This is a genomic window from Pseudomonas sp. HS-18 (assembly GCF_020401845.1).
GTDB classification, from domain to species: Bacteria; Pseudomonadota; Gammaproteobacteria; order Pseudomonadales; family Pseudomonadaceae; genus Pseudomonas; species Pseudomonas nitroreducens.
This window is the reverse complement of record NZ_CP084413.1, coordinates 3,461,507-3,911,545: the sequence shown is the minus strand read 5'-3', so window position 1 is coordinate 3,911,545 and position 450,039 is coordinate 3,461,507. Positions and strand designations below refer to the sequence as shown.

General features: G+C 65.0%; 410 protein-coding genes, 4 tRNA genes, 5 pseudogenes and 1 riboswitch (2 of these 420 only partly in view). Of the genes and pseudogenes, 183 read left to right on the top strand and 236 right to left on the bottom strand.

The genetic code is table 11. The features are described 5' to 3' along the window. Positions 1-119 carry the 3' end of an isochorismate family cysteine hydrolase YcaC gene (gene ycaC / locus LDJ84_RS18125; protein WP_024765864.1) on the top strand. Its footprint begins 511 nt before the window's first position, so 119 of the gene's 630 nt are visible here — the last part of the coding sequence; its start codon lies off the left edge, out of view; the stop codon is at positions 117-119. A gap of 235 nt (positions 120-354) precedes the next feature. Here the strand turns inward: ycaC and yghU are convergent, their stop codons facing one another. Next, the gene (gene yghU / locus LDJ84_RS18120) at positions 355-1,191 is read right to left on the bottom strand and encodes a glutathione-dependent disulfide-bond oxidoreductase (RefSeq protein ID WP_024765863.1); all 837 of its coding nucleotides are present in this window, start codon (positions 1,189-1,191) and stop codon (positions 355-357) included. Positions 1,192-1,445: 254 nt separating this feature from the next. Here yghU and LDJ84_RS18115 point away from each other — a divergent pair, with 254 nt between their 5' ends. The 7 genes from LDJ84_RS18115 to LDJ84_RS18085 all read left to right on the top strand — a co-directional run bounded on the left by LDJ84_RS18115 (position 1,446) and on the right by LDJ84_RS18085 (position 10,424). After that, positions 1,446-2,984 (top strand): sugar ABC transporter ATP-binding protein, encoded by a 1,539-nt coding sequence (locus LDJ84_RS18115; protein WP_226045178.1) that lies wholly within the window; start codon positions 1,446-1,448, stop codon positions 2,982-2,984. Beyond that, positions 2,977-3,999, top strand: coding sequence for an ABC transporter permease (locus LDJ84_RS18110; protein WP_226045177.1), 1,023 nt, complete (start codon positions 2,977-2,979; stop codon positions 3,997-3,999). The genes LDJ84_RS18115 and LDJ84_RS18110 overlap by 8 nt, the downstream gene beginning before the upstream one ends. A 27-nt stretch (positions 4,000-4,026) precedes the next feature. Next, a complete protein-coding gene (locus LDJ84_RS18105; RefSeq protein WP_065327432.1) occupies positions 4,027-5,082 on the top strand; it encodes a substrate-binding domain-containing protein in 1,056 nt (351 codons plus the stop codon). An 11-nt stretch (positions 5,083-5,093) separates the two neighbouring features. Beyond that, the gene (locus LDJ84_RS18100) at positions 5,094-5,777 is read left to right on the top strand and encodes a molybdopterin-dependent oxidoreductase (RefSeq protein ID WP_226045176.1); all 684 of its coding nucleotides are present in this window, start codon (positions 5,094-5,096) and stop codon (positions 5,775-5,777) included. A gap of 370 nt (positions 5,778-6,147) precedes the next feature. Then, positions 6,148-8,529 (top strand): TonB-dependent receptor plug domain-containing protein, encoded by a 2,382-nt coding sequence (locus LDJ84_RS18095; RefSeq protein WP_226045175.1) that lies wholly within the window; start codon positions 6,148-6,150, stop codon positions 8,527-8,529. 60 nt (positions 8,530-8,589) lie between these two features. After that, entirely contained in the window at positions 8,590-9,966 is a 1,377-nt protein-coding gene (locus tag LDJ84_RS18090) for an APC family permease (protein WP_038803643.1), read from the top strand. After that, positions 9,966-10,424 carry a DUF3574 domain-containing protein gene (locus tag LDJ84_RS18085; RefSeq protein WP_024767499.1) on the top strand — a complete coding sequence of 153 codons (459 nt, stop codon included), beginning with the start codon at positions 9,966-9,968 and terminating at the stop codon, positions 10,422-10,424. The genes LDJ84_RS18090 and LDJ84_RS18085 overlap by 1 nt, the downstream gene beginning before the upstream one ends. On the opposite strand, the gene speE is transcribed toward LDJ84_RS18085, so the two are convergent. Both speE and LDJ84_RS18075 read right to left on the bottom strand, forming a co-directional pair. Further along, positions 10,409-11,275: a polyamine aminopropyltransferase gene (gene speE, locus LDJ84_RS18080; RefSeq protein ID WP_193453114.1), complete on the bottom strand. Its 867-nt coding sequence runs from the start codon at positions 11,273-11,275 to the stop codon at positions 10,409-10,411. The genes LDJ84_RS18085 and speE overlap by 16 nt on opposite strands. Further along, the gene (locus tag LDJ84_RS18075) at positions 11,275-11,733 is read right to left on the bottom strand and encodes a DUF3574 domain-containing protein (protein WP_024767501.1); all 459 of its coding nucleotides are present in this window, start codon (positions 11,731-11,733) and stop codon (positions 11,275-11,277) included. Before LDJ84_RS18075 ends, speE begins: the two co-directional genes overlap by 1 nt. A 438-nt stretch (positions 11,734-12,171) precedes the next feature. On the opposite strand from LDJ84_RS18075, the gene LDJ84_RS18070 reads away from it, so the two are divergent. Further along, entirely contained in the window at positions 12,172-12,687 is a 516-nt protein-coding gene (locus tag LDJ84_RS18070; RefSeq protein WP_226045174.1) for a hypothetical protein, read from the top strand. Between the two features lie 67 nt (positions 12,688-12,754). Here LDJ84_RS18070 and LDJ84_RS18065 read toward each other — a convergent pair whose 3' ends face one another. From LDJ84_RS18065 to LDJ84_RS18030, 8 genes are all read right to left on the bottom strand, one after another. Further along, positions 12,755-13,351 (bottom strand): helix-turn-helix domain-containing protein, encoded by a 597-nt coding sequence (locus LDJ84_RS18065; RefSeq protein ID WP_089285735.1) that lies wholly within the window; start codon positions 13,349-13,351, stop codon positions 12,755-12,757. 35 nt (positions 13,352-13,386) lie between these two features. Beyond that, positions 13,387-13,548 (bottom strand): hypothetical protein, encoded by a 162-nt coding sequence (locus LDJ84_RS18060; protein ID WP_089285704.1) that lies wholly within the window; start codon positions 13,546-13,548, stop codon positions 13,387-13,389. A gap of 105 nt (positions 13,549-13,653) precedes the next feature. Continuing rightward, positions 13,654-14,400, bottom strand: coding sequence for a UTRA domain-containing protein (locus LDJ84_RS18055; RefSeq protein WP_024763740.1), 747 nt, complete (start codon positions 14,398-14,400; stop codon positions 13,654-13,656). 8 nt (positions 14,401-14,408) lie between these two features. Then, entirely contained in the window at positions 14,409-15,002 is a 594-nt protein-coding gene (gene pnuC, locus LDJ84_RS18050; RefSeq protein ID WP_024763741.1) for a nicotinamide riboside transporter PnuC, read from the bottom strand. A gap of 11 nt (positions 15,003-15,013) precedes the next feature. Continuing rightward, the gene (locus tag LDJ84_RS18045) at positions 15,014-17,185 is read right to left on the bottom strand and encodes a TonB-dependent siderophore receptor (protein WP_226045173.1); all 2,172 of its coding nucleotides are present in this window, start codon (positions 17,183-17,185) and stop codon (positions 15,014-15,016) included. Positions 17,186-17,297: 112 nt separating this feature from the next. Then, positions 17,298-18,173: a sulfurtransferase gene (locus tag LDJ84_RS18040; RefSeq protein WP_226045172.1), complete on the bottom strand. Its 876-nt coding sequence runs from the start codon at positions 18,171-18,173 to the stop codon at positions 17,298-17,300. A gap of 1 nt (position 18,174) precedes the next feature. After that, positions 18,175-19,320 carry a phosphotransferase enzyme family protein gene (locus LDJ84_RS18035; RefSeq protein WP_226045171.1) on the bottom strand — a complete coding sequence of 382 codons (1,146 nt, stop codon included), beginning with the start codon at positions 19,318-19,320 and terminating at the stop codon, positions 18,175-18,177. Beyond that, a complete protein-coding gene (locus tag LDJ84_RS18030; RefSeq protein WP_226045170.1) occupies positions 19,317-20,237 on the bottom strand; it encodes an ABC transporter substrate-binding protein in 921 nt (306 codons plus the stop codon). Before LDJ84_RS18030 ends, LDJ84_RS18035 begins: the two co-directional genes overlap by 4 nt. A gap of 288 nt (positions 20,238-20,525) precedes the next feature. Between LDJ84_RS18030 and LDJ84_RS18025 the strand changes: the two genes are divergently transcribed. After that, positions 20,526-21,152 (top strand): methylthioribulose 1-phosphate dehydratase, encoded by a 627-nt coding sequence (locus LDJ84_RS18025; protein WP_226045169.1) that lies wholly within the window; start codon positions 20,526-20,528, stop codon positions 21,150-21,152. On the opposite strand, the gene LDJ84_RS18020 is transcribed toward LDJ84_RS18025, so the two are convergent. Together LDJ84_RS18020 and LDJ84_RS30965 are read right to left on the bottom strand one after the other, a co-directional pair. Further along, entirely contained in the window at positions 21,149-22,618 is a 1,470-nt protein-coding gene (locus LDJ84_RS18020; RefSeq protein ID WP_024763745.1) for a sensor domain-containing diguanylate cyclase, read from the bottom strand. The two genes, LDJ84_RS18025 and LDJ84_RS18020, sit on opposite strands and share 4 nt — an antisense overlap. Before the next feature lie 199 nt (positions 22,619-22,817). Further along, positions 22,818-22,952, bottom strand: coding sequence for an alkyl sulfatase C-terminal domain-containing protein (locus LDJ84_RS30965; RefSeq protein WP_193453183.1), 135 nt, complete (start codon positions 22,950-22,952; stop codon positions 22,818-22,820). 1,080 nt (positions 22,953-24,032) lie between these two features. Between LDJ84_RS30965 and LDJ84_RS18005 the strand changes: the two genes are divergently transcribed. Further along, entirely contained in the window at positions 24,033-24,920 is an 888-nt protein-coding gene (locus tag LDJ84_RS18005) for a LysR substrate-binding domain-containing protein (RefSeq protein ID WP_024763748.1), read from the top strand. Positions 24,921-25,138: 218 nt separating this feature from the next. Next, positions 25,139-26,254 carry an agmatine deiminase gene (gene aguA / locus LDJ84_RS18000; protein ID WP_024763749.1) on the top strand — a complete coding sequence of 372 codons (1,116 nt, stop codon included), beginning with the start codon at positions 25,139-25,141 and terminating at the stop codon, positions 26,252-26,254. A 67-nt stretch (positions 26,255-26,321) separates the two neighbouring features. Here aguA and LDJ84_RS17995 read toward each other — a convergent pair whose 3' ends face one another. Continuing rightward, positions 26,322-27,503, bottom strand: a complete 1,182-nt coding sequence (locus LDJ84_RS17995; protein ID WP_226045168.1) for a GGDEF domain-containing protein — start codon at positions 27,501-27,503, stop codon at positions 26,322-26,324. Between the two features lie 216 nt (positions 27,504-27,719). On the opposite strand from LDJ84_RS17995, the gene LDJ84_RS17990 reads away from it, so the two are divergent. Both LDJ84_RS17990 and hemN read left to right on the top strand, forming a co-directional pair. Continuing rightward, positions 27,720-27,983 (top strand): hypothetical protein, encoded by a 264-nt coding sequence (locus LDJ84_RS17990; protein WP_037015552.1) that lies wholly within the window; start codon positions 27,720-27,722, stop codon positions 27,981-27,983. A gap of 155 nt (positions 27,984-28,138) precedes the next feature. Continuing rightward, positions 28,139-29,536 (top strand): oxygen-independent coproporphyrinogen III oxidase, encoded by a 1,398-nt coding sequence (hemN, locus tag LDJ84_RS17985; protein ID WP_024763752.1) that lies wholly within the window; start codon positions 28,139-28,141, stop codon positions 29,534-29,536. A gap of 62 nt (positions 29,537-29,598) precedes the next feature. Here hemN and LDJ84_RS17980 read toward each other — a convergent pair whose 3' ends face one another. Both LDJ84_RS17980 and LDJ84_RS17975 read right to left on the bottom strand, forming a co-directional pair. After that, the gene (locus tag LDJ84_RS17980; RefSeq protein ID WP_024763753.1) at positions 29,599-31,116 is read right to left on the bottom strand and encodes a hypothetical protein; all 1,518 of its coding nucleotides are present in this window, start codon (positions 31,114-31,116) and stop codon (positions 29,599-29,601) included. A 234-nt stretch (positions 31,117-31,350) separates the two neighbouring features. Beyond that, positions 31,351-32,127 carry an AraC family transcriptional regulator gene (locus LDJ84_RS17975; protein WP_024763754.1) on the bottom strand — a complete coding sequence of 259 codons (777 nt, stop codon included), beginning with the start codon at positions 32,125-32,127 and terminating at the stop codon, positions 31,351-31,353. A 143-nt stretch (positions 32,128-32,270) separates the two neighbouring features. Between LDJ84_RS17975 and LDJ84_RS17970 the strand changes: the two genes are divergently transcribed. Next, positions 32,271-32,624 (top strand): VOC family protein, encoded by a 354-nt coding sequence (locus tag LDJ84_RS17970; RefSeq protein WP_024763755.1) that lies wholly within the window; start codon positions 32,271-32,273, stop codon positions 32,622-32,624. On the opposite strand, the gene LDJ84_RS17965 is transcribed toward LDJ84_RS17970, so the two are convergent. Further along, positions 32,594-33,484 (bottom strand): LysR family transcriptional regulator, encoded by an 891-nt coding sequence (locus LDJ84_RS17965; protein ID WP_226045167.1) that lies wholly within the window; start codon positions 33,482-33,484, stop codon positions 32,594-32,596. The genes LDJ84_RS17970 and LDJ84_RS17965 overlap by 31 nt on opposite strands. A gap of 138 nt (positions 33,485-33,622) precedes the next feature. Between LDJ84_RS17965 and LDJ84_RS17960 the strand changes: the two genes are divergently transcribed. Together LDJ84_RS17960 and LDJ84_RS17955 are read left to right on the top strand one after the other, a co-directional pair. After that, positions 33,623-35,155 (top strand): MFS transporter, encoded by a 1,533-nt coding sequence (locus LDJ84_RS17960; RefSeq protein ID WP_226045166.1) that lies wholly within the window; start codon positions 33,623-33,625, stop codon positions 35,153-35,155. A 153-nt stretch (positions 35,156-35,308) separates the two neighbouring features. After that, positions 35,309-35,563 carry a hypothetical protein gene (locus LDJ84_RS17955; protein WP_196912943.1) on the top strand — a complete coding sequence of 85 codons (255 nt, stop codon included), beginning with the start codon at positions 35,309-35,311 and terminating at the stop codon, positions 35,561-35,563. A 29-nt stretch (positions 35,564-35,592) separates the two neighbouring features. Here LDJ84_RS17955 and LDJ84_RS30805 read toward each other — a convergent pair whose 3' ends face one another. Continuing rightward, positions 35,593-36,138, bottom strand: coding sequence for a sugar O-acetyltransferase (locus LDJ84_RS30805; RefSeq protein WP_318784707.1), 546 nt, complete (start codon positions 36,136-36,138; stop codon positions 35,593-35,595). Positions 36,139-36,337: 199 nt separating this feature from the next. Between LDJ84_RS30805 and LDJ84_RS17940 the strand changes: the two genes are divergently transcribed. The 7 genes from LDJ84_RS17940 (at position 36,338) to LDJ84_RS17910 (ending at position 43,533) form a co-directional block, all read left to right on the top strand. Next, a complete protein-coding gene (locus LDJ84_RS17940; RefSeq protein ID WP_024763759.1) occupies positions 36,338-37,195 on the top strand; it encodes a MurR/RpiR family transcriptional regulator in 858 nt (285 codons plus the stop codon). Positions 37,196-37,197: 2 nt separating this feature from the next. Continuing rightward, the gene (locus tag LDJ84_RS17935; RefSeq protein WP_065085639.1) at positions 37,198-37,839 is read left to right on the top strand and encodes an isochorismatase family cysteine hydrolase; all 642 of its coding nucleotides are present in this window, start codon (positions 37,198-37,200) and stop codon (positions 37,837-37,839) included. A 15-nt stretch (positions 37,840-37,854) separates the two neighbouring features. Next, positions 37,855-39,195 carry a glutamine synthetase family protein gene (locus LDJ84_RS17930; RefSeq protein ID WP_226045165.1) on the top strand — a complete coding sequence of 447 codons (1,341 nt, stop codon included), beginning with the start codon at positions 37,855-37,857 and terminating at the stop codon, positions 39,193-39,195. Further along, on the top strand, positions 39,179-39,922 hold the full coding sequence (locus LDJ84_RS17925) for an N-formylglutamate amidohydrolase (protein ID WP_226045164.1): 744 nt from the start codon (positions 39,179-39,181) through the stop codon (positions 39,920-39,922). Before LDJ84_RS17930 ends, LDJ84_RS17925 begins: the two co-directional genes overlap by 17 nt. Before the next feature lie 256 nt (positions 39,923-40,178). After that, entirely contained in the window at positions 40,179-41,522 is a 1,344-nt protein-coding gene (locus tag LDJ84_RS17920) for an APC family permease (protein ID WP_037011583.1), read from the top strand. A 156-nt stretch (positions 41,523-41,678) separates the two neighbouring features. Then, on the top strand, positions 41,679-42,161 hold the full coding sequence (locus LDJ84_RS17915; protein WP_024763763.1) for an Lrp/AsnC family transcriptional regulator: 483 nt from the start codon (positions 41,679-41,681) through the stop codon (positions 42,159-42,161). Between the two features lie 310 nt (positions 42,162-42,471). Beyond that, complete coding sequence (locus LDJ84_RS17910) at positions 42,472-43,533, top strand: ornithine cyclodeaminase (RefSeq protein ID WP_024763764.1); 1,062 nt, start codon at positions 42,472-42,474, stop codon at positions 43,531-43,533. A gap of 3 nt (positions 43,534-43,536) precedes the next feature. Here LDJ84_RS17910 and LDJ84_RS17905 read toward each other — a convergent pair whose 3' ends face one another. Next, positions 43,537-44,475, bottom strand: a complete 939-nt coding sequence (locus LDJ84_RS17905) for a LysR substrate-binding domain-containing protein (protein WP_037011581.1) — start codon at positions 44,473-44,475, stop codon at positions 43,537-43,539. A 130-nt stretch (positions 44,476-44,605) separates the two neighbouring features. Here LDJ84_RS17905 and LDJ84_RS17900 point away from each other — a divergent pair, with 130 nt between their 5' ends. Continuing rightward, a complete protein-coding gene (locus tag LDJ84_RS17900) occupies positions 44,606-46,189 on the top strand; it encodes an amidohydrolase (protein WP_226045163.1) in 1,584 nt (527 codons plus the stop codon). A 169-nt stretch (positions 46,190-46,358) separates the two neighbouring features. Here LDJ84_RS17900 and LDJ84_RS17895 read toward each other — a convergent pair whose 3' ends face one another. The 5 genes from LDJ84_RS17895 to LDJ84_RS17875 all read right to left on the bottom strand — a co-directional run bounded on the left by LDJ84_RS17895 (position 46,359) and on the right by LDJ84_RS17875 (position 51,412). Next, the gene (locus LDJ84_RS17895) at positions 46,359-46,574 is read right to left on the bottom strand and encodes a hypothetical protein (protein ID WP_024763766.1); all 216 of its coding nucleotides are present in this window, start codon (positions 46,572-46,574) and stop codon (positions 46,359-46,361) included. A gap of 14 nt (positions 46,575-46,588) precedes the next feature. Then, positions 46,589-48,625 carry a pyridoxamine 5'-phosphate oxidase family protein gene (locus LDJ84_RS17890; RefSeq protein WP_226045162.1) on the bottom strand — a complete coding sequence of 679 codons (2,037 nt, stop codon included), beginning with the start codon at positions 48,623-48,625 and terminating at the stop codon, positions 46,589-46,591. A gap of 52 nt (positions 48,626-48,677) precedes the next feature. After that, complete coding sequence (locus LDJ84_RS17885; RefSeq protein WP_037011579.1) at positions 48,678-49,301, bottom strand: glutathione S-transferase family protein; 624 nt, start codon at positions 49,299-49,301, stop codon at positions 48,678-48,680. A gap of 300 nt (positions 49,302-49,601) precedes the next feature. Further along, the gene (locus LDJ84_RS17880; protein WP_065085645.1) at positions 49,602-50,504 is read right to left on the bottom strand and encodes a LysR family transcriptional regulator; all 903 of its coding nucleotides are present in this window, start codon (positions 50,502-50,504) and stop codon (positions 49,602-49,604) included. Continuing rightward, a complete protein-coding gene (locus LDJ84_RS17875) occupies positions 50,501-51,412 on the bottom strand; it encodes a LysR family transcriptional regulator (RefSeq protein WP_024763770.1) in 912 nt (303 codons plus the stop codon). Before LDJ84_RS17875 ends, LDJ84_RS17880 begins: the two co-directional genes overlap by 4 nt. Before the next feature lie 190 nt (positions 51,413-51,602). On the opposite strand from LDJ84_RS17875, the gene LDJ84_RS17870 reads away from it, so the two are divergent. Beyond that, positions 51,603-52,487, top strand: coding sequence for a DMT family transporter (locus LDJ84_RS17870; RefSeq protein WP_226045161.1), 885 nt, complete (start codon positions 51,603-51,605; stop codon positions 52,485-52,487). A 90-nt stretch (positions 52,488-52,577) separates the two neighbouring features. Here LDJ84_RS17870 and LDJ84_RS17865 read toward each other — a convergent pair whose 3' ends face one another. Continuing rightward, complete coding sequence (locus tag LDJ84_RS17865; protein ID WP_164488274.1) at positions 52,578-52,748, bottom strand: hypothetical protein; 171 nt, start codon at positions 52,746-52,748, stop codon at positions 52,578-52,580. Positions 52,749-53,030: 282 nt separating this feature from the next. On the opposite strand from LDJ84_RS17865, the gene LDJ84_RS17860 reads away from it, so the two are divergent. Further along, positions 53,031-53,258 carry a cold-shock protein gene (locus LDJ84_RS17860; RefSeq protein WP_226045160.1) on the top strand — a complete coding sequence of 76 codons (228 nt, stop codon included), beginning with the start codon at positions 53,031-53,033 and terminating at the stop codon, positions 53,256-53,258. Positions 53,259-53,340: 82 nt separating this feature from the next. Here the strand turns inward: LDJ84_RS17860 and LDJ84_RS17855 are convergent, their stop codons facing one another. Beyond that, positions 53,341-53,730, bottom strand: a complete 390-nt coding sequence (locus LDJ84_RS17855; protein ID WP_226045159.1) for a response regulator — start codon at positions 53,728-53,730, stop codon at positions 53,341-53,343. Positions 53,731-53,946: 216 nt separating this feature from the next. Between LDJ84_RS17855 and LDJ84_RS17850 the strand changes: the two are divergent. Further along, positions 53,947-54,564 (top strand): annotated as a pseudogene (locus tag LDJ84_RS17850) (LysE family transporter). A 141-nt stretch (positions 54,565-54,705) separates the two neighbouring features. Further along, the gene (locus tag LDJ84_RS17845; RefSeq protein WP_038803654.1) at positions 54,706-55,650 is read left to right on the top strand and encodes a Dyp-type peroxidase; all 945 of its coding nucleotides are present in this window, start codon (positions 54,706-54,708) and stop codon (positions 55,648-55,650) included. Between the two features lie 4 nt (positions 55,651-55,654). Here LDJ84_RS17845 and LDJ84_RS17840 read toward each other — a convergent pair whose 3' ends face one another. Next, the gene (locus LDJ84_RS17840) at positions 55,655-56,560 is read right to left on the bottom strand and encodes a LysR family transcriptional regulator (RefSeq protein WP_226045158.1); all 906 of its coding nucleotides are present in this window, start codon (positions 56,558-56,560) and stop codon (positions 55,655-55,657) included. Between the two features lie 175 nt (positions 56,561-56,735). On the opposite strand from LDJ84_RS17840, the gene LDJ84_RS17835 reads away from it, so the two are divergent. Continuing rightward, positions 56,736-57,485, top strand: coding sequence for an SDR family NAD(P)-dependent oxidoreductase (locus tag LDJ84_RS17835; RefSeq protein ID WP_226045157.1), 750 nt, complete (start codon positions 56,736-56,738; stop codon positions 57,483-57,485). Between the two features lie 118 nt (positions 57,486-57,603). Beyond that, positions 57,604-58,362, top strand: a complete 759-nt coding sequence (locus tag LDJ84_RS17830; RefSeq protein WP_024763777.1) for a class I SAM-dependent methyltransferase — start codon at positions 57,604-57,606, stop codon at positions 58,360-58,362. 12 nt (positions 58,363-58,374) lie between these two features. Here the strand turns inward: LDJ84_RS17830 and LDJ84_RS17825 are convergent, their stop codons facing one another. Further along, positions 58,375-59,073 (bottom strand): phytanoyl-CoA dioxygenase family protein, encoded by a 699-nt coding sequence (locus LDJ84_RS17825; RefSeq protein ID WP_226046599.1) that lies wholly within the window; start codon positions 59,071-59,073, stop codon positions 58,375-58,377. A gap of 185 nt (positions 59,074-59,258) precedes the next feature. Between LDJ84_RS17825 and LDJ84_RS17820 the strand changes: the two genes are divergently transcribed. From LDJ84_RS17820 to LDJ84_RS17775, 10 genes are all read left to right on the top strand, one after another. Continuing rightward, complete coding sequence (locus LDJ84_RS17820) at positions 59,259-60,038, top strand: efflux RND transporter periplasmic adaptor subunit (RefSeq protein WP_226045156.1); 780 nt, start codon at positions 59,259-59,261, stop codon at positions 60,036-60,038. Continuing rightward, positions 60,035-61,354 carry an efflux RND transporter periplasmic adaptor subunit gene (locus LDJ84_RS17815; protein ID WP_226045155.1) on the top strand — a complete coding sequence of 440 codons (1,320 nt, stop codon included), beginning with the start codon at positions 60,035-60,037 and terminating at the stop codon, positions 61,352-61,354. Before LDJ84_RS17820 ends, LDJ84_RS17815 begins: the two co-directional genes overlap by 4 nt. Then, the gene (locus tag LDJ84_RS17810; protein WP_226045154.1) at positions 61,355-63,448 is read left to right on the top strand and encodes an HlyD family efflux transporter periplasmic adaptor subunit; all 2,094 of its coding nucleotides are present in this window, start codon (positions 61,355-61,357) and stop codon (positions 63,446-63,448) included. Further along, the gene (locus LDJ84_RS17805; protein ID WP_226045153.1) at positions 63,432-64,247 is read left to right on the top strand and encodes an aspartyl/asparaginyl beta-hydroxylase domain-containing protein; all 816 of its coding nucleotides are present in this window, start codon (positions 63,432-63,434) and stop codon (positions 64,245-64,247) included. Before LDJ84_RS17810 ends, LDJ84_RS17805 begins: the two co-directional genes overlap by 17 nt. After that, positions 64,247-65,209, top strand: a complete 963-nt coding sequence (locus LDJ84_RS17800; protein WP_226045152.1) for a sulfotransferase family protein — start codon at positions 64,247-64,249, stop codon at positions 65,207-65,209. The genes LDJ84_RS17805 and LDJ84_RS17800 overlap by 1 nt, the downstream gene beginning before the upstream one ends. Before the next feature lie 197 nt (positions 65,210-65,406). Continuing rightward, positions 65,407-65,922, top strand: a complete 516-nt coding sequence (locus LDJ84_RS17795; protein ID WP_024763783.1) for a GNAT family N-acetyltransferase — start codon at positions 65,407-65,409, stop codon at positions 65,920-65,922. An 11-nt stretch (positions 65,923-65,933) separates the two neighbouring features. Continuing rightward, positions 65,934-66,242, top strand: a complete 309-nt coding sequence (locus LDJ84_RS17790) for a DUF6916 family protein (protein WP_024763784.1) — start codon at positions 65,934-65,936, stop codon at positions 66,240-66,242. 67 nt (positions 66,243-66,309) lie between these two features. Then, positions 66,310-66,918, top strand: a complete 609-nt coding sequence (locus LDJ84_RS17785; protein WP_024763785.1) for a phage tail protein — start codon at positions 66,310-66,312, stop codon at positions 66,916-66,918. 80 nt (positions 66,919-66,998) lie between these two features. Next, positions 66,999-74,120 carry a DUF4347 domain-containing protein gene (locus tag LDJ84_RS17780; protein WP_226045151.1) on the top strand — a complete coding sequence of 2,374 codons (7,122 nt, stop codon included), beginning with the start codon at positions 66,999-67,001 and terminating at the stop codon, positions 74,118-74,120. 62 nt (positions 74,121-74,182) lie between these two features. After that, positions 74,183-75,670 carry a TolC family protein gene (locus LDJ84_RS17775; protein ID WP_037006866.1) on the top strand — a complete coding sequence of 496 codons (1,488 nt, stop codon included), beginning with the start codon at positions 74,183-74,185 and terminating at the stop codon, positions 75,668-75,670. Positions 75,671-75,758: 88 nt separating this feature from the next. On the opposite strand, the gene LDJ84_RS17770 is transcribed toward LDJ84_RS17775, so the two are convergent. Further along, on the bottom strand, positions 75,759-76,733 hold the full coding sequence (locus LDJ84_RS17770) for a DMT family transporter (RefSeq protein WP_024763788.1): 975 nt from the start codon (positions 76,731-76,733) through the stop codon (positions 75,759-75,761). A 105-nt stretch (positions 76,734-76,838) separates the two neighbouring features. Between LDJ84_RS17770 and LDJ84_RS17765 the strand changes: the two genes are divergently transcribed. Next, positions 76,839-77,738 (top strand): LysR family transcriptional regulator, encoded by a 900-nt coding sequence (locus LDJ84_RS17765; protein WP_024763789.1) that lies wholly within the window; start codon positions 76,839-76,841, stop codon positions 77,736-77,738. 191 nt (positions 77,739-77,929) lie between these two features. Beyond that, positions 77,930-78,856, top strand: a complete 927-nt coding sequence (locus tag LDJ84_RS17760; protein WP_226045150.1) for a cation diffusion facilitator family transporter — start codon at positions 77,930-77,932, stop codon at positions 78,854-78,856. Between the two features lie 46 nt (positions 78,857-78,902). Here the strand turns inward: LDJ84_RS17760 and LDJ84_RS17755 are convergent, their stop codons facing one another. From LDJ84_RS17755 to LDJ84_RS17720, 8 genes are all read right to left on the bottom strand, one after another. Continuing rightward, complete coding sequence (locus LDJ84_RS17755; RefSeq protein ID WP_226045149.1) at positions 78,903-79,379, bottom strand: hypothetical protein; 477 nt, start codon at positions 79,377-79,379, stop codon at positions 78,903-78,905. A gap of 112 nt (positions 79,380-79,491) precedes the next feature. After that, on the bottom strand, positions 79,492-80,010 hold the full coding sequence (locus LDJ84_RS17750; RefSeq protein WP_226045148.1) for a hypothetical protein: 519 nt from the start codon (positions 80,008-80,010) through the stop codon (positions 79,492-79,494). Between the two features lie 94 nt (positions 80,011-80,104). Further along, positions 80,105-80,404, bottom strand: a complete 300-nt coding sequence (locus LDJ84_RS17745; protein ID WP_226045147.1) for a hypothetical protein — start codon at positions 80,402-80,404, stop codon at positions 80,105-80,107. 34 nt (positions 80,405-80,438) lie between these two features. Then, on the bottom strand, positions 80,439-80,834 hold the full coding sequence (locus LDJ84_RS17740; protein WP_024763794.1) for a hypothetical protein: 396 nt from the start codon (positions 80,832-80,834) through the stop codon (positions 80,439-80,441). Next, positions 80,831-81,418 carry a hypothetical protein gene (locus tag LDJ84_RS17735; protein ID WP_037008977.1) on the bottom strand — a complete coding sequence of 196 codons (588 nt, stop codon included), beginning with the start codon at positions 81,416-81,418 and terminating at the stop codon, positions 80,831-80,833. Before LDJ84_RS17735 ends, LDJ84_RS17740 begins: the two co-directional genes overlap by 4 nt. 225 nt (positions 81,419-81,643) lie before the next feature. Then, entirely contained in the window at positions 81,644-82,552 is a 909-nt protein-coding gene (locus LDJ84_RS17730) for an alpha/beta fold hydrolase (protein WP_226045146.1), read from the bottom strand. A 372-nt stretch (positions 82,553-82,924) separates the two neighbouring features. After that, positions 82,925-83,767 (bottom strand): diheme cytochrome c, encoded by an 843-nt coding sequence (locus LDJ84_RS17725; protein WP_226045145.1) that lies wholly within the window; start codon positions 83,765-83,767, stop codon positions 82,925-82,927. 14 nt (positions 83,768-83,781) lie between these two features. Further along, the gene (locus LDJ84_RS17720) at positions 83,782-84,195 is read right to left on the bottom strand and encodes a DUF1924 domain-containing protein (RefSeq protein ID WP_226045144.1); all 414 of its coding nucleotides are present in this window, start codon (positions 84,193-84,195) and stop codon (positions 83,782-83,784) included. Between the two features lie 137 nt (positions 84,196-84,332). Between LDJ84_RS17720 and LDJ84_RS17715 the strand changes: the two genes are divergently transcribed. From LDJ84_RS17715 to LDJ84_RS30730, 4 genes and pseudogenes are all read left to right on the top strand, one after another. Then, entirely contained in the window at positions 84,333-85,844 is a 1,512-nt protein-coding gene (locus LDJ84_RS17715; RefSeq protein WP_226045143.1) for a 2Fe-2S iron-sulfur cluster-binding protein, read from the top strand. Positions 85,845-85,987: 143 nt separating this feature from the next. After that, a pseudogene (locus LDJ84_RS17710) lies at positions 85,988-86,769 on the top strand (GlxA family transcriptional regulator); the annotation flags it as partial. 119 nt (positions 86,770-86,888) lie between these two features. Beyond that, complete coding sequence (locus tag LDJ84_RS17705; RefSeq protein WP_084357158.1) at positions 86,889-87,812, top strand: 2-hydroxyacid dehydrogenase; 924 nt, start codon at positions 86,889-86,891, stop codon at positions 87,810-87,812. A gap of 100 nt (positions 87,813-87,912) precedes the next feature. Further along, positions 87,913-88,038, top strand: a complete 126-nt coding sequence (locus LDJ84_RS30730) for a hypothetical protein (RefSeq protein WP_255302883.1) — start codon at positions 87,913-87,915, stop codon at positions 88,036-88,038. Positions 88,039-88,041: 3 nt separating this feature from the next. Here the strand turns inward: LDJ84_RS30730 and LDJ84_RS17700 are convergent, their stop codons facing one another. Then, the gene (locus LDJ84_RS17700) at positions 88,042-88,884 is read right to left on the bottom strand and encodes a LysR family transcriptional regulator (protein ID WP_226045142.1); all 843 of its coding nucleotides are present in this window, start codon (positions 88,882-88,884) and stop codon (positions 88,042-88,044) included. A 106-nt stretch (positions 88,885-88,990) separates the two neighbouring features. Here LDJ84_RS17700 and LDJ84_RS17695 point away from each other — a divergent pair, with 106 nt between their 5' ends. Continuing rightward, complete coding sequence (locus LDJ84_RS17695; RefSeq protein WP_084357156.1) at positions 88,991-89,482, top strand: DinB family protein; 492 nt, start codon at positions 88,991-88,993, stop codon at positions 89,480-89,482. Positions 89,483-89,518: 36 nt separating this feature from the next. On the opposite strand, the gene LDJ84_RS17690 is transcribed toward LDJ84_RS17695, so the two are convergent. Further along, the gene (locus LDJ84_RS17690; protein ID WP_065085655.1) at positions 89,519-90,730 is read right to left on the bottom strand and encodes an MFS transporter; all 1,212 of its coding nucleotides are present in this window, start codon (positions 90,728-90,730) and stop codon (positions 89,519-89,521) included. A gap of 277 nt (positions 90,731-91,007) precedes the next feature. Between LDJ84_RS17690 and LDJ84_RS17685 the strand changes: the two genes are divergently transcribed. Both LDJ84_RS17685 and LDJ84_RS17680 read left to right on the top strand, forming a co-directional pair. After that, a complete protein-coding gene (locus LDJ84_RS17685) occupies positions 91,008-91,400 on the top strand; it encodes a GFA family protein (protein ID WP_024763804.1) in 393 nt (130 codons plus the stop codon). Between the two features lie 138 nt (positions 91,401-91,538). Further along, positions 91,539-93,461 (top strand): tyrosine-protein phosphatase, encoded by a 1,923-nt coding sequence (locus LDJ84_RS17680; protein WP_226045141.1) that lies wholly within the window; start codon positions 91,539-91,541, stop codon positions 93,459-93,461. A gap of 204 nt (positions 93,462-93,665) precedes the next feature. On the opposite strand, the gene LDJ84_RS17675 is transcribed toward LDJ84_RS17680, so the two are convergent. Then, a complete protein-coding gene (locus LDJ84_RS17675; protein WP_226045140.1) occupies positions 93,666-94,655 on the bottom strand; it encodes an AraC family transcriptional regulator in 990 nt (329 codons plus the stop codon). A gap of 104 nt (positions 94,656-94,759) precedes the next feature. Next, a complete protein-coding gene (locus LDJ84_RS17670; protein ID WP_226045139.1) occupies positions 94,760-96,268 on the bottom strand; it encodes a winged helix-turn-helix domain-containing tetratricopeptide repeat protein in 1,509 nt (502 codons plus the stop codon). Positions 96,269-96,367: 99 nt separating this feature from the next. Between LDJ84_RS17670 and LDJ84_RS17665 the strand changes: the two genes are divergently transcribed. Then, positions 96,368-96,583 carry a DUF1127 domain-containing protein gene (locus tag LDJ84_RS17665; protein ID WP_226045138.1) on the top strand — a complete coding sequence of 72 codons (216 nt, stop codon included), beginning with the start codon at positions 96,368-96,370 and terminating at the stop codon, positions 96,581-96,583. Positions 96,584-96,586: 3 nt separating this feature from the next. Here LDJ84_RS17665 and LDJ84_RS17660 read toward each other — a convergent pair whose 3' ends face one another. Next, positions 96,587-97,072, bottom strand: coding sequence for a GFA family protein (locus LDJ84_RS17660; RefSeq protein ID WP_084357150.1), 486 nt, complete (start codon positions 97,070-97,072; stop codon positions 96,587-96,589). A 130-nt stretch (positions 97,073-97,202) separates the two neighbouring features. Here LDJ84_RS17660 and LDJ84_RS17655 point away from each other — a divergent pair, with 130 nt between their 5' ends. Beyond that, positions 97,203-98,102 carry a LysR family transcriptional regulator gene (locus tag LDJ84_RS17655; protein ID WP_037008992.1) on the top strand — a complete coding sequence of 300 codons (900 nt, stop codon included), beginning with the start codon at positions 97,203-97,205 and terminating at the stop codon, positions 98,100-98,102. Between the two features lie 3 nt (positions 98,103-98,105). On the opposite strand, the gene LDJ84_RS17650 is transcribed toward LDJ84_RS17655, so the two are convergent. From LDJ84_RS17650 to LDJ84_RS17640, 3 genes are all read right to left on the bottom strand, one after another. After that, complete coding sequence (locus LDJ84_RS17650) at positions 98,106-99,287, bottom strand: iron-containing alcohol dehydrogenase (RefSeq protein ID WP_226045137.1); 1,182 nt, start codon at positions 99,285-99,287, stop codon at positions 98,106-98,108. 117 nt (positions 99,288-99,404) lie between these two features. Then, a complete protein-coding gene (locus tag LDJ84_RS17645) occupies positions 99,405-100,910 on the bottom strand; it encodes an APC family permease (protein WP_196913371.1) in 1,506 nt (501 codons plus the stop codon). Between the two features lie 390 nt (positions 100,911-101,300). Beyond that, complete coding sequence (locus tag LDJ84_RS17640; RefSeq protein ID WP_226045136.1) at positions 101,301-101,516, bottom strand: hypothetical protein; 216 nt, start codon at positions 101,514-101,516, stop codon at positions 101,301-101,303. Positions 101,517-101,597: 81 nt separating this feature from the next. Between LDJ84_RS17640 and LDJ84_RS17635 the strand changes: the two genes are divergently transcribed. Beyond that, a complete protein-coding gene (locus LDJ84_RS17635; RefSeq protein ID WP_159457336.1) occupies positions 101,598-101,762 on the top strand; it encodes a hypothetical protein in 165 nt (54 codons plus the stop codon). Positions 101,763-102,227: 465 nt separating this feature from the next. On the opposite strand, the gene LDJ84_RS17630 is transcribed toward LDJ84_RS17635, so the two are convergent. Continuing rightward, entirely contained in the window at positions 102,228-102,563 is a 336-nt protein-coding gene (locus tag LDJ84_RS17630; RefSeq protein WP_037008997.1) for a hypothetical protein, read from the bottom strand. 116 nt (positions 102,564-102,679) lie between these two features. Between LDJ84_RS17630 and LDJ84_RS17625 the strand changes: the two genes are divergently transcribed. Beyond that, positions 102,680-103,324, top strand: a complete 645-nt coding sequence (locus tag LDJ84_RS17625; protein WP_226045135.1) for a TetR/AcrR family transcriptional regulator — start codon at positions 102,680-102,682, stop codon at positions 103,322-103,324. Positions 103,325-103,337: 13 nt separating this feature from the next. On the opposite strand, the gene LDJ84_RS17620 is transcribed toward LDJ84_RS17625, so the two are convergent. The 7 genes from LDJ84_RS17620 to LDJ84_RS17590 form a co-directional block, all read right to left on the bottom strand. After that, the gene (locus LDJ84_RS17620; RefSeq protein ID WP_024763816.1) at positions 103,338-103,652 is read right to left on the bottom strand and encodes an AzlD domain-containing protein; all 315 of its coding nucleotides are present in this window, start codon (positions 103,650-103,652) and stop codon (positions 103,338-103,340) included. Beyond that, positions 103,649-104,347 carry an AzlC family ABC transporter permease gene (locus LDJ84_RS17615; RefSeq protein ID WP_037009000.1) on the bottom strand — a complete coding sequence of 233 codons (699 nt, stop codon included), beginning with the start codon at positions 104,345-104,347 and terminating at the stop codon, positions 103,649-103,651. The genes LDJ84_RS17620 and LDJ84_RS17615 overlap by 4 nt, the downstream gene beginning before the upstream one ends. Before the next feature lie 81 nt (positions 104,348-104,428). Next, complete coding sequence (locus LDJ84_RS17610; protein WP_024763818.1) at positions 104,429-106,813, bottom strand: response regulator; 2,385 nt, start codon at positions 106,811-106,813, stop codon at positions 104,429-104,431. A 10-nt stretch (positions 106,814-106,823) separates the two neighbouring features. After that, positions 106,824-107,285, bottom strand: coding sequence for a response regulator (locus LDJ84_RS17605; protein WP_024763819.1), 462 nt, complete (start codon positions 107,283-107,285; stop codon positions 106,824-106,826). A gap of 18 nt (positions 107,286-107,303) precedes the next feature. Further along, positions 107,304-109,523 carry an ATP-binding protein gene (locus LDJ84_RS17600; protein WP_226046598.1) on the bottom strand — a complete coding sequence of 740 codons (2,220 nt, stop codon included), beginning with the start codon at positions 109,521-109,523 and terminating at the stop codon, positions 107,304-107,306. A 212-nt stretch (positions 109,524-109,735) separates the two neighbouring features. Then, the gene (locus LDJ84_RS17595; RefSeq protein WP_024763821.1) at positions 109,736-110,752 is read right to left on the bottom strand and encodes a DNA topoisomerase IB; all 1,017 of its coding nucleotides are present in this window, start codon (positions 110,750-110,752) and stop codon (positions 109,736-109,738) included. A gap of 88 nt (positions 110,753-110,840) precedes the next feature. Then, positions 110,841-112,073: an oxygenase MpaB family protein gene (locus LDJ84_RS17590; RefSeq protein ID WP_226045134.1), complete on the bottom strand. Its 1,233-nt coding sequence runs from the start codon at positions 112,071-112,073 to the stop codon at positions 110,841-110,843. A gap of 103 nt (positions 112,074-112,176) precedes the next feature. On the opposite strand from LDJ84_RS17590, the gene LDJ84_RS17585 reads away from it, so the two are divergent. Further along, positions 112,177-112,785, top strand: a complete 609-nt coding sequence (locus LDJ84_RS17585; RefSeq protein ID WP_024763822.1) for a TetR/AcrR family transcriptional regulator — start codon at positions 112,177-112,179, stop codon at positions 112,783-112,785. 106 nt (positions 112,786-112,891) lie between these two features. Here LDJ84_RS17585 and LDJ84_RS17580 read toward each other — a convergent pair whose 3' ends face one another. Then, positions 112,892-114,094 carry an NAD(P)/FAD-dependent oxidoreductase gene (locus LDJ84_RS17580; RefSeq protein WP_226045133.1) on the bottom strand — a complete coding sequence of 401 codons (1,203 nt, stop codon included), beginning with the start codon at positions 114,092-114,094 and terminating at the stop codon, positions 112,892-112,894. A gap of 321 nt (positions 114,095-114,415) precedes the next feature. Here LDJ84_RS17580 and LDJ84_RS17575 point away from each other — a divergent pair, with 321 nt between their 5' ends. Then, positions 114,416-114,937, top strand: a complete 522-nt coding sequence (locus LDJ84_RS17575) for an RrF2 family transcriptional regulator (protein WP_054907116.1) — start codon at positions 114,416-114,418, stop codon at positions 114,935-114,937. Here the strand turns inward: LDJ84_RS17575 and LDJ84_RS17570 are convergent. Together LDJ84_RS17570 and LDJ84_RS17565 are read right to left on the bottom strand one after the other, a co-directional pair. Then, on the bottom strand, positions 114,934-115,560 hold the full coding sequence (locus LDJ84_RS17570; RefSeq protein WP_226045132.1) for a cell wall hydrolase: 627 nt from the start codon (positions 115,558-115,560) through the stop codon (positions 114,934-114,936). The two genes, LDJ84_RS17575 and LDJ84_RS17570, sit on opposite strands and share 4 nt — an antisense overlap. A 172-nt stretch (positions 115,561-115,732) precedes the next feature. Beyond that, positions 115,733-116,554 carry an alpha/beta fold hydrolase gene (locus LDJ84_RS17565; protein WP_226045131.1) on the bottom strand — a complete coding sequence of 274 codons (822 nt, stop codon included), beginning with the start codon at positions 116,552-116,554 and terminating at the stop codon, positions 115,733-115,735. Positions 116,555-116,976: 422 nt separating this feature from the next. Here LDJ84_RS17565 and LDJ84_RS17560 point away from each other — a divergent pair, with 422 nt between their 5' ends. Beyond that, on the top strand, positions 116,977-117,681 hold the full coding sequence (locus LDJ84_RS17560) for an MgtC/SapB family protein (protein ID WP_024763827.1): 705 nt from the start codon (positions 116,977-116,979) through the stop codon (positions 117,679-117,681). Positions 117,682-117,798: 117 nt separating this feature from the next. On the opposite strand, the gene LDJ84_RS17555 is transcribed toward LDJ84_RS17560, so the two are convergent. The 3 genes from LDJ84_RS17555 to LDJ84_RS17545 form a co-directional block, all read right to left on the bottom strand. Then, positions 117,799-118,884 (bottom strand): MBL fold metallo-hydrolase, encoded by a 1,086-nt coding sequence (locus LDJ84_RS17555; RefSeq protein WP_226045130.1) that lies wholly within the window; start codon positions 118,882-118,884, stop codon positions 117,799-117,801. A 217-nt stretch (positions 118,885-119,101) separates the two neighbouring features. Further along, positions 119,102-120,244 (bottom strand): class C beta-lactamase, encoded by a 1,143-nt coding sequence (gene ampC / locus LDJ84_RS17550; protein ID WP_024763829.1) that lies wholly within the window; start codon positions 120,242-120,244, stop codon positions 119,102-119,104. Positions 120,245-120,340: 96 nt separating this feature from the next. After that, entirely contained in the window at positions 120,341-120,781 is a 441-nt protein-coding gene (locus tag LDJ84_RS17545) for a hypothetical protein (protein ID WP_024763830.1), read from the bottom strand. Between the two features lie 206 nt (positions 120,782-120,987). On the opposite strand from LDJ84_RS17545, the gene LDJ84_RS17540 reads away from it, so the two are divergent. From LDJ84_RS17540 to LDJ84_RS17520, 5 genes and pseudogenes are all read left to right on the top strand, one after another. Continuing rightward, on the top strand, positions 120,988-122,004 hold the full coding sequence (locus LDJ84_RS17540) for an RNA methyltransferase (RefSeq protein ID WP_038803652.1): 1,017 nt from the start codon (positions 120,988-120,990) through the stop codon (positions 122,002-122,004). 375 nt (positions 122,005-122,379) lie between these two features. Next, on the top strand, positions 122,380-123,267 hold the full coding sequence (locus LDJ84_RS17535) for a hypothetical protein (RefSeq protein ID WP_024763832.1): 888 nt from the start codon (positions 122,380-122,382) through the stop codon (positions 123,265-123,267). 417 nt (positions 123,268-123,684) lie between these two features. After that, a pseudogene (locus tag LDJ84_RS30960) lies at positions 123,685-123,861 on the top strand (ESPR domain-containing protein); the annotation flags it as partial. Positions 123,862-123,915: 54 nt separating this feature from the next. Then, positions 123,916-129,099: a YadA-like family protein gene (locus LDJ84_RS17525; protein WP_226046597.1), complete on the top strand. Its 5,184-nt coding sequence runs from the start codon at positions 123,916-123,918 to the stop codon at positions 129,097-129,099. A gap of 301 nt (positions 129,100-129,400) precedes the next feature. After that, on the top strand, positions 129,401-130,201 hold the full coding sequence (locus tag LDJ84_RS17520) for a helix-turn-helix domain-containing protein (protein ID WP_226045129.1): 801 nt from the start codon (positions 129,401-129,403) through the stop codon (positions 130,199-130,201). 124 nt (positions 130,202-130,325) lie between these two features. Here LDJ84_RS17520 and LDJ84_RS17515 read toward each other — a convergent pair whose 3' ends face one another. From LDJ84_RS17515 to LDJ84_RS17500, 4 genes are all read right to left on the bottom strand, one after another. Then, positions 130,326-131,621, bottom strand: coding sequence for an NAD(P)/FAD-dependent oxidoreductase (locus tag LDJ84_RS17515; RefSeq protein ID WP_024767286.1), 1,296 nt, complete (start codon positions 131,619-131,621; stop codon positions 130,326-130,328). Positions 131,622-131,635: 14 nt separating this feature from the next. Next, on the bottom strand, positions 131,636-132,721 hold the full coding sequence (locus tag LDJ84_RS17510; protein ID WP_226045128.1) for a polyamine ABC transporter substrate-binding protein: 1,086 nt from the start codon (positions 132,719-132,721) through the stop codon (positions 131,636-131,638). Positions 132,722-132,762: 41 nt separating this feature from the next. After that, positions 132,763-134,121: a glutamine synthetase family protein gene (locus LDJ84_RS17505; RefSeq protein ID WP_024767284.1), complete on the bottom strand. Its 1,359-nt coding sequence runs from the start codon at positions 134,119-134,121 to the stop codon at positions 132,763-132,765. A 205-nt stretch (positions 134,122-134,326) separates the two neighbouring features. After that, the gene (locus tag LDJ84_RS17500; RefSeq protein WP_226045127.1) at positions 134,327-135,421 is read right to left on the bottom strand and encodes a polyamine ABC transporter substrate-binding protein; all 1,095 of its coding nucleotides are present in this window, start codon (positions 135,419-135,421) and stop codon (positions 134,327-134,329) included. 221 nt (positions 135,422-135,642) lie between these two features. Between LDJ84_RS17500 and LDJ84_RS17495 the strand changes: the two genes are divergently transcribed. Then, entirely contained in the window at positions 135,643-136,416 is a 774-nt protein-coding gene (locus LDJ84_RS17495) for an AraC family transcriptional regulator (RefSeq protein ID WP_084359674.1), read from the top strand. 23 nt (positions 136,417-136,439) lie between these two features. Here LDJ84_RS17495 and LDJ84_RS17490 read toward each other — a convergent pair whose 3' ends face one another. The 4 genes from LDJ84_RS17490 to LDJ84_RS17475 all read right to left on the bottom strand — a co-directional run bounded on the left by LDJ84_RS17490 (position 136,440) and on the right by LDJ84_RS17475 (position 139,950). Beyond that, positions 136,440-137,726 (bottom strand): NAD(P)/FAD-dependent oxidoreductase, encoded by a 1,287-nt coding sequence (locus tag LDJ84_RS17490; protein WP_226045126.1) that lies wholly within the window; start codon positions 137,724-137,726, stop codon positions 136,440-136,442. Next, positions 137,723-138,466: an amino acid ABC transporter ATP-binding protein gene (locus LDJ84_RS17485; protein WP_024767240.1), complete on the bottom strand. Its 744-nt coding sequence runs from the start codon at positions 138,464-138,466 to the stop codon at positions 137,723-137,725. The genes LDJ84_RS17490 and LDJ84_RS17485 overlap by 4 nt, the downstream gene beginning before the upstream one ends. After that, entirely contained in the window at positions 138,463-139,119 is a 657-nt protein-coding gene (locus LDJ84_RS17480; RefSeq protein WP_038803618.1) for an amino acid ABC transporter permease, read from the bottom strand. The genes LDJ84_RS17485 and LDJ84_RS17480 overlap by 4 nt, the downstream gene beginning before the upstream one ends. 72 nt (positions 139,120-139,191) lie before the next feature. Further along, the gene (locus LDJ84_RS17475) at positions 139,192-139,950 is read right to left on the bottom strand and encodes an ABC transporter substrate-binding protein (protein WP_054907100.1); all 759 of its coding nucleotides are present in this window, start codon (positions 139,948-139,950) and stop codon (positions 139,192-139,194) included. A 177-nt stretch (positions 139,951-140,127) separates the two neighbouring features. Between LDJ84_RS17475 and LDJ84_RS17470 the strand changes: the two genes are divergently transcribed. Continuing rightward, positions 140,128-140,904, top strand: coding sequence for an IclR family transcriptional regulator (locus LDJ84_RS17470; RefSeq protein WP_226045125.1), 777 nt, complete (start codon positions 140,128-140,130; stop codon positions 140,902-140,904). Positions 140,905-140,910: 6 nt separating this feature from the next. Here LDJ84_RS17470 and LDJ84_RS17465 read toward each other — a convergent pair whose 3' ends face one another. The 4 genes from LDJ84_RS17465 to LDJ84_RS17450 all read right to left on the bottom strand — a co-directional run bounded on the left by LDJ84_RS17465 (position 140,911) and on the right by LDJ84_RS17450 (position 145,774). Beyond that, positions 140,911-141,477 carry a cysteine dioxygenase family protein gene (locus LDJ84_RS17465; RefSeq protein WP_226045124.1) on the bottom strand — a complete coding sequence of 189 codons (567 nt, stop codon included), beginning with the start codon at positions 141,475-141,477 and terminating at the stop codon, positions 140,911-140,913. A gap of 121 nt (positions 141,478-141,598) precedes the next feature. Further along, a complete protein-coding gene (cobF, locus tag LDJ84_RS17460; protein WP_226045123.1) occupies positions 141,599-142,363 on the bottom strand; it encodes a precorrin-6A synthase (deacetylating) in 765 nt (254 codons plus the stop codon). A 179-nt stretch (positions 142,364-142,542) separates the two neighbouring features. Then, complete coding sequence (gene metE / locus LDJ84_RS17455; RefSeq protein WP_226045122.1) at positions 142,543-144,870, bottom strand: 5-methyltetrahydropteroyltriglutamate--homocysteine S-methyltransferase; 2,328 nt, start codon at positions 144,868-144,870, stop codon at positions 142,543-142,545. Positions 144,871-144,979: 109 nt separating this feature from the next. Continuing rightward, positions 144,980-145,774: an AraC family transcriptional regulator gene (locus LDJ84_RS17450; RefSeq protein ID WP_024767246.1), complete on the bottom strand. Its 795-nt coding sequence runs from the start codon at positions 145,772-145,774 to the stop codon at positions 144,980-144,982. An 86-nt stretch (positions 145,775-145,860) separates the two neighbouring features. On the opposite strand from LDJ84_RS17450, the gene panB reads away from it, so the two are divergent. Continuing rightward, a complete protein-coding gene (gene panB, locus LDJ84_RS17445; RefSeq protein ID WP_196912450.1) occupies positions 145,861-146,685 on the top strand; it encodes a 3-methyl-2-oxobutanoate hydroxymethyltransferase in 825 nt (274 codons plus the stop codon). A 72-nt stretch (positions 146,686-146,757) separates the two neighbouring features. Here the strand turns inward: panB and LDJ84_RS17440 are convergent, their stop codons facing one another. The 5 genes from LDJ84_RS17440 to LDJ84_RS17420 are packed head-to-tail and all read right to left on the bottom strand — an operon-like array spanning position 146,758 to position 163,116. Then, complete coding sequence (locus tag LDJ84_RS17440) at positions 146,758-148,857, bottom strand: HlyD family efflux transporter periplasmic adaptor subunit (RefSeq protein ID WP_170859455.1); 2,100 nt, start codon at positions 148,855-148,857, stop codon at positions 146,758-146,760. 5 nt (positions 148,858-148,862) lie between these two features. Further along, positions 148,863-150,203, bottom strand: coding sequence for an efflux RND transporter periplasmic adaptor subunit (locus tag LDJ84_RS17435; RefSeq protein ID WP_065084371.1), 1,341 nt, complete (start codon positions 150,201-150,203; stop codon positions 148,863-148,865). Beyond that, positions 150,196-150,981 carry an efflux RND transporter periplasmic adaptor subunit gene (locus LDJ84_RS17430; RefSeq protein ID WP_065084372.1) on the bottom strand — a complete coding sequence of 262 codons (786 nt, stop codon included), beginning with the start codon at positions 150,979-150,981 and terminating at the stop codon, positions 150,196-150,198. The genes LDJ84_RS17435 and LDJ84_RS17430 overlap by 8 nt, the downstream gene beginning before the upstream one ends. Continuing rightward, positions 150,962-152,512 carry a TolC family protein gene (locus LDJ84_RS17425; protein WP_024764709.1) on the bottom strand — a complete coding sequence of 517 codons (1,551 nt, stop codon included), beginning with the start codon at positions 152,510-152,512 and terminating at the stop codon, positions 150,962-150,964. The genes LDJ84_RS17430 and LDJ84_RS17425 overlap by 20 nt, the downstream gene beginning before the upstream one ends. A gap of 38 nt (positions 152,513-152,550) precedes the next feature. Further along, on the bottom strand, positions 152,551-163,116 hold the full coding sequence (locus LDJ84_RS17420; RefSeq protein WP_226045121.1) for a VCBS domain-containing protein: 10,566 nt from the start codon (positions 163,114-163,116) through the stop codon (positions 152,551-152,553). A gap of 377 nt (positions 163,117-163,493) precedes the next feature. On the opposite strand from LDJ84_RS17420, the gene LDJ84_RS17415 reads away from it, so the two are divergent. Beyond that, positions 163,494-165,047, top strand: a complete 1,554-nt coding sequence (locus LDJ84_RS17415) for a mechanosensitive ion channel family protein (protein WP_052239104.1) — start codon at positions 163,494-163,496, stop codon at positions 165,045-165,047. A 96-nt stretch (positions 165,048-165,143) separates the two neighbouring features. Next, positions 165,144-165,932: an SDR family NAD(P)-dependent oxidoreductase gene (locus LDJ84_RS17410; protein ID WP_226045120.1), complete on the top strand. Its 789-nt coding sequence runs from the start codon at positions 165,144-165,146 to the stop codon at positions 165,930-165,932. Position 165,933: 1 nt separating this feature from the next. On the opposite strand, the gene LDJ84_RS17405 is transcribed toward LDJ84_RS17410, so the two are convergent. Continuing rightward, complete coding sequence (locus LDJ84_RS17405; RefSeq protein ID WP_024764711.1) at positions 165,934-166,224, bottom strand: putative quinol monooxygenase; 291 nt, start codon at positions 166,222-166,224, stop codon at positions 165,934-165,936. Between the two features lie 474 nt (positions 166,225-166,698). Further along, positions 166,699-168,132: a PLP-dependent aminotransferase family protein gene (locus LDJ84_RS17400; protein WP_226045119.1), complete on the bottom strand. Its 1,434-nt coding sequence runs from the start codon at positions 168,130-168,132 to the stop codon at positions 166,699-166,701. Positions 168,133-168,279: 147 nt separating this feature from the next. Here LDJ84_RS17400 and LDJ84_RS17395 point away from each other — a divergent pair, with 147 nt between their 5' ends. Next, positions 168,280-168,720, top strand: a complete 441-nt coding sequence (locus LDJ84_RS17395) for a carboxymuconolactone decarboxylase family protein (RefSeq protein ID WP_226045118.1) — start codon at positions 168,280-168,282, stop codon at positions 168,718-168,720. A gap of 57 nt (positions 168,721-168,777) precedes the next feature. Here LDJ84_RS17395 and LDJ84_RS17390 read toward each other — a convergent pair whose 3' ends face one another. Together LDJ84_RS17390 and LDJ84_RS17385 are read right to left on the bottom strand one after the other, a co-directional pair. Next, positions 168,778-169,968 carry a YbfB/YjiJ family MFS transporter gene (locus tag LDJ84_RS17390; RefSeq protein ID WP_226045117.1) on the bottom strand — a complete coding sequence of 397 codons (1,191 nt, stop codon included), beginning with the start codon at positions 169,966-169,968 and terminating at the stop codon, positions 168,778-168,780. Then, on the bottom strand, positions 169,965-170,837 hold the full coding sequence (locus LDJ84_RS17385; protein WP_037010613.1) for a LysR substrate-binding domain-containing protein: 873 nt from the start codon (positions 170,835-170,837) through the stop codon (positions 169,965-169,967). The genes LDJ84_RS17390 and LDJ84_RS17385 overlap by 4 nt, the downstream gene beginning before the upstream one ends. 114 nt (positions 170,838-170,951) lie before the next feature. Here LDJ84_RS17385 and LDJ84_RS17380 point away from each other — a divergent pair, with 114 nt between their 5' ends. Next, on the top strand, positions 170,952-172,004 hold the full coding sequence (locus LDJ84_RS17380) for an NAD(P)H-dependent flavin oxidoreductase (protein ID WP_065084376.1): 1,053 nt from the start codon (positions 170,952-170,954) through the stop codon (positions 172,002-172,004). Between the two features lies 1 nt (position 172,005). Here LDJ84_RS17380 and LDJ84_RS17375 read toward each other — a convergent pair whose 3' ends face one another. Continuing rightward, positions 172,006-172,899 (bottom strand): DMT family transporter, encoded by an 894-nt coding sequence (locus LDJ84_RS17375; RefSeq protein WP_037018628.1) that lies wholly within the window; start codon positions 172,897-172,899, stop codon positions 172,006-172,008. Between the two features lie 93 nt (positions 172,900-172,992). Between LDJ84_RS17375 and LDJ84_RS17370 the strand changes: the two genes are divergently transcribed. Then, complete coding sequence (locus LDJ84_RS17370) at positions 172,993-173,793, top strand: AraC family transcriptional regulator (protein ID WP_024764716.1); 801 nt, start codon at positions 172,993-172,995, stop codon at positions 173,791-173,793. Positions 173,794-173,796: 3 nt separating this feature from the next. On the opposite strand, the gene LDJ84_RS17365 is transcribed toward LDJ84_RS17370, so the two are convergent. Continuing rightward, positions 173,797-174,333 (bottom strand): RNA polymerase factor sigma-70, encoded by a 537-nt coding sequence (locus tag LDJ84_RS17365; RefSeq protein WP_065084377.1) that lies wholly within the window; start codon positions 174,331-174,333, stop codon positions 173,797-173,799. A gap of 348 nt (positions 174,334-174,681) precedes the next feature. On the opposite strand from LDJ84_RS17365, the gene LDJ84_RS17360 reads away from it, so the two are divergent. The 6 genes from LDJ84_RS17360 (at position 174,682) to LDJ84_RS17335 (ending at position 198,496) form a co-directional block, all read left to right on the top strand. Beyond that, the gene (locus LDJ84_RS17360; protein WP_024764718.1) at positions 174,682-174,900 is read left to right on the top strand and encodes an MbtH family protein; all 219 of its coding nucleotides are present in this window, start codon (positions 174,682-174,684) and stop codon (positions 174,898-174,900) included. Between the two features lie 45 nt (positions 174,901-174,945). Next, positions 174,946-175,626: a thioesterase II family protein gene (locus tag LDJ84_RS17355; RefSeq protein WP_263987033.1), complete on the top strand. Its 681-nt coding sequence runs from the start codon at positions 174,946-174,948 to the stop codon at positions 175,624-175,626. Positions 175,627-175,648: 22 nt separating this feature from the next. Continuing rightward, positions 175,649-176,623: a TauD/TfdA family dioxygenase gene (locus LDJ84_RS17350; RefSeq protein ID WP_226045115.1), complete on the top strand. Its 975-nt coding sequence runs from the start codon at positions 175,649-175,651 to the stop codon at positions 176,621-176,623. Positions 176,624-176,802: 179 nt separating this feature from the next. After that, positions 176,803-189,594, top strand: a complete 12,792-nt coding sequence (locus tag LDJ84_RS17345; protein WP_226045114.1) for a non-ribosomal peptide synthase/polyketide synthase — start codon at positions 176,803-176,805, stop codon at positions 189,592-189,594. Beyond that, positions 189,594-197,525 (top strand): non-ribosomal peptide synthetase, encoded by a 7,932-nt coding sequence (locus LDJ84_RS17340; RefSeq protein WP_226045113.1) that lies wholly within the window; start codon positions 189,594-189,596, stop codon positions 197,523-197,525. Before LDJ84_RS17345 ends, LDJ84_RS17340 begins: the two co-directional genes overlap by 1 nt. Then, the gene (locus LDJ84_RS17335; RefSeq protein ID WP_024764721.1) at positions 197,522-198,496 is read left to right on the top strand and encodes an alpha/beta hydrolase; all 975 of its coding nucleotides are present in this window, start codon (positions 197,522-197,524) and stop codon (positions 198,494-198,496) included. The genes LDJ84_RS17340 and LDJ84_RS17335 overlap by 4 nt, the downstream gene beginning before the upstream one ends. A 108-nt stretch (positions 198,497-198,604) precedes the next feature. Here LDJ84_RS17335 and LDJ84_RS17330 read toward each other — a convergent pair whose 3' ends face one another. After that, the gene (locus LDJ84_RS17330) at positions 198,605-199,666 is read right to left on the bottom strand and encodes an ABC transporter substrate-binding protein (RefSeq protein ID WP_226045112.1); all 1,062 of its coding nucleotides are present in this window, start codon (positions 199,664-199,666) and stop codon (positions 198,605-198,607) included. A 257-nt stretch (positions 199,667-199,923) separates the two neighbouring features. On the opposite strand from LDJ84_RS17330, the gene LDJ84_RS17325 reads away from it, so the two are divergent. The 3 genes from LDJ84_RS17325 (at position 199,924) to LDJ84_RS17315 (ending at position 204,123) form a co-directional block, all read left to right on the top strand. Then, positions 199,924-201,525: an ABC transporter permease gene (locus LDJ84_RS17325; RefSeq protein WP_226045111.1), complete on the top strand. Its 1,602-nt coding sequence runs from the start codon at positions 199,924-199,926 to the stop codon at positions 201,523-201,525. Then, a complete protein-coding gene (locus tag LDJ84_RS17320; protein ID WP_226045110.1) occupies positions 201,522-202,349 on the top strand; it encodes an ABC transporter ATP-binding protein in 828 nt (275 codons plus the stop codon). The genes LDJ84_RS17325 and LDJ84_RS17320 overlap by 4 nt, the downstream gene beginning before the upstream one ends. Positions 202,350-202,512: 163 nt before the next feature. Then, the gene (locus LDJ84_RS17315) at positions 202,513-204,123 is read left to right on the top strand and encodes an arylsulfatase (protein WP_226045109.1); all 1,611 of its coding nucleotides are present in this window, start codon (positions 202,513-202,515) and stop codon (positions 204,121-204,123) included. 167 nt (positions 204,124-204,290) lie between these two features. Here LDJ84_RS17315 and LDJ84_RS17310 read toward each other — a convergent pair whose 3' ends face one another. Both LDJ84_RS17310 and LDJ84_RS17305 read right to left on the bottom strand, forming a co-directional pair. Further along, entirely contained in the window at positions 204,291-204,449 is a 159-nt protein-coding gene (locus LDJ84_RS17310) for a hypothetical protein (protein ID WP_169887156.1), read from the bottom strand. After that, positions 204,446-204,823: a DUF3509 domain-containing protein gene (locus LDJ84_RS17305; RefSeq protein WP_054907067.1), complete on the bottom strand. Its 378-nt coding sequence runs from the start codon at positions 204,821-204,823 to the stop codon at positions 204,446-204,448. Before LDJ84_RS17305 ends, LDJ84_RS17310 begins: the two co-directional genes overlap by 4 nt. Before the next feature lie 401 nt (positions 204,824-205,224). Here LDJ84_RS17305 and LDJ84_RS17300 point away from each other — a divergent pair, with 401 nt between their 5' ends. Then, positions 205,225-205,455, top strand: coding sequence for a hypothetical protein (locus LDJ84_RS17300; protein WP_024764727.1), 231 nt, complete (start codon positions 205,225-205,227; stop codon positions 205,453-205,455). Positions 205,456-205,529: 74 nt separating this feature from the next. On the opposite strand, the gene LDJ84_RS17295 is transcribed toward LDJ84_RS17300, so the two are convergent. Continuing rightward, positions 205,530-205,847, bottom strand: a complete 318-nt coding sequence (locus LDJ84_RS17295) for a hypothetical protein (protein WP_226045108.1) — start codon at positions 205,845-205,847, stop codon at positions 205,530-205,532. Between the two features lie 380 nt (positions 205,848-206,227). Between LDJ84_RS17295 and LDJ84_RS17290 the strand changes: the two genes are divergently transcribed. Then, positions 206,228-206,674, top strand: a complete 447-nt coding sequence (locus tag LDJ84_RS17290) for an N-acetyltransferase (RefSeq protein ID WP_024764729.1) — start codon at positions 206,228-206,230, stop codon at positions 206,672-206,674. 21 nt (positions 206,675-206,695) lie between these two features. Here LDJ84_RS17290 and LDJ84_RS17285 read toward each other — a convergent pair whose 3' ends face one another. Together LDJ84_RS17285 and gstA are read right to left on the bottom strand one after the other, a co-directional pair. After that, positions 206,696-207,100 carry a hypothetical protein gene (locus LDJ84_RS17285; protein ID WP_024764730.1) on the bottom strand — a complete coding sequence of 135 codons (405 nt, stop codon included), beginning with the start codon at positions 207,098-207,100 and terminating at the stop codon, positions 206,696-206,698. Between the two features lie 131 nt (positions 207,101-207,231). Then, positions 207,232-207,849: a glutathione transferase GstA gene (gene gstA, locus LDJ84_RS17280; protein WP_084359687.1), complete on the bottom strand. Its 618-nt coding sequence runs from the start codon at positions 207,847-207,849 to the stop codon at positions 207,232-207,234. Between the two features lie 110 nt (positions 207,850-207,959). Between gstA and LDJ84_RS17275 the strand changes: the two genes are divergently transcribed. Both LDJ84_RS17275 and putA read left to right on the top strand, forming a co-directional pair. Then, entirely contained in the window at positions 207,960-208,295 is a 336-nt protein-coding gene (locus LDJ84_RS17275; RefSeq protein WP_024764732.1) for a winged helix-turn-helix transcriptional regulator, read from the top strand. 299 nt (positions 208,296-208,594) lie between these two features. Next, positions 208,595-212,530: a trifunctional transcriptional regulator/proline dehydrogenase/L-glutamate gamma-semialdehyde dehydrogenase gene (gene putA, locus LDJ84_RS17270; protein ID WP_226045107.1), complete on the top strand. Its 3,936-nt coding sequence runs from the start codon at positions 208,595-208,597 to the stop codon at positions 212,528-212,530. Between the two features lie 200 nt (positions 212,531-212,730). On the opposite strand, the gene LDJ84_RS17265 is transcribed toward putA, so the two are convergent. The 15 genes from LDJ84_RS17265 to LDJ84_RS17195 form a co-directional block, all read right to left on the bottom strand. Then, positions 212,731-213,576 carry an ABC transporter ATP-binding protein gene (locus LDJ84_RS17265; RefSeq protein ID WP_024764734.1) on the bottom strand — a complete coding sequence of 282 codons (846 nt, stop codon included), beginning with the start codon at positions 213,574-213,576 and terminating at the stop codon, positions 212,731-212,733. A 5-nt stretch (positions 213,577-213,581) separates the two neighbouring features. After that, entirely contained in the window at positions 213,582-214,412 is an 831-nt protein-coding gene (locus tag LDJ84_RS17260; protein WP_024764735.1) for an ABC transporter permease, read from the bottom strand. After that, positions 214,409-215,176, bottom strand: a complete 768-nt coding sequence (locus LDJ84_RS17255) for a hypothetical protein (RefSeq protein WP_037007157.1) — start codon at positions 215,174-215,176, stop codon at positions 214,409-214,411. Before LDJ84_RS17255 ends, LDJ84_RS17260 begins: the two co-directional genes overlap by 4 nt. Next, positions 215,164-215,775, bottom strand: coding sequence for a cysteine hydrolase family protein (locus LDJ84_RS17250; RefSeq protein ID WP_170859484.1), 612 nt, complete (start codon positions 215,773-215,775; stop codon positions 215,164-215,166). Before LDJ84_RS17250 ends, LDJ84_RS17255 begins: the two co-directional genes overlap by 13 nt. Before the next feature lie 23 nt (positions 215,776-215,798). Further along, on the bottom strand, positions 215,799-216,563 hold the full coding sequence (locus tag LDJ84_RS17245) for a creatininase (protein WP_024764738.1): 765 nt from the start codon (positions 216,561-216,563) through the stop codon (positions 215,799-215,801). Next, positions 216,560-217,435 carry a DMT family transporter gene (locus LDJ84_RS17240; protein ID WP_226045105.1) on the bottom strand — a complete coding sequence of 292 codons (876 nt, stop codon included), beginning with the start codon at positions 217,433-217,435 and terminating at the stop codon, positions 216,560-216,562. The genes LDJ84_RS17245 and LDJ84_RS17240 overlap by 4 nt, the downstream gene beginning before the upstream one ends. After that, positions 217,435-218,184, bottom strand: a complete 750-nt coding sequence (locus tag LDJ84_RS17235) for an SDR family NAD(P)-dependent oxidoreductase (protein ID WP_024764740.1) — start codon at positions 218,182-218,184, stop codon at positions 217,435-217,437. Before LDJ84_RS17235 ends, LDJ84_RS17240 begins: the two co-directional genes overlap by 1 nt. Further along, positions 218,184-218,957: an SDR family NAD(P)-dependent oxidoreductase gene (locus LDJ84_RS17230; RefSeq protein ID WP_226045104.1), complete on the bottom strand. Its 774-nt coding sequence runs from the start codon at positions 218,955-218,957 to the stop codon at positions 218,184-218,186. The genes LDJ84_RS17235 and LDJ84_RS17230 overlap by 1 nt, the downstream gene beginning before the upstream one ends. A gap of 2 nt (positions 218,958-218,959) precedes the next feature. Further along, complete coding sequence (locus tag LDJ84_RS17225; RefSeq protein ID WP_226045103.1) at positions 218,960-219,982, bottom strand: fatty acid desaturase family protein; 1,023 nt, start codon at positions 219,980-219,982, stop codon at positions 218,960-218,962. A gap of 53 nt (positions 219,983-220,035) precedes the next feature. After that, the gene (locus tag LDJ84_RS17220) at positions 220,036-221,043 is read right to left on the bottom strand and encodes an ABC transporter substrate-binding protein (protein ID WP_226045102.1); all 1,008 of its coding nucleotides are present in this window, start codon (positions 221,041-221,043) and stop codon (positions 220,036-220,038) included. A gap of 44 nt (positions 221,044-221,087) precedes the next feature. Next, positions 221,088-221,190, bottom strand: a riboswitch (guanidine-I (ykkC/yxkD leader). 223 nt (positions 221,191-221,413) lie between these two features. Then, positions 221,414-222,583 (bottom strand): MFS transporter, encoded by a 1,170-nt coding sequence (locus LDJ84_RS17215; RefSeq protein WP_024764743.1) that lies wholly within the window; start codon positions 222,581-222,583, stop codon positions 221,414-221,416. 124 nt (positions 222,584-222,707) lie between these two features. Next, the gene (locus tag LDJ84_RS17210; protein ID WP_226045101.1) at positions 222,708-222,848 is read right to left on the bottom strand and encodes a hypothetical protein; all 141 of its coding nucleotides are present in this window, start codon (positions 222,846-222,848) and stop codon (positions 222,708-222,710) included. A gap of 192 nt (positions 222,849-223,040) precedes the next feature. Beyond that, positions 223,041-224,834, bottom strand: a complete 1,794-nt coding sequence (locus LDJ84_RS17205; protein WP_226045100.1) for an N-acyl-D-amino-acid deacylase family protein — start codon at positions 224,832-224,834, stop codon at positions 223,041-223,043. After that, positions 224,831-225,574, bottom strand: a complete 744-nt coding sequence (locus tag LDJ84_RS17200; RefSeq protein WP_226045099.1) for a sulfite exporter TauE/SafE family protein — start codon at positions 225,572-225,574, stop codon at positions 224,831-224,833. The genes LDJ84_RS17205 and LDJ84_RS17200 overlap by 4 nt, the downstream gene beginning before the upstream one ends. Continuing rightward, positions 225,571-226,482, bottom strand: a complete 912-nt coding sequence (locus LDJ84_RS17195; protein WP_084359693.1) for a bile acid:sodium symporter family protein — start codon at positions 226,480-226,482, stop codon at positions 225,571-225,573. Before LDJ84_RS17195 ends, LDJ84_RS17200 begins: the two co-directional genes overlap by 4 nt. Before the next feature lie 190 nt (positions 226,483-226,672). Between LDJ84_RS17195 and LDJ84_RS17190 the strand changes: the two genes are divergently transcribed. Beyond that, positions 226,673-227,629: an AraC family transcriptional regulator gene (locus tag LDJ84_RS17190; protein ID WP_024764747.1), complete on the top strand. Its 957-nt coding sequence runs from the start codon at positions 226,673-226,675 to the stop codon at positions 227,627-227,629. 5 nt (positions 227,630-227,634) lie between these two features. Here LDJ84_RS17190 and LDJ84_RS17185 read toward each other — a convergent pair whose 3' ends face one another. Both LDJ84_RS17185 and LDJ84_RS17180 read right to left on the bottom strand, forming a co-directional pair. Then, positions 227,635-227,874, bottom strand: coding sequence for a hypothetical protein (locus LDJ84_RS17185; RefSeq protein WP_024764748.1), 240 nt, complete (start codon positions 227,872-227,874; stop codon positions 227,635-227,637). Positions 227,875-228,058: 184 nt separating this feature from the next. Next, entirely contained in the window at positions 228,059-229,210 is a 1,152-nt protein-coding gene (locus tag LDJ84_RS17180) for a murein transglycosylase A (RefSeq protein ID WP_413247428.1), read from the bottom strand. Positions 229,211-229,361: 151 nt separating this feature from the next. On the opposite strand from LDJ84_RS17180, the gene LDJ84_RS17175 reads away from it, so the two are divergent. After that, a complete protein-coding gene (locus tag LDJ84_RS17175; RefSeq protein WP_226045098.1) occupies positions 229,362-231,722 on the top strand; it encodes a DNA polymerase II in 2,361 nt (786 codons plus the stop codon). A gap of 60 nt (positions 231,723-231,782) precedes the next feature. On the opposite strand, the gene queD is transcribed toward LDJ84_RS17175, so the two are convergent. Continuing rightward, a complete protein-coding gene (queD, locus tag LDJ84_RS17170) occupies positions 231,783-232,139 on the bottom strand; it encodes a 6-carboxytetrahydropterin synthase QueD (protein ID WP_089285886.1) in 357 nt (118 codons plus the stop codon). A gap of 383 nt (positions 232,140-232,522) precedes the next feature. On the opposite strand from queD, the gene LDJ84_RS17165 reads away from it, so the two are divergent. Together LDJ84_RS17165 and LDJ84_RS17160 are read left to right on the top strand one after the other, a co-directional pair. Continuing rightward, positions 232,523-243,157 carry an Ig-like domain-containing protein gene (locus tag LDJ84_RS17165; protein ID WP_226045097.1) on the top strand — a complete coding sequence of 3,545 codons (10,635 nt, stop codon included), beginning with the start codon at positions 232,523-232,525 and terminating at the stop codon, positions 243,155-243,157. A gap of 97 nt (positions 243,158-243,254) precedes the next feature. After that, positions 243,255-244,151, top strand: coding sequence for an OmpA family protein (locus LDJ84_RS17160; protein ID WP_024767213.1), 897 nt, complete (start codon positions 243,255-243,257; stop codon positions 244,149-244,151). Positions 244,152-244,268: 117 nt separating this feature from the next. Here LDJ84_RS17160 and norR read toward each other — a convergent pair whose 3' ends face one another. Continuing rightward, positions 244,269-245,828 carry a nitric oxide reductase transcriptional regulator NorR gene (gene norR / locus LDJ84_RS17155; RefSeq protein WP_024767212.1) on the bottom strand — a complete coding sequence of 520 codons (1,560 nt, stop codon included), beginning with the start codon at positions 245,826-245,828 and terminating at the stop codon, positions 244,269-244,271. A gap of 171 nt (positions 245,829-245,999) precedes the next feature. Here norR and hmpA point away from each other — a divergent pair, with 171 nt between their 5' ends. From hmpA to LDJ84_RS17140, 3 genes are read left to right on the top strand one after another with little or no spacing between them, the layout of a single operon-like run. Next, positions 246,000-247,181, top strand: coding sequence for an NO-inducible flavohemoprotein (gene hmpA, locus LDJ84_RS17150; RefSeq protein WP_024767211.1), 1,182 nt, complete (start codon positions 246,000-246,002; stop codon positions 247,179-247,181). Between the two features lie 47 nt (positions 247,182-247,228). After that, a complete protein-coding gene (locus LDJ84_RS17145; RefSeq protein ID WP_024767210.1) occupies positions 247,229-247,486 on the top strand; it encodes a hypothetical protein in 258 nt (85 codons plus the stop codon). Then, the gene (locus LDJ84_RS17140; protein ID WP_226045096.1) at positions 247,473-248,663 is read left to right on the top strand and encodes an NnrS family protein; all 1,191 of its coding nucleotides are present in this window, start codon (positions 247,473-247,475) and stop codon (positions 248,661-248,663) included. The genes LDJ84_RS17145 and LDJ84_RS17140 overlap by 14 nt, the downstream gene beginning before the upstream one ends. 153 nt (positions 248,664-248,816) lie before the next feature. Here the strand turns inward: LDJ84_RS17140 and LDJ84_RS17135 are convergent, their stop codons facing one another. Then, positions 248,817-249,896: a patatin-like phospholipase family protein gene (locus LDJ84_RS17135; protein ID WP_084359849.1), complete on the bottom strand. Its 1,080-nt coding sequence runs from the start codon at positions 249,894-249,896 to the stop codon at positions 248,817-248,819. Between the two features lie 147 nt (positions 249,897-250,043). Here LDJ84_RS17135 and LDJ84_RS17130 point away from each other — a divergent pair, with 147 nt between their 5' ends. The 4 genes from LDJ84_RS17130 to LDJ84_RS17115 are packed head-to-tail and all read left to right on the top strand — an operon-like array spanning position 250,044 to position 252,656. Next, positions 250,044-250,352 carry a PepSY domain-containing protein gene (locus LDJ84_RS17130; protein ID WP_024767207.1) on the top strand — a complete coding sequence of 103 codons (309 nt, stop codon included), beginning with the start codon at positions 250,044-250,046 and terminating at the stop codon, positions 250,350-250,352. 23 nt (positions 250,353-250,375) lie between these two features. Beyond that, a complete protein-coding gene (locus LDJ84_RS17125; protein WP_413247463.1) occupies positions 250,376-250,666 on the top strand; it encodes a PepSY domain-containing protein in 291 nt (96 codons plus the stop codon). After that, on the top strand, positions 250,666-251,340 hold the full coding sequence (locus tag LDJ84_RS17120) for a response regulator transcription factor (protein WP_226045095.1): 675 nt from the start codon (positions 250,666-250,668) through the stop codon (positions 251,338-251,340). Before LDJ84_RS17125 ends, LDJ84_RS17120 begins: the two co-directional genes overlap by 1 nt. Then, on the top strand, positions 251,337-252,656 hold the full coding sequence (locus tag LDJ84_RS17115) for a sensor histidine kinase (RefSeq protein WP_038803611.1): 1,320 nt from the start codon (positions 251,337-251,339) through the stop codon (positions 252,654-252,656). Before LDJ84_RS17120 ends, LDJ84_RS17115 begins: the two co-directional genes overlap by 4 nt. Positions 252,657-253,058: 402 nt before the next feature. On the opposite strand, the pseudogene LDJ84_RS30955 reads toward LDJ84_RS17115, so the two are convergent. Together LDJ84_RS30955 and LDJ84_RS30950 are read right to left on the bottom strand one after the other, a co-directional pair. Further along, positions 253,059-253,571 (bottom strand): annotated as a pseudogene (locus LDJ84_RS30955) (methyl-accepting chemotaxis protein); the annotation flags it as partial. A gap of 393 nt (positions 253,572-253,964) precedes the next feature. Next, positions 253,965-254,984 (bottom strand): annotated as a pseudogene (locus LDJ84_RS30950) (chemotaxis protein); the annotation flags it as partial. A gap of 511 nt (positions 254,985-255,495) precedes the next feature. Here LDJ84_RS30950 and LDJ84_RS17105 point away from each other — a divergent pair. Together LDJ84_RS17105 and LDJ84_RS17100 are read left to right on the top strand one after the other, a co-directional pair. After that, a complete protein-coding gene (locus tag LDJ84_RS17105) occupies positions 255,496-256,815 on the top strand; it encodes a Na+/H+ antiporter family protein (RefSeq protein ID WP_226045094.1) in 1,320 nt (439 codons plus the stop codon). Between the two features lie 106 nt (positions 256,816-256,921). Next, positions 256,922-257,989, top strand: a complete 1,068-nt coding sequence (locus LDJ84_RS17100) for an AI-2E family transporter (protein WP_226045093.1) — start codon at positions 256,922-256,924, stop codon at positions 257,987-257,989. Between the two features lie 152 nt (positions 257,990-258,141). On the opposite strand, the gene nuoN is transcribed toward LDJ84_RS17100, so the two are convergent. The 24 genes from nuoN to LDJ84_RS16980 form a co-directional block, all read right to left on the bottom strand. Beyond that, the gene (nuoN, locus tag LDJ84_RS17095; RefSeq protein ID WP_024765119.1) at positions 258,142-259,605 is read right to left on the bottom strand and encodes an NADH-quinone oxidoreductase subunit NuoN; all 1,464 of its coding nucleotides are present in this window, start codon (positions 259,603-259,605) and stop codon (positions 258,142-258,144) included. A gap of 7 nt (positions 259,606-259,612) precedes the next feature. After that, complete coding sequence (nuoM, locus tag LDJ84_RS17090) at positions 259,613-261,142, bottom strand: NADH-quinone oxidoreductase subunit M (protein ID WP_037012466.1); 1,530 nt, start codon at positions 261,140-261,142, stop codon at positions 259,613-259,615. 28 nt (positions 261,143-261,170) lie between these two features. Beyond that, positions 261,171-263,018 carry an NADH-quinone oxidoreductase subunit L gene (gene nuoL / locus LDJ84_RS17085; protein WP_054909447.1) on the bottom strand — a complete coding sequence of 616 codons (1,848 nt, stop codon included), beginning with the start codon at positions 263,016-263,018 and terminating at the stop codon, positions 261,171-261,173. Next, positions 263,015-263,323 (bottom strand): NADH-quinone oxidoreductase subunit NuoK, encoded by a 309-nt coding sequence (nuoK, locus tag LDJ84_RS17080; protein ID WP_024765121.1) that lies wholly within the window; start codon positions 263,321-263,323, stop codon positions 263,015-263,017. The genes nuoL and nuoK overlap by 4 nt, the downstream gene beginning before the upstream one ends. A gap of 4 nt (positions 263,324-263,327) precedes the next feature. Then, positions 263,328-263,828 (bottom strand): NADH-quinone oxidoreductase subunit J, encoded by a 501-nt coding sequence (nuoJ, locus tag LDJ84_RS17075; protein ID WP_024765122.1) that lies wholly within the window; start codon positions 263,826-263,828, stop codon positions 263,328-263,330. 11 nt (positions 263,829-263,839) lie between these two features. Beyond that, positions 263,840-264,388 carry an NADH-quinone oxidoreductase subunit NuoI gene (nuoI, locus tag LDJ84_RS17070; protein ID WP_024765123.1) on the bottom strand — a complete coding sequence of 183 codons (549 nt, stop codon included), beginning with the start codon at positions 264,386-264,388 and terminating at the stop codon, positions 263,840-263,842. Positions 264,389-264,399: 11 nt separating this feature from the next. Next, a complete protein-coding gene (gene nuoH, locus LDJ84_RS17065; protein WP_024765124.1) occupies positions 264,400-265,389 on the bottom strand; it encodes an NADH-quinone oxidoreductase subunit NuoH in 990 nt (329 codons plus the stop codon). After that, positions 265,386-268,100: an NADH-quinone oxidoreductase subunit NuoG gene (nuoG, locus tag LDJ84_RS17060; RefSeq protein ID WP_226045092.1), complete on the bottom strand. Its 2,715-nt coding sequence runs from the start codon at positions 268,098-268,100 to the stop codon at positions 265,386-265,388. Before nuoG ends, nuoH begins: the two co-directional genes overlap by 4 nt. 128 nt (positions 268,101-268,228) lie before the next feature. Beyond that, a complete protein-coding gene (nuoF, locus tag LDJ84_RS17055; RefSeq protein WP_169938593.1) occupies positions 268,229-269,578 on the bottom strand; it encodes an NADH-quinone oxidoreductase subunit NuoF in 1,350 nt (449 codons plus the stop codon). Beyond that, complete coding sequence (gene nuoE / locus LDJ84_RS17050; RefSeq protein WP_169887231.1) at positions 269,575-270,075, bottom strand: NADH-quinone oxidoreductase subunit NuoE; 501 nt, start codon at positions 270,073-270,075, stop codon at positions 269,575-269,577. Before nuoE ends, nuoF begins: the two co-directional genes overlap by 4 nt. Continuing rightward, positions 270,072-271,853, bottom strand: coding sequence for an NADH-quinone oxidoreductase subunit C/D (nuoC, locus tag LDJ84_RS17045; RefSeq protein WP_084359190.1), 1,782 nt, complete (start codon positions 271,851-271,853; stop codon positions 270,072-270,074). Before nuoC ends, nuoE begins: the two co-directional genes overlap by 4 nt. Before the next feature lie 59 nt (positions 271,854-271,912). Next, positions 271,913-272,590, bottom strand: coding sequence for a NuoB/complex I 20 kDa subunit family protein (locus LDJ84_RS17040; RefSeq protein WP_017517109.1), 678 nt, complete (start codon positions 272,588-272,590; stop codon positions 271,913-271,915). 10 nt (positions 272,591-272,600) lie between these two features. Further along, positions 272,601-273,014 carry an NADH-quinone oxidoreductase subunit A gene (ndhC, locus tag LDJ84_RS17035; RefSeq protein ID WP_015477476.1) on the bottom strand — a complete coding sequence of 138 codons (414 nt, stop codon included), beginning with the start codon at positions 273,012-273,014 and terminating at the stop codon, positions 272,601-272,603. A gap of 441 nt (positions 273,015-273,455) precedes the next feature. Continuing rightward, positions 273,456-273,947, bottom strand: a complete 492-nt coding sequence (locus LDJ84_RS17030; RefSeq protein WP_083196161.1) for a DUF4442 domain-containing protein — start codon at positions 273,945-273,947, stop codon at positions 273,456-273,458. A gap of 172 nt (positions 273,948-274,119) precedes the next feature. After that, entirely contained in the window at positions 274,120-275,715 is a 1,596-nt protein-coding gene (locus tag LDJ84_RS17025; RefSeq protein ID WP_024765130.1) for an isocitrate lyase, read from the bottom strand. A gap of 510 nt (positions 275,716-276,225) precedes the next feature. Beyond that, a complete protein-coding gene (locus LDJ84_RS17020; protein WP_226046595.1) occupies positions 276,226-277,017 on the bottom strand; it encodes a secretin N-terminal domain-containing protein in 792 nt (263 codons plus the stop codon). A gap of 20 nt (positions 277,018-277,037) precedes the next feature. Beyond that, on the bottom strand, positions 277,038-277,664 hold the full coding sequence (locus LDJ84_RS17015; RefSeq protein WP_226045091.1) for a histone acetyltransferase HPA2: 627 nt from the start codon (positions 277,662-277,664) through the stop codon (positions 277,038-277,040). 37 nt (positions 277,665-277,701) lie between these two features. Continuing rightward, positions 277,702-278,130, bottom strand: a complete 429-nt coding sequence (locus LDJ84_RS17010) for a GNAT family N-acetyltransferase (RefSeq protein ID WP_226045090.1) — start codon at positions 278,128-278,130, stop codon at positions 277,702-277,704. After that, positions 278,123-279,298 (bottom strand): cupin domain-containing protein, encoded by a 1,176-nt coding sequence (locus tag LDJ84_RS17005; RefSeq protein ID WP_024765134.1) that lies wholly within the window; start codon positions 279,296-279,298, stop codon positions 278,123-278,125. The genes LDJ84_RS17010 and LDJ84_RS17005 overlap by 8 nt, the downstream gene beginning before the upstream one ends. A 60-nt stretch (positions 279,299-279,358) precedes the next feature. Continuing rightward, complete coding sequence (purB, locus tag LDJ84_RS17000) at positions 279,359-280,729, bottom strand: adenylosuccinate lyase (RefSeq protein WP_024765135.1); 1,371 nt, start codon at positions 280,727-280,729, stop codon at positions 279,359-279,361. 96 nt (positions 280,730-280,825) lie between these two features. Next, positions 280,826-281,446 carry a high frequency lysogenization protein HflD gene (hflD, locus tag LDJ84_RS16995; protein WP_024765136.1) on the bottom strand — a complete coding sequence of 207 codons (621 nt, stop codon included), beginning with the start codon at positions 281,444-281,446 and terminating at the stop codon, positions 280,826-280,828. Beyond that, complete coding sequence (gene mnmA / locus LDJ84_RS16990; protein WP_162484005.1) at positions 281,443-282,570, bottom strand: tRNA 2-thiouridine(34) synthase MnmA; 1,128 nt, start codon at positions 282,568-282,570, stop codon at positions 281,443-281,445. The genes hflD and mnmA overlap by 4 nt, the downstream gene beginning before the upstream one ends. 71 nt (positions 282,571-282,641) lie before the next feature. Further along, a complete protein-coding gene (locus LDJ84_RS16985; RefSeq protein ID WP_024765137.1) occupies positions 282,642-283,085 on the bottom strand; it encodes an NUDIX hydrolase in 444 nt (147 codons plus the stop codon). A gap of 102 nt (positions 283,086-283,187) precedes the next feature. After that, positions 283,188-285,410 carry an NADP-dependent isocitrate dehydrogenase gene (locus tag LDJ84_RS16980; RefSeq protein ID WP_024765138.1) on the bottom strand — a complete coding sequence of 741 codons (2,223 nt, stop codon included), beginning with the start codon at positions 285,408-285,410 and terminating at the stop codon, positions 283,188-283,190. A 357-nt stretch (positions 285,411-285,767) separates the two neighbouring features. Between LDJ84_RS16980 and icd the strand changes: the two genes are divergently transcribed. After that, entirely contained in the window at positions 285,768-287,021 is a 1,254-nt protein-coding gene (gene icd, locus LDJ84_RS16975) for an NADP-dependent isocitrate dehydrogenase (protein WP_065085302.1), read from the top strand. Positions 287,022-287,094: 73 nt separating this feature from the next. Here the strand turns inward: icd and cspD are convergent, their stop codons facing one another. Beyond that, positions 287,095-287,370 carry a cold shock domain-containing protein CspD gene (gene cspD, locus LDJ84_RS16970; RefSeq protein ID WP_024765140.1) on the bottom strand — a complete coding sequence of 92 codons (276 nt, stop codon included), beginning with the start codon at positions 287,368-287,370 and terminating at the stop codon, positions 287,095-287,097. Between the two features lie 228 nt (positions 287,371-287,598). Between cspD and clpS the strand changes: the two genes are divergently transcribed. Both clpS and clpA read left to right on the top strand, forming a co-directional pair. Next, positions 287,599-287,961 carry an ATP-dependent Clp protease adapter ClpS gene (gene clpS / locus LDJ84_RS16965; RefSeq protein ID WP_037012443.1) on the top strand — a complete coding sequence of 121 codons (363 nt, stop codon included), beginning with the start codon at positions 287,599-287,601 and terminating at the stop codon, positions 287,959-287,961. Positions 287,962-287,989: 28 nt separating this feature from the next. Next, positions 287,990-290,263, top strand: coding sequence for an ATP-dependent Clp protease ATP-binding subunit ClpA (gene clpA, locus LDJ84_RS16960; protein WP_038803607.1), 2,274 nt, complete (start codon positions 287,990-287,992; stop codon positions 290,261-290,263). An 85-nt stretch (positions 290,264-290,348) separates the two neighbouring features. On the opposite strand, the gene infA is transcribed toward clpA, so the two are convergent. From infA to trxB, 4 genes are all read right to left on the bottom strand, one after another. Further along, the gene (infA, locus tag LDJ84_RS16955; RefSeq protein ID WP_002553999.1) at positions 290,349-290,567 is read right to left on the bottom strand and encodes a translation initiation factor IF-1; all 219 of its coding nucleotides are present in this window, start codon (positions 290,565-290,567) and stop codon (positions 290,349-290,351) included. 106 nt (positions 290,568-290,673) lie between these two features. Beyond that, complete coding sequence (locus LDJ84_RS16950) at positions 290,674-291,381, bottom strand: arginyltransferase (protein ID WP_024765142.1); 708 nt, start codon at positions 291,379-291,381, stop codon at positions 290,674-290,676. Positions 291,382-291,412: 31 nt separating this feature from the next. Continuing rightward, entirely contained in the window at positions 291,413-292,117 is a 705-nt protein-coding gene (gene aat / locus LDJ84_RS16945; RefSeq protein WP_024765143.1) for a leucyl/phenylalanyl-tRNA--protein transferase, read from the bottom strand. Positions 292,118-292,153: 36 nt separating this feature from the next. Continuing rightward, positions 292,154-293,104 (bottom strand): thioredoxin-disulfide reductase, encoded by a 951-nt coding sequence (gene trxB / locus LDJ84_RS16940; RefSeq protein ID WP_226045089.1) that lies wholly within the window; start codon positions 293,102-293,104, stop codon positions 292,154-292,156. Positions 293,105-293,325: 221 nt separating this feature from the next. Between trxB and ftsK the strand changes: the two genes are divergently transcribed. Genes ftsK through LDJ84_RS16910 form a run of 6 tightly spaced genes read left to right on the top strand, consistent with a single transcriptional unit; the run spans position 293,326 to position 300,805 of the window. After that, the gene (gene ftsK, locus LDJ84_RS16935; protein ID WP_226045088.1) at positions 293,326-295,743 is read left to right on the top strand and encodes a DNA translocase FtsK; all 2,418 of its coding nucleotides are present in this window, start codon (positions 293,326-293,328) and stop codon (positions 295,741-295,743) included. A 19-nt stretch (positions 295,744-295,762) separates the two neighbouring features. Then, on the top strand, positions 295,763-296,386 hold the full coding sequence (lolA, locus tag LDJ84_RS16930; RefSeq protein WP_054909431.1) for an outer membrane lipoprotein chaperone LolA: 624 nt from the start codon (positions 295,763-295,765) through the stop codon (positions 296,384-296,386). Between the two features lie 35 nt (positions 296,387-296,421). After that, positions 296,422-297,747, top strand: coding sequence for a replication-associated recombination protein A (locus LDJ84_RS16925; protein ID WP_193453158.1), 1,326 nt, complete (start codon positions 296,422-296,424; stop codon positions 297,745-297,747). Positions 297,748-297,793: 46 nt separating this feature from the next. Continuing rightward, positions 297,794-299,074, top strand: coding sequence for a serine--tRNA ligase (serS, locus tag LDJ84_RS16920; RefSeq protein WP_226045087.1), 1,281 nt, complete (start codon positions 297,794-297,796; stop codon positions 299,072-299,074). Between the two features lies 1 nt (position 299,075). Next, the gene (gene cysG, locus LDJ84_RS16915; RefSeq protein WP_084359209.1) at positions 299,076-300,461 is read left to right on the top strand and encodes a siroheme synthase CysG; all 1,386 of its coding nucleotides are present in this window, start codon (positions 299,076-299,078) and stop codon (positions 300,459-300,461) included. Between the two features lie 41 nt (positions 300,462-300,502). After that, entirely contained in the window at positions 300,503-300,805 is a 303-nt protein-coding gene (locus LDJ84_RS16910; protein WP_037007284.1) for a lysozyme inhibitor LprI family protein, read from the top strand. Positions 300,806-300,928: 123 nt separating this feature from the next. On the opposite strand, the gene LDJ84_RS16905 is transcribed toward LDJ84_RS16910, so the two are convergent. The 7 genes from LDJ84_RS16905 to LDJ84_RS16875 form a co-directional block, all read right to left on the bottom strand. Further along, a complete protein-coding gene (locus LDJ84_RS16905) occupies positions 300,929-301,930 on the bottom strand; it encodes a glutathione S-transferase family protein (RefSeq protein WP_084359211.1) in 1,002 nt (333 codons plus the stop codon). Positions 301,931-302,018: 88 nt separating this feature from the next. Further along, the gene (locus LDJ84_RS16900) at positions 302,019-303,017 is read right to left on the bottom strand and encodes a glycosyl transferase family protein (protein WP_084359213.1); all 999 of its coding nucleotides are present in this window, start codon (positions 303,015-303,017) and stop codon (positions 302,019-302,021) included. Then, positions 303,014-303,349 (bottom strand): TusE/DsrC/DsvC family sulfur relay protein, encoded by a 336-nt coding sequence (locus LDJ84_RS16895; protein WP_226045086.1) that lies wholly within the window; start codon positions 303,347-303,349, stop codon positions 303,014-303,016. The genes LDJ84_RS16900 and LDJ84_RS16895 overlap by 4 nt, the downstream gene beginning before the upstream one ends. Further along, entirely contained in the window at positions 303,346-303,648 is a 303-nt protein-coding gene (gene tusB / locus LDJ84_RS16890) for a sulfurtransferase complex subunit TusB (protein WP_169887179.1), read from the bottom strand. The genes LDJ84_RS16895 and tusB overlap by 4 nt, the downstream gene beginning before the upstream one ends. Then, on the bottom strand, positions 303,648-304,007 hold the full coding sequence (tusC, locus tag LDJ84_RS16885) for a sulfurtransferase complex subunit TusC (protein WP_193453161.1): 360 nt from the start codon (positions 304,005-304,007) through the stop codon (positions 303,648-303,650). The genes tusB and tusC overlap by 1 nt, the downstream gene beginning before the upstream one ends. Beyond that, entirely contained in the window at positions 304,007-304,399 is a 393-nt protein-coding gene (gene tusD, locus LDJ84_RS16880; RefSeq protein WP_065085202.1) for a sulfurtransferase complex subunit TusD, read from the bottom strand. The genes tusC and tusD overlap by 1 nt, the downstream gene beginning before the upstream one ends. A 115-nt stretch (positions 304,400-304,514) precedes the next feature. Continuing rightward, complete coding sequence (locus tag LDJ84_RS16875; protein WP_024765156.1) at positions 304,515-305,180, bottom strand: Bax inhibitor-1/YccA family protein; 666 nt, start codon at positions 305,178-305,180, stop codon at positions 304,515-304,517. Between the two features lie 134 nt (positions 305,181-305,314). Here LDJ84_RS16875 and LDJ84_RS16870 point away from each other — a divergent pair. The 8 genes from LDJ84_RS16870 to LDJ84_RS16835 all read left to right on the top strand — a co-directional run bounded on the left by LDJ84_RS16870 (position 305,315) and on the right by LDJ84_RS16835 (position 309,759). Beyond that, positions 305,315-305,402 (top strand) — tRNA-Ser (locus LDJ84_RS16870). Between the two features lie 193 nt (positions 305,403-305,595). After that, complete coding sequence (locus tag LDJ84_RS16865; RefSeq protein WP_226045085.1) at positions 305,596-305,859, top strand: hypothetical protein; 264 nt, start codon at positions 305,596-305,598, stop codon at positions 305,857-305,859. 337 nt (positions 305,860-306,196) lie between these two features. Then, on the top strand, positions 306,197-306,841 hold the full coding sequence (gene uvrY / locus LDJ84_RS16860; RefSeq protein ID WP_017517075.1) for a UvrY/SirA/GacA family response regulator transcription factor: 645 nt from the start codon (positions 306,197-306,199) through the stop codon (positions 306,839-306,841). Positions 306,842-306,843: 2 nt separating this feature from the next. Next, on the top strand, positions 306,844-308,670 hold the full coding sequence (gene uvrC / locus LDJ84_RS16855) for an excinuclease ABC subunit UvrC (protein ID WP_065085203.1): 1,827 nt from the start codon (positions 306,844-306,846) through the stop codon (positions 308,668-308,670). Positions 308,671-308,703: 33 nt separating this feature from the next. After that, complete coding sequence (gene pgsA / locus LDJ84_RS16850) at positions 308,704-309,264, top strand: CDP-diacylglycerol--glycerol-3-phosphate 3-phosphatidyltransferase (protein WP_024767418.1); 561 nt, start codon at positions 308,704-308,706, stop codon at positions 309,262-309,264. Positions 309,265-309,332: 68 nt separating this feature from the next. After that, a tRNA-Gly gene (locus tag LDJ84_RS16845) sits at positions 309,333-309,408 on the top strand. A gap of 36 nt (positions 309,409-309,444) precedes the next feature. Next, positions 309,445-309,518: transfer RNA gene (locus tag LDJ84_RS16840), tRNA-Cys, on the top strand. Positions 309,519-309,673: 155 nt separating this feature from the next. After that, positions 309,674-309,759: transfer RNA gene (locus LDJ84_RS16835), tRNA-Leu, on the top strand. A 100-nt stretch (positions 309,760-309,859) separates the two neighbouring features. On the opposite strand, the gene LDJ84_RS16830 is transcribed toward LDJ84_RS16835, so the two are convergent. Together LDJ84_RS16830 and LDJ84_RS16825 are read right to left on the bottom strand one after the other, a co-directional pair. Next, positions 309,860-310,225 (bottom strand): DUF3509 domain-containing protein, encoded by a 366-nt coding sequence (locus LDJ84_RS16830; protein WP_024767164.1) that lies wholly within the window; start codon positions 310,223-310,225, stop codon positions 309,860-309,862. A gap of 177 nt (positions 310,226-310,402) precedes the next feature. Next, positions 310,403-310,567, bottom strand: a complete 165-nt coding sequence (locus LDJ84_RS16825) for a hypothetical protein (protein WP_099051257.1) — start codon at positions 310,565-310,567, stop codon at positions 310,403-310,405. 155 nt (positions 310,568-310,722) lie between these two features. On the opposite strand from LDJ84_RS16825, the gene LDJ84_RS16820 reads away from it, so the two are divergent. Beyond that, a complete protein-coding gene (locus LDJ84_RS16820; protein WP_226045084.1) occupies positions 310,723-311,094 on the top strand; it encodes a LexA family protein in 372 nt (123 codons plus the stop codon). A gap of 203 nt (positions 311,095-311,297) precedes the next feature. Continuing rightward, positions 311,298-312,137: a UTP--glucose-1-phosphate uridylyltransferase GalU gene (gene galU, locus LDJ84_RS16815; RefSeq protein ID WP_024767166.1), complete on the top strand. Its 840-nt coding sequence runs from the start codon at positions 311,298-311,300 to the stop codon at positions 312,135-312,137. Positions 312,138-312,203: 66 nt separating this feature from the next. On the opposite strand, the gene LDJ84_RS16810 is transcribed toward galU, so the two are convergent. Beyond that, on the bottom strand, positions 312,204-312,635 hold the full coding sequence (locus LDJ84_RS16810) for a VOC family protein (protein WP_226045083.1): 432 nt from the start codon (positions 312,633-312,635) through the stop codon (positions 312,204-312,206). An 88-nt stretch (positions 312,636-312,723) separates the two neighbouring features. On the opposite strand from LDJ84_RS16810, the gene gorA reads away from it, so the two are divergent. Further along, on the top strand, positions 312,724-314,082 hold the full coding sequence (gene gorA, locus LDJ84_RS16805) for a glutathione-disulfide reductase (RefSeq protein ID WP_226045082.1): 1,359 nt from the start codon (positions 312,724-312,726) through the stop codon (positions 314,080-314,082). Positions 314,083-314,145: 63 nt separating this feature from the next. On the opposite strand, the gene LDJ84_RS16800 is transcribed toward gorA, so the two are convergent. Continuing rightward, on the bottom strand, positions 314,146-315,144 hold the full coding sequence (locus LDJ84_RS16800; protein ID WP_065085207.1) for a bile acid:sodium symporter family protein: 999 nt from the start codon (positions 315,142-315,144) through the stop codon (positions 314,146-314,148). A gap of 98 nt (positions 315,145-315,242) precedes the next feature. Further along, positions 315,243-315,497: a hypothetical protein gene (locus LDJ84_RS16795; RefSeq protein ID WP_226045081.1), complete on the bottom strand. Its 255-nt coding sequence runs from the start codon at positions 315,495-315,497 to the stop codon at positions 315,243-315,245. Between the two features lie 213 nt (positions 315,498-315,710). Here LDJ84_RS16795 and LDJ84_RS16790 point away from each other — a divergent pair, with 213 nt between their 5' ends. Continuing rightward, the gene (locus tag LDJ84_RS16790; protein ID WP_037009888.1) at positions 315,711-316,184 is read left to right on the top strand and encodes an Lrp/AsnC family transcriptional regulator; all 474 of its coding nucleotides are present in this window, start codon (positions 315,711-315,713) and stop codon (positions 316,182-316,184) included. Positions 316,185-316,215: 31 nt separating this feature from the next. Here the strand turns inward: LDJ84_RS16790 and LDJ84_RS16785 are convergent, their stop codons facing one another. Both LDJ84_RS16785 and LDJ84_RS16780 read right to left on the bottom strand, forming a co-directional pair. After that, complete coding sequence (locus tag LDJ84_RS16785) at positions 316,216-316,722, bottom strand: DUF1993 family protein (RefSeq protein ID WP_024767171.1); 507 nt, start codon at positions 316,720-316,722, stop codon at positions 316,216-316,218. A gap of 88 nt (positions 316,723-316,810) precedes the next feature. Then, complete coding sequence (locus LDJ84_RS16780) at positions 316,811-317,524, bottom strand: endonuclease (protein WP_037009886.1); 714 nt, start codon at positions 317,522-317,524, stop codon at positions 316,811-316,813. A gap of 444 nt (positions 317,525-317,968) precedes the next feature. Between LDJ84_RS16780 and LDJ84_RS16775 the strand changes: the two genes are divergently transcribed. Next, positions 317,969-318,340, top strand: a complete 372-nt coding sequence (locus LDJ84_RS16775; protein ID WP_226045080.1) for a hypothetical protein — start codon at positions 317,969-317,971, stop codon at positions 318,338-318,340. Between the two features lie 6 nt (positions 318,341-318,346). Here LDJ84_RS16775 and LDJ84_RS16770 read toward each other — a convergent pair whose 3' ends face one another. Both LDJ84_RS16770 and LDJ84_RS16765 read right to left on the bottom strand, forming a co-directional pair. After that, complete coding sequence (locus tag LDJ84_RS16770) at positions 318,347-318,529, bottom strand: hypothetical protein (protein ID WP_024767173.1); 183 nt, start codon at positions 318,527-318,529, stop codon at positions 318,347-318,349. Positions 318,530-318,641: 112 nt separating this feature from the next. After that, positions 318,642-318,956: a hypothetical protein gene (locus LDJ84_RS16765; RefSeq protein ID WP_024767174.1), complete on the bottom strand. Its 315-nt coding sequence runs from the start codon at positions 318,954-318,956 to the stop codon at positions 318,642-318,644. Positions 318,957-319,178: 222 nt separating this feature from the next. Between LDJ84_RS16765 and LDJ84_RS16760 the strand changes: the two genes are divergently transcribed. Both LDJ84_RS16760 and LDJ84_RS16755 read left to right on the top strand, forming a co-directional pair. After that, positions 319,179-319,559 carry a hypothetical protein gene (locus LDJ84_RS16760; protein ID WP_196912179.1) on the top strand — a complete coding sequence of 127 codons (381 nt, stop codon included), beginning with the start codon at positions 319,179-319,181 and terminating at the stop codon, positions 319,557-319,559. A gap of 224 nt (positions 319,560-319,783) precedes the next feature. Beyond that, the gene (locus LDJ84_RS16755) at positions 319,784-321,169 is read left to right on the top strand and encodes a CoA transferase (protein WP_226045079.1); all 1,386 of its coding nucleotides are present in this window, start codon (positions 319,784-319,786) and stop codon (positions 321,167-321,169) included. Here the strand turns inward: LDJ84_RS16755 and LDJ84_RS16750 are convergent. The 4 genes from LDJ84_RS16750 to LDJ84_RS16735 all read right to left on the bottom strand — a co-directional run bounded on the left by LDJ84_RS16750 (position 321,156) and on the right by LDJ84_RS16735 (position 325,354). Further along, positions 321,156-321,722, bottom strand: coding sequence for a flavin reductase family protein (locus LDJ84_RS16750; protein ID WP_169887184.1), 567 nt, complete (start codon positions 321,720-321,722; stop codon positions 321,156-321,158). The two genes, LDJ84_RS16755 and LDJ84_RS16750, sit on opposite strands and share 14 nt — an antisense overlap. A 21-nt stretch (positions 321,723-321,743) precedes the next feature. Next, entirely contained in the window at positions 321,744-322,661 is a 918-nt protein-coding gene (locus LDJ84_RS16745; RefSeq protein ID WP_226045078.1) for a bestrophin family protein, read from the bottom strand. A 170-nt stretch (positions 322,662-322,831) separates the two neighbouring features. Next, positions 322,832-323,707, bottom strand: a complete 876-nt coding sequence (mmsB, locus tag LDJ84_RS16740) for a 3-hydroxyisobutyrate dehydrogenase (protein ID WP_024764400.1) — start codon at positions 323,705-323,707, stop codon at positions 322,832-322,834. A gap of 138 nt (positions 323,708-323,845) precedes the next feature. Next, positions 323,846-325,354: a CoA-acylating methylmalonate-semialdehyde dehydrogenase gene (locus LDJ84_RS16735; RefSeq protein ID WP_037010572.1), complete on the bottom strand. Its 1,509-nt coding sequence runs from the start codon at positions 325,352-325,354 to the stop codon at positions 323,846-323,848. Between the two features lie 133 nt (positions 325,355-325,487). Here LDJ84_RS16735 and LDJ84_RS16730 point away from each other — a divergent pair, with 133 nt between their 5' ends. Next, on the top strand, positions 325,488-326,384 hold the full coding sequence (locus tag LDJ84_RS16730; protein WP_024764402.1) for a LysR family transcriptional regulator: 897 nt from the start codon (positions 325,488-325,490) through the stop codon (positions 326,382-326,384). Between the two features lie 126 nt (positions 326,385-326,510). Here the strand turns inward: LDJ84_RS16730 and LDJ84_RS16725 are convergent, their stop codons facing one another. The 4 genes from LDJ84_RS16725 to LDJ84_RS16710 all read right to left on the bottom strand — a co-directional run bounded on the left by LDJ84_RS16725 (position 326,511) and on the right by LDJ84_RS16710 (position 329,988). Next, positions 326,511-327,212, bottom strand: a complete 702-nt coding sequence (locus LDJ84_RS16725; protein ID WP_226045077.1) for a YebC/PmpR family DNA-binding transcriptional regulator — start codon at positions 327,210-327,212, stop codon at positions 326,511-326,513. A gap of 87 nt (positions 327,213-327,299) precedes the next feature. Then, complete coding sequence (locus LDJ84_RS16720; protein ID WP_226045076.1) at positions 327,300-327,725, bottom strand: PaaI family thioesterase; 426 nt, start codon at positions 327,723-327,725, stop codon at positions 327,300-327,302. After that, positions 327,722-328,522: an RNA polymerase sigma factor gene (locus LDJ84_RS16715; protein ID WP_226045075.1), complete on the bottom strand. Its 801-nt coding sequence runs from the start codon at positions 328,520-328,522 to the stop codon at positions 327,722-327,724. Before LDJ84_RS16715 ends, LDJ84_RS16720 begins: the two co-directional genes overlap by 4 nt. A 77-nt stretch (positions 328,523-328,599) precedes the next feature. Then, positions 328,600-329,988, bottom strand: a complete 1,389-nt coding sequence (locus LDJ84_RS16710; RefSeq protein ID WP_065085214.1) for a PLP-dependent aminotransferase family protein — start codon at positions 329,986-329,988, stop codon at positions 328,600-328,602. A gap of 172 nt (positions 329,989-330,160) precedes the next feature. Here LDJ84_RS16710 and LDJ84_RS16705 point away from each other — a divergent pair, with 172 nt between their 5' ends. Continuing rightward, a complete protein-coding gene (locus LDJ84_RS16705) occupies positions 330,161-330,934 on the top strand; it encodes a class II aldolase/adducin family protein (protein WP_024764407.1) in 774 nt (257 codons plus the stop codon). Between the two features lie 82 nt (positions 330,935-331,016). Further along, a complete protein-coding gene (locus LDJ84_RS16700; RefSeq protein WP_037010567.1) occupies positions 331,017-332,045 on the top strand; it encodes an ABC transporter substrate-binding protein in 1,029 nt (342 codons plus the stop codon). A gap of 165 nt (positions 332,046-332,210) precedes the next feature. Here the strand turns inward: LDJ84_RS16700 and LDJ84_RS16695 are convergent, their stop codons facing one another. After that, positions 332,211-332,837 carry a class I SAM-dependent methyltransferase gene (locus tag LDJ84_RS16695; RefSeq protein ID WP_024764409.1) on the bottom strand — a complete coding sequence of 209 codons (627 nt, stop codon included), beginning with the start codon at positions 332,835-332,837 and terminating at the stop codon, positions 332,211-332,213. Positions 332,838-332,968: 131 nt separating this feature from the next. On the opposite strand from LDJ84_RS16695, the gene LDJ84_RS16690 reads away from it, so the two are divergent. After that, positions 332,969-333,688, top strand: a complete 720-nt coding sequence (locus LDJ84_RS16690; protein ID WP_024764410.1) for a 2OG-Fe(II) oxygenase — start codon at positions 332,969-332,971, stop codon at positions 333,686-333,688. A gap of 39 nt (positions 333,689-333,727) precedes the next feature. Beyond that, complete coding sequence (locus tag LDJ84_RS16685) at positions 333,728-334,081, top strand: SH3 domain-containing protein (RefSeq protein WP_024764411.1); 354 nt, start codon at positions 333,728-333,730, stop codon at positions 334,079-334,081. A gap of 12 nt (positions 334,082-334,093) precedes the next feature. Here the strand turns inward: LDJ84_RS16685 and LDJ84_RS16680 are convergent, their stop codons facing one another. From LDJ84_RS16680 to LDJ84_RS16635, 10 genes are all read right to left on the bottom strand, one after another. Then, on the bottom strand, positions 334,094-335,554 hold the full coding sequence (locus LDJ84_RS16680) for a mechanosensitive ion channel domain-containing protein (protein WP_226045074.1): 1,461 nt from the start codon (positions 335,552-335,554) through the stop codon (positions 334,094-334,096). A gap of 61 nt (positions 335,555-335,615) precedes the next feature. Next, positions 335,616-336,233 carry a hypothetical protein gene (locus tag LDJ84_RS16675; protein ID WP_084359245.1) on the bottom strand — a complete coding sequence of 206 codons (618 nt, stop codon included), beginning with the start codon at positions 336,231-336,233 and terminating at the stop codon, positions 335,616-335,618. Positions 336,234-336,368: 135 nt separating this feature from the next. Then, positions 336,369-337,328, bottom strand: a complete 960-nt coding sequence (locus LDJ84_RS16670) for an HlyD family secretion protein (protein ID WP_084359247.1) — start codon at positions 337,326-337,328, stop codon at positions 336,369-336,371. Next, positions 337,329-337,535 carry a DUF1656 domain-containing protein gene (locus LDJ84_RS16665; protein ID WP_037010560.1) on the bottom strand — a complete coding sequence of 69 codons (207 nt, stop codon included), beginning with the start codon at positions 337,533-337,535 and terminating at the stop codon, positions 337,329-337,331. Then, on the bottom strand, positions 337,525-339,690 hold the full coding sequence (locus LDJ84_RS16660; protein ID WP_084359249.1) for an FUSC family protein: 2,166 nt from the start codon (positions 339,688-339,690) through the stop codon (positions 337,525-337,527). The genes LDJ84_RS16665 and LDJ84_RS16660 overlap by 11 nt, the downstream gene beginning before the upstream one ends. A gap of 101 nt (positions 339,691-339,791) precedes the next feature. Further along, positions 339,792-340,697: a LysR family transcriptional regulator gene (locus LDJ84_RS16655; protein ID WP_024764416.1), complete on the bottom strand. Its 906-nt coding sequence runs from the start codon at positions 340,695-340,697 to the stop codon at positions 339,792-339,794. Positions 340,698-340,784: 87 nt separating this feature from the next. Continuing rightward, positions 340,785-341,567 carry an SDR family oxidoreductase gene (locus LDJ84_RS16650; protein WP_226045073.1) on the bottom strand — a complete coding sequence of 261 codons (783 nt, stop codon included), beginning with the start codon at positions 341,565-341,567 and terminating at the stop codon, positions 340,785-340,787. Between the two features lie 92 nt (positions 341,568-341,659). Next, positions 341,660-342,664 (bottom strand): zinc-binding dehydrogenase, encoded by a 1,005-nt coding sequence (locus tag LDJ84_RS16645; protein WP_226046594.1) that lies wholly within the window; start codon positions 342,662-342,664, stop codon positions 341,660-341,662. Between the two features lie 69 nt (positions 342,665-342,733). Then, complete coding sequence (gene dkgB / locus LDJ84_RS16640; protein ID WP_226045072.1) at positions 342,734-343,537, bottom strand: 2,5-didehydrogluconate reductase DkgB; 804 nt, start codon at positions 343,535-343,537, stop codon at positions 342,734-342,736. A gap of 21 nt (positions 343,538-343,558) precedes the next feature. Continuing rightward, on the bottom strand, positions 343,559-344,758 hold the full coding sequence (locus LDJ84_RS16635; RefSeq protein WP_226045071.1) for an MFS transporter: 1,200 nt from the start codon (positions 344,756-344,758) through the stop codon (positions 343,559-343,561). Between the two features lie 166 nt (positions 344,759-344,924). Here LDJ84_RS16635 and LDJ84_RS16630 point away from each other — a divergent pair, with 166 nt between their 5' ends. Beyond that, entirely contained in the window at positions 344,925-345,290 is a 366-nt protein-coding gene (locus LDJ84_RS16630) for a GFA family protein (protein WP_037010547.1), read from the top strand. Positions 345,291-345,403: 113 nt separating this feature from the next. Here the strand turns inward: LDJ84_RS16630 and paaZ are convergent, their stop codons facing one another. The 13 genes from paaZ to paaF form a co-directional block, all read right to left on the bottom strand. Beyond that, positions 345,404-347,455, bottom strand: coding sequence for a phenylacetic acid degradation bifunctional protein PaaZ (gene paaZ, locus LDJ84_RS16625; protein WP_226045070.1), 2,052 nt, complete (start codon positions 347,453-347,455; stop codon positions 345,404-345,406). A 180-nt stretch (positions 347,456-347,635) separates the two neighbouring features. After that, entirely contained in the window at positions 347,636-348,712 is a 1,077-nt protein-coding gene (gene paaE, locus LDJ84_RS16620) for a 1,2-phenylacetyl-CoA epoxidase subunit PaaE (protein ID WP_037010545.1), read from the bottom strand. Between the two features lie 167 nt (positions 348,713-348,879). Continuing rightward, positions 348,880-349,413 (bottom strand): 1,2-phenylacetyl-CoA epoxidase subunit PaaD, encoded by a 534-nt coding sequence (gene paaD, locus LDJ84_RS16615; RefSeq protein ID WP_226045069.1) that lies wholly within the window; start codon positions 349,411-349,413, stop codon positions 348,880-348,882. Beyond that, positions 349,400-350,161: a 1,2-phenylacetyl-CoA epoxidase subunit PaaC gene (gene paaC, locus LDJ84_RS16610; protein WP_065085225.1), complete on the bottom strand. Its 762-nt coding sequence runs from the start codon at positions 350,159-350,161 to the stop codon at positions 349,400-349,402. Before paaC ends, paaD begins: the two co-directional genes overlap by 14 nt. Before the next feature lie 11 nt (positions 350,162-350,172). After that, on the bottom strand, positions 350,173-350,454 hold the full coding sequence (paaB, locus tag LDJ84_RS16605; protein ID WP_024764426.1) for a 1,2-phenylacetyl-CoA epoxidase subunit PaaB: 282 nt from the start codon (positions 350,452-350,454) through the stop codon (positions 350,173-350,175). 20 nt (positions 350,455-350,474) lie between these two features. Next, the gene (gene paaA, locus LDJ84_RS16600) at positions 350,475-351,467 is read right to left on the bottom strand and encodes a 1,2-phenylacetyl-CoA epoxidase subunit PaaA (protein ID WP_024764427.1); all 993 of its coding nucleotides are present in this window, start codon (positions 351,465-351,467) and stop codon (positions 350,475-350,477) included. Between the two features lie 453 nt (positions 351,468-351,920). Continuing rightward, entirely contained in the window at positions 351,921-352,274 is a 354-nt protein-coding gene (locus tag LDJ84_RS16595) for a DUF1428 domain-containing protein (protein ID WP_226045068.1), read from the bottom strand. 346 nt (positions 352,275-352,620) lie between these two features. After that, positions 352,621-353,940, bottom strand: coding sequence for a phenylacetate--CoA ligase PaaK (paaK, locus tag LDJ84_RS16590; RefSeq protein WP_226045067.1), 1,320 nt, complete (start codon positions 353,938-353,940; stop codon positions 352,621-352,623). A gap of 173 nt (positions 353,941-354,113) precedes the next feature. Continuing rightward, entirely contained in the window at positions 354,114-355,328 is a 1,215-nt protein-coding gene (pcaF, locus tag LDJ84_RS16585) for a 3-oxoadipyl-CoA thiolase (RefSeq protein WP_024764430.1), read from the bottom strand. Beyond that, entirely contained in the window at positions 355,325-355,765 is a 441-nt protein-coding gene (paaI, locus tag LDJ84_RS16580) for a hydroxyphenylacetyl-CoA thioesterase PaaI (protein WP_024764431.1), read from the bottom strand. Before paaI ends, pcaF begins: the two co-directional genes overlap by 4 nt. Then, the gene (paaH, locus tag LDJ84_RS16575) at positions 355,758-357,275 is read right to left on the bottom strand and encodes a 3-hydroxyacyl-CoA dehydrogenase PaaH (protein WP_024764432.1); all 1,518 of its coding nucleotides are present in this window, start codon (positions 357,273-357,275) and stop codon (positions 355,758-355,760) included. Before paaH ends, paaI begins: the two co-directional genes overlap by 8 nt. 3 nt (positions 357,276-357,278) lie before the next feature. Further along, complete coding sequence (gene paaG / locus LDJ84_RS16570; RefSeq protein WP_024764433.1) at positions 357,279-358,070, bottom strand: 2-(1,2-epoxy-1,2-dihydrophenyl)acetyl-CoA isomerase PaaG; 792 nt, start codon at positions 358,068-358,070, stop codon at positions 357,279-357,281. Positions 358,071-358,111: 41 nt separating this feature from the next. Beyond that, the gene (paaF, locus tag LDJ84_RS16565) at positions 358,112-358,885 is read right to left on the bottom strand and encodes a 2,3-dehydroadipyl-CoA hydratase PaaF (RefSeq protein WP_226045066.1); all 774 of its coding nucleotides are present in this window, start codon (positions 358,883-358,885) and stop codon (positions 358,112-358,114) included. Positions 358,886-359,250: 365 nt separating this feature from the next. Between paaF and paaY the strand changes: the two genes are divergently transcribed. The 5 genes from paaY (at position 359,251) to LDJ84_RS16540 (ending at position 364,151) form a co-directional block, all read left to right on the top strand. Beyond that, entirely contained in the window at positions 359,251-359,856 is a 606-nt protein-coding gene (gene paaY, locus LDJ84_RS16560) for a phenylacetic acid degradation protein PaaY (protein ID WP_024764435.1), read from the top strand. Between the two features lie 77 nt (positions 359,857-359,933). Beyond that, the gene (gene paaX / locus LDJ84_RS16555; RefSeq protein WP_024764436.1) at positions 359,934-360,857 is read left to right on the top strand and encodes a phenylacetic acid degradation operon negative regulatory protein PaaX; all 924 of its coding nucleotides are present in this window, start codon (positions 359,934-359,936) and stop codon (positions 360,855-360,857) included. A gap of 164 nt (positions 360,858-361,021) precedes the next feature. After that, on the top strand, positions 361,022-361,939 hold the full coding sequence (gene feaR, locus LDJ84_RS16550; protein WP_024764437.1) for a transcriptional regulator FeaR: 918 nt from the start codon (positions 361,022-361,024) through the stop codon (positions 361,937-361,939). Between the two features lie 300 nt (positions 361,940-362,239). Continuing rightward, positions 362,240-362,644, top strand: a complete 405-nt coding sequence (locus tag LDJ84_RS16545) for a c-type cytochrome (RefSeq protein WP_024764438.1) — start codon at positions 362,240-362,242, stop codon at positions 362,642-362,644. A 16-nt stretch (positions 362,645-362,660) separates the two neighbouring features. Next, positions 362,661-364,151, top strand: a complete 1,491-nt coding sequence (locus tag LDJ84_RS16540; RefSeq protein WP_084359277.1) for an aldehyde dehydrogenase family protein — start codon at positions 362,661-362,663, stop codon at positions 364,149-364,151. A gap of 281 nt (positions 364,152-364,432) precedes the next feature. On the opposite strand, the gene fahA is transcribed toward LDJ84_RS16540, so the two are convergent. After that, positions 364,433-365,737 (bottom strand): fumarylacetoacetase, encoded by a 1,305-nt coding sequence (fahA, locus tag LDJ84_RS16535; protein ID WP_024764440.1) that lies wholly within the window; start codon positions 365,735-365,737, stop codon positions 364,433-364,435. A gap of 1 nt (position 365,738) precedes the next feature. After that, positions 365,739-367,031 (bottom strand): homogentisate 1,2-dioxygenase, encoded by a 1,293-nt coding sequence (hmgA, locus tag LDJ84_RS16530; RefSeq protein ID WP_024764441.1) that lies wholly within the window; start codon positions 367,029-367,031, stop codon positions 365,739-365,741. A gap of 99 nt (positions 367,032-367,130) precedes the next feature. Here hmgA and LDJ84_RS16525 point away from each other — a divergent pair, with 99 nt between their 5' ends. After that, positions 367,131-367,862: an IclR family transcriptional regulator gene (locus LDJ84_RS16525; RefSeq protein WP_193452619.1), complete on the top strand. Its 732-nt coding sequence runs from the start codon at positions 367,131-367,133 to the stop codon at positions 367,860-367,862. Positions 367,863-368,006: 144 nt separating this feature from the next. On the opposite strand, the gene LDJ84_RS16520 is transcribed toward LDJ84_RS16525, so the two are convergent. Continuing rightward, positions 368,007-368,909, bottom strand: coding sequence for a LysR family transcriptional regulator (locus LDJ84_RS16520; RefSeq protein ID WP_024764443.1), 903 nt, complete (start codon positions 368,907-368,909; stop codon positions 368,007-368,009). Between the two features lie 122 nt (positions 368,910-369,031). On the opposite strand from LDJ84_RS16520, the gene LDJ84_RS16515 reads away from it, so the two are divergent. The 4 genes from LDJ84_RS16515 (at position 369,032) to LDJ84_RS16500 (ending at position 373,388) form a co-directional block, all read left to right on the top strand. After that, positions 369,032-369,730 carry a CoA transferase subunit A gene (locus LDJ84_RS16515; protein ID WP_024764444.1) on the top strand — a complete coding sequence of 233 codons (699 nt, stop codon included), beginning with the start codon at positions 369,032-369,034 and terminating at the stop codon, positions 369,728-369,730. 26 nt (positions 369,731-369,756) lie between these two features. After that, the gene (locus LDJ84_RS16510; protein ID WP_065085236.1) at positions 369,757-370,413 is read left to right on the top strand and encodes a CoA transferase subunit B; all 657 of its coding nucleotides are present in this window, start codon (positions 369,757-369,759) and stop codon (positions 370,411-370,413) included. A gap of 97 nt (positions 370,414-370,510) precedes the next feature. After that, positions 370,511-371,692, top strand: a complete 1,182-nt coding sequence (locus LDJ84_RS16505; RefSeq protein WP_226045065.1) for an acetyl-CoA C-acetyltransferase — start codon at positions 370,511-370,513, stop codon at positions 371,690-371,692. A 256-nt stretch (positions 371,693-371,948) separates the two neighbouring features. Next, positions 371,949-373,388, top strand: a complete 1,440-nt coding sequence (locus tag LDJ84_RS16500; protein ID WP_037013670.1) for a short-chain fatty acid transporter — start codon at positions 371,949-371,951, stop codon at positions 373,386-373,388. 63 nt (positions 373,389-373,451) lie between these two features. Here the strand turns inward: LDJ84_RS16500 and LDJ84_RS16495 are convergent, their stop codons facing one another. Then, a complete protein-coding gene (locus LDJ84_RS16495; RefSeq protein ID WP_024764447.1) occupies positions 373,452-374,372 on the bottom strand; it encodes a LysR family transcriptional regulator in 921 nt (306 codons plus the stop codon). Positions 374,373-374,391: 19 nt separating this feature from the next. Next, positions 374,392-374,919 carry a cysteine hydrolase family protein gene (locus LDJ84_RS16490; protein ID WP_226045064.1) on the bottom strand — a complete coding sequence of 176 codons (528 nt, stop codon included), beginning with the start codon at positions 374,917-374,919 and terminating at the stop codon, positions 374,392-374,394. Between the two features lie 150 nt (positions 374,920-375,069). Between LDJ84_RS16490 and pqqF the strand changes: the two genes are divergently transcribed. The 5 genes from pqqF (at position 375,070) to nahK (ending at position 383,618) form a co-directional block, all read left to right on the top strand. Continuing rightward, positions 375,070-377,361: a pyrroloquinoline quinone biosynthesis protein PqqF gene (pqqF, locus tag LDJ84_RS16485; protein ID WP_226045063.1), complete on the top strand. Its 2,292-nt coding sequence runs from the start codon at positions 375,070-375,072 to the stop codon at positions 377,359-377,361. 304 nt (positions 377,362-377,665) lie between these two features. Next, positions 377,666-378,868, top strand: a complete 1,203-nt coding sequence (locus LDJ84_RS16480; RefSeq protein ID WP_024764449.1) for a porin — start codon at positions 377,666-377,668, stop codon at positions 378,866-378,868. A gap of 83 nt (positions 378,869-378,951) precedes the next feature. After that, a complete protein-coding gene (locus tag LDJ84_RS16475) occupies positions 378,952-379,344 on the top strand; it encodes a hypothetical protein (RefSeq protein ID WP_226045062.1) in 393 nt (130 codons plus the stop codon). A gap of 559 nt (positions 379,345-379,903) precedes the next feature. Beyond that, complete coding sequence (gene nosP / locus LDJ84_RS16470) at positions 379,904-381,061, top strand: nitric oxide-sensing protein NosP (protein ID WP_024764451.1); 1,158 nt, start codon at positions 379,904-379,906, stop codon at positions 381,059-381,061. After that, on the top strand, positions 380,991-383,618 hold the full coding sequence (gene nahK, locus LDJ84_RS16465; RefSeq protein WP_081754004.1) for a hybrid sensor histidine kinase/response regulator NahK/ErcS': 2,628 nt from the start codon (positions 380,991-380,993) through the stop codon (positions 383,616-383,618). Before nosP ends, nahK begins: the two co-directional genes overlap by 71 nt. A gap of 260 nt (positions 383,619-383,878) precedes the next feature. Here nahK and LDJ84_RS16460 read toward each other — a convergent pair whose 3' ends face one another. The 7 genes from LDJ84_RS16460 to LDJ84_RS16430 all read right to left on the bottom strand — a co-directional run bounded on the left by LDJ84_RS16460 (position 383,879) and on the right by LDJ84_RS16430 (position 389,910). Beyond that, positions 383,879-384,739 carry a DMT family transporter gene (locus LDJ84_RS16460; protein ID WP_024764453.1) on the bottom strand — a complete coding sequence of 287 codons (861 nt, stop codon included), beginning with the start codon at positions 384,737-384,739 and terminating at the stop codon, positions 383,879-383,881. 45 nt (positions 384,740-384,784) lie between these two features. Beyond that, a complete protein-coding gene (gene agmR / locus LDJ84_RS16455) occupies positions 384,785-385,450 on the bottom strand; it encodes a response regulator AgmR (RefSeq protein WP_024764454.1) in 666 nt (221 codons plus the stop codon). Between the two features lie 42 nt (positions 385,451-385,492). Beyond that, a complete protein-coding gene (locus LDJ84_RS16450) occupies positions 385,493-386,062 on the bottom strand; it encodes a PQQ-dependent catabolism-associated CXXCW motif protein (RefSeq protein ID WP_226045061.1) in 570 nt (189 codons plus the stop codon). A 106-nt stretch (positions 386,063-386,168) separates the two neighbouring features. Beyond that, positions 386,169-386,987: an ABC transporter permease gene (locus LDJ84_RS16445; protein WP_024764456.1), complete on the bottom strand. Its 819-nt coding sequence runs from the start codon at positions 386,985-386,987 to the stop codon at positions 386,169-386,171. Then, complete coding sequence (locus LDJ84_RS16440; protein ID WP_024764457.1) at positions 386,984-387,715, bottom strand: ABC transporter ATP-binding protein; 732 nt, start codon at positions 387,713-387,715, stop codon at positions 386,984-386,986. Before LDJ84_RS16440 ends, LDJ84_RS16445 begins: the two co-directional genes overlap by 4 nt. After that, a complete protein-coding gene (locus tag LDJ84_RS16435; RefSeq protein WP_024764458.1) occupies positions 387,712-388,680 on the bottom strand; it encodes a YVTN family beta-propeller repeat protein in 969 nt (322 codons plus the stop codon). Before LDJ84_RS16435 ends, LDJ84_RS16440 begins: the two co-directional genes overlap by 4 nt. 27 nt (positions 388,681-388,707) lie before the next feature. Then, positions 388,708-389,910, bottom strand: a complete 1,203-nt coding sequence (locus LDJ84_RS16430) for an ABC transporter substrate-binding protein (protein WP_226045060.1) — start codon at positions 389,908-389,910, stop codon at positions 388,708-388,710. Positions 389,911-390,078: 168 nt separating this feature from the next. Between LDJ84_RS16430 and LDJ84_RS16425 the strand changes: the two genes are divergently transcribed. From LDJ84_RS16425 to LDJ84_RS16415, 3 genes are read left to right on the top strand one after another with little or no spacing between them, the layout of a single operon-like run. Further along, positions 390,079-390,237 (top strand): hypothetical protein, encoded by a 159-nt coding sequence (locus tag LDJ84_RS16425; RefSeq protein WP_164488258.1) that lies wholly within the window; start codon positions 390,079-390,081, stop codon positions 390,235-390,237. Beyond that, positions 390,238-391,506: a sensor histidine kinase gene (locus tag LDJ84_RS16420; RefSeq protein WP_226045059.1), complete on the top strand. Its 1,269-nt coding sequence runs from the start codon at positions 390,238-390,240 to the stop codon at positions 391,504-391,506. Beyond that, positions 391,503-392,159, top strand: coding sequence for a response regulator (locus LDJ84_RS16415; protein WP_084359295.1), 657 nt, complete (start codon positions 391,503-391,505; stop codon positions 392,157-392,159). The genes LDJ84_RS16420 and LDJ84_RS16415 overlap by 4 nt, the downstream gene beginning before the upstream one ends. A 2-nt stretch (positions 392,160-392,161) precedes the next feature. Here the strand turns inward: LDJ84_RS16415 and LDJ84_RS16410 are convergent, their stop codons facing one another. Continuing rightward, positions 392,162-393,256 (bottom strand): GNAT family N-acetyltransferase/peptidase C39 family protein, encoded by a 1,095-nt coding sequence (locus LDJ84_RS16410; RefSeq protein WP_169938805.1) that lies wholly within the window; start codon positions 393,254-393,256, stop codon positions 392,162-392,164. A gap of 139 nt (positions 393,257-393,395) precedes the next feature. Between LDJ84_RS16410 and LDJ84_RS16405 the strand changes: the two genes are divergently transcribed. Both LDJ84_RS16405 and LDJ84_RS16400 read left to right on the top strand, forming a co-directional pair. Further along, entirely contained in the window at positions 393,396-394,886 is a 1,491-nt protein-coding gene (locus tag LDJ84_RS16405) for a RimK family protein (RefSeq protein ID WP_226045058.1), read from the top strand. A gap of 131 nt (positions 394,887-395,017) precedes the next feature. Beyond that, on the top strand, positions 395,018-396,352 hold the full coding sequence (locus LDJ84_RS16400; RefSeq protein ID WP_024764464.1) for a sigma-54 dependent transcriptional regulator: 1,335 nt from the start codon (positions 395,018-395,020) through the stop codon (positions 396,350-396,352). A 56-nt stretch (positions 396,353-396,408) separates the two neighbouring features. Here LDJ84_RS16400 and LDJ84_RS16395 read toward each other — a convergent pair whose 3' ends face one another. The 6 genes from LDJ84_RS16395 to LDJ84_RS16370 all read right to left on the bottom strand — a co-directional run bounded on the left by LDJ84_RS16395 (position 396,409) and on the right by LDJ84_RS16370 (position 401,504). Beyond that, positions 396,409-397,707, bottom strand: a complete 1,299-nt coding sequence (locus LDJ84_RS16395) for a transporter (RefSeq protein ID WP_024764465.1) — start codon at positions 397,705-397,707, stop codon at positions 396,409-396,411. Positions 397,708-397,798: 91 nt separating this feature from the next. Beyond that, positions 397,799-398,557: a hypothetical protein gene (locus LDJ84_RS16390; RefSeq protein ID WP_037013686.1), complete on the bottom strand. Its 759-nt coding sequence runs from the start codon at positions 398,555-398,557 to the stop codon at positions 397,799-397,801. A gap of 35 nt (positions 398,558-398,592) precedes the next feature. Further along, positions 398,593-399,273: a C39 family peptidase gene (locus LDJ84_RS16385; RefSeq protein WP_038803665.1), complete on the bottom strand. Its 681-nt coding sequence runs from the start codon at positions 399,271-399,273 to the stop codon at positions 398,593-398,595. A gap of 59 nt (positions 399,274-399,332) precedes the next feature. Further along, positions 399,333-400,376: a hypothetical protein gene (locus LDJ84_RS16380; protein WP_024764467.1), complete on the bottom strand. Its 1,044-nt coding sequence runs from the start codon at positions 400,374-400,376 to the stop codon at positions 399,333-399,335. Between the two features lie 50 nt (positions 400,377-400,426). Continuing rightward, complete coding sequence (locus tag LDJ84_RS16375) at positions 400,427-401,014, bottom strand: hypothetical protein (protein ID WP_037007072.1); 588 nt, start codon at positions 401,012-401,014, stop codon at positions 400,427-400,429. A 1-nt stretch (position 401,015) separates the two neighbouring features. Continuing rightward, a complete protein-coding gene (locus tag LDJ84_RS16370; protein WP_024764469.1) occupies positions 401,016-401,504 on the bottom strand; it encodes a hypothetical protein in 489 nt (162 codons plus the stop codon). 624 nt (positions 401,505-402,128) lie between these two features. On the opposite strand from LDJ84_RS16370, the gene LDJ84_RS16365 reads away from it, so the two are divergent. After that, on the top strand, positions 402,129-402,959 hold the full coding sequence (locus LDJ84_RS16365; protein WP_084359299.1) for an undecaprenyl-diphosphate phosphatase: 831 nt from the start codon (positions 402,129-402,131) through the stop codon (positions 402,957-402,959). Positions 402,960-402,976: 17 nt separating this feature from the next. After that, complete coding sequence (locus tag LDJ84_RS16360; RefSeq protein ID WP_024764471.1) at positions 402,977-403,687, top strand: DUF1294 domain-containing protein; 711 nt, start codon at positions 402,977-402,979, stop codon at positions 403,685-403,687. Positions 403,688-403,696: 9 nt separating this feature from the next. Here LDJ84_RS16360 and LDJ84_RS16355 read toward each other — a convergent pair whose 3' ends face one another. Continuing rightward, positions 403,697-404,602 (bottom strand): LysR substrate-binding domain-containing protein, encoded by a 906-nt coding sequence (locus tag LDJ84_RS16355; RefSeq protein ID WP_024764472.1) that lies wholly within the window; start codon positions 404,600-404,602, stop codon positions 403,697-403,699. Positions 404,603-404,733: 131 nt separating this feature from the next. Here LDJ84_RS16355 and LDJ84_RS16350 point away from each other — a divergent pair, with 131 nt between their 5' ends. Both LDJ84_RS16350 and LDJ84_RS16345 read left to right on the top strand, forming a co-directional pair. After that, positions 404,734-405,342, top strand: coding sequence for an FMN-dependent NADH-azoreductase (locus tag LDJ84_RS16350; RefSeq protein ID WP_038803664.1), 609 nt, complete (start codon positions 404,734-404,736; stop codon positions 405,340-405,342). Between the two features lie 185 nt (positions 405,343-405,527). Further along, positions 405,528-406,553, top strand: coding sequence for an alpha/beta hydrolase family protein (locus LDJ84_RS16345; protein ID WP_024764473.1), 1,026 nt, complete (start codon positions 405,528-405,530; stop codon positions 406,551-406,553). Between the two features lie 79 nt (positions 406,554-406,632). Here LDJ84_RS16345 and LDJ84_RS16340 read toward each other — a convergent pair whose 3' ends face one another. The 27 genes from LDJ84_RS16340 to LDJ84_RS16210 form a co-directional block, all read right to left on the bottom strand. Continuing rightward, complete coding sequence (locus LDJ84_RS16340; protein WP_226045057.1) at positions 406,633-408,222, bottom strand: ABC-F family ATPase; 1,590 nt, start codon at positions 408,220-408,222, stop codon at positions 406,633-406,635. A gap of 35 nt (positions 408,223-408,257) precedes the next feature. After that, positions 408,258-409,433: a site-specific integrase gene (locus LDJ84_RS16335; protein ID WP_226045056.1), complete on the bottom strand. Its 1,176-nt coding sequence runs from the start codon at positions 409,431-409,433 to the stop codon at positions 408,258-408,260. A 178-nt stretch (positions 409,434-409,611) separates the two neighbouring features. Next, on the bottom strand, positions 409,612-409,863 hold the full coding sequence (locus LDJ84_RS16330) for a hypothetical protein (RefSeq protein WP_226045055.1): 252 nt from the start codon (positions 409,861-409,863) through the stop codon (positions 409,612-409,614). A gap of 47 nt (positions 409,864-409,910) precedes the next feature. Beyond that, positions 409,911-410,087 (bottom strand): DUF551 domain-containing protein, encoded by a 177-nt coding sequence (locus LDJ84_RS16325; protein ID WP_226045054.1) that lies wholly within the window; start codon positions 410,085-410,087, stop codon positions 409,911-409,913. After that, the gene (locus LDJ84_RS16320) at positions 410,084-410,671 is read right to left on the bottom strand and encodes a hypothetical protein (protein ID WP_226045053.1); all 588 of its coding nucleotides are present in this window, start codon (positions 410,669-410,671) and stop codon (positions 410,084-410,086) included. The genes LDJ84_RS16325 and LDJ84_RS16320 overlap by 4 nt, the downstream gene beginning before the upstream one ends. Next, complete coding sequence (locus LDJ84_RS16315; protein ID WP_226045052.1) at positions 410,668-410,892, bottom strand: hypothetical protein; 225 nt, start codon at positions 410,890-410,892, stop codon at positions 410,668-410,670. The genes LDJ84_RS16320 and LDJ84_RS16315 overlap by 4 nt, the downstream gene beginning before the upstream one ends. Further along, positions 410,893-411,171, bottom strand: a complete 279-nt coding sequence (locus tag LDJ84_RS16310) for a hypothetical protein (RefSeq protein WP_226045051.1) — start codon at positions 411,169-411,171, stop codon at positions 410,893-410,895. Further along, on the bottom strand, positions 411,164-411,607 hold the full coding sequence (locus LDJ84_RS16305; RefSeq protein ID WP_226045050.1) for a hypothetical protein: 444 nt from the start codon (positions 411,605-411,607) through the stop codon (positions 411,164-411,166). The genes LDJ84_RS16310 and LDJ84_RS16305 overlap by 8 nt, the downstream gene beginning before the upstream one ends. A 71-nt stretch (positions 411,608-411,678) precedes the next feature. Then, positions 411,679-411,939, bottom strand: coding sequence for a hypothetical protein (locus LDJ84_RS16300; RefSeq protein WP_226045049.1), 261 nt, complete (start codon positions 411,937-411,939; stop codon positions 411,679-411,681). Beyond that, positions 411,932-412,192 (bottom strand): hypothetical protein, encoded by a 261-nt coding sequence (locus LDJ84_RS16295; RefSeq protein WP_226045048.1) that lies wholly within the window; start codon positions 412,190-412,192, stop codon positions 411,932-411,934. The genes LDJ84_RS16300 and LDJ84_RS16295 overlap by 8 nt, the downstream gene beginning before the upstream one ends. 120 nt (positions 412,193-412,312) lie before the next feature. Further along, positions 412,313-413,341, bottom strand: coding sequence for a hypothetical protein (locus LDJ84_RS16290; protein ID WP_226045047.1), 1,029 nt, complete (start codon positions 413,339-413,341; stop codon positions 412,313-412,315). Next, entirely contained in the window at positions 413,338-413,562 is a 225-nt protein-coding gene (locus LDJ84_RS16285) for a hypothetical protein (RefSeq protein ID WP_226045046.1), read from the bottom strand. The genes LDJ84_RS16290 and LDJ84_RS16285 overlap by 4 nt, the downstream gene beginning before the upstream one ends. A gap of 66 nt (positions 413,563-413,628) precedes the next feature. Beyond that, positions 413,629-414,225, bottom strand: coding sequence for a hypothetical protein (locus tag LDJ84_RS16280; RefSeq protein ID WP_226045045.1), 597 nt, complete (start codon positions 414,223-414,225; stop codon positions 413,629-413,631). 300 nt (positions 414,226-414,525) lie between these two features. Further along, on the bottom strand, positions 414,526-415,578 hold the full coding sequence (locus tag LDJ84_RS16275) for a DNA cytosine methyltransferase (RefSeq protein ID WP_226045044.1): 1,053 nt from the start codon (positions 415,576-415,578) through the stop codon (positions 414,526-414,528). A gap of 28 nt (positions 415,579-415,606) precedes the next feature. Beyond that, complete coding sequence (locus LDJ84_RS16270; RefSeq protein WP_226045043.1) at positions 415,607-415,969, bottom strand: hypothetical protein; 363 nt, start codon at positions 415,967-415,969, stop codon at positions 415,607-415,609. 376 nt (positions 415,970-416,345) lie between these two features. Next, a complete protein-coding gene (locus LDJ84_RS16265; protein WP_226045042.1) occupies positions 416,346-418,013 on the bottom strand; it encodes a DEAD/DEAH box helicase in 1,668 nt (555 codons plus the stop codon). Next, a complete protein-coding gene (locus LDJ84_RS16260; RefSeq protein WP_226045041.1) occupies positions 418,010-419,053 on the bottom strand; it encodes a hypothetical protein in 1,044 nt (347 codons plus the stop codon). Before LDJ84_RS16260 ends, LDJ84_RS16265 begins: the two co-directional genes overlap by 4 nt. A gap of 8 nt (positions 419,054-419,061) precedes the next feature. Further along, positions 419,062-419,556, bottom strand: a complete 495-nt coding sequence (locus LDJ84_RS16255; protein WP_226045040.1) for a DUF669 domain-containing protein — start codon at positions 419,554-419,556, stop codon at positions 419,062-419,064. Positions 419,557-419,570: 14 nt separating this feature from the next. After that, the gene (locus LDJ84_RS16250) at positions 419,571-420,353 is read right to left on the bottom strand and encodes an ATP-binding protein (protein ID WP_226045039.1); all 783 of its coding nucleotides are present in this window, start codon (positions 420,351-420,353) and stop codon (positions 419,571-419,573) included. Position 420,354: 1 nt separating this feature from the next. Next, the gene (locus LDJ84_RS16245; protein WP_226045038.1) at positions 420,355-420,735 is read right to left on the bottom strand and encodes a hypothetical protein; all 381 of its coding nucleotides are present in this window, start codon (positions 420,733-420,735) and stop codon (positions 420,355-420,357) included. Further along, positions 420,719-420,922 (bottom strand): hypothetical protein, encoded by a 204-nt coding sequence (locus LDJ84_RS16240; RefSeq protein ID WP_226045037.1) that lies wholly within the window; start codon positions 420,920-420,922, stop codon positions 420,719-420,721. The genes LDJ84_RS16245 and LDJ84_RS16240 overlap by 17 nt, the downstream gene beginning before the upstream one ends. Next, positions 420,919-421,104 (bottom strand): hypothetical protein, encoded by a 186-nt coding sequence (locus tag LDJ84_RS16235; protein ID WP_226045036.1) that lies wholly within the window; start codon positions 421,102-421,104, stop codon positions 420,919-420,921. The genes LDJ84_RS16240 and LDJ84_RS16235 overlap by 4 nt, the downstream gene beginning before the upstream one ends. Positions 421,105-421,119: 15 nt before the next feature. Next, positions 421,120-422,229 carry a hypothetical protein gene (locus tag LDJ84_RS16230; protein ID WP_226045035.1) on the bottom strand — a complete coding sequence of 370 codons (1,110 nt, stop codon included), beginning with the start codon at positions 422,227-422,229 and terminating at the stop codon, positions 421,120-421,122. A 280-nt stretch (positions 422,230-422,509) separates the two neighbouring features. After that, positions 422,510-422,785, bottom strand: coding sequence for a hypothetical protein (locus tag LDJ84_RS16225; protein ID WP_226045034.1), 276 nt, complete (start codon positions 422,783-422,785; stop codon positions 422,510-422,512). Positions 422,786-422,818: 33 nt separating this feature from the next. Then, positions 422,819-423,631: a hypothetical protein gene (locus LDJ84_RS16220; RefSeq protein WP_226045033.1), complete on the bottom strand. Its 813-nt coding sequence runs from the start codon at positions 423,629-423,631 to the stop codon at positions 422,819-422,821. A 162-nt stretch (positions 423,632-423,793) separates the two neighbouring features. Further along, on the bottom strand, positions 423,794-423,973 hold the full coding sequence (locus LDJ84_RS16215) for a hypothetical protein (RefSeq protein ID WP_226045032.1): 180 nt from the start codon (positions 423,971-423,973) through the stop codon (positions 423,794-423,796). A gap of 445 nt (positions 423,974-424,418) precedes the next feature. Beyond that, positions 424,419-425,087, bottom strand: coding sequence for a helix-turn-helix domain-containing protein (locus LDJ84_RS16210; RefSeq protein WP_226045031.1), 669 nt, complete (start codon positions 425,085-425,087; stop codon positions 424,419-424,421). A 118-nt stretch (positions 425,088-425,205) separates the two neighbouring features. On the opposite strand from LDJ84_RS16210, the gene LDJ84_RS16205 reads away from it, so the two are divergent. Further along, complete coding sequence (locus LDJ84_RS16205; RefSeq protein ID WP_226045030.1) at positions 425,206-425,427, top strand: hypothetical protein; 222 nt, start codon at positions 425,206-425,208, stop codon at positions 425,425-425,427. A gap of 90 nt (positions 425,428-425,517) precedes the next feature. Here the strand turns inward: LDJ84_RS16205 and LDJ84_RS30945 are convergent, their stop codons facing one another. Beyond that, positions 425,518-425,757: an IS1 family transposase gene (locus tag LDJ84_RS30945; RefSeq protein WP_226045029.1), complete on the bottom strand. Its 240-nt coding sequence runs from the start codon at positions 425,755-425,757 to the stop codon at positions 425,518-425,520. Positions 425,758-425,877: 120 nt separating this feature from the next. Between LDJ84_RS30945 and LDJ84_RS16195 the strand changes: the two genes are divergently transcribed. The 30 genes from LDJ84_RS16195 to LDJ84_RS16055 all read left to right on the top strand — a co-directional run bounded on the left by LDJ84_RS16195 (position 425,878) and on the right by LDJ84_RS16055 (position 448,788). Further along, complete coding sequence (locus tag LDJ84_RS16195; RefSeq protein ID WP_226045028.1) at positions 425,878-426,075, top strand: hypothetical protein; 198 nt, start codon at positions 425,878-425,880, stop codon at positions 426,073-426,075. Positions 426,076-426,094: 19 nt separating this feature from the next. After that, positions 426,095-426,307: a hypothetical protein gene (locus LDJ84_RS16190; RefSeq protein WP_226045027.1), complete on the top strand. Its 213-nt coding sequence runs from the start codon at positions 426,095-426,097 to the stop codon at positions 426,305-426,307. Positions 426,308-426,334: 27 nt separating this feature from the next. Then, positions 426,335-428,584: a bifunctional DNA primase/polymerase gene (locus LDJ84_RS16185; RefSeq protein ID WP_226045026.1), complete on the top strand. Its 2,250-nt coding sequence runs from the start codon at positions 426,335-426,337 to the stop codon at positions 428,582-428,584. A 266-nt stretch (positions 428,585-428,850) separates the two neighbouring features. Then, on the top strand, positions 428,851-430,230 hold the full coding sequence (locus LDJ84_RS16180) for an ATP-dependent DNA helicase (RefSeq protein ID WP_226045025.1): 1,380 nt from the start codon (positions 428,851-428,853) through the stop codon (positions 430,228-430,230). Between the two features lie 84 nt (positions 430,231-430,314). Beyond that, positions 430,315-430,737, top strand: coding sequence for a VRR-NUC domain-containing protein (locus tag LDJ84_RS16175; protein WP_226045024.1), 423 nt, complete (start codon positions 430,315-430,317; stop codon positions 430,735-430,737). Continuing rightward, positions 430,734-431,324: a hypothetical protein gene (locus LDJ84_RS16170; RefSeq protein WP_226045023.1), complete on the top strand. Its 591-nt coding sequence runs from the start codon at positions 430,734-430,736 to the stop codon at positions 431,322-431,324. The genes LDJ84_RS16175 and LDJ84_RS16170 overlap by 4 nt, the downstream gene beginning before the upstream one ends. A gap of 122 nt (positions 431,325-431,446) precedes the next feature. Beyond that, positions 431,447-431,755, top strand: coding sequence for a peptidase M48, Ste24p (locus LDJ84_RS16165; protein ID WP_226045022.1), 309 nt, complete (start codon positions 431,447-431,449; stop codon positions 431,753-431,755). A gap of 2 nt (positions 431,756-431,757) precedes the next feature. Next, the gene (locus tag LDJ84_RS16160) at positions 431,758-432,057 is read left to right on the top strand and encodes a hypothetical protein (RefSeq protein WP_226045021.1); all 300 of its coding nucleotides are present in this window, start codon (positions 431,758-431,760) and stop codon (positions 432,055-432,057) included. A 3-nt stretch (positions 432,058-432,060) separates the two neighbouring features. Then, positions 432,061-432,672: a hypothetical protein gene (locus LDJ84_RS16155; protein ID WP_226045020.1), complete on the top strand. Its 612-nt coding sequence runs from the start codon at positions 432,061-432,063 to the stop codon at positions 432,670-432,672. Beyond that, positions 432,650-434,068, top strand: coding sequence for a PBSX family phage terminase large subunit (locus LDJ84_RS16150; protein WP_226045019.1), 1,419 nt, complete (start codon positions 432,650-432,652; stop codon positions 434,066-434,068). The genes LDJ84_RS16155 and LDJ84_RS16150 overlap by 23 nt, the downstream gene beginning before the upstream one ends. A gap of 80 nt (positions 434,069-434,148) precedes the next feature. Then, the gene (locus LDJ84_RS16145; protein ID WP_226045018.1) at positions 434,149-435,570 is read left to right on the top strand and encodes a DUF1073 domain-containing protein; all 1,422 of its coding nucleotides are present in this window, start codon (positions 434,149-434,151) and stop codon (positions 435,568-435,570) included. Beyond that, positions 435,506-436,306 carry a phage minor head protein gene (locus LDJ84_RS16140; RefSeq protein WP_226045017.1) on the top strand — a complete coding sequence of 267 codons (801 nt, stop codon included), beginning with the start codon at positions 435,506-435,508 and terminating at the stop codon, positions 436,304-436,306. Before LDJ84_RS16145 ends, LDJ84_RS16140 begins: the two co-directional genes overlap by 65 nt. 145 nt (positions 436,307-436,451) lie before the next feature. Continuing rightward, positions 436,452-437,693, top strand: coding sequence for a DUF2213 domain-containing protein (locus tag LDJ84_RS16135; RefSeq protein WP_226045016.1), 1,242 nt, complete (start codon positions 436,452-436,454; stop codon positions 437,691-437,693). Positions 437,694-437,697: 4 nt separating this feature from the next. Further along, positions 437,698-438,177: a hypothetical protein gene (locus LDJ84_RS16130; RefSeq protein WP_226045015.1), complete on the top strand. Its 480-nt coding sequence runs from the start codon at positions 437,698-437,700 to the stop codon at positions 438,175-438,177. Positions 438,178-438,179: 2 nt separating this feature from the next. Continuing rightward, on the top strand, positions 438,180-439,217 hold the full coding sequence (locus tag LDJ84_RS16125; protein ID WP_226045014.1) for a DUF2184 domain-containing protein: 1,038 nt from the start codon (positions 438,180-438,182) through the stop codon (positions 439,215-439,217). Positions 439,218-439,220: 3 nt separating this feature from the next. Beyond that, entirely contained in the window at positions 439,221-439,547 is a 327-nt protein-coding gene (locus LDJ84_RS16120; RefSeq protein ID WP_226045013.1) for a hypothetical protein, read from the top strand. A 3-nt stretch (positions 439,548-439,550) separates the two neighbouring features. Next, on the top strand, positions 439,551-439,985 hold the full coding sequence (locus tag LDJ84_RS16115; protein WP_226045012.1) for a DUF4054 domain-containing protein: 435 nt from the start codon (positions 439,551-439,553) through the stop codon (positions 439,983-439,985). Then, a complete protein-coding gene (locus LDJ84_RS16110; protein WP_226045011.1) occupies positions 439,973-440,548 on the top strand; it encodes a hypothetical protein in 576 nt (191 codons plus the stop codon). The genes LDJ84_RS16115 and LDJ84_RS16110 overlap by 13 nt, the downstream gene beginning before the upstream one ends. Further along, the gene (locus LDJ84_RS16105) at positions 440,526-440,906 is read left to right on the top strand and encodes a hypothetical protein (RefSeq protein WP_226045010.1); all 381 of its coding nucleotides are present in this window, start codon (positions 440,526-440,528) and stop codon (positions 440,904-440,906) included. The genes LDJ84_RS16110 and LDJ84_RS16105 overlap by 23 nt, the downstream gene beginning before the upstream one ends. After that, on the top strand, positions 440,885-441,415 hold the full coding sequence (locus LDJ84_RS16100; protein WP_226045009.1) for an LIC_12616 family protein: 531 nt from the start codon (positions 440,885-440,887) through the stop codon (positions 441,413-441,415). The genes LDJ84_RS16105 and LDJ84_RS16100 overlap by 22 nt, the downstream gene beginning before the upstream one ends. Next, entirely contained in the window at positions 441,415-442,896 is a 1,482-nt protein-coding gene (locus LDJ84_RS16095) for a DUF3383 domain-containing protein (RefSeq protein WP_226045008.1), read from the top strand. The genes LDJ84_RS16100 and LDJ84_RS16095 overlap by 1 nt, the downstream gene beginning before the upstream one ends. A gap of 12 nt (positions 442,897-442,908) precedes the next feature. After that, positions 442,909-443,340: a phage tail fiber protein gene (locus tag LDJ84_RS16090; protein ID WP_226045007.1), complete on the top strand. Its 432-nt coding sequence runs from the start codon at positions 442,909-442,911 to the stop codon at positions 443,338-443,340. Continuing rightward, the gene (locus LDJ84_RS16085) at positions 443,340-443,768 is read left to right on the top strand and encodes a hypothetical protein (protein WP_226045006.1); all 429 of its coding nucleotides are present in this window, start codon (positions 443,340-443,342) and stop codon (positions 443,766-443,768) included. The genes LDJ84_RS16090 and LDJ84_RS16085 overlap by 1 nt, the downstream gene beginning before the upstream one ends. Before the next feature lie 50 nt (positions 443,769-443,818). Beyond that, positions 443,819-443,944, top strand: a complete 126-nt coding sequence (locus LDJ84_RS30720) for a hypothetical protein (RefSeq protein WP_263987016.1) — start codon at positions 443,819-443,821, stop codon at positions 443,942-443,944. Between the two features lie 3 nt (positions 443,945-443,947). Then, positions 443,948-445,945, top strand: coding sequence for a phage tail tip lysozyme (locus LDJ84_RS16080; RefSeq protein WP_226045005.1), 1,998 nt, complete (start codon positions 443,948-443,950; stop codon positions 445,943-445,945). Further along, complete coding sequence (locus LDJ84_RS16075; protein ID WP_226045004.1) at positions 445,945-446,592, top strand: phage baseplate protein; 648 nt, start codon at positions 445,945-445,947, stop codon at positions 446,590-446,592. Before LDJ84_RS16080 ends, LDJ84_RS16075 begins: the two co-directional genes overlap by 1 nt. Positions 446,593-446,600: 8 nt before the next feature. Beyond that, a complete protein-coding gene (locus LDJ84_RS16070) occupies positions 446,601-446,900 on the top strand; it encodes a hypothetical protein (RefSeq protein ID WP_226045003.1) in 300 nt (99 codons plus the stop codon). A 13-nt stretch (positions 446,901-446,913) separates the two neighbouring features. Beyond that, positions 446,914-447,255 (top strand): hypothetical protein, encoded by a 342-nt coding sequence (locus LDJ84_RS16065; protein ID WP_226045002.1) that lies wholly within the window; start codon positions 446,914-446,916, stop codon positions 447,253-447,255. A gap of 8 nt (positions 447,256-447,263) precedes the next feature. Then, a complete protein-coding gene (locus tag LDJ84_RS16060; protein WP_226045001.1) occupies positions 447,264-448,145 on the top strand; it encodes a baseplate hub protein in 882 nt (293 codons plus the stop codon). Further along, positions 448,129-448,788: a hypothetical protein gene (locus LDJ84_RS16055; RefSeq protein WP_226045000.1), complete on the top strand. Its 660-nt coding sequence runs from the start codon at positions 448,129-448,131 to the stop codon at positions 448,786-448,788. The genes LDJ84_RS16060 and LDJ84_RS16055 overlap by 17 nt, the downstream gene beginning before the upstream one ends. Here the strand turns inward: LDJ84_RS16055 and LDJ84_RS16050 are convergent. Next, entirely contained in the window at positions 448,749-449,372 is a 624-nt protein-coding gene (locus LDJ84_RS16050; RefSeq protein ID WP_226044999.1) for a hypothetical protein, read from the bottom strand. The two genes, LDJ84_RS16055 and LDJ84_RS16050, sit on opposite strands and share 40 nt — an antisense overlap. A gap of 12 nt (positions 449,373-449,384) precedes the next feature. On the opposite strand from LDJ84_RS16050, the gene LDJ84_RS16045 reads away from it, so the two are divergent. Together LDJ84_RS16045 and LDJ84_RS16040 are read left to right on the top strand one after the other, a co-directional pair. Next, positions 449,385-449,738, top strand: coding sequence for a hypothetical protein (locus tag LDJ84_RS16045; RefSeq protein ID WP_226044998.1), 354 nt, complete (start codon positions 449,385-449,387; stop codon positions 449,736-449,738). Beyond that, positions 449,738-450,039, top strand: the 5' end (the start) of a protein-coding gene (locus LDJ84_RS16040) for a baseplate J/gp47 family protein (RefSeq protein ID WP_226044997.1). It continues 913 nt past the right edge of the window; only the first 302 of its 1,215 coding nucleotides appear in the window; it begins with the start codon at positions 449,738-449,740; its stop codon lies beyond the right edge, outside the window. The genes LDJ84_RS16045 and LDJ84_RS16040 overlap by 1 nt, the downstream gene beginning before the upstream one ends.

The following is a 450,039-nucleotide window of genomic DNA, read 5'->3' as shown; positions in this document are numbered from 1 at the left end:
GTGAGCTGCACCGCGACTGGCGCAACGATATCGAAGGGCTGGCGGCGCTGTGCTCCAACCACATTCCGGATTATCGGAACCTGATCACTGCCTACAGCACGCTGACTGCTGGCAAATAACCTTCCCCGCAATAAAAAAGCGGAGCCTCCAGCGAGGCTCCGCTTTTGCTTTTCTTAGGAGCGGAGCTTCTCCGCGATGCGCCGATAAGGCCGGCGCTGGGGGGCGAGCAAGCTCGCTCCTACAAGAGCATCGGGCTGCACACGAGCAGATTCTGCCAACGATCTCCATCCGACTGCAGATGAGCAGCGGAATACCGCAGAAGCAGGCTTCGTTGCCGTTGGCAGCGGCCGCCCGTTACCGCTTGAAATCCTCCGCACTGTGCCGCTCCGGCAACGCATCATCGCCCCAGGTACGGTTCACTCGGCGCCCGCGTTGCACCGCCGGGCGGGCGGCGATTTCGTCGGTCCAGCGGCGCACGTGGGTGTAGCTTTCCACGTCGAGGAATTCGGCGGCTTCGTACACCTGGTTGTTCAGCAGCGCGCCGTACCAGGGCCAGATCGCCATGTCGGCAATGCTGTATTCGTCGCCGGCGATGTAGCGGTTTTCGGCCAGTTGCCGGTCGAGCACGTCGAGCTGGCGCTTGACCTCCATGGCGTAGCGGTTGATCGGGTACTCGTACTTCTCCGGCGCGTAGGCGTAGAAGTGGCCGAAGCCGCCGCCGAGGAAGGGCGCGCTGCCCATCTGCCAGAACAGCCAGTTCAGCGTCTCGGTGCGCTTGGCCAGGTCCCTGGGCAGGAAGTGGCCGAACTTCTCCGCGAGGTAGACCAGGATCGAACCGGATTCGAAGATGCGCAGTTCCGGATCGACGCTGGTGTCCAGCAGGGCGGGGATCTTCGAGTTCGGGTTGATCTCGACGAAGCCGCTGCCGAACTGGTCGCCGTCGCTGATCCTGATCGGCCAGGCGTCGTACTCGGCTTCGGTCACGCCCAGTTCCAGCAGCTCCTCGAGCAGGATGGTGACCTTCACGCCGTTGGGCGTGGCCAGCGAATACAGCTGCAGCGGGTGCTTGCCGCGCGGCAACTGCTTGTCGTGCGTCGGGCCGGCGACGGGCCGGTTGATGCTGGCGAAGGCGCCGCCGTTGCTCTTGTCCCAGGTCCAGACGCGGGGGGGAGTGTAGGTATCGTTCGCCATCTCGAGTGCTCACCTTGTGGGTTGAATGCGTGGATGCTACCCGCCCGATCTGCGTCGCGTCAGCCGTTTTTCTCGGGCTGTTGTTGCTGGGCGAACAATGCGCGGCGCCTCGCTCGGGCGGTTGTTAGCATATGCATAAACGATATTAAAAATAAGTTGATGCATGATTTGAGATTATAAAAGAATCGCCGCTCAGTCCAACGGCGAAGCTCTGAAATGACGCTCTCGCTCTTTCGCGTCCTATCGAGAGTCCCATGTCTGCCCAGCCCGCTTGCGCTGCATTCTTCCGCCTCGAAGGCGTCGGCAAGTCCTTTGTCGAGAACCGCGTGCTGGTCGACCTGGACCTGGAAATTCGTCCCGGCGAGGTGCTTGCCCTGCTCGGTGCCAACGGCGCGGGCAAGTCGACGCTGGTGAAGATTCTTGCCGGTTCCCACAGCCACGATGCCGGACACTTGCTGATCGATGGCGAGCCGGTTCGTTTCACCTCGCCCCAGGACGCCCGCCGCCACGGCATAGTCGCGGTGCACCAGCAGGTGGAACAGGGCGTGGTGCCCGGCCTGAGCGTCGCGGAGAATCTCCTGCTGGACGAACTCTGCGGCGCCACCGGATCGTTCCTTTTCCGCCCAGACGAAGCGTTGAAGCGCGCCGCTGAAATTGCTGCCGCGCTGGAGCTGCGCCTGCCGCTGCAGGCGCCCATCGAAACCCTGGGCACTGCCGAGCGGCAGCTGGTGATCCTGTCCCGTGCGCTGGCGCGAAATCCACGCTTGCTGATCCTCGATGAGCCCACCGCATCCTTGTCGACCTTCGAGGCCGAGCGTCTGTTCCATCTCATCGACAACTTGCGCGAACGCGGCGTGGCGATCCTCTACATCTCTCATCGGCTGTCGGACTTGCAACGCGTGGCGGACCGCGCGCTGGTGCTGCGTGATGGGCGCCTGGTAGGCGAATTCGAGTCGCCGCTGGACCTCGCCGCGGCAGTCGAATCCATGCTCGGCGCCGCACTGGGCGAGGTCCAGTTGCAGCCTTTGCAGCGCGGCGCGAAGGTGCTGTCCCTGCGCGACTGGCAGCTTGATGCGCACAGCGCGGTATTCGACCTGGACCTGCACGAAGGCGAGGTGGTCGCCCTGACCGGCCTGCTCGGCGCGGGCAAGAGCGAGATCGCCGAAGTGCTGTTCGGCCTGCGTCGGCAGCACGCTGGATCGATCCGGATCGATGGCCGTGACTGGCAACCGCGTTCGCCACGGGAAGCCATCGCCGCCGGGGTGTTCTTCGCTGCCGAAGACCGCGCTCGCAACTCGCGGGTGCCGGGCTTCTCGGTGCGCGCCAGCATGACATTGCCGTTCCTGCGCCGCTTCTCGCGCTGCGCTTTCATCGACCGCAACGCCGAGCGCGCCGAGGTTGCCGGGCAGATAGAAGCGCTCGGCATCAAGGGGCCGGGCCCGGAACATCCCCTGGAGCTGCTTTCCGGCGGCAACCAGCAGAAGGTCATTCTTGCCCGTTGGCTGCTGGGGCAGGGCCGGGTGCTGATCCTCGACGAACCCTTCCAGGGCGTCGACGTGCGCGCTCGCCGCGACATTGGCCAACGTATCCGCGCCAGTGCCGCCGGCCGCGCCACGCTGGTGATCTGCAGCGACCCGGACGAAGCCCTGGAAATTGCCGACCGCATCCTTGTCGTGCGCGATGGCGCGGTGGTCGCCGAACTGCCCCGGCAGGACCTGCAACGCAGCGAGATCGTCGCCCACCTGGCCCCAGCCCAATTCCACCCTTCACGCCAAGGAGCCGCGCGTGTCTAGAACTGCAGTGGGCAGCCCGGCGACGTCCTCCGTCGCACGCCTGCTCGACTTCCTCATCCACTACGCGCTGCTCCTGTTGCTGGCTGCGCTGGTGCTGGTATTCGCGCTGCTGGAGCCGGCGTTCCTGCGGGTCGGCAATCTGTTCCTGGTGTTGCAGTCGGTGTCCATCGTCGCGCTGCTCGCCCTGGGCGTGACCCTGAGCATGGCCGTGGGCGGGTTGGACCTGTCCATCGGTGCCGTCGCCGCACTGAGCCTGATGACTGCCAGCTACGTGATGGTGGTGCTGGACTGGGGGCCGCTGGCGGCAATCCTCATCAGCCTCGGCCTCGGCACCCTGGTCGGGTTGCTCAACGGCTGGCTGATCGTGCGCATGCGCGTGCCGGACATCCTCGCCACCCTGGGCAGCATGTTCCTGGTGGTCGGTGTGCAACTGATCCCCACCGGCGGCCGCTCCATCGCCGTCGGCATGACCCTGCCCAACGGCGACGAAGCGCCGGGCGCCTTCGCCAGCTGGTTCCTTGCACTCGGCCGCGCGCAGTTGTGGGACCGCGTGCCGGTGCCCGTGGTGGTGATGCTCGGCTGTGCGCTGCTGGTCTGGCTGTTCCTCGAACGCACGCGGCCGGGCCGGCTGTTCTACGCCATCGGCGGCAACGAGCAGGCGGCGCGCCTCGCCGGTGCGCCGGTGGAGCGCTACAAGCTGCTCGCCTATGTGCTCTCGGCGCTGCTCGCGTCCCTGGGTGGGTTGCTCTTGGCAGCGCGACTCGGACGCGGCGATGTCAGCTCCGGCAACGGGCTGGTGCTCGATGCCCTGGGCGCCGCGTTGATCGGTTTCGCGGTGCTCGACGCGCAGAAGCCCAATGCCTTCGGGACACTGGTGGGCGCGGTACTGGTGGCGACCCTGCTCAACGGCCTGACCATGCTCAACGCGCCTTACTACGCCCAGGACTTCGTCAAGGGTGCGGTCCTCGTTTCGGCCTTGATGTTCACCTTCGGTCTGGCCCGGCGCGGGCGCTGATCACTTACCTTTTCGGAGATTCAACGGATGAAGTTCACCCCCGCCAAATCCCTGCGCGCGCTGTTCGCCGCCGGGCTGTTGTTGTCCGGCGCAGCGACCGCCGAAGCGGCTGGCCTGCCCGGCGCGCCGGCACCTTTCGACAAGGGCGGTGTGCAGATCGCGCTGGTCGGTTACCTGTTCTCCGGTGATTTCCCGGAAGCCTACCTGCGCGGCGTGGAGAAGCAGGCCAACGCGCTGGACGTGAAGTTGCGCGTGTTCGATGCCCGCCAGCAGGCGGCCACCCAGCGCGAGATGCTGGAGCAGGCCATCGACCTGGGCGTGGACGGCATCATCGTTCAGCTCGGCCTCGCCGAGACGCTCAAGGATTCCATCGACAAGGCGCTGGCCAAGGGCATCAAGGTGGTCACCTTCGACGTCGACGTGAACGACCCGCGCATCACCCGCGTCGAGCAGGACCACCGCGAGCTGGCACGCCTGGCGCTCAAGCAGGTGCTGCAGGACAACGGCAAGGCCTTCGAGGCCGGCTACGTGTACATCGACGGCTTCACCCCCATGGAGCGCCGCGACGAAATCTGGCGCCAGGTGAAGGCCGAGAACCCCGGCATCGTCGAGAAGGCGCGCTTCGGTACGCTGAATGCGCCGATTGCCAACTCGGTGGCCGATCAGGCCAGCGCAGTGCTGCGCGCCAACCCTGGCATCAGCGTGTTCTTCGCGCCCTTCGACGAGTTCGCCAAGGGTGTGAAGATCGCCGTGGACGAAGCCGGCCTGGGCAAGCAGGTGAAGATCTACAGCGCCGATATTTCCACCGCCGACATCCAGATCATGAAGGAAGAGGGGAGTGCCTGGAGCGCCACTGCCGCGGTCAACCCGGAAGTGGCCGGGGCCATCAGTGTGCGCAGCCTGGCCCTGCGCATCGCCGGGGAAAATCCGGGCGAGCAGGTGCTGGTGCCGCCGACCCTGATCACCCGCCAGCAACTGCTCGACCTGGACGTGAAGAACGTCCGCGACCTGGCACGCAAGGTACCGGCCTTCGGCGAGGCGCAGAAGGTCGCGCAGGCGCCGTGGATTCCGTTGGCAAACTGAGGGCATCGGGGATGCACGACAAGGCCAGGCGCCTGCAGAAGGCACGCTCGCCGGCGGGCGACCCGCGTTACGGCGAACGCCTGCCGCCGGGGCAGGTGCTGACCGAGCGCTTCCCGATTCTCCATGAAGGCGAGGTGCCGGAGTACGAGCGTGAAACCTGGCGCCTGCGGCTCACCGGTGCGTTGTCTGGGAAAAATCCTGGGTCGCAATCGCTGGAGCTGAGCCTCGACGACCTGCTGGCGCTGCCGCAGCGCGAGCTGGTCTGCGATATCCATTGCGTCACGCGCTGGTCGAAGTTCGACACCTCATGGCGAGGCGTGCATCTCGCCGACCTGCTCGATCATTACGGCGTGCGGCCGGCCGGGCAATTCGTCATGGCCCATGCCGACCACGACTACGAGACCAACCTGCCGCTGGCAGAACTGTTGCGTCCGGACAGCCTGCTCGCCACGCACTACGCCGGCGAACCCTTGACCCCGGTGCATGGCTGGCCGCTGCGGCTGGTGATCGCCGGGCGCTATTTCTGGAAGAGCGCGAAGTGGTTGCGCGAGCTGGAATTCAGCGATACCGACCGGCCCGGATTCTGGGAGCGCAACGGCTTCCACAACGAGGCTGACCCGTTCCGCGAGGAGCGATTCTCCGGCGCGGCGCTGGATATTCCCGAGGACGAATGGACGCGAAAAGCCTTCGACTGAAGGCATGCACTGTTGCCCTCGCAACACCGGCCGATGTTGCTTGGCGAACATGGTAACTAGTTATAACCAAAGCATTTTTTATTCGTTTAAAAGCATTCTGCCACTAGCTAGGATGACGCCTTCCCCATCGGGTCAGGGATGACCCGCGATACCGAGAGCCGCGCCTTTTCGCTCATCACGAAGAGAGACCGGCCGTGACACCTGGAGCGCTTTCCCGAGCACTGTTTTTCCACCTGAGGGGAACAGTCGCTCGCGGTTTCCGGACTTCCGACACCAACCGCTCGAGCCAATCAGAAAAACACATCAGCGGAGTTCCGGACTCGCCGCCAACGGCGAGTGGCGCTCTTTAAGCGAGACAGGAGTATTTCGCGTGTTATCCCGTTCCCTTATTGCCGTTGCGGTGGCCTCGGTCATCGCCCAGGCCTCCGCGCATGCCGACGAAAGTTCGTCGACCCCCGAGGCCACCACCAAGCTTGCGACCGTGCTGGTCACCGGCGCCCGCGGAAACAACCGCACCCTGCTGGATTCCCCCGTACCGGTGGACGTGCTCACGGCGCAGGACCTGCAATCGACCGGCGCCGTCGGCGGCGAACTGGGCCAGGCCCTGGCGACGCTGCTGCCGTCCTTCAACTTCCCGCGCCAGTCCAACTCCGGTGGCGCCGACCACGTGCGCGCCGCCCAGTTGCGCGGCATGAGCCCGGACCAGGTGCTGGTCCTGATCAACGGCAAGCGCCAGCACACCTCGGCGCTGGTCAACGACTCCTCGAAGATCGGCCGAGGCACCGCGCCGGTAGACTTCAACTCGATCCCCATCAGCGCCATCAAACGCATCGAAGTACTGCGCGACGGCGCCGGGGCGCAGTACGGCTCCGACGCCATCGCCGGGGTGATCAACATCATCCTCGACGATGCCCCCGAAGGCGGCGAGGTAACCACCAGCTACGGCGCCTACCACACCCACCAGGACGCCATCGGCAAGACCACCACCGACGGGCAGAACTCCTATACCGCGGCCAAGGCCAGCACCCGCCTGGGCGAAGACGGCTTCATCCGTGGCGGCGCCGAGTTCATCAACCGCGAGCCGACCAACCGCGCCGGCTACGACGGCTTCGCCGACACCCCCGGCCAGCGCAACTACGTGATGGGTGATGGCCTGGCGCGTGACGTCAACGCCTGGTTCAACGGCGACCTCGCCCTGGGCAGCGGCAAGCTCTATTCCTTCGGCCTGTACAACGAGCGCCACACCACCGGCGCGGAGTTCTACCGCTACCCGGACGAGCACCCGGAGATCTACCCCAACGGCTACCTGCCGCAGTCCCTGGGCGACAACACCGACCTGTCCGCGACAGTCGGCTACAAGGGCCTGCTCGCCGATACCTGGGACTACGACGCCAGCGTCACCCACGGCCGCAACCGCTTCGAATCCTCGACCCGGCGCACCCTCAACGCATCGCTCGGCGAGGACACGCCGACCCGCTTCGACACCGGCGACTACGAACTGCGCCAGAGCGTCGCCAACCTCGACCTCAGCCGCGAGCTAAGCCTTGCCGGGCGGCCGTTCGTGCTCGCGCTCGGTGGCGAGTACCGCTACGAAAACTACATCACCACCGCCGGCGACGCGGCCTCGTACTACGGCGTCGGGGCGGATGGCGCAGCGGGCCTGCGTCCCAGCGAAGAGTCGGACATCGACCGCAACGTCTTCGGCACTTACATCGACCTGTCGGGCGACCTCACCGACCAGTTCTTCGTCGATGCCGCTGCGCGCTGGGAGCGCTACGACGACGCCGGCAGCAAGCTCACCGGCAAGCTCAGCGGGCGCTACCAGTTGACCCCGGTGCTGGCCCTGCGCGGCGCGGCGTCCACCAACTTCCGCGCGCCGTCGCTGGCCCAGGTCGGCTTCCAGAACACCACCAGCAACTTCGGCGACGGCGGCACGCTGACCGACATCCGCGTGCTCTCGGTGAACGACCCGATCGCCCGCGCGCTGGGCGCCGAGAAGCTCGACCCGGAGACCTCGAAGAACTTCAGCCTGGGCCTGACCGCGCAGCTCAACGAGCGCTTCGACCTGTCCTTCGACGTGTTCCGCATCGACGTCGACGACCGCATCACCCTGTCCCAGCGCATCGGCAGCGATGCCATGGAGCAGTTCATCCAGGACAACTTCGGCGTGGCCGGCGTGCATGACGTGAACTTCTTCACCAACGCCGCCGACACCCGTACCGATGGCGCCGAGCTGGTACTCAACTACCACCAGCCCTTCGTCGGCGGCCAGCTGGGCGTGACCACCGCATACACCTACAACCACACCAAGGTGCGCAGCACCAAGGCCACTCCGCAGCAGCTCTCCAACCTGGGTATCGGCGAGGACGCACTGGTGGGCGTGGAGGAACGCAACACCCTGACCGACGCTGCGCCCCGGGATCGCTTCATCCTCACCACCACCTGGAGCGATGCGCAGTGGAACCTGCTCGGCCGCCTGACGCGGCAGGGCGAGACCACTCGCGTGTTCGACTTCGGCGATGGTTACCACCCGGAGCAGACCTACGGCGCGGTGTGGCAGCTGGATGCCGAGGTGGCCTACAAGTTCACCCCGCAGTTCAGCCTGGCGGTGGGCGGCAACAACCTCACCGACAACTACCCGGAGCGCTCCAGCTCGGAGATCAACTATGGCGGCAACCTGCCGTACGACGTGCTCTCGCCGATCGGCTCCAACGGCGCGTACTACTACGCCCGCGCGAGCTATTCGTTCTGATCTGCGCTGTTGAAAATCCAGGGGCCGCAACGCGGCCCTTACTACTTCCGGAGCCGATTCATGGCTGACAACTTCGCCGCTGACAAGCCAGCCGGCCCGCGCCGGCACCTGGGCGCCGCCCACGCGCTGCTGCTGACGCTGGGCATGGTGATCACCAGCGACATCCTCAAGACCGCGCCCACCGTGGCGCTCAACGTCGGCCAGGAGCACTTCTACCTGGTGTGGATTCTCGGCGGCCTGCTGTCGATGGTCGGCGCCCTGTGCTACGTGGAGATGGCCTCGGCCTTCGCCCATCCCGGTGGCGACTACCACTTCCTTGAACGCGCTTACGGCCAGCGGGTGGGCTTCCTGTTCGCCTGGTCGCGCTTCGCCATCCTGCATACCGGCTGGATCGCGCTGATGGCGTTCCTCTTCGCCGATCACTTCAGCGCCTTGCTCGGCCTCGGGCAACTGGGCAACGTGCTGTTGGCCGGTGGATTGGTCGCCGCGCTGGTGGCGTTGAATCTCATCGGCTGGCGGGTGAGCTTCGGCACCCAGGCCGGCCTGGTGGTGCTGGTTGCTGCCGGCTTCCTGGGGATCGTCGGCGCCGGCCTGTGGCTGCAGTGGCGCGGCTTCGTTCCATCACCCGTGGCGCCTGTGGAGCCGGAGCAGGTCGGTGTCGCCGGGTTCTCCGCCGCGCTGATCTACGTCTTCCTCGCCTTCGGTGGCTGGAGCGATGCGGCCACGCTGTCGGCAGAACTGCGCGACAACCGCCGCGGCATCTTCACTGCCATGCTCGGCGCGCTGGCGGCCCTGCTGCTGATCTATCTGGCGCTGAACTGGGCGTTCATTCGCGGCCTGGGTTTCGATGGCCTCGCCGCCAGCGGTGCGCCGGCGCTGGAGCTGCTCGGGCTGGCCTTCGGCGCGCCGGGTATCGGCCTGATCATGGCAGTGGTGGTGGTGTCCGCCGTCGCCAGCATCAACTCCACGCTGATCGTCGGCAGCCGCACCACCTACGCCGCCGCCAGCGATGTGCCGGCGCTGCGCGTGCTCGGCCGCTGGGACGTGCGCCACGGCGTACCGCGCGCCGCACTGCTGGCCGAGGGGCTGGTGGCGCTGCTGCTGATCGCGGTCGGCGGCTGGAGCGGCCACGGCTTCAACACCATGGTGGAGTACATGACACCGGTGTACTGGCTGTTCCTCAGTCTGAGCAGCGTGGCGCTGATCGTCCTGCGCCGCCGTCACCCGGAAGTGCCCCGGCCGATCCGGGTGCCGCTCTACCCATGGCTGCCGCTGGGCTTCCTCGCGGTGTGCCTGTACATGCTGTATTCCAGCGTCGCCTTTGTCGGCTGGGGCGCGCTGCTCGGCGTGGGTGTACTGGCGCTGGGCGCGGTGCTGCAACTGCTGCTGCGTTCGCGCACGGCGTCGTCTGCCAACTGGCAGGAGGAGGGCGCCTGATGCGCAGGAAACGTTTGTGGCGCAATGGCGCCATCGTCGTGCTGCTGGCGGCGTTGATCGGTCTGTGGCTGAACGAGCCGGCAGCCAATAGCGCCAGCGGTGGCGAAGCCAGCGGCCGGCGCATGCTGCGCACCGAGCTGTACCTGGAGGCGGTGGAACTGTCGCAGTGGGAGGATTTCCTCGCCCGCGAGGTGACGCCGCGTTTCCCCGATGGCCTCAGCTGGCTCGACCTGCACGGCCAGTGGCGCGGCCCCAGCGGCGGGCCGGAGAAGCTGCCGTCGCGGATGCTGATCCTCATCCACGCCGACAACCCCTACACCCGCCAGGCCCTGGCGCAGATCGGTGCCGACTTCAAGCAGCGCTTCGGCACCGCGGTGCTGCAGGTCAGCAGCCCGGTGCGCGCCCGCGACCCGGACTGGACGCCGCAGCGCCTGGACAACCCTCAGCTGTCGCGCTGAAGCCCGGCCTCGATCAGGTCGAGCATGTAGCGCGGCAGGGCGAATGCCGCCTGGTGTACCTCGGGGGTGTAGTAGCGGGTCACCAGGCCGCTTTTCGCAAAGCGCTGGCGCAGGGTTTCCAGGTCGGTGCGGCGGACCTTCTCGCTGTTCGACGCCCAGCCGAAGGCCATGCTGCCGCCGATGTAGGTCGGCACCGCGGCATGGAAGAAACCCCAGTCGGCGAAGTTGTCCGCCAGCCGCCGCGCCGTGCCGCCCAGCTCTTCGGGCTGGAGGAAGGGCACGCCATTCTGCGTGGCAAGGATGCCGCTGGCGCCGAGGCGTTGCTGGCAGTTGCGGTAGAACGCCGAGGTGAACAGGCTCGCCGCGGGGCCGCCCGGATCAGTCGAATCGCAGAGGATCAGGTCGAAACTCTCCCGGCTCTGCGCGAGGTATTCCAGGCCGTCGGCGTAGATCAATCGCAGGCGCGGGTCGTCCAGCGCACCGGCCGAATGATTCGGCAGCAGCTCGCGGCACAGTTCGACCACCTGCGGGTCGATCTCCACCGCGACGATTTCCTCGATGCCGGCATGCCGCACGATCTCCCGCAGGATCCCGCCATCGCCCACGCCGATCACCAGCACGCGGCGCACTGCGCCATGGGCGAGGATCGGCACATGGGCGAGCATCTCGTGGTAGACGAACTCGTCGGCCTCTGTGGTCTGCACCACGCCATCCAGCGTCAGCACGCGGCCGAAGAGTCGATTGCGGAATACCTGCACGGCCTGTTGGCCAGTGTTGCCCTGGTAGATCGGCTCATCGACGCTCAGCGCCTGCGCGTAACCCTCGTACAGCGTTTCGCGGAATTCGCTCATCAGAAGGACACCTGAGCCGGTTGCGACAGGCGCAGCACGGAAAGGTCGCCGGTGATGCGCTTCCACGCCAGGCGGATCGCCTCGATGTCCTGGCCGCGCGCCGCGCTGTCTTCATGCAGGATCACGATCACCTTGGTGCTCAAGCGCTCCGGCGCCGGCGCGCCATGGTCACGCCACTGGCCGTAGGCGTCATAGGCGGTGAAGCCGTCCGGGAAGCGCGGCGTCACCTCCCGGTCGAGGAACTGCCGCCAGCGCTGCTCGCTGATCTTCTCCTTGCCGTCCTCCTGGCCCAGCGCGAAATACAACTCGGTGCGCAGCCACTGCGCCTGCGCCGGCCGCGTGGGGTCGCCCTGCAGTGTGGAGGTGGAAGGGTTGGTGGTATGGACGGAAGGAGCGGGCGCGGTGGCGCAGCCGAACAGCGCCAGGGAGAGGCTGGCGGCGAGCAGGTGGCGGAGCATGGGACTTCCTTGCGATGGGATGACAGTTGGATCAAACCGCCACTATAGAAGCTCGTCTGTTATTTCCTTAAATATTAAAAACGCATTCTCATATGCCGGAATTCGAGACTCATGGATTGCCATGGAAGCGCTCTAGGACGCGGATAGCCGCCCGAAGCGAAGTTTTTGCGAGCTGGTTAGATTCAATATTCACTACGGTTCTTTGCTAAGCACTGGAGGGGATATCCATGTTGCTGAAATTCACGTCGAGGATTCTTTTAAAGTCGTTATAACGTCGAAATTGAAACCATGACGAACAGCGCCGCCATCATCGAACCAGAACCGCGAGAAAGCACGCCAGAAACCTCCGTTTCCCCGCCATCTTGTCCCGTCGCCGCGCCTTTCTAGAATCGGCCCCATTCGCAGCACTTCATTCCAATCGATTCAGGGAGCTCCACCATGATGAACGCCATGCAGATGCCGATGAACACCAACGCCATGATGCCGATGATGGGCATGCCGATGATGATGGCGACCATGGAGTGCGAGATGCTCAATGACGGCATGATGTGCAAGATGAAGCCGGCCATGGGCATGGAAATGGCCATGTTCCGCAACAGCGCCGAGATGATGGCGATGATGATGAACTGCGGCATGCCGATGATGATGCACTGCGGCAACCTGATGATGATGGGCATGTCCCAGCCCGCCATGGCCATGATGCCGATGATGGGCATGATGAACCCGATGATGTCCATGCCGATGATGGGCATGAACGTGGGCATGCCGACCATGAAGTGCATGATGGAGTGCTCCATGCAGGGCGACATGATGATGTGCAAGATGATGCCGATGCAGGGCATGAGCATGGACATGCTGAAGAACTGCTGCATGCTGATGAACAAGATGATGGAGTGCGGCATGCCGATGATGATGAGCTGCAACGGCATGCCGATGATGTGCTGCACCTGCTGATTGCGGAGAGCTGAATGAGAAAGGCCCGGCGGGTTGTCCGCCGGGCCTTTTGCTTTTGCCTGGCGAATCAGTCCAGCCGTTCGGCGTAGGTGGTGACGAGGTAGGCGACGGCCTCGCTATCCGCCGGATTCCGGTAGCTGTGCGGCTGGTCGGCGTAGAACAGGATGGAGTCGCCGGTGCCGAGGAGGAAGCGTTCTTCGTTGACGCTGATTTCCAGCACGCCCTGGGCGACTACCAGGTTTTCCTGGGTGCCCGGCGCATGGCCGGTGGAGTGTTCGATGGCCAGGCCCTTCAGGCGCAGTTCGTAGAATTCCACCTGGCGCGAGACGTCGAAGGGGAACAGTGCGCGGCTGACGAAGGCGCCGTCGCCGCTGACCAGGCGTTTGCTGTCGCGCGCGGGCAGCACGGCCACGCCGTCGAAGGCGCGGTCGTCGAGGAAGGCGGCAACCGAGACTTTCAGGCCCTGGGCGATCTTGCACAGTACCTTGATCGACGGGACGCTGCGGCCGGACTCGATCTGCGCGAGCATGGTGCGGCTCACGCCGCAAAGGCGGGCCAGACCATCGAGGGAGAGGTTGCGCTTGGCGCGCAGGCGCAGCAGGTTGCTGGCGACCCGCTCGCCGATGGGGTCTTCGGTGGTGCCGGGCGTGGCGTCGAACTCCACGGCCGGCAGCTCCGTGGAAAGCGACAGGCCCACGATCAGGCCTCGCGGCGGCCGCTGTCGCGGCTCTGCTGGACGATCTGCAAGGCGTCGTAGCCGGCCCGTTGGGCATACAGCATCCACATCAGCTCGGCCTGGCGGCGTGCCTGACGGCGCGTGCGGTGGCGGGCGAGGTCGATGATGTTGTCGGTGCGGTCCATGGCGGCTCCAGAAGGCTTTGGGACAAGCCGTTAGTGGTGAGTTGGAGCTAGCCTAGCGTTGATCCTGTTAGAACCAGAAATACTGAATTAGCATTTGTTAATTACTTATTCGGCTATAAGCGGTCGTGACGGAAAATCCGCCTGGACCGCCACGGACACCGCATCCGGCCGCCAGAATTCCTGGTCGAATTCCACCAGCAGGCCGTCCTCGGCGTAGTTCAGGCGTTCCAGCACCAGGTTGCTGGCGCCGGAGGCCAGTTGCAGCAGTTCGGCGTGATCGTCGTTGACCGTGCCCAGGCGCAGGTTCAGCGTGCAGCGCGTCTGCACCTTGCCGAAGCGCTCGCGTAGCAAGGTGGTCAGCGAGCGGTCCAGGCGCGCGTCGAGCAGGTCGGGACACCAGCTGGCGAGCAGGGTGTTGATCTCCACCAGCACCGGGCGGCCGTCGATCAGCCGGCGGCGGTGCAGGCGGAAGACGGGCTCGTCCGGCGAGGGGAGGTTCATCCGCGCGGCCAGCCAGGCGCCGGCGCGGCGGCGTTCGGCGCTCAGGCATTCGGTCATCGGCTCACGGCCTTGCAGGCGCACGTAGTCCATGAAGCTGACCAGCCGCGTCGGGTCGTAGTCGATGCGTGGCGGGCTGAGGTACCAGCCACGGCGGTTCTCGCGGTAGATCAGACCCTCGGTTTCCAGCTGTTGCAGGGCCTGGCGCAGGGTCACGCGGGTGCATTCGAAGCGCTCGGCGAGGTCGCGCTCGGGCGGCAGCTTCTGCCCGGCGAGGAAGCGCCCCTGGGCGATGTCCGCGGCCAACTGGTCGCGGATACGCGCGTAGTGCGGCGGGATGGCCTGGTAGAGCATGGCGGTCCTCAGGAGTTGCCGGCCAGTGCCGGAGCGCTGGGCGGTTCGTCGTGCAGCTCGCGTTGCCAGGCCAGCAGGCCGTAGATCGCCAGCACCACGAAGCCGGCGTAGAGCCCGGCGGTGAGGTACAGCGCCTTGTACAGGAAGACCCCGGTGTAGAGCACGTCCAGGATGATCCACAGCCACCAGCTGGCGACGTATTTGCGCGCCGCCCAGAAGCTCGCCACCAGGCTGAAGGCGGTCAGCGCGGCGTCCATCCAGGGCAGGGCGGCGTCGGTGTGGGTGTGCATCGCCCAGCCCAGGGCGAAGGCGCCCACGGCACCGGCCAGGCAGCTGGTGATAGCGGTGGAGGGGGGCAGGCGTTCGACGCGCACCTTGCCGTGGTCGCTGCCACCCTTGCTCCACTGCCACCAGCCGTAGAACTGCAGGACCACGAAGACCAGTTGCAGGAGCATGTCGGAGTAGAGCTTCACGCTGAAGAAGATCCAGGCGTAGAGCAGCACCGCCACCACGTTCACCGGCCAGCACCAGCGGATGCGCCTTGCGGTGAGCCAGACCCCGAGCACGTTGACGATCACCGCGATGATTTCCAGAGCAGACATTCGCGCTTACCTCAGAAGTTGACGCTCGCCGTCAGGCGAGCCGTGCGCGGCGCACCCTGGAACAGGTAGCCGTCGCCGAAATATTCACCGACATCGCGCCAGTAGCGCTTGTCGAACAGGTTGTCGACGCTCAGCCGCAGCACGGTCGGGTAGTCGCCGATGCGGGTGCTGAAGCGTGCGCCGGCGTCATACACGGTGTAGCCGCCGACTTCTACTGCGCCATCGCGGTCAGCATATTTGGCGCCGCTGTAGCGCGCCGCGCCCAGCAGCGAAAGCCCCGGCACTTCGGCCAGCGCGTAGTCCGCCTGCAGGCTCGCGCGCAGGCGCGGGACATTGATCGCCTGGTGGCCTTCGTAATCGTCCGTGCCGCTGTTCACCACCCGCGAACGGATCGCCGCGAGGCTGCCGCTCAATTGCAGCGCGGAGGTTACCCGGCCACTGGCGGACAACTCCAGCCCGCTGTTCTTCTGCTGGCCCTGCTGCACGTAGGTGAAGCTGCCGTCGCCGTTGGGCCGGGCGAACTGGTAGGCCTGGTGGATCTGGAACAGCGCGGCGCTCCAGTCGAAGCCGGCCAGCTCCTGCTTGATGCCCAATTCCACCTGGCGCGAGGAGGTGGGCGCCAGGGTGTCGCCGGCGTTGCTGGCAAACCAGGGTGCCTCGCCGCCCAGGGACAGGCCCTTGCTGTAGCTGCCGTAGATGGAGATGTCCGCACGCGGCTTGAAGATCACCGCGCCGTTGGGCAGGAACTCCGCGCGGCGGGTATGCCGGGTGGTGTCGCCCTCGCTGTCGAAGGTGCGCTCGTCCAGGCGCACCTGGCGCCCGCCCAGCACGACCTGCCATTGGTCATTGAAGGAGAGGCGGTCGCTGGCGAACAGGCCGTACTGGCGGCTGTCGAGGTGGCGGTAGCTGTGGCCGGGCTCGCCGTCGAAAGGCTCCACGGCGCCGATGCCGGTATAGATGTTGCCGGTGCCGACCCACTCGTTGAGCTCCGGGCGGCTGTCCAGCACACGGCGGAAGGCCGAGGTGCCGACGGTCAGCTCGTGGCGCAGCCAGCCGGTGGCGAACTGGCCGTGCAGGGCGGCTTCCAGTTCGTCGTTGCGGCGGGTGTCGTCGGGGCTGCGGAAGTCGTAGAGGTCGTAGTCGCCTTCTGGGCTGAAGTAGTTCGGCACGGCGGAATCGGCGCAGCTGGCCGCGCCGTAGCAGCCCCAGGGGAAGGCGCTGTAGTCGTCGATCACCACGCGGCTGCGCGAGGCGCTTAAGGTGCCGGTCCAGGCGTCGTCGAAGCGGTACTCGAAGCGCGTATTGAGGTTCAGCGATTCGATGCGCACCGGGTCGGCCCAGCTCTGGTAGCCGATGCGGTCGTGCGGGTCGATGTCGTGGGGCAGCTGCGTACCGCCGAGCAACTGGTAGCCGGGTGCCGAGGGCTGGCGACGGTTCTGGTATTCGGCGTCGAATTGCCAGAGGGCGTTGGGCGAGAGGTTCCAGTCCAGTGCCAGGGAGGCGAAGTCGCGCTGGCCGTCGGTGTGGTCGATGTAGGAGCGCAGGTCGTCGTGGGCGAGGTTGACCCGCACGCCGACGGTCTGTTCGTCATCCAGCCAGGCGCCGACGTCGGTGGCGATGTAGCGGCCACCCTCATCGTCGGTGCCCAGCGTCACCGAGCCCACGTCCTGCGGGCGCTTGGTGACGTAGTTGATCACCCCGCCGGGCTCTGACACGCCGCTCTGCAGGCCGGACAAGCCCTTGAGCACTTCGACCTGCTCCTTGTTCTCCAGCGCCACGTTCTGCTCGCCGGTGATGGTGCGGCCGTTGATCTTGTAGCTGCTGGCGGCGTTGAGCGAGTAGCCGCGGATCTCGAAGTTCTCGTAGTAGCCCACCGGTGCGTAGGCCTCGCCGGTGGAGGCGTCGTTCTTCAGCACATCGCTGAGCAGGCGTGCCTGCTGGTCCTTGAGCAGCGCCTGGTTGAACACCGAGATGGAGGCGGGCGTATCGAGCAACGGTGCCTCGCCGAAGCCGCCGACCGACGCGCGGCCGCTGGCGTAGCTCTCGGTGTCGTGGCCGATCACCGTCACGGTGTCCAGGGTCGTGGCGTCTTCGGCGTGGCCGGGGCCGCTGGCCAGCAGCACGGCCAGGGTCAGCAGGCTGAGGGGAAATCGCGTGCGCGCTGGGCGCGGCAGGTACTGCATGGAACGCTCCTGAAAATCGCCGGGGCGTGCGCCGGGAATGCACGGGGCCGAGCCCCTCCCGTGCGAAACGGATGGCCTTGGATATGAAACGTGAGTGCCCGCGAACGGGCGGTCAGGCCGGAGCTGCTCCGGTGGTCAATGGCAGCGAGGGCTCTGCGGCCCACTCCTGCAGCGAGCCGTCGTAGATCGCGACCCGTGTTTCCCCGGCGAGCGTCAGCGCCAGGGCGAGGGCGGCGGCGGAGATGCCCCCGCCGCAGTACAGCAGCAAGGGTGGTTCGGCCTGGCGCAGCCCGGCGAGCGCCTCCCTCAGCGCCGCGCCGCGCCGGTAGCGGCCGTCGTCGTCGAACAGGCTGCGCGCGGGCAGGTTGCTGCTGCCGGGGATGTTCCCACGGCGCGCGTAACGGGTGACGGCGCTGCCGTCGAAGAGGGCGGCGGACAGGGCGCAGACCAGTGTGCCAGGAGACTCTCCCGCGACGACTTTCTCGACGTCGTGGCGGTCGATCCAGAAGCCGTCCCGGTACTGCGCCGGGGCCGACAGCATCCCGTTTCCCGTCTGGGAAGATTCGCCTTGCTCCAGCGAATATCCGGCGGCGATCCAGGCGCGTAGGCCCCCATCCAGCACGGCTGCATCAATGCCCAGGCTGCGCAACATCCACCACAGGCGCGCAGCCCAGAAACCGTCGCTGCGGTCATAGATCACCACCAGCGAGTCGTCGCCGACCCCGAGTGCCTGCAGGGCGTCCTGCGCCACTTGTGGATCGGGCAGGGCGAAGCTGCAGGAGGCTTGCGGATCGGCCAGCTCGTTCAGCAGGTCGGCATGGCGTGCGCCGCGGATGTGCCCGGCGAGCCAGCCGTCGTGGCCGTTCTTTACGCGGTAGTCGCCATCGAATTCGGGGGCCGCCAGTTCCACGCTGGCGTCCAGCAGGCACAGGCGAGGGTTGTCCAGCGCGGCGGCCAGCCAGTGCGCGGTGACCAGAGGTTCGCTCATCTCATTTCACCTTCGCGGCCAGTTGGCGGATATGGTTCTGCAAGCGCTGGCCTTCGGCGTCGAGGAACCAGCGGGTATGGCCGATCAGGTAGTTGTCGTAGGCCAGCGAAGCGCTCTCGGCCGAGCCGAGGATGCCGTGGAAGTAGATGACCTCGGACAGCGCGAAATCCGCGTGCACCAGCGGCAGCAGCGCGGCCAGGGCGAGCAGGTCATCGCGACCGAGCGGGCGCACGCTGGCGTAGCCCTGCAGCAGGGCGTCCAGTGCATCGAGGTCGGCGACGGCGGCGCGGCCCTGGTCCAGCTCCAGCCAGGGCACCAGATTGCGCTCGATGGCGGTGGCCAGGTCGAACAGCGCGAAGCTGCGGTCGCTCAGGCCGAAATCCAGCACCGAGACCACCTGCGCCTGCGGGCTATCCTCGCTCCACAACAGGTTGGAGGCATGCCAGTCGTTATGCGTCCAGAGTGCCGGCTGGCGTTGCAGGTAGGGCAGTAGTTCCCGTTGCCGCGGAAGGTGCAGTTCGCTGAGCGTTTCCCTCCAGGGGCGTGCTTGCAGGTACTCGGCGAGGGCGGGTGCCTGGGCGAAGGTCGCTTCGATGGCGGCCAATGGGTCCGGCGCGCCGAACAGGTTGAGGTTGCTGACCAGTACGCTGGCGCTGCGCGAAGGCGCATTGAAACCTTCCGCAGCGCGGTGCAGTTTCGCCAGTGCGGCGCCGGCCGCAAAGGCGTGGGCATTGTGCTGGAACGGCGTCCAGGACAATGCGTCGCGGTACAGGTCGAGGCCTTCCGCCTTCTGGTGGACTTCATAGGTCCAGCCGTCCCGTTCGATGGCGCTGCGGCCGTGGCTATCCCGCAATACCTGCGCGACCGGCGCGCCGTGGCGGGCCAGGTGATCGAGGAGCGCGTGCTCCTCCTCAAGCCAGTCAGCCGTGCGCACGCTCGGGTGATGGCGCTTGACGAACAGCGGGCCGTTGGCGTTTTCCACCAATGCGGCGGCGGAGAACGGTCGCGGGCTGTGCCAGGTCAGGCGGACTTCGCCACCGGCCTGCGGGAAGTCTTGCAGCAGTGCGGCGACCTCCGCTTCGGTCAGCGCCGGCCAGTCGGCTTCCACCGGTTCCAGGCCCATGCCGTGGCTCAGGCGTTTCGTCATGCTGGGGTCTCCACTTGCCAGGCATTGCTGGTGGCGCCGCGCCAGGCTTCTGGGTCGCGCAGCACGCCGTATTCATGCAGCCACTGGGCGTAGGGCTGCAGCAGTTCTTCGCGCTGTTCGCCCCAGTGGCCCTGATGCAGCCAGCTGGGCGCGATGCGCCGCAGGGATTCTGCCAGCATTGCGTGGGGAAAGTAGGGAATGGTGCGTTCGTAGACTGGTAATGCGGCCTCTGGCTCCGCTGCTGCGGCGAGAAAACCGCGTGCGGTGACAGCGAGGAAACGCCGCGCGATGTCGGGGTTGGCATCGAGCCAGTCCTCGCGCGCACCCAGCAGATAGCTGTGGTAGGGCGGGGCGCCGATCTCGTCCACCGGCAGCACCACGCGGCGCTCATCGGCGATGGGGCTTGGCAGCAGCGCTTCCCAGGCCCAGTAGCCGCCGAAGCTGGCATCGGCCAGGCCGGCGTCCAGATCTTCGGGGCGCAGCTCGCGAAAGCCGGCGTCCACCAGTTCCACCGCATCGGGGTCGCCGCCGTCCTGGCTCACCAGGTGGCGCACCATGGCCAGGCCGCGCGGCGTCGGGTTGAGCGCCAGGCGCTTGCCCTGCAGGTCACGAGGGCGACGGATGCCGCTGTCGGTGAGGGTCTGGATCGATTCCAGGCCGCGATGGTTGATCGCCGCCACGCCGATCAGTGGCTGGCCGAGTTCACGGCGCACCAGCAGGCGATTGCTGGGGAACACGCCGAACGCGGCGGCGCCGCGCATCAGGTGGTCGAGGGTGTCGCCGTGGTAGGGGTCGTGCACCACCAGTTCCACGTCCAGCCCCGCCTCGCGGTACCAGCCGCGTTCGCGGGCGAGGTAGAAGCCGGCCGAATTGGGCCAGGGGTGGAAGTATTCGAGCATGACCCTCAGGGCGAACATGAAGCCTTTCTCCAAAACGGCCAGCGGCCGATGACTGCGATGGGGCGTATTGCAAGGCAGAACAATTGGTATATACCAATATGAATTTCACAGGTTTTTATAACCTTAGCGAATAATAAATCCCTGGCAGCGGGCGGCGAGCAGATAGCTGTACTCCAAGTGCCGTCGCTGCGATGGATCGCTCTGGCGCGGGCGTGCGCGAGTTATGACCTCATGCGATTAAGGTATTTCTAGCCGCAGGTGAGCATGGCTAGAGTGGCGGCCTCTTCCAACAGCACCGGCGTTCGCATGACCCACACCCGCCAGCAACTCACCCGGCAGATCATCGACGCCGGCCGCTTCCTCTACGGTCGTGGCTGGTCGCCGGCTACCAGCAGCAATTACTCGGCGCGCCTGGCCGCCGACCGTGCGCTGCTGACCGTTTCGGGTAAGCACAAGGGCCAGCTCGGCGAGGACGATGTGCTGGAGACCGATCTGGACGGCAACAGTCTCGAACCGGGCAAGAAGCCCTCGGCGGAAACCCTGCTGCACACGCAGCTCTATGCCTGGCGCCCGGAGATCGGCGCGGTGCTGCACACCCACTCGGTGAACGCTACCGTGCTGTCGCGCCTGACCGCGGGCGACCGCCTGGAGCTGGAAGGCTACGAATTGCAGAAGGCCTTTTCCGGGGTTACCACCCACGAAGGCCGAGTCATCGTGCCCATCTTCGACAACGACCAGGACATCGCCCGCCTGGCGGCCAAGGTGCAACCCTGGCTGGATGCGCACCCGGATTGCCCCGGCTACCTGATTCGCGGGCATGGCCTGTACACCTGGGGCGCACGCATGAGCGATGCGCTGCGCCAGGTGGAGGCGTTCGAGTTCCTGTTCGAGTGCGAGCTGAAGGTGCTGAGCCTGCGTGGCGCCCGCAGCTAGGAGGATTCGACCTCGACGGGACGGAAGCCCACCACACGGTTGCGCCCGCCATTCTTTGCCTGGTACAGCGCGCTGTCGGCAGATTGCAGCAGTTCGGCCCAGTTGACCGGGCTGAAGCGCGAGGTGCTGGCGACGCCGATGCTCAGGGTGAGTACTCCTAGCGGGCCGTGCTCGTGCAAAACGGCGAGCTCCTGCAGGCTGGCGCGGATGTGTTCGGCCAGCGCCAACGCGTCGGCTTCGTCGCTGTCGCCCAGCAATATGACGAACTCCTCACCACCGAAGCGCGCCGCGCAATCGCTCGGGCGCCGGGTCCACTCGGCGATCACCTGGGCCACGGTCCTGAGCGCCGCATCGCCGGCGGGGTGGCCGTAGTGGTCGTTGTAGGCCTTGAACTTGTCGATATCCATGAGCATTACCGATAGCGCCGCACCGCTGCGCTGGTAACGCGACCACTCGTGGCTGGCGCGCAGGTCGAAGGCGCGGCGGTTGTTCAGACCGGTCAGCGGATCGGTGCTGGCCGCCATCTGCAGCTCGGCTTCCTTCCGGTCGCGCTGGCGCATCTGGCGCAGGGCGACCAGTGCCAGGCCGATCACCGTGCCATCCAGCGCGAGACCCAGCACGGCGATCAATCCGCCGCGCCAGTACCAGTCCTCGTAGATTTCCGCCGACGGCAGGGCGACGCTGAACACCAGTGGGTAGCCTTCCACCGGGCGGAAGTCATGCCAGCGTGTTTCGCCGTCGCTACCGACATCGAAGAAGGTTTCCTCGCCGCTGGCCAGGTAGCGTTCGAAGGCTCCGGCCAGTGTTCCGGCAGGCGGCGAATCGGGCCAGCGCGCCAGCAGGGTGCCGTCGCGCATGTGCAGGCTGACGGTGCCGCCTTCGCCCAGGTTCAGCCCGCTGAACAGTTCGCGGAAGTAGTTCAGCTCCAGGTTGGCGCCGACCACTCCGGCGAAGCTGCCGTCCTCGCGCTCCAGTCGGCGGCTCAGTGCGATGCTGCTGCGGGCGTTGCTGGAGTAGGGAATGTAAGGGTGGCCGATGTACAGCTGGTTGCCTTTGGCCTCGCGCTGCGCCTGGAAGTATTCGCGCCCGGAGAGATCGATGCGCCCCGGAATCTCCTTGCCGAAATTGAAGGTGGCCACGCCCTGGGCGTTGGTGATGAATACCGAGCCCATGCCATGGGTCGGTGCGGTGTAGTCCTTGAGCAGCGACTCGCGCACTTCGCCGGAGAGCGCACGCACTTCGGGCTGGGCATGGGCGTGGACCACTGCCATCAAAGTCATGTCGTAGAGGTCCAGGTTGCGCTGGATGTCGCGCTGCACCAGCAGGGCGATGTTATGGCCATTGGCACTGGCGACTTCCAGCGCATCGTGGCGCATCTCCAGGATGGCCCAGAGCGACAGGGCGCTGATGGCGGCCGTCAGGCCCAGGCTACTGGCCAGGAGGGTGCTGGAGCGGTGGATCGGCATGCCGGTATCCATACGAAGGCGCAAGAAGAGTGGCCGCGCCGCAGCGCGTGCCTCAAGGCATATAGCAGCTAACGGGCGGATTGTCCGGCGGTAGCGGATCGGTTTGTGTCGCCGGATCAGCGCGATGGCCCAGTCCTGCAGGTTTGGCCATGGAAGAAAGGCCAGCGGGGTTGCCGCTGGCCTGTGGGTTACCGCCAGGTCACGGCGTGACGATGTTGAACCAGAAGTCGAAGCTGTCCATGTAGCCCATCAGCTCGTCCAGCTTGCCCTGGTCGCCCTGCACCTTGAGTTCGCCCGAGCCTTCCGCGTCCTTCAGCGTGGTCTGCTTGAGCATCAGCTTGTTCAAGGTGTCGCGGGTCAGGGTGATGGTGGCGCACTTCCTTGTTGCCCCAGATCGGCCAGTGGTGCATGGCGTACATCACCTGGACGTCGTCGCCCCACATTTTCAGCGCCTCGTTGAGGTACTTGGACCAGGGCAGCGGCTCACGGATTTTCGCGCCGCGCAGTGAGTAGGTGTTGTGCAGGGTGTGGGGGGAGTCCTCGGCGGTGTTGAGCGCCTTCTTCTCCTTGATGTAGTACATCATCTCGGCCGGCGCCTCGCTGCCCGGCGCGTAGAGGAACTCGTAGGTGAGGCCGTCGATGACGCGCTTCACGCCGGTCTTGGAGATGATGTCGGTCGGCGGGATCAGAGTCACGGTGCCGGCCGCGGTGGTGGTGCCCAGGCCGGCGCCGAGCTGGCCGGCTTCGGCTGTTCGGCAGCTCAGGCCTGGGTGGTCATGGAAATGGCCGCAGCCAACAGGAACGACGAGCTGAATTTCCACAGCCTGGCAGCTCCCTGGCCATCCATTGCAGTCGAAGATTGCGCGATCAGTTTCATTTCAAGCTCCTTCTTGCTTGATGCGCTGTACCTTTCGGGGTAACTGCCAGCGAGTTTGGGGTGTTCACTGCATCGGGTTTCGGGGTCTCATGTGCGCTGCATGGCCTGCGCTGGGGCAGGGGGGGCGTCGGGTCGCTCATCAGCATGCCGGGGCGTTGGCCAGGCACGCGCATTCGTTGCGAATCCGGCCTGGAGACAGCTGGCCCTAGTCCCGTGCAGGATCCGTGCGTGCAGATGAGCCTAGATAGCGATACGGGATATGCAACCGGTTTTTTGCTGCGAGACGCGATCAATGTGCCCTGCACGACACAACAGCGGGCACGAAGCGTATCCAATCTGCATGTTGCAACGGGCTGCGGTCGCGGCGTTGACGACGTTTCGCGGAATGCAGCGAGCTTTCGCAGAGTGGCGGCCGTCATGAATTGAATCACTCCCGCCGCGGGTGGCGTTTCGCGAGGTGTCGGCAGGATCTGCCTTGCATCTGGCCCGGCGTGTCGGTCAGCATGCCGGCCGCCTTTTCGAAAAGATGCTCCGCCCATGCGCCGCCTGCCTTCGCTTACCGCCCTGCGTACCTTCGAGTCCGCTGCCCGCCACGCGCACTTCGGCCGCGCCGCCGCCGAACTGTGCGTCACCGACAGTGCGGTCAGCCACCAGATTCGCCAGCTGGAAGAGCAGCTGGGGGCGACGCTGTTCGAGCGCCGGGGTCGCCAGGTGCAGCCCACTCCCCAGGCGCGACGCCTGCTGCACAGCCTGCAACAGGCCTTCGAGCTGATCGGCACGGCGTGCGACGAGCTGCGCGATCCCGGGTCCCAGGCCCAGCTGCATGTGGCGGTGACGGTCGAGCTGGCGCAGAAGTGGCTGGTGGGCAGGCTGGCGGATTTCGCCGAACGCTACCCGGAGATCGTCCTGCACCTGCACGAACAGCCGCTGGAGGCAGCGGGGCCAGCCGCGGAGATCGACCTGGCGATCACCTACGGTACCGGCCCGGCAGACGCGAGCAGCTATTTCGTGCGGCCGTTGCCTACCCTGCAGTTCTTCCCGGTGTGCAGCCCCAGCCTGTTCAACCAGTCGCCGCTCAAGCATCCGCGTGACCTGGCGCGGCATTGCCTGCTGCACGACGACCAGGACGGCAAATCCTGGACTGCCTGGCTGACCACCCATGCCAGCGACATCCGCCCCAGCCGGCACGTCTACCTCGGCCACGCCGGGCTGACCATGGAGGCGGCGGTGCGCGGGCAGGGCGTGGCCATCGGCGACAACCTCACCAGCGCCGAGGACCTGGCCAGCGGCCGGCTGGTCCGGCCCTTCGCCGCGCAGATCACCTCCCTGGGGCAGTACGCCCTGGTCTGCGAGCGTTTGCGTCTGGAAAAGCCGGCGGTGGCGGACTTCATCGAGTGGTTTACCGATCAACTGGTTGATAGCTGATGCGGGTGGGGATCGCGTAGGGGCGGACGCTGTCTGCGATTCGGCGTGAAGCGTGGCCGGTCGCGGACGAAGTCCACTCCCACGTCGCATGGAAATTCATCGTTTGTGGAGATGAATGATGAATCCAGTTCAGGTATTCCGCGAAATTCATCAATGGTGTCCGCCGTTCCGGGCCGGCAACCTTGGGCCATTCCCCTCCCTGACTCCGGAGCGTCACGATGTCCCGTACCCACTCGACAATGCCCAAGGCAGACGGCTTCCGCCTGCCCGGTGAATTCGAACCCAAGGCCCGCTGCTGGCTGGGCTGGCCGGAGCGGCCGGACGTCTGGCGCAACGGCGGCAAGCCGGCGCAGAAGATCTGGGTCGAGGTGGTGACGGCCATCGCCAGCAGCGAGCCGGTCACCGTCTGCGCTTCCGCCGCGCAATACGCCAACGCCCGGCGCATGCTGCCCGAGCAGGTGCGGGTGGTGGAAATGACCTGCAACGACACCTGGTTCCGCGACAGCGGTCCGGCCTTCCTGGTGAATGACGAAACCGGCGAGATGCGTGGCGTGGACTTCCAGTTCAACGCCTACGGTGGTCTCGACGGCGGCCTCTACTACCCCTGGGACAAGGACGACCAGATCGCGCAGAAGATCCTCGAGATCGAAGGCTTCGACCGTTATCGCGCGTCGATCATCGCCGAGATGGGCAGCATCCGCAGTGACGGTCAGGGCACCCTGCTGACCACCGAGCAGTGCTTGCTCAACCGCAACCGCAATGCCCACCTGGGCAAGGAGGAAGTCACCCGCCGTCTCTGCGACTACCTCGGCGCCGAGCAGGTGATCTGGCTGCCCCGCGGCTGCAAGTTCGACGAAACCGACGGCCACGTCGACGATCTTGCCTGCTTCGTGCGGCCCGGCGTGGTGGTGATGCAGTGGACCGACGACCGCGACGACCCGCAATGGGAGATTTATCAGGAGGCCTACGACGTGCTGCGCAGTGCGCGCGATGCCCGCGGCAATGCGCTGGAGGTGCACAAGCTGCCGCAGCCGCGGGTGCTGGAGTGGACCGCTGCCGAAGCCGAGGGGCTGGACCAGGTCGATGGCAGTTTTGATCGCCAGGAAGGCACGAAGATCTGCGCCTCCTACATCAACTTCTATACCGGCAATTCCGCCATCGTCATGCCGTTCTTCAATGACCCCAACGACCGCATTGCCCAGGGCGTGCTGGCCGAGCTGTTCCCGGAGAAGCGTGTGATCGGCATCGACAACTCGCGGGAAATCCTCCTGGGCGGCGGCAACATCGGCTGCATCACCATGCCCCAGTACGCGGCGCTGGCGCGTCGCAGCTGAGTCGTTTCAGGGGAACGCCACAGTGCTTGCGCAGCGGTGGCGCTAGGGGCTCATCCTGCTCCGAACATCAGCCCAGCCGCAGCGGATCGCCGCCAGCCAGGGTGCGGTCCATCAGGCGGATGCTGTCGCGGCCGCCGCGCTTGGATTCATAGAGCGCGGCGTCGCCTTGCTCGATCAGCGCGGCGAGGCTGGCCGGCGGCTGGTCGAACAGGTTGGCGCCGATGCTCAGGGTGACCGCCTGGGGCGTGGCAAAATTCTGCGTGGCAGTGGCCCGGAACTGTTCGCGCAGCTTGTTGGCCAGCGCCATGGCCTGCTCGCCGCCGACATTGCTCAGCAGAATGACGAACTCGTCGCCACCCAGGCGCGCCGCCACGGCCCGCTCGGGCAGTGCCGCGCGGATCATCTCGCTGAGCGCCACCAGCAGGCGATCGCCGGCGGTGTGCCCGTGCAGGTCGTTGACCTGCTTGAAGTTGTCGATGTCGATCAGCAGCAGCGCGCCGGGGCGTTCGGGGGAGATCTCCTCGAACACGCGGGGCGCGCGCATTTCCAGGGCACGGCGGTTGTACAGGGCGGTCAGCGGGTCACGCGCGGCGAGGCGGGCGATGCGCTTTTCGCGGCGGTAGCGTTCGGTGCCGGTCATCGACAGGGCGATCAGCATGATCGCCATGGCGCCCTCGACCAGGGATATCTGGATGATCTCGCCACGGAAGGCGGCGAGGTCGATCAGCGTGCCGGGGATGATCACGGTCGCGCCCTTGGCCAGGTAGAAGGCGCCATGCACCAGCATCACGTAGCGCAGCTGCACCGCGCCCACGCTCAGGGACTTGCCGTGGGGCCGCAACAGGTAGCTGGCGCGCAGGGAGAGCAGGGCGACCAGCCAGGAGTTGGCCAGCAGCATGAGCTTGGACCACAGCGGGCCGCCATCGGGCAGCGCCAGCAGCGCTATCCAGGTCAGTGGGACAAGCAGCCAGCCCCATGACAGCCGTGCCTCGGTGAACTTCGCCACCCCGCTGAGGAAGAACCAGTGCGCCAGCACCAGCAGACCGTTGGCGAACCAGATGCCGACCAGCAGATAGCCGCTCATGCGCAGCAGCGCGAGGGTGGAACCGAGGGTGATGGTGGCGAAACCGGCGCTCCAGTAGAGCAGCGAGCGTTCGCGCACGCTGCGCCATTCGATGGCCAGATACAGCGCTGCGGCCGCCGCTAGGGCGACCGAAATAGTCAACATGGTGGGTGGATCGAGCTCCATTTCCTGAACCGTACTGCACTTGCGGTAAAAAACGTGATTGTAAGCGCCCTTGCTGGTTCTCCGGTACGTCGGCCGGGTGCTTCCGGTCGGGTTTGCAACCGTTCTGTCGCGTCTGGAAAGCGCTTCTTCCGCTTTTGTCTGATTGCCGAAGCGGCCACTGGCCATCAGACTGTGCGGATTCGTGAGTATTCGCTGTGGGGCTGGAGGCCCGAAACCATGGAAAAGCCGACACGCCGGCGCTGGAGTCCGCTCTGGTTCCTGATCGTCGCCGCCAGCTACCTGATTGCGATCCTGTTCACCGTGGCCCTGGCGGGGCTGGGATGGATCCTCTTCTCCGGCGGGCTGGACATGACGGTGGTGAAGGAGCGCCGCTACCTGCTGCTGGGCAGTGGCGGGTTGATGCTGGTGGTGTCGGCCTACATCCTGCTGATGTCGATTCCCACGAGCTTTCTCTCGACCATCCGCCGCGACGGCTCCTGATTCTGCGCCAGCGGTCGGATACTGGCGTGAGATTGCTGCGATATGCCTGACTGGATGGAAGTCTTGATCCTGCGCAGGGAGCGCTCCCGCGGGCAGGTGTAAGGTTGCCGCGCGACTCGCAGCGTCAGACTGCCAGCGCCTCAGGAGCCCGTGTCATGCCCGAATCGATGAGTTTCAACCGCGCGCTGGTGGAGAAGTACGACCGTCCCGGCCCGCGCTATACCTCCTATCCCACCGCGCCGCAGTTCCATGGCGCCTTCGCCGCCGACGACTACCGGGCGGCCGCCCAGCGCAGCAACCAGCGCGGCAACGAGAGCGCGGCCAAGCCGCTCTCGGTGTACATCCACATCCCGTTCTGCAAGAGCCTCTGCTACTACTGCGCCTGCAACAAGATCATCACCCAGAAGACCCACCGCGCCGTGGAGTACCTGGAGTATCTCAAGCGCGAGATCGCCCTGCAGGCGGCGCTGTTCGACGGGTCGCGCAAGCTCACCCAGCTGCATCTGGGCGGCGGCACGCCGACCTACCTGACCAGCGAGCAGCTGGGCGAGGTGATGGACAGCCTGCGCGAGCATTTCAATCTCGACGAGAGCGATGCCCACGAGTTCTCCATCGAAGTCGACCCGCGCACCATCAGCCGCGAACGCATCGCCGAGCTGCGCGCCCAGGGCTTCAACCGCCTGAGTTTCGGCGTGCAGGATTTCGACGAGCAGGTGCAGGAAGCGGTCAACCGCGTACAGAGCGAGCAGCAGGTCTTCGACCTGGTACAGGCGGCCCGCCAGGCGCGTTTCAAGTCGGTGTCGGTGGACCTGATCTACGGCCTGCCGCTGCAAACGGTGGAGAGTTTCGACACCACGCTGAGCAAGATCATCGCCCTGCGCCCGGACCGCATCGCCGCCTACAGCTATGCCCATCTCCCGGAGCGGGTGCGCGCGCAACGGCTGATCCGCCGCGAGGACATGCCGCCACCCGAGCGCAAGCTGGAGTTGCTGGAACTGACCATCCAGCGGCTGACCGAGGCGGGCTACGTCTATATCGGCATGGACCACTTTGCCCTGCCGGACGACGAGCTCACGGTCGCACGCAACAACGGCACCCTGCAGCGCAACTTCCAGGGTTACTCGACCCACGCCGACTGTGACCTCATCGCCCTGGGCGTGTCGTCCATCAGCAAGGTCGGCGATACCTACGGGCAGAACGTGAAGGAGCTGTCGCAGTATTACGCGCGGCTCGACCAGGGCCTGCTGCCGGTGCACAAGGGCTACCGCCTGACTGACGACGACTGCCTGCGCCGCGAGGTGATCAGCGCGCTGATGTGCCACGGCAGGGTGGATTACGCGCCGCTGGAGGAGAGCCATGGCATTCGTTTTGACGAGTACTTCGAAGGCGCGTTGCGGCAGTTGCAGGAGCAGGTTGGCGACGGCCTGGTCGAACTGCACGACGATGCGCTGGTGCTGCTGCCCCAGGGACAACTGATGATGCGCAGCGTGGCCATGGCCTTCGATGCCTACCTGGGCGGTGGGCAGCAGGCGCGCTTCTCGCGCACCATCTGACTCATCCGCCCGTTCGCTGCAGCTGTTCCGCCAGGCGGCGGAACAGTGGGCGTGACGGAAAGCTAGGGCTGAGCGCCGGCTGCTGCATCCTTCTTGTAGGTGAGCTGGACCAGGTCCATCGGGACGTCGTAGTACCAGATCATCTGCACCGAATCGCCGGAGGTGCGGAGCAGGGCGATGCGATCTCCCTGGGGGACCACCTGCAGCCTCGGAGGCCGGGAGTTCCCGGTGTCATAGAGTCGGTTGTAGCCCGGTAGGCGGTCGGCGAGCCGGCGGGTATTGAGCGGGGTGCCGTCGCCCGCCAGGAACAGCAGGCCTCCCTCGGAAGTCCAGGCTGCGAATCGGTCAGCCTGCTCGTCGTAAGCGAGGGCATTGATGTCTATATTGTCCAGCGAGCGGAAGTCCTGCCAGCGCCCCTCGTCGACAGCGTAGCGGTACAGGTAGCCCTCGCCGCCCAGCGAAGCGAGGACCACCAGGTGGCGCTTGCTGTCGTAGGTCACGTCCGTGGGCCACGACAGGCGCGGAAAATTGTCGGGCAGCTCCAGCGGCGTCACCTTGCCGGTGGCCGGCTCCACGATCTCGAAAGCGTGGCTGGCGATCCGGTAGATACGCCCGTCCCCGGGCACCAGAATGGCGCCCTGCGAGGCCAGGGGGGCTGCTGGCGCGGTGCCGACGGGGCCTCCGAGAGACCAGGGAACCTTGGCGAAAGTCTTGTCGCTGAGCTGGAACTCCATGCTCTTCAGCGGCGCCTGGGGTTGCTCGCCCTGCAGGGTGAGATCGCTCTGCGGCGGATCCGGCTGATCGATGACGACCCGTTCGGGCAGTGAATACTGTCCGCGGAACGCGTCGACCTTTTCCACGCCGAACAGCGATTTCAAACCCTTCAGCAGGGCGACAAAGGTGCCGCTGTCCTTTTCGTAGCTATAGGGAAGTTTGGTCTGGTACACCGGAGCGGTCAGTGGCGTTTCCACTCGGGGGCGATCGTAGCCCGACACGAGAATCGCCCTGACCTGCGTAGCCTCGCTGGCACTGACCTGCCACACGATCCTTTCGTAACTGGCGAGAACCAGCAGCACCGACTTGCCGGGGCGGTCGATGCTGACCTGAACTGCCGTGCCCTGACGCGCCTTGCCTTCCGCCTCGTAGCCTGAAACCACCATCACTTCGGCGCCTTCGGCCAGGCTGGCCGGCGGCCGTGCGCTGCTCATGGGGGCCGGCGGCCGCTCGTCCAGGCTGGCCGCTGCAATCGCCGCAGGCGGATTGCGGATCGGCTCCGCGGGTTTCACCTCCCGCTGGCTCAGCAGCACGCGGTTCAGGCGCAGCTCCTGGAAGAGCAGGGAGCCCAGCAGCGCTGTCGAGATGGCCAGCAGGACGCACGTCGCCAGCAGTGTCCAATGCCAGACATCCAGCCGGCTGCTTGCCGCGGCAGGGTTGACGGGCGCCTGCGCCGGGGGCGAGTCGGCCAGTCGCCGGGCTGCTTCGACCTTGGCGTAGATGGCCCCGCACTGGGGGCAGGCATCGCTGGGCAGTGCATCGTTGAACTGATGCTGATGCCCGCACTTCAGGCAGGTTCGTTCCATCGCACATCCTTGTGTTCGAGGTGGGGGCCGCTAGCGTGGTGTCATCCCCTGGACGCCATGCCGGCCGGCCGGCGCACTGAGCATAGCGTGCCGGGCCGCGTCCAGTGTCTCAGTCGGCACGGGTATCCGATCTATCCAGCGCGCCGCCGGCGAATCCTCCCTTGCCGCATGAGCCGCCCCACGGATGACTCCGATCTGCCCCCCTGCGGCGCGGGGGCCGTCACGTCGGCGGTCCTAGGCGCTGTCCGCGGCGGCCTGGTAACTGCTGGGCGCCACCCCGAGGCTGCGGCGGAACATGCTGGAAAAGGCACTCGGGCTGTCGTAGCCCAGCTCCAGGGCCACGCGCGTAACCGGCGTGCCCGCGGAGAGGCGGGTGACGGCGGCGAGCAGGCAGGCCTGTTGGCGCCAGGCGCCGAAGGAGAGGCCCGTCTGCTGGCGGAACAGGCGGCTGAAGGTGCGCGTGCTGCAGTGCAGTTCGGCGGCCCAGGCGTCCGCCGTAACGCCAATGTGCGGCGCCCGCAGGAAGTCGCGGCACAGCTCGGCCAGGCGTGGGTGAGCCGGCAGCGGGGCGAACAGCGGCAGGCTCGGAGCCTGGCGCAGTTCATGGAGCAGCAAGCGCAGGAGGTCGCCATCGCGGCCATCCTCGTCGTGCAGCGCCGGCACCTCGACACTGGCCAGCAGCAACTCGTGCAGCAGCGGCGAAACGGTCAGCGCCTGGCACAGCAGCGTGTCGCGCACCGGCACCCGCGGGTCGATGTACAGGCTGCGGGTGCTGACCCCGCGCATCAGCACCCGGTGGCGCTTGCCGGCGGGAATCCACACACCGCTGTAGGGCGGGATTACCCAGGCGCCGTCCTCGGTCTCCACCTCCATCAGGCCGCTCATGCCATAGAGGAACTGCGCGCGCCGATGGGAGTGCGGCTGGAGCAGGGTGCCAAGCGGGTAGTCGGTACCGATGGCGAGTACGGCGCGGTCGACATCGTCGACGCTGGCGAGGGGAATGTTGAGCATGGTGACGGGTTTGGCTGGGTTGCGATGATTATTCGTCAATCCGCGCAAAATGGCCAACGACGCTGCGGCTGACTGGCGCAACCTGCTCTGCATTATGGAGTTTGCCGTAGGATCAGGCGGTCATGACTTGCCAGGAGGCGACTATGGGTATCCGTGGAAACGACCGTCAGATCGACAACATCGAGTTCAACGTCAGCGATATCGGGCGCAGCAAGGCCTTCTACGGCAGCGCCTTCGGCTGGACCTTCACCGACTACGGCCCGACCTACAGCGAATTCAGCGACGGACGTCTCACCGGCGGCTTCACCAGCGGTGAGCCGGTGCGCCCCGGCGGCCCGCTGGTCATTCTCTACGCCGATGACCTGGTGCAGGCCCAGGCCCGCCTGGAGGCCGCCGGCGCCACCATCAGCCGCGCCACGTTTGCGTTCCCTGGTGGCCGGCGCTTCCATTTCATCGACCCGGACGGCTACGAGCTGGCGGTCTGGTCGGCGGACTGAGCCCGGACCTGCTCGATGTAGCGTCGGGCCACTGGTGATTTCTCGAAACGCCGGTGCAGCAGCGACAACCACGAGCGAGGCTGGCAATCGGCGAGAGCGCGGTAGTTGACCCGTGGCAGCTGCACGCGGCGCACCACCGACTCGGGGACGATGGCGATGCCGCGGCCGAGCGAGACCAGCGCAATCACCGCGACCAGGCTGCCGGGCTGCTGGCCGAGGCGCGGAGAGAAGCCTCCGGCGCTGGCGACCTCCAGGGTGCCGGAGATCTGTTCGGGCAGGATGAAGGTTTCGTCGCTCAGGCGGGCGGCGCGAATCTCCGGCAGTTCGTTGAGGCGCGAGGCGGCGGGCAGGGCGAGGACGAAGTTTTCCTCCAGCAGCGCGACGGATTCCAGCTCCTCTGGCAGGTTCATCGGCGAGCGTACGTAGGCGAGGTCGAGGACCCCGTCGTGTAGTTGCGCCGGCAATTGCGCCATGGGCGCTTCGCTGATGTCGAGATCCACGCCCGGCGAGGTACGGGTGAACTGCTCGACATGCTGCTGCAGTACGCCGGAATAGGCCGCCGAGGCCACGTAGCCCACGCGCAGATGCCCGGTTTCACCCCGGCCGGCGCGCTGCGCGCCGAGTTGCGCCGCATCGAACTGGAGCACCGCCAGTTCGGCTTCACCCAGCAGCGCCTCGCCCGCAGCGGTCATGCGCACCTCGCGTTGGCTGCGCTGGAACAGCAGCACGCCCAGTTCCTTCTCCATGTCCTGGATCTGTCGGCTGAGGGTTGGCGGGGCGATGCCCAGCTGTTCGGCCGCACGGGTGAAGTGGCCGTGGCGGGCGACACTGAGGAAGTAGCGGAAATGGCGGATTTCCATGTTCGTTAGTCGCAGGCTAATGACGAAGGCCGCCATGGCTAACAAGCCCGGCGCGCGTGGGCGTTACCGTGGGGCAACACTACAAGGCCGCAAGCGTCAGAGCAAAGAGCGGGTGCGGCCGCCGCCGGAAGCCTTGCCATGTCTGAACGTCCCTCCGCTCGCTTCACCCTGCTGACCGCCTCGGCAGTGTGCTCGCTGATCATCCTCGACACCAACATCGTTGCCGTCTCGCTGCCCAGTATCGCCCGCGACCTGTCGGGTTCTTTTGCCGACATCGAGTGGGTGGTCAGCGCCTACCTGCTGGCCTTCGCCGCCTGCCTGCTGCCGGCCGGCAGCCTGGCCGACCGCTTCGGCCGGCGGCGCATGCTGCTGCTCGGGCTGGTGCTGTTCGGCGCGGCCTCGCTGGCCTGCGGGGCCGCGCCGAGCCTGCTGCTCCTGGACATTGCCCGTGCCGCCAAGGGCGTTGGCGCGGCCCTGTTGCTGACGTCGGCGCTGGCCGCCATCGGCCACCGCTTCCACGAGCCCGAAGAGCGCCTGCGGGCCTGGGCCTTCTGGGGCGCATGCATGGGCGCCACCATCACCTTCGCGCCGCTGCTGGGCGGGGTGATTTCCGCCACCCTGGGCTGGCGCTGGATCTTCTACCTGAACCTGCCGCTGGTAGCACTGCTCGGGGGCATGGCGCTGCGCAGCATCGAGGAATCCCGCGACAGTGCCGCCGCGCGCCTCGACCCGCTCGGTAGCCTGACCTTTGCCGGTGGCCTGGGTTACCTGATCTGGGCGTTGATCGACGCCAACCGCATCGGTTGGGACAGCCCGCCGACCCTCGCGCGCCTGCTGCTCAGCGCCGGCCTGCTGGGCCTGTTCGTGATGGTGGAGCGCAGCCAGGCGCGGCCGATGATCGATCTGCGGCTGATGCGCAGCGGGCGCTTCATCGGCGCCTTGCTCGGCATGTTCGCCTATGCCGCTTGCGCCCAGGTGATGATGACGCTGCTGCCGCTGTACCTGCAGAACGGCCTGCAGCTCTCCGCTGTCGCGGCCGGTGCCGGGATGCTGCCCTTCGCCGTCGCCATGCTGCTGACCCCGCGCCTGGGCATGCGCCTGAACAGCCGCTTCAGTCCGGCGCAGGTCTTCGCCCTGGGCCTGCTGCTGGTCGGCGCGGGCAACCTGCTTTGCGCACTGGCGGCCGGGCAGGGGGAGTACTTGCCGTTCGCCCTGGCCAGCCTGGTGCTGGGGGCCGGCGCCGGGCTGCTCAACGGTGATACGCAGAAGAACATCATGGCCTGCGTGCCCCGTGAGCGCACCGGCATGGCCTCGGGCCTGAGCACTACGACGCGCTTCGCCGCCATCGTGCTGGCCATCGGCATTCTCGGTGGCGTGCTGTCCGCACGCAGCGCCCAGTTGCTGCGAGATGTGCTGGCAACGGTGGCGCCCGCGCAACTGGACAAGGCCGCCGAGATGGCGATCCGTGCGGCGGCTGGCGATTTCAGTGCTGCGCTTTCGGTGGTTGACCCGGCACTGCGCGATGCGTTGGCACCCGCTGTGCGCCAGGCCTTCATCGGCGGGTTCGAGAGTGTGCTGCTGGTGGCGGGCATCGCGGCGCTGGTGTTTGCCGTGATGGTTGGCACGTTGCTCGGTCGGCCGATGCCGGTCCACGAGCCGGTGCCCGCTTGAAACGGCCGTTTGTCCGCTGGCGGGGATGAGGACGGTGGTTGCCGGAACTGTGGTTCGCCCGGCCGGGTCAGGAATCAGGGAGAGTGCGCGTTGTGCGCCTCGTCTCCGCCACTCAGCGCAGAACGGGCCATCCGTGGCCCAGGGGAGAACCGCATGCAGCAGTCAGTCGAACCGGAATTCATGGCACCCAGTGAATACCTGACTTCCACGGGCGTCGCCGTGTTGATGTCGCCGCGCTACATTGCCCCCGGCAAGGTGGGCGAAGTGCTGCTGTCGTTGGCGAAGGTTCCCGCTGGCGTCTCGCCGCTGGACGTGGTGGTCGGCCCGTGGGAATCCCACGAAGAGGCGTTCCAGGCGTCCCACGATGCGGCAGAGCGCTGGGTCGAGCGCCTCGACCCCGACGCCTGAGGGAGCGCCGCGCACCCTGGCTGTCGCCGTCAGCGGTAGCGCTGGCGGTCGGCCTCGGTGATCGGGCGAATCACGCGCGCCGGATTGCCGGCCGCCAGCACGCCTTCGGGAATGTCGCGCACCACCACGGCGCCAGCGCCGATCACGCTGTTCGCGCCGATCCACACGTTGTCGCCAATGCTCACCGGGTGCGCGTACTCCAGGCCCTGGTTGCGCCGCTCGGCGTCCAGCGGGTGGCCGGCGGTGTAGATGCCGACGTTGGGCGCAATGAACACGTCATTGCCGATGCTGACCTTCGCGCCATCGAGGATCACCAGGTTGACGTTGGCGTAGAAGCGCGCGCCGATCTCGATGTTGAAGCCGTAGTCGCAGTGCAACGGGCCTTCGATGACGAAGCCTTCGCCAATGCTGCCAAACAGCCCTGTGAGAATCGCCTCGCGACGCTCGCGGTCATCCGGGTGGCTGTGGTTGAAGTCGAAGAGTTTCGCCTTGGCCTCGGCACGCTGGCGTAGCACCTGCGAGTCGTGATTGGCGTCGTAGAGTAACCCGGCGGCAGCTTTTTCCAGCTCGTTCATCAAGGTTGATTCCTGGCGGCTTTGAAGGCGTTCGACGTCCTGGCGAACGCAGCGGTTCCCTTTGCGGAAAATGGCAGGCGCGGCTCTGCGTCGAGCAGTCGAAGGGCGTGTCCAGATTTGGTAGTGAATACTACAGAAAATAGATATTGAAAGTTTCTGGAGCGCATTATACAAATTAGCCACAACAAGAGGCGCCCCCATGCTCACACTCAAAGACCGCCTGAACACCCCGGAAGTCGAACTCACCAAGGCCGAGCGCAAAGTCCTGCGCGCCTTGCTCGACGACTACCCGCGCAGCGGCCTCGGACCGATGTCGCGCCTCGCGCGCCAGGCCGGCGTCAGCGATCCGAGCATCCTGCGGCTGGTGAAGAAGCTCGGCTTCAGTGGCTACAGCGACTTCCAGAATGCCCTGATGGCCGAGGTGGATGACCGCCTGCGTTCACCGCGCACCCTGCTCGCCGGGCGCCGCGAAGGCATGAGCCGCGATGACGTCTGGTCCAATTACCTGAGCGATGCCGGCGAAGGCATCCAGCGCACCCTGGCCCTGACCCAGGCCGACGACGTGCGCCTGCTCGCTGACTGGCTGCTCGATCCCAAGCTGCGCGTCTTCTGCCACGGCGGGCGCTTCAGCCGCTTCGTCGCCGGCTACCTGGTGGCGCACCTGCGCATGCTGCGCAGCGGCTGCCTGCTGCTGGACGACGGCGCCGCGCTGCCCGACCAGTTGGGCGATATCGACCGCCAGGCGCTGGTGGTGGTGTTCGACTACCGCCGCTACCAGGCCCAGGCGCTGGGCGTGACCCGTGCGGCCAAGGCCCGCGGCGCGCGGGTGGTGCTGTTCACCGACATCTACGACTCGCCGTTGCGCGAGTTCGCCGACCTGATCATCAGCGCCCCGGTGGAGTCCCCGTCGCCCTTCGACACCCTGGTGCCGACCATGGCCCAGGTCGAAGCGCTGATCGCCAGCCTGGTAGCGCGCATGGACGGCCAGCTCGACGAACGCCTGGAAGGCATCGACCACCTGAGAGCTGCCTTCGGCAGCCACATCCTTGAGGAATGACCGTGTTCAGCTTGCCCCACCACTCGCCCCGTGACCTGCCGTTCACCCCCGGCCAGACCGCCATCCTGTTCGTCGACATGCAGAACGCCTGGGTCATTCCCGGCCGCGATGCCCATGTCGATCCGCAGACGCACCGCTACTTCTACGACCGCGTCGAGGCGAGCGTGATACCCAACCAGCAGCGCCTGCTGGCGGCCATGCGTGAGGTCGGCGGGGAAGTGCTGCACACCATCATCGAAAGCCTCACCGCCGATGGCCGCGACCGCTCGCTGGACCACAAGCTCTCCGACATGCACCTGCCCAAGGGCAGCCCGGACGCCCAGGTGATCGATGCCCTGGCGCCGCGGGAAAACGAGATCGTCCTGCCGAAGACATCCTCGGGCGTCTTCAACTCCACCGCCATCGACTACGTGCTGCGCAACCTGAACACCCGTCACCTGATCATCTGCGGCGTGGTCACCGACCAGTGTGTGGACATGGCCGTGCGCGACGCCGCCGACCGGGGCTACCTCGTCACCCTGGTGGAAGACGCCTGCGCCACCCACACCGCCGAACGCCACCAGGCCTGCCTGGAAGCGATCAAGGGTTACTGCTGGATCGCCGACACCGACAGCGTGCTGGCCCGCATCGCCGCGCTGGCCTGAGGCCGGGAGAACGTCATGAGTCAGAACAATAACAATCCCGCTCCGATGCGCCTGACCAGCTTCGTCACCACCGACCTCTGCGGCATCACCCGCGGCCGCTCGCTTCCCGAATCGGAAGTCGCCGAGCAACTGGCCACCGGCTGTGGCTGGGTGCCCGCCAACAGCGCGCTGACGCCGCAGGACATCATTGCCGACGACAACCCCTGGGGCAGCCATGGCGACCTGCGCCTGCTGCCCGACCCGAGCAGCCGGGTGCGCCTGGAAAACGGCCCCGATTCCCAGGCCGCGCCGCTGGATTACCTGCACGGCGACCTGGTGACGACCACTGGCGCGCCGTGGCCGGTCTGCCCGCGTACGCTGCTGCGCGACGAGATCGCCCGCTACCGCGAACTGGGCCTGCAGGTCACCGCCGCCTTCGAACACGAATTCAACCTGCTCGGCCTGCCGGACGAGCGTGCCGCCGCCTTCTCCCTGCAGGCGCAGCGGCAGACCGGCAACTTCGGCGGCTGGCTGATGAGCGCGCTGGAGCAGATCGGCGCCGAGCCGGAAATGTTCCTGCCCGAGTACGGCCGCAACCAGTACGAGGTCACCTGCCGGCCGACCCAGGGCGTTGCTGCTGCGGACCGCGCGGTGAACGTCCGCGAAGTCACCCGCGAGATCGCCCGCCAGTTCGGCTGGCGCAGCAGCTTCACGCCGCTGCTGGCGCCCGGCGCCGTGACCAACGGTGTGCACCTGCACCTGAGCCTGCAACGCCTGGATGGCACTCCGGTGTTCTACGACGAGGCCGCGCCGACCAACCTGTCCACGCTCGCCGAACACTGGGCCGCCGGCGTGCTGCGCCACCTGCCGGCACTGTGCGCGCTGACCGCGCCGACGGCGGTGTCCTACCTTCGGCTGAAACCGCACCACTGGAGCGCCGCCTACGCCTGCCTGGGCCTGCGCAACCGCGAAGCGGCGCTGCGCATCTGCCCGGTGGTGGAGATTGGCGGCAAGTCCAAGGCGCGCCAGTTCAACCTGGAATTCCGCCCCATGGACGCCACCGCCAGCCCGCACCTGGCCATGGCCGCGGTGCTGATCGCCGGGCGCCTGGGCATGCAGCAGGAGCTGCCGCTGTCGGCGGTCACCGATGTCGATCCGCACAGCCTCAGCGATGCGCAGCGCGAGGAGTTGGGCATCAAGTCCCTGCCCGGTTCGCTGGAGGAGGCCCAGCGCCTGCTGCTGGCCGATAGCGAACTCTGCGCGCAGCTGCCGCCGGCCCTGCTGCAGACCTACGTCGCCATGAAGCGCCAGGAACTGGCCCTGACCCGTGAACTCAGCGAAGAACAACTCTGTGAATCCTATGCAAAGTTCTACTGAATCCGGCCTTTACCGGCGCCCGCCGTTCGAGATCGTCAACCCGCAGGGCAAGAGCCCGGTGCTGCTGGTCTGCGAACACGCCAGCCGCTACATCCCCGACGAGCTGGCGCAACTGGGCCTGGACGACACGGCGGCCGCCGAGCACATCGCCTGGGACATCGGCGCGCTGGACCTGGCCCGCGAGCTGTCGGCGCGCCTGGATGCCACGCTGCTGGTGGCCAACTACTCGCGCCTGCTGATCGACCTCAACCGGCCGCTGTCCGCTCCGGATGCGATTCCCGAGCACAGCGAGATCTACCCGATTCCCGGCAACTGCAACCTGAGCGCAGCGGCCCGGCAGGAGAGGGTGGCGCGCCTGTTCGAGCCGTTCCACCAGCAACTGACCGCGCTGCTCGACGAGCGCCTGGCTGCTGGCCGGCCGACTCGTCTGGTGGGCGTGCACAGCTTCACTCCGAGCTATCGCGGCGAGCCTCGCCCGTGGGTCGCCGGGGTGCTCTACGCCAAGGCCGAAGCCTACGCCCAGCGCATGGTGGCGGGGCTGCGGGAGAGCGACGAGGAGATCGGCGTCAACCAGCCCTATGTGATCGACCCGTTGGAGGACATGACCGTCCCGGTACATGGCGACGAACGCGGCGTGGACGCCGTGCTGATCGAAATCCGCAATGACGGACTGCGGACCCCGCAAGGGGTGGAAGCCTGGGCAGTACGCCTGGCTCCCTGGCTCTGAGAGCCTGTTTACGACCTGCTGCGCGTCGGCCGCAGGGCGTTGAAAAGCGCCCTCAGATGCTCATTTACGGCTCGTAAACTCCGCTCTTCGGGCGCTTTTCGCCTACTACGGCTCTAGCTCGCGAGGTCGTAAGCAGGCTCTGAGGACCCCAACCCGGCTGGCCCCGTTCGACTGGCCGGGCAGGTTCTGAAAACAACAACAATTCAGCGCATGAGCGCCGAACCCTTACAGCTGCCGTTCCCAGAGGAAGTGCCCCGTGGCTATCGAACAGTTCGGATACAAGCAACAACTCCGCCGCAGCCTGACGCTCGGCGACCTGGTGATCTACGGGATGATCTTCATGATCCCGATCGCGCCCTTCGGCGTTTACGGCTGGGTCCACGCGGACGCCCACGGCATGGTGCCGATGGCGTATCTGGTGGGCATGGTGGCGATGCTCTTCACCGCGCTGAGCTATGGCGCGATGTCCCGCGCCTTTCCCATTGCCGGCTCGGTGTACTCCTACGCCCAGCGCGGCATCCACCCCAACGTCGGCTTCATCGCCGGCTGGGTCCTGCTGCTGGACTACCTGCTGATCCCGCCGCTGCTCTACGTGTTCAGCGCGCTGGCGCTGAACCACCTGTTCCCGGCGATTCCCAAGCTGGCGTTCATGCTGATCTTCCTGGTGTCCGCCACGCTCATCAACCTGCGCGGCATCACCCTGGCTGCGCGCTTCAACCTGCTGTTCCTGATCGCCGAACTGGTGGTCCTGGCGATCTTCCTGGTCGTTGGCTACCAGGCGCTGCAGGGTGGCATGGGCAATGGTCGGCTGACCCTGGAACCGCTGCTGCAACCGGAGCATTTCAACCTCGGCCTGGTGATGAAGGCGGTGTCCATCGCGGTGCTGTCGTTCCTCGGTTTCGACGCGATTTCCACTCTCGCCGAAGAGGTCAAGGGCGACCCGGCCAAGCAGATCGGCCGCGCCTCGCTGATCGCGCTGTTCGTCATGGGCGCCATCTTCATCGTACAGACCTGGCTGGCCACTGACCTTGCCGCCGGCATGACCTTCAAGTCGGCGGACACCGCCTTCTACGAGATCGCCGAAGCGGCCGGCGGCAGTTGGCTGTCCACGCTGACCGCAGTGGCCACTGCGCTGGCCTGGGGCGTGACCGTCTCCATCACTTCGCAGGCTGCGGTTTCCCGTCTGCTGTACTCCATGGCCCGCGACGGCAAGCTGCCGCGCGTGCTGGCCAAGGTGCATCCGAAGTACCAGACCCCGCACATCAGCCTGTACCTGGTGGGTGTGTTGTCGCTGGGCATCGGCATCTACTTCCTCGACTCGCCGGACGTGCTCACCTCGCTGGTCAACTTCGGCGCGCTGACCGGCTTCTGCCTGCTGCACATCGCGGTGATCAACCACTACTTCATCCGCCAGAAGAGCGGCCGGGTGCTGCGCCACCTGGTGTTCCCGCTGGTGGGGCTGGTGATCATCGCCTACGTGCTGTTCAGCATGAGCCGTGAAGCGCAGGAGCTGGGGGTGGGCTGGATCGCCATCGGCCTGGTGTACCTCGCGGTGCTCAGCCGACGTGGCAACGGCAGCGAGCTGGCGCGGGAAATCTGACCGGGTGCGCCGTGCTGTTGCAGACGGCACGGCGCACTTTGACAGACGGCGGGGCGTGCCCCATAAAGATCCGGGTCGGTGGCGGACAGTGTTTCCACCGACTGCTTTCGCCGGGGCAGGGAAGCCGGCACGACTGACGAATCATCGCGAAGCATCATGAGCAGGAAAGATCAGGACAGCCCCTTCACCCTGGACCGCATCGACGAGGAGATCATCCGCATCCTCCGTCACCAGGGCCGCATCACCTACGGCAAGCTGTCCGCCCTCGTGCACCTCACCCCGCGCCCCTGCCAGGAGCGCGTCCGCAAGCTGGAACGACACGGCATCATCCGTGGCTACGGCGCGGTCATCGACGAGCAGAAGATTTCCGCCGGGCTCTCGCTGCTGGTACTGGTCGCACTCTCGAACCAGAGCGGCCGCAGCGCCCAGAAGGCCTTCGAGGCCCGCGTCATCGCCTGCCCGGAAGTGCTGCACTGCCAGCTGATCAGCGGGACCTTCGACTACAGCGTGCGCATGCGCTGCCGGGACATGGAGCACTACCGCGCGCTGACCGAAACCTGGCTGAACGACGAGAGCCTGCACATCGACAAGCTGGTTGCCCATCCCGAGCTGACGACCATCAAGGAATCCGCCAGCTAGCCTTTCGACGCCCCATTCGGCGGCGCCAGTTCCTTGGGTTTCCCGCCTGCAATATCGGCCTGTCGAGGGCTGCTATAAGCACAGCCGAATCGGCTGTTGCCGCTCGCCAATACAGCCGGATCGGCCGGCGCGGGCCCGTATTACAGCCGGGATTTCACCACGGCGAGTGGGAAAATCGTCTTGCCCCTCTCTGACGTGCAGACCTGTTCCAGGGCCTCTGCGACCTTGTTGTGCCCGCTGTTCGAGACACGGCGGAGGCGGGCTGCAGTCCAATCAGAAGACGCCAATCACAACAATCGGAGGTCCCACCATGACCCGCTTCGTCGACGTCCCCACGATGTCCCAACTGGTCCAGCAGATCGGTGTCGCCCGCTTCATCGGCGAACTCGCCGACACCATCGCTCAGGACTTCGTGCGCTGGGAGTCCTTCGACAAATCCGCCCGCGTCGCCAACCATTCCGAGATCGGTGTCATCGAACTGATGCCGGTGTCCGACACCGCCCGCTATGCCTTCAAGTATGTCAATGGCCACCCGCAGAACACCCAGCGCGGGCTGTTCACCGTCATGGCCTTCGGCGTGCTGGCCGATGTCGAGACAGGCTATCCGGTGCTGCTCTCCGAACTCACCGTGGCCACCGCGCTGCGCACCTGCGCTACCTCGCTGATGGCTGCCCGCGCCCTGGCGCGTCCGGACTCGCGACGCATGGCGCTGATCGGCAACGGCGCGCAGAGCGAGTTCCAGGCGCTGGCCTTCCACCACCACCTGGGCATCGAGGAAATCGCCGTCTACGACATCGATCCGCAGGCCACTGAAAAACTGATCCGCAACCTCTCGGAATTCCCCAACCTGAAGATCATCCGCGCCGGCTCCACCGCCGAAGCGGTGCGCGGCGCCGACATCGTCACCACGGTGACCGCCGACAAGGCCTACGCGACCATCCTCACCCCGGAAATGATCGAGCCGGGCATGCACATCAACGGCGTGGGTGGTGACTGCCCAGGCAAGACCGAGCTGCATGCCGACGTCCTGCGCGCCGGCAAGGTGTTCGTCGAGTACGAGCCGCAATCGCGCGTCGAGGGCGAGATCCAGCAGATGCCGGCGGACTTCCCGGTAACCGATCTGTGGCGGGTACTGGCCGGCCAGGTCGGCGGGCGTGACAGCGCCGAGCAGGTGACCATCTTCGACTCGGTCGGCTTCGCGCTCGAAGACTACTCGGCACTGCGCTACGTGAACGAACAGGCCAGCCGCCTGGACCTCGGCGAGCGCATCGACCTGGTGCCGTGGAGCGAGGACGAGGACAACGATCCCAAGGACCTGTTCCGCTACACCCGCTCCGGCAAGGCGCGCAAAGGGCTGCGCCGCATCGCCTGACGCTCAGCGCGCTTCTTCGGGGATCGCCAGCGGCGGGCGGCTGAGGTCGCTGGCGTTCTGCGTGGTGGCGGCGACACGGGCCTTGAGCCATTGGCTGAAGGCCTTCACCACCGGGCGCTCGGCCTTCACCGGGTCGGTCACCAGGAAATAGCCCCGGCTGGACTGGATGGTGATGTCGAACGGGCGCACCAGCAGGCCGCGCGCCAGGGCATCGCCACTGAGCAGGTTGTCGCCGATGGCCACGCCCTGGGCGGCAATGCAGGCGGCGATGGTGCAGGGCGCGTCGGCGAACAGCACGCCGGAGCGGTGGTCGATGGCACTCGCGCCCACGGCGCCCAGCCACAGGCGCCAATCGGCGAAATCGTTCATGTGCAGCAGCGTGTAGTGGGCCAGGTCCGCCGGCTGCGTCAGGCCGCCGCGCGAGTGGATCAGGCGCGGGCTGCACACCGGGAAGAAGTGCAGGGCCACCAGTTGCTCCACCGTCTGGTTCGGCCAGTCGCCGCTGCCGTAGGCGATGAACAGGTCGGCATCGCTGGCGCTGGTGTCCTGCGGCACGCGCGGCGTCACCACGTGCAACTGCACCTGCGGGTATTGCGCGAGGAAATCCCCCAGGTGCTGGCATAACCAGTAGGTGGCGAAGCCGGGGTTGCAACTCACGCACAGCGGCCCGCTGACCTGCTGCTCGTCGAAGCTGCTGCCGGCCAGCTGCACCTCCGCGAGGATGCGCTGCACGTCGCGCGCATACCTCTCGCCCCGATAGGTCAGGCGGATGCCGCGCCCGGTGCGCTCGGTCAGGGCGAAGCCCAGGCGTTCCTCCAGCGTGGCGATGCGGTGGCTGACCGCGCTGCGGGTGAGGTTCAGCTCCGTGGCGGCGGCGGACACGCTGCCCAGCCGGGCCACGGCATCCAGCGCGCGCAGGGCGGTCATCGAAGGAAAGTGCATGGGCGGTCCAATTCTCGACTGGTGAAACTAACCGGACATGGGGTGGCGAAATCCTGCGCTTGTTGCGAATTCCGCTTCACCAATACTAGGCCACACGACAACAACAACAGGCAATGATGAGGAAGCCGCCATGTCGAAATTCAAGGCCTACGTCCAGCAGTGGATCGACGAGCACCGCCAGCAGCTGTCCGACTGGCACCAGGTGATCTGGCATTTCGCCGAGCCGGCCTTCCGCGAGTACAAGTCCTGCGCCTGGTACGTGGAATTGCTGCGCCGCGAAGGCTTCACGGTGGAAGAGGGCAGTGGCGGCATGCCCACCGCCTTCGTCGCCACCTTCAGCAACGGCGAAGGGCCCATCCTCGCCACCTATGCCGAATACGACGCGGTGCCGGGCAACTGCCAGGCGGCGGCGACCAAACCAATGCCGCGCGAGGGCCTGTCGAAATACGCGCCGGGCCACACCGACCCGCATTCCGCGCTGGGCATCAGTGCCCTGGGCGGCGTGCTGGCGGCCAAGGCGGCGATGCTGGAATTCGGCATCGCCGGCACCATCAGGTTCTTCGGCGAGCCGGCGGAAAAGCTGCGCGCCTCCAAGCCCGTGCACGCCGCCAAGGGCTACTACGACGACCTCGACGCCGCCGTCAGCTTCCACCCCACCTACATGCTGCCGCTGACCAACACCACCACCTGGGACACGCACTGCGGCATCGCTTACTCGTATATCTACACCTTCACCTGCGAAGACCCGCAGAGCTGGATTGCCGCCGACCGCTACAGCCCGATCCCGCAGAACCACCTCGCGGCTCGCGCGCCGGGCGCCAATGATGCGCTGGTGCACTTCTACACGCTGAACGAAAGCCTGCGCCGCTCGACGCTGCCGTTTACCGGCCTGTGGAGCTTCAACGAGGCCATCCTCACCGCCGGCCAGGCCACCGCCGACAACCTGCCGCCGCACATCTCGCAGATCCAGTACCTGCTGCGTTGCGACTCCATCGAGCAGGCCGAGACCATCTCCACGGTGATGGACAACAACGCCGCCGCCGCGGCCATGGCCACCGGCTGCCAATGGAAGAAGACCTGGGTCTGCAAGTCCCGTGGCGGGTTGGCCAACCACGCACTGGCGCAGGCTTGCTACGACAACCTCGCCGCTATCGGCGCGCCGACCTGGGGCGAAAAGGCCATCGCCGTGGCGCGGGAAATCCAGGCGAACCTCGGCCTCGACCCCATGGACGAGCCCTTCCTGCCGGCCACCCAGGCGCTGATCGAGCCGCAGGAATGCGAGCGGCAGATGCGTCTGCAGATGCCGGCGTGGCAGAAGTACCTGACCTCCGACGATTACCCCGAATACACCTGGCACTGCCCGACCGTGCGCCTCTACGTGGCCCGGCCGATGCTCAGCGCACCCGTGGGCTTCACCTATCCGGACTGGGTATCCAACGCCCTGGGCGGCATCCGCGAGACCATCGACCCGATGATCGACGTGGCGTCGAAGACCATCGGCAGCACACTGATCGAGCTGTTCACCGATGCCGATCTGCTGGCCGAGGCGACCCGCGAGTTCAACCAGCGTACCGGCGGCGGCATCGGTGGCGAGCAGTGGCAGGCGCCGTTGCTGCCGAAGGACTTCAAGGTCCCGCACCGCTTCCGCTGGCCGGAATACATCCGCACGGTGCGCGGCGAGGAGTGGTGGATTCCGGCGCGGGAGGACGAGTGATCCATGGCTTCCCGTGCTTCGTCGTGATTGGGTCGCAGCCGTCGCGCAACGGCGTTGTACCGACCCAATCCGTGCCTGGGCCTTTCCCTCACCCCAGCCCTCTCCCAGTGGGAGAGGGCTGAGCCGAGCGCGAAGCAATGGGGCAGGGGGGCAGGTTTGCGAATGGCGCCTACAAGGCGCGCTTGAACCAGCGCACCAGTGCTGCGCCGATCTCCACGGTGCGCGAGCGTGAAGGGCAACCCGGCGTCGAGATCAATTGCGGCAGGAGGAAGCCAACCTCGGCTTCATTCGGACCGCAGAGCACCGGGGCCGGTGCTTCGACGAACTCTTCGTCCCAGCGCGGGAAGCGTTGGCTTGCGCTGTCGTATGCATGCCGTGCGTTCATGGTCGAATCCCTCCCTAAAGGTCCAGCACCAGCGGTTGCACGCCGCTCTCGTCCTGCGCCGGGATGGCGCAGCAGATCAGTACGCTGCCGGCTTCGGGCAGCTCCGCCGGCGGGTTGGGGTAGTGCACCAGGCCGCTGACGACCTTGGTCCGGCAGGTGCCGCAGGAGCCGCCGCGGCAGCTGAAGTCGGGTGACAAACCGCGAGCTTCGGCCAGCTCCAGCAGCGTGCCGCTCTCGGGTTTCCAGCGTGCTTCCTTGGCCGAGCCGGCGAAGTACACGGGCACTGGCTCGGTAGCGGCGGGCGGCTGCACCAGCGCCGGCGCCAGACCGTCGCCCTGGCGCTTGAGCGTCGATGGGCCGAAGGTTTCGGCGTGGATGCGTGCGTCGGCAATATTCAGTCCGCGCAGGCCGTCGTAGATCGCCTGGGTGAATTCGCCGGGGCCGCAGACATAGAAGTCGTAATCGTCCAGTGGCAGCCGGGCCTTGATCGCCGCGATGTCCAGCCGGCCGGTCTGCTCGAAATCGCGTCCGGGCAGTGCTTCCGGCTCAGGACGACTGAGCGCGCGATGGACCTGCAACTGCTGGGCGCGTTGGCGGAGCTCGGTGATTTCACGCTGGAACGGCAATTGGCGCAGGCTGCGCGCGGACTGGAACAGATGAATGCTCCGGGTCGACGCGGCCACCGATTCGCGCAGCATCGACAGCAGTGGGGTGATGCCCACACCCGCGCCGATCAGCACGACCGGCCGCGCGGTGTCGTTTTTCAGCGTGAAACTGCCCATGGGCGCGCGGACCTGCAGGCTATCGCCCACCTGCAGTTGTTCGTGCAGGTGGCGGGACGCCGGGCCCTGGGCCTTCACGCTGATGCGCAGCTCGCCGTCCGACGGCGCGCTGGACAGGCTGTAGGTGCGGATCAGTGCCTGCTCGCCGATTGCCAGGCGTACAGGCAGATGCTGGCCTGGCGCGAGACTCACGGCGGTGCCGGCCGGCGGTTGCAGGTAGAAGGAGCGGATGTCCTCGCTCTCCTGCTCCACGCGCAGCACCTGCCAGTCCTGCCATTGCTGGCGCTGCTCGCGTTCCTGCAGTCTGGCGTCGGCCTCGGCCCAGGTGCCGGTCATCAGGCTGGTGGGCGAGTATTCGCGCAAGCTCCAGCGCAGCGCCAGGGCGCTGCGGCGCAGGACAGCGTGCTGCACATCCAGGGTCCACAGGCGTTCGGCGCCTTCGAAGGCGGCGAGCAACGGGCTGTCGAAAAGAATCTCGGTGCAGCCATGGACTTGCAGTACGTCGCCGCTGGCGAAGTCCACGAACAGCAGCCCCGCTTGCGGATTGGCCTGCAGGTTGCCCAGGGTGTTGAAGTGCAGGTTGCCGGCATAATCGGGGATGACCAGGCGATTGCCGTCGACCTTGACGAAGCCGGGACGCCCACCACGGTGGGAGACGTCCACCGAGCGCTCGCCATCCTCGTGCTGCACGTAACTGGCGACGAAGAAGGTGTCGGCGTCGCGGATGATTGCCGCCAATTCCTCGTTCAGCGCGGCGAAGTCCTCGCGCGGGGCACGCTGGTTGTAGCGCTGCTCGTCGCGGCTCCACTCGCGTTTCTGGATGTACTGCGGGCAGTTGCCGAAAGAGTGCTCCACGGCCACGGTCAGCAGTCCAGCCTCGGCTTCGCGGAGGACGCCATTCATGCGGTTGCGCCGCCGGGTGTGCAGCTCGATGCCCAGCAGGCCGACGGCGCTACCGGCTTGCAGGCCGCTGGCGGCGGGGTCCTGATGGTCGGCCACGCTGTCCAGCAGCAGGCTTTTCGGGTCGGGGGAGGTTATGAAACCTTCCGCGCCTTCGAGCAGGGTCGCCCAGGGCCGGCCCTGCTGATCCACGGCGCCGACGATGATGAAGGGCAACTGCTGGTAGAACTCGCGGTGCTGGTCGGGCATGTAGTCGCGGATGACCTTCTGGCCATGGACCTCCATGCGGTCGGCCACGCCGACGCGTTCCTGGATCGCCTTCTCGCCGGCGTGCCACGGGGAGGTACGGTGTTTGGGCAACTGGAACATGACGAGCACCTCGCAGTAGGCGCCGCCGGGTCGCCCGGCGGCGGGGGTTGCATCAGGCTTGCAGGCCGATGGCGGTGCGCTGCATCGGTACGAAGCCGGGCAGGGCTTCCACGCGAGCCAGCCAGGCGCGCAGGCTCGGGTACTCCTGCAGGGAGACGTTGCCCTCCGGTGCATGGGAAATGTAGGAGTAATTGGCGACGTCGGCGATGGTCGCTTCGTTGCCGGCCAGGAAAGGCTTCTTCGCCAGCTCGCCCTCCATCACCTGGAACAGGGCATGGGCGCGGGTAGCGACTTCCTCGGCGTTGAATTTTGCACCGAACACGGTGATCAGCCGTGCCGCAGCAGGACCGAAGGCGACCTGCCCGGCGGCCACCGACAACCAGCGCTGCACGCGGGCGGCGCCTTGCGGGTCTTCCGGCAGCCAGCGGCCGTTGCCGTATTTCTTCGCCAGGTAGACCAGAATGGCGTTGGAGTCGGCGACGATCACGCCTTCGTCATCGATCACCGGCACCTGGCCGAAGCTGTTCAGGGCGAGGAAGTCCGGGTGCTTGTGTGCGCCCTTGGCGAGGTCGACGTCGATCAGTTCGGCGGGCAGTTGCAGCAGCGAGAGCATCAGCTCGGCGCGGTGCGCGTGGCCGGACAGCGGGTGGCGAAAGAGCTTGATGGTGTGGGACATGACGGTGACTCCGTTGGCTTGAGTGGGTAGGCAGCGCGAGTCGGTCCGTGGTGGGTTGCTCGAGCTGATGGGTGAATGCTGCGCTCGATGGCCGGCGCGCAGAATCCCCAGTACGGGCAATCCAGCGTTTCAGAATGCGGAAGAATGGGGCGCAGGGTTGCCAGCGGGCGCAGCCGTTCCCAAGCCTGCAGGGGGGCGCCAACAAGCTCGCTCTTACAGAGAAGCTGCGCAGGAGCGAGCTTGCTCGCGAACTGCCCTGAGCTCAGAAGAGGGATGGGGCGCTTCTGGATACGGCGTGCCTCACCCGCGCAACGCGGGATGCGCACGCAAACGCGGCACCACGAAATCGAGGAAGGTGCGCACGCGCGCCGCGGCACGACGGCCTTCGCGGTAGATCAGCTGCACCGGCAACCCTGGCGCCGCATAGTCCTGCAAGACCACCTGCAGGCGCCCATCGCTGAGGTCGGCATGGGCCTCGTGGCTCATGCAGCGGGTCAGTCCGAGGCCCAGTCCGGCGGCGCGGATTGCCGCATGGGTGGTGCTGCACGCCAGGCGCGGGGTCAGGCGCACCGAACGCGGGGCGTCCTGGTGGCGGAAGCGCCACTCGCTGACCGCACCCTGGCCGCCGGCAACGATGATGCGATGCGCCTTGAGGTCCTCCGGTGCTTGCGGTACGCCATGGCGGGCCAGGTACTCGGGCGATGCGCAGATCACCGGCCGCACCGTGCCCACCGGCAGGGCGAAGCCGGAAGAGTCGGGCAGGGCGCCAATGACCAGAGCGACGTCGATGCCATCTTCCAACAGGCGCGGCAGGTCTTCGCGGTGTCGGCTGAGCAGCCGCACCTCGGGAAAGGCGGCCAGGTAGTCCAGGGCGATGGGCGCGAAAATCCGGTCGGCCATCAGCAGCGGCAGGCAAAGGTTCAACTGCCCGGCCGGGTGCGCCTGCAGTCCGCTGAGCGAGCCTTCAGCCTCCTCGATACCTTGCAGAATCTGCCTGCAACTGGCGGCGAAGGCCTCGCCGCTGGGGCTCAGTTCGGCTCCGCGCGGACCACGCAGCAGCAGCTCGCAGTGCAGACGCGACTCCAATCCGGCTACCAGGCGCATCACCGTGGCGGGGGACAGCTGCAGCCGCCGCGCGCCCGCGGCAAGGCTACCGGAGCGCGCCACGGCGTCGAATGCCTGCATTTCCCGGAAGCGGTTCACGGCTTGGCAGCTTGCAGGTAGGGGTCGGCGCGCAGGCGCTCGGCGCAGTGACTGACGAAGCTGCGCACCTTCGCCGGTAGCCGTGCGCCGTCCTGGTAGAGCAGGTGGATCGGCAGCGGCGCCGTGGAAAAGTCGGCCAGAACGATTTCCAGCTCGCCGCGCGCGGCGGCTTCGGCCGCCTGGTACGACAGAACGCGGGTGAAGCCGCCGCCCAGGCGCGCGGCATGGAGAGCCGCGTTGTTCGAACTGACCACGAAGCGCGACGGCGGGCGCAGGGTCAGCGGGCCCTCCGGGGTGATGAACTGCCAGTCGGTGAGCAGCACGCTGGTGGCGGCCATCACCACCGGCGCATCGAGCAATTCATTGGGGTGCTGCGGACGACCGTAGCGGTCGAGGAACGAGGGGGCGGCACAGATCACCGGGCGGATTTCACCGACCTTGAGCGCCGTCAGGCTGCCCTCGGGCAACTGGCCAATGCGCACGGCGACATCGATGCCCTCGTCGAGCATGTTCACCACGCGGTCCACCAGCAGTGCGTTGACCGTCACCTCGGCATGGGCCTCCAGGTAGCTGGCGATCAGCGGGATCAGGTACAGCTCGCCGAACAGTACCGGGGCGGTCACCGTGAGGTTGCCACGCGGGCGCAAGGCGCTGCCGGAGGCCAGCTCCTCGGCATCCTCCAGTTCCTGCAGGATGCGCCGGCAGTCCTCGACATAGCGCTGGCCGGCCTCGGTCAGCCGCACGCTGCGCGTACTGCGGGCCAGCAGCAGGGTGCCCAGGCGCTGCTCCAGCGCGGCGATGGCGCGGGTCACGCTGGGCGGCGAAAGGCCCAGTTGCCGGGCGCCGGCGGCAAGGCTGCCGGCTTCGGCCACGGCCAGCAGCACTGTCATTTCCTGAAACCTGTCCATGGATCACCGTTGTCGCCTTGAGCGGGTCGCCAGACTGTAGAGGGAAGCCGCGCGGGATTGAAGTGCCGGTGGCCTGCGGGCGACATCGGCGTGCTTGCCAGCGCCGCCTGGCTTGACCGCGCCCCGGCCGCTCCGGCACAAGCGCTGGAGGCGCCCGCAGCGAGGCGCCACCGCCTGCGAGCCTTCCCCCATGACCAGCAAGACCACAGCCACTGCGCTGGCCGCTACCAGCAACCCGCGCCTGGGTATCGGCCTGTGCCTGCTGTCGATGCTCATCTTTGCCTGTCAGGACGGCATCACCAAGGTGCTCGTCCGCCACCTGCCGGTGAGCGAGCTGGTGATGGTGCGTTACTGGGTTTTCGTGCTGTTCGCGCTCATCGTCTGCCGTTCGCAGGGCGGCGTGCGCCAGGCTGCCCGCAGCGCCAGCCCCTGGCAGCAGGTGGTGCGCGCGTTGCTGGGGGTGGGTGAGATCGCGCTGTTCGGCCTGGCCTTGCGCTACCTCGGTTTGGCCGAGACCCACGCGCTCTATGCGGTCTTCCCACTGATGACGCTGGGCCTGGCGCGGTTGCTGCTCGGCGAGCGGCTGGTCGGCCGGCAATGGCTGGCGGCGGCTGTCGGGTTCGGCGGCACGCTGCTGATCCTGCGTCCCGGCATGGGCGTGTTCGAGCCCGCGGCGCTGATTCCGCTGGCGGCGGCGCTGACCTTTGCCTTCTTCAACATCCTCTCGCGGCGCATCAGCCAGACCGACTCCTTTGCCACCACCACGCTATATATGGCAGTTGCCGGAGCTGTATCGGTAAGCGCGGTTGGCCTGCCGGCCTGGGTCACGCCAACGCCTCACGAAGTCATGCTGATGTCGATCGTCGCCGTCTCCGGGGTCGTCGCGCAGTTACTGCTGATCCAGGCGCTGAAGTACGCCCAGGCCTCGACGCTGCAGCCGTTCAACTATTCGCTGCTGGCCTTCGCCACGCTGATCGGGCTCATCGTCTTCGGCGAGGTGCCGACCGCCTGGACGATCACCGGCGCACTGCTGATCCTGCTCGCGGGGTTGTTCTCGATCAGGCCGGCGGCCTAGTTCCGAGGCGGTGGGCCAGCCCGAACCTGGCGCACAAATAACAAGGCCGTATCGAGGGATACGGCCTTTTCTGTGCTGCCCGCGGATCAATCAGGCGTCAGGCTTCCTGGGCTTGGCGAGGGTGAATTCGGCGCGCTTGTAGGGCTCGGTCCGGCCATGCTTGCCCGCAGGGATTTCCTGGATCTCGCCGCCTTTTGAAAGAAATGCTGAGATTTTCTTATCCAGCTCCGATCGTTTGCTTTTCGTCTCTGACTCGGACATTCGGTCACCTGAGGTGATGAGCCACCTGGCTGGCGGCTAGCGGACACTATACCCACCTCGACCGATGAATACCGACCGCCCGGCCGATTTAAGCATTTTCATGCGAAATCGCTACTTATTCCCTGCCAGGTCTGTATGCTGGGCCTCTGCCTGCTCGGTTTAGCGGCACCGTCCGATGTTTTGTCTTCTTGATTCTCCATCTCTGCGGCCCCCTCTTCACTTCGCATACAGTCACGCCAGGCATGTCGCATGGCCTGATTTCCTTTTGATTGGAGATTCATCATGGCAACTCGCCAAACCGGTACCGTTAAATGGTTCAACGCCGAGAAGGGCTTCGGCTTCATCACCCCGGAAAGCGGCGCGGACGTCTTCGTCCACTTCCGTGCCATCGAAGGCACCGGCTATAAGTCGCTCGACGAAGGCCAGGTCGTGACCTTCAACGTCACTGCCGGCGCCAAAGGCCCGCAGGCCGAGCAAGTGCAAGTGCAAGTGCAAGTGCAAGTGATCTGACCGATCGTTCGCTGAAAAAGCCCCGCTGATGCGGGGCTTTTTTGTTTCTGCCGCCAGGTGCGCTGCGCCGGGCGCTGCCGATTCAATGGCGTGTTCCCAGCGCCTCGTCGACGAGGCCGGTCAGCGTCGGAAGGTCGAATGGCTTGTCCAGGAAACGGCAGGCGGGATAGTCGTCGCTCCATGCGCCGCCGGACATGATGATGATCGGAATGGTCGGAAACCGTCGGGCGACCTGCCGCGCCAGTTCGGCGCCATCGATGCTGCCGGGCATGGAGATATCGGTCAGCAGCAGTGCCAGTTGCCCGGGGTTGCCGTTGATCCAGGCGAGCCCGTCGTCGGCATTGCCCAGGACCACGGCCTCGATCCCGTGATCTTCCATGGCCATGCCCAGCATCCTGGCCAGGTTCGAGTCGTCATCGAGAATGAGCGCATAGCCGGTTGGTGCGGCGGGTGGGCTTCCGAGCTTGTCCATGCGATCTCTTCCTGCGGGGGATGTGCTGCGGTAGAGGGCCTTGCCGGCAATGCGTTCAGATTACCTGAGCAGACGGTTGGCCCGCTGACCGAAGGCTCTGCGGCGGGGAGCGCGAAGGCTGGCAGTGGTCGCTCTTTCGGCGCAGCTCAAAACCCTTGGAAGCGGGTGATAGACTCGGCGCTCAACCCAGTCTTGACCTGCCCAGGAGCCTTCCCCATGTTCGGAGTGACCGATTACGGCGCCTTCCTGATCGCCTTCGTGGTGCTCCTGGCCATTCCCGGTCCCGGCAACTTCGCCTTGATCACAGCGACTGGCAAGGGCGGCGTGAGGGCAGGGTTGGCGGCCACCTGCGGGGTGATCCTGGGCGACCAGGTGCTGCTCTGGATGGCGGTGGCGGGCGTGGCGACGCTGCTTGCCACTTACCCATCGGCCTTCCAGGCGGTACAGTGGCTGGGGGCGGGCTACCTGGCCTGGCTGGGCCTGCGCATGCTGATGAGCAAGCCCGGGGCCGCTTCGCGGTAGAGCCGCATGGACAACGGTCACTACCTGCGCCAGACCATGCTGATCACCTTGCTCAACCCGAAGGCCATCGTGTTCTACATGGCCTTCCTGCCGTTGTTCATCGACCCGGTGAAGCATCAGGGGCTGGTGACCTTCGCCTTCATGGCAGTGACGGTTGCGGTAGTGACCTTCCTATATGGGCTGGTAGCCGTGCTGCTGACCCATCGGCTGGCCGAGCGCATGCGCGCGAATCCGCGTGTCGCCAATCTGCTGGAGCGGCTGGCCGGGGCGTGCCTGCTCGGTTTCGGCATCAAGCTGGCGGCGATGCGCTAAGCCGCAGCGGAGCATCCGCTGTCCCGAAGGGAGGGCTCGAAAGACCGGCCCTTCGTCATGCGCCGCCCGCATTGTCAGCGAGGTAGGCGACCTGCTTTGATAACCCCATCTTCCCAACCCTGATGGCGGCGAATGGAAACCATGCTCAACGAATCCCCCGTACCCCAGACAGTCGACAGCCCGATCACCCGCAGCGCGATCTTCCTCGTTGCGACGTTGACGCCGGGTAAGGACTGGAGCCCGGTTCGAGCCCTCTGCGAGGACGTGGCGGCGCTGGTGCGCTCGGTCGGCAAGCGCGTGCCGGCGGGCAACCTGTCCTGCGTGGTGGGCTTTGGTTCGGCGGCCTGGGATGCACTGTTCGGCACCCCGCGTCCGGCGTCCCTGCATGCCTTCCGCCAGATCGGCACAGGCGAGCGGGTCGCCGTCTCCACGCCGGGCGATCTGTTGCTGCACATCCGCGCCGAGCAGATGGACCTCTGTTTCGAACTGGCGTCGCAACTGGTCGCGCGCCTGGGCGATGCGATCACGGTGGTCGATGAAGTCCAGGGTTTCCGCTATTTCGACATGCGCAGCATCATCGGTTTCGTCGATGGCACCGAGAACCCGGAAGGGCGCGAGATTCCGCACTTCACCCTGATCGGCGAGGAAGACGCGGCGTTCGCCGGCGGCAGCTACGTCCTGGTGCAGAAGTACCTGCATGACATGGCCGGCTGGAACCAGCTTCCCACTGAAACCCAGGAGCGCATCATCGGCCGCACCAAGCTGGCCGATATCGAACTGGGCGACGACGTGAAACCGAGCTGCTCGCACAGTTCGCTGACCACCCTGGAGAAGGACGGCCAGGAAGTGAAGATCCTGCGCGACAACATGCCGTTCGGCAGGCCCGGGGCAGGGGAGTTCGGCACCTACTTCATCGGCTACGCCCGCTCGCCGGCGCCGGTGGAGGAAATGCTGGAGAACATGTTCATCGGCCGCCCGGCCGGCAACTACGATCGCCTGCTGGACTACAGCAAGGCGGTGACGGGCAGCCTGTTCTTCGTGCCCTCGGCCGACCTGCTCGAAGCGCTGGCAGACAGGGCGCCCTGAGCGCTCAACCGGCAACCCGCGCCGGGAAGCACTCCACCAGCCAGTCGATGAACACTCGCAAACGGTGGGTGACGTAGCGGTTCTGCGGGTAGACGACGTGGAAGGGGTAGGGCGGTGGGCGCCATTCCTCGAGGATTTCCACCAGCGTGCCGTCGCGCAGGGCGGCGCCGGCGGCGTAGGAGAAGGTCTGGATGATGCCCAGGCCGGCGACGCAGGCAGCCAGGTGCGCGTTGCTTTCATTGACGCCGATGCGGTACTCGATTTTCAGCTCGCTGCGTTCGCCATCGCGCTCGAAGCGGAAGGGTACCGCGCGACCATTCTGCGGTGACAGGTAGCTGACCAGCCGGTGGCCGTTGCGCAGTTCCTCGGGGTAGGCGGGGATGCCGTTGTGGCGCAGGTATTCGGGCGAGGCGCAAGTAACCATGGTCGCCTGGCCGATGCCGCGCGCCACCAGCGACGAGGCGTCCAGCGCGCCGCCGCGGATCACGCAGTCGACGTTGTCGCCGATCAGGTCCACCGAGCGGTCGGACACGCCCAGATCGATGCATATGTCCGGGTAGCGCGCCAGGAAGTCCGGCAGCAGCGGTATCAGTACGTCCCGCGCGGTCGAGCCGCCGACATCGATGCGCAGATGGCCGCGTGGCTTGCTGCGGGCAATGTTGAAGGACGAGTCGATGTCTTCCAGGTCACGCAATACGCGGCTGGCCTTGGCGTAGTAGTCCTGGCCTTCGGGCGTCACCATGACGCGTCTTGTGGTGCGTTGCAGCAGGCGGACGCCCAGGTGCGCCTCCAGCTCCTGAACCAGCTTGCTCAGGGTGGCGTTGGGCATGTCCAGCGAGTCGGCGGCGCGGGTGAAGTTGCCGGCTTCCACCACGCGGGCGAAGGCACGGATGGCCTGGAGCTGGTCCATGGGAACTCCTCTGAGGGGATCGCCTGATTATCCATGGGCATGGATAGTCATTCCATTGTATGCGCTTTTTCCATCAATGGCCGGGCCCTAGAGTAGCGCCATGCCTCACCGCGAAGCCGCGCCAGATGCCGGCCAGGGGGCAGAACCCTCAACTCGCAAAGCTCAGGAGCTCATCATGAACAAGTCCCTCACTGGTAAAGTTGCACTGGTCACCGGCGGCAGCACCGGCATCGGCCTCGGCGCCGCACAGGAACTCGCCGCGCAAGGCGCCCGCGTCTTCATCACCGGCCGCCGCCAGGCTGAACTGGACGCCGCCGTCGAAGCCATCGGCCCGGCCGCCACGGCCATTCGTGCCGACGCCTCGGTGCTCGCCGATCTCGATGCGGTGTACGCACAGATCGCGAAAGCTGCCGGCCGACTGGATATCCTCTTTGCCAACGCCGGCGGCGGCGACATGCTCCCGCTGGGCGCGATCACCGAGGAACACTTCGACCGAATCTTCGGCACCAACGTGCGCGGCGTGCTGTTCACCGTGCAGAAGGCATTGCCCCTGCTGGTCGATGGCGCGTCGGTGATCCTCACCTCGTCCACCACCTCGATCCAGGGCACTGCCAACTTCAGCGTGTACAGTGCGAGCAAGGCCGCCGTGCGCAACTTCGCCCGCTCCTGGGCGCTGGATCTGAAGGACCGGGGCATTCGCGTCAATGTCGTCAGCCCCGGCCCGGTCCGCACTCCCGGCCTCGGCGACCTGGTGCCCGAGGACGCGCGCCAGGGCCTGTTCGATGCGCTGGCCAGCCAGGTACCGCTGGGCCGGCTGGGCGAACCTCGCGAAATTGGCAAGGCAGTGGCCTTCCTGGCTTCGGAGTCGGCCAGCTTCATCAACGGCATCGAACTGTTCGTCGATGGCGGCATGGCACAGGTCTGACCATTCCATGGGCCGGGCAGGGCGTGCATCCTGCTGCGGCCTGTGTGGCTCTGGTGTGCTGGCCCGTTTGCCCTTTACAGTCGCGGCAAGCCAGTTTTCAAGAGAGGAGCCGCCAGCCATGAATGACACGTCAACCGACCTGCGAAACTGGTTCGACCAGGGCGGCCAGGCCTACGCGCGCTTCCGCCCCGAGTACCCGGCGGAGCTTGCCTCCTGCCTGGCCTCGCTGGCTCCCGACCGGGCGCTGGCAGTCGACGTGGGGTGCGGTAGCGGCCAGCTGACCCGGCAATTGGCCGAGCATTTCAGTTCGGTTGTCGGCTTCGATCCCAGCGCGGAGCAGATTGCCCATGCCGCGCCCCGCGCGAACCTGAGCTACGCCTGCGCCCAGGCCGAAGAACTCCCGCTGGCTGACCGCAGCGCCAGCCTGATCACGGCGGCACAGGCCGCGCACTGGTTCGACCTGCCCAAGTTCTACGCCGAGGTCCGGCGAATCGCCGAGCCCGACGCGGTCCTGGCGCTGATCAGCTACGGCGTGCTGCACCTGGACGGCGATCCGGGCAAGCGCTTCGAGACTTTCTACTGGCAGGAGATCGGCCCCTACTGGCCCGCCGAGCGTAAGCTGGTGGACAGCGGCTACGCGACCCTTGATTTCCCCTTCGCCGAGTTTCCGGGGCCGGAGATCGCCATCCGCCTGGAATGGACCCTCCACGAGTTCCTCGGCTACGTCTCCACCTGGTCGGCAGTGCGCAGCGCCCGGGAAGCCGGGCGCGAAGACCTGCTGCAGCACTTCGCCGCCGACCTGGCCGAGCGCTGGGGCGACCCTGCCGCGCGGCTTGCGGTCAGATGGCCGATCAACATGAGGATTGGGCGGGTGTGAACCCCCCCTCATTCATCGGGGTGTGCATGACCTTGCAGTGCTTCGTTCGGCGATTGAGGGATCGAAGCGCTCGCTGGTGTCCATACGGACATTGCGCAGGGCCAGCGTCTCCAGATGCGCTGCGTGGAGGAGTTCCGAACGGTAGCTGATCAGGATCGTGCGGCGGCGGGCACCGTTGATGTTCAGGCTGCCCGCGTGCACCAGGTCGACGTCGAAGACCAGGATGTCACCGGCCCGCCCGCTCAGATGCACGGCAGCGGACTCGTCCAGGAAGTCGAGCGGCGCCGCTGCGGAAGCAGGTCGATGGCTGCGGGGAACGATCCGGGTGGCGCCATTTCCCTGAGCGAAGTCATCGAGAAAGGCGAGGGCGCTGACCATGTCGCCCGGGCGCCGGGCCGACAGATCGCGATGCAGTTGTTGATGACCGCCGCCGGGCAAGGGCTCGCGCCCTTCGACCTGGGCGAGGAAGAAGCGCTCGCCGATCAGCATGCCCGCTGCCGACAGCAGTTGCGGCAGGCGACACGCCGCCTGTACGGCCGGCTCCAGGTCCATCTGCGCATGGCGCCAATCCATTCCGCGGGGCACCGGCCATTGATCCGATGGCAGGACATTGGCCTCGAAAGCCGCACGCAGCTCTTCGAGCATCGCGTGCGGGATCACCTGGCGCAGCAGCGCGTAGCCCTCCCGGTGAAGTTCTGCCTGATCCAGCATGGCTTGATCCATTTCCCTCTCGTCCATGATCGCGGCCCCAAGGGCCAGTCCAGAGCGTCTGCTGCTTGAGGTCGGCAGGTCATCGGTGCCGGCCGGCTGCCTAGCGTACGAAGGATTTCTGCTACGGCCAATATCCGGCGCTTGCGGAGTACCGTAGACTCCCGCGATCTGCCGGGGAGACCACTATGCATAAAGGGATTTGGCTAGGTTTGGGGTTGTCGTTGTGCGCATCGGGGGCAGCCCACGCGGCGCAGCCCGGCCAGGACGACCCGCTGCTGTCGAGCCCGTCGACATCCAGCGGGGCCGGCGATGTCCGGGGCATCCTGCGCGCGCGTGACCAGGCGATGCTGTCCAGCGAGTTGGCCGGGCGCATCCTGGAGATGCCCTTCGCCGAGGGGCAATCCTTCCGCAAGGGCGACGTACTGGTCCGTTTCGATTGCTCCGCGTATCAGGCCCAACTGAACGCCGCGCAGGCCGGTGCCAAGGCGGCCGGCGAGCAACTGGCGCACAACCGCCAGCTGGCGGCGCTCAACTCGGTAGGGCGCTTCGAGGTCGCGCTGGCCGAGGCCAAGCTTGCCGAAGCCCAGGCCCAGGCCCAGGTCTACCAGGTCCAGGTGCGCCGCTGTGCGCTCACCGCGCCCTACGACGGCCAGGTCGTGCAGCGCAAGGCGCAGCCTTTCGAAAGCGTCAGTGGTGGTGCGCCGCTGCTGGAAATCGTCGACAACCGCAGCCTGGAAATCCGCCTGCTGGTGCCCTCGCGCTGGGTCGCAAGGCTCAAGGCGGGGCAGTCCTTCACCTTCGTTCCCGATGAAACCGGCGAGCCGCTGCAGGCCGAGGTGAAACGCCTGGGTGCGCGGATCGACGAGGGCAGCCAGATGTTGCCGCTGATCGCCACCCTGCCGGCCGAGACCAAGGGCCTGCTGGCCGGCATGAGCGGGACGGCACGCTTCGCGGAGACGCCATGAACGCACCGCAGGTCGGCCTGGCCGAGCGGCTCTTCGCCCAGTTCCTCGAGCTGGAGCGCCAGGCCCGCGCAGCAGGAACGGTCGAGCAACTGGCTTATCACATCGTCAACGACGGGCAGGCGCTGTTCGGCTACCGCCACGCGGCGCTGCTGATCGCGGGCAAGGTGCAGGCGCTGACCGGCATCAGCGTCGTCGAACCCAATGCGCCCTTCGTCGCCTTCGTCGAGCAGGCCTGCGCCCAACTGCAGAGGCGCGGTGCCCTGGACAAGCCGCAGCGCGTCGACTTCCAGGCCCTGGGCGCGCAGCAGCAGGCTGATTGGCAGGCGCTCTCCGCCGGAGACGTCTTCTGGCTGCCGCTGGCGGACCAGCAGGGGGCTGCCTTTGGCGGCCTCTGGCTGGCCCGCGAGCAACCGTGGAGCGAAGCGGAGCAGGCGCTGCTGGTGCAACTGGGCGATGCCTACGCCCATGCCTGGAAAGCCCTGCAGCCGCGCAAGCCCTGGCGAGCGCGTTGGCCGAAGAAGAAGTTGTCGATGATTGCCGCCGGGCTGTGCCTGTTGCTGCTCGTACCCGTGCGCCAGTCGGTGCTGGCGCCGGCTGAGGTCGTCCCGCTGGACGGCCAGGTCATCGCCGCCCCGCTGGACGGAGTGATCCAGCAGGTGCTGGTCAAGCCCAACCAGACGGTCAGGGCCGGTGACCTGCTGGTGCGTTTCGACGCCACCACCCTGCAAGCGCAGGCGGACGTGGCCGAGCGGTCCCTCGGCGTGGCCGAGGCCGAACTCAAGGCCAACTCGCAACGCGCTTTCTCCGACGCCGAATCAGGCGCCAGGGTCGATCTGCTGGCGGCGCGAGTGGAGCAGAAGCGCGCCGAGCGCGACTACGCCCGGGACCTGCTGGCACGCGCCGAGGTGCGGGCGCCACGCGACGGCATCGCGGTATTCGCCGACGCCGAGCGCTGGACCGGCAAGCCGGTGCAGACCGGCGAGCGCCTGATGGAGCTGGCCGATCCTCGCCAGGCCGAGCTGCGCATCGACCTGTCGGTGGCCAATGCCATCCGCCTGGCGCCAGAGGCGGAGGTCCAGCTATTCCTCGACAGCGATCCGCTGAACCGCCATGCCGCCCGCCTGTCACGCAGCGCTTATGAGGCCCAGCCGGTCGCCGGCGGGCAACTGGCCTACCGTCTGGACGCGCGCTTCGACGCCGCGCCGCCGCGGATCGGTCTGCGCGGTACCGCCAAACTCTATGGCGAGCGAGCGCCCATCCTGCTCTACGTGTTGCGTCGTCCCCTGGCGGCGCTTCGTCAGACGGTGGGCTTCTAGATGGTATTGCCGGCGCTGCGCGCCGACTTGCAGCTATCGCCGGGCGCCCCGGCGCTGGATGGTTCGCCGCAATGGACACTGGCCGACCCGCTGCGCGGGCGCTACTTCAAGCTTGGCGTGGCGGCGATGCGCCTGTTGCGCCACTGGGCGCTGGGTGATCCGCAACGGGTGCTGCGAGCGGCCAACAGCGAAGGTGGGGATCTGCTGGGCGAACAGGAGTTGCAGCAGTTGCTCACATTCCTCCGCCAGCAGGACCTGATCAGCTCGGCCGACGGCGAGCAGCGCAGCAGCTACGGGCAGAAGGCCGCGTTGCAGCGCCACGGGCTGTGGAAATCGCTGTTGCACCAGTACTTGTTCTTCCGAATTCCGTTGTGGCGGCCGGATGCCTTCCTCAACCGCGCCTGGCCCTGGTTGGCCCGCCACGGCGGGCCGCTGCTGCGGATCGGCCTTCCGTTGACCCTTGGCCTGGGCCTGTTGCTGGTGGCGCGTGACTGGGATCGTTTCCTCGCGACCTTCCCGCACCTGTTCAGCTTTGGCGGTGCCCTGGCCTTCGGTGTCGCGTTGCTGTTTGCCAAACTGTGCCACGAGTTCGGCCATGCGTTCATGGCCAAGCGCGCCGGCTGCCGGGTGCAGAGCATGGGCGTGGCGTTCATGGTGATGTTGCCGTTGTTCTATACCGACGTCAGTGACGCCTGGCGCGTCAACGACCGGCGCTCGCGGCTGCTGATCGGAGCGGGAGGCGTGTTGGCCGAGCTGACGCTGGCCTGCGTCGCGCTACTGGCCTGGTCGCTTCTGCCGGACGGGCCTCTGCGTACGTCAGCCTTCATGCTTGCCAGTGCGACCTGGGTCACTACCCTGTTGGTCAACCTCAATCCGTTCATGCGTTTCGACGGCTACTTCCTGCTCAGCGATCTGCTGGGCGTCGAGAATCTTCAGGGACGAGCCTTCGCCTTGTGCCGCTGGCGTTTGCGCGAGGCACTGTTCGACTACGGCGATCCGATGCCCGAGCCCTGGCCTGATGGACTGCGCTGGCGCCTTCTACTGTGGGGATACGGCTCCTGGCTATGGCGCGCGGCGCTGTTCCTGGGGATCGCGCTGACGGTCTATCACCTGTTCTTCAAGGTGTTGGGCATCTTCCTGATGCTGGTGGAGCTGGTGTGGTTCATCGGCCTGCCGATCTGGCGCGAATTGCGCGAGTGGTGGCAGCGGCGCGGCCAGGCCCAGCCTGGACGCCTGTTTCTGGGCGCCGCCGGGCTGGCGGCGCTGCTGCTGGTACTGCTGGTGCCCTGGCGTGGCAGTGTGGAAATTCCCGCGGTGCTGGAGGCTACGCGCGCGTCGGCGCTCCACGCGCCGCTGGCGGCCATGCTGAAGCGGATCGTGGTAAGCGACGGACAGAGTGTGGCCGCTGGCGAATTGCTGCTCGAACTGGAGTCCCCCGATCTCGCCGCGCGGCAGAGCATTACCCGTCGGGAAATTGAAATCACCCAGCTGCAATTGCGGCGCCAGGCCGGCCGAAGCGAGACAGCTGCCGATATCGGCGTGCTGGAGCAGCGCCTGGCCGAAGCGGTGGCCGAGTACCGCGGCCTGGCTGCGCAACGCGAGCGTCTGGAAATCCGCGCGCCTCATGCCGGAGTGGTACGAGACCTGCTGCCTGAACTGGTTCCCGGTCTCTGGTTGTCCCCGCGCCAGGTACTGGCGCGAGTCGTGGAGCCGAGTGTGCGCCTGCGCGGTTACGTCGCCGAGCAGGCGGTGTGGCGGGTCGAACCTGGAGCGGTGGGCCGCTTCGTTGCTGACGATCCATCGCGCCCGGCGCTCCCGGTGCGCCTGGAGTCGGTGGATGCTACCGGTACTTCGCACCTCGACCTGGAAGCCCTGGCTTCCGACCGCCAGGGACCCCTCGCCGTCCAGCGCGACGGCGAGGGGCGCGCACAGCCGGTTCAGGGGCAATATGCCGTGCGGCTGAGTGCGGACCAGGCAGTCGAGCTGACGCAGCCGGTGCGCGGAGAGGTGGTGCTGGACGCCAACGGCGAGTCGCCGCTCAGCGCCATCTGGCGAAGGTTGGCGGCCCTGGGAGTGCGTGAAAGTGGCTTCTGACTTCCGCCTGCCGGCCTGCGCCCGGCTGCCGTTGCGTTTCTCGACTCAGGGGCTGGAGGTCGCCTTGGCTGCGTTGCCGGCCAGCGCCTGGGTCACTCATTTCAACACTGCGTACCATACCGGAGGCTGGAGCGGCATCAGCCTGCTGGCCCCGGAGGATTCGAACCACGCGCTGTCGGCGGGGCAGGGTAGTGGCACGCAGCCGCCCTGCGCGACACGCTGGTACGGCCCGCCCTGGCAGGAGCTGTTGCGGCGCATCGAGATGCCCGTGCGTTGCGCCCGCCTGCTGCGCCTGGAAGCGGGTAGCAGCATCCGTGAACACTGCGACCCGGACCTGGGCGACCCCGAGGGGGATGTGCGCTTGCACCTTCCCATTTTCAGTGGGCCAGGAGTCGAGTTCCTGCTCGAGGGGCAGGTGGTGCCGATGGCGCCGGGAGAATGCTGGTTCCTCGACCTGGCACGGCCGCATCGGGTGGAGAATGTCGGCGAACAGGCGCGGGTGCACCTGGTGGTCGACGCCCGGCGAAACGACTGGCTGCGCCGGCAGATCACCCGCGGATTGCAGGATACCCCCGCGTGCCGGCCGGCACGTTCGACCCTGGCGTTCGCCGAATTCCGCCGCCAGCTGGAGCGCCGCGCGGACCTTGCCGCGGCGCTGCGGGACCTTCAGGACCCCCGAGACTTCTGCGAGCGCGCAGTGGCGCTCGGAGCCGGGCTCGGGCTGCGCTTCCAGGATGACGATGTCCGTGCGGCCATGCGCCAAGGACGTCAGGCCTGGCTGGATCAACGGAGTTACTGATGGATGGGTGCGATGACTGGAAAGGCTGGCTGCCAATTCGGGTGTTCGCTGCGGGAGACGACTGGCGGGTCGACTGGTGCTGGTTCGGCTCCACGCCGTTAAGCGAGCCATTCTTCAGCGACAGTGTGCGCCGGGCACTGCGGTTGCCGTTCAACCAGGCGATGCGTCGGGAAAGCTCGCTGGACGCCATGCGTCAATGGCGCGAAGCAAGTCCCGGTGTGGCGCCGAGCCTGTTCATCCATCATGCCTCGCGATGTGGCTCGACCCTGCTGGCGCAACTGCTTGCCAGCGACGAGAAGAACATCGTGGTCTCCGAGGCTCCGGCGTTGGACACGCTGCTGCGCGCTGGGCTGCAGGCTCCGGAGCTTGCAGCCGAAGCGGGCGAGGGCGTACGTGGGTTGCTCAGCGCCTATGGTCAGCGGCGCCTCGGCACGGAGCAGGCCCTGGTGGTGAAGCTCGATGCCTGGAATGTTTTCCAGGCATCGAGCCTGCACCAGCTGTATCCCATGACGCCGAGCCTGTTCGTCTATCGCGATCCGCTGGAAATCGTCGTCTCGCACCTGCGCCAGCCCGGCATGCACATGGTGCCGGGACTTCTGGGCGCGATCTCTCTGGACTCGTCCGGGGCCCTGAATGGGGTCGACAGAGTGGCCCGGCACATTGGGCAGATTCTGCACGGCGGCCTGCGGCTCTGCCGTGAGTCGGGGGCCGTGCCGGTGAACTACAGCGAACTGCCGGGTGCGGCCTGGCACCGGCTGGCGGCTCTGTTGCGCGTTGAGGCGGGGGACAGGGAGCGCCTGCAGGCGGTAGCAGCCTCGGACGCCAAGCAGCCCGGCATGGCCTTCAGCCCGGACAGCGAGCGCAAGCGTGCGGCTGCAGACGAGGTGGTGCGAGCGGCGGTGGAACGCTGGGCGAGGGCGCCCTACGTGGCCCTTGAGGCCCTGCGCCTGCAGGAGGCGTAAGGGCGTTGTCGTAGGGGAAATAGTCAGGCTGATCGAATTCAGACAATAGTTTGCGAAAAGACTGGTTAGTTGTGTTGGAATCAGGTGGCAACTTGCCTTCAGCATCATGTAGTCTTGCGGAAAAATGCGTGCGCGATTAAATAACAATAGGGTGTAGGTAGCTTCCCAGGCTGCCGTATGAAAGGACTCACAGCACCATGACTTCACTCGCGTTGAGGTTCCGCCCCGCTGTGGACGCTGACTTGGCGTTCCTGCGCGCCCTCTATGCGAGCACCCGTTCCGCTGAGCTGGCCCAGGTAGCCTGGGAGCCCGCCGCCATCGGTGCCTTTCTCACCCAGCAGTTCGACGCCCAGCACCACTACTACCAGGCGCATTTTCCCGACGCCGAGTACCTGCTGATCGAGGCGGACGCCCAGTCCGTCGGCCGCGTCTACCTCCACTGGGGCGCCACCCATCTACAGATCATCGACCTTGCCCTGCTGCCCAGCCATTGCGGCCTGGGGATCGGGACCCGTGTGCTCGTGCAGTTGCTCGAATGCGCCGATGCCCGGGGCCTGAGTGTCGGCTTGCACGTAGAGAACTACAACCCGGCCCAGCGCCTGTATGCCCGCCTGGGTTTCGTCGTGGCCGGCGAAAACGGCGTCTATCACAAGCTGCGCCGGTTGCCCCGCGCCGTGCCACGGGCGATCGCGCCTGCCGCCGTCTTGTCGTGAAGGAAAACTCCATGTACCCGATGCCCACCCAGCATGGCCTGCAGCAGGCGCAAGGTTCGCGCTTCCAGTTGTGGATTGCCCCGGATCAGGCCCTGGACGTTGAACTGATCGAGGTGCTTGTCGGTAATCCAATGAGTGCTGAGTACGAGAGCTTCAGCGCCGCCTTCGCCTTGCCCGAGCAGTGGGACCTGCCCCAGGCGCTTTACCGCCTGTCCCCACCTGGTGAGGAGGGGTGGTTGCTGCTGTTGACCCCTGTGCAGCCTGCTGCCGATCGCCGCGCGGTGCTCCAGGCGGTCTTCCATACCCGCAAGGCGGCGTAGCGACCCATTCCGGCGGCTGCGAGCCTGGCCGTCATTTCCAGCGATTGGTACCAAGGAGAGGCAATACGTGGAACCCTTTATCGGTGAGATCAAGATGTTCGGTGGCAACTTCGCACCGCGTGGCTACGCATTCTGCCAGGGGCAGCTCATGTCGATCGCGCAGAACTCGGCATTGTTCTCGCTGCTGGGCACGACGTACGGCGGCGATGGTCAGGTCACGTTCGGCCTGCCCGACATGCGCGGCCGCAGCCCCGTCGGCCAGGGGCTAGCCCCCGGTCTCGGGCCGATCAACCTGGGCCAGGTCGGTGGTGTCGAGAACACCACGCTGACTACCAACCAGATGCCGCAGCATACGCACACTGTGACATTCGGTTCGCCGCTGACCGCCACTGGCCAGGCCGCGATCCCCGCTGCGTCGGCCAGCACGGCGACCCAGGCAGCTCCGGCTGCGACCACGGTACTCGGGCCGATCGCCGCAGGCGGCCGCCCGGGCACGCTGTACTCCACCACGGCGGCGGATACTACCCTGCAGCCCTTCACCATCACCTGCAGCGGTAACGTACCGAACGGGACTGCCAGCATTGCTGGCGGTAGCCAGCCTTTCTCTGTGCGCAACCCCTACCTGGGCATCAATTTCATCATTGCGTTGGAAGGGGTCTTCCCGTCGCGCAACTGATCGCTCGTTTTCGACCGTAAAAGCAGTAAACAGTGGAGCGGGGCGCACCCGCTCCCGACCAAGAGCAGTGGAGGTGGGTCATGTGGTGGAACAAGGCGAAGCGTGCAGTACCGGTCAAGGCACCGGTGATGCCGGCCCTGGCGATGGCGCTGGAACCGCGCATGCTGTTCGACGGTGCCGTGGCCGCCACCATGGCCGAGGCCGCTGATGCCAAACCGACCGCCGACACCGCCGCGAAGGTCGCCCAGGCCCACCCGTCGCAGGACAACAGTGTCCACGAGGCGAGCAAGGACAACCTCTCTGCCGTACCCGCCGGCACCTCCGACCACCGCCAGGAAGTGGTGTTCGTCGACGCCAGTGTGAAGGGCTACCAGCAGTTGGTGGCCGGCCTCAAGCCGGGTACCGAAGTGGTGGTGCTCGACGCGAACAAGGACGGCCTGCAGCAGATTGCGGATTACCTACAGGGGCGTTCCGGCATCGATTCGATCCATATTCTCAGCCACGGCGACGTGGGCAAGGTCCAACTGGGCAATACCTGGCTGGACGGTTCGAGCATCGCCCTGCGCAGTGACCTGCTCACCAGCATCGGCCAGGCGCTGGACAAGAATGGCGACATCCTCCTGTACGGCTGCCAGGTGGGCGCCGACGGTGCGGGCCGTTCCTTCGTCGATCAACTGGCCGATGCCACCGGCGCCGACGTCGCCGCCTCAAACGACATGACCGGCGCCACCGCGCTGGGCGGCAACTGGGTGCTGGAAGTCAGCCACGGCGCCGTCGAGGCGGCGGCGCTCGACGTGGGCGACTTCCGCGGCCTGCTGGTGAGCTTCAATGACGACTTCAGCACCAATACAGGGGTGAGCAGCAGCTTTACCCGAGTACTGGGCGGTGTCAGCTACACCTATACCTTCACCAGCGCCGGGGACGGTGGCGACACGGCCTGGGAGAGCGCCAATGGCGAGGCCAACGGCGCATCGATCAACCTGCAGTCCACCACGTTCGACGTTACCAAGACCGAGGTGTTCACCATCGCTCGCACCGATGGCGCCGATTTCACCTTCACCAGCATCTACCTGAACAACACCGCCGGCGACACCATCACCGTCGCGGGCTACCGCGATGGCGTACTGGTCGGGACGGCCCAGACCGTCTTCATGGGGCAGCAGAGGACCCTGAGCTTTGGTGGTATCCGCGTCGACGAAGTGCGCATCAGTGGCAACGATTTCTTCAACACCAACATCGACAGTTTTGCCGGCGACCCTGTTCCGCCGAGCACTGCCCCGACGGTGACCGCCACCGCCAGCAACCCCAGCTTCACCGAGAACGGCACCGCCGTGGACCTGTTCAGTGGCGTGGTCGCCGCGAGCAACGATGCCGGCGAGACCTTCACCGGAATGACGCTGCGGGTGACCAACGTCAGCAATGGTGCCAGCGAGTTCCTGAACATCGGTGGCGTCGACATCGCGTTGAGCAACGGCAGCAGCGGCACAATTGCCGGCATTGGCAGCTATAGCGTGAGCCTTTCCGGTGGTACGGCACTGATCACCCTGAGCAGCCTGTCGCGCGATAACACGCAGATGGCGCAGCTGATCGACGGCATTACCTACCGCAACAGCAGCGATAACCCAGGCAGCACCACCCGTGCCGTCACCGTCGTGACGGTGACGGACAGCGGGCCGAACAACAACAGCGCTTCGCCGAACCTCACCTCGAGCGTTGCCGTCAGCCCGGTGAATGATGCCCCGACGCTGAATCCCGCCAACAATTCGGTGAGTTACACCGAGGGTGGCAGCTCTGCTGTGCTGGTGGGCAGCCTGGTACTGGCCGATGCCGACAGCACGACCTTCCAGGGAGCCACGGTCATCATCAGCGATTTCCGCTCGGGTGACGTGCTGTCGGTGAGCGTTTCCGGTGGCTTCTCGGCGACCTACAACGGCACGACCGGCGTGATGCAGATCAGCGGCAGCGGCTCGCTGGCCTCGTTGCAGGCCGTGCTGCGTTCGGTGAGCTATTCGTCTTCTTCGGACGACCCCACCTTCGGCGGTACCGACATTACTCGCCAGGTCAACTTCACCGTGACCGACGCCGAGGGCGGCACTTCCAACCTGGCCACTGCGCAGGTAACGGTGACCGCCGTGAACGACGCTCCGACATTGTCCGGTGGACCCTACGCGTGGGCCGGCACCAGCGAAGACGCCACGTCGAGCGCGGTCAGCGTGTCCTCGCTGTTGTCCGGCGTCAGCTACGCCGATGGCGATGGCCCGAACAGCGGCATTGCCATCATCGCCAGCACCGGCAGTGGCGACTGGCAATACTCCACCGATGAGGTGACCTGGACCCAGGTGGGCAGCGTCAGCGGCACCAGCGCCCTGATGCTGTCGGCCACCACCCAGTTGCGCTACGTGCCCAACGGGCAGAATGGCGAGACGGCGGCGCTGTCGTTCCGTGCCTGGGACGGGAGTGTCGGCATCGCTTCCACTAACGGTGTGCGCAGCACGAGCGACACCAGCACCAATGGTGGGACTACCGCGTTCTCCAGCGGCACGGCTCAGGCGATGCTTATCGTCAGCAGCGAAAACGATGCGCCCGTGTTGACGCCGACGGCGCCCACGCTCACTGGGCTGACCGATTCCGACATCAACAACGTCGGCCAGGCTGTCTCCAGCTTCCTCGGCAGTGTCAGCGACGTCGACAACGGGGCGCTGACGGGCATTGCCATCACCGGCCTGAACGCCGGTAACGGCACCTGGCAATACAGCGTGAATGGCGGTGCCAGCTGGCAGAACGTCGGAGTGGTCTCTCTCAATTCGGCGCTGCTGCTGCGCAGCAGCGACCGCGTGCGCTTCGTGCCGGACGGCATCAATGGCACCAGCGCAAGCATCACCTACAGAGCCTGGGACCAGACTGACATCACAGCCGGCCTGCAAGGCACCAAGGCCAATGCAACCGGCGCAGGTGGCGGCTCGCCGTACTCCATTGGCAGCGACACGGCATCCATCACCGTTACAGCGATCAACGATGCGCCGCTGGTGACCAGCAGCGGCGGCAGTGCGGCCTTCGTCGAGGGCGCGGACGTGGCCTCAACGCCCGTGCAAGTCGATAGCGGCCTCACGGTATCGGACAGCGATTCTCCGCTGCTCTACAGCGCCACCGTGAGTATCACCGGCAACTTCCAGGGCATGGAGGATACGCTCGGCTTCACCAGTAACCCGGCCACCATGGGTGACATCGTCGGCAGCTACGACAGCAGCACCGGCAAGCTGATGCTCAGCTCTGCCGCCGGCGCCAGCGTTGCACAGTGGCAGGCGGCGTTGCGCTCGGTGACCTACAGCAACAGCTCGGACACCCCGAACACCTCAACCCGGAGCATCAGCTTCAGCGTGAGCGACGGCACGCTCGACAGTGCCGCGGCCACGCGCACGGTGACCGTGACGGCTGCCAACGACTCTCCGCAGCTCAGCCTGCCCTCGGTGATCAACCTCCTTGAAGATAGCGCTGGCGGTATCACCGGCATCAGCGTTTCCGACGTCGATGCGGGCACCGGCAACGTCCAGGTCACCTTCACTTTGCCTGCCGGCTACGGCACCCTGAACGCGGCGGTCAGTGGCACCATCGCCGTCGGCACGGCGATGTACAGCGTGATCCTTACCGGCCGCGTCGCCGACATCAACGCCTACCTTGCCGGCAACAACCTGACCTACATGCCGTCGCCGAACTACTTCGGTGACGTCAGCCTCGACGTTCGCGTGAGTGACCTGGGCAACAGCGGTGGCCCGGCGCAGACCAGCAGCGGCAGCCTGACGCTGCACGTCGAAGGGGTGAACGATGTCCCGAACCTCCCCGTGGTGCCGTCGTCCCCAGTGAGCGGCAGCGAGGACGTGCCCCTGGTGCTGACCGGCATCAGCTTCAGCGATGTCGACGCCGGCTCCGGACAGGTCGAGGCAAGTTTCAGCGTACTGCCCGGCAGCGGCACCTTCAGCGCGTTGGCGGCAGGCGGCGTGACGCTGACGGGCTCGGGCAGCAACCACCTGGTGCTCAGCGGCACACTGAGCGATATCAATGCTTTCATCGCCAGCGGCGCAGTGAGCTACCTTTCGGCGGCCAATGCATCGGGCACTGTTACCGTGACGGTCAGGCTCGATGACCTTGGTAATACCGGTATGGGCGGCAACATGTATGCGTCGAGCACCTTCAACCTGGCCATCAGCCCGGTGAACGACGCCCCGGTGAACAGCGTACCGGGAACCCAGTCGGTGCTTGGTGGCCAGACGCTGTTCTTCGGCGTCGGCACCGGCAACCCGATTTCCATTTCGGACGTGGATGTGGGTAGCGGAACCATGCGGGTGACGCTCACCGCCGTCAACGGGACGATCACCCTGGGCAGCGTCACCGGTCTGACGTTCAGCGTCGGCAGTGGTTCCGCTGACAGCACCGTCACCTTCGATGGAAGCCTCGCCGATATCAACCATGCTCTGGCCGGCATGAGCTTCAGCCCCACGGCCGGCTACAACGGCCCGGCCTCTCTGCAGATCGTCAGCAACGACCTGGGGCAGTCCGGAAGCGGCGGCAGCCAGACCGACAGTGACTTCATCCTGATCACGGTGGAGCAGCCCAACCCGCGTATCGTCAGTGTCAGCGCCGGCAATCCGGATGGCACCTACAAGGTGGGCGACCTGATTGTGGTACAGGTCCAGTTCGACCGGTCGGTGTTCGTCAACACCAGTGGTGGCGTCCCCAGCCTGTTGCTGGAAACCGGCCTGGTCGATCGCGAGGCGGTCTATATCAGCGGCTCGGGCAGCAACATCCTGACGTTCCAGTACATCGTGCAGGCCGGAGACCGCAGCGCCGACCTCGACGCCCAGAGCACCACGGCATTGCGACTCAATGGCGCGGTACTGGCCAACGCCAACAACGACCTGGCGATCCTGACGTTGCCCACCATCGGCGGCGCGGACTCCCTCGGTGGTCGCAGCGATATCGTGATCGATGGCGTGGCGCCCACGGTCACCAGCGTCGGCGTGCCGGCCAACGGTACCTACGTGGCGGGGCAGAACCTCGACTTCACGGTGAACTTCAACGAGAACGTCATCGTCGACAGCAGTGGCGGTACGCCGCGCATCGCCGTGAACCTGGACAGCGGCGGTACCGTCTTTGCGCAGTACGTCAGTGGCAGCGGCGGCAGCGCACTGGTGTTCCGCCTGGTGGTGGCCAGCGGTCAGCTGGACGCCAACGGCATCACCCTCGGCTCGTCCATCCAGGCCAACGGCGGTACGTTGCGCGACGCTGCCGGCAACAACATCGTCAATGGCCTCAATAGCGTGGCAAGCACCAGTGGCGTGCTGGTCGATGCCGTGGTGCCCACGGTCAGCAGCGTCAGTGTGCCGGTCGGCGTTCCCTACAATGCCGGCGATACCCTGACCTTCGTGGTCAACACTAGCGAGGCGGTCGTGGTCAACGGTGTCCCGCGGTTGGCCCTGGATATCGGCGGCCACACGGTATTCGCCGATCTGGTCGCCGGCTCCGGTACTTCGACCCTGGTGTTCCAGTACACCGTCCAGGCGGGTGACAACGACGCCGACGGCATCAGCGTGGGCGCTCTGTCGGCCAACGGCGCTACCTTGCGCGATGTCGCCGGCAACGACATGAACCTGACGCTCAACAATGTAGGCGGCACCAGTGGCGTTATCGTCGATACCGTCGCACCGACCCCCAGCGTCATCGTCACCCTCGACCCGTCGCCGACCAATGCCGGCAGCGTGCGTTACACCGTGACCTTCAGCGAGAACGTCAGTGGCGTCGACCTGGGTGATTTCACCCTGGTCGGCAGCGGTACTGCCGCCGGCAGCCTGAGCGGCCTGCAGCAGATCGACGCGCGCACTTACCAGATTACCGTCAGTGGCATCTCGGGGACGGGCACGTTGGGCCTGAACCTCAACGGCAGCGCAACCGGCATTGTCGACGCGGCGGGCAACCCGCTGAGCGGCGGGCTGACCGGCGCGGTGTACAGCGTCGACCGCGATGCGCCGACCATCACCGCGGTCAGCGTGCCGCCGGGCGCACTGAACATCGCGGGCAGCACCCTCGAGTTCGTGGTGCAGACCAGCGAGGCCGTGGTGGTGGATGGCTCGCCGAAGCTGTCCATCGACATGGGCGGGCGCACTGTCTATGCCGACTACGTCAGCGGCTCCGGCAGCACCAGCCTGGTGTTCCGCTACACCGTCCAGGCTGGCGACAACGACGCCGATGGCATCCAGGTCAGCGGGCTTTCCGCGAATGGCGGCTCCCTGCGCGATGCCACCGGCAATGCGCTGAATCCTTCCCTGAACGGCGTTGGCGACAGCCACGGCGTGCTGGTGGACACCCGCGCGCCCACGGCGACCGGCATAGTGCGCCTGGACCCGTCACCCACCGGCGCAAGCACGGTGAACTTCCTGGTGACCTTCGACGAGGACGTCAGCGGCGTCGATGCCAGCGACTTCTCCCTGCTGACCAGCAATTCCGCCAAGGGCAGCATCCTCTCCGTCGTGCAACTGGACGCGCGTATCTACCGCGTGACCGTCGGCAGCGTGAGCGGGCAAGGCAGCCTGGGCCTGACGGTCAACGCCGGCGGCATCAATGATGCCGCCGGCAACGCCCTGGGCAGTTCCCTGCGCGGCGACAGTTACGTGATCGGCTCGCTGTCCGATGGCGATCCGGAGTTCCGCATCACCACGCCGCCCGTGCCGGCTACGTCGTCGCCGACGCCGTTGCAGCCCAACGTGCCAGTGCTGGTCACGCCACAGGGCACTTCGCCGGTGCTGCCGCCCTCGCTGTTCCAGAGCGAAGGTGCCGGTGGCCTGCCGCCACTGGGCAATATCTTCGTGCAGAACGGTGCGCCGTCGCAGAGCTTCATCGCCCAGGCCTTTGGCAGTTCGTCGTTCGGCGATGGCAGTGGCAAGGGCTTCCTCGGCTTCGGCGGCGGCGATGCCGGGGTATTCGGCAGCAGCACGCTGGCGGGCATCTTCGATCGCAACGGCAGCGACGAGAACACGCCGCTCAAGGCCTTCGACCGCCGTAACGGCGATATCGACCAGGGCATCCGCGGTGTCTTCGGCGCGCCGAGCCTGGCGCAGCAGCTGGAGCAGATCCACGAATCCGAACAACAACCAGTGCGTGAGCTGGCCTGGGCGCTGGGGCAGGTTGCCCAGGGCCGCGACGCATCCTGATCAGCTCATCTAAAAGCAGAACAAGCACAGGAACGAAGCCGTAACGAGGGGGACGGCCAGGGATGAAAAAACACACGACTTTGCTAGGGATCAGCTTGTTGGCGCTTGCCGTGTCGGGCTGCGCCGTTACTACGCAACCCATCGACCGCAGCGTCAGCGAGCAACGTGCCCGCGACGACCTGCAGGCGATGTTCAAGGATCAGGAGCCGCTCAGCGGCCCGCTGACCCTGCACGAGGCCATGGCCCGCGCGGTGAAGTACAACCTCGAGTCGCGCCTGAAGGTGATGGAAGAGGCGCTGTCGCGCCGACAGCTCGACCTCGCTACCTTCGACATGCTGCCGCGCATGGCGCTCGAAGCGGGTTACGCCGGACGCAACAACCAGAGCGCCTCCAGCAGCCAGAGCGTGCTGACCAACACCCAGTCGCTGGAACCTTCCACCTCGCAGGACCGTGACCGCGATGTCGCCGACCTCACCATGGTGTGGAACGTGCTGGACTTCGGCGTCAGCTACGTCAGCGCCAAGCAGCAGGCCGACCAGCGCCTGATCGTCCAGGAGCGCCGGCGCAAGGTGGTGCAGACCATCATCCAGGACGTGCGCTCGGCCTATTGGCGCGCCGTCGCCGCGCAACGCCTGCTGGATCGCATCGATGCGCTGATGGCGCGGGTCGACAGTGCGCGCAAGGACAGCCAGCAGATGAGCCAGCAGCGCATTGGCGATCCGGTCCAGGCACTGGGCTACCAGCGCGCTCTGATCGAGGCCAGCCGCCAGCTGGAAGAACAGCGCCGTGCGCTGTCGCTGGCGAAAACCGAACTCGCCACCCTGATCAACCTGCCGCTGGGCACCGAGCTGACCCTCGCCGCGCCGGAAGGTTACGACGTGCCGGAACTAAAGGTAGGCATCGAGCAACTGGAGCAGCAGGCCCTGGCCAGCCGCCCGGAACTGCGCGAGCAGGACTACCAGGCGCGCATCAGCGCCGCGGAAACCCGCAAGGCCATGCTGCGCCTGCTGCCGGGCCTGGAGTTCTCCGCCGGTGGGCACTACGACTCCAACAGCTTCCTGGTCAACAACCGCTGGGCCGACTACGGCGTGAAGGTCACCTGGAACCTCTTCAACGTCCTGTCCGCTCCGGCGGCCATCGACGTTGCGAAGGCGGGCGAGGACGTCAACGTGGCGCGCCGGCAAGCCATGTCGATGGCCATTCTGGCGCAGCTCTACGTGGCCAACGCCAACTACAACGAGGCGCGCCGCCAGTTCGTCACCACGCAGGAGCTGGCCAGCCTGGATAACCAGATCGTCGGCCAGTTGCGCAACCGCCACCAGGCACAGGGCATCGGTGAACTGGACCTGATCCAGGGCGAGCTCAACGCCCTGCAGGCGGACCTGCGTCGCGACCTGGCCTATGCCGAGCTGCGCAACAGCTACGGCCAGGTGTTCGCCTCGGCCGGCGTCGACCCGCTGCCCAGCAATGCTCCGGACACGAAGCTGAGCACGCTGGCCAATGGTCTGGCCGAGAAGGAACACCAGCTCGATAGTGGCAACGTGCAGTAAGACGCGGGTAAGGCACCGGTGCGCCAGGTGAATGGCGCACCGCTGCACGAAGCCATGGTGTCCGCGCGCAGGGCGGCAGCGGATACGCTCAACCCGCTGCCTTGCAATCCTCGGCCTGCTGTTTCGGCGCAGGTTGAGGCGCAGCCGCTTTGGCTCCGGACAACCGCGATACCCCGAACAACACCAGTGCCAGGCCGGCCAGTTGGTAGATCGAGATCGCCTCGCCCAGCAGCGCCCAGGAGGCGAACACGGTGAGGACCGGCCCCAGGTTGCCGAACGCCGCCGCGTGGGTGGCACCCATGCGCTGGATGGCCAGCGCCATCCAGTAGATCGGCAGCACGGTGGAGATCAGTGCCATCAGGGCGCCATAGAGCCACACCGAGCCTGGCAGGGTTGCCAACTGCTGCGCGTCGCCGGTCACCGCGTAGTGCCCCAGCACCATCACCGACGAGGCGATGCCGGCCAGCGCGGCCAGGCGCATCGAGCCGACACGCTGGATCACCGCGGCGGTGCCGATGTAGTACACCGCGTAGGTCACGGCGCTGGCGAAGACCCAGATGGCGCCCAGCAGGATCTGCCCGCCGCTGCCCTCCACCTTGATGTCGTGCACCAGCGCTATGCCCAGGCCGAGGTAGCACAGGGCCATGGCTGCGAGGGTGCGTGAGCTCGGGCGTTCGCGGGTCATTGCCATCTGCAGCAGCAGGACCAGCGTCGGGTAGGTGAACAGGATCAGCCGCTCCAGGCCTGCGCTGATGTATTCCAGGCCGTAGAAGTCGAACAGGCTCGACAGGTAATAGCCGACCAGCCCGAGCAGCAGGATGCGTACACCGTCGGGCAGCGAGAGCCGCGCCTGTTGCGGCCCCCGGCTGAACCACAGCAGCCAGAGGAACAGCGGCAGCGCCAGGCCCATGCGGATGGCCAGCACCGTGATCGCATCCACGGGCGCGGCCGCATAGGAGAGCTTGACGAAAACCGCCTTGAGGCTGAAGCCGGTGGCGGACAGCACGGCGAAGAACACGCCATTGTGCAGGCTGCGCTGGTACAGGGAAGTCAGATTGTTCATGTCGGCGGGAACGCAGGGCAGGGGAAAGGCATTATTCTATGGAGAAGGCTGGGCCGCTAGAATGCTGGATTGGCGAAGATTGCTTTCATCCATGGAGAACGCAAAGTGCATTTCGATCTTGCCGATCTGCGCCTGATTGCCGCCATCGCCAGCACCGGCAGCCTGAGCAAGGCAGCGGCCTCGGTGCCCGTGGCGGTCTCGGCGGCGAGCAACCGCCTGCGCCAGTTCGAAGAGCGCTGCGGGCTTGCCCTGTTCGCCCGGCACAGCGACGGCATGACGTTGACGCCGACCGGTCGCCTGGTGCTGGAGGCCAGCCAGCGCGTGCTGAAGGAGGCGCGGCAGCTCAAGGACACTCTGCAGGAACTGGGCGGTGAACGGCGCATCACCTTGCGCCTGGCGGCGTCCACCGTCGCCAACAGCACCTTCCTGCCCACTGCGCTGGGGCCCTTCCTGGCGGATTATCCGGAGGTGGACCTGCAACTGATCGAGCAGAACAGCAAGGACGTGTTGCTCGCGGTGCGGGACGGCTCGATCGATATCGGCGTGTATGACGGCAACCTGCCCACCGCGGACCTGCTGTCGCTGCCGTTCCGCAATGACAAGCTGGTGCTGCTGGTGCCGCGGGACCACCCGTTGGCCAGCCAGCACCTGCCCAGCCTGCGCGACGCGTTGAGCTTTCCCTTCGTCTGCCTGCCGGCCGAGCGCGCCATGCAACGCTTCGTCGAGGCGATGGCGGTACGCAATGCGCTGCCGCTCAAGGTGCGTGTGCGCGCGCCGAGCTTCGATGCCATCGCCCAACTGGTCGCCCAGCGAGTGGGCGTGGCCATGTTGCCGGAGGCTGCCGCGACGCGGCTGGCGCAGGAATTGCCGACGACGCTGGTGGCCCTAGCGGACCCCTGGGCCACCCGTGAGCTGCGTCTTTGCGTTGCCGACTGGGATGCCCTGTCGTCCCACGCCCGGCAATTGGTGACCTACCTGATGAACGAAGGGGCAACGCCGCCCTAGGTCGAGGCTGCGCTGCCCCGGAGGACATGGTGGCGCCGACCCCTTGCGACGTTGCATGGGCACATTGCCGGTGCGCCAATGGCCGTGGCCAGGCCCCTGGCGTATAGTCGCGCCCCCCCAGCGAAACCGCCAGGGCCGGCCAGGCCGGCTTGCGGCGACGCAACCATCGAGGCGCGAGGAGCACGCCAGCAATGAATACAGAACAGGGCATCCTGCGGCTTTCCATCATCGTGACCGTGCTGTTGGCCGGTTTCGGTATTGTCGTCGGCTTGCTTTCGGGATCCTTTTCCATCGTCTTCGATGGTGTCTACTCGCTGGCCGATGCCAGCATGAGCGGCCTGGCGCTGATGGTGGCGACACTGATCCGCCGCCACACCACCGAGGGCGACGCCAGCCGGCGCCTGGCCGAACGCTTCAACATGGGCTTCTGGCACCTGGAGCCGATGGTGCTGGCACTCAACGGCACGCTGCTCTGCGGCGTGACGCTGTATGCGCTGATCAACGCCATCGGCCGGCTCCTCAGCGGCGGACATGCGCTGGAGTTCGGCTTCGCCATTCTTTATGCGGCGGTAGCTACCCTGGTCTGCTTCGCCCTGGCGGCGGTGCAGTTCCGCGCCAACCGGCGTATCGGCTCGGACTTCGTCGCCCTCGATGCCAAGTCCTGGGTGATGTCCGGCAGCATTTCCCTGGCCTTGCTGATCGCCTTCCTGGTCGGCGACCTGGCGACCGTGAGCGGCTACGCGCAGATTGGCCCGTATGTCGACCCGGCGGTGCTGGCGCTGATCTGCCTGGTGATCCTGCCGATTCCGTTCCTGACCATTCGCCAGGCGCTCAAGGACATCCTGCTGGTCACCCCGCCGGAGCTGAAGCAGCACGTCGACGAGGTGGCCGCGCAGATCGTCGCGCAGCACGGCTTCCTGGCGTACCAGGCCTATGTCGCCAAGGTCGGGCGGGCACAGCAGATCGAGCTGTACTTCATCGTCCCGCCGGGCTGGCCGGCGCAGACCCTGGACGAGTGGGACCGGCTGCGTGACGAGATCGGCGAGGCCATCGGCGGCGAGGGCCCGAACCGCTGGCTGACCATCGCCTTCACCACCGACCCGCTCTGGACCCGCTGAGCCTGACCGGGCTACGCGAGCGCGCCAGCCCGTTGGTTTGCCGGCCTCAGGCCGTGGTATTCACCGACGTGCCGCTGGTGCCGCTGCCGGATTCGGTCAGCGCTTGCGAATAGGCGGCGGTAGCCGCTGCCACGGCCGCCGAGGCGGACGACACACGCGCCTGTGCAGCCTGGGCGGCGATCTGCTGGGCCTGCTTTTCTTCCTCGGTCTGGCCGCCGCCCTGGCTGGCCTTGGCAAGCTCCTGCTCGGCTTCTTCCAGTTCCTTCTGCGCCTGCTCCATGGCCTGCTTGAGTTTTTCCAGGGTGGTGTCGGAGCTGCTGTCCGAGCCGCTGCTTGCCGCGGTGCCACCGGCACCTGCCGCTCCGCCCGCGCCTTGTGCAGAAGCACTTGCCGAAGTCTGGCCGGTGCTGGTGGTGTCAGTGGTGGTGCTGTCTTCGCCGCTCGCCGCAACGGTCGAGGCGGAGGAAGTCGAGGCAGTGGAATAGCGAACGTTGGTGGCGCTGACGGCGCTGATGGTGGTCATGGCGAGGCTTCCGCTGAGGATGGTTATCCGACAGTGGCGGCCGCCGCGCAGCGAAATTTAGCGCGGCTTGTTATCGACTTGGTATCAGGCCTGGTACGACCTTGCGGCGGTGTCAGTTGTGTTCCACCAGTCGAGGCGTCTGCGAGCCTTCCAGGGACAGGTGGATCACACCGGCGCGGCTAGGGAAGTTCGGCGAATCGTCGTCGGTGTTTTCCATCACCGGGATATCGATCAGCGTGCGCTGGCCCGTGGGGTCGCTGACCAGCCTGGCATTGAGTGCCTCGATCGAGCGCCAGCCACCGCCGCCGATCTGCATGGCATCCAGCAGGCTGTAGTGCTCCTGGCCTTCCTCGTTCGGGGTAGAGGCAAAGACCGCGAGGTACTGATTGTAGTTGTTACCCATGTCGAAGCCTTCGACGGTGAAGACCGCCAGGGTCAGCTCGCTGCCGTTGCCGGCCTTCAGGGTCTGCACCCGGGTGGCCTCGGGGTAACCCGTGGCGAAGCTGTCCTTGTACAGCTCGACCAGGCGGCCGACCTGTTCTTCCAGGGGCTTGGGAACAGGCGCTTGCTGGGCGGCGTGGGAGACGGCGCAGGCCAGCAACAGGCTGGCGGGTAACAGGTGCAATTTCATCGCAGAAACATCCGTGTGACGGTTGGAGCGCGGGGGCCGGCCGGCATCGGGGATGCCGACCTTCGCAGGAGCACAGGCTGAGGGTGAAAGCCGTTCAGTTCCTGGGCACCCAGTCCCCGATCTGCGAGCAGGAGTAAGTGTTGGAATAGTCGTAGTAGCGCTGCATGGGCGCGCTGCTTTCGTAGCTGCCGCACTGGTAGACCGACGTGCCTTTCTGCAGGATCAGGAAGTGGATCTGGGTGACTCGCCCCGGCGCCACGTAGGCCGCCTTCACTTCATAGCCGCTGCGCAGCAACTCCGTCACCTTGACCTCTTCGGCAGAAGCCTGCGAGCTGATGGTCAAGAGTCCGAGCAACGGAAATGCCGCTTTCGCCAGGTAGTTCATGCTTGGCATGGTTTCGTCTCCTCCTTGATGGGGAAGCCTGGGCTCAGGCTTCCGGCCTCAGCGCGATGCCGCCGCAATTGCCGCGGGTCAGCAGGTAGTCCACCTGCCGGGCGCGATTGATGGCGACACGGATTTCACAACTGGCGGAGTGGACCACGTCGCCCCAGTACTCGGTATGCACCAGTTGGCCGTTCTGCGGGCCGGTGTAGGTGCCGAGCGCTTCACGCGAGACGTAGGAAGTATCGCGGCGGTAGATCAGCACGACCCAGTCGTTCTCCGGCGCAAGGCCAATATCGCTGGGTGCACCGAAGTGGTCGATGGCATCGCCGGCCGGGCGGCCCTTCCAGTAGCTGCGGGCCTGCGCTTCTGGCAGGGTGGGAATGGCGGAGCAGCCGCCGAGCAGGATGGCGATCATCCCGAGTGCCAGTAGACCTTTCATTGCACACCCTCCTTGGCCGGTGCGTTCTTGACCGGCATCTGCTCGAAGCCCTTGTCGACCATCTGCAGGATCAGGTTCTTGGCGTGCTCACGGTTCTGCAGTTGGAACAGGCCTGGAGCGGCCGAGACCAGCTGCGTCATGGGCATCTTGCCCAGCGGGTACATCTTCTGCTCGACGTGGGCATCCGGCTTGCAGAGGAAGTCGCGGCTCTGGGCGATCCACGCCTCAGGCTTCTTCTGCCATTCCTTGGAGACCTTCTTCGGACGGATGTCGTTGTAGAATTTGTCGTAGTTCTGCGCGCCGTTGAGGCGCACGCGATTCTTCGCGCAGTCGACCTCGACGTCATAAGCGGTAAAGGTCGGCTTGGCGCCTTCCTCGTAGAACTGATAGACGCCCAGCGAGCGCACGCCGTTCTTGCGGTCGTAGATGTTGGCGGGGTCGCCATCGATGACGAAGATTTCGTTCTTGTAGAGGCTGCCCTGCTGGTGAATCAGCCAGAAATCGCCAGAGGGACCTTCCGCTTGCGCGGCGAGCGGGCTGCAAAGCAGCAGGGCAGGCAGCCAGGGCCTGAGGGGCTTGAACATGAGCGGACATTCCTTTGCCGTTGTGTTCGCCGGGGCACAGCGCACCCCGGCGAAAGAAGGGTAGGAATCTAGTGGCGCAGTAGGGGAGGGTCAACCTTCCTATCGGATTTCTGTGACGAGCGGCAGCGAACTTTCTTTGTTGACCATGCGCTGATGGGGAGGGCTTGGGGCCGCTGAAACGTCCGGCATCGGGCGCTTGATGCCGGGCCCTTCATGGCGTGGATCTCAAAGCGAAATGAATTGGCGAATGGCCTGGATCGTCTGGGCTGGCGCCTCTTCCATCAGCCAGTGCCCGGCGCCCGGCACCACCACTTCGGTGACGTTGTCGGCGGCATTGCGCATGACGATGGCCTCGTTGGCACCGAAGGATTTTTCACCGCCGACGGCGAGCACCGGCATCGTCAGCCGCGTCTTGTTCGACGCCTCGTTGTCCACCGCGTCCTGGCGAATGCTGCGGAACTGGGCAAAGGCGGCATGCATCGCGCCGGGACGGGCGTAGAGCTTGGCATAGTGCTGGCGGGTCGCTTCGTCCACCTTGTGCGGATCGCCGGCGAACTCGTTCCAGAAACGGTCCAGGTAAATGCGCTCGCGCCCTGCCACCAGCCGTTCCATATCGGGGCCGCCGAAGTCGAAGTGCCAGAGCATCGGCGAGCGGACGATCTCATTCCACGGCGCGATGCCGGGGACGGGAGCGTCCATCACCACCAGGCGCTCGGTTCGCTGCGGATAACGCGCCGCATAGGCATAGGCCACCATGGTGCCGATGTCATGGCCGATGACCACCGAGTGCTCGATGCCCAGTGACGCCAGCACCGCCCGCACATCTGCGGCCTGTGTCTTCTTCTCGTAGCCGCTGGCCGGAATCGACGACAAGCCCATGCCACGAAGGTCCGGCACGACGACGGTGTGGTCCTTGGCCAGGTCCGTGGCCAGCGGCGCCCACATGTCGCCGGTGTCGCCGAACCCGTGCAGCAGTACGACCGCCGGCCCGCTTCCGCCGACGCGCACATGGATGGTCGCACCCTCTACGGGGATCTCCTGGGTATGAAAGGAGGAAGGGAAGGCGGCTATCCCCGCCTGGGCCGGAGCGCTCAAAGTCACCAACAGGGACGCGGTCAGCAGGGTACGGATCATCGTGATCTCTCCAGGAGTGTCGACTGGAGGAGCGTAGTTCGGTTTGCGATGGACACACGGACCGGCACAGCGCTCCGCTGTCACTCAAGGTGCAGCCCCTCAACGGGGAGATCGTTGTGCGCTGACACATTCGTCGTTTTCACGGCTGTTACGACCGTGGCCATGGAACACCGGAGCCGGGCAGAAGAAGCGTCCGTGCCGAGCTGAATCGAGCAATCGGGCCGCGGCCTGACCGCAGGCGTCCGCTTCTCACGGGCAGCTTTTGCTCAGGAGCGGACTTCTGCATTACTGACAATTTGCTCAGTCAGCCTACTGGCCCTCTGCGCCGCTTGGGCTTGTATTGCAGAGCTCTTTCCGAGTCGCAGGCGGGCACTAGCGCGTCGATTTTTCTATTACCGGAGGCATCAGGTTCTCTTGGCGGGACTCCAGAATCATGCAGTTCCTAGGGACGAGTCCCGTATTGCTCGAGCCACTGAAGGAGCAAGTCCATGTTCCGTCGGCGGCCTGCGTCCAGACAATCACGGTTGCGGGCTCACCAGGGGTACCCGGCGAAGTGTCGCAATGGATATTGGAGGTAAGGCTAGTGACCCTGCAGCTATTGCTGGCTCCAGAACCTTTGGCAGTAGCCGCGAGAGGCGCGTAATGGTCCGCAGGCTGCCGCTTCTGCTGTATGAAATTGGCAACTTCGGCGCTCTGGGCCTGCGCTTTTGGAATCTTCACCCGATCCTCATCGAAGTCCCCTTTCTCGGCGTCACGATGACAGGCGGAACAATTCGCCGCGCTACCGATGTTAGGGCGCTTGAAGGTCGAAGCGCTGATGTCGTCGTGCTTTTTCAGGAACCACCGCGTTTCCGTGATGCGTGGTGGGTTGCCTGGACTTCCGCCTTCCACCGGAAGCCGGTTGGCCATTGAAGCCTGGAGGAGGAAGTCGAGAATGACTTTCTCCGTGTCTGGATCAAGGCTCGCGTCGCTGCCGTAGTGGTTGCTCAGGTCACTCATCTGAACCCTCCAGGCGTCCGGCGGCAGTAACCCGGGCGAATAGGCCAGATGGCAGGCCGAACACTCTTCGCGCCAAGGCTGTGGAGCGGCTGCAGAAACAGCCAGCTGTTTGGGCCGCTTATACCCTCCGTGCTTGTTCCCTCCGTGGTCTTCAGCATTGCAGCCAGCCACATTCAGCGTGGCAACGAACATCAGTAGCAGTCCCTTTCTGTTCATGCGCGTCGCTCCGGCTATTTCAGGTTGCTGATCCAGGAAACGAAATCGCCCTTTTCTTGGGCACTGCATTCACGTCCGAATACGTCGTTGCAGTTTCGCCGGAACCACTTCTCCACCTTCTTCGCATCGGTGAAGCGAGCGGGTGTAATACTCGGCGCCAATGGCTCGATCTTGCGGAAAGTCAGCGTTTTTCCCGGTTGTAGCGGGTCCTGTCCGTGGCAAGTGGTGCAACTCATGTTCTTGCCGTCGCGAAGTTCTTCACGGAAGTAGAGAGCCTTGCCGCGTTCGCCGGAAAAGCCGGTGAAATTCGGCTCCTGCTGGCGTGCCTGGGCGGCGTAACTGTCGAGCAATGCAGCCGGATCGGCGGCCAGAGCCAGAGCGGAAAAAAACGAACAGAAGATGCTGGTGATCAATGTGGACTGGCGCATGGGTACTCCCCCTGAATTTTCCACACAAAATCTATGGTCTTTTTCTTAATTCAAGCTGAAATACCGTGCTAGAGCGGTTCATGGATAGTTAAGGATGCCCGCCTACAACCCTTCAAGGTTTAGAAAGGGGGCATGACATGAACGCGTACAACCGGTTTCGTCTCTATCACTGGTCGCTTGCGGCGTTTTTCGTGGGGGTGTACCTCAGCGGCGAACGTGCTGAGACTTTGCATGTGTGGTTGGGCTATGGGCTTATCGCCCTGCTGTGTGTCCGTCTGCTGGCAGCGCTTGGCTCGGCAAATGGTTTTCCCCGGCTGCTCGTCTCTCGACGTATCACTGCAACTGCGAAACTCCGCGTAGGGAAGGGCCTGACTGCGGCCCTGCTGGCTATGCTGGCGGCGTGCGCGGCGTTGGGTTGGCTGATGATCGATAATGTGGACTTCATCAATTCGAGCGCAGCGCTGGAGCTTTCGGACGCCTGGAGGCTAAGTGTTCTGGATGCTGAAAAACTTCCCGGCGACCCAGCAGAAAGCCATGAGCTTCTTGCCAACCTGACGTTAGGGCTGGTCGTTGCCCACTTGGGCTTCCTCCTGCTATTTGCCCGCAAGCCTGCTTGGACGATGCTCACGGCACGCCGCACGACGAAGGCGCCCAGTGATCAGATCGCGCTACGGGTTCGGGCTGTCCAGGTTGAAACCGCAGATAGCCGCTCCTTCGAACTGGTCCCAGCCAGTGCAGGCCGATCGCTGCCGGGCTATCGACCGGGCCAGTACCTTCAGATCCAGGTGCCCTGTGACGAGCTGCCATTGTGGCGGTGCTACTCGCTATCCAGCACACCAGGGCTGGACGATTGCCTGCGGATCACTGTGAAGCGGGTTCCAGGTGGCCGGGCTTCCAACTGGCTCCTGGACGGACAGAGGGTGGGCATGACTTTTCGGGCGAAGGCGCCCATGGGCGGTTTCGTTTGCCCCAGCAGAGCAGGGAGTGTCCTGCTGATAGCGGCTGGCAGCGGCATTACCCCGGTGTATTCGATACTGCGTGACCTGCTGAAAAATGGGAGTGGCCGTGTTCGACTGGTCTACCTGAATCAGTCTCCGGCCTCCACCATTTTTGCTGCCCCACTGTTAGCCCTGCAGAACCAGTACACAGGGCGATTTACCCTGCAGAACCGCTACACCGACGAGCGCGGCCGGGCAGGAAGGCAGGAACTGTTGCAGCTCCTGGCTCCATGGTCGGATGAAGAAGTATTCATCTGTGGCGGCGCCGACTTCATGGACCTGGCCACCGAATGCCTCCAGGAACTCGGGGCTCCGCCCCATCGAATCCACAGCGAGAGCTTCAGTGGCCACTGCCAGGTGCTCCCACCAGCGGGTGAGGTGACACATGGCATCCAGGTCGAACTGAATGGGCAGTCTCTCCAGGCCGACGGTCATGCGGGTGAAGTATTGTTGGAAAGCCTGGAGCGCGCAGGCCTCCATCCGCCCAGTGGATGTCGTACTGGCCTGTGTGGAGCATGCCGTTGCAGAGTCGAGGACGGCGCGGTGCACATGCGCAATAACGACGTATTGAATGATGATGAGATCAGGCGGGGCTGGACCTTGGCGTGCCAGGCGGAGGTCCGTGGAGATTCGGTTCGGGTGCGGTTTTGATTACCCAATGGGAGGCACCGTTCATCCCGTGGGTGATGTGGAGGTGATGGTGTCCGCAGTGGGGGAACGGCTCCTTGCCAGGGGCCGCTTTCGGCCCGAAACGGATATGCGCGCTCCGATTGATGCGTCTGGCGGTGAAGGAGATGGTGATCTGTCCGGCGGCGGGGCTGGAAGGCAGTTACCTGGACATGGATCTGCTGTTGGTTTGCGGCGGCCTGCGCACGCCGCTCAAGGACACGCCCGGCCTCAGCCGACTGCTGCAGCTCGCCGACGAGCGCGGTATCGCTCTGGCTGGCCTGTGGAATGGCGCCTGGTTCCTCGGCAAGGCTGGCCTGCTGGATGGGCACCAATGCGCGGTGCACCCGGAAAATCGCGCTTCGTTGACAGAGGTTGCGCGCAACAGCGTGCTCACCGCCGAGAGCTATATCCTCGACCGCAATCGCCTCACCGCGGCAGCCCGACCGGTGCCTTCAACCTGGTGCTGGAGTGGATCCACAACCTGCACGGGCGCGAGCTGGTGGAGGACATCGTCGATATCCTCGTCTTCGAGCAATCGCGTGACCGCCGCACCCGCCCGGCACGGCACGAGAAGATGGCCCAGCCGCTGCGCGACGTGCTCAACCTGATGAGCGCGAACATCGAGGAGCCGCTGAGCACGGATCAGCTTTCCGAGTGCGTAGGGCGTTGCAAGCGCCAGCTGGAGCGCCTGTTCACGGAGCCGCTGGGCACCTCGCCGGTGCGCCATTACCTGGAGCTGCGCATCACGGAAAGCCGCCGCCTGCTGCAGCATTCGGATCTGTCGCTGGTGGAGGTGGCGTTGGCCTGCGGCTTCGTTTCGCCCAGCCATTTCAGCAAGTGCCACACCTCGTTCTTCGGCCATTCGCCGTCGAAGGAAATGCGCTTCGGTTGCGTGCGTTCCGCCAAATCACGCAGGCGCCCGACGAGTCAGTCTGCGTGCCCGCAGTGCCTTGTCGATGGTGTTCCTCGCGCAGGTCGGCTGGTTAACTGGCCGGACGTGCAGAGAACAAGAGTGAGGAACAGGACGTGATCTTTCTTTACAACGCCGAACCCGAACACGCGGAAAAATGGCGGGCTCTATTGGCCGCCCAGGTGCCGGACCTGGAGTTCGTCGAGGGCTTCGACGCGGTCGACCCGGCGCGTGTCACCTACCTGCTGACCTGGAAGGCAGTCGCCGATATCGAGCGTTACACCAGCCTGCGCGTGCTGTTTGCGGCCGGCGCCGGGGTGGACCAGTTCGACCTGGCGAAGATTCCCGAATCGGTGGCGCTGGTGCGTATGGTCGACGAGTCCCTGGCGGACATCATGGCCGAGTTCGTGGTGATGTCGGCGCTGGCGCTGCACCGCGAGATGCCGGCCTACCGCGCCGCGCAGGCAGCGCAGGTGTGGGAGCCGCTGAGCATCCTCCCGGCGTCGAACAGCCGGGTCGGCGTGATGGGCCTCGGCCAGTTGGGCCAGGCATGCCTGGCCCAACTGCGTCACCTGAAGTTCCAGCTGCTGGGCTGGAACCGTTCAGCCCGCGAGCTGGACGGCGTGAAGACCTACACCGGCCCCGGGGAGCTCGCAAGCTTCCTCTCCCAGTGCGACATCCTGGTCAACCTGCTGCCGCTGACCGACAGCACCCGCGGCATCCTCAACCGCGAGACGCTGGCGCAACTGCCCAGGGGCGCCGGACTGATCAACGTCGGCCGCGGCGAACATGTGGTGGAGGCCGACCTGGTCGCGGCACTGGACGCGGGGCAGGTCGGCGCGGCGATTCTCGACGTATTCCAGCAGGAGCCGCTGCCCGAAGGGCATCCGCTGTGGTCGCACGCGCGGGTGTGGGTCACTCCGCACATCGCCAGCACCATGCAGGTGGAAGGCGGCGCGGCGGTGGTGGCGAAGAATATCCTGCGGGATCTGCAAGGCAGCGAATTGCTGCACACCGTGGATCGCCAGGCGGGCTACTGAGGCGTTTCGCTTATCGCTGAAATAGCCGGCGTGCGCTGTTTGCCGTGGGCGGCACTTTCGATACTGGCGGCTCCCAACCGTCATTCAGGAAGTGCCGTTCATGGACCAGGAGCCGCTGCAAGCTCGTGACTTCGCCTTTATCCACTTCGCTGCCGTCGCCCTCTGCGGCTCGCTGACCGTCGCCCTGGCGCTGTTCCTGGCGCGGCTGGGCGTGCTCCTGCACTGAGGCTCAGGCAGTGATGGCCGGGCTCAGTGCGCCGATCAGCGCGCGTGTCTGGGCGTCGCGATGGGCGCAATAGAGCACCACGTCGCGGGGTGGCAACTCAGGCAGGCCGAAGCGCTCGCGCACATCGACGCAGCTCGCCGGCGCCATGCGCTCGACCATGGCGCCAATGCCGATGCCGGCCGACACCGCTGCACCGATGGCCAGAATTCCCGAGCCGACAAAGGCTTCGCGCCAGTTGCGGTTCTGCCCCTGCAGCGCGCTGCTGACCATGCTGCGCATGCCGCAGGGCGCCGGCTGGATCGCCAGTGGCAGTGGTGCGCCATCGTCCAGTTCGAACCACTCGGCGGCCATCCAGCCGAAGCGTTCGCTGCCGATCACCTCGCCGTCCTGGCGGCGGTTGTCGTGGCGCAGGATCAGTGCGATATCCAGCGCGCCTTCCTCGTAGCTCTCCAGCATCTGCCGCGAAGTGCCCAGGCTGAAGGCCACGATCACCTCCGGATCGGCTTGCGCCAGACGCTGGAGCCAGTGGCTCAGGTCCGCCCCGAGGATGTGATGGCTTACGCCGATGCGCAGGGTACGGCGCGGCGCGTCGAAGCAGCGCAAGGTGTCGTCGTAGCTCTGCAGCAGGCGGCGGGCGCTGGCAATGAACACCGAGCCCTGGGCGGACAGGGTGACGCGGCGCGGTGTGCGCTCCAGCAGGGCGCGGCCGAGGGATTCTTCCAGGCGCTTGATCTTCAGGCTGATCGCCGCCTGGGTGGTGCCGGCGACCTCGGCGGCGCGGGTGAAGCTCTTCAGGTCGGCGACCAGCAGGAAGGCGCGGATGGCTTCTATATCGGGGGTTTTCATGGCAGCGAATCGTCCTTGGGGCTATCGCCAGTCTGGCAGCTGGGCCGGCACAACCCAAGCCCCGGATGCGCTACAGTGCCGCCTTCGCCACTGACGAGGAATCGCGATGCTGACCCAGGCTTTCGCCTACAAGTGCTGGTCGGACCTTCGGGCGCTGGACGCCATCGCCCAGATCGACGCCGGGCGCTTCCCCGAGGAGCATGCCTTCGCGCTCCAGCAACTCAACCACATGGCCATCGTCGAGGACCTGTTCCGCGCACGGCTGAAGGGCGAAGCGGACCCGCACCCGGCCACCAATACCCAGGTGGTGCCCGGTTACGACGAGCTGCGCGAGCGCCTGCTGACCTCCGGCCAGTGGTACGTCGAGCAGCTCGCCGCGCTGACCCCGGAGCAGGGGCGCGAAGTCATTCGCTTCCGCTTCACCGACGGCCGTAGCGGCAGCCTGACCCGCGAGGAGATGTTCTTCCACATCCTCAACCACGCGACCTACCACCGCGGCTCCATTGCCCGCGCGCTGGACCAGGCCGGCGTGGCGCACCCGGCTGACACCTACACGGTGTTCGTGCACGCGACCGAACCGGAGCGCCGGAAGGGCTGATCCAGCCGGCGCACCTGGTTCGCCAGGCTTGGTGCCTCAGGCTTTTTTGGTGGATGGCAGCAGGATAGTGATGCAGCCCATCAGCGGCAGGAACGAGCACAGCGTGTAGACGTACTCGATGCCGTGGATGTCGGCCAGGTGACCGAGGAACGCCGCGCCGATGCCACCGAAGCCGAACATCAGGCCGAAGAACACCCCGGCGATCATGCCGACGTTGCCCGGTACCAGTTCCTGGGCGTAGACCACGATGGCGGAGAAGGCCGACGCGAGAATGAAGCCGATCACCAGGCTCAGCACGCTGGTCCAGAACAGGTCGACGTAGGGCAGCGCCAGGGTGAAGGGCGCGACGCCGAGGATGGAGAACCAGATCACCGCCTTGCGGCCGATGCGGTCGCCCACCGGGCCGCCGAAGAAGGTGCCGGCGGCCACCGCGCCGAGGAAGCCGAACAGGTAGAGCTGCGAGCTGGCCACCGAGAGGTCGAACTTCTCGATCAGGTAGAAGGTGTAGTAGCTGGTGAAGCTGGCCATGTAGAAGTACTTGGAGAACACCAGCAGCGCCAGTACCACCAGCGAAGCGCTCACCCGCCCCTTGGACAGACCATGGGTAGCCACGCCGCCGGCCTTTAGCTTGAACAGACTTAGGTGGTTGCGGTACCAGCGGCTCAGGCCCCAGAGCACGCCGACGAGGAACACCGCGAACAAGCCGAAGTACGCCACGTGGCCCTGGCCGTACGGAATGATGATGGCTGCGGCCAGCAAGGGGCCGAAGGCGCTGCCGGCGTTGCCGCCGACCTGGAAGGTGGACTGCGCCAGCCCGTAGCGCCCGCCGGAGGCCAGCCGCGCGATGCGCGAGGTTTCCGGGTGGAAGGTCGAGGAGCCGATGCCCACCAGCGCCGACGCCAGCAGGATGGCGTGGAAGCTGCCAACGAAGGCCAGCATGAGGATGCCGATCAGCGTGCAGACGCTGCCCAGCGGCGCCAGCCAGGGCTTGGGGTGGCGGTCGGTGTGGTAGCCGACCCAGGGTTGCAGCAGCGAGGCAGTCAGCTGGAAGGTCAGGGTGATCAGGCCGACCTGGGTGAAGCTCAGGCCATAGTTGGCCTTGAGCACCGGATAGATCGACGGCAGCACGGCCTGGATCAGGTCGTTGGTCAGGTGGGCGAGGGCGCAGGCGCCGATCACGCGCATCACCAGCGGGCTGGCCTGGCTGGCCACGGTCGGCGTGGCCAGGGGGGAAGCAGTGGTAGACATGGGACTCCGGGGCAGCAAGGTAGGGCGCGCGGGCGGGGCGCCGGGTTCTTCGAATTGGGTGGTCTATGCTAGGCGCGCTGCTGGAAGCTGTCTCACGCGATCCGGACGACGAATATCGCGAAACGGCCAAATCGGTCGGCGGCGACCATCCTCGAGCACTGCCGCGCGTCGGTTGGCAGGTCCGTATACCGGCCTGAAAAGGTCAACAGGCGACACCCCTCTCTGCAGCTAGGTCAGGCGAGGGGAAACCCCGCTCAGTTCCATGAGGAGGTGCAATATGGGCAAGATCACTGGCGGTTGCCTGTGCGGCAACCTGCGTATCGAAGCCATCGAGCAACCTTACCGGGTAGGCATCTGTCATTGCCTGGACTGCCGCAAGCACCATGGTGCGCTGTTCAATGCCTCGGCGATCTTCCCCGAAGATGCCGTGCGCATCGACGGCGAAGCGCGGGAATACGCCGGGCGTGTTTTCTGCCCACGCTGCGGTTCATCGGTATTCGGCCGCAGTCCCGGCGAGATCGAGGTGGCCCTTGGCGCGCTGGATGCGCCGGACCAGTTCCAGCCCACCTATGAGCTGTGGACCTGCCGCCGCGAAGCCTGGCTGCCGGACTTCGCGATGCGTCACCGTTATGAGCGCGACCGCGAGTCATCCGACCGGCACGAAGACTAGAAAAGCGCCGCTCACGGACAGAAAACGCAGTCCACGGACCAATCGCGCGCCCATTTTTCATGGGCGCCGACTTGTCACATTCGAGCCCCGAAGGCCCCCGATAGTAGCCCCGCCAACCAAGCTCAAAGAGGCTACACCGTGTTCCATCGTGCTCTGCTTTCCCTGTCCTTGCTCAGCCTGTCCATCGCCTGCGCCAATGCGGCCGAGGCCAACCGCCTGGATACCCCGCGCCTGACCGGCATCGACAACTTCCGCGACATCGCCGGCACCACCACCGCATACACCACGCTCCACGACGGCGTGATGCGCTCGGGCGTGTTCTACCGCTCCAACGCACTGACCCCCAGGGGCACCGACCTGGCGGTGCTGAACAGCCTGGGCATCAGCAACGTCTACGACCTGCGCACGCCCGTCGAGGCGGCTGCCACGCCGGACACCCTGCCGGCCGGGGCGGTTTACCAGAACATCGACATCATCGGCAGCACCACCTCGGGCGCCAACATTACCAATATCTCCTTCACCAGCGCGGCCCAGGCCGTGGCCATGATGGAGGAAACCAACCGCGCCTTCGTCAGCGACGCCGGCATGCGCAGCCAGTTCACCGTGCTCTTCAACGAACTGGCCGGCGCCGACGGTGCCGCGCTGTTCCACTGCACCGCCGGCAAGGACCGCACCGGCTGGACCGCCGCCGTGCTGCTGAGCATCGCCGGGGTGGACAGCCAGACCATCATGGAAAACTACCTGGCCACCAACGACTACACTGCCGCCCGCATCAAGGCGACCCTGGCGATGATGCCGGCCAGCATGGCGGCCATCTACGCGCCGCTGATCGGCGTGCAGGCCAGCTACCTGCAGGCGGGCCTGGACGAAGTCACCGCCCGGTACGGCAGCATGGACAACTACCTCAAGGAGGGCCTCGGTCTGTCCCAGGAAACCCTCTACGTGCTGCGCGGCAAGATGGTCTACTACAACAGCCTGCCGGGTACTCTTGGCCTCTCGGGCAACGCCGCCGCGGGCGCGCAGCTGCTGACCCAACTGCAGAACAGCAGCCTCTCCGGTGCCTACACCGCGTACAACTACTATCTGCAGTCGGCCATCGATGCCGGCACGCTCGGTGGTGTGGAGTCCACCGTCGGCGGCCAGGTGCACGCCGACGCAGCCAGCTACCTGCTGCGCCAGGATGCGCTGATCGACCGCGCTGCCGCGCCCTACGCCAGCGGCGTCGACCTGAAGACCGGGCAGACCCGCCTGTGGACCACGGCGCTGGCCGGCTATCAGGGCAACTCCGCGACCTCCAACGCCGAAAGCAGCAACGAACACACCCAGGGCCTGATGGTCGGCGTCACCCAGCGCTTTTCCGAGCAGCTCAGTGGCAATGCGGGCTTCGGCTACAGCAAGGGTCGCGTCGGGGGGAGCGGCGGTGATGTCGACACCGACCTGACCTTTGTCCGTGGCGGTGCGCGCCTCGCCCTCGATGGCCTGGATCAGGGCCTGTTCGTCGACGCCGACTTGAGCTATGGCTGGCTCGACTACGACAGCAAACGCGATATCGGTGGCGGCCTGGGCAAAGCCAAGGGCGACACCAGCGGCAACCTGAGCGGCGCCAGCGTCGCGCTGGGCTACCGCACGGCGGTGTCCACCGTGACCCTGGAGCCGAGCATCGGTCTGCGCTACAGCCACCTGGACCTGGATGGCTTCCAGGAAAAAGGCAGTGAGCTGGCGCTGGACGTCAACGATATCAGCGAGAACCGCCGCAGCGTCTACGCCAACCTCAAGGCCTCGTTCGCCCCGGTGGCCCTGGGCAGTGGCTGGCAGATGGTGCCGGGCCTGGAGGTCGGCTACGACCACGCGTTGGGCGACTACAAGGTCGATAGCGAAGGCCACCTGCTGGGCCTGGACGTTTCCCAGCGTGCCGCCTTCGACAACCGTGACCAGTTCAACGGAGCGTTCAGCCTGACCGCCAGCCAGGGCGACTTCAGCGTCGGCGCCGAAGTCGGCGCACTGGGCGGCAGCGGCAGCCACGGCGCCAGTGGCAGCCTGAAGGCCAGCTACCAGTTCTGATCGGTGGCGGCCTAGGTAAGCGGCCCGTCGCGTCCAACGCGGCGGGCCGTTTCGCTTTCCAACACGTAGGGCGCATAACGCCCACGGCGTTATCCGCCAGGGCGGCGGATAACCCGTTCCGGGTTATGCGCCCTACGCCCCCGGGTGGCCCAGAGTTTTCCTCTGGAAACGGAGCAGGCGTCGCGAACAGAGCCGGTGGCTTCCCTAGGCAGGCGTCGACAGGTTCCTGCGCAGGTCCGCCGGGCTCATGCCGTAGGCGCTCTGGAAGTACTGGCAGAAGCGCCCGACGTTGCTGAAGCCCAGGGCCAGGGAAATCTCGCTGACCGATTGCGAACCGTCCTGCTGCAGCGCGTCGTAGGCGCGCTGCAGGCGCACCTCGCGCTGGTAGGCGACGATGGAGCTGCCGACGAAGCGGCGGAAGCCTTCCTGCAGGGCGCGCAGGCTGACGTTGGTCAGCTCGGCCAGGTCGCTGCCGCTGATCAGGGCGTCCGGATGCTCCTGGATGTAGTCCATGGCCAGTTTCACGTGGCGCGGCGCGATCTGCGGCGCGGGGCGCCTGAGCGCGTCGCTGTAGTTGTGCGGCCAGATTTCCAGCACCGAATCCACCAGCATTTCCTGCAGGCGTGCCGGCATCAGCGCGCTGGAATTGATCAGCAGGTCGAACTCGTTGCCGGTGGCCATGGCGACGATCGCCTTGATGCCCTGGAAGGCCTCGTTGCGCAGGTCGACCCGCGGCTGGAAGCGCACCTTGTGGCTGATCGGCCGGCCCAGCAGCGTTGCCAGCCGGCGCGCGAACAGCGAGCGGCGCACCGACAGGCCGTGGTGTGCGTGGCCATCGATGAAACCGACCGAACGCACCGAGGCCTTCTCGATGGCGAGGCCGACGCGCGGTGTACCGATGGTTTCGTCGGACTGGTTGAAGACCACGCGCCCGGCGCTGGGAAAGATGAAGGTGATCTCGTCGTCGAGGTCCGGCATCTCGGTCAGCAGGTCGCCGCGAAAGCTCAGGCGGCGGAAGCTCAAGCCTTCGTAGCGGCCATAGACGCCGCCGATGGCGATGGGCTTTTCGGGCCGCGGCATCCCCGAATAGAGGCTGCCGAACATCCGCGTGTACAGCTCGCCGAAATCGTCGGCGGTCATGTTCTCGGAACGGATCAGGAACTGCTTGCGGGAGGTGCTCGTGTCTACCGTCATGGTCCGTCATCTGGCGCTGGCGACGAGCGCACCGCCGGAGTTCGGCGGGCGATACATGAGCGCCCATGCTGAACGGCGCAGATGACAATTGCGTGATGGGCTGCCTACTCCGGTAGCCTGGCCAGGCGGAAGCCTTCGACGAAATGTTCGCGCACTGCCGCGTCACGCAGGGGTTCGGTCTCTACCCAGTGGCGGATGGTGAAGTTTGGATTGCCCACCAGGAAGAATTCGGTTTCCGCGCGGGCCTCGTCCAGCCGGCCAAGTTGCGCGAGGCTGGCGGCGAGGAAGCGCCGCGAGCTGCTGCGGTAGGTTTCGTCGCGGCGCAGGGTCTGGATGGCGCCCTGGTAATCGCGCGCGGCGTACTGTGCCTGGCCGAGGGTCAGGTAGTACCAGCCGGCGGGGAAGGGGTTGAGGCGAAAGGCCCGGCGGATGTGCTCCAGGCCTTCGTCGATACGCCCGGCCAGTACCGTGACGTCGGACAGCGCCGCCCAGGCGTCCGCATCGTTCGGATCGAGCTCGATGGCGTGCTGGAACTCCCGGTCGGCTTCGGCGTACTGCCGTTCGTACGTCAGCAGGTAGGCCAGGCTCCAGCGGCAGCCGGCGTCATTGGGGTCGATGGCCACGGCCTCGCGCGCCCGCTGCAGTGCCGCGCCGCGCTCAGCCTGGGTGGGGCCGCCGCTGTGTATCCAGCCCATCCAGTGATTCATCGCCAGCCAGCGGCGCGCCTCGGCGTACTGCGGATCGAGGGCGATGGCGCGGCTGAGCATCAGGTGTGCTTCGCGCGCGGCCAGTGGCGAGTCGTCCATCAGCTGGCGGGCGCGCACGCACAGTTCGTAGGCCTCGATGTTCCTCGGGCGATTGCGCGGCAGGGGCGTGCGCAGATGGCCGAGCAGGGCCCGGACGATGTGCCCGGCGACTTCGTCCTGCACGGCGAAGACGGCCTCCAGTTCGCGGTCGAAGCGTTCCGCCCAGAGTTGTTCGCCACTGAGCGCATCCACCAGCTGGGCGTTGATCCGCACGCGGGCATCGGCGCGGCGCGCGCTGCCCTGGAGCAGGTAGCGCACGCCCAGTTGGCGGGCGATCTCGCGCACGTCCATGGCCTTGCCCTTGTAGGCGAAGGCCGAAGTGCGAGCGATCACGAACAGGCCGGAAGCCCTCGACAGTTCGGTGGTCAGATCCTCGGTCAGGCCGTCGACGAAATAGTCCTGCTCGGCATCGGGGCTGCCGTTGACGAAGGGCAGCACGGCAATCGAAGGCTCATCCGGCAACGCCAGCGGAGCACGCGACGCCTCGGCCAGGGGTTCCACGCTTGCGCTGAAGCGGTAGCCGACGCGGGGCACCGTGGTGATCCAGGAGCTGCCGTCGGGGGCCTCGCCCAGCACCTTGCGCAACTGGGCGATCTGCACCGTGAGGTTGCCTTCCTCGACCACCTGGCCCGGCCAGGCGGCGTCCATCAGCTCGGCCTTGCCGAGGATTTCACCCGGCCGCTGGAGCAGGGCGCTCAGCAGGTTCAGCGCACGGAATCCGACGGCCACGGGAACGTCGTTGCGCTTGAGCGTGCCACGGGTGCCATCGAGCACGAAGGGGCCGAAAGCCAGACGCGATTGCTGCATGCCGCCCCCTTTGCAAGTTTTTGGAAGTGTTTGGCGTCTCTTAAGGACGGCTTGCCGGGTGCTCTCCATGCTTGACCCATGAGGTCCATGGAGGCTGTCATGAACGATACTCCCCGTCTGCTGCTGTCGGAAGCTCCGTCCGGGCACTTCGGCCCGTCGGCCGTGCCCGAACTGCTGGCGCTCTGGCAGGCCCGCGCCCGGCTTCGCCAGCAACTTGCCATGATGGCCAGGGCCAATCCGCACCTGATCGAGGACATCGGCCTGACTCGGCGCCAGGTGGCGACGGAGATCGCCAAGCCGTTCTGGCGGGCGTGACCCTTACTTTTCCACGCCCAGCCGTTCGTGCCATTGGGCGATGGACTCCTGCGGGTAATCGTCGAATTGCAGGTCATGCGGCGTGGCCTGCACTTCGACCCAACTGGCCTTCGAGCGCAGCAGCAGGTGGGTGTGTTCGGGGGGCACGGGCAGCGGGGTGTCGATGGCGGAGGCGAAGGGGTGGATCAGCTCCGGCCATCGCGCGTCGTACAGCCACAGGCCGCTGCCGCACAGGCTGCAGAAGTGCCGTTCGGCGCCACTGGTACGCGTGCGCTGGCCTTCCTCGCGGAGCTTCGCGTGGTAGATGCTGATGTGCTTGCGCCCGCGCACCCTGAGGCTGGCGGCCTCGCCGCCGAGGTTGATCGCGTAGCCACCACCGCCCTGGGTCTTGCGGCAGATCGAACAGTAGCAGCGCTGGTAAGGGTAGGGATGGGCGCTGTGCAGGCTGAAGTGCACGGCGCCGCAGTGGCAGGAACCTTCGAGCAGCATGGCTTCTCTCCATCAGGGCTACCTGAGCAGGGACTCGCGGGCGCGCCAGGGATTCCATCGGATCGCTCCAGCGGGACTGGCCATGCCCCGTGCAGTAGACTAGCCGCCCGCCCAGCGACGGACGCTGCCCATGCTCAGGAATTTCACCGACCTCGATCTGCGCCTGCTGCGCATCTTCGCCTCCGTGGTGAGGTGCGGCGGCTTCACCGCGGCGCAGGCCGAGCTGAACATGAGCCAGTCGAACATCAGCATGCACATCGGCAGCCTGGAGAAGCGCCTGGGCTATCGGCTGTGCGAACGCGGCAAGGGCGGCTTCCGCCTGACCGCGAAAGGGCAGCGGATTCTCGAAGCGTCCCAGGCGATGTTCGATGCCATCGGCCTGTTCCGCGACCAGGCGCAGGCGCTCTCGGGCAAGCTGGTGGGCGAGCTGTACCTGGGGCTGGCGGACAACGTCACGACCCTGCCGCAGGCGCGCTTCGACGAGACCCTGGCGGCCTTCCACGGTCGCGAGCAGGACGTGCAGCTGAACCTCTACGTGAATTCGCCCACCGAGTTGGAGCTGGCGGTGATCGACGGCCAGCTGGACCTGGCGATTTCCTACTTCAGCCGCGCGCGCCCGACCCTGGATTACCTGCCGCTGTACACGGAAGAGATCGGCGTGTTCTGCGGCGAGCGCCACCCGCTGTTCGCGGCGCACGAGCCGACACTGGAGCAGATCGCCGAGTACAACTGGGTGCGCCATGGCTTCCTGCCGGCGGACCAGGAATTGCCGTTCCGCCCCGAACGCAGCAGCGCCACCGCGCATCACATGGAGGCGGTGGCGCATTCGGTGCTGGCCGGCACGCACCTGGGCTACCTGCCGACCCACTACGCGAACATCTGGGTCGAGCGCGGGCGGATGAAGCCGCTGCTGCCGGAGCAGCTCTGCTACGAGGTGACGCACAGCATGATCACCTACGCCGGGCGGCCGCGCAGCGAGGCCGCCCGTGCCTTCATCGAGGACCTGCTGAGCGTGCACGGCCTCGGCTAGCCCTCAGGCGAGCACGCCGTTGACCGCGTTGAGGTAGATGCGCGAGTAGTCCTCGGCCTGCAGCGGCAGGGCGTTGGTGTCGGAGGAGGAGATATCCGCCACCGCCTGTTCGCCGATCCAGAGCGCGTCCTCGCCGTCCAGGCCCAGTTCCCTGAGCGTATGCGGAATGCCCACCGCCGAACGCAGTTCCAGCACCCAGCCCAGCAGGCCGTCGAAGCTCGCTTCCGGCAGTTCCAGGTAGTGCGCCAGACGCGTGGCGTCGGCTTCGATGGCCGGGCGGTTGGCCACCAGCAGGTACGGCAGCAGCACGGCGTTGAGCAGGCCGTGGTGCTTGTGGTGCTTGGCGCCCAGTGGGTGGGCCAGCGCGTGCACGCCGCCGAGTCCCTTCTGGAAGGCCACTGCCGCACTGGCCGAAGCCACCAGCATGCCTTCGCGCGCGGCGAGGTCGGTGCCGTTGCGCACGGCGCGTTGCAGGTTTTCCTTCACCAGGCGCACGCCTTCGATGGCTACGCCGGCGGACATCGGGTGGTAGAGCGGCGAGAACAGCGACTCCAGGTGATGGGTCAGGGCGTCCATGCCGGTGGCGGCGGTGAGCGACTTCGGCAGGCCGACGGTCAGTACCGGGTCGAGAATCACCGAGCGGGCCAGCAGTTCGCGGTGGCCGACGACTATCTTGATGCCGCGCGCGGTATCGGTCAGCACGGCCTCGCGGCCCAGTTCGGAGCCGGTGCCGGCGGTAGTGGGAATGGCGATCAGCGGCGGCAGGTCGAGGGCGGGGTGGTCGCCCAGGGTCGGGTAGCGCTCGATCAGTTGCGACCATTCGAAGTTGTGCAGGCCGTTCGTATCGCGGCTGAGCAGGGCGATACCCTTGGCTGCGTCCAGCGCGCTGCCGCCGCCCAGGGCGATCAGCGAATCGTGGCCGCCTTCGGCCAGAACGCCGGCGCCGGCGCTGACTTCTTCCAGCGCGGGGTTGCTGGAGAAACCGTGGAACAGCGCGTAGTCGATGCCGGCCGCTTCCAGGCGGCGCCGCACTTCGTGCAGCGGCGGCAGTTCGAGCATGCCGGGGTCGGTGACCAGCAGCGGCTTGAGCATGCCGGCCAAGCGGCAGCGCTCGGCCAGTTGATCGAGGGCGCCGACGCCGCAGAGGATTTCCGTGGGGTAGTTCCAGTAGTTCAGGGTGGACATGACAAGCTCCGGATTTCAGGCATGGCCTGCCCGCGCCGGCTCGTGCAAAGCCAGCGGCGGGAGGAAGTGGGAAACAGGGCGCCGGACAGGCCCGGCGCCAGGCGTTCAGGTGAGCGCTCAGCCGACGGCGCGGCCGGCGAAGCTCAGGCTGGTGGCGATGCGGCGGTGCGGCTTGGCGATGAACAGGTAGGCCAGGCCGAACAGGGCGAGGGCGGAGAACACCACGACCACCGCCCAGACCTGGAACCAGGGCGCGCCGGGCGGGGCGAGCATCTCCCGCGGCCAGGCCACGTTGATCGCCTCGAACACCAGCCAGACCACGGCGATGACGTTGACCAGCAGGCCCTTGCGGCCGAGTTTCAGTGCGCCCTTGTCCGGGTTCCAGCGTCCGGTCAGGCGTGCATACAGCGCGCTGGCGGCGACGATCAGGAAGACGAAGAAGAAGCCGCCGCTGCCGAAGGCGATCAGTGTGCCGACCGCCGTGGCGTTCAGCCCCAGGGCCAGGCCCAGGCTTGCCAGCAGGGTGCTGCAGACCATCGCGGCCATCGGTACCTTGCGCTTGTCGACGCGGCGCAGCAGGGCGGAACCGGGAAGGATTTCATCGCGGGCCATGCCGAAGATGGCGCGGCCGATGTAGGTCTGCACCGAGACCACGCAGGCGACGAAGGCGACCAGCACGATGGCCACGAACGGCCGCTCGGCCCAGGCACCGAAAGCGTCCACCACCGCCGGGGTTACCGGGTCGATGACCTGGCCGCTGACCACGGCGGCCGGGTCCTTGTACGACAGGGTGACGGCGAAGGCGGTGAGCATCACCGTCAGCCCGACCACCAGCATCGAACGCAGGATGGCGCGGGGCGTGGAGACGCGGGCGTCGGTGGTTTCCTCGGAAATCTGCGAGCAGGCGTCGAAGCCGAGGAAGGCCCAGCCGCCCACCGCCAGTGCTGTCAGGAAGCCGCTCCAGTAGGTGCCGCCGGAGACTTCCAGGGCATTGAGGCTGCTGAACAGCATCTCGAAGGAGTGGTTGCGGAAGAACAGCAGCAACAGCACGCCGATGCCGATGGAGGCGATGGCCTCGGCGAAGATGCCGGCGTTGACGAAGTACTTCAGCGGGTTGATGCCCAGCAGGTTGACCGCCAACCCAAGGGCCAGCAACGCCGCGCCGCAGAGTACCTGCGCATTGCCGGACGGCGGTTCGCCGGTCACCAGCAGGCCGAGCCAGAAGCCGCCCAGGTAGGCGACGGTGGTCAGCGAGGCGAGGGCGGAGGCGAGGTAGAGGAAGCCGGTGAACCAGGCCGCGCGGTCGCCGATCAGTCGCCGCACCCACTGGTAGCAGCCGCCAGCCAGCGGGAACTGCGAGGACAGCTCGGCGTACACCAGTGCCACGGTCAGTTGCAGGAGCAGGCACAGGGGCACGACCCATACCCAGGACGGCCCGACGCTCATGGCGCCCAGCGACATCACCGAGTAGATGCCGACGACCGGGGAAATGGTGGCGAAACCGACGGAGAACGACGACCACAGGTTCAACCCGCGGTCCAGCTCCTGGCGGTAGCCGTGGCTGGCGAGCAGGCTTTCGTCGCCGTTGCTGGTAGCGACGGCAGGGCTGCGAAGGTCAGACATGCCGGCCTCCGGGGTTCAGGGAATAGGGGGATTCACGGCCAGGCATGACGGGGCGCATGGGAGATCCTCGGGGCAGTTGGAGTTGTTATCGAGAACCCGCGTCTCTAAAGGACGGCTGAGTAGCTGGCGCTGTCAGTGCAGCGCGTGGCCAGAGTAGGGCGCTGCCGCATCAGGAAAAATTCATATTTGATTGCACTGACATCAGCTGTTGCTGATGTTTTGTGCGAAGTATACCGGTAGGAGCGGGTCGCTTCTCCAGGAGGGTGGTGGGCCGCAATCGCGCGCACGGCGCATTCCCGCAGGGCGGCATAAGGGACAGGCAGGGTGGGATGCAGAGGGAGTGGGGCGCGGGAACCGGGAGCGACAGCGCGCTCCCGGTGTGAAGCGGTATCAGCAGTGCTTGTCCTGCTCGGCCTTTTTCTCGACGCCCGGCTGGGCGTTCTGAGCGGTCTGCTGTCCGGAGTCGGTCTTGTCGTGCGTGGCCTGCAGAGCCTGGTAGTTGGCCTGGGTCAGACGGTTGGTCATCAGGGCGGATTCTTCGGCCATGGACGCCTGGCTGGCGAGCAGGGCGGCAAGGGTCAGGGTACTGGCAGTGAGCAGTTTCATTGGAATGTTCTCGGTAAGGAGGTGCAGTGGGGTGATGCTCGCGAGTGACCACAGTCTAGTGAGCAGCCGCAGGAGGGACCCATGAAGAAAACTGGTATGAATGATCGAATCGCTCGAGGGACGGGTTTGATGCCAATTTCCGCCGAGGCGGGAACTGGCATCAAACCCTTGATCCACCTGGCCTCGGGCTTGGTCGCGGAAACTCCGCCGTGGGTCATGAACTGGTCGACACTGAAGTTCTGCTAATGAGTCCATGCAGGCAGGCTGATAAATGGCGGCTCGCCCCGGGCCTTGATGTGGACCTACGCCTGGAGGTCGGACGGGTAATTGCACGCTGACCCGCTGGCAGTTCCATACCGCGTATGCGTGTGCCGCCAGCAGCGCCTGCGGGGCGATTTCGAAGGCGGTCCCGGGACCCGGCCGGCATCCGCTCCGCTGTACTGGACGATGGGGTGGTGGGTCTTGCCGCTGGTGGCCAAGCACGGCAGTGCCGGTGATTTCCTTCCCGCCCTGGCGGAAACCCACCAGCGCGCCTCGGTGCGCTCGAACAGGGTTGTCGCCGCCTAGCAGGCGGCCATCTCCGGTTCGGTCAGCCTCGGCGCGGCGATGGCTTGCTTGGCGTACCTGGCGGTTTGTATGTCCTTTCTTCTGAACGGCAGGCTGATCGCAATACCTGTTTCAAAATAGCGATGCCGGAATTCAAGCGGCGTTTCAGCAGCAGGACATGGCGCAGGCGATGAAGGCGGTGGTCAGGGTGGTGATGCTCAGGCCTACCAGGAACAGGGTGTCGGCGACGCGTTCCAGACGGTGATTGCGCTGCAGCTTGCGGGTCCGCAGGCCGAAATAGGCGGTGAGGGTGGTCGCCAGGTAGATCACCGTGTTCAGCGCGAGCATGTCCTGGCCGATCAGGTCGACGCGGTGCTGGCCGACGATGATGCGCAGGATGCCCACCACTGTCAGGCACACGCCGACCATGGCGCCGGACGCGGCGAAGATGTGCACGCAGATGTCGTCGTCCAGCGGGGCGGTGTGGCTCTTGTGGCTCATGGCGGGTCTCCTGCGCCGGCCGCTGCGGTTCATCCGCTCGACTTGCCGGCCTCGATGTGGCTGCCATGATAGTTAGGACGCGACGCTTGCTGTACTCGCTTTCCCGGTGGCCCCAGGTGAACCGAAAAACAGCGGAAAATCATCCAGATAACCGCCGCCTGCCGCGGCAGGCGCGGGCGCTGGAGAAGGTCGAGCTCATATTGGAGGCGTCGCGGCGCATCCTGGAGCGCCGCGGCCTGGAGGGGTTCACCACCAACCATGTGGCGGAGTTGGCGGGGGTCAGCGTCGGCTCGCTCTACCAGTACTTCCCCAACAAGGAGCGGATCCTCGACGAGCTGGCCCGGCGCGAACTGGCAGCGTTGGCTACCGGCATCATGGGCGCGCTCACCGGCCGCCCGCCGGAGGCGCCCGGCGAGCGCATCCGCGCAGTGATTCACGCCGCCGTCAGCGCCTATGGCGGGCGCACCGGCGCGCACAAGGCGCTGATGCACTACCTGATGACGCGCGGCGGCGGCAGCCCGCTGCCCGCCTTGCGCGGCAGCGTCATGACCCACCTGGTGACCCATGGCCTGGTCGACCACAACCAGCAACTGCGCAAGCTCGACGAGGCCGAGGTGTTCGTCCTCGCCCATGCCGTGGGCGGTGTCCTGCGTGCCCTGCTGGACGACCCCGGCGCCCTGATCCCTGGACGGCGGGAGGGCATCGAGGAAGCGCTGGTGCAGTTGGTGCTGGCGTACTACGGGCGGGGCGCGGCGGGCTGAAGCCCGGCGTCGGTCACAGCCACCAGCGCAGCAGGTAGAACGCGCCCATGCTGAGGATCACGCTGAGCAGCACGTTGCGCGTCCACAGCACCAGCGCCACGGCGACCACGGCGCCGAGCAGGTAGGGGTTGTCCAGGCGCAGGTTCAACTGATGTTCGGGCAGGAACACGATCGGCCCGCAGATCGCAGTGAGCATGCCCGGCACGGCGAAGCCGAGGAACTGCCGCACGTTGCTGCTCAGGCGGATCGGCAGGCGCGGTTCGAGGAATACGTAGCGGTTGAAGAACACGATCAGGCCCATGCCGAAAATCACTGCCCAGACCATCATGCGCGCCCCCCCGAGAGTTTCTGGCAGACAAAGCCGGCGAACATGCCCGCCAGCCCGGAAAGCACCAGTGCCGAGCCGACCTGCCAGTAGCTGAACAGCACCGAACAGAACAGCGAGACGGCGACGCAGACCAGGGTGGGGATGTTCTTCACCACCGGCGCGATCAGCGCGACAAAGGTGGCGGCGATGGAGAAGTCCAGGCCCAGGTGTTCCAGACCGGGAATGCTGGTGCCCACCAGCACGCCGGCGAGGGTGAAGAGGTTCCAGGCGATGTAGAACGTCAGCCCCACGCCCAGGGCGTACCAGCGGTTGAAGGTCTGGCGGTCGTGGCCGCTGGTGAGGGCGAAGAATTCATCGGTGAGCAGGAAGCCCAGGCCGGCGCGCCAGCGTCCCGGCAGGCCGGAGAGCACCGGGCGCAGGGTCATTCCGTAGAGCAGGTGCTGCGAGGTCAGCAGCAGGGTGGTGATCATGATCGAGAAGAACCCGGCGCCGCCCTTGAGCATGCCGATGGCCACCAGTTGCGCAGCACCGGCGAAGACGATGGCGGACAGGCCCTGGCCATGCAGTGGCGAAAGCCCGGCGTCGATGGCCAGGGAGCCGGCGAGCAGCCCCCAGGGCAGGACCGCGAGCGACAGCGGCATGATGTCGATGGCGCCCTTGAGGAAGGCACGTGAAGGAAGCTGATCTTGGGACATGAGCGTTTCTTGCAGGCCGATAAGTGCCGTCAGCGTCGCAGAGAAGCCTGGTGCGTGGCTTGAACAATCTTGCTGTCGAATTCAGCCGATGCCCAGCAGTTCGCCAAGGGACCGGGCCAGCTCCTCGTGATGTACCGGCTTCTGAATCACCAGGCTGCCGGGCAGCTCCAGCCCTTGCAGTTCGGCGTAGCCGGTGAGAAACACCACCGGCAGGTAGGGGAAACGCTCGCGGGCAATCTTCGCCATCTGCGCACCGTTGAGTTCGGGCATGGCGAAGTCGGTGAGCAGCAGGTCGACGTGTTCGTCGAGCATCTCCAGAGCCTGCTGCCCGCTGTTGGCCTGACGCACCCGGTAGCCGTAGAGGCGCAGGGCGTCGCCGAGCAGTTCGCGCACCAGGTCGTCGTCGTCCACCAGTAGGATATTGCGGTCGTGGCCGCTATCGGTGAGGTCGCCGCTGGGGTCACGCACGCTGTCGTCAGCCGCTTGCGCACGTTCCACGGCCGGCAGGTAGACGTTCACCTGGGTTCCGCGCCCCGGCTCGCTGTCGATGTGCACACCGCCGCCGGACTGCTTGGCGAAGCCGAACACCTGCGCCAGCCCCAGTCCCGAACCCTTGCCGATGTCCTTGGTGGTGAAGAAGGGTTCGAACACTTTGCCCAGCACTTCCTCGTCCATGCCGCAGCCGGTGTCGCGGATTGACAACACCACGTAGTCCCCCGGTTCGGGATGCTCCGGGCGGCTGGGTCTGTGGCTGATGTGCATGTTGTGAGCGGAAAGGATCAACTGGCCGCCGGCCGGCATGGCGTCGCGGGCGTTGATCGCCAGGTTGAGGATGATCATCTCTGTCTGGGTCGGATCGGTCAGCGCCTGCCACAGGCCATCGGTGAGTTCCAGGCGCACCGAGATATTGCCGCCCAGGGAGCGGGCCAGCAGCTCTTCCAGGCCGCTCAGGGTATCGTTGAGGTTCAGCGGCACTGGCTCCAGACGCTGCCGGCGGGAGAAGGCGAGCATCTGCGCGGTCAGCTTGGCGCCGCGCTCGCCGGCCTCGCGGATGTGCTGCAAGCGTTTGCCGGCCTTTTCGTAATCGCCCTTCGCCAGGTCGCGCTCGAGGAAGGTGGAGCCGCTGAGGATCACCGTCAGCAGGTTGTTGAAGTCGTGGGCGACACCGGCGGTGAGCTGGCCTACCGCCTCCAGCCGTTGCATCTGCTGCAGCGCCGCCTCGATTCGTTCGCGCTCGGCGATCTGCTCGCGCAGCCGGGCATTGGCTTCGGCCAGATCCAGCGCAGCCTCGCGCTCGCTGGTAATGTCGCGGGCGACCACGTAAAGCAGGGTGTCTTCGGGTACCACCACCCAGGAAAGCCAGCGCTGCTTGCCGCTGGCGTGGCGTATGCGGCCATCGAAGCGCGCGCTGGTACCACCGTGGGCGAGGGCGGCCAACTCGGTGAGGAAGGCGTCCTGGTCCTGCTCGGGCAGCAGCTGCAACAGCGACATGCGCGAGAGCATCTGGCGCTGGAAGCCCAGGGTGTGTTCCCAGGCCGGGTTCAGGGCGACTGGGGTGAGGTCGCTGTTGAGCACGGCGAGCAGGTCCTGGGAAAGATCCCATGATCGGTCGCGCTCGCGGGTGCGGCGCTCGACTCGTTCGCCAAGCATTTCGTTGAGCTGTTCCAGGGCCTGGGTAGCCTTGCGTTGCTGGTGGATGTCCTGCAGCACGCCGGAGAAACGAACACAGCGGTCATCGACGAATCGCGCCTGCCCATTGCTCAGCAGCCAGCGCGGTTCCAGCCCGTCGGGCTGTTCGATGCGGAATTCCACGCGGTAGCGACCATTACCCCGCGGGTCCATGGCGCGCTCGACGCCTTCGCGCACCCGCTCCACATCTTCGGGATGGATGCCGTTGTAGAACACATCCATGGTCATTTCGGTGTCCGGCAGCAGGCCGAACAGCGTCTTGCAGCGTTCGTCCCAGAGCAGCAGGCCGTCCTCCGGACGCAGGTCCCAGGTGCCCATGCCGGCGGCGTCGATGGCGATGCGCGCGCGCGCCTCGACGTCCGCCAACGCCTCTTCGGCGCGACGTCGACGCTGTCGCTCCTGGACTTCGGTGAGGGCGCGGCGCACTGCCTTGGGCAGCAGCGATAGGTTCTTCTTCAGCACGTAGTCGGTGGCGCCGAGGCGGATCATCTCCACCGCGTGTTCCTCACCATAGATGCCCGAGAGGAAAATGAACGGGGTATCAGGCACCAGGCGCTGGGCGATGGCCAGCACGTGGGTGCCGGAGGAACCGGGCAGCACACAGTCGCAGAGAATCAGGTCGAAGCTGCCCTCGTGCAGGGCATGTTCGACTCCGTTGTGATCGAAGACATGCCGAGCGTCGATCTTCATGCCGCTGCGCTCCAGGCGTAGCAGGGTCAGCTCGGCATCCATGGCGCTGTCTTCGACGACCAGCAGTTTCAGCGGAACTTCGGACATCACCGCTCCGTCACGGGTTGCGTCTACGATTCAGACGCAACGATCCGGGCGGAGGTTCATTGAGAACGGCCCAGAAAATCCCCAGATCGGAAATTGCGGTGACGAATTCCTTGAACTCCACCGGCTTCACCACGTAGGCGTTGACGCCCAATTCGTAGGCACGTTGCAGGTCCGGCTCCTCCCGCGAGGAGGTCAGCATCACCGTGGGGATACTGCGCAGCTCGGGGGTGTCGCGCACCACCTTGAGCACTTCCAGGCCGTCCACCTTGGGCAGCTTGAGGTCCAGCAGCAGCACCGCTGGATTGCCATCGGCACGCTCGGCGTGGGCTCCTCGTCGCAGCAGGTAGTCCAACGCGTCGGCGCCATCGCGCATGACGATGACTTCGTTGGCCAGTTGGCTGCGTTCCAGCGCAACCAGCGTCAGCTCCAGGTCCCTGGGATTATCTTCCACCAAGAGAATGGGTTTGAGCATGATACGTATGGCTTTCCTTCAGTGGGGCTGTGGGTGGCGGGGCAGGGCGAAGTGGAATGTCGCGCCCTGGTTGATAACTCCTTCGGCCCAGACGCGGCCGTCGTGGCGCTCGATAATGCGCCTCACGCTGGCCAGGCCGATGCCGGTGCCTTCGAATTCTTCCATGCGGTGCAGGCGCTGGAACACTCCGAACAGCTTGTTGGCGTAAGCCATATCGAAGCCCACACCGTTGTCACGGATGAAAATCTCGGTTTCGTCCCGCGTCTGTTTCGCGCCGATTTCGATGCGGGCCGGCTCGCGGCCGCGGGTGTACTTGATGGCGTTGGCGATCAGGTTGCGCAGCGCAAGATTGATGAACGCCGGATCACCGATCAGTTTCGGCAGCGTCTCCAGCTTCCAGTCGATCTGGCGGCCGACGTAGTCGGGCTCCATTTCCGTGCGGATGGTTTCTACCAGCGCGTTGAGGTCCACCTCGGACAGGCGGAGCGCCGAGCGGCCCATCTGCGAAAAACTCAGCAGGTTGTCCACCAGGGTGCCAGCGAAGCGCGCGGCATCCTCGATGTGCTGGAGGAAGCGACGGCCGCGCTCGCTCAGCGCCTCTGCCTCGATTTCGCCCAGCAGCTCGGCGTAGCCGGCAATGTGCCGCAGCGGCGCGCGCAGGTCATGGGAAACGCTGTAGGAGAAGGCTTCCAGCTCCTTGTTGGAGCGGCGCAGTTCCCCCGCCAGTTGGGCCAGTTCTTCGGCCTTGCGCAGCACGATGCCCAGTACCGAGGTACGAAGCTCCACCACCGCTTCGACGATCAGCGGCTCCCAGGGGGCGGAGAAACCGCGTACTTCCTCGCGCCAGCGCTCGAAACTATGGCGTGGATTCAACTGGCCCTGGGCGTCGATCTCCTTCGCCGGGCGTCCGGCCCAATTTACCGTGCGCGCTTGTTCCGGGCGGAACCAGACCAGGTAGTGCGAGTGAATCTGTGAAATTGCCACGGCCAGCACGCCGCCGGCATGCTGGGCGAGTTCAGGCAGTTCGTCGATGTCGCGCTTCACGTTGTCGGTCTGGAACACCACCTCGCCGCCACGCTTGGCCAGCCAGTGAATCAGCGCGTTGACCTGCGCGGCTGGCGGGGTGACGCCAAGCAGATCGATCCGCTCGGCGGACACGATCGCTGCGCCGGTGGCCGCGGCGAACTCCAGCATTACTGCGGGCAACTCCAGCAGGCCGCCGCTGATGCTGTCGTGGTCGGCCATTGCGGAAAGCATCTGCACGATGCGTTGGCGCAGATCGAGCAATCGGCGGGTATTTGAATGGGATTCGCGGGACTCGATCTGCAACGACAGCACGCTGCTGAGCAACTCGCAGGCGGTGCGTGTCTGGAAACCGACGGCGCGCGGCTCGCGGTGGTGGCAGGAAATCAGCCCCCAGAGTCGGCCATCGACGACGATGGAGAGCGACATGGAAGCCAGCGTGCCCATGTTGCGCATGTACTGAAGGTGCACGGGCGAGACGCTGCGCAGGGCGGCGAAACTCATGTCCAGCGGGCGCCCGGTGCGGGGATTGTCGACCGGTACAAGTGGCGAAGCCTGGTAGTTGGCGTCTTCGATGACCCGGATGCGGTTGACCCGGTACAGCTCACGGGCCTGGCGGGGGATGTCGGAGGCCGGGAAGCACAATCCCAGGTACTGCGGATAGCCGGGGTCGGCCGCCTCGGCGATGACCAGCCCATTGCCTTCCGCATCGAAGCGGTAGGCCTTGACCCGGCCGAACCCGGTAATGCGCTTGACCTCCTGCACCGAGCGTTGCAACAGCTCATCGATGCTGTTGGCGTTGTGCAGGCCGGCCACGAAGGCGCGCACCAATGGATAGAAATCGACGTTGGACGGGTTCCCGGGACGCTCCTGGTGCGGCGCGAATTCGGCAATCAGGACCTGATCGTGGCGGTGCACCATCACCGAGGTGGGCTCACCGGCGCCTGGGCTGTGTCGCAGCCTGACGTCGCCGATGTGGAAAGGGAATATTTCGCTGTCGGGCAGGCGCTTGAGGTGTTCGCGCAGGTCGAAGTCATCGGCCAGCAGTGCGGCGAAGTCGCGGCCCAGCAAGTCACTGGCGGGCAGGCCGAGCCAGCGCTGGGCGTTCTCGCTGGCCTGGAGGATACGCAGGTCGGATTCATCCAGTACCAGCAGGAATCCCTGCGGCTGGATGCTGCCGGGCAGTTGGATCGGCTCCTGGGCGCAGCGCTCCATGGCTTGTTCGAGGGCGGTCTCTGCGGCGGGCAAGGTTTAGGCACTCCGTTGGGGACCGACTCTGTGAGCCGGAAGTTGGTTGCGGGAATACTCTGTTAGTCCCGTATGAAAGTTTTTCAGTTTGGCCGTATTAGACGCTTTTCGCACTAATGGCCGAGGGCCATTTGTCTAGGCTTTTCCGCTTCGGCAGTCTTCGCGGCGCCATGAGCAGCTCAGTCGGACTGGAGAAAAGCCAGCAGGGTAGCTTCCTCGGCGCTGAGGTTCTTGCGCTTGCGCGCCTTCGCTAATCCGCTCAGTTCGCCAGCAAGAAAGGCCTGTATCACCCGCGGATGCACGTAGCATTTGCGGCAGATCGCCGGAGTGTTGCCCAGTTCGTCGGCCACCTGCTGGATGATCGACTTGAGCTGGCGGTTGGCGCTCTTCTCGTCTTCCCAGTGGGTCCTGCGGCAGTGCTCAAGGGCCAGGGTGGTGCCAGCCCAGGTGCGGTAGTCCTTGGCGGTGAACTCCTCGCCGGCGTGCTCGCGCAGGTAGGCGTTGATGTCGCGGGAGTCGATCATGTGCCGCTGGCGGTCTGCGTCCAGGTACTGGAACAGCTGTTGCCCGGGCAGCTCAAGGCAACGCCGGAGGATGCGCGCCAGGCGCGGGTGTTCGATGTCCACGCTGTGGCGGATGCCGCTCTTGCCACGAAAGGCGAAGCGAATGCGCGTGCCCTGGACTTCGACATGGCGGTTGTTCAGCGTCGTGAGGCCGAAGGAGCGATTTTCCTTGCGGTAGCGTTCGTTGCCGATGCGGATCAAGGTGCGATCGAGCAGTTCGACCACGGTCGCCATGACCTTTTCCGCTCCCAGGCCGGGCAGCGCCAGGTCCCGTTCTATACGCCTGCGCAGCGCTGGCAGGCTTTCCCCGAAGCGCAGCAGGCGCTCGTACTTGGCGCTGTCGCGGACCTCGGTCCAGCGCGGGTGGTAACGGTACTGCTTGCGCCCGCGCACGTCGCGGCCGGTTGCCTGCAGGTGGCCGAGCGGGTCGATGCAGATCCACACATCGATATAGGCTGGCGGAATCGCCAGGCGGTCGATCCGCTCGATCTCCGCTTCGACGCGAATGCGTTCGCCGCCCGGGTCGAAGTAGGCGAAGCGCCCGCGCAGGCGACGCCGGCTGATGCCCGGCAGGCTGTCGTCGACGTAGTGCAGGTCGGGGGGCAGGTCCAGCAGCTCCGGCGGTGTGCTCATGGCGGCTCCTCGAGGTCTCTTCGGTAATGGATCGCGAAAGGGCATCGGGAGTGCGGTTTTTTTTCATCCGCCGGCGGGGTGGCCAAGCTCAGGAGTGCCGATCCTCGACGGCCAGAGGCACGGGCGAGATCAGCCTGGGGTCGCTACCGCCAAACAGGGTGCGCAGGTAATCCTCCTGGATTCGCAGGCCGCGGCGCACCAGCCAGTTGCGACCGCCCGGTACGACGCGCAGCAGACAGTGGCCGAGGAAGCGGGGCGGGGCCGTAAGCAACGGGTACCAAGGCAGGCTGCCGCGGGGCAGGCCGAGGGCGCGTCGCCCCTGGTCGTCGATGAAGGTGCTGGCGATGCTCAGGTGGATCGCCCGGTTCAGGCGCCCGCGCAACCAGGGGAAGTTGGCGTAGTGGCGCTGCAGGGGTTCGTCCACCAGCGCGCAGCCGAGCATACGGCTGCTCTCGTCCGGTGGTGCCTGGGACAGCAGGTTGTGGTAGAGCGCGCGTATCGCGTCGTTCTCGCTGGCGCACAGCCAGCGCTCCTCGACGCCCATCAACCAGGCGATGTAGCGCCAGAGGTGGCTGATGGCTTCGCGCTCCCGCTGGCTCAGGACTACGCCCAGCATGCGCTGGCCGATCAGGAAGATCGCCGAGAAGGCCAGATAGGTCGCCTGCATGTCTCCCTGGTTGATGGGCAGGCCATGGTGAGCGAAGTCCCACTGCTCCAGGCGCGACACCCGACGTCGCACCAATGCATGCACCAGCCGTACGTGCAGCGTGCTGCGGTAGCCCGCTGCGCCGCGCGCCATGCCCTTTGGGCGGGTGCAGTCGATCCACCATTTGGTGGTCTCGGCGATACGCCGCTGCGGGCCTTTTTCCAGCGCGCCGGTGAGTACCAGGGTACGGTTGATCGCGGAGGCCTGGTATCCGGCCAGCAAGCCAAGGTCGCGCAGCACGCGCATACCGGTCAGCCCGGAAATTCCGCAGGCGCGGGCGCCCTCGTCGAGGCGCTGCGGGTCGACCCAGGCGGGCGGTGTTTCGACACGGGCGAAGAAGGTTCTCAGTGCCTCGGGTGCGTCGGGGATGGCGGCAATGCCCTGGTGCAGCGCCTGTTCATACAACCGCATGCTCTTGCCGAGGCCGACTTCGAACATCCACTCCAGCAGCGTATCCATGGGAGCATCGCCTACCGTGAGGGACGCGCCGATGGCCTTCCAGGTCGCGGTATCCGGCTCGCTAGGGCCCTTGAGGAAGCGTTTGATCGGCGCAGCGGTGCGCCGAGCGCGCTGCAGGTCAGCACCGTGACGGGTAGGCAGGTCAGTTGTGCACATCGATTCATACCTTGGTTTGGTTGCCGGGCGGATTCGTCGAGTTACGCTATTGCGAGTATTTGCTCGCATTCAACTCGCATCCGACTCGCATCGGGGGATAGGCATGAGGAAGCAACCCAAGCAGCAGCGCGCCAGCGAGATGGTCGCGGTGCTGCTCGAGGCCGCGGCACTGGAGATCGGCGAGCACGGCCTGGATGGCCTGACCACGAACCACGTCGCGCGTCGAGCCGGGGTGAGCGTCGGCTCGCTTTACCAGTACTTCGCCAACAAGGAGATGATCGTCGAGGCCCTGCTCATGCAGCGCGCCGGCACGCTGATGAAGGTGGTGCACGAGCGCGTGACGCCGCTACTGGGCGCGGACATCGGCAGCGTCACCCGTGCGGTGCTGGAGGGCATCTTCCAGCAGGTGGAGGGAGATTCGGCGCAGTGCGAGCTGCTGCGGCATTGGCACCGGCTCAATTCCGCGCCGGTGTTCCATGCCCTGGAGCAGCAGATGATGGAGGTGTGCCGGCAGTACCTGATTCGGCACTTCGACGATTACCGCATCGACAACCTGCCGGCGGTGCTCTTCGTGGTGATCAACTCCGTGCAGTACACCTGCGCGCGTTACCTGAGCGATGCGCAGCCGCTGCTGGGGCGCGAGGAAGTGATCGATACCCTGGCGCGGATGGTTGAAGCCCTGTGCCTGCCGCGCGCTGTGCGGCATCCGTAGGGACGGCTGTCTTCTCCCGGCGAGCCTGCGCATGCAAGGAGTGGGGCAGGGTCCGCCCGTAAAAAAGCCCGGAAGACTCGCGCCAACCGGGGCTTTTCTCAACCGATCAGGCCACGACCGGGATCATCGGATCGGCCGCTGCCAGCGCGGTGGCTCGATCAGCGGCCGGAGGGTAGATCCACACGGTGTTGATCTCGGTCTTGATCTTCTTGCCTTCCTCGCGCAGGAAACGCACCTGGCGGTCCCAGCCTTCGGTGAACAATGCGCCCCAGGCGCCCAGGTCCAGGCAGGTCACGTACTTCTCCTGGCTGTAGGGGATGGGGGCTACGCCCAGCAGGTCGGCGGCAGCGTTGTTGCCGGCCGAGCGGCCCAGGGAGATGGCATGCTGGCAGGTCATCAGCGCGTAGTTGCCGGCGTCGTCCACGGCGGCATAGGCCACGTCGCCCGTGGCGAAAACCGCATCCTGGCCGATCACCTGGAGGTTACGATCCACATGCAGGCGGCCCTGGCGGTCACGTTCGCCGGCAACCTGTTCGGTCAGCGAACTGGCGCGCACGCCGGCGGTCCAGATCACGGTCTTCGCCTCGATGCGTTCGCCGTTGGAAAGAGTGACGCCGCTTTCGTCGATGGATTCCACCGAGGCCTTCAGGCGCCATTCCACGCCCAGTTCGGCGGAGGCTTCGGCCACCACGGATTGCGACGTGACGCCCAGTGCACCGCCGATCTCGGCGCCGCGATCGACCACGACCACCCGTACCTTGGCGTCCGCGCCCAGAACTTCACGCAGGCGCGCGGGCATTTCGGTGGCGGTCTCGATGCCGGTGAAGCCGCCTCCGGCAACGACCACGGTATTGCGCGCTGCAGATTCCGGCAGTTGGTTCAGCGAGCGGATATGCGTCTCAAGGCGCATGGCCTGGTCGATGTCGTCGACGTCGAAGGCGTGTTCGATGCCCGGCAGGGCGGGGCGAGCAACCTTGCTGCCGCTGGCGAGGATCAGGCGGTCGAAGCCCAGGGTGGCGATCTCACCGCTGGCATCTCGGTAATCCAGTTGGCGCCCGTCGACGTCGATCTGCTCGGCGCTGCCCTGGATGAAGGTCACGCCCACGGCGCCGAACAGGTCGCCCAGCGGCGCGGCCATCTGGTGCACGTTCGGCTCGTAGAAGCGCGGGCGGATGCGCAGTTCGGCCTGGGGAGCGAGCACAGCGACTTCGACGTCGCCGCGCTGGTGCAGATCGAGCAGGCGCGTGGCGCTCAGGGCGCTCCACATACCCGCGAAACCGGTGCCGACGATCAGGATGCGTTGTTTCATGGTCTCTCCGACGAAAGGATGAATTCAGGTTGTAGGGTTCCCGAGTGCCCGACATCGGAGCGGTTTGCTTCCCGGCTTGCCTCGGATAACTACGACTATATTTGTCGTAGTTATCCGAGGCAATTGTTTTTTCCCCAAACTCCGACCGTTCGTCACCCCTACGGCGGAGGCGGTAGTCCTGCTTCTGTTTGTTCTCTGCACGCTTGGAAGTACTGCAAGCAGGGCTCGGCGGGTTACAATCCCCCTGGTTGCATGCTTAAGTGCTGGTCGGGTGCAGGCTGTAGTTTGATATTTTTGCGACTAAATTAGTCGGAGTTTGTGATGGCTTTATACAGTGCAGGGGTGGAGTACGGCATTCACTGCCTGCTCTTTCTGACGGATGAGAAGGGCGACAGCCGTGACTCCAGCGTGCGAGCGCTGGCGGAGCTGCAGGGTGTGCCCCAGGAATTGCTGGCCAAGGTCTTCACCAAACTGGCCAAGGCTGGGCTGGTAGCAGCCACCGAAGGCGTGCGCGGTGGTTTCCGCCTGGCGCGGCCGGCGGACGAAATCACCGTGCTGGACATCGTCAGGGCCATCGATGGCGACAAGCAGATCTTCGAGTGCCGCGACATCCGCGGCCGCTGCGCGGTGTTCGAAGGCTCGCCGCCGGAATGGGCGACCTGCGGTACCTGCTCGATCCACGCCGTCATGCTGACCGCGCAGAAACGCATGGAAGAGGCGCTGGCCCAGCACACCGTGCTCGATCTCGCACGCCGGGTCGGGCGCAAGGCGCCGCCGGAGTTCGGCGAGGCCCTGGTGCGCTGGATGGATGCCCAGCGCGACGGCAGCAGTGCCGTCAGCTAACGCGCATCGCCGCCGCGCGGCTTGTAGAAGACGAACTCGTCTGTCTCGGCCGTGCGGATGTATTCCTTCGCCCAGGACGGCGAAACGTGGCGGTCGTGGAAGTACATCGCGCCGCGCGTACGGTCGCTGAGCTGCTGGTTCAGCGCCTTGCGGGCGATTTCCTTGGCGATGTCGTAGCGGGTCTTCTCCTCCACCTGGTCGGAGCGGCCGTCGCACCACCAGGAAAACTGGCAGTGTTTCTGCTCCTGGCCCTGCTTGACCACGCCGCACACGGTGTCGGGGAAGCCACCGTGGCCCATGCGGTTGAGCACCACATTGGCCACCGCCTCCATGTCGGCGCGGCCGCCGCCCTTGGCTTCCCAGTAGAGGGTCCGCGACAGGCAGACGACGGCGTCGTCCAGCGGCGCCTTGCCGGCGGGGTCGACGGCTTTCACTTCGGCCTTGGTGATGGGGGCTGCGGTGGTTACCGCGGTAGCGGGGTGGGCGACCTGTTGTTCCAGGACTTTGCCCTTGGTCACGGCGGCCTGGGCTTTCTCATCGGTGGATGTGCCCAGCTCAGCGGCGATGGAAGAGGGTGCCCAGAGCGCGAGCAATAACAGCGGAAGCAAATGAAGGCGGCACATGATCGAACCTACCTGCGCGACAAAACCAGTCCGGCCGTTGCGCAGGGCCCTTCCGGTACCTGCGCGACGGCGCCCTTGAGGCTGCTCCCTGGGAAAAGAAAGCGAAGCGACGGCGCCTGGTCGTTGTGACCGTCCTGCACGAACCCGGATTCAATTTTTCAGCCAGACGGTATTACCTGCGCCCCGCGGCTGACGGGGCCTGGGGCACATGGCGCTGGAAAAACTCGGCCACCGCCTGCAGCACGGCAGGTTGCTGTTCGCGGTGCGGAACATGTCCGCAATCGGGCAGCAGCCTGAGCATCGTCGGTACGCCCGGTATCGAGGTGAGACGCTGCGGGTGGGCGTCCGAGCCGTACTCGTCCTGCTCGCCATGCAGGCTGAGGGTTGGGCACTTCACCTGCGCCAGTTCGGCGTCCAGGTTCCAGTCGCTGAAGTCGTCCGACAGCCAGGTGTCGACCCAGGCGCGCAGCACCCAGAAAGCCTTGTCGCCATGGTACTTCTGCAGGCGTTGCAACTGCCCCTCGCGGGCGAATTCCAGCTCCGCGGCGCGGATGCCGTCGCGGGTCCGGTGCTCGACGAAGGCCTGCGCCGACTCGGTGATCAACGCCGAGCAGGTTTGCGGATGCCGTGCCACGCACGTCACGGCCATGGCGCCGCCAACGCTATGGCCGAACACCACGCAGCGCTCGAAACCGAAGTGCTGCTGCAGCAGAGGGAAGACGGTGCGTGCTTCCTCGTCGATGAAGTCCAGGGGCAGGGCGCCGGGGTAGCGCTCTGAGCGACCGAAACCGAGGCGGTCATAGGCGATGACCTGGCGGCCGGTGGCGCCGGCGAGACTTTCCGGGAAATCGCGCCACAAGGTGACGCAGCCCAGCGAGTCATGCAGCAGCAGGATCGGCTCGCCGGTGATCTCGGCGGGTGTCCAGGCCTGGGCGAACAGTTGGCCTTTCTCGCTGCTGATCCAGTGCTCGCGGGCGACGATGGCGGATGGCATGACGTGTTCCTGATCGGGGCAGGGGCGCATGGTAGGGCCCTGGCCCGTTCGATGCCAACCATGGGCCCAGGCACTAAGGAAACCTTAAGGCTGCTCGGGGATGATGACGACTCGCGGCCGGGGCTGTCCCGGGCAGTGCTCACACCGGGCCCGGTCGCTTTTTTTGAATCAATAGAGGAGTCCTGCCTTGGACACTTGCCCTGGTCGATTGCGACAGGTCTGAACAGCGAGCCGTCCGGCAGAACCCTGCCACTGTCTCGCTGCGTTGCGGACAGTGGCGATACGCATCCCGCCGCGGGATGACGTCTCACCATTCCCCTGCGGGGCCAACCGGCCCTTCGCTCCCTCGCAATCCACCACCCGAATGCGCGCCGGCATCGCCCGGCGCATGGAGCGGCCGAGCGCCGCAAGCGAGGTGGAACATGGATTGGAAAATCTTCCTGCTGCGGGTTGCCGCGGCACTCATCCTGGGCGCCCTGATCGGCGCCGAACGCCAGCTGCGTCAGCGCCTGACCGGCCTGCGCACCAATGCGCTGGTCAGCACCGGTGCCTGTCTCTTCGTGCTGATGACCCAGGCGATGCCGGGGCTCTCGGCCGACGCTCCGCGCATCGCCGCTTATGTGGTGTCCGGCATCGGCTTCCTCGGCGGCGGCGTGATCATGCGCGATGGCCTGAACGTGCGCGGCCTCAACACTGCTGCCACGCTCTGGTGCACCGCCGCCATCGGTGTGCTGTGCAGCATGGGGCTGTTGCTCGAAGCCGCGCTGGGCAGCGTGGTGGTGCTCTGCGCCAACATCCTGCTGCGCGACATCGCCCTGCGCCTGAATCACCAGGACGTGCTGCCGGCCAGTGAAGCGCAGCAGCGCTACGGGGTCGCGATCATCTGCCGCGCCGAAGACGAGATCCAGGTGCGCAGCCTGATGCTGCACAGCCTGGACAGCAGCGAACTGCGCCTGCAATCGCTGCACAGCGAGGATCAGCCCAACCCGGCGAAACTGGAAGTGCGCGCCGAGTTGCTCGGCGGCCATGGCGCCGCCGGACAGCTGGAACGCATGGTCAGCCGCATCAGCCTGGAGAAGGGCGTCAGCTCGGTGCGCTGGCAGCTGTTCGAGCTGGCCAGTGATTGAGTATGCGAGCACTCATGGCTTTTCGTAGGCGCGAGCAAGCTCGCTCCTACAAATGCCGACTTCACCCCGCGCGTAGGAGCGGATTCGGTTCGCGATTGGCGTCAGGCTACTGTGGTTTCATCCTTCGCGGGCGGCACGACAACCACAGCGCGGCGCCGGTGCGCGGGCCTCCTCTGCCACTACGCCGCGCCACCAGCGCTCAGCGCTATGCGGTACTTCGATGGCGATACGCTCGCCCATCATCGGCGTGGTGACGGGCAGGCCGCGTTCACCGGCGATTTCCAGCACGCGCTCGAAGGGTTCGTACCAGGCATGCATGGCCAGGTCGAAAGTGCCGTTGTGGATTGGCAGCAGCCAGCGGCCGTTGAGGTCCTGGTGCGCCTGCACAGTCTGTTGCGGGTGCATGTGCACGTAAGGCCAGTGCTCGTTGTAGGCACCGGTTTCCATCAGCGTCAGGTCGAAGCGGCCGAAGCGCCGGCCGATTTCGGCGAAGCCGTCGAAGTAGCCGGTGTCGCCGCTGAAGAAGATGCGCAGGCTGTCGTCCTCGATCACCCAGGAGCACCACAGGGTGCGGTTGCCGTCGCGTACACCGCGGCCGGAGAAGTGCTGCGCCGGGGTAGCGGTCAGGCACAGGCCGTCCACCGTGGTGCTCTGCCACCAGTCCAGTTGGCGGATCTTCTCAGCTGGTACGCCCCAGTCGAGCAGGCGGTCGCCCACGCCCAGCGGGGTGAGGAAGACGTCCGCGCGCTCGGCCAGCACGGCGATGGTCGCGCGGTCGAGGTGATCGTAGTGGTCGTGGGAGAGGATCACGCCGCGGATCGGCGGCAGGTCCCGCAGGGCAATCGGCGGTGCGTGGAAGCGCTTGGGCCCGGCGAAGCTGAAGGGCGACGCGCGCTCGGAGAACACCGGGTCGGTCAGCCACCAGCCGCCGCGCAACTTGAGCAGGAGGGTGGAGTGGCCGAGGCGATACAGGCTACGGTCAGGCGCTGAGTCCAGCTCGACCGGAGTCAGCGCGCGCACGGGCACTGGAGCGCGCGGCACGGTGTTCTTCGGTTTGTTGAACAGTACATCCCAGAGCACCCTCGCGCTTGGCTCGGGCATGTCGGCCGGGCGAGGGGTGAGGTTGTGGAAGCGACCTCCGCGCGATTGCGCGGAGTGGTCGTAGTTGCCGATGGGGGCGCGTTGCAGTGGGAGGCGGGGCAAGGCACTGATCCTCTGGAGGCGGAGTCTGTCAGGACAGCACGCTACAGGCTCCGCCGCCAGGGATCATTACCGGCATTTTGATTCAGAACATCACCGGCATCGATACAAGCCGCGCGCCTCGGGAGAGGCCCTGCTGGAGCGAGCTTGCTCGCGAACCGCTGGGCGCCGGAGCTGCCGGGAGACATCGCGGCCAAGATTCGTTGCCACAGCAAGCGCGTCAATCCAGCTTCGAGAGGATGTCCCAGGCCAGCTTCACCCGCGCCTCGTTGGGGTAGTTGCGGTTGGCGAGGATGACGATGCCGCGCTGCTTCGACGGGACGAACGCGACGTAGGCACCGAAGCCGCCGGTGGCGCCGGTCTTGTTCACCCAGACGTCCTGCTGCGGCGGCAGCGGCTTGCGCAGAGCCTTCACCGGTTGGCTCTCCAGCACCATCGAAGGGCCGTTGTATTGCTGTAGTTCGGCGAGCTTGGGGGGGTAGGCATACTGCTCCCAGACCAGGTCCTGGGTCATCGGGCCGACCTGGTAATAGCCGGTGCGGGTGGCATCCACCGCCGCCTGCAACTTGGCACCGAGCTTGACTTCGCCCAGTTGCACCTGGACGAAACGCAGCAGGTCACGACTGCTGGATTTCACCCCGTAGGCCTCATCGGCGATCTGGTCGGGGTTCACTCGCACGGGCTGGTCGTCCTTGTCGTAGCCCTGGGCATAGACACCCTGGCGCGTCACGGGCACATCGATATGGGTATTGCTCAGCCCCAGCGGGGCGAAGACGTTGCGCTGCATCGCGGTCTTGAACGGCACATCGAGGGCGCGCGCGGTGGCGATGCCGAGCAGGCCGATACTGGGGTTGGCGTACGTCCGCTGGGTGTTGGCGGGGTACTGCGGCTGCCAGGTCCTGTAGTAGTCGGTGAGCTGTTGGGGGGTCTTCACCTCGTCGGGCAGTTGCAGCGGGAAACCGCCGGTGACGTGGGTGGCGAGCTGGATCAGCGTTACCTTGTCCAGGGCGCTGCCGCGCAGTTCCTTCAGATAATGCGTCGGGCTGTCCTGCAGCTTGAGCTTGCCGCTGGCCTCGGCGAAACCGGCAAGGGTGGCGGTGAACGTCTTGCTCACCGAGCCGATCTCGAACAGCGTGTCGCTGTTCACCGGCTGCTTGCTCTGCTTCGACGCCACGCCGAAATTGTAGAAATGCTGCTCGCCATGGTTGGTGACGCCAATGGCCAGGCCGGCGATGTTCTGTTCGCGCATGACCTGCTGGGCGAGCTTGTTCACCTTCGCATCGAAGTCCGGCGGGGTGGCTGGGGCGAGGTTGGAGAATGCGAGTGCGATGAGGCTGAGCGCGAGGGGAGCGGTCCGGCGCATGAAGACGTCCTGTTGCGGTGTAGAAGGACTGAACCTAGCACCACCTGCTCCGTCGCTCCAGCGGTAGGCGGGGCACGATGCCCCGCCCGGCGTCCATCAACGAATGTTGTTGATGCTGCCTTTGTTGCCGGTGACCTTGACGTCCACCTTCTTGAAGATGAAGTAATCCTGCACGTTCACTTCGTAGCGCGGTGCGACGATCAGATCGGAACCGGAGCTCTTCACGGCCTTGTAAGCGGCAGCGGCCTTGACCGAGGAAACCGGGTCGAAGGCAGCCAGGCTCATGCCCGAACCGCTCTCGGCGCCGTAGGTGACGCCATCGGCGTACTGGCTGTCGCCGCCGAACTTGATGAAGCCGAACAGGATGTTGACCTGGGACTGGCCACTGATCGGACCGCCGACGGCAACGTCTGCCTTCAGGTCGGTCTTGACGGCACCGGCGATCGGGGCGATCGGCTGGCTGACGTTGTAGCTGGTGCAGCCGGTGGCAAGTGCGGCGACCGAGACGAGTGCGGCGGCGCTCAGGAACTTCTTCATGCTTACTCCTTGTATGCAAATGCCCCTTTTTGCATTGGATTGGGGGCGGCGGCACTGTAGGGCCCCGATGAACGGTTGCTGAATAAGACGAATCTCAAAGGAAGATGCACGTGATTGTCACAGCAAGGCGTCTAGGACGGATATTTCCGCGCCTTCGACCGGCAGCGCTACGCCGAGCCGGCAGCGGGTGGTAGGATTCGCGCCCCATGCGAATATCCGACCTCGACCAACGCCTTGCCGACCTTGGCGCGCTGCCCCTGCATCGCGCCCGGATGCTGCGCGCCTGGCTTCAGGGCAAGGCGCTGGATGCCGGCACCAAGCGGCAGGCGACCGAGGGCTTCCTGCCGCTGAGCGTGCGCAACGGCGTGGCGCAGATTGCCGCCGAGCTGGATGCATTGGCGACCATCCAGTCGCGCCACCCGGGCGGCGACAACTCCGAGCGCCTGCTGGTACGCCTGGCCGATGGGCAGATGGTGGAAAGCGTGCTGCTGCCGCGCGGCGGCGTTTGCGTGTCGACCCAGGTCGGTTGTGCCGTGGGCTGCCGCTTCTGCATGACCGGCAAGAGCGGCCTGCTGCGCCAGCTATCCACCAGCGAGATCGTTGCCCAACTGGTGCTCGCGCGGCGTGTGCGGCCAGTGAAGAGGGTGGTGTTCATGGGCATGGGCGAGCCGGCGCACAACCTCGACAATGTGCTGGAGGCCATCGACCGCCTCGGCACCGACGGTGGTATTGGCCACAAGAACCTGGTGTTTTCCACCGTCGGCGACCTGCGCGTGTTCGAGCGCCTCCCGCAGCAACGGATCAAGCCGGCGCTGGCGCTCTCGCTGCACACCAGCAATGCGGCGTTGCGCGAGCACCTGCTGCCGCGCGCGCCGAAGATTACCCCCGACGAACTGGTGGAGCTGGGCGAGGCCTACGCCCGCGCCACGGACTATCCGATCCAGTACCAGTGGACGTTGCTCAAGGGTATCAATGACAGTCAGGAAGAACTCGACGGTATCCTGCGCCTGCTCAAGGGCAAGTTCGGCGTGCTCAATCTCATCCCGTTCAACGCTTTGGAGGGCGACCTGTACCAGCGACCGGGTAGCGAACGTATCGTCGAAATGGTCCGCTACCTGCACAGCCGTGGCGTGCTGACCAAGGTGCGCAACAGCGCCGGGCAGGATGTTGATGGTGGCTGCGGGCAACTGCGTGCACGCGCCCAGATCATCACCCGCCGATAGCGCCGCTCAGCCTTGAGAAAACGCTTGTACTTCGAGATCGTTTATTCATGGGGCTGCACATAGCGCCGAGTAGCATCACTTCACCTTGAGGCGAGTGTCTGGGGTGTCACGATTGTGTTCACATTTCCGGGATGGGAGTTCGCAGGGGGATGAATTTTCGAGAGCAGGTTCTCGTAGGGTTTTAATTGATCAACCAAAGCGCCCGAGACTTATTCGTAGGAAATACTTCGATGGATTTCTATTCTTAATAGGAAATATCCTACATGAGTTGTGGGATTTTATGACCGAGAACGAGTGGGTAAATTCCTAGTATCACCAGGTCATTCTCTGAAGACTTTCAATATCGGAAAGCCACTCTTTCTAACTGGTGCTGCTATGAACTCAAAATCCCTCGTTTTCTCGGCGGTATTGCTCACTCTGGCTGGCTGCGGCCCGCATGAAGGCTCCGGGGCTGGGCCGTCCGCCCATTCGGTCAGCATGCCCGCACTGCCGGTCATTCAGGAGGCGGTGCGCTCCCTGTATCCCACCTTCAATGGCCGAAGCGTTCCCGCCCTTGTCCATCAATTGTGCTCCTTGGCCAATGGTGGCGTTACCGCGGAGCAGAACAGTGCCCAGTTGCGAAAGCTGGGGATCGACCCGACTTCGGTGCCGCATCAGGGGAATGACGCTCTGGCTCTACTGGTCAACGGCAATACGGCTGCTCAGGCTACGGCCTGTGCCGCCTATCATGCGGTTTCCGCACTGACCCCTGTTGCCCCCGAGGACTTCATGCGGCCCCATGAGACGACGCCACAGGCTGCTCGGAGCGTCGCTGATGCCAGGAAAGTTGCAGGTGAGGAGACAAGGAAAAGTGAAGTGAAGGCGGATTCAGCCGTCACACTCGATAGCGTCGCACTGGGCAGGCTGATGGATTTGCGGATTGCGCAAAGCCGCGCCAATGCGGACGTCTTTGCACTCATCGCTGGGCGTCTGGCTGCCACGCCGGGCCTGACCGAGAGTGATTACCGGAGCAGTGCTGCCAAACTGTTCGCGGAGCTGGCACCGCGCTATCTGAACGATCTGAAACAGCATATTCCGCCCGCGAGTACCCGGTATCGCCTGGATCGCCTGACTAGCGATCAGTTCTCCTTCAGCTCCGACACCGGCCTGCGTTACGACGTGTCAAAAAGGGAGGGGGTGGTGTTGAAACGCTACGGCCAGCTCTGGCTCGGCCGGGGAGTGATACTTGGCAAGAACTATTATCTTTCGACGACGTTACCCTGATTGATACCAGCCGCTCTTCCCCGTGCAGTGGCCCCGTCGCGCGGGGGAGCAGCTCTTATCGCCAGGACTGTCCCACCCTGTGGGACAGTCCTGGCGTTTTCCTTTCTGTTTTCTGTGCGCGCTCGAGCCTTCGCCGACGACTCGCCTGGGCTGGTTCAGGCTGCCGCTTTTTTACCCGCGAGAGGGGGCACTTCCGCACGCCGGGTAGTAGATGCAGGCAGTACTTTATCTGACTCGGCTACGAAGCGGCAGCCAGTAGGTTCCAACTCCAGTCTGTAGGAGAAATCATCATGATGAGATATCTCCTATTTCTGTAAGTGACGATTCAAACGAATCGGCCAGATTTATGTTCTGGTCGTTTATTGCGTATTCCGTGCTTCATGCGGAAATGGTCTTAGGAATCATCCTACCTAAGTAATGGGATTATCTGAGTTCATAGGAATTTGCCTCTCCATAACATGCGCTCATCCCGTCTCTTTTCGATTTTTAAACGAGACGATTCCTACGTTTGGCATGAGGGATATTCTTATGAATCGCGTATATCGCAGTATCTGGTGTGAAAAAACAGGGACCTATGTCGCGGCTGCGGAGACGGCCAAAAGTCGGACCAAGACAGGGCGCATCGGTGGTCTGATCGCTGCTGCCCTCATGAGCGTATTCGGCTTCCTGCCCGAGGCGTTTGCGGGAGCGTCGTTCTCCGACACGGGGGCAGCGGTCAACGGCAACAATGGTTCTCGGGCTGCCGGTTCGAGTGGTGGCTGGGGGGCGCAAGCCAACTACCAGGGCCTGGCGATGACGCCTGACGGCGACTGCCAGGACCTCACCGCTACCTACACGACCGGTCCTGGGGCGCTGGGCAACATGAGCAGTCTGTTCAGCAGCCTGGCTCCGCAATACTCAACCACAGTCGATTATGGCTCGCAGGCCAACAAAGGCACGGGATACGTCAACTGGGGCTCGAGCCAGTTCATCGGCGGCACCGGCAACATTGGCAACAACGCCGGCGGTACCGCGGTCAATAACGGATCGACCCTGGCATACGGGTACAACTCCACGGCTATCGGTTGTGCCGTCCGCGCCTATGGATTCGGCTCCACCGCAATGGGCTTTGGCTCCATGGCGCAGGATTCCGGCGGCATCGCCATGGGCATCTACTCCTCGTCCAAGGGCAACGGCTCGATCGCCATGGGTACCCTGGCTAACGCGGTGGCCGACCATGCGATTGCGCTGGGCTATGGCACCAATGCCTCGGGCGTGGATAGCCTGGCGCTGGGTACTTCCGCCAGCGCAACAGCCGCCAGCAGCCTGGCACTGGGTACTTCCGCCGTCGCCACGGCGGGCAACTCGGTTGCCTTGGGTGCCAACTCCAGCACCACTGCGAACCTTGCCGCTGCCGGTTACAACCCGGGAATCGCCACCTTGTCGGGTGTGGCTTCCGCCACCAACGGCGAAGTGTCCATCGGCGCATCCACCCAGGAGCGCCGCTTGACCAACCTGGCAGCTGGCTCGCAGGCAACCGACGCAGTCAACGTCAGCCAATTGCAGTCGGAAGACGCCAAGGTGGAGAACCTCGCCGCGACAGCCGCATCGGCTCTGAGCACTACCGTGGGCACCAACGGTGCGATCACTGCGCCGAGTTACCTGCTGGCCAAGACCAATACCATTGGCGGAACCAGTGGCGCCGCGACCAATGTGGGAGCGGGCTTTGACAAGGTGGATGGTGCTCTGGGCAAGCTGGATGGTCGTGTGACCCAGAACGCCACGGATAGTGCTGCCAATGCTGTATCGATCGCCGGGCTGGATACCCGCGTCACGCAAAATACCGCCGATATCTCTAGCAATGCGACTTCGATCGCCAGCCTGGGCGGCCGCATGACCACGGCAGAAGGCAATATCACCAGCCTCGACGGTCGCATGAACAACGTCGAGGGCGACATCACCAGCATTACCACCAACCTCAGCAGCGGCACCATCGGCATGGTCCAGCAGTCCGCCGCCGGTGAAAACCTCACTGTGGGCAAGGACAGCGATGGCGCCGCCGTCGACTTCCTCGGCACTGCCGGCGCTCGCAAGCTGATCAACGTGGCCGATGGCGCCGTGGCCGCCGACAGCCAGGAAGCCGTGAATGGCGGTCAGCTGTTCAGCACCAACCAGGACGTGGCGCAGAATACTGCGGACATCGCTGGCAATACTGCAGCGATCACCGGCCTGGACGGCCGTGTCACCCAGAATAGCTCCGACATCGCGAGCAACGCCGCTTCGATCACCAGTCTCGATGGCCGCATGGGCAGCGTGGAAGGCGACATCACCAGCATCACCACCAACCTGAGCAGCGGCACCATCGGCATGGTCCAGCAGTCCGCTGCCGGTGAAAACCTCACCGTAGGCAAGGACAGCGATGGCGCCGCCGTCGACTTCCTCGGCACTGCCGGTGCGCGCAAGCTGATCAACGTGGCCGATGGCACCGTGGCCGCCGACAGCCAGGAAGCGGTGAATGGCGGCCAGCTGTTCAGCACCAACCAGGACGTGGCGCAGAATACTGCGGACATCGCTGGCAATACTGCAGCGATCACCGGCATCGACAGCCGCGTGACCAACGTCGAAGGCAGCGTAACCAACCTCGACGGTCGCATGAACAACGTCGAGGGCGACATCACCAGCATCACCACCAACCTCAGCAGCGGCACCATCGGTATGGTCCAGCAGTCCGCTGCCGGTGAAAACCTCACCGTAGGCAAGGACAGCGATGGCGCCGCCGTCGACTTCCTCGGCACTGCCGGTGCGCGCAAGCTGATCAACGTGGCCGATGGCACCGTGGCCGCCGACAGCCAGGAAGCGGTGAATGGCGGCCAGCTGTTCAGCACCAACCAGGACGTGGCGCAGAATACTGCGGACATCGCTGGCAATACTGCAGCGATCACCGGCCTGGACGGCCGTGTCACCCAGAATAGCTCCGACATCGCGAGCAACGCCGCTTCGATCACCAGTCTCGATGGCCGCATGGGCAGCGTGGAAGGCGACATCACCAGCATCACCACCAACCTGAGCAGCGGCACCATCGGCATGGTCCAGCAGTCCGCTGCCGGTGAAAACCTCACCGTAGGCAAGGACAGCGATGGCGCCGCCGTCGACTTCCTCGGCACTGCCGGTGCGCGCAAGCTGATCAACGTGGCCGATGGCACCGTGGCCGCCGACAGCCAGGAAGCGGTGAATGGCGGCCAGCTGTTCAGCACCAACCAGGACGTGGCGCAGAATACTGCGGACATCGCTGGCAATACTGCAGCGATCACCGGCCTGGACGGCCGTGTCACCCAGAACAGCTCCGACATCGCGAGCAACGCCGCTTCGATCACCAGTCTCGATGGCCGCATGGGCAGCGTGGAAGGCGACATCACCAGCATCACCACCAACCTGAACAGCGGCACCATCGGCATGGTCCAGCAGTCCGCCGCCGGTGAAAACCTCACTGTGGGCAAGGACAGCGATGGCGCCGCCGTCGACTTCCTCGGCACCGCCGGTGCGCGCAAGCTGATCAACGTGGCCGATGGCACTGTGGCCGCTGATAGCAAGGAGGCCGTGAATGGTGGCCAGCTGTTCAGCACCAACCAGGACGTGGCGCAGAATACTGCGGACATCGCTGGCAATACTGCAGCGATCACCGGCTTGGATGGTCGTGTCACCGGCATCGACAGCCGCGTGACCAACGTCGAAGGCAGCGTAACCAACCTCGACGGCCGCATGAACAACGTCGAGGGCGACATCACCAGCATCACCACCAACCTGAGCAGCGGCACCATCGGCATGGTCCAGCAGTCCGCCGCCGGTGAAAACCTGACCGTGGGCAAGGACAGCGATGGCGCCGCCGTCGACTTCCTCGGCACTGCCGGTGCGCGCAAGCTGATCAACGTGGCCGATGGCACTGTGGCCGCCGACAGCCAGGAAGCGGTGAATGGCGGCCAGCTGTTCAGCACCAACCAGGACGTGGCGCAGAATACTGCGGACATCGCTGGCAATACTGCAGCGATCACCGGCTTGGATGGTCGTGTCACCGGCATCGACAGCCGCGTGACCAACGTCGAAGGCAGCGTAACCAACCTCGACGGCCGCATGAACAACGTCGAGGGTGATATCACCAGCATCACCACCAACCTCAGCAGCGGCACCATCGGTATGGTCCAGCAGTCCGCCGCCGGTGAAAACCTCACTGTGGGCAAGGACAGCGATGGCGCCGCCGTCGACTTCCTCGGCACCGCTGGTGCGCGCAAGCTGATCAACGTCGCCGACGGCACCGTGGCCGCCGACAGCCAGGAGGCCGTGAATGGTGGCCAGCTGTTCAACACCAATCAGCGGGTCGAGCAGAACGCTACGGATATCGCCGGCAACACGGCCTCGATCGGTGACCTGAATACCCGTACCACCCAGAACACCGCTGATATCGCCGGCAACACGGTGGCGATCAGCGGCCTGGATGGCCGTGTCACCCAGAACACCACGGATATCAGTGGCATCAACACCACCCTCGCCAGCATGAGCGGCACGCTGTCCGATGCCCTGGTCTACGACTCGGCGGCGCACGACAAGGTGACTCTCGGGAGTACCGGCAAGAGCGTCCAGTTGACCAACGTCAAGGCCGGCCAGTTGTCCGAAGACAGCACCGATGCGGTCAACGGTGCGCAGCTGTTCGATACCAACAACAAGGTCGCCGTGATCGACGGTCGCGTCACCGGCCTGGAAAGCAGCGTCAACAACATCGTCAGCGGCGGTGGCATCAAGTACTTCCACACCTCGTCGAGTCTGGCCGATTCGGTGGCCAGCGGCGCCAATGCGATCGCCGTCGGCGGCAATGCCAAGGCCAGCGGCGACGGTTCGGTCGCGCTGGGTGAGGCCGCCGAAGCTTCGGCCAAGGGCAGCGTGGCGCTGGGGCAGGGGGCGAGCGACGGCGGTCGCGGTGCGCCGGCCGAGGCCTACGTCGGGCAGTATTCGGGAGCGAGCAACGACAAGGTCGTGGGCACGGTATCCGTCGGTAATGCTGCAACTGGCGAGACCCGCACCATCAGTAACGTGGCTGATGCCCAGGAAGCCGGCGACGCCGTCAACCTGCGTCAGCTGGATGGGGCAGTGGCTGCATCGAAGTCCTACACCGATAGCCGGGTCGAAGGGATCGCCGGGAGCGTCGCCAATGTCGATGAGAGTATCGCCAAGGTCGACAACCGGGTTACTCAGGTCGAAGACAGCGTCAGCAGTATGGGCGCGGTGAACAATACCGCGAAGCTGCAGAAGCCGACCGCCACCGGTACCAACGCTGTCGCTGTCGCCCCGGGGGCGGAGGCCTCGGGTGCCAGCAGCACGGCGGTGGGCTCCAACGCCAAGGCCAAAGGCAGGAACTCGGTGGCCGTCGGCGCCAACTCGGTAGCCGAGCGCGACAACAGTGTCGCCGTCGGTAGCGCCGGTAACGAGCGCCAGATCACCCACGTGGCGGCAGGCGTGGAGCGTACAGACGCCGTCAACGTCGGCCAGGTGGAGGATGCGCTGGGCAGCCTTGCGGGGCAGACCAACTCGCAGTTCAACAGCCTGCGCAATGATCTGAAGGAGCAGGACGACCGCCTGAGTGCCGGCATCGCCGGTGCCATCGCCATCGCCAGCCTGCCGCAACCGATGAGCAACGGCGGTAGCACCACCGCCGCCGGTATTGGCAACTTCAATGGCCAGTCGGCCGTGTCGGTGGGCGTATCGCACGTCTCCAACGACGGCAAGTGGACGACCAAGGTCGGCGGTAGCGTCGATACCCAGAGCAACTTCTCCCTCGGTGCGGGGGTGGGTTACAACTGGTAAATCGGCGGATCCTTCCCGCTGGAAACTCGGCGGGAGGGATCCTTGCAGGAAGCTCGAAAGAATGACGGGGCGCTCAGGCGCCTCGTTTTCTTGTCTGTTTTCACAGGGCTCCGGCTCTGCGGCAATACGCTGCCCCGACCATTGACAGCTGAACCCGTCTTGCACGCGGTATACGCCGGTTGGTAGCCTTCCCCATCTGAAAAAACCAGCAGGGCTGGGTATGGCGATCCGGGTTGTCGAAGCACAAGAAGTAGATCAGCAGCGAATAGCCATTCCTGGTTGGGAACAGCAGTACACGCAGATGTCCGCCGGGCGCTTCGCCGGGCGCATCCTGCATGCCGAGGTCGAGGGGATCGAGCTCTACGAGGAGCAGATGAACCTGCGCGTGGAGCAGGAATTCCATGCCCCGCCCGGTGCGCTGGTGTTCAGCTTCGACATGTCCGACAACGCGCTCTACCTGCTCGACGGGGAAACCCGCAACGCCTGGGTCACCCCGGAGAACTACCGCGAGGTGGCGGTGGTGATCAAGGAGTCCGCGCATTGGGGCCAGCCGGCGGATGCCTTCGCCGACCTGGTGCTGACGCCGCTGCGCTCGGGCCACTGCCAGTCGGTGGCAACCTCGCTGAGCAACCTCCTGACCGGCGCGACGACGGGCGATGACCCGATGGATGCACCGGGCGTGGCGCAGAGCATCGTGTCCAACTGTTTCTCGCTGCTGTGCGAGGCGCCCCTGGATGGCGAGCGTCGCGCGCGCTCCATCGTCCAGGCCAAGCGCGTGGTGCAGCGGGTCAAGGAAGTGGTGAACGACTGCCCCGACGAGCAGTTCGGCATGGCCGACCTCGCCGCCAAGGCGGGCGTCTCGCCACGCACGCTGCAGCAGTCGTTCCTGCATTACGCCGGTATCCCGCCCATCGTCTGGCTGCGCAACCGCCGCCTGAACGCCGCGCGCCGCGACCTGCTGGCTGCCGCCGAATCCGGCATGACCGTGGCCGAGGTGGCGATGAAATGGTCGTTCTGGCACCTCGGGCGGTTTTCCCAGTCCTATTTCGCGCTGTTCGGCGAGTATCCGAAGACGACGGCCAAACTGGGCGGCCGGGCCTGATCCCATTGCCTGCAACGCAGCGGTAGCTGAGCCATCGCGGACGGTTGTCCCACGGCCGAGACGTGCAGAGATCACAGAAAAAGCCCCCGAATCGGGGGCTTTTCGTTTACAGCAGCGCGATTGATCAGCCGATCAGCTCGCGCACCCGATACCACGCCATGCCCAACGCCAGCAGGGGCGAACGCAGCAGCTTGCCGCCGGGGAAGGTCAGGTGGGGGACGGCGCTGAACAGGTCCAACCCCTTGCTCTCGCCCTGGTGGATGGCTTCGGCGAGCAGTTTGGCCGACCAGTGCGTGACGTTCAGTCCGTGGCCGGAATAGCCCTGGGCGAAGTACACATTGGGATGGGCCTTGAGCCGCCCGACCTGCGGGAAACGATTGGCGGTGATGCCGATCATGCCGCCCCACTGGTAGTCGAGCTTCACCTGTTGCAGCTGGGGGAACACCTTGAGCACCTTCGGCCGCATGTAGGCGCCGATGTCCGCCGGGTCGCGCCCGGAGTAGTGGCAGGCGCCACCGAACAGCAAGCGGCGGTCGGCCGTCAGGCGGTAGTAGTCCAGCCCCACCTTCTGGTCGCACAGCGCCATGTTCTGCGGGATCAACTGAGCCGCCAGTTCCTCGGACAGCGGCTCGGTGGCTACCACGTAGCTGCCGGCAGGCAGCACCTTGCCCGTCAGCTTTGGTTCCAGCTCCTCCAGGTGCGCATTGCAGCCGAGTACCAGTGTGTTCGCCAGCACGCGGCCCTGGGCGCAGTGAACGACGGCGGTTGCACCGTGCTCGATGCGCAGCACCGGGCTCTGCTCGAATATCTGCGCGCCGAAGGACTTGGCCGCCCGGGCCTCGCCCTTCACCAGGTCAAGCGGGTGCAGGTGGCCCGAGCCCATGTCGATGTGCCCGCCAGCGTAGCAGTCGCTGGCGACCACTTCGCGCATGCGTTCCGGCGGTACCAGCCGGGTTTCGTGCGGGTAATCCGAAGCGCTCAGCGATTCCTGCTCGCGGACCATGGCGGCATATTGCGCCGGGGTATTGGCCAGCTCGCAGAAGCCCCAGCGCAGGTCGCACTCGATGGCAAGCTCGCGGATGCGTTCGGCGACCAGGGCCACCGAATCGACACCTGCCTGCTCCAGATACTGCACGCCTTCCTCGCCGACGTACTTGGCGAAGCCGCTGACGTCATGGCCGATGCCACGGATCAGTTGCCCGCCATTGCGTCCACTGGCGCCCCAGCCGATGCGCCGGGCTTCCAGCAGCACCACGGAGTGGCCACGCCGGGCCAGCTCCAGGGCTGCGTTCACGCCGGTGAAGCCGCCGCCGATCACGCAGACGTCTGCCCGCACATCCCCGGTGAGGGAAGGGTACTGCTGACGGTCGCGGGCGGTCGCGGCGTAATAGGACGCGGCGTGCTCCTCGGTGTGCTTCATGGGACTTTCTCGCATCATTGGTTGAACTTGATCTTGCTCCAGCTGCGGGTCATCAGGCGCATGATCTTGGGCGGCGGCGCCTTGGCGATGTACAGCTTGTCGAGCACGGCCTGGCTCGGGTAGACCTCGGGGTTGTTCTGCATTTCCTCGGGCAGCAGGGGCTTGGCGTCAGCATTGGCGCTGGGGTAACCGACGTACTCGCTGATGCCGGCGATCACCTTCGGATCGAGGATGTAGTTGATGAACGCCAGGGCCTGTTCCGGATGGGTCGCATCCGAGGGAATCGCCATCAGGTCGAACCACAGGTTCGCGCCTTCCTTGGGAATGCTGTAGGCGATCTCGATGCCGTTCTTCGCTTCCTTGGCCCGTGCGGCGGCCTGGAACACGTCGCCGGAGTAGCCGAAGGCCACGCAGATGTTGCCGTTGGCCAGGTCCGAGATGTACTTCGAGGAGTGGAAGTAGGTGACGTACGGACGCACCGCCACCAGCTTGGCCTCGGCCTTCGGGTAGTCCGCCGGGTTGGTGCTGTTGGGGTCCAGGCCCAGGTAGTTGAGCACCGAGGGGATCATCTCGTCGGGCGAGTCCATGAAGGCCACGCCGCACGTGCTGAGCTTCTTGATGTTCTCCGGCTCGAACAGCACCGACCATGAATCGATCTTGTCGACGCCCAGTACCTGCTTGACCTTGGCGACGTTGTAGCCGATGCCGTTGGTGCCCCACAGGTAGGGTACCGAATGCTTGTTGCCCGGGTCGTTCTGTTCCAGCAGCTTGAGCAGCGTCGGGTCCAGGTGCTTCCAGTTCGGCAGCTGGCTGCGGTCGAGTTCGAGGAACACGCCGGCCTGCACCTGGCGGGTCAGGAAGTGGTTGGACGGCACCACCACGTCGTAGCCCGAGCGGCCCGCCAGCAGCTTGCCTTCCAGGGTCTCGTTGGAGTCGAAGACGTCGTACACCGGCTTGATCCCGGTGGTCTTCTGGAAGCCGGCGAGGGTGTCCGGAGCGATGTAGTCGGTCCAGTTGTAGATGCTGACCGTCGGTTCAGCGTGTGCGGCCGAGGCAATGGCAGCCAGGGCGAAGGGCGCAAGGGTGCGCAGCAGTCTCATGGGGACTCCCGAATTGTTGTTGTGAAGTCGGTTGAGAAGGGTCAGACGCTCAGCAGGAGGAACTCACGCTCCCAGGAGCTGATCACCCGCTTGAAGTTCTCATGCTCGGTGCGCTTCACCGCCACGTAGCCCTGCACGAACTTCTCGCCGAGGAATTCCTTGAGCACGGCGCAGTCTTCCATCTGCTGCAGCGCGTCCTCGATGGTGATCGGCAGGCGCAGGTTGCGGCGCTCGTACGCGCGGCCCTGGACAGCCGCGCTGGGGTTGATCTGCTCGATCATGCCCAGGTAGCCGCAGAGCAGGCTGGCGGCCAGCGCCAGGTAGGGGTTGGCATCGGCGCCCGGCAGGCGGTTTTCCACGCGCATGGCGGCCGGAGGAGCAGCGGGGACGCGCAGGCCCACGGTGCGGTTCTCTTCGCCCCATTCGACGTTCACCGGCGCGGAGGTGTCCGGCAGGAAGCGGCGGAAGGAGTTCACGTTCGGCGCGAACATCGGCAGCACTTTCGGGATGTACTTCTGCAGGCCGCCGATGTAGTGCAGGAACAGCTGGCTCATGGAGCCGTCTTCAGCGGCGAAGATGTTCTTGCCGGTGGCGACGTCCAGCACGCTCTGGTGAATGTGCATGGCGCTGCCGGGCTCGTCGGTGATCGGCTTGGCCATGAAGGTGGCGCTGACGTCATGCTTGAGTGCGGCTTCGCGCATGGTGCGTTTGAACACGATGATCTGGTCGGCCAGGCTCAGCGCGTCGCCGTGACGGAAGTTGATTTCCATCTGCGCCGGGCCGTCCTCGTGGATCAGCGTATCGAGGTCCAGGCCCTGCAGTTCGCACCAGTCGTAGACGTCCTCGAACAGCGGGTCGAATTCGTTGGCGGCATCGATGGAGAAGCTCTGGCGGCCGCTTTCCGGGCGGCCCGAACGGCCCACGGGGGCTTCCAGCGGGAAGTCCGGGTCGCTGCTGCGCTTGGTCAGGTAGAACTCCATCTCCGGCGCCACCACCGGGCTCCAGCCCTTGTCGGCGTAGAGCTTGAGTACGCGCTTGAGGACGTTGCGCGGGGACAGTTCGATGGGGTTGCCGACCTTGTCGAAGGTGTCGTGGATGACCATCGCGGTCGGCTCCAGCGCCCAGGGCACCAGGAAGATGGCGTCCGGGTCGGGCTTGCAGACCATGTCGATGTCCGCTTCGTCGAGCAGGTCGTAATAGACGTCGTCATCGACGAAATCGCCGGTGACCGTCTGCAGCAGAACACTTTCGGGGAGACGCATGCCCCCCTCGCCGAGGAACTTGTTGGTGGGAGAAATCTTGCCGCGGGCGATGCCGGTGAGATCGCTCACCACGCATTCGACTTCGGTGATTTTCTGTTGCTTCAGCCGTTGCTCCAGTTGCTCGGCGGGGGTGGTCATACAAGCCTCGGTTTTGATTTTGTAATGGATGCACGCACAGCATCTTGCTGCCAGGCGAGACTAGTGTCGGCTGGAGGCGGGAGTGTGTTCTATCCACTTTCCGCAAGGCTTGGGAATCGCTGCAAAAAAGCGCCTGCTTCCAATGCAGAAAGCCCCGGACGCCGTGGCGACCGGGGCTGCTGGTGCAAAAGGAGCGGTTTGGGAATCAGACCCCGGACTTGATCCGGCTCCAGTCGCGGGTGATCAGGCGCAGGATCGATGGGCTCGGCGGCAGGCTGACATACATGCCCTTGACCAGTTCGGCATTCGGGTAGACCGCCGGGTTCTCGCGGACCTTCTGGTCCATCAGCGCCTTGGCCGGCACGTTGGCGTTGGCGTAGTGCAGGTAGTCGCTGGTCCTGGCGATCACGTCCGGGCGCATCAGGTAGTTGATGAATGCGTGGGCGCCCTCGGGGTTGCGTGCATCCTTGGGGATGGCCAGGTTGTCGAACCAGATGTTGGTGCCTTCCTTCGGCACGCTGTATTCCACCCGCACCGAACCGCCAGCATCCTGGGCGCTCTTCTGCGCCTGCAGCACGTCGCCGGAGAAGCCGATGGCCACGCAGACGTTGCCGTTGGCGAGATCGGCGATGTACTTGGTCGAGCTGAAGTAGGTCACCGAGGGCTTGAGGCTTTCCAGCAGCCTGGTGCCCGCCTCGTAGTCCGCCGGGTTGTTGCTGTTCGGGTCCTTGCCCAGGTAGTGCAGGGCCAGCGGCAGGATCTTCGCCGGCGAGTCGAGGAAGGCCACGCCGCAGCCCTTGAGTTTGGCGAGGTTCTCCGGCTTGAACACCAGGTCCCAGGAGTCCAGCGGCGCGTCGGCGCCCAGCGCGGCCTTGACCTTGGCCGGGTTGTAGCCCACGCCGACGGTGCCCCAGAGGTAAGGCACGGCGAAGCGGTTGCCGGGGTCGGACAGGGCGACGCGGGCCAGCAGGTCGGGGTCGAGGTTCTTGCGGTTGGGCAGCAGCGCGTCGTCCAGCGGGCGGTAGACGCCGGCCTTGAGCTGGCGGGCGAGGAAGTCCGCCGAGGGCACCACCACGTCGAAGCCCGAATGCCCGGTGAGCAGCTTGGCTTCCAGCACTTCGTCGGACTCGAAGGCGTCGAGCACCACCCTTATCCCGGTTTCCTTCTGGAAGTCCTGCAGCACGGTCGGCCCGATGTAGTCGGCCCAGTTGGCGAAATGCACTTCCTGCGGCGCCGCCATCACCGGCAACGCGACACCGGCCAGCAGGCCGGCCAGACAACCCAAAGCACGCTTGTTCATCTTCACTCCTGAGGGCGCCGGCTTGCGCAGCGCCCATGCGATCGGCAGGTGGGAATCGGGCCTTGTTCTGTTGTTTTCGGCCCTGGCCGAAAACTAGGCGTGGCGCGGTTTTGCGTCGTTCTTCCGTGCACGGGCGGAATCGGCGATGCTGCTGCGGACCCGCGGCACTGTGCAGCGCGATCCTCGCGCCCTACGCTGCGGGCCTGGGCGGAGGGAAAACCATGAATGAAGAAACCGAGCGCACCCGCGAAGTGGTCACGCGCTACCACCGGTGCTGGATGAATCGCGACGTCGAAGGCGTGCTGGCGATGTTCCATCCGCAGGTGCAGTACTGCGACTTCTACAACGACCTGGAAATCCCCGCCAGCGAGCTGCCCGGCTACATCCGCACGGCGATGCCGCGCAGCCCGCAGCATCACATCGAGCATATCGACCAGATCCGTGCCGATGGCGACACCGCGTTCATCCAGTACCGCTCGCGCCTGACGCTGCGGCGCAGCAGCCGGCTGGCCTCGTTCCGCGCCAGCGAGGCGATCACCGTGCGCGATGGGCTGATCTGGCGCGTCCATGAGTACGCCACGCCCGTGCGCGAGCAGCGCGAGGAGGGCGTCAAGGACCAGCGCCGCCTCGGTCTGAACTCCGCGCAGGTGGGGAAGATGCTGCTGGATATCGAGTCCTACTTCGGCAGCGCCCATCCCTATCTCGATCCGGAGATGGACCTGGAGCGCCTGGCACGGGCCACCGGCTACACGCGCAACCAGATTTCCTACCTGCTCAACCAGGTGCTCGGGCAGAGCTTTTACCGCTACCTGAACCAGGCGCGCATCGGCCACCTGCTGGAGCGCCTGCGCGAGGAGCCGGCGGCGCGCATCGACGAACTGGCGTTCGCGGTGGGCTTCAATTCGTTGTCGGTGTTCTACCGCTGCTTCCGCGAGCACACCGGGCAGCCGCCGCGTGCGTACCTGGCGGCCATGCAGGAGGGAGGCCCGGCCTGACGCAGGCGTCAGGCCGGGCTCGGTCAGAGGACCGCGTCGAGCAGCCGGTACCAGGCGATACCGACGCCGAGATAGAGGCGCTGCAGCCCGTGGAAGGGGATCGGCCGCACCGGCGTGACCGGGAAGGGGAAGTCCTTCTCGCGGTCCAGCAGGCGCTCTGCCAGGTGGCGGCCCAGGGCGGAAGCCATGGCAATGCCGCGGCCGTTGTAGCCCAGCAGGATGCTCAGGTTCGGCGCCGGTTCGTGCAGCCGCGGCATGAAATCCGGCGTCAGCGCCACGCGGCCACTCCACTGGTACTCGAACTCGACCTCGGCCAGCTGCGGGAACAGCCCCAGCAGCGAACGCTTCAGATGCAGCCAGTCACCGGGCGAGCGCGGCTCGGCGAACGGGCCGCGGCCACCCAGCAAGAGCCGGCCGCGGGCGTCCTGCTTGAAGTACAGCAGCAGGCGACGCGCATCCGAGCAGACCTCGCCACCCGGCAGCACGCTGCGCCGCAGGTTCTCCGGCAGGGGTTTGGTGGCGACGATGAAGCTGTTGGCGGCGATCACCGTCTGCCGCAGCTTCGGCCACAGGTCGTCGGTATAACCGTTGGTGGCGAGGACAACGCGCTCGGCAGTCACGCTGTGCCCGGTGGCCGTGCTGAGCTGCCAGCCGCTGCCGTGGCGGCGCAACCCGGTCACGCGGTTGTGGCCGTGAATCGCGGCACCTTCGGCCAGTGCGGCGCGGGCCAGGCCACGCACGTAGCTCAGCGGCTGCACGCTGCCGGCGCGCGGGTCGACCCAGGCGCCGAGGTAGTCGTTGCTGCCGATGCGCTGGGCGACGCTGCTCTTGTCGAGCATCTCCACCGGCACGCCGCGCTGGCGCCACTGCTCGGCGCGTTTTTCGATGGCGCGCAGGGCGGCCGGGGAGGCGGCCGGTTGAATCCAGCCCTTGCGGGTGGCTTCGCAGTCGATGTCGTAGCGGCGGATCAGCGCGAAGACTTCATCGGCAGCGCCCCCGGCAACTTCGATCAGGCGCTCGGCCTTGTCGCCGCCGAACATCCGGCGCAGGTCGTCGGGGTCATGCTTGAGGCCGGGAATCACTTGCCCGCCGTTGCGCCCGGAAGCTCCCCAGCCGGGCTCGCCGGCGTCCAGCACGCAGACGCGCACGCCATTGCGGGCCAGGTGCAGCGCCGTGACCAGGCCGGTGTAGCCGGCGCCGACGATGGCGACGTCGACCTGCTTGTCTTCAGCCAGCGCCGGTGTTGCCGGGCCGGCGTTCGCGGTGGCTGCCCAGAGCGAGGGTGGCAGTGCCAGGGGCTGGGCGTTCATGCCTGGCCTCCGTCGGTGTTGAGCAGGCGGCGGAGGAATTCCTGGGTGCGCGGCTGGCTCGGCGCGCCGAGCACGTCCTTGGCCGCGCCTTCCTCGACGATGCGCCCGCCATAGAGGAAGCACACCTTGTCCGCCACTTCTCGGGCGAAGCCCATCTCGTGGGTGACCACGACCATGGTCATGCCTTCGTCGGCGAGCTTGCGCATCACCGCCAGCACCTCACCGACCAGCTCCGGGTCCAGCGCCGAGGTCGGCTCGTCGAAGAGGATTGCCTTGGGCCGCATGGCCAGGGCGCGGGCGATGGCGACGCGCTGCTGCTGGCCGCCGGAGAGTTCGTCCGGGTAGGCATCCATGCGATGGCTCAGGCCGACTTTTTCCAGCAGCGCGCGGGCGTGCTCGCGGGCCTCGCCCGGGCGTTCCTTCTTCACGTACACCGGGCCTTCCATCACGTTCTGCAGCGCGGTGCGGTGGGGGAACAGGTTGAAGCGCTGGAAGACCATCGCCACCTGGGTGCGGATTTCGTGGATGGAGTTGGCGTGGCGGTCGACACGCTCCTGGCCCACGAGAATGTCGCCACCCTCGTAGGTCTCCAGGCCGTTGATGCAGCGCAGCAGGGTGGACTTGCCCGAGCCGGACGGGCCGATCAGGCACACCACCTGGCCGCTCTCCACGGACAGGTCGATGCCTTCGAGGACACGGGTGCTGCCGTAGCTTTTGTGCAGCGACTGGATGCGGATCATGCTTTCTTCCTCGTGGCGATGCGCGCTTCGAGGCGGCGCAGGGCGTACGACAGCGGCAGGCTCAGAGCCAGGTAGAGCAGGGCCACCAGGGTGTAGACGGTCATGTTCTCGAAGGTCGAGGAGGCGATCAGCTGACCGGCGCGGGTCATCTCGGCCACGGTGATGGTGGACACCAGCGAGGAGTCCTTGAGCATCATCACCAGGGTGTTGCCGTAGGGCGGCAGGGCGATGCGGAACGCCTGCGGCAGCACCACCCGGCGCATGATCATCGGGCCGCGCATGCCGAGGGATTCGGCGGCTTCGATCTGCCCCTGCTGGATAGCCTGGATGCCGGCGCGGAAGTTCTCCGCCTGGTACGCCGAATAGGCGATGCCCAGGCCGATGATGCCGGCCTGCATGGCGCTGAGCTGCACGCCGAAGTCCGGCAGCACGAAGTAGATGTAGAACAGCTGCACGATGATCGGCAGGCCGCGGATCACGTTGACCACGGAGATGCCGAATAGCGCCACGGCGCGAATCTTCGACACCATCATCAGGGCGAAGGCCAGGCCGATGAGCGAGCTGAGCAGGAACGACGCAATCGTGACCTGCACGGTGACCACCGCGCCACTCAGGAGAATGGGCAGGAAGTCCAGAGCATTCTGGAGAAACATGGGAAGTGTCCGTGAGCGTAAATCAGAGAGCGCCCGTGGCCGGGCGCAGGAGGCGCGCGAGAAGGGCGACCGTCAGTCCAGGTGCCACTTGTCGATGATGCCGGCGAGGGTGCCGTCGGCCTTGATGCTGGCGATGCCCTTGTTCACCTGGGCGAGCAGAGCCGGGTCGCCCTGGCGCAGGATCAGGCAGACTTCGCCCTTGATCTGCGGCTGGTAGCTGTCCACCAGGCGCACCTTCTTCAGGCTGCCCTTGGCCATCTGGTAGGCGAGGATCGGGTGGTCGCCGAAGCCGGCCTTGATGCGCCCCAGGGCCAGGTCGCGGGTGAGGTCGGCGAGGGAGTCGTAGCCGCGCACTTCCTTGAAGATGCCGCGCTGGTTGAGCTTGTCGATGAAGATGGTGCCAACCTGGGCGCCAACGATCTCGCCCTTGAAGTCATCCATGCTGGTGTAGGCCTTGTCGTCGTCGGCGCGTACCACCAGGCCTTCGCCGTACTCGAACACCGGGTCGGAGTACTGCACCACTTTCTCCCGCTCGGGAGTGCGCAGCATGGCAGCGGAGATCAGGTCGATCTTCTTCGCGGTGAGCGAGGGGATCAGCGCGGCGAAGGTGGTCTGGGCGATCTCTACTTCGAAGCCGCCGGCCTTGGCCACGGCCTGCGCGGAGTCGACCATCATGCCCTGGATGCTGTTGGTCTTGACGTCGAGGAAGGTGAAGGGAACGCCGGTGGCGGTGGCGCCGACTTTCAGAGGTTCGGCCTGGGCGGCCAGGGATGCGGCGCAGCTGGCGACGAGCGCGAGGGCGCAGGAAAACACGCGGAGGCGAGGATGCATGGATGAACTCCCATTTGACGCGGTTTGTTGTCTTTATGCGTTATGGATAGCCTCGAGTATCGGCAGGAGGCATTGGTCGCAATATAAATGATTTACAAGAATCGTAAAGAGATTTATAAATATCGCATATCGATATTTGCAATCTAATAAGAACCTGATCCTTCGCAAGGACGAGACATGAGCGACAACGAAAACAGCCTGTTCAACCAGTCGCTGGAAAAGGGCCTGGCCGTGCTGCGTGCCTTCAACGCGCGCAGCCGCACCATGAACCTGGCGGAAGTGGCGGAGGCCGCCGACATTACCAAGAGCTCCGCGCAGCGGATGATCCATACGCTCGAAGCGCTGGGGTATGTCTGCAAGCACCCCCAGACCAAGCGCTTCCAGCTGACCCCGCAGGTGATGGAGATCGGCTACAACTACCTCGCCGCCGACACCCTGGTGGACGTCGCCAACCCCTTCCTCGCGGAGCTGGCACAGACCACCGGCGAAACCACCAACCTCACCGAGCCGGTGCGCACCGACATGCTCTACGTGGCGCGCTTCGTGGGGCCGAAATTCATCCCGATCCACCTGCCCATCGGCAGCCGCATCCCGATGTACTGCACCGCTTCGGGCCGCGCATTCCTCAGTGCGCTGAGCGACGACGAGGTGCTGGAGCTGCTGCGGGACAGCGACCTGTCCAGCCACACCCAGTACACCCGCACTTCGCTGGAGGAAATCCTCGCCGAGATCGCCGAGATTCGCCGCAAGGGTTATGCGATCAACAGCGAGGAACTGTTCCTGGGAGACATGGCGGTGGCTGCGCCGGTACGCAACAGTCAGGGCCGCCCGGTGGCCTCGGTACACGTGGTGGCGCCCACCAGCCGCTGGAGTCGCGAGGATGCCGAGCGCCGCCTGGCGCCGGTGGCCATTGAGTGCGCCAGGGCGATCAGTACGTCGATCAGGACGCTGTAAGGCGGCTCAACCGTTGTGCTCCACCTCGACGAAGTGCCGTGTGCCGGCCTCGACATCGTAGATGTGGTAGTTGTTCATCATCCGTCCGTACAGGTGCAGGCTGACTGCCCGTGTGCGGTCGGCCGGGACGCCGGTGACGTGGATGTGGTCGGGATTGGGCACGAAGCTGGTCACCGCACCCGGTGGCAGCAGGATCATGCCGCCCTTGACCAGTTCGATGCCGTCGTCTCGCGAGCGGTCGACCGAGAGGCAGACGTAGCTGCGCTCCTCCAGCACGCCTTCGACAATGCCGACCACACCCCAGCTGCCGTGGTCGTGAACCGGCGTCCACTGGCCCGGGGACCAGACGAGGGCATAGAGCGACAGGTTGTCGTCCGGCGACTGGTAGATCAGGTTGCGCGCATAGTGGGCCGGGTCGCTCTGGTAGTGGTGCGCTTCGAGGAAGTCACCGGCATGGGCGAGCAGTTCCATCATGAAGGGTGCCAGCGAGGCCACGCACTGGCAGGGTTCGGATTCCTCGCGGCTCAGGCGGGTGGCCTGGTCGATGAAGCGGGAGAGGGTGGCATGCGGCATGAGCGGTGCGCTCCGGCGGGTGTTGGCGACACAACGGAAATCACTCTAGTCGCTTTTGCCGAGCCTGCCCGGAACCGCAGGGCGCAAACCCCGGCAGAGGTTATCCGCCCTGCGTGGTTGCTCAATCGCCTTTCGGCGCGCGCCGCAGCAGGTAGGTGTCCATGATCCAGCCGTTGGCCTCGCGGGCTTCGCGGCGGGTGCGCTGGATGTCTTCAGCAACCTCGACGAGCCGGCCGCTGCGGAGGATCTCATCGGGTGTGCCGACGTAGGCGCCCCAGTAGATTTCCAGCTGCGGGTCCTCCAGCTGGCGGTAGGTGTCCTCGGCGTCGAGCATCACCACGACACTCTCTGCGTTGTCCGGGAAACCTTCGGCCAGGCGCCGACCGGTGGTGATCTGCACCGACTGGCCGATGGCATTCAGCGGCACCCGGTGGCGCGCCGCGAGGGCCTGCACGCTGGTGATGCCGGGGATGACCTCGTAGTCGAACTGCACGCGCCCCTGGCGCAGGATCGCGTCGAGGATGCGCAGGGTGCTGTCGTACAGTGACGGGTCGCCCCAGACGAGGAAGGCGCCACACTGGCCGTCCGGTAGTTCATCGCTGATCAGCCGCTCGAAAACCTGCTGCTTGGCCTGGTTGAGGTCGCGCACCTGCCCGGTGTAGTCGCCTTCGCGCACGCGCTCGGGGCTGTCGGCCTCGACGATGCGGTAGCCGGAGTGGTTGACGTAGCGCTGCAGGATGTCCCGGCGCAGCCGGTTCAGCTTGTCCTTGCTCGCGCCCTTGTCCATGAGGAAGAACACGTCCGCGCGGTTCATCGCGTTGATGGCCTGGACGGTGAGGTACTCGGGGTCGCCTGCGCCGATGCCGATGATGAGCAGCTGCTTCATGTCTGGTCCTGCGTGCCGTGGATCGAAGGGCTTCAAGACTACGCCTGTCCGGCGCCGCGCTCATCTGCCGGATCGACGCGGTAGCAGCAACGTAGGGCGGATAACCCGGCACGGGTTATCCGCCGTGGCGGATAACGCCTGGGGCGTTATGCGCCCTACGGGGCGTCATCGACCCGCATTCAGCCCAGCAGCGCCACGTCCTTGCGCAGCTCGCGGGCGGCCGCGACCATGTTCACCAGCGCCGCTTCGGTTTCCGGCCAGGCGCGGGTCTTCAGGCCGCAGTCCGGGTTGACCCACAGGCGTTCGGCGGGAATGCGCTGCGCCGCCTTGCGCAGCAGCTTGACCATCTCGTCCTTGCCCGGCACGCGCGGCGAGTGGATGTCGTAGACGCCTGGGCCGATCTCGTTGGGATATTCGAACTTCTCGAAGGCCTCCAGCAGCTCCATGTCCGAGCGCGAGGTCTCGATGGTGATCACATCGGCGTCCATGGCGGCGATGGACTCGATCACGTCGTTGAACTCGCTGTAGCACATGTGGGTGTGGATCTGCGTTTCGTCGCGCACGCCGGAGGCGCACAGGCGGAAGGCTTCGGTGGTCCAGGCCAGGTAGCCGCCCCAGTCGTTGCGGCGCAGCGGGAGCCCTTCGCGGAACGCGGCTTCGTCGATCTGCACGATGCGGATGCCGGCGGCCTCCAGGTCGACCACTTCGTCGCGGATCGCCAGGGCCAACTGGCGTGCCTGCTCCTCGCGCGAGATATCCTCGCGCGGGAAGGACCACGTCAGCATGGTCACCGGGCCGGTCAGCATGCCTTTCATGACCTTCGCGGTGAGGCTCTGGGCGTAGCGGATCCACTCCACGGTCATCGGTTGCGGGCGGCTGAGGTCGCCGAAGATCACGGCCGGCTTCACGCAGCGTGAGCCGTAGCTCTGCACCCAGCCGAAGCGGGTGAAGAGGTAGCCGTCGAGTTGCTCGGCGAAGTACTCGACCATGTCGTTGCGCTCGGCCTCGCCGTGTACCAGCACGTCAAGGCCCAGTTGTTCCTGGATTTCCACGGCATGGCGGATTTCGCTGTGCATCGCCTCGGTGTAGTCGGCGGCGCTCAGTTTGCCCTGCCTGAACGCCTGCCGCGCGAGGCGAATGGAGGCCGTCTGCGGGAAAGAGCCGATGGTGGTGGTGGGGAAGTCCGGCAGGTCCAGGCCGGCGCGCTGCTTGACGATGCGCTGGGCAAAGGGCGATTGGCGCTGGCTGTCGGCGGCATTCACGGCGGCCAGGCGGGCCTTCACCTGCGGCTTGTGGATGCGCGGCGAGGCGGCCCGGCTGGCTTGCACGGCGCGGCTCTGCTCCAGGGCGGCAAGGACATCCGGCGCCTGCGGTTCATTGACGGCGCGGGCGAGCAGGGCAACTTCGGCGCACTTCTGCACGGCAAACGCCAGCCAGCTCTTCAGCTCGGTATCCAGTTTGTCCTCGCGCTCCAGGTCCACCGGGCTGTGCAGCAGCGAGCAGGAGGGGGCGACCCACAGGCGTTCGCCGACACGGTCATGGGCGTAGCGCAGTACTTCCAGGGTTTTCTCCAGATCGCAGCGCCAGACATTGCGGCCGTTGACCACGCCGAGGGAGAGAATCTTGTAGGCCGGCAGGCGGTCGAGGATGCTCGGGAACTGCTCGGGAGCGCGCACCAGATCGAGGTGCAGGCCATCCACCGGCAAGCCGGCGGCCAGTCCCAGGTTGTCGTCCAGGCCGCCGAAGTAGGTGGCCACCAGCTTCTTCAGCGGCTCGCTCTGCAGCAGGTTGTAGGTGCGCTCGAAGGCGTTCTTCCAGGCTTGCGGCAGGTCGAGGGCGAGGATCGGCTCGTCGATCTGCACCCACTCCACGCCTTGCGCGGCGAGGCGGCGGAAGATCTGGCCGTAGAGCGGCAGCAGGCGCTCGACGAGGTCGAGCTTGTCGAAGTCGCTGCCCTTGGTCTTGCCCAGCCAGAGGTAGGTCAGCGGGCCGATCACCACAGGTTTCACCGTGTGGCCGAGGGCGTGGGCTTCGTCCACTTCCTCGAACAGTTGCTCCCAGCTCAGTGCGAACTGCTGTTCAGCGCTGAATTCCGGGACGAGGTAGTGATAGTTGGTGTCGAACCACTTGGTTAGCTCTTGTGCGAGAAGGGGCTGGGCGTGGGCACCACAGCAGCCGGTGCTGCAGTCCGTCGCCACGGCGCCGCGCGCCATGGCGAACAGGGTCTGCAGCGTCGGTTTGGCATCGCCCCGGTCGCGGAAACGCTCGGGGATCACGCCGAAGGTCAGCGAGTGGGCCAGGACCTGGTCGTACCAGGCGAAGTCGCCCACCGGCAGCAATTCGATGCCGGCGTTCTTCTGCACCTGCCAGTGGGCGGCGCGAAGTTCGCGGCCGACGGCGCGCAGGCCGGCTTCATCCAGTTCGCCTTTCCAGAAGGCTTCCTGAGCCTTCTTCAGCTCGCGGTCGCGGCCGATGCGGGGGAAGCCGAGGTTGTGTGCGAACGCCATGTGAATCTCTCCATTGAATCAACGATGGGGAAATTCTCCGTGGCGCGCCTTCATGAGACAAACTCAATGTTCTCGTGATGAACATAAGATTTACTCATGTTGGTTCGTGTCAGCTTCCCGCACGCATCTGCCGCGCCAGGGCTCCTGGCGAGGTCCTGAGCTGGCGTTGGAACAGTTCGATGAAGGCCGAGGTGGATTCATAGCCCAGCTCGCCCGCGATCAGCGTGACCGACTCGCCGCGTTCCAGCCTCGGCAGCGCCGCGAGCAGCCGTACCCGCTCGCGCCACTCGCGGAACGACAGCCCGGTCTCGTCGCGGAACAGCCGCGCCAGGGTGCGCCGCGAGGCGCCGACGCGCTGTGCCCAGTCTTCGATGCCCAGCCGCTCGCCGGGGTGTTCCTGCAGGTGATCGGTGACCCGCCGCAGGCGGGCATCGCGCGGCAGCGGCAGGTCCAGGCCGGAGTCCGGCGCATTGTGCAGCTCATCGACCAGCACCTGCATCAGCCGGGCTTCCGGCCCTTCGTCAGGGTAGTCGCTGGCGAATTCGCTGGCGCGCTGGATGAGGTTGTCCAGCAGTGGCGAAATCTCCACGACGCGGCACGGCCCCAGCCCGGCGGCGATCTCCGGGGCCAGGTAGAAACTGCGGAACACCACGGCGGTGCGTGCCCGCACGCTGTGCGTGACCCCCGCTGGCAGCCACATGGCGCGCCGGGGCGGGATGAGGCAGGCATGCTGCTCGGTGCTGGCCTCCAGCACTCCGCTGGCGGCGTACATCAGCTGGCCCCAGGGATGGGTATGCGGCTCCACGCTGTGGCCGGCCGGCATGTCGAAGGCGCGCAGCCAGACCGGCCGGGGCAGGGCGGCGAAGCCGGGAAGCGCCAGAGGAACCTGTCCCGTCGACGGCATAGCTTGTCTCTCTCACGGAAGTGGGCCACTTGATGCCGATGGTAGCGTCTTCCCCGATCAATATCAGCCCGTGAAGAGGAAACCGCATGAGCAGCCATCGCCCGCAACAACGCCTGTCCACCCTGGAGATTCGCCAGCGCCGCGAGCCCGGCAGCCTGGTCGTGCTGACGGCTTACTCGGTACCCATGGCGCGTTTGCTCGACCCGCACGTCGACGTACTGCTGGTGGGCGATTCGCTGGGCATGGTGCTCTACGGCCTGCCGGACACGCTGGCCGTCAGCCTGGACACCATGATCGCCCATGGCGCCGCGGTGGCCCGTGGCTCCCAGCGCGCCTGCGTGGTGGTGGACCTGCCTTTCGCCAGTTACCAGGCCTCGCCGCAGCAGGCCTTCCTGGCCGCCGCGCGGGTGCTCGCGGAAAGCGGCGCGCAGGCCGTGAAGCTGGAGGGCGGTGCGGAAATGGCCGAGACCATTGCGTTCCTGGTCGAGCGGGGCATTCCGGTGATGGCGCATATCGGCCTGATGCCGCAGAAGGTCAATGCCCTGGGCGGCTTCAAGGTGCAGGGCAAGGAAGAAGCCGGTGCGGCTCGGGTGCTGCGCGATGCCGAAGCGGTGGCAGCCGCCGGGGCGTTCAGCGTGGTGCTCGAAGGCGTGCTGGAACCCTTGGCGCGACAGGTCTGCGAGCGGCTGGAGATCCCGGTGGTCGGTATCGGCGCGTCTCCTGCCTGCGCCGGGCAGGTGCTGGTGAGCGAGGACATGCTGGGGCTTTCCGGCGAACAGATTCCGCGCTTCGCGCAGCAGTATGTGCGGGTGGACGAGCTGATCTCGGCGGCGGCGCAACGCTTTGCCCGCGAGGTGCGCGAGCGGCAGTTCCCGCAGGCGCGGCATTGCTTCGGGATGGCGAAGGATTGACGCGCTGGCGCCCGAGCGGGGCTCGTCCCTGCGGACGGATCACGGCGGTGACCCGTTCCCGCAGGGTGGCTGCTAGAACCCGCTTTCGCGCAGGGCGACCGCCAGCAGGCGGGTGAAACCTTCGCCCAGCCAGCTGCGCCTGGCGCCCTCGATCTGCAGGTTCCCGCGGGTCTCGTGCAGGCCCGGCGGCGCGCCATCGAGCTTCACCAGCACATGGAACAGCGCCGGGTTGGGCACCAGGGTATCGCCCTGCGGGTTGACGTTCAGCGGGCCGCCGTAGCGCGAAGCGAGCATCGGTTGCTCCAGCTGGCTGATGCGCGTGGTGCCGATCAGCACCACCTGGCCTTCGATGGGGCTGGGCACGCCCTCGGGGTAGAAGCGCACGCGGCCGCCGTCGGTGAGGCGCTGCACTTCGTCCTGCTTGACGTAGGCATCCACCAGCCAGTGCCGCGGGTCCACCAGTACGCCGATGGGCTCGCGGGTATTGATCCACTGGCCGGGTTTCCAGTCCGGGTTGACGTCCCGCCACTGGCCGGCAAAGGGCGCCTGGAGGTTCAGCCGCGCCATTTCATTGCGGGCGGCCCGTGCCTGCTGGTACTCCACACCCAGGCGCTGGCGGGTGACGGCTTCCTCGGCGAGGCCGGACGGGTCGGCCAGCATGCCGGCCAGGCGGCCCTGGTAGCCACGGATGCCGGCTTCGCTGCCGCGCACCTTGGCGGCGATGTCGGGCTCTTCCATCACCGCGAGCGTTTCCCCCTGGCCGACCGCGCCGCCAGGGCGCAGGTCGCGCAGCAGTGCCGGGAAGGGGGCATAGACGTGCAGTTGCTGCGCCGCGCGGGCCACCCCCATGGCGTGCACCTGGGTGCGCCATGGAATGGCGAGCAGGAGCAGCACGCCGCCGAGCACGGCCAGAAAGACCAGCTTGCGGCGCGGCTTCACTTCCGCGCGGCGCTGCCACCAGACCTTGAGTTCGCGCCACACGGGCTGAACGATGAACCAGCTGATTTCCACGGCGAACAGGAAGATCCCCAGCAGTTTGAAGAAGAAGTAATAGACCGCTACGGCGATGCCGAGGAACAGCAGCAGGCGGTAGACCCAGGTGCCAAAGGCGAAGGCCACCAACGCCCGGCGCTTGCCGGTCGGGAAGTGCTCCGGCCAGGGCTCGTCCAGCCCCAGCAGGTTGCGCCGCAGTGTCGTGCGGGCCAGGGCGCCGGCGCGCTCGTGCAGGTTGGGGAAGTCGAGCAGGTCGGAGGTGATGAAGTAGCCGTCGAAGCGCATGAAGGGGCTGGCGTTCAGGGCCAGCGACAGCGCCCAACTGGTGGTCGCCAGGTACAGCAGCGCATTGCGCAACGGGCCCGGATCGGCCAGCGCCCAGCCCAGTGTGGAGAGGCCGGCCAGCCCCAGTTCGGTGATGATCCCGGCGCTGGCGATCGCCAGGCGCTGGCGGTTGCTGCGCAGTTTCCAGCTCTCGCCGGTATCGGTATAGAGCATCGGCCACATCACCACGAAGGCGATGCCCATGTGCGCCACCTTCAACCCCAGGCGCGTCGCCACCAGCGCGTGGCCCAGTTCGTGGAGCGTCTTGGCCACCACCAGGGCGGCGGCAAAGCTGAGCAGCCCCTCGAAGGAGAAGGACTCCACCACGTCATGGGTGAAGGTGTCCCACTGGTGCGTCACCAGCACGATGCCGGCGAGGCTCAGGAGCAGCACCAGCATCGCCACGTAGCGATTGAACAGCCAGTCGAGGCTGCCGGCGATGGCGCGCAGGAAGCGCTGCGGGCGAATCAGCGGGATGCGGAAGAACAGGTAGTGGTGTAGCCACCAGTTCCAGCTCATCCAGGAGCCGCCCTCGCTGCGAGCCTGGAGCCGGGCCAGGGCTTCGGCGCCGGGGCGGAGCAACTGGTGCTGTTCGAGGAACTGGCGAAAGCCCAGCACCTGCTCGGCCTCGGGCTTGAGCGCGGTCTGCTCGGCGATCTGCTCGCTGATCTGCCGGGGCGTCTGCTCCCAGCGCAGCAGGCATTCGAACTCCAGCCAGCCGATGCGGTAGAAGCGGTTGAGCACGCTGTCGTGAATCACCCACACCGGCTCGCCGTCCGGGCCGGGTGCGGCTTCGTCGAGGCGCAGGTCGTCACGCAAGGGCGGGGTGGGCAGGTCTTCGGCGGCGATCTCCATCGAAGCTACCAGCCTGTCCAGGCGCGCAGCGAAGCCAGGGGCCGCCGCAGCAGGTAGTAACCGAGCACCACACGTTCGCCATAGAGCTTGGCGGTGCCGTGCAGGCCAAGACGGGCGTGGGGCGGCGCGTCCTGCACGCTGGCCAGCAGGCGGTAGGAGGCCACGCCTTCTTCACTGGGCTTGGCCTGGTAGCTGGTGTCGAGGATTTCCCCATGCAGCGGGTCGAGCGGGTAGGCGGTGAGGAACAGCGCCACCTTCGCCCCCGGCTCCAGTGCTATGGCATCGGCGACCGGCAGCTGGATGCGCATGCCCGGCGCCTTCGGGTCGGCGATCTGCAGGATGCGCTCGCCGGTGACCACCGGTTTGCCCAGCCAGTCGTTGGGGTCGCTGTACACGGCCACGCCGGCACGCGGAGCGAGCACGCGGGTGCGTGCGAGCTGCGCCTGCACGGCGGCCAGTTCGGCCCGGCGCTGGCGGGCGCGGCCGTCGAGCACCGTGAGTTCGCTCTTGCTCTGCGGATTGTCGAAGGCCCGCTGGCTGGCGGCCATGAGCTCGGCATCGGCCACCGCGACTTCCTTGCTCAGCACGTCGGCGCGGCTGCGCAGGGTGGTTTCGTCCAGCTCGAAGAGCGGAGTACCGACCTCCACGCTCTGGTTGGGGCGAACCAGCATCTTGACGATGACCCCATCGATCGGCGAGCTGATCACCTGGGCGTTGCGCGAGACGACCTCCGCCGGTGCCAGTGCCGTCTGCCGCACCGGGATCAGCAGCAGCGCGGCCAGCGCGATGACGGCGACCAGCACCTGGCGTTTGCTGGGCCGCCAGTAGCGCAGTTTGCTGCGCGGACCGAAGGAGGCCCAGGCGTGCGCCCAGGTCTGCCAGATGCCTTGCAGCAGCGGCTGCAGGTTGCGCGCCGGTGCTTCGTCGAGGAGGAACAGCACCAGCCCCAGGCGTTTGCCCGCACGGTCGTGCAGCGGCACGCACCAGAGGCCGGCCGGCCACCATTCGCCCCAGCCTTCGGCGATATCCGCCGGCGGCGCAGTGGCGTCACGGGCCAGCCAGGCGGGCGTGGCGTCGGGCAATTGCGTGGCAACCCAGCGGCTGGCGCGTTCCAGCCAGACCAGGTAGGGCGAATCCTCGGTGGGCTTGGCCAGGCCGGACACCGCCAGCAGTTCGTTGCGCGTGTCGTGGCAGGCGAACACCAGCGCCTGGTGGAAGCGCAGCAACGGGAACAGGTCGTTGGCGATGCTGAAGGCCAGGCCGCCGAGGGAGTCGGCCGCCAGTGCCCTGTCGCGTACATTGGCCAGGCTCAGCAGCAGCTGGGGTGGCGGCAGCAGCTCACTCATGGCTTTCGGGGAAGCGCGCGACCCCGCTCATGCCAGCGATCAGTTCCGGGTAGCTGGCATCCAGCTTCGCCTCCAGTTCCACGGTCTGCGCCACGGCGTCGACGCGTGCGTTGATCACGCTGACCTTGGCCGGGTAGTGCTTGCCGGTCTCGTGGATGTCCACCTCCAGCGGCATGTCCGGGCGCAGGTTGGGCAGCATCGAGGAGGGCACGTTGAGGCGCACTTTCAGCGCGCCATCGCTGACCAGGTCGAACAGCGGCGTGCCGGCGGAAACCGTCTGGTACGGCTTGACGTAGACCTTGGCGATACGCCCGGAGAAGGGCGCATCGACCAGGCAGTAACCGGCCTGCGCCCGCGCCAGGGTGAGAGCGCCGTCGGCCTTCTGCAGCTCGGTATTGGCCATGGCGACCTCCAGGTCGCCCACCGCCTCGAGCTTGCGCAGGTTCTGCTTGGCGGCGAGGTTGGCGCGGGCCATGTTCAGCTCGGCGGCGGCGACCTTGGCGCGGGCGTTGACTTCGACGCAGTTGAGCTGGGCCAGCTCGGTGTCCTTGGCGACCTTGTCGCCCAGATTGGCCTTGAGCGCGCCAAGGGTGCCGTTCATCTGCGCTGAGAGGGTGGTTTCCAGGGCGGAGACCAGCAGCACGCGGATGGCGCCGGGATCCTGGCTGTCGGGCAGTGGCGGCAGGCCGCTGGTGGCATCGTCGGCCAGCGCCGGCTGCAGGAACATCAGGCATAACGGGAGAAGCAGGTACGACGGTTTACTGCGCAGGTGCGGCATTGGCGCTTCCTTGTTGACTGCTCGGGGTGCTGCTGGCGAGGAGGTTGGTGCTGGTCTGCTGTTCGAGGGTGCGCTGGATCTCGCGGGCCAGTGTCTTCACGTCGTGGTTCTCGATCTCCTTGGGCATCACCTCGAAGCCCACCGAGTTGTACAGGCGGCCCCAGGCGGCCTGGGCATCGGAGTAGGCGGCCTCGCGCTGGTAGCGCGAGAGCAGGTAGCGACCCTCGGCGCGGATCAGCTCCAGCTCGCTGCCCAGGGCGGCGCCACGGGCGGACTGCGCATAGCTGAGCAGGCTCTGGTCGACGCGCAGGCTCTCGTCGGCGAACTCCACTTCCTGGCGCGCCAGCTGGTAGCGCAGCAGGCCGACCCGGACCTGGGTGAGGATGGCCATGGACAGCGCGGTGCGGCGCATGTCGTCGGTCTTCTCCTGGCTCGCCTCGGCGGCCTTGATGTCCGGGTACTGCGCCAGACGCAGCAGGTTCATCGAGACGTTGATGCCGGTCTGGTTCCAGTCGTTGTTGTACAGGTACTTGTTGGAGTCGTACTCGTAGCCGTAGTTGAAGCTCACGTTGGGCCACAGCTGGGCCTTGGCGATCTTCAGGTCGTTCATGTCGACGCGTTTGCGGTACCACTCCTCCATGATTTCCGGGCGGCGCTCCAGGGAGAGCCGTTCCAGCTGGTCGATGTTGTTGGTCACCAGCGGCAGCGGCTGTTCGCCGACGTCGGCCAGGACCATTTTCGTGTTCGGCGGCAGCGACATCAGCGCGGCCAGCTCGGCGCGGGCGAATTCCAGGTCCTGGCGGCGCACGGTGAGCATGTATACCGAGTCGAGCAGGGCGCGCTGGTAGGCGAGGATGTCCTGGCGCGGCAGCAGGCCCTTGCCTTCGGCCTCGCGGGCGGAGGTCAGGGCGCGGTGGGTGCGCATCAGCAGGCCGTCCACTTCCGGCAGCAGGCGCTGGGCGCCCAGGGCGCGCCAGTAGGCGTTGCGCACGTCCTGCAGGACGTTCTGCGCGACCTTCTCGCGGCGCTCCTCGGCCATCAGCATCTGGTCGTTCTTCTGCTGGGTGCGGTAGTAGGCGACGCCGAAGTCCAGCAGGCTCCAGGACAGGCCGAGGCTGTAGAGCTGGCGGTAGCGCTCCTCGGACGTCGAGGGCCGCAAGCTGACCTGGCGGTCCTCGATGCCGATGGAGGTGCCGCCCGAGTCGTTGTTGCGCCCGGCATAGCCGGCGGAGGCGACCACCCGCGGCAGCATCTCGTGGCTGGTGACGTCGCGCAGGTCGGAGGCCAGCGCGCTTTCCAGCAGCTTGAGGCGGTAGTCGAGGTTGTACTTCAACGCGCGCGCGGAGGCTTCGTAGAAGGTGATCGGCCCGCCGACCGGTTCCTGCTCCTTGTACATCCGTGCCTGGTCCTCGATCACCCGCTGGCGCATTTCCTCCTCGGTGTAAGGCTTGGGCTCGAACGCCGAACAGGCGCTGAGCAGAATACTCACGGTGATGGTGGCGCTCAGGCATTTCAGTGCATAGGCGGGCATGTTCTGTCCTTGATCGATCTGAATGGGTCGCATGTTCCTCATTGGCCACCGCTCCGGCGCTGGGCGGCCTCACGCAGCTGGGCACGGAAGCCCGGTGCGGTCTGCGCGGGTTTTTCCGCCTTGCCCACCATGTCGGCGGGGAAGGGCGCCCACAGCGAGGGATCGGGCAGCAGGCCGTCGGCGCTCAGGCTGATGACGCCGTGGCGGCCATCGACCCAGTTGTTGTCCAGGGCTGCCGCACGGCGGCTTTCGGCGACGGCGCGGGCGACGAACTGGCCCTTCACCTGGCCCAGTTGCGCACCCAGCGACGGGCTTTCGATCTCCGGCGTGGCGAAGAACTCGACGTTGCTGCCGTCGGCGCCCCAGCCGGAGAGCGACAGGCGCTCGTCGATGCGCTCGACCACCGGCTGCACGAAGATCGCCGGGTCGACGTCGGGTATCCGATCACGCGGGTAGCCGTCGTCGCCGAAGCGGTCGAAGTGCGGCCCCGGCGGGATGTAGGGCGTGGCGATGTTCAGGGTGATGGTCAGCTGCGCCTGGTCGGTAAGGCCGGCCAGGTCGCTGATGGTGTAGGTGAAATAGTCCTTGAGGATCTGCCCCAGGCCCGCAGCGGCGAGGACTTCGCGATTACTCAGGTCGATGGTGTAGGTGTAGCTGCCGTCGGCATTCAATACGAGCGTGCCGTAGCGACCGGCAATGGGCTGGCCGATGACACCGGCTGTGCCACTGGCGGTTTCCTCGCCGGTGCGGATGCCGGTGACGGTCAGCTGGTCGCCGCCATCCACGTCGCTGTCGTTGGGCAGCACATTGCCGCTGGCCTGCGGCGCCGGGGTTTCGTCGCTGGCAACATTGCTGTCGTCGCGGGCTACCGGGTTGTCGTCGGCGCCCCGGATGGTGACAGTCAGGCGGGCGTCCGAAGTTGCGCCGGCAGTGTCGCGCATGCGGTAGGTGAACACTTCGCGAAGGGTTTCGCCGGCGGTGCGCAGGGCTTGCACCGTCGGGTTGGCGTTGTCCACGACGTACTGGTAGCTGCCGTCGGCGTTGATCGTCAGTTTGCCGTAGAGCCCCTGGAGCACCTGGCCGGCGCTGACGGTGTTGCCATTCTCGCCGGTGTAATGGACCACGGTCTTGGTCTCTCCGTACTGCACGCCATCGACATCGGTGTCGTTATCCAGCACGTTGCCGCGCGGGTCGACGCCGGGGGTGCCATTGTTCACGCCGCCAGCCTCGACGGCGGTGGCGGTATCGTCACTGGCGATGGGCGTGTCGTTGCGGCCGTCGATGGTGATGGTCAGCAGGCCGGGCGTGGCGCCGCCCCAGATGTCCGCGCCGAGGTAGGTGAACTTGTCCTGCAGGGTCTGGCCGCTGGCGCGCAGGGCTTCGACCTCAGGCAGCGTATTGTCGAGCTCATAGCTCCAACTGCCGTCCTGGTTCAGCGTCAGCGTGCCGTACTGGCCGCGCAGTGTCTGTCCGGGTGCGCTGGCGTCGGCCGGCAGCGGGCGGTCGCCGGTCCAGAACGCCACCACGTGCATCACGTCCTGGGGAATGCTGGTGATGGTGTCCGGGTCGGTGTCGTTGGCCAGGACGTTGCCGGACGGGTTGCTGCCCTGCACGTTGTTGTGCAGGCCGCCATCCTCCACGGCAGTTCCGAAGTCCGGCTCGGTCACGGGTGGGTCGTTGCGCCCGCGAATGATGATGAACAGTGTTGCCTGGTCGTTGAGGCCACCGTCATCGGTCACCTGATAGGTGAACGCCTCGATGGCGAAGGCCAGCGGTCCGAGCGAGACGATGGTGGGATTGGTGCTGTCGACGAAGTACTGGTAACTGCCGTCTGCGCCGATCACCAGGGTGCCGAACAGACCCTGGATCGTATGGCCATTGGCGCCGGTGGTGCCCGCGGGCACCGGCGTCAGCGGAGGATTGCGGTTTTCGGCGCCGATTCCGATGCCGGTGATCACCAGGTGGTCGCCGGCATCGACATCGGTGTCGGCGCCGAGCGTGACGCCCAGTGCGCCCAAGCCCGTGATGACATTGCCGGTAGGATTGCGCCCGCCGCTGCCGTCGAGGTTGGCCACGGCGTAGTTGATGTCGTCGTTGGCCACCGGAGCGTCGTAGCGGCCTTCGATGGTGATGGTCAGTTGGGCAATGGACGTGGCGCCCGCCGAATCGTGCATGCGGTAGGTGAAGGTTTCCACCAGGCTGTCGCCGAGTTTGAGTGCCTGCACCGCGGCGAGGCTGTCGTTCACCGTGTAGGTGTAGGTGCCGTTGGCATTGAGCACCAGGGTGCCATAGCTGCCGGCAATCACGCCGCCGCTGGCGGCAAGGTCGATGAGCGTACCGCCGGCGGCTTCGGCGCCGGTGCGTGCGGCATCGACCACCTTGGTTTCGCCGTAGGCGGCACCGTCCACGTCCAGGTCGTTGGGCAGAACGTTGCCGGTAGCGGGAGCGCCAGGGGTGGTATTGAGTGTGCCGCCAGCTTCGATGGCGGTGCCGGTATCGTCGGCGGCGATGGGAGTGTCGTTCTGCCCGTGGATGATCACCGTGAAGGTTCGGGTGACGGATTTGCCCTGGCCATCGCTGACGGTGTAGGTGAAGACCTCGGTCAGTGTGTCGTTGTAGGTGCGCAACGACTGGACCGCCGGGTCGAGGTTGTTGACCAGGAAGCGGTAGCTGCCATCGGCATTGAGCAGCAGCGTGCCGTGATTGCCGGCCAGGTCTGCTCCCACGGTACCGTTGGCGCCACTGGGGCTGACCACCGCGGTGATGGTGAGGACGTCGCCATCCGGATCGGTGTACGAGCCACGAATGCTGCCAGTTGGGTCCAGGCCCGGAACGTTGTTGAGCAGCCCGCCGGCCTCGGTGGCGTGGATCACTACCGGTTGCACGATGGGTGGGTCGTTCACCCCGGTCACGCTGATTACCAGTTGCGCCAGGTCGGTCAGGCCGCCGCTGTCGTGGATGCGGTAGGTGAACACCACGTCGAGGGACTGGTTGGCGGTGAGCGCGCGGATGGCCGGGTCGGCGCTGTTCACCTCGAAGAGGTAGGTACCATCGACGCCGATGGTGAGCTGGCCAAAGTTGCCGCTGATGATCGTGCCGTTGGCCAGCCGTGCGGCGGTGCCGGTGATGCTGATCGTCCCGGCGACGGTGGTCAGCGTGCCGCCGGCAGTTTCCAGGCCGGAGCGCACACCATCAACCCGGAGCCTGTCGGCATTGGGCTTGTCCGCGTTGTCGACGTCGGTGTCCACGCCGGTGCCCGGAGCGCCGGTGATCACGTTGCCACTGGCGTTGACCGGCGCCGGGCTGCCGTCGCTGGCGCCTGCGGTGGCGGTGTTGTGGTCGTCCACGGCCACCGGGGCATCGTTGGCGCCCTGGATGGTGATGGTCAGAGTGGCGATGGCGCTCAGGCCACCCTTGTCGGTGACCTGATAGGTGAACACCTCGGTGAGGGTTTCCCCGGGCGACAGCGCATTGACCACAGGATTGCTGTTGTCGACGACGTAGCGGTAGGACCCATCGGCGTTCATCGTCAGGCTGCCATAGAGGACCGGCAGCGTCGCCGGCGCGCCGGGAGCAACCGGGAAGATGCGCCCGCCGCCGATGCCGTCGTAGCGCACCAGGCTGACGGCCTTGGTCTCGCCGTAGACCGTGGAGTCCACGTCGGTGTCGTTGAGCAGCACGTTGCCGATGGCATCCGCACCGGGGCTGCCGTTGTTGGTGCCGCCGGACTCAACGGCAGTGCCGGCGTCGTTATGCGCAATCGGGGTATCGTTGGCGCCGTGGATGTCGATGGTCAGGGACGTCGAGCTGCCGAGGCCGCCACTATCGGTGATGAAGTAGCCGAAGGAGTCGCGCAGCACGTCGCCGGCGCTACGCAGGGCCTGTACCGCGGCGTTGGTGTTGTCGACCACATACTGGAAGCCACCCGTGGCCGTGATGTACAGCGTGCCGTAGCGGCCGGCAAGGGGGGTTACGCCGGAGGCCGCCACGGTCGCGAAACCGCCGATGGAGTTCTCCACGCGGGTGACCTTGAGCACGTCGCCGTTGGTGGCGATGTCGACGTCGGTGTCGTTGTCCAGCACGTTGCCGGTCGGGTCGACGCCCGGGTCGGCATTGTTCAGGCCGCCGGCTTCGATGGCGATGGCGAGGTCGGGGTGGGCCACAGGCGCATCGTTCACCGGGTCGATGACGATGTTCATCGTGTTGATGGCCACCAGCGCGTCTTCGACTGTTTCGCCGGGAATGCCATCGTTGTCCGCGTCGCCGAAATTGCCCTGGTCATTGGTGGCCATGGTCAGGACTTCGACGTTTCTGCCGGTGTTGAAGTCCTGGTCGCCCTTGTAGTAGATCTGGCTGAGCAGCACGTTGATCTGCTGCAGGGTGCCGGTGAGCACGAGGCTGCGACCGGCGCCCGCGGGCGGCGTGTCGTTGGGGCCCGGTGCCGTCCCTGTCTGCCAGAGCACCCCGTGCATCACGGTGAGGGTCACGGTCATGACGCCGTTGGCGTTGCCGGCATTGACGTCCACGTCGCTGGTGGCCAGGCCGACGATGTGCAGTACGGTGTCTTCCTGGCCATGCTGGTCGGCGACGGTGTTGATCGGCGCTTCGTTGATATGCACGTAGCCGGCATTGGCGATGCCGATGGCGCCTTCGCCCAGGTTCAGGTTGATGTTGCCCAGGCCGACGGTGGCCGTTCCGGTGTCGGTATCCACGCGAACGTGGAAGCGGTTGTTGCTGGCCTGGGCGAAGTTCTGCGCCACGGCCACCAGGTAGTTGCCCGAGGGCAGGATGGCGAACTGGTAGGTGCCGTCGGCGGCCGTCGTGGTGCTGAAGGTACGGTCGTCGGCGTTGCCGAACACGCCGTCGTCGCCGGCCCAGGTCAGGGTCACGCCGATGCCGCCCAGGCCGGGGCCGTCAGGCGTCACGCTGTTGGTGGCCGACCGGGTGTCATCCCACAGGGTGCCCCGCACCACGCCCATGCCGGCGCCGTCGCTGAGGATGTAGTTGTTCAGCCCGCCGACGCCGTCCTGGCCGGTGCGTTCGCCATCGACGCCGCCGGCGGTCAGTGGCCGCGAGCCGCCCCAGCCGGCGTTCTCGAAGCTGGTGGGCAGGCTGGTCCAGGTCAGCACCGCGGAGCTGTTGGCATCGTCGGGAACGATGGTGTTGGGCAGGGTGACGCTGTAGACCACTTGCACCTTGTCGTTGACGTTCAGCTGGTCGAAGTTGAGCACCACCTGGCCGCCCACCACGCTCGCGGTGACGCCCGCCGGCAGGTTGCCGGTGGTGTAGCTGGTACCGTTGATGACGATGCTCTGGATCGCGTAGTCGCTGCCGCTGGGGAACTGGTCGCGCAGCACGACGTTGTAGGCCGGTACTTCGCCGTTCTGGGTAAAGCTGACGGAGACGGTGGCGTTGGTCGTGCCCGCCACACTGCCGGCGGCGATGTCGATGACCGACTTATCCATGCCGGTGAAGCTCGGCTCCACCACATGCTCGAAGATCGTGGCGCTGTGGCCGCGATCGACCCCGGCACCGGCGCCGACGTGTTCGAACACATTCATGCCCAACTGGGCTCCGGACTGGTTGCTGGCGATGTTGGCGACCCGGACGTTGAATTCCAGGATCACGCCTTCGATATCGCCATCGTTCACCTCGGTGTTGGTCAGGTTGCCCAGGTTGAAGGTGATGGTCCGGCCATCAGGGGAAATCTGCAGGCGCCCGCTGTTGATGTTGAATATGCCGGTGGGCTTGTCGCCGGACAGGTCAGGGTGGATCGGTAGTGACACGTCGCTGTTCTGGTTGCCGACCATGCCCAGGGTGCCGCCGCTGATCAGGTCGGTGGCGTCGGTGCTAAGCCCGCCGATGGCGCTGGAGCCCAGGGCGATCAGGATATTGTTGAGATCGGCGGGAATGAATTCCAGGCCGGGAGCCAGTTCGATGCGGATCTGGTAGTTGGGGTTGTCGCCGGTGGGTACCACGACTGCCACGCGGTACCGGATGATCTCGCCGACCACCACGGTTTCCTCCAGGCCGGCGGTGTCAGTGGCACCTGAGGAATTGGTGGCCGGTGGCGTGGCATCGAGGCCGCCGACGCGGGAGACCTGGATGCCGTTGGTGACGGGAATGAACAGTGTGTTGATCTGCCGGTAGTCGTTGAGCACCCCGGAATTGAGCAGTCCATCGTCGCCGCCGCGTTCGCCGGCGCCGGTGTCGGTGGTGTTGCTCAGGCCGTCCAGGCTGGTCCAGCGCACCACGACGTTGTTTGAAATGACCGCCTGGCCGGCTGCCGTGGCGTTCACCACGCCTGACAGGGAGATGACGATCTTGCCGCCGTTGGCGATGTCGATGTTCGCGCCATTGGCGGTAACCAGCTGGCCGTTCTGGATGATGAAGTCCACGCCGGTATTGTTTGTGGCGCCGCCGCTGTAGACGATGCCGGTGATCACTATGTTGTCCATCTGCGTGGGCAGGATGTTCAGCAGGCTGAGGTCGAAGGCATTGATCCCGGACGTGTTTTCGATGGTGATGTCGAAGGTGACCGTATCGCCTTCGTCGAAACCGCCGAAGGTGGGGGTGGAGTTGACCTTCTGCGTCACCGTGAGGGTCGGCTCGACGATGCTCACCGAGGGCTGCTGCGCGCTGGTGACTGTGCGATCCACCGCCGTGGCGCCGTTGGGCGTATCGCCGTCGGGGTCGCTGTAGGTGATCTGTGCACCGTTGTTCAGGGTCACACCCTGCTGGTTGCCCTGCACGTTGCTCGCCACCAGCACCAGGCGGATGACAAAGGCGTTGTTGGCGACGTTGTTGTCTGCCGTGGAGCCGGCGGCACTGAACACCAGGTTGAGGTCGCCGCCATCGCTGCCGTCGCCGCTGAAGGTAAGCACATTGACGTTGCCGGCAAAGTCCTGGCCCAGTGCGCCGCTACCGGCGACCGTGGTGATGATCTGGTAGCCGGCGCCGCCGAAGGCCGAGAGGTCCAGGCGCAGGCCGGGCGGGATCAGGTCGGAAAGACGCAGGTTGGCGGTGCCGCCTTCGGGCAGCGTGACGACGATGTCGTAGGTCATCTTCTCGCCGATCACCAGGTTGCTGCCGCTGGTGTGGCCGGCGCTGGAGTCGTCGTCGGTTAGGCTGCCGTTCTGGTAGGTCTTGGTGATGGTCGGCGCCGCCACCTGCTGGTTGGCGACCTCGACGATGTCCACCGGGGTGAAGTCCTGGCCGCCGTTCACGCTGGCATAGTTGGTCAGCGCGGCGCTGGTCTGCAGCGTACGCGAGGCGAGGATGGCGTTGTCCACGGTAACGTCGTAGGTGATCACCACGACGTTGGCGCCGGAGACATCGTTGGCGGTGCCGGCGCGGCCGGCGAGCAGGGTGGCCTGGTTATTGGCGTCGAGGAAGGTGATGCTGTTGCCACTGACGCTGTAGTCGACGCCCAGCACCAGCAGGGTGCCGTCGCCGCGATGGATCTGCAGGTTGGCCGTCGCGAGACTGCCGCCGACGAAGGCCAGCCCGCCGGGCAGCGTGATGCTGGTGGCGACGTCGAAAGCGCCGCCGCCGCCGGTATTCTTGATCGCGGTGGCCAGGCGCAGGGTGTCGGCGCCGTCGATGCCGCTGACGTTGCCGTCCACCGCCGCGAGGCTGGTGACGCTGCCACTGAAGGGTACTCCCGTGGTACCCGGCTGGGCCCAGGTGCCGGTGGTGCCGGTGACCGTGCCATTGGTGCTGGAAACCACGCCGTGCTTGATATCCAGCACCGGTTCGGCCACCGACTCGATGACCGCCACATCCGAGGAAATCAGCACTGTCTTGTCGATGGTGGTGGTCTGGCTGGATTGCGCCAGGACGTCCAGTTCGCGCTGGTCGGCGAAGGGCTGGTCGCCCACGACCATGGTGAACTGCACCTGCACCCGGCCACCATTCAGGCCGCCGGAAGCGTAGTTGCCGAAGTTGAAGATGATCGAATTGCCGGCACCGGTACGCACGCTGTCCGGTACATCGCCGATGGTGTTGCCGGCGCCGAAGGTCCATTGGCCCACGCCGGTGCCCTGGGTCCACTCGGTGACCTGCGAGGCGAGCAGCGGCAGCGGCAGGTAGGCGGTCAGGGTGAAGTTCTCGTAATCGGCCACCAGCAGGTCATAGGTGATGGTGAAGGTCACCACGTCGCCAGGGCGCAGCTCACCGTTGCCCGGCGGTGCGCCGCCGTTGACCTGGGTGAGCTGGATATCGATGTTGGAGGTCTTGATGGTGCTGGTGGTGCTGGAGCCGTCGGTCTGCTCGCCGCCGGTGTTCAGCGCGTCGCGTAGCACGGTGGCATCCACCAGCGCATTGTTGCTGACGCTGTCGCCCTCGTTGAGCTGGTCGTGGGGCGGGTGGTCGGAGGTGTAGGTGGTGTCGATGATCGCGTCATAGACGACGGACAACCGCGTGGCGCCTTCCTGGATGTCGCCGTCCCAGAGATCGCCGAACAGCGCGTAGAGCCCCGGCCCCTGCACGGCGGCGGCAATGGAGGCACCGATATCGAAGACCAGCGTGGTACTGCCATCGGCGTTCACCGTGGCGGTGTAGATCACCGGGATCACCTGCGATCCACCGTGTTGCTGGATGACGATGCTTGGCGCGTTGGCGGCGGAGAAGGTCTGGCCGTCGCTGAGTTGGTCGGTGATGGTGAAGCGGCCTTGGCCGAGGATGTTCTTGCCGAAGGCGTAGAAGTCGGAAATGGCCACATCCATGGTGTAGCGCAGGGTATCGCCGGGGGTGATGCCGGGGGTGCCGACATCGGTCTGCAGGTTCACCGTCTTGAGCAGGGTGATGGACTTGGCGACGAAGGCGACACCCGCGCCGTTGCCGGTCACGGTAAAGGGGTAGCCGTCCGGGTCGATCGGGCGGTCGCGCGGGTCCAGCGGATTCCAGTCGCCGCTCACGGTCGCGGTGCCGAAGGTTATGGTGCGCGGATTGCCGGTTGTCGGATCGAGCACCGGCCGCCCGGCGGCGTCGATCTCCGGGACGTAGAAGCCGACCGAGGTGGTGCTGGCGGCGCTCAGGGTGTCGTAATGGATGGTGTAGCTGGCGACGAAGGCATTGGGATTGTTCAGGGCCGCGGCGATCAGCGCCGGGTCGGTCAGCACGGTGCCGTCATGCAGGGTGATCGAGGACAGGGTGCCGCCAGCGCCGGGGGTGATGGAGCTGACATGTACCTGGTCGGGTACCGTCTGGGTGACCGTCACGTTGGTCAGGGTCTGGCCGGGGGCCGGGGTCACGGTGACCGTTTCGGTGCGGGTGAAGTTCGGGCCGGTGACGGTTTCGCCCTCGGGCATATCCACCGTCTGGGTGACCGACAGCAGGGTCGGGGTGACCACGAAGCTGTGCAGCGCGGCTTCCACCAGGGTCGGATCCTGCGCGGGGTTGTTCAGCGAGTCGTTGCCGTATTCGAAGCCGCCGCGGGCGTTGATGGTGAGGTTCGGCGCGCCGTCGGAATAGCTGGTATCGGCCAGGTTGCTCAACTGCGCGGTGACCTGGATGTCGATGGCCGGCTGGCCGACGGTGACACTGGCGTAGGGTAATTGCAGCACCACCATCTGGTCGCCCGGCTTCATGCCGACGCTGGCGGCGTTGATCACCAGGGCGTTGCCATTGGCGTCCTTGGCCAGTGGATGGGTGGCGTTGCCGCTGCCGTCGAAGGTGACGACGAAACTCTTCACGGACTGGCCCAGGTAGCTGGCGGAAACGAAGGTGGCGCCGTCGTTGCCGTCGCGGCCGGTGGCCGGCATGAACAGGTCGATGTAGGGGGCGTAGCCGACCTGCGTGGAGGGGTTACTGAAGATGACGTCGAAGGTGAAGGTATCGCCCAGGCGCACCGCCGCGCCGCCACTGCCCATGGCTACGGTGGGGCTGGCATTGGCCAGCAGGCCCTGGAAGTCCGTCAGGGTGCTGGCGCTCAGGGCGATGGTCTTGTCGACATCGCCTGCGCGCACTTCCAGGTTCCAGTCGCCGCCGGCGCGGGTAGCGCCGGTGGCATTGCTGGAGGCGCCGACATCCGCGCCGGTCCAGCGCGCCAGTTCGTTGACCAGCGCCTGACCGGCGCTGCCCGAACCGACGTCACAGCCGTACAACTGGATATCCGCCCCTGCATTGAGTTCGCCGCGCCAGGCGCTGAGGCGATCGCCGAGCTGATCGACGCTCTGGCGGGTGAAGGTCTGGTTGCCGAGGGTGAACTGGCCGGTGGCGCCGTGGGAGAAGATCTGGATCGAGTCGACCTTGCCCAGTTGCGCCAGCGCGCTGCTGATTGCCGCGATGGCGTCCTGGTCGGCATCCACTACCAGGGCGGTGGTGCCCACCGGCAGGTTGGCGGCCAGCTGGTCACGGTTCTCCAGGCGAGCATCGATGACCACCAGGTTGCGCGGCGCGGCCTGCGCGGGCGCCGCCGCCTGGGTCCGAGCCTCGACAGCCGTGGCCGGCTTGGCCGTGTCCTTGGCCTCGGCTCCCGCACTGGAGTCGTGGTGCTGCTGGTCGACGGCGGCCGCAGCGGCACCATCGAAAAGAATGCGTTGCTCCAGCGCGAGCGCGTGGGCGGCGGGCTGGAAAAGCTTCGAACGATACTTGGCCTGCATTTCCCTAATTCCGGCTGATCAATATCGAGAGAAAAAGCAGTCCTACGCATATCTGCTTACGCAATTGACGCTAGTACCATTCCGAATTATCGCAAGCAGAACAGCGACATAAGCGACAAGTAAGTAACAGGAGCCTTACAGCCCATCGCTGGTTCCTACGCTGTACGCGGCTTCCAGACGAATGGATCCTACATAGCGGCATTTCGCCGCCCGTCAGACGCCTATTCCGACTTTGGCTACGCTTGAGCGAGCGGTCCATGAGAGACCGGAGCAGGGCGCCGGAGCGCCGGGGGTTGGGGATGGGGAAAATGCTGGGCAGGTGTCTGCTGCTGATAGGGCTGGCAGGGCTGTGGGCGCACGCCGGGATCGCCGCCGAAATGCCGGCTACGGCGGTCCGCGCTGCCGACGATGCCGCGGCGGAGCTGAAAGTCGAGAATCGCCGCATCCTGGTATTCCGCGCCACGCTGCTCGGCGAGTCACCGCAGGTGCGTGCGCACCGCGCCAAGGCGACCATCGAGGAAGCCCTTCAGGGTGGCGATGAGCTGAAGGTGAATCTCGACCCGATCCAGGACAGCTACATGGTCCTGCTTGGCTATAGCCGCGCCTTTATCGTTTCGCCCGAGGATGTCGACCCGCCGGGCAGTTCGGTGCGTGCCGCCGCCGAGGCGGCCGCCGGCAACCTGCGCCTCGCGGTGGCCGAGAATCGCGAAGCGGGCAGCGTGCGCTATCTGCTCAGCGCGCTGGGGCTGGCGGCAGTGGCCACCTTGGCCTACCTGTTGCTGCTGCGCGGCGTCGGTTATGTGCGGGGCAAACTGCTGGATCGCCTGCCGGACGTGATGAGCCGGCACAGCGGCCGTCTCAAGGTCGGCCAGACACCCCTGCTGGGCAGCCGCTACCTCTATTACCTGGTGGGCCGGTTGATCTGGCTGGTCTACTGGCTGCTGGTGTTCCTCTTCAGCTACCAGTGGCTGAGCTTCGTGCTGTCGCGCTTCCCCTATACCCGGCCCTGGGGCGAGAGCCTCAATGTGCATCTGGTCAACCTCGCGCGGTACCTGATCAACGGCATGCTGGATGCGCTGCCGGGGTTGGCAGTCGCCTTGTGCATCCTGATCATCGCCCGCGCCATCAGCGGCTTCTCCCGTCATGTGCTGCAACGCATGGCACGGCCGGGCAACCTGCGCTGGCTGACCGAGGAAACCCTGCAGCCGACCACGCGGCTGACCTCCCTGGCGATCTGGCTGTTCGCCATTGTCATGGCCTACCCATACCTGCCCGGCTCCGGCACCGAGGCTTTCAAGGGCCTGTCGGTGCTGGTCGGCCTGATGATCTCCCTCGGTGCGTCCAGTGTGATAGGCCAGGCTGCCTCGGGACTGATCCTCACCTATTCGCGCACGCTGCGGGTGGGCGAGTTCGTCCGCATTGGCGACAACGAAGGCACTGTGACCGAGGTCGGTGTCTTCAATACCACCATCCGCACCGGCCTGGGCGAGGTGCTGACGCTGCCCAATTCGATGATCACCGGCTCCGTGACACGCAACTATTCGCGCATCGTCCAGGGCCAAGGCTACGTGGTGGATACCGTGGTCACCATTGGCTATGACACCCCGTGGCGGCAGGTGGAGGCGATGCTGATCGAAGCGGCGCGGCGCACCGACGGGATCCTGCAAACCCCGGCGCCGCAGGTATTCCAGACCGCGCTGTCGGACTTCTACCCCGAATACCGCCTGGTCGCCCAGGCCATCCCCAGCGAGCCGCGACCGCGCGCACTGCTGCTGAGCGTACTGCACGCGAATATCCAGGACGTGTTCAACGAGTACGGCGTGCAGATCATGTCGCCGCATTACCTGGGCGATCCGCAGGAAGCGAAATGGGTCCCCAGGGAGCATTGGCACGCAGCGCCGGCGAAGCCTGAAACGCCTTCCGACCACTGAGGCCTGCGCCTTGCGGGCCTTCATCTATCCTGATCCGTCCACGGGCCCAGGTTGCGATGTCGCGCCCGCCCCATACTTCCGCCCCGGAGACACCCCATGAACCTGCATTTGTCCGACAAGCTCGCCCTGGTCAGCGGTTCGACCAAGGGCATCGGTTTCGCCATTGCCCAGGGCCTGGCCCGCGAAGGGGCGAGGGTGATCGTCAATGGCCGCAGCCACGCTTCCGTGGACGAGGCGCTGGGGCGCATCCGCTCCACTCAGGCGGACGCCAAGGTGGAAGGATTCGCCGGCGATCTTTCCGATCCGCAGCAGGTTGCCGCGCTGGTGAAGCGCTATCCGGCGGTGGATGTACTGGTGAACAACCTCGGCATCTTCGACCCCAAGCCCTTCGAGGACATCCCGGACGAGGACTGGGTGCGCTTCCTCGACGTCAACCTGCTCTCCGGTGTCCGTTTGTCCCGCGCCTACCTGCCGGGCATGAAGCAGAAGAACTGGGGCCGGGTGGTATTCATCAGCAGCGAGAGTGGCATGGTGATCCCGGTGGAGATGATCCACTACGGCGTCACCAAGACGGCCCAGCTCAGCCTGTCCCGCGGGCTGGCGGAGACCTGCGCGGGCACTGGCGTGACAGTGAACGCGGTGCTGCCGGGGCCGACCGCCTCGGAGGGCGTCAACGAATTCGTCGAGAAACTCTCCGGCGGCCAGCCGTTCGCGGAGTTCGAGGCCGAGTTCTTCCGCAGTGCGCGGCCCAGCTCCCTGCTGCAGCGCTTCGCGCGCCCGGAAGAGGTGGCCAACCTGGTGGTCTACGTCTGCTCCGAGGCCTCGTCGGCCACCAATGGCGCGGCATTGCGGGTGGACGGCGGCGTGGTGCGCTCGCCGTTCTGAATCACTCGACGCTGTGGCTCTCGAACTCCAGCCCCAGCGCCAATTCACCACTGCCGAGCTGGCCGAGCCACTGTTGTGCCTTCGGGCCGGACAGGTGTGCCTCCAGCTCGGCCTGGCTGGCCCAGCAGGTCGATACCTGCCAGCGGTCGGCGGCCAGCGCCTGCAGCTCGCCGGACTGGCAGCCCGGTTGGCGGCGCACCTGTTCGAGCAGCTCGCCCAGGTAGGAACCCAGCGCGCTGGCCTGGCCGGGGAATGCCTGGACGCGGACGATTGCAATGGCGGACGGGGACATGGCGGGGCTCCTTCTGCAATGGATGGCCATTGGGCGCTGGCGCCGGCATCCGGTAAAGGCCGGAACCGGCTTTCAAAACCGACGCTGGAAGGTTACGGCCGCACCGTCTGCGCATGAACTGCCAATTCCCGGGAAAACCGTTGGACCAATCCTTCCGCTGCGCGCTGCGATGCTATCGGGAGCGTAGGAGCGGACTTCGTTCGCGATGTGCTACCGGCGGGCCTGGAATGGTCGGAAATCGATCGCGGACAGAGTCCGCTCCTACGAGATGCTTCTGCGCTTGGGTCGGCCCTCACCCTAACCCTCCCCCAAAGGGAGAGGGGACCGTTCGGTGCAGGATGAAACCTCAGCGTCAGCTGGCTCGGGCGGCCCCCTCTCCCTGAGGGAGAGGGCTGGGGTGAGGGGGATGCATTGGTACGGACTCCCCAGGAAAAGACAGTTGCTCCTACGCTCCCTGGGAATTGGGTTTTGGCGTCAGCCCAACTGCTGCAGCAGGTCGCGCACCTTGTCCAGCGCCGGGTCGATATCCAGCGTGTCGATGGCGCCGAAGCCCAGCAGCAGGCCGTCGCGCACCGGCACCTGGTGGTGGAAGGGCGCCAGGCCGTAGAGGCCGACTTCGACCTTGCGCGCCAGCTCGGTGAGCAGCGCCACGTTGGTCGGCTGGCGCAGCAGCGCGGTGAGGTGAAAGCCGGCCACCGAGGGCACCACCTCCAGCCAGGGTGCCAGGTCGCCGGTCAGCCGCGCGAGTATCCGTTCGCGGCGCCCGGCGTAGATACCGTGGCAACGGCGGATGTGCTTGAGCAAATAGCCTTCGGCGATGAACTTGGAAAGCGCCCATTGCGGCAGGGTCGAGCTGTGCCAGTCGCTGATCTGCCGGGCACGCACCAGCGCGGGGAACAGGCTGGGCGGCGGGATCAGATAGCCCAGGCGCAGCTCCGGCAGCAGCACCTTGGAGAACGTTCCGATGTAGGCCACCACGCCGTGCCGGTCGAGGCTCTGCAGCGCATCGGTGGGCCGGCCTTCGTAGCGGAACTCGCTGTCGTAGTCGTCCTCGATCACCAGCGCACCCAGCTCCAGCGCCCGCGCCAGCAGCGCCTCGCGGCGCGCCGGGCTCATCGGCATGCCCAGCGGGAACTGGTGCGACGGGGTGGTGTAGATCATCCGCGTGCCTTCGGGAATCAGGTCAACGCAGATGCCCTCGGCGTCCACCGGCACGCTGGCCACGTCGGCACCCAGGGTCTGGAAGATCAGCCGCGCCGGGGTATAGCCGGGGTCTTCCATCGCGACTCTGTCACCCGGCCGCAGCATGATGCGGGCAAGCAGGTCCAGCGCCTGCTGCGCGCCATTGCAGACCATCACGTCGTCCAGCTGGCAGTTCACCCCGCGTGCATAGGAGATGTGCCGGGAAATGCCATCGCGCAACGGCGCGATGCCTTCGGGGGCGCTGTAGTGCCCGCGCATGCCGGCCATCTGGCGCAGCGCATGGTTCACGCAGCGCCGCCATTCTTCCTGGGGGAACTGCAACTGGGTGGTGGCGCCGCCGATGAAGTCGGCCTTCGCCGTGCCGGCGGCGCCGGGGTGGCGCAGGCGAGTGTCGAGGTTGCACCAGCGCTCGATGTTTTCCTGGCTGGCGAAACGCACGCCATCCTGGCGCCGGTCATGCCGCGGCAGGTGCGTGTTGACGAAGGTGCCGCTGCCGATCTTGCCCACCAGCACGCCTTCATAGGTGAGCTGGGCGTAGGTGTCGGAGATGGTCTTGCGCGAGATACCCAACTGCTCGGCCAGCAGGCGGCTGGGCGGCAGGCGGGTGCCGGCGGCGAGGCGGCCGGAGTCGATGGCTTCGCGCAGCTGGCGATAGAGTTGCCCGGCGAGATCTTTCTGGCCGTGGATGATCAGGTGCAGCTCCAAGGGCGAACTCCGGGGCAGGGCGGTCGCGCAAGCGTAGCGCCGGCATTGGCCGTGGTGAAGTTGCGCGGTGCAATTTCCGCGGATTGGCCACCTCTCAGCGCGAGGCGCCGGCGCACAATGGCGGGGTCATCGTCTGGAGTTCCCGTCATGGAGCCGCGTCTGGATTACTACACTGCCTCGCCGGAAGCGCTGAAGGCAGTGCTGGCGCTGGAAGCCGCCATCTTCGAGCTGTCGATGGAGAAGCCACTGCTGGAACTGGTGCGCCTGCGCGTGTCGCAGGTGAACAACTGCGCCTTCTGTGCCGACATGCACGCCATGGAAGCGCGCCGCAATGGCGAGACCGAACGGCGCCTGTTCGCCGTCAGCGTGTGGCGTGAATCGCCGTTCTTCACCGAGCGTGAGCGCGCGGCGCTGGCTTGGAGCGAGTCGGTGACGCTGCTGTCCGAATCGAAGGTGCCATTGGAGGTCTTCCAGCTCACCCGCGAGCAGTTCAGCGAGCGCGAACTGGTTGACCTCACCGTGGCCATCGGCGCCATCAACGTGTGGAACCGCCTGGGCGTGTCCTTCCGCCAGCCGCCGCCGGCCTGAGCGGGTGCCTTGCCTGCCGGACCGAGGGGGACGCCCAGTCCTTGCTCGCGAACAGATTTACAGGCAGCTGTGGTGTTGAGGTTGTTCGCGAGCAAGCTCGCTCCTGCAAAGGGCAGTTCGGCGCAGTGGCAGGCAGCACAGCGCGCCGATCAGCAGGGCGCTGGCGGCGGCGCCCAGGGCCGGAATGAAGCTGCCGGTCAACCCGCGCAGGGCGCTGGCGGCCAGTGGCCCGGCGATCTGCCCGACGCCATACAGCGCCGTCATCGCCGCCAGCATGTTGAAGCGCACCTGCGCGGCCACCGCGCGGGCCGCCGGCATGGCGATGGTCACGGTGCCCATGAAGCTGCCACCCACCAGCACCGCGCTGCCCAGATAAAGGAAAGCGGACTCGCCCAGTGCCGGCAGCATCACGCCGATGGCCTGCACCAGCAGGTTCAACGCCAATGCGCGACGGCCGCCGAGCCTCAGGTGCAGCCGATGCCAGAGGAAACACGACGGTGCCGCACCCAGGCCGAAGGCGGCCCAGACCTGCAGCGGGTCGATGGCGCCCAGGCCACTCTTCATCAGCAATGGCAGGTAGGTGGCGGTGATGATGTAGCCGAAGCCGGCCAGGCCGTAGACCAGCAGGATGATCAACGCGGACAGCTCGGGCATCGGCCCCGTACCGTTCGTTGTCTGCTGCGGCGAAGTCGGTGCTGCGCGGCCCAGCGCGGGGGTGGCCAGCAGCGACAGCACCAGCCCGGCCAGCGCCAACACGCACCAGATCGCGGCGCTGCCCAGGCCGAAGGCGTTGCCGGCGGCAATCAGTTCCGCCGAGACCAGGATGCCGACGCCCACGCCGGCGAACATCATCGGAGCGCCATGGCTTTCGCCCATGCTCTGCAACAACCATTGCGCCGCGCTGACCAGCACCATGGCCGTGAGCACGCCCGCCAGCAGGCGCACGCCGACGGCAAACCAGACGGGTGCCGGAATGGCCATGGCGGCGAGGGCGGCCAAGGTGCCGACCAGGGCGATCAGGCAGATGCGTGCAGCGTGTCGTTCGTGGCTGCGCGCCAGCAGCAGCGCACCCAGCAGGTAGCCGGCGTAATTGGCCGAGGCCGCCAGCGAGCCGCCGGTGACGCTGAGCACGCCGTCGCGCACCATCAGCGGGTAGAGCCCGGTAAAGGCAAACCGGCCAAAGCCCATGCCCACGGCAAGGATCAGTGCTGCCGACAGCGCCGCGGGCAGGCGGCGGGTGCGGCTCACGGGCGTGCCTCGAGGGCTTCCCGCCAGCGCTGGAAGGCGCCGGTGGCGTAGCCTTCGCGCCAGATCAGCAAGGTGTCCACTTCCAGCAGCGGCACCACCTGCAGGGCCGGCATATCCCGATGCAGCTCCAGCACTGAACGAGGCAGCACGCCAAAACAGGAGCCGGCGTTAACGCAGGCGAGGATGCCATGGTACGAACCGACCTCCTGCACGGCGAGCGACGCTCCGTTCAACCAGCGCTCCAGCAACTGCCGGTAAGTGCAACCACGGGCGAAGCCCACCAGCGTGCGGATCTGCACATCCTCGGGCCGGGTTACCGGTGGATGGTCGCCAGGCAGCACCAGCAGCAACTCCTCGCGGAACACCGGTTCGGCGCACAGGCCGCGCTCCAGCAGCGATTCGAAGCCGGGTTCGGCGTGGAGGATGTCCGGATGGGAGATCAGCGCGCAGTCGAGCTGGCGGTTCAGCACTTCATTGATCAGTTTCTGGCTGTGGCCGGTGGTGATGTGCAGTTCCACGTCGGGATAGGCCCGGTGAAAGCGCGCCAGGATTTCCGGTAGCCGGCTGGCGGCGGCGGCTTCCATGCTGCCCAGGCGCAGGCTGCCGGTGGCGCTGCTCGGGTGCAGCGACTGGCGGGCTTCGGTGGCGAGGGCGAGCAATTGCTCGGCGTAGCGGAGAAAGTCGCGGCCCTGGTCGGTCAGCGTCATGCGCTTGCCGTCGCGCAGGAACAGCGCCGCGCCAAGGTCTTCCTCGAGCTGGCGGATGCGCGTGGTGACGTTCGATTGCACGCGCTGCAGGCGGGCCGCGGCGCGGGTGACGCTCTGTTCCTCGGCCACGCAACGGAAGATTTCCAGGCTGGAGAGATCCATGATTAATCTTCAATAGAGAATATGTTGCGACGAATATTCTCTTTATGAGATGTTAAGTCAAGCCATTACAGGCCAAACGGCGACTTCGCCGACCCTGACGTTGAGGACCCCGTCATGCGCATCACCGATCTGCTCGGCATCCAGTTCCCCATCATCCAGGCACCCATGGTTGGCGTGTCCACCCCGGCGCTGGCCGCGGCGGTTTCCAATGCCGGCGGCCTGGGTTCCATCGGCCTGGGCGCCAGCAACGCGACGCAGGCCCGCGCCCTGCTGGAGCAGACCCGCGCGCTGACCGACAAGCCGCTCAACCTCAACCTGTTCTGCCACCGCCCGGCGGTGGCCGATCCGGCGCGCGAGGCGGCCTGGCTGGAGCACCTGCGCCCGCTGTTCGCCGAGTTCGATGCGCAGCCGCCGCAGCAGATCACCGAGATCTATCGCAGCTTCCTGGCCGATCCGGACATGCTGGAGTTCCTCATCGAGGCGCGCCCGGCCGTGGTCAGCTTCCACTTCGGCCTGCCGCCGCAGAGCTGGATCGATCGCCTGAAGGCCGCCGGCATCCGCCTGTTGGCGACTGCCACCTGCCTGGAAGAGGGCCGCGCCATCGAGGCTGCGGGCATCGATGCGATCGTCGCTCAGGGCTATGAGGCCGGTGGCCACCGGGGCGTGTTCGAGCCGGAGAAGGACGCGCGCATCGGCACCTTCGCGCTGGTCCGCACGCTGGTGAAAGGCACAGGCCTGCCGGTGATCGCGGCAGGTGGAATCATGGATGGGCAGGGCATGCGCGCGGTGTTCGAACTGGGCGCCCAGGCCGTGCAGATGGGCACCGCGTTCATAGCTGCCGACGAGTCTTCGGCCAACGCCGCATTCAAGGCAGCGCTGCGTGGCGAGCGAGGAGAACGCACCGAGGTGACGGCGGCGATTTCCGGCCGCGCCGCTCGCGGGATGGTGAATCGGCTGTTCACTGACCTGGGCAGCGCCGATGCGCCGGCGCTGCCTGACTACCCCATCACCTATGACGCGGCCAAGGCGCTGACGGCTGCAGCGAACGCCAAGGGCAATACCGACTTCGCCGTGCAATGGGCCGGGCAGGGCGCGCCGTTGTCACGGGAGATGCCGGCGGCGCAGCTGGTGGCGACGCTGATGGCCGAGTTGCGTGACAACGCCTGATTCAGCGAGCGCTGGCGGCCGTGACGGGTTTCTCCCGCGGCCGCCACAGCTCGGCCAGTAATACGCCGCTCAGGATCAGCGCGCCACCGATCAGGTGATAGCTGGTCAGTTGCTCGCCCAGCACCACGGCGGCGATGGCGGCGGTGAACACCGGCAGCAGGTTGAAGAACAGCGCCATTCGGCTCGGCCCCATGCGCTGTACGCCCTGCATCCAGGCCAGCGCACCGACGATGGAAGCCAGCAGCCCGGCATAGAGCACCAGCGGCAGGTTGGCCGTGGTCAGGCCGTGGTGCGGCGAAGCGATATACAGCGGGGCCAGCGCAACGATGGCCACCAGCACCTGCAGGTAGAGCATCAGCAGCGGCGGCAGCGGCAGGTTCCATTTCTTCAGCAGCACGCCGTACACCCCATAGGCCGCCGTGGCGACGATCATCATGCCATCGCCCAGGTTCACGCCGTGGCTGATCAATTGTTGTGGGTTGCCCTGGGTGATCACCAGCAGCACGCCGCCCAGCGACACCAGCGCGCCGAGCAGCGCGGTGGCGCTCATCCTGTGGCGCAGCAGGATCGATGCCAGGGCGAGGGACATCAGCGGCATCAGCGACAGGATGATCCCCATGTTGGTCGCCGAGGTCAGCGCGGCGGCGTAGTACGCCAGGCATTGGTAGACCGCCATGCCGAGCAGGCCGAGGGTGACGATCCTGCCCAGGTTGGCGCGGATCACCGGCCAGTGGGCAAGGGTGGCGCGCAGCAGGAAGGGCGTCAGCAGCGCGCCGGCCAGCAGCCAGCGGAAGAAGCCGATTTCCGCGGGGGCGATCTGCCCTACGGCGAGCTTGTTGACGACGGTGTTGCCGGACCAGATGACCACGGCCAGCAAGGGGAACAGGTAATTCATGGGAAACGCTTCCGGGGATAACGGTGCATATTCTCCGCTCGTCCGAATCCAGACGTATAATGAAAATCAGACAATCCACCCCGGCTTTCGGACATGACCCGCGTACTGCCGCTTCCCCTTCCTGACATCGACCGCCTGCCCGCCGATCTGTACTTTCGCTACGACGAGTTCGACGCCGGGACTCACTCGCCCAGCCACCGCCACGCCTGGGGCCAGCTCAATTACGCCTCCCACGGGGTGATGGAGCTGGAAGTGGACGGCCAGCGCTTTCTCTCGCCGCCGCAGTACGCGGTATGGGTGCCGCCGGGGCGTTTACACAGTTGTTACAACCGGCAGGCCATCGTCTATCGCTCGCTGTACGTGTCCGCCGAACTGGCGCGCAAGCTGCCGCAGAATCCCTGCACTCTGGCGATCAGCGACATCCTCAAGGCGATCCTCTCCGACTTCGCCGCACGCCGGGTCAACATCCCGCAGAGCGCAGCCGACCAGCGCCTGGCCGAAGTGGTGATCGACCAGCTCCAGGCCGCACAGCCCCATGATGATTACCTGCCTTATGCCAGCGGCGGCGCGCTGGGTGAGGTGCTGGCCGCGCTGCAGGCCGAGCCGGGCGACAACCGCACTCTGGCGCAATGGGCCGAGCGCGTGCACAGCACCGAGCGCACCCTCGCGCGGGCCTGCCAGCGGGAGTTGGGGATGTCGTTCGGCGAATGGCGCCAGCGCCTGCGGTTTCTTGCCGCCATCGAGGCACTGGCATCGGGGGAGGGGGTGCAGCAGATCGCCTTCAACCTGGGCTACAGCAGCCCCTCGGCGTTCATCGCCATGTTCCGGCGGCTGTCGGGCACCACGCCGGAGCAGTATCGCTCGACCTTCCGCGCTCTGGCGGCGGAAGGCTGAGCATCAGCCGCGGCCTTCTTCCAGGCCCTTGAGGGTCTTGCGGCAGTGGATCAGCGCGTCGCGCACCATGAAGTTCACCAGGGTCGGGGAGACGCCCAGTTCCTCGGCGATTTCCTTCTGCGTGCGGCCGTGCAGGCGGTACATCTCGAAGGCATAGCGGGTGCGCTCGGGCAGCGTCTGCAGGGCGCTGGAGATAGCTTCCAGGGTCTCCCGGTCCTCGTGCTCCATTTCCGGTGACGCGGACGGCGTCGCGATGTGCATGCCTTCTTCCTCGCTACCCGAGTAGCGCTTCTCCAGCGCCTGACGGCGATAGAGATCGATGGCCAGGTTGCGCACCACACGCATCAGGTAGCCGCTCTGCGACTGGATGCCGGGGGTGAGGTCGCTCGCATTGAGCTTGATGTACGCATCGTGCACCACGTCTTCGGCATGGCTGCGGCAGCCGAGGATGCGTGCGGCCGCATTGATGAAGGTCTGCCGGTGGGTGGCGAACAGCTCGTGGAGAGCGGGGCGCGACTCGGCGGGCATTGGCTTGGACATGCAAGGTGTTCCTATGCGGCGGCGGAGGCGGGGACGTCCACATGGGTTGAGGCGGTCAATCTAGATCAAATGATAATTATTATCAATTTATTCGAGAGACTCCGACTATCGCTCTGGGACAGGGTTCCCACACAAGTGTGAAGTTTTTTCATTCGCATCCATTCGTCAGAACTCTCGACTTACAGGTGAAGGACAAGCCAGGAAATTTCGCCGGCGCATATCTTATGAGAATTAATCGCATCCGAGAACACTAACTATTTCTTTGCCTCCCTCGTCTTCATGGCAGAGCTGGAAAAACGGGGTAACCGCTCTGCGTCGGCATCCCCATCTGGAGAGAGGAGAAGAGCAATGGCTTTCGATCGCGAAGACGCGGTGTACAAGGTGCTGGTCAATGGCGAAGAGCAGTACTCGCTGTGGCCGGTCTACAAGGAAGTCCCGGCCGGCTGGCGTGAGGCCGGCAAGCAGGGGAGTAAGGCCGACTGCCTGGCCTTCGTCGAAGCCAACTGGACTGACATGCGCCCGCTGAGCCTGCGGCAGAAGATGGACGGCCAGGCTGCGGGGCACTGACCCGTGCTGCGTCTGTTCTGCCTGCCGTACTCCGGCGCCAGCGCCATGCTCTATGCGCGCTGGAAGCGCCAGCTCCCGGAGTGGATCGAGGTCTGCCCGGTGGAGTTGCCCGGCCGTGGTCGGCGCTTCGCCGAAGGCCTGCAGACCGATCTGCGAGCTCTCGCCAGCCAACTGGCCGATGAGATCGCCGCACGCCTGGATCTGCCTTACGCCATCTTTGGCCACAGCCTCGGCGGTCTGCTGGCCTTCGAACTGGCCAATGCCCTGCGCGAGCGCGGCCTGCCGCTGCCGCAGGCGCTGTTCGCCTCGGCCGCCTCTGCGCCGTCACACCGCGACAGCCATCGTGAGCTGGCGCAGGAGCAGAGCGACGCGCAGTTGATCGAACGCATGCAGCGGCTGGGCGGCACCTCGGCGGCGGTGTTCGCCGATGCCGAGATGCTTGCCCTGACCCTGCCGGTGATGCGCGCCGACTTCCTCCTCTGCGGCCGCTACGACTACCGCCGACGCGCGCCGCTGACCTGTCCTATCCATGTGTTCGGTGGCAAGGGCGACCGGCTTTCGGTCGAGTCGCTGTCGGCCTGGCAGGACGAGACCTGCGCCGGTTTCTCCCTGGAGATGCTCGAAGGCGGCCACTTCTTCATCAACACCGACGAGGCGCGCCTGCTCGAACTGATGCTCGGCCGCCTGCAGCAACCGGGGAAACCGTCCAGCGCAGCGCTGGCCTGAGTGCCCCTCGCGGAGAATCCAGATGCCTACCTCCACTCTGTTCGATATCGCTCCCCTGGTTGAAGCGCGCGGCGGTCTGCCGTTGCTGGTGCAGGCGCGCGGCGAGGGTATCGACCTGCTCGATGCCCTGGCCGAACTGCGCCCGCTGGTTGAAGAGCGCCTGCCGGTGTGCGCCGGCATTCTCTTCCGTGGCTTCCAGGTCGGCGCGGCGGAGCGCTTCCGCGAGTTCGCCGCCGGCTTCGGCCATCCGCTGCTCAACTACGAATTCGGCTCCACCCCGCGCAGCAACGTCACCAGCGGCGTGTACACCTCCACCGAATACCCGCCGCACCAGCACATCCCGCTGCACAACGAACAGGCCTACACCCGCGAGTGGCCGATGAAGATCTGGTTCTACTGCGTGCAGGCCGCACAGAGCGGCGGCGAGACTCCCATCGCCGACAGCCGCGAGATCTACCGCCAAGTGGACGAAGGCATCCGCCGACGCTTCACCGAGCGCGGGCTGATGTACACCCGCAACTTCGGCAACGGCCTGGATGTGGCCTGGGAACAGGTGTTCAACAGCAACGATCCGGCCGTGGTCGAGGCCTACTGCAGGGCTCACAAGATCGGCTGGGAGTGGAAGGACGACGGCGAGCTGCGCACTCGCCAGGTCTGCCAGGCCGTCGCGCAGCACCCGGTCACCCGCGACTGGGTCTGGTTCAACCAGGCGCACCTGTTCCACGTCTCCAACCTGCCGCCGGAAGTGCGCGAGAGCCTGCTGGAAATCGTCGACGAGCAAGACCTGCCGCGCAACGTCTACTACGGCGACGGCAGCCCCATCGAACCCTCGGTACTCGACGAAGTCCGCGGCGTGCTGGAGGAGGCCAAGGTGAGCTTCCCCTGGACCAGCGGTGACGTGCTGATGCTCGACAACATGCTGGCGGCGCATGCGCGCTCGCCGTTCAGCGGGCCGCGCAAGGTAGTCGTTGCGATGGCCGAAGGTCACGGGGCCTGAGCGGCTGCGCGTCGGCCATGCGTCGTTGGAAGACAGACAAAAATGCTCATTCACTGCAGTGAACTGCGCTTTTTTGTCTGCCTTCCGCCTCGCCTGGCTCTAGCTCGCGCGCTCAGGTTCATTCCCGAAAATTTTTTCCCGGCGAATACCCACCATTCGCCGCCAGAACAGGTGATGTCATGAACGACCGTTACGAAGCCGCAGGAAACCTGGTCGAGGCCCTGCTGCAACGCGCCTGCGAAATGCCGCGCAAGACTGCCCTGCGATTCATCGCCGAGAATGTCGAACAGCCCATCAGCTTCCGCGAGCTGGACGAGCGCGCCCGCGCCATGGCCGCCTGGATGCTGCGCCACGGCCAGCAGGGCGACCGCGCCGTGCTGCTATTGCCCAGCGGTCCTGAATACGTCACCGCATTCTTCGCCTGCCTCTACTCGGGGATCATCGCCGTGCCGGCCTATCCGCCGGAATCGGTGCGCCCGCAGCACCTGGCGCGCCTGCGCTCGATCCTCGACGACGCAGAACCCAGCCTGGTGCTCACCGACTCCACGCTGATCGAAGCCCTGCGCCCGGCCTGCGAACGCGAGAACGGCGACAGCCCGCTGCTGCTGGCGGTGGACCAGGCCGACCCGGCGCTGGCCGTCGAATGGCAGATGCCGGAACTGGCCGACAACGACATCGCCTTCCTGCAGTACACCTCCGGCTCTACCTCGACACCCAAGGGCGTGCAGGTCAGCCATGGCAACCTGGTCGCCAACGAGCGCCTGATCCGTCACGGTTTCGGCATCGGTGACGACGACGTGATCGTCAGCTGGCTGCCGCTGTTCCACGACATGGGCCTGATCGGCGGGCTGCTGCAGCCGATCTACAGCGGCATCGAGTGCGTGCTGATGTCGCCGCGCTACTTCCTCGAACGCCCGCGCCGCTGGCTGGAAGCCATCTCCCGCTTCGGCGGCACCGTCAGCGGCGGCCCGGACTTCGCCTACCGGCTGTGCTGCGAGCGGGTCAACGAGGCCGCACTGGAAGGCCTCGACCTGAGCCAATGGCGCGTGGCCTTCTCCGGCTCCGAGCCGATCCGCCCGGACACCCTGGAACGCTTCGCCGCCTGGTTCGCCCCGGCGCAGTTCGATGCCTCGTCCTTCTACGCCTGCTACGGCCTGGCCGAGGCGACCCTGTTCGTCACCGGCGGCGTGCGTGGCGAAGGCATTGCGCAGCTGGAGGTCGACCTCAATGCCCTGGGCGAAAACATCGCCCGTCCGGGCCGTGGTACCTCGCTGATCAACTGCGGTCGCACCCAGCCGGACCACGACGTGCAGCTGGTCGACCCGCAGAGCGGCGAAACCCTCGGCCCGGACCGCGTCGGTGAAATCTGGAGCAGCGGCCCCAGCGTCGCCCTCGGCTACTGGCGCAATCCGCAAGCCAGTGCGCGCACCTTCGTCGAGAAGGACGGCCGCACCTGGCTGCGTACCGGCGACCTGGGCTTCCTGCACAACGGCGAACTCTTCGTCACCGGCCGCCTCAAGGACATGCTCATCGTTCGTGGGCAGAACCTCTACCCGCAGGACCTGGAGCGCTGCGTGGAAGAAGAGGTGGACCTGGTGCGCAAGGGTCGCGTCTCCGCCTTCGCCATCGAACACCAGGGCCGCGATGGCATTGGCATCGCCGCCGAAGTCGGCCGTAGCGTGCGCAAGCTGATCTCCGCCGAGGCGCTGGCGAAAGCCATCTCCGCCGCCGTGGCCGAGACCTTCCAGGAGGCGCCGCTGGTGGTGGCGCTGCTGGAGCCGGGCGCATTGCCCAAGACATCCAGCGGCAAGCTGCAGCGCTCGGCGTGCCGCGCGCAGCTGCTCGATGGCAGCCTGCAGGCCTACGCCATCCAGCGTGCCGGCGAACCGATCAGCGATGGCGCCAGCGCCAGGCCGGTTGCTGCACTGACTGCCGAAGAGCAAGCCATCGCCGCACTCTGGAGCGAGGTGCTAGAGCTGCCGGCGATTCGCCGCGACGACAATTTCTTCGCCCTGGGCGGCAACTCCATCAAGGCCACTCAACTGATGGCGCGCCTGCGCGAACGCCTCGGCCGCGCCGTGGAACTGCGCCTGCTGTTCGAAGCGCCGGAGCTGGGCGCCTTCGTCGCCGCGCTGGCCGCACTGCCGACCACTCAGGTCGAGGCTGTGCCGCAGGTCCCGCGTGACGGTTTGCTGCCGCTGTCGCCAGCCCAGCGCCGCCTGTGGTTCCTCTGGAAGCTGGAACCGGAAAGCGCCGTCTACCACATCGCCGGGCGCATGAGCCTGCGCGGCGAGCTGCGCCGCCCCGCGGTGGAGCAGGCCTTCGCGATGCTGCTGGGTCGCCATGAAACCCTGCGCAGCCGTTTTATCGAACAGGCCGACGGCGAGGTGTCGCTGAGCCTGTCCGACGCGAATCAGGTCGAGCTGACCGAGAGCGACTTCAGTGCTCTGGGCAACGCCCGCCGAGACATCGCCGCCCGCGAGGACGCCGAGGCCTTCGCCTCGCAACCCTTCGACCTGGCCGCCGGCCCGCTGCTGCGCCTGCGCCTGCAGAACCTCGGCGGCGGCCGCCAGGCGTTGCTGCTCTGCGTGCACCACATCATCGCCGACGGCTGGTCGCTGAACCTGCTGCTGGACGAATTCGCCGAGTGCTACCGCGCCATCGTCGAACAGCGCGAGCCGGCGCTGCCGGCGCTGCCGGCGCTGTCGCGCCAGTATCTCGATCTCGCTGCCGCCCAGCAGAACAAGCTGGAAGCGGGTGAGGGCGCGCGCCTGCTGGACTGGTGGAGTGAACGCCTGGGCACCCAGCATTCGCCGCTGGAGCTACCGTTCGCGACCGGTGAAAAAGGCCAGAGCGCCGAGCTGATCGAGCGCGAAGTGGACGCCGAACTGACCGGAAAACTGCGCGGTCTGGCCCAGGCCCACGGCGCCACCCTGCCGATGGTGCTGCTCAGCGCCTACAACCTGCTGCTGCAACGCTACAGCGGCCAGCACGACCTGCGCATCGGCCTGACCCAGGCAGGCCGCGAGCAGCTCGACAGCGAGGGACTGGTCGGCTTCTTCGTCAACCTGCTGGTGCTGCGCAGCGAGCTGCCCGAAGGCGCCAGCCTGCGCGGCGTGCTCCGCCAACTGCGCGACGACCTGCTGCAAGCCCAGGCGCACCAGGGCCTGCCGTTCGAACAACTGGTGGAAGCCCTGCAGCCCGAGCGCGGCCACGGACGCCATCCGCTGTGCCAGGTGGCCTTCGACCACCAGTGGCAGCCGCGCGCCGGCAACGGCCTGCCGGGCGTCAGCGTGGAAGCTTTGGAACAGCTTGACCTGGAAACCCCCTTCGACCTGGTGCTGCGCGTCCGCGAAGGCGAGCAGTCCTTGCGCGTGAGCTTCTGCTACGCGAAGGAGCGCTACGCCGCCACTGGTATGCAGCGCCTCGTCGGGCACTTCCTCGACCTGTTGCGCGCCTTGCCGCAGATGAATGCCGACGCCGCGCTTGATGCCCGCGACTGGTTGCCCGCCAGCGACTGGAGCATCGCCGTGGCCGGTGATGCGCCGGCCTTCGAGGCGCTGAGCGAGACCATCGCCGCCCAGGCACGCCGCTATCCGGCGAAGGTCGCGCTGATCGACGATCAACGCGAGGTGAATTTCGCCGAGCTGGAAGACCGCTCCAACCGCCTGGCGCAGCGCCTGATCCAGCGCGGCATCGGCCCGGAACGCCGGGTTGCCGTGGCGCTGCCGCGCGGCGTGGATATCCCGCTGGCCCTGCTGGCCGTGATGAAGGCCGGCGGCGCCTACCTGCCGCTGGACGTCGACTATCCCGAGGAGCGTCTCGCCTGGCTGATGCAGGACGCTGGTGTGGACCTGCTGCTGACCAACGCCGCGCTGGCCGAACGCCTGCCGTTGCCCGAAGGCGTCGAGCGCCTGGTGCTGGAAGAAGCCGACCTCGCCAACGCCCTGGCAGTGCGCCCGCTGCTGCGCATCCAGGCGCAGAACCTCGCCTACCTGATCTACACTTCCGGCTCCACTGGCCAACCCAAGGGCGTTGCCGTCGCCCACGGCGAGATCGCCGCGCACTGCCGCGCCATCGGCCAGCGCTACGCGATGACCAGCGACGATCGCGAACTGATCTTCATGTCCTTCGCCTTCGACGGCGCCCATGAGCGCTGGCTCACCGCGCTGTCCCACGGCGGCAGCCTGTTGATCCGCAACGACGCCCTGTGGACCGCCGAGCAGACACTGGAACAGCTGCGCCGTCATGCAGTGACCGTCGCCGCCTTCCCGCCGGCCTACCTGCAACAGCTGGCCGAACAAGCGACGATCCACGGTCACGCGCCGAGCATGCGCATCTACTGCTTCGGCGGCGACGCGGTGCCGGAAGCGGCGTACCAGTTGGCGCACCAGGCGCTGAAACCGCAACACCTGATCAACGGCTACGGCCCCACCGAAACCGTGGTCACCCCGATGCTCTGGAAGGCGGATGCGCGCACGGCGTGCGGCGCGGCGTATGCGCCCATCGGCGAAGTGGTCGGCGAACGCAGCCTGTATATCCTCGACGACCGCCTGCAGCCGCTGCCGCGCGGCGTGGCCGGCGAGCTGTACATCGGCGGCCACGGCCTCGCCCGCGGCTACCACCAGCGCGCCGGAATGACCGCCGAACGCTTCGTCGCCGACCCCTACGCCGACGGCCTGCGCCTGTACCGCAGCGGCGACCGCGTGCGCTGGCGTGAAGACGGCGCGCTGGACTACCTCGGCCGCGTCGACCAGCAGGTAAAAATCCGTGGCTTCCGTATCGAGCCGGGCGAGATCGAAGCCCGCCTGCGCGCGCTGCCCGGCGTGCGCGAAGCAGCGGTGATCGCCCGTGACAGCGAACGTGGCAAGCGCCTGCTGGGCTACGTGACGGGCGAAGGCGTCGCCGAAGACATCCTGAAAGCCGCGCTGCGTGCGCAACTGCCGGAGTACATGGTGCCGTCGCGCATCCTCGTCCTTGCCGAAATGCCGCTCAACGCCAACGGCAAGATCGACCGCAAGGCGCTGCCCGAGCCACGGGACGCCGCCAGCACAACCGAAGCCCCGCGCGAGGGCCTGGAAAGCCGTGTCGCCGCCGTCTGGGCCGAAGTGCTCGGCGTGCCGGCCATCGGCCGCGAGGATGATTTCTTCGAGCTGGGCGGCCACTCGCTGCTGGCCACGCAAGTCATCTCCCGCCTGCGCCGCGACCTGGGTTGCGAAGTCCCGCTGCGCGATCTGTTCGAGGCCAGCCGCCTGGACGAATTCGTCGCCCGGCTCAGTGCGCTGAGCCCAAGCGCCCGCCCGCAACTGCGTGCCATGGCCCGCGACGGCGACCTGCCGCTGTCCGCCGCGCAGAGCCGCCTGTGGTTCTTCTGGCAGATGGAGCCGGCCAGCGCCGCCTACAACGTGCCGGGCGCCCTGCGCCTGCGCGGCGAGCTGGATGAGTCCGCGCTGCGCCGTGCCTTCGATGCCCTGGTGGCGCGCCACGAAACCCTGCGCACCACCTTCGATGAAGTGGACGGCCAGGCCTTCCAACGCATCCAGCCGGCCCAGCCGCTGGAGCTGGCGCGGGTCGACCTGTCCGCTGAAAAAGACGCCGAAGCTGCCGCCCGTCGATTGGCCGAGGTGGAAGCACAGCGCCCGTTCGACCTGCGCAACGGCCCGCTGCTGCGTCTCACGCTGATGCGATTGTCTCCAAAAGAAGTGGCCGACGCCGACCACGTGCTGCTGCTGACGATGCACCACATCGTCTCCGATGGCTGGTCGATCCGCGTACTGGTGGACGAATTCAGCCGCCTCTACGGCGCCTTCGCTGCCGGCGAGGCACTGCAATTGCCGGCGCTGCCGGTGCAGTACGCCGATTACGCCCAGTGGCAGCGCGAGCTGCTGGCGGGCGAGGAGGGCCGGCGTCAGCTGAACTGGTGGACCGAGCAACTCAGCCAGGACACACCGGTCCTGGAACTGGCCGCCGACCACCCGCGCCCGGCGGTGCAGAGCTACCGCGGCGGCAGCCTCGGCTTCAGCCTGGATGCCGGCCTCGGTGCACGCCTCAAGCACTTGGCCCGCGAGCAGGATGTCACCCTGTTCATGCTGCTGCTCGGCGCCTATGCCGTGCTGATGCAGCGCTACAGCGGCCAGCGCGACCTGCGCATCGCGGTGCCCATTGCCAACCGCCAGCAGTTGGAAACCGAAGGGCTGATCGGCTTCTTCGTCAACACCCAGGTGATGCCGTTCCAACTCACCGACGACGAATCCTTCGCCGCGCTACTGGCCCGCCTCAAGCCGTTGGCGCTGGGCGCGCAAGCGAACCAGGACCTGCCGTTCGAACAACTGGTGGAAGCGCTGCAACCCGAACGCAGCCTGGCCTACAACCCGCTGGTGCAGGTGAAGTTCAACTTCGGCTTCGACGTCAGCCGCCTGCCCGATGCCGGCGCGCTGAAGCTGGAACTGTTCAGCGAAGAGCAGTACGGCGCGCGCTTCGACCTGGCCCTGGACATGGCCGAGGCGCTGGACGCCAACGGCCAGCCGGGCGATGAGTTGCGCGGCAGCTTCGTCTATGCCCGCGACCTGTTCCTTGATGCCAGCGTCGCCGTCATCGCCAGCCAGTTCGAAACGCTGCTGCGCCAGCTGTGCGCCGAGCCGCAGCGCGCCCTCGGTGAGCTGCCGCGCCCGGTGGCGTCGCGCCGCCGTGGCGAGGCGCGCCAGTGGCCGCAACAGGATGTGCTCGGCCTGTTTGCCGCGCAGGTCGTCGCGCAACCGGACGCCATCGCGGTGCAGGATGAGGGCGTGCGCTACAGCTATGCGGAACTGGATGCGCGCAGCAACCGCCTGGCCAATGTGCTGATTGGCAGCGGCGTGGAGCCGGTCGAGTGCGTCGCCATCTGCCAGGAGCGCAGCGCGCAGTGGGTGCTCCTGCTGCTGGGCGTGCTCAAGGCTGGCGCCACCTACGTGCCGCTGGACCCGGCGCAGCCGGCCGAGCGCCTGCGCCAGTTGCTCGCCGACAACGGCATCGGCCGCGTGTTGGTGAGTGAGGCTGCGCTGCTGGAAACCTTCGGTGAAGCCGCCACGTTGATCCCGTTCGGCGGCCCAGAGCAGGGCAGTGCCGCCGCGCCTGCTCGGCGCATCGATCCGCAGCAGGCCGCTTACGTCATCTTCACCTCCGGCTCCACCGGCCAGCCCAAGGGCGTGCGCGTCAGCCACGGCGCGCTGGCCAACTACGTGCAGGCCGTGCTCGAACGCCTGCAACTGGACCAGGGCCGCGCCCAGGGGCTGGGCATGGCGATGGTTTCCTCGGTGGCTGCCGACCTCGGCCACACCACGCTGTTCGGCGCGCTGTGCGGCGGTGGCCGCCTGCACCTGGCGGATGCCCAGGCGGTGGCGGATGCCGAACGCTTCGCCGCGTTCATGCAGGACGTGGACGTGCTGAAGATCGTCCCCAGCCATCTCGCCGGTTTGCTGGCGGCCGCACCGAATGCTGCTGCCGTGCTACCGCGCCGCCTGCTGGTGGTGGGCGGTGAAGCCTGCGACCGCGCGCTGCTGCAAGCGCTGCGCGAGCTCTCGCCCAAGCTGCGCATCGTCAACCACTACGGCCCCAGCGAGTCCACCGTGGGCGCTCTGACCCACGAATGGTCGCTGGTGGATGATCTGCCGGCGGCCAGCCTGCCCATCGGTACGCCGTTGGCCAACACCGCCATCCGCGTGCTCGACGAGCATGGTCGTGACCTGCTGCCGGGCGTACCGGGCGAGCTGTACATCGGCGGTGCCGGCCTGGCACTGGGCTACCTCGGCCAGCCGGAAATGACGGCCGAACGCTTCGTGGAGATCGAGGGGGAGCGCCTGTACCGCAGTGGCGACCGTGTGCGCCTGAACCGTCACGGCGCCGTGGAATTCCTCGGCCGCGTCGATGACCAGGTGAAAATCCGTGGCTACCGCGTCGAGCCGGGCGAACTGGCGCAGGCGCTCAAGCGCCTGCCCGGCGTGCGTGATGCCGTGGCCTTGGCCGAGCGTGAGGGCGACGGCCCGATGAGGCTGCTGGCCTGGGCCGTGGCTGAAGGGCAGAGCGTTGAAAGTCTGCGTGAAAGCCTGGCCACCGAAGTTCCCGAATACCTGCTGCCGGCCCAACTGATGCTGCTGGAACGCCTGCCGCTGAACGCCAACGGCAAGGTGGACCGCAAGGCCCTGCCGCGTGTCGAAATGGCTGCCAAACCGTTGGACAGCGCACCGCTCTCCGAACTCGAACAGCGCATCGCCGACATCTGGCAGGCGGTGCTGAAGGTCGAGCGCGTTGGCGCCGAGGATAACTTCTTCGAGCTGGGCGGCGACTCCATCCTCAGCCTGCAGATCATCGCGCGCATCCGCAAGCTGGGTTACAAGCTCAGCCCGAAACAGCTCTTCGAGCGGCAGAGCGTCCGCCAGCTCGCGCAGTGGCTGGAAAGCCGCGCGCCGGCTGCCGCTGCGGCGCCCGCGCCGATGGCCGCCGTCACTGGCGAGGTCGCCCTGTCGCCGGTGCAGGCGCGCTTCTTCGAACGCGTACCGAGCGCCCAGCGTCACCACTGGAACCAGGCGCTGCTGCTGCAACCACGCGAAGCGTTGAACAGCGACGCACTGGCCCGCGCGCTGCACTGGCTGGTCGGCCAGCACGACGCACTGCGCCTGCGCTTCGACGGCAGCCGCCAGCGTTACGCTGAACAGGGTGCGCTGGACATGACCCTCCTGTGGCGCCGCCGCGCCGCCGACGCTCGCACCCTGGAGCGCCTGTGCGACGACGCCCAGGCCAGCCTGGATATTGCCAACGGCCCGCTGCTGCGCGCCATGCACGTCACGCTGGAAAGCGGCGGCGAACGCCTGCTGCTGGTGATCCATCACCTGGCGGTGGATGGTGTGTCCTGGCGCATCCTGCTGGAAGACCTGCAGTACGCCTACCGCGAACTGCGCGCCGGCCGCACGCCCGCCGCGTTGCCACGCAGCGACAGCTACCAGGCCTGGAGCGCTCGCCAGCAGGCGGCCGTCAATAACGCCGCCGCCGAGCTCGACTACTGGCAGGCCGAACTGCGCGATGCGCCGCGTCTGAACCGCGCGCGCAGCGACGCCCCGGCCACCTGGAAGGAGGCCACCAACGCGCGCTTCAGCCTTGATGCCGACACCACCCGCCAACTGCTCGGCCCGGCACTGAAGGCGCAGCGCTTGCAGATCAACGACCTGCTGCTGACCGCGCTGGCCCGCGCGCTGTGCGCCTGGACCGGCGAAACCTCCGCGCTGGTGGAGATGGAAGGCCACGGCCGGGATGCCTTCGATGGCGAAGCGGCGCTGGACCTGAGCCGTTCCGTGGGCTGGTTCACCGCGCTGTATCCGCTGCGCCTGCAAGCCGGCGGCGAGCCGGGCGCGGACCTGCGCGCCACCCGCGAACACCTGCGCAACCTGCCGCGCGCCGGCATGGGGTACGGCCAACTGCGCTATCTCAGCCAGCACGCGGCCAGCCTGCGTGACCTGCCGGCGCCGCAGGTCACCTTCAACTACCTCGGCCAGCTCGACCAGGCGTTTGCCGACGCCGACTTCCTGCCGGCCTTCGAAGGCGTCGGCCGCAGCCAACCGCTGAATGCGGCGCTAGGCAATGCACTGGTCTACGCCGGCCGCGTGCTGGGCGGTGAGCTGAGCCTGGAAGTCACCTACAGCCGCTTCATGTTCGACGCTGCCGACATCGACGAGCTGCAAGCGCTGCTGCGCGCCGAATTGCAGGCGCTGGTCGCTTATTGCCTGAATACGCCACTCCCGCTGCAAGCCAGCGAACTGCCGCTGCTCGGCCTCGACCAGCCACAGCTCGATGCACTGCCGCTGCCGGCCGGCGTGGAAGACCTCTATCCGCTGTCGCCGATGCAGCAGGGCATGCTGTTCCACGCCCTCGACGTGCCGGGCTCTTCGCTCTACGTCAACCAGCTGCGCGTCGATCTTGACGGCCTCGATGAAGCCCGCTTCCTCGACGCCTGGCGCGCGGTTATCGTCCGCCACGCCAACCTGCGCACCGGCTTCCTCGCCAGTGCGGATGCGGCGCCGTTGCAGTTCGTCCTGCGTGAGGTGCAGTTGCCGGTGCAGTCCTTCGATTGGCGCGACCAGCAGCTCAGCGAGCAGCAGTTGGAAAGCGTCGCCGACGCCCAGCGCAACCTGGGCTTCGACCTGGCCCAGCCGCCGCTGCAACGCCTGGCGCTGGTGCGTCTCGGTGAGCGCCGCTACCACCTGATCTGGACCTGTCACCACCTTCTGCTGGACGGCTGGAGCAGCGCGCGGCTGATCGGCGAAGTGCTCGCCCTCTACCGTGGCGAGTCGCTGCCGGCGCCCGCCGCGCAGTACGGCGACTACATCGGCTGGCTGCACGCCCAGGACGGCACCGTCGGTGAAACCTTCTGGCGCGAACGCCTGAAGGGCTTCGAGGAGCCGACCCTGCTGGCCACCGCCTGCAACGCGAGCTTCCGCGAGGAACCGTTGCGCGAGCTGCACAGCCGTCTCGACTCGGCGCCGCTGCAACGCTTTGCCCAGGCCCAGCGCATCACCCTCAACACCCTGGTGCAGGGCGCCTGGGCGTTGCTGCTGCAACGCTATTGCGGCCAGCGCAGCGTGACCTTCGGCGCCACCGTTGCCGGTCGCCCGGCGACCCTGCCGGGGGCGGAGGAAAGCCTCGGCCTGTTCATCAACACCCTGCCGATCCTGCAGACCCCGGACGACGCCCAGCGCGTCGGTGACTGGCTGCGCGAGCTGCAGGCCTTCAACCTCGACGTGCGCGAGTTCGAGCACACGCCGCTGTACGACATCCAGCGCTGGGCCGGCCGTGGCGGGCAGGCAATGTTCGACAGCCTCATCGTGTTCGAGAACTTCCCCATGGACGCGGCGCTGTCGTCGTCCGCGAACGATGAGCTGCGCATCCTCGGCCATCGCCCGGTGGACGGCACCAACTACGCCCTGGCCCTGGTGGCCAGTGCCGGCGAGCAGTTGGACGTGCGCTACACCTACCGTGCCGACCGCTTCAGCGCGAGCCAGATCGAACAGCTGCGCGGCCACTTCGAGCGCCTGCTGCTGGCTCTGGTGGAAGACGCCGAGCGCCCGCTGGGTCGCGTCAGCCAGCTGGCCGACGCGGAGCGCAACGCGCTGCTGCAACGCTTCAACGACACCGAGGCGACATTCCCGGCAGACGTGCAGCTGCAGGAGCTGATCGAACGCCAGGTTGCCGCGACCCCGGATGCGCTGGCCCTGCAATTCGGCGGACAGCGCCTGAGCTACGCCCAGCTCAACGCCCGCGCCAACCAGCTTGCGCACTGGCTGCGCGGCCAGGGTGTCGGCCCGGACGTACTGGTCGGTGTGGCCGCAGAGCGTTCGGTGGAGCTGGTGGTGGCCCTGCTGGGCATCGTCAAGGCCGGCGGCGCCTATGTGCCGATGGACCCGGACTACCCGCAGGACCGCCTGCAACACATGCTGGGCGACAGCGGCGTCAATCTTCTGCTGACCCAGCAATACCTGTTGGAACGCCTGCCGCAGACGGCTGCGAAAACCCTGTGCCTGGACAGCCAGTGGAGCGAAATCGCCACGGCTTCCGAGCAGAACCCCGTCATCCAAGGCAGCCCGCAGAACCTTGCGTACCTCATCTACACCTCCGGTTCCACCGGTAAACCCAAGGGCGCCGGCAACAGCCATCGCGCATTGGTCAACCGCTTGCACTGGATGCAGAAAGCCTACGCGCTGGATGCCTCCGACCGCGTGTTGCAGAAGACCCCGTTCAGCTTCGACGTGTCGGTGTGGGAGTTCTTCTGGCCGCTCATGACCGGTGCGGCGCTGGTGGTCGCCGCGCCCGGTGCGCACCGCGACCCGTCGGCGCTGCGCCGGGTGATCGAGGCGGGGCGGGTCACCACGCTGCACTTCGTGCCGTCGATGCTGCAGGCCTTCGTCGCTTCCGGCGAACTGGAGCGCTGCACCTCGCTGCTGCAGGTGATGTGCTCCGGCGAGGCGCTGCCCTTTGATCTGCAACAGCAGTTCCGTCAGCGCAGCAGCGCGAAACTGCACAACCTCTACGGCCCGACGGAGGCGGCGATCGACGTCAGCTTCTGGGCCTGCATTGATGCCAACGCGCGGCACGTGGTGCCCATCGGCCGGCCCATCGACAACCTGCGCCTGGTGCTGCTGGACGAGCGCCTGGAGCCGGTGCCGCAGGGCGTGGCCGGCGAGCTGTACATCGGCGGCGTCGGCCTGGCGCGCGGTTACCACGCGCGCCCCGGTCTGACCGCCGAGCGCTTCGTCGCTGATCCCTTTGGGAGCGGCGAACGCCTCTATCGCACCGGGGACCTGGCTCGCCAGCGCGAAGACGGTGCCATCGAGTACCTCGGCCGCCTCGACCACCAGGTGAAGATTCGCGGCCTGCGCATCGAGCTGGGCGAGATCGAGGCGCGCCTGCAAGTGCAGCCGGAGGTCAGCGAAGCGGTGGTGGTGGCGAAGGACGGTGTGCTGCTGGCCTACGTGGTCGCCAGCGCCGAGCCTGAAGCCCTGCGCCAGGCGCTGCAAGGCGAGCTGCCGGACTACATGGTGCCGTCGCGGATCATCGCCCTCGACGCCATGCCGCTGTCGCCCAACGGCAAGCTGGACCGCAAGGCCCTGCCGGACCCGCAACTGGGCGCGAGCCAGCGCGAGTACGTGGCGCCGCGCAGCGACCTGGAAGTCGAGCTGGCCGGTATCTGGCAGCACGTGCTGCAAGTGGATCGCGTCGGTCTGCACGACGACTTCTTCGAGCTGGGCGGCCATTCGCTGCTGCTCACCCAGGTCGGCCTGACCCTGCGTCAGCGCCTGGGCCTTGAGTTGCCGCTGCATCGCCTGTTCGAGCTGAGCAATATCGAGGCGCTGGCCGCCTGGATCGAAGCCCAGCGCGCGAGCTCCGCCAGTGCGGAAGAGGAACTGGACCTGATGGACGAACTGCTCGGCGAGCTGGAGAACCTGTAATGACCCACCCGATGGACGCTCAGCTGAAGCAGGTCGCGGAGCGCCTTGGCGCGCTCTCCGAGGACAAACAGATCGTCTTCCTGCGCCAGCTTCGCGAGAAGGGCGTGAGCCTGTCGCGCCTGCCGATCCTCCGCGAGGGGCGCGAACACGCGCCACTGTCGGCGGCCCAGGCGCGCCTGTGGTTCCTCTGGCAGATGGAGCCGCACAGCGCCGCCTACAACATCCCGGCCGCCGTACGCCTGCGCGGCACGCTGGACGAAGGCGCGCTGGAGCGTGCCTTCACCGCGCTGATCGCGCGCCATGAAAGCCTGCGCACCGTGTTCCGCACGGCACAGCCTGGGCACCATGCCTCGGCGGATAACGCTGGCGCGTTATGCGCCCTACGGGAGCCGGATGACGAGGTTCTGCGCTCGGCAGAGGACCGCTCTGGTAGGGCGAATGACGCGCAGCGTCATCCGCCGCAAGGTGGGCCGGGTATGGCGGCAGATGGCGCGGTGATGCAGTGCATCCTGCCGCCTGGGTCGGCGCAGCTGGAGGCGAAGGATTTCGGTAGCGAAGCCGAGGCGCGGCAATGGCTTAACGATTGTGCGCAGCGTTCCTTCGACCTCGCCGCAGGCCCGCTGCTGCGCCTGCACCTGGCGCGACTGCCGGGTGAAGCGCTGCTGCTGGTGAACCTGCATCACATCATCGCCGACGGCTGGTCCATCGGGGTACTGATTGACGAGTTCGCGGTGCTGTACAGCGCCGAGGTGCAAGGCGCGAAAGCCGACCTGGCCGAGCTGCCGATCCAGTACAGCGACATCGCCCGCTGGCAGCGCCTGTGGCTGGCGGCCGGCGAGGGCGAGCGGCAACTGGCGTACTGGAAGGAGCAGTTGGGCGACGAATCGCTGCTGCTGACCCTGCCGGGCGACCGGCCGCGTCCGCTGGTGCAGAGTTATCGCGGCGCCACTTTCGACTTCGAGCTGCCTCGCGAGCTGAGCGAAGCGCTGCGCGACCTGGCGCGAGGGCAGGGCGCCACGTTGTTCATGTTGATCCTCGCTGCGTACCAGCTGCTGCTGTCGCGCTACAGCGGCCAGCGCGAGCTGCGCGTCGGCGTGCCCATTGCCGGCCGTGGCCGTGCCGAGAGTGAGCGGCTGATCGGCTTCTTCGTCAACACCCAGGTGCTGACGGCACGCATCGATGGCGACGAATCCTTCAACGCCTTCCTGGCCCGCACCCGTGAAGCGGTGCTCGGCGCCCAGTCCAACCCGGACCTGCCCTTCGAGCAACTGGTGGATGCGCTGCAGCCCGAGCGCAGCCTGAGCTACAACCCGCTGTTCCAGGTGGCCTGCAACCACCAGCCGAGCCGCCGCGATACCCTGCGCGAGCTGCCCGGCGGCCTGCAGCTGGAAAGCCTGGAGCTGGACAGCGGCATCGCCAAATTCGACCTGACCCTGAACACCGAGGAAAGCCGCGACGGCCAGGTGCGCGGGCAGTTCATGTACGCCACCGACCAGTTCGATGAGGCGACCCTCTCACGCCTCTGCGGGCATTTCCTCAACCTGCTGCGCGGTATCGTCGCCGATCCGCATTGCCCGGTCGCGCGCCTGCCGTTGCTCGATGGCCGCGAGCGTGAACAATTGCTCTACGGCTGGAACGCCACCGACGTGGAGTATCCGCGCGATGCCTGCCTGCACCAACTGATCGAGCAGCAGGCGGCGCGCACGCCGAACGACATCGCGCTGACCGATGGCCAGCGCAGCTTCAGCTACGCCGAGCTGAACAGCCGCGCCAATCGCCTCGCGCACTGGCTGCGTGAGCAGGGTGTCGGCCCGGACAGCCGCATCGGCGTGGCGCTGGAGCGCTCCGTCGAACTGCCGGTGGCTTTGCTCGCCGTGCTCAAGGCCGGCGGCGCCTACGTGCCGCTGGACCCGGAATTCCCCGCCGAACGCCTGGCGCACATGCTCGACGACGGCGACGTGCGCCTGCTGCTGACCCAGCAGCACCTGCTCGGCGAGCTGCCGCAGACCGGCGCCCGCGCGTTCTGCCTGGACCGCGACTGGGCACAACTGGAAGGCTACGCCGACAGCGATCTGCACAACCTCGCTCGCCCGGACGATCTCGCCTACCTCATCTACACCTCCGGCTCCACCGGCAAGCCCAAGGGCGTCGCGGTGCGCCACGGCGGGGTGGTCAACTTCATGCTCAGCATGGCCAGCGAACCGGGCCTGGATGCGCGGGACCGCGTGCTCGCGCTCACCTCGCTGTCCTTCGATATTTCCGCGCTGGAGCTGTACCTGCCGCTGCTGGTCGGCGGCCGCGTGGTTCTGGTAGACCGCGACGTCGCCCGCGACCCGGCGCGCCTGCTGGGCGTGGCACTGGAGCAGGGCGTGACGGTGATCCAGGCGACGCCGAGCACCTGGACGCTGCTCAGCGGCCACGACGACTTCCCGCGCCTGAATGGTTGCCGCTTCTTCTGCGGCGGCGAGGCGTTGTCCGCCGAGCTGGCGGACAAGCTCACCACGCAGACCGAGGCTCTTTGGAACCTCTACGGCCCCACCGAAACCACCATCTGGTCGGCGGCCTGGAAGATCGACAAGGGCGCCCGCGCACTGCTCGGCAAGCCTATCGCCAACACCCAGCTGTATATCCTCGACGGCGAACTGCAGCCGGCGCCCATTGGCGTGGCCGGCGAGCTGTACATTGCCGGCGACGGCCTGGCGCGCGGCTACCATGGGCGCCCCGAGCTGACCGCCGAGCGCTTCGTCGCTGATCCCTACGCTGGTTTATACGGCCAGCCAGGCCGGCGCATGTACCGCACCGGCGACCTGGCGCGCTGGCGGGCAGATGGTGTGCTGGAGTACCTCGGCCGCCTCGACCACCAGGTGAAGATTCGCGGCTTCCGTATCGAACTGGGCGAGATCGAGTCGCGCCTGCTCGGCCAACCCGGCGTGCGCGAGGCAGTGGTGATCGCTCGCGATGCGGGGCAGGTCAAGCAACTGGTCGGCTACGTCACCGGGCAGATCGATACCGACCTGCGTGCCGCGCTGCTGGAAGAGCTGCCGGACTACATGGTCCCGGCGCAGATCGTCCTGCTGGAGCGCATGCCGCTCACGCCCAACGGCAAGCTGGACCGCAAGGCCCTGCCGGAACCAGACTTCAGTCTGCTGCAGAAAAGCTACCGCGCGCCGGAGAGCGAGCGCGAGCAGACCCTGGCGGCCATCTGGTGCGCGGTGCTGGGCCTGGAACGGGTCGGCCTGGACGACAACTTCTTCGAACTGGGCGGCGACTCCATCGTTTCCATCCAGGTGGTCAGCCGCGCGCGTGCCGCCGGGTTGCAGCTGAGCCCGAAGGACCTGTTCCAGCACCAGACGCTGCAGGCACTGGCCCGTGTGGCCGGTGACATGGTGCACGCCGAGGTGCCAGTTGCCGCGGCTCAGATAGAGGCACCGAATGCCGCCCAACTGGCCGCGCTCGGTCTGAACCCCGACGAGATCGAAGACCTCTATCCGCTGTCGCCCATGCAGCAGGGCATGCTGTTCCACGGCGTGGACGGCAGCGAGGGGGGCGTCTACGTCAACCAGCTGCGCGTGGAAGTGCAGGGGCTGGACGTCGAGCGCTTCCGCGGCGCCTGGCAGGCTGCGCTGGATGCCCATGACAACCTGCGCGCCGGCGTGCACTGGCAGGGCCTCGATAAGCCGCTTCAGGCCGTGCACAAACGTGTCGAGCTGCCGCTGGAAGTCCTGGACTGGCGTGGCCGCGAGGACATGGATGCAGCACTGGACGAGCTGGCTGCCGCCGAACGCAGCCGCAGCTTCGACCTGGAGCGTCCGCCGCTGCTGCGCCTGGTGCTCGTGCGCAGCACCGAGGACAGCCACCAGCTGGTCTACACCCACCACCACATCCTGCTCGACGGCTGGAGCAACGCCCAGCTGTTCGCCGAAGCCCTGCGCCGCTACAACGGCGAAAGCATCGCCGAGCAGGGCCGCTACCGCGACTACATCCACTGGCTGCAAGCCCAGGACCCGCAGCAGGCCCAGGACTTCTGGGGCGCGCGCCTGCAAGGCTTCGCCCAGCCCACCGTGCTGGCCGACAGCCTGGCGCGCCCGGCCGAAGGCAGCGGCCACGGCCTGGAATACAGCCGCTACGACGCGGCGGCCACCGAACGCCTGAAAGCCTTCGCCCGTAGCCAGCGGGTGACGCTGAACACCCTGGTGCAGGCGGCGTGGATTCTCCTGCTGCAACGCTACACTGGCCAGCAGCGCGTGGCCTTCGGCGCCACCGTGGCCGGGCGCCCGGCGCAACTGGCCGGTGCCGACAGCCTGCTGGGCCTGTTCATCAACACGCTGCCCATCGTCCAGGCGCCGGCCGAACAGGCCGATCTGGGTGACTGGCTGCGTGAGCTGCAGGCCTACAACCTGGACGTGCGCGAGTTCGAGCACACGCCGCTGTACGACATCCAGCGCTGGGCCGGCCAGGCCGGGCAGGCGCTGTTCGACAGCATCATCGTGTTCGAGAACTACCCGGTCGACGAAGTGCTGCGCAGCGCCCAGGGCCCGCGTTTCGGCGAGCTGAAATCCAAGGACGAGACCAGCATTCCGATGGACCTCGCGGTGCGCGTCGGCGACAGGCTGGAGATCGAGTACCAGTACCTGCGCGCGCACTTCAGCGCACCGGCCGTGGCGCGCCTGCGCGGCAACCTGGAACAGGTGCTGGACAGCCTGCTGCACGGCGCCGGCAAGCGCGTCGGCGAGCTGCAGTGCCTGTCCGCCGATGACCGCGCGGCCCTGGCCGCCTGCCGTGGCCCGCACCAGTCGCTGCCGCCAGCCGAGCCGGTGCATCTGGCGATTGCGCGTCAGGCCGCTCTGCGCGGCGATGAGGTGGCGCTGATCTGTGGCGACGAGGAGATCGACTACGCGGCGCTGGAGCGCGACTCCAACCGCCTGGCCCATCGCCTGATGGCGCTGGGCGTCGGCCCGGAAATCCGGGTCGGCGTGGCCCTGCCGCGCAGCGTGCGCATTCCGTTGGTGCTGCTGGCGGTGCTCAAGGCCGGCGGTGCCTACGTACCGCTGGACGCCGAGTACCCGCGCGAGCGCCTGGAATTCCAGATGAGTGACGCCGGCATCGCGCTGCTGATCACCGATAGCCGCCTGCGCGAACGCCTGCCGCTGCCGGCAGGGGTGCAGTGCCTGGAGCTGGACGGCCTTGATCTTTCTAGCGAAGACAGCGACCTGCCGGTGGTGGCGCTGGAGCCGGAAAACCTCGCCTACCTGATCTACACCTCCGGCTCCACCGGCAAGCCCAAGGGCGTGGCGGTCAGTCATGGTCCGCTGGCCATGCACTGCGCGGCCATCGGCGAGCTGTACCGGATGGACGCGGCGACCCGCGAGCTGCACTTCATGTCCTTCGCCTTCGACGGCGCCCACGAGCGCTGGCTGACCACCCTGGTGCACGGCGGCAGCCTGGTGCTGCGCGGCGATGAGCTGTGGACGCCGGAGCAGACCTACCGTGTGCTGCACGACAAGCAGGTGAGCGTGGCGGCCTTCCCGCCGGTCTACCTGCAGCAACTGGCCGAGCACGCCCTGCGTGACGGCAACCCGCCGCCGGTGCGCATCTACTGCTTCGGTGGTGATGCGGTGCCCAATGCCAGCTTCGAGCTGGCCAAACGCGCGCTGCGCGCCGAGCACCTGATCAATGGCTACGGCCCCACGGAAACCGTGGTCACGCCGCTGCTGTGGAAAGCGGACCGCACCACGGCCTGCGATGCGGCGTATGCCCCCATCGGCAAGGGTGTCGGCGCGCGCAAGCTGTACATCCTCGACGAGCAACTGCGCCAGGTTCCACTGGGCGTGGCGGGCGAGCTGTACATCGGCGGCGACGGCCTGGCGCGTGGCTACCACGAGCGTGCCGGCCTGACCGCCGAGCGCTTTGTCGCCGATCCGTTCGATACGAACGGCGGGCGCTTGTACCGCTCCGGCGACCTGGTACGCGGCCGCGCCGATGGCGTGATCGACTACGTGGGCCGGATCGACCATCAGGTGAAGATTCGCGGCTTCCGCATCGAACTGGGCGAGATCGAGGCGCGCCTGCAGGATCACCCGCAGGTCAGTGAGGCGCTGGTGGTCGCTCGCGACGGTATCAGCGGCAAGCAACTGGTGGGCTACGTGGTCGGTGAGGTGGAAGGCGACGCGTTGCGCAGCTTCCTCCGCGCCCAGGTGCCGGACTACATGGTACCGGCGCAGATTCTCAAGCTTGCGCGCTTCCCGCTGTCGCCCAACGGCAAGATCGACCGCAAGGCGCTGCCCGAGCCGACCTGGCAGGGCGAGGCCTACGAGGCGCCGCGCAACGCGCGCGAGCAGGCCCTGGCCGACATCTGGCAGGATGTGCTGCAAGTGGAGCGCGTCGGCATCCGCGACAACTTCTTCGACCTCGGCGGAGATTCCATCCTCAGCCTGCAGATCGTCTCCCGCGCCCGCCAGGCGCTGGGCGAGGGCGTGGAAATCCGTCTGCGCGACCTGTTGCAGTACCAGACCATCGCCGGCCTGTTGGAGCGCGCCGAGAGCGTGGCCGAGGACGCGCCGACAGCGGCCGTGGCGGTCGCCGATGACGGCGAATCCTTCGGCCTGGTGCCGATCCAGCAATGGATGTTCGAGCAGCAGCTGGAGGAGCCCAACCACTTCAACCAGGCGGTGCTGCTGGAGTGTCGCCAGCGTCTCGACGCGGCTGCGCTGGAAGCGGCTCTGCAAGGCTTGCTGGCCGAGCACGGCAGCCTGCGCCTGTCCTTCGCCCGTGGCGCGGACGGCGTGTGGCGCCAGCGCTATTGCGAGGCCAGCGAGATCACCGGCGCGTTGCTCTGGCAGCGTCAGGCGGCGAATGCCGAGGAGGCGTTGCTGATCGCCAACCAGGCGCAGCGCAGCCTGGACCTGAGCGAAGGTCGTCTGCTGCGCGGCGTGCTCACCGACATGGCCGATGGCACCCAGCGCCTGCTGCTGGTGATCCACCACCTGGGCGTGGACGGCGTGTCCTGGCGCATCCTGCTGGAGGAGTTGCAGCAGCGCTACGCCGCGCAGCTTACCGGCGAGCCGGCGCCGCGTTTCGAGCGCACCAGCACTTATCGCGCCTGGGCCGAAGGCCTGCGCGAGTATGCCGACAGCCAACTGGCGCAAGCCGACCTGCCGTACTGGCTGGAGCAGACCGACACCACCGGCCTGGGCGAGCCGCTGCGCGACAACCCGCGCGGCGCCGAGCGCATGGCGCACCTGGAGCAGTCGTTCCTGCGCCTGGACCGCGAGCAGACCCAGCGCCTGCTGAAGGTAGCTCCGGAGGCCTACCGCACGCAGATCAACGACCTGCTGCTGACCGCCCTGGGCCGCACGCTGTGCCAGTGGTGCGACAGCGAGTCGGTGCTGATCGGCCTGGAAGGCCATGGCCGCGAGGACATTCTCGACAGCGTCGACCACAGCCGCACGCTCGGCTGGTTCACCAGCCTGTTCCCGCTGCGCCTGACGCCGGGGCAGGGCGGTTACGCCCAGTCCATCCCGACGATCCGCCAGCAACTGCGCGCGGTACCGGACAAGGGCATCGGCTACGGCGCCTTGCGCTACCTGGGCGACAGCGCGCTGCGCCGCCAGCTCGCCGCCCGCGCCGAGCCGCGCGTCACCTTCAACTACCTCGGCCAGTTCGACCAGAGCTTCGATGACCAGGCGCTGTTCGTGCCGCTGCAGGAGAAGCCCGGCGACACCTACGCCGCCAGCACGCCGATGAACAACTGGCTGGAGATCGTCGGCCAGGTCTATGACGGCGAACTGACCCTGCGCTGCATGTTCAGCCGCCGGGTGTTCCGCCCGTCGCGCATCGAGGCGCTGATGGCGACGCTGCGTGAAGAACTGGACGGTGTGATCGGCCACTGCTGTGCGCAGGTCGAAAGCGCCAAGGAAAAGGCCACGGTATGAACGCATTGATGACAGAGGTCGGCATGCTGCACCCGGAGATTTCCGCGTTTCTCGATATGGTCGACGAGGGCCGCCGCAGTGGTCGTCCGGCACTGCATGAACTGCCGGTAGGGCAGGCGCGGGAGGACTTCGAAGCGTCGTCCGGATCGCTCAAGGCCGGGGCGCCGTCGATGCCGGTGGAGGCATTGCGGATTCCTGCGCGGGATGGCCGTGAACTGCCCGCACGGTTGTATCGGCCCGCTTTCACCGGAAACGGGGCGGGCGACGCGGCGATCCTGTATTTCCACGGCGGCGGCTATACAGTCGGCAGCCTGGATTCCCACGATGGCTTGTGCCGGCTGCTGGCGAAGCACTGTGGTTGCTCGGTGATTTCGCTGGGCTACCGACTGGCACCGGAGGCGCCTTTCCCGGCGGCTACCCACGACGCCCGCGATGCCTGGAACTGGTTGCTGGCTGCTGCCGCCAGCCTGGGCTTGAACGCGCGCCGCCTGGCGGTGGGCGGCGACAGCGCCGGCGCCACCCTGGCCACGGTGCTCTGCGCCGAGCTGGCGGGCGAGGGCGTCGAGCAGCCCTGCGCCCAGTTGCTGTTCTATCCCGCGGCGGATGCCAGTAAGCGCAGCGAATCCCAGGAGCTGTTCGCCGAAGGCTATCTGCTGGAAACCGCCAGCCTGGACTGGTTCTACGAGCAGTACGTGCCCGACGCTTCTCAGCGCCGCGATTGGCGTTGCTCGCCGTTGCATGCGGGAGCGGCCCTGCAAGGCAGCGCTCCGGCGCTGCTGTTGGCCGCGGAATTCGATCCGTTGCTGGACGAAGGCCTGGCCTACGCCCATGCGCTGGTGGCGCAGGGCGTGGAGGTGGAAGCCGAGCGCTGCTGCGGGATGACCCATGACTTCCTGCGGATGGGCAACCTGGTGCCGGAAGTCGACGGGTATTACCGGCGGGTGGCGGAGTTTCTGGCGGCGCGCTGGTGAGCTTCCCTGTAGGAGCGAGCGTGCTCGCGAACCTCCGCCGCCCGAGCCGGGATATCGGCAGAGTGCGGTTCGCGAGCAAGCTCGCTCCTACGAAGAGCACGGGGCTGGCTATTGGAGTGCTGCCACCGGCTGCGACGCCACCTCGCGGCTGGCGGCGTCCTGCAGCGCCGGGCTGGCCCAGTCGGCGGCCTTGAAGTCACGGCGGATCAGGCCGTAGCTCTTGGCTGCGGTGATCGATGCATCCAGGCGGCCGAGGAAATCGGCATCCAGCTTCGGCGATAGTACGTCCGCCAGCGGCCGGCCCTGGAATTCGCTCTTGAAGATCACCGTCGGGTAGCCGGCCTGCTGCGATACCAGGTCGATGAACGCGTCACGGTTGCCCTCCGTGCTGGCCCACTGCACTGCCTGCAGCTGCACCTTGAGCAGGCGTTCGGTGATGTCCGGATGAGCGTCGACGAACTCGCCGTTGCCCACCAGCAGCGCTTGCAGGGTGCCGGCGCCGCCGAGGTCGTGGGTGCTCAGAGGGATTTCCGCCAGGCCCTTGTCGCGTAGCGCGAACAGGCCGGCAAGACCCCAGGTGGCATCGATCTGCTTGGCCGCCAGGGCGGCGAGGGCGGCGCTGAAGTCGAGGTTGATCACCTTCAGGTCCTTCTCGGAAAGCCCGGCGCTGACCAGGGCGTTGTCGAACGACAGCTGGCTGGCGGTGCCACGGAAGATCCCCACGCGCTTACCCTTGAGGTCGGCCAGGGTCTTGATCCCCGAACCCGGCTGCACGCCCAGGTAATGGTTGACGCCGCGCGCGGTGGCGGCCAGCACGCGGCTGTCCAGCCCGCTGGACTTGCCGATGATCGCCGCCAGATCGCCCAGGTAGGCGAAGTCCACCTGGCCATTGGCGAAGGCTTCGTTGACTACCGGGCCCGCGCCCTTGAAGAAGCTCCACTTGATCTGGATGCCGTCGGCGGCGAATTCCTTCTCCAGCAGTTGGCGGGTGTAGAGCACGTCCACCACGCCGCCGCCGGAATGTTTCTGCCCGGCGCTGACGTCTGGTACGGCGATGCGGATTTCCTTTACCGGCTCGGCGGCCTGGGTCACCAGCGGATAGGCGCCGAGCAGGCCGGCCAGCACTGGCGCAGCGAAAAGGGAGAGCAATTGATCAGTGAGGGCCTTCATGGCGCCTGCCTCCTGCAGTGGGGGAGCGCATGTGGCTCCGGCGCCTGCACTAAAAGCATGGGGCTTTCCATCAACAAAATAATAAAAAGGCATTTTTTAGTAATTTTTCGAGCTAAGCGAACAACCACAGGGCTTCACCGGCAGATGCCCTGGGGGCATAAAAAATATTCGCCGAATGCATTGGATGAGCGCCGGGGGCTTCCCTTAAATGGCCTGGGTTAGCTCATTAATGCATTGAAAATACTATTAATATTCCAATGAAGAATATATCGAAGCCCTATCGCCTTGCTCTTCCCCCGCCGCGCCTGGGGTTCTCGCGGCCGTCCTGGCGCTGGCTGCAGGCCGGCTTGCCGTGGTTGTTGCCGTTGACCATCGGCGTGCTCTGGTGGATCGCCAGCCATCGCCACTGGATGTCCGCGCAGATTCTGCCGACACCGGAACTGGTCCTCCAGGCCGCCCGCGAGCTGCTCGCCGGCGAGCTGTGGCAGCAGTTGGGCGTCAGCCTCAAGCGCCTCGCCTGGGGGCTGCTGGCTGGCATTTTCAGCGGGCTCGCACTGGGCGCCTGGCTCGGCTTCAGCCGCCTTGCCGAGCGCCTGGTGCTGCCCACCTTCAGTGCCCTGGCGCAGGTCCCGACCCTGGCCTGGATTCCGTTGTTCATGCTGTTCTTCGGCATTGGCGAGCTGCTCAAGCTGGTGGTGCTGATCAAGGCCATCATCGTGCCGGTGACGCTGCACACCCTCGTCGGCGTGCGCGATGCCCAGCCGCGCCTGCGCGAGGCCGCCGCCGTGCTGCGCCTGCCGCGCCACCTGTTGCTGTGGCGGTTGATCCTGCCGGCGGCGCTTCCCGCGTTCCTTACCGGTGTGCGCCTGGCACTGGCGCAAGGCTGGACCTCGCTGCTGGCCGTGGAGCTGCTGGCTTCCAGCGAAGGCATCGGCTACCTGATGGTGCAGGCGCGGCAGCTGTTCATGCTCGACATCGTGTTCGTCTGCATCCTGGTCATCGGCCTGGTCGGCGCGGCGATGGACAGAGGCGTCCAGGCGCTGGACCGGCGCCTGGTGCACTGGCCGCAGCAGGCGGCCGGAGAGTTCCGCCGCAGCACGTCGGGCAAGGGCTGGGAGCGCCTGCAGCCCTGGCTTCTGCCACTGGGCCTGCTGGCCATCTGGCAGGCGGCGAGCGCGCTGCAGTGGGTCGATCCGGCGATCCTCGCCAGCCCCGCGTCAGTCGCTGTTGCTCTCTGGGATGGCCTGCTGGACAGCAGCCTGGCCATAGCGCTGCTGGCGAGTCTGCAACGTACACTCGCCGGCCTGCTGCTGGGCGGCTCGCTGGGCTTCCTGCTCGGCCTCGGGCTTGGCCTGTTGCGCCCGGCGGAGCGGTTGCTCGGCCCGTCCTTCGCGGCGCTGCGGCAAGTGGCGATCTTCGCCTGGGTGCCGCTGCTCACCGCCTGGTTCGGCCTGGGCGAGCTGGCCAAGGTGGTGTTCGTCGGCCTGGCCGCGTTCTTTCCGCTGCTGCTGGCGACCCAGCGCGGCATCGCCAGCCTGCCGGCGCAACTGACCGAGGCGGCCATCGCGCTGCGCCTGTCGCCCTGGCAACGGCTGCGCCGGCTGGTGCTGCCCGGCGCTGCGCCGTCGGTGTTCGCCGGGGTGCGCCTGGCGCTGATCTACGCCTGGCTCGGCACCATCGGCGCCGAATACTTCATGCCTTCGGACGGCGGTATCGGCAGCCTGATGATCGGCGCGCAACAACTCTTCCGCATGGACCTGGTCGGCGCCGGCATGTTGCTGGTGGGCTTGACTGGAGCTCTGCTGGCTGCCGTCGGCCAGCGCATCGAAGCGCGGGTGACGCGCTGGAGACACGCATGAATGCTTTCGCTTCCCCGGCCCTGGTGAGCTTTCGCCAGGTCGCCAAGAGTTTCCCCGTGGACGGCCGCGAGCTGCAGGCCATCGAGCGTTTCGACCTGGAGGTCGCCGACGGCGAGTTCATCGCCATCGTCGGTGCCAGCGGTTGCGGCAAGTCCACCTTGCTGCGCCTGCTGGTGGGGCTCGATCGCGAGTTCCAGGGCGAGATCCGCATCGACGGCAAGCCCATCGACGGCATCGGCGGCGAGCGCGGCATCGTGTTCCAGGAGCATCGTCTATTCCCCTGGCTGACCGTGGAGCAGAACGTCGCCCTCGGTCTGGTCAACGAACCGCTGAGCGAGACCGGCAAGGCTGCCAGGGTCGCCGATTATCTCCAGCTGGTGGGCCTGACGGCCTTCGCCCGGGCCTACCCGCACCAACTCTCCGGCGGCATGGCGCAGCGCGTGGCCATCGCCCGCGGGCTGGTGGCCAGCCCGCGCATCCTGCTGCTGGATGAGCCCTTCGGCGCCCTGGATGCGCTGACTCGCCAGCAACTGCAGGAGGAACTGCAGCGCATCCGCCAGCGCGAACGCATCACCACGGTGCTGGTGACCCACGACGTGGAGGAGGCGCTATTCCTCGCCGACCGCGTGGTGGTGATGGCGCCGCGGCCGGGGCGGATCAAGCGCATCGTCGAGGTGCCGCTGGAGCACCCGCGCGAGCGCGGCGGCTACGACTTCCTGCGCCAGCGCGAGGCGCTGCTGCGCGAGCTGACGGGAGAGGGCGACTACGTCGCGCCGCAGCCCAAGCGCGTGGAAGACCTGCCGTTAGAGTTTCTTGCCTGCTGACCGAAAACCCTCATCCCAGCGCTCTCCCAGAGGGAGAGGGAGCCGTCCTCTGCCAGCCTGGAAGCACGGAGTCGATCCCCGTGCCGATCAGTTCCCTCTCCCTCCGGGAGAGGGTTAGGGCGAGGGTGCTCTGGAAACACTGACCTCAACCATGAGACCCGCCATGAGCAAACGCCCCAACTTCCTCGTCATCGTTGCCGACGACCTCGGTTTCTCCGACCTCGGCGCCTTCGGTGGCGAGATCGCCACGCCACACCTGGACGCCCTGGCCCTCGAAGGCCTGCGCCTGACCGACTTCCACACCGCGCCGACCTGCTCGCCGACGCGCTCGATGCTGCTCACCGGCACCGACCACCACATCGCCGGCATCGGCACCATGGCCGAGGCGTTGACGCCGGAGCTGGAAGGCAAGCCGGGCTACGAGGGTTACCTGAACGACCGCGTCGTGGCGCTGCCCGAACTGCTGCGCGAGGCCGGCTACCAGACGCTGTTGTCCGGCAAATGGCACCTGGGCCTGAAGCTCGAACAGGCACCCCATGCACGCGGCTTCGAGCGTTCCTTCTCGTTGTTGCCGGGCGCCGCCAACCACTATGGTTTCGAGCCGCCGTACGACGAGACCACGCCGCGCATCCTCAAGGGCACGCCGGCCCTGTATGTCGAGGACGACCAGTTCATCGACGAGCTGCCGGCGGACTTCTATTCCTCCGACGCCTTTGGCGACAAGCTGATCGACTATCTCAAGGAGCGCGACCAGAGCCGGCCGTTCTTCGCCTATTTGCCGTTCTCCGCGCCGCACTGGCCGCTGCAGGCGCCCAAGGAGGTGGTCGACAAGTACCGGGGCCGCTACGACGCCGGCCCCGAGGCGCTGCGCCTGGAACGCCTGGAACGGCTCAAGCAGCTGGGCCTGATCGACGCCGACGTGCAGGCGCATCCGGTACTGGCGATCAGCAAGGAGTGGGCGCGCCTGAGCGACGGGGAGAAGGCGAAATCGGCGCGGGCCATGGAGGTCTACGCGGCGATGGTCGAGCGCCTGGACTGGAACGTCGGCCGGGTCGTCGAGTACCTGCGCCAGCAGGGTGAGCTGGACAATACCTTCGTCCTGTTCATGTCCGATAACGGCGCCGAAGGTGCGCTGCTGGAGGCCTTCCCGCGCTTCGGCCCGGACCTGCTGAGCTTCCTCGACCAGCACTACGACAACAGCCTGGAGAACATCGGCCGCGCCAACTCCTACATCTGGTACGGCCCGCGCTGGGCCCAGGCGGCCACCGCGCCGTCGCGCCTGTACAAGGCCTTCACCACCGAGGGCGGCATTCGCGTGCCGGCACTGGTGCGCTACCCGGCGCTGAAACGCCAGGGCGAGGTCAGCCACTCGTTCTCCACCGTGATGGACATCACCCCGACCATCCTCGACCTGGCCGGCGTGCGCCATCCGGGCAAGCACTGGCACGGCCGCGAGGTCGCCGAAGTGCGCGGCAAGTCCTGGCTGGGCTGGCTCTCCGGCGAGACCGAACAGGCCCACGACGAGAAGACCGTCACCGGCTGGGAGCTGTTCGGTATGCGCGCCATCCGCCAGGGCGATTGGAAGGCGGTGTACCTGCCGGCTCCGGTCGGCCCGGCCACCTGGCAGCTCTACGATCTGGCCAGCGACCCGGGCGAGACGCGGGACCTCGCCAAGAGCGAACCTGCGCGCCTGGAGGCATTGATCGAGCACTACAAGCAGTACGTCAACGAGACCGGTGTGATCGACGCACCGCCGCCGTTCCTGGCGCGCTGAAGGCCGGCGCCTCAGCGTCCTTTCCTGCCCGCAGTCCGGCGGGAGGGGCGTTGAAACGCTCCGGCATGAAAAAGCCGGTAGCCGCCCGACTGCTCGGACTGACGGCGGCACCGGCATGCGCTTCGAGCCGGCCTGGCCCGGTTATTTTGCTGCTGTGTCTGGCTCGCTCAGGCGGGCCCATCCTTGAGGCCGTCCTGGTGGGCGGCGGACAGGTGGGGTTCCTGCCGGCTGTCCTCCGGTTCGATGTCCACCCATTCCTCCAGTAACTCCTCGCGGCTCACTTGCGGATCGGGGTCGGGGATATCCACCGGGTTTTTCATGCTCACCTCGCTTGCCGGGCCTGTTTGTCGGCAAGGGCACGCAGGCGCACGCCGGCCACCACCACCTTGCGCGGCCGGTGGGTCGGGTTGACGGGGACGAAGGTCTGCAACTCGATGCGCTTGAGGAACCAGTCGACGTTGTCCTCTTCCAGCGGCCCTTCCACGGTCATCAGGTCGCGGCGGATGCGCTCCACCAGGTTGTTCAGCAGCACCGCGCTGGATTGCTCTTCCTGCTGGATGACCCGAGAGATGAGACGCTTGCCCGCGGCATTGCGCAGGTTGATCAGCAGCGTACCGTCGGGCCTGGTGGCGAACTGCGGGCGATAGTCGCTGAACAGGTGGCTCAGGTGCTCGATGGCGGCATTGCGGCAACTGGACATGTCTTTCCCTCCCGGTGGTTGGCAGAGGCCGGAGCGCCGGCCTGAGCCAGGAACCTCGCATCAGCCATGCCAGGCCGGGGAAAGCTGTTTCATCCGCTTAACAGGTTGTTATTGCTGCAAATGCCCAACCGATGCTGGCCAATGGTCATTTGCAGGATGCAAGGGCGCACCAGCAAGGGGCTGGAAAATGCACGGCGCGGCGCTTCGCTTGCTCATTTGCGCGGCACGCCTTCCGTCTGAAATCCGCCTCGATTCCAGGTGTGCATTCGGCCGCCAGTACCGCTTGCCATGGCTGGCGCTTCGCCCGCCATGGCCGTTGAACAGTAGCGCCTGGGCCAATCGCCAGCATTTCTCTCCGGTGCTCGGGCAGGCAGGGTTCAGCCAGAGGAGAGGAGGTGGCCATGACGCAGTTGCGACGACTGGATGTGGAAGCGGTTCTCCACGAAGCCTATCCGCTGTTCGATTTCTCCTGCTTCCGGGAGGCCGGCGGCCGCTATTCGATCCGCTTCGGCAGCCAGTTGGCGGATATGCCCTGTGTCACCGTGGTCGGCATCCATGGCGACGAGTTGAGCAGCGCCGGGCGCGTCCGCAGCCTGGGCCTGGAGCTGATCGACAGCTTTATCGATTCTTAGCGGACGCCACGCTGCTGAGCATCGGGACCGGCGCGCGGTGGCGAGCGAGCGGGCCGCTGACCACCGCACGGGCATCAATGCTGATTGCGGCTCAAGGCGCAGGCCGCTGCCAGCAGGCCTGCGGCGGCGGCCAGTATTGCCGCCGTCTGCCAGGGATGTTCGCCGGCATATTCGCTGCCGGCACGGATGGCCCGGCGACTGCGGCGGATCAGGTGTTCACTGGTCTCCCGGCTCTCGTCCACCAGATCGCGCAATTTCGCCTTGAACGCCGGGAGCTGGTCGGCCGTCAGGTCCCGGCCGCTGACCAGCAGGTTTTCCAGGTCATCGACCAGTGATTGCAGTTCCTGCACGCCGCTGGTGCGGCTGGAGGGGAACCATCGATAGCTGCCCATGGAGTGTCTCCTTGTCTGTTCGGGTCGGAATGGGGGCGGAAGGGGCGTTCGGCTTCGCGTTGCTGCTCGACTGATTTCCGCCACCGCAGGCGTCGAGCCGTGGACGCGCTACCTCGCGCTTTTGCCAATTGGCAGAGCCATTCGGAAGAGTCCGACGCTCGCCAGCCGTTCACTGATTCTGATGAGTGGAACCTGACGGTGGGCGCCCGGCGTGCTTGAGTGCAGGAGGCGCTTGCAGGCATCGGGTCACGGCGAAACGGGTGCGAGCAGGTGCGACGATTGGCGGCAGTGCGCGGGGGCGCGCAGCGATGATCCCTTGTGCGAGGATGCCGCCCGCCACGCCACGAGCACTTCAACGAACCGGGGGATTGCAGCCGATGATGATCCGCGACTTTCGCGACGACGACATGGACCGGGTGCTGGATATCTGGCTGCGAGCTTCGCAGCAGGCTCACGACTTCATTCGCGCCGACTTCTGGCGCGAACGCCTGCAGGACATGCGGGATATCTACCTGCCGGCCGCTGCCTCGCGGGTCGTCGAGAACGATGGCTGCATCTGTGGTTTCTACAGCCTGCATGACGGCGCACTGGCGGCCTTGTTCGTCGCCCCGGAATGCCAGGGCAAGGGCATCGGCTCGGTCCTGCTGAGCGACGCCAAGATTCACCTGCCGATGCTGGAGCTGGCGGTCTATTCCAACAATACCGGTGCCGTGGCCTTCTACCAGCGGCACGGCTTCGTCGTGCTGGAGGAGCGGCAGGACGAGCACACCGGGCACCCCGAAACCCTCATGGGCTGGACGGCACGGGCGATTTCCTGCGGGTGCTAGGCGGGAGAAGTGCGCAGCGGGCTACCAGAAACTGCTGGCGTGCCGGCTGGAGGCATAGTCCAGGTGCAGGGCGAACGCGCTCTGGAAGAACTCCAGGAGACGGGTGTCCAGCACCAGTTCGTTGAGTGAGGCGATAGAGCCGATCACCTGCTTCACATCGGCGTCGGTTTCCCCGCAGCGGTTCTCATGGCAGAGACGCTGGGTCTGCGGGTCGGCGCTGATGCGGCAGATGCATTCGGTGTCGCGGCAGGAGTTGCGCACCTTCAGGCTCAGCTCCGGCAGGTCGCGGCGGCCATCCAGCAATTCCACGCTGCATTCCAGGCCGTGCTGGCGGGCGAATTCGCTGGCACGTGCGAAGGCGGGCAGGGCCACTGCCACCAGGGCATTCTGGTAGGCGTTGGCGAAACTCTCAGGGTCAGCGCTCATCCGGTTTCTCCTGGGCTCAATGCACAAATCCCGGCGCATGACGGGCCGGGCTAGTGTGATGGACCACGGAAGGCGCAGCTTGCGCGATGGCTCGGCGGATTTTCCGCCGAGCGGTTGCACGGTCTGGCACCTCAGGCGACAGCCGGGACCTCTGCTTCGGCGCGCAACGCCTCGATCACCGCCGGGCGCGTTGCGACCGCCTGGCGGAAGCGGCGGATCGCCGGATAAACGCCGAGATCGACCTTCAGTTGCTCGGACCAGCCCAGCACGGTGAACAGGTACGCATCGGCAATGCTGAAGCTGTCACCGGCGACCTGGCCGTTCGCTGCCAGCTCCTGCTCCAGGTAACCCAGGCGCCGGGCCAGTTTCGAGCGAAGCAGGTCCTTCACCGGCTCGGGGATCTCGCTGTCGAACAGCGGGCTCATCCCCGCGTGCAGTTCGCTGCCGATGAAGTTCAGCTGCGCCTGCAGGTGCGTGCGCTCAAGGGTGCCGTTGGCGGGGGCGAGGCCCGCCTCGGGTTGCAGGTCGGCGAGGTACTGTAGAATCGCCGCGCCCTCGGTCAGCACAGTGCCGTCTTCCAGCTGCAGCGCTGCTACATAGCCCTTCGGATTGATGCGGTAGAAGTCCTGGCCATCGGCGGTGCGTTTGGTCCGGTTGTCCACGCGCACCAGCGAAAACGGCAGGCCCAGCTCGCGCAGAACGATGTGTGCAGCGAGAGAGCAGGCATTGGGGGCGAAGTAGAGTTTCATCGGGTCGGGCCCTGGTTTGAAGTGGGCGGCCAGTATTCCCGACCCCGATGCTGCGCGTAAGAACGCACTTTTTTGTGGCCTGGGCACAAAAAGGTTACCGGGAAGGACAGATGAAGAAGAACGTTTCGGGCTGCTCGGTCGAAGAAGCCATGCGCGTGATTGGCGGCCGCTGGCGCCTGTTGCTGGTGTCGTACCTGCTCGATGGCAGCAAGCGCTTCAACGAGTTGCGACGCGACATGCCGGAAATTTCCCAACGGGTGCTCACCGCCGAACTGCGTGCGCTGGAAGAGGCAGGGCTGGTGACCCGCACCGTTTACCCCGAGGTTCCGCCCCGCGTCGAGTATTGCCTGAGCGCCGACGGCGCGCGGCTGCGGCCGGTGGTGGAGGTGGTGAAGACCTTCGGTCTGTGGCTCAAGGCGCGCCCGGCGGCCCGGGAGGCCGTGTAGCCTGATGGAACGCTTCTACAACTGAGCACCGGGAATGCTCCGGGTTGCACCTTTTCCAGCCCTGGCACGAACACTGCTTTCTTCCTGCCGTCCGGCCGGTCCTTGCGGGTTGCAGCCGGGCGAGGCCGTTGGCATGCTCCGTTTGGTAGCGCCGGGTGTGGGAAATGTCACCGGTTGCACCGGATTCGCGCGTACGACCAAAGGCTTGTTTTTATTGGGTTGCACCTGGTTGCACCTTGCAATTCGGCGGTATAACCTTGCGCCGTTTTCAGGCACACCTTCTAACAACAGGAAGCCCCATGGCCACCACCACCCTTGGCGTGAAGCTCGACGACGCCACCCGCGAGCGCCTCAAGCTGGCTGCCCAGCAACTCGACCGTACCCCGCACTGGCTGATCAAGCAGGCTATCTTCTCCTACCTGGAGCAGGTGGAAGGCGGCCTCACGCCGGCCGAACAGTCCGGTCTGGCCGCGGCCGCGGGCGATGAGTCGCTGGATTCGCTGAACGAACAAGGGTTGCAGGTCTTCCTCGATTTCGCCGAGAGCATCCTGCCGCAGTCGGTGCTGCGCGCGGCCATCACCGCCGCCTATCGCCGCCCGGAAACCGAGGCGCTGCCGATGCTGCTGGACCTGGCGCGGCTGCCGAAGGAGCAGGCCGCCGCCGCCAACAAGATGGCGCTGGGCATCGCCGAGAAGCTGCGCAACCAGAAGAACGCCGGTGGCCGCCAGGGTCTGGTGCAGGGCCTGCTGCAGGAGTTCTCCCTGTCTTCCCAGGAGGGCGTGGCGCTGATGTGCCTGGCCGAGGCGCTGCTGCGTATCCCGGACAAGGCCACCCGTGACGCGCTGATCCGCGACAAGATCAGCAACGGCAACTGGAGCCAGCACCTGGGCCAGAGCCCGTCGATGTTCGTCAACGCCGCTTCCTGGGGCCTGCTGATCACCGGCAAGCTGGTCTCGACCCATACCGAGACCGGCATGTCCTCGGCGCTCAACCGCATCATCGGCAAGTCCGGCGAGCCGCTGATCCGCAAGGGCGTGGACATGGCCATGCGCCTGATGGGCGAGCAGTTCGTCACCGGCGAGACCATCGCCGAAGCCCTGGCCAACGCCGCCAACATGGAATCCCGCGGCTTCCGCTACTCCTACGACATGCTCGGCGAAGCCGCGCTGACCGAAGAAGACGCCAAGCGCTACCTGGCCTCCTACGAGCAGGCCATCCACGCCATCGGCAAGGCTTCCCATGGCCGCGGCATCTACGAAGGTCCGGGCATCTCGATCAAGCTTTCCGCCCTGCACCCGCGCTACAGCCGCGCCCAGTACGACCGTGTAATGGACGAGTTGTACCCGACCGTCCTCGGCCTGGTGAAGATGGCCCGCGACTACGACATCGGCATCAACATCGACGCCGAGGAAGCTGACCGCCTGGAAATCTCCCTCGACCTGCTCGAGCGCCTGTGCTTCGAGCCGTCGCTGGCCGGCTGGAACGGTATCGGCTTCGTCATCCAGGCCTACCAGAAGCGCTGCCCGTACGTGATCGACTACGTCATCGACCTGGCCAAGCGCAGCCGCCACCGCCTGATGATCCGCCTGGTGAAGGGCGCCTACTGGGACAGCGAGATCAAGCTGGCCCAGGTCAACGGCCTGGAAGGCTACCCGGTCTACACCCGCAAGCCGTACACCGACGTTTCCTACCTGGCCTGCGCGCGCAAGCTGCTGGCCGTGCCGGAAGCCATCTACCCGCAGTTCGCCACCCACAACGCCCACTCGCTGTCGGCCATCTACCAGCTGGCCGGGCAGAACTACTACCCGGGCCAGTACGAGTTCCAGTGCCTCCACGGCATGGGCGAGCCGCTGTACGAGCAGGTCGTGGGCAAGATTGCCGACGGCAAGTTCAACCGCCCGTGCCGCATCTATGCACCGGTGGGCAGCCACGAAACGCTGCTGGCGTACCTGGTGCGCCGCCTGCTGGAGAACGGCGCCAACACCTCCTTCGTCAACCGCATCGCCGATCACAGCATTTCGCTCAAGGACCTGGTGCTGGATCCGGTGCTGCAGGTCGAGCAGATGGCGGCGCAGGAAGGCACCCTGGGCCTTCCGCACCCGCGCATCCCGCTGCCGCGTGACCTCTACGGCGATGCCCGCCTGAACTCCGCCGGCATCGACCTGGCCAACGAACACCGTCTGGGTTCGCTGTCCTCTGCGTTGTTGTCGAGCACCAATCACGCCTATGTCGCCGAGCCGATGCTGGGCCTGGCCGATGCTGCTCCGGGCGAGCCGCAGCCGGTGCGCAACCCGGCTGATCACCGCGACGTGGTGGGCCATGTGCGCGAGGCCAGCGAAGCCGACGTGAACAACGCCATCCTCGGCGCGCTGTCCAGCGCGCAGATCTGGCAATCGACCCAGCCGGCCGAGCGCGGCGCCATCCTGCAGCGCGCCGCCGACCTGATGGAAGCCGAGATCCAGTCGCTGATGGGCGTGCTGGTGCGCGAGTCGGGCAAGACCTTCGCCAACGCCATCGCCGAAGTGCGCGAGGCCGTGGACTTCCTGCGCTACTACGGCGCCCAGGCCAGCACCCACTTCGCCAACGACAGCCACCGCCCGCTGGGCCCGGTGGTCTGCATCAGCCCGTGGAACTTCCCGCTGGCGATCTTCAGTGGCCAGGTAGCCGCCGCCCTCGCCGCCGGCAACACCGTGCTGGCCAAGCCTGCCGAGCAGACGCCGCTGATCGCCGCGCAAGCCGTGCGCATCCTGCTCGAAGCCGGCGTACCCGCCGGTGCCGTGCAGCTGCTGCCGGGCCGTGGCGAAACCGTCGGTGCCCGTCTGGTCGGCGACGAGCGCGTGCGTGGCGTGATGTTCACCGGTTCCACCGAAGTGGCCGGCATCCTCCAGCGCAACATCGCCGGCCGTCTCGACGCCCAGGGCCGCACCATCCCGCTGATCGCCGAGACCGGTGGCCTCAACGCCATGATCGTCGACTCCTCGGCGCTGGCCGAGCAGGTGGTGGTGGACGTGGTCAACTCCGCCTTCGACAGCGCCGGCCAGCGCTGCTCCGCGCTGCGCGTGCTCTGCGTGCAGGAAGACGCCGCCGACCGCGTGATCGCCATGCTCAAGGGCGCCATGGCCGAGTACCGCGTCGGTGCGCCGGAGCGCCTGCATACCGACATCGGCCCGGTGATAGACGAAGAAGCCAAGGGCAATATCGACAAGCACATCCAGGTGATGCGCGACAAAGGCCGCAAGGTATTCCAGAGCGCCCGCGTGGATGCCGAGGAGATCAAGCGCGGCACCTTCGTCGTGCCGACCCTGATCGAGCTGGAGAGCTTCAGCGAGCTCAAGCGCGAAATCTTCGGCCCGGTACTGCACGTGGTGCGTTACGAGCGAGCCGAGCTGGACCAGCTGCTCGCGCAGATCAACGAATCCGGTTACGGCCTGACCCTCGGCGTGCACACCCGCATCGACGAGACCATCGCCCAGGTCGTGGGCAGCGCCCATGTCGGCAACCTGTACGTCAACCGCAACGTGGTTGGTGCCGTGGTCGGCGTGCAGCCCTTCGGTGGTGAAGGCCTGTCCGGCACCGGTCCCAAGGCCGGCGGCCCGCTGTACCTGTACCGCCTGCTCTCGACCCGCCCGCAGGAGGCCGTGGCCAACCAGCTCAAGGGCGACGGCGCGCAGGCGCTGCCGCGTCCGAAGGATGCCGAGAAGGCCGTGGAAGCACTCGCCCAGTGGGCGCAGAAGGACACCGCCCTGGCGGCGCAACTGGCCGGCTATGCCGCTCTCTCGCAGAGCTTCACCCAGCAGGTACTGACCGGCCCGACCGGTGAGCGCAACAGCTACACCCTGCTGCCGCGCGAGCACGTGCTGTGCCTGGCGGAAGACCGCGCCGACCTGCTCGCGCAGCTGGCCGCCGTGCTCGCGGTGGGCAGCCGTGCGCTGGTTGCCGAGTCCAACGCCGCCGTGGTGAAGGAACTGCCGAAGGAAGTCGCCCAGCGCATCGAGCTGGTCGCCGACTGGAGCACGACCGACAAGGTGTTCGACGCCATCCTGCACCACGGCGATTCCGATCAGTTGCGTGCAGTGTGCGAACTGGCTTCGCAGCGTAAGGGCGCCATCGTCGGCGTGACCGGGCTGAACCGCGGGGAAACCGATATCCCGCTGGAACGCCTGCTGATCGAACGCGCGCTGAGCGTCAACACTGCTGCCGCCGGTGGCAACGCCAGCCTGATGACCATCGGCTGAGGTCGATGCCGCAAGCGCCTCACCGGGCGCTTGCGGCAAGCTTTCGGCCGCTCCTGCGGCCATCCGGCCTGCCAGCCTTCGGGTGGGGCTATCCGCTCCCGGCAGACCGTTCCCCTCGCGCCTTCGGCGCAATTCGTTTCGGGCTTCGTGCCCGGCACAACGGCGGAGCTACCCGCTCCGCCGATTCCCTTCCCACAACATCAGACCGGCGCCGCGGTGCGGGTCAGTTGCTCCAGCAGTTCCAGGTCGGTACTCATGCCCGAGGTCTCGCGGATACGCGCGAGGATCTGTTTCTTCAGCGCGATGAATTCAGCCGACATCTTCATGTCCTGATTCCGCTCGGCGGGCAGCGGCACCTCGTAGACGCTGTCGATGCGCCCGGGGCGCGGCGCCATCAGCACTACGCGGCCACCCAGGTAGATCGCCTCGTCGACGTCGTGGGTGACGAACAGGATGGTGCTGTTCTCCAGCCGGTGCACGTGGCGGATCAGGTCGTGCATGACCTCGCGGGTCTGTGCATCCAGTGCGCCGAAGGGCTCGTCCATCAGCAGAATCTGCGGCTTGGGCATCAAGGCACGGGCAATCGCCACGCGCTGCTGCATGCCGCCGGAAAGCTGGCTGGGGTAGGCCTGGGCGAAAGCCGACAGGCCCATCAGGTTGAGCAGCGCATCGGCGCGGCCACTGGCGACTTCCACATCGGCATCGCTGCGCACGGTGTCGGACACCACCTTGAGCCGGCGGCAGAACTTGATGTTGTCCATCACCTTCAGCCAGGGGTAGAGGCTGTAGTGCTGGAACACCATGGCGCGGTCGATGCCGGGGCCGTCCACGGCGCGGCCATCGACCAGGATTTCGCCGCCGCTGTGGCGCTCCAATCCGCCGATGCTGCGCAGCAGGGTGGACTTGCCGCAGCCCGAGGCGCCGACGAAGGTAACGAACTCGTTGGCGCGGATATCCAGGTTGATGTCCTGCAGTGCCTGCACCTGGCGGCCCTGGCTGCTGAAGACCTTGTCGACGTGGCGGATGGCGATCTTGCTCTGGCTCATGCCGGTTACCTCTTCATCCAGGGGAAGGCTGCCCGGCCGAGCCAGCGGAACGCCTGGTCGGTGAGCAGGCCGATGACGCCGATCAGCAGGATGCCGGCGAAGATCTTGTCGGTCTGCATGTAGCGCTGCGCCTTGAGGATGGCGTAGCCGAGGCCCGAATTGGCGGCCACCAGCTCGGCCACCACCAGGTAGGTCCAGGCCCAGCCGCAGGTGATGCGCAGGGTGTCCAGCAGCGCCGGGCGCGCCGAGGGCAGTACCACCAGCTTGATGATTTCCGCGCGGTTGGCGCCCATGGTCTGCGCCGCCTCGATCTGCGCCATGGGCACGCGGCGCACGTCCTCGGCGACCATCAGCACCATCTGGAAGAAAGTGCCGATGAAGATGATCAGCACCTTGGAGCCTTCGTCGATGCCGACCCAGAGCATCACCAGCGGAATGAAGGCCACCGCCGGCATGTAGCGGATGAAGTCGGTGAGCGGTTCGAGGAAGGCCTGCACCGGGCGATAGGTGCCGATGTAAAGGCCAATGGGAAGGGCGATCACCGCCGAGGCGAGGAAGCCGCCCATGACCCGGTAGACGCTGATGGCGATATCGCCGACCAGGCCTTCGTCGCTCCACCAGTGGCCCAGGCGTGCGAGCACGGCATCGGGGCTGGGGAAGAACATCGGATTGGTCAGCCCCAGGGCGCCGCAGGCCCACCAGAGCACCACGGGCAACAGCAGGCCTGCGCTGGCCAATGCCCAGAAGGCGCCGCGCGGCAGGTCGCCGCGAATTACCCACCAGCGCTGGCGGGCGGGTTGCGCCAGTGGGCGCGGCAGGGGTTGGTGGGCGGTCATGGCGTCACCTCCTCGGGGAACAGGGGCAGTTCGCAGGGTTGCCAGCCACCGGCGGGCGGCGTGGCGCCGAGGCTGTTCAGCCAGGTGGCGTCGGCCAGCAGTTCGGGGTGGTCCGGATCGGCCGTGGCGGGCAGCAGCTCGGCGCCGATGCGAGCGGGCAGGGTGGACAGCTCGATCTTCCAGGGCGTTTCACCGCCGTAGTGGCGCCCGAACGACAGCTCGAAATCCAGCAACTCCGGGTGGTCGCTGTCCAGCAGGGCGGCCAGTGAGTCGGCCATCGGCAATGCCTCCCGGCGCCCGGCGGCGAACAGGAAGCAATCGCCGGCCAGCAGCAGGCAACCCTGGCGGCCATCGGCGGCGCTTAACCACACGCCGCGATTGCGCCCGATGGATTCCGGCAGGCGCTCCCAGACTTCGTGGTAACTGCCATCCAGGCCGTCTTCCAGCACCTTCTCACTGTTTACGAAGTGCATGCGGCCGATGTCCTCGCCGCCATTGGGCGGCTGGAAGTCGATTGCCCGGTGCCATTGGCAAATGTCTCCGGTGATCTCGGTGATGCCGGCAAATCCCGCCTGGGCGGACAGCTCGCCGGGCGATTGCGGCGCAGGCAGGGGAATGCGCAGGTCGGCGAACAGGCGCCCGGTCTGCAGCCAGTAGACACGGGTGCGAGTGTCGTGGGTGCCGCCGGTGGTGGTCAGCAGGGTGCGTTGCCAGACGCCGAGGTAAGCGGGTGGCACCGCGGGAATGCTCTTCAGACGGGACATGCGGACTCCTCCCATTCGGCGAGTACGGCCGGGCTGCCTTGCACGCGACCGAACAGGCCGCCTTCCACCTCGACCATCGCCAGGGCGGCGGCATGCAGTTCGGCGCTGGGCGAGCCGCAGGCATCGCTCACCAGAGTACAGGCATAACCCAGTTCCACCGCGGCGCGCAGGGTGGAGGAAACGCACACTTCGGTGGTCACCCCGCACAGCACCAGGTGGCCGATGCCGCGGCTGCGCAGCAGCAGGTCCAGGTCGGTGTAGGCGAAGGCGCTGTAGCCGGGCTTGTCCACCACCGGTTCGCCGGGCAGCGGGCGCAGTTCGTCGATCAAGTCGTGGCCATACTCGCCGCGCACCAGCAGGCGGCCCAGCGGGCCCTGGTGGCCGATCGGCGCACCGGCGAATTCGGCGCGGTGGCGCTTGCTGGCGTGCAGGTCGCTGAGGTCGGCGCGATGGCCTTCGCGGGTATGCACCACCAGCAGGCCAAGGCTGCGGGCGCTGTCCAGCAGCCGGGAGATGGCCGGAATCGGCGCGCGCAGGCGGTCGATGTCCAACCCGGCCTGGTCGGCGTAGCCGCCGGGGGCGCAGAAGTCGCGCTGCATGTCGATGACGATCAGGGCGGTGCTCACAGGCGGAACTCCTTGCGCACGGCCTGGGCGATGCCGCCGACGATGTCGCGGGCCATGCGCAGGCCCTTGTCGGCGCTGGAGCCGCGCGCCGAGGAGAGCACGCCCGACGGCGGCACCCACTCGGTGCGGCTGGGGTACATGTCGTAGGGCGGGAAGTCGGCGGGGCCGTCGTCGGGGATCAGGTCCAGGCGCACGAGGTTGGGCAGGTAGTGCAGCATCAGCGAGGTTTCGATCACTGCGGCGTGCTCCAGGGCGAAGCCGGGGAAGCCGTCGGGGAAGACGTCATTCAGAGTGGTCTCGCTGCAGAAATCCCAATGCTCCAGGCGCATCACTTCCAGCGGGCTGGAAGGCCCCAGTTCGCGCAGGGCGAGCTGGATGCCTTCGGTGACGAACCATTGGTTCTCGTAATGGCCGTCCACCAATACCAGGCGGGTCACGCCGTGGCGGGCGAACTCGCGCACGGCGTCGCGCACCAGCGCAATCAGCGTCTGCCCGTCGAGGCTGGTGGTGCCGCAGAAATGCTGGCCGCCGCCGCACTTGGGCTGCGACTTGTAGCCATAGGAGAGCGCGGGCGCGACCAGCCCGTCGACCTGCCGGGCAACGTCTTCGCACAGCGCGCTGGCCAGCAGCGCGTCGGTGCCCAGCGGCAGGTGCGGGCCGTGCTGCTCGGTGGCGCCGCAGGGCAGGAATACCACGGGGGATTGCTCGCGCACCCGGCGCGCGTACTCGACCCAGCTGAGCTGGTCCATCCGGACAGTCATGATTCGGCCTCGCAGAGAGTGGGGGAAGGTTCGGGTGAAGGGCGCGCGGCGATCAGTGCCGCGGCCAGTACCAGCGAGCCGCCGAGCCATTCGCGCAGGCCCAGCTCGCGCTCGCCGATCCAGGCGGCAGTGAGCACCGCCACCAGCAGTTCGATCACCACCAGCACCGCAGCGCGGCTCGCCTCGAGATGGCTGAAGCCGTATTGCGCCGCGCCCATGGCGGCCAGCCAGAACAGGCCGAAGGCGGCCAGTTGGAGCCATTGCTGAGCGTCTACGGCCGGTAGAGATGTGCCTTGCAGCCAGCAGAACAACCCTCCCAGCACGGCGCTGCCGATGAAGCCGACCACCGCCTTGCTGGTCAGCGGCACCTGCTCGGCGGCGCGGGTGGCCAGGTTGTTCAGGGCGAAGGCAAAGCCGGCGGAGAGCGCCAGCCAGTCGCTGGCGCCCAGCGGGCGGAAGGTTTCGCGGCTGACGCCCAGGGTCAGCGCGATGCCGCACATGGCCAGTAGTAGCGCGCCGAGGCGTGGCGGGGTGAGGCGTTCGCCGAACAGCACTCGCCCGCCGATCAGACCCCATACCGGCGCCAGATAGAACAGCAGCATGGCGCGCACCACGTCGCCCTCGGACAGCGCCGCCACCAGCCCCGCCGTGGCCCAGCCGCCGAACATGCAGATAGCCAGCAGGGCATTGCGTTGCGGCCACCATTGCCGGCGCTGGCTCAGCACCAGCGGCACGGCCAGCGCGCTAAGCAGGCCATAGGTACAGAGCACCAGCGGCATGCCCGAAAGTCCCTGGCCGGCAAAGTGCGCCAGGGGCATCCAGCCCAGGCCCCAGATGGCGGCGCCCAGCAGCAGGACGATTTCCGCGCGCATCAGGCGCCCATCCAGGCACCGCCATTGGCGCCGAGTATCTGTCCGTGGAAGAAACTGGCCTCAGGCGAAACCAGGAACAGCACCGCCGCCGCGATTTCCTCGGGCTTGCCCAGGCGCCCGGCGGGAATCGCCGTTTCGCGGGCGATCATCGCTTCGCTCATGTGCTCCACCGAGACCATCGGCGTGTCCACCGGCCCCGGCGCCACGCCGTTGATGCGGATGTGCGGGGCGAACTCGCGGGCCAGCGCCTTGGTCAGGCCGATCACCCCGGCCTTGGCCGCGCAATAGGCGGCGTAACGCTCGCGGCCGAGCTGGCCAAGTTCCGAGGCGATATTGACCACGCAGCCATCCCCGCGCGCCTGCATGTGCGCCAGGGCGTGGCGGCAGCAGCGATAGACCGCCGTGAGGTCGACGCCGAGCAGCGCGGCCCAGTCGTCCTCGCTGGTGTCGAGAAAAGGTTTCTCCAGGATGATCCCGGCGTTGTTCACCAGGATGTGCAGGTCGCCCTCGGCAAGCACGCGGGCGAACAGGTCCTCGACCTGCTGCGGCGCGGAAACGTCTGCCTGAGCCGCGTAGGCCCTTCCGCCCGAGGCGGCGATGCGTGCCACCAGCGCGGTGGCGGCTTCGGGTTGGTCGAGGTGGTTGATCCATACCGTCGCCCCGGCTCCCGCCAGCGCCAGGGCCGTGGCGCGGCCGATACCCTGGGTGGCGCCGGTGACCAGCGCGGTCTGTCCTTCGAGCGGTTTCATCAGTGCATGACCTCGCCATGGCTGACTGACAGCGCCTGGCCGGTGAGGGCGGTGGCCAGCGGGCTGCCGAGGAACAGGAAGGTGCCGGCCAGGTCCGCCGGCGTCAGCAGCTCAGGCACCGCCTGGGCGGCGAGTATCTGCGCCAGTTCCTCGGTTTCGCTGCGCCCATTGGAGGTGGCCATCACCGCGAGCGAGCGCATGGCCGCCTCGGTGGCAATCCAGCCGGGGCACACGGCGTTGACGCGGATGCGCTGTGGCCCGAGTTCCCAGGCCAGCGAGCGCGTCAGGCCGATCACCGCGTGTTTGCTGGCGACATAGGCGGAGAAACCCGGCACGCCCTTCAGGCCCCAGATCGAGGCCTGGTTGATCACGCTGCTGCCCGCCTTGAGGCTCGGCAGCAGGGCGCGGGTCAGGCGCAGCATCGAGGCGACGTTGTTGTCCAGCAGCGTCTGCCAGCGGCTGTCCGCTTCGCCATCCGGGTCGTCCAGCGGCGTGGCGTACTCGATGCCGGCGTTGTTGATCAACACGTCCAGCGGCGCGCCTTCGCGGAGTGCGACAAATCCAGCGATGGCCGCGCTGTCGCCCAGGTCCAGGGCGTGGCTGCGCACATCGCTCAGCGCTGCCAGCTCGTCGACAACTGCCGCCAGGGCAGTGGCGTTACGGTCCAATAGCTCCAGCGTGGCGCCTTGTTCGGCGAATGCCCGCGCCAATCCCTTGCCGATCCCGCTTCCGGCACCGGTGATCAGCACGCGTTTGCCCCGGTAGTCGATCATGCTCAGACCGCCGTCAGGAAGGAGACGCCCACGGCGCCGTAGAACCCGTCGGCGCGGTCCTTGCCCTCGGGCGCCACCGCGCCGTAGTGATCGTCGACCACGCGGCGCAAGCGGTGCCGATGGAAGCCCTTGAACAGCAGGTGCATCGGCAGGACCTGGGCGTAGCCGTCGCCATACAGCTCGTGGTGCAGTTTGCGCAGGCGGTACCAGGGCGCCACGGGCTTCTCGTGGTGGGCATTGTGGTAGGCGAAGTTGAGCAACAGCAGGTCGAGCACCGGCCAGCGCACCGAGACCACGTTGGAGTAGGTGTTCATCTGCTCGTAGGTGCGGTCGCGGGACTTGTCGTCGGGGATCTTGCCGCCGTCCTCCAGTACCGCGAAGGCGTCGTAGGTGTGCTGGTAGGCGTCGGTGAAGCGCAGCACGATGATCATCAGCGTCCAGGCGACGAAGTACAGCACCAGTGCCTTCAGCGAAACCGCCGCCATCAGCGCGAACAGTGTGCCGCGTACCAGCAGGGTCAGCGCCACCCGGCGGCGGTTGGCGCGATGGCGCGGGTTGTCGGTGATGAAGGGCAGCAGGATCACGTAGTAATGCATGATCAGCTCCACCGCCGGCACGTAGGCCCATTCCGCGGCCAGTACCAGGCGGCGCGCCCAGCGCGGGCAGCGGGCGAGGAAGGCCTTGGTGTCGAAGGTGATCACGTCGGCGCGGTCGACGTGGTGGCGCATGTGCTTGCGGCGCAGGTCCTGGAACCCGGCATAGCAACTGCCGCAGAGCCAGCTGCAGGCCTCGCCGGCCCAGGTGTTGTGCTCCGGCTTGGCGAAGATGGTGCCGTGGGCGAATTCGTGGATCAGGTAGGCCGCGACGATCATCGCGTGGCCCAGCAACAGGGTGCCGGCGGCGTTGAGCAGCCAGCTATCGGCGAACAGCAGGGCGAAGCCGGCGGCATAGCCGCCAAAGGCATAGGCCAGTGCCAGGCTGTTGGGCAGCCGGCCATCGGCGTAGCGGTACAGGGACGCGGACATGGATACCTCCGTGAGCGCTCCCGCCGTCCCGGCGAGAGCGTCGGGTGGGTGCCTTACTGGGCGAGGGCCTGGACGAATTGCGCGTCGAAGGTCTGGGCGAGGTCGGGGATCGCCGGGATCTGGCTGTTGTCCTTGAGCAGTTGGGCGATCACCGCGCCGCTGCCGAAGAAGGAGCTGGTGGCGTCGGACTTCTCGAAGTTCTTGCCCATCTCCGCCAGCGGGATGTTGTAGACCCCGGCCATCTGTTCCTTGGCCTCGGCGGCGCTGACGCCCAGCACCTTGCCGATGATTTCGGCGGATTCGTCCGGGTGCGCCTTCATGTAGGCCAGGCCGTCGGCGTAGCCCTGGATCATCGCGCTGATCGCTTTCTGGCGTTTGCCGATGACCGCCTGGTTGAACACCAGCACGTCGGTGATCAGGCCCGGCGCGTCCTTCGATGAATACACGACGTGGAACTTGCCGCCCGGCATGCCGAGGATCTGCGAGACATTGGGTTCGTAGGTCACGCCCACCGGCAGGCTGCCCGAGGCCATGGCGCCGGGGATGCCTTCGGGCGTCATGTTCACCGGGCTGACGTCCTTGTCGCTCAGGCCGTGGCTCTTGAGCGCGTAGGCGAGCAGGAAGTCGGATGGCGACAGCGGGTTGAAGCCGATCTTCTTGCCCTTGAAGTCGGCGACCGACTTGATCGACTTGTCCGCGACGATGGCGTCGCCGCCGTTGGAGAAGTCGATGGGCATCACCACGCGGTACGGTTGGCCCTTGGCGACGCCGCCGACCACCTGGTCGTAGGTGAGCATGCCGCCATCCAGCGCGCCGCCGGTCATGGCGGTGGGGATCAGGGCGGGGTCGTTGAAGAACTGCAGCTCCACCTTGAGGCCGTGGGGCTTGTAGAGGTCGAGCTTGTCGGCGACGTAGAAGGGCGCGTAGCCGGCCCAGACGACGGTGCCGATCTTGAGCTTCTCGGCGGCTTGCAGAGTCAGCGGCACGACCCCGGCGGCAGCAACCAGACAGGCACCGAGCAGGGTCTTGCGCAGGGAACGCAGGGAAAGCGGCATGGTCATGGCATTGCTCCTAACGGTTGGAAATCGGCACGGGATGACATCACGTCTCCCGGGCTTTTCTCCCGCCGTGTAGCCCTGTCCCTAGGGCCGGAAAACTCTCGGACCAGACATCCCCTCACGGAGACCGGAACCCTAGTTCGCCTGTGGTGCAACTCCAGTGTGTGCCTTGCTGCGTTCGCTCACCCGGTGGCTACCTTGCCGTGGGCGATGCATCCCGTTGCAGGGGACTGAGCAATTGAAATGCCAGTTTTCGTGAAGCGGAAAAACCACTGGGGATTTCAATTGCTTAGCTGAAATCCCCAGTGGCAGGCAGGTGCCAGCCCTGATCACGCTGGCACCAAGTCGATGCGCCTTGCCTTCTATTGAGGCATCAGGCGGTGCGCATGGTGGCGCGGCGCAGCGAGGCGGCCGCGGTGGCGACGAACAGGCCGGCGGCCAGCGCCAGTGCCACCGGCACGCCTTGCGGGCCGAGGTCCATCAGGCTGCCGCTGAGCAGGGGGCCGAGCAGGCTGCCGACGCCCCAGAGCATGCCGGCGGCGGCGTTGGCGGTAACCAGGTCGCGGCCGCGGAAGCGCTGGCCGATCAGCACCAGCGCCAGGGTGTAGACGCCACCGGCCACCGCGCCGAGCACCATCAGCGCCGGCCATAGCAGCGCCGGCTGGCCGATCAGCCAGGGCAGGGCGAGGCCGATCAGCATGGCCGCCACGCCGCACAGCAGGTGCAGGCTGGAGCGGTCGAGGCGGTCGGAGAGCCAGCCCAGCGGCATCTGGAAGAGCATGTCGCCCAGCAGGATCACCGTCGCCATGAAGGCGGCAATGCCCACCGCGTAGCCGTGGCTGGAGGCGTACACGGGGAAGAGCGACAACACCACGCTGTCGAAGAAGGAGAAGAACAGCACGCCCATGCACAGCGCCGGTGCCACCCGCAGGAAGCCGGCGAGGGAGAAGCTGCGCGGCTCCTCGACGTGCTCGTGGATACCGTCCTCGGGCATGGCGAGCGCCACGGTGGCCAATGCAATCAGGTGCCCGGCGCTGACCAGCAGCACGACCCAGGGCGTCTGCGCGCCGAGCAGCGCCACCAGGGTCGGGCCGAGCAACTGGAAGGCGGTGAAGCTGGTCGCGTACAGCGCCACGATGGTGCCGCGGTTGTGCTCGCCGCACAGCTCGTTGACCCAGGCCTCGCCGAGGATGATCGCGATGCCCATGCCGATCCCCAGCGCCAGGCGCGCGGCGGCCAGCAGCCACAGGGAATGACTGCTGAATTCGATGGCGACGGTGCTGGCGGTGCACAGCACGAAGCACAGTAGATAAAGACGGCGCCGGCTCATCAGCTGGCAGGCACGGTCGACCAGGGTGGCGGCGAGGATCATGCCGGCGGCGGGTACGGCGGAGAGAATGCCGATCTGCAGGGCGCTGGCGCCGTTATCCAGCAGACGCAGCGCCACCAGCGGCAGGGTGGCACCCAGGCTCAGGCCGACGATGGAAACGGCGAACAGCAGCACCGCGAGCAGCGGCTTGTTGAGGGTGGTCGGGGTGTTCATGGAAACCTTCTCTTGCCCTGCCGCTCCAGCGGCAGGGCTGCACATGCAAACGAGCCCGCCGGGATTCGCCGGTGGGCGGATTCGAAAGGCGGAATGACCGGCGCGAGGGCGCGCGGTATCCGGCTCAGTGGCCGGTAGGCGGGGAGAAGGTGAAGGCGAAGAGGACGCTGCGACGCAGGTTCAGCACGGCATCGACCTTGCGCACGCGCGGAGGCTCCCGGAGGAGGGCGAGCGAGGAGTCGGCGAAGCGGCAGAGCGGGGTCATGATACGGGTGCAGCGTAGGATGTAGGAAAACGCGCACTCTAGTGAGTGCGCGTCAGAGCGTCAATCTCGGCCCGCTGCGCGGTTATTCGGTGTGGCTGGCGTCAATCGGGTTCGCGAGCAAGCTCGCTCCTACGAAGAGCACGCGCTCCGTGTAGGAGCGAGCTTGCTCGCGAACCACCAGCGACACTGATCTTACCGACCGTAAACCGGGCTGCCTGCCGACACCTCCTGCGGCCGGCTCAGCACGTCGCGCCCCGGCAGGAAGGTGCCGAACACGCGCTCCTTGCCCAACGCCTCGGGGAAGCCGCCTTCACGCCGATACGCCACGCGGCCATTGATCAGGGTGGCGTCCACCGCATCGTCGTTGCGCTTCACCAGCCGCGTCAGCCCGATGACCTCCATCGGTGCCTCGCAGACGTCATCCAGCTCGTCGGTCAGCCCGGCCGGGTTGACTACCACCAGGTCGGCACGGTCGCCAACGCGGATGTAACCGGCATCGATCCCGGCGAAGTCCGCCAGCTCGCCGGTCAGGCGGTGCACCGCGCGGCCGGTATCCATGAAGCTCTGCCCGGCCAGCTCGGCGTCGCGCACATACTTGAGCATGCGCAGCGGGAAGTTGTACTGCGCATGGGAGGCCAGGTGCGCGCCGGAGTCGGCGAAGCCCGGCTGGGTCCACGGGCTGGCCAGCAGCTTGCCCATGATCTCGGGGCGGTGGTTGCCGTAGCAGGTGGTCCATTTGAGTTCGTTGCGGTATTGGCCGGCCAGCTCGAAGAAGGCATCCACCGGGTCCAGACCGCGCTCGCGGCCGATGTCCTCGAAATTGCGCCCGACCATCGAGGCGTCCGGGCACTCGCGCACCCAGCAGTCGGAGAGATTGCGGTGCCACAAGCCGAGGCTGAGGGTGGCCTTGATGTCCTTCTTGAAGCGCTCGCGGAAGGCCGGGTCCTGGATGCGCGTGTAGAGCTCCTCCGGGTCCTTGATGTCGCGCAGCACTTCGCCGGCGCCGAACTCCTCGAAGCCGTTCATGTTCAGCCCCTCGATGCGCACCACGAAGGGCGCTGGCAGGGTCTGCCAGCGATAGCGGCCGCGCAGCAGGCGGTTGGCGACCCAGCCGGAGGCACGGGTGATACGGTGCATGAAGGGTTGGGACTTGAGGTCCAGCGCGGTGAGCATCGAGCACTTCAGCGGCCGGCGGAACCAGCCGTGGGCTTGGTAGAGGAAGGCGAACACGTTGATCTTGGTGACCGCGTTGGGCGCGCCCTGCATCAGCGCGTTGCGCCGGCGCAGCACGGCGAACAGGCGGGAGAATTCCTTCCAACTGGCGAAAGTGGAGGGCAGCGGGCTGGACCAGGCGCGGTCGCCGTCCATCTTGTCCAGGCGCGTGGTCATCACCGACAGGCCGAAACAGCCGGCATCCAGAGCCTGCTCCAGCAGCTCTTCCATGCGTTGCAGCTCGGCTTCGGTGGGCTTGGCGCCGCTGATGGCGCGCTCAAGCCCCATGACTGTCACGCGCAGCTCGGAGTGGCCGAGGAAGGAGCAGAGGTTCGGTCCCAGTGGTTGCTGGTCGTAGAAGGCGCGATAGCCCTTGGCGTCCTTCCAGGTGCGCTTGTCACGCAGGATCGGCAGCACCTGCTCGCGCGGCACGGCCTCGACGCGGGTGAACAGGTCGGAACAGTCCTCGGCCTCGCCCAGCACCATGCTGATGGAGCAGGAACCAACGGAGACGGTGGTCACACCGTGGCGTACCGACTCCTTCAGCGCCGGGGCGGCGATGGCTTCGGCGTCGTAGTGCGAGTGGATTTCCAGGAAGCCTGGGGTGACCCAGCGGCCGCTGGCGTCGATGACCTCTGGGCAGCCGCCTTCGTCGAGCGGGCTGACGCTCAGGGTGTCGATGCGCCCATCCTTGATGCCGACGTGGCGCAGGCTGCCGGGGGCGTCGCTGCCGTCGAAGTAGAAGCCGTTCTTGATGATGATGTCGTAGCTCACAGGAGACTCCAGGGCGACAGCAGCAGGATGCCGCTGACCAGCAGCAGGCAGTGGATGGCGAGACGGAAATGGTGTTCCTCGAAGCGCTGGTGTAGGCGTTCACCGAGCCACACGCCGAGCAGCAGCAAGGGTGCGTAGGCGAGCACCTGCGGCAGCGCCGGGCGCAGTCGGCCATCGAGGAGGAACGCCAGGGTCAGCAGGCCGTTGAGGGTGAACCAGACGCAGACCAGGGTGGCGCGCAGACGAGTTTTATCCAGCGGTCGGGTGGCCAGTGCGTAGACCAGCAAGGGCCCACCCGATGCGAACAGGCCGTGGCAGACACCGGCGGTCCCGGTCGCCAGGCGTACCACCCAGCTCGGTGTGTGGCCGCGTGCCGGTGCACTGGCGCGCAGGCGCCACAGTTCGCGGCCGGCGAACCAGAGGATCAGCACGCCCAGGCCGCGCTTGAGCGGTTGTGGGTCCAGGTGCGGCAGCAACAGGTAGCCGATCACCATGCCCACCAGCATGCCCGGCAACACGGTACGCAGCAGCAGGCGGGTATCGATCAGACGCCGGTGACACCAGCACAGGTAGCCGGTCATGCCGATGTTCAGCGGCACCAGGATCGGCAGCAGCGTTTCGATGGGCATCAGCAGCGCACCGAGGGACAGGGCGATCACCACGCTGCCGAAGCCGGTGATGGCTTCCAGTGTGTAAGCCAGTAGGATGAAACCGCCAAGGGCGATGGCCGGAGCGTTCATGACGCGCTCACCGCGGTGCCTCGTGGTTCGCGGCGCGCCCACCATTGCGCCAGTAGCAACCCGGAAAACAACTGCCAGCAGCCCCAGAACGCGGCGATCAGCAGCATGCCGCCGGCCTGCGGGAAGAAGGTGAGGATCAGCGCCATGCCCAGCGCCGAATTGTGGATGCCGCTCTCCAGGGTGACGGCGCGCACGTCGGCGTCCGGCAGCTTCCACAGCCGCGCGCAGCTATAGCCCAGGAGCAGCGCAGTGCCGTTGAGCAGCAGGACGAGCCAGAAGAACAGGTGGAAGTAGGCCATGAACTGCTGGAAGTTCTTGGCGAAGGCCATGCCGACGAAGCCCAGCATCACCAGCAGCGACAACTGTCGCATGGGCTTCTCCAGGCGCCGCGCGAGCTGTGGCTTGTGCTTGCCCAGGGCCATGCCCAGCAGCATCGGCAGGATCAGCACCAATAGCACCACACCGACCAGTTCCAGCGGGTCGATGTGGATCTGCGTGAGGCGGTCGCGGGTGGCCGGGTTGATGCCGGCATACAGGGCGAAGTTCAGCGGTGTGAAGATACCCGCGCTGAGGCCGGAAACCGCCGTGACGCTGGCCGACACGGCGACGTTGCCCCGCGCCATCCAGGTCATGATGTTGGAGAAGGTGCCACTGGGGCAGGTGGCGACCAGGATCATTCCCAGCGCCAGTTCCGGGTCGATGGGCAGGGCGATGGTCAGCAGGCAGGTGGCGGCCGGCAGCAGCAGGAACTGCACCAGCATGCCGATCACCGGCGCCTTGGGCTGGCGCAGGATGCGGGCGAAATCGTCGCGGCGCAGTTCCAGTGAAACGCCGAACATCATCAGGGCGATGATCGCGTTCAAGGCGATCATCGAACCGCCGGAGAACTCGAGATGGACTTCAGGCATCGCCGTTCTCCCACAGAGGGAGGGCGGGGACTGGCGAATGGACTGCAGCCGGCGGCACGGGCGCGGCTCCGGTGGGATTGGGCATGCAAGGCGACTCTTGTTTGTATTTATCGTTGTAATTGGCAAGCATAGGGCAGCGTTACCGCCCGGTAACGGCTCAATCGGGACCTTTACCGGTTAATTCGAGACCATGCCGCACACCATTACTGTCCATTACGCCCAGGGCATCCTGCAGGCCGCCGAGCGCCTGGGGCTGCCGGTGCCTGCCGATCTGCAGGCGGCCAGCCTGGAGCCGCGCATTCCGTTGCAGCGCCAGGACGCTTTCTGGGAGGCCATTTGTGCCGCTTCGGGCGATCCGTTGCTGGGCCTGCGCCTGGGCAGTGCGCTGCAAGTGGGGCACCTGGACATGGTCGGTGCGCTGCTGATGAGCTGTGACCACTATGGCGAGGCGCTGGACGCCTTGCTGGAGTATTACCCGATCATCGCCGAGGGCAGCGAGTTCCAGCGTGAGCAGGATGCAACGCAGGTACGCCTGGTCTATCGGCCGAGCTACGCCGTGCGCCGCGAGGAGCGTGTGGAGGCCGCCCTGGCCAGCCTGGTGCACCTGACTCGCTGGATCACCGGCGATCGTGTCAATCCGCAGCGACTGATCCTCAGCCATGCCGCCCGGGGCGAGCCGACGCGGTATGTCGAGGTGCTGGGATGCCCGGTTATCTTCGAGGGTGCCGAGAATGCCCTGAGCTTTGCCGTGGCTGATCTCGACGTGCCGCTGATCCAGGCCAACGCCCTGATGCGCGAGCACCTGCGGGCGCTGGCCGACGCCCAGCTCGAACGTCTGGGAGCGCAGAGCCTGGCCGCGCGCGTGCAGCAGCTGCTGCGGCAGAACCCACGCTGGGGCAAGGAGAAGGTCGCCGAGCAACTGGAGCTCAGCGGACGCCACCTCAACCGCAAACTGGCGGAGGAAGGCACCAGCTTCAAGCTGCTGCGCGAACAGGTGTTGCATGGCATGGCCGAACAACTGCTGCGCGAGTCCTCGCGACTGGGCGAGGTGGCCGAGCGCCTGGGGTTCTCCGACGAGAGCGCTTTCGCCAAGGCTTTCCGCCGCTGGAGCGGGATGACGCCGGGGCAATTCCGTCAGGGCAACTGAGCCACCTATTGGCGGTCGCGGTCTAGCGACGCCAGCGCATGGGCGGCGGGCAGGTCGACGCGTTGGGGAATGCTGCGCGGGTGTTCGATGGCACCGGTGCCGGGCAGCTTCGACACGAAGAACTGGTCAACGCCGAAGAACAGCAAGACCAGGGCGATAGCGCCTATCCAGCAGAGGACGTCGTAGTCCAGCGGCCAGCCACGGTGCTGGCGCTGGGAATGGAGGGGAGGCTGGCTTTTCTTCATGGCGGTCACCGCGATCGGGTTGAGGATCGGCGAAGCCAGGGGAGTGCCTGGATTCGCCGACCATTGTCCGGTTGGCGGTGATGTCGGGAACTCAGGGAGCTCTGTAGGATGAGTAGGAATTTCCTCTGTCTGAAAATTCCAGGCTCTTAGGGCGTACAGGGTTCGACGTTACACGCCGTTTCGCTCAGGCGCCCGGCAGTGACTTGTCCTTTGGCCAGAGCAGCCACAACTGGCCGTCCTGCTTCATGTGCCCGGCGAGCTCCCCGGCGGCATCGCCAGTGCCCCAGAACAGGTCCGCGCGCACTTCGCCGACGATGGCGCCGCCGGTGTCCTGCGCTGCGACCGGGCGCACCACCGGCGCACCATCCGGGCGGGTGGTGGAGAGCCACATCAGGCTCCCCAACGGGATCACCTTGCGATCGATGGCCACGCTGTAGCCGGGCGTCAGCGGCACGTTCAGCGAGCCTCGCGGGCCTTCGTTGCTGTCCGGGCGCTGGCTGAAGAACACATAGCTGGGGTTGCTCGCCAGCAGTTCGTCGACGCGCTGCGGGTGCGCGCGAGCCCAGTCGCGGATGCGCGCCATACTGACTTCTTCCTTGCTCAGCTCGCCCTGTTCCACCAGCCAGCGGCCCACCGGCTTGTACGGGCGGCCATTCTGCTCGGCGTAGCCCAGACGCAGTTGGTGACCGGAGGCCAGCTGCACACGGCCGGAGCCCTGGATCTGCAGGAACTGCAGGTCCATCGGGTCGGGCAGCCAGGCCAGCACGGGCGCATTGACCCCATCGCGGCGGATACCGGCGGCGTCAGCGTAAGGTACCAGGGTGTTGCCTTCGAGCTTGCCGCGCAGGCGCTTGCCCTTCAGCTCCGGGTAGACGCTGTCCAGCGCGACGGTGATCAGGTCTTTCGGCACGCCATAGACCGGTACGGTGTGCGTGGCGTCGCGCTGCTGGCTGCCACGGTAGACGGGCTCGTAGTAGCCGGTGATCAGGCCGTTCCTGCTGCCTTCGCCGGAACGCAGCTGGTAGGGCTGCAACTGGGCCTGCATGAACTGGCGGATCGCCGGGGCGGAAGCTGGCACATTCGCCGCTTCGGCGCAGGTCGCGGCCCAGATGTCATCCTTTTTCAGGCGTACCGCGCAGGCCGAGCGCCAGGCGCTGAAACCTTGCAGTACGTCGCTGTCGGCGGTCTGGGGCAGGTCCGACCAGGCGACCTTGGAATAGGTGGGTGCCTGGGCTTCTTCGGGCTTTTTGCCGAACAGGCCGCAGCCTGAAAGCAGGGTGGCGAAACACAGGGTGGCGAGGAGAGGGCGGGTCCAGTGGCGGGACGAATCGGTCACGGGCGAGTCCTGGCAGGCAAACGAAAGCCCGCTAGCTTGGGCAGACGCGGGGCGTGCGTCAAACGCATCGGTCGGATTTACACGCCTTGCAACGAATCCGCGGGCGGACCGGTAGAATGGCGTTCTGATTCGACAGACGGGTGGTTAGAGCGTGGAGGCAAGGCAGGGTTTCGTCCTGACCCGACATTGGCGGGATACGCCCGAAGGCACCGAGGTGGGCTTCTGGCTGGCCACCGATGAAGGGCCCCGGCATGTGCTGCTGCCGCCGCAGACCTCGGTGGCCTTCGTGCCGGCCGAGCAGCGCGCCCGTGCCGAGAAACTGCTGGCCGGCGAGCGTGGTGCCGAACTGCGCCCGCTGGGCCTGCGTGACTTCCAGCAGCGTCCGGTGCTGGGCTTGTACTGCCAGCAGCACCGCCAGTTGATGAACCTCGAGAAAAAGCTGCGCGAAGCGGGCGTCGAAGTATTCGAGGCAGACATTCGCCCACCCGAACGCTACCTCATGGAACGCTTCATCACCGCTCCGGTGATCTTCCAGGGCGAGCCAGGCGAGGGCGGCAGTATCCTCACGGCGCAACTGCGGCCCGCGCCGGATTATCGGCCAAGGCTTAAGCTGGCCTCGCTGGACATCGAGACCAACATCCGTGGCGACCTCTATTCCATTGCCCTGGAGGGCTGCGGCCGGCGCCAGGTGTACATGCTCGGCCCCGCCAATGGCATCGACGGCGAACGCGATTTTGAGCTGGAATACTGCGAGAGCCGCGCGCAGTTGCTGGAGCGTCTGAACCAGTGGCTGGCCGAGCACGATCCCGACGCGATCATCGGCTGGAACCTGGTGCAGTTCGACCTGCGCGTCCTGCAGGAGCATGCCAAGCGCCTGGAGGTCCCGCTGCGCCTGGGGCGTGGCGGCGACGAGATGGGCTGGCGGCAGCATGCCTCGTCCAATCACTTCTTTGCCGCGGCGGCCGGGCGGCTGATCATCGACGGCATCGAGGCGTTGCGCTCGGCGTTCTGGAGTTTCTCCTCGTTCAGCCTGGAAAGCGTCTCGCAGACTCTGCTGGGCGAGGGCAAGGCCATCGACAACCCCTACGACCGCATGGCCGAGATCGACCGCCGTTTCGCCGAAGACAAGCCGGCGCTGGCGAAATACAATCTCAAGGACTGCGAGCTGGTCACGCGCATCTTCGAGAAGACCCGCATCCTCGACTTCCTGCTGGAACGCGCCAGTGTCACCGGGCTGCCGGCCGACCGCAGTGGCGGCTCGGTGGCAGCTTTCACCCACCTGTACCTGCCGCCAATGCACCGGCTGGGCTACGTCGCGCCGAATCTCGGTGGCAAGGCGCCGGAAGCGAGCCCCGGCGGATTCGTCATGGATTCGCGGCCGGGGCTCTACGAATCGGTGCTGGTGCTGGATTACAAGAGCCTGTATCCGTCGATCATCCGCACCTTCCTGATTGACCCCGTCGGGCTGGTCGAAGGGCTGAGCGACCCGTCCGACGAGGCATCGATCCCCGGCTTCCGCGGCGGACGCTTTTCGCGCACGCAGCATTGCCTGCCGGCCATCGTCGAGCGCGTCTGGCAGGGCCGCGACGCCGCCAAGCGCGACGGCAACGCGCCGCTGTCCCAGGCGTTGAAGATCATCATGAACGCCTTCTACGGCGTGCTCGGTTCCAGCGGCTGCCGCTTCTTCGACCCACGCCTGGCATCATCGATCACCATGCGTGGCCACGAAATCATGCGTCGCACCCGCGAGCTGATCGAAGGGCAGGGGCATCGGGTGATATATGGCGACACAGACTCCACCTTCGTCTGGCTTGGCCGTGCCCATGGCGAAGAAGAGGCAGCACGGATCGGGCGCGATCTGGTACACCACGTCAACCAGTGGTGGGCGCAGCACCTGCGCGAGGAATATGGCCTGGAGTGCGCGCTGGAGATCCAGTTCGAGCGGCACTTCCGACGCTTCCTGATGCCGACCATCCGTGGCGCGGAAGAGGGCAGCAAGAAGCGCTATGCCGGCCTGGTACGGCGTGAGGACGGCAGCGACGAAATGGTCTTCAAGGGCCTGGAAACCGTGCGCACCGACTGGTCGCCGCTGGCCCAGCAGTTTCAGCAGGAACTCTACCTGCGCATCTTCCAGCGTCAGCCGTATCGCGATTACGTGCGCGACTACGTGAACCGTACCCTCGCCGGCGAGCAGGACGAGCTGCTGATTTTCCGCAAGCGCCTGCGCCGCCAGCTCGGTGACTACGAACGTAACGTGCCGCCTCACGTGCGCGCGGCGCGTATCGCCGACGACTACAACGAGCGCCAGGGTCGGCCGCGGCAGTACCAGCGCGGTGGCTGGATCAGCTACGTCATCACCGTCAACGGCCCGGAGCCGCTGGAAACGCTCAGCTCGCCCATCGACTACGACCACTACGTCAGCCGCCAGCTGCAGCCGATCGCCGACGCCATCCTGCCGTTCGTGGACGATGACTTCGGCGCGTTGATCGACAAGCAGATGGGCCTGTTCTGAGTCCCGGGCTGATATGAACAAGGCCGGCGATTGCCGGCCTTGTTCATGGCTTCGGGCGGATCAGTCGCCGCGATATTCGCAACCGCTGGTGCAGGTCTCGTGCACGCGCACCTTGGACAGCTCTGGCAGCAGCGGCTTGAGCTGTTGCCAGATCCAGCGGCAGAGATTTTCGCTGGTGGGGTTGTCCAGGCCGGGGATGTCGTTCAGGTAGTTGTGGTCGAGCTGATCGTAGATCGGCTTGAAGATCTGCTTGATCTCGGCGAAATCACGAATCCAGCCGGTATGCGGATCGACCTCGCCCTCGATGTAGATGGCGGCTCGGAAGGAGTGGCCATGCAGGCGGCCGCACTGATGCCCGGCGGGAACGTGGGGCAGGCGGTGGGCGGATTCGAAGGTGAATTCTTTGAACAATTCCACGTGGTGCACTCTGTGACGAATGCCGGCCCGAGAGCGGGCCGGCCGGAAAATGGCTGCGTAGTCTATCACCATCGTGCCGCCGGCCCTGCCAGCGGTTCATCCGATTTTCAGCCCCAGGATCCGGTATTCGAGATTGAGCTCAGCATCTGCTGGTCCATGCGACGGAGAAGCGCTGTCCAGCCTGCTGCCTCGCGGTTTTTCCTTTGTTCCTACGGCACCAGCAATAGCCAGCCACAAGGCGTCCGTTTGCTCTGTAGTCCACTGCGATCGCAGTTGCGGCGAATCCGCATTGATCTGCCGAATTGTCCTACAAATGACTCAATGACTCCCGCCTTAAGCTGGCCACCGCAGTTTTTTTCTGTGGCTGGATAAGGAAAACGCAGATGTCCGCTGAAAAAGTCCAATTGGTAGAAGTCTCCGAAAATGCAGCCCAGCGGGTTACGTTCAAGGATGGCGGCAAGGTCAAGGCAAAGGTCGGTACCAAGTACCTTCTTAAACTCGATAATAATGAAGTGGCTCCGGAGAACGTCACGGTCAAGCGGGACGGCAAGGATCTGCTGGTGTTTTTCCAGGGCAGCGACAAGCCTGATCTGGTCATCCAGGACTTCTTCGCAGACGGCATGGACAGCCAGCTCTATGGCGTATCCGAAGACGGCCAGATGTACGCGTATGTGCGTACCGATGGTGAGGGCTTCTACAGCCAGCTGTTGCTGGCCGATGGCGAGATGACCCCCATTGCCCTTGGGGGTGAACCGCTGGGCGCCGCCCCGGTGGTCAATGGCGAGATCGACGAATCTACCGGTTTCCTGCTATGGCCGCTTCTGGCGGGCGCAGGAGCGGTGGGTGGTGTGGCCGCAGCGACCAAGAATGATGACAAACATCACACCAAGACCAGCCCCTCCGTCACTGATACCCAGATCACCGACCATGTGGGGCCGAAGCAGGGTGTGATCGCCAATGGCGACGCCACCGACGATCCGCGTCCGGTCATTTCCGGCAAGGGTGAGGCGGGCGCAGTCATCCACATCTATGACAATGGCCAGGAAATCGGCAGCACCACGGTCGGGCCGGACCAAACCTGGACATTTACCCCCAATGTTGACCTCAACGACGGCAACCACAGCATTGATGTCGTCCAGGAAGGCAAAGGGGAAAAACCCAGTGCTCCTGTCCACGTCATCGACTTTGCCGTAGACACGGTTCCGCCTTCCGCTCCCACTGCCGAGATAAGCGGTGCCGTCGAGCACGATGGCCAGACTTACTCGCCCAGCAATGAACCATCCATCCATGGTACCGGCGAACCCGGCGACAGCATCATCGTTGTTTACCCGACAGGCGAAACCGTTACGGTTGACGTAAAGGACGACGGTACCTGGGTTGCTCCGCCGCCCACTCAGCCGCTCCCCGAGGGCAATAACGACATCAAGGTTATCGCGCAGGACCCAGCGGGCAACCAGACCGAAATCGTCATTCCGGTCATCATCGACACCATTGCTCCGGAAGCGCCGAAAGTCTGGCTGGACCCTGACTCGGACACTGGAGTCAAGGGTGACAACATCACTAATGACTCCAGGCCGACCATCGATGGTCACACTGAGCCGGGCGCAGATGTCACGGTGAAATTCCCCACCGGTGAAACCGTAGTTGTTACCGCCGACGCGAATGGCGATTGGTCCGTCACCCCGACGAAGCCATTGCCGGACGGGGCCGGCGACATCACTGTTGTTGCCACCGACCCCGCTGGCAACCCTAGCCAACCCACAGTCATTTCTCTGGATATCGACACCACAGCCCCTGATGCGCCCAAGGTCTGGCTGGATCCAGCGTCCGACACCGGTATCAAAGGTGACAATATCACCAGCGACACCATGCCGACCATTGACGGCAAGACCGAGCCGAACGCGGACGTCAAGGTGACGCTGCCAACCGGCGAGGTGATCAACGTCAAGGCAGACGACGACGGTAACTGGTCAGTGACTCCGACCAAGCCTCTTACGGAGGGTGACAACAGCATCAGCGTCACCGCGACGGATGCTGCAGGAAACGACAGTCAGCCGACTGTGATCGTGGTCGGCATTGACACGACCACTCCGCCCAAGCCGGTGATCGGTCCGGATGGCACACTCGACATGGTTTACGACAACGTCGAGCCCAAGGTTGGCCCGCTCAATAGCGGCGACAGCACCAACGACACTCGGCCCACCTTCTCAGGCAACGGTGAGCCGAATCAGACCATCACCCTGTACGATGGTGGCAAGAAGATTGCCGAGGCAGTCGTCGGTCAGGATGGCAAGTGGAGCTATGAAGCTCCACAAGATAAGCCACTGTCTGAAGGTGCCCATGACATCACGGTGACCGTGACCGATGTTGCGGGTAATGTCAGTCCGTCTTCGGACCCGTTCGTGGTGGTAGTGGATACCATTGCTCCGGATGCCCCCCAGGTCTGGCTGGACCCTGACTCTGATACGGGCGTCAAGGGCGACGGCATCACCAATGAGACCAAGCCAACCATCGACGGCCATACAGAGCCTCATGCCGATGTGAAGGTCACATTGCCCACCGGAGAGGTTCTCACGGCCACGGCGGATGAAAACGGCAACTGGTCGGTTACGCCGAGCAAACCACTGCCGGAGGGTAACAACAACATCAGTGTCACTGCGGCGGACGCTGCTGGAAACACCAGTCCACCGACCGTTATCGTGGTTGATATCGATACCACCCCGCCGGACATTACCAAACTGTTGATTACTGGCGTGGAAGACCATGTGGCGCCGATCACCGGTAATATCCCGAATGGCGGCGAAACCGATGATGCGCGTCCTGAGATCAGTGGTAAGGGTACTGCTGGCGATACCGTTATCGTCTTCAGCAAGGACAGTACCGGTAACCATGAGATCGGTCGCGCCACAGTAGGTGCTGACGGTACATGGAAGCTGACCCCCACACTTCCGCTGGTTTCCGGTGCGAATGACCTGACCGCTGTCGAGATGGACGTAGCGGGCAACAAGACCGATCCAAGCGCGAAGTATAGCATTGACGTTGTGATCGGTGCGCCATCGGTACCGACTATCATCAGCGTCCATGACGATGTCGGTCCATATCAGGGCTTCCTGCAGAAAGGTGATGTCACTGACGACAGCACACCGACCTTCAAGGGCTCCGCTGATGGTGGCAGCGTCATCAAGCTCTATGACGGTAGCACTCTGATCGGCAGCGCCATGGTCGATGCCAGTGGTAACTGGAGTATCACCACCGACAAACTGGCCGACGGTCCGCATGAGGTGATTGCCACCGCCACCAACAGCGTAGGTCAAAGCAGTGAACCGACGGGAGGGTGGAACTTCAGCGTCGACACCACCGCGCCGGACAACGTGATGGGTTTGGCCATCACCGATAACGTGGGAGATGTGACTGGCCCGCTGCACGCTGGTGATACCACTGACGATAACCGCCCGGTGTTCAGCGGCGGTGCCGAGCCAAATGGCAAGGTCATCATCTACGACAACGGCAAGGCAATCGGCGAAGTCGATGTGGGTGCCGATGGCAAGTGGAGCTTCACACCGACCGCCGCGTTGGCAAATGGTGACCACGCGTTCAGCACGGAGGTACTCGACCAGGCTGGTAACAGCAGTGGCCAGAGCGCTCCACTGAGCGTGATCGTGGATACGTCCAAGGTACTGGTCTCGATCACCCACATGATCGACGATGTCGGCAGCATCACTGGCGACATCAGCAATGGCGGCTACACCGACGATACTCGTCCGACCATCCAGGGTACAGGCAAGGTCGGCAGCATCATCACCGTATATGACGGTTCTACCAAACTGGGAACCGCCGGGGTGGCGGCGGACGGTAGCTGGACCTTCAAGCCAACGGCCTCTCTGTCCGAAGGGGCGCACACCATCAAGGCCACTGCAACCGATCTGGCAGGCAACGTCAGCGACCCAGCGACGTTTGCTTTCATCGTTGATACCACTGCTCCGGGCAAGCCCACTATCGACCAGGTTCTGGATGATGTGGGCGCGGTTCAGGGGCCGATCGCCAATGGCGGAGTGAGTGACGACCCGAACCCGACCCTCTCGGGGAAAGCCGAAGCTGGCTCCAGGGTGGCGGTGTACGATAACGGCGCCAAGTTGGGTGAAGTGACCGCCGACAAGTCAGGTCAATGGAACTATACGCCAACCACCCCGATCACCGAAGGCAAGCATGACTTCACTGTCACTGCGACCGACGCTGCTGGAAATACCAGCGCCAACTCGGACGTCTTCAGCATCACCACTGACTACAGTGCCCCCGTCAAGCCGAGCATCGATTCGGTGTACGACAATGTGGGCGAAATCCAGGGGATTATTGCCAGAGGTGGTGTGACCGATGACTCCAAGCCGGTCCTTTCCGGTGAGGCGGAACCCGGTTCCAAGGTCATCATCTACGATAACGGTTTGAAGCTGGGTGAAGCGGTTGCCGATGCCAATGGAGCCTGGAGCTACACACCAGTCATTGCGCTTTCCGAAGGTCATCATGACTTTACGGTTACGGCAACCGATGCTGCAGGAAACGTCAGCGTCAAGTCCGACGATTACGCGGTGGATACCGACTACACGGCGCCGGACTTTACCAAGCTGTCGATTACAGGTGTTGAAGATCATGTCGGCCCGATCACCGGCAACATCGTAAACGGTGGCGAGACCGATGACGCGCGTCCGGAGATCAGCGGCAAGGGTACCGCTGGCGATACCGTCATCGTCTTCAGCAAGGACAGCACCGGCAACCATGAGATCGGCCGGGCCACTGTAGGTTCTGATGGCACCTGGAAGTTGACCCCATCACTTCCTCTGGTTTCCGGCGTCAACGACCTGACCGCTGTTGAGATGGATGTGGCGGGCAACAAGACCGCGCCGTGCGACAAGTACAGTGTCACCTTGGTGACGGTAGGGCCAACTGTGCCAACCGTCGAAAGCGTCTTCGACGATGTGGGGCCGTATACCGGCTTCCTGCAGAAAGGCGACGTGACCGACGACAACCAGCCGACCTTCAAGGGGGCGGCGGATGCGGGCAGTATCGTCAAGCTGTACGACGGCAATACCTTGATCGGTAGTGCGGCGGCAGATAGCAATGGCAAGTGGGAAATCACCACAAGTGTCCTGGCTGATGGTACGCACAATGTAATTGCGACTGCGACCAATAGCGTGGGGCTGGTTAGCAGCCCGACCGGAATCTGGAACTTCAGCGTCGACACCACGGCACCGGCTAATGTGACCGGCCTGGCGGTGACTGACAATGTGGGTGCGGTGACTGGCCCGCTGCATGCGGGTGATACCACCGATGACAACCGTCCGGTGTTCAGCGGCGGAGCCGAGCCGAATGGCAAGGTCATCATCTACGACAACGGCAAGGCAATCGGCGAGGCCGATGTAGGTGCCGATGGCAAGTGGAGCTTCACGCCGACCGCCGCGTTGTCCGATGGCAACCATGCGTTCAGCACGGAAGTGCTGGACAAGGCCGGCAACAGCAGCGGTCAGAACAGCCCGCTGAACGTGATTGTGGATACCTCCAAGGTGCTGGTCTCGATTACCCACCTGATTGACGATGTCGGCAGCATCACCGGCGACATCAGCAATGGTGGCTATACCGACGATACCCGTCCGGAAATCCAGGGTACTGGCAAGGCTGGCAGTGTTGTCACGATCTCCGATGGCAATACGGTGCTGGGTTCTCTCACCGTTGATGCAAGTGAGAAATGGAGCTTTACCCCGGCATTTGACCTGGGGCAGGGTGCGCACAGCATCACAGCCAAGGCGACCGACAAGGCTGGCAACGTCAGCGATCCGACCGCTCCGTTCACCTTCACCATCGACACAGTAGCTCCTTTCAAGCCGACCATTGACCAGGTGCTGGACGATGTCGGTGCGATCCAGGGCCCGATCGCCAACCATGGCGTGACGGACGACCCGACCCCGACCCTGTCGGGCCAGGCCGAAGCCAACTCGAAGGTCACCATCTACGACAACGGCTCCGTGCTGGGCTCGGTGATGGCGGACGCCAATGGCGCGTGGAGTTACACGCCGACCACCGGTATCAGCGAGGGAGATCACAACTTCACCGTCGATGCGACCGACAAGGCCGGCAACACCAGCGTTAAGTCGGATGTCTTCAACCTCACCACCGACTACACCCCGCCGGACTACAGCAAGCTGGCCATTACTGGCGTGCTGGACAGCGTGGGTGAAGTGACCGGTAACGTCGTCAACAATGGCAGCACCGACGACACCCGTCCGGTGATCAGTGGTACCGGCACGGCCGGTGACACGATCTTCGTCTACGACAAGGACTCCACTGGCAACCATCAGGTCGGCAGTGCCATCGTCGATGCCAGCGGCCACTGGTCGCTGACCCCGACGGCCCCCTTGATCTCGGGGGTCAACGAGCTGACTGCGGTCGAGCGTGACCCGGCGGGCAACACCACGGCACCGAGCGCGAAATACAGCGTCACCGTGGTAACGGTAGGGCCGGCTGTGCCGACCATCGAAAGCGTCTTCGACGATGTAGGGCCGTACACCGGCTTCCTGCAGAAAGGTGATGTGACCGACGACAGCCAACCGACCTTCAAGGGCACTTCGGATGCGGGCACCACCGTCAAGCTGTACGACGGCAGCACGCTGATTGGCAGTGCGGTGACCGATGCCAATGGCAGCTGGAGCATTATCACCAGCGCGCTGGCGGATGGTCTGCACAACGTAACCGCCACAGCGACCGATCCTATCGGTCAGGTCAGTGCTCCGACGGGAATCTGGAACTTCAGCGTCGACACCACGGCACCGGCTAATGTGACCGGCCTGGCGGTGACTGACAATGTGGGTGCGGTGACTGGCCCGCTGCATGCGGGTGATACCACCGATGACAACCGTCCGGTGTTCAGCGGCGGAGCCGAGCCGAATGGCAAGGTCATCATCTACGACAACGGCAAGGCAATCGGCGAGGCCGATGTAGGTGCCGATGGCAAGTGGAGCTTCACGCCGACCGCCGCGTTGTCCGATGGCAACCATGCGTTCAGCACGGAAGTGCTGGACAAGGCCGGCAACAGCAGCGGTCAGAACAGCCCGCTGAACGTGATTGTGGATACCTCCAAGGTGCTGGTCTCGATTACCCACCTGATTGACGATGTCGGCAGCATCACCGGCGACATCAGCAATGGTGGCTATACCGACGATACCCGTCCGGAAATCCAGGGTACTGGCAAGGCTGGCAGTGTTGTCACGATCTCCGATGGCAATACGGTGCTGGGTTCTCTCACCGTTGATGCAAGTGAGAAATGGAGCTTTACCCCGGCATTTGACCTGGGGCAGGGTGCGCACAGCATCACAGCCAAGGCGACCGACAAGGCTGGCAACGTCAGCGATCCGACCGCTCCGTTCACCTTCACCATCGACACAGTAGCTCCTTTCAAGCCGACCATTGACCAGGTGCTGGACGATGTCGGTGCGATCCAGGGCCCGATCGCCAACCATGGCGTGACGGACGACCCGACCCCGACCCTGTCGGGCCAGGCCGAAGCCAACTCGAAGGTCACCATCTACGACAACGGCTCCGTGCTGGGCTCGGTGATGGCGGACGCCAATGGCGCGTGGAGTTACACGCCGACCACCGGTATCAGCGAGGGAGATCACAACTTCACCGTCGATGCGACCGACAAGGCCGGCAACACCAGCGTCAAGTCGGATGTCTTCAACCTCACCACCGACTACACCCCGCCGGACTACAGCAAGCTGGCCATTACTGGCGTGCTGGACAGCGTGGGTGATATCACCGGCAACGTCAGCAATGGCGGTGTCACCGACGACGCGCGTCCGGTGATCAGCGGTATCGGCACAGCCGGTGACACCATCACCGTGTACGTCAAGGACAGCACCGATAACCATCGGATCGGTACTGCAATTGTGGACGCGACCGGGCATTGGACGCTGCAGCCTGCGACTGCCCTAGCTTTGGGGCTGAATGACCTGACAGCGGTAGAGTCCGATCCGGCTGGTAACGCCACTGCTCCGAGTGCGAAGTACAGCATCACACTGGATACGACGACGCCAACCAACCTCGCTACCATCACTGGAATCGCTGACGACACCGGCTTCTCCGATCATGATTTCATCACACAGGACCGTACGTTGCTGGTCAGTGGTCAGGTAAACAGTGAAGTTCAGTCTGGGCAGAAGGTGCAGTTCTCTGCGAACGGAGGATTAACCTGGAAGGATGCCACGCTCAGCGATGATCGCTTGCGCTGGACCTATGACAACCGGTCGGTGTCCCTGGCGGATGGTACCTACACCTTCGAGGCGCGCGTCGTCAGTGAATCGGGTATCGCCGGTCAGGTCACGACTCAGCAGGTGGTAATCGACAACTCGCAACCCACGAACAAGGTGACATTTGCTTTGGATCCTGCCAGCGACAACGGCGTGTCCAACACCGATAACATCACCTCGATCATGACGCCAACGATCAACGGTACGGTGAAGTCGGGTAGTCACAAGCTCGAAGATCTGACCATTACGCTGTTCTGGGACAAGAACGGGAACAACCAGATCGACGAAGGCGAGGACATCTACGGCCAGGGCATCAAGGTCAAGAGCGATGGCACCTGGAGTACCGATCTGTGGTCGCTGCACTATGGCGACTACCTGTTGAAGGCGGTGGCGACCACTGCTTCCGGCGTGACTGGTTCGGCGAGCTATGTGGGCTCCCTGGATGACCAGAACCACATCCTGACCATCACCCAGTCGGTGCCGCAGCACTATTACGGCGCCAAGCAGGCAGGGTTCGAGTTCGGCTGGGATGTGGTCAACATCGGTGACTTCAATGGTGATGGCATTGATGACCTGCTGGTGTCCGCACGTAACTCCGATACCTTGGGTCGGGTCAACAACGGTGGAGCCTGGATCCTGTTCGGCAGCGAGAATGGCTTGCCGGTTCTGGACCAGAACACCATCACTAATCTGAAGCCGAGCCAGGGCATCTTCTTCGCGGGTGCCTACAACGGCGACATCATGGGCACCGGCATCAACGCGCTGGGAGATTTCAATGGCGACGGCTACAAGGACGTCATCATTTCTTCTCACTGGCCGGACAAGATCTATGTGATCTTCGGCGGGCCGAACAATAGCTGGGGCAATGGCACGGTGGACCTTGCGACCATCGATGCCGGCGACAACACCCATGGCTTCGTGATCCGTAACCCGGGTGTCAACCCCAACAACCCGTCCGCGCCGGGCTATGACAGCTGGAACGGTATCGGCGTGGGTGGCGGTGGCGACTTCAACGGCGATGGCTACACGGACCTGTTGTTCGGTAACCGCGAAGCGGGCCCGAATAACAGTGGCGCTGGCTACGTGCTGTACGGCGGCGCCAACGTCAACAAGAACATCGTCATGGATTGGAGCAACCCGGCGACTGGTACCGGTTCCAGCCAGACGTGGGCGCACTTCCCGGCGGGCGTGAATGGCACCACGATCACCAACTCGTTCACCGGCACGGTTACCAATTCGTCGCAGGTGAACGGGGTTGACCTGGGTGACTCGATCAACAATGTCGGCGATGTCAACGGCGACGGTATCGACGATTTCGTGATCGCCGACCCACGTGCCAACAACGTCATGTCGCAGGGTTACGGTGCTTCCGCGGGGACCGCCTACCTGGTCTACGGCAAGGCGGGGGGCCTGGGATCTTCAATCGACCTCAAGAACATGACCCTGGATCAAGGCATCCGGATCAACTCGCAGCACTACGAGTGGCTGGGTTCGGCGCGCCAGGATTACTCCACCAACACCATCACTGCGTTGGGCGACATTAACGGTGACGGCATCAACGACTTCGCCATCAGCGCTCCTTACTCGGAGCCGGGCGATCCGGGCCGTGTCTGGATTATCTATGGCAAGGCAGGTGGCTACACCAGCGATATCAACTTGGATGCGCTCAATACCGTCGGCGTGCCGTCGCAGTTCAACACCAACCCGATGTTCGACTCCAGTGTCGGCTCGCTCATCCTCAACGAGAAGGCGACTTACAACACGGCCACCGGAAAGTGGACGCAGAGCACCGTCGATGAATGGTTCGGCGTGAGCATCCGCGCGGGTGGCGACATCAACGGTGACGGTATCAATGACTTCATCATCGGTGCGCGTTACGCCGACCGACCTGGCAAGGGGAGCGGTGATAACTCCGGCGCGGTGTATGTGGTCTATGGCAATGAGCATGGTTTGCCGGCTATCTGGTCGATCAAGGATGTGATCAACGATCCGACCAAGGGCTATGCGCTGTACGGCGAGGGCGCCGGCTTCGAATTGGGCAACGGTGTGGCGATGGGCGACTGGAACGGCGACGGCATGATGGATATCGCCACCGGCGCCTATAACGCTGATTTCACGGCGACCGACTCTGGGGCGATGTATGTCTACTACTCCGCTTCGGACTCGTTCACCAAGAAGTACACCAACGGTGACGATTACATCGTCGCGGATGGCAAGGACGACCATGGCAACCCGGTCAATGACTACATCGTTGGTGGGTTTGGCAACGACACCATCGTCAACATCGGCACCTTGGACTATGCCAACGGCGGTGAGGGCAATGACTTCATCCACATCGTCAGCACCGATTTCCTTGGCGTGAATGGTGGCTCGGGGACCGACACCCTGGTGTTCGATGGCCAGGGGTTGAGCATCAATCTGGCAGTCATGAAGAACAAGGTGATCAGCTTCGAAAAGTTCGACCTGGGGCATGGCGGCAACAGCCTGACGGTCAAGCTGGACGACGTGCTGCGGATGGGTGAAAGCGACCTGATGTTCAAGGACGGCAAGAAGCAACTGGTGGTCAATGGTGACGCCAGCGGCAACGTCGACCTGGTCAAGACCGGGATCACCTGGACCGAGTCGAGTGCTACCGGCAACGATGGTCACGCCTACAAGGTGTACAGCTCGGGTACTGGCGAGGTGTGGATCGAGGACCACGTTCAGGTCCATCTCGTCGGCTAAGCGTCGACCGGAGCGCGGGTCTCCCGCGCTCCGGCACTAGCCCCAATTCAATTGCGCGCCTTGTTGTATTCGCAACGAGGCGAAGGAGAGTCTTTCAATGGAATATGCCATTTACAGTGCTACGCACAGAGCGGTCCAACTGAGCATTCTCAGTGTGGCCATCAGTTGCAGTGCATCTGCTCTGGCCAGTCAGAACGGATCAATCTTTGGTGCTGCGTACCACCCGGTGGAGTCTGTCGTTGCGGAGCAGTCCCAGGTCGTGTTCTTCCGCGGTGCCGACCAGGGTACGCAAGGTGCAAATGTGTATGTGGACCGCGAGCTGCAAGGTGCCTTGATGCCTGGAGGCTATACCGTCTTTTGTATTCCGGCGGGGGAGCACTCCCTGGAGTCCTATATAGGCGATGAACCGCTGTATGAGGGCAAGCTGAACCCTCGGGCGTCGGCAGTCTTCGAGGGCGGAAAGACTTACTTCCTCGAGGTACCGGTAAACCCGAAATCAAGCACACCGGTGGTTCAGGCTCGCCAGAGTGCCGAGCGGCAGTTGCAGGACCTGCGCATGCAGCGTCATGTCATCAATCGCGCCAGTGCGGTCGTGCCCTGCCAGACCGAGACGCACCTGAGTCTGCGCAGTGACGTGTTGTTCCACTTTGGCAAGAGCGGATACTCGGACATTACCGACGTGGGGCACGCGGAGCTACGCAAGATCGCCGAAGCGATCAAGTCGCAGCATGTGGAAAGCGTGGAAGTGGGCGGGCATGCCGATCCCATCGGCAGCGCGCAGTTCAATCAACGCCTGTCGGAGGCCCGTGCGCAAACGGTGAAAAGTGTCCTGCTGCAACTGGGCGTGGGCACCGAGGCGATTCGAGCCGTAGGTTATGGCAGTAGTGAGCCTGTGGTGCAGTGTGATGGCGGTTCGCGTAACGATCGAATCAACTGCAACGCGCCCAACCGCCGCGTCGACCTGTTGATTCGCGGTAAGCGCTCCGATACCTGAGGATGGCCCTGTGAGGCAATCGGGCTGATCAGCTCATCAGCTGCCTCATCGGAGAAGAGTACCCTCCGGGCCTGCCCACGATTTCGCCCACCTAGCGTCGTGCGGGTCCGGTAGGGTTCATTTGATCGCCAGGCGTCTGGCCAGACGGTTGAGGTTGGCACGATCCAGCCCCATGTCGCGGGCGACGGCAGCCCAGTTGCCGTCGTGCCGTTCCAGGCTCTGACTGATCATGCGCCGCTGGAAGGCATCCACCGCGGGGCGTAGCCCGCCGGTCGGCACGCTGTCCGAATCGCTCGAAGTCTCTGCTGCGCGGTTTTCATCGACACCCTTTTGCAAGGAGTTGAGTGTCAGATCCTCGATACCCAGGCTGAGGATGCGCGAGCGCTGTGAGTGATTCGCGAGCGCTTTCAGAGAGGCACGACCGATCAGGTGCTCCAGTTCCCGTACGTTTCCCGGCCACGGATAGCCAACCAGCGCTGCCTGGGCTTCGCGCGTGAGTCTAAGGCTGCGCAGCCCCAGGCGCGGCCGATTCTGTTCGAGGAAGTAGCCCGCCAGCAGCAGGATATCGTTTCCTCTTTCACGCAGCGGCGGCACGCGCAGTGGGTAGACACTCAGCCGGTGGTACAGATCGGCACGGAAGCGGCCGGCGCGGACCTCTTCGGCGAGATCACGGTTGGTGGCAGCGATCAGGCGCACATCAACGTGATGCTCTCGATCAGAGCCCAGGCGTTGCAGTTGGCCGCTCTGCAGTACGCGCAGCAGCTTTGCCTGGATCGCCAGCGGTAGTTCACCGACTTCGTCGAGGAAGAGGGTGCCGCCATCGGCCAGCTCGAACTTGCCGCGTCGTTCACCCACAGCGCCAGAAAAGGCGCCGCGAACGTGGCCAAACAACTCGCTTTCCACCAGCGTTTCCGGCAGTGCTGCGCAGTTCAGGCTGATCAGCGGCTGGCTACGACGCAGCGAGTTGGCGTGGATCGATTGGGCCACCAATTCCTTGCCAACACCAGTCTCCCCGGTGATCAATACGCTCAAATCGCTCCCGGCAACCACCTGGATTTCGCCCATCAGCGCCTGGTGGGCTTTGCTCTGGCCAATCAGCTCCTTTGGCTGATCGCCAGAAGCGCGTTGGTAGGCATCCGCGCGCTGCTGCTCCTGGTCGGCGCGCAAGGCTAGATCAAGCATGCGCTGGCTGGCCTTGACCGTGGCAGCTGCCAGGCTGGCAAAGGCCTCCAGATTGTCCAGGTCGCCCGTGGAGAACCGCTCAGGATCCAGCGCATCCAGGGTCAGAAGGCCCCAGGGTTGGCCGTCGAGGAACAGTGGGCAGCCCAGGCAATCGTGGACTTCCAGGTGGCCGTGGAGTCCCTCCACCAGGCCGTCATAGGGATCAGGCAGGCCGCAGTCGGCGGCGAAGTGTGTCGGCCCCGGATGTTCGATGAGGGCGCGCAGGCGAGGGTGCTCGCTGATCTTGAAGCGGCGGCCGAGGGTGTCCTGGCTGAGTCCATCGACGGCCAGCGGCACCAACTGGTCGCCTTCCAGGCGCAGCAGGGCGGTAGCATCGCAAGGCAGCAGGCCGCGAAGGGCTTCGAGCAGGCGGCGGTAGCGTTCGCCGTCCGGTAATTCGCGGGACAGATCGGCGACCAGCGGGAGGAGGGTGGCTAGCAGAGGGTTTCGAGTCATTTTGACCTCTATGAAGTCTTTTTGACAACAGAAGACGCGGGTCATTATGACTCATTTTTAAGCGGATGGCCCGGAAATAAAGGGCTGCGAGCTTGGCACGCTTCCTGAAACACACCTTTCAGAAAGCACAGGCAGACCCACTGGCTGTCTGGCCAACTCGAGGAGATCCACATGCTGTCCAACGAACACCGTACCCTGGTCAAGGCCACTGTCCCGCTGCTGGAGACTGGCGGAGAGACCCTGACCCAGCATTTCTACAAGATGATGCTCAGCGAGTACCCGGAAGTTCGTCCGCTGTTCAACCAGGCGCACCAGGCCTCCGGGGACCAGCCCCGCGCGCTGGCCAATGGCGTGCTGATGTATGCCCGCCACATCGATGAACTGGAGCAGCTCGGCCCGCTGGTGGCGAAGATCGTCAACAAGCACGTCGCCCTGCAGATCCAGCCGGAGCACTACCCCATTGTCGGCGCCTGCCTGCTACGCGCGATCCGCGAAGTGCTGGGCGAGGAGATCGCCACGCAGGAAGTGATCGATGCCTGGGCCGCCGCTTACGGCCAACTGGCGGACATTCTGATCGGCGCCGAGGAGTCGGTGTATCAGCAGAATGCCGAGCAGCGCGGCGGCTGGCGTGGCGCCCGGCGCTTCCGCATCGCCCGCAAGGAAGCCGAGAGCGAGGAGATCACCTCGTTCTACTTCCAGCCGCTGGATGGAGAGCCGCTGCTGGACTTCCAGCCTGGGCAGTACATCGGACTGTCCCTGGAGATTGGCGGGGAAGAAGTGCGCCGCACCTACTCGCTGTCCGACGCGCCGAATGGCCGTGAGTACCGCATCAGTGTGAAGCGTGAGCCCGAAGGCAAGGTTTCGAGCTACCTGCACGACCGCCTGAACGTCGGTGATGAACTGGACCTGTTCCCACCTGCGGGCGATTTCGTCCTGCGCAGTAGTGACAAGCCGCTGGCACTGATCACGGCCGGGGTCGGTATCACCCCGGCGCTGGCGATGCTTAAACCGGCGCTGGAATCCGGTCGCGAAGTGCATTTCATCCACTGCGCTCGCCACGGTGGTGTGCATGCGTTCCGCGAGTGGGTAGAGGCGCAGTCCGACGCGCATCCGCAGCTCAAGCATTACTTCTGCTACAGCGAGCCGCGTGCCCAGGACGCCGCGCACGTCGAAGGCTTCCTCAGCCAGGAGCTGTTGGCTGACTGGCTGCCGGAAGACCGCGATCTGGACGCCTATTTCCTCGGGCCCAAGCCGTTCATGGCGCAGGTTAAGCGTCACCTGCGCGAGATCGGCGTACCTGAGCAACAGTCCCACTACGAGTTCTTCGGCCCGGCCAGCGCGCTGGAGGCCTGAACCTTGGCGCCGGTCCGATGGGCCGGCGCAACCCGAGGAGGTGTGTGATGGAACGTCTTTTCGCCTGCCCGCAACGCAATCTGTCGATGTCCTGGTCGCTGCTGACCGGCGGCCTCGCGCTGCTGCTGCTGGGAATCGTGGGAGCCTATTTCGTCGATGGTCATCTGAGCCTGCAAAGCGTTGTCGCAGCTCATGCCTTCACCATCCTCGGGCCCACATTATTGAAGCTGGGCTACGTGCTGCGGCTGGTGGCCCAGCATCAGATGCGCAAGGACGGTTGGGAGGCTTGCTGTGTTGCTGGTTGATCGAAAGGCTCTGCTGACCATCGCGCCATTATGGCGCCTGGGGTTCCGCCCGTTCTTCCTCGGTGGAGCGGTGTTCGCGCTGATCGCCATCGCGGCCTGGGCGGCCGTGCTGCTTGGCGTACTGCCCACGTGGCAGCCGCTGGGCGGCTGGCTGGGCTGGCATCGCCATGAAATGCTCTTCGGCTTCGCGGCGGCGATCATTGCCGGCTTCCTGCTGACCGCCGTGCAGACCTGGACCGGGCGCCCCGGCGTCAGTGGCACGCCGTTGATGGTGCTGTCGCTGGTCTGGCTGGCGGCGCGGGTGGGCTGGCTCGTCGGGGCGCCGCTATGGCTGGTCACCGTGCTGGAGTTGGCGTTCATGCCGGCACTGGTGTTCTTCATCGGTCGCAGTCTGTGGCAGGTCCGCCAGAAACGTAACTACCCGATCATCCTGGTGCTGAGCCTGCTGACGCTTGCCGATGCACTGGTGATGGCCGGCGTCTGGGAGGGTAACGAGAGCTGGCAGCGCGGTGGCGCGTTGGGTGCGCTGTGGCTGGTGGCGGCGCTGATGGGGCTGATCGGCGGTCGCGTGATTCCCTTCTTCACCCAGCGCGGGCTGGGCCGCACCGCTCAGGTGCCGGCCTGGAACTGGCTGGATAACTCACTGCTGGGCGGCACCCTGCTGGTGGCGGCGCTGACCGCAGTCGGTATCGGCCTGACCCCGCACCCGCTGGTGGGCTTGCTGTTTGCTGCGCTGGCGATGGGGCACCTGATCCGCTTGTGGCGTTGGTACGACAAGGGCTTCTGGGGTGTGCCGCTGCTCTGGTCGCTGCACCTGGCCTACCTGTGGATGCTGCTGGCCCCGGCGGGGATGGCGTTGTGGAACTTTGCGCCGACCTTCAACGTCAGCCTGGCGATCCACGCCCTGACCGTGGGCGGGGTGGGCGGTCTGATCCTGGCAATGATCGCCCGCGTCAGCCTGGGCCATACCGGGCGACCGCTGCAGCCGCCCAAGGCAATGGCCTGGGCGTTCGCTCTGCTCAACCTTGGCGTGGTCGCGCGGGTCCTGCTGGTGATCTGGTGGCCGCTGGAAGGCTTGAGCATCGCGGCTGGCTGCTGGGTCGTGGCTTTCCTGATGTTCGCCTGGCACTACGGCCCGATGTTCTGGAAGCCGCGGCTGGATGGGCAGCCGGGCTGAGTCTGTCGCTGCGGTCTGCTGATCACGCTGCAGATTTCTCAACGGGGCGGCCGGAGAGACATCGCGGACGGAGTCCGCTCCTGCGCGCGGGTTGCTGCTGTGCGTTTTTGCAGGAGCGAGCCTGCTCGCGAACCGCCGGTGGCGGGGAGATGGCTAGAGTGGCAAGAGGTGCTCGCCGAGCCGACCGCTGTCCGCCAGTTCGAGAAACTCGTCGCCCATCCGCCGGCTTTCATCCATTGCCTTGCGCCAGTAGCGCTCGCGGCCCGCGTCGTCGCCGATGTAGCGGTGGAAGTCCTTGCGGTCCGGCAGCTTGTTGTGCGGCAGGCGCGCCAGGTACTCCTTCGACGGGGCGAGCAGCAGCACATCCTGCAGGCGTCCGGCGTCACCACGGCGCCAGGGCAGGCCCTTGTCGAACCAGCCGGGAATGACCTTGTCGGTGAAGTGCGGGTAGAGCACCACGCCTTCGGGCTGGTAGGGCAGGTCCAGGTGATAGTCCAGCAGGCCGCCGTCGCGGTAGGTGCCGGGGCCGGCGCCGGGAATGTCGCGCACGCCTTCCATGACCATGGGGATGGAGCCAGAGGCGAGCAGCGCGTGGCGCAGGTTGGCCAGGTCCAGGTGCAGGTAGCGCGAGGGGAAGTCCGACAGCGGCTCCAGCGGCGGTGCGCGGCGGGCGTCATGGATGATCAGCCGTTCGAAGTGCCGGTGCAGGTGGCGGCGGCCGACCAGGTTGTCGCGGATTACCGCCCCCAGGCCCAGGCCGAGATTGGCCTTGCCGTCCTGCGCGAGGCGACCGTGGCTCTTCACCACCACCACGTTGAGGCGGTACCAGGGGTTGTCCAGTACGCTGGTATCGCGGCCGTCGAGCAGGTCGTCGAGCATTTTCGCGCAGCTCCTCGACACGTCGCTGATGCTCGCGTTGCGGGCAAAGCGTTGCTGGGTGTAGAGCTCGCCCAGGCGGCGAATGCCTTCGGCCGGGTCGGGCAGGCAGGCGCTGGCGAATCGCCAGGAGCCGATGGACGCCCCGATCAGCGAGCGCTCACGTGGCGCTCGCGGCAACCATTCGCCGAACAGCGCGAGGTCCAGGCCCTGGATGCCCAGTGCCTTCGGCCCGCCGGCGGCACCGGGGAGGATTCCTACATCGGCGGGGGCCAGCCCCTGTTCGCGGATGCGTTGGAGCGCGCGGCTTCCAGCCTTGAGGGTGAGGGAGGAAGTCTTGATCTGGATGGCGGTCATGCGGGCCTCGCTGTGGCAGGCCGCGATTATAGAGCCTGTGCGCGTGGAGCAAGGATACTTCACGGGGTGAATGATCGTTGCCGATTCAGCTTGAATTAAGTCCTTCACCTTAATCTGACAGCAGTGAAATTCTGATGAGGTACGCTCATGAAATGGCTGCTGATCCTGACCACGCTCTGCGCACTGCTGCTGGGTGCCGGCGTTGCCACGGCCCATGACATTGGTCCTGACGAGGCGTTGCGCCTGCGCGATGCGGGCACCATCCGCAATTTCGAGGAGCTCAACCGCACCGCGCTGACCAAGCATGCCGGCGGATCGGTGTACGATAGCGAGCTCGAGCTGGAGCATGGCCGCTATCTCTACAAGGTCGACATCAAGGACGCACAAGGCGTGAAGTGGGATGTCGAACTGGATGCGGTCACCGGCGAAGTCCTCACCGATCACCAGGACGACTGATGAAGACCGTTTTGCTGCGCGCGATGCTGTTCGGCCTGGGTTTCACCGCCCTGGCCGGCGCCGCGCAGGCCCATGACCTGAGCCAGGACGAAGCCCTGCGCCTGAGCAAGGAAGGGGTGATCCGCCCCTTCGAGGAAATCCTCCCCGCCGCGCTGAGCCGCTACCCTGGCTCGCGCCTGCTCGAAGCCGAGCTGGAGAGGGAGCACGGCAACTACATTTACGAAGTGGAGTTGCTCACCGTCGACGGTGTGGTGCGCGAACTGGAACTGGATGCCCGCGACGGCCGCATCCTCAAGGATAAGGAAGACGACTGATGCGCCTGTTGCTGGTGGAAGACCACGTACCTCTGGCCGACGAGCTACTGGCGACCCTCACGCGCCAGGGCTATGCGGTGGACTGGCTGGCCGACGGTCGCGACGCTGCGGTGCAAGGCGCCAGCGAGCCGTACGACCTGGTGATGCTCGACCTGGGCCTGCCGGGCCGTCCCGGGCTGGAGGTGCTGCAGGAGTGGCGCGGCATGGGCCTGGCGACGCCGGTGCTGATTCTCACCGCACGGGGCTCCTGGGCCGAGCGCATCGACGGCCTGAAGGCCGGCGCCGACGACTATCTGACCAAGCCGTTTCATCCTGAGGAACTGATGCTGCGTATCCAGGCGCTGCTGCGGCGTGCCCACGGGCTGGCGAACCAGAGCCAGCTGGAAGTGGCCGGGTTGAGCCTGGATGAATCGCGCCAGTGCGTGCAGCAGGGCGGCAAGGAAGTCGACCTGACATCCGCCGAGTTCCGTCTGCTGCGGTACTTCATGCTGCATCCCGGCCAACTGCTGTCGAAGTCGCATCTGGCAGAGCACCTGTATGACGGCGAGACCGAGCGCGACTCCAATGTCATCGAGGTGCATATCAATCACCTGCGCCGCAAGCTGGGCCGCGAGATCATCGAGACCCGTCGCGGGCAGGGCTATCGCTTCACCGGCAACGGAGCCGCCAATTGATATCGATCCAGCGCCGGCTCGGTCTTGGGCTGGGTGTGGTACTGGTGGTGGTCGGTCTCGTGCTGGCCCAGGCGGGCCTCTGGCTGTTCGACCAGGGCTTGCGCCGCTATCTGGTGAACGGCTTGCAGGACGAGGCGGAAAGCCTGCTGGTGGGTATCACCCGTGGTCCCGCGGGGTTGCAGCTGGACGGCCAGCGTGTCGATGCGGTCTATGAGCGGCTGTTCTCCGGGCGCTACTTCGTCATCCGCTTCGACGAGCAGACCTGGCGTTCTCGATCGCTGTGGGACAACGAGCTGCAGTTGCCTTCGCACAAGGGGCTGGCCAAGTCGCTGGAGAAAGGCCCCGAAGGCCAGCGGCTGCTGGTCTATCGCGGCGACTACAAGCGCTATGGCAAGAAAATCAGCATCGTCGTCGCCCAGGACTACACGCCCGTCCTCAAGAGCTTCAATCGTCTGCGCAATATCGGCCTGGGCGCCGGAGCCCTGGCGTTGCTGCTGATCCTGGTGTTCCAGGGCTTCACCGTGCGCCGTGCCCTGCGCCCGCTGGAGCGGGTACGCCAGCAGATTGCACAGTTGCAGGAAGGTCAGCGCAGCCAGTTGGACAGCCAGGTGCCCCGTGAGCTGGAGCCGTTGGTGGAACAGACCAACCACCTGCTGCAGCACACCGAGGATACCCTGCGCCGCTCGCGCAATGCGCTGGGCAACCTGGGCCATGCCCTGAAAACCCCGCTGGCGGTGCTCATCAGCCTTGCCGAACGCGAAGAGCTGCGTGATCACCCGGAGCTGCGGCGAGTGCTGCAGGAGCAGTTGGAGCAGATCGAACAGCGCCTGGCCCGCGAACTGGGGCGTGCGCGGTTGGTGGGCGAGGCATTACCCGGCGCGCACTTCGACTGTGATGCCGAGTTGCCCAGCTTGTGCGACATGCTCAAGCTCATTCATGGCGATCACCTCGCCATCGACTGGCAGGCGCCGCCCGCCACGCGCTTGCCGTATGACCGGGAAGACCTGCTGGAGATGCTCGGTAATCTGCTGGACAACGCCTGCAAATGGGCCGATGCCCAGGTGCGGTTGACGGTGGAGAAGGGCGCAGACGCATACCGGCTGAGCGTGGACGACGATGGTCCCGGTATTGCCGAGGACCAGCGAGACAGCGTGTTGGAACGTGGCACTCGGCTGGATGAGCAGGTGGCCGGGCATGGTCTGGGCCTGGGCATCGCGCGAGATATCGCGGCGGCCTGCGGTGGCAGCCTGAAGCTGGAAAGCAGTGAGCTGGGTGGGTTGCGGGTGGTTGTCGAATTGCCCCGCCGCTTGGCGTGATAGAGCCGGCGCGACTTTATTGGTTGGCGTTGTTCGGATGGGTTGGGATGGTGCCGTGCCGTGCCGTGCCGTGCCGTGCCGTGCCGTTCGCGAGCAAGCTCGCTCCTACAGGGGCTGCAGCGTGGGCTTTTTGTAGGAGCGAGCTTGCTCGCGAACCCGGTGCAATGTGGCTGAATCGCGGACAAAGTCCGCGCCTACGGGATAGGCGTGTGCTTGGCCGGCCCTCACCCTAACCCTCTCCCAGCGGGAGAGGGGACCGTTCGGAGTGCTGTGGAAGTAAAGCGTTAGCTGGTTATCAATGACGCAGAAAGAGCGGCGAGCGTACAGGCGCGTGCGGACTGCCCCCTCTCCCGCTGGGAGAGGGCAGGGGTGAGGGGGAAGCCCACGCGCCGGTGTAAAACCTCAGACCCTGAACTGATCCATCAACCCCTGCTGATGATTCGCCAGCTTGTTCAGCGACTGGCTCACCTGCGCCGATTCCTGCGCCTGGCTGGACAGCGATTCGGTCACGTCGCGAATCCCCGCCACGTTGCGATTGATCTCCTCGGCCACCGCGCTCTGCTCCTCGGCGGCGCTGGCGATCTGCAGGTTCATGTCGGTGATCACGCTGACCGCATCGCCGATGCGCTTGAGCGCGGCCACGGCCTGTTCGACCTGGGACACGCTGTCCTGGGCCTGGCGGTGGCTGTTGCTCATGGCGCCGACCACGTCGCGGGTACCGTTCTGCAGGCCCTCGATGACCTGGCGGATTTCCTCCACCGAATCCTGGGTGCGCTTGGCGAGGTTGCGCACCTCGTCGGCGACCACCGCGAAGCCGCGCCCGGCTTCACCGGCGCGAGCCGCTTCGATGGCGGCGTTGAGCGCCAGCAGGTTGGTCTGCTCGGCGATGCCGCGAATCACTTCCAGCACCGAGCCGATCTGCTCGCTGCTGGCGGCCAAGCCTTCCACCTGGCTCATGGCACTGCTCATGTCGCTGGCCAGTTCGTCGATCAGGCGGGTGGTGTTGTCGATCACGTTGAGACCGTCGCGGGTCGCGCCGTCGGCGCCACGGGCGGCATCGGCGGCCATGGCGGCGCTGTTGGCGACGTCGTGGGCGGTGGCGCTCATCTCCTGCGAAGCAGTGGCAACCTGGTCGACTTCGCGGAACTGCTGCTGCATGCCGGCACTGGTCTGGCTGGCGATTTCCGAGGACTGGTCGGCGGTGGCGCGGGCGTCGTGCACCGAGGATTTCACGTCGCGGATGATCGGCTGCAGCTTGTCGAGGAAGCGGTTGAACCAGCCGGCCAGCTCGCCCAGTTCATCCTTGCCGGCGTAGTCCAGGCGCTTGGTCAGGTCGCCTTCGCCGCTGGCGATGTTGCGCAACATGGCGGCCACACCGAGGATCGGCCGGGTCACGCCGCGGGCGGTGAGCCACATGGCGAACAGGCCGATCACTACGGCGATCAGGCCGAAGCCCAGCTGCGAGACGGTGCCCTGCACACGCTGGTTATCCAACTCGTTCTGCAGTTCGATGGCCGGGCCCAGCAGGACGTTCTGGGGGACTTCCAGCAGTACGCCCCAGGGTTTGGAGCCGGGAATCGGCTGCAACGGCTCGACTACGCGCAACTGGTCGTCGTGGCGGAACACCTGCTCATGGTTGGCGGCGATGGCTTGCAACAGGTCGGCGCCCTGGTTGGGGTAGACCTCCTTGAGGTTCTTGCTCAGCTTCGAGGCATCCGCGCTGTGACCGGCGAGCAGGCCGGCCGCGCTGACGATGCTGACGCGGCCCTGGCCATCATAGAGTTCCCGGCTGCCTTCTAAGGCGATTTCCTGCAGCTTCTCCATGCTGATATCCAGGCCCATGACGCCGATGACCTTGCCGTCCAGTTCCAGGGGGAAGGCGATACTGGTCATGAGCATCTTCTTCTTGCCCACTTCATCGAAGTAGGGGTCGAGCACGCAAGGTCGGCCGGTGGTCTTGGGACAGGTGAACCAGGCGTTGTAGGCGCTGCCACTCGGGCCGGGGCTGGTGTCGTTGAGCAGCGATTCGGCCATGGCCTCGGACTCGAGGTGACCCGGCGTGGCCTGGGACCAGTAGATGGAGAAGCGACCGGCATCATTGCTGCCCAGTTCGCCCTGGCCGGCGAACAGCTTGTCCTTGCCATCCAGCGCGTCGGGTTCGAAGGCGACGTAGAGGCCGAGCAGTTCCGGGTTGCCTTCCAGCGCGGTCTTCACCTGGCGGGTCAGGTCCTCGCGCAGGTCGTAGGCGTCGAGGAAGCGCTTCTGCGCCTGGTCACGCAGGAACAGCACCTGCCGTGAGAAACCCTTGCCATATTGATAGGCGTCCATGATGTAGCGCTGGATGCGCATGGCCTGGACTTCACCGCGCGATTGCAGGCGGGCCTTGGCTGCTTCGTCGAGCATCTGCGTGCTCGATTGCTTGACCAGCGCGGTGCTGTGCTGGGTGCGGTAAACGGACAGCCCGGACAGCAGCGAGACGACGCCGAGCAGGCAGAGCCCGGCAAGCAAGGTGATCTTCCACTGGATGGAAAGACGGCGCAGAAGCATGGAGGGGAATCCTTGTTTGAACTAAGCCTCGGGATGCCAGCTATATCGGCCTTTCCCGCATCTTCTTGACCCGCGACGGGGTGAAACGCCAGAAAACAGGCGATTCTGGCGTGCCTGGCCGACGGGCGGCGAAAAGCCAGGCAAGAAGCGTGCTCGTCTGCGTGAAAGTCCTGCCAGGCTAACTCGGAAACGTCTTGATTCGACTCAAGTTTTGACACCCCGGCGAGCGTTTGGCAGAGTGCGCGCCTTTTGCCCGCGCCCTGGCGCGGCGAGCCCTGGAAGGAGTGCTGGAATGAATGCGGTGTTGATCGCCATTGGCCTGATGCTGGTGTTGAGCCTGTGTCGCGTGCATGTGGTGGTCGCGCTGATCGCCGGTGCAGTGGCAGGTGGTCTGCTCGGCGGCCTGGGCATGGACGGCACGCTCAAGGCGTTCAACGAGGGCCTGGGTGCCGGTGCGACGGTGGCGCTGTCCTACGCCATGCTCGGCGCCTTCGCCGTGGCCATCGCGCGCTCCGGAATGGCGCACGCCCTGGCCGACCGCGCCCTGGCGATGCTCGGCCGGCACGAGGCGAACGGTTCCACTGCCTTCAAGTGGATGATGATTGCCCTGCTGCTGGTGGTGGCGATCGCCTCGCAGAACATCCTGCCGATCCACATCGCCTTCATTCCGCTGCTGGTGCCGCCACTGCTCTACGTCCTGACGCGCCTGCAGATCGACCGCCGGCTGATCGCCTGCGTCATCACCTTCGGCCTGATCACGCCCTACATGTTCCTGCCGGTGGGTTTCGGCAACATCTTCCTGAACCAGATCCTGCTGGCCAACGTGGCGCGCGCGGGCGTCGACGTGCAGGGCATCAACGTCACCCACGCCATGCTGATCCCGGCGCTGGGCTTGGTCTGCGGGCTGCTGATCGCGGTGTGCTTCAGCTACCGGCGCAAGCGTGATTACGATCTGGAACGCATCGAACAGGCTGAGCGGGTCGATACGCCCTACAGCAAGATGAGCCTCGCCGTGGCCGGCGTCGCAGTCGCTGCAGCCTTCGCCGTGCAGCTGCTGCTGGACTCGATGATCCTCGGCGCGCTGGTGGGTTTCCTGGTGTTCTCGCTGTCCGGCGTGGTGCGCTGGAAGGAGGCGGACGACCTGTTCACCGAAGGCATGAAGATGATGGCCATGATCGGTTTCATCATGATTGCCGCCCAGGGCTTCGCCGCCGTGATGACGGCCACCGGGCAGGTCGCCAGCCTGGTGGACAGCGCCGCGGGCTGGATTGGCAGCAGCAAGGCGCTGGGCGCCTTCATGATGCTGCTGGTGGGGTTGTTGGTGACCATGGGCATCGGCTCGTCGTTCTCTACGGTGCCGATCATCGCGGCGATCTTCGTGCCGCTGGCGGTGCACCTGGGCTTCAGCCCGCTGGCCATCGTCAGCATCGTCGGTACCGCAGGAGCGCTGGGTGACGCGGGCTCGCCAGCATCGGACTCCACCCTTGGCCCGACCTCCGGCCTGAACGTGGACGGCCAGCACAACCACATCTGGGACACCGTGGTGCCGACCTTCCTGCATTACAACCTGCCGCTGCTGGCGTTCGGCTGGGTGGCCGCCATGGTGCTCTGAAAGACCGGGAGCACGGCTTTGGCGCGCGGCAATCGCGCGCTTAAAGTTGCACTTGGCGGGTCAACTGCTGACTAATGAGCAGGTTTATCCATCCATGGACCCGCTCATGTTCGAATCGAAACTGGAATACCGGACGTTCCTCGCCCTGCTGCTGGTGGTGACACTCGCCTTCGGCTGGATCCTGCTGCCGTTCTACGGGGCCGTCTTCTGGGGCACCATTCTGGCGATCATCTTTGCCCCGTTGCAGCGCCGCCTGCGGGTGAAACTCAACGGACGCAACAACCTCGCCGCGCTGATTTCCCTCGGCGTGTGCTTCCTCATCGTGATCCTGCCGGTGACCTTCATTGCCGGTGCGCTGGTGCAGGAGGGGGCGATGGTTTACCAGCGGTTGAAGTCGGGGGATCTGAACTTCATCACCTATTACCAGCAGGCGGTTGCCGCGCTGCCTGGCTGGGGGCACCAGCTGCTGGAGCGTTTCGACCTGGCGGACCTGTCCAGCCTGCAGGAGAAACTCTCCGCGGGCGCGATGCAGGCGAGCCAACTGGTGGCGACCAAGGCGTTCAGCATTGGCCAGAACACCTTCGAGTTCGTCATCAGCTTCGGCATCATGCTTTACCTACTGTTCTTCCTGCTGCGCGACGGGCCTGCGCTGGGGCGGCGAATCAAGCAGGCGATGCCGCTGAGCGCGGAGCACAAGCAGCACCTGTTCACCAAGTTCACCACGGTGATCCGCGCCACGGTGAAGGGCAACATCGCCGTTGCCGCGACCCAGGGCGCATTGGGCGGCCTGATCTTCTGGTTCCTCGGTATCCAGGGCTCGCTGCTCTGGGGCACGCTGATGGCCTTCCTCTCGCTGCTGCCAGCCATCGGCGCGGGGCTGATCTGGGTGCCGGTGGCCGCCTACTTCCTGCTCACCGGGGCGATCTGGCAAGGCGTGGTGCTGACGCTGTTCTGCGTGGTGGTGATTGGCCTGGTGGACAACATCCTGCGCCCCATCCTGGTCGGCAAGGACACCAAGATGCCCGACTATGTAGTGCTGATCTCCACCCTCGGTGGCATGTCGCTGTTCGGCCTCAACGGCTTCGTCATCGGCCCGCTGATCGCAGCGCTGTTCATGGCGTCGTGGGACCTGTTCACCGGCCGTGAAGGTGAAGTGACCAAGGGCGCGGAGTAGGGCGCCAGAACTGTAGGAGCGAGCTTGCTCGCGAACCCGGCTTCGCAGCGGAGGGTATTTGCGAGCAACCTCGCTCCTACAAAAAGGCACCGCGCATGAATTGCGCCCAATAAAAAACCCCGCCGAAGCGGGGTTTTTCATGCCTGTCGATCTCAGCCGGCGATGGCTACCAGGCCGCTGTGCTGGAGGATATCCAGCAGCGGTTGCGGGTAGACGCCGAGGAAGAAGGCGAGCAGGGCGATGGCCACCAGCATGATGCCGCCGGCGCGCTGGGCCCAGTCCAGGGGCGCGTCGTGGCGCTTCATGTTGGGCTCGACCAGGAACATGGTCACCATTACGCGCAAGTAGTAGAACAGGCCGATGGCGCTGCCCAGTACCAGCGAGCCGACCAGCCACCAGTGCTGCGACTCGACGCCGGTGGCGACGATGTAGAACTTGCCGATGAAGCCGGCGGTCAGCGGGATGCCGGCCAGGGACAGCATCATCACGGTCATCACCGCGGTCAGCACCGGGCGGCGCCAGAACAGGCCGCGGTACTCGAACAGCGCGTCGGCGTCGCGGCCGCTGTACGGGGTGGACATCAGGGTGACCACGCCGAAGGCGCCCAGGGTGGTGACGACGTAGGTGGTCAGGTACACGCCAACCGCTTCCACGGCCAGGCCCTTGCTCGCCACCAGGGCGATCAGCAGGTAGCCGAAGTGGGCGATGGACGAGTAGCCGAGCAGGCGCTTGATGTTGCTCTGGGTCAGTGCCAGCAGGTTGCCGATCAGGATCGAGGCAATCGCGATGACCGCGATGGCGTCATGCAGCAGGCCGTTGTTCAGGGCCGCCGGAGCGATCTGGAACAGGCGCAGCAGCACGGCGAACACGGCGACCTTGCTGGCGGTGGCGAGGAAGGTCGCTACCGGAGCCGGGGCGCCTTCGTAGACGTCCGGGGTCCACAGGTGGAACGGTGCGAGCGACAGCTTGAAGCCCAGGCCGACGACCATCATGCCGACGCCGATGGACAGCAGCGGGCCATGGCTGGTGCCCTCGGCCAGCGACGCACCGATACCGGCGAAGCTCAGGCTGCCGGACTCGGCATAGAGCAGGGCCATGCCGAACAGCAGGAAAGCCGAGCCGGCGGCGGACAGTACGGTGTACTTGATGCCCGCTTCGAGGGTGCGCTTGTTGAAGAAGGCGTAGGCCACCATGCCGTAGACCGGCACCGACAGCAGCTCCAGGCCGATGAACAGACCGGCCAGGTTCTGCGCGCTGACCAGCACCAGGCCGCCCGCGGTGGACAGCAGCAGGAGCAGGTAGAGCTCTTCGCGGTTACCCGGGAAGCTCTCCATGTACGCATGGGCGAGCGTGGTGCAGGCGAGGGCGGCGACCAGGATCAGCGCCATGTAGAAGCAGGCGAAGTTGTCCACCAGCATCAGCGGGGTGACTTCGATCGGGGTGACTTTCAGCACCGGGAAGATCGACAGCAACGCCAGGTTCAGACCGATCACCGAGAGGGTGGCGGTCATCGAGTGGTTACGCTTCCAGGCCACGGCGAGCATCACCACCACCAGGGTGGCACTGGTGATGAGCAGTGGCAGGAGCGCGATGAAGTGTTGAATCGTGAAGGTCATGTCGCGCTCACCGTACTGCCAGGGTGGAAAGGGCGGCACCCAGCCACTGCTGGACGCCGTGCATGGTGGCCGCGGAGGTGTCGAGAACCGGCTGCGGGTAAACGCCGAGCAGGATCAGCAACACCGCCAGGCCGAGCACCATGGAGAGTTCGCGGAAGTTCAGGCCGGCAATGGCGGTGTCGGACTTGGACGGGCCGAAGTACGCGCGGTGGATCATGATCAGCGAGTAGACCGAGCCGAACACCAGGCCGAAGGTGGCGATCACGGTGATCACCGGAACCACCTTGAAGCTGCCCAGCAGGATCAGGAATTCGCCGACGAAGTTGCCGGTACCCGGCAGACCCAGCGAGGCAGTGGCGAAGAACAGCGCCACGGCCGGCAGGTAAGGGATGCGCGACCACAGGCCGCCCATCTTGCGCATGTCACGGGTGTGCAGGCGCTCGTACAGTTGGCCGCACAGGATGAACAGCGCGGCAGCGGAGAGGCCGTGGGCGATCATCTGCACCACGACACCCTGCAGCGCCTGGGGGCTGCCGGAGTAGATGCCGATCATCACGAAGCCCATGTGCGACACGGAGGAGTAGGCCACCAGACGCTTGATGTCGGTCTGCGCGAACGACAGGAAGGCGCCGTAGAAGATGCCGATCAGGCCCAGGGTCATGGCGATCGGGGCGAACTCGGCCGAGGCGTTGGGGAACAGCGGCAGGGCAAAGCGGATCAGGCCGTAGGCGGCGGTCTTCAGCAGGATGCCGGCGAGGTCCACGGAACCGGCGGTCGGTGCCTGGGCGTGGGCGTCCGGCAGCCAGGAGTGCACCGGCACGACCGGCATCTTCACCGCGAAGGCGACGAAGAAGCCGAGCATCAGGATCCACTCGGTGTGCGGCGGCAGCTGGGTTTTCAGCAGGTCGGCGTAGTTGAAGGTCAGCACGCCGGTGCTGTTGTAGTGCACGAACACCAGGCCGAGGATCGCCACCAGCATCACCAGGCCACTGGCCTGGGTGAAGATGAAGAACTTGGTGGCGGCGTAGATGCGGGTCTTCTTGCCGTCGTCCGAACTATGACCCCAGAGCGCGATGAGGAAGTACATCGGCACCAGCATCATTTCCCAGAAGAAGAAGAACAGGAACAGGTCGACGGCGAGGAACACGCCGATCACACCGCCCAGGATCCACAGCAGGTTCAGGTGGAAGAAGCCGATGCGGCGCTGGATCTCGTTCCACGAGCAGAGAACGGACAGCACGCCGAGCAGGCCGGTCAGTGCGACCATCAGCAGGGACAGGCCGTCCATCGCCAGGTGCACGCTGATGCCGAAGCGCTCGATCCAGGGTACCTGGAACTGCAGGGTCCATTGCGGCTCGCCACCCGGCGCCGGGGCCAGTTGGAAGTCACCGGTGTGCCACACCCACAGGCTCAGGGCCAGGGTGAGGACCATCGATCCCAGGGCGACCCAGCGAGGCAGGGTCTTGCTGGTGTACTCGGCGATCCAGCAAAGGAAGCCGCCGATGAAGGGGATCAGGATTAGCCAGGGCAGAATCATGTCGGGCTCAATCTCTTTCGTGAATTCATTAAGCCAGCAGCAGCGCGCCGAGGAGCAGCGCGGCGCCACCCACCAGGGAAGCGGCGTACCAACGCAGGCGGCCGTTCTCGGTGAGGCTGAGGAGTTTGTTGCCACCGCGGGCGGTGAGCGGGACCAGGACCAGGGTCTTGTCGATCGGGTCAGCGGCCAGCAGGCGGCAGATCAGCAGGTAGGGTTTCACGAACAGCTTGTCGTACAGCCAGTCGAAGCCCCAGGCGTGGTACCACCAGGTGCCGAAGAAGCGGCCCGGTGCGCTCTGGGCGACGGCGCTGACGAAGCGGCGCTTGCCGAGGAACAGCAGGCCCGCCAGCAGGATACCGGCAATGGCGATGGCGCCCGAGGCGATTTCCAGGCTGTGCTTGGCTTCACCACCGGCGTGGCCGGCGCTTTCCGGCAGGACGCCGGCCAGCGGCGGAGTGATCAGCGCGCCGATGAAGGTGGAGAGCACGATCAGCACACCCAGCGGCAGCCAGTGGCTGATGCCATGGCCAGCGTGCGCTTCGGTCTTCGCTTCGCCGTGGAAGGCGATGAAGATCAGGCGGAAGGTGTACAGCGAGGTCATGAACGCGCCAACCAGACCGGCGATCAGCAGGTTCTGGTGACCGCTGGCGAAGGCTTCCCAGAGGATCTCGTCCTTGGAGTAGAAGCCGGCGGTCAGGAAGGGCAGGGCGGACAGCGCCGCGCCACCGACCACGAAGCTCGCGTAAGCCAGCGGCAGCTTCTTCCACAGGCCGCCCATCTTGAAGATGTTCTGCTCGTGGTGGCAGGCAACGATCACCGCACCGGAGGCAAGGAACAGCAGGGCCTTGAAGAAGGCGTGGGTCATCAGGTGGAAGATCGCGCCACCCCAGGCGCCGACGCCCAGAGCCAGGAACATGTAGCCGATCTGGCTCATGGTCGAGTAGGCGAGGATGCGCTTGATGTCGGTCTGTACCAGAGCGGCGAAGCCGGCCAGGACCAGGGTCACGGCACCGATGATGCCGACCAGCTCCAGGACGTTCGGAGCCAGTTCGAACAGACCGTGGCAGCGGGCGATCAGGTAGACGCCCGCGGTCACCATGGTGGCGGCGTGGATCAGCGCGGAGACCGGAGTCGGGCCGGCCATCGCGTCGGCCAGCCAGGTCTGCAGCGGCAGCTGGGCGGACTTGCCGACGGCGCCGCCGAGCAGCATCAGGGTCGCCAGGTTGATCCACAGGTCGCCCTTGGCGAAGTGCTGCGGAGCCAGGACCAGCAGCTCCTGGATGTTCAGCGTGCCCAGGTGCTGGAACAGGATGAACATACCGATGGCGAAGAACACGTCACCCACGCGGGTCACGATGAAGGCCTTGAGCGCTGCGTTGCCGTTCGGTACGTGGTTGTAATAGAAACCGATCAGCAGGTAGGAGCACAGGCCCACGCCTTCCCAGCCGAAGTACATGAACAGCAGGTTATCGCCCAGCACCAGGAACAGCATGCTGGCGATGAACAGGTTGGTGTACGCGAAGAAACGCGAGTAACCGGTTTCACCGCGCATGTACCAGGAGGCGAACAGGTGGATCAGGAAGCCGACGCCGGTGACCACGCCGAGCATGGTGACCGACAGGCCGTCCAGGTACAGGGTGAAGTTGGTCTTGAAGTCACCAACGCTCATCCATTGCCACAGCACCAGGCTGTAGGCGCCACCTTCGGGCGGGTTGCTGTGGAAGCTCCAGATCGCCCAGAAGGCGGAGAGGGCGGCGAGCCCCACGGAGCCGACACCGACCAGAGCCGAGAGATTTTCCGACCACTTGCCACGGGAGAACGAGAGCAGCAGGAAGCCGACCAGGGGGAACAGGAAAGTAAGGGGCAGCAGGTTCATCCGCGCATCTCGCTGGCAGCGTCGATATCGAGGGTATGGAAGCGGCGATACAGCTGGAGCAGGATCGCCAGGCCGATGCTGGCCTCGGCCGCAGCCAGGCTGAGCACCAGGATGAACATCACCTGGCCGTCGGGCTGCGCCCAGCGGCTACCGGCGACCACGAAGGCCAGCGCGGCGGCGTTCATCATCACTTCCAGGCTCATCAGTACGAACAGGATGTTGCGTCGCACCATCAGGCCCACCAGGCCGAAGCAGAACAGCACACCGGCGAGCGCCAGTCCGTGTTCGAGAGGAATTGTATTCATGGTGTTAGTCCTTCGCTTCGTGGCGGCCGAGGTGGTAGGCGGCGACCAGTGCCGCCAGCAGCAGCATCGAGGCCAGTTCGACGACCAGCAGGTACGGGCCGAACAGGCTGATGCCCACGGCCTTGGCGTCCACGGTGGTGTGACCGATGCCGGCACCGCTCGGGGTGCGCGAGAGCATCCACAGCAGTTCGACCAGCAGGACTGCGGCCAGCGCGCCCGGGCCGATCCAGACGCCAGGCTTGAGCCACTTGCGCTCCTGCTCGGCGATAGCCGGGCCGAGGTTGAGCATCATCACCACGAAGACGAACAGCACCATGATCGCGCCGGCGTAGACGATGATTTCCAGGGCGCCGGCGAACGGGGCGCCGAGGCTGAAGAAGGTCATCGAAATGGCCAGCAGCGAGATCACGAGGTAAAGCAGGGCATGCACCGGGTTGCTGTTGGTGATGACCCGGAAGGTTGCCAGCACGGCGACGCCGGCGGCGAAGTAGAAAGCGAATTCCACGCGACGTCTCCTTACGGCAGCAGGCTCTTGACGTTGATCGGTTCGGCTTCGTTCTGCGCGGCGCCTTTCGGCTTGCCGGCGATGGCCATGCCGGCAACGCGGTAGAAGTTGTAGTCCGGGTTCTTGCCGGGGCCGGAGATCAGCAGGTCTTCCTTCTCGTAGACCAGATCCTGGCGCTTGAACTCGCCCATTTCGAAATCCGGCGTCAGCTGGATCGCGGTGGTCGGGCAGGCTTCTTCGCACAGGCCGCAGAAGATGCAGCGGGAGAAGTTGATGCGGAAGAACTCGGGGTACCAGCGACCGTCGTCGGTCTCGGCCTTCTGCAGGGAGATGCAGCCGACCGGGCAGGCCACAGCGCACAGGTTGCACGCTACGCAGCGCTCCTCGCCATCGGGGTCGCGGGTAAGGACGATGCGGCCGCGGTAGCGCGGCGGCAGGTATACCGCTTCTTCCGGGTATTGCAGGGTGTCACGCTTGCGGAAGGCATGGCCGAAGATCATCACCAGGCTGCGAAGCTGGGTGTAGGTGCCATGCACGACTTCGAAAATGTATTTGATCATTGTCTTGCTCCTTACTGGGTCGCCAGCACGACAGCGCCGGTCACCAGCAGGTTGATCAGAGTCAGCGGGAGGCAGAACTTCCAGCTGAAGGCCATCACCTGGTCATAGCGCGGGCGCGGAATGGATGCGCGCAGCAGGATGAACATCATGATGAAGAAGCCGGTTTTCAGGGCGAACCAGATGAACGGGATCTGCGGCAGGATGCCGAAGGGCCCGTGCCAGCCGCCGAAGAACAGGGTCGCCAGCAGCGCGGACACCAGCACGATGCCGATGTACTCGCCGACGAAGAACATGCCCCATTTCATGCCGGCGTACTCGATGTGGTAACCGTCGGCCAGTTCCTGCTCGGCTTCGGGCTGGTCGAACGGGTGACGGTGAGTCACGGCGACGCCGGCGACGAAGAAGGTCATGAAACCGAAGAACTGCGGGATGATGAACCACATGTGCTCGGCCTGGTAATCGACGATGTCGCGCAGGCTGAACGAGCCGACCTGGGCCACGATGCCCATCAGCGACAGGGCCAGGAACACCTCGTAGGAGATGGTCTGGGCCGAGGCGCGCAGGCTGCCGAGGAGGGCGAACTTGTTGTTGCTCGACCAGCCGGCGAACAGCACCGCGTACACGGTCAGGCCAGCCATGGCGAAGAAGAACAGGATGCCGATGTTCAGGTCCGCCACACCCCAGGTCGGGGTGATCGGGATGACGACGAAGGCGACCAGCAGCGCACCCATGGCGATCATGGGGGCGAGGGTGAAGATCATCTTGTCGGCGAACGGCGGGGTCCAGTCTTCCTTGAAGAACATCTTCAGCATGTCGGCGCCGAGCTGGAAGGCACCGAAGGGGCCGACCCGGTTCGGACCGTAGCGGTCCTGCCAGAGGCCGAGCAGACGACGCTCGACCCAGCTCAGCAGCGCGCCGCAGACGACCACGGCGAGCAGGATGACGATGGCCTTGATGACCTCGATCAGGATGTCGACGACGGCGGGTGTCAGCCAGCTCATTGCGCAGCCTCCTGCAGACCTTCAGCGACGGCGCCGATGACACCGGCGGGAATGCCTTGCAGACCGATCGGCAGGGCGACCAGGCCGGCGCCGAGCCCTTCGCTCACGCGCAGCGGCAGGCGCAGTTCCTGGCCCTTGACGGTCAGGCGGATGATCGCGCCTTCGTTGACGCCCAGACGGTCAGCCTCGGCCTTGGCCAGGGTGACGTAGGTCTGCGGGATGCGCTCCTGCACCGGGGCGGCCTTGGCGGAATTCTCCTCGCTGCCGAACAGGTGATAGAAGGGCACCACCTTGAACTGGCTGGCGGCGGTGTGGAATGGCGCAGGAATCTCGCTGAACCACAGGGCTTCGCCCTTGGCTTCGATCAGGCGTACGCCCGGATCGCCGGCGCGCAGGTGGCCGCCGACTTCGTCCTGGAACTTGTTCCAGGCCTGCGGGGAGTTCCAGCCCGGGGACCAGGCGAAGGGAATCTGCTGACGCGGTTCGGCGCTGCCGGCGTAGCCTTCCATGGAGAAGGCGAAGGCGGAGTCGATGTCCTGCGGCTGACGCGGCTCGCTGACATTGATGTTGGCGCGCATGGCGGTACGGCCGGAGTAGCGGTGCGGCTCGCGCGCCAGCTTCAGGCCCTTGATGCGGAACGCGGCGTTCGGCGCGGCTTCGCGGATGCCGGCCAGTTGCGGCTTGGCGGCGACGACGGCGTCGATCACGTGGTCCAGCTGAGTCCAGTCGACACGCTTGCCTTCGAGGGTGCTGTGCAGGGCGTGCAGCCAGCGCCAGCCTTCGCGGACCAGGTTGTCGGCGTTGTAGTAGGTCGGGTCAAAGACCTGGAAGAAACGCTGGGCGCGGCCTTCCTGGCTGACCAGGGTGCCATCGCCTTCGGCGAAGCTGGCGGCCGGCAGCAGGACGGTGGCCTTGGCGCTGGTGGCAGTCTGCTGGTGATCGGCGACGACGACGATCTTCGCAGCGGCCAGGGCAGCATCGACAGCGGCGGCGTCGGCGCGGCGGTACAGGTCGTTCTCCAGGATCACCACGGCATCGGCGGCGCCGGAGGTCAGCTGCTCGAGAGCGGCTTCCACGGAGTCACCGCCGAAGAGGGCCAGGCCCAGGCTGTTGGCTTCCGGAACCACCAGACTCAGGGAGCCATTCTTCTCGCGGTTCTTCAGCGCGCTGGCGATGTTGGCCGCGGCTTCGATCAGGGCGTTGCTGCCCAGCGAGGTGCCGGAGATGACCAGCGGACGCTTGGCGGCGACCAGGGCATCGGCGATGCGCTGGGCGAGGGCGGCGGCTTCGGCGTCGAGGCCGGCCACGGCCGGGGCGCTCGGGTCGATCGCGTGGGCGACGGCGAAGCCCAGGCGAGCCAGGTCTTCGATGGCGGCGTGCACGCACTCGGCGGCAACGTCGTCCAGGCGGGTTTCATCCAGGCTGGCGATGAACAGCGGGTTCATCTCGTGCTGGGCGATGGTCTTCACCGCGGCGTCGAGCCACGGCTGGATCTTCATCGCGGCGGCCATGTCCTCGCCCTTGCCCTTCACCGACTGGCGCAGGGCCAGGGCGATACGGGCAGCGGTCTGGGTCAGGTCTTCGCCGAGCACGAACACCGCGTCGTGGTCTTCGATATCACGGATGGTCGGCACCGGCAGCGGGCCGTCCTGCATCACCTTCAGTACGAGTTGCAGACGCTGCAGTTCGTCAGCGGAGATGCCGCTGTAGAAGTTCTGCGCGCCGACCAGCTCGGCCAGGGCGTAGTTGCTTTCCAGGCTGGCACGCGGCGAACCGATACCGATGACCTTGCGGCCCTTGAGCAGGGCAGCGGTCTGGTCGAGGGCGCCATCCAGCGAGAGCTTCTGCTTGCTCAGCATCAGCTGCGGCTGGCGTGGGCGGTCTTCGCGGTTGACGTAGCCGTAGCCGAAGCGGCCGCGATCGCACAGGAAGTAGTGGTTCACCGAGCCGTTGTAGCGGTTCTCGATGCGGCGGATTTCACCGTAACGCTCGCCGGGGCTGATGTTGCAGCCGCTGGAGCAGCCATGGCAGATGCTCGGGGCGAACTGCATGTCCCACTTGCGGTTGTAGCGCTCGGAGTGGGTCTTGTCGGTGAACACGCCGGTCGGGCAGACCTCGGTCAGGTTGCCGGAGAATTCGCTCTCCAGAACACCGTCCTCAATACGGCCGAAGTAGACGTTGTCGTGCGCGCCGTAGACGCCCAGGTCGGTGCCGCCAGCGTAGTCCTTGTAGTAACGGACGCAGCGGTAGCAGGCGATGCAGCGGTTCATCTCGTGGGCGATGAACGGGCCGAGCTCCTGGTTCTGGTGGGTGCGCTTGGTGAAGCGGTACCGGCGCTGGTTGTGGCCGGTCATCACCGTCATGTCCTGCAGGTGGCAATGACCGCCTTCCTCGCAGACCGGGCAGTCGTGCGGGTGGTTGGTCATCAGCCATTCGACGACGCTGGCGCGGAACTGCTTGGCCTCTTCGTCCTCGATGGAAATCCAGGTGTTGTCGGTGGCGGGAGTCATGCAGGACATGACGAGACGACCGCGTTTGTCGTTCTCGTCGGTGTACTGCTTGACCGCGCACTGGCGGCATGCGCCGACGCTTCCGAGCGCCGGGTGCCAGCAGAAGTAGGGGATGTCGAGACCGAGGGAGAGGCAGGCCTGCAACAGGTTGTCCGCTCCGTCGACTTCTAACGTCTTGCCGTCTACGTGGATCGTGGCCATGGGTCTAAGTCTTCGTTGGCCCGTTGTCAGCGGGCGTGGCTAATAGAAATCACGGTTTCATCGGGCCGGCGGCACGCCGCGGCACTGCAACGAAACAACGCCGGGCGCAGCGCCCGGCGATCAAAGCATCAAGCGCCGACGGTCTGCGGTGCTTGTACGGCCTGAGCCTGGCGGGAAATGCCCGCTTCGAACTCGGGACGGAAATACTTCAGTGCGCTGCCCAGCGGCTCGACGGCACCCGGTGCGTGGGCACAGAAGGTCTTGCCGGGGCCGAGGAAGTTGACGAGCTGCTCGAGGGTTTCCAGGTCGCCCTGGGCGCCTTCGCCTTTCTCCAGCGCGCGCAGGACCTTCACGCTCCACGGCAGGCCGTCGCGGCACGGCGTGCACCAGCCGCAGGATTCACGGGCAAAGAACTCTTCCATGTTGCGCAGCAGGGAAACCATGTTGACGCTGTCGTCCACCGCCATGGCCAGACCGGTACCCATACGGGTGCCGACCTTGGCGACGCCGCCGGCGTAGAACAGCGCGTCCAGGTGTTCCGGCAGGAGGAAGCCGGTACCGGCGCCGCCCGGCTGCCAGGCCTTGAGTTTGTAGCCGTCGCGCATGCCGCCGGCGTAGTCCTCGAACAGCTCGCGGGCCGGAAGGCCGAAGGGCAGTTCCCAGATGCCGGGGTTCTTCACCTTGCCGGAGAAGCCCATGAGCTTGGTGCCCATGTCTTCGCTGCCCGGACGGGCGAGGCCCTTGTACCAGTCGACGCCGTGCTCGACGATCGCCGGCACGTTGCACAGGGTCTCGACGTTGTTCACGCAGGTCGGCTTGCCCCAGACGCCAACGGCGGCGGGGAAGGGCGGCTTGGAACGCGGGTTGGCACGGCGGCCTTCCAGCGAGTTGATCAGCGCGGTCTCTTCGCCACAGATGTAGCGACCGGCGCCGGTGTGGACGAACAGCTCGAAATCGAAACCGCTGCCGAGGATGTTCTTGCCCAAGAGGCCGGCGGCCTTGGCTTCCTCGATGGCGCGGTTCAGGTTACGGGCCGCGTCGACGTACTCGCCGCGCAGGAAGATGTAGCCGCGGTAGGCCTTGAGGGCGCGCGCGGAGATCAGCATGCCTTCCACCAGCAGGTGCGGCAGCTGCTCCATGAGCATGCGGTCTTTCCAGGTGTTGGGTTCCATCTCGTCCGCGTTGCACAGCAGGTAGCGGATGTTGAGGGATTCATCCTTGGGCATCAGGCCCCACTTCACGCCGGTGGGGAAGCCCGCACCGCCGCGGCCTTTCAGGCCGGAGTCCTTGACCGTCTGGACGATGTCGTCGGTGGCCATCTCGGCCAGCGCCTTGCGCGCGGCGGCATAGCCATTCTTCGACTGGTACTCCTCCAGCCAGACCGGGGCGCCGTCGTCACGCAGGCGCCAGGTCAGCGGATGGGTTTCGGCCGCGCGCGCGGTGCGATTGGGCGTGCCGTAGGAGGTGAGGCGACTCATGCGTAGGCCTCCAGCAGTTTGGCGACGCCGTCGGGACGCAGGTCGCCGAAGGTGTCGTCGTCGATCATCATCGCCGGGGCCTTGTCGCAGTTGCCCAGGCAGCACACCGGCAGCAGGGTGAAGCGGCCGTCGGCGGTGGTCTGGCCGAGGCCGATGCCCAGCTGCTTCTGGATTTCGCCAACGACGGACTCGTGGCCGCCGATGTAGCAGACCATGCTGTCGCAGACGCGGATGATGTGGCGGCCGACCGGCTGGCGGAAGATCTGGCTATAGAAGGTAGCGACGCCTTCGACGTCGCTGTCCGGGATGCCGAGGATGTCGGCGATGGCCGGAATGGCGCCGTCCGGCACCCAGCCGCGCTGCTTCTGGACGATCTTCAGGGCTTCGATGGACGCCGCGCGGGAGTCCTCGTAGTGATGCATCTCGTGCTCGATGGCCGAGCGCTCGGTTTCGCTGAGTTCGAAACGATCAGTCTGGATAAGGGTACTCATGATCAGCGGTCCACGTCGGCCATAACGAAGTCGATACTGCCCAGATAGGCGATCAGGTCAGCGATCATGCTGCCGTTGATCACCGACGGAATCTGCTGCAGGTGCGCGAAGCTGGGCGTCCGGATGCGGGTCCGGTAGCTCATGGTGCTGCCATCGCTCGTCAGGTAGTAGCTGTTGATGCCCTTGGTCGCTTCCACCATCTGGAAGGCTTCGTTGGCCGGCATGACCGGGCCCCAGGAAACCTGCAGGAAGTGGGTGATCAGGGTCTCGATGTGCTGCAGCGTGCGCTCTTTGGGCGGCGGCGTGGTCAGCGGGTGGTCGGCTTTGTACGGGCCTTCGGGCATGTTCTTCAGGCACTGCTCGATGATGCGCAGGCTCTGGCGCATCTCGCCCATCTTGACCATGCAGCGGTCGTAGGCGTCACCGTTGGCCGCCAGCGGCACTTCGAACTCGAAGTTCTCGTAGCCGGAGTAGGGGCGGGCCTTGCGCAGGTCGAAATCGCAGCCGGTGGCGCGCAGGCCGGCGCCGGTGGTGCCCCATTCCAACGCTTCCTTGGTGTTGTACTGGGCAACGCCGATGGTACGGCCACGCAGGATGCTGTTCTTCAGGGCGGCGGTTTCGTACTCGTCCAGGCGCTTGGGCATCCAGTCGAGGAATTCGCGGACCAGTTTGTCCCAGCCGCGCGGCAGGTCGTGGGCGACGCCGCCGATGCGGTACCAGGCCGGGTGCAGGCGGAAGCCGGTGATGGCTTCGACGACCTTGTAGGCGCGCTGGCGGTCGGTGAAGGTGAAGAACACCGGGGTCATCGCACCCACGTCCTGGATGTAGGTACCCAGATAGAGGAGGTGGTTCAGGATGCGGAAGAACTCCGACATCATGATGCGGATGACGTCGACGCGCTGCGGCACCTTGATGCCGGCGAGCTTCTCGACCGAGAGCACGTACGGCAGGTTGTTCATCACGCCGCCGAGGTAGTCGATACGGTCGGTGTACGGAATGAAGCTGTGCCAGGACTGGCGCTCGGCCATCTTCTCGGCGCCACGGTGGTGGTAGCCGATCTCCGGAACGCAATCGAGGATCTCTTCACCATCCAGTTGCAGGATGATGCGGAACGCACCGTGCGCGGACGGGTGGTTCGGGCCGAGGTTGAGGAACATGAAGTCCTCGTTCTCGCCGTGACGCTTCATGCCCCAGTCTTCGGGCTTGAAGCGCAGGGCTTCCTGCTCGAGGTCCTGCTTGGCGGCGGACAGCGCGTAGGGATCGAACTCGGTGGCGCGCGCCGGGTAGTCCTTGCGCAGCGGGTGACCTTCCCAGGTCGGCGGCATCAGCATGCGGGTCAGGTGCGGGTGACCGGTGAAGGTGATCCCGTACATGTCCCAGACCTCACGCTCGTACCAGTTGGCGTTCGGCCAGATACGGGTGGCGGTGGGCAGGTTCAGGTCGCCTTCGGACAAGGCCACCTTGATCATCACGTCACTGTTACGCTCGAGCGACATCAGGTGGTAGAACACGCTGAAATCGGCGCCCGGCAGGCCGCGACGGTGGGTGCGCAGGCGCTCGTCCACACCGTGCAGGTCATAGAGCATGACGTACGGCTTGGGCACATTGCGCAGGAAGGTGAGGACGTCGATCAGGCGCTCACGGGCGACCCAGAGCACCGGCATGCCGGTGCGGGTGGCCTGGACGGTGAAGGCCTCGGCGCCAAAGCGGGAATTCAGTTCGACGACGATGTCTTGGTCGTCTGCCTTGTAAGGCGGGATGTACAGAGCGGAGTCTGCATTCATAGTCTTTAAGTCACTCGGTCAACGGTGGAGTGAAAACGGGCCTCTCGTGGAGGGCCGGATCACACTTCGTCGGGGCTGCGCAGGTTGGTGACCGCAATGCGCTGTTCGCGCTTGAGATCCTTCTGGGCAGGCATGTCAGCGCGATAGACGCCTTGATCGCCTACAACCCAGGACAACGGACGACGCTCCTGGCCGATGGATTCCTGCAGCAGCATCAGGCCTTGCAGGAACGCCTCCGGACGGGGCGGGCAGCCGGGGATGTACACGTCCACGGGGAGGAACTTGTCGACCCCCTGAACGACCGAGTAGATGTCGTACATGCCGCCGGAGTTGGCGCACGACCCCATCGAGATCACCCACTTGGGTTCCAGCATCTGCTCGTACAGGCGCTGGATGACCGGAGCCATCTTGATGAAGCAGGTGCCGGCGATGACCATGAAGTCAGCCTGGCGCGGCGATGCACGGATCACTTCGGCGCCGAAACGGGCGATGTCGTGCGGCGCGGTGAACGCCGTGGTCATCTCCACGTAGCAGCAGGACAGCCCGAAGTTGTACGGCCACAGGGAGTTCTTGCGACCCCAGTTCACCGCACCGTTGAGAACATCCTCGAGCTTGCCCATGAAGATGTTCTTGTGGACCTGCCCTTCGATGAGCGGGTCTTCTACCGTTTCGCGCTGGCCGATCGGGTATTGATCATTGGGCGCATCCGGATCGATCCGGGTAAGTTTGTATTGCATCGCCAAAGCCTCATTGTTTTAGCTTCGCCTGCCGTGCGCGGCGTGCCGCCGGCGCCCAATCGAGCGCGCCGATACGCCACAGGTAGACAAGACCTGCCAACAGAATTGCTATGAAAATGGTTGCCTCGATCAGACCGGCCCAGCCGCTTTCACGGACGGACACTGACCAGGCGAAAAGGAAGAGGGCTTCGACGTCGAAGATCACGAAGAGCATCGCGACCAGATAGAATTTTGCCGACAGACGCAGGCGGGCGCTGCCGGTGGGGACGATGCCGGATTCGAACGGCTCGTTCTTGCTGCGACCAAATGCCTTACTGCCAAGCAGGCTGGAAACCCCTAGCATGAAGCCGAGCAGGCCCAGCACTCCTAAAAGGAAGGCGGCGAGTCCCCAGTGTTGAGCTGCAAGTTCAGCTGGATTGGGCATGCCGATACTCCTTCCTACAAATAACGATTGTCTTGGGTTCCAGGCGCAACGCCTGACTACTGCGAACCCGACAACTCAAGGATAGTGAGCTAAGGGTTCAGGTCATCTTTCCAATTTTATGCCCAAAGCCTTCAGCAAGTAAATTTTTCCAACACAAACAGATGCTTCTAATTCGGGCAAAAGCCTTTTGCATTTCCCGTAGCGCCCTGTTTGCGGGGCTCTGGGCGCTTAGTGTGGCGGCACTTGGGCTTTGGTCGAATAGTACTTTCGAGGTATTTGACCGCAATAAATTGCCAATCCACAAATGATAAGTATTATCATTTGCTGTGTCGTATATCCGTAACTTTACTACATATAAGCGGCGACGCTTTTATTTCGCTCAATCTTCGGCATTCAATTATCCCCCTGCAATTCCCCTGGGCGCCCCTCATTCGGGGTGGTTCAATTTCCCTTCCGAACCCACGCCCAGTGCATCTCGCAGCGCACCGGCTCTGCACCGGAGTCGTCCAGGAGCGTCACCTGGATCAGTGCTTCCCCCTTGTCTTGCTCCAGCATTGCACGACGCTGCTCAGGAGCCAGTGTGGCGATAGCGCGCAGGCTGCCACGGGCCCGGCGCAGGTAATCCACCTTGAGGGTCTTGATCAGCGGCAGCTTGTGATCGGGCAGATTCATGCCGACCAGGCAGCCGCTGGCGGATTCGGCCAGTAGCGCCATGGCCGCAGCATGTATGCCGCCGATGTGGTTGCGGGCGCGGCGGTGGTTGGCCAGGCTCATCCGTACCTCATCGCTGGAGAGCTTCTGGATGCGTATGCCCGCGGTGCCGGCGAAGCGTACCTGGGAGCAGAACAGGCGACTGAGCAGCGATTCGTGAAGTGGGTGCGGCAGGCGCTGGATGAGATGAGCGGCGAGTGCGAGGCGGTTGCGCTGGGGCATGGACGTTTCCATTCATTCAAAGGAAGCCCGAGGCTGGCACGTGGATGCCGATCTGCCCTTGGCGGGCAGGAAGAGGGAGGCTGGCGGTTCGGCCAAGCGTAAAAAGCAAAACCCCGGCCTGGGCCGGGGTTTTGCGGTGCCTCCCGGCCCCGAAGGGCCGGTGAGCCAGTTCTTAGTGGAACTGGTTCATGGTGTTGTCTTTACCCGAGGCTTTCAGAGCGGCTTCGCCAGCGAAGTACTCTTTGTGGTTGTCGCCGATGTCCGAGCCGGCCATGTTCTGGTGCTTGACGCAGGCGATGCCCTGACGCAGTTCCTGACGCTGAACGCCTTTCACGTAGGCCAGCATGCCCTGGTCGGCGAAGTAGCCTTTGGCCAGGTTGTCGGTCGACAGAGCGGCGGTGTGGTAGGTCGGCAGGGTGATCAGGTGGTGGAAGATGCCGGCGTGGGCGGAGCCATCGCGCTGGAAGGTGCGGATCTTCTCGTCAGCAACCTGGGCCAGCTCGGTCTCGTCGTACTCGACGCTCATCAGCTTGGCGCGGTCGTAGGCGGAAACGTCCTTGCCTTCGGCAACGAACGCGTCGAAGACCTGCTGGCGGAAGTTCAGGGTCCAGTTGAACGACGGGCTGTTGTTGTACACCAGCTTGGCGTTCGGGATGACTTGGCGGATGCGGTCAACCATGCCCTTGATCTGGCCAACGTGCGGCTTCTCGGTTTCGATCCACAGCAGGTCAGCGCCGTTCTGCAGCGAGGTGATGCAGTCGAGGACGCAGCGGTCTTCGCCGGTGCCCTTGCGGAACTGGAACAGGTTGGAAGCCAGGCGCTTCGGACGCAGCAGTTTGCCGCCGCGGTTGATCACCACGTCGCCGTTCTGCAGTTCGGCAGCGGAAACTTCTTCGCAATCCAGGAAGGAGTTGTACTGGTCGCCCAGGTCGCCCGGCTCTTTGGTCACGGCGATCTGCTTGGTCAGGCCGGCGCCCAGGGAGTCGGTACGGGCAACGATCACGCCGTCGTCAACACCCAGTTCGAGGAATGCGTAGCGAACAGCGTTGATCTTGGCGAGGAAGTCTTCGTGCGGAACGGTCACTTTGCCGTCCTGGTGGCCGCACTGCTTCTCGTCGGAAACCTGGTTCTCGATCTGGATGCAGCAGGCACCCGCTTCGATCATTTTCTTGGCCAGCAGGTAGGTGGCTTCCGGGTTGCCGAAGCCGGCGTCGATGTCGGCGATGATCGGTACGACGTGGGTTTCGTAGCCGTCGATCTGGGCCTGGATTTCGTCCTGCTTGGCTTTGTCGCCGGCGGCGCGGGCGCTGTCCAGGGCGGTGAAGAGCAGGTCCAGCTCACGGGCGTCAGCCTGGCGCAGGAAGGTGTACAGCTCTTCGATCAGGCCGGAGACGGCGGTTTTTTCGTGCATGGACTGGTCGGGCAGCGGGCCGAAGTCGGAGCGCAGCGCGGCAACCATCCAGCCGGACAGGTAGAGGTAGCGCTTGTTGGTGGTCTTCAGGTGCTTCTTGATCGAGATCAGCTTCTGCTGACCGATGAAGCCGTGCCAGCAGCCCAGGGACTGGGTGTAGACGGAGTTGTCGGCGTCATACTCGGCCATGTCCTTGCGCATGATGGCCGCAGTGTACTTGGCGATGTCCAGACCAGTCTTGAAGCGGTTCTGAGCGCGCATACGGGCAACCGACTCGGGGTTGATAGCGCTCCAGCTGTTACCGGCTTTCTCTTTCAGAGCGGCAACGGCTTTGATGTCGTTTTGATATGCGGACATGGTCAATCCTTCAAAGTATATGTTTGGTTGAGCACCGACTTACCCACTCAAAACCTGTATCGAAACGGAATTGACTGCGGGTTGCTCGCCGCGGGAGGGCGAAGGGGCGACCGAAAGAAGGAATGACGCTGGAGGAATGGGGTGGCGCGGCGTACAGACTCGTGACTGCAGCGGTGACATCCAGAATCGCTTGCCGGCTCGTGGCAGCCGTTGGGCGATGGTGGACGGCTGAATCCGTCACTTCGTGCTGTTGCTTAGGCTTGCTTCCCCGTCCCTCAGGACAACCTCTTGCCAGTCGCAACCTCGTCGATCCGCCTTGTGGGCTTAACAACACGGACCTGCATGGCGGATGGGCCACTGGCTTGGTCCGAAGGGCTTTGAGGCCCTCTGGTTAGCGGGAGCGAGGCCATCATGCCCTTTCAAACGAGCGTTCGTCAAACGTTTTGTAGTGTTTTTTTTGGGCTACTACACGAAGGTCTAACGAGGACCGGCAAGTCACCTACGGAAGGATTAGTCGAGCACTTCGACCTTTACCCGCAGGCTGCTGTCGCTGCGCCCCTGGGTGCTGTACTGGCGGGTGTAGCCGCCCTGGGTGCTCTGGTTGCTTTCGCTGACGCCGCCGATTTCGATCCACTGGCCAATCGGACCGCTGACCTGGGTGTCGGCCGAGCTGGTGTTCATCGATCCCTGGTAGTTGCCGTTGAAGCGGTCGTTGCGGGTGCTCAGGGTAATGTGCACGAGGTTCCCCGAGAGGCTCGCGGTCACGTACATGCCCTGGTTGGCGTCGCGGTACTCGGTCTGGCTGTAGACCTGGCCGTAGGGACCTACACCAGCGTTGGTTACCGGCTGGCTCTGGCCGACCTGGATGAAGGCGGGCGAGCCCTCAGTGACGCGCACCTGCTGGGTGCCACCGCCGCGGCTGTTGGTGGAGCGGTTGATGATGCGCACCTGGTCTCGGCCGTTCACTTCGCCGCGGCCGGACTGGATCTCCACATTGCCGGCACTGACCGATCCATTCACCGAGTAGCCGCTCTGGCTGCCCTGGCTGCCGTCGACGGTGTCGAGGCTGATCAGTAGTTGGTGTGGGCGGGTATCCAGTTGTTCGAGCACCTGCTGCAGTTCGCGGATCTTTGCCAGTTCGGCATTCACGACCAGTTGGTTGCCGTAGGCGGTGACTCGGCCTTCGTTGCCTAGTACCTGCTGTGCCACCGGCAGCACGTCTTCGGCGGTGCGGTAGTTGAGCGGGATGATCTCGGTGCGCGGCGCCGCGACAGCGCTGAGGCTGAAGGCACAGGCAAGCATCAGGGCAAGTGGGCGTAGGCTCAAATCAGGAAACTCCGCAGGTTCGGGTCGAGGACGCTGGTGTTCCAGGTCTGTTCGAATTGCGCGATCAATTGGCGGACGCGCCCGCTGTTGTTGTAGTGCGCGTAGCCCGCGTACTCGCCTGGCTCCGGGCGCAGCAGCAGGCCGCAATGGTCGGCGAGCAGGAAGGCGTGCTCCTCGCTCGGGTAATCAGGATTGATCCGGCGGATCTGGCAGTAGCTGGACAGGCGCCGGCTGAGGTTGAGCAGGCGATGGCCTTCCTTCACGGCGCGCGTACTGTCGCGCACCAGGATCATCAGGCGGTTGCGCTGATTGCCCAGCAGTAGTTGCGTGCAGGCCTCCTGGATGCTGCTGTGATGGTACAGCCAGGGCTCCAGGTCGGGCGTATAGAGATAAAGCGTGCGGCGTGCCTGCTGGATCAGCGCCAGGGCGTGCGCGCGGGCGTCGTCCGGCTTGCTGAATCGGTGCAACTGATCACTTTCGCCGAGGCGAAAGGGCGCTGGCTCCAGCACTTCGGGCGGCAGCGCTTCGCTGGGCGGGTTGTGGACGCCAAAACGCCCCGGTGACTGAAACTCGATGTCCGGCAGTTCTACCGGCAGGTCGTCTTGGTCCGGGGCGTTTTCCATGTCGCTCCTTTCTATCAGGCACTTGCCTGGCAGGTGCTCAGGCGCTTTCGCGCACCATGTCCACGTGGGGGAGGCCGGCGTCGAGGAATTCGCCGCTGGCTACCTGGAAGCCTAGCCGTTCGTAGAAAGGAATGGCGTAGACCTGTGCGGTCAGCAGCTGGCGTTTCAGCCCCTGGCTTTCGGACTGCTCGATGGCGGCGCGCATCAGCAGGTCGCCGACCTTCAGGCCGCGCCAGTCCTTGAGCACCGATACCCGGCCGATATGCCCGTCCGGCAGGAGGCGGGCGGTACCGATGGCGTAGTCGCCTTCGAAGGCCAGGAAGTGCACGGCTTCGACATCCTCGGCGTCCCATTCGAGTTCCGGCGGGACCGATTGCTCGGCGATGAACACCGCCTCGCGAATGCGCCGCAGATCGGCATTATCCTTTTGCCAGTCCGCGACGCGAACCCTGATCTTGCTACTCATCGGCAAACTCCAGACTGCCCTGTTTGATCAGTTCTCCGATGAGCTTACGCCCATCGTCGTCGGCCAGCCATTGGCCGAGATTCCCTTCGTGCAGCGATTCTGCCGAGCACACCAGCTTGAGCAGGTCGCGCAGTTTTTCCGGCAGGACGACGGTCTGGCCGCTGGCGAACAGCAGCAGGCCGACGTCCACTTCGCTCCAGGCCATGCGGGCGCTGGGGTTGCGAATCAGGACCTCGCCGTCTTCGATGGCGGCGGTCAGGTCGGCTTCCTCGATCTCCTCGCCGGCCACCAGTTCCGGGTAGCGCGGTTCGGTCATGAACTGGCCGAACCAGGTGAGCAGCAGGCGCTCGTCGCTCATGTGTTCCTGCAGCAGGTTCTTCAGGCGGTCGAGGGCGTCGCGCTGGATCTGGTGCTGGTCGAAATCACCTTTCAACGCGGCCATGCCGGCGTCGCTGTAACGCTCTTCGTCGGAAAGGAACTGGGCGAGGAAGTCGGTGAAGTGGGTCAGCACTTCGGCGGCGCTGGGGGCGCGGAAGCCGACCGAATAGGTCATGCAGTCGTCTTCGGCGATGCCGTAGTGGGCTATGCGCGGCGGCAGGTAGAGCATGTCGCCGGGCTCCAGGACCCACTCGGCGCTCTCTTCGAATTCGGCGAGGATGCGCAGGTCGGCGTGCGGCAGCATCGGGCTGCTGGCATCGCAGGTCTGGCCGACTTTCCAGCGGCGGTGGCCGTGGCCCTGCAGCAGGAACACGTCGTAATTGTCGAAGTGCGGGCCGACACCGCCGCCCGGTGCGGCGTAGCTGATCATCACGTCGTCGATGCGCCAGCTGGGCAGGAACTTGAAGTGTTCCAGCAGCTCCGCGACCTCCGGGATGAACTGGTCGACAGCCTGCACCAGCAGGGTCCAGTCACGCTCGGGCATCTGGCTGAAGGTGTCTTCCTGGAACGGGCCGCGGCGCAGTTCCCAGGGGCTGTCGCCGTGCTCGACGACGATGCGCGACTCGATCATCTCTTCCAGGGCGAGGCCGGCCAGTTCGTCAGGGTCGAGCGGGCTCTTGAAATCCGGGATGGCCTGGCGCACCAGCAGGGGTTTCTTCTGCCAGTAGTCGCGGAGGAATTCTTCGGCGCTGATGCCGCCCAAAAGCTGAAGAGGAATAGCAGGATTCATGTCTAAGTCCTTGAAACAAAAACGCCCGGCACAGCCGGGCGTGCAAAGTCGGGGCGAATCTCAGATGCGCTTGGCCTGGGCGGCAGCGTTACCGATGTAGTTCGCGGGGGTCAGTTTCTTCAGTTCGGCCTTGGCTTCGGCCGGCATGTCGAGACCTTCGATGAATACCTGCAGGGCCTCGGCGCTGATGCCTTTGCCGCGGGTCAGCTCCTTGAGCTTCTCGTAGGGGTTCTCGATGCCGTAGCGGCGCATGACGGTCTGCACCGGCTCGGCCAGGACTTCCCAGCAGGCGTCCAGGTCTTCGGCGATACGCGCGGCGTTCAGCTCCAGCTTGCCGATGCCTTTCAGGCTGGCTTCGTAGGCGATGACGCTGTGGGCGAAACCGACGCCCAGGTTGCGCAGCACGGTGGAGTCGGTCAGGTCGCGCTGCCAGCGGGAGATCGGCAGCTTGCTGGCCAGGTGCTGGAACAGCGCGTTGGCGATGCCCAGGTTGCCTTCGGAGTTCTCGAAATCGATCGGGTTGACCTTGTGCGGCATGGTCGAGGAGCCGATCTCGCCGGCGACGGTCTTCTGCTTGAAGTAGCCCAGGGAGATGTAGCCCCAGACGTCGCGGTCGAAGTCGATGAGGATGGTGTTGAAACGCGCGATGGCGTCGAACAGTTCGGCGATGTAGTCGTGCGGCTCGATCTGGGTGGTGTAGGGGTTCCAGTTCAGGCCCAGGTCGCCCTCGATGAATTCGCGGGCGTTGGCTTCCCAGTCGACCTGCGGATAGGCGGACAGGTGGGCGTTGTAGTTGCCCACGGCGCCGTTGATCTTGCCCAGCAGCTCGACCGAAGCCACCTGTTTGATCTGGCGCTCCAAACGGTACACGACGTTGGCCAGTTCCTTGCCCAGGGTGGTCGGGGAGGCCGGCTGGCCGTGAGTGCGCGAGAGCATCGGTACGTCGGCGAATTTTACCGCCAGCTCACGGATGGAATCGGCGATCTGGCGCATCAGCGGCAGCAGCACACTGTCGCGGCCTTCGCGCAGCATCAGGGCGTGGGACAGGTTATTGATGTCCTCGGAGGTGCAGGCGAAGTGGATGAACTCGCTGACCTTGGCCAGTTCCGGCAGTTTGGCCGCCTGCTCCTTGAGCAGGTATTCCACGGCCTTGACGTCGTGGTTGGTGGTGCGCTCGATGTCCTTGATGCGCTGTGCGTGCTCCAGCTGGAAGTCGTCGGCCAGTTGGTTCAGCACGGCGTTGGCTTCGGCGGAGAAGGGCGCTACTTCAGGGATGCCGGCATGGGCGGCGAGACGCTGCAACCAGCGGACCTCCACCAGGACGCGGAAACGGATCAGGCCGTATTCGCTGAAGATCGGACGCAGGGCGCTGGTTTTGCTGCCGTAACGGCCGTCAACGGGGGAAACCGCGGTAAGGGAGGAAAGCTGCATGGGGGCGTTCTCGTAGCTGTCGGTCAACGAAAAGGGCGCACATCATACACGAATGGCGCGAACCGGTCGCCCTTGCGGCGACCGGAAGGGCATGCTTCAGCCGCGCAGCAGGGGGCGCAACTCGTTGAGCATTTTCTTTCGGGCAAACAGCATCTGCCAGCGGTTGCCGCCGAGCTGTCGCCACAGGCGCGCGGAACGGATGCCGGCCAGCAGCAGGGCGCGGATGCGCGCGGCGTTGGCATTGATCTGCAGGTGGCGCATGTCGCCGTGCACCTGGATACGCTGACGGAAGGTACTCAGGGTGTCCTGATAGAGGCCGGCGCAGGAGGCGATGACGTTCTCGTGGACCAGGCCGAAGTGCTGCACCTGCTGCTGGATCTGGTCCAGGCGGGTGCCCATGATGTCGAGCATGTCGTCGCGCTTGTTCAGCTGGCGCTCCAGGCCGATCAGCGAGAGCGCGTAGCGCAGCGGCTCGCGCTGCAGGCTGTTCGGGTCGCGCTCCAGCGCGCTGACCAGGGCACGGAAGCCCTCGCGCAGGTTGGCGGTGTCGCCGCCGTAGACGTCGAGGGTGGTCTTCGGGTCGCGCACCAGCAGGCTGCCGAGCATGCAGCCCAGCGGCGCCTCGGGAACCTGGCCGGTGCGGGCGAGGCGGTCTACCAGGGCGGCGGCTTCGAAGACGCCGGAGAGGGCGATGATCTGGTCGTGCAGATCGCTCATGTGCGGTCCTTAGCGAACGCGGGTTCTGCGGATTCGATGACGCCGCCACCGAGGCAGATCTCGCCGTCATAGAAGACGACGGACTGGCCCGGGGTCACGGCGCGCTGCGGCTCGTCGAAGACGGCGCGATAGCCGCTCTCGGTGCGCTCCAGCACGCAATCCTGGTCGGCCTGGCGGTAACGCACCTTGGCGCGCAGGTTCTTGGGCTGGTCCAGGTCGACGGGGTTGACCCAATAGATGTGCGAGGCGTGCAGGGCGCGGGAGAACAGCCAGGGGTGGTCGTTACCCTGGCCGACGACCAGGACGTTGCGCGTCAGGTCCTTCTCCAGCACGTACCAGGGGCTGTCATCGGCATTCTTCAGGCCGCCGATGCCCAGGCCCTGGCGCTGGCCGATGGTGTGGTACATCAGGCCGACGTGCTTGCCGATGACCTGGCCGTCGGTGGTCTCGATGTCGCCCGGCTGGGCCGGCAGGTACTGCTTGAGGAAGTCGCTGAAGCGGCGTTCGCCAATGAAGCAGATACCGGTGGAGTCCTTCTTCTTTGCAGTGGCCAGGCCGTATTTCTCGGCGATGGCGCGGACCTCGGGCTTTTCCAGCTCGCCAACCGGGAACAGGGTCTTGCCGATCTGCTCGCCACCCACGGCGTGGAGGAAGTAGCTCTGGTCCTTGTTCGGGTCCAGGCCCTTGAGCAGTTCGCTGCGGCCGTCGATGTCGCGGCGGCGCACATAGTGGCCGGTGGCGATCAGGTCGGCGCCCAGGGCGACGGCGTAATCGAGGAAGGCTTTGAACTTGATCTCGCGGTTGCAGAGGATGTCCGGGTTCGGCGTGCGGCCGGCCTTGTATTCCTCGAGGAAATGCTCGAAGACGTTGTCCCAGTATTCCGCGGCGAAGTTGGCAGTGTGCAGCGTGATGCCGATGCGGTCGCAGACTGCCTGGGCGTCGGCCAGGTCGGTCATCGCGGTGCAGTACTCGGTGCCGTCGTCCTCTTCCCAGTTCTTCATGAACAGGCCTTCCACCTGGTAGCCCTGTTCCTTGAGGAGCAGGGCGGAGACGGAGGAGTCCACGCCGCCGGACATGCCGACGATGACGCGGGTGTTCTGCGGGGCTTTCAGGGAATCAGGCATGGTGGCGCATCACAGGTGCAGGTAAAGGCGGGGATTCTACCAGAGCCGAGCGGCAGAGGCTCGGGCTTGGCTCAGGTGCGGATCAGGGTCAGCGGGAAGCGTTCGCCTGCCAGGTAATCGTCGATGCAGCGCAGTACCAGGTGGCTGCGCCAGCGCTCGGGCTGGGCGGCGAGTTCGTCGCGGGTCAGCCAGCGGGCGCCGAGGATGCCGTCGTCCAGCGCGCGCTCGGAGTGATGCCGCAGGGGGCGGGCGGCGAAGCAGACGCGCTGGTAGGTCACGCCATTGCTCGGCGCGGTGTACAGGTAGATGCCGGTGACGGCGGTCAACTCCACGTCCCAGCCGGTCTCCTCAAGGGTTTCGCGCACGGCGGCCTCGAGCAGACTCTCGTTGGCCTCCAGGTGGCCGGCCGGCTGGTTGAAGACCTGTTTTTTGTCAGCGGACATTTCTTCCACCAGCAGGAAGCGGCCCTGGTCTTCGACGATAGTGGCGACGGTGACGTGTGCTAGCCAGCGCATGGGTCTGTTCTCGATACTCAAAAGGCGCGAGTTTAACGTGGCGGGGCGCAGAAAGCAGAACCCCCGGGAAGGCCCGGGGGTTCTGGTGTCACGCGAAGTGGCTTACGCCAGTGCGTCGATCGCGGCGTTGAAGGTCGCGCTCGGACGCATGACCTGGCTGGTCAGCTCCGGGTTGGAACGGTAGTAGCCGCCGATGTCCGCCGGCTTGCCCTGAACGCCGTTCAGTTCGGCGACGATGGCCGCTTCCTTCTCGGTCAGGGTCTTGGCCAGGCCGGCGAAGTGAGCCTTCAGCTCGGCGTCGTCGTTCTGCTCGGCCAGGGCCTGGGCCCAGTACATGGCCAGGTAGAAGTGGCTGCCGCGGTTGTCGATCTCACCGATCTTGCGCGACGGCGACTTGTTGTTGTCGAGCAGCTTGCCGGTGGCGATGTCCAGGGTCTTGCCCAGTACCTTGGCCTTGGCATTGTCGGTCTTGATGCCTTCTTCTTCGAAGGAGACGGCCAGGGCCAGGAACTCGCCCAGGGAATCCCAGCGCAGGTAGTTCTCTTCCACCAGCTGCTGTACGTGTTTCGGCGCCGAGCCGCCGGCGCCGGTTTCGTACATGCCGCCGCCCGCCATCAGCGGAACGATGGACAGCATCTTGGCCGAGGTGCCCAGTTCCATGATCGGGAACAGGTCGGTCAGGTAGTCGCGCAGGACGTTGCCGGTCACCGAGATGGTGTCCTGGCCGCGCAGCTGACGCTCCATGCTGGTGCGGATGGCTTCGTTGTAGCCCTTGATGCTAATGTCCAGGCCGGTCAGATCGTGGTCCTTCAGGTACAGCTCGACCTTCTTGCGCAGCTCGTTGTCGTGGGCGCGCTCCGGGTCCAGCCAGAAGATGGCCGGGGTGTTGGAGGCGCGGGCGCGGGTAACGGCCAGCTTGACCCAGTCGCGGATCGGGGCGTCCTTGGTCTGGCAGGCGCGCCAGATGTCGCCGGCCTGCACGGCATGCTGCATCAGCACCTTGCCGTCGGCGTCGACGACGCGCATCACGCCGTCAGCTTCCAGTTCGAAGGTCTTGTCGTGGGAGCCGTATTCCTCGGCCTTCTGCGCCATCAGGCCAACGTTCGGTACGCTGCCCATGGTGGTCGGGTCGAACGCGCCGTTGGTTTTGCAGAAGTTGATCATTTCCTGGTAAATGCGGGCGTAGGTGCTTTCCGGCATGACCGCTTTGGTGTCTTTCTGCTTGCCGTCCTTGCCCCACATCTGACCCGAGTTGCGGATCATGGCCGGCATGGAGGCGTCGACGATCACGTCGCTGGGGATGTGCAGGTTGGTGATGCCCTTGACCGAGTCGACCATCGCCATTTCCGGACGGTGGCTGTACACCTCGTGGATGTCGTGGAGGATTTCTTCCTGCTGCGAGGCCGGCAGCGACTTGATCTTGTCGTAGACGCTGGAGATGCCGTTGTTCGGGTTTACGCCCAGCTCTTCGAACAGCTGGCCGTACTTCTCGAACACGTCCTTGTAGTAGACGGTGACGGCGTGGCCGAAGACGATCGGGTGGGAGATCTTCATCATGGTGGCCTTGACGTGCAGGGACCACATGACGCCGGTTTCCTTGCAGTCCTGCAGGGTCTTCTCGAAGAAGGCGCGCAGTTTGCTGCAGCTCATGAACATGCTGTCGAGGACTTCGCCTTCCTGCATCTTCAAGGTCTTCTTGGTCTCGACCTTGCCGTCCTTGCCGACGAACTCGATGCGGACCTCACCGGCCTTCGGAATGGTGACCGACTGCTCGCTGGAGAAGAAGTCGCCGCCACGCATGTAGTCGGCGTGGGAGCGCGAAGCCATGCTCCACTTGCCCATGCTGTGGGGGTGCTTGCGGGCGTAGGCCTTCACGGCGGCCGGGGCGCGGCGGTCGGAGTTGCCTTCGCGCAGGACCGGGTTCACGGCGCTGCCCAGGACCTTGGCGTAGCGAGCGCGGGTGTCTTTCTCTTCGTCGGTCTGCGGGTCTTCCGGGAAGTCCGGAATGGCGTAGCCCAGCTTCTGCAGCTCGGCGATGGCGCCCTTGAGCTGCGGTACCGAAGCGGAAATGTTCGGCAGCTTGATGATGTTGGCTTTGGCGTCGGTGGCCAGTTGGGCCAGGTAGGCCAGATCGTCTTCGATCGCCTTGTCGCCGAGCTTGTCAGCGAAGGAGGCCAGGATACGGCCCGAAAGAGAGATGTCGCGGGTCTCGACGTCGATGCCGGCGGAAGCGGCAAAGGCTTTTACGATAGGAAGAAGCGAATAGGTGGCAAGGGCGGGTGCTTCGTCGGTGAAGGTGTAGGTGATCTTCGAGCGGATGGACATCTCGTTCTAACTCTCTTCTTTGCTGGGCGCGCACAGAGTCTCGAATCGCGTTGGTACACGCATGCGTTCAACGAAGTGGTTGACCGACCTTCGAGATTTGCCGCGGGGATATTGGGGCGCCAGTAGAGCGTTGTACGGCGGAATCCTGGTGGGGACATGCGCCGCTGCGAGGAGAGAGTCTGGTCCCAGACTGCTCGGACCTCGATGACCATTAAGTCATGCCGGCCAGTATACCACCCTAAAGGCAGGGTGAAGCGCGTCCCTTTTTTAGACTAAGGAATGATGTGGTTCGATTACCGACTTGTGAGCTACCCTCAGTGGCTGCAAGAGGGTTTCAACCAAAAAGCGGAGTTCAGCATGGGATACCAAAAGATCCAGGTGCCGGCCGGTGACAAAATCACCGTCAACGCCGATATGTCCTTGAATGTACCGAAGAACCCGATCATCCCCTTCATCGAGGGGGATGGTATTGGCGTGGATATCAGCCCGGTCATGATCAAGGTCGTCGACGCAGCCGTCGAGAAAGCCTACAAAGGCGACCGCAAGATCGCATGGATGGAAGTCTACGCTGGCGAGAAAGCCACCCAGGTCTATGACCAGGACACCTGGCTGCCCCAGGAGACCCTGGACGCCGTTCGCGATTATGTCGTGTCCATCAAGGGCCCACTGACCACGCCGGTCGGCGGCGGTATCCGCTCCCTGAACGTGGCCCTGCGCCAGCAGCTCGACCTCTATGTCTGTCTGCGCCCGGTGCGTTGGTTCGAAGGCGTGCCCAGCCCGGTGAAGAAGCCCGGCGATGTGGACATGGTGATCTTCCGTGAGAACTCCGAAGACATCTACGCCGGCGTCGAATGGAAGGCCGGCTCCCCCGAAGCCCAGAAGGTCATCAAGTTCCTCACCGAGGAAATGGGCGTCAAGAAGATCCGCTTCACCGAGAACTGTGGCATCGGCATCAAGCCGGTTTCCCAGGAAGGCACCAAGCGCCTGGTGCGCAAGGCCCTGCAGTACGCCGTGGACAATGACCGTGACTCGGTCACCATCGTCCACAAGGGCAACATCATGAAATTCACCGAGGGTGCGTTCAAGGACTGGGGCTACGAGATTGCCCGCGACGAGTTCGGTGCCGAGTTGCTGGATGGCGGTCCGTGGATGCAGTTCAAGAACCCGAATACCGGCAAGAGCATCGTGGTGAAGGACGTAATCGCCGATGCGATGCTGCAGCAGATCTTGCTGCGCCCGGCTGAGTACGACGTGATCGCCACCCTCAACCTGAACGGCGACTACCTGTCCGACGCCCTGGCGGCGGAGGTGGGTGGTATCGGCATCGCGCCGGGAGCCAACCTGTCCGATTCAGTGGCCATGTTCGAAGCGACGCACGGTACTGCGCCCAAGTACGCCGGCCTGGACAAGGTCAACCCGGGCTCGGTGATCCTCTCCGCCGAGATGATGCTGCGCCACATGGGCTGGCCGGAAGCGGCCGACCTGATCATCGACGGCGTGAACGGGGCTATTGCCGCGAAAACCGTCACCTACGACTTCGAGCGTCTGATGGACGGCGCCAGGCTGCTGTCCTGCTCCGAGTTCGGCGACGCGATCATCGCCAAGATGTAGCCGGGTGAGTTTCCGTCCATGAAAAAGGCCGGCTTGCTGCCGGCCTTTTTCATTTCGTCTGATCCTTGACGAATCAGGCTTCCGCCGTGAGGTTCTCTACCTCGCTGCTCGGGGCAGTCTGCGCGGATGAGGTGGATGCATTGGCGTTGACGGGTTGGATGTTCACCGCGTGCAACCCTTTCGGACCTTGCAGGATCTCGAAACTGACGGGTTGGCCGGCCTTGAGTGTCTTGTAGCCATCCATCTGGATTGCCGAGTAATGAGCAAACAGGTCCTCATCTCGGCCGTCAGCCAGGATGAAACCGTAGCCCTTGGCGTTGTTGAACCACTTGACCTTACCGCTGAGCATGCTGATATCCCTCTGCAAAGGACTCCATCGCTGGAGTATCATCCACTACTATTCCGCTATGCCTTTTTGTAAAGACTGGCGTCCGGAACTCCTGATACCCTCCGGGGGGTATCCTTTGGTTGTAACACCCTTTTGCCGTTAGTCAAGGCGGCGTCGTCTGGGCCTGAGAGGCGTTTCATACTCCGCCTGGCCCACTCATTCACCCACTCGCAAAGCTTTTATTCCAGCATGCATGCAAGTAGCCAGATTCGACTAACATTCAATCAGGACCGCCCGGATCCATTGGAAGACGACGGAACGGGGTTGGCGGTTGAAGAAGCCAAGCCTGCACTGAAAGCGCCGTCCATGTATCGGGTCATCATGTTCAACGATGATTACACCCCGATGGATTTCGTGGTTGAGGTGCTCGAGTTGTACTTCAACATGAACCGCGAGCAGGCAACCAAGGTCATGTTGACTGTGCATACCCAGGGCAAGGCGAACTGCGGGACCTTTACCCGCGATGTCGCGGAAACCAAAGCCATGCAGGTCAATCAATATGCGAGGGAGAGCCAACATCCACTGTTGTGTGAAATTGAGATAGAAGGTTGATGCGGATGTTTGGGAGCGAGGTGAAGTCATGTTGAATCGAGAGCTCGAAGTCACCCTCAATCTCGCCTTCAAGGAGGCGCGGGCGAAGCGGCATGAGTTCATGACCGTTGAGCACTTGCTGTTGGCGCTTCTGGATAACGAAGCCGCCGCGACGGTTCTGAAGGCGTGCGGTGCGAATCTGGACAAGCTGCGGCGAGACCTGCAGGAGTTCATCGATTCCACCACGCCGCTGATTCCCCAGCACGACGAGGATCGCGAAACCCAGCCGACCCTGGGCTTCCAGCGCGTCCTGCAGCGTGCGGTATTCCACGTGCAAAGTTCCGGCAAGCGCGAAGTCACCGGCGCCAACGTGCTGGTCGCGATCTTCAGCGAACAGGAAAGTCAGGCGGTGTTCCTGCTCAAGCAGCAGAGCGTCGCGCGGATCGACGTGGTCAACTACATCGCCCACGGCATCTCCAAGGTGCCGGGACATGCCGAGCATCAGGACAGTGAGCAGGAGATGCAGGACGAGGAAGGCGGCGAGTCTTCCACTTCCAGCCACCCGCTGGATGCCTATGCCAGCAACCTGAACGACCTGGCGCGCCAGGGGCGTATCGACCCACTGGTCGGTCGCGAGTCGGAAGTCGAGCGCGTCGCGCAGATCCTGGCTCGGCGCCGCAAGAACAACCCGCTGCTGGTGGGTGAGGCTGGCGTCGGCAAGACCGCCATCGCCGAAGGCCTGGCCAAGCGCATCGTCGACGGCCAGGTGCCGGACCTGCTGTCCGACAGCGTCGTCTACTCCCTGGACCTGGGCGCGCTACTGGCGGGCACCAAGTACCGCGGCGACTTCGAGAAGCGCTTCAAGGCACTGCTCAACGAGCTGCGCAAGCGTCCGCACGCCGTGTTGTTCATCGACGAGATCCACACCATCATCGGTGCCGGTGCGGCATCGGGCGGGGTCATGGATGCGTCCAACCTGCTGAAACCGCTGCTGTCCTCCGGTGAGATCCGCTGCATCGGCTCCACCACCTTCCAGGAATTCCGTGGCATCTTCGAGAAGGATCGCGCGCTGGCCCGTCGCTTCCAGAAGGTCGACGTCACCGAGCCGTCCGTCGAGGATACCTTCGGCATCCTCAAGGGCCTGAAGCCTCGTTTCGAGCAGCACCACCACATCGAATACAGCGATGAAGCCCTGCGTGCCGCCGCCGAGCTGGCTGCCCGCTACATCAACGACCGGCACATGCCGGACAAGGCCATCGACGTGATCGACGAGGCGGGTGCCTACCAGCGCCTGCAGCCGGAAGAGAAGCGCGTGAAGCGCATCGAAGTCCCGCAGGTCGAGGATATCGTCGCGAAGATCGCGCGGATTCCGCCCAAGCACGTGTCCAGTTCCGATAAAGAGCTGCTGCGTAATCTGGAGCGCGACCTGAAGCTGACCGTGTTCGGCCAGACGGCGGCGATCGAATCACTGTCCACGGCAATCAAGCTTTCACGCGCCGGCCTGAAATCACCGGACAAGCCGGTCGGCTCCTTCCTCTTCTCCGGTCCGACCGGGGTGGGCAAGACCGAAGTGGCTCGTCAGTTGGCTAAAGCGCTGGGTGTGGAGCTGGTGCGCTTCGACATGTCCGAGTACATGGAGCGGCATACCGTGTCCCGCCTGATCGGCGCGCCTCCGGGCTACGTTGGTTTCGACCAGGGCGGCCTGCTGACCGAGGCAATCACCAAGACGCCGCACTGCGTGCTGCTGCTGGATGAGATCGAGAAAGCGCACCCGGAAGTCTTCAACCTGCTGCTGCAGGTGATGGACCACGGCACCCTGACCGACAACAACGGGCGCAAGGCGGATTTCCGCAACGTCATCCTGATCATGACCACCAACGCAGGCGCGGAAACCGCGGCGCGGGCCTCCATCGGCTTCACGCAACAGGATCACGCCAGCGACGCCATGGAAGTGATCAAGAAGAGCTTCACGCCGGAGTTCCGCAACCGCCTGGATACCATCATCCAGTTCGGCCGTCTGAGTCACGAGACCATCAAGAGCATCGTCGACAAGTTCCTTACCGAACTTCAGGCGCAGCTCGAAGACAAGCACGTGCAGATCGAAGTCAGCGACTCGGCGCGCGCCTGGCTGGCGGACAAGGGCTACGACCCGCAGATGGGGGCTCGCCCAATGGCGCGGCTTATCCAGGACAAGATCAAGCGGCCATTGGCCGAGGAGATCCTGTTCGGCGAGCTGGCCGAGCACGGTGGCGTGGCCCATGTGGACCTGAAGGATGGCGAGCTGGCCTTCGAGTTCGAGGTGATCGCTGCAGAGCCGGCCTGACGTTGAAAAGTTAGGCCCAAACAAAAACGCCCGGCAATGCCGGGCGTTTTTCTATGTGCCGGTTTCTACCGGCACCTACCGTCTATCAGCGAGCGCGGTAGGTGATACGACCCTTGGAGAGGTCGTAGGGCGTCAGTTCAACGCGAACTTTGTCGCCGGTCAGGATGCGGATGTAATTCTTGCGCATCTTCCCGGAGATGTGCGCGGTAACGACGTGCCCGTTTTCCAACTCCACGCGGAACATGGTGTTGGGCAGGGTGTCGACGACAGTGCCTTCCATTTCGAAGCTGTCTTCTTTCGACATGCAGTAGAACCCTCGGTATCTAAGATTGCCTGAAGTGTTTCAGGCCATTAAAAAAGGCACATAGTGTGCCTGAAATCGCCCCACAACGCCAATGGGTGTTTTCGGGTCAGTTCAATGCGACCCAGCGCTGATTTACGAAAAGTTCGATCGGGCGGTACTGGGTCTTGTAGTTCATCTTGCGGCAGTTCTTGATCCAGTACCCGAGATAGACAGCGTGCAGACCCAGTCGCTCGGTCTCGCCGACCTGCCAGAGGATGGCGAAGCGTCCCAGGCTGCGGCGTTCTTCGTCCGGATCGTAGAAGGTGTAGACGGCTGAAAGACCGTTGGGCAGCACGTCGGTCACGGCGACGGCGAGCAGGCGGCCCTGCAGGCGGAACTCGAAGAAACAGCTGAACGGCAGGTCGCGCACCAGGAAGGTGGCGAACTGGTCGCGGCTGGGCGGGTACATGTCTCCATCGGCGTGGCGCTGCTCGATGTAGCGCATGTACAGCGCATAGTACTCCTCGGTGAAGGCCGGGCGCTTGCGGATGACTTCCAGATCGGCGTTGCGCTTGATGATGCGCTTCTGCTGGCGGCTCGGCTGGAATCCGGCTGCAGGGATGCGCGCGGGGATGCAGGCGGTGCAGTGCTGGCAGTGCGGCCGGTAGAGGTGTTCGCCGCTGCGCCGGAAGCCAACCTCTGACAGCGAGGCGTACAACTGCGCATCCATGGGCTGGCTGGGGTCGAGGAACAGCGTTGTGGCCTGTTCTTCGGGCAGATAGCTGCATGGATGCGGTTGTGTAGCGTAAAACTTCAGGCGGGCGAGCTCGGTCATCTTCAACCCCTGCGAGGTCCCTCAGGCAAGTTTAAGACAGGCTGAGCAGGTCCGCTTGCGAAGTCCAGTCCTGCGAAGGTGTTTCGTCGAGATGACGGTGCAGGTAGCTGGCGAATTCGCCGCGGGAAATGGCGCGAGCGCCAAAACTGTGCAAGTGCTGCGTCGGCATCTGGCAATCGATCAGCACGAAGCCGGCTGCCTTCAGGCGCTGCACCAGGGTCACGAAGGCCACCTTGGAGGCATTGTCGGCGCGGCTGAACATGGACTCGCCGAAGAACAGGCGGCCGATGGCCAGGCCGTAGAGGCCCCCGACCAGTTCATTGCCTTGCCAGGCTTCGGCCGAATGGGCGACGCCCAGGCGGTGCAGCTGGCAATAGGCATCCTGCATCGGTGTGGTGATCCAGGTGCCGTCCGCGTAATCGCGCGGGCCGGCGCAGCCGTGGATGACCTGCTCGAACGCCCGGTCGATGGTGACCTGGTACTGCTGCTGGCGGATGAGCTTGGCGAGGCTGCGGGAGACGTGCAGTTCTTCGGGGAATAGCACGGTGCGTGGGTCCGGCGACCACCAGAGGATGGGTTGCCCGTCCTGGAACCAGGGGAAACAGCCATGGCGGTAGGCCTGGATCAGGCGCTGCGGGTTGAGATCGCCGCCGGCCGCGAGCAGGCCGTTGGGCTCGCGCAGGGCCTTGTCGAGGGGCGGAAAGTCGAAATTGCTGCGGGAAAGCCACTTGAGCATAGGGAGGAGGGGAGGGCGAGCCTCCCCTGGCACCGATCAGTTGTCGTCGAGGAACTTTTCAGCGTCCAGCGCGGCCATGCAGCCGGCGCCGGCAGAAGTGATCGCCTGGCGGTAGACGTGGTCGGCCACGTCGCCAGCGGCGAACACGCCATCGATGCTGGTCAGGGTCGCGTTGCCTTCGGCGCCACCCTTGATCTTCAGGTAACCGTCATGCATCTCCAGCTGGCCCTTGAACAGGTCGGTGTTGGGCTTGTGGCCGATGGCGATAAATACGCCGGACAGGCCCAGTTGGCGGGTTTCGCCGCTTTCGGCATCTTTCAGGCGAACGCCGATCACGCCCATGTCGTCGCCCAGGACTTCGTCCAGTGTGGTGTTCCAGTGCAGGCGCACGTTGCCGTTCCTGGCTTTTTCGAACAGCTTGTCCTGAAGGATCTTCTCCGAGCGCAGCTTGTCGCGGCGGTGGATCAGGTGGACTTCCTTGGCGATGTTGGACAGGTACAGCGCTTCTTCCACGGCGGTGTTGCCGCCACCGACCACGCAGACGACCTGGTTGCGGTAGAAGAAGCCATCACAGGTGGCGCAGGCGGAAACGCCCTTGCCCATGAAGGCCTCTTCCGAGGACATGCCCAGGTACTGGGCCGAGGCGCCGGTGGCGATGATCAATGCGTCGCAGGTGTAGGTGCCGCTGTCGCCCTTGAGGGTGAAGGGTTTCTGCTGCAACTCGGCGGTGTGGATGTGGTCGTAGACGATCTCGGTGTCGAAACGCTTGGCGTGCTGCTCCATGCGCTGCATCAAGGCGGGACCGGTCAGGCCCTCGACGTCGCCGGGCCAGTTGTCGACCTCGGTGGTGGTGGTGAGCTGGCCGCCGGGCTGGATGCCGGTGATGACAACAGGCTTGAGGTTGGCGCGCGCGGCATACACGGCCGCGGTGTAGCCCGCGGGGCCGGAGCCCAGGATGATCAGGCGCGAATGCTTGACTTCACTCATAAAAAGACTCCATAAGCCTTTGTCACGTAAGAGAATGCATGCTCCAATTGAGCAGCCGAAAAGCGGTGTTGGGCTATGCTACACCGAACCCCGGAAAGCCGGCAAAAGCGCAGTCAGGCACATCCGGGGTCGCTGGCATCGGCCGGCCAAAGCCGTACAATAGGCCCGTTTCGCGGCCCAACGACTCTCGGAAGCGCGTATAGCGCAGGATTAGAAGCGTTTTGAAGGACACCACAGCAAGCCATGCCGCCGCCTGGCGCCAGCAATTGCATTACCGTCTGAAGGAAGGGGCCCTGATCGCGCTTGGCGCGCTCTGCCTTTACCTCTGGATGGCGCTGCTCACCTACGATTCCTCCGATCCGGGCTGGAGCCACTCCAGTCACGTCGAGCAGGTGCAGAACGCTGCCGGCCGTCTGGGGGCGCTGAGCGCAGATATCCTGTTCATGGTGCTGGGGTATTTCGCCTACCTGTTCCCGCTGCTGCTGGCGGTGAAGACCTACCAGGTCTTCCGCAAGCGCCACCTGCCTTGGGAGTGGAGTGGCTGGCTGTTCTCCTGGCGCCTGATCGGCCTGGTGTTCCTGGTGTTGTCCGGTTCCGCCCTGGCCTATATCCATTTCCATACCAGCGGTGCCCACATGCCGGCTACCGCGGGCGGCGCCCTGGGGGAAAGCCTCGGCCAGCTGGGCGTCAATGCGCTGAACGTGCAGGGCAGCACTCTGCTGTTTCTGGCGCTGTTCCTCTTCGGCATGACGGTGTTCGCCGACCTGTCCTGGTTCAAGGTGATGGACGTCACCGGCAAGATCACCCTCGACCTGTTCGAGCTCATTCATAACGCCACCAACCGCTGGTGGAGCGCCCGCAGCGAGCACAAGCAGCTCGTCGCCCAGTTGCGTGAAGTCGACGAACGCGTGGCCGAAGTTGCCGCGCCCATCGTTGCCGATCGCCGCGAGCAGGCCAAGGTCAAGGAGCGCCTGATCGAGCGCGAGGAAGCGCTGGTCAAGAGCGTGCAGGAGCGGGAAAAACGCGTGGCGCCGAAGATCGACGTCCCGCCGCCGCCCAGCAAGCCGGTCGAACCGAGCAAGCGGGTGCTGAAGGAGAAGCAGGCACCGCTGTTCGTCGATACTGCCGTGGAAGGCACGCTGCCGCCGCTGTCGATTCTCGACCCGGCCTCGGAAAAGAAGCAGAGCTATTCGCCCGAATCCCTGGAGGCCATGTCGCGCCTGCTGGAGATCAAGCTCAAGGAGTTCGGCGTCGAAGTCATCGTCGAGTCCGTGCATCCGGGCCCGGTGATCACCCGTTTCGAAATCCAGCCGGCCGCCGGTGTGAAGGTCAGCCGTATCTCCAACCTGGCCAAGGACCTGGCACGTTCGCTGGCAGTGATCAGCGTGCGCGTGGTGGAAGTCATCCCCGGCAAGACCACCGTGGGTATCGAGATTCCCAACGAAGACCGGCAGATGGTGCGCTTCTCCGAAGTGCTGATGACGCCGGAATACGACGAGCATAAGTCCACCGTGCCCCTGGCCCTGGGCCACGATATCGGCGGTCATCCGATCATCACCGACCTGGCGAAGATGCCGCACCTGCTGGTGGCCGGTACTACCGGTTCCGGTAAGTCGGTGGGCGTGAACGCCATGCTGCTGTCGATCCTGTTCAAGTCCACGCCGGAAGAGGCGCGGCTGATCATGATCGACCCGAAGATGCTGGAGCTGTCGATCTACGAAGGCATTCCGCACCTGCTCTGCCCGGTCGTCACCGACATGAAGGAAGCCGCCAACGCGCTACGCTGGAGCGTCGCCGAGATGGAGCGCCGCTACAAGCTGATGGCGGCCATGGGCGTGCGTAACCTGGCTGGCTTCAACCGCAAGGTGAAGGACGCGGAGGAGGCCGGCACCCCGCTGACCGACCCGCTGTATCGCCGCGAGAGCATGGAAGACGAAGCGCCGCTGCTGCAGACCCTGCCGACCATCGTGGTCGTCGTGGACGAATTCGCCGACATGATGATGATCGTCGGCAAGAAGGTGGAAGAGCTGATCGCCCGTATTGCCCAGAAGGCGCGTGCGGCGGGCATCCATCTGATTCTGGCGACCCAGCGGCCCTCGGTGGATGTGATCACCGGCCTGATCAAGGCGAACATCCCCACCCGTATCGCCTTCCAGGTGTCCAGCAAGATCGACTCGCGCACCATTCTCGACCAGGGCGGCGCCGAGCAACTGCTGGGCCACGGCGACATGCTCTACCTGCCGCCGGGCACCGGCCTGCCGATCCGAGTTCATGGTGCCTTCGTGTCCGATGACGAAGTGCACCGTGTCGTTGAGGCGTGGAAGCTGCGTGGCGCACCGAACTATATCGAGGACATTCTCGCCGGCGCCGATGAAGGCGGTGGTGGTTCCTTCGACGGTGGCGGTGGCGGTGGCGGCGAAGGCAGCGAGGGCAGCGAGGACGATCCGCTCTACGACGAAGCCGTGCGCTTCGTGACCGAAAGCCGCCGGGCTTCCATCTCTGCCGTGCAGCGCAAGCTGAAGATCGGCTACAACCGCGCCGCGCGGATGATCGAGGCCATGGAAATGGCCGGCGTGGTCACCGCGATGAATACCAATGGCTCGCGTGAAGTGATCGCGCCGGCCCCGATCCGTGATTGATTCGACTTCGAGGATTTCGATGCGTCTGATCCGCCTGTTGTTCGTTGCTGCGCTGGCCTTTGCCGGCGCCCAGGCCCATGCCGACGATGCTGCTGCGCAGCGCCTGAGCGGGATGCTCACCAAGGCCCAGACAATGACCGCGCGCTTCTCCCAGCTGACCCTGGACGGCAGCGGCACCCGCTTGCAGGAAACCGCCGGCACCCTGGGCCTCAAGCGCCCTGGCCTGTTCCGCTGGCACACCGATGCGCCGAACGAGCAGCTGCTGATCTCCAACGGTGAGAAAATCTGGCTGTACGACCCGGACCTGGAGCAGGTGACCATCCAGAAGCTCGACCAGCGCCTGACCCAGACCCCGGCGCTGCTGCTGTCCGGTGATGTGTCGAAGATCGGCCAGAGCTTCGATATCACCGCGAAGGATGGCGGCAACGTGGTCGACTTCACCCTCAAGCCCAAGTCCAAGGACACCCTGTTCGACAGCCTGCGGATTTCCTTCCGCAGCGGTGTGGTGAACGACATGCAGCTGATCGACAGCGTCGGCCAGCGCACCAATATCCTGTTCTTCGACGTGAAGATGAACGAGCCGATGGACACCAAGCAGTTCGTCTTCGAAGTGCCCAAGGGCGTCGACGTCATCCAGGAATGACCGGCCGCGCGCCGGATTGATCGATAGGTAATACCGTGGACCTGTTCCGCTCCGCCCCCGTTTCCCAGCCCCTGGCCGCGCGGCTGCGCGCGACCAGCCTGGACGAGTACGTCGGCCAGGAGCATCTGCTCGCCCGTGGCAAGCCGCTGCGTGAGGCGCTGGAGCAGGGCGCGCTGCACTCGATGATCTTCTGGGGCCCGCCCGGAGTCGGCAAGACCACCCTGGCGAAACTGCTGGCGCAGGTCACCGACGCGCACTTCGAGACCCTCTCGGCGGTGCTCTCGGGCGTGAAGGAAATCCGCCAGTCGGTGGAAGTGGCCAAGCAGCATGCTGCGCAGTATGGCCGTCGCACCATCCTCTTCGTCGATGAAGTGCACCGCTTCAACAAGAGCCAGCAGGATGCGTTCCTGCCTTACGTTGAAGACGGCACGCTGATCTTCATCGGTGCAACCACCGAGAACCCGTCCTTCGAGTTGAACAACGCGTTGCTCTCCCGTGCCCGCGTCTACGTGCTGAAAAGCCTGGACGAAGCGGCCCTGCGGCGGTTGGTGGAGCGCGCATTGACCGAGGAAAAGGGCCTGGGCAAGCGCAACCTGAGCCTGCCCGACGACAGTTTCGCGATCCTCATGGCCGCCGCCGACGGCGATGGGCGGCGCCTGCTCAATCTGCTGGAGAACGCTTCCGACCTCGCCGAAGACAACAGCGAGATCAGCGCCGAGCTGCTGCAGAACCTGCTGGGCGACTCACGCCGGCGCTTCGACAAGGGCGGCGAGGCCTTCTACGACCAGATCAGCGCGCTGCACAAGTCAGTGCGTGGTTCCAGCCCCGATGGCGCGCTGTACTGGTATTCGCGCATGCTCGATGGTGGCTGCGATCCGCTGTACATCGCCCGCCGAGTGGTGCGCATGGCCAGCGAGGACATCGGCAATGCCGATCCGCGCGCGCTGACCCTGTGCCTTCACGCCTGGGACGTGCAGGAACGCCTCGGCAGCCCGGAAGGCGAGCTGGCGATTGCACAGGCTATCGTTTACCTGGCCTGTGCGCCGAAGAGCAATGCCGTCTACAACGCTTACAACATGGCGCGCCGTGACGTGGCGGAGAGCGGTTCGCTGGAAGTGCCGCTGCATTTGCGCAACGCGCCGACCAAGCTGATGAAGAACCTGGGCTATGGCGACGAGTATCGCTATGCCCATGATGAGCCGGATGCCTATGCGGCCGGAGAAGACTACTTCCCCGAGTCCATGGAACCGCGCCAGTATTACCAACCCGTGCCGCGCGGGCTCGAACTGAAGATCGGCGAAAAGCTGCGCCACCTGGCCAGCCTCGACAAGGCCAGTTCCCGCCGTCGCAGAAAATCCTGAAGTGGCGCCCTTGAGCGTCGCCTGACACTAGACACGAGAAGACACCATGCTCGATTCCAAACTGGTTCGTACCCAGCCGCAGGAAGTGGCCGAACGCCTGGCCACCCGTGGCTTTACCCTGGACGTGGCGCGCATCGAAGCGCTGGAGAGCCAGCGCAAGGCCGTGCAGACCCGCACCGAGACCCTGCAGGCCGAGCGCAACTCGCGCTCCAAGGCCATCGGCCAGGCCATGAAGAATGGCGAGGACGTCGCGCCGCTGAAGGCCGAAGTCAATCGCATGGCCGAGGAACTGGAGTCGGGCAAGCGCGAGCTGGATGCCATCCAGGCCGAGCTGGACAGCCTGCTGCTGAACATTCCGAACCTGCCGCACGAATCCGTGCCGGTCGGTGCCGATGAAGAAGAGAACGTCGAAATCCGTCGCTGGGGCACCCCGCGCACCTTCGACTTCGAGATCAAGGACCACGTCGCCCTGGGCGAGCAGCACGGCTGGCTGGACTTCGAGACCGCCGCGCGCCTGTCCGGCGCCCGCTTCGCCCTGATGCGCGGCCCGATCGCCCGCCTGCACCGCGCACTGGCGCAGTTCATGCTCGACCTGCACACCCGCGAACACGGCTACGAAGAGGCCTATACCCCGTACCTGGTACAGGCTCCGGCGCTGCAGGGTACCGGCCAACTGCCGAAGTTCGAAGAAGACCTGTTCAAGATCCAGCGTGAAGACGAGGCCGATCTGTACCTGATCCCGACTGCCGAAGTCTCGCTGACCAACATCGTGGCCGGCCAGATCCTCGACGCGAAGGAGCTGCCGCTGAAGTTCGTCGCCCACACCCCGTGTTTCCGCAGCGAAGCCGGCGCGTCGGGCCGTGATACCCGCGGCATGATCCGCCAGCACCAGTTCGACAAGGTCGAGATGGTGCAGATCGTCGAGCCGTCGAAGTCCTGGGAAGCCCTGGAAAGCCTGGTCGGCAATGCCGAGAAAGTTCTCCAGGCACTGGAGCTGCCGTACCGCGCCCTGGCGCTGTGCACTGGCGACATGGGCTTCGGCGCCGCCAAGACCTACGATCTGGAAGTCTGGGTGCCGAGTCAGGACAAGTACCGCGAGATTTCCTCCTGCTCCAACTGTGGCGACTTCCAGGCCCGTCGCATGCAGGCGCGCTACCGTAACCCGGAAACCGGCAAGCCCGAGCTGGTGCATACCCTCAACGGCTCCGGACTGGCCGTGGGCCGCACCCTGGTCGCCGTGCTGGAGAACTACCAGCAGGCCGACGGTTCGATTCGCGTGCCGGAAGTGCTCAAGCCGTACATGGCGGGCATCGAGGTAATCGGCTGAGATGGACTTCCTGCCGCTGTTCCACATCCTGCGCGGACGTCGCGCGCTACTGGTCGGCGGCGGTGATGTCGCACTGCGCAAGGCGCGCCTGCTGAATGACGCCGGCGCGGTGCTGCGTGTGGTGGCGCCGGAGGTGCACTCCGAGCTGCGAGAGTTGGTCGAGGAGGGCGCGGGCGAATTGATCCTGCGCCCCTACGCCCAGGGCGACCTGCAGGACTGCGTGCTGGTCATCGCCGCCACCGACGATGAGCCGCTCAACGCCCAAGTGTCCCGAGACGCCAACGAGCGCGGCGTACCGGTCAACGTGGTCGACGCACCGGCCCTGTGCAGCGTGATCTTCCCCGCCATCGTCGACCGTTCGCCGCTGGTGGTGGCTGTCTCCAGTGGCGGCGACGCGCCGGTGCTGGCGCGCCTGCTGCGCGCCAAGCTGGAAACCTGGATTCCCGCGACCTACGGCCAACTGGCCGGCCTGGCCAGCCGCTTCCGCGAGCGCGTGAAGCAGCGCCTGCCGGACCTGCAGCAGCGCCGCAAGTTCTGGGAAGAGGTGTTCCAGGGCCCGGTCGCCGAGCGCATGCTCGCCGGCCAGCCGAACGAAGCGGAGCGCTTGCTGGCGGATAAGCTGGAAGCGCCGCAGCCCGAATCCCGTGGCGAGGTCTATCTGGTCGGCGCCGGCCCTGGCGATCCGGACCTGCTGACCTTCCGTGCCCTGCGCCTGATGCAGCAGGCCGATGTGGTGCTCTATGACCGCCTCGTTGCGCCGGCCATCCTTGAGCTGTGCCGCCGCGATGCGGACCGCCTGTATGTCGGCAAGCGCCGCGCGGACCACGCCGTGCCGCAGGATGAGATCAACCGCCAATTGGTCGAGCTCGCCCAGCAAGGGAAGCGCGTGCTGCGCCTGAAGGGCGGTGATCCGTTCATCTTCGGCCGTGGCGGCGAGGAGATCGACGAACTGGCGGCCAACGGAATCCCGTTCCAGGTGGTGCCGGGCATTACCGCGGCAAGCGGCTGCGCGGCCTATGCCGGTATTCCGCTGACACACCGTGATTACGCACAATCCGTACGCTTCGTGACCGGGCACTTGAAGGACGGCACCACCGATCTGCCCTGGAACGACCTGGTCGCTCCGGGCCAGACCCTGGTGTTCTACATGGGCCTCGTCGGCTTGCCGGTCATCTGCGAGCAACTGGTGCGTCACGGCCGCTCCGCCGACACGCCTGCCGCCCTGGTGCAGCAGGGCACCACGGTGCATCAGCGCGTGTTCACCGGCACCCTGGCGAATCTGCCGGAGCTGGTCGCCGAGCACGAAGTGCATGCGCCGACTCTGGTGATCGTCGGGGAAGTGGTGCAGCTGCGCGAAAAGCTGGCGTGGTTCGAGGGGCAGCAGTGAAAGCCCCTTACGTGGTGATCCTGGGCGCCGTGTGCTGTGCCATGGGGTTCACCGCGCCGGCCTCAGCGGCCAGCTTCGATTGCAAGAAGGCCAGGCAGGCCGACGAGAAAGCCATCTGCGCGGACCGCCAACTGTCCGAAATGGACGTGCAGGTGGCAACCACCTACCGCCTGTTGCGCGGCCTGTTTGCGATGGGCATGCGGGGCAACCTGGGTGACTCCCAGCTCGCCTGGCTGGAGCAGCGCCGCGCCTGCGGCGCCAACAAGGCCTGCCTGAAGCAGCGTTACCAGGAGCGCCTGGGCGCGCTGCAGAAGGTCTACGACGGTATCGAAAAACCGATCTGATCCGCTCTTGACCTTGTAGGAGCGGGCTTGCTCGCGAGCCGCTTGACGCTGATGGCTTGCGCTGGGTCCGTGATCAAGCTCGCTCCCACAGGTCTGATGGCGAATTCCGCTCCCGCGGCTGACTCAGCCCCTACGGAAAATACCCTCGCCCGCCAGATGCTCGCGCCCGTGCGGACTGGTGAAGTCCTGCTGCGGCCCCAGAGGCACGATGCCGGTCGGGTTGATGGTGCGATGGCTGCCGTAGTAGTGGTGCTTGATGTGCTGGAAATCCACCGTACCGGCAACGCCGTCCAGTTGATACAACTCGCGCAGCCAGCCGGACAGGTTCGGATAGTCCGCCAGGCGCCGCAGGTTGCACTTGAAGTGGCCGTGGTAGACCGCATCGAAGCGGATCAGCGTAGTGAACAGGCGCACATCGGCTTCGGTCAGGTATTCGCCCGCCAGGTAGCGCTGCTCGCCCAGGCGCTCTTCCAGCCAGTCCAGTTCATTGAACAATGTCTTGAAGGCTTCTTCGTAGGCGTCCTGCGTCGTCGCGAAGCCCGCACGGTAAACACCGTTGTTCACGGCCGGGTAGATACGCTCGTTCAGCTCATCGATCTGCGCGCGCAGCGGCTCCGGGTAGAGGTCCAGTTTGTTGCCGGTGATGCCGTCGAAAGCGGTGTTGAACATGCGGATGATCTCCGCCGATTCGTTGCTGACGATGCGCTGCTCATGCTTGTCCCACAGCACTGGTACGGTGACACGGCCGGTGTAGTGCGGGTCGTCCCGGGTATAGCGTTGATGGAGGAAGTCGAGGCCTTCGAGTTTGTCGCCGGTGGAGCCGAGCGCCTTGTCGAAGGTCCAGCCGTTTTCCAGCATCAGCCAACTGACAACCGACACGTCGATCAACGATTCGAGGCCCTTGAGCTGGCGGTAGATCAGCGTGCGGTGAGCCCAAGGGCAGGCCAGGGATACGTAGAGGTGATAGCGGCCGGCCTCGGCGCGGAAGCCGCCTTCGCCGGTGGGGCCGGGCTGACCGTCGGCGGTGACCCAATTGCGGCGCTGCGCATTTTCGCGCTGGAAGCGGCCGTCCTTGCTGGTGTCATACCACTGATCTTGCCAGCGGCCATCAATCAACTGTCCCATCTTGAGTGCTCCAGAAAGCGGGAAGATGGGACCAGTCTATCGGCTCTGGCTCGATTGTTTAGCGCAAAAACAGGATTCCAGCTATCGACTAAATCGATCTGTTGCGCTCAGTCCAGCGTTTATCGGCCTCTGCGAAGGCTTCGTCTCGCTGCAGCCCGAGCGCGCGCAAGGCCAGGGCCATTGTTGCGCGGACGGCCAGCTCGCCGTAGACGTCCTCTGCGTCGCCGCGCCAGACCGCGGCCAGATGCTGCGGGTCGAGGCTTTCCGGTTTGACGTGACGCAGCGGTGAAAGCGCGGGCCATTCTTCGTCCCAGTCATTGCCATCGCGGCAGCCGTACAGGTACGAAGAGGCGTCCGGGTTCACTTCGATCTCGCCGCCTTCGCCTTTGATGACGATGGCGTAGTCGCCCAGCAGCCGGCTGCCTTCGCGGTGTACGGCCTGGTAGCCGGGATGGAAGATGCTTTGCAGCACGCAGGTAGCGCCCAGCGGGTTGATCAGGCGCACCGAGGAATGAATGGGTGAGCGCAGGCCGAGGGTATTGCGCAAGTCGATCATTCGCTGCAGTCGCGGCATCCAGTCCACCAGCGGGGCGAAGGCGACACCCTGGGCATCCAGCGCCTGACTGACCGAGGCCCAGTCGCGGCACAGCGGCAGGCCCAACGGCTCCAGCAGTTGTTCGGTGTAGAGGCGGCCCGCGGTGTGGGCGCCCGCGCCATGCAACAGGATGCGGGTGCCGCTGCCGCCCAGGCATTTCGCTGCCAGCAGGTACCAGGGCAGGTGGCGCTTTTTGCCGGCGTAGCTGGGCCAGTCCAGGTCCACGGCGATCTTCGGAGTTTGCAGGCGCTCGCGCACCGCTTCAGTGAAGCCAGCCAGTTCCTCGGCGCTCTCTTCCTTGTGCCGCAGCAGCATCAGGAAGGCGCCCAGCTGCGCCTCTTCGACCTTGTCGTCGAGAATGAAGCCCAGCGCTTCGCGGGCCTCCTCGCGGGTCAGGCCGCGTGCACCGCGCTTGCCTTTGCCGAGGATGCGGACGAACTGGGCGAAGGGGTGTTCGGCGGGTGTCTGCAGGACGAGCGGGGCGGCGGTCATAGGCAATTGGTCGGCTTCGACAGGCCGGCGAGCTTGGCGGCAAGCTTGGCCGGGGTGCCCTTGAACAGGAGGTTGAGGTGCAGGCTGCTGCCCTTTTCCGCGCCCAGCTTCTGGGCTACGTATTTGATCAGCGGGCGGTTGGCCGGCGAGAGCTGGAACTCGCCGTAGAACTCGCGCAGCAACAGGAGGATTTCCCAATGCTCGGGGGTCAGGTGGATGCCTTCGTTGTGGGCCAGGGCTTCGGCGGCGGCGTCGCTCCAGTCGTTCAGGTCGGCGAGGTAGCCGTCCTTATCCAGCGGCAGGGAGTGGCCATTGACCAATAAGATACTCATAGCCAGGCGTTCACCTTGTCGAAGCGGGTGCAGAGTTCGACGAAGCCGGGGTAGTCCACGCTGTCGACTCGGGAGGCGAGGGCGTCGAGCCCGCGCGCTTGCAGGTCTTCCTGCAGCGCAAACAGGGAGTTGCTTGCCGGCAATTGCTCCAGCGCCTGCGCCGGCTGCGTACCTGTGCGGAGCGCGTATACCGCGTCACCGGTCAGCATGATGCCGTCATCGGCGCCCAGCAGGCGCAGGCAACTGTCGAGCCTGCTGTCATTGAAGGGGGAGTGCGAGAGCAGGTGGAGGGTAGCCATCAGATCGTGATCACCTGGTCGTGGGTTTGCAGCAGGCCGCGAAGGGCGTTGTCATCCAGCACCTGTGTGGCCAGCGTGAGGCTGCTGGCGTCCAGGCCGCGCTCGGTGAGGCTGTGCGCGCTGGCATAGAGATCCTCGACGCCAAAAAGCGGCAAGGCCTGCAGATTGGCTTGCAGGTCTTTTTGCTCAATACCGGCAGGGCGCTGGTCGGGTGCCAGCTGGAACACGCCGTCATCAAGGAAGAGCATTGATATCGGCAGGTCGAACGCGCCGCCGGCCAGAGCGATATCCAGCGCCTCGCGGGCAGCGGGGCCGGCCCAGGGAGCCTGGCGGCTGATGATCAGCAGGGACTTGGCCATCAGTTGCCTCCAAAGCAGATCAGGCGGTCCGCCTGTTGCGCCGCTTCATGCAACTGGCCGAGGCCGGAAAGATCCCAGGGTGCCTGCAGGTTGGCGGCGGGACGGGAGTAGCGGCTGGCTTCCTCGCTATTCAGCACGCCGCGGCGCAGCGCTGCGGCGATGCAGACAACGCCGTCAAGCTGGTTGTCGGCAACGAAGCGCGTCCAGGCCGCCGCAACATCCAGTTCATCCTGGCTGGCCACGGTGTTGGCCGCTGCACTGTGCACTCCGTCCTGATAGAAGAACAGTCGGGAGATATCGTGGCCGCCGGCCAGCGCAGCTTCGGCGAAGCGCAGGGCGCGCCGGGCGGCTGGCGAGTGCGGCGGGGAGAAGAGGGCGATGACGAACTTCATGGAGCTGGCCTTGGCGGCGAATTTTCGCAGGATGATACGGCGCTGCGCCTTTTTTTGCCGCGCCTGACATGAAAAAAGCCCGTCGAAACGGGCTTTTTCCCTGGCGCTGTGTTGATCAGTCGTCGCTGCCCATGATGCCGAAGATCTGCAGCAGGCTGATGAACAGGTTGTAGATCGACACATACAGGCTGATGGTCGCCATGATGTAGTTGCGCTCGCCACCGTGGATGATCGCGCTTGTCTGGAACAGGATCATCGCCGAGGAGAACAGCACGAAGCCGGCGCTGATGGCCAGTTGCAGGCCGCTGATCTGGAAGAATAGCGAGACCAGCACGGCGCCCAGCAGGACGAAGAAGCCTGCGGTGATGAAGCCGGACAGGAAGCTCATGTCCTTGCGGGTGGTCAGCACGTAGGCGGACAGGCCGAAGAACACCAGGGCGGTCATGAAGAAGGCGGAGGAAATGATGCTCGCGCCATTGGCCATGCCCAGGTACATGTTCAGGATCGGGCCGAGGGTGTAGCCCATGAAGCCGGTCAGGGCAAAGGTGCTGACCAGGCCCCAGGCGCTGTTGCGGAGCTTCACGGTGAGGAAGAACAGGCCATAGAAGCCGAGCAGTACCACGAAGAAGCTCGGGTACGGCAGGCGCATCTGTTGCGAGGCGAAGGCTACCAGGCCACTGAAGGCCAGGGTCAGGGCCAGCAGGCCGTAGGTATTGCGCAGGACGCCGCTGACCTCTTTCTGCTCCACGGCTGTGGAGTCGAGATATTGCCGTTCTTGCATGTCGTGACACTCCTGTTAAGCGGGATACGGATCCATGACCGTAGTGATGCTTATCATAACAGAGGGAAAAGCGCGCTGAATCATCAGAGTTTGACAGTGTGTTGCGATCCGGTAATATTGCGGCCCGCTCATGTGGAAGCGTGGCCGAGTGGTTTAAGGCAACGGTCTTGAAAACCGTCGACGGGCAACTGTCCTAGAGTTCGAATCTCTACGCTTCCGCCACTATTACAACGTTGAAAGCCCCGCAATGCGGGGCTTTCGCGTTTCTGCGGTGGGTTGCTTTAAGGGTTCGACCTCCGAATACACATCGCACAAGTTAAACAGCGTCGGAAAAGTCAGTCATCCCGGTAGATGTTTCTGTAGGGCGATGATTGTCTCAGTTAAACTTAAAGTTCCTCTTCTCGGAAAACCCTGAATGAACCAAGTCGAAGATCTCGAGCGGCAGATGCGCGAAGCGCTGGGCGTAGCTCCGAAGAAAGTGAAAACCACTCGGGAAGTCAGCAACCCCATGAGGGGTTATCTGATTGTTCTCAGTGTGCGAGGCGCAAGCGGGCCCGCATTTCGCTTCGAGCACCGCTCACGTTCGCTGAGCCGTACCGAGGCCATCCTGGAGGCGGAGAAAGCCGCGCGCGCCGCAGGCTACAAGCCCTGGGCCCTGCTGGATGCCGTCGAGGCCTGAGCCGCATGAGCGCGGTGACGCCATGGGGCATCCGTCGGTTGCCGATATGGCGTGGCAATCCCGTGCGATGGATGTCGAGCCGATAGCGTCTATCAGATTGAAAACTCCGGCGATGGCTCCAGCTTCTTACAGCGCAATAGGTTACCGGTACGGCCGTCCTAGACGCTTCGCCAAGCATCTGTCAGCATTTACCCCTCCTGCGCCACGTATCTCTGGCGCTTGCATTTTGGCGAACCGCTTCCAAGCTAGGTCGTAAGGCTGCTTTCTGTTAAGGTTCGGCAATTGTTCGAAGTCCCTTTTCGGGTCTCACCATTCCATTCTGCTCAAGGGGTGCTGCGTGATTAAGGTGCTGGTGGTCGATGATCACGATCTGGTGCGCACCGGAATTACCCGCATGCTGGCTGATATCGATGGCCTGCAGGTCGTTGGGCAGGCCGACTCCGGTGAGCGTGGGCTGCAGCTCGCTCGCGAACTCAAGCCTGACGTCGTCCTGATGGATGTGAAGATGCCCGGCATCGGCGGTCTCGAAGCCACCCGTAAGCTGTTGCGCAGCCAGCCCGACGTACGCGTCGTGGTGGTGACGGTATGCGAGGAAGACCCGTTCCCGACCCGTCTGATGCAGGCTGGTGCTGCGGGATATCTCACCAAGGGTGCAGCGCTGGATGAGATGGTCCAGGCGATACGCCAGGTTTTTGCCGGTCAGCGCTACATCAGCCCGCAGATCGCCCAGAACCTCGCGCTGAAGTCCTTCGAGCCGGAAAGGAACGCATCGCCATTCGATACCCTGTCCGAGCGTGAAATCCAGATCGCGCTGATGATCGCCAACTGTCACAAGGTGCAGAGCATCTCGGACAAGCTGTGCCTCTCGCCCAAGACTGTGAATACCTACCGCTACCGCATCTTCGAGAAGCTCTCGATCACCAGTGACGTCGAACTGGCGTTGCTGGCTGTCCGGCACGGCATGGTCGACGCCAGTAACTGATCATGGTGCAACCGTTCGATTCGGCGGCTTTCCTTGCCACCTGCAGCGGGCGGCCGGGCGTTTATCGCATGTTCGACGTCGACGCAAAGTTGCTCTACGTCGGCAAGGCGAAGGACCTCAAGAAGCGTCTCTCCAGCTACTTCCGCAAGACTGGCCTGGCGCCAAAGACGGCCGCCCTGGTGGCGAAGATCGCCCAGGTCGAGACCACCATCACCGCCAACGAAACCGAGGCGCTGCTGCTTGAGCAGACGCTGATCAAGGAATGGCGGCCGCCCTACAACATTCTGCTGCGCGACGATAAATCGTACCCGTACGTCTTCCTGTCGAGCGAGGATCAGTATCCGCGTCTGACCATTCACCGCGGCGCGAAGAAGGCCAAAGGACGGTACTTCGGGCCTTATCCGAGCGCTGGCGCCATTCGCGAAAGCCTGGCGTTGCTGCAGAAGGCCTTCTTCGTGCGCCAGTGTGAGGACAGCTACTACCGCAACCGCACGCGCCCGTGTCTGCAGTATCAGATCAAGCGCTGCAAGGCGCCCTGTGTCGGACTGGTGAGCGAGGAGGAGTACGCCGAAGACGTACGCCACTCGATCATGTTTCTCGAAGGGCGCAGCAATGTGCTGGCCGAGGAGCTCTCCACCAACATGGAAGAGGCGGCGATGCGCCTGGACTTTGAAAAGGCGGCGGAGCTGCGCGATCAGGTGCAGATCCTGCGCCGCGTGCAGGACCAGCAGAGCATGGAGTTCGGCACCGGTAACGTCGATGTGGTGGCGGCCATCGTTACGCCGGGTGGCGCATGCGTACACCTGATCAGCGTGCGGGGCGGTCGAGTGCTGGGAAGCAAGAACTTCTTCCCGCAGGTGGCGATCGAGGAGGAGGTGGGCGATGTCCTGCTGGCCTTCCTTGGGCAGTACTACCTCAGTCATCACGAGCGCGATCTGCCGAACGAGCTGATCGTCAATGCCGTGCACGAGGACTTCCCCATCCTGGCTTCCGCCATCGAGGCATCACGTGGGCGGCTGCTGGAAATCAGTCACCGCGTGCGTGCTACCCGCGCCCGCTGGCAGCAGCTTGCCGTGACCAACGCCGAGCAGGCGCTGGCGGCACGCCTCGCCAATCGACAGCATATGGCGGCGCGCTTCGATGCGCTGGGAGAGGCGCTGGACCTGCCCGAGCCACCGCAGCGGCTCGAGTGTTTCGATATCAGCCATTCCAGTGGCGAGGCGACGGTGGCGTCCTGTGTGGTCTTTGGCCCCGAAGGCGCACTGAAGTCGGACTATCGCCGCTTCAATATCGAGGGCATCACTGGCGGCGATGATTACGCCGCCATGCACCAGGCGCTGACCCGCCGCTTCAGCCGATTGAAGGAAGGCGAGGGCAAGATGCCCGATATCCTTCTGGTGGACGGCGGCAAGGGGCAGCTGGCGATGGCTCAGGAGGTGCTTCAGGAACTGGCGGTAGTCGGCCTGACGCTGCTAGGGGTCGCCAAGGGCGTCACTCGCAAGCCTGGTCTGGAAACCCTGTACCTCAATGATGCCGAGCACGAATTCACCTTGCCCGCTGACTCACCGGCGTTGCACCTGATCCAGCAGATCCGCGACGAAGCGCACCGCTTTGCCATCACCGGTCACCGTGCACGGCGGGGCAAGGCGCGACGCACCTCCACATTAGAAGACGTCGCTGGCGTCGGGCCCAAGCGCCGGCGCGATCTGCTCAAGCATTTCGGCGGGTTGCAGGAATTGGGCAGAGCCAGTATCGATGAAATTGCCAAAGCCCCCGGCATCAGCAAAAAGCTGGCAGAGCAGATTTATGCAGCACTGCACAGCGAGTAGAATGCCGGCTCAACTCGCAGACCTTCCGACCCGATGAATATCCCGAACCTGCTCACACTGCTTCGCGTTCTGCTCATCCCGATCTTCATCCTGCTGTTCTATCTTCCGTTCCCGGCCAGCCATCTGGCCGCCAGTGCCGTCTTTGCCCTTGCTGCCGCCACCGACTGGCTGGACGGCTACCTGGCGCGACGGCTGGGGCAGAGCACGCCCTTCGGTGCCTTCCTCGATCCGGTGGCAGACAAGCTGATGGTCGCTACCGCGCTAGTGCTGTTGGTGGAGGAGCACGCGAATCTGTGGCTGACCCTGCCGGCCGTTATCATCATCGGTCGCGAGATCGTCGTTTCCGCGCTGCGCGAATGGATGGCAGAGATCGGGGCTAGGGCGCACGTGGCGGTATCCAGCCTGGGCAAATGGAAGACGGCGGCGCAGATGCTGGCGCTGGTCATTCTCCTGGCCAATCCGCCGCTGATGACTTTCTGGGTCCTGGTGGGTTACGCGCTGCTCATTGTTGCCGCCATCCTTACCCTGTGGTCGATGCTGCACTATCTTCTGGCTGCATGGCCGCACCTGAACACTACCCCAAAAGAGAAATAAGTATTTTTGAATCAAGGAGTTGACAGGCATTTCCAAATCGTTAGAATGGCGCCCGTCAACACGACAACGCGGGAATAGCTCAGTTGGTAGAGCACGACCTTGCCAAGGTCGGGGTCGCGAGTTCGAGTCTCGTTTCCCGCTCCAGATTTTCGATGATTCACCTTGAGTCATCCGTGTTACGGCTGAGTAGCAGAGTGGTTATGCACCGGATTGCAAATCCGTGAACGCCGGTTCGATTCCGACCTCAGCCTCCAATAGAAAAGCCCTGTAAATCGAAGATTTACAGGGCTTTTTCTTTAACTGCCCGCTGCGGGAGTTGCCAGGTTCGGCAACTTGCGCAGATGAGTTGGGGCTGTATATAGTCCAGCCCTTTCCGGGCGCATGCCTGGATACGCTACAACGCGCTGCCGCCCGGATGGCGAAATCGGTAGACGCAGGAGACTTAAAATCTCTCGCCCTTTGGGCGTGCCGGTTCGAGTCCGGCTCCGGGCACCATTTCCCATCTCCCCGAATCATTGCAGTTTGCATGTCTGAATCGAGGCGAGCGCCATACATGAAAAACCCGGCCTAGGCCGGGTTTTTCATTTTCAGCGACTCAGGCTCCGATGTGCGCCATCGAGCGCAGTTTTGCGCCGGCCTTGACGATGCGGCGCTGGCGCAGGGGGCCGCTGGCCTCATAAAAATTCTGCAGCGGTACTTCTTCCTTGAAGTGATCGGCGTCCTGCTCCTGCAGCGGGCCGTATTCGGTTGCCAGATCGCGGCGGATGCGACCTACCAGGCTAGTTAGCAGCTCTTCGTTGCGTTGTTCTTCCAGTCGCACCACCCGACAGGCGATGTGTTCACCCGCTTCCTTGCTCAGCGTCATGATCAGATTGCCGTCCGGTCGAGCGGTGAAACTCACTTCGAAATCGGAAAAGACCTGGCAGAGATATTGGGCGGCAGGCAGGCGGTCGATTGGCATGGCGTCGTCCTCGGCAATGTGTGGGTGGATTCATCCCTTTCATTGCAGGGTGCGTACCAATCTCGGATAAATTAAAAATCCTTTAAAATCAAATATTTAAAAATAATCCGTGTCTCGCTTTCCATGCAGCCTGCAAGGTGTGGCGCAAATACAATGGCATTTTGCACGATGGCGATTCTAGTGCGGGAGGAGGTGACGCCTCGGTGAAGCGGTTTTTGCCTTGTGCTTGAACTTCTGCATGCGGGCGCGGCGCATGGGTACGCGCAGGATGGCCCACAGCGTGACCAGTGCCAGCAGGACCCAGCCGAGAATCATGAGTGTGACGAACGTGCCTGGATTCATCTTGATTTCCTCACCCCTCCCTAAGGGTAGTCCACCGCCAACGGCGTACTGTCCTTTCGGTTGAGCGGCAATCTCTGCGTAGGTTCCATTCAATGGCTTGCCGGGCTGGCAGGTATCTGATATCTGTATGTATATACAGTATTCGGAGAAAGGTCATGCAACAAGCCATTCTGGATGTCCAAGATGTGATGCAGTCGGGCGCAGGCGTTGCGGCCACCGCAGTGCTTCTGCATACCTACATAGTCCGTGCGTGTGGCGAAGAGATGACGCAGGCGGGCATTCACGACAGCGACCTGTTGCTGGTCGACCGTTCCGAATTGGCGGCGCCGGGTGAGATCGTGGTGGCGGCACTGAACGGTGAGGCGCTGATTCGCCGGCTCGCCATCATCGATGGCTGTTTCGCTCTCCAAGCAGCGAGCGATGGCTTTCCCACCTTGAAGATCGAGGAGGGAGATGAGCTTTCGATCTGGGGCGTGGTGCGGCAGCGGCTTTGCGGGAACGACGTGGCGCAAGGAGCCGGAGCATAGAAAGGGCGCGGGCAGGACTGGGATGCTGCCCATTTGCCATTAAGTTCGAGAACTAAACTGGCAATCCGGTGGTCAGATGCGCGTGTCATCGGTTTCAAGTGCGCGGAAGTGTCGTGCAGCTTGCAATCCGGGGCATTGTAAGGCGGACGCAGCCTGATTAGACTGCGCGCAACTCGCACCCCTGTCCCTCTCGAAGGACTCCCATGATCAAGAAATGTCTGTTCCCGGCCGCCGGCTACGGTACCCGCTTCCTCCCGGCCACCAAGGCCATGCCCAAGGAAATGCTGCCGGTGGTGAACAAGCCGCTGATCCAGTATGCCGTTGAAGAGGCGCTGGAAGCCGGTCTCGGCGAAATCGGTATCGTCACTGGCCGTGGCAAGCGCTCGCTCGAAGACCACTTCGACATCTCCTATGAGCTGGAGCACCAGATTCGCAACACCGACAAGGAAAAGTACCTGGTCGGTATTCGTCGCCTGATCGACGAGTGCACCTTCTCCTACACCCGCCAGGTTGAAATGAAGGGCCTGGGCCACGCGATCCTGACCGGTCGCCCGCTGATCGGCGACGAGCCCTTCGCTGTCGTGCTGGCGGACGACCTGTGCCTGAACCTGGAAGGCGACAGCGTCCTCAAGCAGATGGTCAAGCTGTACAACCAGTTCCGCTGCTCCATCGTGGCAATCCAGGAAGTGCCGCCGGAAGAGACCAATAAATATGGTGTGATCGCCGGCGAGATGATCCGCGACGACATCTACCGTGTGAACACCATGGTCGAGAAGCCCAAGCCCGAAGATGCCCCGTCGAACCTGGCGATCATCGGCCGTTACATCCTGACTCCGGATATCTTCGACCTGATCGAGCAGACCGAGCCGGGCAAGGGCGGTGAAATCCAGATCACCGACGCTCTGATGAAGCAGGCCCAGGACGGTTGCGTACTGGCCTACAAATTCAAGGGCAAGCGCTTCGACTGCGGTAGCGCCGAGGGTTACATCGAGGCGACCAACTTCTGCTACGAGCACCTCTACAAGACTGGCAAGGCCTGGTAATTCCGGACCTTTCCGCTCTTTGAGAAAGCCACCTTCGGGTGGCTTTTTCGTGTGTGCAGCCGGGCATCACATCGAGCGCGGGATTGGCATGGCCTCCGATCCCGGCCCGAGTGGCTGCCCATAACTGAACTCGACGTAGTTGCCCGCCGGGTCGCGCAGTCCGCAGTAATAACCCACCGGGTAGGGCTCTGCCCGGGGTGCCCAGATCAGACAGCCGGCCGACTGGGCATCCCTGGCGATAAGGTCGACTTCCTCGTGGCTGTCCACCGCGAAGCCGAAGTGGCTGTAGTCATCGCTGGCCAGGTGCCGCGCCTGCCCGCCTGGCATGATGACGAAGATGAAGCGGTGCTCCTTGCCGGGCTCCGCCATCCAGACAATGCGTGACCCCTTGCCTTCGCGCTGGTGGATGATGCGCATACCGCAGAAGCGCTCGTAGAACGCTATGCAGGCCTCAAGATCAGGTACGTGCAGAGCCAGGTGGGTCAGGGATGGGCGCATGGCGAATACTCCTTTGGCAGCGGCTGATGGCAGGATAGGTCAGGCGTCATGAGGTATGCTGCCTGTCATATCCAAGCGGAGATCCATGATGTCTTTCGATTTCGACCTGTTCGTCATCGGTGCGGGTTCCGGCGGTGTGCGTGCTGCGCGCTTTGCCGCGGGCTTTGGCGCCAAGGTGGCGGTGGCGGAAAGCCGCTACCTGGGCGGTACCTGCGTCAACGTCGGTTGCGTGCCGAAGAAGCTGCTGGTGTACGGGGCGCATTTCCAAGAGGACTTCGAGCAGGCTGCCGGCTTTGGCTGGACCCTGGGTGAAGCGAAGTTCGACTGGCCGACACTGATCGCCAACAAGAATCGCGAGATCCATCGCCTCAATGGCATCTACCGCAATCTGCTGGTGAACAGCGGCGTCACGCTGCTGGAGGGACATGCCAGGCTGCAGGATGCGCACACCGTGGAAGTCGACGGCCAGCGTTTCCGTGCCAAGCACATCCTCATTGCCACCGGTGGCTGGCCGCAGGTGCCGGACATTCCCGGCAAGGAGCACGCGATCTCTTCCAATGAGGCCTTCTTCCTCAAGGAACTGCCGCGTCGGGTGCTGGTGGTCGGCGGCGGTTACATTGCCGTGGAATTCGCCGGCATATTCCACGGCTTGGGGGCGCAGACTTCGCTGCTGTACCGCAAGGATTTGTTCCTGCGTGGCTTCGATCGCAGCGTACGCGAGCACCTGCGCGACGAGCTGACGAAGAAGGGGCTGGACCTGCAGTTCAACAGCGACATCGCACGCATCGACAAGCAGGCCGACGGCAGCCTCGCTGCGACGCTCAAGGATGGTCGCGTGCTGGAGGCGGATTGCGTGTTCTACGCAACCGGCCGCCGTCCGCAACTGGACAACCTGGGCCTGGAGAATGTCTCGGTCGAGCTGGATGATCGTGGTTACATCAAGGTCGATGAGGTCTATTGCACCAGCGAGCCGTCGATCCATGCCATCGGTGATGTGATCGGCCGGGTGCAGTTGACCCCCGTGGCACTGGCCGAAGGCATGGCGTTGGCGCGCAAGCTGTTCCGTCCGGAGGAATACCACCCGGTAGACTACAAGCTGATTCCCACCGCTGTATTCAGCCTGCCCAACATCGGCACGGTCGGCCTGACCGAAGATGAAGCGCGCAGCGCCGGACACCGGGTGAAGCTGTTCGAGAGCCGTTTCCGTCCGATGAAACTGACGCTCACCGAGTGCCAGGAACGGACCCTGATGAAGCTGATCGTCGATGCCGACACCGATAAGGTGCTGGGTTGCCATATGGTCGGCCCGGAAGCCGGAGAAATCCTCCAGGGCATCGCCATTGCGCTCAAGGCTGGAGCAACCAAGCGGGTGTTCGATGAAACCATCGGCATTCACCCGACCGCGGCGGAAGAGTTCGTGACGCTGCGTACCCCGGTCGGTGCCTGACGGCGCTGGCGGAAATGAAAAAGCCGGTGCAGATGCACCGGCTTTTTTGCGGGCGGGGCGCCGTCAGTTGGCGCGCTCCAGCGGTGCGTGGCCGTCTTCCTGGCGCTGGGAGTAGCGCTGGGCGAGCACGGCGCAGACCATCAGCTGGATCTGGTGGAACAGCATCAGTGGCAGCAGGATCACACCGACGGTGCTGCTGGCGAACAGCACCGAGGCCATGGGCACGCCGGTGGCGAGGCTCTTCTTCGAGCCGCAGAAGATGATGGTAATCCTGTCTTCCAGGGAGAAGCCCAGCCAGCGCCCCAGCAGGTTGGTGGCGACCAGCGCCAGTGCCAGCAGCACGCAGCAGGCCACGACCAGGCCGGCCAGCGCCGGAAGCGGAACCTGGTGCCACAGGCCCTGAATGACGGCGGCGCTGAAGGCGGTGTAGACCACCAGCAGAATCGATCCCTGGTCCACGTAGCGCAGGACCGGCTTGTGCCGCTCCACCCAGGCGCCGATCCACGGGCGCAGCAGCTGGCCGGCAATGAAGGGCACCAGCAGTTGCAGGGTGATCTTGCCGATGGCGTCCAGCGTCGACATTCCGGTATCGCCATGGGCGCCGATCAGCAACTGCACGAGCAGCGGCGTGACGAAGACGCCCAGCAGGCTGGAGGCCGATGCGCTGCAGATAGCCGCCGGGATATTGCCCCGTGCCAGCGACGTGAAGGCGATAGCCGATTGCACGGTGGCGGGCAGGGCGCAGAGATACAGCATGCCCAGGTACAGGTCCGGGGTCACCAGGGGCGACAATGCGGGCTTGAGCGCCAGGCCGAGCAGGGGAAAGAGGATGAAGGTGCAGGAGAATATCAGCAGGTGCAGCCGCCAGTGGGTGGCGCCGGCGATGATCGCCTGGCGCGACAACTTGGCACCGTGAAGGAAGAACAGCAGCGCGATGCCCAGGTTGGTGATCCAGCCGAAAATCACGGCAGCGGTGCCTTCGCAGGGCAGCAGGCTGGCAACGGTCACGGTGGCGATCAGCGCCAGGGTGAAGTTGTCGGGGAGCAGGCGTGGGCGAGCCATGGGCACATCTCTCATCGTTGTTGTGTGTGAAAGACCACGAAGGTCAGGTTCGCACTCTAAGCCTGCGAGGATGTGCCGGCTAACGCCAGAAAGTCAGCTTATGTCGCTGAAAGGACAGTTTCTGCTCCCTGTACATGCAGGTCCACCGAGCACACGCTGACCATTCCGCGCATGCGCTGGGCGATCACCTCGGCGCGATAGCGCGGCAGCGTGTTCACGCGCAGGGCGATGTCCAGCCAGTCTTCCCGACGGGAGGATTCCACCTCGGCCGGTACGTGGCCCTGCAGTGCAAACAGGTTCAGCAGGCGACAGAGAATGTCGGCATCGATCTCGGCGCGAATCAGGTAGCGCACGTCGGCGGCCACTGCGGTGGGGACGGGGCGGTCTTGTGGGAGCGGGGGGAGTTCGACGAGTTGGAGTGCGGGGAGTGTCATGGCGGCTGGCCGATGCAGGAGAGGTGAAGAATATTCTGCGGGCGCGCCGGAGGAATTATTTGCCTGATTTCTGCAATAGGTGACTTATTTGTGCATTAATAAGTCTTTATTGCTGGTATTTGAGGTTTGTATATGCCCATATCGCTGGATGCCCAAGACCGCAGGATCCTCGAGTTACTGCAGGAGGAGGCAACGCTTTCGACGGCCGAGATCGCTGAGCGCATCGGCCTGTCGCAATCGCCGTGCTGGCGCCGAATTCAGCGATTGAAGGACGAGGGTGTGATCCGCAAGCAGGTGACTCTGCTGGATCGCAAGAAGATCGGCCTGAACACCCAGATATTCGCCCAGGTGAAACTCAACGCCCATGGGCGCAATCACCTGACGGATTTTGCGCAGGCCATGCAGGAGTTCCCCGAGGTGCTGGAGTGCCACGTCCTGATGGGCGCGGTCGACTTCATGCTGCGCATCGTGACGGAGGATGTGGAGGCTTACGAGCGCTTCTTCTTCGAGCGACTGTCCCAGGTGCCGGGCGTGCAGGAGATCAACTCCATCGTGGCGCTCTCGGAGATCAAGTCCACCACCACATTGCCCCTGCCGCGCGGCTGAAAAGGCGCCGGGATGCCGGCGCCCAGGGCGGTCAGACGCCGCCGAGATAGTCCATCTTGCCGACTTCCACGCCATTGTGGCGGAGGATGTCGTAGGCTGTGGTGATGTGGAAATAGAAGTTCGGGTTGACGAACCCGAGCAGGAAGTCCGAGCCCTTGAAGCTGACTTCGCGAGTACGCAGCTTCAGCTCGATGGTGCGGTTTTCGGCGCCTTCGAACTGCTCGGGCTTCAGGGACTTGAGGAAGTCGATGGTCTTCGCGATGCGCGCTTGCAGCTCTGCGAAGGTGGTTTCGTCATCGGCGAAGCTCGGTACCTCGACACCGGCCAGGCGCGCGCCGGCGCCTTTGGCGGAGTCGGAGGCTATCTGCACCTGGCGCCCCAGGGCGAACATGTCCGGGGCGAGACGGGCGTTGATCAGGACGGAAGGGTCGATGGACTTGGCTTCGGCATGGGTGGCCGCCTTGGCGAGAATCGCCGAGAGATTGCCGAGCATGCGGATGAAGACGGGAACGGAAGCCTGGTAGATCGAGAGGGACATGCTGCGTACTCCAGACAGATGAAGGTGAGCTCGTCACGGTGGACGGCCGTCGGAGTCTACTGCGGGTATCTGCGGCTGTCGCCAGGCTTCAGCGCCAGGCCACTTTCGGCGCCGGACAGCGATCGTTCTCGATCGGGCCGACGTAGGGATTGCCCCAGCCCATTACGCAGCCGACCATCTGGTTGCGCTGGCGCTCCCAGGCTTCCACCGGGTACTGCTTGCTCCAGGCGGTGAACAGCTGGCGGTCCTGGTTGGAGAGCTTCAGGCCGTAGCGGTCGCTCATATAGAAGTAGGTGCGGGCGATCATGCCGCGAATCTGCGGGCGGGGCATGGCCTTGCGTGCCTTGAAATCCACCACCATCGGGCAGGCGCCGTACTGCGAGGGCTTTTGCTGCAGCCAGCCGAAGCTGTAGTTGGCGCGGTCGCCGTTCACTTCGCCGATGCTCGGCACCAGGTTGTGCAGGTCCGCCTCGGCCTTCTGGTACACCCGGTCATTGCGCGAGCAGTTCTTGCGCCCGCCGCTCTGCCAGCATTGGCGCTGGTGGCCGATCACCCAGGCGGGAACGATGTGCTCCCACTCGATGCGCGAGGCGCGGTTGGCATTCTTGCGCGGGGTGTAGCCGCAGCTCTTCAGGTCGACCTTGGTGCCGTTGTAGCGGCAGCCGCAATAGAACTCCACCGATTGGCGGGCGTACAGCTTGCGCCCGACCTTCTTGGCTTCCTCGAAGGTGCGCGGGGCGGCAGCAGAGGCAACGGTGGGAACAGCGAGGATCAGCAGCAGGGCCAGGCAGCGTCCGAACATGAGGCATTCCTTACGAAAGTCGCTGCATCTTACTGATTGGGAAAGAATTGCCAATCGTGGCAATGGAATGGCAAGGCTGTGGCGTGACGAGAAACGCCCGATGTGGTGCGCAGGGCTTATGGCGACTGGGAACGCTTGGCAATGGAGCTTCCAATCTTTTCAACTTGCTTCATAAATGGCTCGTAACGTCATGATTTTAAAGTAAATTAAGTTGTCTAAATTACTTTAAGAACAAGCGCTATCACGATGTTTTAATGAGTTTTCCCCTGCTGCGGGTGGCGGCCGCATCTGTCGTGCATCTTGCGGGGCATATATCAGAGATTGGACATCAATATATTCTTGCAAGTCATTGATATAAAATGATTAAAGTATCTTTGTGCGCGGCCTGCTCGAGGTATACAAGGCTTGGTAAGCTGAACCTTTCCGTCATCCGGGATGATCATCATGATTGAGCGCAGAACCTTGGCGGCGATCGCCTGCCTCGCATTGGCCATGCCAGCCTTCGCGCAGAAGTTCACCGGGCAGGAGGCGCAATCGCAAAGTGCGCCGCGCTATCAGAACCAGACGCAATGGCAGCAGTCGCCGCCGGTGATCCAGCGCATCTATGTCAGCCCGGGGGCAAGCGGTAGCGTAGGCAGCTCGTCCAGCTGGCAACGCAATGACAGCTATGGTGGCGTGCGGGTGCCCAGTGGCTACGGCGAGACGCGTTCGAACACGGTCATCATCGACCAGGGCAGCGGCGGCATCCGACAGAGCATCGAATACCCCAATGGCGCGGTCTATCCGCGAGGCAACGGCAATTATCAGCAGCAGTGAGCCGGGTCAGTCGACCAGGTCGTCGCGCGTCAGGCGGGATTTACGCAGGCCGCCGTGGCTGTAGAACAGCCCGGTATCGCCGCGCCAATGGAAGAGTGTGGCGAGAAACGCCGAGCTGACCCGGCCCACATCCCAGCTACGGAGTTTGCGGTAGGCCCAGAGCCAGCTGTCGTCGGAGGAGGCGCTCATGGAATCGTCCTTGATTCGGCAAGCGGGAAAAGTGCATGGGACATTAGTGCGCCTGATAGGCCTTCGCAAGTCGCTGCTCCCGCAACCGCAACCTGCGAAAACGCCTGCGCACTCAGGCAGTGCTGAGCGCCTTCGATTCCTCGACGTACTCCTTCAGCCAGCGCAGCACCTCCACGGCATCCCAGCGGCTGGGGTCGAACATGGCGTAGGCCTGGCCCTGGTAACCCACCACATCCAGCGGGCGGTGATAGCCGGCGCGCTGCATCAGGGCCTCGATTTCCGCGAAGCACAGGTTGAAGTGGGTACGGCTGAAAGGCGTCTTGCCCTCTGTGACCAACCCCTCCAACAGCAGTTCCGCCACGGCTTCGCTGACTTCCTCGATGGCCATGTGGTTCACCGTGTACTTCAGCTGATGGATACTCACCATCGCTTGCTCCTCAATGGGTTTCAGGCCCATGCCCTGTGATTCGAGGTGATCGACGTAGCCAATGGACTATGGCCTTTCGTCGAGGTTTAAAAAATTTTCGCAAAATACTGTATGCATGAACAGTATTTTCTCCTAGTATCCCTCTCGCGGTCTGACAGAAACCTTGAAGTGCCCGTCGCCAGTGGCCTGGCGGGCATTGCTCGACGAACAGGAGCGATGGCGATGCTGCAGAAACTGATGCTTTGTGCCGGTGTGGCGATGCTTGCGGGTTGCGCCCAGCCCCAGGCGGATGTCCCGCGCGCCAATGGCGCCTACCTCATCATCGAGGGCAAGGAGGCCTGGGCCGTTCTGGTGGCTGACGGCAAGCGCATCGAGGAGCGCGGCACGGTACGCGATGCCATCCGTCTGCCGAAGGAGCGCTCGGCGATCGCTGCCAGCTACGTGATCGACACGCCCAACTGCGGGCGCCTGCAATGGTTGACCGAAGGCGAGGGCGACTCCACCGTGCGGCTGTCCCCGCAGGGCGAAGCGGACGACCTTTCGGGCTGCCGGATCAGCGATGGGCTCAGCCGCGTCTGGACCGCGCTGGACTATTCGAGCTGAGCATCAGCTTCCAGAAATCCGATCTCCGACAAAATGTTTCGGCTGGCCCTCTCTTCACGTTTTTTTCACACCCAGGGGCAGAGGATGAAAACCAGCTAAGGGATTAGCTCCCCATCGAAAAGCCCGCTTGATTGCGGGCTTTTTATTGCCTGCCGACCAAGGTCGGCTCGCCCGCCAGACGCTCTGCGGCTAAGGTGAAGCTCCACGGAAAGGCGGAGATAGAGATGCAGCGGGTTCTTGCGGAACGACTTTGGACAGCCCTCGGCGGCCAGGCCGAACGCCTGAGCCACCTGGCCCCTCGCAGCGAAGGCTCCCTGCCTTCGGCATTCTTCGTCACCGAGCTGGCCGCCGCCAGCATCGCCAGCGCCGGGCTGGCACTGGGCGAGTGGCTGGAGCCGGAAGGTGGCACGGCGACCTCCATGGTCGTGGACCGCCGTTTGGCCTCCTTCTGGTTCTCCACCTCCTTGCGGCCTCAGGGCTGGACAGTGCCCGACCTCTGGGATGCCATTGCCGGTAACTACCGCACACGCGACGGCTGGATTCGCCTGCACACCAATGCGCCGCACCACCGCGCCGTCGCACTCCGGGTCCTCGGCGTCGAGAATCAGCGCGATCAGGTCGCCAGCGCGGTGGCCGGTTGGGCGGCGGGCGAGCTGGAACTGGCGATCGTCAGGGAGGGCGGCTGCGCGGCCGAGATGCGCTCATGGGATGCCTGGAAACAGCACCCGCAAGGCATCGCCGTGGCTCGCGAGCCTCTCGTGTTGCGCGATATCCAACTGGTGTCCGGACCCTCCCTGGACATCGAGATCGACCGCGAACGCCCGCTGGCCGGCCTGCGGGTGCTCGATTTGACCCGTGTACTGGCCGGCCCGGTCGCCACCCGATTCCTCGCCGGCTTCGGTGCCGAGGTACTGCGCATCGACCCGCCGGACTGGGATGAGCCCGGCGTGGTGCCGGAAGTCACCCTGGGCAAGCAGTGCGCGCGGCTGGACCTGCGCCAGCCGGCAGGTCGCGAGCGTTTCCAGGCGCTGCTCGCCAGCGCCGACGTTCTGGTCCACGGCTATCGGGCCGATGCCCTGGAACGCCTGGGTTTCGGTGCCGACGTGCGCCGCACCATCGCACCGGGGCTGGTGGACGTCAGCCTGAATGCCTATGGCTGGTCCGGCCCATGGTGCGAAAGACGCGGCTTCGACAGCCTGGTGCAGATGAGCAGCGGCATTGCCGAAGCTGGGCGCGTGTGGCGTGGCGAGGAAAAGCCCGTACCCTTGCCCGTTCAGGCGCTCGACCACGCGACCGGCTACCTGATTGCTGCCGCCGCCTTGCGCGGGCTGGCCGAGCGCCGGCGCAGCGGCCGGGGCAGCCGTTGGCGGCTGTCGCTGGCGCGGACAGCGCAGTTCCTGCTGGAGGCGGGTGCCGCGCCGCCGAACCAGGCGGAGCTGGGGGCGGAAACCGCGGCCGATCTGGCGCCGGGCATCGAAGCCACGCCCTGGGGCCATGCCCGCCGCCTGCGCCCGCCGTTGCAGGTCGCCGGTTCGCCGCTCTTCTGGGAGTTGCCGGCCTCCGAGCTGGGCTCGGCGCCGGCCGCCTGGCAGCCGGTCAGCCCCGGCTGACCTGGAACGCCTCGCCAGTGGCGAAGAAGGCGCCGCCGGCCTGGTAATGGATGGTGCGCAACTCGTCGCTGGGGAAATGCCAGCGACCGTTGGAGAAGGCGCGCTCATCGGCGTAGGCGGCGACCACCTCGGCGATGAACAGGTCGTATTTCTCCTGGTTGTGCGGCTCGCTGATCACCTTGCATTCCAGGTAGGCGACACAGCCATCGACCACCGGTGCGTCGACCTGCTTCGCACGCGAAACGCCAATGTCCAGTTGCTCGAACTTGTTGCCCTCGCCGCCGTTGCTCGATCCCACCGCCAGGGTCAGCTCGGCCTGCTGGCGCGTTGGCAGCTGGATGACGAAAGCGCCGGAGCCTTCCACCAGATGACGTGACCAGGTGTTGCGGTCGAGCACCAGCATCAGCTTGGGCGGGTCGAAGTCCAGCGGCATGACCCAGGCGGCAGCCATGACGTTGGCCGTGCCCTGGTGCTCGCAGGTGACGATGGTGCTCGGGCCGTGGTTGAGCAGCAGGTAGGCCTTGTTCAGCGGTACGTCTTTCAGATGGCTCATTCTCGGGTCCTCAGGGCTGGCTCAGAGCAGCAGGCCGTCCACCGGTTTCAGCGGTTCGGGCAGGTCGGTTTCACCGAGGATTTCCAGCACGGTGATTTCCAGGTTGCGGCTCATGGCGTCCAGCGGCAGATCGTTGGGTTGGGTATCGAACGGGTCGGCAATCTGGTCGCCCAGGGCATCCAGGCCGAAGAAGGTGTAGGCCAGCACGCAGACGGCCAGCGGAGTGAACCAGCCGATGCTGTCCACCAGGCAGAAAGGCAGCAGGAAGCAGTAGACGTGCACGATGCGGTGCAGCATCAGAATGTAGGGGTAGGGAATCGGCGTGTTGCTGATCCGCTCGCAGCCGCCCAGCACGTACGACAGGCGGGTCATCTGCTGGTCGATGGCGGCCAGGGTGATGTCGCTGGCGCCCGCCGCGCGGCCCTGGTCGGCGAAGCGCTGGCCAAGGTCCGCCAGCAGGGCGTTTGCCGGGTTGCGGCGATGGGCGAATGCTGCGGCGGCGTCGCCCAGCACACGTTTCACGTCGTCGCCTTGTTCGGTGCCGCGCAGCTGGTCGCGCAGGGTGTAGCCGAAGGCGATCAGCTTCTTGCACAGCTGGCGGCGGCCATCGGCATCGAGGTCGGGCAGCAGCGAACGGGTCTGCCGCGCCAGGTTGCGCGTCACGATCAGCAGCTCGCCCCAGAGCGTGCGCGCCTCCCAGAAGCGCTGGTAGGCGACGTTGTTGCGAAAGCCGAGGAAGATCGCCAGCGTCAGCCCCCAGAGGGTGAATGGCGTAGAGGTGATGATCACCTTGTAGTGGTAGAGCGTGCCGTGGGTGGCTACTACCAGGGAGCTCAGCAGCACGGTGTAGAGCACCTTGCGCCAGATGGCCGGGATGATCGATCCCTTGAGCGAGAACAGCAGGACCCAGAGTGTCGGGGTTTGCGGGCGGAGGATCATGCGGCGGCATCCGGTGGGGCGGAGCGCGCATGATAGCCGAGATGAAGGCTTGGGCGACGTGTCGCGGAGTGGGACCTTTGTAGAGGCGAGCCTGCTCGCGAACCGGCCTCGTAGCGAAGAGGTTCGCGAGCAAGCTCGCTCCTACAGAAAAGCGGAACGCCCTGGCGGACCTAGCCCTGTTGGTACAGCTTCACGATCGCCGAGAAGTCCAGCTGGCCGTTGCCCTGGTTGCTGAAGGTCTGGAACAGCTGCTGGGCCAATGCGCCAAGCAGCACCGGCTGGCGGATCTGTCGCGCGGCCTCGCTGGCCAGGCCCAGGTCCTTGAGCATCAGGTCGGTGCCGAAGCCGCCGCTGTAGCCGCGCGCCGCCGGGGCCCCGGTGAGCGGGTTGTTGATCTCCGAGGCCCAGCAGCGGCCGCTGGAGGTGTTGATGATGCCGGCCAGCACTTCGGCGTCCATACCCAGCTTCACGCCCAGGGACATGGCTTCCGCTACGCCGATCATGGAGATACCCAGCAGCAGGTTGTTCGCCACCTTGGCCACCTGGCCGTTGCCGGCGCCACCGCAGTGCACGAGGTTCTTGCCCATGGCGGCCAGCACCGGGCGGGCGCGCTCGAAGTCGGCCTGCTCGCCGCCGACCATGAAGGTCAGGGTGCCCGCTGCGGCGCCAGCCGTCCCGCCGGAAACCGGGGCATCGAGCATGGGGTTGCCGTGGGCGAGGGCGGCGGCGGAGACCTCGCGGGCGTTCAGCGGGTCGATGGTGGACGAATCGATCAGCAACACGCCGGATTGCACGTTGGCCAGCAGGCCATCGTCGCCGAGGAACACCTGCTTCACATGGGCGGCGGCCGGCAGCATGGTGATGATCACCTCGACGTCGTCGCGAGCCACTTCGGCTGGCGAGCCGAGCGCGCGTGCGCCCAAGGCTACGGCGGCCTCCACGGCCTTGGCGGAAAGATCGAAGACGCTCAGGTCGAAGCCGGCCTTGAGCAGGTTGGCGGCCATGGGCCCGCCCATGTTGCCGAGTCCGATGAAACCGATGCGCATGGGGATTTCCTCTTCTTCTTGTACTGGAAGCGCTCCGTGGTCGGAGCGCCGGAAAGGGTGCCCGCCCGCGTGGTGCCGAATCCGGACCAGCATCCCTGCTGAAGTCCGGGCCGGCTCGGGGCAGGCGGGCGGGCAGTCTTACTTCAGATTGATGGTGGTGTTCACCGCACCACCGACCTCATTCTCGTCGAACCAGCGTTCGGTGACGGTCTTGGTCTGGGTGTAGAACTGCACCACCTGCTTGCCGTATGGGCCGAGGTCGCCGAGCTTGGAGCCGCGCGAGCCGGTGAAGGAGAACAGCGGTACCGGCACCGGGATCGGCACGTTGATGCCCACCTGGCCGACGTCGATTTCCTCCTTGAAGTGCCGTGCGGCAGCGCCGGAGCGGGTGAACAGCGCGGTGCCGTTGCCGTTGGGGTTGGCGTTGATCAACTCGATGGCCTCGTCGAAGGTCTTGACCGACACGACGCAAAGCACCGGGCCGAAGATTTCCTCGCGGTAGATGGTCATCTGCGGGGTAACGCCGGAAAACACGGTCGGGCCGACGAAGTTGCCCTTGCCGTAGCCGACGACCTGCGGATTGCGGCCGTCCAGTTCCAACGTGGCGCCTTCCTGGGTGCCGCGCTCGATCAGGCCGCTGACGCGGTCCAGCGCCGCGCAGGAAACCAGCGGGCCGACGTCGGTGTTGGCCTCGGTGCCGCCACTCACTTTCAGGGTCCTGGCCTTGGCCACCAGGTCGGGAATCCATTCGTTGGCTTCGCCCACCAGGATCGCCACCGAGACTGCCATGCAGCGTTGCCCGGCGGCGCCGAAAGCGGCGCCGGCAATGGCGTTCAGCGTCTGTTCCTTATTGGCGTCGGGCAGCACCACGGCGTGGTTCTTCGCGCCCATCATGCACTGCACGCGCTTGCCGGCCAGCGAGGCGCGGTTGTAGACGTGGGTGCCGACACGGGTCGAGCCAACGAAGGAGACGGCCTTGATGTCCGGGTGATCGCAGATGGCGTTCACCACGTCCGGGCCGCCATGGATGACGTTCAGTACACCCGGCGGCACGCCGGCCTCATGGGCCAGTTCGACCAGGCGCATGGTCACCATCGGGTCCTGTTCGGAGGGCTTGAGGACGAAGGTGTTACCGGTGGCAATCGCCATCGGGAACATCCACAGCGGGATCATCGCCGGGAAGTTGAAGGGGGTGATGCCGGCGCACACGCCGATGGGCTGCAGGATCGTGAAGGTATCCACACCGCCGGCCACGTTGTTGGCCAGCTCGCCCAGTTGCAGGTTGCCGATGGCCGAGGCGTGCTCGACCACCTCCAGGCCGCGGAACACGTCGCCTTCGGCGTCGGGCAGGGTCTTGCCCTGTTCGGCGGTGAGGATGGCCGCCAGTTCCTTCATGTTCTCGCGGATCAGTTGCTGGTACTTGAGGAAGATTCGTGCGCGGGCGCCGATGGGGGTCTTCTTCCAGGTCTTGAACGCGGCCTTGGCGCTGGCCACCGCGCGCTCCACTTCTTCGGGCGTGGCGAAGGGCACGCGGGCGAGGACTTCCTGGGTGGCGGGGTTGATCACCTCGCGCCATTCGGCGGTGGTGGACTCGACGGGCTTGCCGTCGAGGAAGAGTTTGACGGTCGGGACGGCAGGTGCAGTCATCGTGGTTCTCCCAGCCTGAAGGCTTTGTTCTTGTGTGGTCCGATCCTAACAGTGCATTTTTGATGTGCTCAATGAGGTGATGTGCAAGTATGGTCTGCATTTTTGCAGATAGAGGTGGCGCACAGGAGCGCACATGGACTGGGACAACCTGCGGTTTTTCCTCGAACTCTCTCGTGCCGGCAAACTCACGGTAGCGGCGCGGCGCCTGGGCGTGGACCACACCACGGTGGCCCGCCGCCTGCAGGCACTGGAGAAAAGCATCGGCGCACAATTGCTGGTGCGCGAGCCCGCAGGCTATCGGCTGACCGAAGCCGGGCATGGTCTGTTGCCCCAGGCCGAGGCGATGGAAAGCGCCTGCAAGGTGATCGAGAAACGCCTGGCCGGCACCGAGGACAACCTCTCCGGCAAGGTGCGCATCGGCGCCACCGAGGGCTACGGTTCGACGCTGCTGACCTCACAGCTGGTGGAGCTGAACCAGCGCCACCCGCACCTGGGCGTCGATTTGCTGGCGGTGCCGCGTGCGTTACAGCTGTCACGTCACGAGGCGGACATCGTGATCACCCTGGAGCGGCCCGGTCGCGGTCCTTACTTGATCACCCGGTTGACCGACTACGTGCTGCGGCTCTACGCCTCGAAGGACTACCTGGCCGAACGCGGGCCGATCCGCACGCGCGACGACCTGCGCGAGCACGCGCTGGTGGGCTATGTCGACGACCTGCTGTACAGCAAGGAACTGCAATACCTCGACGAGATCGGCCGGCCGCTGCACATGGCGCTGCGCTGCACCAGCATCCTCGCCCAGCAGCGGGCGGTGGCGGAGGGCGCGGGTCTGGCGATCCTGCCGGCGTTCGCGGCGAGCGAAGACCCGTCGCTGCAGCCGGTGCTGGCTGGCGAGATCGAGTTCGTGCGGACGTTCTGGATGCTGATGCCCACGGAGCTCAAGGACATCGCGCGGATGCGCACGACCTGGGACTTCCTGCGCGAGAAGGCCGAGAGCAGCCAGGAAGTGTTGATGGGACGGAAAGCGTAGGGCGCGTGAATCGGTACGATTCATCCGCCGTATGCAGGACGACGGATAACGCTTGGGGCGATATGCGCCCTACGGGATGCGCGGTCTACAAAGAAAACAGGCGGCCAATGGGCCGCCCGTTCTGCGTTACGCCAGGCCGACGTAAAGGTTCTGCACGTCGTCGTTGCCGTCCAGGGCGTCGAGGAAGGCTTCGACATCCTCCAGTTCCGCGCCGGACAGGCTGACCGGGTTCTTCGCCTTGTAGCCGAGTTTGGCCGAGGCAACGGTGAAGCCGTGCTCGGGCAGGGCGCGGCAGACGGCGTCAAGGTCGGTGGAGTCGGTGAGGAACAGGGTGTCGCCGTCTTCCTCGCCCGGCTCGAAGTCCTGGGCGCCGGCCTCGATGGCGGCCAGTTCCGGGTCGGCGTCAGCGCTGGCCGGGGTGGCCTCGACCAGGCCCAGGTAATCGAAGTCCCAGGCTACCGAGCCGGAGGCGCCGAGCTGGCCCTTGCGGAACAGCACGCGGATTTCCGCGATGGTGCGGTTCACGTTGTCGGTCAGGCACTCGACGATCACCGGCACGCGGTGCGGCGCGAAGCCTTCGTAGACCACGCGCTCGAAGGTGGCGGCGCCATCCAGCAGGCCGGCGCCCTTCTTGATCGCGCGCTCCAGGGTATCGCGGGGCATCGAGGCCTTCTTCGCCTGCTCGACGACCAGGCGCAGTTTCGGGTTCATGTCCGGGTCGGCGCCATTGCGCGCGGCGATCATGATTTCCTTCGACAGTTTGCCGAACACGCGGCCCTTGGCGTTGGCGGCGACTTCTTTATGTTTGGCTTTCCACTGGGCGCCCATAGTGATCTCTTGCTGGCGGTTGCTGATGGGCGGCAAGTCTAAGGCCTTGCGCGGACTCTGGCGATATTTGCGGCGATATCCGGCGGCTCAGCGCTGCGCCGGCACCGCGAACACCGCGCTGGCCTGGGCGACCACCTTGTCGTCCACCGACAGTAGCGCATTGGCGAAAGCCATCTGCCTGCCGCGCCGGCTGTGCAGCAGGCGGATGCTCAGCCAGTCGCCGACCTGGGCGCTGGAAACGTAGTCCAGGGTCAGGGTGGCGGTGACCAGCGGCTGTGGTGGTTGGACGGAGAAGGCCATGGCGTAGCCCATGCCGATGTCCGCCAGGGTAGCGAGAATGCCGCCATGCACGCCGCCGCGGCTGTTGGTGTGGCGTTCGTCCAGCAGCAGGCCCAGTTCCAGCGAATCGCCTTCGCCACGCACCAGGAAGGGACCGAGCAGGTCCAGCAGCGGGTTGCGCCGTTGCAGTGGCTGGAAGCCCTCGGGATAGCCCAGATCGGCGAAAGCGTTCATTGCCAGCCTCCGGTGTGCTGCTGCAGCACGGCGCGCACGGTTTCGATCACCCGTTGCGGCACCTGGTAATCCGGGTGCGCGCGGAATACCGCCGCTGCGTCGGCCAGGCGGGTGAGGGCAAGCAGTTCGCTTTCGGCCTTGCGGGTGTCGTTCACGCCGGCCGGCAGGGCCAGCGCCTGGCGCTCGCAGGAGCAGGGCGCCTGGGGATTCACCAGAGCGCAATGCTGTTGCATGAAGTCGTCCAGCCGCTGGCGCGCCCGTGACAGGCGCTTGCGGTAGGTCGCCGGTTCGACCTTCAGCACGGCGGCGGCGGTTTCCGAATCCAGGCCGAAGGCGATATCCAGCACGTAGGCCAGGCGCTGTTCACGCTCCAGGCACATCAGCATGCCCTGGGTGCAGGCCAGTGCGATGCGTTCGGCGGCCAGCTTGTCCGCTGGCTCCAGCGGGCGCTCGTTGGCCTGGGCCAGACGCAGGCCGAGGTCGAGCTTGTCGGCCAGGGCGTCCAGCGACACGGTGGGCGTCTCGCGGACCTTGGTGCGCGCGGTCAGCAGCGCATTGCTGGCGATGCGGAAGGCCCAGGTGGAGAACTGGCTGTCGCCACGGAAGCTGGCGAGGTGCGTGGTGATGCGCAGGAGGATTTCCTGGCTGGCGTCCTGGGCGTCTTCGCGGCGGCCGAGCATGCGCAGGGCGAGGTTGTACACCGGCGCCTGCAAGGCCAGCAGCAGTGCGTCGAGGGCAGCGGGTTCGCCCTGCCGGGCGCGTTGCAGTTGCTCGGGTTCGATGGCTGGGAACTTCACGGTGTCCTCCTGACGTGGCCGGGGAAATTCCGGCTCTTCTTCCTTGGACTTGGCTGCCGCGAGTTTTGTGACCGTCTTCAGCCCTGCCGGGAAAGAAAAGCGTACAGCCGCTCATCCAGGGAATGCGCCACGTTGAAGCGCATCCACGGCACGCTGCGGCCATCGGGCATGAACAGCTGGCCGGGGAACAGCAGGATCTTCGCTTCCTTGGCGCGGCTGGCGAGCAGGGTGGCATCGTCCACCGCGCGGTGCCGGGCCCAGAGGAACAGCCCGGCGCGGGGTTCGTGGAAGACTTCCAGGCCGGCTGCTTCCAGGCGCCGCGCCACGCTGTCGTGGGCTTCGCCAAGCTGGTCGCGCAACTGCCGTACGTGCTTGCGGTGGCGGCCTTGCAGGAGGATGTCCAGGGCCAGGGTTTCGGTGAGTTCCGAGCTGGTCAGGCCGCTGACCATCTTCAGCGGCACCAGCTCTTCGATCAGCTCCGGGTGGGCGGCGATGAAACCGGTGCGCAGTGCCGGTGCAATGACTTTCGACAGGCTGCCGATGTAGATCACCCGCGCCAGCTGGTCGAGGTTGGCCAGCAGCATCTGGCCGGCCGGGTCGAGGTCGGCGTAGATATCGTTCTCGACGATGAGGAAATCGTACCTTTCCGCCAGTTGCAGCAGGCGGTGCGCGGCGGCCAGGGACAGGCTGCCGCCGGTGGGGCTCTGCAGGCGCGCCTGGGTGAAATAGACCTTGGGCCGGTGCTCGCGGGCCAGTTGCTCCAGGCGGTCGAGGTCCAGCCCGTCGGCGCTGCGCGGCACGCCGAGCAGTTGCGCACCTTGCAGGCGCAGGTTGAGGAACAGGTTGTGGTAGCCGGGTTCGTCCACCAGCACCGGATCGCCGCGCTGCACCAGGTAGCGCACGGTGAGGTCCAGCGCCTGGCTGGCGCCGGCGGTCAGCAGGATCTGTTCGGGATTGGCGGCGACGCCGGCGTCGCCCATGCGGTCGGCGAGCTTGCCGCGCAGCTTCAGGTTGCCTTTGCTGTGGCCGTAGTTGCCGAACTGCGTCGGCTCTTCCCGCGCCAGGCTGCGCAGCCCGCGCTGCAGGCCTTCGCCATCCAGCCAGTGTTCCGGCAGCAGGCCGACGCCGGGGCGAATCTCCATGCCCAGCGGCTGGAAGACCTTGTGCAGCAGCAGGTGCGCGTCGAAGTCGAATTCCGTCGGTGCCTCGGCGCTGGCGCTGTCCTCGAGCGCCGGGCCGCGCACGTAGAAGCCGGCATTGGGCACCGCGTTCAGGCAGCCGCGCGCCACCAGCCGGTCGTAGGCCTCGACCACGGTGAAGTGGCTGACGCCGTTGGCCTGGGCGAACTTGCGGATCGAGGGCAGCTTGGCGCCTGCACGCAGGCGCTGCTCGTCGATGGCCTGGGCGATGCCGTCGACGATCTGGGTGACCAGGGGAGTGTCCGAGGTGGGGTCGAGCAACAGCATCCGAGGGTCCGATTCTGGTGAGGAAGGATCTGTACAGGTCGGTGGACCATAACAGCACTGCAAATTCTCCAGGGTGCCTGTGCATGGCGCGAGCGGGGCGCGCCCAGCACACTCGGTCCCAGACGGCGGCAATTCGCCGCACAGCCTGACAGAACAACAAGGACCACCCGTCATGCGTGACACAGCTTACAACATCGATCCGTCGAGTATTTCCGCCGAAGAGTGGCAGGCCCGCTGCGACCTCGCCGCGCTGTATCGCCTGATCGCGCACTTCCGCTGGACCGACCACATCGACACCCACATCTCCGCACGGGTGCCGGGCGAGCCAGGCCACTACCTGATCAACCGCTACGGCGTGCTGTTCCACGAAATGCGCGCCTCCGACCTGGTGAAGGTCGACCACGCGGGCGACGTCATCGACCCGCGCTTTGGCCCGAAAAGCGTCAATCGTGCCGGCTTCAACATCCATTCCGCGGTACACGCCGCCCGCGAAGACGTGGCCTGCGTGATCCATACCCACACCGCCGCCGGCATCGCGGTGTCCGCCCAGGAAGACGGCCTGCTGCCGATCAGCCAGCACGCGCTGAAGTTCTACAACCGCCTGGGCTACCACGACTACGAAGGCATCGCCCTGGACCCGGACGAGCGCTCGCGCCTGGTCAACGACCTGGGCAGCCACATGGTGATGATCCTGCGCAACCACGGCCTGCTGGCCACCGGGCGCTGCATCGCCGAAGCCTTCAACCAGATCTACTTCCTCGAGCGCGCCTGCCAGGCGCAGGTCCAGGCCCTGGCCGGCGGTCGCCAGTTGCGCTACCCGGCGCCCGCGGTATGCGAGCGCGTTGCCGTGCAGGAAGAAGAAGCGCTGGTCGACGGCCTGCACCTGCTGGCCTGGGAATCGGCGCTGCGCCTGATCGAGGATGGTGAGGCCGTCTATCGCACCTGACCCTGTTATCGTGCCCCGGTCCGCAGAGGCCGGGCGCCTGCGTGCTTAAGCAATCTGCCAACAACAAAGCCAAGAGGTGGAAATGAAGAACCCGATTCTGGGAGCCCTGCTCATGGGCGTGGCGTCCGGCGCCATGGCTGCTGACCTGACCGTGATCTCCTTCGGCGGCACCAGCAAGGATGTACAGACCGAAGCCTTCTACAAACCCTTCGAGAAGAAGGAAGGCATGAAGGTGATCGCCGGCGAGTACAACGGCGAAATGGGCAAGATCAAGGCCATGGTCGACACCGGCAGCGTCAACTGGGATGTCGTCCAGGTGGAAGGCCCGGAGCTGCTGCGCGGCTGCGAGGACGGCCTGTTCGAGCAGCTCGACCCGGCGGTACTCGGCAAGGCCGAGGACTACGTGCCCGGCACCCTCTCCGACTGTGGCGCCGGCCTGCTGGTCTGGTCGATGGCCATGGTCTACGACGGCAAGCGCTTCGCCAACGGCCCCACCGGCTGGACGGACTTCTGGGACACCAGGAAATTCCCCGGCAAGCGCTCGCTGCGCAAGGGCGCCAAGTACACCCTGGAGATCGCCCTGCTGGCCGACGGCGTGAAGAAGGAAGACCTGTACAAGGTGCTGGCGACGAAAGAAGGCGTGGACCGCGCGTTCAAGAAGCTCGATGAGATCAAGCCGTCGATCCAGTGGTGGGAGTCCGGCGCGCAGCCGATGCAGTTCATCGCCAGCGGCGACGTGGCCATGAGTACCGCCTACAACGGCCGCGCCTTCGCCGCCCAGGAAGAGGGCGCGCCGATGAAGGTGGTGTGGAATGGCAGCCTGTATGCCATCGACTCCTGGGCGATCCCCAAGGGCAGCCCGAACAAGAAGGCCGCCGAGGACTTCATCGCCTTCTCGCTCCAGCCCGAACAGCAGAAGATCCACACGGTGAAGCTGGGCTACGGCTCGGTGAACCTGGGGACTACCAAGCTGCTCGATCCGAAGCTGGTGGAGCGCCTGAACACCGCACCGGCGAACCTCGAACAGGCTGTCCCGGTGAACTTCGAGTTCTGGGTCGACCACGGCGAGGACCTGGAGCAGCGCTTCAACGCCTGGGCGGCGAAGGGCTGACCGCAGCGGCGCGGGTAATACTGCCCGCGCCGTCCAGAGGGGAACGTCTGGTCTTCGGCCGGACGTCAGGCGGGGTCGCGAGCAAGCCCGCTCCTGCACGGTCGCACCGACATTGGCCTGGAGGAGCGAGCTTGCTCGCGAATCACTTCCGGCTGCTGTAAGCCGTCAAACCTTGCGCCACACACTCGCCAGCCAGGGCTGCTGCTCGCGCGGCAGGCCGGTGGGGCGGTAGTAGTGTTCCAGCTCGCGGAATCCCGCGGCTTCCAGCAAGCGCGTCCAGTTCTGCAGATCGTGGTAGGAGCCATAGCGCCCGCCATTCCAGCCCTCCTGGTTCTCCCCGCGCGGGTTGGAGCTGAACAGCACGCCACCCGGCTTCAGCGCCGCCTGCAACTGGCCGAGCACCCGTGGCAGTTCACTGCGCGGGACGTGGAACAGGCTGGCATTGGCATAGATGCCGTCGAAGCGCTCGGCGGGCAGGTCGAGAGCCAGGAAGTCCTGCTGCCAGACCTCGCAGCCGCTGGTCTCGCGGGCCATGGCGACGAAGTCGGCGCAGCCGTCCAGGCCGACTGGCTCATGTCCCAGGCGCTTCAGTGCACACAGGTCACGCCCAGGACCACAGCCAAAGTCGAGCAGGGCGAAGGGCGCATCGCCCTGGATATGCCGCAGCAGCGCGGCGATGTTCTGGGTGACATCGTGGTCCCAGGTGCCTTCGCGAAACGCTTCGGCGCGCTCCTGGTAATGCTGCAGGGTCACGCGGGAAATGTCCCGCAGGATCGGGTCTTCGGGGGGCATGGCCGTGTTCGAGCGAGAATGAGTGGTTGATTCTACAATGCGTCGCTGCGGGGCAGTTTGAAAGTCGGCCTCGGGGCGCGCTGGGGCAGGGGCGAACCTAGACTGGAGCCTGGTTTCCACGGACCTTCAAGATGCCCGTCATCCCCATCCTTGCCCATCGAATCGCTGCCCTGGACTGGCCGCTGCTGGCTGGGCGCCTCGACGCCGACGGCCATGCATTGATCCCGGGCCTGCTCGACAAGGCGCAATGCGAAGCCCTGCGCGCGCTCTACGACCAGGACGAGCCGTTCCGCAGCCGGGTGATCATGGCCCGGCACAACTTCGGCCTCGGTGAGTACCGTTACTTCGCCTATCCCTTGCCGGTACTGCTGCAGGCGTTGCGCGGAGCCTTCTATCCGCCACTGCGCGACATCGCCAACTGCTGGCACGAGCGCATGGGTACCGGTATCCATTACCCGCCGGAGCACGCCGGCTTCCTTGCTCACTGCCATGCCGCCGGGCAGCGGCGGCCGACGCCCTTGCTGTTGCGCTACCGCGCCGGCGATTACAACTGCCTGCACCAGGACCTGTATGGGGAGCTGGCTTTCCCGTTGCAGGTGGCGATCCTGCTGTCGCAACCGGGCGAGGAGTTCGAGGGCGGCGAGTTCGTCCTCACCGAGCAGCGGCCGCGCATGCAGTCGCGGGTGGCCGTGGTGCCGCTCAGGCAGGGCGATGCCGTGGTGTTCGCCGTGGCCCAGCGGCCGGTACGGGGCGTGCGCGGCTACCACCGGGTCAACCTGCGCCATGGCGTCAGCCGCCTGCATACCGGTGAGCGCTTCACCCTCGGGCTGATCTTCCACGATGCGTTGTGAGGAGTAGCATGGATCGGTCGAGGGAGCCGGGAGAGAGACATGCACTACGAAGTGATTCAACGCCACCGTAGCGAGTACCCCACGCCCATCACCTTCGCCAAGGGGGCGCCGTTGTTCGTCGGCGAACGCTACGAAGGCGCCGAGGGCTGGGAAGACTGGTACTTCTGCTCCACGCCAGGGCAGCGCGAAGGCTGGGTGCCGGCGCAGGTGTTCAACATGACCGCGCCAGGCGCCGGGGTGGCGATGGAGGACTACACCGCCCGCGAACTCGACGTGGAGGTCGGCGAGCGGCTCGAAGGCGGCCGCGAGCTCGGTGGCTGGCTCTGGTGCGTCCGCTCCGGCGGCGAGGCCGGCTGGGTACCGCTGGATTGCCTGCAGGAAGTCAGCGCCTGACCCGGCGACGGGTCAGGCCTTGTAGCGGCGCCCGGCGTGCTGCCTGAGCCAGGCCATCAGCCCGCGCTGCTGCACCACTGTGGGTTGCTCGACCAGCAGCGCGGCGCTGGCCTTCTGGCGGAAGTCCAGCAGGCGGCCCATGGCCTCGGCGATCTCCTGGCGGGCTTCCATGCAGGGCGCCAGGGTTTCCTTGTCGATGTAATAGGCCGCGCCGTCGCTCATGGCGGTGAATTGCGCCTGCCAGCCGGAGCCGGTGAGCACGCCGGCCTCGCCGAAGACTTCGCCCGGCCCCATGCGTCCGGCTTCGATGCTCTGGGCATCCTGGGGCAGGGTGACGCTGACGACGCCCGAGTCGATGATCAGCAGGCGGTCGCTGACATCCCCCGGCGCCAGCAGCACTTCCCCTAGCTTGAAGGGCCGGCGCTGCATGCGGCTGGCCAGTTCGTCACGCTCCTCGTCCCGCAGCGCATCGAACAGCCCCGAGCGCACCAGCAACGCCCGCGCCCGCGAGGCGCTTTCGCGCATCGGTGCGTCGGCCTCGGCCAGCAGGTTGATGCCGGCGGCCTGCAGGTGGCGGTAGGCAAGGTCGAACAACTGGTTGCGCACCTCGCGCTTCTCGCCCATGGCGGCGACGAAGCCGCTCATCTCGTACTCCACGCCATCGGGCGCGGACTTGCGCACGCTGACCGCCGGCGCCGGGTTGGCCAGCAGGGCGCGGCAGCCGCCGAGGGCGTGCTCCAGCGCCTCGATCACCTTGCGCGGGCGGATGTGCGGGCTGACCGTCAGGCTCACGCTGACGCCATACAGGTTCGCCGGGCGGCTGAGGTTGAGCACCTTGGCCTTGGCGGCGAGGGAGTTGGGCACCACGGCCAGCGTGCCCTGGGAGGTCTGCAGGTAGGTGGAGCGCCAGTCGATCTCGGTGACCTTGCCCTCGATGCCGTCGATGGAGATCCAGTCGTCCAGCTGGTACGGCTTGGTGGTGTTCAGCACGATGCCGGAGAACACGTCGCTCAGGGTGCTCTGCAGCGCGAGGCCGAGGACGATGGCGACCACCCCGGAAGTCGCCAGCAGGCCCTTCACCGGTAGCTCCAGCACATAGCCGGCGGCAGCGATGATGGCGACCAGGAAGATCAGCGCGCCGACCACATCCTGCAGCAACCGCCCGCCATGTCCGATGCGCTGCACCAGCAGGAAGCCCAGCACGACCGTCAGGCAGCGCGCGGCGAACAGCCACCAGATGATCTGCACGGCGGTGGCGACCATGTGGCTGGGCAGGTCGTCCGCCCAGGGTGCGGCGCGCAGCGGGTTCATCCCGGCATTGAACAGCAGCAGGCTGAACAGCAGGAAGCCGACCAGCCGCACGGCCAGGCGCCAATGCGGATGGGCCGGGCCGACCAGCCGCCAGAGCAGCAGGTCGATCAGCAGCAGGATGGGGGCGGCGAACAGTGGGTGGCTAGTGAGCAGGGCGGGCATCGAGCCTCTCCTTGGAGCGATCGCAAGAAGATGGCACAGAAAGCGCTTTCTGGCAGCGGCCTCAGCTCGGGTTGTGCGGGTTCACCAGCTTCAGCCATTCATCGGTCTCGACTTCGCCGGCGATGCGCAACCGCGGCTGGGCCTCGTCGAACAGCACCAGGGCGCTGCCGTACTCGGGCGTGTCGGTCTCGCGCACCTTGAGGTTCTCGCGCAGGAGGTCGAAGCATTCGCTGTGGGTGACCAGCACCAGGTTGCGGTGCTCGGCCTTGTGTTCGCGGATCTGCGCGGCGAGGTCGCCGTCCTTGCAGGTGAGCAGCCAGTCCTGGCGCGCCACGCTGCGGTCGAACATCAGGTCGGCGGTCTGCATGGTGCGGTTGGCCGGGCTGCTGTAGATGTCGGTGGCGGTCAGGCCCAGGCGGGTGATGCTCTCGCCCATGCTCCGTGCCAGGGCGGCGGCACGCTCGGTGATGCCGTCGGCGGCGCCCAGGCATTCGGCGCTGGAGCGGTCGCAGCGCTCCATGTGACGGACCAGCAGGACGACTCCGCCACGGGCCCAGTTCTGTGCGAACAGGCTGCTGCTGGGCACGTCCTCCAGTGGCGAGGGCAGCGCGCGCCAGGCCACCAGGGCGAGGGTGGTGCAGGTCAGCAGGGAAGCGGCCAGAAGGCGAAGGCGGGGCAAGGGCGATCCTCGGCGGTGGCTGCCGCGCGGGATGCGGGAAGCTGGGCGCATGTTGCACCGGGCGGGTGACAATCACGCGATGGGTTGATGACGAGGCGCTGATGAAAGTTCCGCCTGCCCATCGGAAGATCGAGTCTAACGAGGGCTTTCGACCACGCTGACGGTGGCGGTGGTGCCGGCGCGCAGGCGGTCACGGCCCTTGTAGTCCGGGGCGATGGCGATGCGTACCGGGATGCGCTGGGCCAGTTTGACCCAGGTGTAGCTCGGGTTGATGTTCGCCAGCAGGCGCGCACCGGGGGCGTTCTCGCGGTCGGTGATGGCGAATGCGATGCTTTCGACGCGGCCGGCGAAGCGCTCGCCGCTCATCAGTTGCACGTTCACCGCGTCGCCCTCGCGGATGCGCGGCAGCTTGGTTTCCTCGAAGTAGCCGCCGACGTAGAAGGAATCGCTGTCCACCAGCGCCACCAGCGAGTGGCCGGCGGTGGCGTAGTCGCCGGCGCGAGTCAGCAGGTTGGTCACGTAGCCGTTCACCGGCGCCACCACCTGGGTGCGTTCCAGATCGAGGCGGGCCTGTTTCTGCGCGGCCTCGGCGAGGCTGACATTGGCTTGCGCCAGCCCCAGGTTGGCTTGCTCGCGCAGCAGTTGCGCCTCGGCCACGGTGACGTCGGTGTGAGCCTTCTCCCACTCCTCGTTGGAGATTGCCGAGCGGGCCTTGAGCGCCTTGCGGCGGACTTCCTCGCTCTGCCGCTGACGCAGCAGCGCCTGGTTGGCAGCGATGGCGGCCTGGGACTGGCCGAGCGCGGCGCGGGCGACTTCCACCGCGCGATCGGCGTGCAATACCGCCAGCTCGTAGCGCGCCGGGTCGATGCTCAGCAACAGGTCGCCCTTGCTGACGTGCTGGTTGTCCTTCACCCGCAATTCGACGATGCGCCCGGTGACGTCGGCCGAGACCGTCACCACGTCGGCACGCACCCGGGCGTCGCGGGTCCAGGGCGCACGGGTGTAGTAGGTCCAGGCGAAGAAGCCGAGGACCAGGGCGAGCGCCACGACGGCCAGGGTGATCAGCGGCGGTAGGGCTTTGCGCAGGCCGGCCATTCAGTGCAGGGCTCCCATGAGCAGGATCAGGCCGGCACAGAGGCAGGCGTAGAGCGCTCCTTCGAACAGCGCCTCGTGCCAGACCAGGCGCAACACGCCGAGTCGGCGCAGGCTCCAGTCCAGCAGCAGGAAGATCGGCAAGGCCAGCAGCAGGGCCTGGGCCAGCGGCGGCAGGTAGACCCCGCCCAATTCGATATCAACGGGCATGCAGCGCGGGTTCCCCAGGGTCGTCGTGGAAGGCGGTGGATTCGCCGTAAAGGTCGCGGAAGCGCTCCAGCAGATCGGCGGCCACCAGCAGCGCCACGCCGCTGACGAACACCGGGCGCATGGCGTCGCCGCTGGGGTAGCTGCCGAGGCTCTGCAGCTCGTCCAGCTCATTTCCCAGCTCGCGCATCGCCGGCAGCACCCGGTGCAGCGGGGCGGCGGGTGGCTGGTCGAGGCAGGCGGCGAGCTCATCCAGCAGCAGCGACAGTCGGGCGCGCAGGGTTTGCGGCAGGCCGCCGGGGTTGAGGCTCTCGCGGCGCAACTGGTGCAGCACCACGCCCAGGGTCATGCTCGCCAGGCTGCACTGGAAGCGCTCGCCGGACTGGCTGTCGCGCGCCGCCGGCAGCAGCCCGAGCATGATTGCCAGGCGATCCACCATGCGGCTCTCGAACAGGAAGCGGCGCGCCTCGCTGGGTTTGGACAGCAGCACCGAGCGCACCTCGGCGCGGGTCCGCCGCGACTGGCGGCGCAGGCGGGCGTCGGCGTCGAAGGGGAACACCCAGGCGTACACCAGCAGCGCCAGCACGCCGGCGCTGACATAGCCACCGGCGAACTCGAACCATTGCAGCGACGTGTTGATCCACGCGCCCTGGTTCTGCGGGCCCACCAGCAGGAAGGTCGACAGCCCCAGGCCGATGCCGATCCCGGCGGTCTGCGGATTGGCCAGGCCCACCGCGATCACGTACAGCAGCGGCGTGAGGAACAGTGCGAGCATCTCGAAGTCGCCGACGCTGGGTAGCAGCAGGAATTGCAGCAACGCCGCCGCCACCAGCGCCATAGCCAGCCCGCGCATGTACGCCAGGCTGGCCATGAGCGGGCGCGGGAAGGTGGCCAGCAGGGAGCAGAGGATGCCGATCAGGATCATCCCGGCGCGGGCGCCGTCCCAGGCGGTTTCCACCCAGATCCAGCCGGCGCAGCACAGCGCGACGAAGGCGCGGGTGGCGTTCATCGCGGCGAGGTGGAAGTCCAGGTGCAGCGCCTGGGCCTGGCTCTGCCGATAGGTGCTGCTGCCGGGTCGGCCTTCCTGGATGGCTTCGCTGAGCTCGATCATCTCGTCCAGCTGCTGCATCAGCCGCGCCTGTTCGAATCGCAGTGCCCAGGCCAGCGAGCGCAGCGAGGCGGGCAGCCCGTCGGCCAGCTCCTCGGCCTGCCGCGCGGCGGCGTCGAAGCGCTGGCGCAGCTGGGTGATGCGTCGGCGAGTGGTATTGGGCAGGGAGCGACCGAATTCGGCCAGTTCCTCCAGACAGGCCAGTTCGTCTTCGCGCAGCCGTCGCACGGATTCGGGCAGCGGGCCGGTCAGCCGGGCTTCGATCAGCTTGCGCTGGCGCCGCAGAATGGCCAGGCGCGAGGTCATCAGCACCAGCTGGTTGGCCAGTTGCTGCACCAGTTCGTTGGCGCCGCGCAGGCGCGGGGCGTCGAAATACAGGTGGCGGCGCAACATTTCCAGGGCGGCGATCTCGCCCAGCAGTTGCTTCTGTCTTTGCTGGAAGTCCTCTTCCGGCTCCTCGCCGCGGATCACCGCAGCGGCATGCACGGCGATCAAGCGGATCAGTTGGTCGACCTTGGCGAAATAGCCCCGCGCTACGCTCTGTGGGCGAGCGAAGAACAGGCTGACCAGAGTGACGCAGGCGACGCCGAGCAAGGTCTCGGTGACGCGGGTGATGGCCAGGGTGTAGGTGGATTCGGGCGCCGGCTGGGCCAGCAGGGCGACTATCACAGCGGTGAAGCCGCTGAGCACGAAGGCATGGGAATGCGTGAAGCGCATCAGCGTGCCGCCGGCCGTGCAGATCGCCAGCCACAGCGCCAGGGTGACGATGAAGGGCAGGGGCGCCTGGGGGAACAGCGCCATGATCGCCACCGCGACCATGGCGCCGATGGTGGTGCCGATCACCTGGGCGAAGCTCTTCTGCAGCGTCATGCCGGCCAGCGGGGTGCTGATGATGACGACCGTCATGGTCGCCCACTTGGGCTGGTCGAGGTCGAGCAGGAACGCCAGGTACAGCGTCAGCAGGCCCGCGACTACGGTGCGCAGGGCAAACAGCAGGGTGTCGCGGCCGGGATGGATGATGGCGCGCAGGTACAGCAGCATGGGTGACATGCCGGGCCCTCGATCTTGGCGGGAGGACGCCCGTCGATGCGGTGCGTCGCGAACCCTGTTCAGTGTGGTCGAGGTTTTCCAGCTGTGGGAAATTTCTTAGGTCAGCCGGTGGCGTGCAGGGACTGCGCCAGGCGCTCCTGGATGAAGTCGAGGAAACACTGGATGCGCAACGCCAGTTGCGAGTTGCGGTAGTACACCGCGTGGATTGGCTGGCGACGCTCACTGGTCAGCTCCGGCAGCACTCGTACCAGCCGCCCGGCACGGATGTCGTCGCAGGTCATGAAGCTGGCGAGGCAGGCGATGCCCTGACCACCGATGGCCAGTTGGCGCAGGGTCTCGCCGCTGGAGGCGGACAGCGACGGATTGATGGTCAGGGTATCGCCACCAGCGTGACGGATCGGCCAGATGTTCAGCGCTTCGGGCTGGGTGAAGCCCAGCAGCGAGTGGCCGAGCAGCTCTTCCAGGTTGCCCGGCGTCCCGTGGCGCTCCAGGTACTGCGGCGCCGCCAGCAGGTTCAGCCGGCTGCTGCCCAGGGGGCGCGCGTGCAGGCTGGAGTCGGCGAGGTGGCCGATGCGGATGGCGATGTCGGTGCTCTGCTCCAGCAGGTCGATGTTGAGGTCGTTGGTATTGAGTTGCAGCTCGATGTCCGGGTAGCGCTCGCGGAAGGCACCGATATGCGGCACCACGGCGTGCAGCATGAAGGGCGAGGCGGCGTTGATCCGCAGTCGCCCGGCCGGGGATTGCTGGCGCAGGGCCAGGCGTTCCTCCAGGGCGTCCATCTGTTCGAGGATGTGCCGGGCGTTCTCCAGGAAGAACTCGCCTTCCTCGGTGAGCTTCATCCGCCGCGTGGTGCGGTTGAGCAGGGTGGTGCCGAGTTTCTCCTCCAGCTTCGACAACGCCCGGCTCACGGCCGAGGGCGTCAGCCCCAGTTGCTCGGCGGCGGCAGTGATGGAGCCGCAGTCGATCACCGTGGCGAAGGTCTTGAGTTCGTCGGAGTGGGCTTTCATCGGGGGGCCTGTTCGGGAGCGGCGGGGTGGATGGTAGCGGCTGGCCTTTGTAGGAGCGAGCAAGCTCGCTCCTACAGGGTGGCGCCGTCAGTAGGTTCCCGGATAAGCGCCGCCATCGAGCAACAGGTTCTGCCCGGTCAGGTAGCCGGCCTGTGCGCTGCACAGGAAGGCGCAGAACTGGCCGAATTCTTCCGCGCTGCCGAAGCGTCCGGCGGGGATTTCCTGCTTGCCGGCCTCCACCAGCTCATCTTCATTGCGCCCGCTCAGCTGGGCGGCGCGGTGGAAGCCGCTGCGCAGGCGATCGGTATCGAAGGAGCCGGGCAGCAGGCCGTTGATGGTCACGTTCCTGCCCGCCACCTGCGGTTGGCGTGCCAGGCCGGCGACGAAGCCGGTCAGGCCGCTGCGCGCTCCGTTGGACAGCCCGAGAGTGGCGATTGGCGCCTTCACCGAGCCGGACGTGATGTTGACGATGCGGCCGAAACTGCGCTCGGCCATGCCGTCCACCGTGGCCTTGATCAGCTCGATGGGCGTGAGCATGTTCAGCTCCAGGGCGCGCAGCCAGTCTTCGCGTTCCCAGTCGCGGAAATCGCCGGGTGGCGGGCCGCCGGCATTGTTCACCAGGATGTCCACCTGCGGGCAGGCGGCGAGCAGTGCGGCACGCACCTCCGGCTGGCTGATGTCGCCGGCCACTTCGCGCACTTCCACGCCCAGTTGGCGCAGCTCGGCGGCGGTAGCGGCGAGGGTATCGACGTCGCGGGCGTTGATCGCCAGGTTCACGCCCTCGCGGGCCAACGCCACGGCGCAACCCTTGCCCAGCCCCTTGCTGGCGGCGCAGACCACGGCCCAGCGGCCCTTGATGCCCAGATCCATGTTGTTCTCCTGTGTGTTTGCCCGGGGAGTGTCTTTGTAGGACGTGTTCGTCCTGCGAAATGGGAGTTCCGCTTTCGCCCGCAGCGCTCTGGTCAGGCAACGACCATCGGCGCCGGCAGCAGACTGATCCATTTACCGCTGCCTTCGCCGGACTTCAAGCGCCGCAGCGCTTCGGGCAGTTCGGCGAAGTCGAACAACTGCTTCGCTGGCGCCTGCAACTGGCCGCTGGCGACGCCCTGCATCAGGCTCGCTGCCGCCTGGTGCAGCTCCTGCCAGTCCAGCGCTTCGCCGTGGGCATGGATGCTGTTGAGCGCCACTTCGTGCAGCGAGATGGCAGTGCTGAAGGCTGGCAGCGGAGCGTTTTCCTGGCGGTCCTGAATGCACACCAGGTGGCCGTTGTAGCCCAGCAGCGGGGCGAGGCTGGCGGCGTGGTTGCCGCTGACGGTATCGAAGATGCCCTGCAGGCGGCGCGGGCCGAGGGCTTCGCGCAGGTGCTGGGACCACTGCCCGTCGCGGTAGTCGAAGACCCCGGCGATACCCAGTTGCAGCAGGTGTTCGCGGTGTTTCGGCGCCGCGGTCACCCACACGCGCAGCCCACGTTGCAGCGCCAGTTGCGCGAGCAGATAGCCGACCGCACCACCGGCGCCGGTCACCAGCACATCGCGGTGGTTGCAGGCCGGCAGCTTATTCAGTGCTTGCCAGGCCGTGAGGCCGGGGCAGGGCAGGCTGGCGGCGGTGGCGTCGTCCAGCGAATCGGGCACCGGGTAGACAGCACGGGCGCGCAGCAGGGTGTACTCGGCAAAGCTGCCGCCACGGGTCAGCGCCTGGTGGTAGGCGACGCGGGCGCCGGCGCGCAGGTTCACTTCGCTGCCCACCGCAATGACGATGCCGACACCATCCACGCCAGGTACCTGGCCTTGCTGCCAGTCGTCGCGGCCCCAGTCGATCATCTTCCAGTCCACCGGATTCAGCGCGATAGCGGTGTTGGCCACCAGTACCTCGTCCGGACCGGGCTGCGGAATCGGCAGGCGCACCTGTTTCAGGCCATCGAGGCCGGCGCCGGGCGTCCAGGTCCAGGCGGCATAATCTGCAATGATAGCGCTCATGAAGACTCCTTGGAAACGGGACAGCCGCCCTCGGTGGGGCGGCTGTCGGTCAGCGGCGGATCAATCCCAGGCCGGGGCCAGGCTTTCCGGGCTGGTGATGCGTTCGTTGCGGTCCAGTGCGGCGATGGCGGCCATGTCGGCGTCGGTCAGGCGCAGGTCGACAGCGCGCAGGTTGCCTTCGAGGTTCTCGCGCTTGGTGGACGACGGGATCACCGAGTAGCCCAGCTGCATCGCCCAGGCCAGGGTGACCTGCGCCGGCGTGACGCCGTGGCGCTTGGCGATACCGATGATCACCTCGTCGCTGAGCACCTTGCCGTAGCCCAGGGTCATGTAGGAGGTGATGTGGATGCCCTGGCTCTGGGCGAACTCCACCACCTTGCGGTTCTGCAGGTAGGGGTGCAGTTCCACCTGGTTGGTGGCGATCTGGTCGGCGCCGACAGCGGCAATGGCCTCCTGCATCAGGGCGATGGTGAAGTTGGACACGCCGATCTCGCCGGTCAGGCCCTGGGCCTTGGCTTCGGCCAGGGCGCCCATGAACTCGGCGACCGGTACCTGGCCCTTGGGCGACGGCCAGTGGATCAGGGTCAGCTCGACGCGGTCGGTACGCAGCTTGTGCAGGCTGTCCTTGAGGCTGGGGATCAGCTTGTCGGCGGCGTAGTTCTCGGTCCAGATCTTGGTGGTCAGGTACAGATCGTCGCGCTTTACCTTGCTGCCGGCGATGGCTTCGCCGACGTCGGCTTCGTTGCCGTAGATCTGCGCGGTGTCGATGGCGCGGTAACCCAGGTCCAGCGCGGTGCGGATCGAGTCGATGACGGTCTGGCCCTTGAGGCGGAAGGTGCCGAGGCCGAAGGCGGGAACGCTCATGGAAGAACTCCTTGTGGTCGATCAGTGAGTGGGAACCGCGCCAGGGGCGGCCGGTTCCATGGAATTGCGCCGGTCCAGACGACCGCTCAGGGCGGTCAGGCCGAAGGCGGCTAGGGTGACGACAGCGGCGATCCAGGGCGTATGGCCCAGGCCCAGGTGGCTGACCACCAGGCCGCCGGCCCAGGAGCCACCGGCCACGCCGAGGTTGAACGCGGCGATGTTGAAGCCGGCGGCCACGTCCACGGCGTCCGGCGCCACGCGCTCGGCCTGCTGTACCACGTAGACCTGCAGACCCGGTACGTTGCCGAAGGCGACGGCGCCCCAGGCGAGCACGGTCAACACCACCAGCCACGGGTTGCCGGCGGTGAAGGTGAGCACCAGCAGCACCGAAGCCAGCAGGCCGAAGATGATCTTCAGGGCGCTCACCGGACCGCGTTTGTCAGCCAGGCGGCCGCCCCAGATATTGCCGATGGCTACCGAGACACCGTAGGCCAGGAGCACGGCGCCGACCATGTTCGGGCTGAAACCGGCCAGATCCTGGAGGATCGGCGCGAGGAAGGTGAAGGCGATCAGCGAGCCGCCGTAGCCCACCGCGGTCATCGCGTGGACCAGCAGCAGGCGCGGCTGCAGCAGCACGCGGGCCTGGCGCAGCAGCGGCGCCGGCGGCGTGTGCTGGATGTTCTTCGGCACGAACAGCAGGCTGCCGAGCAGGGCGATCACGCCAAAGGCGGCCACCACCAGGAAGGTCACGCGCCAGCCCAGGTGCTGGCCGATGAAGGTACCCAGCGGAATGCCGGTGACGAAGGCGACGGTCATGCCGCTGAACATGGTGGCGATGGCGCTGGCGGCCTTGTCCTTGCTCACCAGGTTGGTGGCGATGATCGAGCCGACCGAGAAGAACACGCCGTGGGCGAGGCCGGTGAGGATGCGCGCGACGATCAGCGATTCGTAGCTGGGCGCCTGCCAGGCCACCAGGTTGCCGACGGTGAACAACGCCATCAACCCGACCAGCAACGCCTTGCGTGGAATGCGCCCGGTCATGGCGGTCAGCAGCGGTGCGCCGATGGCGACGCTCAGGGCGTAGAGGCTCACCAGCAGGCCGGCGGAGGGCAGGGTGACCCCCAGGTCGCTGGCGATGGTTGGAATCAGGCCGACGATGACGAACTCCGTCGTGCCGATGGCGAAGGCACTGAGCGTCAGCGCCAGGAGGGCGAGGGGCATGGTGGGGGCTCCGGACGAATGGGATGCGATGGGAGGCATTGTCCGGAAGTTAGCCCTTGAGAAAAACGCGGTGAAGGGCAAAGGATAGTTGATCCTGAATCACGAATAGGGCGAGGGTCTACGCTTGCAGGCAGTGATCAAGGGCACTTGTGACGAGGAATCAGCCATGCACTACACCGGCACCTGCCACTGCGGCGCGGTGGCTTTCGCCTTCGACGCGGAACTCGACGAACTGGTGCGCTGCGACTGCTCGTTGTGCGGCAAGCGCAATGCGCTGATGGCAACCGTGCCGAAGGGCAACTTCCGTCTGACCCGCGGCGATCAGGCCTTGCGCCTGTATCGCTGGAACAGCGGCGTGGCGCTGCACTATTTCTGCGGAACGTGCGGGATCTACGTCTATCACCAGCGCCGCAGCAACCCGGCGCTGCTCAGCGTGAACGCCTGCTGCATCGACGGGTTCGACCCTGAATCGCTGCCGCTGCGGCGGGTGGATGGCAGGAGCATGACCACCGTGGCGGCGCCCGACCAGTAGGGCCCTGGCAGCGGAGAGGCTCCGCTGGCGCCTGCATGTCGGCAGCGCGCGGGCATGAAAAAACCGGCCCGAAGGCCGGTCGAAGATGGCAGCGGAGTTGAGCGCTCAGCGCATCACGCGCGCTTGAGCACCAGGGTGAGGATGTCGTAGCTGGCCACCAGTTCGCCGAGCTGGTTGGTGACTTCCACATCCCAGGCGACCACGCCTTGCGGCTCGCCCTTGGGGCTCTTCTTGCCCTGGTCGATCTTGCGCTTGCAGGTCAGGCGCGCCTGGATGGTGTCGCCGATGCCCACCGGGTTGATGAAGCGCAGCGTATCCAGGCCGTAGTTGGCCAGCACCGGGCCGACGCCGGGCGAGACGAACAGGCCGGCCGCCGCCGAGAGCACGAAGTAGCCATGGGCGATGCGCTTGCCGAACTGCGAGTCCTTGGCCGCCAGTTCGTCGAAGTGCATGTAGAAGTGGTCGCCCGACAGGCAGCCGAAGTTGACCAGGTCGGCCTCGGTGACGGTGCGGCGGTGGGTCAGCAGCGACTCGCCGATCTTCAGGTCGTCGAAGTAGCGGCGGAACGGGTGCACCTCGGTCTCGTAGACCTGGGCGCCGCGCACGTATTCGCCGGTGACGGCCATCAGCATGCTCGGCGAACCCTGCACGGCGGTGCGTTGCAGGTAGTGCTTCACCGCGCGCAGGCCGCCCAGCTCTTCACCGCCGCCGGCGCGGCCCGGGCCGCCGTGCTTGAGCACTGGCAGCGGCGAGCCGTGGCCGGTGGATTCGGCGGCGGATTCGCGGTCGAGGATGTGCAGGCGGCCGTGCAGGGCGCCCATCACCGGGACGACTTTTGCGGCGACCTGCGGATCACGGGTGATCAGGCTCGCCACCAGGCTGCCCTTGCCGCGAGCGGCGAGGGCGACGGCTTCGTCGATATCGTCGTAGGCCATCAGGGTGGTCACCGGACCGAACGCCTCGATGTCGTGGGCGCCGCCTTCGGCGTGCGGATCGCGGCTGCGCAGCAGGGTCGGGGCGAAGAATGCGCCTTCGGCCACACCGTCGCCGCGCGGGGCGAAGCCGTCCTTCGCGCCGAAGACCAGTTCGCTGGATTTCAGCAGGGCTTCCACGCGCTCGGCGACGTCGGCCTGCTGGGCATGGGAGGCCAGGGCTCCCATTTTCACGCCGTCCACCGAGGGATCGCCGACCACGACCTTGGCCAGGCGGTCACGCAGGCGCTCGGCAACGGCGTCGATGTGCTTGGCGGGCACGATGGCGCGGCGGATGGCGGTGCACTTCTGCCCGGCCTTGACGGTCATCTCGCGGGCCACTTCCTTGACGAAGAGGTCGAATTCCTCGTCGTCCGGGGTGACGTCCGGCGCGAGAATGGCGCAGTTCAGCGAATCGGCCTCGGCGTTGAACGGCACCGAGTGACGGATCAGGTTTGGATTGACGCGCAGCTTGGCGGCGGTGTCGGCGGAGCCGGTGAAGGTGACGATGTCCTGGCCCTGCAGGCGGTCCAGCAGGTCGCCGGTGCCGCCGATGATCAGTTGCAGGCTGCCGGCCGGGAGCAGGCCGGATTCGTGCATCACGCGCACGGCGGCTTCGGTGATGTAGCTGGTGGCGGTGGCCGGTTTGACGATGCACGGCATGCCGGCGAGGAAACTCGGCGCGAACTTCTCCAGCATCCCCCAGATGGGGAAGTTGAAGGCGTTGATGTGCACCGCGATGCCGCCGCGCGGCACCAGGATGTGGCTGCCGGCGAACTTGCCGGTCTTGCCCAGCGGCATGGCCGGGCCTTCGTGGACCACGTTGCCCGAAGGCAGCTCGCGGCCGCCGACGCCGGCGTAGGCGAACAGGGTGCCGGCGCCGCCTTCGATGTCGATCCAGCTGTCGGCGCGGGTGGCGCCGCTGTGGCGGGAAATCTCGTAGAGCTGTTCCTTGCGTTCGGTCAGGTACAGCGCCAGGGCTTTCAGGCGCTGGGCGCGCTGCTGGAAGTCCATGGACATCAGTTCCTTGAGGCCCTGCTCGCGGGCATGGGCGACGGTTTCGGCGAAGTCCAGCGCCTCCTCGTGGGTGCGCGCCACGGTCTGGCCGTTGAGCGCGCTACGCAGCGCCTGGGCGCCATGCTGGCCGACCCAGCGGCCGCCGATGAAACTTTGCAGGATAGGCTCTTGGGCCATGGTTGTTGTCCTCCGGATCGCTACGCAAGGGTGCCGGCTGCTGCCGGTGACCGCCGCGCCGGGTGGGCGTCGGCGGCGCATTCTTCATTGGCGGGACGATGCCGCCGGATTGGGTTCGCCAGGGGCCTTGTGGGCGCTGGCGGTGGAGCTGAATTCTTTCTGCAGGAGCGCAGGGCCAGATCAGAGCTGGTCGAAATCGAGCACGACGTTGTCGCTGATCGGGTACGCCTGGCAGCTCAGTACGTAGCCCGCTGCCACTTCGTAGTCCTCCAGCGCGAAGTTGCTGTCCATTTCCACCTCGCCGGAAACCACCTTGCACTTGCAGGTCGAGCACACGCCGGCCTTGCACGAGTACGGCAGTTCGGCGCCCTGGGCGTTGCCGGCGTCGAGCACGCTGACGCTGTTGCGGGCCAGCTCGAAGGACAGCTCGCGGCCGTCGCTGATCACGGTGATCTGGCTCTTCGCGCTGTCGACGGCAGCGGCAGCCTGGCGGGCTTCGCGCTTGCTCTCGCTGCCGGCGGCGGCGAACAGCTCGAAATGGATGCGCTCGGCCGGCATGCCGTTGCCCTTGAGCTGGTCGCGCACGGTCTCGGTCATCGCCTGCGGGCCGCAGATGAAGGCAGCGTCCAGGCTCTTCACGTCGAGCCAGCGGCTGAACAGTTGGCCACACTTGTCGGCGTCGATGCGGCCGTTGTACAGGTCGACGTCCTGCTGCTCGCGGCTGAACACGAAAATCAGGTTGAGGCGCTGCAGGTAGCGGTTCTTCAGGTCTTCGAGCTGCTCGCGGAACATCGCGGCGTTGCTGGAGCGGTTGCCGTAGAGCAGGGTGACGCGGCTGTGCGGCTCGGTTTCCAGGGTGGTCTTGACGATCGACAGGATCGGCGTGATGCCGCTGCCGGCGGCGACCGCCAGGTAGTTGCCGTGGCGCGCCGGGTCCAGTTCGACATTGAAGTGGCCGGCTGGCGGCATGACGTCCAGGCTGGCGCCGACCTTCAGCGTCTCGTTGGCGTAGGCGGAGAAGCGCCCGCCCGGCACGCGCTTGATCGCCACGCGCAGCTCGCCGTCATTCACGCCGCTGCAGATGGAGTAGGAGCGGCGCACTTCCTCGCCGTCGAGCTGGGTGCGCATCACCAGGTGCTGGCCATGCTGGAAGCGGAAGCTGTCGGCCAGCTCCGCCGGGACGTCGAAGGCGATGGACACGGCATCGCGGGTTTCCGCGCGCACTTCCTTGATTTTCAGGCTGTGGAATTTGCTCATTGTTGTTCTCCTGCGGTTCTACCGCGCGGAGGGCGACTACAAACGTCGCGAGCGAAGGTCAGGCGAGGCGGAAGCGGCTTCGGAAGCGGGGTTCACATCTGTGAATGAGCAATTCGAAGTCGTTTTCAGCGACGCGTGGCTTAGCGCAGCGGTTTGTCTTCGTCCTCCTAGATGCACTTGAAGTAATCGAAGGGTTCGCGGCAGTCGATGCAGCGGTACAGCGCCTTGCAGGCGGTGGAGCCGAACTGGCTGAGCTGCTCGGTGTGCAGGCTGCCGCACTGCGGGCAGCGCACTTCCGGGGTCTCGCCAAGCAGGCTGCGCTTGCTGGTGCTGCCGGCCGGCGGGGCGATGCCGTATTCGCGTAGGGCCTGGCGGCCGCTGTCGCTGATCCAGTCGGTGGTCCAGGCCGGGCTCAGGCGGCGCTCCAGTTGCGGCGCGGCGAAGCCGGCGTGCTCCAGGGCGTGCTGGATGTCCTGCTCGATGACTTCGGTGGCCGGGCAGCCGGAGTAGGTCGGGGTGACCACCACGTGCAGGTGCCCGTCCTGCCAGTCGAGCCCGCGCACGATGCCCAGCTCGACCACGCTGACCACCGGCACTTCCGGGTCCATCACCGCGCCGAGTACGTTCCAGGCGCGGCTGAGGTCATCAGCCGTGCCGGCGCGCGCGCCGCGATCGCTGGTAATCAGCTCACCAGGTTGCATCGGGGTAGGCCCGCTGGAGGAACTGCATCTCGGCCAGGAGAATGCCCAGGTGCTCGGTGTGCAGGCCACGGCGGCCGCTGAGGTAGAAGTTCACCGCAGGCTCCGGCAGCGGCAGGGTCGCGGCGGCGAAGATGTCGGCGACCTTGGACTTCCAGGCATTGGCCAGCTCGGTCGGGTTCGGTGCGATCCCGGCTTCGAACAGGCGCTGCTCTACTTCGTCCGCGTTGCACAGCTCGACGGTGAAGCGCCATACCTGCGGGATCGCCGCGAGCATGCGCGCATGGCTTTCCTCGGTGCCGTCGCCCAGACGCTGCATCCACTCGGAGGAACGGCGCAGGTGGTAGGTGACTTCCTTCAGGCCCTTGGCAGCGATGGCGGCGATACGCTCGTCGCTGGAGCTGCTCAGGGCGTGCAGCACATGGAAGTGCCAGGCGTCATAGAGGAACTGCTTGGCGATGGTCACGGCGAAGTCGCCGTTGGGCTGCTCGACCAGCAGGAGGTTGCGGAAGGCGCGCTCGTCGCGGCGGAAGGCCAGGTGGTCGGCGTCGCGGCCGTCGTCCAGCAGTTCCACGGCGTACTCGTACCAGTTGCGCGCCTGGCCCACCAGGTCGAGGCCGACATTCATCAGCGCCAGCTCTTCTTCCAGGGCCGGGGCGTGGCCGCACCATTCGCACAGGCGCTGGCCCTGGATCAGGGCGCTGTCGGCGAGGCGCAGCAGGTATTCGATCTTGTCAGAATTCGGGTTCATCGCACGCGATCTCACATGTGGCCGACTTCGGGCGGCAGCTCGTAGAAGCTGGCGTGGCGGTAGACCTTGTCCTGCGCCGGGTCGAACAGCGGGTCCTTCTCGTCGGGGGAGGAGGCGGTGATCAGCGCGGAGGGCACGACCCACAGGCTCACGCCTTCGTTGCGGCGGGTGTACAGCTCGCGGGCGTTCTCGATGGCCATGGCGGCGTCGGCGGCATGGACGCTGCCAACGTGCTTGTGGTTCAGGCCGTGTTTGCTACGCACGAATACTTCGAACAAAGTCCACTCGGACATGACTTTTCTCTCCTCGCGGCTCAGGCGGCGTCTTTCTTCTGTTGTTGTTTGCGGGCGTAGGCGACCGCGGCTTCGCGGACCCAGGCGCCGTCTTCGATGGCTTTGCGGCGGGTGGCGACGCGCTCGGTGTTGCACGGGCCGTTGCCCTTGAGCACTTCGTAGAATTCTTCCCACTGGATGTCGCCGAAGTCGTAGTGGCCGCGCTCCTCGTTCCACTTCAGGTCCGGGTCCGGCGCGGTGCAGCCGAGCAGTTCGAGTTGCGGCACGGTCTGGTCGACGAAGCGCTGGCGCAACTCGTCGTTGCTCTGCCGCTTGATCTTCCAGGCCATGGACTGGGCGCTGTTGGGGGAGTCGGCGTCGCTGGGGCCGAACATCATCAGCGCCGGCCACCAGAGGCGGTTGATGGCGTCCTGAACCATGTCCTTCTGTGCCTGGTTGCCGTGGCGCATCATGGTCAGGAGGATTTCGTAGCCCTGGCGCTGGTGGAAGCTCTCTTCCTTGCAGATGCGGATCATCGCGCGCGAGTAGGGGCCGTAGGAGGTGCGCTGCAGCACCACCTGGTTGACGATCGCCGCACCATCCACCAGCCAACCCACCGCGCCCATGTCGGCCCAGTTCAGCGTCGGGTAGTTGAAGATGCTCGAATACTTTGCCTTGCCCGAATGCAGCTTGGCGATCTCGGTATCACGGTCGGCGCCCAGGGTTTCCATGGCGCTGTAGAGGTACAGGCCGTGGCCGGCTTCGTCCTGGATCTTCGCCATCAGCTGCAGCTTGCGCTTCAAGGTCGGTGCGCGGGTCACCCAGTTGCCCTCGGGCAGCATGCCGACGATCTCGGAGTGGGCGTGCTGGGAAATCTGCCGGATCAGCGTCTGGCGGTAGGCGTCGGGCATCCAGTTCTTTGCCTCGATCTTGATCTCGGCATCGATCTTTTCCTGGAAGGCGCGTTCTTCCGGCGACATCTCGTCCAGCGCCTTGATGCGCTTCACGCCGGTCTCAACCAGTTGTGCGTACATGCTGTGTCTCCAGCCTTTTGTCTTGTTCGTGGGACGGCCTTGGCCATGGCTGTAGTTTTAAATGATACAGAAATGAATGTCTAACACTAAATGATGTGTCGTAAATGGATTGTGTATCGCTTTGGCGGTCTTTTGGGAGCAGGCTGGCGCGCAAAGGGGCGCAATTCACCGAGCTAATTCGGTAAAAAGTGAGAATTGTGCAGGGATTTATCGGAATTCTGCGGCGTATTTGCCTGGGCGTGAAAAGCGCCTGCCATTCACCGGAAAGATGACAAAGTGATACGCAAATGTATTTTTATGAATGAATAATATGTGGTGGTTCGGAGGGGTCGTAGGAGCGAGCTTGCTCGCGAACCATGCTTGCCGATGACCAGGCGTCGAGCGGTTCGCGAGCAAGAACTAGGCGTCCCCCTCGGTCCTGCAATGAGCAGCGCGTGTGGGGAGAGGCAGGCGTCAGGCCTGGACGATCACCTGGAAGCCGCCAAAGATCATGCGTTGCCCGTCGAAGGGCATGTCGTTGAAGTCGGTTTTCATGCGGGCGTCCTCCATGAACTTCTTCATGCCTTCGTCCCGCGCCTGCTTGCTCGGCCAGGTGATCCAGGAGAACACCACGGTTTCGTCCTCCTTGCGTTTCACGGCCATGGGGAAGGAGGTCACCTTGCCCTCGGGCACGTCGTCGCCCCAGCACTCGACGACGCTCAGTGCACCATGCTCCTTGAACAGCGCCGCCGCCTTGCGCGCCACTTCGATGTAGCGTTCCCGGCTGGCGGTGGGTACGGGTACGAGGAAGCCATCGACATAATTCATCGTTCATCTCCTGCGAGTGGGCGGACGGCCGGATGCCGCCTGCCTTTGAGGAATAGTCGAAGGGCAGTGTGAAGGATCGACAGGCAGGGAGGGCGGGGCGACGGATGGTTGTCGTGTTGCGGGAGCGATGGGCGCTGGGCGTTCCCTCACCCTAACCCTCTCCCAGAGGGAGAGGGGACCGTTCGGCGTGAGGAGGAATGCCGAGCCAACCGGCAGTTGCGAACTGCTCCCTCTCCCCTTGGGAGAGGGCTGGGGTGAGGGGTGATTGCGCGGGCCGAGGTTCTAAATCACTCCTTCGGAAGATAAAAAGCCCCGCCGAAGCGGGGCCTTCAGTCACGCCGGCGAATCAGCCCTTGGGCCGATTGTCATACACGTGGCAGGCCTTGCCTTCCGAACGCTTGAGGCTGTGGCTCGGCTGCACCAGCACGCGGGCGCTGACGCCGATGTGGGTCTTGATCTGCTTGCCCAGTTCGCTGCCGATGGCCTTCTGTTCGTCCGCCGACAGGTTCTGCTGGTCGTGGCGCAGTTCGACGTGGACGTCGATGCAGTCGAGGTTGCCATTGCGGTGCAGGTGGATCTCGTAGCACTCGGTGAGCTGCTTGATCTTCAGCACCTGTTCCTCGACCTGGGTCGGGAAGACGTTGACGCCACGGATGATCAGCATGTCGTCGCTGCGCCCGGTGATCTTGTCGATGCGCCGCATCGGCCGCGCGGTGCCTGGCAGCAGGCGGGTCAGGTCGCGGGTGCGGTAGCGGATCATCGGCAGCGCTTCCTTCGACAGCGAGGTGAACACCAGCTCGCCGTACTGGCCGTCCGGCAACACGGCGCCGGTCGCCGGGTCGATGATCTCGGGGTAGAAGTGATCTTCCCAGACGGTCGGGCCGTCCTTGGTCTCGGCACACTCCATGGCCACGCCCGGGCCCATGATTTCCGAAAGGCCGTAGATGTCCAGGGCGGTGATGCCCATGCGTTCTTCCACGGCGCGGCGCAGTTCGGCGGTCCACGGCTCGGCGCCGAAGATGCCCAGGCGCAGCTTGAGGCTGTGCGGGTCGACGCCCTGGCGCTCGATCTCGTCGGCGATGTTGAGCATGTAGGACGGGGTGACCATGATGATGTCCGGCTGGAAATCGCGGATCAGCTGGACCTGCTTCTCGGTCTGGCCGCCGGACATCGGGATCACGGTGCAGCCCAGGCGCTCGGCGCCGTAGTGCGCACCCAGGCCGCCGGTGAACAGGCCGTAGCCGTAGGACACATGCACCTTGTCACCCTTGCGGCCGCCGGCGGCGCGGATGGAACGCGCGACCACGTTGGCCCAGGTGTCGATGTCGTTCTGCGTGTAGCCGACCACCGTGGGTTTGCCGGTGGTGCCGCTGGAGGCGTGCAGGCGCACGATCTCGTTCTGCGGCACGGCGAACATGCCGTAGGGGTAGTTGTCGCGCAGGTCGTTCTTGCCGGTGAAGGGGAACCTGGCGAGATCGTCCAAGGAGGTCAGGTCGTCCGGGTGTACACCAGCCTCGGCGAAGCGCTTCTGGTACAGCGGGACGTTGTCGTGGGCGTGCTTGAGGCTCCAGCGCAGGCGCTCCAGCTGGTGCTGGCGCAGCTCGTCGACACTGGCGGTCTCCATCGGGTCAAGCAGGGCACGTTCGGCATCATGGTACATGTTCATGGGTTCACTCGATTTGTTCTTGTACGCCAGCCCGTAAGCGGGCTGCGAGTGTCATGGGAGCAGCATAACGCCCCCGTTCGCGGAAGGATTCGAACCCCTGCCAGAGACGTTGCTCTGTCTGCCAGCCGGCGCACTTGGCGACTGGCGGTGCGGGGGGCGAAGCTCCCTGTGGATCAGATTCTTTCGATGATCAGGGCAATGCCCTGGCCGACGCCGATGCACATGGTGCACAGGGCGTAGCGGCCGCCGCGTTCCTCCAGCTCATGCAGGGCGGTGGTCACCAGGCGCGCACCGCTCATGCCCAGCGGGTGGCCGAGGGCGATGGCGCCGCCGTTGGGGTTCACCCGCGCGTCGTCGTCTGCCAGGCCCAGCTCGCGCAGCACGGCTAGGCCCTGGGCGGCGAAGGCTTCGTTGAGTTCGATCACGTCCATGTCGTTCAGCGCCAGGCCGGCCAGCTCCAGCACCTTGCGGGTCGCCGGCACCGGGCCGATACCCATGATCCGCGGCTCGACGCCGGTGGTGGCCATGGCGACCACGCGGGCGCGGGCCTTCAGGCCGTGACGCGCGGCGGCGGCCGGGGAGGCCATCAGCAACGCACAGGCACCGTCGTTGACGCCCGAGGCGTTGCCGGCAGTGACGCTGCCGTCTTCGCGGAACGGTGTGCCAAGCTTGGCCAGCTGCTCCAGGGTAGTGTCGCCGCGCGGGTGTTCGTCCTGCTCGACCACCTTGGCCGGGCCTTTGCGCTGGGGAATCTCCACCGGGACGATTTCCTTCGCCAGACGGCCATTGGCCTGGGCGGCGGCGGCCTTGTGCTGGCTGCGCAGGGCGAAGGCATCCTGGTCTTCGCGGCTGATGTTGAACTGCTCGGCGACGTTCTCCGCCGTCTCGGGCATGGAGTCGATACCGAACTGCTTTTTCATCAATTTGTTGACGAAGCGCCAGCCGATGGTGGTGTCAAAGATTTCCGCAGTGCGGCCAAAGGCCTGCTCGGACTTGCCCATCACGAACGGCGCGCGGGACATGGATTCCACGCCGCCGGCCAGCATCAGGCTGGCCTCGCCGCAACGCAGGGCGCGGGCGGCGCTGCCCACGGCGTCGAGGCCCGAGCCACACAGGCGGTTGAGCGTGGTACCCGGCACGGTGACCGGCAGGCCGGCCAGCAGGGAGGCCATATGGGCGACGTTGCGGTTGTCCTCGCCGGCCTGGTTGGCGCAGCCGAAGATCACGTCGTCGATGGCGCTCCAGTCCAGCTCCGGGTGGCGCTGCATCAGGGCCTTCATCGGGATCGCCGCGAGGTCGTCGGCGCGCACGCCGGACAGGGCGCCGGCGTAGCGGCCAATCGGCGTGCGCACCGCGTCGATGATCAGGGCGTCAGTGAGGTCTGTCATTCGGAGGTCTCCTGCGCCAGCACGGTGCCGCGCACTTTGTAGGATTTGCCGTGGAACAGGGCGATCAGTTGGCCCTGGGAATTCTCGATGCGCACGTCGTAGTTGCCGGTGCGGCCGCTGCGGCTCTGCTCGAAGGCGCTGGCGATCAGCTCGTCGCCTTCACGGGTCGGCGCCACGTAGTCGATGCTGCAGCCGATGGCGACGGTGGCGTCGTTGTAGCTGTTGCAGGCGAAGGCGAAGGCCGAGTCGGCCAGGGCGAACAGGTAGCCGCCGTGGCAGGTGCCGTGGCCCTGGATCATGTCCTCGCGCACGCGCATCGACAGCTTGGCGCTGCCGGGGCCGGCATCCAGCAGCTGGATGCCCATGCGACGGGTGGCCTGGTCGCGCTCGTACATGGCCTCGGCGCAGGCGCGGGCCAGTTGGGTAGCGTCAGTCATGAAAGGTTCTCCCCTCGACATGCAGGCGGCGCAGCAGCAGGGATGGGCGATAGCGGTCCTCGCCGTAGGCGGCCTGCAGGTTGTCGAGTACGCGCAGCACGTTGCCGATGCCGATCTGCCCGGCCCAGGCCAGCGGGCCCTGCGGGTAGTTCACGCCGGCGCGCATGGCGAGGTCGATATCAGCGGCGCTGCCGACGCCTTGCAGCACGGCATCCGCGCCTTCGTTGGCGAGCATCACCACGGTGCGCAGCACGGCGAGGCCAGGCGTGTCACTCAGGCGGCTGGCGGCGATGCCGGCCTTGGCCAGCAGGGCGACGGCCTGGTCGAGGGCTGCGGGCGTGGTGTCCGCCGAGCAGGCAATGCCCAGGCGCGAAGCCTTGGTGTAATCCAGCGCGAGGTCGATTAGCACCAGGTTGCGCAGGCCGTCTTCCTTGGCGCGCTGGCTGGCGAGGCGGCCATCGGACAGGGCGATCACCGCATCGCCGACGTGCAGCAGGCCATTGCCGGCGCGTTGGGTGACTTCGATGCCGGCGTCTTTCAGGCGTTGCACCAGCGGCTGGGCGACGCCCAGGTCGCCTTCCAGCACGCAGGCGCTGACGGCAGCGGTACTGCTCAGGCTGGCGGGCTGCGGGCGCTCGGCGCCTTCGGCGTAGTCGTAGAAGCCGCGGCCGCTCTTGCGGCCGAGGCGGCCGGCATCCACCAGTTCCTTCTGGATCAGCGAGGGTTGGAAGCGGAAGTCGCCGTAGTAGGCGGCGAATACCGAGCAGGTGACGGCGTAGTTGACGTCGTGGCCGATCAGGTCGGTCAGCTCGAAGGCGCCCATGCGGAAGCCGCCGGCGTCGCGCATCAGCGCATCCAGCGTGGCGCAGTCGGCGGCGCCTTCCTGCAGCAGGCGCAGGCTTTCGGCGTAGAAGGGGCGCGCCACGCGGTTGACGATAAAGCCGGGGGTCGACCTGGTGTGAACCGGTTTCTTGCCCCAGGCCAGCGAGGTGGCGTACAGGCTGTCGGCCAGCGCCGGGTCGGTGGCGAGGCCGGAGACGACTTCCACCAGCGCCATCAGCGGTGCCGGGTTGAAGAAGTGCATGCCGACCACCTGCTGCGGGCGTTTGAGGCCGGCGGCGAGGCTGGTGATGGACAGCGACGAGGTGTTGCTGGCGAGGATGCAGTCTTCTGCGCACAGGGCTTCCAGCTGCTGGAACAGGCTGCGCTTGACCTCCAGGTTCTCGACGATGGCCTCGATCACCAGCTTCGAATCGGCCAGCGCGTCGATGGCTTCCACCGGTTGCAGGCGGGCGACGATGGCGCTGCGAGCTTCGGCGTCAAGCTTGCCTTTTTCCACCAGCCGGCCGAGCTGGCGGTCAATGCCGTCGATGGCCTGGGCGGCGGCGCCGGGGCGGTTGTCGTAGAGCTTCACCAGATGGCCGGCCTGGGCGGCGACCTGAGCGATACCCGCGCCCATGGCGCCGGCGCCGATCACCGCGACTTTTGTGTCTTTCGAAAGTGCGCTCATCGATCAGCGGCCCTTGAAGCTGGGGGTGCGTTTTTCCATGAAGGCGGCCACGCCCTCGCGGTAGTCCTCGCTGCGGCCGGCCAGGCGCTGCAGGTCGCGCTCCAGCTCCAACTGCTCGTCGAAGCTGTTGGTCAGGCTGGCGTTGAGGCTGCGCTTGATCAGCGCCAGGCCGTAGGTCGGCTGGGTGGCCAGATGACGGGCGAGCTTGAGGGCTTCCTCACGCAGGTTGGCGTCATCCACCACCTGGTAGATCAGGCCCCACTGCTCGGCCTGCTCGGCGGTGAGGCGATTGCCCAGCAGCGCGAGCGCCTTGGCGCGGGCCATGCCGACCAGGCGCGGTAGGGTCCAGGTACCGCCGGAATCGGGGATCAGGCCGATCTTGCAGAAAGCCTGGATGAAGCTGGCCGAGCGCGCCGCCAGCACCAGGTCGCAGGCCAGCGGAATGTTCGCGCCGGCGCCGGCGGCCACGCCGTTCACCGCGCAGATGACCGGCAGCGGCAGGTCGCGCAAGGTGCGGATCAGCGGGTTGTAGAACTGTTCGATGGACTGGCCGAGATCGGGCACTTCCGCGCCGGGCGCGACGTTGCGGTCGGACAGGTCCTGGCCTGCGCAGAAGCCGCGGCCTTCACCGGTCAACAGCAGCACGCGGGCTTCCGGGCTCTGCCTGACCTGTTTGAGCGCCTCGCGTACCTCGCCATGCATGGCGGCGTTGAAACTGTTGAGCTGCTCGGGGCGGTTCAGGCTGAGGAGGGCGACGCCGTCCTCGATGGAAAACAGGATGTGCTCGAAGTTCATGGGCGGGCTCGCTCCATCAAAAGGCAAAAAAGAGGGGGAGATCAGCGGCCTTCGTAGGCCGGCTTGCGCTTTTCCTGGAAGGCGCGGATGCCCTCAATGCGGTCGGCGGTGCCGGCCAGCAGGGTGAAGGCGTAGCGCTCGAAGCGCAGGCCGGTCGCAAGATCGGTGTCCTGTGCCTTGAGCAGCGCTTCCTTGGCCAGGCGCACGGCCAGTGGCGCCTTGGCGGCGATGCTGCAGGCGATCTGCAGTGCACGTTCGACGGTGAATTCGGGTTGGGTGACTTCGCTGACCAGGCCGGCGCGCTGAGCATGGCGGGCGTCGATGGCTTCACCGGTGAGGACCATCTGCATGGCCAGCGGCTTGCCCACGGCGCGCAGCAGGCGCTGGGTGCCGCCAGCTCCGGGCATGATGCCGAGGTTGATTTCCGGCTGGCCGAAGCGGGCGTCCTCCCCGGCAATCAGGATGTCGGCGTGCATGGCCAGCTCGCAGCCGCCGCCCAGGGCAAAGCCGTTGACGGCGGCGATCAGCGGCTTGGAGAAGCCGGCTATGCGCTGCCAGTAACCGACACGCGGATCGTTGAGGATGCCGACCAGGTCGCGCTCGGCCATCTCCTTGATGTCAGCGCCAGCGGCAAAGGCCTTGCGGCTACCGGTGAGCACCACGGCCCGGGTTTCGCTGTCCTGCTCGGCGGCGTCGAGTTCGGCGGCCAGTTCGCCGAGCAGTTCGGTGTTCAGGGCGTTCAGCGCTTCGGGGCGCTGCAGGGTGATCAGGCGGACGCCCGCTTCAGGCATCTGAACGGCAAGGGTGCGAGGCATGACATCGTCCTCAGGCTGCACGCACGGCTGCATGGCCGGCTGGTATTGGAATTATGGGAGGCAGGCGTTGCCCGACTCCGGCCTTTCCGCAGTATAGGCCTAAAGCGATACAATAAAACAACTATGAAAGTTAAATTGCGTGTCTAAAATGTTTCTGCCGATGCCATCGAATGAATCGGCTCGGTTCTCATGCAAGGTAATGGTTCCAGCGTATTTGCTGGTTTCACAAGGATTTTTAAAGGCCTTCAGCTGGTCGCTGGAAGCGATACGGCAGATTTAGATTGGTTGGTTTGATTTGATGTGATACAAGAAATGCAAAAGAACAAATCGCTTTGCGCAGCGATGCCGTAAAGCTGGAGAGCCCGATGCCTTGCTACAGCCTCGAGGGCGTGCGCCCCGTCGTACACCCGACCGCCTATGTCCATCCCACCGCCGTGCTGATCGGCGACGTTATCGTCGGCCCCGGCTGTTACGTCGGCCCTCTGGCGGCACTGCGCGGTGATTTCGGGCGGATCGTCCTCGAAGAGGGCGCGAACCTTCAGGACACCTGCGTCATGCACGGGTTCCCGGACAGCGACACCGTCGTCGAGCGCAACGGCCACATTGGCCATGGCGCTGTGCTGCACGGCTGCCGCATCGGCGAGGACGCCCTGGTGGGCATGAACGCCGTGGTGATGGATTACGCGCAGATCGGTGCTCGCTCCATCGTTTCAGCCGCCGCCTTCGTCAAGGCCAAGTTCGAGTGCGCTGCGCAAAGCCTGGTGATGGGCGCGCCGGCCAGCGTCAAGCGCAGCCTCAGCGACGAAGAGATCGCCTGGAAGCGCCGTGGCACCGAGGAATACCAGGCCCTGGCCAGGCGCTGTATCGAAAGCCTGGTGGAGTGCCAGCCGCTGGCAGAGATAGAAGAAGAGCGCCCGCGCCTGGGGGATTCCGGTTTCCGGCCGAAGGCAGGGGCAGGGAAGGGCGCATGAGTACTGGGGTTCGCTCCAATGGCCAGGCGGTGCGGCGGGCAGGTATAGTCGCCGCTCCTTCGCCTGCGCAACGTGCCATGACCGCTCTAGCACCGCTGAACCAGCTGATCAATCGCTTCCAGGAACAGACGCCGATCCGCGCCAGTTCGCTGATCATCACCCTGTATGGCGATGCCATCGAACCCCACGGCGGCACCGTCTGGTTGGGCAGCCTGATCAATCTGCTGGAACCGTTCGGCATCAACGAGCGGCTGATCCGCACCTCGATCTTCCGCCTGACCAAGGAAGACTGGCTGACCGCCGAAAAGGTCGGCCGGCGCAGTTACTACAGCCTGACCGGCACCGGCCGGCGGCGGTTCGAAAAGGCTTTCAAGCGCGTCTACAGCTCCAGCCTGCCGGCCTGGGACGGTTCCTGGACCCTGGTGATGCTCTCGCAGATCGCTGCCGACAAGCGCAAGCAGGTCCGCGAGGAACTGGAATGGCAGGGCTTTGGCGCGATTTCTCCGACCGTCATGGCCTGCCCGCGCGCCGACCGCAGCGACGTCATGGCGACTCTGCAGGATCTCGAAGTCGCCGACGATTGCATTGTCTTCGAAACCCGCGCGCAGGACGTGCTGGCGTCCCGTGCCATGCGCCTGCAGGTGCGCGAGAGCTGGAAGATCGACGAGCTCGGCGAGCACTACAGCGAATTCATCCAGCTGTTCCGCCCGCTCTGGCAGGCACTGCGCGAGCAGGACCAGTTGCGCCCGGAAGACTGCTTCCTGGCGCGCACCCTTTTGATCCACGAATACCGCCGGCTGCTACTGCGCGACCCACAACTGCCCGACGAGCTGCTGCCGGGTGATTGGGAAGGCCGCGCCGCGCGACAGCTGTGCCGCAACATCTACCGACTGATCCACGCCAAGGCCGAGGACTGGCTGAACCGCAACCTGGAGACCGCCGACGGCCCGCTGCCGGACGTCGGGGAAAGCTTCTACAAGCGTTTCGGCGGATTGAACTGACAGGAGTTGGCGTGAAAAATGCCTCCCGCTCTGCAACGCTGCGGCTGCAGCGCGGGGACACCGCCGCGAATCCTTCCTGAGAAGGCGAGCGGCGGACGATGACGACAGGCCCATGAGGCTGTCGCTGAATAACAACAAACAATGCGTGTGAGGCTTTGCAGGTCATGAATTCTTCATCGACATTGAGGGATGACGCTTTCGAGGCGTGGCTGGGACAGGTCAACCGGGCGTGCGGTCGTTTCGATGCGCGTACCCTCGGCCCCCAGTTCCATGGACGGTTGCGCGAGTACCAGGGCGGTGCGATCAAGCTTTCCGTGGTCGACATGGCCCAGGTGCACCTCTACCGGACCAGCAAGGAGGTCGGCTCCAGCGCCGGCGGCCACTACTACGCGGTGTTCCAGCTCGAAGGGCGCTCGCGCCTGGAGCAGGGCGACAACCGTGTGGAGCTGTCGCGAGGCGACATCAGCCTGATCGACGCCAGCCGCCCCAGCGACATGACCTACCTGGAGGAATCCCGGCAGCTCTCGCTGATCCTTCCGCGCCAGGTGATCGAGCGCGGCCTGCGCATGTCGGAAGTGACCTGCGCCTCGAAGATCCCCGCCAGCTCGCCGATTGCCGTGCTCGCCAATCGACTGATCGTCGAGACCAGCCAGCAGGAAAGCCTCGGCATGCTGGAAAGCGAAGCGACCCTCGACGCCCTGGTGACGCTGCTGCGCCCGGCGCTGGCCAGCCACGACGCCGAGCAGGACAACCACGAACGCATGTTCCGCAAGGCCACCGTCTTCATCGACCAGCACATCGGCGCCGAAGAGCTCTGCCCCGAGCTGATCGCCCGTGAAGTGGGCATTTCGGTGCGCGGCCTGTACCGCATGTTCGCCAAGAAGGGCCTGGTGGTGGCGCAGTACATCAAGAACCGCCGCCTGGACTTCTGCGCCGAAACCCTGCGCAACGCCCAGTTCGAGCAGAAGCTGTCGGCGCTGGGCTATGCCTGGGGCTTCTCCGATTCGAGCTACTTCTCCACGGCGTTCAAGGGGCGCTTCGGGGTTTCTCCGGGCGAGTATCGCAAGCGTTACGCCAATTGATTCAGCCGGTCGACGGCGATACCCATGCCGTGGGTTAGCACCGTGCCCATGCGGGTTCGCGAGCAAGGACCAGGCGTCCCCCCTCGGTCCTACGAAGAGAGCGACGGTGCTACCTCTGTAGGAGCGAGCTTGCTCGCGAACGCTTTCGCACAATGATCCTCGTCACCTGAGTGCCATCCTGGCACTCCCGCCAACACGTCTGGCACAGAGGAAAAGACTCTCCCGAGCGCCGCTGGCAACAATCAGCTTCGATGACGCGCGCCCTCTCGGCCGCACGCTGTTCTCGAAGGTGATATCCCGATGTCCCGTAACAAGCTCCGATTCGGTGCCCTCGGCCTGCTGCTGGCCGGCGCGCTGCTGCAACCGGTCCTGGCGTTCGCCGGGGGCTGCCCGGCAAACGATGCGCAGAAAGGCGAGACCGTCTTCGCCCGCGACTGCTCGATCTGCCACACCGCCAAGGCCGACGGCCCCGGCATGATGGGCCCCAACCTGCATGGCGTGGTCGGCCGCATGGCCGGTTCGCTCGCCGGCTTCAGCTATTCCCAGGCGATGAAGAGCAAGGGCGCGGCCTGGTCGCGCGACAATCTCGACGCCTTCGTCAGCCAGCCCCAGGCCGCCGTGCCCGGAACCTACATGCCCTTTGCAGGCTTGGCCGACGCGGCCGAGCGGCGGGCGCTCACCTGCTGGCTGAGCCAGCAGCACTGATATTCCAGGAGAGACCATGAACGTCACACAGACTCTGCCCAAGGTCACGGCCTTCCTGCAGCGCAAGCATGGCTGCTTCATCGACGGCGCCTGGGTGGTGCCCGAAGGCGCCCGCACCGACGTGCTGAACCCGGCCACCGGCGAGGCGATCTCCAGCGTTGCCGACATCGACACCGACCTGCTCGACCACGCGGTGAAGTCCGCCCACGCCTCCTACAAGTCCCGCGTCTGGGCCGATTTGCGCCCGGCCGACCGCGAGCGCATTCTGCTGCGCTTCGCTGACCTGGTGGAAGCCAACGGCGAAGAACTGGCCCAGCTGGAAACCCTCAGCCAGGGCAAGTCGATCAATATCGCGCGTATGCTGGATGTGGGCGCCACCGTCGAGTTCATGCGCTACATGGCTGGCTGGGCGACCAAGATCGAAGGCCAGTCGCTGAACGTCTCCATCCCGCTGCCGCCGGGCGCCAAGTTCACCGCCTACACCCGCCGCGAGCCGGTAGGCGTGGTCGCCGGCATCGTGCCGTGGAACTTCCCGCTGATGATCGCTGTGTGGAAGTTGATCCCGGCACTGGCTACCGGTAACAGCGTGGTGATCAAGCCCGCTTCGGAAACTCCTCTGACCGCCTTGCGCCTGGCTGAACTGGCCTTCGAAGCCGGCGTACCGGCCGGCGTGTTCAACCTGGTGACTGGCGATGGCCCGCGTATCGGTGGTGGCCTGGCCAGCCACAAGTTGGTCAATAAGGTGTCCTTCACCGGTTCCACTGCGGTGGGTCGCAGCGTCGGCCTGGCCGCCGTGCAGAACATGACCCGCTTTGCCCTGGAACTGGGCGGCAAGAACCCGATGATCGTGCTGGCCGACGCCAACATCGACAACGCGGTGCAGGGCGCGCTGCTGGGCGGCTTGCTGAACAACGGCCAGGTCTGCGCTGCGGCTTCGCGCTTCTACGTACATCGCTCGCGCTACGACGAGTTCGTCGAGAAGCTGGCCGCTGCCGTCGCCGGCATGAGCCTGGGCGAGGGCATGGATCCATCCGCGCAGATCAACCCGCTGGTATCCGCCAAGCAGCAGCGCAGCGTACTGGAGCACATTGCCCGCGCCGGTGAGCAGGGCGCGCGCATCGTCTGTGGCGGTGAGCGGATCGCTGGCAACGGTTTCTACGTGCAGCCCACCGTGCTGGCGGACGTGACCATGCAGATGGCCGTGGCCCGTGACGAAGTCTTCGGCCCGGTGCTGGCGGTGCTGCCGTTCGATGATGAAGACCAGGCCATCGAGATGGCCAACGACAGCGAATACGGTCTGGGCGCGAGCCTGTGGACGAACGACCTGAGCAAGGCGATGAACCTGGTGCCGCGCATCGAGTCCGGCACCGTGTGGGTCAACGCCCACGTGCTGCTCGACCCGAGCATGCCCTTCGGCGGCGTCAAGCAGTCGGGCATGGGCCGCGAGTTCGGCCGTGCCGTGGTCGAGGCCTATACCGAGATCAAGTCGGTGTGCATCGCGCACTGATTGATAGAGAGAGCAACACCCTCGTTTAGCAGCGGGCCTTCGGGCCCGTTTTTTTTTGCGCGGGATTTGTATCGGACCGGACTTGTAGGAGCGAGCTTGCTCGCGAACCGCCCAGCCGCGGTGACACTGGCTGTTCGCGAGCAAGGACTAGGCGTCCCCCTCGGCCCTACGAAAAGCCTCGCGCGGTGGCGAGTCGTAGGATGGGTGGAGCGCAGAGCGGTATGAGGCGTAGGGCGAATAACGCTGACGCGTTATGCGCCCTACGGTCCGCGGGAATCGCATCAGTGCGCTGGCAGAATCCGTCCGCGGCATTCGCCGAAGCCGATGGTCGCATGCCCCTCGCGGCGGCAGCGGGCGCGCAGGATGATCTCGTCGCCGTCTTCGAGGAAGCGCCGTTCTTCGCCATTGGCCAGCACCACCGGCTGCTTTCCACCAAAGGTCATTTCCAGCAGGCTGCCGAAGCTGTCAGGGGTCTCGCCGGAGAGGGTACCGGAGCCGAACAGGTCGCCCGGTTGCAGGCGGCAGCCATTGACGCTGTGGTGCGCGACCATCTGTGCGACCGTCCAGTACATGTTCAACGTGTTGCTCAGGGCAATGCGCTCGGGAGCCTGGTGTTCGCGGCGCATGCGCGCAGTGTGCAGCAGCACTTCCAGCTCGATATCCAGAGCGCCGTGTTGCTGGTCGCCTTCGTCGTACAGGTACGGCAGCGGCTGCGGGTCGCCTTCCGGGCGGGCCGGCTGGGCCACGCGGAAAGGCTCCAGCGCCTCGGCGGTGACCACCCAGGGCGACACCGTGGTGGCGAAGCTCTTCGACAGGAACGGTCCCAGCGGTTGGTATTCCCAGGCCTGAACGTCACGCGCGGACCAGTCGTTGAGCAGGCAGAAGCCGGCGATGTGGCCGGAGGCCGCATTGATCGGGATCGCCTTGCCCTGGTCGTTGCCCTGGCCGATCCAGATGCCCAGTTCCAGCTCCAGGTCCATGCGTGCGCAGGGGCCGAAGGTCGGTACGTCGACGCCGGCGGGCAGGGTCTGGCCGTTGGGGCGGCGCACCTCGGTGCCGGAGGGCACGACGGTGGACGCGCGACCGTGGTAGCCGATGGGCACGTACTTGTAGTTGGGCAGCAGCGGGTTGTCCGGGCGGAACAGTTTGCCGACGTTCTTCGCGTGGTGGATGCCGACGTAGAAGTCGGTGTAGTCGCCAACCTTGGCCGGCAGGTGCATGCGGCACGCGGCCTGGGGCTTGAGCAGCGCGGCGCCCAAGTGCTCCATGCGCTTCTGTTCGCCGCTACCTTCGCTGAGCAGGTAGATCAGCGCATCGCGCAGGGTACGTCGTGCGGTGCCCCCGAGGGCAAAGAAGGCGTTCAGGCTGTCGCCGCTGGCCACCAGCGCGGCCTGGTGCGCGGCGCCGTGGAAGAGGCCGGTTTCGCAAGCGGTCTTCAGGTCGAAGATGTAGTCGCCGATGGCCACGCCGCCACGGGGCGAGTCACCCGGCGGGCTGAACACGCCCAGCGGCAGGTTCTGCAGGGGAAAATCCGGGTGGCCGTTGGCCGATTCGATCCAGCTTTGTGTGCTGTGGGCGGCGCTCATGTTACTGCTCCTGGGAAGGGTCGAAGGTCTTCTGCATGCCGCTCCAGCAGCTGTCGTAGTCAGGCTGCAGCTGCGGGCAGTCGAGGGCGAAGCGGCTGGGGCGCAGCACGCGGCCGGTCTCGAACATGAAGGCCATGGTCTGGTCGATCTTGTGGGGTTTTAGGTCGGCGGTGATGGCCTGCCGCGTGGTGGCGTTGTCCGGGCCGTGGGCGCTCATGCAGTTGTGCAGCGAGGCGCCGCCGGGGACGAAGCCGTCGGCCTTGGCGTCGTACACGCCCTGGATCAGGCCCATGAACTCGTTCATCAGGTTGCGGTGGAACCACGGCGGGCGGAAGGTGCTCTCGGCCACCATCCAGCGCGGCGGGAAGATCACGAAGTCCATGTTGGCCATGCCATGGGTGTCGCTGGGCGAGGTCAGTACGGTGAAGATGGACGGGTCCGGGTGGTCGTAGCTCACCGTGCCGATGGTGTTGAAGCGGCGCAGGTCGTACTTGTAGGGCACGTTGTTGCCGTGCCAGGCGACGACGTCCAGCGGCGAGTGGTCGAGCTGGGTGGCCCAGAGTTCGCCGAGGAATTTCTGCACCAGTTGCACCGGGCCTTCCACGTCTTCGTAATGCGCCACCGGGGCGAGGAAGTCGCGGGCATTGGCCAGGCCGTTGCTGCCGATGGGACCGAGGTCGGGCAGGCGCAGGGCGGCGCCGTGGTTCTCGGCGATATAGCCGGCGGCCTGGCTGTCGAGCAGTTCGACGCGCAAGCGCATGCCGCGCGGGATCACGGCGATTTCCAGCGGTTCGACCTCCAGCATGCCGAGTTCGGTGACCAGGCGCAGGCGGCCGGCCTGGGGCACGATCAGCAGTTCGCCGTCGGCGTTGAAGAATACCCGGCGCATCGAGATATTGGCGCGGTAGGCATACAGGCTGACGCCACTGCAGGCTTCTGCCTCGGCGTTGGCGGCCATGCATAGCAGGCCGTCGACGAAGTCGGTAGGCTCCTGCGGGATTTCAAAGCTGTTCCAGCGCAGGCGATTGGGCGTGACCGGGCCAAGCGCCGTGCCGGTGATCTGCCGCTCCAGGCGCTCGAAGCGCGGGTGCGCGGCGGACGGGCGGATGCGATACAGCCAGGTGCGCCGGGCTTCGCTGCGCGGGACGGTAAAGGCGGTGCCGGAGAACTGCTCGGCGTAGAGCCCGAACGGTACCTGCTGCGGCGAGTTCATGCCTACGGGCAGTGCACCCGGCAGGGCCTCGCTGGCGAATTCGTTGCCGAACCCGGATTGGTAGGCAGGAGAGGCGGTCATGGTGGTTTTACTCTTTTTATCGTAATTGAATTACGATTAACGTAATTTCGTGTCGACGGGCCGTCAAGCCCGTCCGGGAGTTCCTTTAAGTTGAAGACCATGAACGACGCAGAAGACTCCGTCCCGACGAAGGGCGCGAAGGTGCAGTCCGCCGAGGTCGGCACGCAGATCCTCAAGGCCCTGGCGGACCTCGCGCCGAGTACCTCGCTCAAGCGCCTGGGCGAGTACCTGGACATGCCGGCGGCCAAGGTTCATCGCTACCTGCAGGCATTGATCGCCAGTGGCTTCGCCGAGCAGGATCCCCTGACCAACCATTACGGCCTGGGGCGTGAGGCGCTGTACGTCGGCCTGGCCGCAATCCGCCGGCTGGATGTGGTGAAGGTCGCCAGCCCGGCGCTGGCCGATCTGCGCGACGCGCTGGGGCAGACCTGCTTCCTCGCCATCTGGGGCAGTCACGGGCCCACCGTGGTGCAGGTCGAGCCGGCCCAGGGCATGGTCACGCTGGTCACGCAGGTAGGCTCGGTGTTGCCGCTGCATGGTTCATCCACCGGGCTGGTGTTCGCGGCGTTCAAGGCTGGGCTGGAGGAGGGCGCGGACCAATCAGTGCTGGAGAGCATTCGCAGCGAAGGACTGCATGCGGTCCACGGTTTGCTGATGCCTGGAGTGAACGCGCTGTCGGTGCCGCTGTTCAAGACCGGCCGCGAACTGGCCGGGGTGATTACCGTGGTTGGCTCACAAGCGAGCTTTGCCGCCGAAGTTCACGGTGAGGCGGCGGGGGCGCTGCTGGAAGTGGCACGGGAGATCAGTTTGCGGATGGGGGGAAAGATCTGAGATTCCGCAACCATGGATCTCGCTCACTCTAACCCTCCCTAAAGGGAGAGGGGAACGTTCGGTGCGAGGAGAAATTCTGAGTCAGCCGGCGCTCTCGAAGTGTTCCCTCTGGGAGGGGGAGGGGCTCTTGGGCCCGTGGCGCGATCACTCCCGCTCCATCCCCGCCCAATCTGTCCCGTGCACCAGCACATCGCTCAGCGCCTGCGCGGCGCTGGACAACTGGTGCTCCGCCAGGCAGAACAGGCCAACGCGGCGCTCGATGCGCGGTTCCTCAAGCACCACGCAGCGCGCGCCCAACTCCTCCATCTGCTGCCGGCACAGACGCGGTACGGCGCTGACGCCCAGCCCCTCGGCGACCATCCGGCCCACCGTCACCAACTGGTGGCTTTCGAACGCCACCGGCAGTCGACCGTGCCGTGCCGCCAACTGGTCTTCCAGCAACAAGCGCACGGCTGACGGGCGCTGCAGGGTGATGAAGTGATCTTCCAGCAACTGCTCCCAGGTAATTCGCGCCTCATTCGCCAGCAGTGAATCCGCCGGCAGCACCGCGACGAAACGGTCGGTATAGAAGGGCGTGAAGGTCAGCCCGTCGAGACTGTCCGGTTCCAGTGCGATGCCCAGTTCCACACGGCGGTTGCGGACCATCTCCAGCACCTGCTCGTTGATCACGTCGTGTACCGCCACATTCACCTTCGGGTGGCGATCACGGAAGGTGCGCAGCACGGCAGGCAGCAGGTTGCCGGCGAAGGAGGGCATGGCGGCGATGGAAACCTTGCCCAGTTGCAGGGTGAAGTGCTGGTGCATCAGTTCTTCGGCGTTGTCCCAGTCCGCCAGCAGGCGCCGTGCCACCGGCAGCAACGTCTCGCCTTCGGGTGTCAATGCCACGCTGCGCGTAGTGCGTACCAACAACTGGCCGCCCAGGGATTCCTCCAGGCTCTTGATCGCCAGGCTCAGCGCCGGTTGCGACAGGTGCAGGCGCTCGCAGGCCTGGGCGAAGCTCAAGCTCTGGGCCACGGCGAGGAAGGCGCGCAGTTGCTTTACGGTCATTTATAAATACGCCAAATCAATCGATTGGAAAAACAAACTTAACAAATCAGTCTTTGCCGGTGAAGCTGCATTCGCTCTCTGACCGATGGGTCGGACATTCCAAATAAGAAAGAGGCAGCAACATGGCAGGACTCGACAAGCGTGTAGGCAGTTACGAGGAAGCCCTCGCCGGGCTCACCGACGACATGACGGTACTGGCCGGCGGTTTTGGCCTGTGCGGCATCCCGGAGAACCTCATCGCGCAGATCCGCAAGCTGGGCGTGAAGGGCCTGACTGTGGTCTCCAACAACTGCGGCATCGACGGTTTCGGTCTCGGCGTGCTGCTGGAGGATCGGCAGATCCGCAAGATGATCGCCTCCTACGTTGGCGAAAATGCGTTGTTCGAGCAGCAACTGCTGTCCGGTGAACTGGAGGTCGAGCTGACCCCGCAGGGCACCCTGGCGGAAAAACTCCGTGCCGGCGGCGCCGGCATCCCGGCCTTCTTCACCGCCACCGGCTACGGCACCCCGGTCGCCGATGGCAAGGAAGTGCGCGAGTTCGAGGGCCGCCACTACGTGATGGAACGCGCCATCACCGGTGACTTCGCCATCGTCAAGGGCTGGAAGGCCGACCACTATGGCAACGTCATCTATCGCCACACTGCGCAGAACTTCAATCCCATCGTCGCCACCGCGGGCCGCATCACCGTCGTCGAAGTGGAAGAAATCGTCGAACCGGGCGAACTGGACCCGACCCAGATCCACACCCCCGGCATCTACGTCGACCGCATCATTCAGGGAACCTTCGAAAAGCGTATCGAAAAACGCACCGTGCGTTCCTGAGCCCACCGGACAAGAGAGACAAGAAGATGGCATTGACCCGCGAACAAATGGCTCAGCGCGTGGCGCGCGAGCTGCAGGATGGCTTCTACGTGAACCTGGGCATCGGCATCCCGACCCTGGTCGCCAACTACGTGCCCGAGGGCATGGAAGTGATGCTGCAATCGGAGAACGGCCTGCTCGGCATGGGTGCGTTCCCCACCGAGGACAGCGTCGACGCCGACATGATCAACGCCGGCAAGCAGACCGTGACCGCCGTGAAGGGCGCGTCGATCTTCGACTCCGCGCAATCCTTCGCGATGATCCGTGGCGGCCACGTCGACCTCACCGTGCTGGGCGCTTTCGAGGTGGACGTACAGGGCAACATCGCCTCCTGGATGATTCCCGGCAAGCTGGTGAAAGGCATGGGCGGCGCCATGGACCTGGTGGCCGGCGCGGACAACATCATCGTCACCATGACCCACGCCTCCAAGGACGGTGAATCCAAGCTGCTGGAACGCTGCTCGCTGCCGCTGACCGGCGCCGGCTGCATCCGCAAGGTGCTCACCGATCTGGCCTACCTGGAGATCGAGGACGGCGCCTTCATCCTGCGCGAGACCGCGCCGGGCGTGAGCGTTGCCGAGATCGCCGAGAAGACCGCCGGCCGCCTGATCGTGCCGGACGATGTGAAGGAAATGACCTTCTGAGTTATCCCGCGCTTCCCTCTCCCCAACCCTGGCTACGCGCCCCGCTCCGAAGGGAGAGGGGGGGAGAGGGCAGCCCAAGCCTTCCGGAGAATGATCCATGCAAGACGTAGTGATAGTCGCCGCCACCCGCACCGCCATCGGCGCCTTCCAGGGCAGCCTGGCGAATATTCCCGCCCATGAACTGGGCAGCCTGGTGATCCGCTCGCTGCTCGAACGCAGCGGCGTGAAGCCGGACCAGATCGATGAAGTGATCCTCGGCCAGGTACTCACCGCCGGCGCCGGACAGAACCCCGCGCGCCAGGCGTCCATCGGTGCTGGTCTGCCGGTTGAAGTACCCGCGATGACCATCAACAAGCTCTGCGGTTCGGGCCTGAAATCGCTGTTCCTCGGCGTCCAGGCGATCCGCTGTGGCGATGCCGACGTGGTGATCGCCGGCGGCCAGGAAAGCATGAGCCTGGCGCCCTATGTACTGCCCAAGGCCCGTACCGGCCTGCGCATGGGTCACGCAGAACTGCAGGACACCTTGCTGCGCGATGGCCTGATCGATGCCTTCAACGACTACCACATGGGCATCACCGCCGAGAACCTGGCGGAGAAGTTCGGCATCAGCCGTGAAGCCCAGGACGCCTTCGCCGCGCAGTCCCAGCTCAAGGCCGCCTCGGCCATTGAAGCCGGGCGCTTCAAGGACGAGATCACCCCGGTGCTGATTCCCCAGCGCAAGGGCGAGCCGCTGTCCTTCGACACCGACGAGCAGCCGCGCGCCGGCACCACTGCCGAGTCCCTGGCCAAGCTCAAGCCGGCCTTCAAGAAGGACGGCACCGTCACCGCCGGCAACGCCTCCACCCTCAACGACGGCGCCGCCGCCGTGCTGCTGATGAGCGCCGATCGCGCACGCAGTCTGAACCTGCCGGTTCTGGCGCGTATCCAAGCCTATGCCAGCAGCGGCGTCGACCCGTCGATCATGGGTATCGCCCCGGTGACCGCGACCCGCAGCTGCCTGGAAAAGGCCGGCTGGAGTCTCGACGACGTCGAGCTTATCGAGGCCAACGAAGCTTTCGCTGCGCAGGCCCTGTCGGTCGGCAAGGAGCTGGGCTGGAACGCCGAGAAGGTCAACGTCAACGGCGGCGCCGTCGCCCTTGGCCACCCAATCGGCGCTTCCGGCGCTCGCGTGTTGGTGACCCTGCTCCACGAAATGCTCCGCCGCGATGCGAAGAAGGGCCTGGCGACCCTGTGCATCGGCGGTGGCCAGGGTGTCGCCATGGCCCTCGTCCGGGACTGAGGCGCGCGACTAACGACCTATTGGCGAGCGCCGGGCGGCATGTAGCAATGCTGCTCAGGCAGGCGGGATGGGAGGTGGGCACACCGACAGACGACATCCCGCCGCGGTTTTCGGCGTCCCCCCGGTGCCGGCAAACCCTTGCGTCACCGCTCGGCCCCACGCAGGCCGGGCGGTTTTTCTGTTTCTGAACACCGCACCATTGCCACAACGAGCTCATCCGAATTGAGCCATGACAAGAACAATGAGGTAGACCATTATGAATTCCCACGTGCACACCCCCGGCACTGCCTTGCAGGACAGCCGCTCCGCGCGCTTCGCCATGGCCTGTTCCAACTGGGCCGAACGCTGGTTCCCCGACTCCTGGGTCTTCGCCGCACTCGCGGTGCTGATCGTCACCGTCGCCGCGCTGGCCATCGGCGCGCCGGCCACGGAGACCGCCAAGGCCTTTGGTGACGGCTTCTGGAGCCTGATTCCCTTCACCATGCAGATGGCCTTCGTGGTCATCGGCGGTTACGTGGTTGCCAGCTCCGGCCCGGCTTCCAGGCTCATCGACCTGTTCGCCCGCGTGCCGAAGAACGGCCGCTCGGCGGTGGCCTGGGTCGCGCTGATCTCCATGGTCGCTTCGCTGCTCAACTGGGGCCTGTCCCTGGTGTTCGGCGGCCTGCTGGTGCGCGCACTGGCTCGCCGCGAAGACCTGAAGATGGACTACCGCGCCGCTGGTGCAGCCGCCTACCTGGGCCTGGGCGCGGTATGGGCGCTGGGCCTGTCGTCGTCCGCCGCGCAGTTGCAGGCCAACCCGGCCAGCCTGCCGCCGTCGATCCTGGCGATCACCGGCGTCATCCCGTTCACCGAGACCATCTTTCTCTGGCAATCCGGCGTGATGCTGCTGGCCCTGGTGCTGGTGTCGCTGGTGATCGCCTACATGACCGCACCAGGCGCCGGCAGCGCCCGCGATGCCAAGGCCTGCGGCGTGGACGTCAGCTTCACCCCGCCCAGCGCGCCGAAGGCGACCCGCCCGGGCGAGTGGCTGGAGCACAGCCCGCTGCTGATCCTGATGCTGGTGGCCCTGGCCGGTGGCTGGCTGGTCCACGAGTTCAGCACCAAGCCGGCGATCACCGCGATCTCCGGGCTGAATACCTACAACCTGCTGTTCATCATGGCCGGCGCGCTGCTGCACTGGCGCCCGCGCAACTTCCTTGATGCCGTGGCGCGCGCCGTGCCGACCACCACCGGTGTGCTGATCCAGTTCCCGTTGTATGGCTCTATCGCTGCGATCCTGACCACGGTGAAGGGCGGCGACGGCTCGACCATCGCCCACCATATCTCCACCTTCTTCGTGCAGATCGCCTCCCACGACACCTATGCGCTGCTCATGGGCGTGTACTCGGCGGTGCTGGGCTTCTTCATCCCGTCCGGCGGCGGCAAGTGGATCATCGAGGCGCCCTACGTGATGCAGGTGGCCAATGAGCTGCAATACCACCTGGGCTGGGCGGTGCAGATCTACAACGCCGCCGAGGCGCTGCCGAACCTGATCAACCCGTTCTACATGCTGCCGCTGCTGGGGGTGCTGGGCCTGAAGGCCCGCGACCTGATCGGCTTCAGCTTCGTCCAGTTGCTGGTGCACATCCCGCTGGTGCTGTTCCTGCTCTGGGCGCTGGGCACCACCCTGCAGTACCTGCCGCCGGTCCAACCGTAACCACGCATTCGGTTCCGGCAGCAGCAAGCCCGGATGTCGCAAGACATCCGGGCTTCTTCATGGTCAGCCGCGGCTGATTTCCACCGGGCCCAGCACGCGGGCGTCCAGGTGCTCGCCGCTGAGCTGCGCGGCATCCTGGTCGAACACTTCGCGCAGCCAGTCGCTGACGGCCTGGAAGCGGCCGATGCGGCCGGCGTCGCGGTGGCTGAGCAGCCAGATTTCCCGCATGACCACCGGCCCGGACAGCCGCACCAACCCTTCGCGATCACCGAGGATGCACGGCAGCAGGGCCATGCCCAGGCCGCTCTGGCAGGCATGGATCAGCGTGGTCACGCTGCTGGCGCGCAGGGCGAAGCCGGCGCCGGGGGCGAAGCGCCGCACCCAGGCCATCTCCGGCGTATCGTCGAGTTCCTCGCCGTAGCCCAGCCAGGCCTGCTGTGGCCACAGCTCCACCGGCACGCGGGAAAAGGACGTGGCCGCGTACACGGCAAAACCGATGTCGGCGACCTTGCGCATCACCAGTGCGGCGTCTTCCGCCGGGCGTGCCAGGCGTAGCGCGAAGTCGGCCTCGCGACGGGTGAAGGACAACGAACGGTTCGCCGGGATCAGCTGCAACTGCAGGCTCGGGTAGGTGCGCGCCAGGTGGGGCATGTGCTGCACCAGCCAGTGGCTGAAGAGGAAGTCCACCGCCGTGATGCGCACGCTGCCGCTGATGGCGCTGGCTTCGTCGCGGGTCTCCAGCAGCATGCTCTGCACATCGCCGAGGATGCGCTCGGCATGGCTGAGAAAGGCCTCGCCGGCGTCGGTGGCCTTGTAGCCGGCGTTGTCGCGAATGAACAGCCGCGTCTGCAGCGCGGCTTCCGCCGCCACCAGGCGCCGGCTCATGGTCGAGGGATCGACGCCCAGGGCGCGGCCGGCGGCGCTCATGCTGCCGTGGCGGGCGAGGGCGAGGAGGATCGGAATGTCGTTCCAGTCGAAGTTCATGGCTATCTCGTGGCGGGCTTCAGAAGTGCACGTCGGCAGTTGCCACGACCTTGGCGCGCGGGCCGAAACTGCTGATGCTGCCCAGCACCGCATTGTGGTGCGCGGTGATCTGCGCGGCGCTGAGCACGGCGTTGTCGACGGTGGAATGGGCATCGCCCACCAGCGTCACCGCATAGCCCTGGGCCAGTGCGCGGCGGGTGGTGGTATCGACGCAGTAGTCGCTCTGCAGGCCGCAGATCACCAGGTGATCGATGCCACGTGAATGCAGGTGTTCGCCCAGGTCGGTGCGCAGGAAGGAGTCCGGGGTGGTCTTGCGCACCTTCAGGTCGGAGTGACGGGTGAGCAGGCGCGGTTCCAGCTGCCAGCCGGCGCTGCCATACTGCAAATCGTCATCCTCGTGCTGCACCAGCACCACCGGCACGCCGGCCTCGCGCGCCGAGTGGCTCAGGCTGTTGATGCGCTGCAGCACGTTGTCGATGTCGAAACAGGCGAAGTCGCCGGTGCACAGGTCGGACTGGACGTCGATGATCAGCAGGGCGGTGCTCATGGAGGGAAGATTCCGAAGGGGCGGTGAAGCTGGGAATGGTAGCCGCCCGAGTGCGGCGGGCCAATGCCGGCGGACATTTGCTGCCAAAGCCGTATTTCCCTTTGCCCCGGCTTGGGCGATGGTGTCGGCCATGAACCGGACCGGATGTCGATGAACAATCTCCCCGCCAAGACCCTGATTCTCGCCAACGGCCTGCGTGCCACTGTCATTCATGCTCCCGGCGCCAGCCACGCCGCTGCGCTGCTGCGCATTGCCCGTGGCAGCCACGACGAGCCCGAAGCCTTTCCCGGCCTTGCGCATTTCACCGAACACCTGCTGTTCCTCTGCGGCGAACGCTTCGTCGAGGGTGAGCGACTGATGCCCTGGGTGCAGGCGCGCGGAGGGCGGGTCAACGCCAGCACCCGCGCGCGGCAGACCGACTACTTCTTCGAGGTGCCGGCCGATGCACTGGGGGACGGATTGGCACGCCTGCTGGGCATGCTCGCGCGACCACGCCTGGATGAAGCCGTGCAGGTGGCCGAACGCGAAGTGCTGGAGGCCGAGTTTCTTGCCCGCGGCCGCGATCCCGATACCCTGATCGACGCCGCCCTGGCCTTGGCGGTGGCGCCGGGGCACGCGCTGGGACGCTTCGTGGCCGGCCGGCGCGACACCTTGAAGGTGGAAAGCGCCGAGTTCCAGCAGGCGCTGCGTGATTTCATCCGCTCCTGCCAGGTCGGCGGTGCGCTGGAACTCTGGTTGCAGGGCCCGCAAACACTGGAAGAGCTGGCGATACTGGCGGAGCGTGAAGGGAGTGTGTTTCCCCTGGGCGCGGCCGTTGCAAGCACTGGCCGGGAATCCCTTCTGCCGCTCAGCGGTGAGGAGCTGAAACTGCGCCTGCCGGGTGCGCCACGGCTGGTCCTGGCATTCGCCCTGGATGGCATGGCGGGCGAGGGCGGCGCGCTGCTGGAGCAACTGCAGGGCTGGCTGGCCGACGAGGCGCCCGGCTCGCTGCTGGCCTGCCTGGGGCAGAACGGGCTGGCCGACAGTGCTCGTGCGCGCCTGAGTCGCTTCGCCGACGGCCAGGCGTTGCTGCGTTTCGATTTCGAACTGGCCGAAGCGTCCACGGCCGATCTCGTGGAGTCGGCCTTTCTCTCCTGGCTGGAGGCGCTGCGCAAGTTGCCGGCGGATGTGCTCGCCGCTGCGCCTGCCGATGGGGCAACGGGGTCATTGGCGCAGTTGCAGCGCAGAGCGCGCAGCGACGCGTCATCGGTCTGGCTCGGCCAATTGGTGGCGTCGCGAATGATCCGCCTGCTGGCCTCGGAGTTGGTGATCGGCGAATCCCTGACCTCGGCCGGCTTCATTCTCGACGTCGTGCGCTGCGCGAAGCGCGCCGCCGAACCGCTGCGTGCCGAGCCCTGGTCCTTTACACCGACGCAGCTTCCGGCCGACAGCGAGCCAGCGGCCCTGCACCTGCGCTGGCGCTTCCCCCAGGCGCCGGGTCGACAGGCCTTCCTCAGTGCCCGGCAGGTGTTGCGCCCGTTGGCTGGCGCGGCGCGGCACGAAGGTGTCACGCTGCGCCTGGAAGCCCTGGAAAGTGACTGGGCGCTGCTGCTGTCCGGCGCCAGAAACCAGCTCGCCGACCTAGCCGAGTGCGCTATCAATGCCCTCCAGCATCCTCCAGCCGCAGTACTGGGGCAGGGCGCGCGCCTGCTGGCGGCCGAACGCCGTCGCCGCGAAGGCGAAATGCCCATCCGTCAATTGATCGACCTGCTGCCGCAGGTGCTGGCGGGGGACAGCGAAGCGCTGCCGGACTGGTCGGCTGCTCACTGGGACGCCCTGGCCCTGGGTATCGAGTTGCCGGATACCCTGGCCGATCACTCGAGCGCCAGCCCGCTGCCACCGCGCAGCGGGCCGCCCGGCCGTCAGCGCCAGGTGCTGGAGACGCCGGGTGAAGCAGCGTTGCTGCTGTTCTGCCCACTGGTGTCCCGCTCGGTGGCGGACGAAGCCGCGTGGCGCCTGCTGGCGCGTGTGCTGGAGCCGGCTTTCTTCCATTGGCTGCGCGGTGAACGGCAGCTGGCTTATGCGCTGTACTGTGGTTTCCGCCAGATAGGCATGCGGCGCGGCATCCTCTTCGCAGTGCAGTCGCCGTTGCTCTCGGCTGTTGAATTGCAGGCCGAGGTGGACAGCTTCCTCTACCAGCAGGGCGAGGCCCTGCTGCGCATCGAGCCGCAGCGTGTCGACAGCCTGCGTGCTTCGCTGGCTGCCGAACTGGCCCGCGCGCCGGGCGATTTCGCCGAGCGTCTGCAGCAGGCCTGGCATGACCAGTTGGCGGGTGTCCTGCCGCCTCACCGGGCACTCATGGCCGAGGCCCTGGAGAGCCTCTGCGGCACCGAGCTACGCGCCGCGCATTCCGCGCTGACCTCTGCCCAGGGCGGCCACTGGCTGCTGCTCAGCCGCGCCTGAGACTCGTACTTTCGACCGAGGGTACCGTCCGCAAGGCGGTCGCCCGGTCGACTTCTGCCTTACGCCCCGCGACCTGCTCCCTGGGGCGGGTCCCAGGTAGTGGCCCGGCGGTCGCGACCCTGCGCGACCATCGCCGCGAGCCTGAGGTAGTGGCGGTCGCAGAGCCTTGCGCAGCGCTCTCGCAGAACGCCCGAAGGGCCCGGTGAAACGGCGCCAAAGCAGCGTATGGCGCGGCTTTCGCCATTTCGATAATCGCCTCCGCCACGACTGAAACCGCAGTCGTTCCATTCACCCGGAGAGCGCCATGAACAAGAACAACATCGCCGTCCGCCGCCAGCTTCTTCCGCTGGCACTGGCCACCCTGGCCCTATCTTCAGCGTCGAGCGGGGCTCGCGCCGACATCCTGCTGTACGACAAGGATGACACCACCTTTTCCACCGACGGCTACTTCAACGCCTTCTATGTGAACAGCGACGTCGACCGCAACGGCGATACCTACGACCGCCGCCAGTCGCGGGTGAAGATGGGCTTCCTGCCCAACTACATCGGCTTCAATTTCGGCAAGAAGATCGACGGCCTGACCCTCACCGGGCGCTCGTCGTTCTGGGTGACCATCAACGACAGCGAGCAGGACGGCACCGATACCGCCATCGACGTTCGCCAGTTCTACGGCAATGTCGCCGGCGACTGGGGCGAGGTGCTGATCGGCAAGGACTTCGGCCTGTTCTCGCGCTCCAACATCTTCCTCGACGAACTGCTCGCCGGCTTCGGCAACGCCAGCGACACCCTCGGCCTGGTGGACGGCAAGGGCGTGTCCTTCGGCAACATCGGCACCGGCTACCCGTACCCGTTCCCGACCTCGCAGATCACCTACCGCAACAACAACCTGGTGGATGGTCTACGCGTCGCTGTCGGCATCATGGACCCGATCGACACCAACCAGATCGACAAGGACGCCAGCGACGGCCTCGACGACAAGGCCTACCAGGACAACCCGCGCTACGAGAGCGAGATCAGTTACCAGTTCGATGTCGGCGGCGCGCAGATCTACAGCTGGGTCAACGGCGCCTACCAGACCTCGAAGAACACCAACGACGAAGTCGACAGCGTGACCTCCAAGGGCCTGGGCTACGGCATCCAGGCGAAGATGGGCGGCCTCTCGCTGACCGGCTCGGGCTTCACCGCCAAGGGCATCAACCCGTTCTTCACCAACAACGCCGGCGAAGCCGCGCTGCGCGAAGTGGACAGCCGCGGCGTGCTGCTGCAGGGCTCCTACAGCTGGGGCAAGAACCGTGTAGCGCTGTCCACCGGCGAGACCCGCGACGACGGCAACGGCCTGGGCAGCGCGGCGGACTACTCCACCAAGGGCATCGCCTACTTCCGCACCATCAACGACAACCTGAAGCTGGTAGCCGAGTACAACGTCTACGAAATCGACGGCCGCAAGGGCTCCACCGTCAGCGAGGACACCGACACCTTCGCAGTGGGCGCCGTCCTCAACTGGTAATCCCCCAACTCCTTTGGCTGCATTTCGGCGGGTCGGCACAGCGTGTCGCCCGCCTTTTTTCTTCACTTCAAGGAAGGCTCGTCATGATCGGATCGTGGAGCGCGCACGCGCAGACTTACCTGCTGGTTCTGTCCATCGCCACCACCCTGGTGTTCGCCCTGCCCATCTTCCTGGTGCCGCTGCTGTGGGCGCGGGTGATGCAGTGGCAGTTGCCGGAACACACCGATCTTGCGGCGTATTTCGGGCGCTGCCTGGGGGCGTTCATCCTCATCGTCGAAGCCTTGATGCTGCGCGCGGCGCTGACCGGCGAGGCGCTGCTGACCACTTTCGAGGTGCTGGCGGCGGTGGCGGGATTCATGGTGGTGGTGCACATCTACGGCGCGCTGCGCAGGATTCAGCCGTGGACGGAGACGGTGGAGACGGGGTTCTACGCCGGGATGCTGGTACTGACGTTGCTGTTCTGGCCCGCTGCCTGATGCAACAAGCCATTCCGTTGGGTCGCGAGGCCGCCTCCTCACACCGTAGGCCGCATAACGCGTCGGCGTTATCCGCCGTTGTGGCAATCGGCGGATACCCCGTTCCGGGTTATGCGCCCTACGGAATGGCTCTGGCTCTGGACTTTGAGGTCTTCCATTGGAATACCCGCATGCTCTGGAGTGCCCCTTCAGGAGGCCTCGTTGAATTGGAGTTCAGGGGTTGAGCGACATGGATGCCGCGGGCCCCTGGAACTCCGAAAAGCCGGATGCAGGGGCAAGACCTTTGCCTACTTTGGGTGGGGCGGCCATCCGTATTTCCAAAGTGGGTCGCCCGAGGGGGCGAAACGAAGTCTTTCAGCACACGCCGAAGCGGCGCATAACAACAAAACCCAAAGCGTCGCGGCTTCTACAGTGAAGTCGCGGAGCTTGTTCGCGAGCAAGCCCGCTCCTACAGACATCCCGCTACTTTCGGATAGACCCGCCGCGACCCAAGTAGCATGGGGCGCGCCCCGGCCGCTTCGTAGAATGCCAGCGTCGATATCCTGACTGGGCGTACGCCATGCACGAAACACAAGGAGTCGTTCGCGGCATGTCCGATGCCCGCGACGTCGAGGCGGTCGCCCAGGACCTGGCGCGCCAGCTGATCCATCCGAACCTGGGCTTCGTGCTGTTCTTCTGTTCCGCCGAATACGACCTGCCAGCGCTGGCCGCCGCGCTGGAGCAGTACTTCGGCGGTATCGACCTGGCCGGCTGCACCACCGCCGGCGAGATCACCCCGCAGGGTTATGGGCGTGGCTGCGTCACCGCCGTGGGCTTCGACCTGCGCAGCTTCGCCATCTCCTGTGCGCTGGTGGACGAGATGGAGCGCTTCAGCCTGATCGACGCGCAGCAGATGGTCGAGTCGCTGGTGGCGGACTGTCGCAGCGCCGGGCTGGCGCCGATCAAGGACCACAGTTTCGCCCTGACCCTGCTCGACGGTCTCTCCAGCCGTGAGGAAGTGGTGCTCGCCGCGCTCAGTGCTGCGCTCGGTGCCATCCCGCATTTCGGCGGCTCGGCCGGTGACGATAATCACCTGACCCACACCCACGTCTTCTACCAGGGCCAGTTCCACACGGGGGCGGCGGTGGTGGTGCTGTTCAACACCTGGCTCGACTTCGAGGTGTTCACCACCCACCACGTGCTGCCGAGCGAGGAGAAGCTGGTGGTCACCCGCGCCGACAGCGACAGCCGCCGCGTGCTGGAGCTCAACGCAGAACCGGCAGCGCTGGAATTCGCCCGCCTGGTCGGGGTGCCGCTGGAGCAACTGGACTTCTCGCTGTTCCCGGCGCACCCGCTGGCGGTGCGGGTGCGCGACCAGTACTACGTGCGTTCGATCCAGCAGATCAACGATGACCTCAGCCTGACCTTCTACTGCGCTGTGGAGAACGGCATCGTCCTCACCGCCATGAGCACCGGCCCGCTGCTGCCGGGGCTCCAGGCGCAGTTCCAGCGCCTGCACGAGCGCCTCGGCCCGCCACTGCTGACGATCGGCTGCGACTGCTTCCTGCGGCGGCTGGAGCTGGAGGTGGCCGGCGATACCGAGCCCACCGCCGAGTTCCTCCGCAGCCAGCAGGTGATCGGCTTCAACACCTACGGGGAACAATTCAATGGCATGCATATCAACCAGACCTTCACCGGTGTCGCCATTGGCCGTCCTCGGGGCAACGCCGGAGGCTGAGCTGCACGCGCGGATCGACGAGCTGGAGCGCGACAACCACAAGCTGCAGCGGATCAATGCAGCGCTGATCGAGCGTGTCGAGTCGGCCACGTCGCGCGGCGACAACGCGTACGGCGCCTTCCAGCATTCGGTGGTACTGGCCGAGCAGGTGCGCGAGCGCACCGACGCGCTGAGCGAGGCGATGGTCGAGCTGAAGTCCAGCAACCAGTTGCTCAGCGATGCCCGCCTGCGCGCCGAGACCGCGCACCAGCACCTGCTCGACGCCATCGAGAGCATCTCCGACGCCTTCGTGCTGTTCGATCCGCAACAGCGCATCGTCCTCTACAACGAGCGCTTCCGGGCGTTCTGGGCGCAGACCCGCGCCCGTGTCGGTGCAGGGACGCGGCTTGCCGAAGTGCGCCGTCTGGCACAGAGCAGCGGGTTGATCGTCGAGGAACAGCGCAGCAGCGACGACGAACACACCCTCTATCGCCTGCGCAACGACCGCTGGGTGCGCGTCACCGAGCGGCCGACCCGCGACGGTGGCCTGGTCGTGCTCTACAGCGACATCACCGAGATCAAGCAGAATGAGATGGCCCGCCGCGAACAGGCGGTGGCGCAGAAGTCGCACCTGCTGCAGCGCGCCGTGGATAACCTGTCCCAGGGTGTGGCCATGGTCGGCGCCGATGGCGCGCTGGAACTGTGGAACCGGCGCTTCCTGGAGCTTTGTGGGCTGGCGCCGATCGGGGCACACCGACCCTTTGCCGAGGTCATGGCCGACAGCGAGCTGCCGCTGCTGACTCCACGCAGCCGGCCGCGCAAGGGGGAGGCGGAAGGGGTGATCGAGCAGAGACTGTTCGACGGCCGCATGCTCGAGATTCGCACCCACGCGCTGCCTACCGGTGGCTTCGTCAACACCTTCACCGACATCACCGAGCGCTATCGCCACGCTGAAGCGCTGCGTGAGAGCGAGCGCTGGATTCGCCTGATCACCGACCAGGTACCGGCGCTGATCGCCTACCTCACCGCCGACCTCGACTACGACTTCACCAACAAGGTCTACGAGGAGTGGTACCGCTGGCCCAGCGGCTCGATGCTCGGGCGCAACCTGCGCGAGGTGCACAGCGCCGAACACTGCCAGCGGCTGGAGCCGTACTTCGAGCGCGCGCTGTCGGGCGAAAGCGTGACCTTCGAGATTGCCGAGACCAACCTGGCCGGGCAGGAGCGCTACATGCAGCGCTCCTACGTGCCCAACCGACAGGCCGACGGCACGGTGAGCGGGTTGTTCGTGCTGATCCGCGACATCACCGAGCGCCGCCGCACCGCCGAGGCGCTGCACCAGGCCTACCAGAACCTGGAGCAGCGGGTGCGTGAGCGCACCGCCGAGCTGACCAGCCTCAACGACCAGCTCAAGCGCGAGATCGACGAACGCAGCCAGGTCGAGGGCCGGCTGCGCGAGGCCAAGCGCGAGGCGGAGCAGGCCAACCTGTCGAAGACCAAGTTCCTCGCCGCCGTCAGCCATGACCTGTTGCAGCCGCTGAACGCCGCGCGGCTGTTCACCAGCGCGCTGCAGGAGCGCAGCGGTGAGGTGCTGGTACGCAACATCAGCCAGTCGCTGGAGGATGTTGAAACCCTGCTCGGTACTCTGGTGGACATCTCCAAGCTGGATGCCGGGGTGATCAAGCCGGACATCGCCTCGTTCGACGTCAGCGAACTGCTCGGCAACCTCGCAGCCGAGTACCGCCAGGTCGCCGCCAGCGAAGGCCTGGTGCTGGATTTCGTGCCGTGCGGCGCCCAGGTGCGCAGCGATATCCAGCTGCTGGCGCGGATCCTGCGCAACCTGCTGACCAACGCCATCCGCTACACGCCTTCGGGGCGCGTGCTGCTGGGCTGCCGGCGGCGCCGGCACAGCCTGTGGATCGAGGTCTGGGACACCGGCGTGGGCATCGCCGCGGACAAGCTCGGCGAGATATTCCAGGAGTTCAAACGCGGTGACGTGCAGCGCTTTCACCAGGACCGCGGGCTGGGGCTGGGGCTGGCGATCGTCGAGAAGATCGCACGCATGCTCGGCCATCGTATCCAGGTGGAGTCGGCGCTGGGCAAGGGGTCGCGTTTTTCCATCGAAGTCCCCTTGGCTCGCCGCGTGGCGCGCACCGAACCGGAACCGGAGCGTACCGCCGACGACCTGGTGGAGCGCCTGCGCGGGTCGCGCGTCTGGGTGCTGGATAACGATGCCGCGATCTGCGCCGGCATGCGCACGCTGCTGGAAACCTGGGGTTGCCAGGTGGTGACCGCGCTGTCGGAGGAGGACCTGGCGCGGCAGGTCGATAATTTCCATGCCGAGTCGGACCTGTTGATCGTCGATTACCACCTGGACGAGGGGCTGAACGGCGTCGATGCCGTCGCCTCGATCAACGCCCGACGCGGCACGCCGCTACCGGCGCTGATGATCACCGCCAACTACAGCAACGAGCTGAAGCAGCAGATCCGCGAGCTGGGGCACACGCTGATGCACAAGCCGGTGCGGCCGATGAAGCTGAAGACCGCGCTGTGCCATCTGATCGATAGCGCCCACTGATTTGGGCGCCGTAGTGTGCGGGTAGTTTCGGCGCTCGGGCCGGCCCTCACCCCAGCCCTCTCCCAAGGGGAGAGGGGGAGTCCGTACAGGCTGAAGTTGTGGTTATATCCTGCACCATACGCCCCCATCCTCTGGGAGAGGGTAATAGCTTGCACGGACCTTCCCAGGCCCACGAATAGTAGGAGCGAGCTTGCTCGCGAACCGCTCAACGCGGAAACATCGTTCGCGAGCAAGCTCGCTCCTGCAAAAAACAGATTGAATCAGGCCCGCTGGGCGGCCGGAGCGCGCACCTTGGCCAGCAGGATCAGCGCGATCCCGCCGAGCACCGCCAATGACACCAGTGCCAGGCGCAGGCTGATCGCCTCGCCGAGCAGCACGGCGCCGGAAAGGGCGGCGAGAATGGGTACGCTCAACTGCACCGAAGCGCCCTGGATCGCCGACAGACCCGGTAGTGCGCTGTACCAGATCGCGTAGCCGATGCCCGACGCCACCGCGCCGGACAGCACGGCATAGACGACACCCATCGCATCCACCCGCAGATCGGCGTGGAAGCAAGCCGCCAGCAAGGCCGCAAAGGCAATGGCGCGCGCGAAATTGCCGGTGGTGATCGCCAGCGGATCGCTGCCCTGGCGACCCAGCAACGAATACAGCCCCCAGGCCACACCCGACAGCAGCATCAGCAGCGCGCCGGCCAACGGCGGCGCGCTGGCGCTGGGCAGCAGCTGGGCGAGCAGCCCGCCCAGAGCCAGCAGGAAGCCGAGCAGCGCCTGGCCGTGCAGGCGTTCGCCGCGCAGCAGGCCGACCAGGATCATGGTCACCTGCACCGCGCCGAACAGCAGCAGGGCGCCGGTACCCGCATCCAGCTGCACGTAGGCGTAGGAGAAGGCCGCGGCGTAGACGAACAGCGCCGCTGCTGCGCGCCAGTTGCCCCCTTCGCTGGCGGCGCGGCGGCGCAGTCTGAGCAGCACGGCAAGCATCAGCGCGCCGGAGAGGATGCGGATGCCGGTGAAGCTCACCGCGTCGATGCTGGCGGCCTTGAGCGCCAGGCGGCAGAGGATGGAGTTGCCGGCGAAGGCAAGCATCGCCAGGCCGGTGAGGCTCAGGGTGCGGGTGGAGGGCATCGAGTGGTTCCCGGTAGCGGTCTCAGCGGCACGCTGATGAAAGTTTCAGCGACGCAGGTAGGCGGCGAAGTCGATGTCGCCCGCGCAGAGAATCGCCTGCACGCGGTTGTGCACCTTCAGCTTGCGCAGGATGGCGGAGACGTGGGCCTTCACCGTGGTCTCGGCGATCTCCAGGTTGTAGGCGATCTGCTTGTTCGACTCGCCCTTGGTCATCCGCTCCAGCACCAGCAGTTGCTTGCGGGTCAGTGCCTGCAGCAGTTCTGGCGGGATGCTGTGGTCTTCCTGGCCGCTGCGGCGTGGCGAGGACTTCTGGGTGCGGATGATGTCCGACGGCAGGTAGACGTTGCCGTTGAGGATCTGTTCGATGGCCTCGGTCATCTGCACGCGCGGTGAGGACTTGGTGATGAAGCCTACGGCGCCGTAGGTGATGGCCTGCAGGACGACCTGTTTGTCCTGCTCGGCGGAGACGATCACCACGGGAATGGTCGGCGCCTCGTTGCGCAGGCTCATCAGGCCATTCAGGCCATGCATGCCGGGCATGTTCAGGTCGAGCAGGATCAGGTCGAGATCGTCGTGTTCCTGGGTCAGGCCCAGGGCGCTGTCGAGGTCGGCGGTCTCCATCACTTCGCTGCCGGGGAAGCCGTCGGCGATGACGTTGTGGATCGCCTCGCGGAACAGCGGGTGATCGTCGGCGATCAGGATCTTGTACATGGCCTGCACCTCGTTGTTGTCGTTATGGGCGGTGATTGCAAGTTACTTCAGGGGTTGCGGCTGGGCGTCCTGCAAGGGCAGTCCCGCCTGCTCCCAGGCGTCGATACCGTCACGGTACCAGTAGAGGCTGGCATAGCCCAGCGCATGCGCGCGGCGGATGGCGTTCCAGCTCATCCAGCAGTCGGAGCGGCAGTAGAACACCAGCGGCCGCTTGGCATCGCCCTCGGTGAGTTGGGCGAGATTGTGTTCGAAGTAGGCCTGCCACTGCGGTTCCAGGATGCCGGTGCCGACGTTGGCCAGCCACAGGCTGCCGGGCAGGTTGCGGTGCTTTTCATCTTCGACGAACTGGCCGTTCAAGAAGGTGCGGCGGTAAACGTCCACCAGCCGGGCCTTCGGCTCGCGCTTGAGCAGCGCCTGCAGGGCGGGGGTGTCGAGGGTGACGGCGTGGTCGGCGGAAGGCGGCGTCGGGCTGCGGTACTGGGCCTGGCGATAGCCGTCTGCGGAGAACAGCGGCGTGTCGTCGGCCTGCGCGGCCAGAAGCGTCAGGCTGAGCAGGCATGCGGCGAGGCAGCCGCTCACGTGGCCGTACAGGGCAGTGGCAAGGCGAGGCATGGCGGTATCTCTGATTAGTTCTTCTTGTAGTGGCCATTAGATGCCGGCGCTGCCGCTTTGGAAATTCGACGTCCGGAGGGGCAAACCCGTACCAAAGTAGGAGATTTCACCCCTTGCGCAGGGCGGCGTGCTGCGGGTTGAAGGTCAGCACGGCAAGGCCGGCGAAGAGCAGCGTCAGGCCCAGGCAGACGCCACTGGCCAGCGGATTGAAGCGCTCGTACAGGGCGAAGCGCAGCAGTTCCACGGCGTGGCTGAACGGGTTCAGCGCGCACAGCCAGTACAACCACTGGCTGGCCTCGCGCATCTTCCACAACGGGTAGAGCGCGGAGGAGAGGAAGAACAGAGGGAAGATGACGAAATTCATCACCCCGGCAAAGTTCTCCAGCTGGCGGATGCCGTTGGACAGCAGCAACCCCAGCGCGCCCAGCAGCAGGGCGGCCAGCAGCAATGCCGGTAGCGCGGCAACCAGCCCCATCGGCGGCGGCTGCACGCCATACAGCCAGGCGATGAGCAGGAAGGCGTAGACCTGCAACAGCGACACCAGCGCGGTGGCCAACAGCTTGCTGGCGAGCAGGAAGGCACGCGGTAGCGGGCTGGTCAGCAGCACGCGCATGCTGCCCATCTCGCGGTCGTAGACCATCGACAGCGAGCCCTGCATGCCATTGAACAGCAGGATCATGCAGCACAGCCCCGGCACGATGTAGGTCTCGTAGGTGACGTAGGTGTCGTACGGCTCGATGATCGAAATACCCAGCGCGGCGCGGAAGCCGGCGGCGAACACCAGCAACCAGAGCAGCGGCCGCACCAGCGCGCTGAGGAAACGCGAGCGTTGCAGGACGAAGCGCAGCCATTCGCGCCTGACGATGCCGCACAGGCATTGCCAGTAGGCGGCAGGACCGAGCCGCGGGCTCTCCAGGGTACTCATGCGCAGGCCTCCAGGCGGGTCAGGCGGTGGAAGGTGCGCTCCAGGTTGCCGGCGTCCGCCGCGCAGATGTCCCGCGCCTCGCCACGGGCGACCAGGCGGCCGCGATCGAGCACCAGCAGCGCATCCTCGTCGCGCACCTCATCCAGCAGGTGGGTGGTCCAGAGCACCGCCAGGCCATCCTCGCGGCACAGCCGGCGCACATGGTTGTTGAGCGCCTGGCGCGCCGCCGGGTCGAGCCCGACGCTGGCCTCGTCGAGCAGCAGCAGGCGTGGCCGATGCAGCAGCGCGCGGGCGATCTCCACGCGGCGGCGATGGCCGCCATTGAGCGCACGGACCTTGTCGCGACGGCGCTCCTGCAAGTGCTGGCGGGCCAGTTCGGCGTCGATCCGTTCGTGCGCCACGCTGCGCGGCAGGCCATGCAGGGCGGCGTGGTAGCGCAGGTTCTGCTCCACGCTCAGGTCCAGGTCCAGGGTGCTCTGCTGAAACACCACGCCGAGCTGGCGCAGGGCCAGGCGCGGCTGCTGGCGCAGGCTGTAGCCGAGCACGTCGATCTCGCCCTGCTGCAGGTCGTAGAGCCGGGTGAGCAGGGCAACCAGGGTGGACTTGCCGGCACCGTTGGGCCCCAGCAGGGCGGTGAAGCGCCCGGCGGGGAGCTCGAACTCCAGGCCGTCGAGGGCGCGGCGCGGGCCGTAGGAGAAGCCGAGGTCGCGGACCGTCAGCGCATTCATGGCGTCACCACCACGCCCCACGGATAGCGGCCCACCTTGATCGACTTGGTGACCTTGCGCGAGGCGACATCGATCACCGAGACATCGCCGCTGACGCCGTTGGTGGCCAGCAGGGTCTTCTCGTCCGGGGTGAACGCCAGGTGCCAGACGCGGCGGCCCACCAGCAGGTAGTCGAGCACCTCGAACGTCTTCGCATCCACCACCGCCACATGGTTGGCCGGGCCGAGGGCGACGAAGGCGTACTTGCCATCGCGGGTCAGTTGCACGCCCACCGGCTGCACCTTGTCCGGGTGCACGCCCTGGATGGCGAAGCGCAAGGTCTTGAGGATCTGGCGGCTGGCGGTGTCGACCACGCTGACGGTGCCGCCGATCTCCGCCGAGACCCAGACCTGCGAGCCGTCGTGGGTGAACTCGGCGTGGCGCGGGCGCTGGTCCACCAGGGTGCTGTCCACCAGCTTCTGGGTCGCGGTGTCGATCCAGTGCAGCATGTTGGTGGTCTCGCTGGTGTTCACCGCCCACTTGCCATCCGGGCTCACCGCCATGCCTTCTGGCTCGACGCCGACGTCGATCTGCCCGAGCACCTGGGCGGTCTGGGTATCGACCACAGTGACCAGCGCATCGTCCTCGTTGGAGACATACAGCCAGCGGTCGTTGGGGTGCAGGGCGAACTGCTCGGGGTCGGCGCCCGAGGGCAGTTGCTTGATGATCTTGCGGGTGGCCAGGTCGATCACCTGCACGGTGTCCGAATCGCTGGCGCAGACGTACAGCAGCTTGTTGTCGTGGGACAGCGCCAGGCCGCGCGGGCGCTTGCCGGTGTCGATGGTGCCGGTGACGGCCAGGGTATCCAGGTCGATGACGCTGAGGTTGTTGTCCTTCTCGTTGGACACGTAGGCGGTGGCGGCAAAGGCCGTGGGTACCAGGCCGAGCGCGAGGCTCAGGCAGGAGAGGGCAAGCAGGCGGGGCATGGGCAGGTTCCTCATGGGGCGTTCTTCTTATGGCTGTGTGTCGGCGAGGTGGCACTGGCTTTCCGGTGCGTCCAGGCCGAGGCTGTCGAGTTCGCTGGCGGGGTGCAGGAAGCCTTCCTGCGGGGAGGTGCTGACCAGCGCGCGTGGCTGTACCAGCGGGATCGGCTGGCGCAGCTGGCCATCCCACGGGCGGAAGCCGAGCTTGTAGCCCTTGAAGCCGTCCAGCGGCAGGTCGGGGGAGAGCGACAGCGTGCGGATCGCCATGGGATCGGCGTCGCGCAGGCGGGTAACGGCGCTGGCGATGCTGCGCACGGCGATCCAGGCGGCGAAGTCGCGGTCGTTCATCCAGCGTCCGGCGCGTTCCTCGAAGCGCTTCTGCAGCTGCGCGGCGCCGTAGGTTTCCACCGTCTTGTGCCAGCCGGTGGCGACCAGCCCCTGGGTGCCGGCGACGGGCCGCGGCAACCAGGTGTTGTAGGGCACGTACTCGCCGAAGTCGCCGTGCTCGTCGGCTACCAGCACGGCGTCGTAGTCCTCGCCGGACTGGGTGAACAGCGCCATGTCGGCCTGGGCGCTGCGGCGCTGATCGTTATCGAAGGTGAAGGGTTTTTCTTCGACTATCTTCGCGCCGAAGCGCTTGGCCGAGCGGCGCAGGGAGTTGGCGTACAGGGCGTCTTCCGGGCGCTGGCCGACGATCAGCAGCCAGCGCGTCCACTTGCGCAGCACCAGGAACTGGGTGAGGGCGTCGGTCAGCATCAGCCGGCTGGGCAGCGTATGCAGCACGTTTGCCGCGCACTGGCTGGCGCGCAGTTCGTCATCGGCAGCGCCGGCGTTGAACAGCAGGCTGTCCGGAAGCGCGGCGGCCAGTTGGCGCAGCGTGTCTGCCGGGGCGTTGACCACGAACAGGCGCAGTCCAGCGGCGTGCAGGCGCCCGGCTTCGGCCAGCAGCTTTTCCGGGGTATCGGAACTGGCGGCTTCCAGGCTGTAGCGGTGCTTGAGGAAGCGCCCGGTGCTGTTGCTGTCGGTGATCGCCAATTCGGCGCCGCGCAGGCCGGCGTCAGTGGGTTCGGGGATGACGTTGGACAGCAGTGGGCCCGGATCGGGCGTGTAGCCCAGGTAGCCGATGCGGATTTCCAGCGCAGGGGCTTCCTCGGCACGAGCCCCGAGGCTGAAAGCAGCGGCGCAGGCAACCGCGAGCAGATAGGCGACGCCATGAAAGGCGAACTGACGCATGGGCGACTCCCTGGGTGGGCCGGCTTGTTGTTGTGCGGCCAGCATAGGAATCGCCCACGGCGCGGCAAATATGCAGAAAGTACCGGTGGGGCAGTACCAAGGTAGTAGGTTGCGCGCCGCGCCCGCGACCTAGGATGGCGCTACAAGAACCAGAAGAGGAGCGTCGCCATGCGTATCGCCGTCACTCTCGTCCTGCCGATCCTGCTGATGCTCAGCCTGTTCGGTTTCGATTTCCTCTACACGCGCAACGGTTACCTGCCGGCGGCGGAGCTGCGTGCGCCCGTGGCGCCGGTAGGCTGCATCACGACCTGTCGCGGCGCGCACTAGATGTCCGCGCTGTGGCGGATCAACCTGCTGGTCGGGTTGTTCTTCGCGCTACTCGCTGGGGTTTGCCTGGCGGTGCTGGTGCATCAGGGCAACGACGATGTGCGCCGTGAGATGGATGCCGCGCGGGGCGTGCTCGAGTACCTGCGTGAGGCAGCGCAGCGCGACCCGGCCAGCCTGGACCCCGACCTCACCGCCGGCCTGCGCCATGTGCGCGTGCACTGGCTGGACTCTGGGGCGCCCGCACCGCACACCGGCCTGGATGACTGGCTGGTGACTCGCCTGTATCCCGACCTGCCGGCGCCGACCCTGCTCACGCTGGCCGATGGCCGACGCGTGCAATTGAGCCTGGACCCGCGCGACGAGATCGACGAGGTGCGCGATTCGCTGGTGCAACTGCTGGTGCTGTTCGGCGTATCGCTGCTGGCCAGTCTGCTGGCGATCCGCTGGGCCGTGCAGGGGGGCTTGCGGGTGGTGGAGCAACTGCATGGTGCCCTGGAGAATGTCTCCCGTGGCCAGTTCCAGGTACGCCTGCCAGACCATGCCCTGCCCGAGGCGCAGCGCCTGGCCAGTGGCTTCAACGGCATGGTCGGCGAGCTGGAACGTGCCTGCGTGGAAAATGCCGAGCTGACCCGCGCGCTGCTCGCGGTGCAGGAGCGTGAGCGCCAGCAGTTGGCCCAGGCGCTGCACGATGACATCGGCCAGTACCTCGCCGGCATCCGCGCGCAGGTATTCCTGCTGCGCAGCCTGGAAGGCCAGAACGGTATCGGATGCGTCACCCTCGACCGTCTGGAGCAGCATTGCCAGGGCCTCAACGAGAGTTTTCGTGCGCTGGTGCGCGACCTTTACCCGGTGGTGCTGGAGCGGGTCAGCCTGGAAGAGGCGCTGCGGCTGCACGTCGGGCAATGGCAGGCCAGCCAGGGGGTGACGTGCAGCCTGCACCTGGAGCCACTGCCGGCGCTGCCGACAGTGGCGAAGGCGCACCTGTACCGCCTGCTACAGGAGGCGCTGACCAACGTGGCGCGACATGCCGACGCGCGGAGGGTTCGGGTGATCCTGCGACGCCATTGCGGGCGGCTCTACCTGTGGGTGCGTGATGATGGGCGAGGCTGCAACGGGCGGCCACGAACAGGCATCGGCATGCGTTCCATGCACGAGCGGGCCCGTTGCCTGGGCGGCGAACTGCACCTGCGCCGTCGACCGGGTGGCGGCCTGGCCCTGCGCTTGTGGATGCCGTTGGCAACCGGTGTGATGGAAGGAGAGAGGGCGTGAAGATCCTGCTGGTGGACGATCATTTCGTGGTCCGCGACGGCGTCGCCGCACTGCTGCGCGGGCTGATCCCCGAGGTCGAGGTGAGCGAGGCCATCGATGGCGAGTCCGCCCTGGAGGCGGTGCAGCGCAGCGTGCCGAGCCTGGTGATCCTGGATATCGGCCTGCCCGGCATCAGTGGCCTGGAAGTCACCCGGCGGTTGCGCCAGCGCCTGCCGCAACTGCGCGTGCTGTTCTTCAGCATGCACGACGAGCTGCCGCTGGTACGCCAGGCGCTGGACGCCGGCGCGGCGGGCTATATCACCAAGGGCGCCTCGCCGGCGGTGCTGGTGGAGGCGGTCAGGCGAATATTGGCGGGGCATGCGTACATCGAGCAGCCACTGGCCACCCAGCTGGCGCGCCAGCCCCGGGGCGCCGATGGCCAGGACCCGCGCCTGCAGGGCATGACCCAGCGCGAGTTCGAGATCTTCGTGATGCTCGCCCGCGGCCTGCCGGTGCGGCAGGTGGCGGAACACCTGTGCATCAGCGCCAAGACGGTGTCGAACCACGTCACCCTGCTCAAGCAGAAGCTGCAGGTGGTGTCCCACGCTGAACTGGTGCACCTGGCGATCGATACCGGCGTGCTGCGGGTCGGTGGCGAAGCCATCGCCGGCTAGCGTCAGCGTTGGTAGAGGATCACCGCCGCGCGCAGCTTGCTGCGGCCGAAGCGGCTCATCTGCTCGAACTCCGCGTGGCTCACCGGGATGTGCTGGCAGTCCAGCGGCTCGCGGTGCTGGCTGTGGTCGACGTCGGGGTCGTGCAGGTAGACGAAGTCCTCGTCGCAGTCGGTGACCGTCACCCAGTGCGGCGCCTTGGAGCGGGTCAGACGGTAGCTGCTGATCAGCACCATCGGTTGACCGCCTGCCTCCAGCGCGCTGTCGATATCCAACTGGTTGAGCAGCAGTTGCTCCACGTCGCTGCGAGCCAGTTCGGCGGCAAAGTCCTCGTGGACCAGGCGCATCACCTCGCGCTTTTCCTCGCTGCGCACGCCATCGAGGAACAACGGGCCATCTTCTGATAGCTGCAATTGCACCCGGAATCCCCGTCGGTGCGCCGCCAGCGCCAGACCCTGCGGGCTGCAGCCGCCGTGGCCGGCGGTCATGTAGATGGTGGTCGCCTCGCGCCACAGGCGCAGTTCCTCGCTGCGCTCCAGACGGCGCTGGGGTTCCAGCGCACCCATGGCCATCAGCAGCGCCGAGGGGCCGCACGTGAACTCGGTGGTTTGCCGGTAGTAAGGCACGTGACGATGTGTGCGTTCGTTGATCTGGCGGATACGCTTTTCGAAGCGCAGCGCTTCGCTGTGGTCTTCGTAGTAGTCGCGCACCGTGGCAAACGGACGGTAGCCGTTACGCTCATAGAGAGCGATGGCACCGCGGTTGTCCGGCCGTACTTCCAGGCGCAGGTAGGCGCAGTCGTTCTCCAGCGCCTCGGCCTCGGCGCGGTCCAGCAGCTTCTGGCCCAGGCCGATGCCGCGCGCACGCTCGTCCACGGCAATGGAGTACAGGCGCGCCAGTGACGTGCCCTGGTGGAACAGCACCAGCGCGTAGCCGAGCAGAACGCCGTCGGATTCGGCGACGGTGAGGCTGGCGTGGGCGCGGGTGATCATCCACTGGAAGTTGCGGCGGGACAGGCGGTCGTGTTCGAAACAGCGGTTTTCCATCTCGACCAGGGCGTGCAGGTCGTCGGCGGAGGCGGCGCGGAACTGGAGTTTCATAGGGTAAGCATTCGTTAATCTGCGGGGCGCACCGTGTCGGTGCTGGCTGCGAACGGGCGCGGTTCAGTGCGGTCGAAGCAGCAACCAGTATTGTCCTGGCCTATCGGCGCGGCAAGCGCGGGGCAACTTCGGAGGTGTCGTGAGCAAGCTGTTCATCATCGTGGAGCGCAAGGAAGACTGGGCCTCCTACTATCCCAGTGAAGATGTGGTCAGCGCCCAGGAATACCTGGAGATGCCCATCGACGACGACAACGGCAAGCGTGTGCAGGTGATCAACCTGTGCCGCAACTACAAGTACCTGGGCCATGGCTATTACTGCTCGCTGCTGGCCGAGGCGCGCGGGCACAAGGTGATTCCGTCGGTGCGCAGCATCAGCGAACTGGCGAAGAAATCGCTCTACAGCCTGGCCCTGGAGGACCTGGAGAAAACCCTCGACAAGGCGCTGGCCGATCATCCCTACGGCAGCACCGACGGTTTCACCCTGACGCTGTACTTCGGCCGCACCGACATCGAGCCGCTGCAGGACCTGGCGCGCCAGCTGTTCGAGGCGCTGCCGTGCCCGATGCTGCTGGTGGAGTTCCGCAAGAACCGGGGCTGGCATATCGAAGGCGTGAAACCGGGGAACATCCACAAGCTGCGCGAGGACCAGGAGGAGCAATTCGCCAATGCGCTGGACGGCTTCAGCCGGCAGATATGGCGCAAGCCGCGCTCGCGCAAGCAGTACCGCTATGACCTGGCGATCCTGCACGATCCGGAGGAGGCCTTCCCGCCGTCCGATCGCAAGGCGCTGAAGAATTTCATCCGCGTCGGAAAGACCCTGGGCATCGACGTCGAACTGATCGAGAAGAAGGACTACTCGCGCCTGGCCGAATACGACGCGCTGCTGATCCGCGAGACCACCAGCGTCAGCGACCATACCTATCGCTTCGCCAAGAAGGCCGAGAGCGAGGGCATGGTGGTGATGGACGACCCGGTATCGATCCTGCGCTGCACCAACAAGGTCTATCTGGCCGACCTGCTGCGCAGCCACAAGCTGGGCATGCCGGCCACCGAAATCCTCTACAAGGACAACCCGCAGGAGCTGGAAAAGGTCGGCGGGCGCCTGGGATTCCCGCTGGTGCTGAAGATCCCCGACGGCAGCTTCTCCCGTGGGGTGATCAAGGTGAGCAACCAGGAGGAGCTGCTCAAGGCCAGCGCCGAATTGTTCGAGCGCTCGGTACTGCTGCTGGCCCAGGAGTTCTTCTATACCGAATACGACTGGCGGATCGGCGTCTTGAACCAGAAACCGATATTCGCCTGTCAGTACTTCATGTCCAAGGGGCACTGGCAGATCTACGACCACAGCCCTGGCGCGCAGGAAGTGAGCGGCGATTTCCGCACCATGGCCGTCCACGAGGCACCGCGCAAAGTGGTGGAACTGGCGGTGAAAACCGCGAACCTGATCGGCGACGGGCTCTACGGCGTGGACCTGAAGCAGTCGGGGGAGCGGGTGGTGGTGATCGAGGTGAACGACAACCCGAACATCGACTGCGGCGTGGAGGATGTGTACCTGGGCGACGATCTCTACAAGCTGGTGCTGGAGGAGTTCGTCCGTCGGCTGGAAGTCAAGCGGCGGGGGCAGGGATGGTGAGATCGATTCGGCATTGACCTTATAGGAAAACGGTCGATGTGCGGCGTCAAGATATTGCTAGCTTTACAAACTGGAGCGCCAACCAACTGTTTTTTAAAGTTTTTCAAAATAATGGCGCCAAGGAAGGGAGCATGCTCGAGGCAGCCGCGAATCTTCGTCGCCTGCTGGTGGTTGATCCGTGCGACGACTGCCGCAGGTTATTACCCGGACTACGGGCAGCAGGGTGGGAGGTAGACAGTTGCGAGCTGGATAACGCCAGCAATCGCGGCTGTGATGTCGGCCTGCTGCGTTTGCAACCCCGGCATCTCGAACGCCGGGAGTCCGTCAAGGAACTCATCAGCCGCAGTGGCACGGAGTGGATAGCCGTGCTCAGCCCTGACGTTTTGCCCCTGAACGAAGTGGGCGATTTCGTCAGCGAATGGTTCTTCGATTTTCATACCTTGCCGTTTGATGTGGCGCGGGTGCAGGTCACCCTCGGCCGCGCCTTTGGCATGGCGCGCCTGCGCGGACGCGGCAGTGTGCACAGCGATGAGCGCGAACATGAGCTGTTGGGCGAAAGCCGGGACGTGCGCGAACTGCGCAAACTGCTGGCGAAGTTCGCTCCCACCGAGTCCCCCGTGCTGATTCGCGGCGAAAGTGGCACCGGCAAGGAGCTGGTGGCGCGCACGCTGCACCGCCAGTCGCGAAGGGCGATCCGCCCCTTCGTGGCGATCAACTGCGGTGCAATGCCCGAAGCGCTGATCCAGTCGGAGCTGTTCGGCCACGAGAAGGGTTCCTTTACCGGGGCGCATCAGCGCAAGATTGGTCGCTTCGAACAGGCCAATGGCGGCACGCTGTTCCTCGACGAGGTGGGCGATCTGCCGATGGAGCTGCAGGCCAACCTGTTGCGTGTGCTGCAGGAGAAGCAGATCGAGCGCGTTGGCGGCAGCCAGCCCATCGATGTCGATGTGCGGGTGCTGGCGGCGACCCATGTCGACCTGGAGCAGGCCATCCGCGCCGGGCGGTTCCGCGAAGACCTTTACTACCGGCTCAATGTCCTCCAGGTATCCACGTCGCCGCTGCGCGAGCGCAACGGCGACCTCGCGTTGCTCGCCAATCACTTCGCTCACCTTTACAGCGTCGAGACCGGCCGCCGGCCGCGGCGTTTCTCGGACGACGCGCTGGCCGCAATGGCCGAGCATGGCTGGCCCGGCAATGTGCGCGAGCTGGCCAACCGGGTAAGGCGCGGGCTGGTGCTGGCCGAAGGGCGACAGATCGAGGCCCGTGATCTGGGGCTGGAGCGGGAGAAGGGACGCTCGGTCCATCTGCCGCTGGTGACGCTCGAGGAATACAAGCTGGGTGCCGAACGACAGGCCATGTGCGATGCGCTGGCCCGGCACGGCGATAACCTCAGCGTGGCGGCGCGGATGCTGGGTATTTCGCGGCCAACCTTCTATCGCTTGTTGCACAAGCATCAGTTGCGCTGAAAGGTTAGAGCTTTAAAAAAGGAAGGCCCCGAAAGGGGCCTTCCGTGTTTCTGCGGTCAGAAGTAGTAGGGGAATTTTACGCTGAAGGTGAAGTCGGGAGCGTCCGGGGTGATGCCGATGGAGAGGTTCGGCACGATGGTCAGCTTCGGGCTGACCGCGTAGGTCAGGCCCCAGTTGAAGTAGCCGGCGTTGGCATCGCTGCCCTGGATGGTCTGCCAGCTGTCGCCGTCGGGCTTGATCTTGCTCTTCTGGCTGACCAGGTCGGAGAAGGAGAACGACATGCTCATTTTCTCGTTGAGCGCGAAGGCGACGCCCGCGCCGATCTGGAACCAGTTGCCGAGGTCGACCTTGCCGCCGGTCTTCACGCCTTGGGAGGGGTCGATGTCGTCGAATGACTCTTCGAAGTTGTAGGTATAGGAGAGGCTGCCGAACAGTACCGCCGGGTCGACGGTCTTGACGATCGAGATGCCCGGGGTGATCGACCAGACGCCGTTGCCGGTGGGCAGGTCGTCGGGGACGTTGAGGTTATTGTTGCCCGGCACCTGGTGGATCTTGATGCCATACGGGTCCTTGCCGGTGGGCGCTTTGACCCGGAAGCTGGCGACCATGTCCGGACGGCTGTCGCTCTCGTCCATGAACTTGTAGGAGATGCCGACGTTGACGTCGCCGATGCGCGGGTCGCCGGTGACCGATTCCGAGGAAATCTGGTTGGTGCTGCCGCCAGCGCCGGCCGACTCGTAGGTGGACTCGCGATACACCACTGGCACGTTCACGTCGAACTGCCAGCGATTGCGCCAGTTGTAGCGGGCGGTGAGGTCCAGGGTCCAGATATCGGCCTCGATCTGGTCAACGCCGATGTTGCCGAGGAAGATCGAGTCCAGCGCCAAGAAGCCGTTGAGGAACAGCTGGCGGGTATCGTAGCGGCTGTAGGTCAGGCCGGTCTCGACGCTGAATGCCCCATTGCCGAAGAAGCCGCTGGCGTCCTGGTAGATGTTCTCCACGCTTTGCGCGGGTTGCGAGTTGTCCTTGAGGGACTCGCCGTAGGTACTGCCGGAGCTGTTGCGCGGGGCGCCCTGAGCGGCAGCCACCTGCTGTTGCTGGGCGGCGGCCTTGGCCTGGTAAGGTGCCTGAATGGGTTTGACGATACCCTGAGCCTGGGCGGGCTGGCTCTCGACCTGGCGTACCCGCTGTTCGAGCACCGATAGGGCGTTCTGTTGCTCCTGATAACGCTGGCGAAGCTCCAGAAGCTCCTTCTTCAGGGCCTCCACCTCGGCTTCGCTGGCTGCCTGTGCGGTCAGCGAAGTCACGATGGACGTTGCACACACCACTGCCTGCAAACAGCTGGATTTACGCATTTCCGGCGTCCCTGGTCGTTATTGGTTTGGTTGAGAAATACGCGTGGTGATCTCAGCCTAGTTCAACTTTCAATAAACTGTAGGACGTGTCCTAGTACCCTGTGGGACGTAACGCGCGGAGCTGGTCGAGGGCGCAGTTGATGTTGTTCAGTGCCGTTGGATTGTTCTTCATCACCACGCTCAAGTTGGCCAGGTTCTGCACCAGATTGGCGTTGCCGCTGAGCGCGATGGCCTGAGCGACGCCACTGGCGCCGATGGTTTGCAGGGCGGTGCCCTGTCCGTTGGCCTGGACCGACAGTTGCAGACCGTTGTTGGCGGCCGCCACGGCGACGGTGCCGGCGTCGGTAGTGACGCTCTGGTTCAGGTTGCTGGTGCCGCTGGGCAGCGGCCCGGCGGTGTCGGCCTGCTTGACGTCGATGGTCATGTCGTTGCCGGCCTGGTTGTAGTCACCCGCGGTGCGTACGCTTTGGGCAATGCCCTGTACCTGATTCAAGCCGGCGCCGCCATTGACCTGGCCAGTGCCGGCGGGGGGCGTGGCGATCTGGTTGTTCTGCTGGCCGTTGAGCAGGGTGACGTTGAAGACGGGAGTTGCCACCGGCATTTTCGTCTGCAGGTTCATGGTGTTCTGCACCTGCATGTTGACCTGGGCTCCCAGGCTCTGTCCGTTGGCGTTCTGCCAGATGCTGGACATGGTCACCCCGAAGCTGATGATACGGTCCGGAAGGACAAACCGGCCGCGCAGTTGGGATAGTTCGAGATCGCTCAGTTCCACGGGCTGCAACAGGGTGGCCGCCGGTAACTGGAAACTTGCGGCAAGGCAGCTCGCGGCAAGCAGGAGTTGTCGTTTCATGGCGTTCTCCAGGAGCTGTCCTGCTCCGCTCATTCTCAGAAGAAGTCGCTGTGAATGAAGCCAAAGTCCATCAGATCGGCATCCCTGACGGGGCGAAAGTGGTCCAGTCGGTCTCTCGCGGTCAGGGGTTCGGGCGGGCTCAGCAAAGGGTTGTTTCGGTCATAGCCATGACCGATCACCGCGAACACGATGCCGTTCCAGCCTTTGTTGAAATCGTCGCGGGTGTACCTCTTGTGGCCCAATGCGGGGTCGCCGACGTAGACCCAGTTGTCCTGCGTCCGCTGCAGCACCACGAAGTGCTTGTAGCCACGGATTTCCATCAGGACGATCACCGGAATCTTCAATTGCTCGAGCTGATCGGCCTGGATGCGATAACCGCGGGCGCGCATGCCCATGCTCTCGACGTAGCGCTTCATATCCAGCATGGAGAAGCCTTGTTTGCGCACCTGGTCGGCGTCGGCATAGGTCAGCATGCCCTGGATCACGGTCTGCTCATCCAGCGGGGCGTTGTAGGCCTTCTCGAGGATGGTTGCCAGGGCGGCAGCGCCGCAGCTGAAGTCGGTTTTCTGTTCCACCAGATCGGCGAAGCGGCGCTCACGAATGCTCTGGACCTCCTTATAAGCGAGGTTGCCGCCAGGCAACGCAGCGAACGGCAGGTAGGCCGCGTCGGCGATTCCGGTCAGCAATAGCAACGTCAGGGCAAAGAGAGAGCGCATGGCGGCAGGTCCCGTCATTGGAAGGGGCCCCGGCCGAAGCCGGGACCCGATACGGCCACTCAGAAGGTCGACTTGCCGGCACAGGCAGAGCAACCGGCGCCGATGGACAGCGAGTTGGTCTGCTGGTTGCCGCCACCGGCTGCCACGTTGACGCCGACGTTGCCGGAGACGCCAATGATCGAGCCGTTCAACGAGGCGTTGTTCACGACGGCCTTGTTGAAGCCGGATACCACCGGAATGTAGCCGGTAGCGAAGCCGGCCAGGCCGATGGTGCCCACTTCGTCGAAGGACAGCGCGCCGCCGTTGTTCAGGCGGTCTGAAGCCCCTTGAGCCTGGCTATCCACGTCGATGTGGCCCGTATTGGAACCACCCGGGTGGGTTTCGCCCGACCAGGTATCCAGGTAGGTATCGCCGTGCTGGTCGGAGATCCCCTTGTAGCCGCCGCCTGCGACGAAGCCCATGCCGACCTGTACGTACTCGGTCTTGACAGTGGAGTTGTTGGTGGTGACGTTGCCATTGCTGGTTTGCGTTGCGCTGCCAGCTGCACTGGTGTACTGGCCGTTGGAAACGGCAGCCGCCATGTCGTTTTTCTGTTGGTTATAGTTGCCCGCGGCCACGTTGACGCCGAAGTTGCCCGAAATGCCTTGCAACGAGTTGTTGAGGCTGGCGTTGTTGGCGGTCGAGTAATTGTCCAGCTTGTTGTTGTATGCCTGTTGGGTTACAGACGTCGAAGCGTTGGCATAGCCGAAGACGAAGCTCTCGTCGGCGGTTGCCAGTGCCACGGCGTTGGCCTGCTGGTTGTTGTCGCCCGCCGCCACGTTGGCCCCTACGTTGCCCGATACGCCGCCGATGGAGCCGTTGGCGCTGGCATTGTTCTGGGTACCTTTGTTGGTGACCTGGTTGCCGTGGTTGTACTGGGCATCGGTCACGGTGGCAGTTGCGCCACCTTTGAGCCAGTCAGGAATGCTGGGCTGCTGGTGGTGCTGTTGATGGTGGTGATCGTCCTTGCCTTTGCCTTCTCCGCCCTGGTCGGCGTAAGCCGCGACGGAGAGCACTGCTGCCATTGCCATTGCTAACGGGGTCAGTACCAGTTTTGCTTTCATGGCCTTACTCCTTGCTTATTGTGCATCTAGTGTTGGGCTAGGTTGGTTGTTCAGAGTCCTCCCGCGACTCTGATGCTGAGGTTGTTGTACGACTGGTTTCCAACCCCAGCGCTCTGGTTCACCTGCACCACACCCACGCTGCCGGCGAATGCCTGATCGTCGGTATTGACGATCCGCTGGCCGGGCATGGCTACGGGGGAACCCGAGTTTCTGGTCACCGCTACGCTTTGCGCGAGGGTGCTGTCATCGAGGCTTTCCGGATGGTTCGCGGTGTTTGCCGCGCTGATCCGCAAGGCGTTTATCTGTTGGTTGCCAAGGCCTGCGCCCTGGTTGACGCCGACGACACCGCTGCCCTGGAACGAGTTGCCCCTGATGCTGGCGCTGGCATCCAACGAGGCATCGGGGTCGATCAGTTGCAGCTGTTGGTTCTGATGGGTTGAGGCGTGGGCGTTGGTGCCGTTGGCGAGTGCGCGAGCGTTGCTCTGCTGTTGCTGGTTGCCCGCAGCCTGGTTGATCGAGAGGTTGCCCACGAAGTCGCGGCCGCTGCCGTCGATTACCGCATTGTCCTGCTCGGTCTGGCTGGCGGCATGGGCCAGCAGCGGCAGCAGGACACTGGCGCAGAACACGATGGTGCGCATGTCAGCGTCCTCCACCGAGCATCTGCAACGGAGCCAGGCCACGACCGATGGCGCCATTGATCTGGTTGGACAATCCGGCACCCGCACCACCGCCGCCCGAAGAGTGGCCGGCGTTGACATTGCCGACGGTGTTGCTGATGTTGGCCTGGGTGGTCGTCATGGCAGGCAGGTTGCCGCCCGGCAGGATCATCGCGTTGATACCCGAGCCGCTGGTGACCGAGGCGAATTCCGCGTCGCCCACTTCACTCGAGCCGAGCGTGCCGCCAACGGTGGCGTTGACCTGGGAAGAGATGTTGGTGTTGACGGTGATCGGATTCGGATCGGGCGTCATGGTCGGCCGCGTGGCGACCCTGGGTTGTACCGTGCGTTGCAGCACGATGACGCCGTTGTCTGCCTGCGCCTGATCGAATGGCTGCATGGCGATTGAGGCGACGAAACCTGCGGCCAGCAGCGAGCAGGATGCGACTCTCCTTGCGATGCTCCCCAACATGATGGCGGTTCCTTCTTGGTGCGCTGAGCCCTAACCAGCGGTACCAAGGTGGAGCAGGGGGCGTGCCGCTTTTGAACACCCATTGCTAATCAATGAGATAGCGTTCACCCCTGCGAGCCATCGAGAGGCACGTGTCACGCGGGTGATACAGAACGGCCGTACGAAACTCCTGCGCGGGCCCTAGCACGGGGCGCGGATCACCAATGAAGCGGATTCTGTTGCATCCCTGATACACAACTTTGGGCGGGGAGGGTCAAGCTGCAGCGGGCCTGCGTTTGCGGCGACCCGAGTGTTTCGTCGGACTAACACATCAGGGTATTTCCTAGGCTTTCTGGTACGAATGTGCTGAGAATTTTCAACGAATTAGGCATTTTGCATGATGGCGCGAACCGGCCCGGATCGTGGTTGTCTGCATCTTCCTGGCGACGGTGGGAAGAGATTCCTTGCGAAATTGCCAACGCTTCCTCTGCCGGCGCTGTGCAAGAGAAATTTTTGTGAATTTCATGGCGCCCGACGGCCGATGCATTAGCATGCGACGCCGTTGCGGCGCTTGCGCGCCCGGAGCAGGCAGCGGAAAAAACCATTAGAAACGTGCGAGCCAGCGTGCCTCGCGGGGGAAGTAGTATGGATCTGTGGAGCGCCTTTCAGGCCTTCATTCTTGGCGTGGTCGAGGGGCTTACCGAGTTCCTGCCGATCTCCAGCACCGGCCACCAGATCATCGTGGCGGATATCATCGGCTTTGGCGGCGAACGTGCCGACGCCTTCAACATCATCATCCAGCTCGCCGCCATCCTTGCGGTGGTCTGGGAGTTCCGCCGCAAGATCCTCGACATCATCTTTGGCCTGCCCAGCCAGCCCAGGGCGCAACGCTTCACCCTCAACCTGCTGATCGCCTTCTTCCCCGCCGTAGTGCTGGGTATGGCTTTCGCCGACTACATCCACCATTACCTGTTCAACCCGATCACCGTGGCCGTGGCCCTGGTAGTGGGCGGCGTGATCATGCTCTGGGCGGAGAAGCGCCAGCACGTGATCCACGCCGAAACCGTCGACGACATGACCTGGAAGGAAGCCCTGAAGGTCGGTTTCTGCCAGTGCCTGGCGCTGATCCCTGGCACCTCGCGCTCCGGCGCCACCATCATCGGCGGCCTGCTGTTCGGCCTGTCGCGCAAGGCCGCCACCGAGTTCTCCTTCTTCCTCGCCATGCCCACCATGGTCGGCGCCGCGGTCTATTCCGGCTACAAGTATCGCGATGTCTTCCAGCCGGCGGATCTACCGGTGTTCGCGGTGGGCTTCGTCACCTCGTTCATCTTCGCGATGATCGCCGTGCGCGGCCTGCTCAAGTTCATCGCCAACCACAGCTATGCGGCTTTCGCCTGGTACCGTATCGTGTTCGGCCTGCTGATCCTGGCAACCTGGCAGTTCGCCCTGATCGACTGGAGCAGCGTCAAACCCTGATCCGATAGCGAGTGAACGTGGAAAAGAACGGCATCATCAGCCGCTGGGACGATGACAAGGGCTTCGGCTTCATCCGTCCCCAGGCCGGCGGCAGGGAAGTCTTCCTGCACATTTCCGACTTCCGCGGCGACCGCCGTCCGGAAGCGGGCGACCAGGTGTGTTACATCGAAGGCGCAGGCAAGGACGGCCGCCCCCGCGCCGATCACGCCAGGCTGGCCGGGTTGGCCATCGATACCCCGGCCATACGCCGCAATCCTGCTCCCGCCGCCACCCGCGAGCGCGTCCGCAGCGGTCGCGAAGTGGCTTTCCCGAGTGCGCCGAAGCGCTCGCTGGGGCGGGCGCTGGCGGTTCTCGCGGTGCTGCTGGCGCTACCCGTCATCGGCTCGCTGCTCTGGCTGAAGGACGGCTACTTCATCTGGTTCCTGCTGCTCTATCCCGCCTTCAGCGCGCTGGCTTTCCTTGCCTACTGGCGCGACAAACGCAGCGCCGAACGCAACGGCTGGCGCACCCCCGAACAGAGCCTGCACCTGCTGGAGCTGCTCGGCGGCTGGCCCGGCGCCTTCCTCGCCCAGCAGGTATTCCGTCACAAGACCCGTAAGCTGTCGTTCCAGCTGGTGTTCTGGGCCATCGTCCTGCTGCACCAGTTGTTCTGGATTGACTGGCTCAGCGGCGGCCGTCTGCTGGGTTGGGTCGGCGCATTGATGGGGCTGGGCGCGAATCCCGCCTAAGCGCAGTCGTCAGACCGGCCAATCGTCCTTGGAGAAGCCTTCCTCCAGGTAATCGAGCAGCGCCCGAACCGCCGGGAGAATGCCGCGCCGGTGCGGATAAACCGCCTGCAGGTAGGCCTCCGGCTCGCTCCAGGCGGGCAGCACGCGCACCAGGCGACCGTCCTCCAGTTCCTCGGTGCAGTAGTGCAATGGCAGCAGGGTCACCCCCAGCCCCGCCAGCGCGACGTTCTTGCGCAGGTTGAAGTCCTCCACCGCCAGACGCGCTTCCAGCGCGACTTCCTTCACTTCTCCCTCGGGGCCGGTCAGTTTCATGTGCACGCGGCGGTCATTGTCGATGGCGCCAAGGACGGGCAGGGTGGCCAGGTCTTCCGGCGTGCGCAACTTGACGCCCTTGAGCAGTGACGGCGCCGCCACCAGCGCGGTCTTCGCCAGGCGCAGGCGCCGCGAGATCAGCGACAGGTCCTCGTCTCCCGGCGCCCGCACCCGCAGGGCGACATCGATGCTTTCGTTGAGCAGGTCGACGCGGCGGTTGGTCAGCATCAGCTCCAGGTTCACCTGCGGATAGGCGGCGAGAAAGCCCGGCAGCATCTCGTTCAGCGAGGTTTCCGCCAGCGCCACCGGGCACGACAGCCTCACCCGTCCGCGCGGTTCCGCACTGAGTTGTGCGGCCACCTCGTCCGCCATCTCGGCTTCCACCAGCATCGCCTGGCAGTGCCGGTAATAGCGCTCGCCCAGGTCGGTGAGTGCCAGTTTGCGGGTAGTGCGTTGCAGCAGGCGCACATTCAAGCGCGCTTCCAGCTCTGCTACTCGCCGCGACAGGCGCGACTTCGGCAAGCCCAACAGGCGTCCGGCGGCGGCGAATCCACCAGCCTCCACCACCTTGGCGAAATAGAAGAGGTCATTGAGGTCCTGCATGGGATTGTCCTGCTGGTGAGACGAATCATTGCATTTTTGCCGACTTATCGAAGATTGGCTACATGCGTAGTCTTGCCTTCAACGACGAATTCCTCCGCCAATTCCCCTGGCACCTTCTCTGGAGAACAGACATGAAACTGCTGCACATCGATTCGAGCATCCTCGGCGACAACTCCGCTTCCCGCCAACTGAGCGCCGAACTGGTCGCTGCCTGGGCCGCCGCCGAGCAGGGCGTCGACGTCACCTATCGCGATCTCGCTGCTGACGCCATCAGCCACCTGTCCGCCGCCAGCCTGGTTGCCGCCGGCACTCCGGCAGAACTGCGCGACGCCGCGCAGAAGCACGAAGCCGCCCTGGGCGAGCAAAGCATCGAAGAATTCCTGGCTGCCGACGCCATCGTCATTGGCGCGCCGATGTACAACTTCTCGATCCCCAGCCAGCTGAAGGCCTGGATCGATCGCATCGCCGTTGCCGGCAAGACCTTCCGCTACACCGAGAGCGGCCCGGAAGGCCTGGCTGGCGGCAAGAAAGTCATCATCGTCTCCACCGCCGGCGGCATCCATGCCGGCCAACCCAGCGGTGTCGCCCACGAGAACTACCTCGAGCTGGTGCTGAACTTCCTCGGTATCACCGACATCGAGGTCGTGCGTGCCGAAGGTCTGGCCTACGGTGACGAGCCGCGCCGCAACGCCATTGCCGGCGCCCAGGCGAGCATTGCCAGCCAGTTCGCCGCTGCCTGAGTAACGCCGCTGAAAAAAGCCCCGCATTGCGGGGCTTTTTCTTTTGCCGTCCGTCTGCCGTTTCAGGGCGCTGAAAACTGGCGCGTACTATGCAGATATTTCCGTTTGGCGGTGCCCGGCGGCTTTTTTTCCTACGACATGCCCCGTGGCGCCTGATCTGGAGTCGTTACGGGACGGTGTGCACCATGGCGAGGCGCCTGCTCTGGGTTCTTCTGCTCGTTACTTTCGGTACCGCGGTCAGTACCTCCAGCTGGGCCTCTTCCGGTTGGGGCGTCGGATTCCATCGCCTTCAGGTGAGCGACCCGCTGGATCAGCAGCCGATGAAGGCCATCGCCTTCTACCCGACGCGAGCCGCCGAACAGCCCCTGCACCTGGGCAATTTCATCCTCGACGTCGCCTATGAAGGCAAGACCGCCAACGGGCGCTTCCCGCTGCTGGTGATGTCCCACGGCAACTACGGCACGCCGCTGGCCCATCGCGACCTGATCGAGGCGCTGGTGCGCAAGGGCTTCGTGGTGGTGACGCTGCTGCATCCCGGCGACAACCTGCATGACCACAGCCGCCTGGGCGCGCTGAGCAATCTCTACGGGCGGCCGCTGCAGGTTTCCGAAACCATCAGCGCCGCGCTGCTCGATCCGCAGATCGCGGCTATTGTCGACCCGCGCAAGGTCGGTGTGATCGGCTACTCCGCCGGCGGTGAGACCGCCCTGATCCTGGCCGGCGCTCAGCCGCGCCTGGAGCGGCTGATCAAGTACTGCCAACAGCGCCCGGACGACCGTGATGCCTGCAGCGAGAAGGGGGAAGTGCGCGCCGACCGCAGCGACCTGGTGCCCATGGCCGACCCGCGCGTTGGCGCCTTGCTCCTGCTCGCGCCGCTGAGCCTGATGTATGGCGCCCATGAGCTGGAAGACGTGCAGGTGCCGGTACTGCTCTACACCGGCAATGACGACCATATCCTCGACTGGAAGAAGAATGCCGCCGCACTGGCTCGCAAGCTGCCACAGCAGGCGGACCTGCGGGTGCTGGATGGGGCAGGGCACTTCGTGTTCATGTCGCCCTGCTCGGAAGAAGAAAAAGAAGCCACGCCGGACCTGTGCACTGACACCCAGGGACTCGATCGCCAGGCCATCCACCGTGACCTGGCCGCTTCGGCCGCGGAGTTCTTCGACGTCAGCCTGGGTAGCGCAACGATGCAGACGTCGGGACGCTGATGCAAGGAATCCTGACTAGAATGCGCCCAAGAAAAAGCCCCGCACAGAGCGGGGCTTTTTCATCCGGGCAGGGGAGTAATCAGACGATCACGCCCTGGCTGCGCAGGTAGTCGTCGTAGGTACCGCTGAAGTCGGTCACGCCATTTTCCGACAGTTCGATGATGCGGGTCGCCAGGGAGGAGACGAACTCACGGTCATGGCTGACGAAGATCAGGGTGCCCGGATAGTTTTCCAGCGCCAGGTTGAGCGACTCGATCGACTCCATGTCCAGGTGGTTGGTCGGTTCGTCCATCACCAGCACGTTGGGGCGCTTGAGGATCAGCTTGCCGAACAGCATGCGGCCCTGTTCGCCACCGGAGATGACCTTCACCGACTTCTTGATGTCGTCGTTGGAGAACAGCATGCGGCCGAGGGTGCCGCGCACCAGTTGCTCGCCGCCCTGGGTCCACTGGGCCATCCAGTCGAACAGGTTGTAATCGTCCTCGAAGTCCTCGGCGTGGTCCTGGGCGAAGTAGCCCACGTCCGCGCTGTCGGTCCACTTCACTTCGCCGGTAGTCGGCGCCATTTCGCCGACCAGGGTGCGCAGCAGGGTGGTCTTGCCGATACCGTTGGGGCCGATGATGGCGATGCGCTCGCCGGCTTCCACCTGCATGCTCAGGTTCTTGAACAGCGCGGTGCCGTCGAAGCCCTGGCTGACCTTTTCCAGCGTGACCGCCTGGCGGTGCAGCTTCTTGTGCTGCTCAAAGCGGATGAACGGGCTGACGCGGCTGGACGGCTTAACCTCTTCCAGCTGGATCTTGTCGATCTGGCGCGCACGGCTGGTGGCCTGCTTGGCCTTGGAGGCGTTGGCCGAGAAGCGGCTGACGAAGGTCTGCAGCTCGGCGATCTGCGCCTTCTTCTTGGCGTTGTCCGACAGCAGGCGCTCGCGGGCCTGCTCGGCCGCGGTCATGTACTCATCGTAGTTGCCCGGGAACAGGCGCAGCTCGCCGTAGTCCAGGTCCGCCATGTGGGTGCAGACACTGTTCAGGAAGTGGCGATCGTGGGAAATGATGATCATGGTGCTGTTACGCGCCGTGATGATGTTTTCCAGCCAGCGGATGGTGTTGATGTCCAGGTGGTTGGTCGGCTCGTCGAGCAGCAGCAGGTCCGGATCGGAGAACAGCGCCTGGGCCAGCAGCACGCGCAGCTTCCAGCCCGGAGCGACGGCGCTCATCGGGCCGAAGTGCTGGTCCAGCGGAATGCCCAGGCCCAGCAGCAGCTCGCCGGCGCGGGATTCGGCGGTGTAGCCGTCGAACTCGGCGAACTGGACTTCCAGCTCGGCCACGGCCATGCCGTCTTCCTCGCTCATCTCCGGCAGGGAGTAGATGCGATCACGCTCGGCCTTGACCTTCCACAGCTCCTCGTGGCCCATGATCACGGTGTCGATCACGCTGAAGTCTTCATAGGCGAACTGGTCCTGGCGCAGTTTGCCCAGGCGCACGCCGTTTTCCAGCATGACCTGGCCACTCGAGGGCTCCAGTTCGCCGCCAAGGATCTTCATGAAGGTGGACTTGCCGCAACCGTTGGCGCCGATCAGGCCGTAGCGGTTGCCGTTGCCGAACTTGACGGAAACGTTTTCGAACAGCGGCTTGGCGCCAAACTGCATGGTGATGTTAGCGGTAGAGATCAAGGTACTTACCTATCAATAACTTGCGAGCTTCTGGATCAGCCTGATACCGATTTGATACCTATTTCGAGCTTCGCGATTTCGCTCCAATCGGAGCCTGAGTTGATCCAGCGGGCGTAGGTGGACAGCAGCATCTGGACTGTATTGCCCAGTTGTTGCGCGATGAAGGCGGGATTCATTCCGGACATTAAGCACATTGTCGCATAGGTATGCCTGCAGTTGTATGGCCGCCGGTACCGGATACCCAAAGCCTTGAGGGTAGGCCTCCATTGATGGTGGATGTCCGACGTTTGCTTCACGTACTCGGAGTTTTTGGATGGCGGGAAGACAAATGGAGTCGTCTTAACGCGGCTCTCGCTTGTCTTGCGGCGCTCGGCGTATGCCTTGGCGAACTCCAGGGCATGGATAGCACGATGATTGAGCAGCACGGTGCGCGACTTGTGGGTCTTTGTGCGCTCTTCAACTTCACCCAAGGCTACTACGCGGAACACCCGGACGTGCTTGCGTTCAATGTCCACGGCATCCCACTGCAGCGCTAAGGCCTCAGCGATACGCACACCGCTGTAGAACATGAACTCGTACAGCGCGGCGTAGATGCTTGTCGGCCAATGGTCACGGGCATACATGGCGGCAATGATGCTATCTGCCTCATCTTGGGTGAAAGGATCAACCTCCTTCCGTGACCGACGAGGCAGTTCGATGGCTTCAGCCGGGTTCTTGGCAAGCAGCCCGTCCGAGACAGCCGACTTCAGGACAGTGGATAGGCGGACGATTGCGTTTCGCTTCACCGCGGGAGAGCTCCACTCAGTCTCGGTGATGATCTGGCGAAGTAGGGTAGTGGTGATCAGGTCGAGGCGGGTCTTGGCAAGGTGAGGCTGCCAGTAGAGATTCAGCGCGCTGAGATAGTTGTTTCTGGTGCCCTTCGTCATCCCCCGGCTATCCAGCCAGAGCTGGGCATAGCCGCCGAAGGAGTTCACGTCAGAGGCCTTGGACGACGTGGGGAAGTGCTCCGCGTAGGTAGCGTCGTCCATCAGCCCCATCTTGATCAGGCCGACTACCTTAGTACGCAGTCGGGATGCAGCTTGGATGCCTTTCGGCGTGACGGGAAACTGGAGCGTTTCACTGTGGCGACGACCGTTCCATGTGAAGCGGACGCGGAGGGAGTTGCGGAAGATTTCCACCCCGGTGGGCAGATCCACTGGCTTTCCAGCCATTCGTCGTATCTCCGTTTGCTGTAGATGGTTTCGCGTCCGAGTTTCATCCAGACGCCTTCAGGAATTTGCTTACGGAAGCGGCGCGTTCTCAGCGCAGCCACCGTCGTTCCGAGGAACTCTGCGAATTGCTCCTCGGTCAGCTTGTCATGATCGTCATTGGCGATCTTCTCTGCTGCGCTCATTTCGTCTCTACCTTCTCCGCCATGCGGATGATCAGACTTCTGTCGTTGCTATCAGCACAGCCATACCGCGGTGTGTAGTGCTCCGTCTGTCTAGTCCATCCGCCGCGGCAGTCATAGAACGCCCCGGCGAACACCTTGGCTTCCATGGGTTTGTTCTCGAACGACTTCAGCGCGTTCTTCTCGAACTCGCCTTCCGGCGTGATGACCAGCTGGACTACGCCGTCCTCGATGTAGATTGCGGTCTTCATGGCAATACCTCATCTATTCGCAGTGCGGAGATGTGAGTGGGGTGGGGTTATGCGGAGGGTGGGGAGGGGAGTGGCATCCAGTGGGTTACGTCAAGCAGGTCGTGGAATTCATCCACGAAGAAGCTGTTGTGCTGAGTGGCGAACTCGATACCGCCGTCCACCCACACAAGGACGCATTGATCCTCCGCCGGAAGCAGATCATTCACGCTGATCCATTCGCTCATCTCCCGCCTCCTTCCAGGGCTGCGTCGTATGCAACCGCAGCGCTCTTCGGGCATGGCATACCCGCAGGCAGACCATAGTGATAGCCGCCGCACGCCGCGCATTTGAGGTAATGTCCTTCATGCTGGCCGGCAAACTTGAACGGATGCACCTGCTCAAGCTGTTTGCGCAGCGCCTCGTTCTCCGCCTTGAGCCGGTCTGCCTTGTCCTCTGCATCCAGAAGGCTGTAGGTCAGTTGCTCGTTTATGGTTCGCTCCGCATTGACGTTCTCGGCGTTGACCAGCAGTGTCTCCCGCATCTCGATGCCTGATTGCTGCCGCCAGTGATGAACCATCTTGGCGTTGCTGTTGGCCAACGTGCGGAGGGACATGAACTGCTTACGTAGCGTGTCGTAGTCGCTGGCAGGCTCTGCAGTAATCGTTTCCGGTGCCGACAAAGCCGAGCGCAGCCGCTCCACCTCGGCAATCAGCTCGAGGATGACTTGAGGGTTGGCGGCGGCTCGGAATGCCGAGTCTTCGCCGCCTATGCCGGATGGATTTGCTAGGCACTGCTCCGCCAGCTCCTTCAGCTTGTTGGTGTCGGTCATTGGATCATCTCCGCCATTTCGGTAATGGCCTTGGCCAGAGCAAGCGCGTGCTCTTTGCCCGTCAGCATGATGCTTTGCTTCCCGTACCATGCTTCACACGCCTCGCTTCCAGTCGTATGGAGTTCGAGACTGTCAGTTGGAGAGTCCGGGTTCTGCCGAATCTCGATGTACACGCCTTCCTCGTCGTAGACGCGCATGACTTTCTCAAGCGTATGGCTCATTCACTTCACCTCGATTCCGGCTTGCCGGAGGGCTTCTTTCACGTCCTCTGCGTAGTAGGCGAGGTTGTGGCAGGACTGGTTGCCGATGAACTGCGCTTCCGGCAGCTCCACCCTCAGAGCCGCGCGGCTGGCTTTCCAGGCTTGCCAGCATTCCCGTGTGACTTGCTGGACGTACTCATTATTCCGTCGTCGATCAAACATCAGGTCAGCGAATGGACCTTCCGTTTTTCGCCAGATGGCTAGCATGGATGCTTCAAACTCTTCTCGAATGTCAGGCACGGTCGTCCTCCTTGAGGCGCTTCCAGGCTGCCTGATCATCCTCACGGTTTCCCCACTCGATATCAGGCTTGCTCCATCCCTTGATCAAGCCGTCGGCACCTACCTTGAGGATGATGTAGTCGCCGTAGCCGTTCTCGTTCGGGCAAAGGAAGTCGTCTGGTACGTAGTATCCGGCCCACTTGGCTACGCGAAGGCGGCCTTCGTCCAGCAGCCAGTACTCCCCGGCATCGCAAACCTTGTAGTGGATATCGGCTACGATGCCTGCCGGCCAGTCCGTCACCATGCCGTCTTCCAGACGGATCACTGGACACCAGAGGTCGCCACGACGAAACGGCACCAGATCACCTTCGCTGTCCTCCTGCCCGTTGATCTTGGCGTCTTCCCAATAGCGCACTTCGGCGCTCACTTCGATGTAGGTTGCTTGAATGTCGGACACAGCACTACCTCCCATACGGGTGTGCGGTTAAGGGATATGAGCCGGCTATGAGCTTCTATGAGCCGGCGGGGTTAGCGCTGGAGGATGGCGCGGAGTTCGTCAATGGCGTTGATCGCCATGTTGTGGCCTGGCAAGAGGCTGCGGTCTGCGCAGACGCGCTCCAGCAACTCCCTCCGCACCAGCACCTGGTCAACGGGGATGGCGTAGAGCGCCGTCTCAACCGGTGGCGTCGTGTATGAATGCCATTTGTCATCGCTGGCTAGTGCTTCGAATCGCAGCTCTCGCGCAGTGGCGTTGCTGATCAGGTATGCAGCAGGCTTCATCTCACTCATGCTCCTTCCCCTCGCCGAGCAGGGCTGCGACTTCCTCCCGAGCCTTCTCCGTTCGGTCATGCTCCTGACGCAGCATTTCGTGCAGGCCGTTGCACTCGGCGGTGCGGTTCTTCAGTTCCTCCCTGAGCGCCTGGGCCTCGGCTTCGAGCTTGGCGTAGTCCGCAAAGCGGACGTATTGGCCGTGTTCTGACGCATACGGCACAACGCTTTCGAACTGGGATACGGTGAAATTCAAGCGCTTCACGTCACTCATCGCTGCCATCCTCATCTCGGCCAGCGTTCCAGCCGCATATCCAGCAGCTATTCCCACCTAGGCTGCCGAGATACACGCCGCAGCTTGGGTTCTGGCAGTACAGGTATCGTCCGCTCATGGTCAATCTCCCTGCGCCGGCGCGGCGGCGAGCAGCTTCACCAGGAAGTTGTGCGATTCCTGGGCATCCTTGAGGTTGGAGAACTGAATCTTCACCTCGTATTTCCCGCCTCCAGAGCACGACGTCATGAAGCCTTCGCGCAGCGCCTCCGGCACCTGCCCAGCCTGGGCGACCGGGGCGGCGTAGTACGGTATCATGCCAAGGTCGGCCTGCATGTTGGTTGGGCGTTTCGCGGTGTATCGCGCACGGCGAGCGTAGTCGTTGGACTCGTCACCGCGCTCAAGCCAGAACCAAAGTGCAGGCTCCTGCCTCTCCAGCTCCGCCACCCTGGCCTGGGCGGCGTCGCGCTGCTCCATTGCCTGCTCGGCCCCGAGTGCGAGCGCCGAAACCTGGCGCTGCAGCGCCCCGACGATGCGGTCGTGCTGGGCGACGGTCATCAGCGGCTCTACGCTGTACGGCCCTTCCTGAGTTGCGGCGATCTCGGAGGCATTCACCGAGCGTGCCGCTTCTACTTCGGTACGGAACGGGACATGAGAGCGGGTCCCTACTTTCCAGTTCGACCACGCCACCACCTCCGGCCGCTCCAGCTCCGGCGCCGGGGAGGGTTGCGCCAGGGCGGCGCGGGCTTTCCAGCCCTGCCAGAATTCGTCCACGAACTTGTTTCTGTAGTCATCCGGCTCTTCCTCGTCACGAGTCAGATCAAACGATCCGGCATAACGAGCCTCAAACATCTCCCGCTCCCCCTGCGCGCCCTCTGCCTGCTCGGCCTTCAACAGTCGCTCCAAGTGATCAGCTGCAAGATCCTGCTCGCCAGGCATAGCGTCACCATGGCGCAGCAGAACGATCAGTTTTTTGATGTCATCCTCTGCCTGCTCGGGGTGCTGTGCAGCGTCGTCGTTTGCGGTCGTGGCCATGGCGACCTCCACCGCATTTCGGCACTTGGGCCCGATGTAGTCGGCCAGAGTGCGCAGACCAGTGCGGAGCGCTTGAATTGCCATGTTCGTGCTGTGCCGTTCCAGTTCCTTGCTCATGCTGCCTCCTTCTTCGTGTGCTTGGCGATGAACTCGCAGGCCTCGACGCAGAGGTCATGCGCGATAGGGGATGCGCTGCGGTCGGCGTAGACCTTCAGGCGGCGTAGAAGGTCGAGTGCTTCGGCGTGGAACTGCGCCTGTTCGGCCTGAGCCGTGTAATGGGCGTGCGGGTCTACCAACTCAGCGATTCGACGCTGAGTCGCGGATTTTTCTAAGGGCATGACTTGTCCTCGGCGCCTGCTGGCGCGGAAAAGAGTTTCCGGAAAAGGGTAATTTGTTGCGGAGGGTCAGGCTGCTTGCTGCGCCTGGAAGGCGTTCCAGGCTTCCTGATCGGCCTGGGCGATGTACCACTGCAGCTGCCCGTCGCCTTCGTCTCTGACTGAGCCGCCGTACTTCCCGCCGGGGAAGGTGTACTCCGCGCTTTGAGTGATCCGTGGCCAACCGACGTTCCACTTCGTGAAGGTCAGGTACGGGCGCTCCTGCAGGGCTTTTGCCTTGAAGGATTCGCCCTTCGCATTGGCGTCGGCGATCTCCCGCTCATGCCCATCCTTACAGGCCTGGTCGCAGTAGGCGTGCTGCCCGTCGTAGACAAGCTGTCGCCGGTTGCCGTCGGCGTCCTCGGCGTCCTCGTAGAGCCGGGCCTCACAGTGATTGCAGTACAGCCACCAGCCGTTCTCGTGATAGACCTTGGCCGGGATGAAGCGCTGGCCGGCAAACTCATCAGCCCAAGGCGCGCGGCGGCAGAACTCGACCTCCTCGAACTCAAGGTTCAGCTCATTGCCACCTTTCCGGCGGCCGGCCGCCCCGCTGGTGGCGAAGACGATCACATGCTCCCCTTCGGAGCCTTCGCCTACGTGGTAGGCCTTCAGCGGTTTTTCAGACATGACGCGTCCTCGCGCCGTAGTGGCGCAATGGCATGGAGTGGGGTAGGAATCAGCGAGCTATGCTGATTGTCTGGTTTCGATGGAGGGCAGAGCCGTGGGCCTGAGTAGACCGAATCAGCAGCTACGGCGAGAGCTGAGAGACATCGCCGCCCGAGCGGATGAGGCTGCTTACCTGATCGGTCAGGTGGCAAAGACCTTGCCGGATGAGAGACTGACCGAACTGATGTACGCCGTTGGGATGGTGTATGACTGCGTGGATAAGGCGAAGGCCATGGCGGAGCGGGTGAAGGCTGGAGAGGTTCAGGCGATCGCCTCCAGGTAGGCCCCTATGAACTGCGTCGCCGCCTCAACATTGATGGCGTTTCCGTAGGCGCGCAGGCGTCCCACTCGGGAGGGAGCCCCATTAGCCAGCGGGAATGTGCCGGGTTCAACTGGCCGCCACCTTCCATCCCGGCAGAAGAGCCAGTCAGCATCTGCCCACATGCCGTTAACCGGGCCGGGCCGTCTGATATCGCAGCCATGGAGCAGAGAGTCCACTCTCCCTTCGCTGCTTTCGCTTGGGCCGCCGGCGAGAAGGTGGCGTGCTTCGCGTTCTGAACTGTCGGGGTTGGCCATCCCACCAAGGTAAATGCCTGCTCGCTGAGTGGCTTGCCCCGGGACTGCTCCAGGCGCTCGGCCAGAAACTCCTCCGAGGCTGATGCGCTCACCAAGTCTCTGGCCGCCGGCGTTGCCCATGTCGCCAATTGCACCTGAAGATTCAGCGGCGTCAGGCTGACGCCGCACTTTCTGCCGAGTTGGTTCTTCCGCTCCAGAAACCGCTCGGCCGTCCCGCCACACTCGTTCGCTGTTGGCGTTCCCCGCCCAGTACGTGCGGTCACGGATGTGCGGGGCACCGACGCCCGCAGACGGAAACGCGACAGCCCCGAAGGCATAATCCATGGCTTCCAGGTCAGTTTGTACAAGGTCGAGCCAAGGCTCTGCGTCCTTGCTTGCAACCTGCTCACCAAGGATTTCTCCAGGGCGGCGCTGGCGGATGAGCCAGGCAAAATGCGGCCAGAGATGGCGCGGGTCATCAAACCCAGCTCCCGCGCCTGCCGTGGAGAAAGGTTGGCACGGACAGGAACCGGTCCAAACAGGTCTATCATCTGGCCAGCCGGCGCGGCGAAGGGCGAGAGACCAGACGCCGATGCCGGCGAAGAAGTGGCATTGGGTGTAAGGGCGGAGGTCATCGGGGTGCACGTCCTCTATGGATCGTTCGTCGACGTCGCCTGGCGCGATGTGGCCGGCGGCGATCAGGTTGCGGAGCCACTGGGCGGCGTAGGGATCGATCTCGTTGTAGTAGGCCGCCGGCATGGCGTTACTCCTTGTCGTCTTCCGTTACCTAGGCACTGCCGCTGTCAAGGTTGCGAAGCTCCTGAATGGAGATGGCGCTGGTGCCATCAGTGACGGACCAGCTCGGAAGCTCCAGATGGCGGAAGGTCCCGCAGAAATGGCGATAGGCTCCCAGCGCAGCGCGCCGAAATGACTTGGCGGCCACTTGTCCAACGGGGATGTCTTTACCCCCCCCTGTCAGGCGGAGCTCATAGACGTTCAGATCAGCGATACGCTTGGCCGCTGCCCGGATAGTGCTCGGAGCGCAGCAGAACTCTTCTGCGACTTCGCTGACGGGCTTGCTGACCAAGGCGTTGAAGATCAGTTGGTCGCGGCCTGGATTGCGCAGGCCGGCGTAGATGACTGCTTGCATTGGGTTTCTCCAGGTAGAGCGCCGCCGCGCCGCGAGTGCAGCGAGTGGCGGAAGTGGTGGGTTATCGCGGAAGGCGAGGGGCGCTCAGGCCATTGAGCTCAGCCTGGCGGACGCGCTTGCGAAGGTGGTCAGGGTCAACGCCGAGGCCGCTTGCGATGTGGGGCCAGTCGTAGCCAGCGGCGCGGAGTTCGTAGGCGAGGACAAGCTCTGCTTTGCCGAGCCGTCCCATTGACTCTTTGCTCATCAGAATGGCACCCCATCAAACTCCCACTCCTCGCATCCCTTGGCGCGCACATCGTCCGGCGGGTCGGACATGTACTTCAGACACGTCTTGCCGTGGCAGTGCTTGCAGGTGCCGCACTTCACGTCGATAGCCTCAAGCTTCCGCAACATCTCCCGCATGGCGTCCTTCTGGCTGTTCAACTGGGTCAAATTCATAACCGACGATCTCCGGGTATTTGCCTGTCTCATTCACCTGGATGGCCAGCGGCTCGAGTAACTTGAAGCCGTCGCGCAACCACTCAATGGCCTGCTCGGTACTGCCTGGGGTGAAGTCGAACCCTTCTGGTTGTCTGCGCTTCCACCACAACTCGGCCTTGGCTCTGGCATATCCCTCGTGGCTGAGGCACACCCATTCCTTGGCTACGATGCGCAGGCCCGACCAGTAGATGACGCGCAATGTGTCCGGCTTCCCGGCCTTGAAGTGCTGGGCGTAGTCGACGCCGGTGATGGGATGGCGCACGACAGCGGGCTTGCTGCCACTGAGGATGGCGGCGTCGGACACCCCTTCGAACTGCTTTTCCTCTTCGGTGCGCAGGATGTGTCCGCAATCGGGGCAGGTGAGCGATGAGGCCGGCTTCACCTGAAGACCGCAGTTTTCGCAGAGGACGTAAGGGGCCCCGAGACCGCTGCCGGAGCCGCGTTTTCGCCCACGTATCTGGTCCAGCGGGCCAAGGCGCGAAGTCGTGTCGGAGAAGTCCAGCCACAGGCAGTCCGATTTTCCGGGAGCGATGCGAAGACCGCGGCCGGCCCCCTGGCAGTACAGAACTGGCGAGCGCGTCGGGCGTAGCCAGAGGATGCAGTCCACGTCGGGCACGTCGAAGCCGGTCGCCAGGGCTAGAACGGTGACCAGGCAGCGAATGTGGCCGGCGCGGAAGCGGGCGATCAGCTGCTCGCGGATGGGTTTCTTCGTTTCGCCGGTGACGACTTCGCAGGTGATCCCGCGATCGCGCAGAAGGTCGCGAAGCTGTTCGGCGTTAGCTACGGTGGCGCAGAACGCAATCCACTTGTTCCGCTCAGCGGCAAGGCGGACGGCTTCTTCCGCGGCGCCGTCGAGGTACCCGGAAACCGCATCGGAGAGATCACGGATGTTGTAATCGCCGGTATTGCTCAGCTTGACCGAGCCGGTATCGATCTGGGTGCTAATCACTTCGGCCGGAAGCACCAGCGGGGAGAGGTGGCCGGCATCCAAGAGGGTCTGCATGCGGATCTCGTAGGCTATCCCGGTGAACAGCGCCTCTTCGCTATCCGTCAGCCAGACGCCGTTGCCGCGGAATGGCGTGGCGGTCATGCCGACCAGGCGGAAGCTGCAGTACTTGCCCAGGTCGTTGAGGAACTGCCGATACAGGCCGGCGTCCTTCGGATTGATCAGGTGAGCCTCGTCCACGATCACGCATTTGATGTTGCCCAGGACGTGGGCATGCTTGGCCACGCTGCCGATGGTGGCGACGATCACGTCGGCATCCGGCTGGCGGCGACCAATGCTCGCGCTGTAGTAACCGACCTTGATGGTGCGCGGAAGCATCGCCTTGAGCTTCTCCGCATTCTGCTCGGCCAGCTCCTTGCTGGGGACGATCACCACCGTGCGCGGGTGGTACTCAGGCCAGGTGTCGAACAAGGTCTTGGTGATAGCGGCGGCGATGAGGCTTTTGCCGCCACCGGTGGGGACCACCAGGAGGGGCGCGGCGTCCTCCTCACGATGGCGGTCCCACCAATCGATCAGTGCATCAATCGAAGCCTGCTGGTAGTCGCGCAGGACAATCATGCAGCGTTCTCCTTCGCGCCAAGCAGGCGCTTGTCGAGGGTGTCGTGGATGGTTTCGCTGGAGAGGCCGTCGGCGCCGTTCACGAACTGCTCGCCCGTCAGCGTATTGCGGTAGACGATCCAGTTGTCGTCTTCGCTGGCGTCAATTGGCTCGGCAAAGCGGTCAAGCAGGGCAGGAATGAAGCGATGAGCCTGGCAACCGGCCAGTTGGTCGTCCTTGCTCAGCGTCTTGTGGTGCCGCTCGCAGACCCAGGTACCGTCGCGCGCCGGTGTGGCATGGGCGCAGGTCCTGCAGTTCGGCAGCGGGGCAGCAGTGGCATGGCAGAGCGAGGAATAGGGACACCACTTGCACTCGAACCAGGCCGGATCCTCGGTCATGCGCTCTGGTGGCCGGTCGGTGAAGATGATCCGCTCAGCCTTGTCGACCAGGCGATCGGCCTCGGCGGTGTTCTCGTCGGTGCGGCAGCTGGTGGTGGTGCGACCGCCAGGAGAAGCGCAGGTGAGGTAGTGCCGCGTCATGCCGGTGTAGCGCATGTAGAGCAACGCCTGGGCGTAGTACACGGGATCCCAATGGCGGAGTGCGTCTTTCTCGCCATGCTTCGCCTTGCAGGCATCCAGCTTGGCGAACTTCTTCTCGTTGACCTGCTTGTGCTCCCATACGTGCCAGGTCTTCGGCGCCTGCAGGATTCCGTGTATCGCACCATCCATGTGGCCGCGGAAGTGTCCTCCAAGGGCGATGAAGCCGAACTGCTTGCCGCTTTCGTCATGGGTGTGGAGCTCGATTCCAGGAACCATGCGCAGACGAGCTGCCTGAATGTCCTCGCCACGGTGGCCATCCTCGATGGCCTTCGCCGAAAGCGGGCTGAAGGTTTCGTTCTCGGCCCAGCGGAAGGAGTACCAGAGCCGCCGGGAGCAACTCTGGCCAATCGCAGAGAAGCCCAAGTAGGTACGCCTGGGCTCCTTTGCTTTCTCCTGTACCAGGGCCGCGTCTATGGCTGCCAGGGTTGGGTCAGCCAGCAGGTTCGCGGGCATGGCAGCCATGATGCACCTCAGCGGCTCCAGGGAGCCTTCGTTGCGCCAGTGGCTTGCGATTGTTGCTGTGCGGCAGCGGCAACGTGCGCCGGCGGAGTGTGGGTCGGAACGCCACCAGTGCACGACTCGTAGCCCTTGATCTCGTTTTGATCGGGGTACTGACCAGTCCTGTCCTTCCGGATGCCGACCTTGATGTGCAACGGCTTGTCATGCAGCTGGCTGGTGTCCTGCAATTGCATGACGTTGACGGCTCGGCAGAGGGACGACAGCTGTCCTTGGCCGATCTGCACAGCCTGCTGGTTTGGGTTGTCCAGGGTGATGCTGGCGAACACCAGGCGCCCCTTGAACTGGCCGTCGATGATCTGGAGCTTCAGGGAGATGTAGTGGCCGTTGTTCGCCTTGGTCGGTTTGATGTCCGAGCTTTCGATGATGGCGGTATAGGTGCCGGCCGGGATCAGTTCGAAGGACTGGGCGGGTTCTACTGCAGCGGCGTTGAAGTTGAGTTGTGCCATGGTGTGTTTCCTCGTTACTGGTTGACTGCTTGGGGTTGTTCGGCGCCCTGCGGGTTGAGCAATGCGCTGATAAAGGCGTTCCACTCGAGCGGGAGGCGCTCGGGCATCTGGTAGCGGTTCTTGGCGATGAAGGAGGGCTTCTCCACCAGGTTGAGCCAGCGATTTCCAGTGCCGGTGGCGATGTTGCGAGCACCCTTGAGGGACTTCGGATCACCGTCCTGGCGCAGGAATACTTCCGGCGCGGCGTAGCCGATGACGTCGGCGCGTTCGTAGATCAGTTGGAAGGCGCGCTTGTGCAGCTTGATCTGCACTCGGTCATAGGCCGCCATCTCCGGCGGCTCGAAGCGCACGATGTCGCTGTGGGCGATCAGGATCGAGCCGACGCCTTTCTCGGACGCCAAGTAGCTGAGTGCATCAAGCAGTTCGCGCCAGCGATCCAGGGCCATGATGTAGCCCTTGCCGTAGCCAAGGTCCTCGATGCTCTTCTTGTCTTCGGCCCGGGCAACTGCGTCCCAGATCAAGGGCTCAAGGGCCGACAGCGAGTCGATCACCAGCCACTTGAAGGAGTGCTCTTCGCCGGCCAGGGCGCCGATGGCTTCCATGACCTCGGAAAAGCTGTTGGAGACCGGGAAGGCATTCGCCTCGATATTGCCCAGGCCATCCTCGGTGCGGATAAACACGCAGTCCGGCGAGTTGGCGGCGAAGGTGGTTTTCCCGATGCCGGGTCCGCCATGGATGCAGATGATCGGCGGCCGGTCGTTGCTGACTTTCTTCAGGGATGCGAGCGAGATTGCCATTTCAGCTTTCCTCGTTGATTCGTTCGACTTTCACGGTTGGTTTGGCGGGCTTCGTTTCGATGGCGGGCGCGATCAGCGCCCAGAGGCTGGGCTCGTTGGTGCGCAGCCACTTGCAGCCGGTTTCGTCGAGCTTCGGTTCGCTCTTGATGGGCCGCATGTGCGGCGGTAGCTGCTCGACCAGGTTGGTGAGCTGCGGCATGTCGGCCTTGTAGGTGAGTTTTCCGCCCGTGGTGACCTTGAAGCCTTCAAGCTTCTGGGTCTTACTGCCCTCGTCTGGACAGCCAACTGCAGCGACGATCTGTTGCTCGATGGCGACGCGCTCGGCATTGGCCGACGATTCACGAGTCTTGGCGTCGATCCAAGCCTCAAATAGCTCTTTCATGGCGGACCTCTTTTCCTTGGCGCCGGAAGCGAATGACGCAGAGGTCGCCGCAGATGTTGGTGAAAATGGGATCGCGGTAGCCGTGACGGCTAGCAAGCTCGACAGCCGCACGAATGCTTCGGGCGGCGAACTCTTCGATCTCTTCAACCTGATCTTCGACCAGGGGTTTAACCGGACGGGTAGTCATGCAGCCCTCCACTGGCGGCATTCGCCGCCGGTTCCTTCGTAAGCAGGCGGCCCGTCGAAGAGATCGTGATCAGCCCATGCAGATTGATCGTCGATGTCGTCAGGGACCGGATCAGCAAGCTGTTCTTCGTAGTCGGGATCGCGCCAGTCGAGGAGCGACCGCCAATGACTCTTGCGATGCATGGCGCTACCTCCTGCTTATTCGGCGTATTCGACGAACTCACCGTCGGCGCTCAGCTGGTACCAGGTATCGGGCTTGACGCCGTTCTCACCAACCTTGCTGGCGCGGATATGGATGAGGCGGCCTTCGCCGTCGCGATGGCAGAGGACGATGGCACCGCCAGCAGATGCACGAGCGCGGCCTTCGATGCCCAGGGAAGCGGCGACGGATTCCTGCCCGCTCACCTCGGCTGCCGATTGGTAGCCGGTGTTGCTGGCTGCCGATTGGTAGCCGGTGTTGCTGGCTGCCGAGCGGTTGCCGGTGTTGCTGGCTGCCGAGCGGTTGCCGGTGTTGCTGGCTGCCGATTGGTAGCCGGTGTTGCTGGCTGCCGAGCGGTTGCCGGTGTTGCTGGCTGCCGAGCGGTTGCCGGTGTTGCTGGCTGCCGATTGGTAGCCGGTGTTGCTGGCTGCCGATTGGTAGCCGGTGTTGCTGGCTGCCGATTGGTTGCCGGTGTTGCTGGCTGCCGAGCGGTTGCCGGTGTTGCTGGCTGCCGATTGGTAGCCGGTGTTGCTGGCTGCCGAGCGGTTGCCGGTGTTGCTGGCTGCCGATTGGTAGCCGGTGTTGCTGGCTGCCGAGCGGTTGCCGGTGTTGCTGGCTGCCGATTGGTAGCCGGTGTTGCTGGCTGCCGAGCGGTTGCCGGTGTTGCTGGCTGCCGATTGGTAGCCGGTGTTGCTGGCTGCCGATTGGTTGCCGGTGTTGCTGGCTGTACCGCCTACCACGGCCTGTTCAATGGAGCTATCCAAGCGACCCATGATCCAATCAATGGCTCGCGAGATCATGGTCGGCACGCTGATCTCCGCCTCCACCACAAGGGTGGCGCTGGCGATCTTGCTGTCGTCGTCGTGGCGGCTGAGCTGCCCGGAGGCTTTCACCATGGCAAAGCGACTCTGACCAGGGGCGTAATAGCCGAACACGTCGAGCGGGTATTCACACGAGTGAAAGCCGGACGCGCAGGCCTCCACCGGACCTTCGTGCTTGTAGGTGCCGCCAATCTCGAACTGGTAGCCGCGACAGGTCAGGTCCTGATTGAAGCCCTTGTAGGCGGTAACGATTTCTTCAGCAGCCTCGTTCTTTTTCTTGCGGGTCATGATTCGTTCCTTTCTATGCAATAAGCCCTGGCCGGGCGTGTGCGCGCTTTCGGCTGCCGGCGATACGTCGGCACGCGAAAGAGAGCGAAAAAATGCCCGGAGGACCGGGCTAATGAGGGGTAGGGTGGGGATGGCCGGATTCTCACCGGCAACTGACTTGGCGCGGACCCATTCAGTGACTCATTTCGTATGCCGAAGCAGGGACGGCCGCAGGTACCTAGTACATCTCCCGCTGCGCGGGACTCATCCCCATTGAAGGGTGGCGTACTTGCCGGGGAAGTCAGGTGGATGCCTTGGTCAGCTCAGTTTTTTTCTTGTTCAGCGATTCTTGCTTCTTTTCGAGGTCAGCTTCCTGCTTCTCTACGCGGCGCCAACCCTCGTTGATGACATCTTCCTTGGTGGGGAAGATGTCGCCTTTCATGTAGATTTTCCCCGAAGCAGATTCGTCTCCGTAGTCGCGCCCCCATGTGACGTAGTTCCGCACAAATTCAACCTGCTTTGGCTTGAAGCTTGGCTGAAGGACCCATGCGGTATAGGGATAGGTTCGTTCGCTCATCTCGCCTCCAGTGTGTGTATGCGCAAGGGCGCGTTAGGCGGTGGCCTTGGCCTCAAGTTCAGCCAATTCCTTCTTGAGGTTATCGATCCGCTTGCGGCGATGCGCGTCCGCCTCGGCGTCGCACTTGTCGATTACCGCTTGCGGGATAACGATGCCTTCGATCTTCTTCCAGGATTCAAGAGGGAACGATCTGCGGTTGTCCTCTAGGTAGGTAGTCGCCTGCTCATCACATTCGGCCTGAGCAAGCTTCAGAGCTTCCTCGTAGCTGCAAGTCGGGAATACTTGTTGACTTCCGCCACTCCCGTCTCGGTAGCTATGCAGCCGATACTCAAGGTCGCCGTCTGAATAGCCGTACAGGGACAGAAGCTTGATGCCCTTTACCTCAACTCGGTTGTAGTTTCGGTCTTCTTCATACACGCCCTTGCCGCCATCCCACTCGAAGATTTCTGGCGAGTAACCGGAAACGAAGATGTGGGTTACCTGCCCAGACATGACCTTCTTCAGCAGGCCTAGCGAGCCTTCGTCAGAGTTCTCGACGAACTTGAACAGAGCATTGGCATGATGCTTGGCTTTGTCCCGAGCAATGCACAGCCGCTGCTGTTGCTGGCTAATCTGAAGCTCCAGGTCTTTGCGTTGTGCGTCGTAATTCTGTTGAAGCTCACGCAGGTGCTTTTCCTTCCACGACTCAACCGGCTTGTCGTGCAGGCTTTTGACGACGAAGTTCTCGCCGCTAGGGATTTCCTGCCCTTCGCTGACGAAAACTTCTTGAACAATGGATTGCTCAGCATTGAGCTTGCCAAGGACGAGAACCTTCTTCCCATCGTCCGTGTATTTGATGTTGCTCATCTCTTTCTCCTGTATGCGGAGCCATGGGGGAGCGTACCGAGAGGCTTATGCGCCTATAGCTGTCGTATCTGATGCGGCGCGATCCGCTGGCAGCTAACCGGTGTTCGCGTTCCGGCCGATACGCTCCCCTCATGACTCCAAGGTTCGATGCACCGGAGGGCGTTACTTCGCAGTTACCTCTTCGTGCCACTGCTTCATGTCTTCCAGAAGCTGCGCACGGTCTGCCTCGGGAACGAACATGAACAGGTAATAGGCACAGTCCTTGATGCCGCCCTCCATCTCAGCTGTGGAGGATTCGGTCCATACCTTCAGTCGCGCTTTGTTGGTGGGACGCTTTGCCATGGTGGTTCTCCTGGTTGTCATCCCAAAGCGCCCGATCACTCAGGCGCTTCAGTGATGCTTTCCCGCCGCGCTCAGCTACTGGCCTCTCGCGCGGCGTGTCTCGTCTGTTCCTCCAGCCACGGTCTCTGCCTGCCGGAAAACTCGTCTTGGCGCTTTACGCTGCACGCCCGGGAGAGTTGCCATCCCTCTGGACTGTTGAGGCCTGTCCATCGCTGCCTTGGGTAGAGCTAAAGAGCTTCGGCCTCTCGGCCTGGCCTTTTGAGGCCCTTGCCACCTATCGGCGGCTAATCATGAATGGCTGTTAGCCGTTCATGGCTACAAATCTAACCATGCATGGCTATCTCGTCAAGCCATAAATGGCTAGAAAATTCGTTCTTGGCTAAGTGTCTGAATGGCGGGCACAAAAAAGCCCGCTCAAGGCGGGCTTTTGGCAATTAAGGCGAAATTATTTGCGGCGACGATCCTTCCAGCTTGCCGTGCACACGCCGCAGATGACTGTCCCCTCTGGGACCCTGATGATTCGATCTGGGAACTCAGGGTTAAGGGCGATCAGAAACTGTCCCTCCAGGGATTCCTGCAGTCTCTTGAATGTCGTGTGACCATCTGGAGTACGGACCACCACGTCATCATTGTGCTGAGCGGCTACGTCAGGGTCGACCTGGATGATCTCTCCGTCCTTGTATTCGGGATGCATGCTGTCGCCGCGGATGCGAAGACAGAATGTGCTATTGCCGTGAGGGAAAGGCGATTCCAGCCATTCCTCGGCATCGCCTGGGGCTAAGTTATCAATCGCTTCGTACATCATCCCTGCGGTAACCCACGATATTAAAGGCACTAATCCAGCATGGCCGGGCGTCCCGGAAAGGTTGTCGGAGTTTCCGCTAACCCTGTCAACGAGGCTTTCATCCAGAAGATCTTTTGCGGATATTTTGAACACCTTGGCGAGGTCCCGAACCGTGCCGATCTTCGCCTCACCATCAGCGCGCAGTATACGTCCAATTGTGGACTGACCAACGCCTGAGCGCAGCTCAAGCTTCGGCTGGGTCCCGACATCTGGGTTTGAAGCCATTAAGAATTTGAGGTTATTGGCGAGAACCTGCTCGATCGAAGCCATCAATCCTTTCCTGTCAATTTATCCCTAAAGGATGCCACTTGCGGTTAGCCGCGTGCGGCTTGACGTTGCTAGCTATAAACGGCTAACCTAGCCGCGAATAGCTAGAAAAGGCATTCCCATGAAAACCAAATCCACACGCAATGAAGCCAGCCGTGACCTGAATGGGTTTGTGCTGAGCCAGCTTGAGCTTCGCAAGGGCGACTGGCCGGAGATCAGCAAGGCCTCCGGGGTGCCTTATTTCACGATCAGCAAGATGGCCAGCCGGACGACCTCCGATCCACGGATCAGCACCGTGCAGAAGCTTGCCAATTACTTCTTCGAACACCCCTTAGCCGCATAGGAGCCCCCCATGGCTATCCAGGAACTCAAGGTCCAGGTCTACGCCGACCTCAGCGACTTCGAGCAGAAGGTCAGGCAGACCTTGGAGCGATTACCGCTTGAGCTTCGCGATGACTTCCTGAGCAGCCTTGAGCGCCTTCTCTCGGATAGCGGCCTGAGCCTCATCCGTGTTGATGAAGCCTTCTGCGAGGGAATCGCGGGTGAAGGCGGCATTGCATCCAGTGCAGGTGAAAAGCTCGTTCTTCGAGTTGGCTTCGCCGGACTGGACGATCTGTGTGCTTCCGCATTGCGGGCAGCTGACGTTGAGAGTGCCTAGCGGAGTTATGGACATCGGAACCTCCTGGTTCGCTGTGTTGGGTGAGAGCTTCCAGCCTATCAGCGAGGTTCCGACCTTTACAGCGGCTCCCATGTGGAGCCTGAAGACGAAACAAATCGCATAGGAGCCCTGTGCATGTATCTCGACCAATCCCAGAAACGCGCCATCCCCGTGAAGGTCCGGTTCGAACCGGTGCTGGATCGAATCCTGCGCAAGGCGGCGCACAAGTCCCGCCGACAGCACGCCACATACCTCTACGAACTGATCGAGTGGGCAGTAGCCAACGGCGCCATCGAAGAGCTCCAGAACGACCACGAAGATATCGCGGGCTGAAGGCCCTCTGGAGGGCCCAATGCTTTTCGATCCCGAGAAGCTGTCGCCAGAGACGCGACGGCGAATTCAGGGGCTGATGCTCGCCAATGGCTGGAGCTTCGAGAAGGCCCTGAATGAAATCTGTATTTCTGCTGTTTCCAACGGCGCCACCTCTGTTGTTGGACGCAAAAAAGCGAAGGTCTTGCAGTTGGTGCCCCTCAATAGGGACTCCGACAGGGCCTCAAAAGGGTAGGCCTGAGGGCCTCAAAGGAATTACCCAATGGCTGCCGTCATTCACCTCTCCGACTCGCCCAAGGTTGCCGCGCTGGCATACGCCCGCATGGGATGGCACGTGTTCCCCTGCTGGCCGATTCGTGACGGCGCCTGCGCATGTGGCAAGCCCTGCAAGTCGCCCGGCAAGCATCCCATTGGCCACATGGTCCCGCATGGCCAGGAGGCCGCCACGCTGGATCCGGAAGTGATCGCTCAGTGGTGGGCCGCCGTGCCGGACGCCAACATCGCCGTGCACATGGCGAAGTCCTCGCTAGTGGCGATCGACATCGACCCGCGCAATGGCGGCCTGTTCACCATCGAGCAAGTCGAAGCGCAGCACGGCGAGCTTAGCTCTGACGTCCTGGCCTTCACCGGCGGTGGTGGCGAGCACCGCGTATTCGCGTTGCCGGCCAACCTTGCTGGCTCGCTCCCCGGCACCCTGGGGAAGGGCGTCGACGTGAAGGTCAACGGCTACATCATGGTGGCGCCGTCGAACCACATCTCCGGCAGTAGCTATGAGTGGGAAGTCTCCAGCAGCCCTCTGGATGGCGCCTGCCCGAGCCCGATGCCGAACTGGCTGCGTGATCTCTTCCGCGCCAATGCCAAGGCACCTGAGCAGACGGCGGCAGCAGAGAACAAGCTGACCCAGGAGCTCGCCGAGGACCTGCAGAGCGCTCTCCAATTCATCAACGGTGAGTCGCGCGACAGCTGGTACCGCGTTGGCATGGCCCTGCACTCGACGGGCGATTATCAGTGGGCCTTCGACACTTGGTCCGACTGGTCCCGCCAGTGGGCACACAAGTTCGATCCAGTTGATCAGGTCCGCGTCTGGCGTTCTTTCAAGAACAGGGGCCTTGATGGCATTACCCACGCGGCCCTGTTCGCCGATGCCCAAGCCAACGGCTGGGAGAATCCTCGCGCCGCTAAGCCTGAGCTTCGCCAAGTCGACGACGCCTATCTGGCCGAGCTGTCAGCAGCAAATGGCGGCAAGCGAATCATCACCGAACTCGGTAAGCGCGACGTCCTGCCGTTCCCGGTGCCTGGCCTTGACGCGGTGGCAGAGTGGATCGGGCATGTCACCGGTGCGCGCCACGGCATTGCTACGCAGATGGCTGCCATCAGCGTCGCCGCGCTGGCCGCCTCGCGCCTGTACGAGTCGAGCATGGGCGATGGCTGCCACCTCAACCAGCTGGTCTCTGCGCAGAGCTACAGCGAGATCGGCCCGATCATGAATGCCGTCGGCCGCATCTTCCATGATGCTGGTCTGCGCAAGCTGCTGCGTGAGCAGCGCATCAGCTCTCCCAGTGGATTCTTCAAGACGCTGCACCGTTCGCCGGCCAGCCTCTATCTGGCTGCAGAGTGGGGGCGCAAGTTCTTCGGCCCTCAGTTCGCCGCGGTCGAGCACGTCGGCATCCTGATCGGTCAGGGTTTCAACAAGCAGGTATGGGTTCTCGATGCGCCTGAAGAGGCGGGCCTGAAGAAGTCCGAGCTCGAGGACGACCAGCCTGTCATTCACAAGCCGGCTTTCAACCTGCTGGCCTTCGCCGCCGACAACGACTTGGCCAACATCTTCTCCGAGGCGCAGTCCGGGCGCGGCCTGATCGAGACCATGCTGTTCGCACGGGTCAATGTTGATTTCAACGATGACCCGCGCAGCGAACCAACACCCGAGTGGCTGATCAACCACATTCGCCGGGTCCGTGCCCTTCCGACCGGTACCAATGAGCTCGACCTTGTCACCGTCTTCAACGGCAATGCCGGCCTGATCCCGACCCTAAAGCCAGTTATCTTCCAAGCGCAGCCGGTCGAACACTACGCCGCCATCGACGCGCTGTCCTCGCACCGCAACATGCGGCCGATCCTTCATGGCGCGCGCGTCATCCTGCGCCGCCTGGCCTGCACCCTGGCCGCCTGGGGAAACCCTGGCTCTCCGATCGTCACCCGCGACATCCTCGACTGGGCCGCCCAGTTCGTCCTGGGCAGCACCTTCGAAGTCCTGCAGGCCATGAAGTTGGGGAGTAGCGAGGAGGGCCGTAGCACTGCCTACGAGAAGACGTTGGCTGCAATCACCAAGGCCGGCCCGAAGGGCATCAAGCAGGGCTATCTACCAATGGCCTGCAAGCCATTCAGGAATCTGGACAAGGACGCCCGTGGAGAACTGTTGCTGCAGCTTGTGAACGACGGGGAAATCATTCAGCACCCCACCGAGCCGGGCGCCTACGTTAGCGCGGCCCTGCTAAAGGTCGAGGTGCAGTGATGAATTTTATGACCTTTATGACCGTTTATGACCTCGATTTCTATCACGGTCATGCGACTGAAATCCGCGTGGTTTCTGGCCTTCGATGAATTTATGACTTTATGACCCCCTATATATAGGGATAAGAAAAGCCCTATATAAGGGTCATAAAGTCATAAAGCTCCTGTAGCCCACGCAGCACTAGGGATTGAGCGCATGACCATGAACGGTCATAGAGGTCATAAAGGTCATATGGTTAAAAAATGATCTGTTTTAAGGAGTAGAAGATGGGCGCATTGGTCGATTTCAAGAAGAGCACTATCCAGCTCACCCCTCACCAGCAGTCGGCCTACGACCTGCTCATGGGATTCGTTAAGGACAAGGACACCGGACTGGCCACCCTGGAAGGGTATGCAGGTGTAGGTAAGACCGTTGTCGTGGGAGAACTGGTCCGCGCCTTGTCGCTCAAGATGAAGATGGCCATCGCTGCACCTACCAACAAAGCCGTGGCCGTTCTGCGCGAGAAGATCAATAACCATGACGTCCACGCGGCCTCCATCCATTCTCTGCTTGGTCTGAAGATGAAGGAGCTGGAGAACGGAACTCAGGAATGCATACCCGACGGAACCCCGTCACTGAAGGAGTATTCCGTGGTGGTTGTCGATGAGTGCTCGATGATCTCGGAGGAGATGTTCAGGCATATCATCATGATGCGCGGAACATGCAAGGTTATCTTCGTCGGCGATCCTGCCCAGCTTCCCCCTGTAGGAGATCAATACGAATCGCCGGTCTTCCGCGACGTCAAACTGAATATCCGCCTCTCCGAGATCGTTCGCCAGGCAGCCGACAATCCCATCATCGGCCTGTCGATGCAGATCCGCTCCGCCATCGAGGAGCAGCGCCGTTCAGGTTACGTTGAATTGTCCCAGTCGCTTCCTGTGGATGGACCATCCAAGGCCGGCTTCGTCACGGGCGGCAGCTCGGCTGTGTTCGAGATCGCGCTGCAGGTGCTCCAGAGTGGAGGCGATTGCCGCGTGGTGGCCTACACCAACAAGCAAGTGCGCCAGTACAACATGCGTCTGCACCAGGCCCTGTATGGCTACACCGACTGCGAGTTCAGCCCAGACGAGGCCGTCATTGCGCATGAGGAGTTCAAGGCAACCCTTCTGGATGATGAGCTCAAATCGTTCGGCGAAGACGCCAGGATCATCACCAGCGAAGAACTGGAGGTGGTAGGTGTCGAGAGGGCAGAAGGAACCCTATACGGTTTCGAGTATTTCCATCTGCTTTTGCGCCGGGATAACGAAGACATGGTTCGCGCAGCGTTTCCAGCCATCCCTGCTCAGGTCGAGCGGACTATCCAGGACCGTTGGACGGAATGGCGCAAAGTCAAGCAGGCAGCCGAGATGGAGCGTGACTTCCATAAGCAGGCTGAGCTGATGGAGCGTGCAAAAGAACTCTCTGGTGGAACCTGGGCAATGCGCCGTGCCTTCGCACCCCTGCGGCATGCCTATGCGATCACTGCGCACAAGTCACAGGGCAGCACGTTCCACACCGTCATCGTCGACTGGGGTGACCTCTGCAGCATGCGTCGCGACTTCGAGTTCAACCGTGCCCTGTACGTCGCCTGCACCCGTGCGTCCGAGCACTTGGCCATCGTGGTTTGAGGAGGCGTCGATGATCGGACACGAGGATCAGATCATGGCCATGGTCACTTTCCTGATTGGTGTCTTGTACGGAGTTGCCGTTCGATGAGCATCTTCGAGACCATTCCAGCGAGGCACAGAAAGCAACGCATTCCGTCTGAGCACGAGGATCAGGTCGCATTGATCCAGTGGTTCGACATGCAGTACCCAGCCCTTCGCGGACGCCTGGCGGCATGCCCGAATGGTGGTAAGCGCAATGCGATCGTGGCGGCGAAGCTCAAGGCCGAGGGGGTGAGGGCAGGGTATCCAGACCTCAACCTGCTCACACCACGGCATGGCTTTGCTGGTCTGTTCATCGAGCTGAAGCGGGAGAAGGGCGGCGCACTTCAATCCGATCAGGCCGAGTGGCTGGACTGGCTCAACGAACAGGGATTCATGGCGGTCGTGTGCAGGGGGTTCGATGCGGCGCAGAAGACGATCAGGGATTACCTGGACGCTACGGAAAACTACAGGGGAGTGTCTGCATGAAGCTCAACAGCGCGCGAGAAGCTTGGCACTCTGCTTTTTATTCGCAGACTGACCGACAATGGCTTGCTTTCGAGCAGCAGCATTATCTCGGATGCATGGTGCAGACTTCCGAGCGGGATCGCTCAACACAGGTTGCAATACACCAGGCCCTGGCGGGACCAATCCAAGTAGCCATTTCTACTCTTCCAAGGCGGTTGCAGATGTTCGGCCACCACATGTACGGGCCTGGCACGAGCGATGGCATTCGCGAAGAGGCAGAGTCTCTGGTGTTTGATGTTGCCTACAGCCGCGGCGAGAAGATGTACGCGAAGAAGTTCGAGAAGGCCCGCTATGTCGCTGCCGGAGTGCTCGAGCGCTATCGTCGGATGCACCAGGGAGGGCAGAGCGCCATGCCTGATCCGATGCCGACGCCTGAGGGATTCCGCGCATGGTTGCTCGCGGTCCACGAGGTGAGCATCGACTCACGCAACTGGGCGCGCGAGTGGGAGCCTTTCGTGGATGCCTGCTTCCTCGCCTGCGATGATCTGGATAAGCAGGCGCTTATCCCGGTGTCGGGAACGCTGGCGGTGATGAGAGAGGCTGCGTAAAAGCACACCGTTATAACGTATTGACAGAATTGTGCGGCTGGCGATACGATTTTCCCATCCTGACAAAAGTCACTCCGAAGCCCTGGCCACCCGCCGGGGCTTTTTCGTTTATGGAGATACCGATGGAGCCGACAACCACTGCCGGCGGAGCGCTGCTCGCCAAGTACGGCATGGCTGTATTCGGCTTTGCCGGCGCTGTTCTTTCATTGGCTCCCTTGAAGGGCCTGACCCGTTGGCAGGCGTTCGTTGCGGTGGCTACCGGATTCGTAACCTCAATGGCCATCACTCAACTGGTGGTGGCTTACTTCGGCCTCCCCTCCGACGCTGAGTCGAAGAACGGCGTGGCCTTCCTGATCGGCCTGCTGGCCATGAACATCATCCCCGCCATCAAGGCGGCTGCGGAGCGCCTTCTCGCTGCCAAGGGTGCATGACCATGATGAACACCATCCTCATGGGCCTGGACGCCGTGCTGTGCATTCTCGTGGTACTCGCCGCGCTGGAATTCCTGCGCTCGGTCCACCTGTTCGAGCATCCCGTGCTGAGCCTGTCGTTCTACCTGGTTGCCATCGGAGCCTTCGGCTTGCTCACTGAGCTGGCCAAAGGCTATTGGATCAGTCCCTGGGCTGTCGTCACGCACCTCGGCATCGTCAGCTACGCCTGGGCGCGCCGGAAGCAGATCTTCCGCGAGGACTGGTCCTGGGATGGTATCGACCGCCGGCGCAAAGTGAGATGAGCAATGACTGAGAAGAAGCCAATCGACTGGGAGCGGATTGAGCAGCTCTACAGGGCCGGTGTTCTTTCGGTGCGTGAGATTGCAGCTGCTTGCGGGCCATCCCATGTTGCCATCCATAAGCGTGCAAAGCGGGAAGGATGGACGCGAGACCTCTCCGGAAAGATCAAGGAGAAGGCTGATTCACTGGTTAACACGCAGGTGGTTAACACCTCGGTTAACACGGAAAAGGCGTTAACCGAGCGGGCAATCGTTGATGCGAACGCCAAGGTCATCGCGGACATTCGGATTGCTCACCGGACTGACATTGGTCGGTCCCGTGAGTTGGCGAACAAGCTGCTTGATGAACTGGAAGACCTCACTGAAGAGCGCGGCACCCTCCGAGAGCTGATTGAGCAGCTCAAGGAGAACGATGACGTCGACACAGCGATGCTTGAGCTCGCCAGCAAGATGTCATCGCTGCCATCGCGCACCAAGACGATGAAAGAACTGGCTGAGACGCTGAAGCATCTGATCCTGCTCGAGCGGCAAGCCTACGGAATGGACCAGGCGCCAGAAGAGGAAGACAAGGTCCCCTCGGGCCTGGGGCATTTCTATGGAGAACCATCCAACGCTTAACCCGGCCCTGCGGGGTTTCTGGACGGCGCGTGAGGATGAAAACGGGAATCCGATCCGCAATAGGGTTCTTTACGGCGGCCGGATGTCGTCGAAGTCATGGGATGCTGCGGGATTTGCCACCTACTTGGCGAACACCTACAAGCTGCGCTTCCTGTGCGCCCGCCAGTTCCAGAACAAGATCGAGGAGTCGGTCTACTCCCTGTTGAAGGGGCAGATCGAACGGTTTGGCCTGAATAGCCGGTTCCGCATCCTCGACACGAAGATTCTCAACCGCCGAACTGGTAGTGAGTTCCTGTTCTACGGCCTCTGGCGACACATTGACGAGATAAAGTCGCTCGAAGGGATAGACGTTCTCTGGATAGAAGAGGCTCACAACCTCACCAAAGAGCAGTGGGAGATCTTGGAGCCGACCATTCGGAAGGCTCACTCCCAGGTCTGGATCACATTCAACCCGAAGCTGGCCACTGACTTCGTCTACAAGCGCTTTGTCGTGAGCCCTCCGCCCGGCACCATCGTGCGGAAGATCAACTTCGACGAGAACCAATTCCTCAGCGACACGGCGCTAGCCATCATTGATGCCGCCCGCCTGGAAGATGAAGACGACTTCGGGCACATCTACCTTGGAATTCCCAGGGATGATGACGATGCCGCGATCATCAAGCGTTCTTGGCTGATAGCAGCCATCGATGCTCATAAGGCTCTTGGCGTCCAGATTACCGGATCAAGCCGACTAGGCTTCGACGTGGCGGACAGTGGAGCGGACAAGTGCGCCCAGGTATTTGCTCATGGGCCCTTGGCTTCATGGTCTGAGCAATGGAAGGCCGGTGAAGATGAGCTGCTCCAGTCCGCGACTCGTGTCTGGGATGAGGCTCGCCGTCGCAATGCCGCAATCACCTACGACTCCATCGGGGTCGGTGCCGGATGTGGCGCCAAGTTCAACGAACTCAACATCGCCCGGCGTGACGGAGTGAGCGTATCGCACTCGAAGTTCAACGCTGGAGGAGCCGTCTTCAAGCCTGAAGCGATCTACTCGCATGGCACGAAGAACAAGGACATGTTCGCCAACATCAAGGCGCAAGCCTGGTGGTTGGTGGCTGACAGACTGAAGAACACCTTCAACGCCGTGAAGAACGGTCACCAGTTCGACATGGACGAGATGATCTTCCTCGACAGCAGCATGCCCAACCTGGACCAGCTGATTGATGAGCTGGCTGCGCCGAAGAAGGACTACGACAACGCCGGCCGCGTGAAGGTTGAGAGCAAGAAAGACCTCGCCAATCCAAAGCGTGAGGGTGGCCCTATCCCGTCCCCGAACCTTGCTGACGCCTTCGTCATGGCGTTTGCGCCTGGCCAGCAGCCAATGCGCATCAACCAGGACCTGTTGAAACGAGCATGAAACGAATCCTCAACCTCTTCCGCCGCCGCGCCGAGCCTGTCGCCACGCCGGCGGAGAAGGAGCGGATGCGGATCAGTGCCATGACCTTGGCCAAGTCCAGGGAAACCACGAGCCCGGCGATGCAGCGGATCGATCTGGCTCCGTATGAGCCGCCGCCCGGCGTGGTGCCTGCTGCGCAGCTGAAGTCCGCCATGGCGATGGACTCCACGCCCTACACCTACCTGAACCTGACCGGCTTCAGCGGTGGGTTCCCGGGCTATCCCTATCTGGCCGATCTCTCCCAGCGCGCCGAATACCGCAAGATGGTCTCGCGCCTGGCCGAGGAGATGACGCGCAAGTGGATCGAGATCAAGACCATTGGCGACGACGACAAGTCGGACAAGGTGGCCCAGCTCAACGACGCTTTGAAGCGCTACAAGGTCCGCGAGTTGTTCCGGCAGGCCGCCGAGGATGATGGATACTTTGGCCGCGGGCAGATCTACATCGAGGTGAAGGCGCCGCGCGGCACTCTTGCTTCGGATGATCCTGACGAGCTGGCATCGCCGCTGTTCCTGGCCAAGGAGAAGATCGCCAAGGGCTCGCTGGTGGCCTTCCGCAAGGTAGAGGCCGTCTGGACCTACCCAGGCGTCTACCAGAGCACCAATCCCCTGAAGGCGGACTACTACAAGCCGCAGGAATGGTTCGTGATGGGCCAGACGGTCCATGCCTCGCGCCTGCTGATGTTCGTCAGCCGCGAGAACCCGGACCTGCTCAAAGCCGCCTACAACTTCGGTGGTCTGTCGCTGAGTCAAATTGCCGAGCCCTACGTGAACAACTGGCTGCGCACCCGCAACAGTGTGGGCGACCTGATCCACAGCTTCAGTCTGACGATCCTCAAGACGAACATGCAGACCACCATCTACGGCGGGGCATCTTCGACTGATCTCTTCGACCGTATCGACCTGTTCAACCGTGTCCGCGACAACCGCGGCGCGATGGCGATCGACAAGGATTCGGAGGAGATCGATCAGATCAACACGCCGCTTTCTGGTGTCCATGAGCTCCAGGCGCAAGCGCAGGAGCAGATGGCATCGGTGTCCAGCATCCCCTTGGTGGTGCTGCTCGGCATCACCCCTAGCGGCCTGAACGCCTCCAGCGATGGCGAGATTCGCGTCTTCTACGACTACGTGCGGGGGCAGCAAGAGTCGATCTACCAGGACAACCTGAAGAAGGTGCTGGATATCATCCAGCTGTCCGAGTTTGGCGAGATCGACCCGGACATCACATTCGAGTTCGTTCCGCTGTACGAGATGAGCGCGAAGGAGTTGGCTGAAATCCGTAAGTCGGACGCAGACATGGATGCGGTCTACGTCAACGCCAGCATTCTCGATGGCTCGGAAGTACGTGAGCGGCTGGCCAGCGATCCGACGAGCCCTTACCACGCTTTGGAACTGAGCGATGACTTCGACGCGGAAGAAGAGCCGGAAGAAGGCGCCCCAGACCCTGAGGCAGGTACGTCCTAACGCCGGCATCCGCGCTTGGTACCAGAAGCAGCTCGACGAATCCATCGACGACATGCAGAACTCGGTCGTCTACTGGCTGAAGGCTGCTTACCGCGACACGCCATTCGCCCAGGACGCCAACCCAGCGACGGTGATGCGCGATGCGATGCGCCGCCTGACCCAGCGCTGGGAGCGTCACTTCGACGTGATGGCCGATAAGCTGGCCAAGCGGTTCGCCGACAAGTCGCTGAACGCCTCCGATGTCTCGCTCGCGTCGGCACTGAAGGACATGGGCTTTACCGTCCAGTTCAAGATGACGGAGCCCATGCGCACGGCCTATCAGGGCGTGATCAACGAGAATGTCAACCTGATCCGCAGCATCCCCGAGCAGTACCTGACCCAGGTCGAGACGATGGTGATGCAGTCGGTGCAGCGCGGGCGCGACCTCGCCACGCTGACGCAGGACCTGCAGTCACGCTACGGCGTCACGAAGCGCCGGGCCGCACTCATCGCACGGGACCAGAACAACAAGGCCACGTCGGTGATGACGTCGGCCCGGCAGCAGTCGCTGGGCGTCACGCACGGCATCTGGCGTCACTCGCACGCCGGCGCTGAGCCGCGCAAGTCCCACGTGGAGGCCGACGGAAAGCAGTTCGAGCTCGCCAAGGGCATGTACATCGACGGCGAATGGATCATGCCGGGCGAGAAGATCAACTGCCGGTGCGGCTGGAAGCCTGTGATCCCCGGTTTCGACTGAGGGCTACCCATGGCAACTGCAACCCTGACCGTCTCGGCGAAGCTCCGCCGAGGGGCATGGCCTCTGCTCGTCGTCATTAACTGTGCCCGCCATCTGTACGGGAAACCCATCTGGGTTCCTGCCTGGGCATTCACGATAAGGATTCATGACCATGCGCATTGATGGCCTGGCATTCGATCGCGCCACGGTGCGCCGGATCGACGCCGACGGCCGCCTGCACGTCGAGGTCAGCCCGATCAGCAAGGCGAACGTCTGCCCGTACTTCGGTCGGGAGATTCCTGGAGGCGAGGCGATGGGCCTTGAGCCCGAACGCCTCTACCAGCTCTACCGCGACCCGGGTGAACTGGCGAAGGGCGTGGCCACCTTCAACAACATCCCGCTGCTGAGCCGGCATATCGCCGTCAGCGCGCAAGACCCGCAGAAGGAGTTCGTGGTTGGCGCCACTGGCAGCAATGCCGAGTTCGCCGATCCCTTCCTCCGCAACAGCCTGGTCATCTGGGATGCCTCCGCAATCGCCGGGGTGCAGACCAACGAACAACGAGAACTGTCCTCGGCGTATCGCTACGTCGCGGACATGACGCCCGGCGTTTCTCCCGAGGGCGTGCCTTACGACGGTCGCATGACCGAGATCGTGGGCAATCACGTGGCACTGGTCCCTGTTGGCCGTGCCGGTGCTGACGTCCTCGTCAGCGACTCACTACCCGAGGAACTTATCCCTATGAAACTGAGCAAAGCCGCCGCTGCACGTGCGGCCCTTCATGCCGTCCTGCTGCCGCAGCTGGCTCAGGACAGCGCTCCGGCCGAAATCCGGAAGCTGACCGCCAAGGCAACCACGGCCCAGAAACTGGCTGAGGACGCTGCCAAGGCATTCCCCGAAGCCAAGATCGACGTGGCTGCCCTGACCAAGTCCATCCAGTTCGCCCTGGACGAAGCGGAGGAGGAGCCCAAGAAGCCCGACACCGCCGAGGACGAGGACGACGAGGACAAGAAGGCGGAAGACGAAGACGACGAGAAGAAAGCCGAGGATGAGGATGATGAGAAGGACGAGCCGAAAGCAATGGACGCTTCCACCATCGCCCTGATCCGCGCTGACGCCAAGAAGGACGCCCTGCAGGCCGTCAAGGCACTGCGTGAGGCTGAGGCCGATGTCCGCCCGCTGGTTGGCGAGATCGCCGCCATGGACAGCGCCGAGGACGTCTATCGCTTCGCCATGGACAGCCTGGGCATCGAGCACAAGGGCATCCACCCGAGCGCCTACCCGGCCCTGATCAAGCTCGCCAAGGAGCGCAACGCCTCCAAGAAACCGGACAGCTTCGCAATGGACGCTGCCCATTCCTCCGACTTCGCCAAGCGGTTCCCGACTGCTGGCCGCGTACTGAAGGTGTGATGCCATGGGCTTCCAAAAAACTGTGAACCAATATCCGGCGCCCGCAGTTGAGGGCGATTTCGCTTCCGCCAACCCGCGCGCCTCTGTGCTGCCGAGCGCTGGCGTCATGGTTGCCGATACCGGCGGCGTGACCGTCGGCCGCTTCGCCTGGGTGGACGGCGATACCGTTTCCAATGCAGGCGCCGGCGCCCCGAGCGGCTTTATCCATCGCGATCATCAGGCGTTGAACTTCGCTCTGCTCAGCGAGGCCACCATGGTGATCCCGGAAGGCTATGGCGTCACCGTGCACAACCAGGGCGACTTCTGGGCGCGCACTACCACTATCGCCACTGTCGGCCAGAAGGTCTTTGCCTCGAACACCACCGGCGAGGTCGCCACGGGCGCCACGGGCGCGACTGTCGCGGGCTTCACCGAAACCAAATGGTCCGTTGCCAGCGCTGCCGCTGCCAATGAACTGATCAAAATCTCCAGCTGGGTACTCTGACCATGGATATCCGTTCTGATCTGCACAAGCTGGGCGCCGATTACGGCGTTCACTTCATGGAACCCGTGCGCGCCTACCTGGCCGACGGTGTCCGCACCAACTTCGACATGGCCATGGACGCCCAGCCGGGTCTGGTGACCGTCAGCAACGCCGGCATCCCGGCATACCTGGCGAACTACCTGGACCCGGAACTGATCCAGGTGCTGGTCACTCCGATGAAGGCCGCCCAGATCTTCGGCGAAGCCAAGAAGGGTGACTGGACCACCATGACCAGTCAGTTCCCGGTCGTGGAATCCACCGGCGAGGTTGACACCTACGGCGACTTCAGCAATGCCGGCCAGTCCTCGGCCAACGTCAACTGGGTGCCGCGCCAGTCCTACCACTTCCAGACTGTCACCCAATGGGGCGAGCGTGAGCTGGAGATGATGGGCCTTGGCCGCATCGACTACGCCGCGCGCCTGAACATCGCCAGCGCCCTGACCATCAACAAGGCGCTGAACAAGATGTACTTCTTCGGCGTGTCGGGTCTGGAGAACTACGGAGCCCTGAACGATCCCGACCTGAGCACTCCGGTTCAGCCGGCCGCTACCGGCACCAGCTCCAGCCGTCTGTGGGCGGACAAGGACGGCCAGCAGGTCTACGACGACATCAGCCAGGTGCTGTACAAGCAACTCCAGACCCAGCTGAAAGGCCTGGTCGAGCGCGATGTGCGCATGACGCTGACCATGTCGCCGACGGCCGAGGTCAACCTGACTAAGACCAACCAGTACAACGTCAATGTCACGGACCAGCTGAAGAAGAACTTCCCAAACCTGCGCATCGAGACCGCTGTCGAGTACAGCACTACCTCCGGTGAGCTGGTTCAGCTGGTCGTTGATGAGATCGAAGGTCAATCGACCGCGTACTGCGCCTTCACTGAGAAGATGCGCGCGCACCCGGTCAAGGTCGGCCTCTCGTCTTTCAAACAGAAGAAGTCCGCCGGCGGCTGGGGCACCATCATCCGTCGCCCGGTCGCAATCGCTCAGATGCTGGGGGTGTAATCCATGGCAACCGTAATCGTAGGCTGCAAGCTCCCGCACGGCATCCATGCCGAACTGGCCGGCAAGGTAGTCACCCTGAACGGCTCCAACGGCTCCGCCATCATCGGTGGCTTCGGCATCACCCGCGATGTCGACAAGGACTTCATGGACAACTGGCTGAAGGCTGAGGCGAAGAACCCCATCGTCGCCAACGGCCTGGTGTTCATCGCCGGCAGCGAGCGCGAAGTCGAGAAGGCTGTCTCGGATCGCGAGAAAGAGGCCAATGGCTTCGAAGGCGTCGACCCCAAGAAGCCCGGCAAAGGTCTGAAGCCGGCTGAAGCCGAGGAATAAGCCATGGGCGTCGTCGTCTTCGATCCGGCGGCGTTCAAGCAGCGCTATCCGGAGTTCTCCACTGTTTCGGACCCGCTGCTGAGCGCCTACTTCTCGGAGGGGACGATCTATCTGGACAACACCGACCAGAGCCGGGTGCAAGACCTCGGCTTTCGGACGGTGTTGCTCTGGATGCTTACGGCGCACATCGCGGCGATCAACTCCGGAGTGAATGGCGAGGCTGCTTCTCCGCTGGTGGGTAGGATCAACAACGCCACCGAGGGATCTGTCTCCGTCGGCACCGACATGGGGCAGGTTCCGTTCACTGCCGCATGGTTCCTCCAAACGAAGTATGGGGCTGCCTTCTGGCAAGCCACTGCGCCGTTCCGGACCATGCAGTACGTGCCCGGGCGCTCCAGCGAGATCACCTACAGGAATCGCTTCCCATGGCAGCCGTGAAAGGTGGCGATCGGATCAGTCGTTATCTCCGCGATCTGGCTTCGCGCCTGGACGACGGCGAGATTCTTCGAGCTGGCTTCTTGGAAGGGGCTACCTACGAAGATGGAAAGCCGGTGGCGTACATCGCTGCGATTCAGGAATTCGGCGGCACTTTCGAACACCCTGGTGGAACGAAGTACAAGATCGGCGACGACGGAATGGCCGTCTTCCTGCCTGCAGATGCCACGGAATTCAGCGGTGTGACCGCGGCTCACAGCATCACCATCCCGGCACGCCCGTTCTTTCGTGATGCGGTCAAGGAGAACGGGAAGCGCTGGTCCAAGGGGCTTGGGAAGCTCATTCATGCCGGAAACAGCGTGGAGAAGGCTCTAGCGCTCACTGGTGAAGTGGTACGGGCGGACATTCAGGATTCAATCCGCAAGTTCACCTCCCCGCCACTTTCTCGGAACACCCGCAAGAAGTCAGCCAAGGCCGGCTTCGACAAGCCGCTGATCGATACCTCCCACATGCTGAACAGCGTCGACTACGAGGTCCGCAAAGATGAACCTGCGGGGAATAGCTAACAGCGTCACGCAGGCCGTGAACCCGAACATTCCGGCGCAGATCAAGCCATCCAGCGGTAGTTGGGTGACGAATCCGGACGGAACGCGAACCCCGGTCTTCAGCGATCCAGTCGACATCAAGGTTCAGCGCCAGGCCCTCACCCAGAAGGACCTGATGCACATCGACGGCCTGAACATGTCAGGCGTCTTCGCGCCGTTCTACATCAACGGCAACTGGTACAGCGTCAACCGCCCCGACGGGAAGGGTGGAGACATCATCCTGATACCGTCCAAGTCGGAAGAGTGGCTGGTCGTGGCCGTCACCGAACTCTGGCCCGATTGGACGAGGGTTCTGGCATGCCTTCAACTGTCAACGTAACCGAGGCCGATCTCTTCACGGCGCTTCGGTCGTTCCTGCTGGCTGTCCTCGGAGAGACCTTCCAGGTCTTCAAGGCCCAGGGGAACCAGGTGTCCATGCCGAAGGGCTCCTTCGTCATGATGACGCCGCTCTTCATCGACGGCCTATCCACCAACGTCGTGGACTATGACCGCGCCACCGGCACCCGGCACGACACGCGCACCACTCAGTTCCGCGTCCAGCTGGATGTGTACGGGGCTGAAGCCTCAGCCAACTCGAACATCATCGCCACCCTGTTCCGCAGCGAGTACGCCACGGACCTGATGGCCTCCGGTCCGCTTCAGCCGTTCTACGCGACCGATCCCAAACAGAACGTCATGACCAACAGCGAGCAGCAGTACGAAGACCGCTGGACGTTTGAGCTGTACATGCAATTCAACCCAACCATCACTTCGCCCCAGCAGTTTGCAGAAGCCCTGCAGATCAATCTGGCCGAGGTCGATACCAAGTTTCCGCCAGGAGCACCCTGATGCCCACTATCCCTATCAGCCAGATTGTCCAAGTCAATCCTGGCGTGCTGGCTGCTGCCGGTAGCGCTGTCGATCTCAACGGCCTGATCCTCTCGGACAGCGCCTACCTGCCCACCGGCCAAGCAGTTCCGTTCGCCACTGCGCAGGACGTCATCGACTACTTCGGTGGCGCCTCGGTGGAAGCCGAGATGGCCGCCATCTACTTCAGCGGCTACACCAACTGCACCAAGCGCCCGGGCCTGCTGTACTTCTGGGCCTATCCGGATTCGGCAGTGGCTGGCTTCCTGCGTGGCGGCGACCTGTCCGCCATGACCCTGGACCAGCTCAAGGCGCTGACCGGCACGCTCACCGTTTCCGTGGATGGTTCCGCCAAGACCTCCTCGGCGATCAACCTGAGCACCGCGACCAGCTTTTCCGATGCTGCATTGCTGATCGAGGCTGCGTTCACCTCGCTGGGCGCAAGCGTGAGCTACGACAGCCAGCACGCAGCTTTCGAGTTCGTGTCGGACACCACTGGCGCGTCCTCGTCGGTAGGCTTCGCCTCCGGAACCCTGGCGGCCAGCCTCAAGCTGACTGCAGCGGATGGTGCAGTAACCTCCGTTGGTGCCGAAGCATCCACGCCGGCGACCGCCATGCCTGCTGTCGTGGCTGTTACTCAGAACTGGGGCTGCTTCACCAGTACCTTCGAGCCTGATCTCGCAGACAAGCAGGCCTTCTCCGACTGGGCGAATGCCCAGAACGACCGCTATGCCTACGTCGGCTGGGACACCGATGTGAATGCCAAGGTGTCTGGCAGCACCAGCACCTGGGGCGCCTACCTGAAGACCCAGCAACTGGTAGGCTCGATTCCGGTGTATGGCGACGAGACGCATGCCGCCTTCGTGCTGGCGTTCGCCGCCTCCCTGGACTTTAGCCGCCTGAATGGCCGCGCCACCCTGGCGTTCCGTAACCAGTCTGGACTGGCCGCTTCGGCGGACAATGCAAGCGATGCCTCGGCGTTGGAAGCCAACGGGTATAACTTCTATGGCATCTATGCGAACGCCAAGGAGAACTTCAACTTCATGTACCCGGGCGCCATCTCTGGCGAATGGGACTGGGTTGATACCTATCTGAACCAGATCTGGCTGAACGCCAACCTGCAGCTGGCGATGATCACGCTGCTGCAGAACGTCGGTTCCGTGCCGTACAACAACCAGGGTTATGCCCTGATCGATGCGGCCTGTCAGGACCCGATTGCCGCTGCCGTGAACTTCGGCGCCATCCGCACCGGTGTAGCACTGTCCGCCTCGCAGAAGGCTGAAATCCAGTTCGCTGTGGGCTCGGACATCAGTCCGGCGCTGGAGGCCAAGGGTTACTACCTGCAGATCGTTCCGGCCACTGCCGCCATCCGCGCGGAGCGTGCCAGCCCGAGCATGACCCTGTACTACACCGACGGCGGCAGCGTTCAGCGCCTGACCCTCGCCTCGATCGAAATCCAGTAAGGAGCAACCCGAATGGCAACTATCACTTCGGCGAACTCCAGTCTCGCCATCGCCGTTACTGACCTGTACCCGGCGCCGCAGAGCATTCAGGGCTATGCGGCCGACGATGCCTTCACCGCCGATGCGGTGGAGCAGGCTGAGATCGTCATGGGCGTGGACGGCCACATGTCGGCCGGCTTCATCTTCAACCCGACTCGCATGACCATCACGATCATGCCCGACTCGCCATCCCTGATCATTTTCGAGAACTGGCAGTTGGCCCAGCGCACCGCGCGCGAGGTATACCGCTGCAACGGCACCGTCATCCTGCCGGCGATCGGTCGCAAGTATTCGCTGCAGAACGGCGTGCTCGTCAGCGGCAACCCGTTCCCGGGCAACCGCCGCACCCTGCAGCCGGTGCCGTTCATCATCACCTGGGAGCGCGTAATCGCGGAGAACGTCTGATGGCTCGCAAGACTGCTCAATTCCGTGTATCCGACACCGGTCGCGACCAGGGCAAGGTGTTCGTCATCACCGAGATGCCGGCATCCCAGGCCGAGAAGTGGGCCATGCGTGCCTTCCTGTCCATGGCTCAGTCGGGCGTCGAACTTCCCGAAGGTATCACCGATCTCGGCTTCGCCGGCATCGTCCGCATGGGCATGAACGCCATCGCGATGATCCCCTTCCAGCAGGCTGAGCCGCTGATGGACGAGATGATGGGCTGCGTGCAGATGATGCCCAACCCGTCGAACCCATCCATCGTCCGTCCGCTGGTGGAAGACGACATCGAGGAGATCGCCACCCGGCTGAAGATCCGTGCGCAGGTGCTGAGCCTGCACTCGGGTTTTTCCATCGGCGGCGGTCAATCGACTTCGGCCCCGTCGCCGGCATAAGACGACACGGCGTCGTCGACTACCTGAACCTCCCGCCGACCATCGCCACGGTGATTTCCTCACGCCTGGCGACGCTCCACGAGCTCGATACCGTCTACGGCCTTGAAGACCTGTGGTGGCTGATCGAAGTGAATTCGGTCGACAACCACAACCGCAATCTCGCCTCCCAGGAATAACGCATGGCAACTGTCATCGATGCCCTCATCGTCACGCTGGGGCTGGATTCGTCCGGCTTCAAGAAGGGCGAGAAGGAAGCGGCCGATGCGCAGAAGCGCTTCGTGCGTGAATCCGAGGTCAACGCCAAGCAGATTGCGGCCCAGGCCAAGGTGATGGCCGAGGGCTTCCGCCGTGTGCGGAACGAGCTGCTAGGCCTGTTCGCCGTAGCCATCGGCGCCCATGGTCTGAAGGACTTCATCACCAACTCGGTGAAGGGGCAGGCCGAGTTGGGATATCTGTCCAAGAACCTGAGCATGAGTGCCCGGGAACTGGATGCGTGGGGAAAGACAGTCAAGACCGTCGGCGGTTCGGCGGAAGGATTCCAGGCTAGCCTGCAGAACATCGCGTCCGGCATCGAGGCGTTCAAGCTCGGCGAGGATTCGCCGGTCATCGGCATGTTCCGCGCCATTGGCGTGAACGTCGCCAATGCGCAAGGCAAGATGCGTCCGTTCAAGGACGTGCTACTGGATGTCGCTGATGCCTTGCAGCGCTACGATGCCCAGGATCAGATCAAGATTGCCCAGAGCCTGGGTATCGATCAGGGAACACTGAACGTCCTGCGTCAGGGCCGTCAGGCGGTCCAAGACCTGTACGCCGAGATGTACAAGTCCTCGGGCGTCACGGATGAGAGTGTCAAGCGCGCCCAGGAAGCGCAGCGGGTATGGGGAGAGTTCACCGCTCAGGCGAATGGCGTCGGGCAGGCGATTTTCGAGTCAATGGGGCCGGCTTTGGTCGATCTGACCAAGTATCTGCGCGACTTCGGTGGCTGGATCAATGAGCACCGATCCGAGATTCAGGAGTTCTTCAAGCGGATCGTTGAGGACGGGAAGCAGCTTGGAAACTGGATAGGCGAGCATCGAGGCGAGATTCAACAGTTCTTCTCGGCCCTTCTGGAGGGCGGCAAGGACCTGGTGAAGATGCTGTCCGATCTGGACAAGAGCACGGATGGAGCCTCTACCAAGATCCTTGCCCTGGGCGCAGCCTTCATGTTTGCCGCGAAAGGCCTTGGCGTGTTCATGACTGCCGGCGCTGGCTCTCTGGCCATGGCCGCGCGGCTAGGGGCCGTTGGTATTGCCGGCTACGGCGGTTATCAGGCCGGTACTTACCTCAACGACAAGTTCATCAGCGGTACTGCTACTGGTGACTTCATCGGCGAGTGGCTGAACCGTGGTGCTGCGGCGCTTGGAGTTGAGAGCGCAGAAGAATCCGTCAACCTGATGGATGCCTCAAAAGGCAAGGTGAATGGCGGTCGAGATATGGCCGAGTACGTCACCAAGTATTTCGAAAGCCAAGGCTGGAGTCGCGCTCAGGCGCTGGGTATTGCCTCAAACCTCAGCGTGGAGAGCGGATTCAATCCTGGCGCTATCGGAGATAACGGCAAGGCCTTCGGTGTCGGCCAATGGCATCCCGACCGCCAAGCGCAGTTCAGGAACTTCTCCGGTAAGGATATTCGCGGGTCCACCCTGGAAGAGCAGCTCGCCTTCGTGCAATACGAGCTCACGATCGGCCAGGAGAAATCTGCAGGCGATGCGTTGCGCAAGGCTCGTTCTGCCTACGAAGCTGGAGGAATCGTCTCATCTCAGTACGAGCGGCCGGCCAAGAAAGAGGTCGAGGCTAGTCGCAGGGGGGCATTGGCGCAGGCGCTTTACGATCAGCAGCCAGTACAGCCAGCTGCTGCTCAGCTTGCCCGGATGTCTCCAGATGAGAGGGCGGTCTTTGAGCGTGATCGAATGGCTGCTCGCCAAGCTGATATGCAATACGGCGTTCGCCCTGGCGAGATGCGCATCGGCGCCGGCGCGAACCTAGCGCCTTCGCAGACCTCGACCACCACCAACGAGGTCAGCATCGGGCAGATCACGGTCCAGACCCAGGCAACAGACGCGCCCGGCATTGCCAGGGACATGAACGAAGCGCTGCGCCAGAACTCGCTGATCAACTCAGTGGCAACGGGGATGAACTGATGTCCTTGATCGATTTTCCGGACGTTCCTTTCGCTCCAGGCGTTCCCAATATCCGCCGCAGTGCCGTAGGCATCGGGGCGGTATCGGGAATACTTGGCGAGGTCCTTGGGGTGGATGCGTTTGGCTTTCTGGACGGCATTCTTGGACCGCAATGGGGCATCTTCGACAAGAATGGCGGCCAGGTCATCCTGCCTGACTCGGTCGTCGCGTTTGACTACCGCGGTGAGCAGCGCATCTCCAAGTATCCCGTCGAGCTCGGTTCGTTCTCGTCCTACAACAAGGTCGCGCTGCCGTACGACATCCGAATCCTGATGACCTGCAGCGGACAAGGCGCGATGAGCCGGGATCAGTTCCTGCAGCAGCTTGAGCTGCTGAAGGAGACGACCGAGCTTTACGACCTGGCGACTCCAGACTTCACCTATCAGGACGTCAATCTGGTGCGCTTTGACTACCGCCGCACCTCATCCAATGGCGTTACGCTGTTGACCGTGGATGCCCAGTTCGAAGAGGTCCGGCAAACGGAAGTTGCCATCTACTCGGCCACTGCTGAGCCGCAAGGCCAGCCGGTCACCAGTATCGGCGCAGTTCAGCCGGTCAGTCCAACTCCTCAACAGGAGGCGTCATTCGACGCCCGCGCAATCGCCTAGAGATTCCCATGCAGATTATTCCGCTCGCCGCTATCGCCTCGCAGACGCTGAAGGTAGTGCTCGGCCAACAGAACTGCGTGCTGAACGTCTACCAGAAGTCGACCGGCATGTATCTGGATGTGACCCTTGAGGGCGAGAGGATTCTGTCCGGCGTGCTGTGCCGAGACCGTGTGCGATGCGTCCGCCAGGCGTATCTCGGATTCATGGGGGATCTGTCCTTCATGGATACTCAGGGAACAGAAGACGCCTCTTTTCAGGGCCTCGGAACCCGATGGGTGTTGATGTATCTTGAGGCCTCCGACCTCTGACCGAGGAATAACGATGAAGCAATGGATCGCAATCGTCGCCCTGATTGCTCCAGCCGCGATGGCTGCGAACATGACGCCGAACCAGATCACGAATGGATGCGTTCGCCAGTCCAACGGTTATGCCTGGATCGTTGCCGCGCGCCTGGAAGGCTGGACGCTTGAGCAGACCAAGTCAGGCATGGGTCGGCAGTTGGCAGACGCAGGGCTCTACAACATGCCCCATCGGGTGTGGGCAGACAGGATGACGGATCACCTCTTCGCAGACGACCGGGTATTTCTGACGACGCCCAACTCCGCCGCTGCGGCCTACTACGAGCTATGTCTCCGATCACCCACTGATTACCTGGTCAAATAGGATCACGCATGAGCTTCGTCACGAGGGAAATTGAACTGACATTTCGCCTCCACGACGGAGGGCTGAATGACCAAGGCCAGGACACTGTTTCGCTGCGGGGCCATCGGGTCGAATTGATCTTGGCTCAGTCGGGCGGGATTCTGACGCTGGGAGAGCTACAGCTGCGCGTGTTCGGCATGAAGATGGCCGACATGAACAAGTTCAGCACCAATCAGCTGCATGCCCTGGCCGTGCGCGGCGCGGACATCAGCGTCAGCGCTGGCGATACCATCAAGGGCATCAAGAAGATCTTCGATGGCACCATCATCGCCGGGGTGGTCAATTACTCCGGAGCACCGGATGTGGCGTTCGATCTGAATGCCAGGCCTGGTTACCTTTTCCAAGTTTCTCCCGCTGCAGCCAACAGCTACGAAGGCAGCGCCGACGTGGCGACCATTGTCGAGGCGCTTGCCAAGCAAATGGGGTACGGCTTCAAAAACCATGGCGTGTCGGCACAACTCAGTAACCCTAATCTGCCCGGCGCACTGATCCAGCAGCTCAAGTCGGTATGCAATGCCGCTCGGGTGCTGTGCAAGATCGAGAACGGGATAATTTCCATCTGGCCAAATGGGTCGGCGTTTGGCGAGAACTTCCTTGAGATATCCCCGGCGACGGGGCTTGTTGGTTACCCAGTGTTCACCAATACGGGCATCCAGATCATCGCTGAGTTCAACCCTGAGGCATCGTTAGGGCGCAGGGTTCGCCTGGATAGCTCGGTAGAGAAGGCCCGCGGCGAATGGGTAATCCACTCCATGCGCCACGAACTGAGCACCATCTACCCGCAAGGACCATGGTTCACCACGATGCGACTCGCGAAAGAAGGATTGGCCCTGAATGTCTCCAGGTGGTAACTATCAGCCGCTCCTCGGCACGTCGGACAAGAACGACGATACGAACGCACTTGAGGCTTTCGTTAGGGCGTTCTTCAGCGAGCGCTGGACGATTAGGCCGGTAAAGGTGGTCTCGGTCACCAATGACGGAGGGGTTTCTCCAATCGGCTACGTCGGCCTTCTTCCGCTGGTTCAGCAGATCGATGGTCAGGGCGATGTGACGAGCCATGGGGTCATCTACAACGCGCCGTACATGCGAATCCAGGGCGGTGCCAATGCAGTGATCCTAGACCCTCAAGTTGGGGATATTGGGATAGCCGCTTTCTGCGACCGGGATATCAGCGCCGTGAAGGCTGCCAAGGTTGAATCTCCGCCAGGGTCAAGCCGCCAGAATGATCCTGCCGATGCCGTCTACCTGAGCAGCATAATCGCTGGTGCGCCGACGCAGTACGTCCGCTTCAGCGAGAGCGGTATCGAGCTGGTCTCGCCGGTTAAGGTTCACATCCAGGCGCCGGCCGCTGTGATCGATGCCAATACCACCATCCACGGCAACCTGGCCGTCAATGGCGGAGGCGTGACGAACGATGGGGTGAACATCGGGAAGACGCACACGCATACCGGTGTTCAGGGCGGGAGTGGGACTTCTGGTCCGCCGAGCGCTTGAGGCGGCCTCAAATCCTCTGGATTGCACCGAGGGCACCAGTCACAGCCGCGCGTCACGCAGACGTCGCGAAACTGGTCCTGCAGCGTGCCTGGGTGTGAATTGGTTAAGGCCCACCCCGTGTATTGCGCCGCATAGGCGCAGGGAATGATCAATTCCTGACCTTTCTTCAGGTGAGGAATCTTCACATATGCCTGAGGAATCCCCGCCGGAAATTGGGTAGGGAAGATAACGTGGCAGTGCGATCGGTAGTCCGCAACCCGGAATGACTGATTTAGGCAGTGCAGAACCTGTCGGACACTGCCGTCCTCCCTGAACATCCGGCCTTTCACTGCAAATAGCGTCCCTTTAAGTCCTGCGACCATATCGGCGATAGAAACCGCTCGCGCGATATCCGCTGGCGTCGGCTCGAAAGCAGCTATGTGGTAGTCGATTTTCCCCTTCGAAACCTCGATGAAGTATTTCGCTCGGCGCGCCAATGACACGGCGAGCGGGTAGTCCGCTGCGCGTGAGGACTGGAAGGCGATGACCAGTACATAGCGCTGCGAGAGATCGGGAAGGTCTGGCATTTCAACTGGAAGATTCAATCGGAACCTCACATGGCAAGCACACTGCTACTTGATCGCAGCGCATGGGATTTGGTGCTGGATGGGGAGGGAAACATTGCCCTAGCTACGGAACCGTATGCCATTGCTCAGGACGTCGCCAGTGCAGTTCGAACATTCCTCGGGGAGTGCTGGTACGACACCACACAAGGCCTTCCGTACTGGCAGCAGATCCTCGGCAAGTACCCTTCGGTATCTCTGATCAAGAAGAAGATCGAGATGGCGGCACTGACCGTCCCCAAGGTGGCCTTGGTCAAGACGATCGCCGTTTCGTTCACTGAGCGTGGCCTGACCGGACAAATCCAGATCATCGATACCGACGGACAGGAAGCGGGAGTCTCCTTCTAATGACCACCAACGTCCCCAGCGTGGTAATTGATGCCAATGGCATCACCCTGCCACAGGAGAAAGACATCCTTGAAGGCGTTCAGGCTGACATTAACCAAGCCTTTGGCGGAGGCGTTAACCCAGGCCTAACGACCCCGCAAGGACAGCTTGCTCAGACGACCACTGCGATTATCGGCGACAAGAACGACCAGATTGCCGAGGTGGTCAACAACGTCGACCCGGACAAGGCCGTCGGTCGGTGGCAGGACGCAATCGGGCGTATCTACTTCTTGGAGCGAATTGCAGCCTCCGGAACGGTTGT

Bases quoted from the DNA above. Each gene is read 5' to 3' on its own strand.
- yghU (WP_024765863.1), bottom strand. From the start codon at position 1,191: ATGGCGAACGATACCTACACTCCCCCCCGCGTCTGGACCTGGGACAAG.
- LDJ84_RS18115 (WP_226045178.1), top strand. From the start codon at position 1,446: ATGTCTGCCCAGCCCGCTTGCGCTGCATTCTTCCGCCTCGAAGGCGTC.
- LDJ84_RS18105 (WP_065327432.1), top strand. From the start codon at position 4,027: ATGAAGTTCACCCCCGCCAAATCCCTGCGCGCGCTGTTCGCCGCCGGG.
- LDJ84_RS18100 (WP_226045176.1), top strand. From the start codon at position 5,094: ATGCACGACAAGGCCAGGCGCCTGCAGAAGGCACGCTCGCCGGCGGGC.
- LDJ84_RS18090 (WP_038803643.1), top strand. From the start codon at position 8,590: ATGGCTGACAACTTCGCCGCTGACAAGCCAGCCGGCCCGCGCCGGCAC.
- LDJ84_RS18085 (WP_024767499.1), top strand. From the start codon at position 9,966: ATGCGCAGGAAACGTTTGTGGCGCAATGGCGCCATCGTCGTGCTGCTG.
- speE (WP_193453114.1), bottom strand. From the start codon at position 11,275: ATGAGCGAATTCCGCGAAACGCTGTACGAGGGTTACGCGCAGGCGCTG.
- LDJ84_RS18075 (WP_024767501.1), bottom strand. From the start codon at position 11,733: ATGCTCCGCCACCTGCTCGCCGCCAGCCTCTCCCTGGCGCTGTTCGGC.
- LDJ84_RS18070 (WP_226045174.1), top strand. From the start codon at position 12,172: ATGATGAACGCCATGCAGATGCCGATGAACACCAACGCCATGATGCCG.
- LDJ84_RS18060 (WP_089285704.1), bottom strand. From the start codon at position 13,548: ATGGACCGCACCGACAACATCATCGACCTCGCCCGCCACCGCACGCGC.
- LDJ84_RS18055 (WP_024763740.1), bottom strand. From the start codon at position 14,400: ATGCTCTACCAGGCCATCCCGCCGCACTACGCGCGTATCCGCGACCAG.
- pnuC (WP_024763741.1), bottom strand. From the start codon at position 15,002: ATGTCTGCTCTGGAAATCATCGCGGTGATCGTCAACGTGCTCGGGGTC.
- LDJ84_RS18045 (WP_226045173.1), bottom strand. From the start codon at position 17,185: ATGCAGTACCTGCCGCGCCCAGCGCGCACGCGATTTCCCCTCAGCCTG.
- LDJ84_RS18040 (WP_226045172.1), bottom strand. From the start codon at position 18,173: ATGAGCGAACCTCTGGTCACCGCGCACTGGCTGGCCGCCGCGCTGGAC.
- LDJ84_RS18035 (WP_226045171.1), bottom strand. From the start codon at position 19,320: ATGACGAAACGCCTGAGCCACGGCATGGGCCTGGAACCGGTGGAAGCC.
- LDJ84_RS18030 (WP_226045170.1), bottom strand. From the start codon at position 20,237: ATGTTCGCCCTGAGGGTCATGCTCGAATACTTCCACCCCTGGCCCAAT.
- LDJ84_RS18025 (WP_226045169.1), top strand. From the start codon at position 20,526: ATGACCCACACCCGCCAGCAACTCACCCGGCAGATCATCGACGCCGGC.
- LDJ84_RS18020 (WP_024763745.1), bottom strand. From the start codon at position 22,618: ATGCCGATCCACCGCTCCAGCACCCTCCTGGCCAGTAGCCTGGGCCTG.
- LDJ84_RS30965 (WP_193453183.1), bottom strand. From the start codon at position 22,952: ATGCTCAAGCAGACCACGCTGAAGGACGCGGAAGGCTCGGGCGAACTC.
- LDJ84_RS18005 (WP_024763748.1), top strand. From the start codon at position 24,033: ATGCGCCGCCTGCCTTCGCTTACCGCCCTGCGTACCTTCGAGTCCGCT.
- aguA (WP_024763749.1), top strand. From the start codon at position 25,139: ATGTCCCGTACCCACTCGACAATGCCCAAGGCAGACGGCTTCCGCCTG.
- LDJ84_RS17995 (WP_226045168.1), bottom strand. From the start codon at position 27,503: ATGGAGCTCGATCCACCCACCATGTTGACTATTTCGGTCGCCCTAGCG.
- LDJ84_RS17990 (WP_037015552.1), top strand. From the start codon at position 27,720: ATGGAAAAGCCGACACGCCGGCGCTGGAGTCCGCTCTGGTTCCTGATC.
- hemN (WP_024763752.1), top strand. From the start codon at position 28,139: ATGCCCGAATCGATGAGTTTCAACCGCGCGCTGGTGGAGAAGTACGAC.
- LDJ84_RS17980 (WP_024763753.1), bottom strand. From the start codon at position 31,116: ATGGAACGAACCTGCCTGAAGTGCGGGCATCAGCATCAGTTCAACGAT.
- LDJ84_RS17975 (WP_024763754.1), bottom strand. From the start codon at position 32,127: ATGCTCAACATTCCCCTCGCCAGCGTCGACGATGTCGACCGCGCCGTA.
- LDJ84_RS17970 (WP_024763755.1), top strand. From the start codon at position 32,271: ATGGGTATCCGTGGAAACGACCGTCAGATCGACAACATCGAGTTCAAC.
- LDJ84_RS17965 (WP_226045167.1), bottom strand. From the start codon at position 33,484: ATGGAAATCCGCCATTTCCGCTACTTCCTCAGTGTCGCCCGCCACGGC.
- LDJ84_RS17960 (WP_226045166.1), top strand. From the start codon at position 33,623: ATGTCTGAACGTCCCTCCGCTCGCTTCACCCTGCTGACCGCCTCGGCA.
- LDJ84_RS17955 (WP_196912943.1), top strand. From the start codon at position 35,309: ATGCAGCAGTCAGTCGAACCGGAATTCATGGCACCCAGTGAATACCTG.
- LDJ84_RS30805 (WP_318784707.1), bottom strand. From the start codon at position 36,138: ATGAACGAGCTGGAAAAAGCTGCCGCCGGGTTACTCTACGACGCCAAT.
- LDJ84_RS17940 (WP_024763759.1), top strand. From the start codon at position 36,338: ATGCTCACACTCAAAGACCGCCTGAACACCCCGGAAGTCGAACTCACC.
- LDJ84_RS17930 (WP_226045165.1), top strand. From the start codon at position 37,855: ATGAGTCAGAACAATAACAATCCCGCTCCGATGCGCCTGACCAGCTTC.
- LDJ84_RS17925 (WP_226045164.1), top strand. From the start codon at position 39,179: ATGCAAAGTTCTACTGAATCCGGCCTTTACCGGCGCCCGCCGTTCGAG.
- LDJ84_RS17915 (WP_024763763.1), top strand. From the start codon at position 41,679: ATGAGCAGGAAAGATCAGGACAGCCCCTTCACCCTGGACCGCATCGAC.
- LDJ84_RS17910 (WP_024763764.1), top strand. From the start codon at position 42,472: ATGACCCGCTTCGTCGACGTCCCCACGATGTCCCAACTGGTCCAGCAG.
- LDJ84_RS17905 (WP_037011581.1), bottom strand. From the start codon at position 44,475: ATGCACTTTCCTTCGATGACCGCCCTGCGCGCGCTGGATGCCGTGGCC.
- LDJ84_RS17900 (WP_226045163.1), top strand. From the start codon at position 44,606: ATGTCGAAATTCAAGGCCTACGTCCAGCAGTGGATCGACGAGCACCGC.
- LDJ84_RS17895 (WP_024763766.1), bottom strand. From the start codon at position 46,574: ATGAACGCACGGCATGCATACGACAGCGCAAGCCAACGCTTCCCGCGC.
- LDJ84_RS17890 (WP_226045162.1), bottom strand. From the start codon at position 48,625: ATGTTCCAGTTGCCCAAACACCGTACCTCCCCGTGGCACGCCGGCGAG.
- LDJ84_RS17885 (WP_037011579.1), bottom strand. From the start codon at position 49,301: ATGTCCCACACCATCAAGCTCTTTCGCCACCCGCTGTCCGGCCACGCG.
- LDJ84_RS17875 (WP_024763770.1), bottom strand. From the start codon at position 51,412: ATGGACAGGTTTCAGGAAATGACAGTGCTGCTGGCCGTGGCCGAAGCC.
- LDJ84_RS17870 (WP_226045161.1), top strand. From the start codon at position 51,603: ATGACCAGCAAGACCACAGCCACTGCGCTGGCCGCTACCAGCAACCCG.
- LDJ84_RS17865 (WP_164488274.1), bottom strand. From the start codon at position 52,748: ATGTCCGAGTCAGAGACGAAAAGCAAACGATCGGAGCTGGATAAGAAA.
- LDJ84_RS17860 (WP_226045160.1), top strand. From the start codon at position 53,031: ATGGCAACTCGCCAAACCGGTACCGTTAAATGGTTCAACGCCGAGAAG.
- LDJ84_RS17855 (WP_226045159.1), bottom strand. From the start codon at position 53,730: ATGGACAAGCTCGGAAGCCCACCCGCCGCACCAACCGGCTATGCGCTC.
- LDJ84_RS17845 (WP_038803654.1), top strand. From the start codon at position 54,706: ATGCTCAACGAATCCCCCGTACCCCAGACAGTCGACAGCCCGATCACC.
- LDJ84_RS17840 (WP_226045158.1), bottom strand. From the start codon at position 56,560: ATGGACCAGCTCCAGGCCATCCGTGCCTTCGCCCGCGTGGTGGAAGCC.
- LDJ84_RS17835 (WP_226045157.1), top strand. From the start codon at position 56,736: ATGAACAAGTCCCTCACTGGTAAAGTTGCACTGGTCACCGGCGGCAGC.
- LDJ84_RS17830 (WP_024763777.1), top strand. From the start codon at position 57,604: ATGAATGACACGTCAACCGACCTGCGAAACTGGTTCGACCAGGGCGGC.
- LDJ84_RS17825 (WP_226046599.1), bottom strand. From the start codon at position 59,073: ATGCTGGATCAGGCAGAACTTCACCGGGAGGGCTACGCGCTGCTGCGC.
- LDJ84_RS17820 (WP_226045156.1), top strand. From the start codon at position 59,259: ATGCATAAAGGGATTTGGCTAGGTTTGGGGTTGTCGTTGTGCGCATCG.
- LDJ84_RS17815 (WP_226045155.1), top strand. From the start codon at position 60,035: ATGAACGCACCGCAGGTCGGCCTGGCCGAGCGGCTCTTCGCCCAGTTC.
- LDJ84_RS17810 (WP_226045154.1), top strand. From the start codon at position 61,355: ATGGTATTGCCGGCGCTGCGCGCCGACTTGCAGCTATCGCCGGGCGCC.
- LDJ84_RS17800 (WP_226045152.1), top strand. From the start codon at position 64,247: ATGGATGGGTGCGATGACTGGAAAGGCTGGCTGCCAATTCGGGTGTTC.
- LDJ84_RS17795 (WP_024763783.1), top strand. From the start codon at position 65,407: ATGACTTCACTCGCGTTGAGGTTCCGCCCCGCTGTGGACGCTGACTTG.
- LDJ84_RS17790 (WP_024763784.1), top strand. From the start codon at position 65,934: ATGTACCCGATGCCCACCCAGCATGGCCTGCAGCAGGCGCAAGGTTCG.
- LDJ84_RS17780 (WP_226045151.1), top strand. From the start codon at position 66,999: ATGTGGTGGAACAAGGCGAAGCGTGCAGTACCGGTCAAGGCACCGGTG.
- LDJ84_RS17775 (WP_037006866.1), top strand. From the start codon at position 74,183: ATGAAAAAACACACGACTTTGCTAGGGATCAGCTTGTTGGCGCTTGCC.
- LDJ84_RS17770 (WP_024763788.1), bottom strand. From the start codon at position 76,733: ATGAACAATCTGACTTCCCTGTACCAGCGCAGCCTGCACAATGGCGTG.
- LDJ84_RS17760 (WP_226045150.1), top strand. From the start codon at position 77,930: ATGAATACAGAACAGGGCATCCTGCGGCTTTCCATCATCGTGACCGTG.
- LDJ84_RS17755 (WP_226045149.1), bottom strand. From the start codon at position 79,379: ATGACCACCATCAGCGCCGTCAGCGCCACCAACGTTCGCTATTCCACT.
- LDJ84_RS17750 (WP_226045148.1), bottom strand. From the start codon at position 80,010: ATGAAATTGCACCTGTTACCCGCCAGCCTGTTGCTGGCCTGCGCCGTC.
- LDJ84_RS17745 (WP_226045147.1), bottom strand. From the start codon at position 80,404: ATGCCAAGCATGAACTACCTGGCGAAAGCGGCATTTCCGTTGCTCGGA.
- LDJ84_RS17740 (WP_024763794.1), bottom strand. From the start codon at position 80,834: ATGAAAGGTCTACTGGCACTCGGGATGATCGCCATCCTGCTCGGCGGC.
- LDJ84_RS17735 (WP_037008977.1), bottom strand. From the start codon at position 81,418: ATGTTCAAGCCCCTCAGGCCCTGGCTGCCTGCCCTGCTGCTTTGCAGC.
- LDJ84_RS17730 (WP_226045146.1), bottom strand. From the start codon at position 82,552: ATGATCCGTACCCTGCTGACCGCGTCCCTGTTGGTGACTTTGAGCGCT.
- LDJ84_RS17725 (WP_226045145.1), bottom strand. From the start codon at position 83,767: ATGAACAGAAAGGGACTGCTACTGATGTTCGTTGCCACGCTGAATGTG.
- LDJ84_RS17720 (WP_226045144.1), bottom strand. From the start codon at position 84,195: ATGCGCCAGTCCACATTGATCACCAGCATCTTCTGTTCGTTTTTTTCC.
- LDJ84_RS17715 (WP_226045143.1), top strand. From the start codon at position 84,333: ATGAACGCGTACAACCGGTTTCGTCTCTATCACTGGTCGCTTGCGGCG.
- LDJ84_RS30730 (WP_255302883.1), top strand. From the start codon at position 87,913: ATGGACCAGGAGCCGCTGCAAGCTCGTGACTTCGCCTTTATCCACTTC.
- LDJ84_RS17700 (WP_226045142.1), bottom strand. From the start codon at position 88,884: ATGAAAACCCCCGATATAGAAGCCATCCGCGCCTTCCTGCTGGTCGCC.
- LDJ84_RS17695 (WP_084357156.1), top strand. From the start codon at position 88,991: ATGCTGACCCAGGCTTTCGCCTACAAGTGCTGGTCGGACCTTCGGGCG.
- LDJ84_RS17690 (WP_065085655.1), bottom strand. From the start codon at position 90,730: ATGTCTACCACTGCTTCCCCCCTGGCCACGCCGACCGTGGCCAGCCAG.
- LDJ84_RS17685 (WP_024763804.1), top strand. From the start codon at position 91,008: ATGGGCAAGATCACTGGCGGTTGCCTGTGCGGCAACCTGCGTATCGAA.
- LDJ84_RS17675 (WP_226045140.1), bottom strand. From the start codon at position 94,655: ATGACGGTAGACACGAGCACCTCCCGCAAGCAGTTCCTGATCCGTTCC.
- LDJ84_RS17670 (WP_226045139.1), bottom strand. From the start codon at position 96,268: ATGCAGCAATCGCGTCTGGCTTTCGGCCCCTTCGTGCTCGATGGCACC.
- LDJ84_RS17665 (WP_226045138.1), top strand. From the start codon at position 96,368: ATGAACGATACTCCCCGTCTGCTGCTGTCGGAAGCTCCGTCCGGGCAC.
- LDJ84_RS17660 (WP_084357150.1), bottom strand. From the start codon at position 97,072: ATGCTGCTCGAAGGTTCCTGCCACTGCGGCGCCGTGCACTTCAGCCTG.
- LDJ84_RS17655 (WP_037008992.1), top strand. From the start codon at position 97,203: ATGCTCAGGAATTTCACCGACCTCGATCTGCGCCTGCTGCGCATCTTC.
- LDJ84_RS17650 (WP_226045137.1), bottom strand. From the start codon at position 99,287: ATGTCCACCCTGAACTACTGGAACTACCCCACGGAAATCCTCTGCGGC.
- LDJ84_RS17645 (WP_196913371.1), bottom strand. From the start codon at position 100,910: ATGTCTGACCTTCGCAGCCCTGCCGTCGCTACCAGCAACGGCGACGAA.
- LDJ84_RS17640 (WP_226045136.1), bottom strand. From the start codon at position 101,516: ATGAAACTGCTCACTGCCAGTACCCTGACCCTTGCCGCCCTGCTCGCC.
- LDJ84_RS17635 (WP_159457336.1), top strand. From the start codon at position 101,598: ATGAAGAAAACTGGTATGAATGATCGAATCGCTCGAGGGACGGGTTTG.
- LDJ84_RS17630 (WP_037008997.1), bottom strand. From the start codon at position 102,563: ATGAGCCACAAGAGCCACACCGCCCCGCTGGACGACGACATCTGCGTG.
- LDJ84_RS17620 (WP_024763816.1), bottom strand. From the start codon at position 103,652: ATGATGGTCTGGGCAGTGATTTTCGGCATGGGCCTGATCGTGTTCTTC.
- LDJ84_RS17615 (WP_037009000.1), bottom strand. From the start codon at position 104,347: ATGTCCCAAGATCAGCTTCCTTCACGTGCCTTCCTCAAGGGCGCCATC.
- LDJ84_RS17610 (WP_024763818.1), bottom strand. From the start codon at position 106,813: ATGTCCGAAGTTCCGCTGAAACTGCTGGTCGTCGAAGACAGCGCCATG.
- LDJ84_RS17605 (WP_024763819.1), bottom strand. From the start codon at position 107,285: ATGCTCAAACCCATTCTCTTGGTGGAAGATAATCCCAGGGACCTGGAG.
- LDJ84_RS17600 (WP_226046598.1), bottom strand. From the start codon at position 109,523: ATGGAGCGCTGCGCCCAGGAGCCGATCCAACTGCCCGGCAGCATCCAG.
- LDJ84_RS17595 (WP_024763821.1), bottom strand. From the start codon at position 110,752: ATGAGCACACCGCCGGAGCTGCTGGACCTGCCCCCCGACCTGCACTAC.
- LDJ84_RS17590 (WP_226045134.1), bottom strand. From the start codon at position 112,073: ATGTGCACAACTGACCTGCCTACCCGTCACGGTGCTGACCTGCAGCGC.
- LDJ84_RS17585 (WP_024763822.1), top strand. From the start codon at position 112,177: ATGAGGAAGCAACCCAAGCAGCAGCGCGCCAGCGAGATGGTCGCGGTG.
- LDJ84_RS17580 (WP_226045133.1), bottom strand. From the start codon at position 114,094: ATGAAACAACGCATCCTGATCGTCGGCACCGGTTTCGCGGGTATGTGG.
- LDJ84_RS17575 (WP_054907116.1), top strand. From the start codon at position 114,416: ATGGCTTTATACAGTGCAGGGGTGGAGTACGGCATTCACTGCCTGCTC.
- LDJ84_RS17570 (WP_226045132.1), bottom strand. From the start codon at position 115,560: ATGTGCCGCCTTCATTTGCTTCCGCTGTTATTGCTCGCGCTCTGGGCA.
- LDJ84_RS17565 (WP_226045131.1), bottom strand. From the start codon at position 116,554: ATGCCATCCGCCATCGTCGCCCGCGAGCACTGGATCAGCAGCGAGAAA.
- LDJ84_RS17560 (WP_024763827.1), top strand. From the start codon at position 116,977: ATGGATTGGAAAATCTTCCTGCTGCGGGTTGCCGCGGCACTCATCCTG.
- ampC (WP_024763829.1), bottom strand. From the start codon at position 120,244: ATGCGCCGGACCGCTCCCCTCGCGCTCAGCCTCATCGCACTCGCATTC.
- LDJ84_RS17545 (WP_024763830.1), bottom strand. From the start codon at position 120,781: ATGAAGAAGTTCCTGAGCGCCGCCGCACTCGTCTCGGTCGCCGCACTT.
- LDJ84_RS17540 (WP_038803652.1), top strand. From the start codon at position 120,988: ATGCGAATATCCGACCTCGACCAACGCCTTGCCGACCTTGGCGCGCTG.
- LDJ84_RS17535 (WP_024763832.1), top strand. From the start codon at position 122,380: ATGAACTCAAAATCCCTCGTTTTCTCGGCGGTATTGCTCACTCTGGCT.
- LDJ84_RS17525 (WP_226046597.1), top strand. From the start codon at position 123,916: ATGAGCGTATTCGGCTTCCTGCCCGAGGCGTTTGCGGGAGCGTCGTTC.
- LDJ84_RS17520 (WP_226045129.1), top strand. From the start codon at position 129,401: ATGTCCGCCGGGCGCTTCGCCGGGCGCATCCTGCATGCCGAGGTCGAG.
- LDJ84_RS17515 (WP_024767286.1), bottom strand. From the start codon at position 131,621: ATGAAGCACACCGAGGAGCACGCCGCGTCCTATTACGCCGCGACCGCC.
- LDJ84_RS17510 (WP_226045128.1), bottom strand. From the start codon at position 132,721: ATGAGACTGCTGCGCACCCTTGCGCCCTTCGCCCTGGCTGCCATTGCC.
- LDJ84_RS17505 (WP_024767284.1), bottom strand. From the start codon at position 134,121: ATGACCACCCCCGCCGAGCAACTGGAGCAACGGCTGAAGCAACAGAAA.
- LDJ84_RS17500 (WP_226045127.1), bottom strand. From the start codon at position 135,421: ATGAACAAGCGTGCTTTGGGTTGTCTGGCCGGCCTGCTGGCCGGTGTC.
- LDJ84_RS17495 (WP_084359674.1), top strand. From the start codon at position 135,643: ATGAATGAAGAAACCGAGCGCACCCGCGAAGTGGTCACGCGCTACCAC.
- LDJ84_RS17490 (WP_226045126.1), bottom strand. From the start codon at position 137,726: ATGAACGCCCAGCCCCTGGCACTGCCACCCTCGCTCTGGGCAGCCACC.
- LDJ84_RS17485 (WP_024767240.1), bottom strand. From the start codon at position 138,466: ATGATCCGCATCCAGTCGCTGCACAAAAGCTACGGCAGCACCCGTGTC.
- LDJ84_RS17480 (WP_038803618.1), bottom strand. From the start codon at position 139,119: ATGTTTCTCCAGAATGCTCTGGACTTCCTGCCCATTCTCCTGAGTGGC.
- LDJ84_RS17475 (WP_054907100.1), bottom strand. From the start codon at position 139,950: ATGCATCCTCGCCTCCGCGTGTTTTCCTGCGCCCTCGCGCTCGTCGCC.
- LDJ84_RS17470 (WP_226045125.1), top strand. From the start codon at position 140,128: ATGAGCGACAACGAAAACAGCCTGTTCAACCAGTCGCTGGAAAAGGGC.
- LDJ84_RS17465 (WP_226045124.1), bottom strand. From the start codon at position 141,477: ATGCCGCATGCCACCCTCTCCCGCTTCATCGACCAGGCCACCCGCCTG.
- cobF (WP_226045123.1), bottom strand. From the start codon at position 142,363: ATGAAGCAGCTGCTCATCATCGGCATCGGCGCAGGCGACCCCGAGTAC.
- metE (WP_226045122.1), bottom strand. From the start codon at position 144,870: ATGGCGTTCGCACACAACCTCGGCTTCCCCCGCATCGGCCGCGACCGC.
- LDJ84_RS17450 (WP_024767246.1), bottom strand. From the start codon at position 145,774: ATGCCGTCGACGGGACAGGTTCCTCTGGCGCTTCCCGGCTTCGCCGCC.
- panB (WP_196912450.1), top strand. From the start codon at position 145,861: ATGAGCAGCCATCGCCCGCAACAACGCCTGTCCACCCTGGAGATTCGC.
- LDJ84_RS17440 (WP_170859455.1), bottom strand. From the start codon at position 148,857: ATGGAGATCGCCGCCGAAGACCTGCCCACCCCGCCCTTGCGTGACGAC.
- LDJ84_RS17435 (WP_065084371.1), bottom strand. From the start codon at position 150,203: ATGAGTGAGCTGCTGCCGCCACCCCAGCTGCTGCTGAGCCTGGCCAAT.
- LDJ84_RS17430 (WP_065084372.1), bottom strand. From the start codon at position 150,981: ATGCCGCACCTGCGCAGTAAACCGTCGTACCTGCTTCTCCCGTTATGC.
- LDJ84_RS17425 (WP_024764709.1), bottom strand. From the start codon at position 152,512: ATGCCCGCCTATGCACTGAAATGCCTGAGCGCCACCATCACCGTGAGT.
- LDJ84_RS17420 (WP_226045121.1), bottom strand. From the start codon at position 163,116: ATGCAGGCCAAGTATCGTTCGAAGCTTTTCCAGCCCGCCGCCCACGCG.
- LDJ84_RS17415 (WP_052239104.1), top strand. From the start codon at position 163,494: ATGCCGGCTACGGCGGTCCGCGCTGCCGACGATGCCGCGGCGGAGCTG.
- LDJ84_RS17410 (WP_226045120.1), top strand. From the start codon at position 165,144: ATGAACCTGCATTTGTCCGACAAGCTCGCCCTGGTCAGCGGTTCGACC.
- LDJ84_RS17405 (WP_024764711.1), bottom strand. From the start codon at position 166,224: ATGTCCCCGTCCGCCATTGCAATCGTCCGCGTCCAGGCATTCCCCGGC.
- LDJ84_RS17395 (WP_226045118.1), top strand. From the start codon at position 168,280: ATGGAGCCGCGTCTGGATTACTACACTGCCTCGCCGGAAGCGCTGAAG.
- LDJ84_RS17385 (WP_037010613.1), bottom strand. From the start codon at position 170,837: ATGGATCTCTCCAGCCTGGAAATCTTCCGTTGCGTGGCCGAGGAACAG.
- LDJ84_RS17380 (WP_065084376.1), top strand. From the start codon at position 170,952: ATGCGCATCACCGATCTGCTCGGCATCCAGTTCCCCATCATCCAGGCA.
- LDJ84_RS17375 (WP_037018628.1), bottom strand. From the start codon at position 172,899: ATGAATTACCTGTTCCCCTTGCTGGCCGTGGTCATCTGGTCCGGCAAC.
- LDJ84_RS17370 (WP_024764716.1), top strand. From the start codon at position 172,993: ATGACCCGCGTACTGCCGCTTCCCCTTCCTGACATCGACCGCCTGCCC.
- LDJ84_RS17365 (WP_065084377.1), bottom strand. From the start codon at position 174,333: ATGTCCAAGCCAATGCCCGCCGAGTCGCGCCCCGCTCTCCACGAGCTG.
- LDJ84_RS17360 (WP_024764718.1), top strand. From the start codon at position 174,682: ATGGCTTTCGATCGCGAAGACGCGGTGTACAAGGTGCTGGTCAATGGC.
- LDJ84_RS17355 (WP_263987033.1), top strand. From the start codon at position 174,946: ATGCTCTATGCGCGCTGGAAGCGCCAGCTCCCGGAGTGGATCGAGGTC.
- LDJ84_RS17350 (WP_226045115.1), top strand. From the start codon at position 175,649: ATGCCTACCTCCACTCTGTTCGATATCGCTCCCCTGGTTGAAGCGCGC.
- LDJ84_RS17345 (WP_226045114.1), top strand. From the start codon at position 176,803: ATGAACGACCGTTACGAAGCCGCAGGAAACCTGGTCGAGGCCCTGCTG.
- LDJ84_RS17340 (WP_226045113.1), top strand. From the start codon at position 189,594: ATGACCCACCCGATGGACGCTCAGCTGAAGCAGGTCGCGGAGCGCCTT.
- LDJ84_RS17335 (WP_024764721.1), top strand. From the start codon at position 197,522: ATGAACGCATTGATGACAGAGGTCGGCATGCTGCACCCGGAGATTTCC.
- LDJ84_RS17330 (WP_226045112.1), bottom strand. From the start codon at position 199,666: ATGAAGGCCCTCACTGATCAATTGCTCTCCCTTTTCGCTGCGCCAGTG.
- LDJ84_RS17325 (WP_226045111.1), top strand. From the start codon at position 199,924: ATGAAGAATATATCGAAGCCCTATCGCCTTGCTCTTCCCCCGCCGCGC.
- LDJ84_RS17320 (WP_226045110.1), top strand. From the start codon at position 201,522: ATGAATGCTTTCGCTTCCCCGGCCCTGGTGAGCTTTCGCCAGGTCGCC.
- LDJ84_RS17315 (WP_226045109.1), top strand. From the start codon at position 202,513: ATGAGCAAACGCCCCAACTTCCTCGTCATCGTTGCCGACGACCTCGGT.
- LDJ84_RS17305 (WP_054907067.1), bottom strand. From the start codon at position 204,823: ATGTCCAGTTGCCGCAATGCCGCCATCGAGCACCTGAGCCACCTGTTC.
- LDJ84_RS17300 (WP_024764727.1), top strand. From the start codon at position 205,225: ATGACGCAGTTGCGACGACTGGATGTGGAAGCGGTTCTCCACGAAGCC.
- LDJ84_RS17295 (WP_226045108.1), bottom strand. From the start codon at position 205,847: ATGGGCAGCTATCGATGGTTCCCCTCCAGCCGCACCAGCGGCGTGCAG.
- LDJ84_RS17290 (WP_024764729.1), top strand. From the start codon at position 206,228: ATGATCCGCGACTTTCGCGACGACGACATGGACCGGGTGCTGGATATC.
- LDJ84_RS17285 (WP_024764730.1), bottom strand. From the start codon at position 207,100: ATGAGCGCTGACCCTGAGAGTTTCGCCAACGCCTACCAGAATGCCCTG.
- gstA (WP_084359687.1), bottom strand. From the start codon at position 207,849: ATGAAACTCTACTTCGCCCCCAATGCCTGCTCTCTCGCTGCACACATC.
- LDJ84_RS17275 (WP_024764732.1), top strand. From the start codon at position 207,960: ATGAAGAAGAACGTTTCGGGCTGCTCGGTCGAAGAAGCCATGCGCGTG.
- putA (WP_226045107.1), top strand. From the start codon at position 208,595: ATGGCCACCACCACCCTTGGCGTGAAGCTCGACGACGCCACCCGCGAG.
- LDJ84_RS17265 (WP_024764734.1), bottom strand. From the start codon at position 213,576: ATGAGCCAGAGCAAGATCGCCATCCGCCACGTCGACAAGGTCTTCAGC.
- LDJ84_RS17260 (WP_024764735.1), bottom strand. From the start codon at position 214,412: ATGACCGCCCACCAACCCCTGCCGCGCCCACTGGCGCAACCCGCCCGC.
- LDJ84_RS17255 (WP_037007157.1), bottom strand. From the start codon at position 215,176: ATGTCCCGTCTGAAGAGCATTCCCGCGGTGCCACCCGCTTACCTCGGC.
- LDJ84_RS17250 (WP_170859484.1), bottom strand. From the start codon at position 215,775: ATGCAGCGCGACTTCTGCGCCCCCGGCGGCTACGCCGACCAGGCCGGG.
- LDJ84_RS17245 (WP_024764738.1), bottom strand. From the start codon at position 216,563: ATGACTGTCCGGATGGACCAGCTCAGCTGGGTCGAGTACGCGCGCCGG.
- LDJ84_RS17240 (WP_226045105.1), bottom strand. From the start codon at position 217,435: ATGCGCGCGGAAATCGTCCTGCTGCTGGGCGCCGCCATCTGGGGCCTG.
- LDJ84_RS17235 (WP_024764740.1), bottom strand. From the start codon at position 218,184: ATGAAACCGCTCGAAGGACAGACCGCGCTGGTCACCGGCGCCACCCAG.
- LDJ84_RS17230 (WP_226045104.1), bottom strand. From the start codon at position 218,957: ATGATCGACTACCGGGGCAAACGCGTGCTGATCACCGGTGCCGGAAGC.
- LDJ84_RS17225 (WP_226045103.1), bottom strand. From the start codon at position 219,982: ATGTCCGCGTCCCTGTACCGCTACGCCGATGGCCGGCTGCCCAACAGC.
- LDJ84_RS17220 (WP_226045102.1), bottom strand. From the start codon at position 221,043: ATGACCATGCCGCTTTCCCTGCGTTCCCTGCGCAAGACCCTGCTCGGT.
- LDJ84_RS17215 (WP_024764743.1), bottom strand. From the start codon at position 222,583: ATGAACACCCCGACCACCCTCAACAAGCCGCTGCTCGCGGTGCTGCTG.
- LDJ84_RS17210 (WP_226045101.1), bottom strand. From the start codon at position 222,848: ATGACCCCGCTCTGCCGCTTCGCCGACTCCTCGCTCGCCCTCCTCCGG.
- LDJ84_RS17200 (WP_226045099.1), bottom strand. From the start codon at position 225,574: ATGAACGCTCCGGCCATCGCCCTTGGCGGTTTCATCCTACTGGCTTAC.
- LDJ84_RS17195 (WP_084359693.1), bottom strand. From the start codon at position 226,482: ATGCCTGAAGTCCATCTCGAGTTCTCCGGCGGTTCGATGATCGCCTTG.
- LDJ84_RS17190 (WP_024764747.1), top strand. From the start codon at position 226,673: ATGCCGCACACCATTACTGTCCATTACGCCCAGGGCATCCTGCAGGCC.
- LDJ84_RS17185 (WP_024764748.1), bottom strand. From the start codon at position 227,874: ATGAAGAAAAGCCAGCCTCCCCTCCATTCCCAGCGCCAGCACCGTGGC.
- LDJ84_RS17165 (WP_226045097.1), top strand. From the start codon at position 232,523: ATGTCCGCTGAAAAAGTCCAATTGGTAGAAGTCTCCGAAAATGCAGCC.
- LDJ84_RS17160 (WP_024767213.1), top strand. From the start codon at position 243,255: ATGGAATATGCCATTTACAGTGCTACGCACAGAGCGGTCCAACTGAGC.
- norR (WP_024767212.1), bottom strand. From the start codon at position 245,828: ATGACTCGAAACCCTCTGCTAGCCACCCTCCTCCCGCTGGTCGCCGAT.
- hmpA (WP_024767211.1), top strand. From the start codon at position 246,000: ATGCTGTCCAACGAACACCGTACCCTGGTCAAGGCCACTGTCCCGCTG.
- LDJ84_RS17145 (WP_024767210.1), top strand. From the start codon at position 247,229: ATGGAACGTCTTTTCGCCTGCCCGCAACGCAATCTGTCGATGTCCTGG.
- LDJ84_RS17135 (WP_084359849.1), bottom strand. From the start codon at position 249,896: ATGACCGCCATCCAGATCAAGACTTCCTCCCTCACCCTCAAGGCTGGA.
- LDJ84_RS17130 (WP_024767207.1), top strand. From the start codon at position 250,044: ATGAAATGGCTGCTGATCCTGACCACGCTCTGCGCACTGCTGCTGGGT.
- LDJ84_RS17125 (WP_413247463.1), top strand. From the start codon at position 250,376: ATGCTGTTCGGCCTGGGTTTCACCGCCCTGGCCGGCGCCGCGCAGGCC.
- LDJ84_RS17120 (WP_226045095.1), top strand. From the start codon at position 250,666: ATGCGCCTGTTGCTGGTGGAAGACCACGTACCTCTGGCCGACGAGCTA.
- LDJ84_RS17105 (WP_226045094.1), top strand. From the start codon at position 255,496: ATGAATGCGGTGTTGATCGCCATTGGCCTGATGCTGGTGTTGAGCCTG.
- LDJ84_RS17100 (WP_226045093.1), top strand. From the start codon at position 256,922: ATGTTCGAATCGAAACTGGAATACCGGACGTTCCTCGCCCTGCTGCTG.
- nuoN (WP_024765119.1), bottom strand. From the start codon at position 259,605: ATGACCTTCACGATTCAACACTTCATCGCGCTCCTGCCACTGCTCATC.
- nuoM (WP_037012466.1), bottom strand. From the start codon at position 261,142: ATGATTCTGCCCTGGCTAATCCTGATCCCCTTCATCGGCGGCTTCCTT.
- nuoL (WP_054909447.1), bottom strand. From the start codon at position 263,018: ATGAACCTGCTGCCCCTTACTTTCCTGTTCCCCCTGGTCGGCTTCCTG.
- nuoK (WP_024765121.1), bottom strand. From the start codon at position 263,323: ATGAATACAATTCCTCTCGAACACGGACTGGCGCTCGCCGGTGTGCTG.
- nuoI (WP_024765123.1), bottom strand. From the start codon at position 264,388: ATGATCAAATACATTTTCGAAGTCGTGCATGGCACCTACACCCAGCTT.
- nuoH (WP_024765124.1), bottom strand. From the start codon at position 265,389: ATGAGCTGGCTGACACCCGCCGTCGTCGACATCCTGATCGAGGTCATC.
- nuoG (WP_226045092.1), bottom strand. From the start codon at position 268,100: ATGGCCACGATCCACGTAGACGGCAAGACGTTAGAAGTCGACGGAGCG.
- nuoF (WP_169938593.1), bottom strand. From the start codon at position 269,578: ATGAGTCGCCTCACCTCCTACGGCACGCCCAATCGCACCGCGCGCGCG.
- nuoC (WP_084359190.1), bottom strand. From the start codon at position 271,853: ATGAATGCAGACTCCGCTCTGTACATCCCGCCTTACAAGGCAGACGAC.
- LDJ84_RS17040 (WP_017517109.1), bottom strand. From the start codon at position 272,590: ATGCAATACAAACTTACCCGGATCGATCCGGATGCGCCCAATGATCAA.
- ndhC (WP_015477476.1), bottom strand. From the start codon at position 273,014: ATGCCCAATCCAGCTGAACTTGCAGCTCAACACTGGGGACTCGCCGCC.
- LDJ84_RS17030 (WP_083196161.1), bottom strand. From the start codon at position 273,947: ATGCCCCAGCGCAACCGCCTCGCACTCGCCGCTCATCTCATCCAGCGC.
- LDJ84_RS17025 (WP_024765130.1), bottom strand. From the start codon at position 275,715: ATGTCCGCATATCAAAACGACATCAAAGCCGTTGCCGCTCTGAAAGAG.
- LDJ84_RS17020 (WP_226046595.1), bottom strand. From the start codon at position 277,017: ATGCTTGCCTGTGCCTTCAGCCTCAGCGCTGTCGCGGCGCCGCGCACC.
- LDJ84_RS17015 (WP_226045091.1), bottom strand. From the start codon at position 277,664: ATGGAAAACGCCCCGGACCAAGACGACCTGCCGGTAGAACTGCCGGAC.
- LDJ84_RS17010 (WP_226045090.1), bottom strand. From the start codon at position 278,130: ATGAGTAGCAAGATCAGGGTTCGCGTCGCGGACTGGCAAAAGGATAAT.
- LDJ84_RS17005 (WP_024765134.1), bottom strand. From the start codon at position 279,298: ATGAATCCTGCTATTCCTCTTCAGCTTTTGGGCGGCATCAGCGCCGAA.
- purB (WP_024765135.1), bottom strand. From the start codon at position 280,729: ATGCAGCTTTCCTCCCTTACCGCGGTTTCCCCCGTTGACGGCCGTTAC.
- hflD (WP_024765136.1), bottom strand. From the start codon at position 281,446: ATGAGCGATCTGCACGACCAGATCATCGCCCTCTCCGGCGTCTTCGAA.
- mnmA (WP_162484005.1), bottom strand. From the start codon at position 282,570: ATGCCTGATTCCCTGAAAGCCCCGCAGAACACCCGCGTCATCGTCGGC.
- LDJ84_RS16985 (WP_024765137.1), bottom strand. From the start codon at position 283,085: ATGCGCTGGCTAGCACACGTCACCGTCGCCACTATCGTCGAAGACCAG.
- LDJ84_RS16980 (WP_024765138.1), bottom strand. From the start codon at position 285,410: ATGTCCATCCGCTCGAAGATCACCTACACCTTCACCGACGAAGCACCC.
- icd (WP_065085302.1), top strand. From the start codon at position 285,768: ATGGGATACCAAAAGATCCAGGTGCCGGCCGGTGACAAAATCACCGTC.
- cspD (WP_024765140.1), bottom strand. From the start codon at position 287,370: ATGCTCAGCGGTAAGGTCAAGTGGTTCAACAACGCCAAGGGCTACGGT.
- clpS (WP_037012443.1), top strand. From the start codon at position 287,599: ATGCATGCAAGTAGCCAGATTCGACTAACATTCAATCAGGACCGCCCG.
- clpA (WP_038803607.1), top strand. From the start codon at position 287,990: ATGTTGAATCGAGAGCTCGAAGTCACCCTCAATCTCGCCTTCAAGGAG.
- infA (WP_002553999.1), bottom strand. From the start codon at position 290,567: ATGTCGAAAGAAGACAGCTTCGAAATGGAAGGCACTGTCGTCGACACC.
- LDJ84_RS16950 (WP_024765142.1), bottom strand. From the start codon at position 291,381: ATGACCGAGCTCGCCCGCCTGAAGTTTTACGCTACACAACCGCATCCA.
- aat (WP_024765143.1), bottom strand. From the start codon at position 292,117: ATGCTCAAGTGGCTTTCCCGCAGCAATTTCGACTTTCCGCCCCTCGAC.
- trxB (WP_226045089.1), bottom strand. From the start codon at position 293,104: ATGAGTGAAGTCAAGCATTCGCGCCTGATCATCCTGGGCTCCGGCCCC.
- lolA (WP_054909431.1), top strand. From the start codon at position 295,763: ATGCGTCTGATCCGCCTGTTGTTCGTTGCTGCGCTGGCCTTTGCCGGC.
- serS (WP_226045087.1), top strand. From the start codon at position 297,794: ATGCTCGATTCCAAACTGGTTCGTACCCAGCCGCAGGAAGTGGCCGAA.
- cysG (WP_084359209.1), top strand. From the start codon at position 299,076: ATGGACTTCCTGCCGCTGTTCCACATCCTGCGCGGACGTCGCGCGCTA.
- LDJ84_RS16910 (WP_037007284.1), top strand. From the start codon at position 300,503: ATGGGGTTCACCGCGCCGGCCTCAGCGGCCAGCTTCGATTGCAAGAAG.
- LDJ84_RS16905 (WP_084359211.1), bottom strand. From the start codon at position 301,930: ATGGGACAGTTGATTGATGGCCGCTGGCAAGATCAGTGGTATGACACC.
- LDJ84_RS16900 (WP_084359213.1), bottom strand. From the start codon at position 303,017: ATGACCGCCGCCCCGCTCGTCCTGCAGACACCCGCCGAACACCCCTTC.
- LDJ84_RS16895 (WP_226045086.1), bottom strand. From the start codon at position 303,349: ATGAGTATCTTATTGGTCAATGGCCACTCCCTGCCGCTGGATAAGGAC.
- tusB (WP_169887179.1), bottom strand. From the start codon at position 303,648: ATGGCTACCCTCCACCTGCTCTCGCACTCCCCCTTCAATGACAGCAGG.
- tusC (WP_193453161.1), bottom strand. From the start codon at position 304,007: ATGGCCAAGTCCCTGCTGATCATCAGCCGCCAGGCTCCCTGGGCCGGC.
- tusD (WP_065085202.1), bottom strand. From the start codon at position 304,399: ATGAAGTTCGTCATCGCCCTCTTCTCCCCGCCGCACTCGCCAGCCGCC.
- LDJ84_RS16875 (WP_024765156.1), bottom strand. From the start codon at position 305,180: ATGCAAGAACGGCAATATCTCGACTCCACAGCCGTGGAGCAGAAAGAG.
- LDJ84_RS16865 (WP_226045085.1), top strand. From the start codon at position 305,596: ATGAACCAAGTCGAAGATCTCGAGCGGCAGATGCGCGAAGCGCTGGGC.
- uvrC (WP_065085203.1), top strand. From the start codon at position 306,844: ATGGTGCAACCGTTCGATTCGGCGGCTTTCCTTGCCACCTGCAGCGGG.
- pgsA (WP_024767418.1), top strand. From the start codon at position 308,704: ATGAATATCCCGAACCTGCTCACACTGCTTCGCGTTCTGCTCATCCCG.
- LDJ84_RS16830 (WP_024767164.1), bottom strand. From the start codon at position 310,225: ATGCCAATCGACCGCCTGCCTGCCGCCCAATATCTCTGCCAGGTCTTT.
- LDJ84_RS16825 (WP_099051257.1), bottom strand. From the start codon at position 310,567: ATGAATCCAGGCACGTTCGTCACACTCATGATTCTCGGCTGGGTCCTG.
- LDJ84_RS16820 (WP_226045084.1), top strand. From the start codon at position 310,723: ATGCAACAAGCCATTCTGGATGTCCAAGATGTGATGCAGTCGGGCGCA.
- galU (WP_024767166.1), top strand. From the start codon at position 311,298: ATGATCAAGAAATGTCTGTTCCCGGCCGCCGGCTACGGTACCCGCTTC.
- LDJ84_RS16810 (WP_226045083.1), bottom strand. From the start codon at position 312,635: ATGCGCCCATCCCTGACCCACCTGGCTCTGCACGTACCTGATCTTGAG.
- gorA (WP_226045082.1), top strand. From the start codon at position 312,724: ATGTCTTTCGATTTCGACCTGTTCGTCATCGGTGCGGGTTCCGGCGGT.
- LDJ84_RS16800 (WP_065085207.1), bottom strand. From the start codon at position 315,144: ATGGCTCGCCCACGCCTGCTCCCCGACAACTTCACCCTGGCGCTGATC.
- LDJ84_RS16790 (WP_037009888.1), top strand. From the start codon at position 315,711: ATGCCCATATCGCTGGATGCCCAAGACCGCAGGATCCTCGAGTTACTG.
- LDJ84_RS16785 (WP_024767171.1), bottom strand. From the start codon at position 316,722: ATGTCCCTCTCGATCTACCAGGCTTCCGTTCCCGTCTTCATCCGCATG.
- LDJ84_RS16780 (WP_037009886.1), bottom strand. From the start codon at position 317,524: ATGTTCGGACGCTGCCTGGCCCTGCTGCTGATCCTCGCTGTTCCCACC.
- LDJ84_RS16775 (WP_226045080.1), top strand. From the start codon at position 317,969: ATGATTGAGCGCAGAACCTTGGCGGCGATCGCCTGCCTCGCATTGGCC.
- LDJ84_RS16770 (WP_024767173.1), bottom strand. From the start codon at position 318,529: ATGAGCGCCTCCTCCGACGACAGCTGGCTCTGGGCCTACCGCAAACTC.
- LDJ84_RS16765 (WP_024767174.1), bottom strand. From the start codon at position 318,956: ATGGTGAGTATCCATCAGCTGAAGTACACGGTGAACCACATGGCCATC.
- LDJ84_RS16760 (WP_196912179.1), top strand. From the start codon at position 319,179: ATGCTGCAGAAACTGATGCTTTGTGCCGGTGTGGCGATGCTTGCGGGT.
- LDJ84_RS16755 (WP_226045079.1), top strand. From the start codon at position 319,784: ATGCAGCGGGTTCTTGCGGAACGACTTTGGACAGCCCTCGGCGGCCAG.
- LDJ84_RS16750 (WP_169887184.1), bottom strand. From the start codon at position 321,722: ATGAGCCATCTGAAAGACGTACCGCTGAACAAGGCCTACCTGCTGCTC.
- LDJ84_RS16745 (WP_226045078.1), bottom strand. From the start codon at position 322,661: ATGATCCTCCGCCCGCAAACCCCGACACTCTGGGTCCTGCTGTTCTCG.
- mmsB (WP_024764400.1), bottom strand. From the start codon at position 323,707: ATGCGCATCGGTTTCATCGGACTCGGCAACATGGGCGGGCCCATGGCC.
- LDJ84_RS16735 (WP_037010572.1), bottom strand. From the start codon at position 325,354: ATGACTGCACCTGCCGTCCCGACCGTCAAACTCTTCCTCGACGGCAAG.
- LDJ84_RS16730 (WP_024764402.1), top strand. From the start codon at position 325,488: ATGGACTGGGACAACCTGCGGTTTTTCCTCGAACTCTCTCGTGCCGGC.
- LDJ84_RS16725 (WP_226045077.1), bottom strand. From the start codon at position 327,212: ATGGGCGCCCAGTGGAAAGCCAAACATAAAGAAGTCGCCGCCAACGCC.
- LDJ84_RS16720 (WP_226045076.1), bottom strand. From the start codon at position 327,725: ATGAACGCTTTCGCCGATCTGGGCTATCCCGAGGGCTTCCAGCCACTG.
- LDJ84_RS16710 (WP_065085214.1), bottom strand. From the start codon at position 329,988: ATGCTGTTGCTCGACCCCACCTCGGACACTCCCCTGGTCACCCAGATC.
- LDJ84_RS16705 (WP_024764407.1), top strand. From the start codon at position 330,161: ATGCGTGACACAGCTTACAACATCGATCCGTCGAGTATTTCCGCCGAA.
- LDJ84_RS16700 (WP_037010567.1), top strand. From the start codon at position 331,017: ATGAAGAACCCGATTCTGGGAGCCCTGCTCATGGGCGTGGCGTCCGGC.
- LDJ84_RS16695 (WP_024764409.1), bottom strand. From the start codon at position 332,837: ATGCCCCCCGAAGACCCGATCCTGCGGGACATTTCCCGCGTGACCCTG.
- LDJ84_RS16690 (WP_024764410.1), top strand. From the start codon at position 332,969: ATGCCCGTCATCCCCATCCTTGCCCATCGAATCGCTGCCCTGGACTGG.
- LDJ84_RS16685 (WP_024764411.1), top strand. From the start codon at position 333,728: ATGCACTACGAAGTGATTCAACGCCACCGTAGCGAGTACCCCACGCCC.
- LDJ84_RS16680 (WP_226045074.1), bottom strand. From the start codon at position 335,554: ATGCCCGCCCTGCTCACTAGCCACCCACTGTTCGCCGCCCCCATCCTG.
- LDJ84_RS16670 (WP_084359247.1), bottom strand. From the start codon at position 337,328: ATGGCCGGCCTGCGCAAAGCCCTACCGCCGCTGATCACCCTGGCCGTC.
- LDJ84_RS16665 (WP_037010560.1), bottom strand. From the start codon at position 337,535: ATGCCCGTTGATATCGAATTGGGCGGGGTCTACCTGCCGCCGCTGGCC.
- LDJ84_RS16660 (WP_084359249.1), bottom strand. From the start codon at position 339,690: ATGTCACCCATGCTGCTGTACCTGCGCGCCATCATCCATCCCGGCCGC.
- LDJ84_RS16655 (WP_024764416.1), bottom strand. From the start codon at position 340,697: ATGAAAGCCCACTCCGACGAACTCAAGACCTTCGCCACGGTGATCGAC.
- LDJ84_RS16650 (WP_226045073.1), bottom strand. From the start codon at position 341,567: ATGGATCTGGGCATCAAGGGCCGCTGGGCCGTGGTCTGCGCCGCCAGC.
- dkgB (WP_226045072.1), bottom strand. From the start codon at position 343,537: ATGAGCGTTCCCGCCTTCGGCCTCGGCACCTTCCGCCTCAAGGGCCAG.
- LDJ84_RS16635 (WP_226045071.1), bottom strand. From the start codon at position 344,758: ATGCCCCTCGCCCTCCTGGCGCTGACGCTCAGTGCCTTCGCCATCGGC.
- LDJ84_RS16630 (WP_037010547.1), top strand. From the start codon at position 344,925: ATGCACTACACCGGCACCTGCCACTGCGGCGCGGTGGCTTTCGCCTTC.
- paaZ (WP_226045070.1), bottom strand. From the start codon at position 347,455: ATGGCCCAAGAGCCTATCCTGCAAAGTTTCATCGGCGGCCGCTGGGTC.
- paaE (WP_037010545.1), bottom strand. From the start codon at position 348,712: ATGAGCAAATTCCACAGCCTGAAAATCAAGGAAGTGCGCGCGGAAACC.
- paaD (WP_226045069.1), bottom strand. From the start codon at position 349,413: ATGCAACCTGGTGAGCTGATTACCAGCGATCGCGGCGCGCGCGCCGGC.
- paaC (WP_065085225.1), bottom strand. From the start codon at position 350,161: ATGAACCCGAATTCTGACAAGATCGAATACCTGCTGCGCCTCGCCGAC.
- paaB (WP_024764426.1), bottom strand. From the start codon at position 350,454: ATGTCCGAGTGGACTTTGTTCGAAGTATTCGTGCGTAGCAAACACGGC.
- paaA (WP_024764427.1), bottom strand. From the start codon at position 351,467: ATGTACGCACAACTGGTTGAGACCGGCGTGAAGCGCATCAAGGCGCTG.
- LDJ84_RS16595 (WP_226045068.1), bottom strand. From the start codon at position 352,274: ATGAATTATGTCGATGGCTTCCTCGTACCCGTACCCACCGCCAGCCGG.
- paaK (WP_226045067.1), bottom strand. From the start codon at position 353,940: ATGAACATGTACCATGATGCCGAACGTGCCCTGCTTGACCCGATGGAG.
- pcaF (WP_024764430.1), bottom strand. From the start codon at position 355,328: ATGACAGACCTCACTGACGCCCTGATCATCGACGCGGTGCGCACGCCG.
- paaI (WP_024764431.1), bottom strand. From the start codon at position 355,765: ATGACTGACGCTACCCAACTGGCCCGCGCCTGCGCCGAGGCCATGTAC.
- paaH (WP_024764432.1), bottom strand. From the start codon at position 357,275: ATGAGCGCACTTTCGAAAGACACAAAAGTCGCGGTGATCGGCGCCGGC.
- paaG (WP_024764433.1), bottom strand. From the start codon at position 358,070: ATGAACTTCGAGCACATCCTGTTTTCCATCGAGGACGGCGTCGCCCTC.
- paaF (WP_226045066.1), bottom strand. From the start codon at position 358,885: ATGCCTCGCACCCTTGCCGTTCAGATGCCTGAAGCGGGCGTCCGCCTG.
- paaY (WP_024764435.1), top strand. From the start codon at position 359,251: ATGCCTTGCTACAGCCTCGAGGGCGTGCGCCCCGTCGTACACCCGACC.
- paaX (WP_024764436.1), top strand. From the start codon at position 359,934: ATGACCGCTCTAGCACCGCTGAACCAGCTGATCAATCGCTTCCAGGAA.
- feaR (WP_024764437.1), top strand. From the start codon at position 361,022: ATGAATTCTTCATCGACATTGAGGGATGACGCTTTCGAGGCGTGGCTG.
- LDJ84_RS16545 (WP_024764438.1), top strand. From the start codon at position 362,240: ATGTCCCGTAACAAGCTCCGATTCGGTGCCCTCGGCCTGCTGCTGGCC.
- LDJ84_RS16540 (WP_084359277.1), top strand. From the start codon at position 362,661: ATGAACGTCACACAGACTCTGCCCAAGGTCACGGCCTTCCTGCAGCGC.
- fahA (WP_024764440.1), bottom strand. From the start codon at position 365,737: ATGAGCGCCGCCCACAGCACACAAAGCTGGATCGAATCGGCCAACGGC.
- hmgA (WP_024764441.1), bottom strand. From the start codon at position 367,031: ATGACCGCCTCTCCTGCCTACCAATCCGGGTTCGGCAACGAATTCGCC.
- LDJ84_RS16525 (WP_193452619.1), top strand. From the start codon at position 367,131: ATGAACGACGCAGAAGACTCCGTCCCGACGAAGGGCGCGAAGGTGCAG.
- LDJ84_RS16520 (WP_024764443.1), bottom strand. From the start codon at position 368,909: ATGACCGTAAAGCAACTGCGCGCCTTCCTCGCCGTGGCCCAGAGCTTG.
- LDJ84_RS16515 (WP_024764444.1), top strand. From the start codon at position 369,032: ATGGCAGGACTCGACAAGCGTGTAGGCAGTTACGAGGAAGCCCTCGCC.
- LDJ84_RS16510 (WP_065085236.1), top strand. From the start codon at position 369,757: ATGGCATTGACCCGCGAACAAATGGCTCAGCGCGTGGCGCGCGAGCTG.
- LDJ84_RS16505 (WP_226045065.1), top strand. From the start codon at position 370,511: ATGCAAGACGTAGTGATAGTCGCCGCCACCCGCACCGCCATCGGCGCC.
- LDJ84_RS16500 (WP_037013670.1), top strand. From the start codon at position 371,949: ATGAATTCCCACGTGCACACCCCCGGCACTGCCTTGCAGGACAGCCGC.
- LDJ84_RS16495 (WP_024764447.1), bottom strand. From the start codon at position 374,372: ATGAACTTCGACTGGAACGACATTCCGATCCTCCTCGCCCTCGCCCGC.
- LDJ84_RS16490 (WP_226045064.1), bottom strand. From the start codon at position 374,919: ATGAGCACCGCCCTGCTGATCATCGACGTCCAGTCCGACCTGTGCACC.
- pqqF (WP_226045063.1), top strand. From the start codon at position 375,070: ATGAACAATCTCCCCGCCAAGACCCTGATTCTCGCCAACGGCCTGCGT.
- LDJ84_RS16480 (WP_024764449.1), top strand. From the start codon at position 377,666: ATGAACAAGAACAACATCGCCGTCCGCCGCCAGCTTCTTCCGCTGGCA.
- LDJ84_RS16475 (WP_226045062.1), top strand. From the start codon at position 378,952: ATGATCGGATCGTGGAGCGCGCACGCGCAGACTTACCTGCTGGTTCTG.
- nosP (WP_024764451.1), top strand. From the start codon at position 379,904: ATGCACGAAACACAAGGAGTCGTTCGCGGCATGTCCGATGCCCGCGAC.
- nahK (WP_081754004.1), top strand. From the start codon at position 380,991: ATGGCATGCATATCAACCAGACCTTCACCGGTGTCGCCATTGGCCGTC.
- LDJ84_RS16460 (WP_024764453.1), bottom strand. From the start codon at position 384,739: ATGCCCTCCACCCGCACCCTGAGCCTCACCGGCCTGGCGATGCTTGCC.
- agmR (WP_024764454.1), bottom strand. From the start codon at position 385,450: ATGTACAAGATCCTGATCGCCGACGATCACCCGCTGTTCCGCGAGGCG.
- LDJ84_RS16450 (WP_226045061.1), bottom strand. From the start codon at position 386,062: ATGCCTCGCCTTGCCACTGCCCTGTACGGCCACGTGAGCGGCTGCCTC.
- LDJ84_RS16445 (WP_024764456.1), bottom strand. From the start codon at position 386,987: ATGAGTACCCTGGAGAGCCCGCGGCTCGGTCCTGCCGCCTACTGGCAA.
- LDJ84_RS16440 (WP_024764457.1), bottom strand. From the start codon at position 387,715: ATGAATGCGCTGACGGTCCGCGACCTCGGCTTCTCCTACGGCCCGCGC.
- LDJ84_RS16435 (WP_024764458.1), bottom strand. From the start codon at position 388,680: ATGCCCCGCCTGCTTGCCCTCTCCTGCCTGAGCCTCGCGCTCGGCCTG.
- LDJ84_RS16430 (WP_226045060.1), bottom strand. From the start codon at position 389,910: ATGCGTCAGTTCGCCTTTCATGGCGTCGCCTATCTGCTCGCGGTTGCC.
- LDJ84_RS16425 (WP_164488258.1), top strand. From the start codon at position 390,079: ATGCGTATCGCCGTCACTCTCGTCCTGCCGATCCTGCTGATGCTCAGC.
- LDJ84_RS16420 (WP_226045059.1), top strand. From the start codon at position 390,238: ATGTCCGCGCTGTGGCGGATCAACCTGCTGGTCGGGTTGTTCTTCGCG.
- LDJ84_RS16410 (WP_169938805.1), bottom strand. From the start codon at position 393,256: ATGAAACTCCAGTTCCGCGCCGCCTCCGCCGACGACCTGCACGCCCTG.
- LDJ84_RS16400 (WP_024764464.1), top strand. From the start codon at position 395,018: ATGCTCGAGGCAGCCGCGAATCTTCGTCGCCTGCTGGTGGTTGATCCG.
- LDJ84_RS16395 (WP_024764465.1), bottom strand. From the start codon at position 397,707: ATGCGTAAATCCAGCTGTTTGCAGGCAGTGGTGTGTGCAACGTCCATC.
- LDJ84_RS16390 (WP_037013686.1), bottom strand. From the start codon at position 398,557: ATGAAACGACAACTCCTGCTTGCCGCGAGCTGCCTTGCCGCAAGTTTC.
- LDJ84_RS16385 (WP_038803665.1), bottom strand. From the start codon at position 399,273: ATGCGCTCTCTCTTTGCCCTGACGTTGCTATTGCTGACCGGAATCGCC.
- LDJ84_RS16380 (WP_024764467.1), bottom strand. From the start codon at position 400,376: ATGAAAGCAAAACTGGTACTGACCCCGTTAGCAATGGCAATGGCAGCA.
- LDJ84_RS16375 (WP_037007072.1), bottom strand. From the start codon at position 401,014: ATGCGCACCATCGTGTTCTGCGCCAGTGTCCTGCTGCCGCTGCTGGCC.
- LDJ84_RS16370 (WP_024764469.1), bottom strand. From the start codon at position 401,504: ATGTTGGGGAGCATCGCAAGGAGAGTCGCATCCTGCTCGCTGCTGGCC.
- LDJ84_RS16365 (WP_084359299.1), top strand. From the start codon at position 402,129: ATGGATCTGTGGAGCGCCTTTCAGGCCTTCATTCTTGGCGTGGTCGAG.
- LDJ84_RS16355 (WP_024764472.1), bottom strand. From the start codon at position 404,602: ATGCAGGACCTCAATGACCTCTTCTATTTCGCCAAGGTGGTGGAGGCT.
- LDJ84_RS16350 (WP_038803664.1), top strand. From the start codon at position 404,734: ATGAAACTGCTGCACATCGATTCGAGCATCCTCGGCGACAACTCCGCT.
- LDJ84_RS16345 (WP_024764473.1), top strand. From the start codon at position 405,528: ATGGCGAGGCGCCTGCTCTGGGTTCTTCTGCTCGTTACTTTCGGTACC.
- LDJ84_RS16335 (WP_226045056.1), bottom strand. From the start codon at position 409,433: ATGGCTGGAAAGCCAGTGGATCTGCCCACCGGGGTGGAAATCTTCCGC.
- LDJ84_RS16330 (WP_226045055.1), bottom strand. From the start codon at position 409,863: ATGAAGACCGCAATCTACATCGAGGACGGCGTAGTCCAGCTGGTCATC.
- LDJ84_RS16325 (WP_226045054.1), bottom strand. From the start codon at position 410,087: ATGAGCGAATGGATCAGCGTGAATGATCTGCTTCCGGCGGAGGATCAA.
- LDJ84_RS16320 (WP_226045053.1), bottom strand. From the start codon at position 410,671: ATGACCGACACCAACAAGCTGAAGGAGCTGGCGGAGCAGTGCCTAGCA.
- LDJ84_RS16315 (WP_226045052.1), bottom strand. From the start codon at position 410,892: ATGAGCCATACGCTTGAGAAAGTCATGCGCGTCTACGACGAGGAAGGC.
- LDJ84_RS16300 (WP_226045049.1), bottom strand. From the start codon at position 411,939: ATGAGTGAGATGAAGCCTGCTGCATACCTGATCAGCAACGCCACTGCG.
- LDJ84_RS16295 (WP_226045048.1), bottom strand. From the start codon at position 412,192: ATGAGTGACGTGAAGCGCTTGAATTTCACCGTATCCCAGTTCGAAAGC.
- LDJ84_RS16290 (WP_226045047.1), bottom strand. From the start codon at position 413,341: ATGAGCAAGGAACTGGAACGGCACAGCACGAACATGGCAATTCAAGCG.
- LDJ84_RS16285 (WP_226045046.1), bottom strand. From the start codon at position 413,562: ATGCCCTTAGAAAAATCCGCGACTCAGCGTCGAATCGCTGAGTTGGTA.
- LDJ84_RS16280 (WP_226045045.1), bottom strand. From the start codon at position 414,225: ATGTCTGAAAAACCGCTGAAGGCCTACCACGTAGGCGAAGGCTCCGAA.
- LDJ84_RS16275 (WP_226045044.1), bottom strand. From the start codon at position 415,578: ATGCCGGCGGCCTACTACAACGAGATCGATCCCTACGCCGCCCAGTGG.
- LDJ84_RS16270 (WP_226045043.1), bottom strand. From the start codon at position 415,969: ATGCAAGCAGTCATCTACGCCGGCCTGCGCAATCCAGGCCGCGACCAA.
- LDJ84_RS16265 (WP_226045042.1), bottom strand. From the start codon at position 418,013: ATGATTGTCCTGCGCGACTACCAGCAGGCTTCGATTGATGCACTGATC.
- LDJ84_RS16260 (WP_226045041.1), bottom strand. From the start codon at position 419,053: ATGGCTGCCATGCCCGCGAACCTGCTGGCTGACCCAACCCTGGCAGCC.
- LDJ84_RS16255 (WP_226045040.1), bottom strand. From the start codon at position 419,556: ATGGCACAACTCAACTTCAACGCCGCTGCAGTAGAACCCGCCCAGTCC.
- LDJ84_RS16250 (WP_226045039.1), bottom strand. From the start codon at position 420,353: ATGGCAATCTCGCTCGCATCCCTGAAGAAAGTCAGCAACGACCGGCCG.
- LDJ84_RS16245 (WP_226045038.1), bottom strand. From the start codon at position 420,735: ATGAAAGAGCTATTTGAGGCTTGGATCGACGCCAAGACTCGTGAATCG.
- LDJ84_RS16240 (WP_226045037.1), bottom strand. From the start codon at position 420,922: ATGACTACCCGTCCGGTTAAACCCCTGGTCGAAGATCAGGTTGAAGAG.
- LDJ84_RS16235 (WP_226045036.1), bottom strand. From the start codon at position 421,104: ATGCATCGCAAGAGTCATTGGCGGTCGCTCCTCGACTGGCGCGATCCC.
- LDJ84_RS16230 (WP_226045035.1), bottom strand. From the start codon at position 422,229: ATGACCCGCAAGAAAAAGAACGAGGCTGCTGAAGAAATCGTTACCGCC.
- LDJ84_RS16225 (WP_226045034.1), bottom strand. From the start codon at position 422,785: ATGAGCGAACGAACCTATCCCTATACCGCATGGGTCCTTCAGCCAAGC.
- LDJ84_RS16220 (WP_226045033.1), bottom strand. From the start codon at position 423,631: ATGAGCAACATCAAATACACGGACGATGGGAAGAAGGTTCTCGTCCTT.
- LDJ84_RS16215 (WP_226045032.1), bottom strand. From the start codon at position 423,973: ATGGCAAAGCGTCCCACCAACAAAGCGCGACTGAAGGTATGGACCGAA.
- LDJ84_RS16210 (WP_226045031.1), bottom strand. From the start codon at position 425,087: ATGGCTTCGATCGAGCAGGTTCTCGCCAATAACCTCAAATTCTTAATG.
- LDJ84_RS16205 (WP_226045030.1), top strand. From the start codon at position 425,206: ATGAAAACCAAATCCACACGCAATGAAGCCAGCCGTGACCTGAATGGG.
- LDJ84_RS30945 (WP_226045029.1), bottom strand. From the start codon at position 425,757: ATGTCCATAACTCCGCTAGGCACTCTCAACGTCAGCTGCCCGCAATGC.
- LDJ84_RS16195 (WP_226045028.1), top strand. From the start codon at position 425,878: ATGTATCTCGACCAATCCCAGAAACGCGCCATCCCCGTGAAGGTCCGG.
- LDJ84_RS16190 (WP_226045027.1), top strand. From the start codon at position 426,095: ATGCTTTTCGATCCCGAGAAGCTGTCGCCAGAGACGCGACGGCGAATT.
- LDJ84_RS16185 (WP_226045026.1), top strand. From the start codon at position 426,335: ATGGCTGCCGTCATTCACCTCTCCGACTCGCCCAAGGTTGCCGCGCTG.
- LDJ84_RS16180 (WP_226045025.1), top strand. From the start codon at position 428,851: ATGGGCGCATTGGTCGATTTCAAGAAGAGCACTATCCAGCTCACCCCT.
- LDJ84_RS16175 (WP_226045024.1), top strand. From the start codon at position 430,315: ATGAGCATCTTCGAGACCATTCCAGCGAGGCACAGAAAGCAACGCATT.
- LDJ84_RS16170 (WP_226045023.1), top strand. From the start codon at position 430,734: ATGAAGCTCAACAGCGCGCGAGAAGCTTGGCACTCTGCTTTTTATTCG.
- LDJ84_RS16165 (WP_226045022.1), top strand. From the start codon at position 431,447: ATGGAGCCGACAACCACTGCCGGCGGAGCGCTGCTCGCCAAGTACGGC.
- LDJ84_RS16160 (WP_226045021.1), top strand. From the start codon at position 431,758: ATGATGAACACCATCCTCATGGGCCTGGACGCCGTGCTGTGCATTCTC.
- LDJ84_RS16155 (WP_226045020.1), top strand. From the start codon at position 432,061: ATGACTGAGAAGAAGCCAATCGACTGGGAGCGGATTGAGCAGCTCTAC.
- LDJ84_RS16150 (WP_226045019.1), top strand. From the start codon at position 432,650: ATGGAGAACCATCCAACGCTTAACCCGGCCCTGCGGGGTTTCTGGACG.
- LDJ84_RS16145 (WP_226045018.1), top strand. From the start codon at position 434,149: ATGACCTTGGCCAAGTCCAGGGAAACCACGAGCCCGGCGATGCAGCGG.
- LDJ84_RS16140 (WP_226045017.1), top strand. From the start codon at position 435,506: ATGACTTCGACGCGGAAGAAGAGCCGGAAGAAGGCGCCCCAGACCCTG.
- LDJ84_RS16135 (WP_226045016.1), top strand. From the start codon at position 436,452: ATGACCATGCGCATTGATGGCCTGGCATTCGATCGCGCCACGGTGCGC.
- LDJ84_RS16130 (WP_226045015.1), top strand. From the start codon at position 437,698: ATGGGCTTCCAAAAAACTGTGAACCAATATCCGGCGCCCGCAGTTGAG.
- LDJ84_RS16125 (WP_226045014.1), top strand. From the start codon at position 438,180: ATGGATATCCGTTCTGATCTGCACAAGCTGGGCGCCGATTACGGCGTT.
- LDJ84_RS16120 (WP_226045013.1), top strand. From the start codon at position 439,221: ATGGCAACCGTAATCGTAGGCTGCAAGCTCCCGCACGGCATCCATGCC.
- LDJ84_RS16115 (WP_226045012.1), top strand. From the start codon at position 439,551: ATGGGCGTCGTCGTCTTCGATCCGGCGGCGTTCAAGCAGCGCTATCCG.
- LDJ84_RS16110 (WP_226045011.1), top strand. From the start codon at position 439,973: ATGGCAGCCGTGAAAGGTGGCGATCGGATCAGTCGTTATCTCCGCGAT.
- LDJ84_RS16105 (WP_226045010.1), top strand. From the start codon at position 440,526: ATGAACCTGCGGGGAATAGCTAACAGCGTCACGCAGGCCGTGAACCCG.
- LDJ84_RS16100 (WP_226045009.1), top strand. From the start codon at position 440,885: ATGCCTTCAACTGTCAACGTAACCGAGGCCGATCTCTTCACGGCGCTT.
- LDJ84_RS16095 (WP_226045008.1), top strand. From the start codon at position 441,415: ATGCCCACTATCCCTATCAGCCAGATTGTCCAAGTCAATCCTGGCGTG.
- LDJ84_RS16090 (WP_226045007.1), top strand. From the start codon at position 442,909: ATGGCAACTATCACTTCGGCGAACTCCAGTCTCGCCATCGCCGTTACT.
- LDJ84_RS16085 (WP_226045006.1), top strand. From the start codon at position 443,340: ATGGCTCGCAAGACTGCTCAATTCCGTGTATCCGACACCGGTCGCGAC.
- LDJ84_RS16080 (WP_226045005.1), top strand. From the start codon at position 443,948: ATGGCAACTGTCATCGATGCCCTCATCGTCACGCTGGGGCTGGATTCG.
- LDJ84_RS16075 (WP_226045004.1), top strand. From the start codon at position 445,945: ATGTCCTTGATCGATTTTCCGGACGTTCCTTTCGCTCCAGGCGTTCCC.
- LDJ84_RS16070 (WP_226045003.1), top strand. From the start codon at position 446,601: ATGCAGATTATTCCGCTCGCCGCTATCGCCTCGCAGACGCTGAAGGTA.
- LDJ84_RS16065 (WP_226045002.1), top strand. From the start codon at position 446,914: ATGAAGCAATGGATCGCAATCGTCGCCCTGATTGCTCCAGCCGCGATG.
- LDJ84_RS16060 (WP_226045001.1), top strand. From the start codon at position 447,264: ATGAGCTTCGTCACGAGGGAAATTGAACTGACATTTCGCCTCCACGAC.
- LDJ84_RS16055 (WP_226045000.1), top strand. From the start codon at position 448,129: ATGTCTCCAGGTGGTAACTATCAGCCGCTCCTCGGCACGTCGGACAAG.
- LDJ84_RS16045 (WP_226044998.1), top strand. From the start codon at position 449,385: ATGGCAAGCACACTGCTACTTGATCGCAGCGCATGGGATTTGGTGCTG.